The following is a 457,379-nucleotide window of genomic DNA, read 5'->3' as shown; positions in this document are numbered from 1 at the left end:
ATCACCATGCTGACGGTGGTCTTGCGACCTTTGAGCAGGGTCATACCGATGTTGTAGAGAAAGCCCAGGCACACCACCACAATGCCCATCTTGGTGATGGTCGGCTGCTCCAGGAACTCCCGGCCCATGGTCGGCAGCAGCTCGTTGTGAGTGAGCTTGGCCAGGCCCGCATACGGCACCAGCAGGTAGCCCAGGATCGTCAGCACGCCCGCGGCGGCGAATACCCAGAACAGAATGATCGCCAGTTTCGGACTGTGCAGTTCGCGGTCGGCCTCTTCCGGAATCAGGTAGTAGGCAGCGCCCATGAAGCCGAACAGCAGCCAGACGATCAGCAGGTTGGTGTGCACCATCCGCGCCACGTTGAAGGGAATGATCGGGAACAGAAAGTCCCCCACCACGTATTGCACACCCATGATCAAACCGAACAGCACCTGACCGAGAAACAGCATCAGGGCAAACACGAAGTACGGTTTGGCCACGGCTTGCGAGGCGAATTTCAGATGCGGATTAGCCATGCTCATCTCTTAGCCCTCCTTGTTTGGCGGCCAGCCATTGGTGTTGATGTTCGAGCTCCATTTGAGGAACTCGGCGATGTCATCCACCTCCTGCTCGCTCAACTTGAACTGCGGCATCGCGCGCCGGCCCGGTACGCCCAGCGGCTGCATTTTCATCCAGGCATGCAGAAAGGGTTTGAAGCCCGCCTCCCCGCCGCGCCGCTGGAACACGTTGCCCAGCTCAGGCGCAAAGTAGGCGCCCTCGCCCAGCAGCGTGTGGCAGCCGATGCAGTTGTTTTGCTCCCAGACCGTCTTGCCGCGGATCACTGATTCAGTTAACTGCGCTTCATTGCTGCGCACTGGAAATGTCTGTTCCGTGTGATAGGTCAAGGCCAGGAATATCAGGAAGAAGAAGATGCTTCCCCCGAAATAGATATTCCTGGCCATGCCTTTGGTGAAGGTCTCTGACATGGTCGCTTCCTCTTTGCTTGGCGTGCCCATGATAGAAAGCGAAGGGTTGAAACCTGCTTGATGGCGATCAAGAAAGGCAGATGGTTTTGGTCGGGTATAGATCGTATGGCTGACAGAGATCGAATGTGGGAGCGGGCTTGCTCGCGAAGGCGGCGCGTCAGTCAACATGGATGTTGAATGTGCCGGCCCCTTCGCGAGCAAGCCCGCTCCCACATTGGAATCGCGCTGTTTTACGGGCTGTATTCCTTCAGCGGAACAACACCAGCGTCAGCCCTACAACCACCGCCAACACCACCGCCCAACTCACCATCAACCGGCGCCACAATCGCGGGGCATGGCGCATTTCCATAAAGCCATCGGCAATCAACCAGGCCTTGCCGACCGCCACCAGCAAAATGGCCACCGACAGCAGCCACGTCGCGCCCATCTGCGCCAGCACCACCGTGCACACGCTTAACGTGGTCAGCGCTGCCCAGCAAACCAGCAAAAACCTGGAAGCCGACATCAGAACCTCCGTCAATTCAGAACGTAGACCAGCGGAAACAGCACGACCCAGATCAGATCGACCATGTGCCAATACAGCACACCCGATTCGAGCCCGCTGCGGTTGGCGGCGTTGTACAGGCCACGACGGCAACGCTCGGCCAGCCAGACGAGAATGACCATGCCGAGCAATACATGGAGAAAATGAAAACCGGTGAGGATCCAGTAGAGGGTGAAAAACGTGTTGTGCTCCATGCCCAGCCCCGAGGCCAGCAAGTGCCGGTATTCCGTGAGTTTCAACACCACGTAGACACTGGCGGCGAGCAACGCTGCCAGCAAATAGACAGCGCCGTGGCGAGACCGGGAGCGCTTGACTTGCTCTTGAGCCAGCGCGGCGAACAGCCCGGCGGTGAGCAGGCTCAGGGTCATCGCCAGGCCGGTGGACGTGTTCAGCAACAGACGGCTTTCACCGAACAGCTGCGGCTTGAGTGCCTGGGTCACGGCGAACACCAGAATCAGGATGGCGAACACCGACAGCTCAGCCAGAATGAAAAACCACATCGCCAGATCGCCTGGCAAGTGCCCCGGCGCAACGCGTCTGGCCTCAGCCGAAGTGGACATCAACCACGTCCATCAGCGCCGCAACCGTCAGCGGATCATCGCTCAGCGGCTCGGCCAGGCAGGCCATGCACGCTTCACGCGGGCTCATGCCGGAGCGGATCATTCGCGCAGTAAAAATCAGCAACCGCGTCGAGGCGACTTCCTCCAAATCATGTTGATCCAGCCGGCGCAGCGCCTGCCCCAGCCTCACCACTTGCGCCGCCAGCGCGCTGTCCACCTGCGCTTCCCTTGCGACAATGCGCTCTTCGTCGGCCACCGGCGGATAGCCGAAACGCATCGCCACGAAGCGTTGTCGGGTGCTGGGCTTCATGCCTTTGAGCAGGTTCTGGTAGCCGGGGTTGTAAGACACCACCAGCATGAATGACGACGGTGCCTGCAGTACTTCGCCAGTGCGCTCCAGGAACAACTCGCGACGATCATCGGCCAGCGGATGCAGTACGACCACGGTGTCCTGGCGCGCCTCGACCACTTCGTCCAGATAACAAATACCACCTTCACGCACCGCGCGGGTCAGTGGCCCGTCCTGCCACCAGGTGCCCTGGGCACCGATCAAATGACGGCCGATCAGGTCGGCGGCGCTCAGATCGTCATGGCAGGCCACGGTGTACAGCGGCAGTTTCAGCCGATGGGCCATGTGCTGGACAAAGCGGGTCTTGCCGCACCCCGTCGGGCCTTTGATCAGCACCGGCATGCCGTGTCGCCAGGCTTGCTCGAACAGCGCCTCCTCATTATTGAGCGGTTGATAGAAGGGTTCGCAAGACTGGATTCGGTCCATGGGCTGTCTGTTCCAAAAGCGGATTCAAGCCACACGCTACGGGCCCCTGCGACAACCTGGCAAGTGACATGGCCGGCAAACTTGATCGCGGTCAAGCGAGCATTGGCCTGCTCGGGCATAGCCTTGCACGGCACTAAGAACCTGCGTTCTGCGCTGCCGTTTCAGCACATCGCAAAGGTCTTGCCTGAGGAGAAATGGAATGCTGATCAGCAATAGAAAAACGTTTGCTCTGACTGTCGCCACATTGTGTTCGACGCTGGCCCTTGCGGTGACTCATGCGGCCCGGGCCGACGAGCCCGCTGCCGCTGCGGCCAGCCCGCTGATGGTCAAAGCCGCCGGGGCGCCCGACATGAGTCAGGCCGAGTTCGACTCTTCCAAGGAAATTTACTTCCAGCGTTGCGCCGGCTGCCACGGTGTTCTGCGCAAAGGCGCCACCGGCAAGCCACTGACACCGGACATCACCCAGTCCCGCGGGCAACCGTTTCTGGAGGCGTTGATTACCTACGGTTCACCGGCGGGCATGCCGAACTGGGGGACGTCCAATGCGCTGACCAAGGATCAGATCACGTCAATGGCCAAGTTCATTCAGCACACGCCGCCGACGCCGCCGGAATGGGGCATGGCCGAGACGCTGAAAACCTGGAAAGTGCTGGTCAAGCCTGAGGACCGTCCGAAGAAGCAATTGAGCAAACTCAACCTGCCGAACCTGTTTTCGGTGACGTTGCGCGATGACGGCAAGATTGCCCTGATCGACGGTGACAGCAAGAAAATCGTCAAGCTGATCGAGACTGGTTACGCGGTACACATCTCGAGGATTTCTGCCTCCGGTCGCTACCTGTTGGTGATTGGTCGAGACGCGCGGATCGACATGATCGACCTGTGGCCGGTGGAGCCGACCAAGGTCGCCGAAGTCAAAGTGGGCATCGAGGCGCGCTCGGTGGAGACCTCCAAGTTCAAGGGCTACGAAGACAAATACACCGTCGCCGGCTCCTATTGGCCGCCGCAATTCACGATCATGGATGGCGAAACCCTGGAGCCCAAACAGATCGTCTCGACCCGCGGCATGACCGTCGACAAGCAGGAATATCACCCTGAACCCCGGGTCGCAGCGATCATCGCCTCCCACGAATGGCCGGAGTTCATCGTCAACGTCAAGGAGACCGGCAAGGTCATGCTGGTCAATTACCAGGACATCAAAAACCTCACCATCACCTACATCGATGCCGCGCCCTTCCTGCATGACGGCGGTTGGGACAGCACCCACCGCTACTTCATGACCGCCGCCAACAACTCCAACAAAGTCGCCGTGATCGACTCCAAAGATCGCAAGTTGGCAGCTTTGGTAGAGGTCGGCAAAACCCCTCACCCGGGGCGCGGCGCCAACTTCAACCACCCGACTTATGGGCCAGTCTGGGCCACCAGCCACCTCGGTGATGACGGCATTTCCCTGATCGGTACCGACCCGGTCAAACACCCGCAATTCGCCTGGAAACAGGTCGCCTCGCTCAAGGGCCAGGGCGGCGGATCGCTGTTTATCAAAACCCACCCTGATTCCCGTCACCTGTATGTCGACACCACCCTCAACCCCGACGCCAAGCTGAGCCAGTCGGTGGCGGTGTTCAACATCGACAAACTCGACGCCGGCTACACCGTGTTGCCCATTGCCGAGTACGCCGGCATCAAGCAAGGCGCCATGCGGGTGGTACAGCCGGAATACAACAAGGCCGGCGATGAAGTCTGGTTCTCCGTGTGGAGCGGTCAGTCAGAGGAATCGGCGCTGGTAGTGATCGACGACAAAACGCTGAAGCTCAAATCAGTCATAAAGGACAAGCGACTGATCACACCCACCGGGAAATTCAACGTCTACAACACCCAACACGACATCTATTGAGCTCCATCAATGCAAGGAATCCCCATGAAAAATACTCTGTTTTCACTGTTCGCCCTGACCGCTGCGCTGAGTGTGCAGCCGGCCATGGCCCAAGACGGCCAGGAGCTATTCAAAAGCAAACCCTGCGCCGCCTGCCATTCCATCGACACCAAGATTGTCGGCCCGGCGCTCAAGGATGTCGCGGCCAAGAACGCGGGCGTGGCCGGGGCCGTGGACACCCTGGCCAGCCACATCAAGAACGGTACGCAAGGCAACTGGGGCCCGATGCCAATGCCGGCCAACCCGGTGACGGATGAAGAAGCGAAGACACTTGCAACCTGGGTCCTGAGTCTCAAATAGCCAACTGGAGGGCGCCATGAAGGTTTATCGACACACTACGATTCTGGCGGCCCTCCTCCTCATTTGCGCAACCACGGTTGCCGCGCCCGACGCCAAGCGTCAGGCACAACTCGAACACCTGCTGGCCCAGGACTGCGGCGCCTGCCACGGACTGCACATGACCGGCGGGCTGGGTCCCGACCTGACCCGCGCAACGCTGGCGGGCAAGTCCAGGGACAGCCTGATAGCCACCGTCAGCCAAGGCCGGCCCGGCACGGCGATGCCCGGTTGGGCCCCGCTGCTCAGCCCGGATGATATCCGTTGGCTGGTCGATCTTCTTCTCCAGGGATATCCCGCACCATGATCCGATCAATCCTGCTTTTAGCGGCGACCGGGCTGTTGTTGTCCGCGTGTGTTCAGCCACCGTTGCGTGGTACCGGCGATCTGGGGGTGGTGGTGGAGCGCGCCACCGGTAGCGTGCAAATCATCGAAAGCGACACCCGCACGGCACTGGTCCGACTCAAGGGTTTGGGCGATCTGTCCCATGCCTCGGTGGTGTTTTCCCGCGACCAGCGTTATGCCTATGTGTTCGGCCGCGACGGTGGGCTGAGCAAGATCGACCTGCTGACCCAACGCATCGATCAACGGCTGATACAGGGTGGCAACAGCATCGGCGGCGCGATCAGTCAGGACGGCAAACTCATCGCCGTGTCCAACTACGTGCCTGGCGGGGTCAAGGTATTCGATGCCGAAACCCTGCAATTGGTAGCCGATATTCCGGCCACGCCCCTGGCCGATGGCAGCAAGCGCTCACGGGTGGTCGGCCTGGTCGACGCGCCCGGTCAGCGTTTTGTGTTCAGCCTGTTCGATACCGGCGAGATCTGGATCACCGATTTCAGTCAGGGCAACACGCCGCAAATCAGCCGTTTCACCGACATCGGCCAGCAACCCTACGATGCGTTGGTGACCCCGGATGGTCGCTATTACATGGCGGGACTGTTCGGCGAAGACGGCATGGCGCAACTCGACCTCTGGCATCCGGAGCGCGGGGTGCAGCGAGTGCTCGGTGATTACGGACGCGGCCAGGCGAAATTGCCCGTCTACAAGATGCCGCATCTGGAGGGCTGGGCCGTCGCCGATCACCAGGCCTTCGTGCCCGCCGTCGGCCGGCATCAGGTGCTGGTGATGGATTCGCGCACGTGGAAGCAGACCGCTGCCATCCCGGTGGCTGGCCAACCGGTGTTCGTCACGTCGCGGCCGGACGGTCGGCAGCTGTGGGTCAATTTCGCCTACCCGGACAACGATCGGGTACAGGTCATCGACACTGAAACTCACGCCGTGGTCGCCGATCTGCGACCAGGGCCGGCGGTGCTGCACATGGAATTCACCGCTCGCGGCGATCAGTTGTGGCTGTCGTTACGCGATGGCGATCAGGTTCAGGTCTGGGACCCGTACAGTTTGAAGCAGCTGAGCACCCTTCCCGCCACCGCGCCGAGCGGCATCTTTTTCAGCAGTCGCGCGCAAAAAATGGGCTATTGAAATGAACCTCGACCTGCTCAGCCGCCAACTGATCGACCGCTTCCAGCACGGCATGCCGCTGTGTGCGGAGCCTTACAAGGAGATGGCGCGGATGCTCGGTTGTTGCGAGGCCCAGGTGATGGCTTGCCTGGAAGAAATGGATCAGGCCGGCACCCTCTCACGGATCGGCCCGGTGTTCGAACACAGTCGCGCCGGGGCCAGCACCCTCGCCGCCCTCGCCGTGCCCGCCGAACGCTTGCAACAGGTCGCCGAGCACGTCAGCCAGTATCCCGAGGTCAACCATAACTACGCGCGGGAACATTTCTACAACCTGTGGTTTGTGCTGACCGGTCCTGATCGCCAACACATCGAACGCGTTCTCGAACAACTTGAGAAAGACACCGGCCTCATGCCGCTGGATCTGCCGATGCTGACTGCTTACCGCATCGACCTCGGTTTTGCCCTGGGAGAAAGCTCATGAAGCCGGGGTTGAATCCCAAACAGGCACTGGCGCTGCGTCGGCATCTGGAAGGCGGATTGCCGGGGGTATCGCGCCCCTACCTGGCCCTCGCCGAACGGATAGACGCCGACGAAAACCAGGTACTCGCGCAAATGCACCAGTGGCACGAGCAAGGGCTGTTTCGCCGGGTCGGCCTGGTGCTCAACCATCGCGCGCTGGGTTTTACCGCCAACGCCATGCTGGTGCTGGATGTTCCGGACGCGCTGATCGACGAAGTCGGCCAACGCCTGGGCCGGGCGCACGGCATCACCCTCTGCTACCAACGGCCGCGGCGCCTGCCGCAGTGGCGCTACAACCTCTTTTGCATGGTTCATGGGCGCCAACGAGAGCTGGTCGAAGCGCAGGTCCAGGCGTTACTGGAAAAACACCTGCTGAGCGACCTGCCCCACCAACTGCTGTTCAGCACTCACGCGTTCAAACAGTGCGGCGGACGCTTTACACCCTCACCAACCGGAGCCCCCACCCATGGATGACCTCGACCGTCGGCTGATCAACCGCCTGCAACTGGGCCTGCCGCTGGTGCGCCACCCGTGGCAGGCACTGGCCGCCGAACTGGAGAGCAGCAGTACCGAACTGCTCGACCGCCTCCATGAATTGCTGGAAGACGGCATGCTCACGCGCTTCGGCCCGATGTTCGACATCGAACGCCTCGGCGGCGCCTTCACCCTTGCCGCATTGGCGGTGCCGGAGGAGCGTTTCGAAGACGTCGCCGAGCAACTGCATGCACTGCCTGAAGTGGCGCACAACTACCGACGCGAACACGCCTGGAACATGTGGTTTGTGCTCGGCTGCCCGACCGAACAAGGTATCGCCGAGACCCTGCAGCACATCGAAACCCTGACCGGCCTGCCGCTGCTCAACTTGCCCAAAGAGGAGACGTACCATGTCGGTCTGTACTTCCCGGTCTGAAGACACCCTCGCTCGGCGTCTGATCGAGCTGACCCAGGCCGGCCTGCCGTTGCTGGACGACCCGTGGGCCTGGCTCGCCGAACAGCTGGAGCTGAGCATCGAATCCACCCTGGACTTGCTCAAACGCTTGCAGGCCGAGGGCGCCATCCGGCGCATCGCCGCGGTCCCCAACCACTATCGCCTGGGTTATCGCTACAACGGCATGACCGTCTGGGATGTGCGCGACACGGACATGCCGCGCCTCGGCGCACTGATCGGTGCGCAGCCCTTCGTCAGTCATTGCTATCGACGCCCGCGACGAACCGCGTGGCGCTACAACCTGTTCGCCATGGTCCACGGCCGCAGCCGCGAGGAAATCGACAGCTACCGCGAGCACCTGCGCTACTTGCTGGGCGACGCCTGCGCCGCCGACGAGATGCTGGTGAGCAGCCGCATCCTGAAGAAAACCGGTTTGCGCGTAGTGCCGGCCAGTTCGACGCATACCGTGTAGCAGCTGGCGAAGCCTGCGTTCGGCTGCGCAGCAGTCGTTAAATCAGGCAGTGCGGTATGTCAGACACATCACGCACACAGGTTTTACGACTGCTGCGCAGCCGAACGCAGCCTCGCAAGCTCGGCAGCTGCTACGGGCATCAGGTTTGCGTTTACCACCCGCTTCGCGCAGAACACACCCCGACTCAAGGAGATTTGCATGTTGAGGATCAGCCAATACCTGCGTGCCCTGACCGGCCAGGCGCCTGCCCCCAGAACCAACCCACCGGGCAGCAACCGGCCGCCGGTGGTGATCTGGAATCTGCTCAGGCGCTGCAACCTGACCTGCAAACACTGCTACGCCACTTCTGCCGACAGCGTCTTTCGCGACGAACTGGATACGCCCGCCGCACTGACCGTGATCGACGACCTGCACGACGCCGGGGTGAAGGTGCTGATTCTTTCCGGCGGTGAACCGCTGTTGCGCGAGGATCTGTTTGTGCTCAGCGCCTACGCCCGCACCAAGGGTTTCTTTGTGGCGTTGTCCACCAACGGCACGCTGATCGATGAGCAGAACATCACGCAGATCCGCGCGGCGAATTTCGACTATGTCGGGATCAGCATCGATGGCCTGGAAGCCATCCATGATGCGTTCCGCCAACTCAAGGGCAGCTTCGCCAGTTCCATGCGGGCGATTCGGCTCTGTCGTGAACAAGGCATTCGCGTCGGCCTGCGCACTACGCTGACCCAGGAGAACCATCAACAATTGCCGCAATTACTGGCGCTGATGCGCGAGTACGACGTGCAGAAGTTTTATCTGTCGCACCTCAATTACAGCGGTCGCGGCAAACGCAGCCGCAAGCTCGACGCCCGGCAGCAGATGAGCCGCGAAGCGATGACGCTGATCTTCGAACGGGCCTGGGAAGACATCGAGCACGGTCGCGACAGCGATTTTGTCAGCGGTAACAACGACGCCGACGCGATTCTCTTGCTGCACTGGGTGGGCCTGCGTCTGCCCGAACATTACCCGCGCCTGGAACACATGCTCCAGGCCTGGGGCGGCAACGCGTCGGGCAGCGGCATCGCCAACATCGACAACACCGGCGAAGTGCACCCCGACACCTATTGGTGGCAGCACTCGGTGGGCAACGTCCGGCACACGCCGTTTCGCACGCTCTGGCTGGACCAGCCGGACGCGTTGTTGCAGCAGCTGCGCGCGCATCCTCGCGTCGTCGGTGGCCGTTGTGGCCAATGCCGCTGGTTGAACATCTGCAACGGCAATACCCGCACCCGCGCCTGGGCCGAAGGCGACCTCTGGGGCCAAGACCCCGGTTGCCATCTCAGCGATGAGGAAATCGGTATGCCGCCATTAATCACCATCCCTTGCGTCATGCACTGAAGCATCCGCCTGGCGAGCCATCTGGCAAAGGATGGGGCCGGCCAACCTGATGAAGAACCAAGGACGTCCCATGCACCCATCGATTGTTTTACCGGCCGCACTTGCGTCCCCGTTCAGACCGGGCGAAGTGGCCCTGGTCGGCGCCGGCCCCGGTGATCCACGCTTGCTGACCCTGCGTGCCTGGAGCCTGTTGATGCAGGCTGACGCCGTGGTTTACGACCGCCTGATCAGCCCCGAGCTGCTGACGTTGATCCCCCTCACCTGCGCCCGGCATTACGTTGGCAAGGCCAGCGGCTGCCACAGCCTGCCCCAGGAACAGATCAACGAACTGCTCGCCGACCTCGCCGATCAGGGGCAGCGCGTGGTCCGGCTCAAGGGAGGCGACCCGTTCATATTCGGCCGTGGCGCCGAGGAGCTGGAGTATCTGCTGCAACGCAATATTGACTGCCAGGTGGTCCCGGGCATTACCGCCGCTTCCGGCTGCAGTGCTTACGCCGGCATCCCGCTGACCCACCGGGATCTGGTCAACTCCTGTCGCTTCATCACCGGTCATTTGCAACGCGATGGTGAGTTGCAACTGCCCTGGAGCAGCCTCGCCGACAGCAGCCAGACCCTGGTGTTTTACATGGGGTTATCGAATCTCGGGATTATTGCCCAGCGCCTGATCGAAGCCGGAATGGCCGCCGATACACCGGCGGCGCTGATCAGCAATGGCACGCGTCCCGACCAGCACGTCGCCCGAGGCATGCTGCACCAGTTGCCAACCCTGGCGCTGGATTGCCCGCCGGGCATTCCGACGCTGACGGTGATCGGCAAAGTGGTCGATCTGTTCGCTACCCAACAGCAGGAATACCCGGCGCGCTTTTATTCCGTTCCCGTGTTGCAACGCCACGGTAAGGTGGCGATATGAGGCGCATGCTGCTTGCCCCATTGTTATGGATCGGTGCAGCCCATGCCGGTGCAGCGCTTCCATCCTCCGACGCGGCCGCCGACCTCTACCAACAACATTGCCAGCGCTGCCATGGCGCCAACCGCTTCGGCGGTACGGGGCCGGCCTTGCTGCCGGAGAGTCTGAGCCGGATCAAACCCGATGAAATCCGCAGCGTCATCCAGAATGGTCGCCCCGCGAGTCAGATGACCGGGTATGCCAACCTGTTCAGTCCAGCACAGATCGGCGCCCTGGTGGATTACCTTCAGCAACCCCCCGCCACCCCACCCACCTGGAGTAACGACGACATTAGCGGCAGTCATTCCATCCTCGCCGACATCAGTAAACTGCCCGACACGCCCCAGCATGGCGCCGATCCGCTGAACCTGTTTGTGGTGGTGGAAGCCGGCGACCATCACATCGATATCCTCGACGGCGATCGTTTCGCTGTGCTGGCGCGGTTTGCTTCGCACTTTGCGGTGCATGGCGGGCCGAAGTTCTCGCCGGATGGACGCTTCGTCTACGTCGCCTCACGGGATGGCTGGGTCAGCCTGTACGACCTGCACAACCTGAAGCTGATCGCCGAGGTCCGCGCCGGGCTCAATACCCGCAACCTGGCGGTGAGCAAGGATGGCCGCTGGGTGCTGGCGGGCAACTATCTGCCGGGCAATCTGGTGGTGCTCGATGCCCGCGATCTGTCACTGGTCAAAACCATCCCCGCAATCGGCCAGGACGGCACCGCGTCTCGGGTCAGCGCGGTCTACACCGCCCCGCCACGGGACAGTTTCATCGTGGCGCTCAAGGATGTGAAGGAAGTCTGGGAGTTGTCGAGTGCCGGCACACCGGACTTCGAACCACGACGGATCCAGGCCGAGGATGTGCTGGACGACTTTTCCTTTTCACCGGACTACAAGCAACTGCTGGCCACCTCGCGCAAGGCCAAGGGCGGCCAGGTGATCGACCTCGACAGTGGCAAGGTGGTCACCGACATACCGCTGCCGGGCATGCCGCATCTGGGGTCGGGAACCTACTGGAAACGTAACGGTGAGTGGGTGTTCGCCACGCCGAACATCAGCAAGGGACTGATCTCGGTCATCGATTTCAAGACCTGGAAACTGATCAAGGAAATTCCGACCCTGGGGCCGGGCTTCTTCATGCGCAGTCACGTCAACTCGCGGTATGCCTGGACCGACGTGTTCTTCGGGCCGGACAACGATGCGATCCACCTGATTGACAAACAGACTCTGGAAATCGCCCACACCTTGCGCCCGATGCCCGGCAAGACGGCTGCCCATGTCGAGTTCACTCGCGATGGCCGCTACCTGCTTTTGAGTATTTGGGCCAACGATGGCGCGTTGATTGTGTACGACAGCAATACCCTTAAGGAGATCAAACGCCTGCCGATGAACAAGCCGTCGGGTAAGTACAACGTGGGGAACAAGATTGAGTTTGTGGAGGGGACTTCGCATTAGGGTTATGGGCTTGGGGCTTGGGTGTATATCCATTTCTGCGGTAATGGCTGCTATTGGTTTCGCTTTTACAGCGAGTCACTTTCGAAAAGCGCGAAAGTAACCAAAGCGCTTTTGCCCCTTTCGTTCGGTGCCTCGCCCAGGCTCGGCATGCCCTCGCTCCGGTCCTGCTCCGTGGGCCCGCCGCGATCGGCCATCCATGGCCGTGCGCGGCTAACCCGGCATCCATGCCGGGTTGCCCACTACGCAGAACCTCCGCTCGGCCTCTCGAGGGGGCGACTACCGCAACAGCAAAAGCGAGGCGGCCTCTGGGCCGACCTAGGCATCAAGCGGGCGCGCTTCGCTGACTTGATCGTTCACATCCTCTGGAAGCAACCCTGATTAATTGTGGGAGCGGGCTTGCTCGCGAAAGCGGACTTACATTCAACATTTATGTCGACTGACACGGCCTCTTCGCGAGCAAGCCCGCTCCCACAGTTGAAATGTTGTCAGGCATGACATTCGGGTACACCGCCGCTGACCAGACTTGACCGAACCAACATCAGGTCGGCTATCAGGCCGCCTCGCTTCTGGCTTTTGATTTTGATCTGCCCCGTCGGAAGGCCGAGCGCAGGTTCTGCGCAGTGGGCACCGCGGCAAGGATGCCGCGGTGGCCGCCCCCGGCCATGGATGGCCGATGGCGGCGGGCCCACGGAGCAGGACCGGAGTGAGGGTATGGCGAGCCACCGTACGTCAGGGGCGAAAGCGTTTGGTTACTTTGCGCTTTTCAAAGTAACCCGCTGTAAGAGCGGAACCCCAAGTAGCCGTGACCGCAGAAACGGATATGTACTCGGTCAACAAACCACAGACCGCCTTCCCACCCCGTTCACCCATCAGCCCAACGTATAACCGTTATCGACCTTCCAATCCTGCCCATAGACACCCCGGGCGCCTTGGGACAGTTGAAAAATAATCACATTAGCCACCGCCGACGCATCAAGGAAATGACCGGGCAGCAGACGTTTACCCAACGTGTCAGCGACGTCATCGAGCTCACCATCGCTCAACCCCAGGTTGTCCCACATCGACGTCGCGGTCGGCCCCGGCGAGACCAGATTGATGCGCACGTCATAACGCGCAAACTCCACCGCCAATGTGCGTGCCTGAGCCGCCAGCGCGGCCTTGCTGGCGATGCAGGCGGCCAGACCGGGAAAGCTCGAACCGGTCAGGAAACTACCGACAAACACCACCGAAGCCGGGCTCGCCAACTCACCGCGCAACGCCGCCAGGGTGTTCAACGCCCCGGCACCGTTGACCGCCCATTGGCGCTGGAAGGCCGGCATGTCCAGGCTGTCGGCCATTTCGGCAATGCCCGCGTTGGGCACCAGATAATCCACCCGCCCCAGTGCCGCCGCCCGCCGGGCCAGCCCTTGCAAGTCTTCCTCGCACGTGACGTCCCCGGCACACCATTGCAGCCGTTCACCGTAGATCTGCTGCAAGGCTGGCAATTCACCGACGGTGCGTGACATCGCCAGCACCTTGACCCCACGCGGCAACAGCGCGGCGCACAACGCCAGGCCAATCCCGGAACTGGCACCGGTGATCACCGCCAGACGATCCTGAAACTCGGTTTGCATCATGTTCTCCTGGGCATCGTTAATGCCAAGCACTGGGGACGTTGTGAGCCCCTATCTTTGAACAGACGCAGAAATACTGACTTGACGGCGATCACTTTTCTCGATGGCGCGCCGATCAATGAGTCGAGTGCGACATCGCTGGCTGCTGCTGAAGCACTGCCTGATCGATTTCGCTGAATCGCAGCACACGACCGCCCTGGTCGGCGGCCAGTTTTTCCGCAGCCTGTTGGCTGGAGAAGGACGCCAACACCACACCCATTGCCCCCTTGAGCTGGGTGCCGACCACGTAAAACGCATCCTTGGCATCGATCAGATGGGCATCATTGGGTGCGTTCCACGGGCTGCGGCCCATGTCGTGGACATACAACCGGGCCTCGCCATGATGATTTTCCGGTTGCAGCCACCAACCGATCATCTCCGCCGTGGAGCAGAATTTCTTGATGCCGCTGCGCTCGACCACTTCGCCCTTGGGCCCGGGGAAGCCGTCGATGATCATGCCGCAAACATGGCATTCATCACTGGGATGAAAGGCCGTGGCGGCGTCGCTGTAGGTGGCTTGCACGGGTTTGTCACAGGCCGCCAGCAGCAGACAGACCATCAGGCCCGCCGCGACGCGTACCGTCGTCGAATACAGATTACTCATCGTCAGATGCTCCAAAAACCAAGGTGTGAATTCATGTCGCCCGTCGACGGAACAGCAACCAGGCCAAGCCCAAAGGCACCGCCACCCACAGCAACAGGCACAACCAGAGCATCGAGCCCGGTACAGGCAAATCGCTGCCCAGGGTCAGTACACCAGCACTGCCGGCGCCGGGCTCGAAACCGGAGAGATTGATCAAGCGATAGACGTCGGTGGGATTGAGCAGCAGTAACCAGGGCAGCACCTTCGGGTTGAACTGCCCTTCGCTGAGCACCAGCAGCGCCAACAGCGCCAGGTCGAACACCAGCACGAAGAAGAACCACGCCCCCAGCGCCAACCCGGCGGCCGTGGATTTCTCGGCAGACACACTGCTCAGCACATAGGCCAGCCCTAGAAAGCCCCAACCCAGTAACGTCGACGACAGCATGAATCGTCCAAACGCCCAGAGCAGCAGGTTCAGTTCGACGTCCTCCACCAGCACCGCAATCGCGAGCATCGCGCAGCCGAAACCGATGAAGGTCGCCAGCGCCAGGATCAATCCGTGGCCGACGAATTTGCCGAGCAGAATGTGCCCGCGCCCCAGCGGATAGGTCAGCAACAGCAGCAACGTGCCGCTTTCGTCTTCGCCGACAATGGCGTCATAGGCCAGCAGCAAGGCAATCAGCGGCATCAGGAACGTCGCCAGGCTGGCCAGGCTGGCGATGGTGGCGGGCACCGAGGTGAAGCCCAATTGCCCGGAAGCCGCCGCCCCCAACCAGGCGATGCCCGTCGCCAACACCGCGAACAACAGGCTGATCGCCAACAACCAGCGGTTGCGCAAACCGTCATTGAATTCCTTGCGGGCCATGTTCCAGATCGGGTTCATACGGTCTCTCCACTGGGGGTCGCACCGGCCCGGCCCATGTAATAGCGGTAGATGTCCTCCAGGGACGGTGGGTCGATTTCCACGTCGGCCGGCTCGTGTTCATTGAGCAGTTGGCGCAACAGGTCCAGTTTGTTGCCATTGAGCGCAGCCACTTCAAGACCCTCCACGCCCCAGCGCTGAGTGACATGCCCGGCGTTGTTCCAGGATCGCTGCAACGGCCCGGCGTGCTTGAGCCCGTGGGCGCGAATCAGCGTCGGCAACCCGGCTTCCTCGCGCAGGCTGCGCAGACTGCCGAGGGCCAGCAGGCGCCCCTGGGTCAGAATCGCGGCACGGTTGATATGCGCCTCGACCCCCGGCAATACGTGGGAACAAAGAATGATGCTGGTGCCCTGGCTGCGCAGCCGGTCGAGTAACCGATAGAGGTCTTGAGTGGCGATCGGATCGAGGCCGACGGTCGGTTCGTCGAGCAGCAATAAACGCGGCTCGCCGAGCAAGGCTTGCGCCAGTCCCAGGCGTTGGCGCATGCCTTTGGAATAGGTCTTGACCCGTCGATGCGCCGCGCCCGCCAGGCCGACCTCCTCCAGCAGCACGTCCACCTGCGCGGGCGCTGCGCCTTTGAGTCGGGCGAAATGCCGCAAGGTCTCCAGGCCGCTCATCTGCGGATAGAAGGTCACGTTCTCCGGCAAATAGCCCAGCAAACGCCGAACCTGCGGATCACTGGGCGTGCGGCCGAACACCCTGACCTGCCCTTCACTGGCCTGAAGCAGACCGAGCACCAGTTTCATGCTGGTGGTCTTGCCCGCGCCGTTGTGCCCGAACAAGCCCAGCACTTCGCCTTCGCCCAGGCTCAGGTTCAATTGATGCAACACGGTGGTGTACCCATAGCGCTGGCTGACGCCTTCCATGTCGATGACGTTCATGCGGTGGGCTCCTGGGTCAGGGGTTGGGTGGTGGGATTCATCAGCGGATGGCTGTCCAGGACGCCCGGCGACTTCATCACCGGAAAGGCCCGTTGCACCCAGCGCAGCAATTCGATCCCGGGGCTGTTCATCAACAGCCGCACCTGCGGGTACAGCCACAGCAAGCGGTCGACGTTGTCGTTGGGTTCGTAGGCGATATCGCCCAGGCCATCGTTGTTGCGATCCCAGCCCAGGTAATCGCTCCAATAATTGCCCCGGCCATCCACCGACCATTCCTGCAAGCGGGTGGCGACGTATTTGACCTGCCGTTGGTTGCCGACAAAGGCGTTGTCGGCGATGCGGTTGTCTTCGGAACCGGCGGTGAGGTGAATGCCCACGGCGCTGTGCTCGAAGTGGTTGTGTTCGATGCTGTTGAACAGCGAGTTGTAGATGAACAACGCCTTGCCCTCGGCGCCGCTGATCATGCTGTCGCCGGTCGAGCCGTCGTGCACGTCCGTGACGAAGTTGTCGCGCAAGGTTGAATAGGTGATGTAGTTCATCAGGATGCCGTAGTTCTGATCCTGTTCCGAGCGGTTGCCGATCACCATGAGCTTGCGGCTTTGCATCAAGGCGTAGCCGGTGCGGGTGCGGCGGGTGGTATTGCCGATCAGCCGGTTGTCGTTGGCGAACATGTAATGCACGCCGTAACGCAGGTCTTCCAGGGTATTGCCCTGCAGCAGGTTGCCGTTGGAGGTATCGATGTAGATGCCATCGCGGGTATCGCGCACCTGGTTGCCGATGACCCGGGCACCATGCACCGCGTACAGATGAATACCGTTGCCGCGATCCTGGGAGCGCAACGCCGGATCCCCCTGGATACGGTTGTCGATCAGGCTCGCATCCTGAGTCCCGTCAACCCAGATACCGAAACCCTGGCCCTGCAGGCGATTGCCTTTGATCACCGCGCCACGGGCCATGGGCTGGAGGAACACCGCCGCATTCATGGCCGTGAGGTCGTGCCCCCAGTCCAGAAAGGTACAGCCTTCGATGCCAACATCCGGCGCGCTGACGATCACGCCGTTGCCCTGCCCTTGCGCCTGAAACACCGCGCCGGGCTCGCAGAGAATCTGCATCGGTTGATCGACGCTGAACGAGCCAACGTACTCGCCCGCCGGCAAGTGCCAGCGTTGTTCCGCGTCAACCCGCAACGGCAATGTGGTGATGGGTTGCACCGCCGCCAGTGCGCCGCCTGACATCAACAGGAGCACAAGGGCAATGGCCTTCACCGGGTTTTCCTTGATATCGGTCATCGGCCCGCTCCCGTCGATTGGCAACTGTCAGGCCTTCTCGACCTTCATGCGACCGACCATTTCCATGTGCAGTGCATGGCAGAACCAGCTGCAGTAATACCAATGCAGGCCAGCCTTGTCGGCGATGAAGGTGATCGATGAGGTCTGCTGCGGACTGATCTCCATGCTCACGCCATGGTTGGTCATCACGAAGCCGTGGGTCACGTCTTCAATCTGGTCGATGTTGGTAATGGTCACCGTGACCTCGTTGCCCTGTTTGACGGTGAACTCCGGCAGCCCGTAGGCCGGGGCCATCGAGGTCATGTAGACGCGGACTTTGTTACCGTCACGGATGACCTTGTTGTCGGTCTCCAGCTTGATCCCGTCCTTCGCGGCGATGACCACGGTTTCGGCAAAAAACGGGTCGTTGCGGTCCCAGATCTTCTTGGTCTTGATCTGGTCGCGGCGGGCCATGACGCAGTCGTGGGGTTCGGCAAAGGCCGGGCCGTCGTGCACCAGTTTCATTTCCTCGCCGGAGATATCGATCAACTGATCGTTTTCCGGGTGCAACGGGCCGGTCGGCAGGAAGCGGTCCTTGGAAAACTTGCTGAGCACCATCAGCCATTGGCCGTCGGCCTCACTTGTTTCGGTCAGCGAGGCGTGGTTGTGGCCCGGCTGATACTGCACATCGAGTTTCTGCTTGATGTAGTTGACCTTCTCGCCGGTGTAGGCGCGAATGGCTTCTTCCACGTTCCACTTCACCACCTGACTGTCGATAAACAGCGTGGTGTAGGCATTGCCGCGGCCGTCGAAAGTGGTGTGCAGCGGGCCCAGACCGAGCTCGGGCTCACCGACCACAACGTCACGCGGGTCCTTGAATTTGTCGTCGAACAGATCGTCAAGCTTGGCGATGGCAATGATGGTGCAGGTCGGCGAAAGCTTGCCGTTGGCAATGAAGTACTTGCCATCGGGCGAGGTATTGAGGCCGTGGGGGTTCTTCGGCGTCGGGATGTATCGGGTGAACGCGCTGTCCTTGCCTTCGGTTTTACGACCGTCGACCACCGGCACTTTCGAGCCGTCGAGGGTGATGAACTTGCCGGCCTTGATCGCCGCTTCGATGCGCGGGATGTTGAACACCACCACCCAGTCGCGCTCATTGCGCATCATGCCGCCCAGGTCGTAGGCCTTCTCCGAGTTGTAGCAGGTCGACGCCGCGTATTTACCGGTGTAGTCGGCGTCGGTGTTGTCCAGGTTGCCGTCGACGATGACCTGGAACGCCATCTCCATTTTCTCGGCATCGATGGCGTTGAACATGGTGTAGCTGTTCTTGTCTTGCAGGTCGAAGGTGCTGCCGTCATTGGGGTGCGGAATCACGAATTCGGCATTGGCGAATACGTACTTGGTGTGCGGCACTTTCTGCAGGCGCAACCCGTGAACAGCCTGAACATTGGGCACGGTGAGCATCTTGTCGCACTTCATGATGTCCAGGCGGATACGCGCAACGCGGCTGTTGGCCTTGTCGTTGATGAACAGGTATTTGCCGTCGTACTTGCCGTCGGTCATCGACAAATGCGGATGGTGGCAGTCGCCATTCTGGAAATGCGCGCTATCGCCCATGATCCGTTTGCTTTCGTTGGTCAGGCCCCAACCGGTGGCGGAATCGACGTTGAACACCGGAACACGCAACAACTCGCGCATCGACGGAATGCCCATGATCCGCACTTCACCCTGATGGCCGCCGCTCCAGAAACCGTAGTACTGGTCCAGTTCGCCCGGGCCGACGTGGGTTTTCAGTTGTGCGTCCTTGGCCGCTGCCGCCCATGTCTCACGGGTGAACACTGCGCCACCGATGGCCGTGGCGCCGGCCAGTACCGCACCGGTCACTGCGCTGGTGCCCAGGAAACCGCGACGACTGAGGCCGGTCGGTTCCGGCACTTCAGTGGTTTTTTTGGATTCTGTGTCGTTCATCAGGTGTTTTCCTTGAAGGGATAAAAACGGTCACTGCGCACAGGTGCTCGCGGGGTTCATTCCAGAGCGGTCACTTCCACGACAGGTATCAGTTGCACAGCAGCGGGTGCCGCTTTGCCGCGCTTCTTGCGCTTGTTGATCAGCGGCGGGCATTTGTTTTCGTTGTGATAGGTCATCTGGCAATCGAGGCAGTAGTGGCACTCGTTGGCGTTGATTCGGCCATCGGGATGAATCGCCTGGATCTCGCATTCCTTGGCGCACAGTTGGCAAGGCGTGCCGCACTCCTTGCGGCGTTTGAGCCAGTCGAACAGGCGAAATTTGCTTGGGATCGCTAGCGCCGCGCCCAAGGGGCAGATGTAGCGGCAATAGACTTTGCGCGTGAAAAGGTTGATGACCAGCAGCGCCACCGCGTAGAGCACGAACCACCACTGACGGTCGAACTTGAGGGTGATGGCGGTTTTGAAGGGTTCCACCTCGGCGAACAGCTCGGCGGTGGACATCGATTCCAGGGAGATGCCGAAAAGCAGCAGCAAGATGATGTATTTGATCGCCCACAGCCGCTCATGCACCGCAAAGGGCAGTTCGTACTGGGGGATTTTCAACTTGCGCGCGGCTTCGTTGATCAGCTCTTGCAAGGCGCCAAACGGACACAGCCAGCCGCAGAACACACCACGGCCCCACAGCAGGATGCTCGCGGCGGCGAAGACCCAGAGCATGAAGATCAGCGGATCGGTGAGAAACAGCTCCCAGCGAAAGTGCTCGAACAGCGCATGCACAAAGGTCAGGACATTGACCACCGACAACTGCCCCAAGGCATACCAGCCCAGAAAGACCACGGTAAAGAGCAAATAACCACGACGCAGCCAGTGCAGAAAGCGTGGCCGGCGAGTGAGCTTGTCTTGCAGGAACAGGATGGCCGTGAGCAGCAACAACGCGCTCGCGAGGACGGCGATCTGGAAGTGTTTCTGGTACCAGATGTTCAACCACATCGGCCGGCTGGCTTCCTCGATGGCCGCCCGTTCTACGACACTGGGCGCAGGTCGCTCAAGGTAGGGTTCGGGCAGTTGATAAGGCAGTTCGAAGCTGCTGAAGGTGCCGCTGACCGGTCCCGTCTGACGCCGCACCAGGAGCTCCAGGGACCAGGGCGACCCCGGGTCGAACCCCGCCGGTTTGCGCACAATGAACACCGACATTTCAGTGAACTCGGGCATGCCCTTGGCAAACACGTCGGAGAGCCGCTGATGGTCCATGTCGCGAAAGCTGATGACGTTGCCGAACTGGCGCAATTGCACCCGATCGAAAATCCCGCCGCGCACATACCCCGAGCCTTTATAGGAAAACAGCCCACGCCCCAGCACCACGATGGCCTGTTCGCCGGGTTTGAGTTCCTGCATGAGGAAGCGATATTGATTGTCGCCCAGCAGCGCGCGGCCAATGGTCGGAGGGTTCAAGTCGGCGGTGTACAGCTCGATAAAGGTGTCATCGACTTGATCCGGGCCGGCGTTGTCGACGCCTTCGGCTTCGGTGCCCTTGAAGGCAGCATCGACCTGCCCACGGGTCAGGTTCAACCGGCGAATGGCGCCGTTACCGGTCAGTTGCTCCCAGGTGGCAGGCTCGTAAAAATCCTGGCGCACGGTGGCGGGCCTGTTCACCACCCCGCCCCTGTCCTCGATCAGCTTCAACGATACGGCCACCTCATGGGCGGCACGCATGATGACCTCATTGACCACCATGGCGGTGACGGTTGCGCCGGCGATGGCATCCACGGTGACCGCGCTCGGGTCGCTGGAATGGCCGACGACCACCCGCTGGCTGACCTTGATCCCTTTGTATCGGGCGCTGAAGCCGTGAAGTTTTTCTTCGGGGATGCCGATCAGCAGAATCGGTTCGTGGTGCTCCAGTACATAGGCGTCTTGAATCACGCCGGCGGTGTCGAGGATCACCTGAGTATTGATGGGTTTGCCCGAGTAGGCCGGAATGTCCACCACATCCAGGCTCTGGAACACGTACCCGATGACCTTGCCGGCCGCGGACAGCGTGCGCACCTTGAACGTGCCTTCGGCTGCGGACACCGAATCGGTTTGAGGGAAAACCTTCTCGATGCGCTGCTGCTCGATGTCGCCGTATGACTTGGCCTGCACCGTCGCGAACGCGGCGATCATCAGCAAGACCATCACCGCCAGCCCGACGCTCCAGATGCGCGGATTGCCAGGTGTCGAAGGCTGATGGCTTGTCATGAGCACGCTGATTTCAAAGGGGCTTGCGGCCATGTTAGGGAGCGCTGTGTGCCCCGCCCTTGATTGAAATCAACTCGATAAAATTCCTCGCGCCAGAGCGCCCGAAGCCTCAAACGGTGCGGGAAAACCGGCCTTTTTGCTCCCCTCCCAGATAGGCGTCAAATGCCATCGCGGCACTGCGCATCATCAAATGCCCTTGCGGCAACAGCACCAATTCGTCGCTGTGAATCTGCAGGAGCCCGTCACGCACCTGCTCGTCCAGTTGCGCCAGCGCATCGGCAAAATACTCGGTGAAGCAAATACCATGACCCGCTTCGAACTTGGCGAAATCGATCCTGCCGTGGCACATCAGGTCGCTGATCACTTCGCGGCGCAGCAAGTCATCGGCGCTCAAGCGGTAACCTCGATGCACCGGCAACAAGCCTTGATCGATACGGGCGTAGTATTGCGAAAGCTCCTTGACGCTCTGGCTATAGCTGTCGCCGACCTTACCGATCGAAGACACCCCAAGGCCGATCAAGTCACAGTCGGCATGGGTCGAGTAGCCCTGAAAATTGCGTTGCAGAGTGCCATGGGTGCGGGCCAGCGCCAGTTCATCGTCCGGCAAGGCGAAATGATCCATGCCGATATAGACATAACCGGCCTCGGTCAGGCGGCGGATGGTCAGCTCGAGCAACTCCAGCTTGCGCTCCGGTGGCGGCATGTCCGCCGGGCGAATCAGCCGTTGCGCGCGCACCAGCTCCGGCAAATGCGCGTAGCTGTAAGCGGCAATCCGGTCCGGGCGCAGGGCGATGATCTTGCCGAGGGTGATGTCGAAACTGTTCACGGTTTGCAGTGGCAGGCCGTAAATCAGATCGACGCTGATCGACTTGAATTGCGCCTCACGCGCCGCCGCGACCAGCGCGTAAATCTGTTCTTCACTTTGCTGGCGATTGACCGCCGCCTGCACGTCGGGATCGAAGTCCTGCACGCCGAAACTCAAGCGGTTAAAGCCCAATTGACGCAGCGACTGGATCTGCTCGGTGTTGATGGTGCGCGGATCGACCTCGATGGAAAACTCATGGTCATCGCTGTCGTCCATGTCGAACGCCTGGTGCAAGCAATCCATCAGATCCGCCAGCTGTTCACGGGTCAAATACGTCGGCGTGCCACCGCCCAGGTGCAGTTGCGTGAGTTTGCGCGTGCTGTCGAACAAGGCCGCCTGCATCACGATTTCACGTTTGAGGTACGTCAGGTATTCGACGGCCCGATGGGTTTTCTGGGTAATGATTTTGTTGCAGGCGCAGTAGTAGCAAAGGCTCTTGCAGAACGGGATGTGGATATACACCGACAACGGCTTGGGCACCGCCGCCAGGTTGCTGTCGGAGGCGGCACGCTGATAGTCATCGACGGCAAACGCCTGATGAAACTGCGGCGCCGTAGGGTAAGAGGTATAACGCGGCCCGGGACGGTCATATTTTTCGACCAGGGCTCGATCGAAATCGAATGCAGGTTTCATGATCAATCAACTCGCAGGTGGGTTAATGCCTTGCACTGCCCGAATCCTTTTCAAACAGGTTGCAGATGGCATCCACTTCCGGCCGGCCGGCGGGAAGAATGCTGATGAAACGGTCCGACAATTCGATCAACCCCTCACGACTCAATTGCTCCAGCAATGGCCAGACAGATGAAAAATACTGATGGAAAATCAGCCCATAGCGCCGCTCGATGGCGCGGATATCCAGCTCTTGATCACACGCCAGACGCTCCATGACCATGTGCCGTATCTGATCCCCCGCCTCGAAACGCCAGCCACGAGACGTCGGCAATTGGCCCCGGTCCAGTTGCTGCTGATAGCGCTCGATTGCGTCGGTGTTCTGCGTGTACAAATCGTCGATCTGACTGATAGCCCCCAAACCGAAGCCGATATGGTCGCAATAGCCGTGACGGGTAAAACCGTCACACGTGCGACGTAACCGGCCGCGCTCCTGAGCGATCGCCAGATCATCGTCGGGCCGCACAAACTGCCCCATACCGATGTAGTGATAGCCCACGGCGATCAACTGTTCGAAGGCGATCTGGCGCATCGCGCCTTTATCGTCCTGGCTGCACAGTTCCCTGACCTTGTCGCCGAGCCTTGGCCGATAGCGGCGTGGTGGTCGGGCATAGTCGAACACCATCAGCCTGTCCGGCTCCAGCTCAATGATCGCCGCCAGCTTCAGCGCGAAGCTTTCTGGCGTTTGCCAGGCATGGCCAAAACCCAGATCGACATTGATCGATCGATAACCAAAGGTGCGGGCGGCATCGATCAGTGAATGAATGGGGGCCGGATTCTGATAGCAGGCCACCGACATGTCACAGTCGGTGTCGATATCCGGAATGCCAATGCTGACATGATTGAATCCCTGGTTGCGCAGCGCGCCCATGGTCGTCCAATCGGTATGGTGAAGGTCGACGTCAACGCTGTAGTCGCCGCACTCATGTTCGAGAAAGTTGAACCGGCCACGCAGATGACTCATCAGCCGCTCGAGATCAGCGCTGGTGGGTGTTCCGCCGCCCAGATGAAATTGTTCGACCCGCTGCTCCGAACTCAGGTGACAACCGACGAGGTCGATCTCGTGTTCCAGGCGCTGGAGGTACTGTTCGATGTCGCCATGCTCGCAGGAGGCATCGCGCGGGGAACAAAAGGATGGCTTGAGCCGGGAAGGCAGCTGCACGTTCAGGGCGATCGGGCGTCGTTTCTGGCGGCTGACGCGCAAGGCACGGAGCAAATCCAGAGAGCCGATGCCGTCATGAAACTTTTGCGTGTCGGCATGGCAGTTGGGGTCGAGTACGCCCTGATCGCACCGAGCGATCAGCTCGCCGGGGGCGTGAGAAAAATCGAGCATGACAGGTCTCCGAGACTGGCTGCGGATCAACAGTGTCCGGGATTGGCGATCAATGCTCCTTGACTTGTATCAAGCGCAAGTCAAGTGCTTGCAGAACAGACCTTGGGGCAAGGCCGCTCACCACGTCAGGTAAAACATTCCCTTGGCCAGCAGCACAATGACGACCATATGGCAGAACACACTGCCATGGATGAAATGCAGGTATCGAGCGTTCATTCGGCCGCTTTTGAACAGAAACATCGCCGCCAGGAAATGCAGCAGCACGCTCACGGCGACCATGATTTTCAACAGCAACAAGGTGCTGAACGATGAGGCCATTGGCGTTGCAAGAACGGGCAAATAGCGCAGCCAGACCATGCCCAGCCCCGCACCGAACAGTACCAGCAGCACCCACGGCATCAGGGTGCGGGCGCGGCGGCCAATACCCTCCTCGACCAGCAGCATCACTTTGGCGGGCAACTGTTTGCGGATGCTTTCCAGGAACAGGACTTCGAAGAACACCGTGCCGATAAAGATCAGGGCGGCAAACAGATGAAAGGTCAGAAACAGCGGATAGAGCATGATTTTTCGCCCTCGATTCAGCTGTCGGTTTCTCCGGAGAATACAGAGCAGGTCGACTCAGGCGATTGACATCAATCAAGAAACCCGCGAATCCCCGATGTGGCCTGGTCGCGTGTCGCAAATGACCCTGTTTTTTGAAGGCGTTACTGGTTAGGCAGCCTCAAAGCTCACCTTGAAACTATTGTCTAAGCTTAAGCTTCAGCATGAGGGCTCAGCCATGTGCGGACGACTTTCGCAGTATCGAGGTATCCACGAGTTCGTGGCGGCGCTGAGTATGCCCAACGCCCTGGTCAACAATGCTGGCGACCAGCCGCTCGAGCTCTACAACGCCGCGCCGTCGACTCAGCTCGCCCTGTTCCACGAGGAAAGCGGCATGTTGCACGCCGACAGGGTTCGTTGGGGCTGGCGACCGCATTGGGCCAGGGATCACGCGACACCGATCAACGCCCGGGTTGAGAAAGTCGCCCACGACCCATTCTTCAAGGAGATATGGCCGCACCGGGCAATTATTGCCATCGACAACTGGTTTGAATGGGTTTACGAGGGCGGTCCGAAGAAACAACCTTACCTGATCCGTCGCAAGGATCACGCGCCGATCCTGTGCGCCGCCATTGGTCAGTATCCAAGGTACGAAAAGGAGCCGGAAGAGCATGACGGCTTCGTGATCATCACTGCGGACAGTGAAGGCGGCATGGTGGATATTCACGACCGGCGGCCTGTGACGCTCAATCCTGAACTGGCCCGGGAATGGATTGATCCCTACACGCCCAAGGAACGTGCCGAACAGCTCCTACAGCAACGCGAACCTTGCGATGCCTTCGAATGGTTCAAAGTGGACGTGGCCGTGGGCAATGTGAGGAACCAGGGCTCAGAACTGATAGAGCCTATCTAGGGCCTGAGCACCATGACCCGCCCCAATCAATCCGCCACCATGACGAGCGGAGATAAAACAATCTGAACCCGCACTTCCCCTCCAAGTCGAATAAATTGGCAGCCCTTAATCACCGAAGCATCACTTTGAAGGAGTCTTTTCATGAAGATTTCGGAAGTCATGACGAAAGATGTTTTAACAGCCAAGCCAAACCAGACGATCCAGGAGGCCGCGAACATGATGGCCAGGATCGATAGCGGCGCCATCATGGTTGAGGAGCAAGAGCGTCTGATTGGCATGATCACGGACCGGGATATAGCCATTAGGGCCGTAGCCGAAGGACTCCCCGGCAAAACCCCTATCAGTAAAGTAATGACTGGCGGCATCCGCTATTGCTTTGAGGATGAAGACATCGAGCATGTGGCTAAAAACATGGCGGACGTGCAACTGCGCCGTCTGCCCGTGCTTAACCGGGACAAGCGTCTGGTGGGCGTCGTATCGTTGGGAAACATTGCCAGCACTCGATCTCAATCCGCCGCTGCGACGGTTTTGCGCGGAGTGGCACAGGCTCATCATTAACCGGGCCGCTAAGCGTTCATCAGGATTAAAACTCGCATGGATCTGGCACGCTCGCCTGGCCTGGAATCCTGTTCGAAACCCGTCTTCATGGTCAGGCGAGTCCTTGTGCACACATCCACCGCAACCGTCTCGCAGAGATAACCGTCCCACACCCGGTGCGTCGTTCGCTGGGTCGCATGCTTATTGCACGACACATCAATTTGGCTCGACGAGCAGGTCTTCGTCCTCCGCGCCTAGCGCCGGCTCTTGATCTTCCAATTCGTCGGTTTCACGCTTCTTTTTCAGGCGGGCTCGAGCGCGCTCGGTGTCATAGATCTTTCCCTCGGCCAAGCCGCTCAGGGTTGTTGAAATTCGATAGAAACCACCGCACGGCTCGCAATGAATGCGCAAGCCACTCCCGTACGAAGAATCTTCCAGCGCATAAGTATTTCCACAAAGCGGACAGTTCATAGCCACCTCCTGATCATTCAGCCATAGCCGCTTCAGCCCGCCATCAACGCTGACAACCTGGATAGGGAGAGTGACAAATAGCGGGGATGCTCTTCTGAAACTTGTTCCTCATCGACCTCTCGTCCGATAGATCGAGCAAATGCCCGCGCTGACGGTGTTACAGCCAGCACCTAATCCGAAGTCAGCGGCTGCCTGGAGCGAATCGGCGCGATGACCGACCTCACCTCGGTGTCGCGATGCAATAAGGAAACGTGGTAGTCATAGGTGGATATCAACGGCACCGGCTCATCGATGCGTGACATCTCAAGCCATCGTCTTGTGCGTTCGATGTCAAAGAACTCGTTCTTGAATTTCATTTTCTCCACTAGGTTCGCAGAGACCTTGTAGCGTCCACATCCGGCCGGGCATTTGATTTCTGACCAGTCTTCAGCGGCATGAACAGTATTAGAGGCAGCCTGACAAATTAGGCACTTCATGTTCGATCTCCGTATCCATGAACTACCAACTGTAGACGATCCGCGACCAAGGAGCGTTCACTTCGCAGAAAGATAAAAGCATCAAAAAGCGAAGAGCCCAGCGCAATGGCTGGGCTGCGGTTATCTTCTGTTTTCCAGCATCTTATCGGCGAGTGCTTTGGCCCTTTGGATTAACAGATTCTGCCTGTCTTCGTGGGTGGCTTCTCCTACCACCGGTGCCGTCAGATGGCTTTCGGCAATCAACGCGGCACAGAAGTATTGATCCCAAACAGCGCCTTGCTCCGACTCCTGTCTGTTCATTTGATCGGCGATCATATGCGGCTCCTTTTGATGAGGTAGCCTTTTAAGTTTACTCCCGAATCGTGGACTACCCGCGTCGCGAAGGATGACCGGCACTTCATTGCCATCCGCTCACTGGCGACAAGTCGTTTCCTCAACTAGGATTTTTAGCGCACAGGACTTCGCCCACTGTCTTGTCGGGCGACTCATCAAAGGAGAGATAGATGACATCTACTCGAATTTCCGAGCAAACCTATCGTGGATGGTCCAACCCCATCTTGCTCGAACTCAAGGAGAGAGAACATCAGCTAAGCCCTTCGGCACGCCAGGCCCTGCAAAATGTCCTGGTGGAAAGAAGGCTTCTTGACACTGGCAATCCATCCGGCAGCGATCGGCGCAAGGCTGATCCAGTCGGGTAACGACAGGCATCAATAACGTTTGTCCATCATGCTCATCATCGACGCTGCTGGCTCTCTGCCGGCAGCGCGCTCATAAGCCATTCCAAATTCCAGACAAAAAAAAGCCCAGGCAGCTGATGGACGCCTGGGCTTTAAAAATGCATAAACCGTGGTGGTGAACGCGAGGCAATATTACCCAATCGCGGGACTTGTAACAAGATATTCTGACTCACCATCCAGTTACTAAATCTCCTAACTCATTAAATATCCACACTATTTTTAAGTCATCTACTGACTGTTCCGCTCCCGACACCATCGCTTGCAGCGGAAAAAGCTCCCCTTGCATCGCGCACCAGCTCACGCCATTCGGCGTTGTTGATGAGCCCGGCCCCTTCCATTTCATCCGCCGCCTTCAGCAGTTTGTCGTAGTGTTCTTCACAATCCATCCCGGCCTCCGGTTCTCTCAAGAGCCGGTACCAGGCATCGAGGGCTGCCTTTTTCCGATCATCATTCATAGCCAAACTCCCTGGGACTGTCAGCTCTTGGAAGTTGATTCAGGAATGACCGTTCCTCAGTTCCGACATACGGCAGCTGCGGGCGTTACAAACAATCCCGGACAGCCTGGCGCAGCGCCCCTGACTTGGCCCACGGAGGCCCTTGGTAAAGCGATACCCGGCTGCCATCCTTCGATTTCACGATAACCAGAATTTCGTCAGCTGTAATGACACTGGGCGCGGTGATCCGGTAGCCATTGGAAATCGGCGATTGCGTCGATCCCGGAATGTCCTGACGCCATAACGGCAATACACACGCGGCATATTCCTTGGGCGCCTTATCGCTGTATTTGCTGATATTGGGCTCGCCGGGCACCACGGATGCGGGTAATGAACAGCCCGCCAACACAGCCACCGCTATTCCCGCTATCAACATGCGCATAAACGCTTCCCTATCCTGAAAAACGGGAAATGTAGCCTGTACTTGTGCAGACATCCAGCGGACACCCGACGCTCTCTATACAGGGGCTTCGCCCTGCCCCGGCTCGGCCCCCGAGCCGGACTCGGGATACGATCTCGCATTGAGGTACGTCATCCATCGCTCGTACGCTTCATGCTGCCATTTCATGACCCGCTCCCATTCCGGACCGCTCATCTGATGGGCCGAGATCAGTTTCATCATTTCCGTGGTGGCCGCATCCAGGTCAACGATCAGCTCATGTGCATGGTGTTTGAAATCATCGGTAGTCGTCATTTTCGAGATAGCCTCGCCCCAGCGAATAAATCACTACCTCAATACGACAGCAGAGCTGTTATCTCACGTTAATGTTCCCGACCAATGGAAGCACCTTCCATCACTATCCCTTCACGCAGACCACCTGTCGCAAAGTGTGCAGCACTTCCACCAAATCACGCTGTGCGTACATGACTTTATCGATGTCCTTGTAGGCCATCGGAATCTCATCGATGACCGCCGCATCCTTGCGGCACTCCACATGAGCGGTCGCGCGAATCTGGTCCGCGACAGTGAAGGTATTTTTGGCTTTGGTGCGGCTCATGGTCCGACCAGCACCATGGCTGCAGGAGCAGAATGATTGCTCGTTGCCAAGCCCGCGAACGATGAAGCTTTTGGCGCCCATGGAGCCGGGAATAATCCCCAGTTCGCCCTTCTTCGCCGACACCGCGCCCTTGCGGGTGACCAGGACGTCTTCACCGAAGTGCCGCTCTTTCTGCACGTAATTGTGGTGGCAGTTCACAGCCTCCAACGCGACCTCGAAAGGTTTGCGGATCACTTGCCGCGCTGCCTGAATCACCGCCTGCATCATCAATGCCCGGTTCTGCCGAGCGAAGTCCTGAGCCCAGCCCACCGCTTCGACGTAGTCATCGAAGTGCCGGCTGCCCTCCTTGAAATAGGCCAGATCGCGGTCCGGCAGATTGGCGATGTGCTGGCGCATGTCCGCTTGAGCCAATTGAATGAACAAAGTCCCGATAGCATTGCCAACGCCGCGAGAACCGCTGTGCAGCATGAACCAGACGCGGTTGGCTTCATCCAGGCAGACCTCGATGAAGTGATTACCGGTACCGAGGGTGCCCAGGTGCTGACGGTTGTTGGTGCTGGCGAGTTTCGGGTATTTGTCGGTGATCGCCTTGAACCGTGGGCTAAGCGCCGCCCAGGCTTGATCGGCCTGGTGTGGAACGTGGTTCCAGGCGCCTTCATCACGGCGGCCACGGCTCAACGTGCGGCCATGTGGCACGGCTTTTTCGATGGCACTACGCAGGCCGTGCAGGTTGTCTGGCAAGTCGTCGGCGGTCAGTGAAGTGCGCGCGGCAATCATGCCGCAGCCGATGTCCACTCCCACGGCCGCCGGAATGATCGCGCCCACAGTGGGGATCACGCTGCCGATGGTGGACCCTTTGCCCAGATGCACGTCCGGCATCACCGCCAGGTGCCTGAAGATAAATGGCATCTTCGCGATATTGATCAATTGCTGCCGGGCTTCGCTTTCAACCGGCACTCCCTCGACCCAGAGTTTGATCGGCTTGCCGTTGGCGACTTCCAGCAATTGGTAGACAGGTTTTTGCATGATTTCGACTCTCTTGCGATCAGACGAACATAACGCTCCAGACAGGTAAATAGGATTACTATTTCGTAGCGGGGAATTGCAGGAGGTCATCATGTGGCTTAACGAATATGAACAGCAACTTCGGCGCGACCTGCAAGGTGTAGCCTCGGACCTGAGGTGGTCTGCGGTAGAGCTTTTGCGCATCGCAGAGCAGTTGCGCCTGGCCGGCAATGATGTGGACGCAGAGGCAACACTAAGGCTGTGCGCGTTGTTCCAGGGCGATGAAGAGCGACTGGCGGGCTATGCTGAAGAAGTAAAGGCAAAATCCATCACTCGAACGAAAGCCCACTAGAGAGCGCTGCCATGAACAAGCGTCTATGCGCGCTGATCGCCGTGCTGGCGGCGTCAGGTGGCTGCAACACGGAATCACACGTTTATCGAGACCAACCGCTGGTCGCCAAGGTCGAGACTGGCATGAGCAAGGAACAAGTCCAGCAGATTGGCGGCCAGCCTTTATCGATCACCAAGCGCACGGTGGAACCTGGTACCTGCTTTGACTACAAGCTGACCCAGGCCGGCCATCAGCAGCCGTACAACGTCAGTTTCGACAAGCTGGGCAAGGTCGACCACAAAAGCTTCATGACCTGTGCGCAATGGAGTCGTGCCCAACAAAAAGCCAGAGAATATTCCCCTTCCACAGGCGGGATGGGTGGCGGCGGCTACTGACCTGTAGCAGCTGCCGAGCCTGCGAGGCTGCGTTCGGCTGCGAAGCAGTCGTAAACTTGCATACAAGGTCATACTGAAACACCGCGCCGCCTGAAATCACGACTGCTTCGCAGCCGAACGCAGCCTCGCAGGCTCGGCAGCTGCTACAACGCACTATTTGTCTGATTTGTGGCTACGCGACGCTTTACCCGACCGCGCTCTGTAGGCAGGAAGCGAAGCCGCATAAGCCAATGCTTCCTCTCTGCTGCCAAAGGCTCCAAGCCGGTCACCTTTGGTGCATACCCGCCAGGGGCCGTTGTTCACGCTGAGTACGTCATAGCCGTTCATGTGCATTTTTGTCAGCATCGGAACGCTCATAGTCACCTCCATTTCGGCAGTGATAGTCCTGGATCGACTCAATTACCTTACACCCGACCTTCACTGAAGTGCCAACCAGACGTCGCGTCGGTATTCCGGCACTCCAATCGCACTTTCAGCGAACCTGTCGACTCCAACCCTTCAAACAGATACTTCTGCGGACTTCGGTCCGAATATTGCATTTTTATGGCTGTTTTATGACAGCTAGCAGTCGGGTAACCCATGAAAGTACGTGCCACGGTCATTTGCGAACAGGATCGACATATCCTCCTGGTGCGCAAGCCCAAGTCTCCCTGGACCTTGCCCGGCGGAAAAGTCGAGCCTGGCGAAACCGCTGCGGGCGCGGCCATGCGAGAGCTCTACGAGGAAACAGGGCTTGAGGTCGATGACATGCTGTACTTGATGGAATGGGAAACGACCAGCACCCGGCACCATGTGTACGAAGCGTCGGTCGTAAATCTGGCGGCGGCTCGTCCACAGAATGAAATCTTCGACTGCATCTGGTATCCGCTGGAGGCCGTCCACAATCTGAAAATAAGCGACGCCGCGCTCAGAATCGTCAAAGCGTTTCAGCGTCGCTTGTAGGTCGCAGGTATTCAGGCTTTAGCCGAGGCCATCTGAAAGCTTTTCAGCCCAGATCGCCGCCACCGACCGGCATGACCATGCCGGTGATGTAGGAGGCTTCGTCGCTGGCCAGAAACAGGATAGCGCTCGCCTGCTCATCCAGCGTGCCGTAGCGCTTCATCAAACTGCTGTCGAGGGTCTGGTCGACAATCTGCTGATACCAAAGCTTTTCCTGAGCGCTCTGTTGCGCGGTGTTGCGTGGGATCAGTCGCGGTGGTGCCTCGGTGCCACCGGGGGCGGTCGCGTTGACCCGCACGCCACGACCGGCCGTTTCGAACGCCAGGCAAGCGGTCAGCGCATTGACCCCGCCCTTCGCCGCACCGTATGGCACGCGATTGACGCTGCGGGTGGCAATGGACGAGACGTTGACGATGGCACCGCTGCCTTGTTCGAGCATGAACGGCAGCGCGGCATGGCAACACCACAGCGTCGGGAACAACGAACGGCGCACTTCGGCTTCGATCTGCTGCTCTTCATAGTGCTCGAAAGGCTTGGTCCAGATCGTGCCGCCGACGTTATTGACCAGCACATCGAGGCGATCAAAGCGTTCGACAGCGGTGCGCATAACGCGACTGCATTCGCTGTACTGCTCAAGGTCGGCGGTCAGGGCTAGTACCTGGCTGCTCTGCCCCAATTCCTTCTGGAGTTCGAACACCAGATCGGAGCGGTCGACCAAAATCAGTCGCGCACCTTCGGCGGCCATGCGTTCAGCCACACGCCGGCCGATGCCCTGGGCGGCACCGGTAATCAGCGCGACTTTTTCGTGGAATCTGTTCATGGGCACCTCATGCCGGCATATGAATCGTTTTTCGTAGGAGCCAGGCTTGCCGGCGAAGGCGCACTCAAGGACGTCTTCGCCGGCAAGCCTGGCTCCTACAAGACATTTACAACTGCAGAACTTACGCCGCGCTGGCGGCAAATTTCTCGTAGTAGAAGTTCGCAGGCGCAATGCCTTGTTCGCGGATGAACTGGCTGACCGCTTCGACCATCGGCGGCGGGCCGCACAGGTAGACGTCGACGTCGCCATCGTTCAAATGCCGTGGCTCGATGTGTTGGGTCACGTAACCCTTGAGCGGGTGCCGGCTGTCGGGATTGGCCACGCAGGCACTGAAGCTGAAGTTCGCAATTCGTGCGGCGAAGGCTTCGAGTCGATCGAGTTCCACCAGGTCGAAATCGTTGGTCACGCCGTAGATCAAATGCAGTGGATGCTCGCTGCCCTGTTCGGCGATTTTTTCCAGCATCGCGGTGAACGGCGCCAGGCCGGTGCCACCGGCCAGCAACAACAATGGACGGCGGATGTCGCGCAGATAGAAACTGCCCAACGGTCCGGCCAGACTCATGCTGTCACCGGCCTTGGCCATGCCGGTGAGGAAACTGCTCATCAAGCCGCCGGGTACGTTGCGAATCAGAAAGCTGACTTCGCCGTCGCGCTGCAACGAGCTGAACGAGTAAGCGCGGGTCTGCTCACTGCCGGGCACCCCGAGGTTCACATACTGCCCCGGCAGGAACGCCAGCTTGCTCAGGGCTTCGCCCTTGATCGACAGCGCGATGGTGCTGTCGGACAACTGACGCACGGCGCTGATGGTTGCGTCGTAACTGGCCTGACGGGTGCGGCAGACATCCGATGAAACCGGCACCCGCACCACGCAATCGCTCTGCGCCCGCATCTGGCAGGTCAGGACAAAACCCTGTTGCGCTTCGTCGGCGCTGAGGGCGTCTTCGATGTAGTCCTCGCCCAAATCATAGCGGCCAGCCTCGGCGAAGCACTTGCAGGTTCCGCAAGCGCCGTCGCGGCAGTCCAGTGGAATATTGATGCCCTGGCGATACGCGGCATCGGCCACGGTTTCGCCGGCGTTGGCGTCGATGAATCGGGTGACGCCGTCTTCGAAATTGAATGCAATGGAATGAGTCATGACGCCGCCTCAGAGGTGGTAGACATCGATGACCTGGCGAACGTAGTCGTTCTTCAGGATCACTTTCTTGGCCTTGATCAACGGGTTCTCACCGCGTACATCCAGGGTGTAGAAACTGCTGCCGAAATAGCTGTCGACGGTCTTGTAGCGAAAGCTCAGGGTGTGCCAGTTGAAGCGCACCTTGCACAGCCCGTCGGCCTGTTCGAGCAGCTCGATATTGCTGAGGTTGTGCGAGGTGCGGGTGTCCGGCACGCTGGCACTGGAACGCTCGGTCTTGATGCGGAAGATGCGGTCTTCCAGGCCGGTGCGGTTGCCGTACCAGATCAGCGAGATTTCCCGCTGCGGGTCTTCAGTCAGCTCGTCGTTGTCGTCCCAGGACGGCATCCAGAATGTCGCGTCGGGCGCGTACAACTCCAGCCAGTCGTCCCATTGTTTGTCGTCGAGGTAGCGTGCTTCGCGGTAGAGAAAATCGCGCACCGCGTCATAGGTAATGGTCATTGCACGGCCTCCACTGCAATCAGTTCGGACTGTTCAGCGGCCAACGCCTTGAGCATCGTTTGCTGCCAATACTTGTGTTGCAACACGAACAGGCCTTCGTCCTCGGTACGCACGCCGCTGAGCAGCGGATGCAGGTCGATTTCCTTGGCCGCGTCATCAGCGCCTTCGACCCAATGTTCGGCGCCACGGGACATGTCGTTCCACGTGGTGACGCTGCCCTGGTAACCCGTCTGACAGGAGCGAAACTCTTCCAGATCGTCCGGGGTCGCCATGCCACTGACGTTGAAGAAATCCTCGTACTGACGAATCCGGCTCGAACGGGCGTGGTCGCTTTCGCCTTTGGGGGCGATGCAGTAAATGGTGATTTCGGTGCGGTTGACCGAGATCGGCCGGGCGATGCGGATCTGCGAGCTGAACTGGTCCATCAGGTACACGTTCGGGTACAGGCACAGGTTGCGCGAGTTCTCGATCATCCAGTCGGCGCGAGCCTTGCCGAAATCCCGGGCCAACTCGTCGCGACGCTCGTACAGCGGGCGGTCCTCGGGGTTGGACCAACGGGTCCAGAGCAGCATGTGGCCCTTGTCGAAGGAATAGAAACCGCCGCCCTGCTTGGCCCAGGTGCCGGCGCTCATGGTCGGATTGCAATCGCCGGCTTCGCGCTGCTTGCGCTGGTTCTGGGTCGCCGCGTAGTTCCAGTGCACCGAGCTGACGTGATAACCGTCGGCACCGTTTTCGGCGGTGAGTTTCCAGTTGCCTTCGTAGATGTAGCTGGAGGAGCCGCGCAGCACTTCCAGGCCATCAGCGGACTGGTCGACGATCATGTCGATGATCTTCGCCGACTCGCCCAGATGCTCAACCAGCGGCACGACATCGGCCTTGAGGCTGCCGAACAGGAAGCCGCGATAGGATTCGAAACGCGCGACTTTGGTCAGGTCGTGGGAGCCTTCGCAATTGAAGCTCGCCGGGTAGCCAGCCGCCGCCGGGTCCTTGACCTTGAGCAGCTTGCCGGAATTGTTGAAGGTCCAGCCGTGAAATGGGCAGGTGTACGAACTCTTGTTGCCGGTCTTGTGCCGGCAGAGCATCGCGCCACGGTGGCTGCACGCATTGATAAAGGCGTTCAGTTCACCGTCCTTGTTGCGCGCGATGAAGATCGACTGACGCCCCATGGTGGTGGTGTAGAAATCGTTGTTGTTGGGGATCTGGCTTTCATGGGCGAGGTACAGCCAGTTGCCTTCAAAGATGTGTTCCATCTCGAGGTCGAACAGCCGCGGATCGGTGAACATCTCGCGCTTGCAGCGATAGATGCCCTGCTCAGGGTCTTCTTCAAGCAGGGAGTGAAGGTATTCGGGTCGCAGGGTCATGGCCGCCGCCTCCATTGTTTTTATTCAGGCAGGGCCATGCTAGGACGAGAGGATGGGGCGGACTATCCGCGGGGTGCAGACCTGTATCCGTTTACTGCAATCCGTTAGTGCTGATGCCCGATCGTTCCCACGCTCTGCGTGGGAATGCAGCGCGGGACGCTCTGCGTCCCAAAAGCGGACGCGGAGCGTCCGTTGAGGCATTCCCACGCGGGAGCGTGGGAACGATCAAATCCGTTTTGTGCAGAGTGATTTTTTGTAGGAGCCAGGCTTGCCGGCGAAAGCGTCTTCAAGGGCGCCTTCGCCGGCAAGCCTGGCTCCTACAGGTCAGGTCAATGACGGCGTTTGAGGGTGTCCGATGGCAATTCGCCGAACTGTTTGCGATAGCTGTCGGAGAACCGGCCCAGGTGCAGAAAGCCGTAATCCATGGCCACTTCCGTGACGTTGCGCACGTTGCAGGTCGGGTCGCTCAGGTTGGCGTGAATGCGTTCGAGCTTTTTCTGCCGGATGTAGTTTTTCGGCGTGTCCCCCGCGTTACGCTCGAACAACCCATACAGCGAACGCAGGCTCATCCGTGCCTGGCGCGCCAGTTCTTCGCTGTCGATGTCCTGCTTGAGGTTGCACGCGATGTAATCGACCAGCGCCTCGAACGTGGCCGAGGGTGAGCCGGGATCGGTGCGCATGACGTTGGTCTTCATCAGGCCAAGCATTTTGCTGACCACGATTTGCGCATAGTGCTCCTGCACCCGGGGAATCTGCTCGGTGGCTTCCGCCTCCTGGCAAATCATCGCCAGCAGACCGACGAAACCTTCCAGCTCATTGAGCTGATAACGGTTCTCCAGGAACCGCACGCCCTGCCCCGGGTACCGCCAGCGCTGCTCTTCGCACACCGACTCCAGCAGCCGGGTGGGGACTTTCAGGATGAATTTTTCGCAATCACTGGAATAGGTCAGATCCACTGGATCGTCAGGGTTGATCAGCAGCAACTCGCCGGGAGCGAAGTAATGTTCCTGACCATGGCCGCGCCACAGGCAGTTGCCGCGCAGCAACACTTGCAAGTGATAGATGCTGTCCAGCGCATGGGACATAACCCGCACGCTGGCGCCGTAACTGATGCGGCACAGGTCGAGGCTGGCGAATTTTCGATGATCGAGGCTGGCCAGCGGCCGGCCGGCCCTGGGCATCCGGAGGCAATGATTGCCGACATGCTGATTGACGTAGCCCGACACCGCGTAGGGGTCGGCATGGTCGAAGACTCTGCTGCGATGACTCAACAATTGCGCTTGCATCATCGGTTCACTCTCATTGTTGTTATCGGTTGCGTCAGGCCATTCCAGGGCAGTGGTTGTAACGGTGTGTCAGTAGACTGAGATGCAGGATGCTCCGGCCTCTTCGCGAGCAAGCCCGCTCCCACAAGGCCACGAGATAAACGATCGGTCATCTCATGGCCCGGTTCGGCTGGTCGAGAGTATCAGTCCTCGAGCGCGCGAACCCGTTCGTGGCGTTGCTGCTCCTCAGGCTGGGCAGACGACTGCAGGGTGAAGTCAAAATCGATTTCGGCAAAGCGCCCGCTCACACCGTGGGCCGCCGCTCGCTGCGGATCGTCGCTAAAGGTGATCTTGGCAATCAACTCATCACGGGTGGCATAGGCGAAATCGTCATGCAGGTACTGATCGCCGTCGAGGTTGATCTGGGTGGTCAGGTGACGATGATCCGGCGCGGAGATGAAGAAGTGAATGTGCGCCGGCCGCTGGCCATGACGGCCCAGTTGATCGAGCAATTGCTGGGTCGGCCCGTCCGGCGGGCAGCCGTAGCCCGACGGCACGATGCTGCGAAAACGGTACCGGCCCTCGGCATCGGTGACGATACGACGACGCAGGTTGAATTCCGATTGAGTGGTATCGAAGTACGAATAAGTGCCGCCGGTGTTGGCGTGCCAGACATCCACCACCGCGCCGGCCAACGGTTCGCCGGCGGTGTTGCGCACTTGGCCTTGCATGAACAGCACCACACCCGGATCGACGCCATCGTCCAGCCGCGCTTCACCTTCCGACAGTGGCGCACCCGCCACATACAGCGGCCCTTCGATGGTCCGCGGTGTGCCGCCGGCCTTGCCGGCCTGCTCGTCTTCGGCGTCCATCAGCAGGTCAAGGTAATGCTCCAGACCGAGCCCGGCCACCACCAACCCGGCCTCTTGACGCGCACCCAGCACGTTGAGGTAGTTGACGGCTTTCCAGAACTCTTCCGGGGTCACGGCCAGGTCTTCGATGATGTTCACCGAATCCCGCAGGATCCGGTAAATCAGCGCTTTGACCCGCGGGTCGCCGGCTTCGTTATGCAGACCGCTGGCGTCTTCGAGAAACTTCTGGGCACTGGCAGTGTGGGAAATCTTGACGTTCATGGTGGTTCCTCATCTTGTAATTATTAGCGTAGCGAACTGAACAGGCTGGGTTCAGCGGTCATCCTCGCGAATGGAAGAAGGATGCCGGCACAGCGCGTTGACCTCGATGGCCATGTACGGGTACAGCGGCAATTGCATCAGCAGGTCATGCAGTTCCTGAACGCTGTCGACATCGAACACGCTGTAATTGGCATAGAGCCCGGCGATGCGCCATAGATGACGCCACTTGCCTTGCTCTTGCAGGCGCTGGGCCAGGGCCTTTTCGTCGGCCTTGAGCTGAGCGGCGCGTTCCGGGTTCATGTCGACCGGTAAATTCACAGTCATTTTTACGTGAAACAGCATGATGCCCTCCTCAGGCTTGATGAACGGCAGTGGATATGGTCCTGGATACTTTGTCCCGACGGAAAAACGCCAGGCGCTCTTCATCCAGAACAAGGCCCAGCCCCGGTGTTTGCGGGACGTGCAGTTGGAAATCACGGTAGACCAATGGCTCGCTGAGAATGTCTTCGGTAAGCAGCAGCGGGCCGAACAGCTCGGTGTCCCAGCCCAGTGTGTTCAGCGTGACGAAGGCATGGGCCGAGGCCAGCGTGCCGATACCGCCTTCGAGCATGGTGCCGCCGTACAGGCCAATACCGGCCGCCTCGGCAATCGCGGCGGTTCGCAACACGGCACGTGGGCCGCCGTTCTTGGCGATTTTCAGGGCGAATACCGAAGCCGCGCCCTCCCGCGCCAGGTTGAAGGCATCTTCCACGCATTCGATGGATTCATCGGCCATGATCGGCGCCGGGCTCACGGTATTCAGGCGCACCATACCGGCGCGGTTATTGCGCGAGATCGGTTGTTCGATCAGGTCGATTCCGTTGCTTCCGAGGATCCGGCACGCCCGCAGGGCAACCGCTTCGTCCCAGGCCTGATTGACATCGACCCGCACGCTGGCGCGATCGCCCAGCGCCTTTTTGATCGCAATGACGTGGGCCAGGTCGCGGTTGACCTCGCCTGCGCCGATTTTCAGCTTGAAGATCCGATGGCGGCGCAGGTCGAGCATTTGCTCCGCTTCGGCAATGTCCTTGGCGGTGTCGCCACTGGCCAGGGTCCAGGCCACCGGCAGCGCATCACGAACGCGACCGCCCAGCAGTTCGCTGACCGGCAGGCCGAGGCGCTTGCCCTGGGCGTCAAGCAAGGCGCTTTCGATACCTGACTTGGCGAAGGTGTTGCCTCGAATGCTGCGCTCCAGGCGCAACATTGCGGCATTCACATTGCCGCTGTCCTGGCCGAGCAGCAATGGCGCGAAGTGTGTATCGATATTGGTCTTGATGCTGTCCGGGCTTTCGTTGCCATAGGCCAGACCGCCAATGGTGGTCGATTCACCAATCCCTTCAATACCGTCGGCACAGCGCACACGGATGATCACCAAGGTCTGGTTCTGCATGGTGTGCATCGCCAGCTTGTGCGGGCGGATGGTCGGCAGATCGACGATGATCGTCTCGATCGATTCAATGGCAGTTGCACGCATGTCGATACCCGTCAGGTTCTTAAAGTTCTGGAACGGATTCTCGTACGGCTTTTTCCGGGCGGCCAATATAGAATTGGTCTGGCTCGATACCTTAAAGGTATTTAACAGATCGACGTCCGGAGGCCTCATGGAACTGCGTCACCTGCGGTATTTTCAGGTGTTGGCTCAAACCCTCAACTTCACCCGCGCCGCCGAACTGCTGCACATCGCCCAACCGCCGCTGAGCCGGCAGATCCAGCAGCTGGAAGACGAACTCGGGGTGCTGCTGCTGGAGCGCGGCCGACCGCTGAAGCTGACCGACGCCGGACGGTTTTTCCACGAACATTCCACCGCCCTGCTCGAACAACTGGGCAAGGTGTGCGACAACACACGACGGATCGGGCTGGGCGAAAAGACCTGGCTGGGCATCGGCTTTGCGCCATCGACACTCTATGGCGTGCTGCCGGAACTGATTCGCCGACTGCGCAGCGGCGAGCCACTGGCGCTGGAGTTGGGGCTCTCGGAAATGACCACGTTGCAACAGGTGCAGGCGCTCAAGGCCGGGCGCATCGACATTGGTTTCGGGCGAATCCGCATCGACGACCCGGCGATCATCCAGACTGTTTTGACTGAAGACCGGCTGGTCGCCGCCCTGCCCGCCGGCCATCCATTACTGGCCGGACCGATCAGCCTTCGTGACCTGGCAAAAGAACCCTTCGTGCTCTACCCCGGCAACCCGCGGCCCAGCTACGCCGACCACGTGATCGCGTTATTCGAATCCTATGGCGTGCATATCAACGTGGCGCAATGGACCAATGAGCTGCAAACAGCGATCGGTCTGGTGGGCGCGGGAATCGGGGTGACGTTGGTGCCGGCCTCAGTGCAGTTGCTGCACCGCGACGACATTGGCTTCACCCCGGTGCTGGAAGACAACGCGACCTCGCCGATCATCCTCAGCAGGCGCGTGGGCGATGTATCGCCGGGGTTGAATCATTGTTTGCAGATGATCGATGAACTGCTGCCGCGCGAAGGTTCGTCAATCAGGCCATGACCCCGGCCAATGCTCGGCGCCCGGCGCGCATTTCGGTGCGAAGTTCGCCGATCAGGTTGGAAACATCGCGGACACTGGTCAACTCGTCGGGCGATACGCCGGTAATCAACAGCTCAATCCGACCGGTGCTGTGATCGAAGACCTTGATCCGCAATGTTTCATCGCGATTCACGGTGCATTCGCAAGACAACGGTTTGAAACCGGACTCCACAATGCTGCAAAGCTGGGGAACTGGAATCATGGCGAGCGCCCTCGGGGACGGTTTTCCGATTGGATCCACTCAGCGTAGATCAACTTGCGCAACTCGCCAGCGAGTTCTGTAGCAGCTGCCGAGCCTGCGAGGCTGCGTTCGGCTGCGCAGCAGTCGCGAATCCAGCTAACGCGGTTTGCCTGATACACCGCAAGTTCTGGTTTGACGACTGCTGCGCAGCCGAACGCAGCCTCGCAGGCTCGACAGCTGCTACCCAGTTAATCGCCCGACATCGATCAGTGGGTATCTGCGCCCCATAACCAGTTCCAGATGCCTGGCAACTCAACCGCTTCTGAACTGTCACGGACAGTACGCGCCATGGCCGCCCGTTGCAGCGCTGCCGTATCGTCGTAAAACGCTTTCTTCGCCGTGACCAGACCGGCTGCACTGGCACTGTCGAGGAGGATTTGCAGGTATTCCCGGGTATGCCGGGCGGTGTAGCGATTCAGGTCGTGAAAGGTCACTACCACCGGAATCACTCCGTCCACCGTCGGCAACTCGCCGAGGGCAATGCGCTCGCGGACTTCGGACAGTTGCCGCAGCATATTGGCCCGCCGACGGGGGCTGGCGTTGAAGCCCCAGATCTTGCCGTCATTGGCGCTCAGGTCGGTCAACAATACGTGCATGCCATGTTGTTGATAGGCCGCAAAGGTGCGCTTGTCGTAGTTCCAGAATGGCGGACGCACCAGGGTCGGCGTGGTTTTGCTGATCGCGGTGATGTCTGCGCTGCCATCCGTGAGCGACTGCTCCAGCTCTTCCGGGTCCAGAGAACGATGGTTGGTGTGTCGGCGCGTGGCGGTGTGGAAGCCCAGCAGGTGACCTTCGGCGTGTTCGCGACGCATGATCTGTCGACCCGCTTCACTGCCGCCGGCGCGTGAGTCACGGGTCTGCACGAAGAACACCGCTTTAATGTCGGGTTGCAGCGGATTGCGCGCGAGGCTGTCGAGCACGGTGATGGTCGGGTTGTAAAAACCCGACGCGCTCGGCCCGTCGTCGAAGGTCAGCAGAAAGCGGATCGGCGCTTGCGCGCGCAGACCCTGTTGCGTCTGCGGCGTCATTTCAATGGGCGCGGCAATGCAGCCCAGCAAGCCGACTGCGATGGCGAACGCGGAGAAAACCTTGACCAGCTGCTTCATGTTTTGCCTTGGACCAGACCTTGCGGTCATCACGTTTAATGGCAAAAACCCCTCGCCCATTCATCCCTCGACCGGCCCGCAAATCGCTGCAAGCCGAGGTTGGATAAGGGTACACAGTGTTTGGTTCCGGCGCCCGCTCCCGGACTCGCGTTATGCCTGCGATTTTCGGTTATTGCGCCAGCGCCTGTTGGAACGAGCTGTCGATGATCGGTGCCGTCGCCAAGGCCGCCGGCAATGCCTTGACCTTGAACAGGAAGTCCGCGGTGCTTTGCAGATCCGCCGCGGCCTGCTGATCCACCGGGCCGACAGTCATGTGCGCCTGGCGCAGCCAATGGCGTGACACGTTCTGATCAAGGTTGGCCTTTTTCGCCCAGAGATCGGCGTACTCGTCAGTGTGGGTGTCGACCCAGGCCCGGGCCTTTTTCAGGCGCACCAGGAAGTCGGCAATGGCTTCGCGTTTACTGTCGATCGAAGGCGTCGAAGCGGCGATGGCGCTCAGGCCGGGCATCAGGTTTTTGGCAGTAAGAATCGGCCGGGCGCCGGAGAACAGAATCTGCTGGGAAATGTAGGGTTCCCAGACCGGAAACGCGTCGATGCTGCCTTGGGGTAACGCGGCAGCGGCGTCGATTGGCATCAGTTTGATGAAGTCGACGTAGTTGTCCGGCAAATCGGCTTGTTCCAGGGCGCGAAGGGTCAGCTGCTGGCTCCAGGCGCCGGGCCAGTAAGCGACTTTCTTGCCCTTTAGATCGGCGATGGTTTTGACCGGCGAGTCCTTGGGCACCAACAAGGCGATGGTGTCCGGGTTCTGCCGCGACACGCCGATCAGCTTGACCGGTGCCTGTTTGGCGGCCAGAGACAGAAACCCCGAATCACCGAGAAAACCCAGGTCCAACGCGCCGGTATTCAGCGCTTCGGCCAGCGGCGCAGCGGCCTGGAAGTGCTTCCAGTCAACAGTATAGGGCGCTCCTTGCAGCACACCTGAAGCCTCCACCGAGGCGCGAATGTTGTAGTAGTTCTGATCGCCGACGTGCAACACCACGGGCTCGGCACCGTAGCTCAAAGGCGCGGCAAACAGCGCGCAGCCCAACAGACCGCGCAAGTATCGGGACAGGTTCATCAGGGGCTCCTGGAGGGCTATTTTTATAGACCATAACGCTCTTACATGGATAATTTAAATTCTATTTATGCATAAGCTCATGACCGGGAACAGTGAGTGTTTACCCAGTAACAGTGGCTCAACAGACTGCATTTCCCGGTACATTTCTCTGTCTGCGGCGGCACATTGTCTTATTTGTGGTTGCACAGGCATTGGAAACTAAAAAGCCCCGCTATCTATGGCGGGGCTTTTGGCAGGTGCAGATCTGTCAGGGCTTCAGCGGGCGCTCCTGGTCGCGGTCCGACAGTTCTTTACCGTCGTCGGGATGCTTCCAGTCAGGCGTCGAACGCCTCTGCCGCTCGAGCTCTTCCTCCGTCGGCTCATCGATGTCCTCATCCGGGTCCGGACGCTTTGGTTCAGTGGCCATGTCCACCTCCATTCCTCAAGGGATCAGTCATCTTCCTTAAGCGTAGAACAGTTTCTCCGGGGACGACTCAGAGCCACCACCGCAGCAAAAAGAAGAAACCCATGCTCAACAACATGCTGAGCAAGGTGTTGCGGGTGTAAAGCACCAGGCCCACGGCCACCAGCGAACTGATCAGGTACGGGTTGTCCCACTGCAGGTTCAACTGCTTGTCGGGCATGAACACGATCGGCCCGCAGATCGCCGTGAGCATGCCCGGCACCGCGAAACCGAGGAACTGCCGGGCATTGCTGCTCAAGCGCACCGGCAGCCGAGGCTCGAGAAATACGTAGCGGTTCAGGAACACCAGCAGGCCCATCCCGATAATCACAGCCCAGACCATCATGCGCGCCCCACATAGAGTTTGTTGCAGATAAAGCCTGCGGTCATGCCCGCCAACCCCGACAACACCAGGGCCGAGCCCCATTGCCAATAGCTGAACAGCACCGAACAGAACAGTGAGACCGCCACGCAGACCACCGTCGGAACATTGCGCACCACTGGCGTGATCAAGGCGATAAAGGTCGCCGCGATGGAAAAGTCCAGCCCCAGGTGTTCAAGGCCCGGAATGCTGCTGCCCAGCACAATGCCCGCCAGGGTGAAGAGGTTCCACGCGATGTAAAACGTCAGGCCCACACCCAGGGCATACCAACGATTGAACTGCTGTTTGTCATGCTGACTGGTCAGGGCGAACAACTCGTCGGTGAGCAAAAAGCCCAGCCCCACACGCCAGCGACCCGGCAACGGGGAAATCACCGAACGCATGCTCATCCCGTAAAGCAAGTGCTGGGAGGTCAGCAACAGCGTGGTCAACAGAATCGAAAAGACCCCGGCACCGCCCTTGAGCATGCCGATGGCAACCAATTGAGCCGCGCCGGCAAACACGATGCTCGACAGCCCTTGGCCTTGCAGCGGTGTGAGGTTGGCTTCGATGGCCATGGAACCGGCCAGCAACCCCCAAGGCGCGGTCGCCAGGGACAACGGCATGATGGCCGCGGCACCGCGAAGGAATGCACTGCGCGGCATGAGTGAGTTCGACATAACGCTCTACAACCAGGGAAAGACTCCAGACTGTGCCAGCAGTCACGGCCCATGGCTTGAACTATCTTGCGCACTTTTGGCGATTATCCGGCGCGAGTACCATGGAGCGATTCACATAACGCGTCAGGGAATCGACATGCTTTACCGAATCGCCGCCGACGGGCTGGTCCTGTCTCACTTGTTGTTCATTCTGTTCGTGCTGTTCGGCGGGCTGCTGGTGCTCAAATGGCACCACCTGGCCTGGTGGCACTTGCCCGCCGCCGCGTGGGGCGTGATCGTGGAAGTTTTCCACCTGACGTGCCCACTGACCGATTGGGAAAACCTCATGCGCCACGCGGCCGGGCAAACCGGTTATGGCGGCGGTTTTATTGAACATTACGTGTGGCCGATTATTTATCCGGCCGGGCTGACCCCCACGATTCAGCTAGGGTTGGGCAGCGTGGTGCTGGCGATCAACGTGCTGATCTACCTGCGGCTGATCCGCTTATGGAAGCTGCGACATCCGACTCATTCAGGGCAATAACCGCTCTGGTTGAGTTCAGTTGGCAATGACGCTCATGTTCCGACCACTGGCCTTGGCCACATACAGCGCTTTGTCTGCGGCGCCGATCAAATCTTCGGGCTGGCTCTGCGCCGTCTGGTTGTAGGCACAGACCCCCAGGCTGACCGTGACGAGGCCTTCGGGGCTGCCGCTATGCTTGATGTCGATTTGCTGAACCGCGCGACGGATCTTTTCCGCCACCAGAAACGCCCCCACATAATCGGTGCCGGGCAGCACCACCGTAAACTCCTCACCACCGAATCGGGCAGCAAGATCGCCGGGGCGCTGGATGTTGTCGGTGATGATGGTGCTGATCTTGCGCAAACACTCATCGCCTGCCAAATGACCGTAGTGATCATTGAAACTCTTGAAATGATCGACATCGATCATCAGCAACGCAAGGCTGGTGTGGGTACGCCTGGCACGGCCCATTTCCGCCAGGATGAACAGGTCGAATTGACGCCGGTTGGAAAGGCCGGTCAGTGCATCCTCCAGAGCCAGCAACTTGAGGCTATGGTTGACCTCAATGAGTTTTTCCTGAGCCTCCAGCAATTCGTTCTGAATATTATTCTGCTGCTTCATGACGCGGATCAGGCGATAGCCGAGAACGCTCACAAACCCCAGCAGCAATGAGACGATCCCCGCACTGAGCATTGACTCCTGCACCCAGCTGGCCAGGACTTCTTTTTTGTCGAGCGCGGCAAAAACGATGAGCGGATAACCCTCCACCCGCCGAAACCCCACCACCCGCTCCACCCCGTCCACGTAGGATCTGACGATTGCCGTACCGGAATCGCCCTTGGGCAACAGTTGGGTAAACAGCGGCCCCTTGGCGACGCTGGTGCCGATATCGGTTTCCTTGAACGGGCGGCGAACGACGATGGTGGCGTCGTCGGCGATCAAATTGACCACCCCGTTAGTGCCCAGGTCGATGCTGTTGTACAGGTCCAGGAAATGGTTGAGATAGATCGAAGCCACCACCACGCCGGCAAACCGGCCATCGGCGTGATTGATCCGGCGTGACACGGTCATGATCCACTCACCGGTCGAGCGACTTTTTATCGCCGGACCGATATGAGGACCGCGGTCGGGATGATCACGGTGGTAGATGAAATATTCACGGTCGGAATTATTGGCATTGGGCGGTATGACGTTAATGGCGTTGGCGAGCCAGCGTCCTTCTTCGTCGAATACGAATAACCCATGGATCTGCGCCAGCTCACTGCGCTGGGCGTGGAGCAAACGTTGCAGTCTGGGCATTTTCGCCGGTTCCATGCCGTCGATTTCGAGGCGATCCACCAAGGAAAACAGCAGCGTGTCGGCCTGCTTGATCGATGCCTGCGCCTGCGAGGCCAGGGTTTGCGCCAGGTTGGACATCTCCACTTCGCTGCCGCGCAAGTGGTACTGGCGCGCATTCCAGCCTTCACCGATCACAATGGCCGTCATGGACAGGCACACCGCAACGAGCAGGGAGACTGCGTATCGAACCTTGAGTCTCGACTCAACCTGCCCGGGTAACCAAGGCGTGGCGAGTCGGGTGCTTTCGATACGATCTTTGACGGACGGATGCCCCATGACGCTCCCTTAATCCCTTATGACATGGCGAATTTTCCCGTTCGCCCTTTTAGCGCCAGCCAGCCGTGGCTGGCGCTCAGACCACTATGACTCATCAACGAATACGATAGGTGATTTGCGCGAAAATGCTCATCGCCAACAAGCGCAAGGCTACATCTGCGCCTGTTTCACCGCCTCAAGCCAGGCCGGATTCAATTGCGTCTGTTCGGTCTCGATACCCAGCGCTTCCATCCGCGCCTTGTGCTGGTCCATTTCACGGGTCAGCTGGCTATGGTCGCTGGAGTTGCCGTCCAACTGGTGCATCTGGCTCAACCCCAGGTGATAAAAACGCAGCAGCTTCATGGCGCTCGGATCGCCCTTCTCCACTGCCGCCGTGACCTGGTGCATGACGTTGGTGATGCTCATCAGGCTGCGCTTGAGCTGCCAACCGTAGACCGCTGGCGCCATCCATTCCTGGGTCCAGAACTTGCCGCGCATCAGCGCCGCCATCAGCAACAATGCAGCAAACACCCCGCCCACGTTGAAACGCAGATTGTCGCCGCCGGGCTCACCGAACAGCGCCACCGCCGCCGTGGACAGCACCATCGCCAGCGCCAGGAACATCAGGGCGATGATCACCGTGCTGCGCCGCGTCTGGCGTCGATAGGTTTGGGCATTCATCGGCTGGATTTCGAACATCGCGACGGGGTTCCTTACGTCAATGGAAAAGGCTCTGTGGCAAAAAGACTGCGGGGCATTATCGCCTCTGCGAGGGATTTAGCTATGCTGGGGCTCCTTTTCATCTTTCCATCGTCAAACGGGGAACATGGCGATACAGCGCAGTTCGTGCCATCTTCTCCATGGATACACTATTCGGATGCCATGCGCCTGCCGGCGGGTGACATCGTTTTAAGGATCATTGAATGACCCAACGACATGTAATCAACGCCTCGGTCAGCCCTAAAGGCAGCCTGGAAACACTGTCCCAACGTGAAGTACAGCAACTGAGCGAAGCCGGAACCGGCCTCACCTACACCCTTTTCCGCCAGTGCGCCCTGGCCATCCTCAATACCGGCGCCCACGTCGATAACGCCAAGACCATTCTGGAAGCCTACAAAGACTTCGAAATCCGCATTCACCAGCAAGACCGCGGCGTACGCCTGGAACTGCTGAACGCCCCGGCCGACGCGTTCGTCGATGGCGAAATGATCGCCAGCACCCGTGAAATGCTCTTCAGCGCCCTGCGCGACATCGTCTACACCGAAAACGAACTCGATGCCTTGAGCATCGACCTGAGCACCTCCCAGGGTATCAGCGACTACGTCTTCCACCTGCTGCGCAACGCCCGCACCCTGCGCCCCGGTGTCGAACCGAAAATCGTGGTGTGCTGGGGCGGCCACTCGATCAACACCGAAGAATACAAATACACCAAGAAAGTCGGCCACGAGCTCGGCCTGCGCAGCCTGGACATCTGCACCGGTTGCGGCCCGGGCGTGATGAAAGGCCCGATGAAAGGCGCGACCATCGCCCACGCCAAGCAGCGCATCCACGGCGGCCGTTACCTCGGTTTGACTGAACCCGGGATCATCGCCGCCGAAGCGCCGAACCCGATCGTCAACGAACTGGTGATCCTGCCGGACATCGAAAAACGTCTGGAAGCCTTCGTCCGCGTCGGTCACGGCATCATCATTTTCCCGGGCGGCGCGGGCACAGCCGAAGAATTCCTGTACCTGCTCGGCATCCTGATGCATCCGGACAATGAAAACCTGCCCTTCCCCGTGATCCTCACCGGACCGAAAAGCGCCGCGCCGTATCTGGAGCAGTTGCACGCCTTCGTCGGTGCCACCCTCGGTGAAGCCGCGCAACAGCACTACGAGATCATCATCGACGACCCGGTTGAAGTGGCGCGGCAGATGACTCAGGGCCTCAAAGAGGTCAAACAGTTCCGCCGCGAGCGCAACGACGCGTTCCATTTCAACTGGCTGCTGAAGATCGACGAAGGCTTCCAGCGCCCGTTCGACCCGACCCATGCCAACATGGCCAACCTGCAACTGAGCCGCAACCTGCCGTCCCACGAACTGGCCGCCAACCTGCGCCGCGCGTTCTCGGGCATCGTCGCCGGCAACGTCAAGGACAAGGGCATTCGCCTGATCGAAGAACACGGGCCGTACCAGATTCGTGGCGATGCTGCCGTCATGCAGCCGCTGGACAAACTGCTCAAAGCCTTCGTCGCCCAGCACCGGATGAAACTGCCGGGCGGCGCGGAATATGTGCCGTGTTATCAGGTGGTGGCGTAACAATATTGATGTGAGCTTTAACACCCCCCCTGTGGGAGCGGGCTTGCTCGCGAAGGCGGCGTAACAGTCGACATCTCTGTTGAATGTTAAGCAGCTTTCGCGAGCAAGCCCGCTCCCACACTTTGACAAGAAACCCCGCGTGATGCGGGGTTTTGATCGTTCCCACGCTCTGCGTGGGAATGCCTCAACGGACGCTCTGCGTTCGGCTCTGGAAGGGACGCGGAGCGTCCCGGGCTGCATTCCCACGCAGAGCATGGGAACGATCATCCTCGCTAACCTCGTGGATCGAGGTTATCCAGCACCCGGTTCACCGCCAGCTCTCCGAGCATGACCACCGATTGAATCCCCAACATCATGTTGCGATGTGGCATGTCCATCAACCCGGCGAACTCACTGAGCATCATGCTCGCTGACGCCAGGGATTCGCAGGCGTTGACCAGCAGGGTTTCGTTATCGACCTCAGTGCCGACATGGTAAATGGTGCTAGGTTTGCGCTTGGTGTCTTTGGGGATGGGGGGCTTGAGATAGTGATCGAGGGCGCGATCGGCGGCTTCGTTGAGCTTTTTCGAATCGAGGGATTCGTAGGGGGATGTTGGATCGGTTTCCGGTGGATTGGGTGTGGCTTTGAACATAGTGATGCTCCTTGATTAGTGGAGCCGCCACGGTTCGCTGCGAAACGAAGATAGGTGGCAGCTGTACGCAGGTTCGCAGACCGGGAATCAAGGAACCCGGCAGACCCGAAGATCTCCCGCGCACAGCCGCCATAACGCAATTCAGCGAACGAAAAACGTCATCTGAAAAGGAACGGTGGCGCTGTGCGCCTTGATTGACCCGGGCTGCGAAACCCGATCGCTGATTCGTCAGCGACCCGGAAACGATAGAGCCCGGCCTCAAGGCGCACAAGCCGGCGGATTCTGGCGTAGTCGTAGGCAACGGCGCAAGGATGTGTAGCCTGGGTGAGTGTCTGGAAGTGTCGTTTAAACATCGCCTGTTTATTGGTCTGACTATGGGTTTTGTGCTGGATGGGCCGGCCCCTTCGCGAGCAAGCCCGCTCCCACAGGGGATTTTCGGTGAACACATTATTTGTGTACGCCCGAGATCCAATGTGGGAGCGGGCTTGCTCGCGAAGAGGCCCGAAAAAACACCCTCCAACTTTCGGTCAAATCACCGGATAGACGGAAAACAGCAGTAGGGACAGACGACGTTTTTGCTTATCCATCAAAAATGAATCGGTCTGCCCCCCACCCTACGACCAGGCTTACCTGGCTGGTGCGAATCTCGCCGGCCATGGCGTTGCGAATGCTGTCTGTTTTCAGTTACTCGGGTGGACGCTCTGACAAACTGTTTAAAAAATCTGAAAAAGATGGCGCAACATCAGATAACTCCAGATCGCCACCAGGCGTGGCCTCGTGATGCCACATTACGACGGGAGGACTATCGGATAGTAAATTTTCACGGTAGTCAAAACACAGCGCATCCCCATTCCCTAAAACTGAGAAAATAATCAAATCCTGTACAAAATCCTCTGGCGGATATTGATACTTTATTTCCATGGTTTCGAATGACCCTTCAATCTTACCAAAAGGTAAAAACATGCCTGGACTGCATGTAACCTCTTGCCTCAGGAGTCGATTATAAAACTTGAAGGCGGGTTTATTCACAACAAAAGCGCCATTGAACTCTAAAGCAATTTTTTTGTACTCGGCAGGTAAAACCTTACCCGTCAGCGCCTCAAAAGCCCGTATTTCTGCAGAATTTCCATAACCATAATACGAATCAAAACTTACACCCGAGAACATGTTATTCCCCCTTACTCATCGATTTCCACCCGACATGCCGAGCACCGTTATGGACGGCTTCGGGAACTAATTGCATCCTACCGGTATCCTGATGATGAAAAAAAATAGAGGACAGACCACGTTTTTGCTTACCCATCAAAAAATAATCGTGGTCTGTTCCCTATTCCCATCACAGGCCCAAGGTCATACAACACAAAGCGATTTCAGATTAGGGCTCTAACAAAACCAAAAGCACAGCTTCAAAAATACTAGATCCGTCATCAACGGCTGATGATGCCTCATATATTGCTTCCGCCGCTGACATAAACGAATTTTCTCCACCAGCCAAAGACAACGCCGATACAGCTCGCGCCTGACTAAATAGCTGAAGAGCATTCACATCTAAATTTTGCTCATCATCCAACCCATCTTGCAATTCAAAGTATTGCTCATCCAGTTTTGCAGCCAAATTTTCTAACGCAGATATCTGCCCAATTGTAAATTTTTCCCCGCGACGTAGTTGCTCAAGGGAGTCAACAACAAGAGGCATATCTACTGCCTGAAAAGCAAGTTCACAAGCAACCCTAACTGCGCTTCGCTGCTGTTTTTGGCTAGCTGCTTTCAGCCTTTCTACAAGACCTTTCTCAACCGTTTCTAAACGCATAGTCATCGCTTAACCTTTGGCCAAAAAATAAGGGGACAGATTTATTTTCTGACCACTACGCCCGAAGCAAACAAATATATCCGCCCCCTTTTCCCATCCCCTTTTCCCAATACCAACGACAGGGAACTCCCCTACTGTAGCTTCTCCACACCAAGCCATTTGCAGAATGTTTCATACACAAAATCGTATGCTTGCTCCTCTGCATCAAGCATCGCAAGCTCAGCAGGTTTGTCACGCTCTACATAATAAACCTTCCACTTGTCATTCTGTGCAACGACGCACGCACAATCGCCGTGTCGGATTACCCCCAAAGAATAGCTATTCGCATCAACGCCGATAGCAGAAAGATCAGATAGCAACTGTTCTTTTTTCATTTTGAGAGATCCTTTAAAAAAGGAAGATAAGGGACAGACCACGTTGCCTACCTATCGTAGTCTCTCCCCTATTCCCTCACTAGTTTCTTTTCGACTTCTTGCGTCAAGAAGCGTGGAACAGGTGTATCCGCATAGCACTGAGCCATTGCAAAGGGATCAACAACCTGGGTTATCACCCCCTCATACGAAAAGTCTCCAACTACATATCTGGTAAATGTCGGTGACGATGGATCTTTGTCGACCAACCAGCGACCGTCATAAAGAGAGATGAGGTACTCCCCGATGTAATACCCTATACGGGTAATGAACCAGGCCCTATTTTCCTCACCAACAACAGTATTCTTAAAGCCGCCGTCCATCATGGACAAAAACTTCTCAGGCTGGATTAGTATTTTGTGCGGCTCATCAAACCCCAAATTTTTACAAAACTCATGAAGCACCGGCATGCGTTCTGATTTAAATGAATCAAATCCAGAAATCCGTCGTGCAAGTAGCATTTCAGGCGTTTCGCCAGCATTAGCCATCACTCACTCCAATAACCACTTAAATAAGGGGCAGATTTATTTTCTGACCACTATGCCCGAAACAAACAAATAAATCCGTCCCCTTTTCCTTGGTGGGATCGGTCGGACTGCCACCAAATTTCACTGGATTAGTTTCATGCACATCCACTGGCTGACCGACAAGCCCTTGGTCTCGGCGGATGTTGCTGTTGGCTTTGTTAGCGGCATTTCTGGCAGCATTATATTCCGCCCCTTCCAGTAATCTGAATGGCCCTTGCGGCTTCGGTACGCCCACAGGGTAGCCTGCCCAATCTGAAATGAAAAACAAGGGGACAAATTTATTTTCTGACCACTACTCCCGAAGCAAACAAATAAATCCGTCCCCTTTTCCTGTCCTATTCCCTACTCCCCCAAAACTACAGTTCAATAAAACTAAAAGTCTGACGAAACGCTTGCTCTGTCATGGGGGCTGCCTCTAATTTTTCCAAAGCCTCCTCTAGAGACAAAGGCATATCGTAAGGCTTCATCCCGCGACGAACAGCTATGCCATACAACGCATACTCCTCATCATCACTATGTTCCCAATAAGGTACCCTACCGATAATCTGATAGATTTTAAAAATTTCATCATCAAACTCCATTAGGTCATACAGAAAATATGGCGCGTTTTCTAAGGTGGCATTCTGAACGCACCAGATTTGGAACTCAGTTTTACTGATAGCCTCACAAAATAGACAGGCAAGTACGAACCCCATCAACTCGTCGTTATAGCGCTCAAAATTCAACATAATTACATTCTTCCTCCCATAGCTTCGCCACCGATATGTCCTGTCTTTTTATGTACCATCTCAGGAATCAATTGCATTCGGCCGTTATCCTGATGTTGATGCCATGTGTAACCATCAATTTTCCTAGCGCCCATTTCAATCTGCTGCAACTGTTGAGCGGAAAAACTGGATTTTTTCACTTGCCCCTGTTGAATCGCCTGAAATAAATCCTTCGTTGCAAGTTTCATTTGCTGTCTATAACTTGCCGCTTTAAATAAATCATTTGAAATCGTCGTGTCAAATGTAGCGACATCATAAAAAATGGGGAATCCTCTATTATCAAAAACGACTCCAGTTACTGGATGGCGCTGCCCAGCCAGATGGACGTTTCTTCCGTCAATTGGTGGAACTGTTGATGAGATAACATTGTCGCGACCATAAGTAGTTTCAAGATCAACTCTTACCGTTCGGGGATTATATGGAGCGTCCGAGCCGCTGCCTTTTACTCCCGCAACCCCTCTGAGTAGTTTTTCCTCTTCACGAAATCAAAGCTCACGGTGCTATTAGTCTTTGAGCTGTACACATGAATGAGATAGTAATTGCCTCGAACAGTTGAACCGGGGGATTACTGGGGATTACTGGGCTCACTAATGTAGCGCTCTCTAAGGTTTCTTTAACTGTTGCCTTAGCCTGCTCTACACCAGGCCTACTTGCTTCATAGGGTAAGCGACCCTTACCAATTTTTGCCCCCAGCCTTTTATTGAGGTTAGTAGATTGTGATGCAAAGAAGTCATCTACCTCTCCAAAACCTGGAACCTTCTGACTACCTTTTGCACCACTTCACCCCGGCAACAGGGCGCTGTTTCTCGCTAATTCATGCACTAAAAAGCTTCCACAGTATCGCGTAAGGCAGCTCATCATCAACAATATCAGGCAAGCGAAAATAATAAACAGCCGATGAGCTTTCTAAGCTCTTATGAACAAATGCGCCATCAGACATCACGCGATAAGAGGCGTACTCCATAAACTTGTCAGAACCAAGAGAACTAAGAGCATTTTTTATCTGACCATAGGCCCCACCCGCCCCCGTTGGAAGCAATTCGGGCGGCGGCGGGCGTACAGACATGTCATCATTTTCAACATCCCTGTAGTAGGCTCTCCGAAATGCAGGTTCACTGCAGGCCCAGTAGAGGGATAGCAAACGAAGTTTTTCCTTTCCCTCATCTAAAAAAGCATCAGCTAAAAAATACTGATCGTCTGAAATTTTATATGCACCATCTTCCATGACGAGAACGCGTTGCTCTCGTACATCGACGGCGTCCCCAACCTTTAACTTGCACAGCGACGACCATTCTTGCATCTTAAATACCTCAAACCTATTGTGGCCATTTGAATATTCGACCTTCGACCCTGCCAGCCTTAAGCGCGTTCTCTGCGGCTATTTTTGCCTGCCCCTCCGGCATATTTTTAACGGAGTTTATGATCTCTGATTGCCAAGCCTGTAACTTTGAATCTGACAAGGAGGTCGGATAGCTTCCGCCAGGAGCACGATATTTGGCGTCCCAGACGATTACAGATCGCGATGATGGATCATACGTAATGTAATCTGCACCTGGTAGTGACGCTTTTCCAGGTCCGGAAATAGGTGTTTGCCCTGACTCAATAGCCTGATTCCAGCCACGAGCCTCCCCAATTGCGCCGTTTAACTCAGAATATGGGCTGCGTCCGTTATTAACTTTTGCAAGGACTTCTGGTTCGGCTTGATTTATTACTTTGGGACTCGCCTCCAAAACATTCCTTTCAACCAGCGTATCCGCCTCTGAGTCAGTCAGCGCACTGGTTGCATTTGGATTTTTAGAGACAGTCCCTTTTGCACCCCCAACCCTCGCCTCAGCCGCCACCAACTCCGCCAGATTACCCCCAGCCTTCGGCCTCAGTCCACCCTCGGCGGTTTCGTAATAAAAGCCCCCATCAGCGCCAACGACTTCAGTATTACCGGTCTTGGCATCAACGACCCGACGATAACCCGCTGGAAGTGAGGCAAGCTCGGCACTATCAACCGCTCTGCCTGCCGCCCCCAACTTCGCCAGCGTCTTAACCCGGTTCACCGGAAGGAAGTTCAACGCAAACTCAACATCACTTTGCGCCCGGATCGCGGCGCTGGCGGCGGTGTTGCCCTGCATGTCGTAGAGGCTCGCCAACGCCATTTTGGTTTGGCTGGCCTCGACGCTGCTCATCAAAGAGTCGACCGGGTGCTTGGTCAGCCCTACCAGGCCATTGGCGATTTGTTCGCTGCCTTGCGCCGGATTGCTCAGCAAAGCCCATGCCGAACCCGCTGCCTCCGACAATGCCTTCCCCGCACCTTGGGTGCTGCCGGTTACCGTTCCCCAATCCGTCAGGCCCGGGCCGACCGCCAGGTTCTTGCGGTAGTAATTGGCGTATTCATAACTGAGATCGCCTGTGTATAGCCCTTGCAGGTTGATGGCATTGATTGTGTTGTCCGCGTACTGCGCCGCATGGGTGCTGCTGTAGTTGGCGATCAACGCGGCGGTTTCGGTGGGGGTGTAGGTTTTCGCGGGACCGATTGCCGGAATATCCGTCGCTGCTGCGGGCGCGTACGTGGCGCCCAGCGGTGAAAGCGCGATGCCCAAGTGTTTGACCGTCAGGGCATCGGGCGCCGCACCTTGGCCACTCAGCACACCGTTCCAGTCTTTGTCGGTGTAATAAACCAGCGCTTTGGCCAAGCGACTTTCAGCTTCTTCAGGGCTGAGTTTGGCTTCCTTCGCCAGACTGTCCGCCTGTTTCTTCAGAAGCGGAATTTCGTCTGGATGAAGTTGGCGGTTGTACTGATCGGCCATCAGCGAAACCCAGGCCGCTTTCTCAACGTCTTTACCAGCAAGACCGGCGGCGGTCAGGCCGACGATTTGTGCGGCGGCCTCGCGATATTCCGGCTGCGTTTTGAAGACATCATTCAAGGCGCCAGCCATGGCCTGGCTGGCACCGGCGGCCACCGCACCGGTCGCGAAGTCGCCGCCGGTGGCCGAGGACATCGCGCCGCCCATCATGGCGTGCAGCGCGGTTCGTCCGGCGCCACCCTCGGCCCACAGCGCCATGCCGACCGAGTCTTTATCGGCCGCTGCCTTGAGGTACTCTTTCTGAGCGAAGCTGCCGACCTGGCTGAACCCCACAGCCGCGGCAACGGTCCCGGCCTGGGCCACGAGTTCATCGACCAGGTTGTCGCCCAAGCTGCCGCCGTTGACTGCGGTTTTGACCACGCCCGAGGTAACGCCTTGTGCACCGGCATGCACGGCAAAACCGCCCACACCCTCAAGGGTGGATAAGTCAAAGCCCTTGGTGATGCCGTTGTAAGGCTTGGTTGTCCCGCCCAATTTCGGGTCGATCACGCCGGTGGTAAACCCGGCGACCATCCCGGAAATGGCGGCGTTTTTCAGGCTGTCGCTGCTGAAAGTGTCTTTAACAGCCGCGCCCAGATTACCCTTGTTGTTGATGACGCTAACGGCACCCGTGCTGGCCATGGACGTCATCGCCGCCGTGGCCATGACGTTGCCCCAACCAGCCCCGACATAGGTCGCCCCGGCGGCCACTGCCTCGGCAGTCGTCGCCGCCGCCATGGCGGAGGCGGTGCCGGCCTGAGCCCCGGCCGCCGCGCCAGCCAGACCACTGGCCGCACCTGCGGTGAGGATCGTCACGATGATGATGATCGCCAGCATCGCGCCCTGGCCCAGGCTGGAGTGGCTGTACTTGAAGGAATCATGCACCTCCTTCACTTGGCGCCAGTCCACATCCCCGCGTTTTTCAGCTTCCTTGACCCAGGCCAGTTGCGGGTCGGCCTTGACCATCGCATCGATGGTCTGGCTGACGGTGTTTTGATTGATCTGTTTGATGTCGATTTTCAGCCCATCGACAGCCCGAATGGCCAACGAGCCTTGGGCAATCAGCGTGCTCTGACGCAACGTTTCATCGGTATTGCCCTTGCCCTTGGAGCTGGTCCAGGCCAGGTCGCTCTTGCTCTTGGTGTGGCTTTCGTCGTGGTAGTCCTTGACCCCCTCAAAGGCGATTGCACCGCCACTTTCAAGAATCAGGTCTTTGCCACTGTTGAGCTTGGCGACCTGGTAGCGCTGATCGCCGGCACTGGCGAGGGTGAGGCGGCCGCCGGTGTTGATCTCGGTACCGACGTGGGTGATCTGAGTGACTTCATCGCGCTGGGCCTTCTTGGCGCCCCAATTACCCTTCTCCTTCATGTCATACAGCGTATGCATACTGTTCTGCGCGGCCAGCAGGCTCAGCTTGTTGCCGCTGTACAGATACGCTTCATTGCCGGCGCTGATCTTGCTGGCGATGAGGTTGATGTCGCGGGCGGCCTGGGCGTTGAAGTTGTTGCCCGCGCTCAGGACGCTGGCGGCCTGGGTGGTGCGGTCGTTTTCTTCGGTGATGCGTTTTTTGCCGTCCTTGGTTTTGCTGGCGACGTTGTGGATGTCGTCGGCAGAGGTCACGTTGAAGTCCTGGCCGGCCTTGACGGTCAGGTTGTTCCCGGCCTTGACCTGGCTGGCAATGACATTGACGTCGCGGCCCGCGTCCACGGTCAGGTTGCCGCCGACAGTAACGGTCGCGGCGAGGTTCTTCACGTCAGTGGTGATGCTCGACTTGTGGCCGCCGTCGCTGAATTCGTGTTTCTCGCTGGTATCGGTTTTGGCCGCCAGGTTGATGTCCTGGCCTGCCGTCAGGGTCGCGTTGCCGCCACTGCTCAAGGCGCCGTGGTTGGTCAGGTCGCGGCCGGCCGCAACGGCCAGGTTTTCCCGGGCGCTGATGCTGCTGCCCGCGTCGGTCAGGGTGCGCATGCCGGACCCGTCACGAACCTGAATCGCGGTGCGGTCGTTGATGATGTCGCCCTTGAGCGCGACAAGGCTGACCTGGCTGGCGCGGATCTCGCCGGCCATGGCGTTGCGAATGCTGTCTTGCGCCAGTATTTGCAGGTCGTTGCCAGCCTCGACCAGACCGCCCTGGTAGACGCTGCCAGCACTTTGGACGTTGAGGTTGTTGCTGGCGCGCAGCGTGCCGACGTTGACCAGATCGCCGCCGGTGAACAGGTTCAAGTCCCGGCCCTGGATTAGGCTGCTGCCGCGTACGTTGCGGTTATCCGCCTGGGCCAGGTACAGCACCGGCACGAGGACTTTTTGCCCGTCGACGATGCGGTTTTCCATCCAGACAATGTCATGGGTCAGCGCGCTGACCTGCTCGCCCGTCAACGAGACGCCAAGGCTCAGGCGCAGTGCGTCTTTGCTGGCGAGGGCGTTATCCATCAGGTAGCGGTATTGCTCGTAATCGCTGGTCAAACCGCCGGCGAGAAACCGCTGGCCGGTTTTCGCCAGCACCGCATCGCGAATCAGGCGCTGCTCGTAAAGGCCATCGCCAAGTCGACGCCAAGTGCTGTCGGCGTTGACGTTCAACAGTTTGAGCAGGTAGTCCGAACCAAAGAACTGCGACAGGTTCGTGAGGTTCGGGTTGGTCTCGATCAGGTAGCGGCTTGTCGGGTCGGGGTTCTTGATGAACAACCCGTAATCGCCCTTGGGCGTTTGGAAATTCGGCCCGGCCGTCGGGTCCACGGAGGTGAAAGGTAGCCCGCTGTAATCCACCGGTTTGAAGACGGTCTGTACGCTGCCATCCGCCGCGATACGCTCGATGGGTTGCACAACGGCAGGCGTCACGGCGGCGGCACTGGTCGCCTGCGGGTTGAGGTTGATATTGACCTCGCCAACCTTGACGCCGGTCTGGTCGTCGCCCAACGTACCGGTCAGTTGTTCGAGCGTGTTCTGGTGCAGCGTTCCGTTTTGCACGGTACGCGTGACGCTGAGGTTGACGGTGGCGCCGGCCTGAATCGTGGCGGCGTAGGTCGGCTCAGGGTTGTCGGTCCAGACGGTGACGTTGCTGCGCTCCTGGAAGCGGCTGTCGCTGGAACGCGATTTCAGCAGTTCGAAGCGGGCGTCGTCGTAGTTACCGGCGGCAACGGCCGCGTTGAAGGCCGGGACGTCGACGTACTCCATCTGATCCCAATAACCGGTGGAAATGCGCCTCGGTGTACGGATCACGATGGTGTTCTGCCCGGTGCGAGTGGACGCGCCCTGGTTGAGCAGGTCATCGGCAATGATGGTCAGGTTGTTGTTGGCGGCCAGCAGGCTGTAGCGGTTCTGCACGCTTGAGGCCTGGATGTTGAGGTCTTTGCCTGCAACCAGGCGCGCCGAAGCAGAGTCTTTGATGGCGCGCTCGATGAACGTTTGGCCAATGGTGATCCAGCCGCGTTTGAAGGAGTCATGTCCGCCACAGTGTTGGCTGCACGCCCACTTCAAGGTGCCGCTCACCCGTTGTTGTTCCAGCTCGAATTCGGCCTTGGCGTTTTCCAGCGAGACGGCGTGAAGGCTGATGTTGCCTTGGCTTTCGACGGTCCCGGAGAGGTTTCTGAAGCTTTGCGCGGCGGCGCCGTCGATGCCGGCGAAGCTTAGATTGCCGGCGCTATAGAGGTCGCCATACCAGTTGAGCAGGCTACTGGCGCGCAAGGTCATGTCGCCGCCGCTGAACAGCAATGTATCGGCGCCGTTGGTGATGCCGCCGGTGGCGGTGAGGTTGACTTTGCCTTGGGCACCCAGTGTGCCGTGGTTGTCGATTTGCGCCGCGTCGATGCGCAGGTTCTGGCGGGCAGTCAGGTAGCCGAGGTTATCCAGCGTACCGCTCAGGTTGAGGCGCGTGTCGGTGCCGGCCCCCATGCGTCCGCCGTTCTGGCGGACGTCATGGGCGGTGATAGTCAGCATTTTCTGTGCGGATAACCGACCGCTGTTGTACAGATCGCCCGTAAGGTTCAGCGTGAGGTCGCCATCGCTGAGCAGCTCGCCGCCGTTGCTCAGGCTGCCAAGGTTGAGCACCAGTTCGGTGCTGCTGGCCAGGCGATCGCCGGACTGAAGCGTCAGCGAGTCGCTGGTGTAAGTCAGGGCCTCGTTGAGCTGTGCACGCCCCAGCCCATCCACCGCGCCAAAGTTCCAGTCGCCGCTGCCCAGGCCGGTGATGTCACCACCGGCACCGGTCAGGCGATCGAGGTGCAGGGTAAATAACCCGGTGTTGGCGTGTTCGAGGGTCCCGGTACGGTTATCCAGCGTGCTGGATTTGAAACTGAACGACGAGTTACCGACCTCGATGGTGCCGTTGTGGTTATTGACGGTGTCGCTGAAATCGAGCGTGCTGATGTCGTCTGTCGAGACGTTAAGAGTATTGACGTTGTTGCCCAGCGCACGGATCCGCCCGGAAGCGCTGTTGTCCAGCGTGCCGCCCTGGAGTGCAAGCCAGGTGTTCGATTCGATCAGGCCGCCCTGGTTGGTCAGTTGGTCGGCCGTCAGGTCAACGGTGTTGCCACTGAGCTGTCCACCGCTGTTGTCCAGCGTGGAGCCTTTGAACACCAGCGCGGTCTTGGCGAAGAGTTTGCCGGCGCGGCTGGTCAGTGAATCGACGGTCAACTTCAGTTCACCCGCCAGGCTGGCGATCATGCCGGCCTTGGTGCCATCGCTGCTGTTATCGAGACTGCCGGCGGTCACCTCGACGGTGTCGCCCTGGATCGTGCCGCCAAGGTTGCCGATGCTGCCCTTGCCGAGCTTCAGGCTGGCAAGCCCACCGTCGGCGAGAATAACGCCGTCGCTGTTGTCCAGTTGGTTCCCGCGGTAGGTCAACCCACCGGCCCCTGCGACCAGTTGCCCCTTCTGACCGTTGAGCAAAGTGGCCGCCTGAAGGCCCAGTTGCTGGCCGCGAATCGTGCCACCCCGGTTGTCGATCAGGCTCGCGCCGGTGACGGTGGCCGTGTTGTTACCGGCATCGATCACACCGGTCAGGTTGCTCAACAGGTTGCTGACATTCAGGACAACGTCGCCGCCATTGCTGACCAGTGCGCCCTTGCCGTTGTTGATCAGGCGTTGAGCATCGACCTGGATGGTTTTACCGAGCACTGTGCCCGCGCTGTTGTCCAGCCAGCCACCTTGCAGCAAAAGGCCGCCGTCGCTCTGAATGTGCCCCTTGTTATTGAGCAACTGCGCCTTGATGGCCGACGGATCGAAGATCAGGCTCATGCCCTGGGCGCCTGCCGCCAGCAGCCCCGCGTTGCTGTTATCGAGCCCCGAGGCGTTCAGATCAATGCGCTCGCCGACGATTTTCCCGCCGCGGTTGTCGACCTGCCCCCCCGGCGCGCGAATGCTGACCTTGGACCCCAGCACGCTGCCGAGCTGGTTATCGAGGCTCGAGGCTTTCAGATCGAGGTCACCGTTGACCGCCAGCAGCCTGCCGCCCTGGTTGATGACCTCCTGGCCCGTGACTGAAAGCTGGTTTTGCGCCTGGAGAGTGCCCGAAGTGTTATCGAACCTGCCGCGGGTGTTCACCCGCGCATTACCGGCGCTGGCAGAAAGCAGGCCGGAGCGATTATCAAGCGTGGTGGTATCGACAATAAGGCCGCCGGCGTCGATTTGCCCGCCATGGTTATCCAGCTGGCGAGCGGTGATTGTCAGGCTGCCGCCCAGCACCTGGATCAAACCTTCGCGGTTGTCCAGGCTGTCGAGTTGCAAGGACGCCGCCTGCCCCGCGCCAAAGCGGATCACCCCTGCCAGGTTGACGATGGCCGGTGTATTGATCACCAGCGACTGGTCACCGACGATTCGCGCAGCAGCGCCCTGATTGGTAACCCGGGCGCTGGTCAGATCGACCGCCGCGCCCTGAACCACGCCTTGATTGGTCAGGGTTGTGCTCGCACGGATACTCAACGAGCGACTGGCTTCAAGACTGCCGCTGTTGGTCACGGAGGGGCTGGTGATGCTCAGGTCGCCCGTGGTGTTGCGGCTGTTATCGGCCTCGATGCCCGCGGCAATCACGCCGGAGTTACTGAGTTTGTCGGCATTGATGTCGATGCGGTTGCGGGCGGCCAGACTCTGCCGGTTGACCAGCTCGCCGGGCGTACGTACATCGACGCTGCCGGCGTAAGCCTTGCCGGTCATCTCGACACTCTGCGCGTTGACCCGCAAGGCACCTTGGGCCGATGTCTGCGCCATGCTCAGATGGCCGCCGGCATCGATTTGAATATCGCCGGCACTGGCGGCCATGTTGCCCGCCAGCTTGACCCCGACGCCCTGCTCGGTGCCCACCAGTTTGATGGTGTTGGCATACATCCCGCCCAGCGCCGCCGCATCGATTGCCAGTTGAGGCTTGTCGGCATCACGGGCCGCGCGAGGGGTGGTGGCCAGGCTGTCGGCGTTGACGTTGTTGGCACCGGTAATGACATTCAATTGCCGGGCATGGATGTCTGCGTTGATCTTCGCCGAACGGGTAATCAGGTCGAATTGATCAACGTTGGCCGCATCAAGCCCCATGCCATCGATGGTGATGCTGCCGCCATCAACCTCGAAGTGATCAAGCTTGCCGCTGCCGTCGAGTACAGGCTTGCCGGTGCTGAGGGTCACGCGCGGCGTGTTGATGAAGCCGCAACCGTTACAGCTCACGCCGTAAGGGTTGGCGATGATGACCCGCGCTGACTGGCCTGCCACTTCGGTGTAGCCGTTGAGCTGGCTGGGGCTACCGCCGTTGACTTCGTTGAGAATGGTGCCGGCTGCCCGTCCACCGAGCTGGCTGTTGCCCAGGATGTGGCCGCCCAGTTGGGTGTTCTGCACTGCGTTCGTCGCGTTGTTGAGGATCACGCCCTGGCGACCGACGTTGTAATCCTTGAACTGGTTGTGCGAGAGCCCGGCACCGTTGGGCGCGGCAATATTGATCACCGGTACGCCGTTGCCGGCCTGCCCAATGCCGGTCTGGGTGTTGCCGCTGACGGCGATGCCCTCGGCCTGGGCCCAGATCGGCTGCCAGAACATGACGTTCGCCAACAGCAACGCCAGCCAGCGTTTGGGCATGCCCAGGAAGTGCGTGCGAGGGGCCACGGCAGCCGAAGGCTGGCGGGACAGAAAGGCAAGCTGGTGAACGTCCATATTCAGAATCTCGACGCGATAACAAATGAATTAAAGAAACAGATCGACCTGGAAATAGATCGGCGCCTCGCGCTCGGTGAGCACGGAGGGGCGTTCCAGCGAGTGGGCGAACGTCACGCGAGTGGCGAGGTACTTGCCACGGGCGAAGAGTTCCAGGGAGTTGCTGGACATTCGGCCATGCACTTCGCTGTTGTATCTGTCATTGCTGATCACGCCTTGGTCATAGCCGACACTGGTGCCGTACTCGCTCAGTGCCGGGCGCAGCCAATCGACCGTCACCGGGCGGGTCCAGCGCAGCTCGTTGCGCCAGTAGCCGCCGCTGTCTCCGGATAAAAACTGGTCTTTATAGCCACGCACCGATGAACTGCCACCCAGGCTGATGCGTTGCGGGCTGAACAACACGTCTTCACTGCGCTGGCCCGTGGCGAGGCTGCTGAACGTGAAGGACTCGCCCAGCCAGTTGAACGGCAACAGGTAACTGGCCGTGGCGGTGTACTTTCGATAGCGAGCGTTGGCGGTAAGATTGCCGGCATCATCACGACGCTGGTCGTTGCCTTGTGCATCCAGCGCGCCGATGCCCTGCTGCATGCCCAGGTCCAGGTTGACGAACGACTGGCCAATACGCCGGCCGTGGTTGATACCCAACTGGGCTTCGGTAATACGCTGGCTGCTGTTATCCAGGCGGCTATCTTCGATGTAGTTGTTAGTGCGCAGATGGGCGAAGCCGGCATTGATCGACGTTTTGCTCACTGCATCGCGATGGACGAGGCGCTCGGCGCGAAATTGATGATTCTCGCTGTCGCCGCTCTGGCTGAAGTTGAAACCATTGCCTTGGGCCTGGGAGCGGTATTCGCTCTGGCTGTAGGTATAACTGAAGTTCCACCAGCCCCAAGGCACGTTGTAATAGAGCATGGCGTTTTTCGAGGTTTTCTGGTGATCGCTCACCGCGTCATGGCCGCCGCGCAACATCAACTGATCGGCCAGCCCCAGCGGGCTGTCCCACTCAAAGCCTGCGCCCCACTGCTGTTCACCGGTGCTTTTCTGACCGTCGTTGTTACGCGACAGGCTGGCACGCCAAGGCTTTTGCGGGGTGTTCGTGACCAGCACGCTACTGCCGCCGACCTGAACGCCGGGGGTCAGTTCCATTTGCGCCTGGTTGGAGGGCAAGCGGTTCAACTGATCCACCAGTTGTTCTATTTCACGAAGATTGAGCAATTCGCCCGTTTTACCGGGGAAGGTCATGGACAGTTCCCGATCGGAAATATGGCTGTCGTCAGCGCCCTTCAAACCCTCAAGTTTGCCCTCGACTACAAATACACTTAAGTGGCCGCTGGAGAGGTCTTGCTGCGGCAAGTAAGCGCGGCTGGTGATCATGCCCTTGCCGATGTAATGGTCGGTGATGACCTTGAGCAATTCGTTGAGTTGCGAGACGCCCAGGCATTGACCGATATAAGGCTTGAGCAAGCGCTCGCGGTCGGCAGCGGACAGACTGTCGGCGCCCTTGAGTTCGATGTCTTTGATAGGAAAGCAACGTGTATCTACTGGGCCGGCAGGTGTTGCGGGCAATGTTGGCTTGCCCGGCAGGTCCTTGAGTTCTTCCAGTCGACGCTGCTGTTCTTCAATCAGGCGGTTCTGGCGATCGCGGATCAGGTCCTGGTCGCCCGGCGTTGGCAGGCTGGCGCCATCGGCGCTGCTCTGTGTACCCAAGCCAAGCAATAGCGCGCACAGCACCGGCCACATCCGTGGGGAGATAAGCATAACGCTCCATGTCATAAGTGCTGAGGGCGTACGTTGATGCCCGCAGGGGAAGGGTCGTGGTCACCCTGAAATTGATGCCAGAAAATGCTGGCTAAATGACGCCAGCCATCACGGACGGTAAACAGACCCCACACATTTTGAAAAATTCAGCCGACAAGGAAATTAATATCAATTGTGTCAGACCAACTGAACCACGCAGCGGGCTCGATACAGCGGCGAGAGGCTTGCCCCCGTTGGGTTGCGGCCAGCAGGGTTGCGTTATCGACCTCGGGGTCGACGTGGAAAAGAGTGTCGTTTAAACAATGCTTGTTTAGTGGCCTGAGCGTTGTAGTGACTGTACTGGCCTCTTCGCGAGCAAGCCCGCTCCCACAGGGGATCTTCGGTGAACACACTATCTGTGTACGCCTGAGATCAAATGTGGGAGCGGGCTTGCTCGCGAAGAGGCCCGAAAAGACCCCCTCCAACTGTCGGTCAATCCACCAATCGCGCCGCAAGAGACTTGGCCTGGCTCGCCACGTCGGTCACTGCCGTGCTCTCCCACCACATCCCGCGCAGCGGCGGGCCCATGGCGAACAAACGGTTGGCGACCAGCTCATCAGCGCCTAACACCGCGCCGTCATCCGCGGCGGCAATGCCCAACGCCAATGGCCCCGGCCGCACCAACCCGCGCGCCAACAGCTGCTGCGGCAATGGCCGCGCCACCCGCCGCCAGTCGTATTCGATGCCGCTGGAATTGATCAGTGCCGCGCCATGCACCACGCAGGTTTCGGCCTCACCACGGCGACGGATGCGGATACTCACCCCACCGCTCAACGAAGGCTCCAACCCTTTGAACGATGCAGCATGAATCCGCAACCGCCCTTCCCCGTGCAGCCGCGCCACCAACTCGGCACTCAACGGCGGTGAGCGATGGTGATGGCTCTCCCACCACGGCCGCACATGGCGCACGAATTGCCGGCGTTGCACGTCCGTCGCCTGGTTCCACAACCGTCCGATGTGCGCCCGCACCGTGTCGAGTGGCGCTTGCCAGTCGATGCCTTGGGCGATGGCGTCGCGGCAATGCCGACGCAGTTCGCGCATCAGCTGACGCGGTGTGCGAATGCTGTGATCCTCGGCCAAAAAATCCGCCCAGGCCGGCGGCTGCCTACGCACGTGGGGCAACAGCCCATGCCGGGAAAACACTTCGATCGGCCCGCGATGCCCGGCCTGCTCCAGCGACACGACGGCATCGACCATGGTCAGCCCGGAACCGATGATCAGCACCGTGGATTGTGGATCGAGCTGCCGCATGGAAGCCACGTCCCACGGGTCGAGGGCGGCGGCGTTCAGGCCGCTGGATTCGGTCTGTGGCGTGCGTGCGGCGGGGAACATACCGGTGGCCAGTACCGCATAGGCGCCTTGCAAGCATTGCCCATCACTCAAGGTCAATTGCACTGAATCGTCCCGGGTTTGCAGGTCCACCACTTCGGCACGCACATGTTCGACGGTCGAACCGTGGCGCTCACCCACTGCCTGCGCTTCGGCCAGACGCTGCTGCACATAGACCCCAAACAGCCCACGCGGCGGGAACAATTCACTGACTGGCACATGTTGCTGATCCGACTCCGGCCATCCACCCGCCGCGATGTGTTCGGTGAGCCATTGGGTCAAATCATCAGCGTTGTCGGGATCGACACTCATGCGCGCCGCGTTGCCGTTAAGCGTATGCCCCAGTTCGACCGCGCTATAGGCCTCGCCCCGACCGAGTTCGGCGCGGGGCTCGATCACCAGCGCCTGACGCTTGCCCGGTAAACGCAACAACTGCGCCGCCAGCATCGTGCCGCTCAGGCCACCACCGATGATCAGGATATCTGCGTGGCGGATAGGTTTGGTCGCCTGTCCGCTTGGGGTATCAGTCATGGCGTTCTCACTGGTCAGTGTTTACCTGAATAGACGTCGGGCATATCGCCCCATGCAGTCAGTCATCGGCGCTGCCGGACAGCCCAACGTAGAAGAAAACACATCAACTAAAAAATGCAAGATGTTCCACTGTTGCCCCGCCAACAGCCTGGCCTGTCTCACCAACGCATCGATACGCCCAAATCGAGCACTTCGCTTTTATGGAATGGATCGTCGACCCAATACCGCATCTGCATTCCCCCCACCCACAGACTGTTAATAAATGCGCAAGCAGGAATCAAGAATGATGCTCGTCCCTCTTGAAGTGGAATCACTAATCTATTGGGAGTGTTGCCAACCTTGTATTCAAGGGTCACCTGCGGTCCCGGATAGACGTTCCGGTTCAATTCAATATCGACCCGGGCACCGGCAATGACATCTTCGATAAAGACATTGTCGCCGTAGGCCACGGGTAGTACGGGTGCAGGTAAAAGCTCTGACGGCTTTTTGTGATTAATAGACATGTCTGAATCCGATGTTAAGGAGTAGGCCGCCATTCGCCGGCGCACTCATCATTGTTGGATCCGAGGCACATCGTCTACTGTGAGAAGCAACAGGTATATACGTGTTTTACGCGACAGAATCGACACCGATCAAATCACCACATTACGCACAAAGCGCGCCGCCACGTCCCCCTCATTGCGATAGGAATGCGGCTGATTACTGGCAAACATAAAGAACTCACCGGCCGCGATTTTCTGCGGCTCGTTGCCGAGCATCAGGGTCAGGCAGCCTTCAAACACATAAATCTGTTCGCTATAGCCATCGGCATCCGGCTCCGAGGGGTAATGCTCGCCTGGCTCAAGGCGCCATTCCCAGAGTTCCACTTCACGAGTGGCGGTAGCTTTGGCCAGCAACACCGCTTTACTGCCAGGGATCGTGCCGGTCCAGGCCAGTTCATTGATGCGGCTCGGGTCGTGGGCTTCAGGGGCCTGGATCAAGTCGCTGAAGGCAACGTCCAGCGCTTCGGCCACGCGGTCGAGGGTGGTCAGGCTGACGTTCTTCTCGCCGGCCTCGATGGCCACCAGCATGCGGCGACTGACACCGGATTTTTCCGCCAGGGCGCTCTGGCTCATGTCGGCGGCATGGCGCAGACGTCGGACGTTCTGGCTGACGTGCTGGAGGACCGACGCCCGTTGGGTGGAATCTTTGTGCACTATATTGCTCACTTGATGGTGTTGCGCAGTATACTGCCCAACTTCCGGCGCATTGTGCGTCTCCCTCAGGTAGCGCGCAAGGTCATGACGTCGATGAACTCCTCCCCTGCTTCCTCCCGCTTCTCACGGTTCAGCAAAGCTGAGTGCGTGTTGGTGCTGATCACCATGGTCTGGGGCGGAACCTTTTTGCTGGTGCAGCATGCGATGACCGTCAGCGGGCCGATGTTTTTCGTCGGTCTGCGTTTTGCTGCGGCGGCGAGCATCGTGGCGCTGTTCTCCTGGCGTCATCTGCGCGAACTGACCCTGTTCGAACTCAAGGCCGGGGCGTTTATCGGCGTGGCGATCATGCTCGGTTACGGCTTGCAGACCGTGGGCTTGCAGAGCATTCCCAGCAGTCAGTCGGCGTTTATTACCGCGCTGTATGTGCCGTTCGTGCCGTTGCTGCAATGGCTGGTGCTGGGACGGCGTCCGGGGTTGATGCCGAGCATCGGGATCATGCTGGCCTTTACCGGGTTGATGCTGTTGTCGGGGCCATCCGGCGCTTCGTTCAATTTCAGCCCTGGTGAAATCGCCACATTGATCAGCGCCGTGGCGATTGCAGCGGAGATCATTCTGATCAGCACCTATGCCGGCCAGGTCGACGTGCGCCGGGTGACGGTGGTGCAACTGGCGGTGACTTCGGTGCTGGCGTTTCTGATGGTGGTGCCGACTCAGGAAATGATTCCAGAGTTCTCCTGGTTGCTGTTGTGCAGCGCATTGGGCCTGGGCGCGGCGAGTGCGGCGATTCAGGTGGCGATGAACTGGGCGCAGAAGAGTGTTTCGCCGACGCGGGCGACGTTGATCTATGCCGGAGAGCCGGTGTGGGCCGGGATTGTCGGGCGGATCGCCGGAGAGCGGTTGCCGGCGATTGCGTTGGTTGGCGCGGGGTTGATTGTCGCGGCGGTGATTGTCAGTGAGTTGAAGACCAAGGGTAAGGTTGTTACGGCGCAAGAGGATTTGGAGCGGGAAACACAAGGGTAAGACCCGATATCTGCGGCGTCTGATGGATCGTCTTCGCGAGCAAGCCCGCTCCCACAGGGGATCTACGGCGTACACACAATGAGTGTCGCACCGAAACCCTAATGTGGGAGCGGGCTTGCTCGCGAAGGGGCCGGGACAAGCGAAATCGCGCTCACTGAAACAATGATAAACACGAATTTGCCGTTTATTTTGTAGGATTCTGCGACAGCTTGGCGTTTGGTGATCAGGGAGCTGGCACGTATGATGCTTCACAAACTTCCGCAGATTAGAAGCCTATGTCTCTGATAGTTCTACTGCTTCTGCCTTTTATCGGCAGCTGTCTGGCAGCCTTGCTGCCGCACAACGCGCGTAACACCGAATCGCTGTTGGCTGGCCTGGTGGCCCTGATTGGCACCGTGCAGGTCGCGCTCTTGTACCCGCAAATCGCCGATGGCGGCGTGATCCGCGAAGAGTTCTTCTGGCTGCCCAGCCTGGGCCTGAACTTTGTTCTGCGAATGGACGGTTTCGCCTGGCTGTTCTCGATGCTGGTGCTGGGCATCGGCACGCTGGTTTCGCTATACGCCCGCTACTACATGTCGCCGGACGATCCGGTGCCGCGTTTCTTCGCGTTTTTCCTGGCGTTCATGGGCGCCATGTTGGGGTTGGTGATCTCCGGCAACCTGATCCAGATCGTGTTTTTCTGGGAGCTGACCAGCCTCTTTTCATTCCTGTTGATCGGCTACTGGCACCATCGCGCCGATGCGCGACGTGGCGCCTATATGGCGTTGATGGTCACCGGTGCCGGTGGTTTGTGTTTGCTGGCGGGGGTCATGCTGCTCGGGCATGTGGTGGGCAGCTATGACCTGGACAAGGTCCTGGCCGCCGGCGATCTGATTCGCGCACATGCCCTCTACCCTATTCTGCTGCCCCTGATCCTGATCGGCGCCTTGAGCAAAAGTGCGCAATTCCCCTTCCACTTCTGGCTGCCCCACGCCATGGCGGCGCCGACACCAGTCTCGGCGTATCTGCACTCGGCGACCATGGTCAAGGCCGGGGTCTTCCTGCTCGCACGCCTGTGGCCGTCGCTGTCCGGCAGTGAAGAATGGTTCTACATTGTCGGCGGGGCCGGGGCCTGTACGCTGTTGCTCGGTGCTTACTGCGCGATGTTCCAGAACGACCTCAAGGGCCTGCTGGCCTACTCGACCATCAGCCACCTGGGCCTGATCACTTTGCTGCTGGGCCTGAACAGTCCGCTAGCCGCCGTCGCCGCAGTGTTCCACATTCTCAACCACGCCACGTTCAAGGCTTCGCTGTTCATGGCCGCCGGGATCATCGACCACGAAAGCGGCACCCGGGATATTCGCAAACTCAGCGGCCTGATCAAACTGATCCCGTTCACCGCCACCCTGGCCATGGTCGCCAGTGCCTCCATGGCCGGCGTGCCGCTGCTCAACGGCTTCCTGTCGAAAGAAATGTTCTTCGCCGAAACCGTGTTCATCAACGCGACGGCCTGGATCGAGATGACCCTGCCGATCGTCGCGACCATCGCCGGGACGTTCAGCGTGGCTTACTCCCTGCGCTTCACTGTCGATGTGTTCTTCGGCCCGACCGCCACCGACCTGCCGCACACCCCGCACGAGCCGCCACGCTGGATGCGCGCGCCGGTGGAATTGCTGGTGTTTACCTGTCTGGTGGTGGGGATCTTCCCCGCTCAAGTGGTCGGCCCGTTGCTCGCGGCGGCGGCATTGCCGGTGGTGGGCGGGACGCTGCCCGAGTACAACCTGGCGATCTGGCACGGCTGGAACGCGCCGATGATCATGAGCCTGATCGCCATGTCCTGCGGCATCATCCTCTATCTACTGTTGCGCAATCAGCTCAAGCGCGGGCGCTTCCCGCACCCGCCGGTGATCAGCCACTTCAACGGCAAGCGCCTGTTCGAGCGCGGCCTGGTGATCATGATGCGCCTGGCCCGTCGTCTGGAGCGGCGGATCAGCACCCGGCGCCTGCAAACCCAACTGTTTCTGGTGGTGCTCGCCGCCGTGCTGGCCGGGTTGATCCCGATGCTGCACAGCAGCCTGAGCTGGGGCGACCGACCGAAGATTCCGGGCTCGTTCGTGTTCGTGATCCTCTGGCTGCTGGCGATTGCCTGTGCCCTTGGCGCGGCGTGGCAAGCCAAGTATCACCGGCTCGCGGCCCTGACCATGGTCAGCGTCTGCGGCCTGATGACCTGCGTGACCTTCGTCTGGTTCTCGGCGCCGGATCTGGCCCTGACGCAATTGGCGGTGGAAGTGGTGACCACGGTGCTGATCCTGTTGGGCCTGCGCTGGCTGCCGCGACGGATCGAAGAGGTCTCGCCATTGCCGAGCAGCCTGCGCAAGGCACGCATCCGCCGTATCCGCGACTTGCTGCTGTCGATCGCGGTCGGTGGCGGCATGGCGCTGCTGTCCTACGCGATGCTGACCCGCCAGACGCCCAACGACATTTCCTCGTTCTACCTCAGTCGCGCCCTGCCCGAAGGCGGCGGCAGCAACGTGGTCAACGTAATGCTGGTGGACTTCCGTGGCTTCGACACCCTCGGCGAAATCACCGTGCTGGTGGCGGTGGCCCTGGCTGTGTTCGCCCTGCTGCGACGCTTCCGTCCACCGAAAGAAAGCCTGCAACTGCCGGCCCAACAGCGCTTGCTGGCGCCCGACGTGGTCACCGACCTGGTCAACCCGCGTCACGCCAGCGACACCGCGCTCGGTTTCATGATGGTGCCAGCGGTGCTGGTGCGTCTGCTGCTGCCGATTGCGTTTGTGGTGTCGGTCTACCTGTTCATGCGCGGGCACAATCAACCGGGCGGCGGTTTCGTCGCCGGTCTGGTGATGTCGGTGGCGTTCATCCTGCAATACATGGTCGCCGGCACCCAGTGGGTCGAGGCACAAATGAGCCTGCGGCCGCTGCGCTGGATGGGCACCGGGCTGCTGTTCGCCACGGTCACCGGGCTCGGGGCGATGGTGACCGGGTATCCATTCCTTACCACTCACACCTGGCATCTCGCATTGCCGCTGCTCGGCGAGATTCACATCGCCAGCGCACTGTTCTTCGACATTGGCGTGTACGCCGTGGTGGTCGGCTCGACGCTGTTGATCCTGACCGCCCTCGCCCACCAATCGGTACGCGGTCATAAAACCAGCGCGCAACCCAAGCCCGTGGCCAAAGCAGCTGCCACGCAAGGAGCCATCTGATGGAAGAAGTCATCGCAATCGCCATTGGCGTGCTGGCCGCGTCCGGCGTGTGGCTGGTGCTGCGGCCAAGGACATTCCAGGTGGTCATGGGCCTGTGCCTGCTGTCCTACGGCGTCAACCTGTTCATCTTCAGCATGGGCAGCCTGTTCATCGGCAAGGAGCCGAACATCAAGGATGGCGTGCCTCAGGATTTGCTGCACTACACCGACCCGCTGCCGCAAGCGTTGGTGCTGACCGCGATCGTCATCAGCTTCGCCATGACCGCGCTGTTCCTGGTGGTGCTGCTCGCCTCCCGGGGCCTGACCGGCACCGACCATGTGGATGGCCGGGAGCCTAAAGAATGAATCCAATGGCGCACCTGATCGCAGCCCCCATTCTGCTACCGCTGCTGACCGCCGCGGTGATGCTGATGCTGGGCGAAAAACACCGCCCGTTAAAGGCCAAAATCAATCTGTTCTCCAGCCTGCTGGGGCTGGGCATTGCCGTGATGCTGCTGCAATGGACGCAAACCACCGGCGTGCCGGGCTCCATCGGTGTGTACCTGCCGGGCAACTGGCAGGTGCCGTTCGGCATTGTGCTGGTGGTCGATCGTCTGTCGGCGCTGATGCTGGTGCTGACCGGGATCATCGGCGTCAGCGCCCTGCTATTCGCCATGGCGCGCTGGGACGGCGCCGGCTCGAGTTTCCACGCGCTGTTCCAGATTCAGTTGATGGGCCTGTACGGCGCCTTCCTGACGGCGGACCTATTCAACCTGTTCGTGTTTTTCGAAGTGCTGCTGGCCGCCTCTTACGGGCTGATGCTGCACGGTTCGGGCCGGGCGCGGGTGTCGTCGGGGCTGCATTACATTTCGATCAATCTGCTGGCCTCGTCGCTGTTTTTGATCGGCGCGGCGTTGATCTACGGCGTTACTGGCACGCTGAACATGGCCGACCTGGCGCTGAAAATCCCGCTGGTGGCGGAGGCCGATCGCGGCTTGCTGCATGCCGGCGCGGCGATTCTGGCGGTGGCGTTCCTGGCCAAGGCCGGGATGTGGCCGCTGAATTTCTGGCTGGTGCCGGCCTACTCCGCGGCCAGCGCTCCGGTGGCGGCGATGTTCGCGATCATGACCAAGGTCGGCGTCTACACCTTGCTGCGTTTGTGGACGCTGCTGTTCTCTGGGCAGGCCGGCGCATCGGCGTACTTCGGTGGCGACTGGCTGATCTACGGCGGCATGGCGACCATCGTTTGCGCCGCCGTGGCGATCCTCGCCGCGCAACGCCTGGAGCGCATGGCCAGCCTGAGCATTCTGGTATCGGCAGGCATCCTGTTGTCGGCCATCGGTTTCGCCCAGCCGAACCTGATCGGCGCGGCGCTGTTCTATCTGGTCAGCTCAACCCTGGCCTTGAGCGCGTTGTTCCTGCTGGCCGAATTGATCGAGCGCTCGCGGTCGGCCAACGAAATGCCGCTGTTCGACGACGGCGAGCTGCTGCCACGGCCCCTCGAATCCTTGCAGCCACCCAAAGGCTTCAACCTCGATGACGACCGCAAAGCCGTGGTCGGCCAGGTGATTCCCTGGACCATGGCTTTCCTCGGTTTGAGCTTTATCGCCTGCGCCCTGCTGATCATCGGCATGCCGCCACTTTCCGGGTTTATCGGCAAACTCAGCCTGCTCAGCGCTTTGCTCAATCCGCTGGGGCTGGGTAATGGCAGCGACGAACCGATATCGAACAGCGCGTGGGGGTTTCTCGTCCTGTTGATCTTGTCCGGTCTGGCCTCGTTGATCGCTTTCTCGCGTTTGGGCATCCAGCGTTTCTGGACCCCGCAAGAGCGGCCGTCGCCCTTGCTGCGGCGCCTGGAATGCGTGCCAATCGTCGTTCTGCTGGGGCTGAGCATTGCGCTGACGTTCAAGGCCGAACCGCTGCTGCGCTACACCCAAGCGGCGGCCGTTGCATTGAACAACCCGCAGCAATACGTGATGGCGGTGCTCGAAACCCGTGTAATTCCAGGCCCGCAAGCCAAGGCAGCGCTGCTGGAGGTGCAACCATGAAGCGCCTGTTTCCTGCACCTTGGTTGTCGTTGGCGTTGTGGCTGCTGTGGCTGGTGTTGAACCTGTCGATGAGCCCCGGCAATCTGCTGTTGGGCGCGATATTAGGGCTCTGCGCGCCGTTGATGATGCGCAAGCTGCGGCCGCGGCTGGTCCGCATTCGTCGGCCAGGGGTAATCCTGCGTTTGTTCTTGCTGGTCGGGCGCGATGTGATCGTGTCCAACCTCGCCGTGGCCTGGGGCGTGCTCAACGCGGGCCGTCGTGCGCCCCGCTCGCGGTTCATCAAGGTGCCGCTGGATTTGCGCGATGCCAACGGCCTCGCGGCGCTGTCGATGATCTGCACGGTGGTGCCCGGCACGGTCTGGTCGGAATTGGCGCTCGATCGCAGCATTTTGCTGCTGCACGTCTTCGATCTGGATGATGAAAGTCGATTCATCCAGCACTTCAAGACGACCTACGAGCGCCCCTTGATGGAGATCTTCGAATGAGCGCATTGCTGTCGAACGCGATCCTGCTGAGCCTGTTCATCTTTTCAATGGCGATGATTCTGACCCTGATCCGGCTATTCAAGGGTCCATCGGCCCAGGACCGGGTTCTGGCCCTGGATTACCTGTACATCATCGCCATGCTGATGATGCTTGCGCTGGGCATTCGTTATGCCAGTGACACTTACTTCGAGGCGGCGCTGCTGATCGCCCTGTTCGGCTTCGTCGGCTCGTTTGCCCTGGCCAAATTCCTGCTGCGTGGCGAGGTGATCGAATGAGGCCTGAACTGTCTCTGTGGGTGGAAATTGCGGTGGCGATTCTGCTGGTGCTGAGCAGCCTGTTTACGCTGATCGGCGCGGTCGGGTTGCTGCGAATGAAGGACTATTTCCAGCGCATGCACCCACCGGCGCTGGCCTCGACTTTAGGCGCATGGTGCGTGGCACTGGCTTCGATCATTTACTTTTCGGCGCTCAAGTCGGCGCCCGTGCTGCATGCCTGGCTGATTCCGGTTCTGTTGTCGATCACCGTGCCGGTGACCACGCTGCTGCTGGCCCGGGCGGCGTTGTTTCGCAAGCGCATGGCGGGGGATGATGTGCCGGCTGAGGTGAGTAGTCGGCGGACCGAAAGCGGGAGTTGAATCCATAGATTTGCGTTGAATTGCAGGGCCTCTTCGCGGGCAAGCCTCGCTCCTACAGGTTATGTTATGCGCAGACCTTGTAGGAGCGAGGCTTGCCCGCGAAGCTTTTCAAATCCAGGCCACTGTGAGCAATCCGGCCCCCAATACCACACACAGCGGCGAATACGCCCACGTATCAAGGCGGGCAAATCTCGAGTCCTTCTCCTGCTTGAAGAACCCCACCAAATTCGAATCGCCGATCGCCCGGGCGAACATCAGCATCGCGATCGCGCTGATCACCCACTGCAGGGACCAATGATGCACCGTGGGCAGATACAATCCGACCCGCAGGCACACCAGCATCGCGATCAGCAGTAAACCCACCGCCACCAGCAACGTGCCAAAGCCCGACGGCTTGAACGCCGGCCTTGATGCCTCACCGCCCTCCCCGGACACACGCGGCACCGCCGCCTCGCTGCCCCATTTGCCACCCGCCGCCCAATACAGGTGGACCAGGCTGATCAATAAAAAGATTGCAGCAATCCATTGCGCGACCAAAAGACTCATATTCAGGCATCCGGTATGAAATGTTGCAGCAGGATGAACTTCCTCACGCGTTTTTGTAAGGGTATTCGTCATTGACGGAGTTCCCCTTGTGGGAGCGGGCTTGCTCGCGAAGACGGCGGCACATCCAACCTCGAGGTGACTGACGAACCGCTTTCGCGAGCAAGCCCGTTCCCACACTGGATTCGCGTCGGCCAGGAATACCGGGATCAATCCAGTCCTCTGCCCCCCCTCTATTTCAGGGCGGCAGAAACTTTATCCGCCACATCCTTCGGCACCCAGGCCTGCCATACGTCCGGGTGCGCCTTCATGAAGGCCTCTGCCGCCTGACGTGGCGGGGTGTGTTTTTCGCTCATGTCAGCCAGGGCCTTGTTCAACGCTTCGATCGGTAAATCGACCTTGGTGAAGAACTCGGCAATCTGCGGGTATTGTTTTTGAAATGGCGTGGACACGCCGATGGACAGCTTGGAGGGCAGCGAACGCGTTGGTTTCGGATGGGGGTTGTCCGCGTCGGTCAGGGTTTTCCAGGCGTCGGCGTCGAACGGTGGCTCTTGCAACTGAATCAGCTTGAAACGGCCGAGCAACGGCGTCGGCGACCAGTAATAGAACAGGACCGGCTTGCCGCGACGAATCGACGAGCTGATCTCTGCGTCCAGTGCCGCCCCCGAACCACTGCGAAAATTCACGTAACTGTCGTCCAGCCCATACGCCTTGAGCTTCTGCTTGTTGACCACTTCCGACGTCCAGCCGATCGGGCTGTTGAGAAAACGCCCCTTGCCCGGGGTTTCCGGGTCTTTGAACACGTCTTTGTAGCGTGGCAGATCACTGATACTGCGCAGATCCGGCGCCATCGGCTTGATGCCCTTGGCCGGGTCGCCCTTGATCACATACTCCGGCACCCACCAGCCCTCGGTAGCACCCTTGACCGTATCGCCCAGGGCCGCCACTTTGCCCTCGGCCTCAGCCTTGACCCAGACCGGACTGCGACCGGCCCATTCCTCGCCAATGACCTGAATGTCATTGTTGGCCAGCGCGGTCTCCAGGGTAATGGTCGTCCCCGGTAAGGTGTCGGTCGGCAAGCCATAGCCCTTCTCGACGATGATCCGCAGGATATCGGTGATCAGGCTGCCGCTTTCCCAGTTCAGGTCGGCAAAATGAATCGGCGCCTGGGCAGAGAACACCGGAACGGGTGAAGCCAATAAACCGAACGTGGCCAGGGTAGCGGCCAGTAACCGTCGAAATCCCCTCATGCTTTTGCACCTCGCGCTGTTCACAGCAATAGCAGGATGGCCTGACAAAGAAGACCGCAAGCCTCTGAATACTCAGTCATCTGACTGTAGTTGAGGTTCCTGCTTTCGAGGGACGAGGATTAACTTTCGCAAGGTTCCTGCAAGCGTGCAAGCTCTCTTCTGACCATGCTGGCGTACGCCGCCGGACGCAACAGGTAAATCTGTGACGCCACCCAACTCAGCCAGGCTCCCTGTAGAACGGCCTTTTGAGCCAACAAGCGCTGCGCCTCGGCGTGGGCACTGGCCTGGTTCTGTTCGTGGAAGTCGGCGCGGGTCAGGGTCATTACTCGCTGGCCTTGAAAGTCACCAGTTCGCCCTTGCGCCACTTGGCGGCCTTGGCGGTCACGGCTTTCAGGGTTTTGGTCAGGCCTTCCTGCAATTGTTGATGGGCCGCGAACACCATCACCACACTATGACCTTCCTTGAACACAATGCCGTGGCCGTCTGCGGTGGTCACGAACGCGTAATCCCCCAGCCCGTACACCGTCAGTTTGATTTCGCGGAACTTGATGTCCAGCTTGCCGCCTTCGCGGCTGGGCAATACGGAAGCACTGAAATGGTCGCCGACCTTGAGTTTAAGCCCTGGCTTGTCATCCACCACCAGCGCTGCTTCGGTGTCGAGCTCGGCAATGTAAATGCCTTCAGCGTTCTGTTCGGTGATGTAGACGAAACGTGACTGAAACTGTTTAACCAGCTTTGCGCGCAAATCACCCAGTACGAACAAAGCATGCATATCGAGATTACTTACTGCCAAGGAAACATCCCCACATCTGAAAATGACGCCGTACGCGGGAAACGCGCACAGCAGAAAAAAGCGGCAATGCCGAGGTGTAGCCAAATGACCCGGGTCGAATCCTGGAATGAGCAGAGGGCCCATTCATCGTGAGGTTTGAGAAGATTACTGGAACATCCCTCACGTCGTCTTGCCTGGCGGTCGTCAGATGTTGAAGGAAAACGCCCTTCTGACGGCCAGATAAAACCGGATTACCAACTTTAGGGAAAATTCTCTTTAAAAAAAGCACTTTTCCGACATATCGCCAGTAAAAAATTGCTTTAGATGGGCATCAATCGCCAACCATCAATGGCGATTCTAGAGCAGCCATGCTCACCGAGACTACCCATAACACCGTACACACGTCGGTAAAACCACGAAAAGGACTTCATATGTGCACACTGACTCACTTTGCCCAGCCTCACATCCGACACACAAATGGCTCGTCATCTCTGCATTCGATGGTGTTCCACGAGCAGGATTTCCTGCCTGAAGAGCGTCTGCTCCCACGTTTTCAGGTGGTATTGGCCGGCAACGCCTTTTTCCACATCAGGGAAATATCCACCGGACGTGTAAGAGGTTTCCGCGGCAACCATAACGATGCCTGCGCCCTTGCCCGTTTACTCGAGGAACGCAGTTGAGGCACCTGCAGCGCTCACTTCTATAGACGTTTCGTCACACCGGTGACTTAACTCAGCCGCCGACAGGCAACTACTGCCATACTGCCCGACCAATGAAACCCGCCCCCAGGGCGGACGGCGCTCAACACAACAACTATTTCCAAGGGAAGACTGCTACGTGACGGAATTTGATATCGGTGAATTTTTTATCCGGGGCGAAGCCAGAGAGGTCGAAGGCGAATTCCAGGCAGTCATTATCATGCGCGCCAAACCGCCGTTGACCACTGTGACGTCTCACCAGGTCGAAAAGGATCGCTGGTTCAAGACCGCGGATGTCGCGGCCGTTGCCGCCCAGGATGCCGCCAAGGCGCTGAAGCTTGCCGTCGATGAAGGTGCATTGAAGACCTGATCATCGGATTTGCAGTCTATGCTCATCCCTGCTTTTGCTCGCACTCGACGCGACGAATTATCTGCAAGGAGATGAAGATGGACTCACCCACACATGATTTGAAAGGCCTGTTCGACCAGCTCGGTCTGGACTCCAGCGAGAAGGCCATCGACGATTTCATTGCCAGCCATTCTCCCCTGGCCGACAACAAGAAACTCATCGACGCCGAGTTCTGGACCCCGCAGCAAGCCGGCTTCCTCAAAGAACAACTGCGTGAAGACGCCGATTGGGCGCATGTGGTCGACGACCTGAACCTGCGCATGCACCAAATCCACTAGCCAGATTCACTCTGTAGGAGCGAGGCTTGCCCGCGAAGGCGGTGTGCCATTCAACACTGATGCCGACTGACACACCGCCTTCGCGGGCAAGCCTCGCTCCTACAGGTAATGCTGTTCACTTAAGCTCAGCGAGATTTTTGTGGTTTGTAACCCAACCGCAAACCACCCCAATGCCGCCCCTTGAGCATGATCGGCACCGACAGGTCGTGCATCAGTTCACCGGTATCGCGGGTGTAAGTCTGCAACAACACGGCCTGTTGGTGGCTGCCACAACGGATCCCGGTGCGGTCGGTGAATTTGCGTTTGGTGCGGTTGTGCAGGGTATCGACCTGTACGTCACCGGTCAGCGGCTGGCTGAACACGGTGTTATGGGTGGGCACATAACCCTGCTGCGTGCAGGCGATGGCGAACACCAGGCCTTCATGGCGCGGCAGCAACGGTTCCTGAATCGCCGGCAATACCTGATCGGTGTAGCGGTCGAAACGGGTCTGGTATTTGGCCGGGCTGGTGTTGGGGATCGTCTGGTAACTGCGATCAAACAGGTCATCGAGGCTGATCCGGCCCTGATCGATGTCCGCTTCGAAGCGTGCCGCTATCTGACTCGCCCCTTCGCGGGCCAGATCGTAAATCCGCTGGTGATAGTCATCCAGCCCGACTTCGGCCAGGCGTTCGCTGATGGATTCGGCCTGCCCTTCCATTTGCACCGCTGCCTGGGCGAGCCGCTGGGTCTGCTGGTCGCTGATCGCCAGATCGCTGCGCATCTGTTCGATGGCGTGGAACAGACTGTCGAGTTGTTCGCGGTTGGTGTCTGCGCCCTGGGCGATTTCCCCGACCTGCCTTTCGACCCCGGCGGCCAGGCGCGCGATGTTTTCCAGGTGCTGCCCGGTGTGCTCGACTTGCGCAACACCGGTATTCAGATCGCTCGCCAGTTGACGAATCTGCTCCACCACTTGCGCGGTGCGCTGCTGAATGTCGGCAACCATCTCCCCGACTTCACCGGTCGCCGTCGCCGTGCGCGCGGCCAGCCCGCGAACCTCATCGGCCACCACCGCAAAACCGCGACCGTGCTCGCCGGCCCGCGCCGCTTCGATGGCCGCGTTCAGCGCCAACAAATTGGTCTGGCTGGCGATGGACTGGATCACCAGCGTGACCCGCTGGATATCGTCGCTGCGCAGGCTCAAGGCTTCGATCAGCTCGCGACTGCTGCTGGCACGCTCACTGAGTTGATGCATGCGCGCAATGGACTCGACCAGTTCCGTGCGCCCTGCCGCGCTGCTCTGATGAGCTTCGCTGGCCGCGCCCAAGGCTTCCCGACTGAGTTTCGACGTAGCGTGCTCGGTGGCGATCATCACTTCAGCGCTGCTGACAATCTGCGCCGCGGCGTTGAGCTGCGATTGCAGTTTGTCCGCCAGTTGTTTGACCGAATAGGCCACGCCGGCGGCCGACAAGGCGTTATGACTGGTGGTGTAGGAAAGATCGCGAGTCAATTCGGCGATGGCGCTGGAACTGTCTGCGGGGGTTGCATCAGGGAGAGTGCGCGAGCGCAGGCGCGGCAGCCAGATAATCAGCACGGCCAATGGCAGGCCAAGGTAAAGCGACCAGCCAGCCAATGCCATGCCGCACAGCAATAGCATCAGGGCGATGCTTTGCAGGGTCGGCGTCAGCCAAAGGTTTTTCGGCAAAAGTGCTGGTGCAGGCATTGCCCCAACCAGAGATCCGTCCCTCGTCATCTTCGTCACCCCACGCGTCTTCTAGTTGTTGTGATCGCATTAAACGCCACTACAAAGCCATTATCTATGGTCCGTTAGTAGTGGGGGTTGCAGCAGATCAATAGAAGTGCGTGAAATTTTTTTGGGCGACAAAAAGCTTCGCGGGCAAGCCTCGCTCCTACAGGTCATGTCCGTAGGAGCGAGGCTTGCCCGCGATGGGGGCGCTACTGAATCAAGCCTGACGCTGGTGCTTGTCGATCTGTTCGTGACGCTCTTGAGCTTCGATGCAGTACTTGGTGGTCGGGCTGATCAGCAGGCGTTTCAGGCCGATGGCCTCGCCGCTGTCATCGCACCAGCCGAAGCTGTCTTCCTTGATGCGTTCCAGGGCTTGTTCCAACTGAGGCAGCATGCGCTGGTCGCGATCGATCGCGTTCACCAGCCAGGTGCGCTCTTCTTCGACGGAAGCCGCGTCAGCCGGATCGGCCGGGGTGTCCAGGCTCTCGATGGCGATGCGATTCTGCTCGATGCGCTCATGGGTTTCGACTTTCATGTTCTGCAACAGCTCAGAGAAAAAAGCATGTTGCTCGGCATTCATGTAGTCATCCGCCGGCATGGCCAGCAACTTGTCCTTTGTCATTGATATCTCTATAAAAAAACGTGCATTAAGGCGAATTAGGGAGCGATCCGTTGAACCTGAAGCGTTCATTGGAAAGGCGCCGTTTATTCCAAGCGCCACCCGGCACTCAATTTACGAGGGGCGGCAGTCTAAGGCCGACTTGAGGCCTCAGCAACTGAAAAGACAGCAAATCTGTCCGACAAAGCCCTGAAAGTGCGCTACGGCTGGCTTTGAGGCGCTTATCGGAGTGCGTTTATAGCAAGAAATTCAGTCGAGCGGCTGTATATAGAAGACAAACGGCTGCGCCACGCGGGTCAGGCGTGGCGCATTTTCGCGTTTTGTCCGGCTTCAGCGCTTGAGTTTGCGCTTGTTGCGGTACTGGTCGATGACCACCGCCACCACAATAATCAGCCCCTTGATGATGTCTTGAATATAAGCATCAACCCCGACAAAGGTAAAGCCGCTGGCCATGACCCCGAGGATCAACGCGCCGATCACCGTGCCGGTGATCCGCCCTACGCCACCGGCCAGGCTGGTGCCGCCGATGACCGCCGCGGCAATCGCATCCAGTTCGTAAGACATGCCCATCCCGGCCTGCCCGGTCGCGGCCCGCGCCGACGCCACGACCCCGGCCAGGCCGGCAAGCAACCCGGCGATGCTGTAGACGATCACCAGATGCCGCTTGACGTTGATCCCGGAGGTGCGCGCCGCCTGCATGTTGCCGCCGATGGCGTAGGTGTATTTACCGTACTTGGTGTAGCGCAGGGCGATGTGAAAGATCACCGCCACCACCAGAAAGATGATCACCGGCATCGCGCCGTGTCCGATGGCCGTGTAGGAATCCGAGAGCATGCTCACCGGCTGACCTTCGGTGTAGTAGCGCGCCAGGCCGCGGGCCGAGACCATCATGCCGAGGGTGGCAATGAACGGCGGAATCCCGGTGATCGCAATGATGCTGCCGTTGATCGCCCCCGCCAGTAATCCCACTCCGAGCCCGACGATCACTGGAATCCACACCGGCAAGTCGGTCAGGGACGGAAACACCGCCCGGGCAAAGTCCGAGGTCTGGGCCAGGCTGGCGGCAATCATCGCCGACAGCGCCAGCACCGAACCGGAGGACAGGTCGATACCGGTGGTGATGATGACCTGGGTCACCCCGATCGCCAGCAGGCCGATGATCGACACTTGCAGGATCATCAGCACCAGACGCTGAGAGTTCATCAGGAAGCTCTGGTCCCGCACGATCCAGCCGAACATTTCGAAGACCAGGCCGATGCCGATCAGCACCAGGAAAATACTCAATTCGGTCGGAAAGCGCCGGCGACTCTTGACCGGTACCGCTGCAGGCTTGTTTTCCAGTATCGCGTTCATAACCACTCACCCTTCTATTGCGTCGCGACGGCGGCCATGGCCACCGCCAGCATCCATTAGTGAACCGCGGACATGCCCGAGGCCAGTTGCATCACCCGTTCCTGGGTCGCTTCGCTGCGGTCGAGAGTGCCCATCAGGTCGCCCTCGTGCATGACCATGACCCGGTCGCTCATGCCCAGCACTTCCGGCAGTTCCGAGGAAATCATGATCACCGCCATGCCTTCGCTGGCGAGGTAGGAAATAAGCCGGTAGATCTCGGCCTTGGCACCGACATCGATGCCCCGGGTCGGCTCGTCGAGAATCAGGATGCGCGGATTGGTCATCAGCCAGCGCGCCAGCAAGGCCTTCTGCTGATTACCACCGGACAGCGTGTCGATGCATTGCTCCAGGGACGGGGTTTTCACCCGCAGCTTCTTGCACATGTCTTCACATAACGCGCGCAAGGCTTTCTGCTGGATGAAGCCGTTGCCGACGTAATGGGGCAAGACTGCCATTTCCATGTTTTCCAGCACCGACAGGCACGGAAACAGGCCGCTCAATTTGCGATCTTCGGTCAACAGTGCGAAGCCCTTCTCGATCGCCATGTGCGGATCGCTGATGCGCACCACCTCGCCGTCGAGGCGGATTTCGCCACCGTCGCTTGGGGTGATGCCGAAAATCGCTTCGGCGACGTTGGTCCGCCCCGAGCCCATCAACCCGGCGATGCCAAGGATCTCCCCGGCATGCAGGTCGAAGGAGACGTCCTTGAAAATGCCGTCCAGCTTGAGGTCGCGTACCGACAGCAACAGATCGCCGATTGGCTTCTCGCGCACCGGGAACAACTGGCTCAGCTCGCGGCCGACCATCATTGAAATCAGGCTGTCGCCGTCCATGCTGTCGGCCCGCTGCAGGCCGATGTAGGCGCCGTCACGGAACACCGCCACTTCATCGGCGATGCTGAACACTTCGTTCATTTTGTGGGTGATGTAGATGATGCCTTTGCCCTGGCGCTTGAGGTCGGCAATGATCGAGAACAGATGGGCGACTTCCTTATCGGTGATGGCCGAGGTCGGCTCGTCCATGATCAGGACGTCGGAGTCATAGGACACAGCCTTGGCGATCTCGACCATCTGCCGTTCGGCGATGCTCAGGTTGCCCACCTGCTCTTCCGGGTCGAGGTTGATCCGCAGACGTTCCAGCAGTTTGGCGGTGCAACGGTGCATCTCGCGATGGTCGATCATGTGCAGGCCGTTGAGCTGTTCGCGACCGATCCAGATGTTCTCGGCGATGCTCATGTGCGGCATCAGGTTGAGTTCCTGGTGGATCATCGCGATCCCGGCCTGGAGCGCAGCCAGCGGTGTTTCGAAAACCACCGGTTTGCCCCGCAGGCGCAACTCGCCGGCGTCCGGCTGGTAGATGCCGGCAATGATTTTCATCAGGGTGGATTTGCCGGCGCCGTTCTCGCCCATCAGCGCCAGCACGGAACCGGGACGTACCCGCAGCTGTACGTCGGACAAGGCCACCACACCGGGAAATCCCTTGCTGACGTTGATGATCTCCAGCAGGTACGGCTCATCGACAGGTGTTGCAGTTGGCTGGACACCCATTAACGGGGTGCTCGAAGCAGTCGCTGAAGCGAACATGATCAGGTACTCCATCAGCAAGGTCGCGTTGCAACCTTGCGTGCTTATTGTTGTTATCGAACGGACGGACTATTTGAAGGTGTCGACGTTTTGCAGCGTGATCAGGCGATACGGCACCCACACGGCCGGCTCGACCGGTTCGTTTTTGGCCATTTTCACCGCCGTGTCGATCGAACCGTCCGCCTGACCCTTGGCGTCCTGGAACACCGAGACCAGCAGAGAGCCCTTCTTCACCGCGTTCAAACCGTCGGGCGTACCGTCGACACCGGCGATCAGCACACTGCCTTTGGCGACGCCAGCCTGTTGCAGGGCCATTGCCGCGCCAATCGCCATCTCGTCGTTGTTGGAGACCACCGCGTCGAATTTGCGGCCCTGGGTCAGCCAGTCGTTGACCAGGGTCATGCCCTTGTCCCGCGACCAGATGCCGGACTGCTCTTGCTCGATCTTGATGTTCGGGTACTTGGTCAGCACCTCTTTTACGCCCTTGGTGCGGTTGGTGGTGGAGTTGTTGGCCAAATCACCGAGCAGAATCACGATGTCGCCCTTGCCGCCCATTTTTTCGGCCAGGTACTGCATCTGCATCTGGCCGGCCTCCAGATCGTTGGAGGCGACAGTGACCACGCCTTTGGGCAGGTTCAGGTCATCGGGACGACGATTGACGTACACCAGCGGAATACCGGCCTTGACCGCCGCTTCAGTGATTTTTTTGGTGGCGGCGGTATCCACCGGGTTGACCACAATGGCGTCGACCTTCTGGCTGATGAAGCTTTCTACCTGGCTCAACTGCCTGACCACGTCGCTGCGCGCGTCTTCGAACTGCAGCTTGACGCCATCGGGATAGGACTTGGCTTTGGTGTCCATGGATTCGCGCAGGTAGGTCAGCCAGGTGTCATCGAACTGCGACATGCTGACGCCGATCTTCATGTCAGCGAGTGCGGCGCCGCTGGCGAACATCAGGGACAAGGCCAGCGAGGCGAAACGGATCTTGGTCTTCATGAAAAGTCTTTCTCCACATTCTTGTTGGTTTTATGGATAAGGCGTGACGATTTCAGTGAGCGGGCAAGCGGACTATCGGTGCACCCGGAATACAGCAGACCAGGGCGCCATTGCGTTCGACGCAAAGCAAGCGAAAGAAGGAATGAAACGAGACGCGACGCAGGTCGCGAGAGAGGTGCAGCGCGGAACGTAAAGCATGCAGAGCAGAGTTGAAGGTTTTCATCGACGGTACCTGGCTTTGTTTCTTGTTTTTGGTGCGTCCTTCACTCGTTCAAGGCCTGCTTGAGCGTGATCGGACGTTGATAGTCGGCAACCTGGAAATGACTTTATTGGAAAATAATTTCTATATCAACTCATTTTAGAATTTTATTCTGATTTTATTCCATGACTGTCGAACGGGCTCAGTGCCACCACTTGATGTCGCTCAAAGCTGAGCCGCGCAGCGTCTAGCACGCGGGTGGTCGCCAGTGCATCACGTGCCTCGACCGGCAGTGGGCCACCGCTCTGTAACGCGGTTTGTAGCTGCAAATAGAACTGATTCCAGCAGCCACGCTCGGACGGCACCCGCTCACGCACCTCGCCCTGCTCGAACCAGCCCCAGCGCCGATGCTCTTCGACGCCCCAGCGCTCGCCTTCGGATTTCGGCGTGAGCCCGGCGAGGGTCGACGCCTCCTGCCCGTCCAGACCGTCGACGCTGTAGCAACCCTGGGTGCCGGTCACGCGAAAGCGCGGGCCGGGGGTGTTTTGCAGGCAACTGCCGCCCAGGTGCGAGATCACGCCGTTGGCATGGGTCAGGGACATAAAGAAGCCGTTGTCGAAGGCCTGGCCTTTTTCGAGGTAATCCAGTTCGGCGTAAACCCGGGTGACGGGGCCGAACAACAAGAGCGCCTGATCCACCAGATGGCTGCCCAGATCGCGCAGGAAACCGCCGCCGCTGCCGTTGTTCACCGACTGCGGCGAATAGCGCTCGATCCGCGATTCGAAACGGGTGACCTGACCCAGCGCACCGGACTCGATGAGTTTGCGCACGGTGAGAAAGTCCGAGTCCCAGCGCCGGTTCTGGTAGACGCTCAGTTGCACGCCTTGGCGCTCGGCCATGGTGATCAGGGTTTGCGCTTGTTGCGCATCACCAGCGAACGGCTTGTCGCTGACCACCGCCACTTCGTGTTCGATGGCGTCGAGCACCAGCGCCGGGCGACCTTTGAGCGGTGTGGAGATCACCAGCACATCGACCCCGGCTTCGACCAGTTGGCCGATGCTGTCGAAAGCCGGCACACCGGGATGCTCCGCCGCCAGCAGTTGTCGGCGCTCGGCAGAACGGGTGACCACGCCTACAAAGGTCGCCGCCGGCAAACTGCTGATCAGCGGAGCATGAAAAAACCGGCCGCCATGGCCGTAACCGACAAGTCCGATACGCATGAAAGTATTCTCCTTATAGTTAATCACCGGATGCACACGGACCTTGTGGGAGCGGGCTTGCTCGCGAAGGCGATGTGTCAGGTGATATCAATGCTGAATGTGCCGCCGTCTTCGCGAGCAAGCCCGCTCCCACAGGTTTTGTGTATGCCGGGGTTATTGGCAGAGTTCGCGGGTCACGCGTTCAAGCATCATGCGATTGGACTCGTCCGGCCGGTCTTCCCAGGCGAATACCGAGACGGTCGCGATGCCATCGAACTTGATCTCGCGCAGGGTACCGAAAAACGCTTCCCAGTCGACCTCGCCCTGGCCGATGTCCAGATGCTGGTGCACGGTGGCGGTGACGCCCGGCGGGTTGACGATGTAGCGCAAGCCCGAGGAAGCCTTGTGGTTGTAGGTGTCGGCGATGATCAAGTGGCTCAGTTTCGAGCCGGCGTACTTGAGCATCGAGGCGATGTCACCGACACCGTCGTCATAGAAAAACGTGTGCGGCGCAGCATAGAGGTAGTTGATCCAGTCCCGGTCCAGACCGCGAATGATGTCCACCGACTCGTTATTGCGCTCGCAGAAGTCATAAGGGTGGGCCTGGATATCGAGCTTGATACCTTCGTGTTCGAACTCGGGGATCAGTTCGTCCATGGAGCGCATGAACTGGTTTTCGCACACCAGCGGGTTGTCCGACTGGCCGGTGAACTCGGTGTTGACCAGTTCGCAGTCCATCTCCACGGCAATCTGGATCGCGCGCTTCCAGTTACGCACGGCGGCCACACGCAAACCTTCATCGGCGGCTGCCCAGTGGTACATCGGTAACAAGGAAGAGAGTTTGACCCCGGTGTCGCTCAGGGCTTTGCGAAATTCCTTGATCCGCGCCTTGTCGACCCGCGGGGCTTTATAGAACGGCAGGAAATCTTCCCGGGGCGACAACTCGATGTGTTCGTAACCAAGCTCGGCAACCTTGTCGACCATCTTGCCCAGGGACAGGTTGCGGTACATGTAGGGGTCTAGTGCGATGCGCATGTTTTTTTGTTCTCCTTAACCAGAATCTGAACCCAGACACCAACCCCTGTAGGAGCGAGGCTTGCCCGCGAAGGCGCACGTTCAGCCGACATCAATGTTGAATGTGCCGACGTCTTCGCGGGCAAGCCTCGCTCCTACAGAGGGATCGGGGTTAGCCGTAGAAACGGGGGCGGTCTGGCAGGCCGACTTTTACGATCTGGCCGCTGCTCTGCGCTTCGATGCAGGCATCCGCCGCCACCGCTGCCGCGAAACCATCCCATGCCGACGGCCCGCCGACCTGCCCGGCCCGCACGCCATCGATGAACGCCTGCAATTCGACGTCATACGCGGCGATGAACCGGTCCTTCCAGTCCATCAAAATTGCATTGGACAGCTTCGCCCCACTGCGCAACTGAACCTGCGACGGTTCCGGCAGTTTGGCGATGCCGGTCTCCCCCACCACTTCGCACTGGATGTCGTAGCCGTACTGGCAGTTGACGAACACTTCCACATCGATACGGGTGCCCTTGGCGGTTTCCAGCAATACGATCTGCGGGTCTTTCAAATGGGCGTGGGCCTTGCTGGTCTTGCGCGGGAACACCACTTGCACCGACACATAATCGTCGTCGAGCAACCAGCGCAACACGTCCAGCTCATGAATCAGCGTGTCGGTGATCGCCATGTCAGTCTTGTAGTTTTCACCCACGGTCGGGTTGCGGTGGGCGCAGTGCAGCATCAACGGCTCGCCGATCTGGCCGCTGTCGATCACTGCTTTCAACGCCCGATAACCCTCATCGTACGGGCGCATGAAACCGACCTGCACCAGCCGTTTGCCATGGGCCACTTCGGCCTCGACGATCTTGCGGCAGCCTTCGGCAGTGACCGCCAGCGGTTTCTCGCAGAAAACCGGTTTGCCAGCGGCAATCGCTGCCAGTACAAATTCTTCGTGGCTCGGGCCCCAGGAGGTCACGAGAATCGCGTCGACTTCCCGCGCCTTGATCAACGCATGACCGTCAGGATAGACCTCGGCAGTCAGCTTCAGATCGGAAACGACCTTGGCCGCTTGCTGCAAATTGATGTCGGTGACCGCGACGACCTGGCTGTTGAGCAAGGTCTGGCTGCAACGACGGATGTGGTCCTGGCCGATGGCCCCGGTGCCGATAACGCCGATCCGCAACGAATTGGAAAGCAAAGACATATAAACACTCCTGTGGGTTCGTTCAGGGCAATCAGTATTGACGGGCCTTGGCCAGTCGTTCATTGAGGGTCTTGGCCACCGCATCGGTGCGGGCGCTGGTGGAGACTTGCGCCACGCCGACCCGCCACCACGACAGGTATTTGTGAATCATGGTTTTGGGCAGGACCTTGATGTCGATCAGCGTCGACACCGTTTGCAAACGCGCATCGGCCAACGCGGCTCGCAGCTCTTCAACGGTGTTCACTTTGTAAGTCTTGCAGCCGTAAGCCGCCGCGCTCATGGCGAAATCCACCGGCACGAAGCCGCCATCGAGCTTGCCGGTTTCCGGATTACGGAACCGGAACTCGGTGCCGAAGCTGTCCATGCCGTGTTCCATTTGCAGGTTGTTGATGCAGCCGAAGGTCATGTTGTCCAGCAGTACCACGTTGATCTTGCGCCGCTCCTGGATCGAGGTCGCCAGCTCCGAGTGCAGCATCATGTAGGAGCCATCGCCCACCAGTGCGTAGACCTCGCGCTCAGGCTCGGCGAGCTTCACGCCCAGCGCGGCGTTCACCTCGTAACCCATGCACGAATAACCGTACTCGACGTGGTAAGTGTTCACGCCCTTGCTGCGCCAGCTGCGCTGCAAGTCACCGGGCAAACTGCCAGCGGCGGCGACGATCACGGCGTCATCGGCCAGGGTTTCATTGAGCACGCCGAGCACCCGGCTCTGGGTCAGGCAGGAGCCGGTCAGCTCGATGAATTCGCGCAGCACCGCCGGGTCCAGGTGGTCATTGATTTCCGGGACGAAATCTTTGGCCTGGTATTCGACCTGATAAATGCGATCGACTTCTTCATCCAGTTGCGCCTTGGCTTGACGGGGTTGATCACCCCAGCCCGAGCGGTAATCGCCCAGTGCTTCGGCCAGTGCCTGCAAACCGGTTTTGGCGTCTGCCAGCAGTTGCACGCCGTCGAGTTTCAGCGCATCGCAAGGGCTGATATTGAGGTTGAGAAATTGCACGTCCGCATGTTTGAACAAGGATTTCGACGCGGTGGTGAAATCGCTGTAGCGAGTGCCGACACCGATGATCAAATCAGCATCCTTGGCCAGCAGGTTCGCCGCCAGGCAACCGGTTTCGCCGATCCCGCCGACGTTCAGCGGATGGCTGGACACCACCGCGCTTTTGCCGGCCTGGGTTTCGGCAAAGGGAATATCGAAGCGCTCAGCGAACGCCTGCAACGCTGCATTGGCGCCGGAGTATTTGACCCCACCGCCACAGATGATCAGCGGCTTGCGCTTGCCTTTGAACAGCGCCAAGGCATCACCGAGCATCGCTTCGGTGGCCGGGCGGCGCTCGATGCGGTGTACGCGTTTTTGCAGGAAGTAATCGGGGTAGTCGTACGCCTCGGCCTGCACGTCTTGCGGCAAGGCCAGGGTTACCGCGCCGGTTTCGGCGGGGTCGGTGAGCACGCGCATGGCGTGGATCGCCGCGGTCATCAGTTGCTCGGGACGGTTGATCCGGTCCCAGTATTTGCTCACGGCCTTGAACGCATCGTTGGTGCTGATGCTCAGGTCGTGGAACTGCTCGATCTGTTGCAGTACCGGGTCCGGTTGGCGGCACGCATAAACGTCACCGGGCAACAGCAGCAAGGGAATACGGTTGGCAGTGGCCGTCGCGGCAGCGGTCAGCATGTTCGCTGCCCCCGGCCCTACCGATGAAGAGCAGGCGTAGATCTTGCGCCGCAGGTGTTGCTTGGCGAAACCGATGGCGGCGTGGGCCATGCCTTGCTCGTTGCGACCCTGATGGACGATCAGGTCGCCGCTGTCCTGTTCCAGGGCTTGCCCCAGACCCAGCACATTACCGTGGCCGAAAATGGTAAAGATCCCGGCGACGAATTTGCTCTGAACCCCATCGACCTCGATGTACTGGTTATCGAGGAATTTCACCAGGGCCTGGGCCATGGTCAGTCTTGTTGTGGTCATGCTTGCACCTTTTCTGTATGCAAATCCGATCAATGTGGGAGCGGGCTTGCTCGCGAAGGCGGTGTGTCAGGCGACTTCAATGTTGAATGTGCCGCCGTCTTCGCGAGCAAGCCCGCTCCCACAGTTGATCTCCATCAGTTCAAAAACAATGTCAGCTCAGGGATTTCTGCAGGTGATCCATACTCGCGCCAATCGCCGTCTGGATATCCGCCAGGCCATGGACACTGTCGGCGAACGGCTCGAACGACAGGTAGCCGCTGTAGCCGGTAGCGAGCAAGGTTTCGATCTGCGCCGCGTTGCCGAGGATGTCGCCCTCGCCCACCAGCACCCGGTGGCCGTCGCGGATGGTCGCCAGTGGCGCCTCGGCATCTTCGACGCCGGAGATGTGCACCAGCCCGGTCAGCTCGGGGAAGAACTCATGTTCGCAGGCCAAGTGATGGTGAAAGGTGTCATGCACCAGACGGAACACATCCAGCCCACCGATGGCCTTGATCGCGTCGACCGCCGTGCGTTTGCGCCGCAGCGAGCATTCTTCGAAACCCAGCGGCTCGATGAAACCGAGGATGCCGTGATCGCGCAGGATCGGCGCCAGTTCGCTCAACGCCGTGCGCAGCCCGGCAGCACGCTGCGCCTCAGTTCGTGGATCGGCACGGTCGTTCAACGGGCACATCACCAAACCCTGCGCGCCGCAATCACGGGCATAAGCGGCGAGTTTCAGGGCGTGTGCACGGCGCTCGTCATTCCACACATCGAACGGATACAGCGCGTTGATCGACAGCACGGTGATGCCTTTGGCCGCGCACAGCTCACGCACGTGTTCGGGCGCGGTGCCGTCCTCGATCTCGACACCCTTGAGGTCGTTGCGGATCTCGATGGCGTCGGCCTTGAGGGTCACCGCCAACTCAATGAACGCGGGCAGGGACAAACGTGGGGCGACCATACGATTCAGGGCGAAACGCAGGGGTTTGCTCATTTTTTGTTGTTCTCCGCACAAGTGAATTATTTGGCTGTCGGCATGCTGAATTCAGGGCCCTTGGCAATACTGTCGGGCCAGCGCTGCATCACGCTTTTGTAACGGCTGTAGAAGCGGATGCCTTCTTCACCGTAAGCGTGGTGATCACCGAACAGCGAGCGCTTCCAGCCGCCGAACGAATGCCAAGCCATCGGTACCGGAATCGGTACGTTGATGCCGACCATGCCAACCTTGATGTTGCGGGCAAATGAACGGGCGATGCCGCCATCGCTGGTGAAGCAGGACACGCCGTTGCCGAATTCATGGGCGTTGATCAGCGCCACGGCGCTGGCGAAATCCGGCACGCGCACGATGCCCAGCACCGGGCCGAAGATCTCTTGCTGGTAGATGCTCATCTCAGTGGTGACGTTATCGAACAGCGTCGCGCCGACGAAAAAGCCGTTCTCGGCCCCCGGCACCTTGAAGTTGCGCCCGTCGACAATCAGCTGCGCGCCCTGGGCCACGCCTTCACCGATAAAGCCCTCGACCTTGGCCTTGTGCTCGGCAGTCACCAGCGGCCCCATGTCGCTGTCGCCCTGCATGCCATTGCCGACTTTCAGTTGATCGATACGCGGCAGCAGTTTGGCAATCAGTTGGTCGCCGACATCACCGACGGCCACGGCAATCGAAATCGCCATGCAACGCTCACCGGCCGAGCCGTAAGCGGCGCCGATCAATGCATCTGCCGCTTGGTCCAGATCAGCATCGGGCATGACGATCATGTGGTTCTTCGCCCCGCCCAGCGCCTGTACGCGTTTGCCGCGCGAGGTCGCTTGCTGGTGGATGTACTCGGCAATCGGTGTCGAGCCGACAAAGGAAATCGCCTCGATGTCCGGGTGTTGCAGCAAGGCATCGACCGCGGTCTTGTCGCCCTGGACCACGTTGAACACACCGTCCGGCAGCCCGGCTTCGGTCAATAATTTCGCCATCAGCAAACTGGCCGACGGGTCGCGCTCGGAGGGTTTGAGGATGAAACAGTTACCGGTGACCAGCGCCAGCGGGATCATCCACAGCGGCACCATCACCGGGAAGTTGAACGGCGTGACACCGGCGCAGACGCCCAACGGCTGGCGCAGGTTCCAGTTGTCGATGCCGCCGCCGATGTTGTCGCTGAAATCGGTTTTCAGCAGGTTCGGCGCACCGCAGGCGTACTCGACGATTTCGATGCCGCGCGTCACTTCGCCCTTGGCGTCCGAGAACACCTTGCCGTGTTCGCGGCTGATGATTTCCGCCAGTTCATTGTGATGACGGTCGAGCAGTTCCTTGAACTTGAACATCACCCGCGAACGGCGCAGGGACGATTGCTCGGACCACGCCGGAAACGCCTTCAGGGCCGAGGCGACGGCTTCGTCCACGGTCTTCTGGCTAGCCAGCCCGACCCGCGCCTGTACCGCGCCAGTGGCTGGGTTGAAGACATTGCTGAAGCGCTCGTTGCCGCTGTCTTGCACCTGACCGTCGATGTAATGGCCTATTACCGGGGCATCGCTCATTGTTCTTGTTCTCCCTTTGAATGTTGAAATTCAGGCTTTTTAGTTCAGAGCTCAAGCAGCCAACTGTGCTGCGGATCGTTATGGAACTGCCAGACGCGTTTCGGCCCGGCCATCACGTTCAGGTAATACGACTCGTAGCCGTAGGGCACGCTGACCGGGTGATAGCCCTTGGGCACGACGACCAGGTCGCTGTTTTCCACGGCCATGGCCTGGTCGATACTGCGATCGTCGGTGTAGACCCGCTGGAACACGAAGCCCTGGGGCGGATTGATCTGGTGGTAATAGGTTTCTTCGAGAAAACTCTGGTGTGGCAGATCGTCGGTGTCGTGCTTGTGCGGCGGGTAGCTCGAGGAGTGCCCGGACGGCGTACGCACTTCCACCACCAGCAGCGAATGGGCCGGTTCGGTGTCCGGCAGGATGTCGCAGACGTAACGGGTGTTGGCGCCCTTGCCACGCACACTGCGCTTCATGCTGTCGGGTTTGATCAGCCGTGGGCCGAGGTTTTCGGCGGTCGAACCGGGCGCGGCGCAGACGGCGATCTGCACGTCGCTGAGTGCGACCACTTGCGCCTGACTGCCCGGTGGCAAGTACGCGGCGAACGGCGACTTGTCTTCGAACACCGATTGGCGATCGCCGATGTTGTCCCAATCGAACGCGCCCTGCCCCGGCGCTTCGCCCTTGATGCTGACCCGACCGCTGAGCAGCACCAGGCACAGTTCCTTGTCACCGGCGCTGACCGGCAGGGTTTCGCCGAGGCTCAGGCGGTACGCGGCGAAGCCGACGTACTCCAGCTCCCCTTGCCCCAACTCGACCATGGTCCGCCCGCGTGCATTGCTCTTGACCAAAAGGCTCATCACTTAATCCTCTCGTCGAGCAGCGCACGCAGCGTGTCGTAGCCTTTTTTGGCATAGACATAACTCGGTGCCACCGCCGGATCCTGCTCGGCCTCGACCACCAGCCAGCCGTGGTAATCGGCACCCAGCAGCACGTCGAGCAAGGCACCGAAATCGATGTCGCCATCGCCGGGCACGGTGAACGTACCGTTGATGATGCAGTCCGGGAAGCTCCACAGGTTGTTGCGCGCCAGTTGCACCACCGGTTTGCGCACGTCCTTGAAATGCACGTGGCAGATGCGTTCGATGTGTTTGCGCAGCACCTGCAAGGGTTCACCGCCGCCCATGTAGCAGTGGCCCGAATCGAACAGCAGGCCGACTTCGCTGCCGGTCAATGCCATCAGTTTGTCGATGTCCGCCGGGGATTCGACGTAGGCGCCCATGTGATGGTGATACGCCAGGCGCACGCCCTGAGACAGGGTGAAGCGTGCCAGTTCGGTGAGTTTGTCGGCGTAATCCTGCCAGGCCTGTTCGGTGTGAAAACGCGGGCGCTCGACCAGTGGAATGCGCTGACCTTGAATCGAGTCGGCGACTTCGCCATAGACCAGCACCTTGGCGCCGTTCTTCGCCAGTAGCTCGACATGGCTGGCGATGGCGTCGATTTCCTCGGCCACGGAACGGCGGGCCAGACGGCTGGAATACCAGCCAGACACCAGCGCCAGATCGTAGGGCCGCAGCACGTCGCCGACGCCTTTGGCATCCTTGGGGAATTTACCGTTGAGTTCGAAGCCTTCGTAGCCGATGTCCTTGCCTTCGCTGAGGGCGGTGTTCAACGGCGTCTCGCCACCGAGGGACGGCAAGTCGTCGTTGCTCCAGGAGATCGGGTTGATGCCAATTCGGATAGCGGGCATGGCTGCACCTTTTATTGTTTTCTAAATTACCGTTGAGTCTGAGGCCGCCTTCGCGGGCAAGCCTCGCTCCTACAGAACACCGCAGCTTCCCGTAGGAGCGAGGCTTGCCCGCGAAGAACGATAACGCGGTGTTACGTCAGGCCCGGGCCGTGCGCCAGGCATCGATCAATTCGACGAACGTGCCCTGCACCTGGCGGATCAGCGTTTCGTCGTCGATTTCACCGGCCATCCACGCGCGGCTCGGCTCCTGGAAAATCGTCCGGCCTACGGCGAAACCACGACAGGTCTGGCTCTGGCTGGCCTGCTGAAACCCTTCGGCCAACGCCGCCGCCGGTGCATTCAAGCCCAGCAGCACCACGCCACGGCAGTACGGATCGCGTTCCTGAATCAGCTCGTCGAGTTGTTTCCATTCCTCGGCGCTTTGCGCTTCGATCTTCCACCACGCCGGGTAGATACCCAGGTTGTAGAGGCGTTTCAGCGCGCGATACAGCACGTCCGGATGCTGTGATGGGTGATCCTTGGGCGGAATAATCTCCAGCAGCAGTTCATGACCGCTGACTTGCGAGGCCTGATACAAACCCTTGATCTGCGCTTCCTGCTCCAGACGCAGCAGGGGTTCGTCGTCGGGGTGGAATTGCACCAGGCATTTGATGATCTGCTCTTGTGGCCAAGCGATCAGGTTGCTGCCAATCGAGCGACCGTGTTCGAACGCCAATGGTCGCGAACCCTGTACTTCCACCGGCCGCGCCACCCACCAGCCGCGACCGGTGGCAGCATTCAGCGAGTCCTGACCGAAACGTTGATCGGCCAGCAAGCCGACGTCGGCGTCGACGCCCTGCTCACGCAAATCCGCTTCGACCCGTTCCACGGCCTGGATAAAGAGTTGTTTGAGTTCGCCGATCGCGTTCAGGTCGCGACCGCCCTTGTGGGCCAGCTCCACCAATTGCCCGCGATGATCGAAGGCAAAGATGAACAGTTGTTTCCACTGTTTGCGCGGCACACTGACCTGATGCAGACGCTGCAACACGGCGTCCTGATCCGGCCGGGTAATTGGTACCGGGCTGTTGAATAGATAGTCGAGTTCGGCACGGGTCGGCATCGCCGGGGCGCATGCATGGCGCGACACCACCAAGCCACCGCAGGCATTGGCCAACTGGCAGCAACGCTCGACGCTGGCGTCCTCCAGCCAGCCGCTGAGGAAACCGGACATGAAGGCATCGCCGGCCCCCAGCACATTCAGCACTTCGACGCGCACGCCGGGGTAGATCGCGCCGTCTTCGAGACGCGCCGGGATCGCTCCGTGAATCACCGTGCAGCCTTGCGGGCCGAGCTTGACCACCAACGTCGCCGCGCTCAGGCGCCGGACGTTCTGCAATGCAGTGAGCAAATCCTCGGAACCCCCGGCAATCAGGAATTCTTCTTCAGTGCCGACGATCAGGTCGAAGCGCGGGAGGATTTTCTGCACGTGCTGGCTGACATTCTGGTCGGCGACGAACCGGGTTTCGCCGTCCGCCTTGCCGGCCAGCCCCCAGAGCACCGGGCGATAGTCGATGTCCAGCACCCGTTTGACGTTGTGCTTTTCGGCATAGTCCAGCGCCTGGATGCTCGCCTTGTAGACGCCATCGGTGGAGAAATGGGTGCCGGTGATCAGCAAGGCTTTGCTGGAGGCGATAAAGGCTTCGTTGATGTCTTCGGCGCGCAACGCCATGTCGGCGCAGTTTTCGCGGTAGAACACCAGGGGAAAGGTTTCACGGTCCTTGAGGCCCAGCAGGACCATGGCGGTCAGGCGTTCCGGATCGACCTTGATGCCGCTGACGTCGCAGCCTTCACGGGTCAGCGATTCAACGAGGAAGCGACCCATGTGGTCGTCTCCTACCCGGCTCAGCATCGCCGACTTCAGACCTAGCCGAGCGGTGCCGAAGGCGATGTTGGCGGACGAACCGCCGAGGTATTTGGCGAAGCTGCTTACATCCTCCAGCCGCGCTCCGACTTGCTGCGCATAGAGGTCGACGCCTAGGCGCCCCAGGCAAATCAGATCCAATTGACGCCCACTGGCAAAACGAGTCTGGCCCATGCTGGCTCCTGTTATTTTTATCAGCCTGCGTTCGGGGCGATGAAGGCGCCGAACACTCTTGGTGGATGCAGACTAAAACGACCGGGACCGAACAATCAATAATTATTCCAAATATTTTTTGCGTGGAATATTTTTTCCAATAAACTTCTACACAAGCGTTCCAGACACAGTGCATCGTTTCAGCAGACCCCAAGGCGGGCGCAAGCTCAAGATTTTATTCCGGCCTACCCTGTAGACTGCGCACAGCCAACCTATTGTCAGGGGATGACCCGCCTGTCATCTCTATAAGCACAAGCCAGAAGGATTCCTTATGTCCCGCACCGATCAGCCGGCTACGACCGAGAGCACGCCCGACAGCGATCTCGCCAGCCCTCCGATCAATGCCGAGCGTTTGTTGCAGCTGATCACCGATGAATACGAAAGCCTGCCGCGCCAGCTCAAACGCATCGCCAGCTACATGAGCCAGCAGAGCGACCGGATCATGGTCGACCGCATCAGCGACATCGCCCGCGAATGCGAAGTGCACCCGTCGGCCATCGTGCGGTTTTCCCAGCGTTTCGGCTTCAGCGGTTTCAGCGAAATGCAGGCGCTGTTTCGCGAGGCCTACACCCACAAGACCACGCCGGTGCAGAACTACCAGCAGCGCATCCGCAGCATGATCGCCAACAAGTCCCAGAAGGCCAGCGGCGGCGATCTGGCGCGCGAATGCATCAACGCCACCCTGTCGGGCATTGAACGGCTAGGGTTGGAACTCGATGACCAGGCCTTCGACAAAGCCGTGGACCTGGTGGTGAATGCCGACAACATCTACGTGGTCGGGGTGCGTCGCTCGTTCGCGGTGGCCGATTACCTGGTCTACAACCTGCAACACACCAACAAGCGCATCCACTTGGTGTCGGGTCTGGGCGGCAGTTACCGCGAGCAGATGCGCAGCGTGCGCGCCAATGACCTGGTGATTGCCATCAGCTTCACGCCCTACGGCAAGGAAACCCAGCACTGCCTGCGTATTGCCCAGCACCATCAGGCGAAAACCCTGATCATCACCGACAGCAACCTTTCACCGTTGGCCAAGCGCGCCAACACTGTGCTGCTGGTCAACGAAGGCAGCTCGTTTGCCTTCCGCTCGCTGAGTGCGACCTTGTGCCTGTGCCAGGCGCTGTTTATCGCCGTGGCTTATCGACTGGAATTGAAGGTTGATGAGATTCATGAGCAGGTAGGTTTTGAGGATTAGCGCGAGGCCGTTTGCAGGTCGCTGAACCTCAGCTAAGGTTGTCCATCCCCCAAGGACCGTCAAGGAGAGGCTCAATGAAACTGATCGGCATGCTGGATTCGCCCTACGTGCGGCGCGTCGCCATTTCCGCCAAGTGCCTGGGCATACCGCTGGAGCATGAGTCGGTTTCGGTGTTCAGAAACTTCGCGCAGTTCCAGCAGATCAACCCGGTGGTGAAGGCGCCGACCCTGGTGCTGGATGATGGCGAGGTGTTGATGGATTCGACGCTGATCATCGACTACCTGGAAGCTCTGGCTGCGCCGGGTAACAGCCTGATACCCAACGATCTGGAGCAACGTTTGCGCTCGCTACGGCTGACCGGCCTGGCGTTGGCAGCATGTGAGAAATCGGTGCAGCTTTATTACGAACGTAACCTGCGGCCAGCGGAAATTCAGTACGCGCCTTGGGTGGAACGAGTCGAAGGACAATTGGCTGCGGCGTATTCGGCGCTGGAGCGGGAGTTGGAAAAACAGCCGCTGAAAACCGACGGTTCGATTGCGCAAGACGGAATTACCCTGGCGGTGGCCTGGAGTTTTACCAACCTGATGGTGCCGGATCAGGTGGAGGTTGCGCAGTTTCCACGGATCAGCGCGTTCACGGCGTATGCCGAGGGGCTTGAGGTGTTTGTCGGTACGCCGATCGATTGAGAATTGTTGCGCCAGTACCGAAGTCTTCGCGGGCAAGCCTCGCTCCTACAGGTAATCAGTGCCCGCATGATCGGCGCAGAACCTGTAGGAGCGAGGCTTGCCCGCGAAGGCGTCCTCAAGCACTCCATTTCTGCCGCGCCCGGCACCGATCTTCAGCTGGAAAACACGTAGTGCCCTTTGACTTTCTTCGAGCCCAGGAAGCCCAGATCCGGGAACAACAGCGTCTTGAGGTAAGCGACGAAAAACACCATGCCCAAGGTGATTGCCGCACCCATGAGCGTCAGCAACGGATCTTCCTCAAACCCCTGAAACATGCGTGGAAACTGGCTCAGGGACAGGATCACGTAAATGGTGTAGGCCTGCGCAACATTCCTGTAAAAACCCCAGGCGAACAGCAGCGGCACCCCTGCGGCAAACAGGGTGAAAAACACAGCGGCACCTGGCCCGATCATCGAGCCGAGGAAGAATCCGAAGACTGCACCGAGCAACGCTTGAGCAATCGTCAGAAACAGTAATGCCTTGATCTTGCCGGAGTGCCGCTGACACAGCGCAGGGTCCGCATAGGCACCGATCCAGTACGCCAGCACCCGATCCTTGACCTCCCCGCCGGACAGCGTCTTGAAAATTTCGGTCTTCGAACGCCCGCTTTCGAGCATCGTCACCAGTTGCCGTTTGCTTTCCTTTTTGTCCAAGGTATTTCTCCTGTGAGGCAACACAAAATTTAAGTGGAAGCAGCTGTGCGTACACAGGGGTGATTCTCGCTGTATCAGGGACGGAAAAGCAAAACGCCGCTTCTACCTGAAGTAAAAGCGGCGTAGACAAGCGCCTCAAGGAGTCAATGCGTGAGCAAGGCAATCAGAATGATGATCGGGATCGGTACGCCAAGAAGGAACAGCAATATAGAGCGCATGAGGGTTCTCCCGGGTTAGCGAACAGGTGGCAGTGTCGTGGTTGTGGTGGTGGTCACGTAGGCATCGGTTTCCAGGTACTCCACGGCATCCCGACGACGACCGCCGAAGATCGCGGCGAGGCTGGCAAAAAATGCACCGGCCAGCAGCGCGACAAACATCCACAACGCCGTCAAGGCTGCGACTTTGGCTGCGGTGTCAGCCGCTTGTTGCGCAGCCAGTTTGGCGTCGGCGACGGCTTTTTGGGTGCGGGCATAGACTTCATCGACACGACGTTCCGCATCCGCTTGCGTGAGGTTGGTCCGCTGGGCGACCAGTTGTGCCAGGTAGGTCCGATCCTCGGGCGCCAATTGACCGTCGTTACGCAGGCTGCGCGCGAAGATCCGGGTGACGGTGCCATTGACGGCGTCCTCGCTGACAGCGACGGGTCGATCATCACGAAACAGGCTGTCGATAAAGTAACCGTACGGGTCATTGTCGGTATGACCGACCGCGCTACCGGCAGCCTGGGTCATGGCGCTGGCGGCACCGCCGGCGACCGTGGCCCCGGCCTGCACGCCGCCGCTGACGATGTTGCTGACCGAGCCGACCACCAGGGTCGCGGTCACCAGCGTCGCGATACACCAAGCCAGGAAGCCATGGGCGGTGTCACGGAAGTAGACCTCATCGCCGTGCAGGTAGGCCCACCTCACCCGCAGGCGACCGGCGATGTAGCCGCCGAGCCCAGACGCCACGATCTGAGTAAAGGCCAGCCAGATAATCGTCGAGATACCCAGGCCCTTGGCGCTGACGCCTTCATGGGCCCACGGCGAAACCGCCGAAAAACCCAGGCCAAAACCAAGCAGTACGAGAATCAGCGACAACGCCGCAGCCGCCGCAGCCCCGGCGAAGATAGCGGCCCAGGACACGCCCGAGAGCGTGCTGAACTCATCTGCGACAGGATAAAAACCATCAGAGGATCTGTTCATTGTTGTAGTGCTCCAGGCAGGTATTACAACTCGTCAAACGAGCAATTGCAGTCAACGTGCCAGTCGCACTACTTAAATAAATCGTTCTATTTCAAATAGTTGAAAACAATGAACTTCTCAGGGTCATGCAGTTTGCAAGGAGCCGGCCATATCGGCGGGTTTTATGCATTGCGCTAAACGAATTACTTGCGCTTGTAGCTCTTGTTGCCGCTGGGCGTCAGGCAATACACCCCGCCTCTTGGCCCGGTGCAGAACGTGCCGGTGCCGCAGGCGCAACCATCGGAATCCTGCAACAGCGTCTGCGGACGCGCCTGGCTTTCACTACCAAACATCGCCGAGCAGCTTTTCTTCGAACCACTGATGGAACCGTCATTGCACAGGAACAGATCGCCGTCGCAACGATCGATGCCGCCCTTCTTCCCCGAACATGGCGTGTTGGCAGCCCAGGTAGATGAGCCGACCATGCACAACAACAGCAAAAACATCGGCATCCAGCCACGAACCATTAAAGTGCGCACAGTGCAGCTTCCCTTTAGAGTTATGGCCGGATGATATCAACGTTCCAGCCAGGCTCACGAGACAACATGAAAGTTAATTTAAAAAGTCGCGCGTAATTCTTGGCAAAATGAGCCCCACTTCGTATTGAACCGATTATCAGGCAAGCCCTATGACCCGCATCTTGACCATCGAAGACGACGCTGTGACCGCCCGGGAAATCGTCGCTGAACTGAGTAGCCACGGCCTCGACGTGGATTGGGTCGACAATGGCCGCGAGGGTCTTGCGCGCGCGGTCAGCGGTGACTACGACCTGATCACCCTCGACCGCATGCTGCCGGAGCTCGATGGGCTGGCGATTGTCACCACCCTGCGCACCATGGGCGTGGTCACGCCGATCCTGATGATCAGCGCCCTCTCCGATGTCGATGAACGGGTGCGCGGCCTGCGCGCCGGCGGCGACGATTACCTGACCAAGCCGTTCGCCACTGATGAAATGGCCGCCCGGGTCGAAGTCTTGCTGCGCCGGCAAAACACCGTGACCGCCCAGGCCACCACGTTGCGCGTGGCGGATCTGGAGCTGAACCTGATCAGCCACGAGGCCAGCCGCGACAGCCAGTTGCTGACGCTGCTGCCCACCGAGTACAAGTTGCTGGAATTTTTGATGCGCAACACCGGGCAGATTCTGTCGCGGATGATGATTTTCGAAGAGGTCTGGGGTTATCACTTCGACCCCGGCACTAACCTGATCGACGTGCACATCGGCCGTCTGCGCAAAAAGATCGACCCGCCAGGCAAAGTCCCACTGATTCGGACGGTGCGAGGCTCGGGTTATGTCATTGCTGAACCCCTCTAAAGGCTGGCGCTCCTCCAGCAGCCGCTTGCTGGCGCTCTACAGTTCGCTGTTCGTGGCCTGGAGCGGGATTCTCATGGGGGTCATGTACTACGAGGTGTCCAGCTACCTGGACACCTTGGCCAAGCATTCGTTGATGCAACGTCAGCATCTGTTTTCCCGATTTCAGGGCGCGCAACTGGAGGACGCCCTCGCCGCCAGTGTGACCTTCGACGTTCGCGGCATCGATGCCTATGGCCTGTTCGATGACCAGCGGCGCTACCTCAGTGGCCCCTTGCGCCAGATCCCCCAAGGCCTGCCGCTGGACGGCAAGATTCACATCCTGGGCGACTGCGTCGATGCCGACGACCCGACCCTGCCCGCCGACAGTTGCGATGCCGCGGCGACCCGGACCCTGGACGGGCGCTGGCTGGTGCTGGTGCGGGACAATGGTTCGTTGTTTGCGGTGACCCGGATCATTCTGCACGCGCTGCTGTGGGGCGTGTCGCTGACCATTCTGCCCGGTATCGCCGGCTGGCACTTATTGCGACGGCGCCCGCTGCGGCGGATCCGGGCGATCCAGGCCAGCGCCGAAGCCATCGTCGCCGGCGACTTGACCAGACGCCTGCCGCTGTCCAACCGCCGTGATGAGCTGGACATGCTCGCCGCCATCGTCAACGCCATGCTCGAACGCATCGAACGCTTGATGAACGAGGTCAAAGGCGTGTGCGACAACATCGCCCATGACCTGCGCACACCGCTGACGCGCCTGCGGGCGCAGCTGTACCGGATTCAGCAGCAGGCCGATGACGGTTCGACGCTGGCCGTGCAACTGGATTCGGTGCTCGGCGAGGCCGATACCTTGATGGCGCGTTTTCGTGGCTTGCTGCGAATTTCCGAGCTGGAGGATCGCCAGCGCCGTTCGGGTTTCGTGCAACTGGACCCGGTGCCGTTGCTGCAAGAGTTGCATGACTTTTATCTGCCGCTAGCGGAAGAAGGCCAATTGACCTTTGAACTGCAACTGCCCGAGTCCCTGCCCCGGTTCAATGGCGACCGGGCGCTGCTGTTCGAAGCCGTGGCGAATTTGCTGAGCAACTCGATCAAATTCACGCCGCCGGGTGGCAAGGTGATTTTGCGTGGGATGAATGACGCCGGGCATACACGAATCGAAGTACTCGACTCCGGCCCCGGCATTGCGCTGGCCGAGCGTGAGGCGGTGTTTCAGCGCTTCTATCGCGCCGAGGGCGGTAACCCGCAAAGCGGTTTCGGGCTGGGGTTGTCGATCGTCGCGGCGATTGTCAGCCTGCATGGGTTTACGCTGGAAGTGGGCAGCAGCGAACTGGGTGGTGCGCTGTTGGTACTTGATTGCCGGCAGAGTTTGATTGCTCAGGCCTGACACCATCGCCATCACAAAGAAGATCCAATGTGGGAGCGGGCTTGCTCGCGAAAGCGGTGTATCAGTCGACATCACTGTTGAATGTCAGACCGCTTTCGCGAGCAAGCCCGCTCCCACAGGGGATTTGCTTGGGCCCGGATACTCGATTCAATACCCCGGAACCTCGCGCAAAAACACCGGCAGGTCAGTGATCGGCGGCAAGGCCGGAATCTCGACGTACATCTGGACCACCCAGCCTCGGTGATAACTGGCGTGGTTGACCACATGCAACAGCATCGCGCCGGCGCTCATGATCCCGCTTTCCCCCGAGACGGAGGTGAATTCGATGGGTTGATCCAGAGAATCGTCGGTCTGGGCCGCACTCCATCCACAGAACCATTGATCGATCTCCTGTTGCGCCATTCGCAGCTCGGGGAGTTCGGTATGGAGCAGGTCATGGGAGGTTTTGAAGTCGTGCCCTCGGCCCTCCAGGTGGGCTTGCCAGATGCAGTCCACCACGTAGATATGGTTCAAGGTGCCGATGATGTTGTTGAACACCGACACCCGTTTGCGGTTGAGCTCTTCCGGTGGCAGCGCCATGAGGCTGTCAAAGAGTCGCTGATCGGCCCAGTGCCTGTAATCGGCGAGCATGCGGGCAGTGCGTACGTTGATCATCAGAGGTCTCCCATGAGGATGGGCGCATTGCCAAGAATAGCCCTCGCGGTGAACGGCATCGCAGACACTGATAACCGGCACCTTCACGACGACCTCTGCAGCTGGCGCTAGGTGGGAGCGGGCTTGCTCGCGAATACGGACTGCCAGTCGACAATGATGCTGCCTGACACACCGCTTTCGCGAGCAAGCCCGCTCCCACATTGGGCCAGCGGCTACAGGATTTCGTCGCGAATCAAATCAAGATCAGACGCTGCACCACCCGGTCAGCCAGCGCCAGGCAACTGGTCAGCCCTGGTGATTCGATGCCGAACAGGTTGACCAACCCCGGCACGCCATGCACATCCGGGCCGCTGATGATGAAGTCGGCGGCCGGTTCGCTCGGCCCGCTGATTTTCGGGCGAATCCCGCTGTAGGCCGGTTGCAGGCTGTTATCGGGCAATGCCGGCCAGTAACGCCGGATCGCCTGATAGAAACCTTCGCTGCGGCGGGGATCGACGCGGTAATCGACTTGCTCGACCCATTCGACATCCGGCCCGAAACGCGCCTGACCGCCCAGGTCCAGGGTCATGTGTACGCCCAACCCGGCGCTTTCCGGTGCCGGGTAAACCAGATGCCGGAACGGCGCCCGGCCGCTGAAACTGAAGTAACTGCCCTTGCACAGCCAGGCCTTGGGAACGTGCTGCGCTGGCAAGCCTTCGATCCGGCTCGCCACTTCAGGCGCGGACAATCCCGCGCAGTTGATCAACTGACGACAGCTCAACGTCATCGGCTGAGCGCCACCCATGCGCAGCTCGAAACCGTGCCCGGTGCAACGGGCCGACTCCAATGGCGTGTGAAAGGCTATCGAAGTACCGCACGCTTCAGCATCGGCCTGAAGCGCCAGCATCAGGGCATGGGAATCGACGATGCCGGTGGACGGCGACCAGAGCGCGGCAACACAGGATAACGCCGGTTCAAGCGCCCGCGCCCGCCCGGCCTCCAGCCATTGCAGGTCATCGACACCGTTGCGCCGGCCCTGCTCCAGCAACGCCTGCAAGGCATGGCGCTGACGTTCATCGGTGGCCACGATCAGCTTGCCGAGACGCTGGTAATCGACGCCGCGTTCATCGCAGAAGGCGTACAGCCGTTGCCTGCCCTCCACGCACAACTGCGCCTTGAGACTGCCGCTCGGGTAATAGATCCCGGCGTGGATCACTTCCGAATTGCGCGAGCTGATGCCCACGCCAATCCCCTCGCCCGCCTCGACCAGAATCACTTCTCGCCCGATCCGCGCCAGGGCTCTGGCCACCGCCAGCCCGACCACACCGGCCCCGACCACCACGCATTCGATATCGACGTTCACCTGCCCTCCCCCCATTCAAGCCAGCCCTCGCTCCCGATAATCGACCACGCTGGAGATTATCGCCAGCATGCCCATGAAGATCCCGTCACGGGTTACCTACGGTCTATGTAGGGTCGGGTGTTCGTCAGGTACCACGATCCGGCTGCGTGATCAGTGGCTGACTATGGCGCAACCGTGCGGTTCTGAGCACTCACCTGTGCCTATATCGAATCGGCAGGGAACTCCTGAGCACCGTCAGGCATCCTAAATTATGTGTTACTTCCTTTACGCTTTCGGAGGACGCCGTCATGCGCCGTCTGTTGCTCATATCTTCACTAGTGCTTTGTTTGCCCGTTGGTTCGGCCATGGCCGATGTAGACGCAAAAGATGTCGCCACTTCGGCCGGGGTCTCCGCATCGCTGTACTCGACGTTCAAGGATGACAAAATCGTGATTCCCGCACGGGATGATGCCTCTAGCTTCGTGGCAAGTGGCGGTACGATTCGCGGCGTTTATCTGGAGTCGGTGCTGAAGGAAATTCGACAGAATCATCCCGACCTCAAGGCAAGCGATGAGGACCTGGCCAAAGCGATCCTCGCTCAATAAAGTCCAGTCAGTCGCTGAAACCTGTAAAAGTCAGCCGTGGGGCTCGCAACACCGGGATAGTGTTCGAGCCCTAGGTTGCTTGCGCCCCAGCGGACAGGCGCGCCCAGCCGGCGACCAATTGCGCGCTGACGCTGACGCCGCCGCACACCACAATCACCACATCATGGGCCTCGGCAATCGCCGGATGGTCGAGGTACGCCACCGCCAATGAAACGCCGCACGCTGGCTCGACCAACTGACGCAAGTCGTTGGCGTAACGGACCACTCCCATGATCGCCTCATCATCGCTGAGCACCACGCATTCATGCGCAAAATCGAGGATGTGTTGCACCGGCCAGGCCGCCACCTGCGCCGCGCCAAGTGAGGTGGCGACGGTGTCGATGCGCGGCAATCTGACCGGGTGGCCGGCACTGATGGCCGCCGCGAAAGACGCTGCGCCCTGGGTTTCGCACGCAACGATTCGACAATCCATGCGCTGATGACGAATCAGTCCAGTGAGCAGGCCCGCCAGCAACCCTCCGCCGCCCACCGACGTCACCAACACATCGACCTGAGGACAGTCCTCGAGAATTTCATCGATCATCGTGCTGTGCCCTTCCCACAACACCGGATGATCGAAGGCCGGCACGTATTCGGTGTCCGCGCCCTTTGCGAGTTCTTTCGCCCGTTGATTGGCTTCGTCCCAGACCTTGCCATGAACGATCACCTCGGCACCGGTTTTCCTGATCCTGGCGCGGGTGGTTTCCGGGGTGGTATTCGGCACCACGATGCAGGCTTTCAGCCCCAGGCTGACAGCGGCCACAGCGGTGGCCAACCCGGCATTCCCCCCGGAAGGACAGACCACTTTGCGCTTGCCCTGCTCCGCGGCCTGACTGCACAGCAGGCCCATGCCGCGCAGCTTGAACGAGCCGCTGGGTTGCAGGTTTTCCAGCTTGAGCCAGATTCGCCGGGTCGGGGTTGACAGGCCTGGATGCAGAATCAGGGGCGTTCTGATGTGAAGCATCGTGTGCTCCTTGTGACGCTCCCGGCCCAGCGAAATGTTCAACGCGCCGGGAGTGAATAGATAGAATCATCCTTATCCAAGCTTAGTTCACCCAGCCCCGCGACTAACATCCTGGCGATAACGCGCTGCCCCGCGTAGGAGCTGCCGCAGGCGGCGATCTTTTGATTTTTGAGCGATATTGATAGGGGCAAGGTCAAAAGATCGCAGCCTGCGGCAGCTCCTACATGTCCTTTGTGAAGTCAGTCATGAAAATCTCGGCCAAACTCGCGTTTTTCGCCCTCGTCAGCACCCTTGCCTACCTCTCTCTGGCGGTAGTCGGGCTGGGCGGGTTGGCAGCTTTTTTCTCGCACCCGCCGTTGGTGGTCATTGCGCTTGCAACCCTGGTGATGGCGGTCGTGTCTTTGTTCAGCGAGGGCAACCTGAGCTCCGGCGAACGTGAAGACCGGGCCAATCGCTGGGTATTGCCGGTTTTCGGGGTACTTGGGCTGTTGAGTGGGTACCTGCCAGCCTATACCGACCGGATCGACTTCTGGACCTTCGGTGGCGAGGGCGTGCGTTGGCTGGGCGCGTTGCTGTTCATCGTCGGCGGCGCGCTGCGGATGTGGCCGGTGTTTGTGCTGGGCAAACGCTTCAGCGGCCTGGTGGCGATTCAGCCGGGGCACCGGCTGGTCACCGACGGGATTTATCGGACCTTGCGCAACCCCAGCTATTTGGGGCTGCTGGTCAATGGCGTGGGCTGGGCGCTGGCCTTTCGTTCCGGGGTCGGGTTGCTGCTGGTGGCGCTGATGTTGATCCCGCTGATCGCCCGCATTCACTCCGAAGAAGCGCTGTTACGCACGCAGTTTGGCAGTGAATATGAGGCTTACTGCGCCCGTAGTTGGCGATTGATTCCCGGGATCTACTGAACCCACCACAATCTACTGTGGGAGCGGGCTTGCTCGCGAAGGCGGTGTATCAATCGACATCAATGTTGAATGATGAACCGCCTTCGCGAGCAAGCCCGCTCCCACATTAAAGCGTGTACAGGCTGATCTGGCTGTGGAGATCCACTCGTGCCTCGACCGAGTCATAACTGGCCAAAGTGGCGTGCGGGGTCTGGAGCGGATGAACATGGGTCGCGGTGATGACCATGACGTGGCCGCCCGCCGCTTCACCCGCACGAATCCCCACGGCGGCGTCTTCAAAGATCAGGCACTCGGTGGGCTCGACCCCTAACCGACTGGCGGCCAGCCGATACCCCGCTGGGTCGGGTTTGCCGGCGCTGACGTCTTCGGCGGTGACCATCACCAAAGGCTCGGGAATACCTGCCGCCGCCATTCGGCGCAAGGCCAGCGCCCGTGGCGCCGAGGTAACGATGGCCCATTGGTTGGCGGGCAGCGACTTGAGGAAACTCGCCGCACCGGCCACTTCGACAATCCCTTCCACATCCTCGATTTCCGCCTCGGTGATCCACGCGGCTTCAGCTTCGGCGTCCACCCCGGGCAAGGCCAGACGAGTGATGGTGTCGATGGCGCGTACGCCATGGATGGTCGGCAGGAAGGTATCGACATCGACACCGTGGCGCAGGGCCCAGGTGGTCCAGATCCGCTCGGCGGCAGCGATGGAATTGAGGACAGTTCCGTCCATATCGAACAGAAAGGCGCGGTACGAAGTATTGAACACGGAGGCTTGAATGGACAAAGGGCGACTTCCAGAACCAGGCGAATGTTGTCAGGCAATGTACATCACCCACGGAGCTGCCGGTTCGAATGCAAGGCGTTTTGCACACAATCGAGCAACTGTCCCACCGCCCAAGGTTTCTTGATGAACGCAACCCGATGCTTGACCCCCGAACTTTTCGGGGTTTCGAAGCCGGACATGATCATGATTGGCTTGTCTGGCCAACGGTCGCCGAACTGATTGGCCAGGTCCGCGCCATTGAGTTTGCCCGGCATGGTGATGTCCGTCAGCAACAGTCCTACCTCCGGCGCGTGCTGCTCCAGAAACTGCGACGCGGCGTCTGCGCTGACCTGTGGTTCAACCGCAAAGCCCTCCTCCTGAAGAATTTCGCAAAGAAACTCCAGAATCAACGGGTCGTCCTCCACCACAAGAATCAAACCGTCAGACAAGTGTGCGCCCGCCGTTGATACTGGACCCATGACTGTGTCACTCCCTGATTACGTAAATGATTTGCGCGGGCTCAAATCCGCCACCTACAGGTATGAACAGCGGACTTCGTGGAAAATTCATTTTTGATACACCTGACGTGGACATTCTCCGTCCAGGCTGACAAATACGACCGTTTGTCAGCGCATAATTGTGGTTAAAATGCCGCCCCCCCATGCATGGCCGACTTTGCCCGATGAACCCAGATGCCCTCTCCGTCCTCCACGACCATTTGCTGACTGCGCTTGCGGCTGCGCCCGCAGAAACCCGTCGGCTGTTCCACGGCCGTGGCCGCTGCTGGCCGGGGCTGGAGCAATTGACCGTCGACTGGCTGCAGGGCGTGGTGCTGGTCTGCGTGTTCAAGGAACCGCAAGCGTCGCAACTGGACGATTTGAAGCAGCGGCTGATGGCGATCACGCAGTCGCCTGCATGGGCGACATCCGGCGCGCATACCTTGCTGCTGCAACATCGATACCTGCAGGAAAGCACCACCGAATGGCTGCTCGGGGAGCCGATCGAGGAGATGACGATCACCGAGGGCGGCCTGCATTATCGCGTGGACCTGGGCCGCAAACAGAACACCGGCCTGTTCCTCGACATGCGCTACGGCCGCGATTGGGTGCGGGCCAATGCTGATGGCAAGCGGGTGTTGAACCTGTTCGCCTATACCTGCGGGTTTTCGGTGGCCGCCATTGCGGGTGGCGCAACGCATGTGGTCAATCTGGACATGGCTCGCTCGGCCCTGAGCCGTGGCCGCGACAATCATCGGCTCAATGGGCATGACTTGAGCAACGTGAGTTTTCTCGGCCATGACCTGTTCAAGTCCTGGGGCAAGGTGATCGGCAAAGGCCCATATGACCTGGTGATCATCGACCCGCCGTCCTTTCAGAAAGGCAGTTTTCTGCTGACCAAGGATTACCAGCGCGTGCTGCGCCGCCTGCCGGAATTGCTCAGCCCACAGGGCACGGTGCTGGCTTGCATGAACGATCCGGCGTTCGGTGCGGACTTTCTCATCGATGGCGTCACCCGCGAAGCGCCAAGCTTGCGGTTTGAGCAGCGACTGGAGAATCCGCCAGAGTTTCCCGATGCCGATGTTGAGTGCGGGTTGAAGGCGTTGGTGTTCACGCTGAAAAACTGAGTCACCGCTCGCCCACAAGGTATCAACGCGGCTGCAACACCAGCGCAAACAGCTCCCCATGCCCACTCACATTGAGCTTGTGATAGAGATTGCGCCGATGCACCTTCACCGTTTCCGGGGAAATACCCAGTTGCTGGGCGATGGCTTTGCTGGAGAAGCCCTGGAGAATCAACCGCGCCGTTTCGACTTCGCGCACCGATAAACGCGCGTCGAAGCGATCCAGCAGGGTCGCCAGATCGCCGGCCACGGCCTCGGCGGTCGGCCCTTCCGGGGGCATCAGTTGCAGGTGACGGCGCATGGCCGCCAGCACCCAATCGCGCACACACAGCAGACGGCCCTGCTCTTCAAGGGTGAACGTCGTCGAGCGCCCCAACGATAAACCGAGTACCGCGCCGTCGACGTTGACCATGAACTGCAACTCGTCGCGACCCACCACCGAGCGGAAGTAGCTCAGGTAATACTCGCTCTGCTGAAACTGGTCGGGAGCCACGGCGGCCAGGCTGTGCAAGCCATCGGCAATACCGGCACAAGCGGCCTGGTAGAACGGATCGAGCAGGTACATGCCGGCGCTGTAGTCCGCCAGTTCTTCATGCTCGTCGGCGCCACCCTTGGAGTCGAAATCAATCAGCAGCCGTGGCACTCGCCCCGATCGCATTACCGCGACCAACGCGTTATCCAGCGGCACCAATAGCCGTAGCGTGTCCACCAGCGCACGCCAGAACCCGTCCTGAGCCAACGCCGCAAAGACCCGCGCCAACCCCTGGTGCACCGGCAATTCTTTGAGCAACGCGTCCACGCCCTACCCCTTTCGAGTAACCCATGATGGGAATGGGTGAGTCCCCCGCCTGCCGATACGCTGCAAGCACCTGATCATCACCGGCCTGCAGCAGGCCAGGAGTGCCGCATCATGAGTTGTCATCGCTCGCATATCAACCTGGGACTGGGCGCCTGTTTGTGCGCTTCGCTCTCGGCGGTCGCCGCTGACGCCCCCACCGTGAACGTCTACAACTGGTACGACTACATCGGCCCCAACACCTTGCAGGATTTCAAGCGCGACACCGGGATCCAGCCGGTTTACGACACCTTCGACAGCGCCGAAGTCCTGGAAGGCAAACTGCTGACCAGCCGCAGCGGCTACGACGTGGTGGTGGCCAGCAACTTCAGCCTGCCGACGCTGATCAAGGCCGGGGCGCTTGCACCACTGCCTCGCGCGCAAATGCCTGATTACAAAAACATGGATACCGCGCTGCTGGCGAAACTGGCCAACAACGATCCGGGTAACCAGTACGCTGTGCCGTATCTATGGGGCACCAACGGCATCGGCTACAACGTCGACAAAGTCCGCGCCGCCTTGGGTAACAAGGCGCCGGTGGACTCCTGGGAGCTGGTGTTCAACGAAGCGAACCTGGCCAAGCTCGGCGAGTGCGGCGTGGCGATGCTCGACTCGCCTTCGGAGATGCTGCCGGTCGCGCTGCATTACCTGGGCCTGCCGCCCAACAGCACCAACCCCGAGGACTACAAGAAAGTCCAGGCGCTACTGCTCAAGCTGCGCCCGCACATTGCCTACTTCAATTCTTCAAAATTCATCAGCGACCTGGCCAACGGCAACATCTGCGTGGCGGTGGGTTGGTCCGGCGCGATGCTGGAAGCCAAGACCAACGCCGAACAAGCAGGCAATGGTGTGAAGATCGCCTACAGCTTGCCGAAGGAAGGGGCGCCGGTGTGGTTCGACACCTTGGTGCTGCTCAAGGACGCGCCGCATCCGCAGCAAGGCCTGGCGTTCATCGACTACTTGATGCGCCCCGAAGTCATCGCCCCGGTCACGGACCACCTGTCCTACCCCAACGGCAATCGCAGCGCGACCCGCCTGGTGGCCGAGGCGACTCGCAACAACCCTGCCATTTACCCGCCGACCGAGGCCTTGGCCAAGCTGTTTACCCTTGAACCTCTGCCCAAGGCGACCGAGCGCGTACGCACGCGCGTCTGGAGCGCCGTGAAAAACGGTCAGTGATCCTACGCAATCCCTGTGGGAGCGGGCTTGCTCGCGAAAGCGGTGTGTCAGACGACATCAATATTGACTGTGCCGCCGCCTTCGCGAGCAAGCCCGCTCCCACAGGTTCCTTACCTTCGGGTCAATAAGCCCCCTTTTTTCAGACCAATCGAACATGAGAACCACCATGAAACCACGTGCCCGCGACCTGAACATTCAGTTCGGCCAACTGCAACCCGGCCCCCTCAACGCCATCACCGATGTGCCCGGCGTACGGGTCGGCCACAGCAATGTGCGAGGACGAACTGCCAGCGGCCGCAACATCCATACCGGTGTCACGCTGATCGAGCCGCGTGACGGTTCCGCCAATCAACAGCCATGCTTCGCCGGCGTCCATGTGCTCAACGGTAATGGCGACGCCACGGGGCTTGAGTGGATTCGCGAGGCCGGTCTGCTGACCAGCCCGATTGCCTTCACCAACACCCATAGCCTGGGCATCGTGCGCGATGCGCTGATCGTTTTGGATCGTCAGGAGCAACCCGACGATGGGCGCCTTTACTGGAACATGCCCGTGGTGCTGGAAACGTTCGACGGCTTGCTCAACGACATCAACGGTTTTCATGTACGCCCGGAACATGTGGCCGAAGCGCTGCGCACAGCCGTCGGCGGCCCGGTCATCGAAGGCGCGGTGGGCGGTGGCAGCGGGATGATCTGTCATGAATTCAAGGGCGGGATCGGCACCGCATCGCGCCGGCTGAATGGTGCTCAAGGAGGCTGGACCGTCGGCGCAATCGTCCAGGCCAACCACGGCATTCGTCACGAATTACGCGTCGACGGTTACCCCGTGGGGCGTTATATGGAGCAGGTCGACTCGCCCTTCCTCAAAGCCTCCCTGCCCCATCCGGGCATGGGCTCCATCGTCGTCTGCCTGGCCACCGACGCGCCTCTTTTACCCCACCAATGCACGCGCCTCGCGCAACGTGCCAGCCTCGGCCTGGCCCGCACCGGTGGCGGCAATGAAGACCACAGCGGCGACATTTTCGTGGCCTTCGCCACCGGTAATCAGCACGTGCCGCCAGCCGCTTATGAAGGCAAAGGCGCCCCCACCTGCGACCACCTGAGGATGGTCAACAACGACCACATCAGTGAGCTGTTCCTGGCCGCCACCGAAGCCGTGGAAGAAGCCATCATCAACGCCCTGTTGGCCTCGAACACCACCGAAGGCAACGGCCATACGGTGCCGGGCCTGGATGCCAACACCTTGCTCAAAGCGCTGCGCCAGGCCGGTTGGCCGGGGGGATTAGACTAATGGTACTTGAGTGCCAGCCACCGGCTTCTTACGATGGTTATACGTAGCGGTTGGAGGTTTAAAGCCGTTGCGTAGGTGGTGAGTGAACTGAACCCCAATAAGCTCACCACTTGTTTCATGCGCATCTTGAGCCTCTGGCTCTACTTCCTCCCCATCAAAGAGCTTTGAGGCTCTTTTTTTGTCTGTAAAAACTCCAGCGACCCTAAAGCCCGGCATCTGACCGCAACGCGAGTCAGGACTTTGTAGGAGCCAGGCTTGCCGGCGAAGGCGTCCATAAGAGTGCCTTCGCCGGCAAGTCGGATCGCCCACCGCTGGCTCCTACGAAAAGCGGTTTACTCGCTTACTGACGCCGACTGCAAAACAGCCCCTTCAGACTGAGACCACCCCCGCCAGGACAGCAGCGTAATGCCACCTATACTCCAAACCACCTTCCCCCACGGGGGGCTGCGCTACCAACAATAAAAAGCAGAGGTGGAACATGGTCTGGCAGCAAATCTACGACCCTTTCGATAATCCGATGCTATCAACCATCATGGCGGCGGTGCCGGTGGTGGTGATGCTGGCCTCCCTGGCGTTTTTCCACATCAAGGCGCATCTGGCGGCGTTGTTGGCCCTGGGCTCGGCCTTGTTGATTGCGATTTTTGCCTTCGGCATGCCGGCGAACATGGCGGGCTCGGCCGCGCTTTACGGCGCCGCCAACGGTCTGCTGCCGATTGGCTGGATCGTGCTCAATATCATCTTCCTGCACCGGCTGACCACCGAGAACGGCTCGTTCAAAGTGCTGCAAGACTCCCTGGCGCGCATCACTGACGATCGACGTCTGCAACTGCTGCTGATTGCCTTCTGCTTCGGCGCTTTCTTCGAAGGAGCCGCCGGTTTCGGCACCCCCGTGGCGGTGACCGGAGCCATTCTGATCGGGCTGGGCTTCTCGCCCCTGGCCGCGTCTGGCCTGGCGTTGATTGCGAATACCGCCCCCGTGGCATTCGGTGCCCTGGGCACGCCCATCATCACCCTGGCCAAAGTGACCGGGCTGGATGAAATGGAGCTGTCGATGATGGTCGGCCGGCAACTGCCATTTTTCTCGGTGATGGTGCCGTTCTGGTTGATCTGGGCCTTCGCCGGCTGGCGCAAGATGCTGGAAATCTGGCCGGCGATCCTGGTCGCCGGGGTCAGCTTCGCCATACCGCAATTTCTCGTGTCCAACTACCACGGGCCGATGCTGGTGGATGTAATCGCCGCGCTGATTTCCATGGCCTGCCTGACCGGTTTCTTGAAGGTCTGGAAGCCGGCCACTGTGCATACCTCCGCCGCGTTGTCAGGCCGGGCCGACGACTCCAGAGTAGAGCCTGACCCGGATGAGAAACCCAGCGCAACCTTTGCCAGCGACGCCAAACCTGCCGTGATGCGGGCGTGGATGCCATGGATCATCCTCACGGTCTTCGTGTTTGCCTGGGGCACCCAGAGCTTCAAAAACCTGTTCGATACCCGCCCGGTCATGGATCCCCAAACCCACTCGGCCAAGCTCGATCCCCAAGGCAAGCCGATGCGCGAGGCCAACCCGATCTTTGCCCCGACCTTGACCTTCGCCACGATTCACCAACAGATCGAAAAGGTGCCGCCCGTGGTCCCTACACCTAAAAAAGAGGACGCGGTCTACAAGTTCACCTGGCTCACCAGTACCGGCAGCGGCATCTTGCTGGCGGCGATCCTCGGCGGGCTGCTGATGGGTTATTCCATCCCGCAGCTGCTGCACCAATACGTGCGAACGCTGTGGGTGGTGCGTTACTCGCTCATCACGATTGTGGCCATGCTTGCCCTGGGCTTCCTGACCCGCTACTCGGGCCTGGACGCCACGATGGGGCTGGCCTTCGCCGCAACGGGCATTTTCTACCCCATGTTCGGCACGTTGCTCGGCTGGCTCGGCGTTGCCCTGACCGGTTCGGACACGGCCTCCAACGTGCTGTTCGGCGGCTTGCAACGGGTGACCGCCGAGCAGTTGGGCCTGAGCCCGGTCTTGATGGCGGCGGCCAACAGTTCCGGCGGGGTCATGGGCAAGATGGTCGACGCCCAGTCGATCGTGGTCGCGTCCACCGCCACCCGCTGGTACGGCCATGAAGGGGAAATCCTGCGCTACGTGTTTTTCCACTCCGTGGTGCTGGCGATTCTGGTCGGCGGGCTGGTGACGTTGCAGGCCTATGTGGCGCCGTTCAGTCATATGGTGGTGGGCGGGAATTAACCGAGGCGAGCGCTGTTAACCATGGCCCGGCATCGCAACCCGGGCCATGGCTCACGCCCGAACCGCCGTTCACATCAGGCCGAAACTTGCGCATAGCAACAGTAGGCTAAGCTTTCAGCAGCTCATTGCTCACGATGCTCGATTCTGCAGGGTTTGGTTTTTTCTGGAGAGCGTCTGCAACAGCTATTTCAGACAGGCCCAAACCTTTCACGCAGGATTGACGTGATGACCGAGCCCCTCCTCAGCTTTGATGCACTCAAGCGCGCCGCTGCCTCTGGCGAAATCGATACCGTGTTGGTCTGCATGGTCGACATGCAAGGACGACTGGTCGGCAAACGATTCCAGGTCGAGTTTTTTATCGACAGCGGCCATGAAGAAACCCACTGCTGCAATTACTTGCTCGCTGACGACATCGACATGGAACCGGTGCCGGGTTACGCCGCGGCCAGCTGGAGCAAAGGCTATGGCGATTTTGTCCTGAAACCCGATATGGCCACCTTGCGTCGCGTGCCTTGGCTGGAATGCACGGCGCTGGTGCTCTGCGACGTGCTCGATCATCACCACCGGCGCGACCTGCCGCACAGCCCGCGGGCGATTCTGAAAAAGCAGGTCGAGCGCCTGCGCGAACGTGGCTATACCGGCATGTTCGCCTCGGAGCTGGAGTTCTATCTGTTCGACGAGAGCTATGAGGCGATCCACGAGCGCAACTACCACAAGCCGAAGACCGCCGGCCATTACATCGAGGATTACAACATCCTGCAGACCACCCGCGAGGAGCCGGTATTGCGGGCGATTCGCAAGCATCTGCAGGCCTCCGGCATTCCGGTGGAAAACTCCAAGGGTGAATGGGGGCCGGGGCAGGAAGAGATCAACATCCGTTATGCCGATGCCCTGACCATGGCCGACCACCATGTGATCATCAAACACGCCTGCAAGGAGATTGCGCAACTGCAGGGCAAGGCGATCACGTTCATGGCCAAGTGGCGCTATGACGCCGCCGGTTCCAGCAGCCATGTGCACAATTCGCTATGGGACAAGAATGCCAAGAAGCCGCTGTTCTTTGACCCCAAGGCCGAGTTTGGCATGTCGAAACTGATGCGCGCCTGGGTGGCCGGGCAGCTCAAATACGCCAACGACATCACCTGTTTTCTTGCGCCCTATATCAATTCGTACAAGCGCTTTCAGGCCGGCACCTTCGCGCCGACGCGGGCCGTATGGAGCCGGGATAATCGCACCGCAGGCTTTCGTTTGTGCGCGGAAGGCAGCAAGGCCATCCGCATCGAATGCCGCATCGGTGGCGCCGACCTCAATCCTTATCTGGCCTTCGCAGCCTTGATCGCCGCGGGCCTGGCCGGTATCGACGAGAAACTCAACCTGGCGCCGCCCTTCGAAGGCGATGCCTACGTCGACGAGCACTTGCCTGAAGTGTCGAAAACCCTGCGCGAAGCCTGCGCCGCGCTCAAGGCGTCGAGCATGTTGCGCGAGGCATTCGGTGATGAAGTGATCGACCACTACGTGCACACCGCCGAGTGGGAGCAGAAAGAGTACGACCGGCGCATCACCGACTGGGAACTGCAGCGCGGCTTCGAGCGCTATTGAGCACGCCATGACTGAGATCGTTCAACTCATCTCCCCGGTCGATGGCCGGGTCTACGCCGAACGCCGCCGTGCCGATGCGGCGCAGCTCGACCAGGCTCTGACGGCGGCCGCGGCCGCCCAGGCGCAATGGCAGCGCCGGCCACTGAGCGAACGCGCCGCGTTTTGCAGCGCCGCCGTGGACGCGATGCTGGCGATGAAAGACGAGATCGTGCCAGAGCTGGCCTGGCAGATGGGTCGCCCAGTACGCTTCGGCGCTGGCGAGCTGCGCGGTTTCGAAGAACGTGCGCGGTACATGATCGCCATTGCGCCTGAGGCATTGGCAGCGGTTGAACCTGTCCCTGTCGCCGGTTTTCGGCGCTGTATCAAACGTGAACCGTTGGGTACGGTGCTGGTCGTTGCACCGTGGAATTACCCCTATCTGACGGCGGTGAATACGATCATCCCGGCGCTGATGGCGGGCAACAGCGTGATCCTCAAACACGCCACACAAACGTTGCTGGTCGGCGAGCGTTTCGCCGAGGCGTTGCGCCGCGTCCATCTGCCCGAAGGTCTGTTCCACAACGTGCTGCTCGATCATAAACAGACCGCCGCGATCATCGCTTCAGGACGCGTGCAGCAGGTGAACTTCACCGGCTCGGTTGACGCCGGCAAAGTCATGGAAAGCGCCGCCACTGGATGCTTCCTCAGCGTGGGCCTGGAGCTTGGCGGCAAAGACCCCGCCTACGTCCGGGCAGACGCCAACCTTGAGCATGCGGTGGAAAACCTGGTGGACGGCAGTTTCTTCAACTCCGGACAGAGTTGCTGCGCCGTCGAACGTATCTATGTCGATGAAAAAATTTACCCGGCCTTTGTCGAGCGCTTCGTCGCCTTGACCCGTCAATACGTACTCGGCAATCCGCTGGACGAAGCCACCACCCTCGGCCCCCTGATCACACCGAGCGCCGCTGAATTCGTTCGCGGGCAGATCGCCGATGCGCTGGCACAAGGGGCCAGGGCGTTGATCGATCCAAAGGGCTTTCCCGCCGACGTGCCGGGCAGCGCCTACCTCGCGCCGCAGGTACTGGTGGACGTCACCCATCAAATGTCGGTGATGCGCGAGGAAAGTTTTGGCCCGGTGGTCGGCATCATGCCGGTGGCCAGCGACGACGAAGCCATCGCCTTGATGAACGACAGCGAGTTCGGGCTCAGCGCTTCTATCTGGACCCAGGATCTCGCCGCCGCCGAACGCATCGGCGACGAGATCGCCACCGGCACCGTGTTCATGAACCGCTGCGATTATCTGGACCCTGCCCTGGCCTGGACCGGGGTGAAAAACAGCGGGCGCGGCGTCACGCTGTCGCGCCTTGGCTATGAACACCTGACCCGCGCGAAATCCTTCCATCTGCGCCACGAGATCTGAGCCATGAGCCTGACCGCGAACTGGAACTACCCCACGAGCATCCGCTTCGGCGTTGGCCGCATCGCCGAACTGGCCGAGGTCTGCCGCAGCCAAGGGATCCAGCGACCGTTGCTGGTCACCGACAGCGGCCTGGCGCGTGCCCCGATCACCACCGCGGCGGTGGAATCCTTGCGCGCTGCCGGCCTTGGTGTAGCGCTGTTTAGCGACCTCAAGCCGAATCCGATCGAAGCCAATCTGGCAGGTGGACTCGACGCCTGGCGCGCCGGCAAACACGACGGCGTGGTCGCCTTCGGCGGTGGCAGTGGCCTGGACATGGGCAAGCTCATCGCGTTCATGAGCGGCCAGACCCGACCGGTTTGGGATTTCGAAGACATCGGCGACTACTGGACACGCGCCGACGAAAGCAGCATCGCCCCGGTCATTGCGGTGCCGACCACCGCCGGCACCGGTTCCGAGGTGGGCCGTGCGGCGGTGATCATCGACGAGCGTACGCACACCAAACGCATCATCTTTCACCCGAAAATGATGCCGCGGGTGGTCATCAGCGACCCGGCCCTCACCGTCGGCATGCCGGCAAAAGTCACCGCCGGCACCGGCATGGATGCGTTTGCCCATTGCCTGGAATCGTACTGCGCTCCCGGCTTTCATCCCATGGCCGAAGGTATTGCGGTGGAAGGCATGCGCCTGGTGGCCAATGCCCTGGTACGCGCCGTACACACCCCCTCCGACCTCGACGCGCGCGCGCAAATGCTGGCAGCTGCGGCGATGGGCGCCACCGCTTTCCAGAAAGGCCTGGGTGGCATGCACGCACTCGCCCATCCAGTGGGCGCCCTGTACGACACCCACCACGGCATGACCAATGCCACGTTCATGCCCTATGTGCTGAAGTTCAACCGCCCAGCCATCGAGGAACGCATCACCCGCCTGGCGGCTTATTTGCGTCTGCCCTCCCCGGGATTCGACAGCTTTCTGGCCTTCGTCCTCAAGCTGCGCAAAGACATCGGCGTGCCGCATACGCTGTTTGAACTGGGGGTGGATGACAAGCAGGCCGATCTGATCGCGGACATGGCGATTGTCGACCCCTGCGCCGGCGGCAACCCGCTGCCGTTGACACGAACTGGCGCGGCAGAAATTTTCGACGCGGCGTTCCACGGCCGCCTCTAGAGCAATCGTCTGTCCATGGCCAACGTGTGAGCACGCAACCTGGATGGATTTCAACCGTTAGAGGCAGGAGCAGTACAACAGGGGGTTGAAGACAAACCCATTCGGCAACGCACCACGCGGATGGATGTGGATCAAAACCTGAACAAGAGCACACGTTATGAGTCCAGTAAGCCAACCTGGCGCCACCGCGCCACAAGACGACGACATCAAGGTGTTGCACAGCATGGGCTATGCCCAGCAGCTTTCGCGACGCATGGGCGTTTTCTCCAACTTTGCCATTTCCTTTTCGATCATTTGCATCCTCTCGGGTGGCATCAACTCGCTGGCACAGGGCACCTCGGGTGCAGGCGGTGCAGCCATCGGTATCGGCTGGCCACTGGGCTGCCTGATCTCCGGGGTTTTCGCCATGGCCATGGCACAGATTTCCTCGGCCTTCCCCACCGCTGGCGGCCTTTATCACTGGGGCTCGATTCTCGGTAACCGCTTTACCGGCTGGCTGACGGCCTGGTTCAACCTGTTGGGGCTGATCACGGTGCTCGGCGCGATCAACGTCGGTACCTATTACTTCTTTTTCGGTGCCTTCGGACCGGCCCTGGGAATGGAAGACACCATCACCACACGGATTACTTTCCTGGCGATCCTGACCGGCCTCCAGGCCTTGTGTAACCACTTCGGCATCGGCCTGACCGCAAAACTCACCGACTTCTCGGGCTACCTGATCTTCGCCACGGCGCTCGCGCTGACCATCGTCTGCCTGATCGCCGCACCCAGCTATGAGTTCGCCCGACTGGTGACCTTCGGCAACTACTCCGGCGAGGCTGGCGGCAACGTCTGGCCACAGGTGTCGAACAGCTGGATTTTCATGCTCGGCCTGCTCTTGCCGATCTACACCATCACCGGCTACGACGCCTCGGCGCATACCTCCGAAGAAACCCATCAGGCATCCGTGTCGGTACCGGTCGGGATGGTCAGCTCGGTGGCCTGGTCGCTGCTGTTCGGCTGGGTGATGCTCTGCTCGTTTGTACTGATGCTGCCGAGCATGGACGAAGCGGCGAAGCAGGGTTGGAATGTGTTCTTCTGGGCGATGGACACTCAGGTGAACCCGGCGATCAAGATGGCGCTTTACCTGGCCATTTTCATCTCGCAGGTTCTCTGCGGGCTGGCGACCGTGACCTCGGTTTCGCGCATGATCTTCGCGTTTTCCCGTGACGGCGGCCTGCCCTTCTCCAAAGCATTGGCCTCGGTCTCACCGACCCATCGCAGCCCCGTGCCAGCGATCTGGACCGGTGCCACGCTCGCGGTGTTGTTCGTGTGGGGATCGTCCCTGGTATCGATCGGCGAAACGCCGGTTTACACGATCGTGGTCTCCTGCACGGTGATCTTCCTGTTCTTCTCTTTCATCATTCCCATCGTGCTGGGCCTGTTTACCTACGGGACTGCGAAGTGGCCGACCATGGGGCCGTGGAACATGGGGCGCGGGTTTTACTCATTGTTCGCCATCCTCTCGATCCTTTCGATGGTGCTGATCTTTGTCATCGGCATTCAGCCACCGAACGAATGGGCGCTGTACATCACGCTCGGTTTTCTGATTCTGACCGCGATTGTCTGGTTCGCCTTTGAAGCCCGGCGCTTCCAGGGCCCACCCGTAGGCGACATGATCATCAAGCGTCAGGCAGAAATTGCAGCGGTTGAAGAAGCGTTGAACAAACAGGCTGGGAGCTGACATGTAGGAGCCAGGCTTGCCGGCGAAGGCGTCCTCAAGAGCGACTTCGCAGGCAAGTCTGGCTCCTACGAAAAGCGTATCAACCAACAGGAAGCACAAGGTGCGTTACTTGTCTTGATTAATCAAATACGAATAATGGCGATAAGGAACTTAACGTTTATGAAGAAATCACTGAACAGGTCTTTCTTCATTACCATTCTTAATATTGAACCTACCGCCGCATAACCCATCGCGATTAATAAAATAATATAAAAATTACTCTTCAGTTGCCCATTGCATATTTATCCGCGCCTGCTTAACTGCAAAAACTGCTGATGACAGCAGTGCCCGCAAAACACCACGGAAGGAATCGTTATGAGCAGTTCAACTCGCCATAGCATGCCCCCCTATGGGGTGGCCATCCAAAGCGCGATCAAGGCAGGCGACCTGCCGCAAATGAAGACGCTGTTGAAACAACGCGATGCATCCACACCAGAAAACAAAGAGCTAAATACCGCTTACGAGCAGTTGGCCAAGGAAGTCGCACGCCTGGAAAAGCACTAACAGCTATTTCCGCTCCCCTTATTGCAATGGAGGCAATAACCATGTCTGGTTCTAATCAGCAACTTGTCGGTTTGTTCCCGCTCGGCTACCGAATTGGTACTTCGATGCCGGGTGCACAAAGTCTGGCACTCAATCTCCTGGTCTTTACCCCTGATGAGACTGTAATCGGCACCGCCGCAATCACTCAGGCGACCAACCCGCCTCTGGATGTGCATTCCGATGTCTGGGGCGAATACACCTACCTGACGGTCATGTCACCCGGCGTCAGCAAAATCCTGATCACCGCCCAAGGCAATCACGGCGGCTCGGGCTCCAATTCCATCGTGAATTTCAAGTTGCGACTGGTGGTGGGCACCGACTGGAAAGAAGGGGTCGCCAACTACTCGTACTTGAATGGTCAGCAGTGGGTCGAGGTCAACAATGCTCCCGCCCACCTCATTGAGGCGGTGCCGTCCCACGTTTCCCCGCTGCCGTTGGAACCCGGCCCGGTGATTCCGCCGGAATCATCGTATCCGCCAATCATGCCGCTGTACGCCGCACCGATTCAAAGTGCAATGGCCAGTGGTGACCTGGCCCAGATGAAGAACCTGTCGCGCCTGGCCCAGAAGCAACTGGATCAGCAACCCCAACTGCAGACGGCGCTTGAAACGGCCAAGGAAGAAATCAGCCGGCAGGAACGCCGCTGACTCGAACACGAAATATGCCCGACTTGTCTTGAACACAAATAAGGGAGTAGCACCATGTCAATCGGACTTTTTCATACCCGCCTCAACATCAGCAGTCACCTGCTGGGCGCACCGGTTTTAACCCTCGATTTGCTAGTGGATACCGCAAAGAAAAAAGTCAGCGGGATTGCCAGTATTTTCCAAAGCACCTACCCACCCCTCAACTTCCGAGCCCGTGTATGGGGTGAGTACTCCGAGGCCAAACTGGTGCCGACGGCGGAGAACCACATCATCCTCACCCTGGCCGGCAGCCCGAGCGGCCCTCTCAGCCAGATCGCCCAGACCTTCGGTTTGAAGGGCATTTTAGGCGGCGATTGGGCGAGCGGTTATGCCGACTACAAGTACGAGAATCAGGGCCAATGGCATTACGTGAAACACGCAGCGGTCAGCCAGGCTCCCGTTATTGTGCGTCCAGAGCATCCGCACCATGCGGTACCGCTCTACGCCGTCGCGGTACAGCAAGCGCAAGCCAGCGGTGACCTGGCGCAACTGAAGGCCGTGGTCAGCCAGGGTGAACAGCAACTGGCTCACAGCGGTGCGTTGCGTAACGCACTGGATCAGTTGAACGTTGAAATCGCCCGGCTGGAGGCTCGCTAACCCGCACCCGGTAATGCCGTCAGGCAAGCATCCATGTGGGAGCGGGCTTGCTCGCGAAGGCGGCAGCACAGTCAATATTGATGTTGCCTGACACACCGCTTTCGCGAGCAAGCCCACTCCCACAGGGTTCCGCGCTTAACTGACTGGTCCGGTTCACTTCAACAACAAAAGGTAAATCCGGTCGCGCCACTGCCCCAAGGAAGGCGCGAACACTTCGATGGATTCGTGCCGCGCACACGTTGGTGCGCAAGGATTTCCCATGTCAGACACTCGCCCTGCCCGCTACCTCAGTGAAACCGACCTCAAACGCTACGTGCCGGTGCATGTGGTCTGGGAAATCACCCTGGCCTGCGATCTCAAATGCCTGCATTGCGGCTCACGCGCCGGCCACAGACGCCCCGATGAATTGAACACCCGGGAATGCCTGGACGTCATCGATTCCCTGGCCGCCCTCGGCACCCGTGAGATCACCCTGATCGGTGGTGAAGCCTATTTGCGCAAGGACTGGACGCAGCTGATCCAGGCCATCCACGATCACGGCATGTATTGCGCCATACAAACCGGTGGACGCAACCTGACACCGGCGAAAATGCAGGCAGCGGTGGATGCCGGGCTTAATGGCGTCGGTGTTTCACTGGATGGATTGGCCCCGCTGCATGACGCGGTACGCAATGTTCCGGGCTCCTTCGACAAAGCGGTTGATACCCTGCGGCGGGCCAAACAGTCCGGGCTTGCGGTGAGCGTCAACACCCAAATCGGCGCAGCCACGTTGCCCGACTTGCCCGAATTGATGGACCTGATTATCGGCCTCGGTGCCACTCACTGGCAGATCCAGCTGACGGTCGCGATGGGCAATGCCGTCGATCACCCGGAGCTGCTGTTGCAGCCATATCAACTGCTGGAAGTGATGCCGTTGCTGGCGCGTCTGTATCGCGAAGGTGTCGACCGCGGGCTGCTGATGAACGTGGGCAACAACATTGGTTACTACGGGCCTTATGAACACATGTGGCGTGGTTTCGGCGACGAGCGCGTGCATTGGAGTGGCTGTGCCGCCGGCCAGACCGTGCTGGCGCTGGAGGCCGACGGCACCGTCAAGGGTTGCCCGTCATTGGCAACCGTGGGGTTTTCGGGCGGCAACGTTCGCAACATGAGCCTGCACGATATTTGGCACTACAGCGAAGGCATGCACTTTGGCCGATTGCGCGGCGTCGAAGATCTGTGGGGCTATTGCCGAAGCTGTTACTACAACGATGTCTGCCGTGGCGGCTGCACCTGGACGTCGCACTCCCTGCTCGGCAAACCCGGCAACAACCCCTACTGCCATTACCGCGCGCTGGACCTGCAAAAACGCGGGCTGCGCGAGCGCATCGTCAAACTCGAGGACGCGGCGAAGACCTCCTTCGCCGTCGGACGTTTTGACCTGATCACCGAACGCATCGACACCGGCGAGACGGTCAGCAGCGTCAGCGACAGCGGCCAGGTGATCAAACTGGCCTGGGCAAACCAGGGCCAGAAATCGCCGGACGAAGGACGTATTCCACCGCAACTGGCGCTGTGTCGGGGTTGTTTGCAGTACATCCATGCGCACGAAGTGACCTGCCCTCACTGCAACGCCGATGTCGCCGCCGCAGAAGCCGTGCACCAGACAGACCGTGCCCGGCAACAAGCGATTATCAACACCCTGACTGGCCTGCTGGGGATGCCGCAAAATACCTTGATGTAAGGGAGTAATGGCCCGTCAGTCAAAATGCGATACCTGTGGGAGCGGGCTTGCTCGCGAAGACGGCGGCACAGTCAACATTGATGTCGTCTGACACACCGCTTTCGCGAGCAAGCCCGCTCCCACATGGACTGCGCTTAACTGACGGGCATTTGCCAAGGCGGCCCTTGCGCAAATCTTGCCTCCAGCCATTCCTTGAAGGCCATGAGCGTTGCCGGCGTAAAAGCTGCTGACGCTCGCACCAGATAAATCCCGCCCTGAGCATCCAGATCCCACTCCGGCAGAACGCGAACCATCTGGTCGTTGGCGATTTCCCGGCTCATCAGCCACTCGCCAGCGCCCAAAATACCGACGCCAGCCTTGGCCGCGGCGAGCAACGCTTCGCCGTCGTTCGAGGTCAAGGTGCCCCTGGTGATGACCCTCTCCTGCCGATCACCCTTCGACAAACGCCATTCAGGAAACGCCGCGAGGCCGGTGAAGCCCAGGCAGTTGTGCTCGGTCAGTTCTTTCGGGCTGGCCGGTAAACCATGCTGTTCTATGTAACTCGGTGAAGCGCAGAGAATGCGGCGATGATCGCTGAGCTTCTTCGCGACGAGGCGGTTGTCGTTCAGTTCACCGATACGAATCGCCGCATCGAATCCTTCACCAATGATGTCGACCACGCGATCGCTGTAATCCACCTCGACGGAGACCAGCGGATGAGCCGCCAGAAATTCCGGCAGCATCGACGCCAGCCACAGGCGCCCCATCGCCGCAGGAAAAGCCAGGCGCAAGACACCACGAACCTGCGCCGCGCCCAGTGACGCTTCCTGTTCAGCCTCGATGATCAACCCCGTGGCGCAGCGCAGACGTTCGACGAGACGGTTGCCGGCATCGGTCAACCGCACCTGTCGCGTCGTGCGCTCCATCAGCCGCACGCCCAGGCGCTTTTCCATGGCCGCCAGGCGCTTTGAAATCACCGTCGGATGGCGTTGCAGCAGACGTCCGGCAGCCACGAACGAATGTGCCGAGGCGACCGCAAGAAGCGCTGCAATTTCATCAATGTGGCGGCTATCCAGTGGGTTCACAAAACACTCTTTTGTTCAGGTAAAAACAATCACGGCTTGAGGACGATCGCTCCGCGAGATTGGCCGCCTTCCAAATCGGCATGGGCCTTGGCCACATCGGCCAATGCATAGCGGCCCCAGATGCCGGGCTTGATTATGCCCGCCTCGACCGCCGCCAGTACATCATCGGCCCGTTGCCGGTATTCGGCGATATCCGTGGTGTGCGCGGCGAGTGAAGGACGGGTCAGGAACAGCGAGCCCTTGGCATTGAGTGTGGCCACTTCGACCGCCGTCGGCGCTCCGGAGGATGCCCCAAAAGACACCATCAACCCACGCGGTCGCAAGCAGTCGAGCGACGCTTCGAACGACACCCGCCCGATGGGATCGTAGACCACATCGGCTTTCTTGCCGTGGGTGATCTGCGCCACATCCGCGGCGAGTGTCTGGGCATTGAACACCAGCACCGCATCGCAACCCAGCGCCTTGGCTGTCTCGACACTCTCGGCCCGGGACACAATGCCGATGACAAAAGCCCCCAGGTGTTTGGCCCACGTCGCCATGATCTGCCCGAGGCCGCCCGCTACGCCATACAGAACCAGAATGGTGCCGGGGCCGACCGGATACGTCGTCTTCAGCAGGTATTGCGCGGTAATGCCTTTGAACAACACCGCGGCCGCCTCTTCAGCCGTCAATGCGTCGGGAATCGGCACCAGCCGCTCGGCCGGAAACAATCGCGCACTGGCGTAAGCGCCAACAGGCCCCGTTGCGTACGCCACCCGATCACCCACCTTGACGTTGTTCACTCCCGCGCCGATGGCGGCAACCCGGCCCGCCCCTTCAAGGCCCAGCCCCGACGGCAATGGCAGCGGTACGGCGCCCTTGCGCTGACTCACATCGAGGAAGTTGACGCCAATCGCCTCCTGCTCCAGCCAGACTTCACCCGGCCCCGGCTCACGCGCCGTCACCTGCTCGATGGTCATCACCTCAGGTGCGCCGGTGTGTGCGATACGAACGACAGAAACCATTGCCTGACTCCTTCACTTCAGCGCAGCCCATCTGCGCCATGTGGGGGAAGTATCGGCATTCGATTTAACGTGAACAATACGACCTCACTGCAGTTCATTACTGCATGCAGTGCAGCAGTGTGAAACTCGCAGCGTCAACGCGACAGCAAGGGCCAGGACGATCAACAGCATGGCGACGGCAAACGTTATCCGCATACCGCTGGCGATGGCGGCGGGAGATGCCGAGGTGATGTCTGCCGTCGCCGACGCAAAGGCAAACACCGCGCCCATGACCGAGGCGCCGGTGATCAGTCCGAGATTGCGCGACAGGCTGAGCATGCCGGCAATCACGCCGCGCTGGTCCGCATGGATGTCGGTCATGATCGCGGTGTTGTTGGCCGCCTGGAACAACGCATAACTGGCAGTGATTACCGCGATGGGCGTGAGGTAACCGAGGATGCCGAAACCCGCCGGCATCATCGATAAAGCCCCCGTGCCGAGCGCCATTGCCACAAGCCCGAGAAGGGTCATGCGCCGAGTGCCAAAACGATCCACCAGGCGACCGGCCGGTATACCGGTCAGCGCCGCCACCAACGGCCCCACCGACAAGGCGAAACCGACAAGTGCCGTGCCTAGCCCAAGCGCCCCCGAAAGATAAAACGGCCCGACCACCAGCGTCGCCATCATCACCGTCGAAACGAGCGTGCTCATGGCTAGGCTCGCGCTCAATCCTGGCTCGCGGAACAGCGCCAATTTAATCAATGGCGAGGCGACCCTGGCCTCAACAAATATGAAAATCCCGGCACCGACAACAGCCGTCAGCAGCAGCGCGATGTTGACCGACCCAAAATCACCCTGCCCGATCGTCATGGCGAGCGCATACGCCGCGAGCGTCAACCCCAGCAGCAACGTGCCAGTCTTGTCGAATCCTACCCGCAGCGCTTTCGTCTGCGGTGCATCCGCCGGCAAATAGCGATACGCAAGCCAGATATTCAGAACACCCAGCGGCACGTTGAGCAGAAAAATCGCCTGCCAACCGAAACCGGAAATCAGTAACCCACCCAGTGACGGCCCCAGCGTGGTGCCGACCGCCGACATCGTGCCAAGCAGCCCCATGGCACTGCCGGTCTGGGCTTTCGGCACCGTCTCCCCGACAAACGCAACGGTCAGCGCCAACATGATCGCCGCCCCGAGCCCTTGCACTGCCCGGGCACCGACCAGCCACCCAAGCGACGGCGCGACACCACACGCCAGCGATGACAGGGTGAAAATGCCGATGCCCGTCAGCAGCAAACGCCGACGACCGACGAGGTCACCGAGTCGTCCGACGCTGACAATCAGCGTGGTGATCGCCAGCAGATACGCCAGAACGATCCACTGCACTTGTTGAAAAGAAGCATCGAACGCTTGGGCCAACGTCGGCAAACCCGCATTGGCGATACTGGTGTCGAGTGAGGGCATCAACATCGATAGCGAAAGGCTCGCGAGCGCCCAGCGGACGGAGCCTGATTGGGTGATGAGTTTCATTGTCTGGCCACATCTGAAAGGTAGATCAGCAGCGTATGCCCATGCGTGACATGGCGGAAGGCGCACCATTTGCACTTGATAGTTGCGTTTGACGGCATATCACCCACACGCCGTGCTAACGTGGAGGCATGACGACTCCCGACCTGAATTTGCTGATTACCCTGGATGTGCTGCTCGCCGAAGGCAGCGTCGCGCGCGCCGCCCAACGACTGCGCCTGAGCCCGTCGGCCATGAGCCGGGCGCTGGCGCGATTGCGCGAAACGACGGGCGACCCGCTGCTGGTACGGGCCGGACGCGGGTTGGTGCCAACGCCACGAGCACTCGAACTGCGCGAACAGGTCAGTCGATTGGTGCAAGATGCCGAAGCCGTTTTGCGCCCCGCCGAACAGCTCGACCTCAAGCAACTGGGGCGTACATTCACGCTGCGCACCAGCGACGGCTTCGTCGAAAATTTCGGCCCGGCGCTGATTGCCCGCGTCAGTGCACAAGCACCCGGCGTGCGCCTGCACTTTGTGCAGAAGCTGAACAAGGACAGCGCCGCCCTTCGCGACGGTTCCGTCGACCTTGAAACCGGTGTGGTCGGCGGCACGACGAGCCCGGAAGTGCGCACCCGTGCGTTGTTCGAGGATCGTTTCATTGGCGTCGTGCGCACGGGGCATCCGCTGAGCCAAGGCGAAGTCACCGCCTCCCGTTATGCCGCTGGCAAGCACATCCTGGTCTCGCGACGCGGGCTCGATAAAGGGCCGATGGATGAAGCCCTGGAAGTGCTGGGACTGGAGCGCGAGATCACCACCATCGTCGGCGGCTTTTCGGCCGCGCTGGCGCTGGCTCGCGCCTCGGACCTGATTGCCACCGTGCCTGCACAACACACACGAAACCTGCACGCAGGCTTGTACAGTTTCGACCTTCCGTTCGATCTGCCGCCGATCACCATTTCGATGCTCTGGCACCCACGCATGGATGCCGACTCAGCGCATCGGTGGCTGCGTGAATGTGTTCGGGAGGTTTGTGCGCAGCCCCATGAGCTGGTGAAGTCAATGTCAGCCACAACGCACGCTTTGTAGCTGCGCTACTGTGGCGAGGGAGCTTGCTCCCGTTCGGCTGCGAAGCAGTCGTAAATTGGTTTTGGGACAGCTGCGCTGTCCAGCGGGAGCAAGCTCCCTCGCCACAGTAGTGCAGCCTTCGCCAGATGCTATAGATCGCATTACGGCTTGCTGACGGGCATTACCCTAAAACACTCTTTTTCTGCAGCCCCTTCAACCGCAAACTCGCCCGCTGCGCCGCCGCCATTTTTTCCGGACGCTTCATGCGCTTCCATTTTCTGATGTCGTCCTTGGTGCGGCCACAACTGACACACAGCTCACCACTGAGCTGGCAAATGGAAATACACGGATTTTCGATATCCTTGGCCACGCTTCAACCCCGCGTCGAGCGCTTGGGCGCCAGGCGTTGCTGCCAGTTGCCGGCATTGGCGCGCTGACATTGCTCTTCAGAATCAAACTGCACATGGGCCGCTACCGGGCTGATGAGTACATCCGCTTCACTGAACGCCACGGCCGTCAGTTCGACCATACGCTCGCCCTGCCCGCTCGCCAGCGCCTGATCCTTGTTGGCCTGCGTATCGAAGACCCAGATCACCCGCAGACTGGAAGGAAAGACCGCGTAATCGACTTCGTGGGTCAGCCAGCAGAACCCGACTATTTCCGCTTTGGCGGTTTCACACGCCTCGGTCAGGGTGGCGACCAGGCGACGTTCGATTTGGGCCTGATCGCGTTTGCTTAAAGACATCGGGGAAGGAGTCCTTGGGTGGGTGTCGATGGAAAGGGCTCATCATACCTTCGGTCGCTCGTTTCCTCTCTGCGTCATTGCCCGCCCACGACCCCGGTTGGTGTTCAGTGACAAATAGCGCGGCAGACCTGAAAGCTTCTGTGTTTGTGCTGCCTCTTCGCGAGCAAGCCCGCTTGTATGGAAGGAACGTTTTCATGTGCATGACACAAATCCCCTGTGGGAGCGGGCTTGCTCGCGAAGAGGCCCGATTAAACAGCACAAATCCCGACCCGAAAAATATTCAGAGCCGCCCGTGGCTCCCAATCTTTTTCATTTGTATGAGCGCTACACGGCGCCCATCCGGCGACACTCGCTCCTCAACCCCAAACGGCACAAATCCAAGCTGCGGATACAGAAGCAGCCCCGCCGTATTCTCGTTGAAGCACGAAATCTGTACCTCGCTTGCCCGATGACGCTCAAAGGCCAGCGCCACCATCGTCTCCACCAAAAACTTCGCGACACCTTTCCCCCGCGCCTTGGGCGACACGATCACATTGCCGATCGCGCAAACGCCATCGCGCTCAAACGCATAAAAGTTCGCAAAGCCAACAACAGAACCGTCCCCCTCAACCACCGTCGAGTCTGAACGTAGAGCAATCGATGCACGCAGTTGATCTTCCGTCAGCGGGTAGTGCGCCTTCGGGAACATGTAAAACAGTTCTTGGGCGTTTTGCGGAAAGTCGCAAACAGTCAACACATCTTCAGCATCGACGGGGCGGTGGGTGAGTAGCATGGGTTGGGTCCATCCAAAGGTCGGTGCGACAGATTACGTTTTGCCGATGCTGGATAAAAGAGACTCGTATCAGCGGTTCCATCTCGACGGCTCAGGTAAAAGATTCTGCCTATCAAGCGTGAATACTCCACCTATTAGCTGACTGCTTTATAGGCGTCTAACCTTAATGCAGCGCTGGCGTGAGCCGGCCGGTTGAGACTTGATAAAAGATACGAATGAATCAGAAGCGTACTAGGCTTGCCGTGGGCCACCGTACAGGCAACTCGATTTGCCGCTATCCAGATTCCCCTGTGACCACGATGAACGGTTGATCGAACGGCTGCAGCCTATGTCATTGATTTCGCTCGTCGCTATTGCGCGCCCACCCCGGGCCGGATAGCCGGATGAATACGACCAAAGGTAGTGCACACATGGCAAATGAATCGAAATGCCCGTTCAATCACGCCGCCGCGGGCGGTGGCACGACGAACCGCGATTGGTGGCCGAACCAACTGAACCTGAAGATCCTGCACCAGAATTCGCGGCTGTCCGACCCCACGGACGAGGGCTACAACTACGCCGAAGCTTTCAAAAACCTGGACTTTCAAGCGCTCAAGCAAGACCTGCACGCACTGATGACCGATTCGCAAGACTGGTGGCCTGCGGACTTCGGTCACTATGGGCCGCTGTTTATTCGCATGGCCTGGCACAGCGCCGGCACCTATCGCGTTGGTGACGGTCGTGGCGGTGCCGGCTCCGGTCAGCAGCGCTTTGCACCGCTCAACAGCTGGCCGGACAACGTCAGCCTCGACAAGGCGCGCCGGCTGCTCTGGCCGATCAAACAAAAATACGGTCGCAACATCTCCTGGGCCGATCTGATCGTGCTCACCGGCAACGTCGCGCTGGAGTCCATGGGCTTCAAAACCTTCGGCTTTTCCGGTGGTCGACCAGACGTCTGGGAACCGGATGAGGCTGTCTACTGGGGCTCCGAAAACAAGTGGCTGGGCGGTGACACCCGCTACGAAAAAGACAAGAAGGAACCCATGCAAGAACCCGGCGAAGGCCCACTCGTTGCTGAGCCGGGGGAAAATGAGGACAGCCGTACCGACGGAGGACGCAATCTGGAAAACCCGCTCGCCGCGGTGCAAATGGGCCTGATTTACGTCAACCCGGAAGGCCCGGAAGGCAACCCCGATCCGGTCGCTGCTGCGGTGGACATCCGCGAGACCTTCGGGCGCATGGCGATGAATGACGAAGAAACCGTGGCACTGATCGCCGGTGGCCACGCCTTCGGCAAGACCCACGGCGCCGGCCCTGCCGACAACGTCGGTGCCGAGCCCGAAGCCGCAGGCCTCGAACAGCAAGGCCTGGGCTGGAAGAGCACCTTCGGCAGCGGTAAGGGCGGCGACACCATCACCAGCGGGCTGGAAGTGACCTGGACCACCACGCCCACCAAGTGGAGCAACAACTACCTGGAAAACCTGTTCGGTTTCGAGTGGGAACTGACCAAGAGCCCGGCGGGCGCCAACCAGTGGACGGCGAAAGGCGGCGCTGGCGCGGGCATTATTCCGGATGCTCACGACCCGTCGAAGCGGCGTAACCCGACCATGCTGACCACGGACCTGTCCCTGCGATTCGACCCGATCTATGAGCCGATTTCACGGCGGTTCCTGGCGAACCCGGACCAGTTGGCCGACGCGTTCGCCCGCGCCTGGTTCAAGCTCCTCCACCGCGACATGGGCCCTCTCTCCCGCTACCTTGGCCCGGAAATGCCCAACGAAGAACTCCTGTGGCAAGACCCGATTCCGGAGGTCGACCATGCCTTGGTCAACGACAGCGACGTCGCTGCACTCAAAGGCAAGCTCCAGTCCTGCGGCCTGTCGGTCTCGCAACTCGTATCGACTGCCTGGGCGGCAGCTTCCACCTTCCGCGGCTCCGACAAACGCGGCGGCGCCAACGGTGGACGCCTGCGCCTGGCTCCGCAGAAATTCTGGCAAGCCAACCAACCTGAGCAACTGGCGAACGTGCTGGCGAAACTCGAGAGCATCCAGAACGAGTTCAACAGCGGCGGCAAGAAAATCTCGCTGGCAGACCTGATCGTGCTGGCCGGCTGCGCCGGTGTCGAACAAGCGGCGAAAAATGCCGGCCACACCGTCACGGTGCCTTTCACGCCGGGCCGGATGGACGCCTCGCAAGAGCAAACGGATGTCGAATCCTTCGGGTTCCTCGAACCCGCCGCCGATGGCTTCCGTAACTACCTCAAAACCCGCTACAGCGTACCGGCCGAGGCCTTGCTGATCGACAAAGCGCAACTGTTGACACTCACCGCGCCAGAAATGACCGTGCTCATCGGTGGCCTGCGGGTGTTAAACACCAACGTCGGACAAACTCAGCACGGGGTGTTCACGAAGCAGCCAGAAGCGTTGACCAACGACTTCTTCAGAAACCTGCTGGACATGAGCGTGGAATGGAAACCGGTGTCGCAGGCCAATGAAGAGTTTGAAGGGCGCGACCGGAAAACCGGCGACCTTAAATGGACGGGTACGCGTGTCGATCTGGTGTTTGGCTCGAATGCGCAGTTGAGGGCCTTGGCTGAGGTCTATGCCTGCGACGATGCGAAGGAGAAGTTTGTGAAAGACTTCGTTGCAGCCTGGGACAAGGTGATGAATCTGGACCGGTTTGATGTGAGATGATCTGAGCAATATTGCTGAAAACCTGCAACGCCTCCCTGTGTGGAGGCGTTGTGCTTTTTGCTGATCTATCGGCCAGAAGCTGCCCCCCAAGCAGCCATTGCGGGATTTAGTGCGCCAGAATTTTCGATAGCACATGCTCCAACACCACTTCAAGTGGGTGGCGCAGCTGCCTGTTGGCGCGACGCTTTACCTGACTGCGACAGGAGTAACCCGTTGCCAGTGCTTCTCCCGCCTTGTCCAGCTTGCCGGCCCATGACTGCTCGAAAATGGTCCGCGAGGTGTCCTGGTTGCGGGCTTCATGGCCGTAGGTTCCGGACATGCCGCAACAGCCCGTCGCCTCAGTCACCAACTTGAGGCCAAGCCGGGCAAACACTGCTTCCCATTGCGAAGTACTGGCCGGCACATTGGTCTTCTCGGTGCAGTGCGCCAGCAAACGGAATGTCTGAGTAGCCGGATGCGGGTTTTCAGGCAACACATCGAAGAGCCACTCCTGGGGTAGCAAGACCTTTGGGCAATCATTGAGCCCCGGCACTTTCTGGTATTCCTGGCGGTAGACCAGCGTCATCGCCGGATCCAGCCCCACCAGCGGTACCTCGCAGTCGGCTAGCGCCTTGAGTTGACTGGCGTTGCGGATCGCCGCTTTGGCGAATGCGCCGAGGAAGCCTTGTACATGCAACGGCTTGCCGTTGGCACTATAGGGCGCCAGAAACACGCGATAGCCCAACTGATGCGCCAACTGGATAAAGCTCGCCAGCAACGGTGTTTCGAAGTAACGGGTGAAAGCGTCCTGCACCAACACCACGCTGCGCTGACGTTGCGCGACGGTGAGCTCGCGCAGGGCTGGCACGCTGGCGACCACCACCTTGCAGCGGGTCAATGTGGCCTGCAAGTCGTAACGGTTGATCAGCGGGCTGTCGAGCATGCCGACGTGTCGCGCAAGCAAGCGGCTCATCCATGTTGAGCCCATTACCGCGTTGTACAGGCCCGGCGCATAGGCCATATAAGGAATGGTGAACTCCAGCGAGCCGATCAGGTAATCGCGAAACGGACGTTGATAGCGACCGTGATAGAGCTCCAGAAAACGCGATCGGAAATCCGGGACATTGACCTTGACCGGGCATTGTCCGGCGCAGGATTTACAGGCCAGACAGCCCGCCATCGCGTCGTAGACTTCGTGGGAGAAATCCGCCTCGCCGCGCGAGCGTGCCAGGTTATTGCGCATCCTCGTTGGCAAGCCGCTCAACCACGACAACCTGCCCCGCGCCGCTTCCAATACATCGATATTGGCCGCGCCTTGCAATCGCAACCATTCGCGAATCAATGACGCCCTGCCCTTTGGCGAATGCTGGCGTTCACGGGTGGCTTTCCACGACGGGCACATTGCATCGTCGGGATCGTAGTTGTAACAGGCGCCGTTACCGTTGCAGTGCACAGCGGTGCCGAAACTTTGCCAGACACGCTCGTCGATTTGCCGATCCAGCTCACCGCGCAGCGTCACTTCGTTAACCTTGAGCAAGCCTTGGGCGGCATCCGGCGGAGTGCAGATTTTGCCGGGGTTGAGCTGATTGTGTGGATCGAACGCGCCCTTGAGCAATTGCAGCGCCGGGTACAGCTCGCCAAAAAACTCAGGGACATATTCCGAACGCAATCCCTTGCCGTGCTCGCCCCACAGCAAACCACCATAGCGCCGGGTCAGCTCGGCCACGGCATCGGAAATCGGCTTGACCAGCGCGGACTGGGCCGGGTCTTTCATGTCCAGTGCCGGGCGCACATGCAACACACCCGCGTCGACATGTCCGAACATGCCATAGGCCAGGCCATGGCTGTCGAGCAAGGCGCGGAACTCCGCGATGTAGTCGGCCAGTTTCTCCGGCGGCACGGCGGTGTCTTCCACAAAAGGCTGCGGGCGAATCTCGCCTTCGACGTTGCCCAGTAGCCCGACCGAGCGTTTACGCATGGCGTATACGCGGGTCACTGCTTCGGCACCTTCGGCCAACGTGTGGCCCAACCGCTCGATCGTGGTGTCGGCCTGCAGATGCGCCACAAACGACGCCACGCGAGCCTTCACTTGCGTCAGGTCCTCCCCGCTGAACTCCACCAGATTGATACCCAGCGTCGCGCGCTCGGCGTCCGTCGGGAAATACTCGGCGACGCTGTGCCAGACAATGTCTTTCATCGCCAGCATCAACACTTTGGAGTCCACGGTTTCGATGGACAGCGGCTTGTGCGCCAACAGCGCATTGGCGTCGCGCAGCGCATCCATGAAGCTGGCGTAGCGTACGTTCACCAACACCGAGTACTTGGGAATCGGCAGCACGTTGAGCTTGGCTTCGACGATGTAGCCCAACGAACCTTCCGCACCGCACAGCACGCTGTTGAGATTGAAGCGTCCGTGCTCATCACGCAGGTGCGCCAGGTCGTAACCCGTCAGGCAGCGATTGAGTTTGGGGAACACCGACTCGATCAGGTCGGCCTGGGTTTCCTGAATATGCCGCGCGGTGCGGTACACCTCGCCGATGCGGCCGGATTGTGCGCACACCACCTCCAGCTCCGCATCGGACAAAGGCTGGCTGTGCAGGCGTTCACCGCCGAGCAGTACGCTGTGCAGTTCCAGAACATGATCGCGGGTCTTGCCATAGGTGCAGCTGCCCTGGCCGCTGGCGTCGGTGTTGATCATGCCACCCACCGTGGCGCGGTTGGAGGTCGACAACTCCGGAGCGAAGAAAAGCCCATGAGGCTTGAGCGCGGCATTGAGCTGGTCCTTCACCACGCCCGCCTGCACCCGTACCCAACGCTCGGCGACGTTGATTTCGAGGACAGCGTTCATGTGCCGCGACAAGTCGACCACGATGCCTTCGGTCAATGACTGGCCATTGGTCCCGGTGCCACCGCCTCGCGGGGTCAGCTTGATCTGGCGAAAGCGTGGTTCGGCCATCAATGTCGCGATGCGCACGATGTCGTCCGCGTCCAGGGGGAACACCGCCGCTTGCGGCAGACGCTGGTAAATCGAGTTGTCGGTCGCCAGCACGGTCCGAGTGGCATAGTCGGCGCTGAGCTGACCGCGCAAGCCACTGGCGCGCAGGGCTTGCAGAAATTCCGGGTACTGTGCCGCGGGTTCAACGGTCGTCAACTGGGCGATCATCGCAGGATGGTCTCTTGTAGGTCTAATCACAGAAAAATCAAAACACTTGTCGCCTGAGCATTAATGGGTCAGCCTCAGGTCGTCGGCTATGCCAATGATCCTGCAGGCTCGGGCACCGGACAAACGGATAATCCTGCCGCTATTGATGACTTTTACGAATGAATTACCGTCACCTCACCCCCTCGATGTCGTTGCTGCTGGCCTTTGAAGCCGCCGCCCGACATGAAAGCTACACCCACGCTGCGCTGGAACTCTCCCTGACCCAAAGCGCAGTCAGCCGCCAAGTCCAGGCGCTGGAGCAGCAACTGGGCCTGACGCTGTTTCGCCGTGAAGGCCGCCAGGTGAAGTTGACCGATGTCGGTCGTCTTTATCAGCGGGAAATGAGCGAAGCGCTCGGACGCATCCGTAGCGCCACGTTGCAGGCCATGGCTTATCAATCCGGCAGCGGCACATTGCGCCTGGCCACATTGCCGACCTTCGGCTCGAAGTGGTTATTGCCGCGCCTTCATGACTTTTATAAAAGCCATCCTGGCATGCTGGTGCACATCAACTCCCGGATCGACGCCATCGACTTCGAAACCAGCGGCATTGATGCTGCGATTGTCGTCGGCAATGCTGATTTACCGGGCCTGATCAGCCATCGGCTGCACACGGAAGAACTGATGGTGATCATTTCTCCGCTAGCGGCCAAGGCCCATGACGCCTGGCCTGCGGAGCGCATTGGCGGGCAGACGCTGCTCAATGTCGCGAGTAATTCCAACGTCTGGGGCGAGTGGTTCAGCCACCACGGCTTGCCCCATCGAATGATGCGCCTGGGGCCGAGTTTCGAACTCACCTCACACTTGATCCAGGCCGTCAGAGCCGGCATCGGAATAGGTCTGGTGCCTCGTATTCTGGTGGCGGACGAATTGGCCAATTCAGAGCTGATCGGCCTGGACCTGCCCTTCGCCAGTCAGCGCAGTTACTACCTGACCTACCCGCCGCGCAACGAAATGCTGCCGTCACTCATCGCGTTCCGTACCTGGTTGCTGGAACAGATATGAACGCCCGGGATCTCAAGGCGAGAGCCGCCCTCTCACCTACACCGGAGAGATCGTGGCAAGCGCACCAATCAAAATGGTCAACACCAGAAATCCACCCAGGAAAAATGCCATCTTGCCCATTGGGCCTCCTACGTTATGAGTTTGCGGTGCAGCGGCTACCGCCGCTGCTGACCGTGCTGTCATTGTGAGCCGCAGGCTGATCCCATTACAGATGCAGATGACGAAGGAAAAACCGTATCAGCCCCGACCTTGACTGACTCATCGCGCCACTTTCCGGTTAGCGTTTACCTTGGGAGCGGTACGGCGGGAACGCACGATGGGCCAGAACAATTCTTCTTTCCAGCTTATCGGTGACACGTGTTCGATGCCGTAGGCTGGCGGACGTCGACGGGTAATTTTTGCGGTTCCGAACAGCACGTCCCAAAAAAACAACAGGTTGCCAAAATTGCCTTTGTAATGGGTAACGCCATCCTCGGCCGTCAAACCGTGATGCGCAGAGTGAGTGGAGGGTGTGGAGAAGGTTCGTTCCAAAACCCAGACAACCGGGCGTAATGCGCGGATGCGATATAGTTTGTCGTCCCACGCAACGCTGCTGTGTGCAGCGAAGATCACGGTCATTTTCAGAATCAGATAACCATAATAAACCGGTGCAAGTCCAAGGTAGATCAACACCCCGGATAACCAGATGCCGGGCATCAGAAGATAGTAGAAACTGTTGTTGCGATAGACGATGCGCACACTCATATAGGGTGCGGAATGATGCGCACGGTGCAATGCATAAAGTGCGGGAACCCGGTGAGTCAGGCGATGCCACCAGTATTGGGTCATGTCATCGAACAGTAAAAACAAGACAAATCCTGCAATCCACGGGATTCCAGCCAATGCGTCCTTCATCTCCGGTACAACCTGACTTGATATTTTGCCGCTTAGCCACATGACTAAAGGGAACGTGATCGCCACCAGGATGCCGGAGCCGACGACTTCAATGAGTACGTCACGTTTGCCGCCTGACGACTGACGAAACGAGGAACAGGCCAGTTCCAGCAAAATGAAGGCAAGGAAAATCCCGGCCACTATTACAGCAGGGTTATTGGCGAGCATTGTTATATTCATGGCACTCTCGATTCAGGCCCTTGCGGGCAATGCCATGTGATTAGAAACCCAGGAGTCAGCCCTCCCAATGCGCGAAATGGACAGAATTGAGCTAGAACCGGCCAATCGCCCGCCCCAGCGCTTTCATCGAGGCAGGCTGGGCCAAGTGCTGGAGCGCTTCCTTGACAGCCAGGTTTCCCGAAAAAGCACGGATTACAGCCTGATCGAACTGGATCAGCTTTGGCGCGAGGCGGCGCGCATTGATCCGGCGATCGGGTTAAAACTGTTCGAGCTGTTCACGCCTCAGGACTGGCACGTCCTGGCTTATCTTTGCCTGTATAGCCCCGACGTTTTGTCGTCCATGCACCTTTGGGCCCGGTACGCACCGCTTGCATCGGACACGGACAATGTGAGGTTGGTGAATGACGAAAACGGCGTCGGAATCGAGTTGTGCGTCGATGCGCCAGGCGAGTTGGCGCGGTATGTCATCGAACACTACGGCGTGATGTCCATCGCGCAATTGCGACGTGGAACGGGGCAGGATGTGCAGCCGATTCTGGCAAAATTCATGCATTCGCGTCCGTCGTATTACAAGCAATACACCCAATGGTTTGGAGACCGCATCGAGTTTGACTGCCCGGTTAACTGTTTCTATTTCCATGCCCAAAGCTTGAGCCTGCCGATGCAGACCCGTCATCACGGGATGTTGGAGTTATTGACTCAGGAGCTGGATCGACGGATTGCCGCGCATCGCAATTTCAGCGGTTGGTCAGCCAAAGTTGCCGAAGGTGCGCGACGCTCTCTGGCCAGAGGTGAAACTCCAAATCTGGACAATCTGGCAAAGACGCTGCACCAGACGCCCAGGACATTACGCAGACGCCTGGAAGAACAAGGCACGAACTTCAGGCAATTACTCGATCAGGTTCGTGCAGAACTGGAACTGCATCTTGAGTTGCAAGGCGAGTCGTTAACAGAGATTGCAGCTCAATTGGGCTATAGCGATTTGACGGCCTACCTCCATGCCCGAAGTCGATGGCGCGACAGGAAATAAGGTGGCGGCCAGATTATTTCGAGCCTGTCTTTTGCTTTATCTATCCTGCCCTCAAGTCAACTCCTACGCCGACCGCATGCACCCCTGAGGTACGCCATCATTACCCCGCCCGCCACCAAACGACCATTCATCTGCCGCGGTAGTGGTAATCACCACCATGACGTCTTCAGAGTCGATGCCCGGTGCTCGACTCAGTCTCTCGACCAGGTTGCGATAGAAACGCTGTTTCGTCTCGATGTCCCGAGGGCGGCCGGCAGTAATCGCGATCAGCACAAAGTCATGGCTGCGCGGACCGCCCAGGTAGCCGGGATCAAATATCAGTTCGCCCACTTCATGCTGGTGAATGACCTGGAACCGGTCGGCCATGGGCACTTCGAAGCTTTCTACCAATGCGTCGTGCAGCCCCTGTGAGAGGGCTTGTAAATACTCGGCCGACTTTCCCCGGTGCAATGAAATACGTGCAAATGGCATAACGGTCTACTCCTGAAAAACCCACTGACAGGAGAAAACTATCAAGTCGCGATAATTCCGAATATCCGATTTAATAGCGGCCATAGTCCTGAATTAGTGGATGATTCGATGCGCCGTCCAACCTTCGATCTTGATGTGCTGCGTACTTTCGTAACCGGTGTGGAATTCAACAGTTTTGCCAAAGCGGCGGATCGGCTCAATCGCTCGACGTCTGCCGTGAGCGCACAACTCAAGAAGCTTGAGGAACAGATAGGCACGCCAGTGCTGTCCAAATCCGGTCGAGGGCTGGTGTTGACGCCGGTGGGTGAATCCCTGCTCAGCCATGCCCGCCGACTGCTTGAACTGAACGACAGCATTTTCCAGACGCTGCACGAAAGCCAGACCGCCGCAACGGTACGCCTGGGGCTTCAGGAAGACTTTGGCGAACACTTTCTCAGCGACATCCTGCGACGCTACGTCAAGATGTACCCGAGGGTGAGCCTCGAAGTCAGGATCGCGCGTAATACCGAACTGCTTGCATTGATCGACGGCGGTGGCCTGGATCTGGCCCTGTCTTGGGACACAGGGCACATGTCCCCCTATGCCACACGCCTGGGTGAAACACAGATGCACTGGATCGGGCCTCGTGACACGCCATCGCTCAACTGCGATGTAGATTCTCCCCTGCCATTGATCATGTTCGACGCCCCTTGCGTGTTACGTAGCGCAGCAACCCAGGCACTGGATGAGGCGCGGATTCCCTGGCGAATCGCGCTGACCAGCCCCAGCGTGGGTGGAATCTGGGCGGCCGTTGCGGCCGGTTTGGGCCTCACGTTGCGAACCCGCATTGGACTGCCAGGACATCTCGCCGTCATTGCCGGCCTACCCACGCTGCCGACCCTCGGCTATGTGCTTTATCGTGGAGCAGAACACCTGGCGCCTGCCACCCGACAACTGGCTGCGTTGATACAAACCAGTCTGGAAGAGCAGGCGTTCAGTATCACCGCAGGCGCCACCGTATGATGCTGTCTAAAGCAAATCACCCAAGGTGTCGTACTTGTAATACTGGCTGTAATTCAGGACATCTCGAGGTGTCACCTTTTCCGGAAAAGGGCTGTACATCGGGTCATCTATCCGATGGAACTTGAGCGTATCCGGGGCATTTCCCGCAGGTACGTATGCGGCGGCGGGATGCTTCGCTTGCCATGCAGCCCAGAGCCGGTCGACGTTGCAATGATGCAGAAAGAACACTGGATCGTTCGGCGAGGACGACAATCCCATGTCTCCACCGACCCACACATGAACGTTGTTATGAATGCGTTCTTCGCCCGCCCATCCCTCGATGCTGTTGCGCGCACCACCGGTGGACTGCGCCGCGTTGTAGGGCGCTTTGTCATACACCGGGTTTTCATGGATGACCTTGCGCACATTGGCTCGGCTGGGCAGTGACCCACCTCTTCCCAGATAGCGCACCAGGGGGCGGTTTACCCCGTCGAGGTCCATGGTGCGGCCATTACCCGTCAATCGCACCCGCCACTGCCCATTCACGAACTGCCCAAGGTATTCATTCGACCAGATGAGTGAAGTCCTCGGGTCCTGAAGTTCCGCGTCAGTGTTCCAATCCCAGTACGGGACTCGAAAGTGTGGGTCGTTTATCGCCTTGCGAAGCAAGGTTTCCAGGCGCACGAGAAAGTAGCGGTGCCACGGCAAGAATGATGGCCCGCCATGCGCAGCGTTCCTGGCCATCTGTCCCGCAGGCGTTGAAATCATCATGGCCCGGTGATGCCAGGCCACGAACGAATCATAAATCGAGAGATTGGCCTGCCCGGGCCACGGATTCTGCGCGGGATCCTTGAGTCGCTTTACCCCTTCGACGTATTTCTTAAGCGCCGGGAGATCATTGACAGCATTAGACCTGATCATGATGTGCTCCGTGGGCATGGTGGTCCGGGTGCTCTCCCCCATCGCCATCGCCCTTGGCGAAGGATTCCGGATAGGCATCGATCACCGCGGTCATCAAGTCGAGAGCCGATCCGTAAGTGACGAATGGGGTGGCGTGCGTATGGACTTGGCCCGCATCGTCCACAAACAGATGCGCCTGGACCGGAGCCCCATCAACCTCCACCTGGTAGGTGGTCACGATCCGGACAACATGCCCTTTGTGGTTAATCTCGCGAACCGTCCTGGTTTCATGTCCGGCATGCGGGTCCACGTACTCAGGAAACTGCTCCTTGATCCACGCTGGGTGCGTTTTGCCAGGATCGGTGATGGATATCTCTGCGAGAGCATTTATGTCAGGCGGGCTCAATAGCGCATTGGGTTTCGTACCCGTTGGTTCGGGGCTGGAGACATTTTTCCGTGTCATGATTCCTCCTGGAGTATGCCCCGGACGGTTGCCCGGATTGGCTGGAGAAAGTGTAGTTGGTCGCGGGCAGGCATGCCGCTGAACCCATCCGCCAGGCGGACTTACTGGGTGGCTGCGTCTGGCCGATTGCTGTTCGACCCGAAGGGCTGCTTTCGACTGTGGATTCAACCCGGAGCAGTCATCGAGACTGCCGGTCGCGATGGTTCTGAATCAGGTTCGCAAGTCACCCGCTCTGATGAATTCTATGAGCGCGTTCAATGCCGGTGGCACATAGCGCCGGCTGGGGTAATAAAGAAAGAATCGGCTTGGCGGTGCTTTCCATTCCTGGAGTATTTCTCTGAGATGTCCGTTGCTGATTTCGTCGCGCGCCAGCTCCTCGTAGACATAGGCAATACCAGCGCCATCTTTCGCCGCCTGGATCATCAGCGCATCGTCTTCCAGAATGAGCGGGCCTGTGACGGACAACCGTATCGGTTGACCGTCTGCTTGATACTCCCAGGCGTAAAATTTGCCACTGGGAAAACGCCTGGCAATGCACGAATGCTCGAGCAAGTCGCGGGGGGCGTGCGCGATCCCCTTTGCGGCCAGATAGGCATCCGAAGCAACGGTCACGAACGATTGAGGGGCGCCGACAGGGACTGCGATCATGTCGCCGGCCAGGCTTTCACCAAAGCGGACTCCAGCGTCAAATCCGCCGTTCACGATATCAGTCAATCCATCGTCGGTGATCAGGTCCAACTGAATACGTGGATACCTGGCCACGAAGGGCGCGAGCACTTTCGCAAACACGATACGAGCCGCCGGGCGCGCCACGTTGAGGCGGAGTTTGCCTGCGGGAACTTCCTGCATCGAGGTCAATTGCGCCAACACATCGGCAACCTGGTGCAGGGTCGGGACCAGCGTCGCCAATAGCTGTTGGCCGGCCTCGGTCGGGGTCACGCTACGAGTGGTTCGGTTCAACAGCCTGATGCCCAGGCGTGCCTCCAACGCTCGCATCGCGTGACTCAACGCGGAAGCCGAAACGCCACGCTCGTCGGCGGCCTTGCGAAAGCTGCGATGGCGAGCGACGGCGGCAAAGGCATCGAGCTCAGAGAGATCGGGGTGATTACTCATGAATTTCGTTCAGCAGTTCAAATACGATTACCCATCTTATCGCCATCAGATCTCTCCCAGATACTTCTCACATCATTTGTGGAGAGGTCGCAATGCAAAAGAATCGTCTTGGATCATCGGATTTTCTGATTTCGCCTATTGGCCTGGGGACGTGGGCAATCGCTGGTACAGGTTGGGAATACAGTTGGGGAGCGCAGGATGACAAGGACAGCCTGGGCGCACTTGAATATGCCGTCGAACGCGGCGTGAACTGGATTGATACCGCTGCGGTTTATGGCTTGGGCCATGCGGAGCAATTGGTGGGGCAATTGCTGCGTCGGGTGCCGGTCTCGCGGCGTCCTTTGGTGTTCACCAAAGGCAGCCTGGTCTGGGACCCGGTCACGAAGCAGATTTCGCACTCCCTGGTCCCCCAATCCTTGCTCGCCGAGATCGACGCAAGCTTGCGCAGGCTCCAAGTCGAGACTATCGATCTGTATCAGATCCACTGGCCTGCCTTTCCTGCCGACGCAAGCAGTGAAGGTATTGAAATGGCGCTTTCGGCTTTGGTAGCCGCGCGCGATCAAGGAAAAATTCGCGCTATCGGCGTATCGAATTTCGATGTCGCTCAACTCAAGCGGGCGCAGGCGGTGACAGAGATCGTTTCGCTCCAGCCGCCGTACTCCGCCTTGATGCGGGACATCGAGAAAGACGTCCTGCCATTCTGTGAGCAAGCCGGGTTGGGTGTCCTTGCCTATTCCACACTTCAATCGGGGCTACTGTCCGGCAGCATGACGCGCGAACGCATCTCACAACTGCCCGAAGACGATTGGCGCAAGGCCCGAAGTGCTGATTTCCAGGAGCCCCGTTTGAGTGCGAACCTGACATTGGTTGACGTCATGGCACGCATTGGAGAAAGGCACGGGGTGAGTGCTGCAGCGGTCGCTATCGCCTGGGTACTTCGCCAACCGGTAGTGACGGGCGCCATTGTCGGAGCCCGCCGTCCAGCACAAGTAGACGGGCTGATTGCAGCCTCGGCGTTGCGCCTTAGCGCCGCGGAAATCGACGAAATTCGACCGTTCCTGCCGTCGGGCATGGGAACAAATGTTCCTGGCGCCGCCTGACACCCGGGGTGGTCCGAGTGCTCTCCTCCCTCGCCATCGCTGGCAGGTGGGCTGTCTCACGCAACTGCTCGTGAAGCGCGCACTTTCTCGTATCGTGCGAATCCGATCTTGATGCCGACCAGAATGGGGGCGGCGATTACAAAAAGCAGGGCCACGGCGACGAACGCTGTGTCGAAGGCAATCACCGTGGACTGACTTGTCACTAACCGGCCTAGAAGGCTCGTCGCTGCCCGGCCAGCGGCCACTGCATCCATTCCTTTCGCGCTCAGCATGGCTGTCGTGGTCGTCATCCGCTCGATGACCGCGGCCCCTCCAGGGATAACGTTGGCACCAAGGACCACGGCATTGGTGACGACGTTATGGTCGATCAGTGTCTGGAGCCCTGCGACCCCGATAAGGCCACCCAACTGGCGCCCCGTATTGAAAAGGCCTATTCCGCCAGCGAGGTTTCGGCTGTTGAGGTGGCTGAAAGCGATCAGCGTGATCGATAGAAACAGGAAGCCAAGCCCCAACCCGCGCAACAGGATGGCCGCCATCATGTCGTCTGCGCCGCTTTCGCTGGTCGAACCGGACAGCATCCACATCGCCACCATGATCATCAGGATTCCAAAGGGCACGGTGGCGAACGGCGCAACGCGGTGGGCCTGCATGAGATAAGCAGATATCAGAAGCGCGCCGACAAAAAACGTGCCACTGGGCAACAGCAGCTGACCGGCATCGGTAGGCGTGAATCCGAGGACCGACAGGGCGAACGCCGGAATCAGGAACGCGCTGCCGAACAAGGCGGCGCCGGCGACAAAACTGACGATAAAAGCGAAGGAAAAATCGCTCGTTTTGAACAGGGTGAAGTCGAGCAGGCCCTGCCTCTTGGCCAACACTTGTTGGCCGAGAAATGCCAGCAAAGCCGCTGCGCCGATCACCGTTAGCCACAGGATGCGAGGCTCCTCGAACCAGTCCCATCGGCTGCCCTGGCTGAGAACGTAGGTGAAACACAACAGCGTGGTAGAGATCAGCGAGAAGCCGATCCAGTCAAACGGACGCTGCCGGATCTTGGCGGGCATTGGGCCGTCTGCGATCAGCACAAGCCCGCTAGCCGCCAAGGCAATCGGGACCACGCTGAAGAAGATCCATGTCCAGGATTGGCTATCGATCAACCACCCTTGAAGCGCCGGGGCAAGCGTCGCGGGCGCGACAACGGAGCCCATGGCAAACAGGGCCTGGAGGATGGGCTGACGGGACCGCGGATAAGCGCGAAAGATGATCGCCTGGCCCCCGACCAGCAGGGTGCCGCCGGCGAAGCCCTGAATCACCCGAAGTGCAACCAGCAGATCCAGCCGAGCGGTGATGGCGGCAATGCCGCATGCCAGGCCCATGACCAGGGTTGAGCCGATGATCACATGACGCGCAGCGAAACGGTTCATCAGCCAAGGGGCGGTCATGAACCCGATCAGCTTGAGCGCGATGTAGCCGATATCCAACCAGGCAAACTCATCAGGCGTTGCATAGGTGTCGCCGATGATGTCGCTGCGTCCGAGCGACAGAACGGTGCTGGCGATCGCTTCCGTCAGCGTGGCGAGCACGATGCCCGCCATGAGCAGGACACCGGTTGTAGCGCTGGCGTTGCTCCGCGTGGCGCTGGCAACCGTGTTCATGAGCCGCCCCCTTGCGCAACCTCGACACGCGCGGACAGGCCAGGGACGATGCGGCCCGGCAACGGGTTGTGGGCAAGCCGGATTTTTACCGGAACCCGCTGCACGACACGCACAAAGTTTCCTGTTGCGTTGTCTGTGGGCAGCAAGCTGAACGCCGACCCGCTACCCGGAGCAAAGCTGTCGACCACGCCTTCCAGTGCCCCGTCGGGATAACCATCGACCGTGATGCGCACACGCTGACCGGGGCGGATATGTTCGAGCTGGGTTTCCTTGAAGTTCGCCACGACCCACACATCATTGACCGGCACGATATCGAGCAACGAAACACCCGGCGTAACGAATCGGCCGACCCGGACCTGACGGTTACCGATAACGCCATCAACAGGTGCGTGGACCACGGTGCTGTCGAGATCGATCTGGGCCAGATCGCGCGCGGCCTGTGCCTGCGCCACAGCAGCAACGGCAGCTTCTCGCTGGGCCACAAGGACGGTGATGCGTTGCTGTTGAGCCTCGACCGTTGCCGAAGCTGCCGACACCGTCGCCTCGGCTCTGGAGCGTGCCGTGCCGGTTTCATCGACCAGGGCCTGGCTGACCGCGTGGCTGACGATCAGTTTTTGGCTGCGATCATGGGTCTTGGTCGCCAGATTCATCTCGGCGGCGGCCGAGCGGCGCTGGGCTTCGGCCTGTCGAATCAGGGCACGCTGAAGCTGGGTTTCGGCATCGACATGGGTCAGGCGAGCCTCGGCAGCGCTGACATTGGCAACGGCCTGCGCAAGCCGTGCGCGATAGTCCCGATCGTCAATCCGGAACAGGACGTCACCCGCCCGGACGGTCTGGTTGTCCTCTACTTCTACCGCCGTGACATAGCCAGCAACCTTGGCGGCGAGCGAAGTGAGGTCGCCGCGCACATACGCGTTATCGGTGGAAGTCGAACCGCTCGAAAGCGCCATGGCCCATCCGCCGGCCAAGGCCACCACGGCACCGATACACAGCAAGATGCCGATCATCTTTCTCTTGCGTTGCCGCGCCACCACGACAGGGATCTCGACGCTTGCGCCGGTGGCAATGGCGGCCTTGTCCTGAAGCGAGTTCATGTTCTTGTTTCCTGTTCAATGCCAAGGATCCGCAGCAGCCACAGGACGGCAGTGACCTGCCGCCCGGCTGTCGAGCGTCGATGAGCGCGTTGATCGGCTCACTTTTTAATAGGTGTAACGAGTTCCTTTTCGTTGCTGTCGAGGACGAACACGGCCAGCAGGCGTGCAGGTTTCGTGTCGCTGGCGTTCGCGCTGACTTCGTGCACGGAGCCCGGCTCCTCTACAAAGTTTTCGCCGACGTTGTAGATCTTTTCCGGCTCGCCTTTGACTTTGATGCGAAACGAGCCCTCCAGGACCGTTGCATAGATGAAAGCCGTTTTCGGATGGGTGTGGGACGGCGACGCGGCGCCCGGCCCATACTCGACCAGCACGCCCTTCATGCTCTTGCCTGGGAGGTTGGGAATGGGGCGGTCGAATACGACCGTCACCTTGCCGGCGGGCGGCTCGGCGGCGGACGCAGCGCTGATCGACAGCGCTGCGAAGGCTGCGGCCAATAGATATCGGGTAACCATGGCGATACTCCTTGGTGAGTCGGTGGTGTGAGCGCGCGGCCCGATACCGGGTCGCCGCTTTCCTGATGTGTCTTGGGTAGCCTCAGCGCGCCGCTTGGGCCGTCGACTGACCGAGCCAGTCCTCGAAGCGCATCGCGCCCAGGCGCGGGTTCTTGCCGGGCGTCAGCGATTGATCGTCGAGCACCGAACCGAAGTAGCGCGCGTGCACATCCGGCACGACCTTGCGCGTGTCCTGAGTGGCACGCAGGAAGCGCCTGACCAGTTCGTCGAGCGGCATGGCCTCGGGACCGGCGACTTCGACCGTGCCATTGACCGGCGTTGCCAGCGTGACCTCGGTGAGCGCCGCCACCACGTCGTCGGACGCCATCGGCTGGATCAGCGCCGGCGACAGGCAAATCTCCTCGCCGACGGTGGCCGCCTGCGCAATACCACCGACAAACTCGAAGAACTGTGTGGCACGCAGGATGGTGTAAGGAATGCCGGACGCCTTGATCAGGTTTTCCTGCGCGACCTTGGCCCGGAAATAGCCATTCTCGGGAAGCCGTTCACTGCCGACGATCGACAGGGCCACGTGATGGCGAACGCCAGCGGCCGCCTCGGCAGCCAGCAGGTTACGGCTCGACGTTTCGAAGAAATCGAGAACGGCCTGGTCTTCCCACGAAGGCGCGTTCGCCACGTCGACGACAATATCGGCGCCATCCATCGCCTGGGCCAGGCCCTCGCGGGTGATGCTGTTCACGCCCGTGCTAGGGGCGGCTGCGAGCGCGTCATGGCCGCGCTCGCGGAGGTTCTGCACTAGTTTCGATCCGATGAGGCCGGTGCCTCCAATGACGACGATCTTCATGGTTTCTCTCCGCTTCTCGACGGCAACCATTGCTGTCGATGTAGATCGAGAGTGCCAGCGCGCGTCGGGGACGTCCTTGTACCGGCCTTGAGTTTGCCTTCAAGGAAGCTTGGTTTTTCGTCCAGAAAAACAGTTATTCGACGGGTCTCCCTTGCCGCAGACGGTGCAGCGGGTCAGGCGCTGCCGTATTATCGATACCTCTTACCAACCGCCAGCTCAGACACGGAGTCGAGGGCGCTCGATCAGGGGATCCTCACCTTGCAATTCGTGTTTGAAGACTACGTGCTCGATCAGCAGCGCCGGGAACTGACCTTGCGCGGGCAAGTCGTGGCTGTCGGGCCGCAGGTCTTCGATCTATTGCTGCAACTCGTCAGCAACCGCGATCGCGTCATGAGCAAGGACGACCTGCTCAAGGCCGTGTGGAGCGGTCGGATCGTCTCGGAATCGACCATCACCAGCCACATCAATGCGGTGCGCAAGGCCATCGGCGATACCGGCGAGGAGCAGCGCCTGGTGCGCACGGTCGCCCGCAAGGGATACCGCTTCGTCGGCGAGATCAAGGTGGATGAGGTCGGGGAAACGCCACAGCCTGACATCGAAGAACCCACGCCCGTGGACCTGAAACAAACGCCTGCGCCCACCCTCGTCCTGCCGGACAAACCCTCCATTACTGTCCTGCCCTTCCACAACCTGAGCGGCGATCCGGAGCAGGAATATTTCGCCGACGGCATGGTGGAGGACATCATCACCGCCCTGTCGCGTATCCGCTGGCTGTTCGTCATCGCACACAATTCAAGCTTCACCTACAAGGGTCGGGCCGTGGACGTCCAGGGCGTCGGCCAGACGCTCGGCGTGCGCTACGTGCTGGAAGGTAGCGTGCGCAAGTCCGGGAACAAGGTACGCATCACCGGGCAACTCATCGACGCAACAAATGGGACGCATATCTGGGCGGAGCGCTTCGAAGGCATGCTCCACGACATTTTCGAGCTGCAGGATCAAATCGCCGAAAGCGTCGTCGGCGCCATAGCACCGCAGTTGGAACGGGCGGAAATCGAGCGCGCCAAGCGCAAACCGACGGAAAGCCTGGACGCCTACGACTATTACCTGCGCGGAATGCCGAAACTGCACAACGGCACCCGCGAAGCCATCGAGCAAGCGCTGCCGTTGTTCTACAAGGCCATCGAGCTCGATCCGGAGTTTGCCTCGGCCTATGGCATGGCAGCCTGGTGCCACTTCTGGCGCAAGCTGAATGGCTGGATGACCGATCGGACTCAAGAGATCGCCGAGGGCGCACGACTTGCGCGTTTGGCGGTGGAGCTTGGCCGGGACGATGCGGTGGCGCTGACGCGAGGCGGACATGCACTTGGCCATCTCGCCGGCGATATCGATGGCGGTATTGCCCTGCTCGACAGGGCACGCCTGCTCAACCCCAACCTCGCCCCCGCCTGGTACCTGGGCGGAATCCTGCGCGCGCTGCGCGGTGAAACAGACGCCGCCATTGCGGATTTAACCCATGCCGTTCGCTTGAGTCCGCTGGATCCGGAAATGTTCAGGATGCAGGTTGGAATGGCACTCGCACACTTCTTCGCCGGGCGCTTCGATCCCGCTTCTGCCTGGGCGGAAAAGGCGCTGGGTAACCTGCCCTGCCTCCTGGTGTCGGTTGCCCTGATGGCGGCCAGTCATGCGCTCAGCGGACGCATGGACAAAGCGAAGCAGGCGATGCAGCGTTTGCACGAGCTGGATCCGTCCTTGCGCGTCTCTAACCTGAAGGACTGGTTGCCAATCCAGCGTCCTGAGGATTTTGCACGGTTTGCTGATGGGTTGCGGCTGGCTGGGTTGCCTGAGTGACTGCGGCCCGATCTGTAGCTGGCTTCGCCAACTGCTCCAAGGAATGCGCAGGTTCGCAGATTGCAATATACGAATGGAAGCTACACTGAAGTTGCTTGAATCTTGCATCCCCTCTTTCGGGAGAGCCAAGTGGATCTAACGATCGAGCCAGGTTCAAAGCAGCAGAAGCCAGTTTTGGCTGGTACGAAACTGCGACTTAAATGCGTTTTAGTTGTTTGTGCGCAGCTGCGGGGGGCAGTGACATCAACCCCATTGCCGCAGCGAAAAAGCAGTCTGTTCGGTGGCATGCGTCACTCGAAGGGGTCATGCAGTGCATTAGCGACCATCTCTTGTTAGCCCGTCACCTCTTGAACGATTCCGTTTCGGTAAGGAGATTCAGATGGTCGACTCCGTCAGCAACATCGACAAAGATGCCCTGCCTCACAAAGATACCCAGATCTCTGCCTCCAGCGATAAGTTGAAGTTCGGAGCATTGATCGCTCTGGTCGTCGGCTCCATGGTGGGCGGCGGGATTTTTTCGCTACCGCAGAACATCGCTAAAAGTGCCAGTGCTGGCGCCACACTGATTGGCTGGCTGATCACTGGCGTCGGCATGCTGATGCTGGCATTCGTCTTCCAGACACTGGCCAACCGCAAGCCCAAGCTCGATGGCGGGGTTTACGCCTATGCCAAGGCCGGGTTTGGCGACTACATGGGTTTCTCTTCGGCTTGGGGTTACTGGATCAGTGCCTGGATCGGCAACGTCAGCTACATGGTGTTGCTGTTCAGTACCCTCGGGTTCTTCTTCCCGATGTTCGGAGAAGGCAACACGCTACCGGCGATCATTTGCGCCTCCGTGCTGCTCTGGCTCCTGCATTTTCTGGTTCTGCGCGGAATCAAGGAAGCCGCCTTCATCAACGTGATCACTACCATCGCCAAGATGGTGCCGCTGGCGCTGTTCATTGTCATTGCCGGCGTGGCCTTCAAGATGGATGTTTTTACCAGCGACTTCTGGGGCGCTGGCAACAGTGACCTGGGCACGGTGATGAATCAGGTTCGCAACATGATGTTGGTCACCGTCTGGGTGTTTATTGGCATTGAAGGGGCCAGCATCTTTTCCGCCCGTGCTGAAAAGCGCAGCGACGTCGGCAAGGCGACTGTGGTTGGCTTCGTCGGGGTGCTGCTTTTACTGGTTCTGGTTAACGTGTTTTCTCAGGGGATCATGGCCCAGGCACAACTGGCCGGCCTGAAAAATCCTTCCATGGCGGGCGTACTGGAACATGTGGTGGGTCACTGGGGGGCAGTACTGATCAGCGCAGGGCTGATCGTCTCGCTGGTCGGTGCGCTGTTGTCCTGGACACTCCTCTGCGCGGAAATCCTCTTTGCCAGTGCCCGCGACCACACCATGCCGGAGTTCTTGCGCAAGGAGAACGCTAATCAGGTCCCCGCCAATGCGCTATGGCTATCCAACGGGCTTATCCAGCTGTTCCTGATTATCACGTTGTTCAACAGTTCCACCTATTTAAGCCTGTTGTACCTGGCAACCTCGATGATCCTGGTGCCGTACTTCTGGTCCGCCGCCTACGCTTTACTATTGGCCTGGCGTAACGAAACCTATGAGGAGGCTCAAGGCGAGCGGACCAAGGACCTGATAGTCGGGGTGATCGCTGTGCTCTATGCCGTATGGCTGGTGTACGCGGCCGGGGCGCAGTACCTGCTGCTGTCTGCACTGCTTTATGCTCCCGGCGCAATCCTGTTCGCCAAGGCCAAGCGCGAACTGGGCCAACCGGTGTTCACCTCCATTGAAAAGGTCATTTTCGTTGCCGTGATGATAGGTGCGCTGATCGCGGGTTACGGCCTCTATAGTGGTTTTCTCAGCCTCTGAAACAAGGGTTTGCGTGGCGGACGGAAAGCTCCGTCTGCCATGCAGCTTCAATGAAAACCAAGGCGGACTTTTTCAATGGCATGGGCCATTAGCAATCGGTTGTCCGTCACTTAGCCTGATTCGATGGATAAAGACCGGCAAACCGAGCGATCACAACACCAACGTAAAAGACGCCTGAAAACTCTTCGACCATTACCAGTGAGCGAGCGTGATTGGTCAACGGGAGAATATCTCCGTAACCTGTGGTTGTGAGCGTCGTGAGGCTGAAATAGATTAATTTGAAGAACGTGCCAGGCTGTGCGAAGTCGAGGTGGCCAGGACCGAATGAGCCAGCGCTGGATATCTCCACCAGGGCATAAACGAAGGACCAAACGAAAGCCAGCATGATGTAACCCGCCAGCGCACCATGCAGCTTGCCGGCTGTAATTGGCCCGCGCTTGAGAATGTAGAGAAGCACTCCGCTAAACGAGACGGCAAGAGACGCCGTATACGCTATCCCGGCAAGGCTAAGAATCGCGATACTCTCAGTCCATAACGCCGTCCATTGAAGGCCAACCCCAAGCAACGCCAGGCCCAGTTTGAGAATGAACCCCCACCGAGTCTGCCTGGTGGCAAAAGCCCCCACGAGCAGCACGATCGAAAAAAGAATGCCGAGCAAAGTACGAGCAAATATACCTTCCTCAAGAAAGGGAAACAGAAGGATCAACCCTAGCAAGAGCAGCAATAGATAGGTGTAGGGACCCTTCCCCATAATCAACCGAGCTAAATCCTCGTCGGGTTCGGCTTTATTTTGAGGATTTGTCATATCGGTTTCCCAGAGGCTGAAGTAACGCTCGATATCTGACCGTGCACCGTTGAAATCTGGCTTGGCTTTAGAATAGTCGGGGGTGAAATCCTTGAGTGGCGGATATGGGTCGAATTCTGCCTGTCAGGAAGGGCAGCAGTCGGTCAGAAGCGGCCATTTTCGGTCAGTTGTGACAGGCTAAACTCGTCAACGTGCTTCGCTGCGACTCCAGATTTTTGTCCTGAGTGGGAACCGAGCGTATCGGATTTACCTCCCTTCTTTCTCAATGCCACATCTGTGCATCTCATGTCGCAGATAACTGAGTACGTGCGACAGTTTCACGCCCGAATTAGTCGTCGCATAACTCAGAAGTTATGCGATGGCATTTTCAAATCTGCACCAGTATCAAAGCGCAAGGCCCATCGTAAAAAGTTAACTCACTCATCTTAAACGCTGCGCCCCCCTAAATTCATAAGTTCGTTAGTCATCATCAGCCATATGACCATGGTGTATTGCCGCTTACCTCACGTAAACTCCCGAGACGGTTCCCCATTAATATGTATGGTTTGAGTGAGGCAGTAGCCACGATTTCTGACTGCGCGAAAGAGATACCTACCTCCAGCGCTTTTCTTGAACTTTACTTGCAGTCTACTCAAACTCATCTCCAGGCCACGATAGAGGCCAGGCTCTCTCCCAATACTACTAATTAGCTCTGCCCTACTGATTACGCGCTCCTCCTTGAGGAGCATGTTCTTTACAATGATGCTCTCAATATTTGTCAAGTGTATTTGATTGGCACCGTCAAACAGGATTCGATTATTTATATCGAGCTTCCAGCATTGAGGGCATTGAAGTGATACATTTGCAAAGTTTGTCATGATTTTTGATTGTACAATTTATTAATATAACAAAAAAACAAATCGCAAAAACTATTACTTATTTTTGTCTTCAGCAATGTAATTTAGGAACGCATTTTTAAACGTAAGCTTTATTAGGGTAACTGCGCAGTCAGGCTGTTGACTTATAGCAATATATTTGTAAGTTAGATATTAAGCACTTATAGTATTGTTAGTTTGTTAAAATTCTTAACTATCCATATTCCAAGTTGATGAATAATTTTCAAATATACCAAGCACACTAATAGATAGCCAGCTTATGATCTGTAACAGTCTACTGCTGTTTTGGTAACAATGTGCCGTCCAACCGACAGCGCACTAGACGGGGAGGACGCAGAAAACGGAGATTTTTGCCATCTGCTCGCGCTGCCCCCAAGACTGCCGCAGCATGCAAAGCGGGGCCCCTAGGGAGGAAAAGAACTGCGTTATCGACCGCTCGCTCATTGTCCCTTCTCCATTCGTAGGAAATGCGCAGATTTCTCCAAAGACGTTTCGCGTCCGTGAGCGCCAACAGCCAAATAGCTGGGCTTGCTGCGCAAGCTTGAGGAGGAGTTTATAGACGTGGCGTGCGCCAGCCTTTCATTTGACGACAGCGTTTTTTCATTTCATGACAGCCCATAACCTTCGATCTGACATTGCACATAGCGTTGTTTGAGTCAGTTTTTGCGTGGTGGTCATGCCACTCTCCAGACCTACCAATATGTCGTCAGTGGTTTGCAAATTCGCGGATGGGGTTTGAGAGTACAAAATCCTGAGGGTCAGCTTTGGGTCGATTCTGTTGCCCTTCGCGACCGGCAAGAAACCACACAGCGGTCATTGGTTGCCTGGAGGACAGTAGTTAGTCGGCGTTAGTGTTTGGACAGGGTCGCCTTAAGCGCTTCGGTGACAAGAGCAATCAGAATTGGCTGGGAACTCGCCTGCATATCTCTACCAATTTCGGATTGCTGTTCTTTCACTTTTCCCGCGTATTTTGCAATCGGCCAAAACGGTCATTCGTGCGTGTCGTCCAACGACGAAGCGAGTCAGCGCGCTTTGTGCAACATCCATTTATCCCCTCTACGACTGAAGCTACGATTGAATAGATAATGATGCGGTCATTTGCGCGTGACACACCGCCAGAATTTCATCGGCCAGCGCCGAGTCGTCAGGACAGGCGCGCGATAACATGATCGCGCCGACCGCGCGCGCCAGCAGGTCGATCATTTTCACCCTCGCCTCACCCGGCGCCGCATCCGGCCCCGTCGGGTATTTTTCGCCGAGCGTTTGCAACGTGCGCTCGATGCCTTCAGCGAATGCCGACTTCAAATCGCCTGACTGACGCGCCGCGTCACCGCACAACGCCGCCATGGTGCAACCCGTGGCGCGCCCGTCGCGATGATCCCTGGACACATACACATCGATGAAATCCTTCACGCTCAATGCTTCGGCGCTGGCCAGAGACTGCGCAAGACTGTTGGCCGAGGCTTCGGCCATCAGGTCAGCCTTCGAACCGAAATGTTTATAGAAACCGCCATGGGTGAAACCGGCGGCGGCCATCAGGTCGGCCACGCCGACACCGTCAAAACCGCGCTCGCGAAACACGGCTGAGGCCGTTTCGACGATGTGCTCCCGATTTGCCTGGGCCTGGGCCTTGGACACTCGCATGTTGGATACCTCGCTACCGCTGGAAATTCATCACCTGATGATACATAGATGTTGACCATAATCAAAACCATTGACAGTTTAGATTTCGATCATCATCCTAAATGCCAGCCATATGAAATTCACCAACGGGCACGGAACACACACCCATGAGCGACCAGAATCTGTTTACCCCTTACACGCTTGGCGCCCTGACGCTGTCGAACCGCGTGGTTCTCGCGCCACTGACGCGCAATCGCGCAGGCAAAGGCTTTGTACCGAGTGAATTTGCTGCTGCCTATTACAGCCAGCGGGCCAGCGCGGGCTTGCTGATTTCCGAAGCCTCGCAGATCTCGCAGCAGGGACAGGGCTATCAGGACACCCCCGGCATTTACACGCAGTCGCAGATAGAGGGATGGCGCAAGGTGACCGATGCCGTGCACGCCAAGGGCGGGAGAATTTTCCTGCAGCTGTGGCATGTGGGCCGTGTTTCCCACGTGGATCTGCAACAGCAAGGCGCGGCGCCGGTAGCCCCTTCCGCGCTTCGTCCCGCGACCAAGGTGTTCGTCAACAATCGCTTCGAGGACGTTTCCGAGCCGCGAGCGCTGGAGACTGACGAACTGCCGGGCATCGTCAACGATTTCCGCCAAGCGGCGGCAAACGCCATTGCGGCAGGCTTCGACGGCGTGGAAATCCACGGTGCAAACGGCTATTTGCTGGATCAGTTCATCAAGGACGGCGCCAACCTGCGTACTGATGCCTACGGCGGCTCGATCGCAAACCGTGCGCGTCTGCTGCTGGAAGTGACGGCTGCCGTGGCCGCCGAGATTGGTGCTGATCGCACGGGCATTCGCCTTTCGCCTGTCTCTCCGGCCAATGGTGTATCGAGCAGTGATCCACAGGCTCAGTTCGATTACATCGTCGACCAACTCAATGCTCTGGACATCGTTTATCTGCACGTCGTCGAAGGCGCGACCGGTGGGCCACGCGACGTGGCGCCCTTTGATTTCGACGCCTTGCGCCAGCGCTTCAGGAACACCTACATCGCCAACAACGGCTATGACCTGGACCTGGCCACGGCACGCCTTACGCATGACAAGGCCGACCTGATCGCCTTTGGCCGCCCTTTTATCGGCAACCCTGATCTGGTGGAGCGGCTCAAGAACGGTGCGCCACTGTCCGCCTTCGACCCCTCCACGCTCTACGGCGGCGGTGCGGCGGGATACATCGACTATCCGACGCTTGCCGAATCAAGCGCTGCCGCGAACCAGGCACAAGCTGATCGGGCCTGATTTGATCGTGCATCCATCCCCATTCATGTTCCCGAAAAAAGAGCTGACATCATGACTACTCACCCTACCGTTCTCATCACAGGCGCTTCCACCGGCATCGGCGCGGTTTACGCCGAGCGTTTCGCCCAACGCGGGCATGATCTGGTGTTGGTCGCCCGCGACCACTCGCGCCTGGAAACGCTCGCCGCAAAGTTGCGTGGCGAACACAACGTCGCCATTGAAGTGCTTCAGGCCGACCTGACTCAACTCAGCGACCTGCACACCGTCGAAGCGCGCCTGCGGGATGACGGGCGCATCGGTATCCTCGTCAACAATGCCGGCGCCGCACAGTCCGGCAACTTCATCGAGCAAAGCACTGACAGCGTTGCGCAACTGGTGGCCCTCAACACCACCGCGCTGGTGCGGCTCGCCAGCGCCATCGCGCCACGCCTGGCCAAAGCAGGTGAAGGCGCGATCATCAACATCGGTTCGGTGGTGGGTCTGGCGCCTGAGTTCGGTATGTCGGTCTATGGGGCGACCAAGGCGTTTGTGCTGTTCCTGTCCCAAGGCCTAAGCCTGGAACTTTCGCCTCAGGGTGTTTATGTGCAAGCCGTGCTGCCCGCCGCCACCCGCACAGAGATTTGGGATCGCGCCGGTATCGACATCAACACCTTGAGCGAAATCATGGAAGTGGGTGATCTGGTCGACGCCGCACTGGTTGGCTTCGACCGTCGCGAACCGGTGACCATTCCTCCGCTGCATGAAGGCGAGCGCTGGGATGCCCTGCAAACCGCGCGTCAGGGTCTTTTGTCGCAGATCAGGCAGTCCGCCGTGGCGCAACGCTATTTGACTCAAGCCTGACCCATGACGAGCAGGTCGGCCTCGCCCCGCAATTGGACGGAGTAAACATGACTGTTTTGGCTAGAAGCAATCATCCAGGTTCGCAGTCGTCATTTATCAACGCGGCGAACCAGTCGGTTCTGGTTGGCGGGATACCTTTCGCCTATCGTGATCTGGGACCCAGGACGCAGGTCCCGCTGGTCATGTTCAACCATTGGGGGGCAGTGTTGGATAACTTTGACCCCAGGATTATCGACGGTTTGGCAAAAAACCGGCGTGTCATCACTACTGATTACCGCGGTATCGGTGGCTCGGGCGGCGCCGCGCCATTGACCGTCGGTGAGATGGCTGACGATGGCATCGGCTTTATTCGTGCGTTGGGTTTGGACAAGGTTGACCTGCTCGGCTTTTCACTCGGCGGCTTCGTCGCTCAAGACATCGCCATGAAAGCACCCGAACGAGTGCGCAGATTGATCCTCACCGGAACCGGACCGGCTGGCGGCACAGGCATCGACAACGTCGGCTCGGTGACCTGGCCGTTAATGATCAAGGGTCTGCTGACGCTCCGAGATCCCAAGTTCTACCTATTCTTTACCACCACGGCCAACGGACAACGCGCCGCGTCCGAGTATTTGCAACGATTGAAAGAGCGCCGGCAAGACCGCGACAAAGACCCCACACCCCGCGCGTTTTTACGGCAATTGAAAGCCATAACAGCGTGGGGCAAGCAGGCGCCGCAAGATCTCGGTCGCCTGCGCATGCCGACGCTGATAGCCAACGGGGACAACGACATCATGGTGCCCACCGTGAACTCGATTGAGCTGGCGAAGCGAATCCCCAACGCGCAACTGATCATTTACCAGGACGCCGGGCACGGCAGCATTTTCCAGCACGCTACCGATTTCGTGGCCAAGGCTTCGATGTTCCTCGACACCTGACAGCCTGCACGTCTAATCGCATCAACGTTGTCGGGGCCGCGCCCCATTCTCATTCCACCGACAAGAGCAGCTGCAACATGAAGGCATTTTTTATCGACCGCTACGGCAAGCAGAACGGAACGATTGGCGAAGTGCCCGACCCCGCGGTCGGTGTGCATGACGTTCTGATCCAGGTGCATGCAACGAGCGTGAACCCGTTGGACTCGAAGATCAGAACCGGGGAATTCAAACTGATCCTGCCCTATACATTTCCATTGGTATTGGGCAATGACCTGGCAGGTGTGGTCGTTCGCACGGGCTCGGCGGTGAAGCGATTCAAGCCAGGAGACGAAGTCTATGCACGCCCTCCCGAGGCACGGATCGGGACGTTTGCCGAACTGATCGCCGTGAACGAAAACGCGCTCGCGCTGAAACCCTCGAATCTCGATATGGCCGAAGCGGCGTCCGTCCCCTTGGCCGCCTTGACGGCCTGGCAGGCGCTGGTTGAGACCGCCCAGGTGAAAAAAGGCCAGAAGGTGTTGATTCATGCCGGATCCGGCGGTGTCGGCACGTTTGCCATCCAGCTCGCCAAACACCTCGGCGCCTTCGTTGCGACCACCACCAGCACGGCAAATGTCGAATGGGTGAAAGCACTCGGGGCGGATGTGGTCATCGATTACAAACAGCAGGATTTTGCAAACGAGTTGCGCGATTTCGACGTGGTGTTGAACAGCCTCGGTGCCGATGTACTGGAGAAATCGGTCAAGGTTCTCAAGCCCGGCGGACAGCTCATTTCCCTCTCCGGACCACCGACAGCAGAATTTGCCCAAGAGCAAGGCTTGTCCTGGGTGCTGGGGCAAGTCATGCGCCTGCTGAGCAGCGGTATTCGCAGAAAAGCCCGCAAGCACGGGGTGAGCTATGCATTTTTGTTTATGCGTGCCGACGGGGTACAACTGCAAAAAATCACCTCGCTTATCGAGGCTGGCGTCATCAAACCGGTCATCGATCGTTCCTTCCCTTTTGAATCGACTGCAGAGGCGTTGCGGTTCGTCGAGCAGGGCAGATCAAAAGGCAAAGTCACCATAACAATCAAATAAGCGCACTAAAAAAAATGTCAGTAGATAACGTGCATGCCGCCGAGTATCAGACTCCAGCGCCTGAACCAGAGGAGCAACCCCCGCACAACAGGCCCACACAGGAGCAGTTGCAACCGGAAGTCGCGCCGGTAGAAAAGCCGATGATCATTTGGCGTAGCTTGATGCTTGAGCAGTAACGAGAAATGGTTGAAGCCACTCCTCAATCGAAACAATGCTTACATCGCCACAAGCTCATAGCGAGTGGCAAGTTTGCATCAAAAGCGGATGTAGGCCGAACGTCCGCTAAGTGGCCGACTGCAGCCCTTCGCTACGGGCAGAAATCGGCCAAAAGCGGTCAATCACCCGATGAAATTTGCCTTGCCCGCCCCTTGAATGTTGTATGTAATCCAACGCACATTCAGTGCATAAAATGGTTCGTAGGAATGGACACCAGTTCCCTCACATTTCAACAGTTGTTTCGTCCGGGAAGCTCCTCAAATGGCTGCACCGTGGCCGAACGATTCTCCATCGATTTTCTGATTAACGGACGTTCGTTGCTCAATGCTCTCGTCTTAGCTGATGGTGGTCATTCAGATTTCATGGGCTGTTTCGTCAAGGGCTTCCCGGAGCCAAACAGCCTATCTAACTCTCGACTACTTTTACGCGAACACGCTGAAACAGAAAGTGGTCGTATCCTCCTTTACATCTGCCCCGAGTGCGGCGACATCGGGTGTGGCGCCTACTCAGTATATGTTCGCCAAAACGATGACTGTTTCACGTGGGATTCCTTTGCTTACGAGAACGGCTATGAAGAACCTCAAATCATAGACGGTGTTGGCCCCTTCACATTTGAGAAGCATGCATATGAGGCAGCTATCAACGATGCGGCGGCTTTCTAAAAGGTAATTCAACAGCCCTATTGCAGGCATTCGCAACGGGCACAATCGGCCAGTACCGGCCATTCGAGAATGGTGCGCTCGCAGCCATGTTATGGTTAGAAACTGAAAGGTAACGCACGGAAATCAAACATGAATCTGGTTCGACTCGCCCCTGCGGCATATCACACAACGGACAGCTACTGGCATCTTCTTAACGCAGAAGATGGCTCAATATATATTCTCGTCGAGTGTGAAGCGTCTTTTGTGAGTTACGAATGCCTGATCAAGCTCAACGACGAGGAATTGCGTGACTACCAAGGCTTGGGCTGGCTGTCCATTCAGCACCTTGCTAACCGAATTAATTACTTTGTCGATGTTTACAACGGCCGACGGATCACGGGCCCTTTGCTCGAAGAAGCCATTCAGGCGTCGAAGCACTAGTCATTCCAAGACATCTGGCTAATGTTCGTCAATCCGCAAATGGATGACGAAGGGTCGTTTTCAGCCGGTGACGACAGGCAGAAAACGGCCAAAAGCGGACATGGAGCGCCAACGAAAGCTCAGTATCGCTATCCGTTGTATAGGCACTTTCCTGAAGAATAGGAAAGCGGGCCTCCTGCAAATTCGCAAAGGAAAGGAGACCCAGCTCCACGATCGCACCAGGCTAAGTCCCGCCATACGAGACACTGGACTGATATTTATGACTCATCTGACTAAAATGGCCTTCACCTCCAGCAGATGTTTGCGTAGCCGGTCTGCATAATCCTCGGCGACAGCAGCCTGAACGCTAGCGCGATTGGCCAGTGCATGACGCCACTCGGCAATGCGACCAAGTCCATCAAACAATGAATGACTTGGTTCGAATCCCAGTATGTCGAAGTAGCGAAAAACTGGGGCTACAGCAATATCCACCATACTGAACGTCTCGCCAGCGAAGTACGGCCCCTCCATCTTTTCACCGCCAAGTCTCTCCAGCTTTCCCCTCAGCGCTGAAGACTTACCAAGCGCTGTCTGCTGATCCGTTGCGTTCAAATATCCCCATGCATCAGCAAGCATACCAGTGGCGAATTCGATCCAAGCACGGTGTTGAGCACGGGAAATTGCATCTTTCGGGTGCACAGCGGGCTCCGGATACACCTGTTCGATGTATTCACAGATAGCCACGCTCTCGAAAAGTACGGTCGCTTCCTCATCGCCTTTTTGCACCATTAGAAGCGGGACTTTGCCCGTTGGCGACATGACCAGAAACCAGTTGGGCCTGTCCTTCAAATCCACATCAACCCGTTGAAATGGAGCCTCTTTTTCGAGGAGTAAAATTGCTACTCGCTGAACAAACGGACAAAGCCCGTGGCTAACAAGCGTGAGCCGTGATTGCGACATTTGAATACCCACTGTTATTTCGACAACACCCGCTTCCGAGCGGGAAGCGGGCTGTATAGAAGTGAAGTTGTGACTAGCCCATTAAAGCGAGCGCCCACCATCAACAATAATTTCCGTTCCGACCGTCCAACGAGACTCGTCCGACGCCAGATACAGAACCGCCTTAGCTACTTCTTCAGGCGTACCGAAACGGCCAAAGGGTATAGTCGCGGCGATATCTTTGTTGAGCTGCTCGCGATAGGCATCGGGGATACCCAGCTTGTCGTACAGCGGAGTATCGATCGGGCCAGGGCTGATCGCGTTTACACGAACACCACGCGGGAGAAGCTCGCTAGAGAGCGTTTTCGACATGTTCAGAAACGCCGCCTTCGTTGCCGCATAAACGGATGAACGCGCGACGCCCAGGTGCGCACTTACCGAGGTGTTAAGAACCACCGATGCAGGATTAGAGAAGGCCGGCAGCAGTGCTTGCAGGAGGAAGTAAGGGCCTTTGACATTGATGTCGAAGGAGCGATCAAACATCTCCTCGTTCCAGTCTTCGATTGGCATCCAGACGGATACGCCAGCATTGAGGAAGGCAACGTCGAGCTGCCCGTAATGAGACTGAACAGCCTGCGCCAGCTCCTTCTGGGCTGCGACACTAGCTGAGTCGGCTCGCAGCACCAGGACTTCGCTACCTAAAATTGCTTGAGCATTTGCCATGGACTCAGGATTAACACCTGTGACGATCACGCGTGCGCCTTCGGCGAGAAATTGCTTGGCGGTCTCCAGACCGATGCCGCTTGTACCGCCAGTGATGAGGGTACGCTTGCCTTGTAAACGGGACATGTAAATTTCCTCTCTTTTGGGCGGCCAGCCGGACGACTGACCTTCTGAGAGCAACTATGTATTCATGCCAGCGCGCTGATAAGATGGGCAAATAGAATAGATCTCATGCAAAATCTGCATGAAAAGGGGCGTGATGGACCGGTTGTTACTGATGAGCTGTTTTGTACGCGCTGTCGAGACAGGTAGTTTTTCTGCTGCGGGACGTGATCTAGGACTAGGGCAACCGAACGTCAGTCGTTACGTCGCTGCTCTTGAAGACCATTTGCAAACCAGGCTGCTTCACCGATCCACACGAAAGCTGATGCTCACGCCCGAGGGTGAACGGTACTACGCAGATGCGCGGCGTATTCTGGACTCAGTGGAACAGTCAGAGTCCTCACTGAGAGGGAACGTAGCGCCGTCTGGGTTACTGCGCGTCGCTTGCCCGACCGCATTGGCTCATACCTTCATCGTACCGCACGTCGCGAGCTTTCTAGGGCGCTATCCCGAACTGTCGCTCGATCTTCAAATCAATGATCGCTACGTCAATTTAGTCGACGAGGGGGCAGAACTCGCGATTCGTATTGGGCACCTGGAGGACAGTGCAATGCGAGCCCGGCCACTAGCGAGGTTCGAGCGTGTGTGCGTTGCCAGCCGTGCGTACCTAGAGAAACGTGGCTCTCCCTCTTCGCCTGATGACCTGAAGGAACACGACTGCCTCATTTATACCCTCCTATCCACTGGAACCAACTGGCGGTTTAAGGATACTGATGTCCCGATCTCCGGACGACTGCGTGTCAACTCGCCTGAGGCGATACGTGAGTACGTCAATGCAGGATTGGGAATCGCGCAGGGGCCTCAATGGCTTTATGAGGAAGGGCTGAGAAGTGGCAATCTTCAATTGCTGCTTAACGAATACGTGGCGCCACCCGTCCCGATCCAAATCGTATACTTAGCGAATCGGCTGCTGCCCCAGCGAGCCATCGTTTTCATGGATTTTATGGCGGATGTTTTTGCTGCATTCCATGAGCGCCCTAAATAGCCTCCTAGGCCACGGCCAGGGTGCGAGCGGAGAACCATCAGCATGGCGGCCCCTTGGGCGAAAATCGCTGCACACTCACCATTCTTGCTCGTCAACGGGGCTTTAAGTAGTCGCACCGGACTGCAGAGCTTGCCTCTCAAAGTGTCCTGATTTATTGCCAACGCCGATTCGATACATCTTTAAATCAAAGGTGCAACGCTCATCTCATGCGGTTAAGAAAACGGGGGCAGATTTATTTATTTGGATTACCGACCGCTTCTGGCCGATTGCGGGCCTTCGCGACAGGCAACAATCGGCCAGAAGCGATCATTGGATTTAGGGTGCTTGCGCCTCTAGTTGTAGCGTTGCAGGATCCTGCGAGCGCACCGACATTAGCGGTTCACATGAACAGCAGATCAAGCCTGGAAATCGAGGGTGTTGATTTAGATTCCGAGACTTCGATTGCGCTGCTATCAGATATGGAGATTCTTCTGCTTTGAATTATGAATGCGGCTGTGACTACAGCAACTGCCCGCCCGAGATATCAAAAGTCGTCCCGTTAGCCCAGGCCATGTCATCGGACAGGATCGCGGCAACCGCACCGCCTATATCGTCCGGTAGACCGACACGACCCAGCGCGGTGCCCTGCGCCACATAGGCGTTCACATCCTGGTTATCGCGCACGACACCACCGCCAAAATCGGTTGCGATGGCACCAGGGGCAATCGCATTCACCCGAATTTGGCGCGGACCAAGTTCTACAGCCATGTAACGGGTGAGCACTTCAACTGCGGCCTTCAGCGCCGCATAAACGCTGTACCCCGGCAGAGTAAAGCGCACGAAGCCGGAGGAAACGTTCAGGATACGACCGCCGTCTTCCACGAGCGGTAACAGCTTCTGAGTCAGGAAAATCGGGCCGCGAAGGTGCGTGGCGACCAGTGAGGCAAACTGGTCTTCGGTCGCGTCAATAAAGTTCGCAAAGAGGCCATTGCCGGCATTGTTGACGAGGACGTCGAAGCGCTTAAACCCGATGACCGCTTCGCTTCGCGATACGTTGCAGCGCTTATTGTCATTGCTCGACACACCTGCCGATATCCCGGTTCTCGGCCCCATGGTCGAACGGGAATTGCTCTATCGTCTTCTACAGGGCCCCAAGGGCGGCTGCTGCGTCAGATTGCCCAACCCGATGGCGCACTGGGTCGCATCCGGCGAGCCGTTGCCTGGATCAGGGACAACTACAATACTAGACTTCGCATCGAGGCATTGTGCGATGCAAGCGGGATGAGCCGGGCAAGCCTGCATCACCATTTTCTGTCGATGACAGGCCTCAGTCCCATCCAGTATCAGAAACAGCTTAGGTTGCAGGAAGCTCGCCAGCTGTTGCTTGCTGGCGAGCATCGCGCGTCTGACGTGGCGTTCGCTGTCGGCTATGAAAGCGCATCCCAGTTTAGCCGCGAATACCTACGGCAATTCGGCGCTTCGCCTGCCCGCGACGTGCGCGAGATACGGCAGGCGATCACTCCAAATTAAATCGATTCTCAACGGCTGCCCTCGGCCAGAGTCGGCCCCCAACGATCAATATAAGAAGTAGCCGTTGTGCAGGTCATGTCCCCTTGCCAACCAGGCACCGTGCGGATACTGTCGGTTTTATGAATCAGTTACGCATTGCCTCGACCACCACTACCACGACCGCCCGAGGCGGGTCGTGAGAGGTGTCGTGAACCAATAACGCACGAACTTCAAAGGCCCGCCAGCGATGGATAGGGCCTTTTCTTTTGCCCTTGTGTCGTTGGTCCAAACGCAAGGAAAAGCACTATGCATGCACTGTTGATTCTCGATATGCAGGTTGGATTGTTTCATGGCCCGGATAAACCATGGGATGGCGAAGCGCTGCTGAATACTTTGAATAGCCTGTTGAGCAAAGCCCGCAGGGCAGGCGCGCCTATTTTTCTTGCTCGCCACGTAGGTCCGCCTGGCTCGCCTATCGAACCTGGAAGCCCGTTGACGCAACTGGTGCAGGAACTGTTACTGCAAGGCGACGAGGTGATCTTCGAAAAAAGCCGACCCAACGCTTTCTACATGACTGATCTGGCCGATCGGTTAAAAGCTTGTGGATCTCAGGGCGTGGTTATTGCCGGAATGAAGACCCAGTATTGTGTCGACAGTACCTGTCGCGCTGCACGCGATCTTGGATTCGATGCGGTGCTGATCGCCGATGGTCATACCTGCGCCGACACTCCTGCGTTGAAGGCCGAAAATATCGTCGCTCATCACAACGCAACCCTGGCCGGCCCATTCTGTCGTGTAGTGCATGCTGAGGACTGGCGTTTCTAACCGGCATTGATAGATCGGCTCAAGACTGGGTCGATCTCCACTTTGGGTCGATTGCAGCCCTTTGCGACCGGTTGAATTCACCACCCAAAGCAGCCCTTGATGTATGTTTGTTGTCGCCATATGTAATTGGCATTCATGGAGGATTCTGACTGATGGCACGTGTGGGATTGATACTGACACCCGGTTTTGCGGACTGGGAATATGCTTTGATTGCTGGAACTGCGTCCCCGTTTTACGGGATCGACGTCAGGTTTTTCGCTCCTGCTACGGGGCAGTTCCGCTCGCAGGGTGGATTGGCCGTAACGGTTGATAGCAGTTTGCAACAATGTCTGGACTGGAAACCGGACGTTGTTGTCGTCATTGGAGGAATGGTCTGGGAACGTGCAGAAGCACCGGATATTCGAGACTTTCTTCATGCTAGTCGTTCAAGTGGAGCGACAATTGCCGGTATCTGTGGGGGAACGCTGGCACTTGCGAGGGCCGGGCTTCTCGACACGGTTCCTCATACCTCGAACAGCGCTGACTTCTTACAACAGAATGCCGTAGGTTATGAGGGGCGCACGCTTTATCGAAGCAGTCCAGTGGCTGTGGTTGCAGACCGCATCATAACTGCTCCAGGCCCTGCACCCGTTAGCTTCACCTGCGCAGTGTTCGAAGGTGCCGGGCTATCTTCAGAGATCATTTCTCAGTTCAGGTCAATGTTGGCAGCGGAACATCGGTGACCGCTTGGTCCTACAAAACAGCCGATCAGGTGATGTGTTCGAGTGGCCGCTCATGGCTGATAGCGGAACGTTCATGACTGACCGCTTGCGGCCCGAACGCTGGTACGTGAAACGAGATGAATCTGCCCTTTGCAGCAAACACTCCCCTCACAAAAAAACCCACTGACCGTCACCGATCCAGTGGGCTTTGCGATTACGCTTCTACTTACAAAGCCATATCCGTCGCAGCATTAGCCTTCGGCGCCTTGGCAGGAGCAGCCGGAGCAGCAGCCGGAGCCGCCACCTGACCAATCGCCGGCGGCGGAGTCAGCTCCAGCACCTTGGAGGTGTAAGCCCACTCTTGAGCCACTTTCTCAGGGCTGCTGTTCAGCTGAGTGCCATAGCTAGGCACGATCTGGTGCAGCTTTTCCTGCCAGGCTGGCGAGGCAACCTTGTCCTTGAACACTTTCTGCAGCACGGTCAGCATGATCGGTGCGGCAGTCGAAGCACCTGGCGATGCGCCCAGCAGACCGGCGATGGTGCCGTCTGCGGAAGCAACGATTTCGGTGCCCAACTTCAGCACGCCACCAGCGGCTTCATCACGCTTGATGATTTGCACGCGTTGGCCGGCTTGCCACAGGCGCCAGTCTTCGGCTTTGGCGTTCGGGAAGTATTCTTTCAGGGCGTTGAGGCGGTCTTCATCAGACAGCATCAGTTGGCCTGCAAGGTACTCGACCAGCGGATATTCCTTGATGCCGACCTTGGTCATTGGCCACACGTTGTGTGTGGTGGTGGTCAGCAGGTCCAGGTACGAGCCTTCTTTGAGGAACTTGGTGCTGAAGGTCGCGAATGGGCCAAACAGGATGACGCGCTTGCCGTCCAGGACACGGGTGTCCAGGTGCGGAACCGACATTGGCGGAAAAGGGGACTGATTTATTTTGAAGGAAATATATCAGTCCCCTTTTTGCACCTTTTTGCAAGACGTTGCCCGGCAGGTTCGGTGGATCAGCGAGCTGCTGGCTTGAGGCCTTTTCAGGGGGTATACGAATGTTGCCGAGCGGTGATCCGGTAAGGTGAAAGCAGGCAAGAAGCAGAGGCTTCACTGGGCGTTGAAGAGTGGGTCCTTGGTGTGAAAGTTTCCATCTGCTGACCTGGCGCAGACCTGTGGTCGCATTGGCGTTTCTATTGTGGTATTTCCAACAGCAGTGAGTTTGCGTAGCTGAATGATGCAACCCGCTTTGAACGTGCTGATTTTGACAATCTGGAACTGCATTTCATAATCCTGCCCCGGCTCTGGCGTGAACACCACGGGTTTGGGCGAGCATGAAACCGAGCCAACCATGCCAAAGGTCGCAATGAAGGGTTGGTTGGCAGTCACGACATGCTCGTCGTAGAGTCGGGGTGATTCGTTGATCAGCTTGCTCTCCTTGCTCGCAGGCATGCCAATCACGCTGTTCTGATGGTCTGACTCCCGGAATGGATAAAGACCTGCGGAGTCGATATGGGCGGTTTTCCAACCGGACTGTTCGATGGGAAAACTCTTGAGAGACTCGTTGTAAAACTTCTCGCAAGTCTGGCCGCTGACGAATCCGCCGTGCGCGTTATCGCCTGTGATCAGACGGACACGGGCGGTGGTGGTGGGGTCAAACTTGCCAGCCTCGGCTTCATTGCGAACGTCGGTTTTACTGGTGGCGCAGCCGATGAGAGTCAAACTGATTGCCAAGGGGAGAAGTTGACGCATAAGTGTCCTTTCTTTTCTGTGAAAATTTGAGAGCTTGAACGTGAATTAGGACGAACAGAGGCGGTCCGCCTGGCGACTGAACTTATCGAAGTGCCTCAGTCGTTAACGGCTGATGATCCTGGAGGAGGGGCTCGCTCTGGCCTATAGCGGCCTGAGGTCGCAAAGGTTTAGCGATAATAAAAATGGGACAGCTGTCAGGTCGCCTTCGCGGGCAAGCCTCGCTCCTACAAAATCCATCGGCGTACACCCGCCCCTCACCACTCAACAGGCCGAGCGTTAGCTCGCCTGCAGCTCTTGATCTTGATCCACCCGCCCCTTCGGGAGGCTGAGCGCAGGTGTTCATCTGGGGTTTCCATGTGCCTCCTGTCACCGCCGCAGTGACTGGGCGAAGCAGCCCGTGGCACGTTAGGTTGTAGGTGCCTCTCGAAGGGACAGCTCCACCAGAGGCAACCTTGAGAATTTACCCTCGATCAAGGCTGTTTGAGTTTCCTGGGCAAAAAAGTGAGTCCCTTGCTAAACGGCAGATCTTGCCGCCGTTTAGCAAGGGACAAAGGCGACTTGGGCTAACGCCTACTATGCTCTTCTCGCCTCAATTCATTTTTCAGAAAGGAAACAAGGATGCGCTCAAGGATCGCCGTCAGTACATTGCTGGTCGCTTTGCTAAGCGGCTGCACATCTGTACCCCCTCTGAATTTCTCCGTTCCAAGTATTTCGCCCTCGACTCACAAAGTGGACGCGGACCTTCGTGCAGTATCCGTTTCCTTCGCTGCCCCCAATGAGCAAACAGGAAATATACCGTCCGATGGTGAAGGCATTCCCGAACTCTGGGAAAGGGCAGTAGTAGAAGCCATTAACAAGAGCTCAGTGTTCGACGACGAGTCGACAAAAAAAGTGAATCTTTTCGTCAAAATCCAGGAGCTGGATCCGCCGGCAGCAGGCGTGACCATGGTCACTGATGCTTCCGCAAAGTACCTGCTGGTAAACCGCAAAACGGGCGAAACCTTGCTCGAAGAAACGATCATCACCCAGGGCATCGTCCCTCCAGGCTACGCCTTCGCGGGTGTCGTCCGCCTCAAGGAATCAGTCAATCGCGCCGTACAGAACAATATTCGAGACTTCCTGGCGAAACTGGAAGCTCAGAAGTTGAACTAGGCGTAAAGACTAGGTGAATCGCCTTGGTAGGACGTGCTCGGTGAAACGCTGTATGACTTCGTGAGGCTACAACATCCAACGCCATTGCCTACACCCGCTACAGAATTGGCCGCCTGTTTCGCCAAGCGGTCGCCAGTATCTTGTCTCCCGTCACCGCCGCAGTGACCGGGCGGAGCAGCCCGTGGCACGTTGAGTTGCATGTGCCTCTTTTGAATGGACAGGCAGCTCCATGCCTAATGTTGATGGTGACTGTACACAGGGTGCCCTCAGGCAAGTCGGTATTGCGAAGCTCCTCCCACGACTCCATTACCTGCATACAGTTGCCATCCTTTTTCAACCCCGGCTCGTTCAAAAGGACCGACGCAGCGTTCAGCGTCCTATCCATCCGCCAGTGACCGATCCGGCATCCTCCTACCAAATCCTCGATTCAAAAAACCACGACGCCGTGCGCCCTACATGATTTTAAGCGGGCGACAGGTGCAGCCGCGCCGCAACACAACCCTAAAAATGTCAGACGCTTCCTCTTTTTTTTGAAAGCGCTCACACGTTTAACGATGCGTGTTTAAAGACACCCACTGTTACGTCCTAACGGCTACAACGCCTTGCGTCGTTGCCTACGCGTGCGCCAGAATCCGCTGGCTTGTGCGGCTGTGGGGCGGGCTATATCGTTTCCCTGTCACTGAAAAACAGTGATCGGGTTTGGTAGCCCGCCTTTAAGTAGTCGCATGGCGACACCTTATGCAGCACCTTTTTTGGGGCTCAGCTTTATATGGTGGTCATGCGTGGGGCTCCATTGTGAGCGCCGGGTTTCCTACTTAGACCGGTCTACCAACCCGCGTATGGCCGCCACCCTTCGTTTGGTAGCGAGGGTGATGGCTCTTATTTATTCTAAGTGGGAGTTTCATCTATGTTCAAAGTGACACCCAATCCACCGGAACCGGACACCGATCCGGCATCCCCGTACGAATCCCTCGACTCGAAAAAATTCCACGAAGCCGCCGAGCGTGCCCTGAATTTCTACCTCAACCCGGCAGCGATCATGAACAACACCCCACGCAAACCCAGCACCATGTACATGGTTGCGCCGGATGTCGGCCATGAAGCCTTGCTGGTTCAAACGTGTGAGAACCTGGCATCGGCCAGTGTCATGGCCAGCGACATTGCTGCATTGGTGGAGGGCACCCACCGCAATACCCTGCTGGCGCTTCAGCAGGTCATCATGCTGGCGGAACTGGCGGTGAATCGAATGCTGGATAACTTCGTTCCACCTAAGTAATCACTCAGCCCTTTACCGAGAGGCTTGCCCCTCGGTAAAGGGCTTTGATCGTTGCAACGCGGAGGGGTTCGCGAATGGGCCAAACAGGATGACGCGCTTACCGCCTAGTGCACTGGGTTCTAGAGCAAGAGCGGTTATTCGCCATGGCTGTCGGCAGATTCTTTGTGCAACAATCGTCGGCTATTCGTTTTACAAGGATGTTCAAAATGGCTGGCAAACCTGCTGCCCGTTTCACGGACCCAACTAGCTGTCCGCTTCCCGGCCACGGGGTTAACCCCATCGCCGCTGGCTCCCCCGATGTTTTCTTCGACGGCTTGGCTGCTGCTCGCCAAGACGACAAAAGTGCGTGTGGCAGTCCCATTGTCGGAGAGGTCGCCTCTACCGTTCTTATCAACGGCAAACCTGCCGCAACGGTGGGCAGCATCGGAGCCCATGGCAATAACGTGGTGAGTGGCTCCGGTACGGTGATCATCGGCAACACCCACACCCCCGCAGAATTCACTCCGCCTTCACCGATGCCTCTATGGCTGCAGCCATTCAATGAGCAGTTCCGTATTCTCGGAAGCGACGGCCAACCACTCGCCCATGTTCCCTATCACATCAAAGATGAAACCGGTCAGGTTTACACCGGTTTTTCTGACGAGTCAGGACATACGCTACGAATCACTACCAAAAAACAGGAAACACTGGAAATCACAACAGGCGTTGTGGCACTTGAAAAATGGAGTGAGGCATGACCGAGTTCTCTTGTAAGGTTCCGACGAATCAGCAAGCCGGCTCGGTAAGCAATGTGTCTGGCTATCCAATGCCTGCCAACATCCATATGTTTGTTGTGGTCGAGGAAATTGGTAAAGATGGTTTTCTGGTAAGAAAGATTTATGCATCTCCGGACAACCCTCACCTGATTGCAAAGAGTCTCCCAGATTTTCAAATCAAACATGAAATCTGGCCAGAAAAATTCTGGCATGATCCCTGTTAACCCGAAATCACACGCCACCGTAGCCGAACATGTTTTTAGCAGCAGGAAATATCCATCCAGCTACGTTTCAACCAGTTCTATCTTCCCTGATGGCTCGCCACGTTTTGAAGGAAAGGCCGTTTACATCGATGTTGCGAAAGCCAAGGCTGCAGGGGCAAAACTGGTTAGCACCGAAGTAATATTAAAGTCCTTGGAAGAATATAAAAAAGTCGCGCCTAAAAACGCGACCAAGATCGATCAAATTGCGGAATGGGTAAAAAACATCGATAAAGAGGTATTAGTTCAAGCTGACAAAATACCTCCTAAAGCAATTTTTACACCTGGCTCGTACAAAGCCACAAACGTACTCATCAAAGGTGCGAGAGTGGTCAGAGTATTTGCCATTGGCTTCACCGCATATGATTTAAAATTGGCTGCAGACGAGTCAATCAAGCAAAAGAGCATCAAACCTATTTCTATTGAGGTGGTCAAGCAGGCTGGTGGTTGGGGCGCTGCTATTGCTGGAGCAAGGATAGGTGTCGTCGCGGGTGCTGCGGTTGGCATTGAAACGGGTCCCGGAGCAATCGTTAGTGGAGCTATCGGAGGGATTATCTTCGGCACCGCAGGTTATTTGGGGGCTAGTTGGCTCACCGAATACCTACAGGACTGAGACAGATCATGAGCATCTTTAGTCGTATCAAAGCCTTTATAAAGCAGGAACCGAAAGAACAAATCGTCGGATATTCCATACCAGAACTGAAGTCGATCTTTACTAAGTCTTTATTAAGCATTGCCCCCCCCTGCCCGCCTATCCGCAAAACACGTCGTTGGAGGACATAGGCATTCCAGCCTACTACTCTCCATTTTTAATCGGCCACGAAGATACTCGTAAATTTTTGACACTGATCGAAGACAACTTCACGTATGCGACTGAAAAATCTTTCAATGAACTACCCGTAAAGCAGTATGTAAACACCCAGAAAAATGAGCACTTGGTATTTTTCATATCTACCAGAGAATTCAATTCTGTGACTGTACGACTGGTCACCAATAGCGTTGATTTCTTGGCCATTATTGCTCGCGAGAAATTCTCCGTGCCCCCTCCATGGATTGTTTTCGAGGGATACAACCCTTCGTGGTGGGGAGGAAATATGCAAGGTGTTCAGGGCTATTACAACGATAATTACCTTGCCCCGTTTTTTACTAATTTAAGCGCAGCAGAAAGGGAAATTTATTACGCAAAATTCAACGCGACGAATGAATGGATAAAAAGCGTGGAATTGATGTACGACGTTGAATGATCGTTCACCATTCTGGGGCTTCTTCGCAGCCCAACGGGGACAAGCCCCCTCGCCACAAAAAACTCGTCATCCTTAGCATTTCGTAATCTTCAATATCGAATCCCGGACACAAAAAAGCCCACTGACCGTCACCGATCCAGTGGGCTTTGCGACTACGCTTCTACTTACAAAGCCATATCCGTCGCAGCATTAGCCTTCGGCGCCTTGGCAGGAGCAGCCGGAGCAGCAGCCGGAGCCGCCACCTGACCAATCGCCGGCGGCGGAGTCAGCTCCAGCACCTTGGAGGTGTAAGCCCACTCTTGAGCCACTTTCTCAGGGCTGCTGTTCAGCTGAGTGCCATAGCTAGGCACGATCTGGTGCAGCTTTTCCTGCCAGGCTGGCGAGGCAACCTTGTCCTTGAACACTTTCTGCAGCACGGTCAGCATGATCGGTGCGGCAGTCGAAGCACCTGGCGATGCGCCCAGCAGACCGGCGATGGTGCCGTCTGCGGAAGCAACGATTTCGGTGCCCAACTTCAGCACGCCACCAGCGGCTTCATCACGCTTGATGATTTGCACGCGTTGGCCGGCTTGCCACAGGCGCCAGTCTTCGGCTTTGGCGTTCGGGAAGTATTCTTTCAGGGCGTTGAGGCGGTCTTCGTCAGACAGCATCAGCTGGCCTGCAAGGTACTCGACCAGCGGGTATTCCTTGATGCCGACCTTGGTCATTGGCCACACGTTGTGTGTGGTCGTGGTGGTCAGCAGGTCCAGGTACGAGCCTTCTTTGAGGAACTTGGTGCTGAAGGTCGCGAATGGGCCAAACAGGATGACGCGCTTGCCGTCCAGGACACGGGTGTCCAGGTGCGGAACCGACATGGGCGGTGCGCCAACGGAGGCTTTGCCGTAGGCCTTGGCCAGGTGTTGCTCGGCAATGGTCGGGTTTTCAGTCACGAGGAACGAGCCGCCAACCGGGAAGCCTGCGTATTCCTGGGCTTCAGGAATGCCGGACTTCTGCAGCAGGTGCAGTGCACCGCCGCCCGCGCCGATGAAGACGAACTTGGCGTCGGTTTCGGTTTTGGTGCCGTCTTTCAGGTTTTTGTAGCTGACGCGCCAGCTGCCGTCTGCGTTCTTGGTGATGTCTTGCACTTCGCTAGACAGTTTCAAGTCGAACTTCGGCGTGGTTTGCAGGTGCGCGACGAACTGGCGGGTGATCTCGCCAAAGTTCATGTCGGTACCGATCGGGCTCCAGGTGGCCGCGACTTTCTGGTTCGGGTCACGCCCTTCCATCATCAGCGGAACCCACTTCTTGATGACAGCCGGGTCTTCGGAGTACTGCATGCCGGCGAACAGCGGGCTCGCTTGCAGGGCTTCGTAGCGTTTCTTCAGGAACTTGATGTTGTCATCGCCCCACACAAAGCTCATGTGCGGAGTGGAGTTGATGAACGAACGCGGGTTCTTCAGCACACCTTGCTGAACTTGCCAGGCCCAGAACTGACGGGAGATCTGGAAGGCTTCGTTGATTTCAACGGCTTTCGCGATCTGAACGTTGCCCTTGTCGTCTTCCGGGGTGTAGTTCAACTCGGCCAGGGCGGAGTGACCGGTACCGGCGTTGTTCCAGCCGTTGGAGCTTTCCTGGGCGACGCCGTCGAGGCGCTCGACCATTTCCATCGACAAGTCGGGTTCCAGCTCATTAAGCCAGACACCCAGTGTTGCACTCATGATGCCGCCGCCAATGAGCAGCACATCGACTTTCTTTGCCTCTTCCGCGTAGGCGGACGTGATCCCCATCGACAAAGCCAGCCCCAGCAGGGCCGTGTTCAGTTTCTTAAACATCTGTAGCACCTATGATAAACGCCATCCGCCTCCAATCCTCAACATGAGCAACCCAAGAGTACGGGTACGCAGGCAGCGTGCCGTGGGTTCCTGCACTTACAAGGATTTGAAGGTGGGCACACAAGGCCGACGTGTCTCCATCGACCTCAGTTATATGTCCCTCGTGCACTGACTTTTTATCATTATTGGCTCAGTTACTTGAGCGACATTGATTCTGTCGGACGTCTGTGGACGTACGAACCGAATAAGTCAAACCAAGTTAATGCGACAGAATATCACGCCTCGGCCAGCCTGCGCGCCCGAAAGGACTCAACAGTCTAGTCGGGACGAGGTCCGCTCACGGCGTCTTTGCTCAAACGATCCAGCACAAACGCCTTGGCATTGCGCGTCATCTGGTCGAGATGCCGGTCGCGCTGCTTCTCCGCATCGATCATCGCCCGCTTGCCGTGTTTCTGCAGCAGGTACGTATGTATCTGCCGCACCTCCAGAGAACTGTAGATTGATGTGACATCCAGTAAGCCCATCAAGCCTTCGGTGCCGTGATCACGGGTGTTCATCAGCACCTGAGTGCCGCGCACGCCCAGCACCTGGAAGCCCATCGACTCGAACCAGGGCACCTTGGCGACGGTGCAGGTCAGTTCGGCATGCGGGTAGCGATCGAGCATGTTTTGCAGCATCGCCCGGGCGACGCCCCGCCGCCGGTGGCTGGCCTGCACCGCCATGTACGCCACGCCGCACGCCTCGGGGTCGTCTTTGACCGGCAGGTACAGCAGAAAGCCGATGACCTGCTCAGGGTCTTCGTCATCCGTGGCGACGATCAGTTCGACCGCAATGCCTTTGGTGCCACTGAGCGCTTCGAGGTAGAGATGAACCTCATAGCCCACCGCGTATTGATAGACGTTGTACAACGGGTTGCTCGGCGCGATGCCCACCATGCTGATGTCGGTTAAATTGTCGACGACCATCTGCAGAATCTGGCTGTTGATGGGCTCCGGGCACGGGGTGGCGAAGTGGGTGAGCTGGGGCATTGCGTTTTAGACTCCGGGTTAAGCCCGCTATTGTCACAGATCGAGCCCTCGCAGGAAAATCAACGCTCGGGCGCGACGATGCGGAAGCGGATGTTGATGTCGTTGGAGACAACATTGTCCGCCCACTCCCCTTCCCCGATCTTGAAGTCCCTGCGTTTCACGATGATGTCGCCATCGAAGATGCCGATGGCCTTCTCCGGCTTCAGCAATACCTTGACCTGCAACTCACGCGTCATGCCCCTGAGCGTGAGGTTGCCGGTGATCAGGTAGCGATGGTCGCCCAGCGCTTTTACCCCGGTTGATTCAAAGGTCGCCACCGGATACTCCGCCGTGTTGAACCAGGCAGGCTTTTGCAGCTCGCTGTTGGCGTCGCTGCCCCCGGCGTCGATGCTGGCAAGGTCGATGGTCATCTTGGCGTGGGCCGCGGTGGGGTTCGCCGTGTCGAAATCGATTGTGGCGTCGAATTTGCCGAAGGTGCCATACGCCCTGGAGCCGAACTGGTTATAGGTGAAAGAGATCTTGCTGGCGGTGGTGTTCACCTGGGTGTATTCGACGGCGTGGGCGCAGGGCAAGGTGCCGACCAGGAGAATGGCGAGCAATGCGGCGAAACGCGGGAATCGAGGGGGCATGGGATTCTCCGGTTGAAGCGCCCTTCAGGGATTTGAAGTACCGCACCGACGTGGCTGCGATAGCTGGACTTAAGCAAATAATCGTTGGTTACGCTAGGTCCGGGGATAAATGCGATGTGTAGCAGCTGTCGATTGGAAGTCCTCGGTGTAGAGGACTTCCCTGATTTCTTTAGATGATAACGCCACCAACCCGAAGGATCAGGCACCCGGATGGGTATGGTAGATCTTGCTGACGATGGTCCACTTGCCTTCTACCTTCAGCAGGTTGAAGAAGTCGGTGAAGCGGAACCCGGAAACGTTGTCAGTATCGACCCGCGCACTGGCCGCCGTGCCGACGATGTCGATGCGCACGATGGCGGCTTTGGCTTCCGGGGATGGACGGAACGCTGTGTCGATGACGTCGTAGAGATTCTGGATCGCGCCGCCGACGAGCTTGTCGCCATCGACGCCGAACATCGTGGCCTGCTCGTTGAAGGCGGGCTTCATCAGTGCGCTGTCGGCCTTGGCGCCACCTTCGTTGTACTGGTTAAGCACATCGACAATCGCGTTGTATTCCTGAACGTAAGTAAGATTGCTCATTGCATGACTCCTGATAAGTAACGGGTGTGGAACCTGTGGGAACGGGCTTGCTCGCGAAAGCGGACTGACAGTCGACATGGATGTTGAATGTTATGACGCCTTCGCGATGTAAGCCCGCTCCCACATGGATTGCGTTTAACTGACTGGCATTGCTAGGTTTTCTGCACCACCCGGGCTACACCTGAAGGCTCAATGCTGACCTTTTCCCACTTGGCGATGACCAAGGGTGCAATCGCATTGCCCAGCACGTTCAGGGTGGTGGTACCGCTGTCGATAATCCGGAAGATGCCGGCAATCAGTGCGACCCCTTCCAATGGAAGACCGGCCGATGCCAAGGTGGCGGACAGGATGATGATGGCGAAACCGGGCACCCCGGCAGCCCCTTTGGAGGTCAGCACCATCGTCACCACCAGCAGTATCTGCTGGGACAGCGACAGGTCGATCCCATAGAGTTGCGCGACAAAAATCGTCGCCACGCCGAGGAAGATCGACGCGCCATCCAGGTTGAATGCATACCCCACCGGCACCACGAAACTGACGATACGGCGCGGCACGCCATAGTGTTCCAGCTTGCTCATCAGCTGCGGCATGACCGACGCCGAGGCGGCGCTGGAGAACGCCAGAATCAGCTCATTACGGAAGTACTTGATGAGTTTGAAAATATTCTCGCCAATCAGGTAGCAAATGCCGCCCAGCACCACCAGCGCAAAGACAATCAGTGCCAGGTAAACCACGCCGATCAACTTGAGCAAAGGCAACAGAGAGGCAAAACCGAAGGTCGCCACAGTAGCGCCGATCATGCCGAACACCCCGATCGGTGCATAAGCCATGACAATACTGACGACCTTGAACATGGCATCAGAGATGCCTTGAACCACCGCCACTACCGGTGCGCTTTTTTCTCTGGGGAGCGAGTTCAATGCCAGGCCAAACAACACGGCGAAGAACAGTACCGAGAGCAACTTCGCTTCCGACATCGCGACAAAAACGTTATCGGGAACGATGTTCTGCAGGATGACGAGAGCGCCCTTCGAAGGCTCCATATTGACCGAAGCGGTGCTGTGGGAAATGCCCGAAATATCAGTGCCCGTGCCGGGCTCGAAGATATTGGCGAAACACAACCCCATCACAATGGCCAGGCCGGTAATCGCGAAGAAATACCCCAGCGACTTGACGCCCATGCGCCCAAAAGACTTGTTATCACCGCCGCCGGCAATCCCCAGGATCATGCAACAGAACACAATGGGAACAACGACCATCTTCATCATCTTGATGAAGATATCGCCAAGGGGTTTGAGGATTTCAGAACTGATCCACCCTTGATACTGCGGGTGTGTATTGAAGTACCAACCGACGAGCACGCCAAGCAACAGCCCGGCAACTATTTGCCAAACCAAAGGGATACGTTTCATGTCTAGCCTTCTTGTTGGAATGAAAGGACTGCGTTACGTAGCAGTTGCTAGAGTCATGAGCTTCCAGCTCATTTGAAATCGAATGGCACAACAAGGTTGTGCCATTACTTCTATTACTTGGCGAAGAGCTGGCTCATATCCTTGAACGCCTTGAACTCAAGTGCGTTGCCACACGGATCGAACAGGAACATGGTGGCTTGTTCGCCGACCTGCCCCTTGAATCGAATGTAGGGTTCAATCACAAACTCGGTACCAAAGGACTTCAGGCGCTCGGCCAGGGCTTCCCACTGCTGCCACTCCAGGATGATGCCGAAGTGCGGAACGGGGACGTCGTGCCCGTCTACCGGATTGCTATGCACGCTCTCCTGAGAAGCAGTCTTTGGGTGCTCATGAATAACCAGTTGGTGACCGTAGAAATCAAAGTCGACCCACTGCGTGCTGGAGCGACCCTCTTGCAGCCCGAACACTTCACCGTAAAAGGTGCGTGCCGCCGCGAGGTCATAAACAGGGATCGCCAGGTGAAAAGGAGAAAGGCTCATCGGAACTCCAATCAAGGTGTTTTTATCGGTTTTGTTTTTGAGAACGGAGCCAATCGTAGAGCCGCAGACCAAACAAAAAAATCAATATATATTTCTTAGAAACACAATTAATATTTGTGAATGATCAAAGAACTGAAAACACTTATCGCCGTCGCACGGGAAGGCACATTTGCCGCTGCCGGCAACAGGATCGGGCTGACGCAGGCCGCCGTGAGCGCCCAGATGCAACGTCTGGAGGCCGAGCTGGGTTTCCAGATTTTCGACCGCAAGGGTCGCTCGGCTCACCTGAACAGAATGGGGCATCAGATACTTCTGCAGGCGCAGGAGCTGCTTCGCCTTTATGACAATCTGGGCTCCACCACGGTTGGGCTGCCGGCCAGCGTGCTGGTGAACATTGGCGCCATCGCTTCCGTGCAGCGTTCGTTCTTGCCGGATGCGCTCGCCAGATTTCACCAACAATGTCCGCAATGCCGAACCCGTGTGATCCCGGGTCTGTCGATGGAGTTGGTCAACCTGGTGGATGCCGGCGAGATCGACATGGCGGTGATCATTCGCCCGCCCTTCTCGCTGCAAAGCGATCTGCGCTGGACGACTCTGGCACTTGAGCCCTATCGGCTGATCGTTCCGCGCGATGTGCCCGGAGAAGACTGGTCGGCACTGCTTTCCAGCCAACCCTTCATTCGCTATGACCGGTCATCGTTCGGCGGCAGGCAGGTCGATCGTTTCTTGCGGCAGATGCATTTCACCTTGCGTGAAGTGTGCGAGCTGGATGAACTGGAGGCGATTATCAAGCTGGTCGAAAATGGCGTCGGTGTAGCGCTGGTGCCGCAGACGGCGACGCATCAGGACTGGCCGGCCGGGGTGCGTGTGCTGGACTTGGGGCAACACACCTTTCATCGTGATATCGGCCTCGTCCATCGGGCTCGGCAAAGTTTTACCGAACCGGTACGGGTATTGGCCCAACTGATCGTTGAGCAGGTTCAGAGCGGTTCTTGAATCAAACCTGCACAGCCACGACACACACTCTGTAGCAGCTGTCGAAGGCTGCGTTCGGCTTGTAGCAGCTGTCGAGCCCGCGAGGCTGCGTTCGGCTGCGAAGCAGTCGTAAAATCAGAGATTGCGGTATGCCAGGCAGACCGCGTTAGCCGGATTCACGACTGCTTCGCAGCCGAACGCAGCCTCGCCGGGGCTCGACAGCTGCTACGGGCGAACGCAGGCTTCGCCAGCTGCTACAAGGATTGCGTAGCGGCTTATTACGAATAAGCCCCAATCATCCACTTCACTTTTTCCAGCGCCTCCCTCAATGCACCCATCTCCACAGAGCCCAGCGCCAGACGAAACGCATGCGGGACGTTGACCGAAGTGGCGAACGGTTCGGCGGTGGAAACCGAGACGTTTTCGCGCATCAACGCCATGGCGATCTGGTCCGCCCTTGCGTCTTCCGACAATGGCAGCCAAAGAAAATACGACGAGGGATGGCGAATGCAGCGCAGCCCCGCCAGTACCTCGCCGGCCACGACTTGCCTTGCTTGCGCGTCGCGACGCTTTTCGGCTTCCAGTTGCATGACGGTGCCATCGTCGAGCCAGGCAGTGGCGATTGCCGTCATCACGCCCGGGGTATTCCAGGTGGTCGCTTTGATCGTGCGTTCCAGCGCGGGCACGTGTTGAAGGGGGGCGACGACGAAGCCGACGCGCAGTCCGGTGGCCACGCTCTTGGAGAGGCCTGATACGTACACCGTTCTCTCAGGGGCGAGGTCCGCCAGTGGTGCGGGAGGATTTTCCGCGAGGAAGGCGTAAGCGGCGTCCTCAATGATCAGCAGCCCATGCCGACGGGCAATCGTCACCAGGTATTCCCGTTGATCGGCACTCATCACCCATCCCAGCGGATTGTGCAGGGTCGGCATCGTGTACACGGCCCGCACGCGCCTGTGCCGGCACAGGCTTTCCAGCGCCTCCAGATCCGGGCCGTGATCGAGCACGGGAATGGGCACGATTTCAAGGTGCAGTGAGTCGGCCAGAGCCTTGAACCCTGAATAGGTCAAGGCATCCGCCGCAATCACGTCACCGGGTTGCAATAGCGCCATCATGGTCACGGCCAGCCCCTGCTGGGCACCGGTGACGATCAGCACCTGCTCTGCCTCAACCGCCAGGCCTCGGACGCGCAGATGGCGCGCCACCGAGGCGCGTTCATGCAGGCGCCCCGCGTGTGGCTGATAGCGCAGCAGCGATTCCAGATCGCCGGCCGATGCGAGCTGGCGCAGGGCATTTCGTAGCAGTTCTGCCTGCCCGGGAAGCGCCGGATAGTTGAAGTTCAGGTCCGTCATGCCAGCGGCAACGCTATGCTGGTCAATACTCTGGCCCGGCGACCATGACGTTTCCCTGACGAAAGTCCCCCGCCCCATCTCTCCGCTGACCAGGCCCATGGCTTCCAGCTCCGCGTAAACGCGGCTAGCCGTCACCAGCGCCAGGCCTTCCGTTGCCGCCAACTGACGGTGGGTCGGCAAGCGCGTGCCCGGCAACAGTCGTCCTGAGCGGATGTCCGCGGCAAATTCATCCACCAGTGATTTGTAGCGGGAACGAGGCATGCGCAAGTGTATCCATGACAATATTTTGATTGTATTGAGTTTCGTCCATAGGATGCCTCCCATGCAACCGGCATAAAGGGAGTCCTCAATGGAACGCACATCGAATCTGCAAACCCACACCACGGAAAAGACCGCGAGCGGCTGGCTCAACGGGTTCATCGGCGTGCTCATTTTCAGCGGCTCGCTGCCGGCGACGCGGGTGGCCGTTCTGGAGTTTGACCCGGTCTTTTTGACGGTTGCGCGGGCCAGCATCGCTGCCCTTCTGGCGTTGTGCATGCTGCTGCTTTTCAACGAGAAACGGCCGGCCAAGAGTCAGCTTCTCTCCCTGGCAATCGTGGCTCTGGGCGTTGTATTCGGGTTTCCGCTGCTGACGGCGCTGGCACTGCAATATGTGACGTCTGCGCATTCCATCGTCTTCGTTGGCCTGTTGCCACTGGCCACGGCAGCCTTCGGCGTCTGGCGCGGTGGCGAGCGTCCCCGGCCGGTCTTCTGGTTCTTCTCAGTGCTGGGAAGCCTGCTGGTGGTAGGTTTTGCCGTGTCCCAAGGCCTGACCGCCTCTCCTGCGGGGGACATTCTGATGTTGCTGGCCATCCTCGCCTGCGGATTGGGCTATGCAGAAGGCGCGAAGCTTTCAAGAACACTGGGCGGCTGGCAGGTGATTTCCTGGGCCCTGGTGCTGTCGCTTCCCGTCATGGTCCCGCTGACCTGGTTCCTGGCCCCGCCTTCGCTCTCGGGAATCACCCCGACCGCATGGATCAGCCTGGCTTATGTCTCGCTGTTCAGCATGTTTCTCGGCTTCGTGTTCTGGTATCGCGGGCTGGCCCAGGGAGGGATTGCCGCCGTCGGTCAGCTTCAGCTATTACAGCCGTTTTTTGGCCTGGCGCTGGCGGCCACGCTGCTGCATGAGCAGGTCAGCCTTGGCATGTTGGGTGTGACCGTTGCGGTGATCCTTTGCGTGGTCGGTGCGCGCAAGTTCTCGAAATAGACGGCTCGCCGTCAGAAACCGACTGTTGGTCGGTCTGGCGGCCGCAGGAATACTAACCTTTTAAGGTAAGGCCTGAATCTGTCGTGGTGGACCGGCCTCCGAGACGTTCCCGGCCCACCGCAGTGCTCGATAGGAGGAATAAAAAATGGCCAATTTCGAGAAGAAAATGCCGGTGCAGACCGACGACGAAAAAACCGATCAGCAACCGACGGTGGCAGACCCTTGGCGGCCCCTGGAAAAACTGCGCCAGCAGGTCGATCACCTGTTCGAAGACTTCAATCGTGGCTCGGGGTTGACCCCTTTCCGGCGTGGGCTGTTCGATGTCGAACCGTTCTGGAGTCGGGAATTTATCGGCCGCAGCCTGCCTGCGGTGGACATTACCGAGAAGGATGAAAGCTTCGAAATCACCGCCGAACTGCCGGGCATGGATCAGGAAAATATCGACATCAAATTGTCCAATGGCAACCTGATCATCAAGGGTGAAAAGAAAGAGGACAAGGAAGAAAAAAGAAAGGGCTATCACTTGTCAGAGCGTCACTATGGCTCCTTCCAGCGGGCATTCAGCCTGCCCAAAGGCGTCGATGCCGACAAGATCGAAGCGAACTTCAGTAAAGGTGTGCTGAGCATTTCGCTGCCGAAGAAGCCCGAAGCCATGAACGCGGACAAAAAGGTGCAAATCAAATCAAGCTGAATCGCCCTTCGCGCGACAGAAAGCCCCTTGCCGGGAAACCGGTCAGGGGCTTTTTTTGTAGTCGCGAGGGCGCCAGGCAGAACCTGTCAGTCGACCCGGGGCAATGGCTTGACGATCGTCAGACTGGAGGGCGACCGGTTCAACACACTTTCGGCCGTACTGCCGATGAACATATCGATCCCGCGATGGTAGGTTGTCCCCAGTACTACCATGTCGAAGGCATGTCGTTGTACAAAATGTGCGATCACCTCAGAGGGAATCCCAGGCAGTAGATGTTGCTGTTGTTTCTCGATTCCGTAGCGCTCGGCAAGCACCTCAAAGGCCTCCAGCTGAGCATCGATGACCGCGTCTCTCAAACTGCCATCCAGTGTCGCTGTCGGCACGTTCACCTCAGACTCCCCCAACTCCGACCAGCCGTCGACGTTGAGCAGGTGCAAGGTGGCGCCGCAGGATTCAGCCAGCGTCGAGGCCAGGTCGAGAATCCGGTCATTAAGCCCTTGGGTCAGCGCCTCCAGATGGGACAGGTCGACGGTGGCGAGTATGCTCAACGGGTTTGGATTTACGGCATCGGTGACCAGGTGCAAAGGGGCCGGACAGTTGCGCAGCAACTGCCAGTCCAGAGGCCGGTGAAAGGCGCGATCGAGTGCCGACACGCGATGTGTGTCCTTGATCACCAGGTCCGCATGGAAGTCATTCACGTACTCAAGCAGATGCGCCAGGCTCGGTCTGGCCCAGACCACTTCAGTGGTCACCTGCAACCCTTCGCATCGTTGAAACCGGGCTTGCTGTTCCAGCCAGTGACGATGCACCTGCAAGTAACCTTCCCGTGCCTGGGCCATTGCGTCGTGGTCAAACAGGCCGGCCACCGCCAGTGCCTGGACATGATCGAAAGCAACGATGTGCAACATTGCACCGGTTGCACAGGCCAGGGCTCGCGCCCGATCGAAAGCCGGGGTGCGGACCATTTCGGTCGGGGCAATCAACAGCAGACGTTGAATTTTCACCTCTACTCTCCTTGCAACATCGGCAATTGCATCGCGCGGGCCAACATGGCGGCCCGGTCGAACGCTGGAGTACGAGTCATGCCGAAAGGAGCGATCAGCAGTAAACGCTGTGTCTGCGACATAGGGCACCTCGGCGCACGGCCATCTCGATGCAGTGGGTAGAACCACAGAGTGAGCGCTTCAGAACCAGGGGATTTGATCTTTGTCAGCTATAGGGTCGACCGTTCTTCTGAATCGTCAGTTTGCTGGAAACAAACCCGAAAGCGGCTCTACAACGCCCCCCACCACACGTCGGGGCGCATGCTGCATCACTCGCCAGATTGATAAAGATCAATCCCGTTCCTCCCGTCAGTGACAGGATAAAAAACAGAGCATCGGTGCCCAAACGCATGGGTGCCATGGAGCACAGGTGTTTCCGCAGTTTTTGACAGGAGCTTTGTCATGTCTGAGCAATTACGCTTCATGCTGGTCGTCTCGCCGCTCATGGAAAACAGCCCCGCGTTCGATCGGGCCGCCGCGTTGGCCAAGGCCGCGGGCGCGGCCCTGCACATCGTCGCCTTCGATTACCTGGAAGGTTTGGCAACGGCCAGCCTGGTCAATGAACAAGTGCAGGAGCAGATGCGGCTCGGGTATGTCGAGCGCCATCGCCAATGGCTCGAAGAACAGGCCCGTCCCTTGCGTAAAATCGGTGTGCCTGTCACCACTGAGGTGGTTTGGGTAGAAAGACCGTTGCAGGAAATCCTCGTTCACCTCAAAGAACAGCCGATGGCAGTCCTGATCAAGGCTCTGGAGTACGAGTCGCTGCTGTCACGGATCATGTTCACGCCCCTGGATATTCATCTGCTGCGCGAATGCCCGGTTCCGCTGCATTTTGTCAGCCATGTGCAGCACGCGTTGCCACGCAAGATCGTCGCCGCGGTCGATCCCTTCCACAGCAATACTCAGTACAAGGATTTCAACGACAGGATTCTGCGCGAGGCGTCAAAGCTGGCCAGTACCTGCAACGCCGAGCTCGATGTTATCTATGCCCATGACCTGTCATCGATCAGCGCGGACGAGTTCGATTTCGACAACAGCTCGACGTTTTTCTCTTCAGGCAAAGCCAAGACTCTGTTCGACGCACAGGGCGATGCCTTCCGCGAATTGGCCGAACGCAACGGTATTGCGCCGGAGCAACAGCACATGATCATGGGCAACCCGGCCAAGGTCCTTACCCATTACGCCGATGCGTACAACGTCGATGTGATTGTCATGGGCCGGGTCGGCCATCGTGGCATGGGTCGATTGGTGGGCAGCACCGTGGAGCATCTGCTGTACAAAATGCCGTGCAGTGTATGGGTGGTTTCACCTGAAGATCTGTAGAGGGACGCTGCGACAGCGCTCGGACACTACTGTCGGGCGCTGAGCCGCGCCATGAAACTCAGGACAATTTTTGGCACAGGTCCTTGCTCCTCTCATCCCCGGCCCTTTGCCGGAAAACCGGCCAAGGGGTTTATTGTCAGAGTGATGAGCTTGAGGGCTGATCGAGGGGGGTTAATTCAACACTGTCGCGGTACTCCGGCACCGAAACCGACCAGCCCAGTTCCAGACTGATACGCCGGCGCAGTACATCCGAGGCATTCGGTTCCCCGTGCACCACATAGGTGTGCTTCGGCGGCCGTTTGAACCCGCGCAACCACTGCATGATTTCATCCGCATCGGCATGCGCGGACAGCGTTTGCATCGGTACCACTTCGGCCCGGATCGGCACGTCTTGGCCATGGATACGCACCGATGGAGCACCGGCGATGATCTGCGCACCACGGGTACCGCCCGCCTGGAAGCCCGGCACCAGCAGCGTATTCAACGGGTTGGGTGCCAGTGCCTTGAGGTGATGAAGTACGCGCCCACCGGTGGCCATGCCGCTGGCGGCGATGATCACCGCCGGGGTGCGTTGCTGGTCCAGTTCGATAGAGTCTTGGGTCGAGCGCACGAAATGCGCGACATGGCACATGCCTTCGCATTCCTGCGGTGACAACCGGTGCTCGCTGCGAAAACGCTGGTACAGGCGCGTGACGTCGGTGGCCATGGGGCTGTTGAGGTAGATCGGCAGGTCCGGGATCGCTCGCTTCTGGACAAGCCTGTACAGGTAATACATCAGCAATTGCGCACGTCCGACTGCAAACGATGGCACCAGCGTGATGCCGTGGCGCAAAGCGGTGCGGGTGATGACCTGCGCCAGTTGCTCCTCCGGGGATTCAACAGGGTGCTGTCGGTCACCGTAAGTCGACTCCACCAGCAGGTAATCGGTCTGCTCGATGATTTCCGGGGCGAACATCAATGGATCGTTCGGCCGCCCCAGGTCCCCGGAACACACCAGCGTCATACCATCAGCCACCACTTCCACCGTGGCGGCGCCCAGTATGTGTCCGGCGCAGCGCAACAGGATGCTCATGCCCGGAACAATCTGGACCCGGTGGTGCAACTCCACCGGATGCAACAGTTTCAGCGCCTGTTCGGCGTCTTGCTCGGTATAAAGCGGCAGCGCCGGAGTGTGTTTGGAGAAGCCATGGCGATTGGCAAACTCGGCCTCTTCTTCCTGCAAGCGGCCACTGTCACGCAGCAGGATTTTCACCAATTCACAGGTCGCGGGGGTGGCATACACCGGCCCGCGATAACCGTTGCGCACCAGCACCGGTAAATAGCCACTGTGATCCAGATGGGCATGGGTCAGCACGATGGCGTCGAGGTCGCGAACCGGTACCTGGAAACGGTCCCAGTTGTGCAGACGCAGTTGTTTATAGCCTTGGAATAAACCACAGTCGATCAGCACATGGTGGTCGTGATGTTCCAGCAGGTACTTGCTGCCGGTCACCGTGCCCGCCGCACCGAGAAATGTCATTCGCATCGTCATTTCCTCAAGCCAGGTAACGCTTTACCCGACGGATAAACGCTTATCCATGGTTTCCCCTCGGTTCATCGCGGCAGGGAAGTGTCAGGCTGTGATGAACAGTATCTGGCGTTATCGCCGCGGGGCTCTGATTTTTGTCAACTAATGGCCGGCGAGTGATAGCCGGACGCACTCACAGAAGCCTTGTTGATTTAGCTCAATGTCTTGATGTCGTTCCAGTGTAGAAAAAACTGATCGGGCCAGGCTTGCGTCCGTTGTAATCCACGTATCAGACAGAGGGCATCACCATGAGCGACTTGAGTTTGCGTCAACATATTCTGGAAGAGCTTGAATTCCAGCCTGATATCGATGCTGCCAACATCGGTGTGACCGTGGACAACGGCGTCGTCACACTCTCCGGGCACGTCAAGAGCTACATGCAGAAAATCAACGCAGAACGCGCGGTAAAAAGCATCAAAGGAGTACGCGCGCTGGCCGAAGAAATTCAGGTCAGACCGGAGAAAAACGCTGGCACGGCGGATGACACCATCGCAGCCCGGGCCTTGAACATCATCGCGTGGAGCTCAGACGTTCCCGAGGATGACATCGAAATCACGGTGCAGAACGGCTGGGTCACCCTTGAAGGCGAAGTGGACTGGCAATACCAGAAAGAAACCGTGGAGCGGGCCGTGCACAAATTGTCGGGAGTGGTCGGCATCGACAACCTGCTGACCCTTCGTGCACGGGTGAATGCGGTCGATGTCCAGCAACGTATCGAAGAAGCCCTCAAGCGCAATGCCGAAGTCGATGCCAAGGAGATCCACGTCAAGGTCGAAGGCGACGTCGTGAAGCTTGAAGGCAGGGTTCATTTGTGGCGCGAGCGCAAAATAGCGGAACGTGCAGCCTGGTCGGTGCCCGGTGTAAAGCAGGTTGAAGATCATTTGCTGCTCGCCTGAGTCAATGATCTGGGGAAATCGTGGATCGCACCGGCCGCGTTTCACTGGAGGTGCATGATGTTCGCGGTCACATTGATCAATACGCTGGTGGTGATCGTCGCAGTGGTGATCCACTACGAATGCCTGTTACGCCTCAATGACTGGTTGCCGAGGCTTAAACTCTGGAGCCGCTTCAGGATTGTCGTCGGGGTGTTCGGTGCTCTGCTGGCCCATGCCATAGAGGTGTGGTGCTTCGCGCTGGTCTATTACCTGATGGTGCGCTCCGGAGAATGGGGCAGCCTGATTGGCAACTTCGATGGTTCACTGATGGACTGCGTGTACTTTTCATTCACCACGTACACGACAATCGGTTTCGGCGATATTGCACCGGTGGGCAACCTCAAGTACCTGACGGGTCTGGAGGCCCTGACCGGTCTGGTACTCATCACCTGGACGGCATCCTTTCTGTTTATCGAAATGCAGAAGTACTGGAAGCGCAAATAACCCGCCGCCCTTCCCTTGCACGGATCGACTGAGACCGGCTTTTCATTAGCGTCTGTCGAGATAACGGAACAGTTCCTCCTCCTGGTCAAAGTGCAGTTGCACAAGGGTATCCAGACGAATCAACTGGTGCTGAATCTCATCGGCGCAAGCCGTTGCAGGGTCGGCACTGAAGTCAGCGCTCATGCGCGCCAGCACATGGATAAGGCGAAAGATCTCTCGATGGGCATGGCTCAATGCCGACAAGGGGTCCTCACCCTGCATGCTTCTTGTCAGCAGCGGGTACAGGTTTTTTTCATCTTCGCGTTCATGGAGGGCCAGTGAGGCTTGCAGCTTATCCACCAGTTCACCCAAGTCGGCCTGTGCTTGCTCAAGTGGACGCAGGGCAAAGTCGTTGGCCATCTTATGCAGATCGCTCAGCACCGTGGAAAGCTGATCATGTTCATCCTGCAGGCGATCGATATGCTCCCCGGCAAGCTGTTGGTGCAGACCTTGCGATGGCATCAATGCACGCAGGGCATTGATAATGATCACCACGTCGATGCCTTCCTGCACAATGGCGCCGATAAGCGGCGGCAGGTAACCGAAGGCCGCCACAACCATGGCCAGCACGGACATTCCCATGCCGACCAACACGCCTTGGCGGGCGATGTGACGGGTCCGGCGGGCAATGTCCAGCGCCTCTACCAGACGATCCAGGCGATCCACCAGCAGCACAACCCCCGCGGCTTGCGCAGAGGCCGTGGCACCGCTGGCCCCCATCGCCACACCGACATGGGCGGCCGCCAGTGCGGGGGTATCGTTAATGCCATCGCCCACCATCAGTGTGCTGGCGCGCAGGCAGCCTTCCTGGACCGCACGCACTTTATCCTCAGGGGTCAACCCGGCACGCAGCTCGTCAATACCGGCAGACAGCGCAATCATCTCGGCGGTTTCCAGGCGATCACCCGTGAGCATGACGATTCTCTCAATGCCTCTGTTGCGCAGTCGACGCAGGGTTAGCGGGGTTTCCCGACGCAGGTTGTCCGAGAAAACCAGCAAACCGGCGAGTGCCCCATTCACTTCAATGAAACTGCCACTGCACGCCAGGTAATCCATGTGGCGCAGCATGGTTGTGGCCCAGCCAGGCACAGGCATGTCTTTATGAACAAACGACAAGGTGCCGAAGCGCACTCGCAGGCCATCGATCAGCCCGCAAAGACCCGCGCCCGGAATCTCCTCAACGTCCTGCGGCAGGCTGAGCGGCAATCCACGCTGATAGGCCGCTGTGACAATGGCTTGGGAAATCGGGTGCGTCGAGGCCTGCGCCAGCGAAGCGGCCAGGCCAAGCAGGCGCTGCGGATCGAACGCTCCGTTGGTTTCAATCGACTGCAGACGGGCATGGCCGCTGGTCAGCGTGCCGGTCTTGTCGAGAAACACCTGCTTGACCCCGGCCAGCGCTTCCAGGGTCACGCCGTCCTTGATCAGGATCCCGCGCCGCGCCGCCCTGGAGATACCTGACATAATCGCGATCGGCACCGCCAGAATCAAAGGGCAAGGTGTGGCCACCACCAAAACCGCCAGCGCTCGCAAAGAATCTCCACTCATGTGCCAGGCGATCCCGGCAATCAGCAATGTCAGAGGAATGAAGAGCAATGCATAACGGTCGGCCAGACGCACGAAAGGCGCGCGCGAGCGTCGTGCGGTTTCGGCCAGGCGCACCACCCCGGCATAGGTGCTCTGCGCTGCCGTTCGCGTGGCTGTCAGGAGAATGGGCGCACCGACATTGGTCACGCCACTGGGCAGTTGCTCCCCTGCCTGGCGGGTGACCGGCAGTGACTCACCGCTGAGCGCCGATTCGTCCAGAACGGCTGTAGAACTGAGTAGACAGCCATCGACCGGTACCACCTCCCCCAAGCGTACAAGCAGTGTCTGGTGCGGTTGGATCTGCTCAACCGGTATCTGCCGTAAATCGCCACTTTCTTGCAGCCAGGCAAAGCGTGGCGCCCGGTCTACCAGCGCACGCAGCTCGCGTTCGGCGCGTTGTTTGGTAAAAAACTCCAGGATGCGACCTGACGCCAGCATCAAGGCAATCACCGCCGCCACCAGCGTCTGTTCAAAAAACAACGCCGCTGCAATCGACAGCAGTGCAATCAGATCTACACCGGCCTCGCGTCGGGCCAGGCGCCTGGCAATCTCGACGAGCAATACCAGGGCCATCACCAGACTGCCTGCGGCCCAGAAAATCGATGCCCAGTCAGACTTCCCGACGACCTGCGCAATGCCCCCGACCAGCAGGGTCAGGGTGGTGAGCAGCAATAGAGCCGGATCCAGCCACTTACCGAGCATTGATGTGAGTTCCTGCGCGCGACATGAATGGATAGAGCTTAGGACTCGAATGCCCGGCATGTTCGTAATGCGTCATCGGTATTGATCAGTATCGGCTTGATTATTTCGGTGGGTGGCGCCCTGCTCGCCTGGACGCTGCTAGCGGCCGAATCGGTGTTTACCCCGGCCAGGGAAAACGTCATGCCGGGGGCGCTCGCCGTGGAGAACAGCCAGGGTGTGCCGGCCAATGCGCTGTGGATCACCAATGGCTGCATTCAACTGTTCCTGCTGCTGACGCTGTATTCACCTTTCCATTTGGCGTATGACAAGCATCAGACGGTGGGGGTCGACGCTGGACGACTACCGTGCAAATACCGCTCGAACCAGTCGCCAGCCAGCCTGGCGACTGTTTCAAGCGCGCCTGTTTCTTCAAAAAGATGCGTAGCGCCCGGCACGACTTCCAGACGTTTCTCACACCGCAAGGCATGACTGCTTTGCACATTTAGATTGATCACCACCGGATCTTGCTCACCGACAATCTGCAGGGTCGCAGCCTTCACGCGGGCCAGCGCCGCACCCGCAAGGTCGGTCCGCCCTCCTCGGCTCACCACGGCATGCACCACGTCCGCACGCTCGGCCGCTGCCATCAGCGCCGCAGCGGCACCGGTGCTGGCGCCGAACAATCCGATCCGAAGCTGTTGCAGTTCGGCATCCTGGCCAATCCAGTCGATCACCTTCACCAACCGCCCGCAAAGCAGTGCGATATCGAAACGCAGCTCCCGGGTCTGATTATCCAAGTGTTGCTCCGGTTCCGTGAGCAGGTCGAACAGTAATGTGCCCAGCCCTCGCCGGGCCAGCGACTCGGCAACTTGTTGATTACGCGGGCTTGAACGACTGCTGCCGCTGCCATGGACGAAGACCACCAGGCCGACAGCGTTCTTGGGCAGACGCAGGTCGGCAGACAGCGCCATGTCCCCCAGGTCCAGCTTTCGATAGCGAGCCTCAATCATTTCAATCCTCCTGACCGGGAACACTCCCGCCGGATTCTCTGTGCCAGGCCCGTTGCAAAAGATCGATGACTTCATCGTCCGAGGTCTGGGAAAAGTTCATGTACCAATAACCGATCGACATCATCCACTCAGGAATGAGCGGGCAGATCACCTCATCGACTTCGCTATACAGGGCCTCTAGCGTATCAAGCGGTGCCACTGGCACCGCAACGACGATGCGCGACGGTGATTGCAGGCGCACCGCGTGTATCGCCGCCATCATCGAGGCGCCGGTCGCCAGGCCGTCGTCGACCAGAATCGCCACCTGATCCTTGAGTTGCACCGGTGCCCGCGTCCCGCGGTAGGCACGCTCGCGCCGCACCAGCTCCTGCGTTTCCCGTGCAACCACGTTATCGAGTGTGCGTTGATCGATACGGTTCGCCCGCAGCGCCTCTTCATTGACGATTTGTATGCCGCCACTGGCAATCGCGCCCATGGCGAACTCCTCATGGAATGGCACCCCCAGCTTGCGGACCAGCATCAGGTCGAGGCGCACCTCCAGGGCCGTGGCAATTTCATAGGCAACCGGCACGCCGCCACGGGGCAAAGCGAGAACGATGACATCGGGTCGATGAGCGTATTTGAGCAACGGTTCTACCAGTCTCCGACCGGCATCAACCCGGTCGCGCAAGAGGGTTTGCGATGAGGGGTTCTGAATCACTTGAAACCTCCCCGGCGATCACGCCTGTCGGTTCGTATCACTCCGCCCTGACTTCTCCAGACCGTGGGCAGCCGTCGCGTCCTCACTGAATCAAGCATCATCCTTAGTTTAGATTCCGCTCCTGAAGTCTCCTTGTTGTTGATTTATATCAAGTGCCCGCGCAAGGCTGTCCAGTGGTCCTCCCAAGGCGCATGCTCTACACAGCCCTTACGTTATGATTCACCCATCGGGCTTTCGACGGGAGACTGCCATGCCTACTCTGCCTTCGAGTCAGCGGTTGCGCTTGTACGACAGCGATGAACTCGAATTGGTGCTGCAGGCAATGGCGCGCCAGGCCGCAACACTGTTGCCGCCCGCTCAAGCGGCATTGGTCGGCATCCAGCGCCGTGGTGAGCCTCTGGCACAGCGTTTACGGCAACATCTGTCACGTCAGACCGGCCAGCCAGAACTGCCTCTCTACCCACTGAAGGTCAAGCGCTATGCCGATGACCTCAAGGTGCTGCATGCACACACTGCACTGACCGAGAACCCGCTTCTCAACACGCTGGACCTTGCCAATACCACCCTGCTGGTTGTCGATGATGTGCTGTTTGAAGGCCATTCGCTCCTGCGCACCTGCGCGTACCTGGCGCAACTCGGTGCTCGTCGGGTCTACACGGCAGTACTGGTCGACCGGCATGTCTGCCAGCAGCCGATCCATGCCGATATTGTCGGCGTGCACCTGCAAGTGGCCGCCCATGACATCGTCGAATGCAACGTGCCGCCCTATGAACTGGAGTTTTGCATTGAAGTGCTGCGTCATGGCGCTGCCCGCTGACTCGCTTTCCAGCCAATTGAGCGTAGTCGGCAAGGTCCGCCCCTAGACTGCCAGAACGCTGCAAGGCACCTGATACAGGATATGTTCGGTGGTGCTGCCCACAAGCTTGTTCAAGCCGTGAGACTGCACCCTGCCCATCACGATCACATCCACGTGTTGCTCAAAGGCGAACTCACTCAGCGCCGAGACGGGATGTCCCAGGATGAAATGCCGACGGTCAGACGGCACACCGTATCGACCGGCCAACTTGAGGAACGATTTCTCCAGGGCTTTACGCATTTGCCTGGTCAGTTCCGACAGCGTCAGACCACCACCGCCCATATCACCCAGATAGTCTGTCGAAGTGTCGCAGGCGTACAGCAGGTGCAACTCGGCATCACACTGCAGCGCGAGCCCGGTAGCCTGCTGGATAATCCGCTCATTCAGCTCGCTGTCTGAAGGGTCGGTATCGCAAGCATCAACCGCTGCCACCACCTTGCGCGGCAAGGCATGGCCACTGGCGCCCACCAGATAGACCGGAATCGGACAGTGGCGCAGCAGGTGCCAATCCTGAGGGGTGAAGAGCGCGCGCTTGAGCGCAGATTCATGCTGAACTTCCTTGATCAACAGGTCGGGCTGCATTTCCGTGACGTGATCAAGAATGTCCTGCTGCAGGTCATCGGCCCAGGCCACCTCCGTCGTCACTTCGATCCCCCGACCACGGATATTTTTTGCCTGACTCTGCAGCCAATCGCGATGGTCCTGCAGGTAACTCTCCCGAGCCGTTTCCCGCACGCCCTCTTCCAGCAGGGACAGAATGTCCAACGACTTTATCAAGGCAACTATGTGCAAAGTTGCCCCGCTGGCCTTGGCCAGGGCCGCTGCATGGTGTATTGCAGGAGAGTGACGCAGGGCCGGGTTGATGATCAGCAATAACCGTTGGTACTGGCTCATGATCTGACTCCAGACAGGTGGCTTTTCAACGCCTGCACTACCTGTTGCGGGAGGCAGCCGTTGCGTCCTCGCTGGGTCAAGCACCAGCGTTAACCTCAGACTCCTCCGTTGGGATCTCCCTGGCGTTGATAAATATCAAATACCTGCGCCAGGCAGGCTACCCGCATAAACCTGCCTGGTAAGCGATAGCAGTTTGTGCGCGTCGATGCTTCTAGTCGTCACGCGTCCAGCTGACGCTCAGCCCGTACTCATTATCGTTGTACTGATAATCGGAGTGTCCTTTGAAAGCCGCTTCAAGTGCGTGACCCAGACGGTTCGCGAGATGGATACCGGTGGTGGTCACAATCAGCGCATCCTCTGAGTCGGTCAGGCTGATGAGGCGCTCCAGGGCATGTTCCGCTTTTTCCTGTTCCTCGGTATTTTTGATCAGGTTGACGATTTCATTCAGATGCTCAAGCAAGAAGCTGCCCGATAGCGTCAGCGTGCCGGCAGGCCTGTTGTCATTGGTACGCCGACAGGCTGGGCAGATCATCGATTGCGCGTCATGAATCACCGTGTTTTCAGGAATCTTCCAGGTCCAGTTACCCGCTTGATAAGCGGCTCCACACTCCGAACAGATGGCAGAACCTTCGACTCGCGGCAAACAATACGGATCATGCGCCGGGGTTTTGAACAGGTTGTTTTTTTGACTCTGCTGATACTTGTCCATGGTCTTTTCCTCACAAATGACTTGGATAAAAATCCCACGCGAAGCCGTGCTTTCAAATCGCCCCCTTGCAGTGGCGCGCATTGAAAACACCGTGAACCTCAAGACTTAATTTGGACCCGGTTCCTTGCTGCACAGGTTGATAATTGTCAATTCGGGCCAACAACCGACAGTCGGTCACCCCGCTATTGCCAGGGTCCGCATGGCGTAGCGCTTCACCCGCGAGGGAGAAGCTGAAGCAGGCTATCTTTAGTAAAGGGGTCGGTCGCTGGCCTGCAGAAACAGGGTGTCGCTTTTCAATGACTTTTCATCCCCTGGGCGTGGAACAACCCTGACCGCGCGGTGGCGGCCCGTTATAAACGACCCTGCGTTCCCACTCTGAGCCAAGGCCATGAAAAAGAACGACCAGTGGAATCTGTCCTACTTCGCGATCGCTTTTATCGTGCTGAGCCTCGCACAGATTTTCTTCGGCGAGCGCCAGGCGGTGCAGCCCCTCCCGTACAGCCAATTCCTGCAACTGTTGAACGAGCAAAAAGTCAGTGATTTGCGGGTCGACAAGGACCAGATCAGCGGCAAGTTGCAAGAGCCCATCGACGGACGCGAGCGGTTCTCCACCGTGCGGGTCGACCCGGCGCTGGCGACCGAACTGTCTCAATCGGGCGTCGGTTTTACCGGAACCACCGAAAACACCTTTTTGAACAGCCTGTTGGGCTGGTTGTTACCGTTTGTCCTGATCATGGTGTTCTGGAATTTCCTGTTTCGCGGGATGGCGGACAAACAAGGTCTTGGTGGGCTGATGAATGTCGGTAAGTCCCGGGCCAAGGTGTTTGTCGAACGCGACACCGGGGTCACCTTCGCCGATGTCGCGGGCATCGACGAAGCCAAGGCCGAGTTGGTGGAGATCGTCTCGTTCCTCAAGGACAAGGCCAAGTACGCACGCCTGGGCGCACACATTCCCAAAGGCACCTTGCTGGTGGGCCCGCCAGGCACCGGCAAGACGCTGGTGGCCAAAGCCATCGCAGGGGAAGCCGGTGTGCCGTTTTTCTCGATCTCCGGCTCCGAGTTCGTCGAGATGTTCGTCGGGGTCGGCGCAGCCCGGGTCCGCGACCTGTTCGAGCAGGCCAGGCAGGCGGCGCCCTGCATCATCTTCATCGATGAACTCGACGCATTGGGCAAGATGCGCGGCGTCGGTACGCTGGGCGGCAATGACGAAAAAGAACAGACCCTCAACCAGTTACTGGCCGAGCTGGATGGCTTCGATCCCCGTGAGGGCGTGGTGTTGCTGGCCGCGACCAACCGGCCTGAGGTCCTCGACCCGGCGTTGTTGCGGGCCGGGCGCTTCGACCGGCAGATTCTGATCGACCGCCCCGACCGCAAAGGTCGGGAGGCGATCCTCAAGGTTCATATGCAGAAAATCACCGTGGAGCCAGGGCTTGATGGCGCACGTATCGCCGAGATCACCACCGGCTTCACCGGCGCCGACCTGGCCAATCTGGTTAACGAAGCGGCCATCGTCGCCACTCGACGCGGCGCCGAAGCGGTCAGCCTGAACGATTTCACCGCGGCCGTAGAGCGGCTCATCGCGGGGCTCGAACGCAAGAGCAGCCTGCTCGATCCCGACGAGCGCCGGGTAGTGGCCTATCACGAAATGGGGCATGCTCTGGCCGCCAGCACGCTGCCGGCGATGGATCCGGTGCATAAAGTGTCGATCGTGCCCCGCGCCATCGGCTCGCTCGGCTATACCCTGCAACGACCGACCGAGGATCACTTCCTGATCAGTTGCCAGACCCTCAAGGACCGGATTGTCGTGCTGATGGCCGGGCGCGCCGCCGAAGACCTGGTCTATGGCCAGATCTCCACCGGGGCCGCCGATGATCTGGGCCGCGCGACTGATATCGCCCGCCAATTGATCACCCGGTTCGGCATGAGCGCCGAACTCGGACAATCGGTGCTGGAGCGGCAAAACGCAACGTACCTGGGAGACCGCATGGCCACGGTAGGCGAGAAGGATTATTCGGAACAGACCGCCCGGGAAATCGACCTGGGTATCCGCGCCCTGCTCGATGAAGCCTACCAACGGGCCAAGGCATTGCTGGAGAGTCGCCGGGCCGACCTGGATGAGGGGGCCCGCCTGTTGCTGGAAAAGGAAACCCTCACCCCCGAGGAATTCCCGCCGCTGATGCCACTCAAGCCTGCCCCGGCATTACCGAAACTGTGATAACCATCAAGCCCGGTTATCCGGCGCCGGTGTCCATTGCCACTGCATCACTTCGGGCATGTCTTGCCCGTGTTCGATGAGATAAAGCTTGTGCTTCTCCATCGTCGCCCAGTAGCGCGCCCGGGCGGTCTGGAGCTGATCATGCAGCCGGGGCACGCGCTCGATGACATCCAGTGCCAGCTGATACCGATCCAGGTTGTTGAGCACCGCCATGTCGAACGGTGTGGTGGTAGCCCCCTCGTCCTTGAAGCCGCGGACATGAAAGTTTTCGTGATTGGTGCGCTTGTACAGCAGTCGGTGGATCAGCGCGGGATAGCCGTGGAAGGCGAAAATCACGGGTCGGTCGACGGTGAACAGTTCATCGAATGCGTTGTCCGGCAAACCATGGGGATGGTGGTACGACGGTTGCAGGACCATCAGATCGACGACATTGATCACCCTCACCCGCAAATCCGGCACGTATTCGCGCAGCAAGGTGACCGCGGCCAGGGTTTCAAGGGTCGGAACGTCGCCGGCACAGGCCATGACCACGTCGGGATCGCTATCATCCTGGCAGGCCCAGTCCCACCGTCCGATACCGACCTGGCAATGACGAATCGCCGCATCGATATTCAACCATTGCCATTCCGGTTGCTTGCCGGCCACGATCACGTTGACGTAATTGCGGCTTCTGAGGCAATGATCGGCCACCGATAAGAGGCAGTTGGCGTCGGGCGGCAGATAGATCCGGACCACGTCCGCGGTTTTGTTCGCCACCAGATCAATGAACCCCGGATCCTGGTGGGAGAAGCCGTTATGGTCCTGGCGCCAGACATGGGACGTGAGCAAATAGTTGAGCGAGGCAATGGGTTTGCGCCATGGCACTTCAGCGGCGGTTTTCAGCCATTTGGCATGCTGGTTGAACATCGAGTCGACGATGTGGATGAACGCCTCGTAACAGGAAAACAGCCCATGCCGGCCCGTCAGCAAATAGCCTTCGAGCCAGCCTTCGCACACCTGTTCGCTCAGAATCTCCATCACCCGGCCATCGGCTGCCAGATTGACGTCGTCGACGCCCAGCGGCTCCATCCATGCCTTGGCGCTGACTTCATACACCGCATCCAGCCGGTTCGAGGCGGTTTCGTCCGGACCGAACAGACGAAAATTGCTCGACGTCAGATTGTCTTTCATCACGTCTCGCAAAAACGCTCCCAGCACCCGTGTCGCTTCTGCGCGCAGACCACCGGGCACCTCGATGTTCACCGCATAATCGGTGAACCGCGGCAACTCCAGCGGCCGCAACAGCAGCCCACCGTTGGCGTGGGGATTGGCGCTCATTCGCCGGTGGCCGGTCGGCGCCAGGGCGGCGATTTCGGGCAGCAAGGTGCCATTGGCGTCAAACAGCTCGTCAGGGCGGTAGCTGTAGAGCCATTCCTCCAATTGCCGCAAGTGCGTGGGTTGCTGAAAATCGGCCAGCGGGACTTGATGCGCGCGCCAGGTGCCTTCGACCCGACGACCATCGACGAATTTCGGTCCCGTCCAGCCCTTGGGCGTGCGTAATACCAGCATCGGCCACAAGGGCCGTTCCGGTGGGCGGGTTTGCGGCCGTTGGCGTGCGATCCGTTGAATTTCACGAATCTCCAGCACCATGGTGTCCAGCGTCCTGGCCAGGGCCTGATGAACCTCTGCCGGGTCATCCCCTTCGACGAAATACGGATCGTAGCCATAGCCATACATCAACGCCGATAGCTCCTCCTCGCTGATGCTGGAGAGCACGGTCGGGTTGGCGATTTTGTACCCGTTCAGATGCAAAATCGGCAGCACCGCCCCGTCACGCGCCGGGTTGAGAAACTTGTTGGAGTGCCAACTGGCCGCCAACGTCCCGGTTTCGGCCTCGCCGTCGCCAATGACACACGCCACCATCAAATCCGGGTTATCGAACGCGGCGCCGTAGGCATGGGCCAGGCTATAGCCCAGCTCGCCTCCTTCATGGATCGACCCCGGAATCTGCGCTGAAACATGGCTGGAAATGCCGTAGGGCCAGGAAAACTGCCGGAATAGTCGAGTCAGACCGTTGGTGTTGCACCCCACCGACGGGTTGAATTCGGTGTACGTCCCTTCCATGTAGGTCTGGGCCACGACCGCCGGGCCGCCATGCCCGGGGCCGGCGATGAAGATCATGTTCAGGTCGTGGGTCGTGATCAGGTGGTTGAGGTGCGTATAGATCAGGTTCAATCCCGGCGTCGTGCCCCAATGCCCCAGTAGCCGTGGCTTTACATGCGCCAGCGTCAGCGGCTCCTTCATCAGCGGGTTGTCCTTGAGGTAGATCTGCCCGACCGCCAGATAGTTGGAGGCCCGCCAGTAGGCATCCAGCCCTTCCAGTTGCTCGGCACTCAAAAAATCGCTCATGACGTTCTCCGCAAGGGGCTCGGTATACCGATTAAACATGCGCCAATTCTGGGAGTCTGCAACGCGCAAGACTTGATTTACATCAAGTCCTGCGCCGGCCGCCCCGTCTCGACGAGGACGAGCCTTTTCCCGCTCGTCGATTGCCCCCGTAAACGCCCGATTTAAGTTGCGATCCAAACTATCCTTTACCCACTATCAGGGGGCTACAAGTGATGCCCGAAACCCGACCCTACCAACATCATTATCTGAAGGCCGCGTGCTCCAACTGCAGCGTCCTGGAGTTATGCCTGCCGATCGGCTTGACCGGTCAGGAGGTCGAGCGGCTGGATACCCTGATCGTTCAGCGGGTAAAGGTGAAAAAAGGTGCCGCCCTGTACCGGGCCGGTGATCCGTTGCGCTCGCTGTATGCGGTACGCATTGGTGCATTCAAGACCAGCATGCTGTCGGTCGATGGCCGCGAGCAGGTGACCGGTTTTCAGATACCCGGCGAGATGCTCGGTCTGGACGCCATCAGCGACGATCGGCACGCCTGCAGCGCCTTTGCCCTGGAAGACAGCGAAGTCTGCCCCCTGCACTACGCACAACTGGAGAAACTCGCCCAGGAGTTGCCCTCACTGCAACACAACATGAACAAGCTCCTGAGCCGGGAGATCGTGCGTGATCACAGCATGCTCATGATGATGGGTAACATGAACTCCGATGAACGCCTGGCAGCCTTCCTGCTGAACCTGTCGCAACGGCTGAGCATTCGCGGGTACTCGTCCAGAGACTTCGTGCTGAAAATGCGCCGTGAAGAGATCGGCTCGTATCTGGGCCTGCGCCTGGAAACCATCTGTCGGGGCATCGCTCATCTGCGGGATCAGGGGTTGGTCGAGATTTCCGGGCGTAATGTCAAAGTCCTGAATCTGGAGGGGCTCAAGCAATTGGTCGTCGGCTGTCACCGGCAGTCGCCCCCCTGACGCCCCAGGTGCATCGGCTTTTGGAGAATCGTCATGCGCGCGATGGTTTTGCATGCCCCCGGCCAGCCGCTGCAACGGGAGGAGCGTGCCATCCCGATACCCGACGCACACCAACTGTTAATCAAAGTCCTGGCCTGTGGCGTGTGCCGCACCGACCTGCATCTGGTGGACGGTGAACTACCGCAAGCGGTGCTGCCGCGGGTGCCGGGCCATGAAATCGTCGGTGAAGTGACGGCGGTGGGTGCCAACATCGCGCCCGACTGGGTCGATAAGCGCGTCGGCGTTCCCTGGCTCGGCTGGACGTGCGGTGAGTGCACATTCTGCCGCTCGGGCCGGGAGAACCTCTGCGATCGCGCCCGGTTCACCGGCTGTCACCTGGATGGCGGTTATGCCGAGTACACCGTTGCCGACGCCCATTTCTGTTTTCCCATCCCGGACGCGCTCTCGGCCGCCGAAGCCGCACCGCTGCTGTGTGCCGGGCTGATCGGTTTTCGCGCCTTGCAAATGGCCAAAGGGGCGCGTCATCTGGGTCTTTATGGCTTCGGCGCGGCGGCGCATCTGGCGATTCAGGTGGCACGGGGCCGGGGGCAGCAGGTGTATGCCTTCACCCGACCGGGCGACAGCGAGGGCCAGGCCTATGCCCGAACCCTGGGCGCCGAATGGGCAGGTCCCTCGGATCAACCGCCGCCGCACCCGCTCGACGCCAGCCTGATCTTCGCCCCCGTCGGTGCGCTGGTGCCACTGGCGCTGGAGGCCACCGTCAAGGGTGGCTGTGTGATTTGCGCGGGCATCCACATGAGCGACATTCCCAGCTTCCCTTATCGATTGCTGTGGGGCGAACGCAGCATCCGTTCAGTGGCAAACCTGACTCGCGAGGACGGCACGGCGTTTTTTGCAGAGCTGCGTCATACGCCCGTGCACAGCGATGTCACCTGTTTCGCCCTGGACGATGCCAATCAGGCACTGGCCAGCCTGCGGGCCGGTCAGGTCAAAGGCGCGATTGTGCTCATCCCCTGACACGCGATCCCGGCTGTTTGACCGCCAGAATACTGCCCGGCACCGAGTAAAGCGCCCGTTCCGTGTTGCTGCCGATCAACCGATCGAACCCCACCCGATGCACCGTGCCCATTACAACGACATCGGCCAGATACTCCTCGACAAACTCACTCAGCACCGGCGCCGGCAGGCCCATGATGAAATGCCGGCGCTCCGGTGGCACGCCATAGCGATCGGCCAGGCTCACAAACGCCTGGTGCAGGGATTGCCGCAGCTCCTCCATGAAGTCCACGTTCCACCCGCCGCTGACCAAGGGCGCATCGCCATTGAAGGCCGGCGACAAGTCATACGCGTACAGCAGATGCAGCGGTGCATCGCATTGCAGGGCCAGTGCATTCGCCGATTGAATGATGGTGTCGTTGAGGCCACTGATTTGCGTCGAGGGGTCGAACGGGTCCACTGCCGCCACGATCCGGTGCGGCAAAGCGTGACGGGCCTGATTGACCAGATGCACCGGCACTTGGCATTCGCGCAGCAGATGGCAATCCAGAGGGGTGACAAACACGCGCTTGAGCAGCGGCTCCAGCGTGACGTCCTTGATCAGCAGGTCGGGCTTGAGCTCTTCGACGCACCTCAGGATGTCCAGCAATGGATGAGTGGTGAAGACCACTTCCACGCTCACTTTCAGTCCCTCACCGCTGAGGCGCTGAATTTCTTCCGCCATCCAGCGGCGATAGCGGCGCAGATAGCGCTGGTACTCCGCCTCATCGGTTTTTTCTTCCCACAAATGGATGATCGGGGCCGGTTCTATGAACGCCCGCACATCCAGAATCGCCCCGCTGACCTTGGCGAGGGCAACGGCGCGCTGCAAGGCCGGGGATTGGTACAGGGTTCGGTCGGCGATCAGCAACACACGTTGATATTGACCCATCACACACCTCGATTCGGTGCCGGTCCAAAGCGCCGGTATGTTCCCAGACTGCGCTCGTTACCCCCTGGCCCGGTTGATTTACATCAGATGCAAGCGTTTGAGCCTGCCTGTCACGAGTGTCTGATCCAGATCAGATTCAAGCGCCGCCAGCGGCGTAAAAAAGAAATGAACCGCGTGGTTCGTTGCGACGCGCGAGCCTTTCAACCCGAATGGAGAATTGCACCATGCTCACTGTTAAAGACCACAATGACCGAGCGGCCGCCGCCTACGCTGCCGTCTCCGGACAGTACTGGATTGAAGCGCTCAGGGACGGGCGCCATGTGCTGATCCGGCCACTGACAGAAAAAGACCGCGAACGTGAATATGCTTTTATCAAGCAGCTGTCCCCGGAGTCGCGGCACATGCGCTTTCTGGCGCAAGTCAATGAGCCCGGCACGGCCATGCTCGACCAGTTGATGGATGTCGACGGCAAGAAGCGGTTGGCTTACATCGCCCTGATCCATGACAACGGCAAACTGATTGAAATCGGTGTCAGCCGCTATGCCGCCACCGCCGACACTGAGTGTGAATGTGCCGTGACGGTTGCCGATGAGTACCAGCATCTGGGCTTGGGCACCACGCTGATGGAGCATTTGATCAAGGCCGCGCGCAAGAATGGTTTTCGTCAGATGTATTCCGTCGACGCCGCCAGCAATGCCCCCATGCGCGATTTGGCCAAAGCCCTGGGCTTTGAGACCCGTCACGATCCCGATGACAGTCGTCAGGTCATTCATAGCCTCTATCTGTAAAAAAAAAAGCCCCTCGGCGTGATTGGATCCGCCGAGGGGTGTTTCAACACTCAGGGCTCTAACAACGAGTGCCGACCCGCCGTTCTGTGTTTTTTTCAACGGTGTCCGCCAACAACGCTAGGCTTACAAACAATGTGGTGATCATCGCCATTTTGCAGGGAGCGCAAAAATGGAAATCATTAACCGTTGGCAAAACCTCTCCCTCAGGATGGCCCAGGGAGGAATGCCGCAATGAAGCTTTCCAATCATTACAAATGGACTGCCTTGGGCGCCATTGCGCTGACTCTTTTCAGCGTACTGATATTTTTGCTGATCAAATCCTATTCCTACGACACATCGACCTACTTCGAGTCGCGCGACTTCGTTCGCCAACTCAAGCAGTTCGATGCCAACTGGAACGTGAAGGTTCTGAGAGCCAAAATCGGCCTGAACGACAATTTGTTTCTGGGAGCCCCCGCTGAAGCAGAACAGCGATGGGCGCAGCTCGACAACCTCAATGCGACCGGCCCCCTCTCGACCCTTTGGCAAACTCGACGCGAGGGTTATCTGGATGCGGTAGAAAACAAAACCCGACTGGTTGAGCAATTCAAACAGCACAACACGGCCTTGCGAATATCATTCGAGGCCCTGCCTGAGCTGGAAGATAACATTCGGGTGTTGCTGGAAGATTTCAACGACAAACGCCCGAAAGTGGATGCTGTGGCGGCCTCAGTGGTGTTCGATGTTACGTTGGATACCCTTGAATACGCCCTCTATGTCTCCAGCGAAAGGGCTGAGGAAATCTCCGGACATATGAAGTATCTGAATGAATACATCAATCAACTGCCGCCCGAACAGCGCCCGCCTTTCACTGCCTTTGTAGACGCGGTGAATGCCATTGTTCAAGAACAGCCCATCGTTAATGATCTGCTTGATCGCATCAGTGTGATTCCGGTCGGACGGCAGTTGGACAGCATCAACGAGTTATTGAACGAGAAACAACGGCGTACCAGCGCGACAGACCGCCAATATCACCTTTACCTGGGCATATGCGCCGGCATTATGGCCCTGCTGTTGTTGTATCTGGCCGGCCGCCTGATTCGCAGTTATGCCCTGATCAACAAGATGAACAATGAGTTGCAAACGGCAAACGAGCGACTGGAACAACGCGTCGAGGAACGCACCCGCGAACTGCTGGAAGCCGAGCGCGAACTGGTCGATGCCGCGCGGATGGCCGGCATGGCGGAGATCGCGAGCAATGTGCTGCACAACGTCGGTAATGTGCTGAACAGCGTTAACGTCTCGGCAGATGTGATCACCCGCAAATTGGCGGCCAGCAAAACCCTTGGCCTGGGTAAAGCGGTGAACATGATGAACGAACATGCCGAAGACCTGGGGCAGTTCATGACCTTCGATGAAAAAGGCAAACTGCTTCGCGGTTACCTCAATCAACTGGTCGACTCCATCGCGACCGAGCAATCGAGCATCGTTGACGAACTGTCACAACTCACCAAAAGCATCGATCACATCAAGGACATCGTTTCCACTCAACAGGCCTATGCCGGTGCCGCCAGGCTGGTCGAGCCGTTGAACGTCGTCGATCTGTTCGAGGATGCGTTACGCATGAATTCCGGCGCCTTGAGTCGACACCATGTCGTCGTCACCAAGGACTACCAGGACACGCCAACGATCATCGGCGACAAACACCGACTGCTGTTGATCCTGATCAACCTGATCAGCAATGCCAAATATGCAATGTCCAAGGTCAGCGACCATCAGCGCCAGATGACGCTGGGCGTCAAGATTATCGATAACGCAATACTGCGCCTCAGCGTAGAGGACCAGGGCGAAGGGATCGCTGCCGAAAACATCACCCGCATCTTCAATCACGGCTTCACCACGCGCAAGGAAGGTCATGGTTTTGGCCTGCACAGTTGTGCGCTCGCGGCGGTAGAGATGAACGGGCATCTTCGCGTGCATAGCGATGGACCGGGCCACGGAGCGGTTTTCACCCTGGAGATTCCGCTGGAAACGGCGCATGCATTGCCGACCGCTGGAATGTCAGTTAGTTAAGCGCAGAACCTGTGGGAGCGGGCTTGCTCGCGAAAGCGGTATGTCAGGCGACATCAATGTTGACTGTGCCGTCGTCTTCGCGAGCAAGCCCGCTCCCACAGGGACTGCGCTTGATTCACTGGCATTAGTCGTCCCGCCAACACGACTACCCCACCAAGGCCATCAACTGTTGACGCTGCGCATCCGTGAGCATCGGGCCAAAACCGGCACCGGCGTTTTCCGCCATGTAGCGCGGGTTGCTGGTGCCGGGGATGACACAGGTCACCGCCGGATGAGCCAGCAGGAACTTGAGCGCCAATTGCGCCCAGCTAATGACCCCCACTTGCGCGGCCCATCCCGGCAGCGGTTTGCCTTTCAAACGCACGAGCAAACCGCCGCCGCCGAAAGGTCGATTGCAGATCACCGCCACACCGCGCTCACGGCACAGCGGCAGGATTCGCTTCTCGACACCGCGGTCGTCCAGGGCATAGTTGATCTGCAAAAAGTCCATCGGCTCGGCTTTCAATACCGCTTCCACCTCGTCATACGCCGACGCGGTGTAATGGGTGATGCCGATGTAGCGGATGCGCCCTTCTGCCTTCCATTGGCGCAGGGTGGGCAGGTGGGTTTTCCAGTCCAGCAGGTTGTGAATCTGCATCAGATCGATACGGTCGGTCTGCAAAAGCTTGAACGACTGTTCCATCTGCGCGATGCCTTCTTCGCGACCCTGGGTCCAGACCTTGGTGGCCAGAAACGCAGGCGAACGAGGCCGATGGATCGACAGCAATTCACCGGTCGTCTGCTCGGCGCGACCATACATCGGCGAGCTGTCGATCACCGTGCCGCCCTTCTCGAACAACGCGATGAGCACGGCGGGCAGTTGCTTGTAAGGGGCGTCGGAAGGCGCGACATCAAAGCCGCGATAGGTGCCCAACCCGACCATGGGTAACGGCTCGTTGCTGGAAGGAATGGCTCGGGTCAGCATGTTCTTGCCTCCTGTTTCCGTCGACGGCGCCGATGCGGCATAGGCCGGATCGAAGGTGAAGACCGCCGAAACACCGGCAGCCAGCGTGAGTATTTTTCTACGGCTGAAAACAATCATAGGCAAAGACCCATGCCAGTCAGTAACGCGCAACCCTGTGGGAGCGGGCTTGCTCGCGAAGACGGCGACACAGTCGACATTGATGCTGCCTGACACACCGCTTTCGCGAGCAAGCCCGCTCCCACAGGAATTGCGCTTGATTGACTGACATTGGGCACCTCTCCTGCGCAGCTGAATTTGCTGGACTACACTTTGGCGGCACTCAAGCAATAGCTGTCTCAAGGCCCGAAGCAGTCCATGTCGTCCACTAAACTTAGTCGAATGTCGCGCACCCTGATGTCTCTCTTCGCTTTCATTGCAATTGCGTACCTGGTGCTCTGCGCGACGCTGTTCGTATTTCAGCGCGCCCTGATCTACTACCCGCAACCACGCGCCATCGACGCGCCCGAAACACTGCTGACGCTGCAAGTCGCCGATGCGCAAGTGCTGGTGACCGTCAGGCCACACGACGGCCCGAAGGCGTTGATCTACTTCGGTGGCAATGCCGAGGACGTTTCCCGCAGCCTGCCCGATTTTTCCCAGGCCTTTGCGGATCATGCGATCTACTTGCTGCATTACCGAGGCTACGGTGGCAGTTCCGGGTCGCCGTCCGAGGAGGCGATTCAGCAAGATGCCATGACCTTGTTCGACATGGTCTACAACACCCATCCCACTATCGCCGTGGTCGGGCGCAGCCTGGGTTCGGGCGTCGCCGTGCGCCTCGCCAGCCAACGCCCGGCCTCGCGCCTGATCCTGATCACGCCCTACAACAGCCTTGAAGACCTCGCCGCCCGGCAGTTCCGTTGGTTCCCGGTGAAGTGGCTGCTTCAGGACAGGTTCGAATCCTGGAAATATGCCTCTCACATCACGGTCCCGACGCTGTTGATGGCGGCCGAACACGACGAAGTCGTACCGCGCTCAAGCACGGAGCGGCTCTACACGCATTTCGCCAAGGGCGTGGCCTCGCTGCAGGTCATACCGGGCACGGGCCACAATTCGATATCCGAGAGCCCCCAATACTTGAAACTGCTAGGCGCCGCGTTATAAGGGCCCGCAGGACGACTGGCACATCAGGGGACAGTCACAAAATCGACATCAACGCTTAACATTTTTTTTACATATGAGCAGGCACGGTATACGGCGGCGGGCACTGCGCTCATGAGCACCGCGCAAGCTTGGGATAAACAACGGAGCAAGGCATGGAGCCTACAGTTGTATCAACCAAAAAAAATAAGCTGATCAACACACACTCAGGGGTGAATATCATGCAAAGGCCTCCTTTGCGCACGACGGGGATTGGTCGCGCACAGGCGCGGGCCTCATGACGGTTCTGGTCACGGGCGCCGCCGGTTTCATCGGGTATCACACCGTCAAGCGTTTGTGTCGGGAAGGCCTTGATGTAGTCGGTATCGACAATCTCAACGACTACTACAGCGTGGAATTCAAACATGCACGGCTCAAGGCGCTGGAATCCTTGCCGGGCTTTCGTTTCCAGACCTTGGACATCATCGACAAACCGGCCTTGATGGCGCTGTTCGAAGACCATGCTTTCACCGAGGTTGTGCACTTGGCGGCCCAGGCGGGCGTTCGCTATTCGCTGGACAACCCGGACGTCTACGCGCAGTCCAATCTGGTGGGTTTCCTGAATATGCTGGAAGCCTGCCGACACCACCGCCCCGCGCATTTGATCTATGCCTCGAGCAGCTCGGTGTACGGTACCAACCGCAAAATGCCGTTCAGCGTCGAAGACAGCGTCGACCATCCCATTTCGCTGTATGCCGCCACTAAACGAGCCAATGAACTGCTGGCGCACAGCTACTGCCACCTCTATGACCTGAAGGCCAGCGGCCTGCGCTTTTTTACCGTTTACGGGCCTTGGGGGCGCCCCGACATGGCGCTGTTCAAGTTTACCGAGGCGATCATCAAAGGCTTGCCGATCGACCTCTATAACCATGGCCAGATGTCGCGCGACTTCACCTACATCGACGACATCGTCGAAAGCATCGCTCGCCTACGCTCAAAACCACCGGTGCCGAACGGGTCAGAGGATGGCGTAAACCGAATCTTCAACATAGGCCGCGGTCAGCCAGTGCCGCTGCTGGAGTTCGTCGATTGCCTGGAAGCGGCATTGGGCATCAAGGCCCAACGCAACTTCATGCCGCTACAGGCGGGCGATGTGGTCAAGACCTGGGCCGATATTTCGGCACTGGCCGAGTGGGTCGACTTCCGCCCTCAGGTGACCGTTGAAACAGGCGTTGCAGAATTTGTGAAGTGGTATCGCCACTTCTATCAGATATGAAACGTGAGCCCTTGATAATAAAAGACCAAGGCGCAAGGGGGACTCTATGAGCCAAGACATTTTTGTATCTGTATTGATTCCAGCAAAAAACGAAGCAAACAACCTCAAGCCCTTACTTGAGGAAATCCACACCGCACTGGCCGATGAGGCTTACGAAATCATTGTCGTGGACGACGGCAGTACCGATTCCACCTTGCATGAACTGCGGCAGATCAAAAACAACGGTCTGAGCACGTTGCGCATCCTGCGTCATGAGCGTTCGCTGGGGCAAAGCACCTCGCTCTACCATGCAGCGCTCAATGCCCGGGGACAATGGCTGGCGACACTCGATGGCGACGGTCAAAACGACCCCGCGGACATCCCCGGGATGTTGGCGCTGGTGCGCGGTGAACAGGGTCTGGTCGACGTTCAATTGGTGGCCGGGCATAGGGTCAATCGCCGTGATACCGCCAGCAAGCGCTGGGCCTCGCGTTTCGCCAACGGCCTGCGCAGCCGCCTGCTCAAGGACGCCACCCCGGACACCGGTTGCGGGCTGAAACTGATCGAGCGCGCGGCGTTTCTGCGCTTGCCGTACTTCGACCATATGCATCGGTTCATTCCTGCGCTGATCCAGCGTCACAACGGCCGCATGATCGTCCATCCGGTCAACCACCGCCCCCGCACGGCCGGGGTGTCTAAATACGGCAACATCGACCGCGCCCTGGTGGGCATTCTCGACCTGTTCGGCGTTTGGTGGCTGATCAAGCGCACCCGGTTGAACACCAATGCACAGGAGATCGAAGGATGAACCTCTCCCGCGAAACCCTATGGCTGGTGATCGGCTTCGGTGGCCAGATCGCCTTTACCGGTCGCTTCGTCTTGCAGTGGCTGTACAGCGAATACAAAAAACGCAGCGTGATCCCGGTGAGCTTCTGGTACCTGAGCATCGTCGGCAGCACCTTGCTGTTCGCCTACGCCATTTACCGGCAAGACCCGGTCTTCATTGTCGGCCAGGCCTTTGGCTCCATCGTCTATTTGCGCAACTTGCAATTGATTGCCCGCAGCAGACATTTAAAGGACTGAACCATGCGCAAAACCCTGTCGCCCGGGATCGAATGCCTGGGCCTGATGCTGCTCGCCTTGCTGTTGATCGGCGCCGGGCTGGGGCTGCGTCAACCGCAGAATGTGGACGAAGAACGTTTCCTCGGCGTGGCCCTGGAAATGCTGCACAACGGCGCGTGGTTCATCCCCCACCGTGCTGCGGAGATATACGGCGACAAGCCGCCGATTTTTATGTGGACGGTGGCATTCTTCGCGTGGCTTACCGGCCTGCCTGCCCTCGCCCTTTATATTCCGGGGCTTTTGTCGGCCGCGACGGTCACGGCCATGGTCTACGATCTGGGTCGCAGATTATGGAATCAGCGCATCGGTCGGACGGCGGCGCTCTTGTACCTGGCCACCTATCAGACTTACAGCATCTTGCGAACCGGGCAGATCGACAGCTTTTTGATTCTGTTCACGTCGCTGGGCCTGTACGGGTTGGCGCGACATCTGCTGCTTGGGCCGGCGTGGCGTTGGTTCTATGTGGGCTGCGCCGCCATGGGCATAGGCGTGATCACCAAAGGAGTCGGCTTCGTCCCGGTGTTGATGCTGATTCCGTATGCCTACGCGGTGCGCAAAAACTGGTCCGGTGTGGTGGCCATGCCGGGCGAAGCGCGCAAGTGGTTCCTGGGCTTTTTGGTTGCGCTCGGCGCCATCGCCATCTGGCTGCTGCCCTTGGCGCTTTCCATTGTGCTCAATGGCACTGCGGATGAAGTCGCCTATGCACGAGAAATCCTGCTGCGCCAGACGGCAGCACGCTATGCCGCCGCGTGGGACCACCGCGAACCGTTCTGGTATTTCTTCGTCAACGTGATTCCGCAATACTGGCTGCCGTTGGTGCTGGCCCTGCCGTGGCTGGTGCCGGCCTGGCGCCGGCAACTGCGCAAACACGACGGTCGAGTGCTGGTGCTGCTGGGCTGGGTCGTGCTGGTGGTGTTGTTCTTCTGCCTGAGCAGCGGCAAGCGCAAGTTGTACATCTATCCGGCGCTGCCAGGGCTGGTGCTGGTGGCCGCGCCGCTGATTCCATGGCTGCTCAAGCGCTGGTTCGGCAAACGCCCGCGCGGTCGGCGAATATTCCAGGCGCTGGTGGTGACCTGGTTTGTTCTGTGGTTCGCCCGCGGTTTCGTCGAGCCGATCAAGGAAGGTCCCAACCCCCATGAAGCGCTCATGGCGCAGGCGGCAACCATGACCCACGGCGCTGACCTGGTGCTGGTCAACTGGCGCGAGGGCCACTGGTTATTCGCCCGGCAGCCGATCGTGCATTTCGGCGTTAGAAACTCCTCGGTCGAACAAGCGGCACAGTGGTTGCGCGACCATCGTGAGGCGTACGCCCTGGTGCCGGACGGAGTGTTGAGCCAGTGTTTCAATCCTGAAGCCGCCCATGCGCTGGGCGAAACGTCTCGTGCGCAGTGGTCGATCGTCGGCGCCGATGCCGATAACGGCCGTTGCCATCCCGGACTGCCACCCAAGGTCTATCGCTTCAGCTGGGACAAGGAAAAGCCATGAGCAAGGCATGGAAGTCGGGAATATTTTTCATTGTTGTATTGCTTGTCGCCTACGCGGTTTCGGTACATTTTATGGTCCACCGGCAGCTGTATGCGCACTGGCAAAACTTCTGGCATGGCAATCAGGCGCCGGACAAGAATATCTGGCTGCCAGACTATAAAGCCGTGATCCAGGCCAAGCCTGTCGCAGACGTGACTAATTTGTCCGGCATCGCCTATGACCCGGACCACGATCGTCTGCTGGGCATCACCAATAATGCGCCCATGGAGATTGTGGCAATGAGCCGTAACGGCGACCTGCTCGAACGTTACCCGCTGATCGGGTTCCAGGACGCCGAAGGCATTGCTTACATGGGCAACAGTCGCGTGGTAATCGCCGATGAAAGCTTGCAGCGACTGTACGTCCTGACCTTGCCGGACAGCCCAGGCCCCATCCCTGTGGAAAACGCACAGTTTCTCGCCATCGAGATCAACCTGAGCGAACACAACAAGGGCTTTGAAGGCGTGACCTATGACGCGGCCAATGATCGTATCTTCGCGATCAAGGAGCGCGATCCGCGGCAGCTGTATTCGGTCACGGGCATGCTCGCCTCCATGGGTGGCCCGTTGCAGGTGCGCATCAAGGACTTGACGCACTGGATCGACCGTAGCGTCTTCAACCTGGATCTTTCCGAGGGTTACTACGATCCTCGGACCGGTCACTTGCTGCTGCTGAGCGAGCAGTCCTCCAACCTGACCGAACTCGATCAGGACGGCAACTTCGTCAGCATCCGCTCCTTGCTCGGCCTGACGGATGACCTCGAAAAAACCATACCGCAAGCCGAAGGCATGACCATGGACGCCGAGGGCGAGCTTTACATTGTGAGCGAGCCCAACCTGTTTTATCGGTTCAGTAAATCGAAGGCTGCTGTGGCGCATTAATGGGTTTTGTGTGGGATGGGCCGGCCTCTTCGCGAGCCCGCTCCCACAGGGGATCTGCTGTAAACCCGTTTTTGCGATCGCCGCAGATCAAATGTGGGAGCGGGCTTGCTCGCGAAGAGGCCCCAAGACCACCCTCCTGTTTCCGGTTAAATCACACCGAATCAGGCCCAGCTTCAGCCGCCAACATATGCGCCTTCAAAAACCCGATAAACGCCGTCACCTTGGGCGACGGCAAATGCTCCCGAGCCGTTACCGCATTCAGGTCCTGTGGCGGCCCGATCCATTCCGGCAGCACCCGACGCAGTCTTCCCGCGTCCACATCGGCCTGCATGCTTTGATCCATGCCCAGGCTCAACCCTTCGCCGGCACACAATGCATCTTTTAGCAGGGCAGGATCATTGGCAATGATGGTCGGCTCAACCCGATAACTGCGCATTTTGGCGCCAGCCTTGCGCAACGGCCAAACGTAACCCACATCGCGACGAGCCTGATGCAGCACCAATGTGCGGTGTTGAAGCAGTTCGTCCGGCGTCGCCGGCAGGCCGTGGCGCTCGATGTACTCAGGCGCGGCGTAGATGCCCGTGGCGTAACTCGCCAGGCGGCGGGCGACCAGACTGGAATCCGGCAAGGCGCCGAGGCGCAGCGCCACATCAACCTCCTCGCCGACCAGATCCAATGGCACGTGGGACGCCAGAATCTCCAGTCTGATGTGCGGGTACGCCTGACGAAAACCGGCCACCAACGGTGAAAACCAACTGACCCCAAACGAGTACGGCACCGTCACCCGCAGCCAGCCGCGCGGATCATCGCGCAGTTGATGCACTGCCAGCTCGGCGTGTTCCAGGGTGGTGGCGATGTCCTTGCACTGATCAAAGTAAACCGCCCCCGCCTCGGTCAGGCTCAACTGGCGCGTGGTACGGCGCAACAACTGCACACCGATGGCCTGTTCCAACTCGCGCACGCGGCGGCTGACGGTCGTCTTCGGAATCTGCAAGGCATGGGCGGCGGCGGTGAAACTGCCCAACCTCACCACGCGCACAAACACCAGCGTGTCATTCAAGTCCCGGATCATTCGAGCCACCTGCGAGGGAAAATCAAGATGGCTCAATTGTGCCACTGACGGCACATTTCATACCGCTTTTATGGGCTAATCAGCGTCGCGGGTGGCACCTATCATCGGGGCTCTCAACTGGAGAACCCTCATGAATCTGAACGAATATGTAACCTACGACGGTATCGGTCTCGCGCAATGGGTGGCGACTGGCGAAGTCACGTCGGCTGAACTGGCGGAGCTGGCCATTGCCGCCGTGCAACAGGTCAACCCGCAAATCAACGCGGTCATTGAACACTGGTCGCCCACTGTCACCGAGGGCACGGGGCCGCTGGCCGGAGTGCCCTTCCTGATCAAGGACCTGGCGATTACCTCGGCCGGCCGCCGCGTTGAGCTGGGCAGCCGATTGGCCCAAGGCCTGGTGGCCGAGTCGGATTCGTACCTGATGCAACGCTTCAACGCCGCCGGCCTCGCCACCCTCGGGCGCACCACCACCCCGGAAATGGCCTTTAGCACCGAGACCGAATCCGTGCTCCAGGGCCCGACCCGCAACCCATGGGACACTCGGCTGTCGGCCGGCGGTTCGAGCGGTGGTTCGGGGGCCGCGGTCGCTGCCGGCATCGTGCCAATTGCCCATGCCACTGACGCAGCGGGTTCGATCCGCGTACCGGCATCTTACAACGGGCTGGTCGGGCTGAAACCGACGCGCGGCAGAGCCTCGAACGGCCCGGCGCTCGATGAGGTATTTGCCGGTTTCGGCGTACAACTCGGTCTGTCTAGAACCGTCCGCGACAGCGCGGCGTTGATGGACATCGTCCAGGGCTATGCGCCGGGCGATCCTTACTACACCGCTGCACCGGCCGAAGGTTTTCTGGCGCAGGTGGGACGCGATCCAGGACGCTTGCGCATCGGCCTGCTCGACACACCGTGGAACGGCGCCGCACTGGATCCCGAGATTGCCGAGGCCACCTTGGCCGTGGCCCGTGAACTGGAAGCGCTCGGTCATCGCGTGGAACGAGTGACCGCACCACTCGGTACGTCATGGGATTCATTCGTACAGGCCAACGCCCACATCTGGTGTGCCACCCTCGTGCGCTGGATCGACGGGCTCGCCGCGACCACTTCACGGCCCATCGACCTGAGCACCCTGGAGCCCGCCACCCTCGCCTGCTACGCGTACGGCCTACAGGCCCGCGCCGTGGAGTTCGCCGGCGCGCTGGAAGTGCGTAACCTCATCGCCCGCAGCGTGGCCGGTTGGTTCAACGACTTCGACGTACTGCTGACGCCGACCCTGCCGCGCCTGCCCCACGCCCTCGACACCTACAGCCGTGGAGCGCAAACCATGGACGGTTTGCAATGGACTGCGCGGGTCTTCGAGCACTCACCGTTCACACCGGTGTTCAATGTGGCGGGGACGCCGGCGATGTCGTTGCCGCTGGCCATGTCCCGCCAGCAGGGTTTGCCCATAGGCCTGCAATTTGCCGCGCGATTCGGGGCTGAGGAGGTGTTGTTGCGGTTGGCCGGGCAGTTGGAGCAGGCGCTGCCGTGGCATGAGCGCAAGCCGCGGATTTGGGTCGGCGATGATTGAGTCAATGCCCCGACAACGACAGGGGTGGCGGCTGGAGATATCGATTAAACATTGTCTGTTTATCGGTCTGTGGGTTTTGTAGTGGATGGGACGGCCTCTTCGCGAGCAAGCCCGCTCCCACATTTGATCGGTGTTGGTCACAAATTTCGTGATCACAGTAGATCCAGTGTGGGAGCGGGCTTGCCCGCGATGAGGCCAGCACGAACCCCCTCAAACATAACCGCTGGTTTATTTACTACTCACGGATAACTAAACCCCTTAACCAACGTCAACTCCCCCACCGCCCGCATTGGCACCAGGAACGTTTCCATCTTCTCGTTCGGCGTCCCCTCTTCCGTAATCACCGTAATCTGCGCCGTGGTCAGCGGCTGGACCGCATCCTCCTGCCCCTCCTCATCACTGCGATACCCGCCACCGTAGTAGTTCACGTACACCAGGTATTGCCCCTTGATCGGCGCCGGCATGGCGAAGATTTCCGGGCCGTAGCCGGTGGTGACGTCGACGTCGAGTGCGCCGCCGTTGGCCGCGACGCGGTCGCCGTACCAGATGTGGCCGCCGTCAGGCGTGACGACATGCAGGTCGAGGTCGGTGCCATCGCTGTCCCAGGCCAGCAGCACTCGCAACTTGGCCGGGGTGGCGCCGCCGCTGGTGTTGAGGAATTGAGTGCGATGGCGTTGTTGACCATCGGGGCTGCGGACCTCAACGCTGTTGCTGCCGTTGGGGAATGAGAACGGGCGATCGTAGCGGCCGGCGGGGTCGATTTTCAGCGGCATGCTGACGCCGTTGACGATCAGCTTGCCGGGCTCATTGCCCTTGGGCGTGGATTTGATTTGGCCGGTAATGCGAGCAGTGTTGGCCTGCCCCACCGGTGTGTTGACCGAGGACGCCGGGTAATTAACCGTCTGACGAAAGTTTTCGCCTTCGCCTTCGGGCGCGCCTGTGCGCCAGCCGCCGACGGGCGTGTCGAGTTTGACCGCGCTGTCGGTGGCGAACGTGGTCGGCCATACGCAAAAAGAACAAAGGAACAGGAGGACCTGTGGGTAACGGAGTTTCATGGCCTATTCCAGCAAGAGGTGGCGGGCGAGCCCTTCGATGTAGGTTTCATCCTGGCCGTTGGGGTGTGCTTCGAAGGCCAGGTGCAGGTATTCGTGAGTCAGGTCGAGGCGGTCTTGCAGCGACAGCACGCCGCGCACGTAAATGCGCTGGCGTTCGCGGTCGACAAAAGGACGGCCGAAGGCCAGGCGGCAGACGGCGAAAGTGTTGACTTCGTTGTAGCCAACTTCGCTTTCCAGCTGTGGACGCCAGCCTCGACGTTGTTTTTGCAGCCAGTCTTGCGCGGCGGGCAATGCGTCGCAGGAAGCCACTGGATTGTCCCAGCGGCTGAGGCTGGCGCGCGGGTAAGCGTGCAGCAGGATGGCGTCGTAGCGTTGACCGGCATTGGCCTGTTCGACGGCTTGCAGCCAGGAGAGTTTGTCCGGCCCCGGTTGGTCGGAGTGATAGGTAACGTTGCTGCCGGCCAGGACCAGGTCGCTGGTCCACGCGGCGATGTTGCGCGACTCGCTCGCGGCTGGGCGTGGGGCGACGCGCTGTCGGCTGCTGCTGTCGTCGATGCTCAGGCAGTCGCCGTTGCGGGCGGCGTTTTGCAGCAGGTAGGTGCGGATCGCGACGCTCAAGGCTTTGGCGGCTTCGGCAGGTTCCGGTCTGGCTTCGCGCTGCAGGACGCGGGCGACGTATTCTTCGCGGTCCAGGCGGGCGACGAGTTTGTCTTTGAGCAGGAACAACTCGCCGTCGCTATGGATATCGAGTTGATTGCCATTGGCGAACTCGACGCGATAGTCGCCTTGCAAGGGCCCGGGCGCTAACACGCGATCCCCCGACAGCACGCGTTTCAGCGGATAACGCGCGAACAGACCGACCTCGACGCACTTCCCCGCCTCCGCCGGCCATGACGAAGGCAACGCCGTCGCCAGTGCCTGACCGTAATTGCGCAAGACCATTTGACTGGTGCCGCGCCCACCGGCCCAGATCGGCGTGCCGTCCGCCGTCCAGCCAGCGAACCCGCCCTGACGCGATGAAGGATCCTGATCCCCCAACCAACTCCAGGTTTTCACCCGCAACCGGCCGCCAAGCTCACCGACGACATTGCCGTCAGCAGCATTCAGCACCACATCAAGCAAGACCCGCCGCGCCTGATCCTGTGCCGGCATCACGGCCAATACCTTCAACAACTCAGCCACCGAAACCCGGGTCTGCGGTTGCAACGACGGCAAGTCCAACAGCCACTTCGGCGCTTGTCTCGCCTGCCAATACTCGCGCCACTCAGCACCGGCAATGCCCAGCCGTGCAGGCTCAAAGTACAACCCGCAAGACTTCACCAACGCCTGATCACGACCGATCGTGCCGCCCGCGGTGCAGCAATAGACTTCTTCCTTCGATTGCCCGCGACACGCATAAGCCGGTTCACGCGCGCCGGTGTCCACCAGCCAGCCGTAGACAAACAGCTTCCACAAACTGCCCAGCGGCGTCTGCAGATCAGCAGGCAATGGCTCACGCGAGATCACCTGAGTCTGGCTCAACGAAAGCAATTCATCCTTGAAGCCCAGTCGCAACGGCTCGTCCTGCGCTGTCGCCAGCGCAGGGATCAAACACAACAGCCACCAGACCAAACGCCGGGTCATGTCAGTTGACCGTGACCTGGCCGAGCGCCTGCTTCTGTTCCTGAGCCTGGTTCTGCGGTGCGTAAACCTGAGTGAAACGCACCGGCGGCAGGTTGAACTGACCTTTTTGCGAGAAGCGCACCAGATGACGCAGGCGCAATTCACCGCTCAAGGCATCCACCGGAACCGCATAAGCCATTTGCCCCGGTTCGAAACGCGCCTTCTCCAGCGAAGTCGGCTCGGTGCCGGCCTTGCCCATCAGCTTGATGCCCCACGTGGTGCGCTCGACGTCCGCACCCGGCGGCAGCGGCACTTCGAGCATGCCGTAGCGCAGCGGTTTCGCGGTTTTGCTGGTGATGATCACTTCGTCCAGGTACAGGCTGTCGCTGGACAATGGCTTGGTCCCGACCGCTTCGAGTTTGAATTCGAACGCTTCGTCACCCGGCACCAGGCGCGACAGGCGACGGGTGATGGTCACGGCCATCGGGGTCACTGGCGGTTTCTGGGTCTGATAGCTCAGCGCGGCACGCAGCGGGCGTTCTTGCGTCCCGCTCAGCGACAACGTTGCAGGCACGGTTGCAGCGCCTTGCCATGTCCAATACATCTCACCGGTATCACCGTACTTTTTCTTCCAGCCTTCGCCCGGTGCCAGTGCGATGGTGGGCGAGGCCTGTTCGATGCTGCGTTGCAGCCAGGTCAGCGCCAAGGCGCGTTCCAGGGTCGATTGCTGCGGCAACAGGCGTTGCAACAGCGCTTGCGCATGCGCCTGATCGAAGGCTTGCAGCGACAGGTTCAACGCTTCGACAAACGGCTGGGAACTGGCGGCCACTTGTTGCTGCGCTGCCTCCAGTTGACCATTGAAAGCCTCCGGCAGATTGACCTTGGCCTGACGCGCCAACGATGCGGTCAACAGCCGAGCACTGGCCAGCCCCAATGCCGAATCCGGATCGCTCATGACGAGGCTCTCTTCGCCATCGTCCATCACGCTCGCCCCATGACCTTCGCCGGCTTTCACCAAGTCGTCGATCAAACCGCTAAGCAGCGTGTTCACCGGCAATTGCATCTGTTTGGCAAACGACAGAATCAGCGCCCGCTGCAACAGTGGCGTGTTCTGCGACTGCTTGGCGTACACCTCCAGCACCCGCTGCCAATGCTCCGGCGGCAGGCTCAGCTCCAGCGCTTTGCTGGCGTGCCAGTCGGCGTAGTAGGCATACGCGGTGAGGAACGCATCCGGCTCACCGTCAAAGCCCCACCAGGTGAAGCTCGCCGACGGACCGGCCATTTGCACCAACCGCAGGCGGCTGTTCTGCATGATCAAACGCAAGCGATCACGGATCTGCGGGTTCGACGACAAGGTTGGATAAGCGATGCTCAACGGCAGCAAACGGCTGGCGGTTTGCTCGACGCCGCCGTACGGATAACTCAGCAAATCATCGAGCGCCGAACGGAACAGCGCTTGCGGGCTGTCATCCAGACGCAGGCGAATATCCGTGGCGTCTGCCGGCAAGGTCAGCGGCGTATCACCGCTGGCCACGTCCAGGCTTTGGCTTTGCGTTACCTGCCAGCCTTCGCCGGTCGCGGTCAGGCGCACGGCCAGGGCATCAGCGGTTTTGCCGTCCTGCACCAGTTCGGCGGTCCACTCGCCATTGGCCACTGTGAACGCGGGCAAGGCGATGTAGTTGATGCCGTTGTTCAACGTGACCGGGACACGTTGCTCGGCGCCCGCGTAATGAATCACCAGCTCAGCCTTGACCGGTTTCTCGGCCTGACTGAACGCGAACACACCGAGATCCGGTTTGTCGCCGTTGCGGAACTTGGTCGGGCCGCTCCACTTCAGGTACAGCGGTTTTTCCGAGCGCACGAACTGCTTCTTCTGCCCGACCTGACCGTCATCAGCGATGGCGCGGGCGGTGATGCGCCAGCGCGTCAGCGAGTCCGGCATTTTGAAGGTGAAGCGGGTTTTGCCATTCGCATCGGTGATCAATTCAGGCTGCCACGCGGCGGTGTCGACGTCTTCGCGACGTGGCCGCTCCAGCACTTTCACGCCACGCTCGCTGCGGTTGGCTTTGCCCGGCGCGCCTGGGCTGCCCGGCAATGCCACGTCGTAGCTGATGAACGACAAACTGGCGCTGGTGCGCACGTTGTTGCGGCGTGGGTGATAGAAGAACTGGTCGATGGTCGGCGCGACTTCCGGTTGCAGGGCGTAGACCATCTCGTCCACGACACTGACCGTCAGGTGCGCCGGAATGGCTTTGCCGGCGAACTGGGTAGCGAGGTCGACAGTGACGGTATCCCCTGGTTGATACGCCTCTTTGTCGGTAGTGATCGCCACATCGATTTGCGGCGCGACAACCTTGATCCCGGCGTTCTGGAAGCTGTACTGACCGCCCTTGGTGTAGAGCACGGAGAAGGTCAGGTTCGGCGCGAAGTTGTCCTTCACCAGGATGCGCGCGCGGTACTGGGTTTCGCTGATTTTTTCCATCTTCAGCCAATCGCTGCCCTTGGACAGCAGCGCCGTGGCCTCGACCTTGTCGCGCTCCAGCGACAACAGCGCATCGATAATCGGCTCGGGGAAAGTGATCAACGCGAGGGCTTCGTCGCCGGCCTTGTACTCGGGTTTATCGAGGACGATTTCCACAGTGCCGGGTACGGCTTTGACGCCGTCGCCGGTGACCGAATGACCGGTCGCGCCAAGCACGCGGCCGTGATCATCCTTCAGCGTCAGGTTGTAAGTGCCCGGACGGTCGAAGGCCAGGGTGAAGCCTTTATCTTTGGCGGCGAGTTTACCTTCGCCAGTGGTCTGATCCTCCAGACGCACCCAGCTGTAGCTGCTCGGGTTGACCGCTTTGCTCTGCTCGCTGCCACCTTCGTTGGCATAGCTGAAGGCAACCTTGCCGCCCACCGCGCTGAACCGCTGCGGCGCGCTCAGGCGGAAACTCGCAGCACCGCGATCGATGAGGATTTCCTTGGTGGTCTTGACCCGATACGCCGCGCCATCGCTGGCGAACACGGTGAGCATGTAGCGGCTCGGTTTCTCGGCGGCGGGCAGGTCGAGGCTGGCGTTGCCCTTGGAATCAGTGGTCAGTTCGGCGCTGGTCAGTTCCACCGGGAATTGCCCGAGGTATTGCAGCTCGTTATCGACCATCGACAGTTGTTGGGCACGCAGGCTAAGGCTCAACTTGGCGTTGGCCACCGGTTTGCCATCCGGGTACAACAGCACCAGACTGCCCTTCACCGGTTCGCCGGTGCGGTAATCCTGCTTGGCCAGGTTCATGGAAATTTCGAAGTGCGGCTTGATGTATTCAGCGACGCGGAAGGCGCTGCTGTAGGCCTGATCCTTGTAGCTGAAACGCAGCTCATAGCCGCCTGCCACGGCGTTGTCCGGCAACTGGAAACGGCCCTGAGTACCGGCCTTGGAATCAAGCTTCAGCGCCAACGATTGCAGCGCCGTGCCCGTGGCATCGAGCACAGTGACATTGACGTCGGCAGCGGTCGGCGCGACGGAATCCCGCGCATTCTTGAACTCGCGGCCGACGATTTTCAGCGACACCCAATCCCCCGGCCGATACAGCGGCCGGTCGGTGAACGCATAAAGTTTGGTGTCGTAGATTTCGCTGTCGTAGTAGAAGTTCTCGGAGACGAACACCCCGCCCTCTTCGTCCTCGCCGATCACGAACGAACGCTCCGGGCTGACGTGTTTCAGACGCAGCAAACCGTCGGTGTCGGTTGCGCCGCTGCTCATCACGCCCAGGCCGTCGGTCCACAGCACATTGACCTTGGGCACCGAACTGCCTTCGTGTTTGCGCGCGGCCCAAACCAGCAATTCATCGCCAGCAATCTTGCTCACGGCCACGGTGTTGGAGACGAAAACCATGGTGGTCGCGCGGTATTTGCCGACCAGTGCTTCCACCAGGTACAGGCCCGGCTTCAGGTTGCCCAACGGGATGTACACGTTGCCCGGCGAGACACTGACGAACTCGCTGGAAGAACCGGCCAGGTTCACGCCCTCAGGCGGCTGGATCGGTTTGGCTTGCCACAGCGGATAACGGAATTGGCTGACCACCGGCAGGCCCGGAATCAAGGCGAATTGCGGCTGTGCGTCGTAAGGCGTTGGCGCGGCGATGGCAGTGCCCATCTTCAGTTCCGGCACCTCCTCGGTAACTTGTTTACGCGATTCGTAGGAAAACGCCCGCTGCATCACCCGACGGGATTTGCGGTACCAGTTGTCCCACAGGTACGCGAGGGTGTTCGACAGGCCTTCGCCCTTGAACTGGCCGTCACTGACCACGCGGTGCAGGTTCTTCTGGCGCTTGAGGAAATCCAGCGGCTTGTCGATGCGATACACACGAATGTCTGCGCCGCCGTAAGGCTCCATGCGGAACCGGCGGTAATCGCGGCCCGGCGCTTCGAGGCGAACCATCGCCTGTTCATCGCTGGCGAAACTGCTGTCGGCCAGCAGGAAAAAACTTTCACCGGCCACCGGCGTGTAGCCGCTTGGCTCGACGGTGTCTTCGGCGTTGACCGTGGATAAAGGCGCCAGAAGGGCCAGCAGCAATGGAATTCGAGAGCAAATGCGCAGCATGCGGGCACCGATCATTGGGAGAGGAAGTTCAGTCGATAGACGCCGATGAAGTTGGGGTTGGCTGCGTCGGGTATCCATCGGGTGTCCTTCCATGTCATGAGTTGTTGCAGGCTTGCGGAGCGCATGCCGTTGTCGGTTGGGGTGGTGGTACCGGTGTGATAGGCGATGAAGCGGCCCATCCAGATCATCAGGTGCTGGTCGTCGCCCTGATCGAAAAACATCAGGTCGCCGGGTCGGGCCTGGGCCAGATCACGGCCGACCAGATGACTGTTGAACTGAATCAGTTTGATCGCGTTGACGTAAGGCCCGACCTTGCCGCCGCCCTGCTGCCATTGCTGGGCAAGGCTGCGTTGGGCATCGCTCAGTTGCAGTTCGGGCGGCAGGTAGCGATTGGACAAGCCATTGCTGCGCAGCCATTTGTCGTCATGGACTTTCAGCGCTTCGTTGGCGGCAAACCGCACCAGCCCGGCGCAGTCCTGCTGATACCAGCGCGGGCTCGGGCCTTGGGTCAGTTGTTCCTGGGCGATGCGCACGAACCAGGCGCGGAATACCTGGGATTGCTGCGGGTCGAGCGCTGCGGCTTCGCTGGCAAAGGTGCGAGTCCCCAGCAGCAACGCCAGCAGGCCGAGGCCTCGGATAAGTGCTGTCACAGGGCTTTCCACTCCAGCGGCAGCCATTGCCAGTGGCCGTCGGGCTCGCTGCCTTTAGGCAAGGTCAGGGCATATTTGCCATAGCCGCCGAGGGTGCGCAGTTTCGGGATCAGGTAGGTTTGCGCGGCGTTGTAGAACACCGGCTCCATGTCTTGCGGCAGGCTGTCGAGGGTTTCCTGTTGCATCAGTTGCGCCATGGAGTCCGGGCCGAAATAGATCGGCATCAGCAGGTCTTTCGGCACGACGTCAGCCATGGGCGGGAAGCGTTTGTCGAGGGTGCCGAGGGCTTTGTCGACCAGTTTGTCGTCAAGGGAGAACAGCAGCGTCGAACCGTGGCGAGCCAGGCTGACGCGCATAAAGGCTTTGCCGGTGATCGCGTCCGGTTGCTCGGCATCCTTGGCTTTATAGGGGCCGAAATTGGAGCTGACCTGGCGCTGCCACTGATGGGTCTGGCCTTCCTGTTTCTCGACCACCGGGAACGCGTGCTCGGCGACGTTGCCTTCGTAGGCGCCGACCATCGAGCCGAACAAGTTGCCCAGATCGCCGTCGAGCTTGGCGCTGTCATCGTCATTCAGGCTGGCCACCAGCAGCGGCGTGTACAGCCGCGAGTCGGCGTACCAGCACAAGCCGGCGGCACCGGCCATGTGTTCGGTCAGGGCTTGGGCCACGGCGTCGTCGGCACCGAGTTTCACCAGCAGCGGTTTCTGTTGTTCGGCGGCCAGTGGCAAGGTCACGCAAGCACTGGCGCCCATCGGCATGGCTTGCCAGATCGGTTTGAAGTCGAAGTCTGGCTGGTTTTCCAGTTCGTCCATGGCGAGGAAGCTGTGCCAACCCTTGTCGTCCATGTCGAAACGCAGGCCGGCGAAATTCGGGATGAAGCGCTGGTAACCCATGGCCAGAACGCTGGAGTTGACCGAAAGGCGTTGTTTTACCTCAGGCGCGCGGGGTTGCAGGCCGAAGGCTTCGGGGAACAGTTTCTGGCCGCCGAGCAGTGCTTCCAGCGATTCGGTCGAGACCATGCCGGGTTCGTCGACTGGACCGTGGCCGGCGTCATAAAGCTTGGCCGGATTGGACAGCACCACCAGTTTGTCGCCATGAGAGGCGAACAGCAGCGCTTTGCTGTTGTTGTAGGTGAGTTGATAAAGCGGCACCACATCGCCGGCGACCTTGATTTCAGCCAGCTTGCTCAGCTGCGTATCACCCAGCGCCACTTTCGCCAGCGGCTCCAGCACCTTGGCCAGCCCGCCGCGATCCATCACCAACAGGAAATCCTTGAGACGCCCATCCGCCCCGCGCCACAGCGCCACGTCCGCCGGTTGATCGAACAGCTGCTCGATCAGGCTGTCCTGCAATTTCAGGTCATGCTCGTAAATGATCCGCCGCAGACTGCCGATCAAACCGAGACGATCGGCGTGGGCCTGGTAATAGAAGACGAAATCTTCGGTCAGGGTTTCCTTGAGAAACGGTACCGCCAGCAGATCCTTGGGCAGTTGGCTCAGGGAATGGGTTTCGAGCAAACCGTCCGGCCGGCCCATGCCCAGTTTGTCACTGGCCAGCTCCGCAGGCGGAGCCTTGGGTTTGTTCAGGAACCACCCCAACCCGCCCGCCACGCCGGCCACCAGGCACAGCCCGATGACCAGCGCCGGCCAGCGACGGGAAGTGTTGGCGGCAGGTGCATCGGCGGCAGCCGGGGAAACAGTGTTATCACTCATGTTCACAAACCCAATTCATCCGTGGTGCGGGATGTTTAATAGTTGAAAGTCTTGACCAGCAGCAGGTCGCCGATCGCTCGCAAAGGCACGATGAAGGTCTCGCGTTTTTCGTCGACGGTGTTTTCGTTGAGCACCAGATTGATTTGCGAGGTGATCACCTCGTTCTGGTTGCTGGTCTCATCGAAGTTATAGCCGCCGCTGCCGAAGTTGCCCCAATAGTTCACGTAAACCAGATAAGTGCCATGCATCGGCGCGGTCATGGTGAACATTTCCGGGCCGGGGCCATCGACCCCGTCCGGGTCCAGGCCGCCGCCATTGCTCATCGCCGGGCGAGCCCAGAACGCATGCTGGCCGTCGGGCGTAATGATGTGCAGATCGAGTTCGGCCTTGGGATCGTCCCAACCCAGCACCACGCGAATGCGTGCCGGCGTGCGCAGGTTGTTGGCTTCGTAGAATTGAACGCGCTTGAGCGACTTGCCCTCGGAACTGCGCACTTCGACGCTGTTGGACCCGGCGCCGAACGCATACGGCCGGGCGAAACGCCCTTGGTCGTCGGTGTACAAATTAAGGGGATTGCCGTTGACCGCCAGGCTGTGCGGCGGTCGGAGCGTGCCGAGGGCCTTGAGCTGGCCTTCGATCATCGTGCGATTGCGCTGCACGCCCCGGTCGATGGGCGGCGTGGGATAAGCGACTCGCGGATTTTCACTACGGTCCAGCAGGCCGTGATAACGCCAGCCGCCCACCGGTTCCGACAACTCGGCCGCGGGCTCGGCCCATGCCACCTGGGTGCAGACCAGCGTGATCAGCAGTGAAAGAACACAACGCATGTAACGCCTCCTGCCATGCATAACGAAGCCTTGCGCCCGATCCTCGGCGCGTTATTTGAACTGACTGCTGGGAAGGCGCTTGAGTAGCCTCAAATAAGCCTTCGAACTTCAAAACATGATGGGTGCAGACGCCCAATGCCAGTCAGTTAAGCGCAATCCATGTGGGAGCGGGCTTGCTCGCGAAGACGGCGGCACAGTCAACATTGATGTCGTCTGATACACCGCTTTCGCGAGCAAGCCCGCTCCCACAGGTTCCGCGCCTTAACTGACTGGCATTGGGGCAGCGGCTGGCAATATAACATTCCCGCCAATCTGTTTTTCCGGTCTTTTTGTGCGCATCTCTGCATTTTTTCAAGTTGACCCGATCGTCGTCTGAGCGAACCACCTATCGGACAACACGAAGCAATTCCATTGCGGGTCTTTAATGGTTGCAGGATTCAACGTCAGCCCCTCGATCTGTCCGGGACTGACATCGCATCGGGAGACTCGTCATGAAAATCGTCGTCATTGGCGGTACCGGGCTGATCGGCAAACACCTGTGCAAAAACCTGCAAGACCAGAGACATGAAACCCTGGCCGCATCACCGAGCACCGGCGTCAACGCCCTCACCGGCGAAGGACTGCAAACCGCCTTGCAAGGCGCCGACGTGGTGGTCGACGTGGCCAACTCGCCCTCCTTTGAAGACGCTGCCGTGCTCGATTTCTTCGAAACCAGCGGGCGCAACCTGCTCGCCGCCGAGAAAACCGCCGGCGTCAAACACCATGTCGCCCTGTCGGTGGTGGGAACCGAGCGCATGCTCGACAGCGGTTACTTCCGCGCGAAGATGGCGCAGGAAACACTCATCAAAGACTCAGGTATTCCCTACACAATATTGCGGGCCACGCAGTTCTTCGAATTCATCGGGGCTATTTCGCACTCGGGCGTTCAGGACGGCGACACCGTCCGCCTGACCTCCGCCGAGCTACAACCGATTGCCGCGGTCGATGTCGCGATGGCGTTGGCAAAGGTCGCCGTGCAAGCGCCGAACAATAAGACATTGGAGGTCGCAGGCCCTGAACGCTGGCCGCTGGTGGAATTCGTGCGCCTGTTTTTGCAACACACCAACGACCCACGCCAGGCCCAAGCGGACGACACGGTCCCCTACTTCGGCGCGCCCATCGATGACCATTCGCTCACGCCGGGAGAGCACCCCATCATCGGGCCGACACGCTTCGAGACCTGGCTCAAGAGCAGCGTTTGATACTCAAATGGGTAATTGCACAGACTTGCCCACCCATTTGCATTCGACCTGACCAGTCATTTGCATCGGATTTTAACCAGCATGCTTCATGGCCATGACCGGCAGAGAGCGACCCAAAGCTGCCCTTCGCGGGGGCAGCTCACGGCCAGAAAGCGAGTCGTCAGCCTAAGACGATTGCGCTGCTTCATGCCGAAAATCACGGAATCTCGCCGCGTTTGGTTCAAGGGCAAGGGTCAGGCTATTGGCGATATACGATACCGTTCGATAGAAGCCCGCCAGCATCAGCAGTTCAAGGATTTGATCGTCATCGAGGTATCGTCGAGTGGCCTGAAATTCCGCTTCAGTCAAGGTAGCGCGATTGTGCAGGGCATCAATAGTAGCCAGCAGCACCGCCTCTTCCTCCGTCCAGTGCTCCGCCCGGAGCGGATAATCCAAGGTGTGGCCGATATCGTCTCTCGTCAATCCGGCCCGCTCTGCGAAAGCCATAACGTGCACACCCCACTCATATTCGCATCCGGTAAGTGCGCAGACCCTATTGATGATTAGCTCCCGCTGACGAAGCGTCAGCAGGTTTCCATCCAGCAGTGAACCAGCCGTGAACTTCCGCCATGCCCTTTCGCTGGTGGCGATGGTGGTGAACAACAACAGTGGTGGGACGCCCTCTCCCATTATTTTGTCGAACGTCGCCTGGAGGCCTTCCGTGTAGGGTTTTTCGAGTGTTTTGATTCGAGCCATGATGTACCCTTCGCTATCAAATGTGTAGCGATAGTATTTGCTACATTATCTGTAGCGAGCAAGGGCCATATGCATGAATGATGATCAAAGCTTGGGATTGCAAATGATGAGTGGGCGTCGCCCAATCATGGCGCTTTTGGATGTGCTCGGACAGAAATGGGCGTTGAGGATCCTTTGGGAGCTTCAGCACGGTTCACTCAGTTCCCGTGCACTGCGAAGCGTGTGTGGCGATATCTCGCCCACTGTCTTGCAAAGTAGGGTCAACGAACTTCGTGGAGCAGGTTTCATCGAGTCAAACGAGGGCGGTTACGGGCTCACTCCACTGGGTATGGAGCTTTCGGAGTCGTTCTTCCCTCTGTATAGATTCGCCAATAAATGGGCCGATTCATTGGGCAAAAATAAGGTTTGATTCCTGGTGGAATGTCCCCCTTTCGGGGTGTAAGGAGCCAACGGCGAACGTCTGCATTTGGCCGACTGCTGTCTTTTGCGAAGCGCAGCTTTTGGCCGAGGCTGTATAAAACGTTTTTGATCGTAATAGGTGGCTGGATTCGACACAAAAATTGCGCTCCTACGCAAATTTCAGGTCTGCTGAGTTGCCGAGTGCCAGCAATCCTAGAGCTCCACTTTGTTGTTCGCGGACTGCGTCAAAAACTCGGTGATCAGTGACGTAACCTGCTGTTGGATTACCTCGCGCGGGCGAGCATTGTCGCCATCCCCGCAAATGATGCCATCGCCAGGAATGTCCTCTTCGAGCAATGCCACTGCACCTGGTTTGCAAATCGGCAAGAAGCTGAAATGGCTGGCGTCACTGATCTCGACATAGCGGCTGGACGCTTGGGGCAGGCGTGTGGCCAGGTTGGCGGACTCCAACTGAGCAGGCAGTTCCACCGATGGTGCGCCGGCAGCGATAACTAGCACCGGCACCGGCAGTGCCGCAAGGCTCTCATCGGTCATCCCGCGCGAGAGTCCCAGGTCCAAAGAAACCACAGCGGTGACGCGTTGATCGCGCAAATCGCCGGCCAGAGCAGCCTTTAATGCCGGAGTACTCTCAGGGTTGATCTTTTGATAATTGGTGCAACTGGATAACTGCGGATGGAGTTTGCAGTCACGGGCAAACAGGGCCGGGTCGAAACGAGCACCGGCGATCTCCATTGCAGTCCAGCCGCCGAGTGAATGGCCCACTACAGCAATTTGACGCTTTGCGACCACGCCAAATTTTTCAGGTTGAGTGGTGACCGCCTCAATGGCCCGATGCAGGTCAATGGGCCGCTGCCATAACCGCGCCGCCGCTTGCGGGCTGCGATCATGGGTCGTGGTGCCGGGGTGGTTGACCGCTGCGACAATGTAACCCTTATGGGCCAATGCACTCGCCAACCAGTTCTGATTGTTCCAATTGCCTCTGAATCCATGGGAGAGCACCACCATTGGGTGCTCGCCGGCAGAGGGTGGCGCGTTGCGAACCGCAGAAGCACCGACAAACACCACATCGTCGCCGATCAACTGTGGGGTGACGGTCGTTGTACTGGGATACCAGACGACCATCTCCAGCGGACGCTCATTGTGTGGGTCCGGCAGGGTGGAGGATTGGAAGCCGACAGAGTTGACGTCAGCGAGAGCGCTGGTCGTCAGACAGGTTAAAAGCAGGGCGCCGAGAGCTGTTTTCAATGGGGTTTGTCTTCCTTGATTTAGATAGGGGTTCAGAACCTGGAACCCACCGATAGCGTGCATCACATCTCGCAAGTTATAGAAATCCAGCGCCGTGAGCAGGTGAATCTGCACCGACATTAAAGCCGATACTCCGACTGACATGCATAGTTTTCGTTATCTGCATTGACCGGTCAGCAGCCGGGCTTTCGGGGCAAGTCCGAAGGGCCGCGACGGCCAGCAATCGACCAAAGCTGACGGTCGACCAAGCAAGCTCAGAGCCAAAGATGCATTCCCAATAGGAATGCATTGCATAAAATTAATGAATTTTTATTATCGCCCTGTATGACCTAACTTGATTCAAGGACATGGAGAAGCGCCTTGAAATCATTACCGCTCAACTCAGCTGAAAAATTTGATACCCATCGGGCCAATGAGTACGGAAGACAGAGTCGTATCGCATTAGCAGGCTATGACGCCTGCCACGATCTTGTTGCGTGCATGCTAGCGGCAAGCCTCGGCGATACAAATTCGGCGAAAGTACTGGTGGTTGGCGCTGGCGGCACTGCGCAGGAAATTGTTGCGATGGCAACGCTGGAGCCTGCCTGGCGCTTCACTGCCGTTGATCCATCCGCGCCCATGCTGGAGGCTGCGAAGCACCAGTTGGAGGCCAACGACTTGCTTGAAAGAACGGACCTGCATCTGGGGCATGTTGAAGACCTGGCAGCAGGCCCGTCCTACGACGCAGCCACCTTGATCGGTGTCCTGCATCATCTCGAAGGTGATGATGCCAAGCACCAGCTTTTACGTTCCATTCGGGCTCGTCTGAAACCCGATGCGCCACTGATTGTCGCGGGAAATCAGTACGCGTATGCCAGCCAACCGCTATTGCTGGCTGCCTGGGGCCAACGGTGGCGGCAGCACGGAGCCAGCCCGGATGAAGTGAAGGTCAAGCAGGGAAAAATCCTCCAGGGCGCTGACCCGCCACATTCTGAGGCGGCGGTTCAAAAACTGTTGAACGACGCCGGGTTCGGGGACGCTACGCGTTTCTTCAGCAGCCTGTTCTGGGGTGCCTGGTTGACGTGCAAAAGGGTTTGAAGGTGGACGCGACAGGCCGCAAATGGCCCAGAGTGTGTAAAAACGCTCTGACCTCATCGTCTTGAATCATCGACGTTCGTTGGCTGAGCGATCGCACGGTCAATACTGCGGGCCGCATCGGTCGCGACCTGGAACACGTCAATGCTGTTTTTTGCCACGTCATAGATGAAGGCATCGTTATTGAAACGCCCATCAGCCTTGGCTCCAGAGGTCATCGGCTTGGGCACATAGGCGGTGATACCGGCATCGTGACAAGCCAGGACTTGTTCGCTTTTGAAGTAACCTCGGTCAGCCACTACCGACAACGTATCTGACGCCATCGCCTCGCGGGCTTGCTTGGCCACCGAGCTGAGTTGATCGCGGTCGGAGCCGACATTGGTCACCTCATGTGCAACGATCAAATGGTGCTGGGTATCGACCGCTGTCTGCACGTTGTAGCCGACGATTCCCGTGCCACGCGTCATCATGGAACGGGTGTCTGGATCGGTCAGTGAGACCTGTTTATCCGGTGATTCATTGAGCTGGATTTCGATCGCCTGAAGCTCTTTCATTTGAGTTTTGAGCTTGGCGATTTTCTCTTCCGGCCGAACGGCACTGGGCTCGGTAGCTGTTGGTTCTTGCCGATCGGCAGCATCGAGTGCCGCCAGGTAACGGCTGATGCTCGATTCAATTTCTTCCATTCACCGTTTCAGTTTGGCGCTGGTGAAATTGCGGTCACGATTGTTGACCGCTTTGAATTTACTGCCATCGATGGCAACCAGATTTTCTCCAAACAATCCCAACTGCTGGCAGAGCACGACGAACTGGCGACAAACGCCTCGGATGGCCTTGCTGTTGTCTTTTCGGAAGTTGGCAATGGTCTTGAAATCGGCATCAAACGCCCGGTCAGCCACATCAGCTCAATGTTGCGTTGGGCTTCTCGTTCCAGCCGTCGGCTCGACTGAATGCGGTTGAGATAGCCGTAGATATAGATCTTCAGCAGGATCGCCGGGTGATAAGCAGGACGGCCTGTGTCAGCGAGAATAGCGCCGTCAAAACCCACCAAGTCGAGTTCGTCGACGAAAACGTCGACTACACGCACTGGATTGGTGTCGCTGACGTAATCGTCGAGGCTCTCGGGAAGCAAGGTGCCTTGACCCCGATGTTCACCATGAAAAAAGCGCTTCATGGGCGATCCTCGCGATGAAATCCTCGGAAATCATTAGCAAGGGTTTTCGGGCTGGATAGATACTCAATCGTAGACTTATTGAACCAGTTGCCGGCCCCCTAGAGACAAAATCAAACCACCGCATAATCGATCAATAGCTTTTTTCCTCCTTCGATACGCTGAAGCGATCTCAGGTTGCGAAAGAGCGATTGCGACCACTCCATACCAAGTCATCGAAACCACCACTACGACTGCCAGCATCGATAAAAACGTGCTTGGTGAAACGTGGGCGGGGGCTGCCGCTGAGAAAATAGCGGCATAGAAGGCCATGGATTTAGGGTTGCCAATGTTCGTAATGACCCCCTGAATGAATGACTGCCGAAAGTTTCCAACGACAGCATTATTACAGGGGGAAAGCGCGCTCTTCCCGGCCTTGAGCAGCAGTCGGAATCCAAACCACATCAGATAGGCTGCCCCCAGAACTTTTACGATCAGCGCCGCCCAAGGGAACGCAGCAAATACAACGCCGATACCTGCGATTGCACAGGTGGCCCAGAATAAATTGACCAATACGATGCCTGCTACCAAGGCCAAAGCTTCTGACCGCGTAGCAGCTACCGCTTTGTGGACTACTGCAACGAAATTTGGCCCTGGAATAACGACACCGGCCAGGTAAACCAAAAAGACTGTCAAAACGGCGGGACCATCGATCATGTGCATTCCTTTGCGAGTATTGTGGCCGGGGACGGTCATCATTCAGTTCAAGGCCGCCCGCGGCTTCAACGTACAACGAAATAAAAATTTGATACAGGGCTTTGAGCGTAGTTGTGTTTTTACACACTCTGGGCCGATTGCTGCCCGCTACGAAGCACAGCTATCGGCCCAAGATCCAAAACGCGGTCAGCACAACGACTTCTGGTAATAGAGCCGGATATGTCCCGGTGGATAGTCTGCCAGGCGTCCGAATTCGGAGTAACCAAGTTTTCGATAAAACCCGGGAGCCTGAAAGCTGAAGGTCTCTAGCCAGATACCAATGCAGTGTTTTTTCTGCGCAACTTCTTCAGCCATGCGCATTAGCCGTTCTCCGATACCCTGACCACGCATCGACTCGGGAACGCTGATAAGATCGATGAGCAGCCATCGATAAGAGACCTTGCCGTACAGCCCGCCAACAACTTCATTGCTGTCAGCGTCTCGTAGCAACAGAGCAAAAGTTTCATAGGCGTCGTCTCCACCGTTGGCCAGGTTATGGGCCAGCAATGGGGTCAAAATTCCTATTCGCTCTGCTTCAGAGGCATTTTCCGAAAGCTGAATTTCTACAGACATGGCGCTCTCCCTGAGCAAAACGAAGGCCCTACACCAACCGCTCAATCTTCTGATGCTGCCAGACCATTTTGTAATACAGCGTCTGCAACATCAGCATGCCCAGATAGGCCACCGGAAACGCCATCCACACACCTTGCAGCCCAAAGCGCGCATCCAGCAGATACGCCACCGGCAACTGCACCCCGACCACGCAAACGATCGTAACCACCACCGGCACCAACACCGTGCCGCTGGCGCGCATGATGCCGCCGACAATCGCCTGAAAGCCAAACACCAGCAGACTCCAAAGCATGATGTGCAACAGGTGTTCGGCCATCGCCCGGGTGGAATCATCCGTGAGGAACAACCCCAGCAACCAGTGCGACAGCAAGTAACCCAACACCACCAAACCACCGGTCAGGCACACGTTGATCAACAGCCCCGTGCGCAAAATCGGCCCCATGCGCTCGATGCGCCCTGCCCCAATCGCCTGCGCACCGAGAATCGACGCCGTGATCGCAATCGACAGCGCCGGGAACTGCACATAATTGACGATCTGCGTCACCGCCCCGTACGCCGCCGTCGCCTGGGAACCGTGCTGATTCACCAGCGCCAGAATCACCAGCTCCGACAACGACAGCACCACCATCTGCAATCCGGTCGGCAGCCCGATGCGCAACACCTTGCCGAGGATGTCCATGTCCAGCCGCATCGACGCAAACATCTCCCGATCCGGCGCCAAAGGATGCCCCTTGCGAATCAACCGCCACGCCAGCCACCCCATCGCCGCCAAGTTACCCGCCAACCCCGCCCACGCCGCACTCTGAATCCCCATCGGCGGCAACCCCAACCACCCGAGAATCAACGCCGGCGTCAGCGCCAGCCCGACACACGTCGACACCACCAGCGCCAACAACGGCGACACCGTATCGCTCACCCCACGCAGCAACTGCGTGAACAACACAAAGACCAACAGCGACGGCAAGATCCACATCATCACATGCGCATACGCCACCGCATCGTCCAGCACATCCACCGGCGTGCCCAAACCCTGCAACGCTGGCCGGGCAAACACACTGCCCAACACCGCCGCCGCCAACCCGATCATCGCCCCCAACAGCAACGTCGAACCAGCAATCGCCTTCACCAAATGCAACTCGCGAGCGCCCCAGGCTTGACCGATCAACACCCCGGCGCCAGCGCCGAGGCCGATGACCAGAGCGATGAAGAAAAACACCACGGGGAACATGCCTGATACCGCCGCGAGGGCTTGGGTGCCGAGCATTTGGCCGATGTAGATGCTGTTGATGGTGCCGGACATGGACTGGAGGAAATTGGAGAGGACCATGGGGGCGAGGAACAGGAGGTAGGTTTGCCAGAGGGGGTGTTGGGTGGTGGGGGTTTGCATTGAGGTTCCGTCTCGGGTGGGGGCTGGCGTTTGGGAAATTCTACGCTACGGAACTGGGAATAACGCGCTCCTATTTTGCGGATTTGGGGAGCATGAATATTGTTTGCTTTCGGCAAGCAGCGGCCACTGGAACGTCGTTTGTAGTGGATCGAGCCCTGGATTGCGCAAATATGCAGTCAGCAATTGACTTCACCTAGCGAGACCGCCCTATCTGTTTTTTCCAATGTGGCGGAGGTTAATCTGACCATGGTGCAAGTGGAAGAAAACCTGATTGCTGGCAAACATTCCACAGTGTTTTCGCACAAAAGTTCGGTTTCCACGGGGCGTTTTCTGCCGACTTTGAGAGGCAGAAAACGACTAAAAAAACAGACAGAGGAAAGGGGTAAAGATTGTCCCCTTTCTCGGCTCCGAGCCAGGCAGCCTATTGTTTCTACTTGACGAACCTGAGGCACGCAAAACCCGTCTTGATGCGCAACTGTTGAATGGGTTCGACGCTCTCCTGAGTCCCGACTTTTTTGACTACGCCAAGTCCGCAGTAATATTGGTCGCTGGTGAAGATGAGGCACCACTTAACTTGTTGTCCCGCTCGTTCCTGTAACATGCCAGCCCCACCACCACGAGCCTTGAAAATGGATTCTCACTCGATTCTGACGTTTACACTGGTCGCCGCGATTGCCATTGCCAGCCCTGGGCCTGCGACCTTGATGGCGATCAACAATAGCCTGGCCCATGGGCAGCGCAGCGCCATATGGTCATCGCTCGGCAACGCCAGTGGCCTGTTCTGCCTGTCGTCCGCTGCCATGCTGGGGCTCGGGGCGCTGCTTGCCAGCTCCGAATGGCTGTTCAACGCGGTGAAGTTCATCGGTGCCGGTTATTTGTTCTACCTGGGCATCAGACAATTGTTCAAAAAGGGCCCGATGCTCCCGGATGGGATTCAGGACGACTTGAAGGAAAGCCGGCCGACTCGTTCCAAACTGTACAAAGCGGCCTTCCTGACGGCGGTGACCAACCCCAAGGCGACGATGTTCTTCACCGCGTTGTTCCCGCAGTTCATCGATCAGAGTGCGGCATTGCTGCCGCAATTTCTGATCCTCACCTCGATCTTCATGGCATTGTCGGTGTCGTCCCTGAGCCTCTATGCCGCGCTCGCCTCGCGGGCCAAGGGTGTGCTGACCCGGCCTGCGCTGTCCCGCTGGGTCAGCCGGGTGGTGGGGTCGACATTCATCGGTTTCGGTGCTGCTATCCTGACCATGCGGCGGCAGGCGGCGTAAGGGAGCCGGGCCTGTAACTCCGGTAACAGGGAAGGCTGATAGGGCGTAAGCGTGTGCCCTGCCCATTGAGCCGCGCCGACTGGATCAAACTCATGATCGCAGCCGCACGTTTGCCACTGCGTTTACGCGCAGCCAGCACATGCTTGTTCGATCCAGACGGCTTTGCTTACGTTCGTCGGCACACTCAGCATGCGAAGGCCAGGTGTTTCATCGGGGTTCTCTGTTCATTCGTGTGTGGCGCGCACCAAATCCGGAAGCCTTTTTCAGTATTCCCGAGCGATAATCGGGCACGCCTGCGCCGCATTAAAACTGATTTAAATCAGAGTTTAGTGTGAAAAAATTGCAAATTGCAGGCGTTGGAGGGTGATTTGCGCCACAAAATAGAAGCTATTTTGAAAATCCTGGTGAGTTTTATGATTTTCGGTAAGTATCATCGTTTGGACTATAAGCGCCTCGCGACACTCGATCTCAATTCAAACAAAGTAAACTGCGAGTGCTATTCGATACGGGGTTGTCGCTAAAGGCCGAGGCGGAACAGGGCAAACTGCACGGGATTTAGAATGAGCTGAAACTAAACGATTTAGGCTTTCGAAATACTGCAACAGTGGTGTTCAACGCCAGAACAAGGCCCGAACGTAGCAGAATGATAGTGAGGGGTAGACGACGCTATCTCCCATAGATTAGAGTGTTGTCGTATCAGAGCATTGCTGCCATGGAGGCATTTGTGTGTATACGTCTTAACTCCCGCCAAAAAACCTTACTCCGTTCCGCTCATGCGTCTAGGTGCCAGACACTATTGCGCACGATATCTAATTAAAAATAAGCCTCTTGGTTCGACTATCTAAATACTCGACCGCGAACATAGACTTTTAAGCTCCACAACCAATGAAACAGTTCATTGCTTGTTGCTGCATGTAATTTCAACCTGTGACGTTATAGCGAGGCTACTATGCCTTCCACCAACAATGATTTATCTATAAAACAAAACACCCAGTCTCTAAAAAATTTTTGGGCCGACACCTTCGCGCTAAATACGTTTTGCTACTTAATCTCCATACCTATCGAACTAGGTTTTGCGCAGATGACACTTAGCACACACCTAAGTGCTAGACTCGTAGGGCTTTTCATTATCACCAGCACTGCTCGCCCCTTCGGTATATGGCGCGACTTTGTCTTTAAAAAATTCAAGATTTCCGACAGGGACAAAGGTATAAAACCTTACCTTGTCGATACCTTGGCCTATCTTTCGTTCGAGCTACCACTCTACATAATAAACATGAGCATAAGCGGTGCAACCTTAATGCAAGCCATCAAGGCCGCCTTGATATTTTGTATTATTGCAGGTTTTGTTGGCAGACCTTACGGAATCTATAGAGCACTCATTAGAAAAAAACTATTTGACCTGAACTGAGAACACAAAATGGATATTGACTCAATAGTTCAAACCATCACCTCAGAGAAAAATCTAAGAGAAAACATTGTAATCGATTGCGGTCACACGACCATATTCTCATCTCACGACGGCTATTCATTTGGAATACAAGGAGAACCTAGTCCGACGGAGATTCTCACATTCGAACTGGGGATTGCATTACATGACGCCTTAAAGCGTCATAACAAAAACGTATCCATAAACCTGTACCTTTCTGACCTTATAGGCATCAAAGGTGGGAATGATGAACGGCGGAAAATCACTCAAGACATCCAACACCGTGAGAAAGCCGTTTATATCCCCAGTGCCTATCAAAAAATACTTGCCGCAAGTGAAATACCTTTAGAAAAAGTAGCAATTCATTTGCAATCCAAAGGCAACGATCACTTCCGGAAAATCATCCGTCGGACTCGCTCCGGAATTGAACAACTCAAGTCAACCAGTCAAAACTACATCCACGAGGTATTCAATAAAACAAACGCACTATTCCTCTCTACCGAAGATCAGGGTCTATTCTCATTGACCACTCCCTACCTGTTCGACACACACGATGAGGACTCCTATTTTGGAGGTTCATGGTGGAAGAACAACGAGAACCAGATTAAACAGAGCGACCTGGAAAACTGCCCTTTGGCCCGTTTGAAAAAGAACCCGGTGATCAATCTCTACGAAACAGGAGGACGAGTTCTTTGCCCTGCGACCTACGGTGGCTTGCTTTGTCAATTTGACAACTCCGTGGATCATATCGCTATTTACGCAAGAGCAGATGACGAGTTCATTGGAGAGAAGGTGTATCGCGGTGTTATATCGGCAAACTTACTGATCGAAAACTTTTCCAGAAATTGCGCGCAGATCATCATCAACAAAGAAGAGCTGGCCGAGTACACTTTCATTGAAAAAAATCTGATTGGCCGCTCAAGCACAGACAGCATAGAGTTTACGAACCAGATACAAGATATGCTGCACAACAACAACATGGAAATAATATAAGGACATACATGATCTATCTTGACAGCGCTGCCTCTGCATTACCTTTTGAAGATGCTGTGACTTTCTCCCCTGAACCTGGAAACCCATCAAGCGATCACTCTGCTGGCTATGCAGCTAACGCAGTGCTTGAAAAAACCAGATCGCTGCTGAGCGCGATGTTCGGAGGGCGGTCAAGCGAGTATCATTTCTGCTCAGGCGCCACCGAAGCTGCTAACTTAATTATTCAAGGAAGATGCCATTTTCTTAAGACGGCCAATTCGACAAGAAACGAAATAATTGTCAGCGCCATTGAACACCCTGCCATATTCAATACCGTAAAACACATGCGACAGTCCGGCTTTATCGTCCATATTGTTCCAGTTGATCATCGAGGAATTATAGAGACTTCTTTCATATATGATTTGCTCAATGAACATACTTCAATGGTATTAGTCATGGGCGTCAACAATGAAACTGGGGCACGCCAACCTATCGACGATATCGCTAAAAAGGTAAAAACCATAGATCCGGACATCTCCTTCATTTGTGACGGTGTACAGACACTGACCAAAGTCTCCTCCCCCGACTTAACGTATATCGATGCCCTTATTGGTTCTGGCCACAAACTCGGAGCGGCAATGGGGGTCGGTTTTTTTTATTTGAATCATCGTTTTCGACTCTCCCCTTTGATATTTGGAGGGGAGCAGGAGGCTGGCGTCAGGCCAGGAACGGAAAACATCTACGGCATAGAGTCTTTATATAGAGCTCTCGTACATCACCAAAAAAACGCTGACCACTACCATAATCACGTTCGCGCCTTGAGCCTGCTCCTTCAAAAGACGCTTGAGCAGTCAAACATCTCATTTTCGATCAATACCCAGGATGGAGAGACTTCGGGTTACATACTCTCTATTTGCTTTAACGGTATCGATGCCAGCAGGGCGATCAAGTTTCTCTCGCAAAGAGGTATTTGCGTCTCGAAAGGCTCAGCTTGTAGCAGTGTGTCTCCTACACCTTCCCGGGTGTTAAGCGCCATGAAGCTCAGTCACGCCCAAATGAGCTCCACCCTACGAGTCTCTTTTAGTCCGCTAAACGTCAAGGAGGACGTTCTCACTTTTTGTGCAGCAATGAGTGAATTGCATTCATATAACGTCGAAACCTCAGCTTTAGAGCAACAAAGCCAGATGTAAGCCTCATCGCTGAAAAAAGCAGTACGATGAATACACTCTGCGTTCATCGTACCGCTGCCTTAATTATGGAATTCCCAACCTTGCAACCGCCAAAATCATCACAGACCACGTTTGAGTGCGCAGCCACAGGGACGGAATAAATCCGAGAATCATCTGGCCGGCCTCCCCTCCTCACGGAGGTGACGCAAAATACAAGGTGCGAACTTAGATAGTTACTGCTTGGCTTGATCACAGTGTCCATCAGCACCGAACCTTCTCACGCTGATTGTCTACGCCAAGTGCCGGGTGATGTGCCGAACTGGCGTTTGAATGCGCGACTGAACGCAGCTTCGGATTCATAGCCAACTGCAAAGCCGATTTGCGCCACATTACCGCGACCTTCGCGCAGCTGTTGAGCCGCCACGTGCATACGCCAGAGCGTCAGGTATTGCATCGGTGGCTGTCCGACCAATGCCGTGAATCGCTCCGCGAATACCGAGCGCGACATGCCCACTTCAAGCGCCAGGGCTTCTGCAGTCCAGCCCTCGGTTGGACGAGCATGGAGCAGCGCCAGTGCGCGCCCGATATGCGGATCTCGCAAACCCGCCAGCCACCCGCGCCGTTCAGCGGGGAGGCTCGCGACGTACTGGCTGACGGCTTCGACGAATAGCAATTCGGAGAGCTTGGCGATGACCGTTGTCGAGCCGAGGCGCCCCGCCGCAATCTCACTGACAGCGAAACGGAATGAGCTTTCAATCCAGGCTCCCGAAGCCGTCGCCCGCAAGTCTAGTTTCAATAAGGATGGCAGCGATGAAAGCAACGGACTGAAGGGGGTTTCAGAGCCGAGGAATCCGCACAATAGCTGCGTGACCTCGCCGCCCCCGCCGTACTTGATTCGTGAAATAGCGCCGACTTCTGGCGGCTGAATAACTTCGCCCGCCGGCATGGGTGCAATGCTCAGGTCGCTGCCAAAAGAATGAGCGTCATTGTGAGGAAGCAGAACGAGTTCGCCTGCCCGCACGTCAATGGCGGCACCGCCGTCGACTTGTAATTGCATATGCCCTGCAGCGACAAAATGCGACGCAATGATATGTCGAGGTGCCGCCAGGAACGGTTTGCAATCGTCCGCAGAGATTCGTCCCTTGATGCACCAGGGCGCAGTGAATTCCGACTCGAGAAAAACCCCTCCAGACAGCCGAATCACACGCAACACATCAGAAAACGCATCCAACAATTGCCAGCCCTCCTTTCCGGAGTCCGGAGCATGTAATCAGGCGCACTGGTCATTCATCGCCTGAACTGCGAGGCCTAGATTAGCACCAACGTGGACTCCGTGATCGAGACGATCCCCAGACGTTTCACCGATGGTCATTGGCTCCGACGTTAACCGTAATTACCCCATTCCAACTCGACCAGGCAAGCAGGAGATCGATATGAACACCGTTGCTACCATGCCCAGCGCAGATTCGGATAACGCCGCCCGTTATGCTCAACTTGTCAGATCATCGAAGAAAGCGGAATGGCAGATCGATCGTGATTTGCTACAGGATCGGAGTTTCGACTTCTCGCGCAAATTCCTGCCCGACGGACTGTCGCGGATCGACCGCCTGACTTTTCTCGACGCGGATGAGGCGCGCCTGCTCAGTCAGATTCAGGGCCGAACCTATGCGTATATCTTTGGCTTGGTCGAGCGTTTTATCAGCGCCAAAATGCTCGATCAAGGTCGGGGCCATGTCTTTGACGATCAGCTCGCACTCGAAGCGCTAGTGCGTTTTTCTAACGACGAGATCAAGCACCAGGAGCTGTTCCGGCGTATGGAGACGATGATTAGTTCGCACTTGCCAGCGGGGTATCGTCAAGTTGCCGATCCAAACGATGTGGCGCGCTCGGTTCTTGCGGCCAGCACCTGGTCAGTGCTGGCGCTGACCTGTCATATCGAGCTGTTTGTTCAGGCGCACTACGTGCAAAGCATCGCCCCGCGTGAGGAGCTGTGCCCACTCTTCAAGGATGTTTTCAAATTTCACTGGAAGGATGAAAGCCGGCACGTCGTACTCGATGAACTGGAGTGGAAGGCGGAGCACGCGAAACTCTCGTCAGCCGAGCGCGACCAGGCAGTGAACGACCTGATTGCGCTGGTGGCGGCCGTCGACGGAATACTGCAGGCACAATCGGCATCCGATGCCGACTACTTTATTCGCAATGTTTCACGGTCATTCAGTGTCGATGAGACAGCGCAAATCAAAGCCTCCGTGCTGAGCGCCTACCGCTGGCAATACATAATCTCGGGCGTGGAGCATCCACACTTTGGCCGACTGCTTACGCGCATGACAACACCCGCACAGATGTCCACGATTCAGACCGCACTGGCGCCAATCATGAGCAATTGATCGACAAGGGGCGGCCGACCGTACGTCGGCCGCGCGACGCTTCACTTCACCATGCTGCCAGCGACGGGCGAACACACCTCCCTCCTACAAGGCTAAGGGAGGCGAAATCATGCTTTTCGCCGCAACCCACTGATGCGGCAGCAGTTGCCCTATCTCACTCGCTCGCTGTGTCAGCAGGCGTGTGGAGCGAATCACAGCCGGACTGAATTGGTGAGCGCTACGTCCCGAATAGGGTCATTCCAAGCGATGGGTGAGAGTAGGAATACTACGATAAGGAAAGCTACCTGGGACAGGTAGAACGGCTCCAGCCACTGTTGCTTCAACGCGACGTAAAGAGTGTTATGGATTACGTCGACCAAAATAATCGCTGCCGTAAGCACGATTCCGGCTCTTGGCTTGATGAATAGTAGCAATGCTGCAAGCGGGTCAAAAAACGTAAGCGCCCCCCAGAAAATACGGCTGGCCAAGTAAGTGCCAGGCCCGTATCCGTAGTCCCAGAACAGTCCATGCGAAACGTCTGCACGGATGTGATTAGCGGTTGCAATCAAAAGGCAGCATGCGAACAAAATTCTGACGGCGAATGACAATTTTGCGGCTATACAGAGCCATGATCTCAGCCCTGAAAGATAAGTCTTAAAGTCGTCAGCTTTCATAATCACCGGGGCTCAGCGAGGCTGAAATCTTGGCCCCGCGACGCCAATATACTGATCCTATTTTTGGCTGAGTGCCGCTATCGATACTCCCGAAGCAACGAAGGTGAGTCCTGCCCCTACGTTCAGGCCATTTACCAGTCGTGGCCTCTGACGCAAAAATCGGGACAGTGCAGTGGCAAATACGCCCATAAGTGCGAATCCCACTGCCGTCAGTGCGGCGAACCATATGCCGTACACCAGCATCTGCACGCTCACTGAGCCGCGTTGTGGGTCGACGAACTGAGGGATGAACGCAAGAACGAAAAACCCGGGCTTCGGATTGAGTGCTGCCGAGAGTAATCCCGTGAGGAAAATACTCGGCAGTGATTGCCGAGTCGTTGGCTGGAAGCTAATCAGGCTACGAGAGCGTAGGACTTTTATGCCAAGCCAAAGTAGATAACCGGCGCCGATGAGCTTGACGACCCAGAAGGCAACTGCAGACGTCTGCATAAGCAAAGTCAGTCCGAGTGAAGCAGTTGCCACATGAAAGAGAATTCCCGCCCCGGATGCCATGCCCGATACGATAGCGGCTATCCTGCCCTGACTGAGTCCTCGGCCTACGGCCAGCAGATTGTCCGGGCCTGGTGCGAGTACCAATAGCAAGCACGCGGCAGTATAGGTAAGCCAGATATTGATCGGAAACACGGCATTCTCCTTAAGCTTCACCGAGGCATCCATCCTCACGTAGCGCCAGACTGTGCCCGTACCAGATTGCAAAGTCAAAGCCACTGAATTTGAGAAGATCTATTTACCCTTATTCACCCATTTCGGGGCGTCCCCCAAGAGGGAACCTTCGATACTTTCTATGGAAATGGCTTCCAGCAGCACCTGCTCCAAAATGACAAAAAAACACTTGATGTGAGCCTGCTTCAACGCCTGCGGCCGGGTCACCAGAAAGACCTCCATATCTGGAAGCTGGATCTGCGGGAACACCCCGATCAGGTCCTTCGCCAGAATACAGGGCAGCACTGCCACGCCCATACCTCGCCTCACCGATTCAAGCTGAGCCGCGAACGAGTTCACGCTGATCTGGGTGCGTTCCAGGCCCGCGGCCTTTGCCACACACAGTTGCGGCAACATATCCAGCGGAGGTAGCAAGGCAATATTGACCGCAGTGGCCGGGGTCACTTCTGGAAACCGCTTCAGATAACTTGCATCGGCGAAGACTCCGTAAGCGAGCCTGCCGAGGGGTCGATAAATCAGCGACGGCTCGCCCAGATGAACTGTGCGTACGGCAATGTCTGCGGCGCCGCGGGCGATCTTGTGAAAGTCTGCTGTTATCAGCAACTCCACCGAGCATCGCGGGTGCGCGCAGGTGAAGCGACTCGCTGCCTCCAGCACGCAAGAGGAGAACCCCTCCCCTGCACTGACCACGACAGTGCCAGATAACTCTGTGTGTGGCTCGGACATGCCCGTAACGGTTTGACGCCTCAAGCCCGCTTCCGCAGCCAGGGCAACGTCCACGAGGGATTGGCCTCGCGGGGTCAACCAGCATCCTTCAACACCCCGCTCCACGAGTGGCTCGCCCAGTGCCCTTTCAAGTTGGGTCAGCCGTCGCGACACAGTAGACGCAGCGATCCCCAGCAATTGGCCGGCCTGAAGAAAGCTGCCACGTCGCGAGACTGCCAACAGCAGGCGAAGATCGTCCCAGTTTGCTTGCAAAGCCATGCTTCATATCTTCCCTGATTTGCAAATGTGCAAAGCCATTATGCAGCAGTCGCTGTTTTTCGGCAGAGGCGTCAACGGTATATCTACACGCCCTCGAAACGAATGGAACGGACTGAATGACTACTGGCCCCAACGACTTTGCGGAACGCGCCGCCAGCGCCTTCAATCGCCGTGATGTGGAAGCGATGCTTACGCTGGTTTGCGAAGACTTCATCTACTTCGATGGGATGGGGATGCAAACCGGTCGCGAATCCATGCGCAAACGAGAAATCGCATTACTCGAAGCCTTCCCCGATGCCCAGCTGACCTTCAGCCCATTTGCCGTCAGTGACGATCGTTTGGCACTGACCGCCTTCCTGACCGGCACCTTCACCGCACCATTAGTGATGCCGGACCGGGTGATTCCACCCCATGGCCGCCATATTGCCGTGTACTACGCCGCACACTTCACCTTCAAAGACGGGCTGGCCATCCGTGAAGAGGCCTACTTCGACAGTGCGGTGTTGATGTCATTTTTTAGCCGATCAGCGTGAGGGTTGACCTATGCATAGCACATTCGTCACTGGCGCGACCGGCTTGTTGGGCAACAACCTGGTGCGTGAATTGGTCGCTCGTGGCTGCGCGGTCAAAGCCCTGGTTCGATCAAGAGCCAAAGGTGAACAACAGTTCAAGCATTTGCAGGGTGTGGAGCTGGTCGTTGGGGACATGGCCGATGTCGACGCATTCGCAGCGTCGCTGCAAGGCTGCGATACGGTGTTTCACACCGCCGCGTTCTTTCGCGACAACTACAAGGGCGGCAGCCACTGGAAGGAACTCGAAAAGATTAACGTGGAGGGTACGCGACGCCTGCTTGCCCAGGCCTACAACGCCGGTATCCGACGTTTCATCCATACGTCTTCCATTGCCGTGCTCGACGGCGCACCCGGCACGTCAATCGATGAAACTTGCCTGCGGGCCGACGCCGACGCCGATGACTACTACCGGAGCAAGATCCTCGCCGACCGTGTCGTCTTGTCGTTCCTGGAACGCCATCCCGAAATGCATGCCTGCATGGTCTTGCCTGGCTGGATGTGGGGCCCTGCCGATATTGGCCCGACCTCCTCCGGACAGCTGGTTAACGATGTCGTGCGCGGCAAATTGCCCGGACTGATCCCCGGCAGTTTCTCTGTTGTCGATGCCCGCGATGTGGCATTGGCGCAGATTGCCGCAGCCAGACATGGACGGCGCGGTGAGCGCTATCTCGCGGCGGGTCGGCATATGACCATGCGTGAGCTGGTGCCTGTTCTGGGACGCATAGCTGGCGTCAAGACACCCGTTCGACAACTACCGCTGCCCTTTCTATACGCCTTGGCGTCGATGCAGGAGATTTATGCGCGTGTCACCGGCAAGCCCATTCTGCTGAGCATGGCCACACTGCGCCTGTTGATACGAGAGAAGGACCGCACCTGTTTCAACCACAGCAAGAGTGAACAAGAGCTTGGCCTGAGTTTCCGGGCGCTGGAGCTGACACTCACTGACACCGTGGCGTGGTACCGCGATCACGGTTGGTTTGAAAAACGCACATCCGTCATGGTCGACGACTGACTTTCGCAGATAAGATGACCGTCGGATTCCACATTCACCGCATACCAGGACAAGGACGTAAACATTCTGTGAGTAGGAAAATAATCCTGATGCGTCACGGTCAGCCAAAGTTGGTCGCAACCGATAAATTGTCAGCGCTCGATATGAAAGAGTGGATCGAACACTACAACCGATCCGAAATCACCAGCCAGCCCGTCCCGGATGCCAGCATGCAGCTCGCCGCAACCGCCATGGTGATTGTCTCAAGCAACGCGCCTCGTGCGCTGACTTCCGTCCAGGCTCTTGGCCTGAAACCCGCCCTCGTCGACGCACTTTTCTGTGAAGCACAACTGCCTTATGGTCACTGGAAACTGCCACGACTATCACCGTTTACCTGGGCATTTATCCTTCGAGTCTTATGGTTGTGCGGTTACTCACGCAGCGTCGAATCCGTCGCCACTGCGAAGATGCGCGCCAGCACGGCAGCTCAACGACTTCAGTCCCTTGCTGCCAGCGAAGGACCGGTTCTACTGCTCGGTCATGGCTTTATGAATCGAATGATCGCCAAACAACTGGTGGCAGATGGATGGACTCGGCAAAAACGTAACGGCAGCCAGTATTGGAGTGCGACGGTGTATCAATATGGCGGTGTTTGAGAGTTATCGCACGACTGCTACGCGTCGCGGTAATCCACCAATATCCGTTCCGAAGTCCCACGATCTTTTCAGCAAACGGAGTCACTTACATGGAAGTCATCAATCAATTACAACCCGCGGAGTGTGAAGGCATGGAGGACATCCGACGCGAAATCGATGCCCTTGATCACGCCGTTATCAAGCTGTTGGGCAAGCGTTTTCAGTACGTGCTGGCGGCCTCGAAGTTCAAGACCTCGGCGACTTCGGTGCGTGCTCCGGAGCGTTTCAAGGCGATGCTGGCGACACGTCGCGAGTGGGCCGAGACCGAGGGCTTGAGCCCGGATGCCATCGAGAAGATGTACAGCGACCTGGTGAACCACTTCATTGCCGAAGAGATGAAACACTGGGCGGCTCATCAATCCGAAATCTGATCCATTGCGCAACGACCAAGTAGTTCTACCAGAAAGGGAAGCGACCTTATGAGCCCCGTCAGAATTCGTACCCTACAAAGTACTGACGCTGAGGCGTTGTTGGCATTTGAAATGGACAATCGCGAGTGGTTCGAGCGTTTCATTGACGCGCGCGATGCTGCTTTTTACACGGTGCTGGGCGTCACTGACCACATTACGGCTTATTTATCTGGTTTTACCGCCGGAACCTGGCACCCATTTGTCCTCGAAGATGTTGACGGAAAAATAGTTGGACGAGCGAACCTGAAAGGCATCGATATGTCCGAGCGGTCGGCAGAAGTTGGCTATCGGATTGCTCAAAGCGCTTGCGGACGGGGACTGGCAACGCTGGCGGTGAGGCATCTGATTCAGGAGGCGCAGTTACATTGGAACCTTAAACAACTGGTTGCCAACGTCTACGCTGGAAATATGGGTTCGGCAAAAGTACTCGAACGGTGTGGCTTTTTGATCGAACCTCTATCCCGGCAAGAAACGACAGAGCATGAATATCGGTTTGATCTTTCGATTTAGATGATTGAAAAACGGGCGCCTTGTCAGGTGTCCGTTTTTTTTACAGTTGGTCATCGCAGTTTCTGACAACGAACCCGGCTGATACACAGAGGTCAAAGCAGGTGATGACGTCGCCAATGATCGAAGGCCTCATTCAAGGGCGAAGTCAGTAGCTCACATATTTTAGGGTGCGCCGGATAGTTTCAGCAGGCTCGGATTGTTCCGAGGGGCAAGTGCTGACTGCTGCTCATATCCAATGCTCCCGTATCGGAGTACTAACATGACTCAGTCAATGCGGTTCTTCCTATCGATTGTCCTTGCGACACTGGCATCGGCCAGCTTCTTGAACACTGCTAGTGCGGCAACTGCCGAGGATCTGGATGTCGACTCTCGGCAAGCGTTGCAAACTCTGTACAAGTCCACACCATTTGCTGAAAGCATTTCGCACAACGCCAAAGCGATTCTTGTCTTCCCGAAAATCATCAAGGCGGGCCTTGTGTTTGGCGGCAGCTATGGTGAAGGCGTGTTGTTGAAGGACAAGAAAGTAGAGAATTATTACAACTCCGTAACCGGGTCCTGGGGGCTGCAAGCAGGTGCCCAGTCGTATGGCTATGCGGTTTTCCTGATGACCGACAAAGCCGTGGACTACATACGCAAATCCAAGGGTTGGGAAGTCGGCGTAGGACCCACCGTTGTAATGGTTGATGAAGGGGTGGCGAAGAATCTGTCCAGCACGACCGTGAAGCACGATGCCTACGCGTTCATTTTCGACCAGCAGGGGTTGATGGCCGGGATCAGCATCGAAGGAACCAAGATTTCGCTGATCAAGCGCTAACACCGGTTGTTTGGCGCAGGGATGCGCCAATCCATAAATGCGCCCGCTTGAAGCCATGCGGGGTCCAGTTGCTGATTCAAGCGACCGGCCCAGTCAACGACCTACACCAGCACGGTTAACCAGGCCGACACCAACAGCAAACAAGCCAGTGCAGTGTTCATGCGTTTGAATGCCTGCGGCGAACCAAAAGCCCGGGCACTGCCCACGCCGAGCAACGCCCACAGGGTCATGCAGGGCACGGAGACCAACAAAAATATCAGCGACAACACCACCAGCCGCAGGGTCTTGTCACCGCCACCGACAAATACGCTCACTACCGCCACCGCCATCATCCAGACCTTGGGGTTGACCAATTGCAAGGTGGCGGCACCGAACACGCTGACACCTTCGTCGCGCGAGGTGGTCGGGGCCAGGGACGGCGGTGCGCTTCGAAAGATCTGCCAGGCGAGCCAACTCAGCCAGAGCACCCCGGCCCACGCCATTGCCTGCTGTACACGCGCAAACCGCAGCAGCGTTTCGCCCACGCCGAGCCCGACCGCAAACACAATCAGCGCCGCCGCCCCGCAGGCAGCAAAAATGATGGGCAGTGTGGCCCCCAGCCCCCGCCGCGAACTGTGGCTCAACACCAGAATATTGGTCGGCCCCGGGGTAATCGAGGCAACGAACGCAAACAGCAGGAAAGGCAGCAACGATTCCATGGCATGGACTCCTTGATCAGATAGGAATCCATGGTCGCGGATCAGCGAAATTCAGTCTGGAAGGTTTGAGCAGCGCTTGCGGTAATCCGCGGGTGTGAGCTGGTAGGCACGGCGGAACCAGCGCCCCATATGACTTTGATCGGCGAACCCGAGGGCACTGGCCACCTGCGCCGGCGACTCGCCCCGCGCCAGCAGCTGTCGCGCCTTGGCCAGGCGCAGCTGGATCAAATAAGCATGAGGCGCCAGCCCAAAGGCTGCCTTGAAGGCCCGCGTCAGACGAAAGCGATCAACACCACAGGCTTTGGCCAGATCATCCAGCCCAATGTCTTCATAGACATGGGCATGCAAATAGTCACGCGCCACCTGGGCCACCCACGGCAGGCGCGGATCAAAAGCCTGACGCTTGCGCCAATCAAGGTGGCCAGTGAGCGCCCCCAACAAGGTGTCGATGGCGCTCTGGCGCACAATGCGCAAATCGCCCTCATGGAGCGCGTGGAAGGCTTGAAAAATGGCAGTGGCCAGGCTCGGATCCTGGCTCAGGGTGTCGGCAAAACCCGGCTGACTGTTGGCCGGCGCATGCTCGAACAACGCGTGCAACTCCCGCTCCAGCCAGTGCGGATCGAGGTAGAGCATCGAATAGGTAAACCCCTCCTCGGTCGGCGCATGCCCATCGTGGATTTCCCCCGGTTCCAGCATGAACACCTTGCCCGGTGTACTGAGGTGGCGAACGCGCCGGCAATTGAACTGCTGCACGCCCTGCTCGGTGACCCCCACCAGAAAACTGTCATGCCAATGCGGATCGTAGGCATGGCCCTGAAAATGAGCACGAATTGATTCAATCCCGGTATCGGCGTCCTGGGACAGCTCAATCCAGTTGCGTCTATCCACGGAAGGCTCCATTGGTTCAGCGTTTATCTGTGCGGACGACTAAATTACCGCGCAATGGAAATGACGTTTAGAAGATTTGTGCAGGCTCCTCGGCAAATGCATCCTTGATGAATGCCTCCAGCTCTTTCTCTTCAAGCAGCTCAATAGAAAAATGCCCAAAGCGTTTCGGTAACCAAATTATGCGTGTCCCACTAGGCGATTGCAGATTATCGCGGGACAGTGGTTTTCCGTTCTCATTTTCCGGCTGGACTCCTGCATCGATCAATTCGTCGTACGCTGCCTCAATGTCTGGTGTGGAATAGCAGTGACGATAGATCGTGCCTTCGCCGTTGGAGTCCATCAGCGCCTTGAGATTTCCGGTAAACGGTTGCACTAACATAAGGCGCTCCGTTCCAAACATGACGATCGCATAGCGCACATGCAAACCGTCGCGCTGCCAATCAAGTGTCTTTGAGATCCTGGCGCTGAAAACTCGGGCGTAATACCTGCACGCTTCTTCAAGGTCTTCGACGAGAACATCCACGTGGCTGAACTTTAATTTCAATTGCCTCCCCCCTTTTCAGACATACGATTCGTTTGCTGTCAGTCCGGGCATTCTGATTCGCTAACCTTTGCGATAGCTACTGATGTCTGCATTCGGTCAAAAAACGGTCATTCCGTTCAAGGTGCCTTGCAGTCCAGCCGCCTAACGCGTCCCCACATGCTTTCGACCAAGGCTGTCGCCAAAACCACGGATCACCTCCAACAACGACTTCACCCGCAGCGGCAGATTCCCGGCCGGGTACACCGCATGCATCTGCGGGCTTTCACCGCTGCTGGAGGTAAGTTTGTACTCGGGACAGACCCGCAGCAGGCGCCCCGCTTCCACTTCGGGCTCCGCAATCCAGTCCGCCAGTCGAGCGATCCCGACGCCCGCCAGCGCCGCCTGGAACACCGCCAAACCGGAGCTGAAACGAAATTTTGGATGAACCCGGAAGCTGATGGCCCGCTCTTCACTGCGAAAATTCCACTCCTTGAGAATCCGCGGCGCCGTATGCAGGATCAGCGAGTGCGACTCCAGCGCCTCGATGGAGTCGGGTATCCCGCGCCGCTCCAGATACCCGGGGCTGGCATACAGGTAACGTGAATAATTCCAGAGCGGATAGCCGATCAGGTCACTGGATTGCGCAAACGCGCCGCGAATCGAGAAATCCAGCTTGCTCTTGGCCGGGTCGATGAGCTCATCGGTGAAAATCACATCGACGTTCACGTCTGGATAACGCTCGCTGTACTGCGCGATCAACCGGGGCAATACCCCGTGGCCGAGAAACTCGGGGACGGAAAAGCGGATCCAGCCATAGGCCAGGCCGCTGATGCCGGCCAGGTCTTCATCCGCCTCACGTTGCAGATCCAGCATTTTGTAAGCGTGAGGCATCAAGCGCTCACCCGCCTCGGTCAAGCTCACGGCATTGGACGAGCGATTGAACAACTTGACCCCGACACTTTCCTCCAGGGCTTGAACGGCACGGGTCAGCGCGCTGGGGGAGCGCCCCAGAGTACGTGCCGCCGCGATGAAACTGCGCTTGCGAGCCACCGTCGCGAAGGCTTCAAGCTCCCCCAACATATTCAATGCCATGCGCCACCTCGTTGCACTTTTCACAACGTGGCATTGCAACACAAAAAAAGCCCTTCCGTTAACCTTCCTGCTCAAGGACGCAGGCAAGCCGATGCGATGAAACACGTAGAAGCCGCCGGACGCTCACCCCCCTTCAACGTCAGAGCCTGATTTCATGATCGATATTGTCATCCTTTGCGTGTTCGCCTTCGCCGCCGGCCTGATCGATGCGGCGGTGGGCGGCGGCGGACTGATCCAGATACCCGCGTTGTTCAACGTGCTGCCCACGGCACAACCGGCGGCGCTGCTGGGTACCAACAAGGTCGCGGCAGCCTGCGGCACCGCATTCGCGGCCCGGTCCTTCGTGCGTAAGGTGGTGATCGACTGGGGGCTGGTGATCCCCGCCGCCTGTTCGGCCTTTGTCATGGCCTTCTTCGGAGCGGCCACGGTGTCGTTCGTGCCCCAGTCGATGATCCGGCCAGCGGTGCTGGTGTTGATCGTGCTGATGGCGATCTACACCTTCTGGAAAAAAGACTTCGGCGCCCTGCACAAACCCATGCGCATCGGTACCAAGGAGAAACTGCTGGCGATCGTCATCGGCGGCGCCATCGGCTTCTACGACGGACTGTTCGGTCCTGGCACTGGCAGTTTCCTGATCTTCCTGTTTATCCGCTGCTTCGCCTTCGACTTCCTTCATGCCTCGGCGTCGGCCAAGCTGGTGAACATCGCGACCAACGTAGCGGCGCTGATATTCTTCATTCCGACGGGTAACGTGCTCTACCTGATCGCAATCCCCATGGCGGCATTCAACATCCTGGGCGCGCTGACCGGCACGTGGCTGGCGGTTCATAAGGGCGTGCCCTTTGTCCGGACTCTGTTCCTGGTGTTGCTGGTGATCCTGATCGGCAAACTGTCTTATGACCTGTTCGTGTAAGCGCGTTTTCTGCCGCTACACTCAAGCGGAGCAGGCATTTCACATAGGCATTACGCCATTTCCATCGTCTATTGAGAGTGAGTCGTTCATGAACCGTCGATTGCTCACCGTTTTCATCGCGATTTCTCTTTCATGGACCAGTGCACAGGCCGGCTACTGGAAGGATTCAAACGGCAAACCAATCCCGGACACTGAATCAAGACGAACCATCGGAGAGTTTGGTGGCTCGCTGTTAATCACTTCCGATCCCGATTGGGAGAAAAAGTGGAATACGCCGGCCGAAACCACTCCAGTATTTACCGAAGCCAAAATAGTCACCCGAGGTGAAAGGATCTTCGCGCTTACGTTTTTTGCAAACCCGAAGCTGAATGCCAATCACGAAGCCAACATCACGTGCGATTTGAAAGCCACAAGGCCGAACGGTACAGAATCGATCAATCAGAGAGATGCCGTTTGTTTTCAAGGGCGCCTTAACGGGGATCCGAACAACATGTATCTCGCCGCCCCCGTGATCGGTTTCATCGGCGAGCCTGACGATCCCGTAGGCATCTGGACGCTGGAAATCACCCTCAAAGACAACTTGCGTAAGGTTGTCATGCCGCTAAAAGCAACATTCACGCTGAAGTAAGTGGTTCTTTACACACTCCGAAGATGCAGGCTCACCTTCTCCAGAATCGTCTCCGGCATCTCCCGATGAGGTACGTGATGGCAATCCTCGAGGATCAAACATTCGCTGGCCGCCGTCGTCAGCCTGGCGATACGCGCCGGGTGCAGCACTGATCCGTACTCGTCTTGCGCACCATGAATCGCGAGCAGCGGGCTGTGAATCGAGGCGACACAGCTTTCGATAGTCCAGTCCTTGAAGGCCTCCGATAACCAGGTCTCCGTCCAGGCCGACAGCACCCATTGCGCTTTGTCGTCGTGGTATTTCCGAAGTCGCTCTATCTGCCCCGGCATTTCGAATTGCCCCTTGGCAATCCGAATACCTTGTAGCGTCCGGTCTTCAACAAACGCTTGGGCCGACTCGGTGATCAGCGCTAAACAGCTGTGCGGATACAACGACGCGCAAACTGCTGCCATCGCCCCGCCGACGCTATGACCGAACGCGACTAACCGGTCGATCCGCAACGCGGCGCGCACCAGAGGAAAGAAGCACTCGGCTTCGTCGCGACGTGGACTTGGCATTTTTTTTTCCCACTACGTTTCAACCATTGCTGGCATCGATAGTCACCATCACGTCAATGAAGTTCTCATAAAAAATCCTCGGCGTAACATCCGCTCCATACCCAACCAATAACACCCCGGAGCACACCATCATGAAACGCCAAATCATCCTCAGTATCGCTTTCTCGGTTTTTGCAGTTAACGCTTTTGCCACGTCTTCTACTCACCCGGTTGTCGCTGAAGGCGGCTCGGATCGTCTGATCGAAAACCGCATCGCTGAAGGTGGTTCGGATCGTTTGATCGAGAATCGCGTTGCTGAAGGTGGTTCGGACCGTCTGATCGAGAATCGCGTTGCTGAAGGTGGTTCGGACCGTCTGATCGAGAATCGCGTTGCTGAAGGTGGTTCGGATCGTTTGATCGAAAACCGCGTCGCTGAAGGTGGTTCGGATCGTCTGATCGAAAACCGCGTCGCTGAAGGTGGTTCGGATCGTCTGATCGAGAACCGCGTCGCTGAAGGTGGTTCGGATCGTCTGATCGAGAACCGCGTCGCTGAAGGTGGTTCGGATCGTTTGATTCAGAATCGTGCGGCATGAATGAGTGGCTTTACCGCAACACTCAACCAAAAAACCCGGCCTCATCAGCCGGGTTTTTTCATGCGTTTTTAGTGCCCGACGGGATCATCAAAGATGGTCAGCGCTGGTACTCGAGCATCGCTGATGGGTGTTCACAGTGACATTCTTTTTGATCTAAATAACAATTCTTTCTACAGCAGCGTTTTGCCTATAACAGTCATTTAGTGTTTGGACATAAGGCCATGAAGAACGCCCAACCTTAATCCCGGTTCGGAAGGACTCATGTGCGAGATGCCGAATACCTTGAACGCCGCCAGCATGAGCACCAGGCCACCGGGCAAGATACTCAGGCGATGGGGTGGCAAGCCCGCCAATTTGAGTTGTTTAACATGCCCCACTTCCAGCAGACGCAACGATAAGCGCAACAGGCCGCCATAGGTGATACCGCTTTGACCATTGTCATTCAAGCCATTGGCCTTGAGCACTTTGGCCAGCATCCGTGCAGTACCTGAAGAGCCAATAGTTTGCTGCCAACCCAGCGCGCGATAACGACGGGTAACTTTTTCAAACTGCAGAGTGGCCACGCGCTCGGCCTCCAGGAGCGCCTTCGTCGATATACAGCCGCCCTGAAAATAACGCGCGCCAAAAGTGCCACTGCCAATGGCAATGCTCTCGGTCAAGAGAGGCTGAGTGCCCTGCCCCAGGATCAATTCAGTAGAGCCGCCGCCGATATCCACGACCAGGCGCAAACTTTCTGTACTGGGTATCGTATGGGCAACACCGGCGTACACCAGTTGCGCCTCTTCATGCCCAGAGATGACATCTATACGAAAGCCCAGGTGCCGCTCCGCGCTGGCCAGAAAAAGTTGGGCATTATCGGCTTCGCGGACGGCACTGGTCGCCACTGCCCGCACGCGACCAGCCTCAAAGCCGCGCAGTTTTTTGCCAAATCGCGCGAGCGCTTGCCATCCCCGATCCAGCGCCAACTCGTCCAGCGCCCCTCCCTGAAATCCTTCCGCCAAACGGACAGGCTCTCGCAAGGTTTTCACTTCCTGGATCATGAACCCCTGATTGCGCCTGACCGACTGGCCGATCATCATGCGAAACGCATTGGACCCCAAATCAATGGCCGCAAACAGGGAGGCGTCTCCTTTCATAGGGGGATTCCTGGCAAATGCATCAGCCCGCAGACGGCGTTCCGTCTGAGCGCTCAAGACGGTTTGCGAGGAGCTTGCCATTCGTTCGATGACATCATGATGACACCCTCTAACCTTTTCGAAAGAACAGACACCGGGCAAACCTGCCTGGGTAACCGTAACGTTGCGGCTTACACACCCTGCCGCTACCAGGCCTCGCCGCCGATTCATCAAGAACGACCGTCCGTAACTCTGCCCCGGCAGCCTCGAACCCTTCGCTATTCTTAACCACACACCACCGCTGGCACGGCTGAACATCCGGCTTGCGGCATCATCGTCAGGAGTAAGGATCCGGGTAAGGAGCACGCCACCTCAACAGAGTATCGAATAATGAAAATGCTACTGATGGTCGAGTTTCCCCATGAGCCTTTCAACGCGCTTGTCAGGTCGGGGAAAATCGGCGAAATCATGAACCGCGTGCTGGAAACCATTAAGCCGGAGGCGACTTATTTCACTGAGCAGGATGGAATGCGAAGTGGGATTTTTCTGATCGATGTAGAAGACCCTTCCGAGATTCCCGGCTATGCGGAACCCTTCTTTCTCAACTTCCAGGCCAACTGCAAATTCCGAGTGGTCATGAGTGCGCAGAACCTGCAAGACGCGGGTCTTGAGGAGCTCGGAAAAGCCTGGGGGTGAGGTGCGATCAATGAGTGAGAAACCTGTGGCGAGGGAGCTTGCTCGCGCTTGAGTGCGTAGTATTCACAAAAATCGGCAGTTGCTGTCAGATTTTTTGGGGCCGCTACGCAGCCCAGCGCGAGCAAGCTCGCTCGCCACAAGCGTGCTCGCCACAAAGGCAGAGCCTGTCGCTTACTGAACGGTTTTCAGCTTGATCACATCACCGGAGATCTTGGTGGTGTAACCGGTCAGAGCCCAAGCCCAGAACCAGTTTTCCTGCACTTGGGTGTTGATCATCGCGTCACCACCACGGGCTTTGATCGCAGCGTTCTGAGCGCGGATGAAACGGTTGTTCTGCTGAATCGGTATGAGGCCGAACAGCAGGAGGCCAGTGGCGGTCGCTTCACTGTGGCCGACAACGGTGTACTGGTTGCTGTCGTACTGCTGAGTCTTCATCGGGGTGCCGGTGCAACCCGCCAGAACCAGACCGAACACGGCTACGGCAACTACTTTGCTGAGGTAATTCACTGAGTCACTCCATTAGAAATACCCGGGATCCATCTCTCGGGCGGCACATACTTTAACGGATGAAGTGGCTCATTGATATCACTTGTACAGACTTTATGCGGTATCCAAAAACGGGTTGATAAGACACCGATTACTGCGGCTGAAATGTCTGAAGGTAGGCCAAAAGGTTTTCGATCTTCTCCGGATCGCTGAGGCCCCAGAAAATCATCCGGGTTCCGGGGACTACTTCTTTTGGCGCTTCGATGTAGGCGGTCAGTGTTTCGCGAGTCCAGACAAGGCCTGATGATTTCATCGCGGATGAGTATTGGTAGTCCGTCGTGCTTCCCGCAGGGCGTCCGAAGATGGCATTGAGTTGCGGACCAAAAGAGCCCCGTGCCGAAGTCCCTACCTGATGACAGCCGCCGCAGATACGGTTAAACAGTTTCTGACCGGCTTCAGCATCCCCCGCCGCTTCGGCTTGCATGCTGAATAACCCGGTAGTGAGCATCAAGGCGAAGGTAAGTACGGCGGCATTTTTCATGTGGTGCTCCCAATCAGGTGTTGCTGACAGCAAAAACGGGCGGCTATTTCATCATGACTGGCTGCTACACCGAAGCCTTGAAGTTAATCTATAACCCTCTTCGTCCCTTTAACGTCGTTGCAGGAGAGCCAGAATGAAACCCGTCGAACCCTTTTATCGGGACGCCGGCAAGGGACCGGGCATTGTCTGCTTTCATGCCAATGCGAGTCACTCGGTGCAGTGGCGTGGACTGCAAGATCACCTGGCCGCAAAGTTTCGGGTTCTGGCGCTCGATTCGTTTGGCGCCGGCAAGAGCCCGGCGTGGCCCACCGATCGAATCGTCACCCTCAGTGAAGAAGCGCGCTTCGCCGAACCGGTACTCGCCCGTGCCGGCGAACCGCTCATTCTGGTCGGTCATTCTTATGGCGGGGCGGTGGCGTTGATCGCGGCGTTGCAGAACCCCGGCCGGGTGCGCGCCCTGGCTTTGTATGAGCCGACATTGTTTGCCCTGCTCGACGCCGAATCCCCTCCACCCAATGAGGCAGATGCCATTCGTGAAGTCGTCGCAAACGCCGGGCTCGCGCTTGAAGCGGGTAACCTGGACGCAGCGGCCCGGCACTTCATTGACTACTGGATGGGTGCCGGGGCCTGGGAGCAAACCCCGGAACAACGCAAGCCTTCCATCGCCGCCGCGGTGGCCAATGTGCAGGGCTGGGCTCACGCGCTGTTGAACGAGCCGACGCCATTACAGGCGTTCCGCTCGCTCAACCTGCCGGTGCTTTTCATGGTCGGCAAGGATTCACCGGCATCGTCACGGGCAGTGGCGCGGCTGCTGACCGGCACACTGCCGAACGTTGAAGTGGTAGAACTCGAGGGGCTCGGTCATATGGGGCCCATTACGCATCCGGAGATCGTCAATCAGGTCATCGTGCAATTTATTGAGCGCCATTGACCTGACTTCACACCGCTACAGCGCAGGACGTTGCAGTTTGACCCACTCCTGCACCGTAGGCCGCTGCCATTGACGCTGGGCGTATTCCACCAGTGCGGATGGCACGGCGTCGCCGTTGAGTATCAGCCGGTTGAGCATCAAGGCCAGATCCACATCGGCGATCGACCATTGCCCAAACAAGTACTCGCGACCGTCAACCAGCAGCGCTTGTGCGGCACCGATCAGCTTGCGCTTTGCCGACTCGGCAGCGGGCGACAAGGGCGCTGATTTGAGGCCATAAAACACCACCAGTGTGGAACGTTCCTGCCGGATGGGCAGCAGGTCACTGCGCAGCCACGCCTGGATTTGTCGTGCCTTCGCGCGCGGCCTCAATTCTTGCGGGTAAACCGGCGTCTGAGGAAAAACGTCTTCCAGGTATTCAGTGATCGCCGACGATTCAGACAAGGCAAAATCGCCATGCACCAGCGTCGGTACGCGCTGGGTCAGCGAGAGGCTGGCATAGTCTTCTGCCTGGTTTTCGAACGCGTCGAGGTCCAGCGGGCTCAGTTCGAATTCGATACCCTTTTCGCGAAGGGCCACGAAAACCGACATGGCATAGGGGCTGGTGAATTGAGCATCAACGTACAGGCGCAGGCGGGAATCATTCACGAGGACATCTCCATAGGGTGAGCAGACACGCTACGAGATCCGATGCCATAAAGAAAATTCATGATTTTTATGGGGACATTCCTGAGCGGAATACCTGCGATTGATAGCAGCTCAGCTCGCCCCCGGTTGAAACTTCTTTCGGTAAGCCGCTGGAAGCAGGCCCACTCGCTGCCGAAAAAGCCTGCGAAAGGAATTGCCATCCTCGTAACCGACTTTGTAAGTGATGCTGTCCAGCGTCATTCGTGTCGACTCAAGAAGCTGCTTTGCCCTCTCCACGCGTAGCGCTTGCAGGTAGGTTAGCGGCGTATAACCAGTGGCTTCCTTGAAACGCCTTTTGAAGTTCCTGACGCCGAACCCGAATCGCTGGGCCACGTCATTGATCAACAGTGGCTGATGGAAGTTATCCTCCAGCCAATCTTGTACTCGCAAGATATCGCCATCCCCATGGTTCTTCGGCAGTGACCACATGACATAGACCGATTGCTCGCTGCGCACGTTGTCGACCAACAAATATTTGCCACACTTCTGCGCCAGCTCCAATGAAGCGAACCGACGGATGAGGTGCAGCAAAAGATCCATGGCAGCACTCGCGCCCCCGCAGGTGATGACGCGATTATCCTCGCAAAGGATTTGCTCCTCCTCCAGACAGATCGTGGAATATCGACGGCGAAAAAGATCGGCAAAGGCCCAGTGCGTGGTGGCACGAATACCGTCCAGCATTCTCGCTTCGGCCAGCATGAACGTCGCCGTACACATTGAAGCCACAACGGCACCTTGCGCATGCTGTTTGCGCAACCACGGCCCATAACCTGCAAATGCAGGCAAGGCATCCTTCAGGGTGAAGAGGAACCCCGGGATCACCACCAGATCGGTTCGACAGACTTCGTCGATGGATCGGTCCACGCGTAGCGTCTGCCCGCCCCACGCGGCGACGTCACCGCCATCCAAAGAGGCGACGACTACATCAAATGGCGCGCTGGTGGTGTCGGCGAACAGGTTGGCGGCACTGAGCACCTCCAGCGCCAAGGTGGCGCTGGCGGCGGAACATTGATCAGCCAGTAGCAAAGTAACGTGCATGAATGAATGATCCAGATTGCGCTTTTCGCATGAAAAAAGTCATTTGTGCACCTACCTTATCCGATTTCTCCGTCCTAAAGTGCACCGCTCTACTCAGCCCTCGGCGTATTTATGAATCTCTGGTTTCGACTGTTCCTCATGCTGTTTCGTCGCCCATGGCGCAAGCCGGTTGATGGGCTGGCCACTACCGTCATCCGCATGCGCGTCTGGCCGCTCGATCTTGACCTCAACCGGCACGTCACCAATGGCCGCTATTTCACCTTGGCCGATATAGGCCGTATGGACTTCGTCCTGCGCAGCGGTGCCTATCGAGTGGCCCTGCGCCATAGGGCGGTGCCGATCGTTGGGGATACCTGGGGCAAGTTTCGGCGGGAGCTGAAGCTGTTCGAATCGTTTGAGATTCATACCCGCATACTCGGCTGGGACAATAAGTGGAGCTTTATGGAACACCGCTTCGTGAGCAAAGGACGGGTAGTTGGCGTCGTCATCATGCGAGGGCTGTTCCGCGCGGCCAAAGGCACGGTCGCACCTGCCGAGTTTGTCCGGGAGCTGGGATTGGCTGAACAGTCACCCGAGATGTCGCCGTGGCTGACAACCTGGTCGCAAAGCTGCGACGATATGAGCCGCCAACTCCGAGAGGAAGAAGGCCTGGCGCCTCAGCGCCGTCCTGTCTCTGAACCCTAACAGGCGGCCAAATAGAAGCTAATATTCCTCTGAATCCCCCTGCCAAGGACTGCAACCATGAGCCGGCTCGAGCTACTGACCAAATGGAATCGCATGATCGTTCGGTTGCAGATTGAACATGAAATCAGTGCCCGGGATTTCGAGAAATTCAGCTGGAAACTGGGCATTCCCTGCGTGGTGCTGTCGGCGATCGTCAGCGCCAGCGTCTTTGGCTCGATCAGTGATTCCTCGCCCGTGTGGCTCCAATACGTAGCCGGTGTCCTGTCACTTCTGACCCTGGTGTTGAGTTCGGTTCAGACCTTCCTGAACTTTGACACCCGGGCTGCCGGGCACAAAGACACCGCGGAGAAACTCGGGGCGATATCGCGTGAGATTCAGGACGAAATCGCCAGTGGCAAGGACGAGGCTATCCTTGGCCCAATCGTTTTTGACATCCGCAAGCGCATTGATTCGATTCTGCTAGATGCGCCGACCTTGCCCAAGTCGACGATAAGGAGACTGGGGGATGTTCGCGTCTACACAGAGCCACCGCCAGCGGGGCAAGACACCGTCCCGGCTTGATCAACGGCCAGACCTGGCCCGCAGCATCGTGAAAGGAGGCGTTTGAAATGCAACTCATCACGTTGAAAATCGACAAGCCAGAAGCGACGAACTTCATTTTGGGCCAGACGCATTTCATCAAGTCCGTCGAGGATATTCATGAAGCGTTGGTCAATGCCGTGCCAGGTATCCAGTTTGGCGTGGCCTTTTGTGAAGCCTCCGGCAAATGCCTGGTGCGATGGTCCGGCACCGATACCGCCATGATCGAACTGGCGCAGAAAAATGCGCAAGCCATCGGCGCGGGCCATAGCTTCATCATTTTCCTGGGCGACGGTTTCTATCCGCTGAACGTGTTGAACACCGTCAAAATGGTGCCAGAGGTGTGCCGTATTTTTTGTGCAACGGCCAATCCCACCGAAGTGATTCTCGCTGAGACGGGACAGGGACGCGGGATTGTGGGCGTGGTGGATGGCTTCTGTGCCAAAGACATTGAAGGCGATGACGACATTCTGTGGCGCAAGAACTTGTTGCGGCAGATCGGCTACAAGTTGTGATGCCAGTCAGTTAAGTGAAATCCCCTGTGGGAGCGGGCTTGCTCGCGAATGCGGTGTGTCAGGCGACATCAATGTTTGACTGTAACGCCGTCTTCGCGAGCAAGCCCGCTCCCACAGGTTGTGCGACTTGACTGACTGGCATTAGGCCTTGCACCTCACCTGCCCGAATTCTGCACCAGTTGCTCAACAAAAAACTCCACATGCCCTCTCGGATGAGTGGGCAACGGCCAGCTATCGACATTGTGAGCCAGGGCCTGGAAGGCTTGAGCGCATTTGGAACGGGGAAAGGCTTCAAGCACTGCACGCCCCTTCTGCACGGCTTTGTGCGCACATTCATCGTTGGGTATCGCGCCGACGTATTGCAGCGAGACATCCAGGAACATGTCGGTAATCTTTTCCAGCTTGGCAAACAGATTGCGGCCTTCCGACGGACTGCCCGTCATGTTGACCAACACCCGAAAACGGTGCAGACCGTAGTTCAGGTTGAGCAGTTTGATCAGCCCGTAGGCGCCGCTGATTGAGGTGGGTTCATCGCACACGACCACCAACACTTCCTGGGCCGCGCGAATGAAGTTGACCACTGAGCCACCAATACCGGCGGCGGTATCGATCACCAGCACATCCAGCTTGTCACCAATATCGCCAAAGGACTGGATCAGCGCACGGTATTGCGCCGGTTCCAGATGAATCATGCTCTGCAAGCCCGAAGAGGCCGGGGCAACACGAATGCCTCCAGGCCCAGGCAACAGCGCCTCGGACAGTTCGCAACGCCCTTCGATGACATCGGCCAGCGTGTAGCGCGGCGTCAGCCCCAACAGAATATCGATATTCGCCAGGCCCAGATCGGCGTCCAGCAATACGACACGCCGCCCCATTTTGGCCAGCGCCAACGACAGGTTAACCGCCACCGTTGTCTTGCCCACGCCACCTTTACCGCCAGTTACAGCGATAACTTGCACGCAATGCACATCATCCATTTTGTCTTCCTTCCTTGCGCATCGTGTGCCAGTACGTCATGGCCACCGTCCAGATGCCGCAAGAATAGCTGAAAAGCGCGAAATAGCCGCGTTGTCTTCCGACGAGAGGCACTTCGCCACCTGCCATCGAACCTTTTCAACGAAAACGCCGCTAATGGGTTGATTCAGAGAATGACACTGCGCTGCTGAATGCTTGCTGGCAGATGTACCGATAGAGCCTCAAAGCCCTCATCGATGATGCACTTCGCTGGGCCAGATCATGGGCGAACACCTGTCCTTCTACAGCAACCTGTTCGGCAGCTATCTTGCCGTAAAAGGCGCCTTAGCCCTGCTCACCCATACAAAATGGAGAAAATACTGAAGCGTCTAAATCCAGACGTCATTGATTGCGGTTCTTTCTCCCTCCTGATCGCCGGTATTCAGCACGCCACGCGGCTCGATCAGTAACATTTTCACCTCTCGCTCGGCGTACGGCTTGTGTTCGACGCCCTTGGGGACAACGTACATTTCTCCCTGCCGAACCACGACGGCCCCCTCTCGAAGATCAATGCGAAGCTCGCCTTCAAGGACGATGAAGGTTTCATCGGTGTCGGCATGGGAATGCCAGACAAAATCGCCTTCGATTTTCACCACCTTGAACTGGTAGTCGTTCATTTCGGCAATAACTTTGGGCGCCCATTGCTCGCTGAACAAAGCAAATTTCTCGGCAAAGTTAATCGCGGTGCAGGTTGTCACGCCGGGTTGGGAATGCATTTGAGTCGCCCTCACTAGACACGTTATCGAGGTCTGACTTTAGGAGAGGACCAGCACTGCGTATTGCATGATTGTGCAAGTCGAGCGCCCTTAAACAAGGCCCAGCCTTTTCATCCATCGACCGGGTGAGACACCATACGTCTGGACGAACTGACGCGTCATGTGGCTTTGATCGAAAAAACCTGCGCAGACGGCCGCCTCCGCCATCGAGTAGCCGCCGAACATCAGTGCTCTTGCCAGATCGAGACGTCGTTGAGTCATGTATCGATAGGGGCTAGTACCGTACAGCGCACGAAAATCACGGCTCAGGCTCCAGCGGTCTCGACCACTGGCCTGCGCTAACTCCTCCAGGGTAATGACTCGATGCAGCGACTCATGAATCAGCGCACGCGCGCGTTCGGCCGCTGCGAAATCAAACGACTTGCGCCGCCCGCGTTGCCCCGAGTTCACATCCAACGCCTGCGCGAGATCGTAAATGGCATCGTCTTCTTCCAGGGGCTCGATGCAAGCGTCGAGGTTTTGCAGTAGCACCTGAGTCGCGGCATAAAGCCGTGGGTCGCTGGATATACCACCCTCGATGAAGGGCAAGGGCTTGCCGCCTAATACTTGCTGAATCAAAGCAGGTTCGATGTAGATCATCCGATAATGAAAACCCGCTTCGGTGCCGGCTTCACCGTCATGCACCTCGTCTGGATGCAAAACTATGGTTTTCCCGGGCAGGCTGTGACGCTTGGTGTTGCGGTACTGGAAGCTTTGTACACCCGACAGCGTTCGTCCGATGGCATACGTATCGTGGCGATGCGGCGTAAACCCATGGCCGCCAAAAAAGGCTTCGATACGCTCCATCTTCAACGGCTGAGCCGAGCGCTTTACCCAATCCTTGTCACCCCTGGCTTTCGTCATGTCCCTGTACCACCTGAATGATGTCAGTACGGTACCAGCCCGCGTGTCCGATGTCCTCCGACGGGCTGACCCGTGCAAGCCTGAATCAGCCCCCACGGCGGCGGTGCTAAATTTGTCTCTTCCCCTCGTGAACCAGTCTTCAGACCCGCAGTCTTAGCCGTGCCGTAAAAGAAGCTCACCCAACGAAGCGCTCCTACGGTCATTGCTCGCTCCTGTCCCCCTATCGTCGTCATCTCATCAGAGCTGTCCGTTCATGCGCCCAACCGTCCGCCGCTGTCGCTTTATCTCTCTGTGCCTGATGCCTTTGCTCCCGCTGCTCGCCAGCCCCGCCCATGCCAGTGGGGAACGGCAACTGGTGGAGGTCATCAATGACTACCGCGCCGATCCCGATCGCTGCGCAGGGCGTACGGTCAAGCCGTTGCGGCCGTTGTCGCTGAAATCGAACCTGGCCTTGCCGGTCGGTTATGGCGGCGGTTTGCGAAGTGCCTTGAAAGCCAACGGCTATCAAGCGGTGACGGTGCGCACCCTTCGCGTAGTCGGCGCGCAAGATGCCGATGAGGCGTTTGACATGCTTGAGAGCGACTACTGCGGGGCGCTGCTCGATACTCAGTTCGCCGATATTGGCGTCACTCGCTCCCGTAGCGAATGGCAGATAGTGCTGGCGCAACCGGTGTTCGACGGACGTGCCGGTGATTCGCGAGCAGCGGGCAAGGCGTTGCTGGCCGAGGTCAATGCGGCACGGGCCAGGCCGCGCATGTGCGGCCGCCAACGCTTTGCCGCCGCACGGCCGTTGACCTGGAATGCCGCCCTCGGGGCCGCCGCGCAAGGCCACAGCAAGGCAATGGCCTACGGAAATTACTTCGCCCACCGCGATCCTGACGGTGATATGCCGGCAGACAGGGCCAGAGCCGCCGGTTACCGCGGTCGGCAGATCGGCGAAAACATCGCCGCCGGGCAAAGTTCACCGAACAAAGCGATGGCCAGCTGGCTGGCCAGCCCCGGGCACTGCGCCAACCTGATGAACCCGATGTTTACCCAGGTCGGCGCAGCCTATGCCGCCGATTCGCGCAGCGATAAAGGTGTTTATTGGACGATGTTGTTTGGTGCGCCTTGAATCAGGCGCGTTCCATAACCCCAAAAATACCAGTCGGTTGATCGCAAAACTCGTAGGAGCCAGGCTTGCCGGCGAAGGCGTCCTTCAGATCGCCTTCGCCGGCAAGCCTGGCTCCTACAAAAAGCGCTCGCGAAGGCGGCGGCACAGTCGGCATTGATGTCGTCTGACACATCGCTTTCGCGAGCAAGCCCGCTCCCACAGGTTCCGACGGTGTTCTTCAGACTCGGGGCATTATTCAAATACTCGACGGCGCTGCCACGCTTTGCCGCCCTTTGAAGGCCAGCGAAAAACAGAAAAATATCGCCAACGCGAACCCTGCCGGGAACAGCCAGATGTTTTTCCAGTCATGGCTATCCGCCGACGCATAGTGATCGGTGACCGCCCCGGCCACCCAAAAGCCAATCAGCATGCCCAAGCCGTACGTCGCGAGCGTGATCAGCCCTTGCGCGGAGCTTCTGAAACGCTCCGACGCTTTGGCATCGGTGTAGATCTGCCCTGAAACAAAGAAGAAGTCGTAGCAGATGCCGTGCAGGGCGATGCCAGTGAACAACATGAAGGCGAGGTCCCCATTGTTGCCGTAGGCGAATAACAGGTAGCGCAACGCCCACGCCAGCATTCCCACCAGCAGCGCGATCTTGATGCCGAAACGCTGAATGAACAGCGGCAGGAGCAACATGAACAGCACTTCCGAGACCTGCCCGATCGCCATCTTGGCGGTTGGATTGGTCACGCCGATTTCCGCCAGGAACGGGTTGGCATTCTGATAATAAAACGCCAACGGAATGCAGATCAGAATAGAGGCGATGAAGAACACCAGGTAACTGCGGTCCTTCAACAAACCCAAGGCGTCCAGCCCCAGTATTTGCTTCAAGCCGACACTGCCTGGTTCAGGTTTGAGCGGCGCGGTGCGCGGCAGGCTGAAGCTGTAGATTCCGAGCACGAATGAGGCGATGGCCGACATCAGAAACGTGTTGCGCAAGCCACCGGATGAGATCGCTTGTTGTGAATCCCAGGCAAACACAAAGCTGATCACCACGCCCGCCACAATCCAGCCGATGGTGCCCCACACTCTGATCCGCGAGAACTCAAGGGCCGGGTCGCGCATCTGCCGGAACGCCACCGAATTCACCAACGCCAGCGTCGGCATGTAGATCATCATGTAGGCCAGCACGAACGGGTAAAACCCACTGAAGTCAGGCGCTCGATAGAGTTGCAACAGCAGCACCGCGCCGATCAGATGCAACACCGCAAGAATGCGCTCGGCATTGAAGTAGCGGTCGGCAATCAAACCGATCACAAAGGGCGCGATGATCGCCCCCCAGGACTGCGTCGAGAACGCCATGCCGATCTGCCCGCCGCTGGCCCCAAGATTACTGGAGAGGAAGGTGCCGAGGGTCACGAACCATCCGCCCCAGATAAAGAACTGCAGGAACATCATTACGCTTAATCGCGCACTCATCAGGGTCATATCAATCACCGTCTTATTGTTTTTTTTGGAGAAAGGGGCAAACAGGTTTTCAGGCGTCGGGCAAACCCAATAGCCGTCGGTTGAAACGCTCGTCGGACGCCACGCTGGCGAAATCGTCAAACGCCTTTCGGGTTTTGCTGATCATGTGCTGGCGGATGAAGGCCGCGCCTTCTGCGGCGCCCTGCTCCGAATCCTTCAGGCAACACTCCCATTCCAGAACCGCCCAGCCGGCAAAGTCGTACTGCGTCAATTTGCTGAAAATCGATTTGAAATCGATCTGCCCATCGCCCAAGGAACGGAAGCGGCCAGGCCGATCGACCCAACCTTGATAACCGCCGTAGACACCCGAACGGGCGTCTGGCCGGAACTCGGCGTCCTTGACGTGGAACATGCGGATGCGCTCATGGTAGCGATCGATGAAGCCCAGATAGTCCATTTGCTGAAGCAGCAGATGGCTCGGGTCGTAAAGGATCGCGGCGCGCGGATGGTGATCGACGGCCTCAAGGAAACGCTCGAACGAGGCGCCATCGTGCAGGTCTTCGCCGGGATGGATCTCGTAGCAGAGGTCGACACCGGCCTCTTCGAAACAATCGAGGATCGGCAACCAGCGCTTGGCCAGTTCGGCAAACCCCTGTTCGACCAGACCGCTCGGGCGTTGCGGCCACGGGTAGACGTAAGGCCAGAGCAACGCACCGGAAAACGTCGCGTGCGCCTTCAACCCCAAGCGCTGGCTGGCGCGCGCGGCGAGCTTCAGCTGATCGATGGCCCACTCGGTGCGGGCCTGAGGCTGACCGCGTAAATGCTCGGGGGCAAAGTCATCGAACAACGTATCGAACGCCGGATGCACCGCCACCAATTGGCCCTGCAGATGCGTCGACAGTTCGCTGATTTCGACACCTGCCTGGGCGCAGACGGCTTTCAACTCATCACAGTAATCCTGGCTGTCGGCGGCGCGCGCCAGGTCGATGTACTGCGTGCCCAGGGTCGGCAATTGAATGGCTTTGTAACCCTGCGCTGCGGCCCAGCGGGCAATGTTGGCGAGCGTGTCGAAGGGCGCTTCGGCGGACATGAACTGCGCGAGAAAAATACCCGGGCCGCGCAGGCCTGCCGGTGTTGGGGAGGTGTGGTTCACGGGAGGGTTCTCCGGATTCATGGGTTGCAGACCAGTTGGGTCCACTTCGCGTCGCCGCGATGATTGGCGACCACCGCCTCGATGAACGCCATGCCACGCAACCCGACGTCGATGCCCGGCACGCCGGGGGCATCGTTGCCTTCGATGTTGCTGCGGATCGCGGTGGCGAAATCACCATAGAGATTGGCCATGGCCTCGAGATAACCTTCGGGATGCCCGGCAGGCAAACGCATGCGCTGGCTGGCGGCCTCGCATAACCAGGGCTGGCCGACACCGGAACGAAGGATGCTCAATGGTTGATCGAGGGAGCGATGGATCAGGCTCGCGGGCTCTTCCTGACGCCACTCCAGCCCGCCCTTGTCGCCATAGACGCGGATTTTCAACGGGTTCTCTTCTCCGGCGCAGACCTGGCTGGCGATCAACACCCCGCTGGCCCCGGCGGCCATCTTGAACAGCATCGCCGCGTCATCGTCCAGTTGCCGCCCGGCAATGTGCGAACCCAAGGTTGCGCACACCTGTTCGATGGGTTGGTCCGCGACGAATTCGGCCAGCGAAAAGGCATGGGTGCCGATGTCGCCAATGCAGCCGCCCAGCCCTGACTGCTCGGGCTGATCGCGCCAACTCGCCTGCTTGTTGCCCTGCCCGGCCACATCCCGACTCAGCCAGCCTTGCGGGTACTCGACGATGACCTTGCGCACAGCGCCGATCACGCCGCTACGCACCATCTTGCGCGCCTGCCAGACCATCGGATAACCCAGATACGTGTGGGCGAGTCCATAGAGGCGGTCGCTGCTCTGCACCACCGCCTTGAGCGCCAGCAGTTCGGACAGATTCAGTGCCGCGGGCTTTTCGCTGAACACATGAAAACCCGCATTCAGTGCCTGGCTGGCAATCGGCGCGTGCAAGTGATTGGGCGTGACGATGACCAACAGCTCCATGCGCTGGTCGGCAGGCAGTGCGCGCTCGCTATCGAGCATCTGCTGCCAGTCGCTGTAGCAGCGTGAGGCGGACAATCCCAGCGCGGCGCCGGTGTCCTGATTGTTGCGGGCGTCTCGGCTGAATGCACCGCACACCAGTTCAAAACGACCATCGAGGCCGGCAGCCTGGCGGTGGGCTTTGCCGATGAAGGCGCCCTCGCCGCCCCCGACAAACCCCATTCTTATTTTTGCCGTTGCAACATTCATCGCGAATTTTCTCTTGTTCGGGGCGGATTAGCGCTTCAGGTTTGACTATGATGTAACCGGTTACATCATGCGGGAAATTTAGGCTCAGTGACTTCAGGTGTCAAACCCTGGATTAAAAATGAAGCTCATTTCAGCGCACGGCCGGACTGCGGTAAGCTCGCCGGCCACGCTTACATCTGCCGGTTCGATAACGAGGTCGTCTTGTCCAATATCCGTGAAGTAGCCCGGCTGGCCGGCGTCTCGGTGGCCACCGTGTCCCGAACGCTGAAGTCGCCCGAGCGCGTACTCCCCGAAACCCGGGACAAGGTCAATGCAGCCGTGGAACAGGCCGGCTACCGGCCGAACCTTATGGCCGTGCAGTTTCGTTCGCGCAGAACCGGCAATCTGGTGATTCTGGTCCCGGCCATCGCCAACACGTTTTTCGCACGGGTGATCAGCGGTGCCCAACAGGCGGCGCAGGCGGCCGGTTATCGACTGCTGTTGTGCGACACCCAGGGCCGCGAGGAAATCGAGCGAGAATTTGCCGCGCTGGCGTACGCCCACCAAGCCGATGGCGTGATTCAGTTGCGCGCCTACGACCCTTTTGAATCGCCCTTCCCCAACGGCGAATCACCGCCCTTGGTCAATGCCTGCGAGGTGATTCAAGGCGGGCGGCATCCGACCATCAGCCTCGACAACCGGGCAGCGGCCAAGGCCATGACGGAGCATCTGATCGATCTGGGCCATCGCCGGATCGGCCTGATCAAAGGCCCGAAAAGCAGCCCGCTCACACGCGACCGAGTGGCCGGTTATCAAGATGCATTGCACCAGGCCGGGATCGCCTCGAATCCACAATTGATCTGCCACGGAGACTTCACGTTAAAGGCCGGTTTTGATGGCGCGGGAATGCTGCTGGAACTGCCCGACCGTCCGACCGCATTCTTTTGCGAAAACGATGAAATGGCGATCGGTGCGTTGAAGCGCATCAAACAACAGGGTTTGCGGGTCCCCGACGATATTTCGTTGGTCGGTTTCGATGACATTCCGTTCGCGGCCTACTGTGATCCCGCGTTGACGACCATCGCGCAACCCGCCGAAATCTTTGGCCAAAAAGCCGTTGAAATGCTGATCGCCCTCATCGAAAAAAAGCCCATCCCGGACCGCCATGTGGTGCTGCCGTTCACATTAACCGTGCGTAACAGTACGACCGCCCGAAAGGGATGAGGGAGAAATCATGGACATCAAAACCGACCTGCAACGCATCGCACTCCAGGAAGAAACCCTGAAGTTTGAGCGCTTCGACAAAGCGACGGCCTGGGACTTGGGCACCCGTTTGAAAACCGCCTGCGAGGAGCAAGGCGTGTCCGCCACGATTGAGGTCAGGCTGGCGCGGGACACGGTGTTTTTCTACTCGATGCCCGGAACCTCTGCCAGCAATGCCGACTGGGCACGACGCAAGCGAAATGTCGTGGAACTGATGGAACTCAGCTCATACCGCGTAGGCCGGTCCTTTGCGCTTCAGGGCGACTCACTCGAAGGTTTGATGGGGTTACCCCTGCGTGATTACGCCGATCATGGCGGCAGCTTCCCGATATCGGTCAAAGGCGTCGGGTGCATTGGCGCCGTCACCGTTTCAGGGCTGCCCCAGCGTGAGGATCATGCCCTGGTGGTTCAGGTTTTGGCGCAGATGTGTGGGGCCGACCCGAGCGAACTCGCGCTTGAGGGCGAGTAGCGCGCAGTCGCCACTGAGGCTTGCCCACAAATGAATTAGCAACGTACACAAATTTTGCGAACAACACCGATCACTGTGGGAGCGGGCTTGCTCGCGAAGACGGCGGCATAGTCAACATTGATGTCGCCTGACACACCGCTTTCGCGAGCAAGCCCGCTCCCACATGGATTTCGCTTAATTGACTGGCATTGGGTCTCCCAACAGATCGGTTACTTCGGTTGCGCCACCGTGCGCAAATAAGGTTTCAGCGTTTTGAAGCCATCCGGATACTTCTTCCGGGCGTCCTCATCGGAGACCGAAGTGGGAATGATCACGTCCTCGCCCGGGCGCCAGTTCACTGGGGTGGCGACGGTGTGCTTGGCGTTCAATTGCAGAGAATCGAGCAGACGCAGCACTTCATCGAAGTTGCGCCCGGCGCTCATCGGGTAAATCAGCATCGCCTTGACCTTTTTGTCCGGCCCGATGATGAACACTGAACGCACCGTAGCGTTGTCCACGGCAGTCCGTGCGCCGCCACTGGCATTCGGATGAATCATGTCGTAGAGCTTCGCCACCACCAGATTCTCGTCCCCGATCATCGGATAGTTGACCGCATGCCCCTGGGTCTCTTCGATGTCTTTGGCCCAGGTCTGGTGATTACTGACAGGGTCGACGCTGAGCCCGACGATCTTGGTGTTGCGTTTATCGAACTCCGGCTTGAGCCCTGCCATGTAGCCGAGCTCAGTAGTGCACACCGGGGTGAAGTCCTTGGGGTGCGAAAACAGGATCGCCCACTTGTCGCCGATCCACTCGTGGAAATGCAGCGGGCCTTCGGTGCTTTCGACGGTAAAGTCCGGTGCTTCGTCGCCAATACGGATTGCCATGTTCGTTCTCCTTACTGTTGAGTCGTAGGGAAGCCGCTGGCTGCTCCAACGGCATTCAGGATCTGCGTTGAACCTGTCAACGCGGATCAGTATAGGAGACGACTGAACACACGGGCTCAGAAGGCCTTGCTGGCACTGGCGACCACGGTGGCAGTGCATAGATCGCCATAGCCGTACCAGCTCGCGCATTCGCTTTTCGACAGGTCGGTATCGATGTAGCTGAGCCCCCAGGTCACGCCCACGAAATCACGGGTCAGTTTGGCTTCCCACTCGGTGTAGGCATCGCGACTTTCACCGTTGGCGGACCAGAAAGCCGGGTCTTTGACATCGTTGCGACCCACGCGCAGGTCCAGGCCGATCTCGGCCGGCAATTCGATTTTGTAGCTGAGGTAGGTGTAAAGGGTGTCCTGATCCTCACCAAAGAAGTTCGGCGTATCGTTTGAGTAGTTGGCGCCGAGCTTCACGCCATAAACGTCAAGGATGGCGTAGACCTCACTCATGTTGAATTGGCCTTCCTTTGGATAGTCGTACTTGAGGTACCCCAGATCCAGACTGATTGCCTCGCTCGCCTGCCAGTAGTAGCCCGCGTAGTACTCAAGTTCCTGCCGGGTTTTGTATGGGCCGCCGAAATCGACATTCGAGGTCCAGGCGCCAATGTACAAGCCGCTGCTGTGCACCAGCGTGGCGCCGGCCTGAACCGCCGGATCACCCAGGGTTTGCGAAATGCCTCGGGTGCGGTAGTCACTGACAACGCCCAGGGTCATGTCCAGGCTGAAGTCATCGTTAAGCGTCAGTGCCTGGCTGGTCAGGGGAGCCAATACGAGGCTGGCAACGGTCAATGCTGAGCGTACGTTCATACAAGTCTCTTATTTTTATGGATCAGCGGGTGATGTCGGGCATGGCGCTGCCCGGCCCCTCGCCATGCGAGGAGCAGGAGCAGGAGCATTTTTTTGGGTGCTGCCGGCAAGTGGTCAGGACGCGGGCGCGTAAACCTGCTTGCCAGCGAAGAAAGTCTTCAGGACCTTGGTGTCGAACAGTTCGTCGTCGCTGACCTTGAACACATCGCGGTCGAGGATGATCAGATCGGCCTGTTTTCCGGGCACCAGCGAACCAATCTGTTGCTCCAGCCGCAGGACTTTGGCGGCATTGAGGGTGTAGGCGTAGAACATGGTCTGGCGATCAATGCTTTCTTTGGCATTCAACACACCCAGCGGCCCTTTGCGCGTGCTGGCCTGAGCGATGGCATTCCACGGGTTGGGGCTGGACACCGGCCAGTCACTGCCACCGGCGATGACCGCACCGGCGTTATGCAGGGACCTGGCGGGATACTGGTAACCGTAAGCGAACGCGCTGATATACGGTTTGACTAACTCCACCGTGTAAGACTCGCCGGTAGCCCACAGCAGCTGCATGGAAGCGATCACGCCGAGTTGCTTGAAGCGCGGGAACTCCTTCGGATTGACCAGTTGCAGGTGCGTGATGCTGTGGGCCATCGGTGTCGGGTTGAGTTTGCGCGCGTATTCAAAACCATTGAGTGACTCACGTACGGCACGGTCGCCGACCGCATGCGTGTGCACAATCCAGTCACACTTCTCCGCCGCGACCACCAATTCACCAAAGTGTGCCGGGTCGATCAGCAACTGACCGTTTTTGTGACTGTTGGTGAACGGAACGATGACCGCTGCCGTCTGCCCTGGAAACTCCAGGACGCCGTCAGCGAAGACCTTGATGCCCGGGAAGCTCAGGTTGGGCACGCCCTCGAATTTCTTCATCACCTTGGCCAGCACTTCCAGATCGGCCGGCCGGCTCTTTGGGTTGGCCAGCAGCAGCGCCGCGACGTGGGCATTGAGCTCGCCCTTCTGCGCCAGTTCGCGGTAAAGCGGTAGAACACCGTAACTCTGCTCGGTGGCCTGGAAATCGAGCAGCGAATCGCCACTTCCGGCATTCGCTGCCGCGTCCATCCAGGCGGTAACGCCATATTGATTATTGACCTTCACCGCCTCGCGGGCGGCCTTCAGCATGACCTCGTTGCCGGGCGCGGGGATCTGACTGCGTACCTTGTCCCAGCGCGACTCGGCAAAATAACCATTGGGAGTGAAGTCCGCTGCGTGCCCCACGAAGCTGCGATCCTGTTCCGACAGACCTTTTACCAATGCCGCGTCGATCTTCAGACGCTTGAGCATCGCGTTGTTGGCCCAGCCGGTATGCCCGTCTATCCCGCTGAGGACCACCGGTTGGTCCGCCCAGCGTCCCTGATTGAAGCGCTGACCGAGCTCGCGGCTTTTCTCCCAATAGGCCGAACTCACCCCGGCAATGCTGATCACGTCACCGGCCCGTGCACGCCCCGCTTCATCCTGCTCGATCACCCATTGCTCAAGCTCCGGCAACGGCTTTACTTCATCCAGCAGGTTGGCCCCCTGGCTGTTGAAGGCCGCGACGACCGGGTGACTATGGGTATCAATCATTCCAGGCATCAGTACTTTGCCCGCCAGATCGATTCGTTGCGTCCGGGCATCGGCCAGGGCGTTGATCTCGGCATTGCTGCCCACTTTAAGAATCTTGCCGTCTTGCACCGCCACGGCCTGAACCAGTGCTTGACCGGGTTCGGCGGTAAAGACCTTGCCGTTGAACAGCACAAGATCAGCGGCGGCCATAGCCTGCACCGAGGAAAGGGCCAGGGCTGCGGTCAACAGGTTGGGAATGAATAGTCGCATCGGAACACTCTCTTGTTTTTATCGGGCGATTCGGGATGTGGACGCTTGTGACAATGCCTTCGGATCGGGTCCAACGAACGGCGCCTTGGCCCCGCTCAGGCAGTGTCCCGAACAGACGGCCGCAAGCCTCTGACATGCAGGCCTACCCTATAGGGCGCAAACGTCGGATGGACCTCTACAAATGAGGAGGGGTGAGGCAATTAAATGACAGGCGTCCGATCTGGATAGCGGCGGAACCTGTGGGAGCGGGCTTGCTCGCGAAGACGGTGGCACATTCAACATAGACCGAAGAGGCTTGTTTAAAAGACCTGAAAGTTACTTCCTGAAAGCTACAAAACCTTGCGCCGTTGCCTACGGCTGCACCAGAATCCGCTGGCTTGTGCGCTTTGGGGTCACTCGGTAACTTGATTCGTGTCACTGCTCATCAGTGATCGGGTTTAGCAGCCCGTCGTGACGAAGCGCATTTGCATCCAGACAGTCAGGTCATTTCATGCCTGCACTTTATGGTAGCTGTGCGCAGGGCGCCCTCGGGCGCGCCGGATTCGTCTCCGCCGGTCTGCTAACCTGCACACAGCTGCCACCCTCGTTTAGCAGCGATTCGGTGATGGCTCCATATTGTTGGAGACGTAAATATGTTCAAGGTAACGCCAAACCCACCAGACGCCGATCCGATCTCCCCATACGAACCCGATTCAAAAAAGCTCAATGAGGCCGCCGAGCGCGCCCTCGACTTCCACTTCCCATCGAATGCCGACATCAAAGCCACCGAGCGTAAACCCAGCAAGATGTTTGCCGTGGATCCAGAAGCCACGGCCGAAACCCTGGCGGTTTTTTTGGTCGAGACGCTGGCTTCTGTCGATGTGATGGTCCATCAGTTGGTGGATCATCTGGAGGGTGAGTCGCGCTACGCCCTGCTGGGCATTTCAAACAGCATCATGGTGGCGGAGATCACCGCGAATCGCGTGCTGGATAAAATAGAAGTGTGAGCTCCATTCCCCTGTGGGAGCGGGCTTGCTCGCGAAAGCGGTGGGTCAGGCAACATCAATGTTGACTGTACCGCCGTCTTCGCGAGCAAGCCCGCTCCCACAGGGATTGCGCTCAACTGACTGGCATCGCTGAACGCAGGACAGAACCCAGTTCCACTTTGCTCTTCACGCCCAGTTGCAGGTAGCAGTTGCGCAAATAAGTGCGGACTGTCGCAGGGCTCAACTCCAGGATTTTGGCAATTTCCTTGTAGGAATGGCCGGCGGCGAACAGCATGGCTGCCGTTCGCTCCCGTGGCGCCAGCATCGCCCCGCGCGACTGGGCTTCGAGCGACAGGATAACGTGCTCGGCGTTAGGGCTCAGTGTCAGGGCGCAGCGGCCCAGACGCATGACGCAGGGTGCCTTTGGCAGTTGCGCGATCACCTGCGCGGGAAGCATTGAACCGTTCCAGCCGGGTAACTCACGTTCAATGGCTGCACACAGCGTTGCCCCTACGTACAGCAAACTGCCGTCCATGCGCGCGACGCCAAAGTCCGACGCCCCGTTGCCCGTATCGAAGCGGATCATGTCCTGCACCTGGAATCGCCATAGCTGCAACAGATGGTCGCAGAAGGCCGAAAACAGATCGGCCTCGTTGTCGTTGAACGCCCAGGCATCCCTGCCTCGGTAGAGGCAGACGAAGAACATCAAGCCGCTTTCGGGTAGCTCGAAGGTGATGCACATCAGGTAGTAGAGGTCGTGGCGCCGAGCGAACACATTCACTTCTTCATTGGGGTCGGTGAAGCCGCTGTCGCGCACAACCTCACCGGGTCGACTCATGGTGTCATCGGAGAATTTGTCGTTGCGCGCACAGGTGTGCCACTCGGCGGTAAACGACTCGGGCAGATTGATTCGCCCGTGCATCCAGTTTCTGGTCGAAACATCGACACCCGGCGCAGACATCTCGCCCCACCAGGCCGAAGCGAAGGGCACCAGTTGGCTGAACGCCTGCAGGCCGTCGGTGATGAAGCGGGATGCACCGCGATCTCGGGCAAGACGCCCCAAGTGCAAGATGCAAAGGTTGAACGCTTGCAGCGTTGCCATCGACGCCTTGGCGCCGACCTCATCACCCTCCCCCATGTTCTGATCCTGTTCGCTGCATGGCGTACTATTTTTTTGACCATGCCACAGGCACAGCGAATGCGTCCAGCCCCTGGCACGCAAGCTCCCCGCCGCGGGGTAGGCGCTGTTTCAGAGTTTGATTTCGCCGGCCGGCATCACGTCGATCCGCGCCACGGAGCCGGTCAGGTGCGCCAGATCCTTGTTGTGTTCGGCGATGATGTCTTCGGCGCTCATCGCGCCATTGCCAACAGTGGAATGAGCGTCGGCCACCAGCACGACGTCATAACCCAATTGATGCGCTTGGCGAACGGTGGCGTTGATGCAGTAGTCGGTTTGCAGACCGCAGATGATCAGACGATCGGCCTCCAGCTCTTGCAGCTGTTCATGCAAGTGGGTCTGGTAAAACGAATCCGGGGTGGTTTTGCGCACGCGCAAGTCTTGGGGTGAAGTCTTCAGACCGTCGGCCAGTTGCCAGCCTTCGCCGCCGAATTGCAGCAGATCGCCCTCTTCTTCGTGCTGGATCAGGATCACCGGGATGTTGGTTGCCCGGGCTTTGGTACTGAGGTCGTTGATGGTGTCGATGACGCGCTGGATGTCGAAGCATTCATACTCGCCGGTGCACAGCGCGCGTTGGACATCGATGATCAGGAGTGCGGTGCTCATGGCTTCCTTCCTTAGATCGGTCGGTAAAACGATGCAATTCAACTCCCTTTTTAACCTGTAGCAACTGTCGAGCTTGCGAGGCTGCGTTCGAACCCCTGTAGGAGCTGCCGAAGGCTGCGATCTTTTGATCTTGCTTTCGCTGACATCAGAGGCAAAAGATCGCAGCCTTCGGCAGCTCCTACGGGATCGGGGCCACCCGGGGAGTTCAGGTGGCCGGTGATCGCCTGTTTCAGTAACCGAGTGACAACCCGGTATTACGCCGTGGATCGTTCGCGCCATAGAAACGGTTCTTGCCCACAGGCTTGCCTTCCAGCGAAGGCGCACCTACCAGAATAGCTGCGATATGGTTGGGGTCCTGCGGCCCGGCAAATTTGTGCCCCCAGCTTTCGAGCATCTTCTTGGTGTCCGGGCTGGTGGCGAAGTTCTCCAGGTTGGTTTCTTCCGGCAGCCATTGCTGGTGGAAACGCGGCGCATCCACCGCTTCCTGGATGTTCATGCCGTAGTCGATCACGTTGAGGATGGTCAGCAGGGTTGCGGTGATGATGCGGCTGCCACCGGGGGTGCCGACGACCATGACGACTTTGCCGTCCTTGGTGACGATGGTCGGGCTCATGGACGACAGCGGCGCCTTGCCGGGGGCGATGGCGTTGGCTTCGCCCTGCACCAGACCGTACATGTTCGGCACGCCGATTTTCGAGGTGAAGTCGTCCATTTCATCGTTGAGGATGACCCCGGTTTTGCTCGCCATGACGCCGGCGCCGAACCAGTCGTTGAGGGTGTAGGTCACCGACACCGCATTGCCCCATTTGTCGACGATCGAGTAATGGGTGGTATTGCTGCCTTCGTGGGGCGCCACGCCGGGTTTGATCTCGCGGGACACGCCGGCCTTTTGCGGATCGATGACTTCGCGGATTTTGGTCGCGTAGTTTTTATCCAGCAAATGGGCGATCGGATTTTTCACGAAGTCCGGGTCGCCGAGGTAGCTGTTGCGGTCCACATACGCGTGACGCATCGCTTCGATCTGGTAATGCATCGCCTGGGCCGAGCGGAAGCCCAGGTCTTTCATCGGGTAGCCGTCGAGGATGTTCATGATCTCGCAGATCACCACGCCACCGGAGCTTGGCGGTGGCGCCGAGACCACATGATAGCCACGGTAATCGCACTCGATCGGCGCCAGTTCGCGGGTCTGGTATTTGTCGAGGTCGGCCTGGGTGATGATGCCCTTGTTGGCCTGACTGGAGGTGACAATGGCGTCGGCCACCCAGCCTTTATAGAAACCGTCGGCGCCCTTCTCGGAAATTTCCCGCAGGGTTTTGCTCAAGTCTTTTTGTACGAGTTTCTGGCCCACCTGCATCGGCTCGCCATTGCTCAGGAAAATCGAGCCCGAGTCGCGCATGTCTTTTTTGAAGACGTCCGTGGCGTACTCCAGCAAGTCGACATCGCCCTGCTCCAGCACAAAACCGTCTTCGGCAAGCTTGATGGCCGGGGCGATCACTTCCTTGCGGGGTTTGGTACCGTATTTCTTCAGGGCCAGTTCCATGCCCGAAACGGTGCCCGGCACGCCAACGGCAAGATGGCCGCGTGTGCTCAGGTCCGGGATGACGTTACCCGCTTTGTCGAGGTACATGTCGGGGGTCGCGGCCAGCGGGGCTTTTTCACGGAAGTCGAGGAAGGTCTTGCGCCCGTCCGCCAATTGAATCGTCATGAAACCGCCGCCACCCAGGTTGCCCGCCGCGGGGTACACCACCGCCAGCGCATAACCCACCGCAACGGCGGCATCGACGGCGTTGCCACCATTCTTGAGCACATCGACGCCGACGTGGCTGGCCAGATGCTGCGCGGTGACGACCATGCCGTTTTCGGCCGCGACCGGGGCAACGGAGGCCGCGTGGGCGGTCAGGCAGCTCAGCGCCAATGCGGTTGCCACGAGCGATTTGGTAAAAGGTTCGAACTTCATGAGTCAGTCTCTTTTTGTTTTTAGGTTCTGTTCAAAAACAGCGGGAACGGTTCAAGAGCAGTAGGCAAGTATGGCTGGGATTGCGTATTGCGCCTCCCCGACGAGGCAGTATGCTGGGCCCCCTGTTCAGCACTTTTGCGGAGTCCGCCGGCATGTCCTACACCTTCACCACCCTGGCGTCTCCGGTCGGCGAATTGAAACTGGTGGCGAAAGACGCACGACTGGCGGCCATCCTCTGGGAAAACGACAAACCAGGCCGGGTAAGGCTGGGGCCGATGACTGAAGCAGCGGACAACCCGATCCTGGTGCGCACCGCACAGCAGTTGCAGGAATACTTCGCTGGCACGCGTAACCGTTTCGAACTGGAACTGGATTTTGCCGGGACGGAATTTCAGCAGAAGGTATGGCACGCGCTGCTGACCATTCCGTTTGGCGAAACTCGCAGCTACAGCGAGATTGCCCGGCAGATCGGCAATCCCAGCGCGGTTCGCGCGGTGGGTGCAGCGAATGGCAAGAATCCGATTTCGATTATCGCGCCGTGTCATCGGGTGATCGGTGCGTCGGGGAAACTGACGGGGTTTGCCGGTGGGCTTGAGGCGAAAGAGCGGTTGCTGACGCTGGAGGGGTACGAGTGCCACGGGGCCGGCAGGATGGATGATTTGTTTATCTAACGGCCCCTACAAAAAGACAGGGAATATCTCTCAGCAATTACCTAAATCGTCGCCCGCAATTCCCGTGGCGACAGGCCATAGTGTGAGCGAAAGCGCACTGCAAAACGTGAGGCCGAGGCGTAACCGCTGGCACCGGCAATTTCACCGATGGGGCGAGACGTGGTTTGCAACCATTGCAGCGCCGTCGCCAGCCGAACGTTTTCCAGGATATTCCTGAAACTGCTCCCCTCATTGGCCAGTTGGCGACGCAATGTCGACTCCCCCAGGTTCAGGTGTTGTGCCACGTGCGCAACAGTCCAGTCTCTTTCCGGGCTGCTCATTACCAGTTGCTGCACCCGTTCGCACAGTGGATCGTTACGATCCATCAGCAGCGGCCCGGCCTGGCCGCCGAGGCACAGGCTCAGGAGAACCGCTTCCCCATAATGGGTGCGCAATGCATCCGGCGCGTTTGCATTGATGGAGGCCAATAACTGATCCCATGCCTGTGTCGTATGCCGATCCAGAGGAACACATAGGTCTGTCTTCTGGGCATGGCGATGGCTGATGATCTGCTGGCCATATCGGCTGCTGAAGTTACGCAGTGTCGAACCGGGAAAGGTCACCACATCGGCAATGTAGTGACCGTGAAGGCCGGGGAAGTTCGAGATGCCAAGCTCGCGCCCGGCCGGCATCAGAATCAGATGTTGCGGCCCTGCACGCATCTGACGGTCATCCCATTGCAGCAGTTTTTCTCCCTGCCGCACTCGACACAAGGCGGTGGCGAATATCGGCACCCGTTGCAATGTATGGGGCTGTCGCGCCCGTATGACACACGCATCGATAATGTTTTCCCGGTGCTGTATGCCGACACAAGGGCGCATTGTTCTTAACGTCCGTAAGTTGAAGTGATGGTCGCTTTGGCCAAGGCGTTGGCATTGAGCATATAGCCCACCAAGGCGCCGCTGGCCTGGTTGTCGAGCGGTAGCTTATCGACTTTCAACGCCCATACGGTGAATTGATAGCGATGGGGCTTGTCGCCTGCAGGCGGACAAGCCCCGCCAAATCCCGGCTGGCCATAATCGGTTCGCCCTTGTACTGCACCGGCAGGCAGGTTCGAACCGACCCCTCTTGGCAAACTGCTGGTTGAAGCGGGCAAGTTGACCACCGTCCAATGCCACCAGCCGCTGCCGGTCGGCGCATCAGGATCGTAGACCGTGATCGCGTAACTTTTGGTGCCCGCCGGGGCGTTGCGCCAGGAAAGCTCGGGCGAAGTATTACCACCTTCGCAACCGAAGCCCTGGAACACCTCGCGACTGGTCAACGGGCGGTTTTCAGCAATATCCTGGCTCGTCAGCGAGAAGTCGGCAGCGTGTCCCGTGAGCACGACCCCCATGGACAATGCGGATAGGATTATTCTGATGTTCATCGTGACCTCATCTGAGTGTTGGCGTGAGGCACGAGTTTAGAGAGAGCAAAGGCTGGTTACTGTGCCGAAATGCTCAACCATTGTGCCTGAACGCTCTCTCGATTCAGAGGCCAATCCAATCCTGCTCAAACCGCTCCGAAGATGTTTTTCATCGCCGCATACTGCAGCAGCATGATGGTCTTGGCATCGCAGATCTCCCCGCGATAGAACGCCGCCAGCGCCTCGTCGAACCTCCACTCCAGTACTTCCAGTTCTTCGGTTTCTTCCTCCAGCCCGCCGCCATCACTGACCTTCGAAGACGCGTCGTACTCAGCGATGAAGAAATGCAGCTTTTCAGTCACCGAACCGGGGCTCATGTAGGCTTCGAAAACCTTCTGCACATGGTGGACGCGATAGCCGGTTTCCTCCTCGGCCTCAGCACGAATGCGCTCTTCAGGCGCAACGCCTTCCAGCAGGCCCGCCGCCACTTCAATCAGCAAACCATCGTGGCCGTTGACGAACACCGGCAGCCTGAACTGGCGGGTCAGTACGACGGTTTTCTTCTCGCGATTGAACAGCAAAATCGCCGCGCCATTGCCCCGGTCATAGACCTCACGCGTCTGGCGCTGCCAGTCGCCGTTGTTGCGCAAGTAATCGAAAGTGATTTTCTTCAGCAGATACCAGTCGTGGGACAACACCCGGGACTCGATGATGTTGACCCGCTCGGCTGTGTTCGACATGACAATCCATCCTTATGTTCGTCAGAAAGCGTCCATGTTAGGCGAAAACAGAAAAGCCCGGCGACTGATTCTAAGTGAACAGCTTTGCGCTTCACTCTCAGGAAAGTTGCGCCTTGTATTCTTTCTGATACTGCCCGGCCAGGGTTTCTTTCTGTTGCTCGTCGAGCAACTTGCCGGCCATCTGGAAGAACTTCTGCTCCTCCTCTTTGAGGTGGTGATGGACCTTCTCCGAGAGCTTTTTCGCCGTTGCCAACCAGGATGGACTGGACATTTCGGTCGCATCCAGCGCTTCCATCATCTCGTCCATTTCGTGGTGTTCGGAGATGGCGTGACGACTAAGATCCACGCCGTTGTCGAACGCCATCAGCGGCATGTAGAAATGGCGTTCTTCAGCGGTTTCGTGGGCCTGAAGCTCGGATTTGAGCCGTTTGTAAGCCTCGACCCGTTCCGGGGTGTCGCCCTGGGTTTGAATCAGCGCATCGGCATAACGGCGCTGACGGTCGTGGCTTTCGCGCAAGGCTTCAAAAATGTTCACGGGCTGTCCTCATTGGCTGCGTTCAGCAATGATGCTGTTCAGGCTAGACATTCCTGGAGTCCCCGGGGTTCCTTCGGTTGCGGGGGATAGAACAATCGCCACATCCGGGATAGGCTCCGTGTTCACTGCCATAAGGATGTGTAGCCTATGACCCTGCGAATCGAATTGTCGAAAAATGCCTCCCAGGAAGAACGCGAGGCGATCCTCACACCGCTGCGCGCCTATAACGCCTCAAAGGCCGGGGCCACGGTGTCAGAGCAGATTGCTTTGCTGGTACGCAATGACAGCGACGAGATTCTCGGCGGGCTTTATGGCCGAGTGTTTTACCGGTGGTTTTTCATTGAGTTGTTGTCGGTGCCGGAGCTGGCCCGGGGACAAGGGATGGGCTCGAAGCTGATGCAGATGGCCGAAGACCTGGCGCGGGAAAAGGAATGCGTGGGGATCTGGCTGGACACTTTCGACTTCCAGGCGCCGGAGTTTTACAAGAAGCATGGTTACAGCGAGTTGGGGCACATCGCCGATTACCCGCCGGGCCATAAGCGCTTCTTTTTTCAGAAGCGCCTCATTAACACTGATTAAGACGCGCAACCTGTGGGAGCGGGCTTGCTCGCGAAGCTTTTGGCGCCCCTGAAGGCCCCTTCGCGAGCAAGTCGGATCGCCGCACCGCCGCTCCCACATTGGAATGGCATCGGCCGATCGTCTGGGGATTGAGCCTCAAACTGCAGACTGCTCAGAGACAGGTCGCCAACGCCGCCAATCGGCGTTTGGCGACAAAATCGTCATGCTGCGCGTAGTAGCTCAACGCTGTACCCGAGGCGTCGGTGCTCACGTCCACGAAGGACTCGGCCGAACGGGTGTAGACCGTCGAGCCACCCTTCTTGCCCGGCTGCAAATAAGCGCCCGCATCGACGCCGAACACCGCTTCGTCCTGCCAGGCAAACTGCACGCACTGGGCGACGATTTTTTCCGGTTTGTCCGAGGTCAGGGTTTTGTACGGGGTTTTGGTGCGGGCGTCATTCATCGCCGATCCGGCGCAGCCCGCCAGCAAGGTTGCGGCTAGCGCCACCATCAGAATTCGCATTGCGTTCGCTCATCAGGAAAAAGCGGACTGTATCACTGCGACGCAGCGTATCGTTCTGCTTTACTTCATTTATACCGCGACACCGCGCAACGATTCGCGCACCCTGTTGCGCCATTAACGCCGCATCGCCCATTTTTTCCGGGCGCATTTTTCTGGAAAGGTCATGACACCCAACGCCGAATACTACAAACCGACCGCTGAATACGCCGACAAGCTGATCAGCCAGATCGGTCAGACGCCGTCCTGGATCGCCAAGCGAATTGGCGTCACCGACAAGCGGATTCGCTACATTCTCGATGGCGAAAGAACCGTTAAAGGCGAAACCACGCCGATCCAGATGACCTACCCCGAGCAATTTGCTCTGGAGTGTCTGGCCGCGGCTGCCAAGGCGAGCAAAAAGCAGTCTTCCAAGGAGTGACCATGGCGGCAACCGAACAGCAACACGAGCAGGCGCTGAAAAAGTTTCTCGATGAGCGTCCTGAGCTGCGCATCGAACTGGACAACCTGAATCCACTGTTGGCCCAGGCCAAGGGCGTGACAGTGGCGCAGTACCGCGACGAGCGCTTGCATGAAGCGTTCGAAGCCGAGGCTGAGCGCCTGGGTTTGTTTGCCTGGGAGCTGACGCTGCAACTGACTGCCCCCACGCCTGAGGATTACCAGGCCCAACGCCTGGAGGTGCACAAGGAAGTCGCGGAGATGGCCGGCATGGACTGGCTGGAGTATTGCGAGTTATATGGGCTAACCAAATAATCATCGCTGCTCAAGGAAGTCCTCTTCAATGCTGCCTTCTCCGTCAGGCACCCGGGCCACGCCGGGGCATCTGCATACCCATAAATGGCGCGGACGCATCGGCCTGGCGCTGGTCGCCGGTTTGTCGGTGCTCGCCGGCATGACCGATGCCATCGGCTTCATGGCCAGCGGCGACTTCGTGTCCTTCATGAGCGGCAACACCACACGCCTTGCCGTAGCGATCAGCGATGGCGATCTCGGGCTGACCCTGCGTCTGCTGATTCTCGTGGCCACGTTCGTCATCGGTAATGCCTTGGGCATTGTCGTCAGCCGGTTCGGTGGCCGACGGGCGCTGCCATTGATGCTGTGCATCGCCACGTTGCTGTGCGGCGCCGCGGCCTGGCCCTATGACAGGCAACTGCCGGCGCTGTTGGCGACGATCATTGCCATGGGCATGCTCAATGCCGCCGTGGAAGAGGTGAATGGACTGCCGGTCGGGCTGACCTACGTCACCGGCGCGTTATCGAGGTTTGGTCGTGGGCTGGGGCGGTGGATGCTTGGCGAGCGGCGCAATGGCTGGCGGGTGCAGTTGGTCCCATGGACCGGGATGTTTGCCGGCGCGGTGCTGGGTGCTTTACTGGAACATCATCTTGGGCTCAAGGCGCTGTTTGTCAGTGGGTTGCTGGCCGGGGCGCTGGGGGTGCTGTCATTGAAGATACCGCGGCGTTGGCAGTTGGGTTATATGCCGCGCTGAGCAGGTGATCAGATCCTGAATTTATGTTGCCGGGAAGTCCGTCTTCGCGAGCAAGCCCGCTCCCACACTGGATCTGCGGCGGACCACTGTTTTGTGTTCGACATAAATCCAGTGTGGGAGCGGGCTTGCTCGCGAAGGCAGCGACTCGGTCTTCAGGTAAACGCCCTTCGCCGCCCCGCCGATAAAGCTTTATCATGGGCGCAGTTTTGCTGATCGAGCCCATCATGAAATTCGCCATTGCGCTGTTTTCCGCCGCCCATGCACCCTCCTCGCGCCGTGCCTTGCTGTTCGCCCAGGCCGCGCTGGCCGGCGGGCATGAGATTGTCCGGCTGTTTTTCTATCAGGATGGCGTCTACAACGCGTCCGGCAGCGTGGTCACGCCTCAGGACGAGCAGGATTTGCCCAAGCAATGGCACAACTTTGTCACCGAGCATCAACTCGATGGCGTGGTCTGCATCGCCGCCGCCCTGCGCCGTGGGGTGTTGAACGAGGAAGAAGCCCAGCGCTATCAGCGTGAAGCGATAGCGGTGGGTGCGCCGTGGGAATTGTCCGGTCTCGGCCAGTTGCATGACGCGGTGCAGGACGCTGACCGTTTGATCTGTTTCGGAGGCACGTGAGATGGCTAAATCCTTGCTGATTATCAGCCGTCAGGCGCCGTGGTCCGGGCCGAATGCGCGTGAAGCGCTGGACATCGTGCTGGCCGGCGGTGCCTTCGATCTGCCGATCGGCCTGCTGTTTCTCGATGACGGCGTGTTCCAGCTCGCCAATGAACAGAACGCCAAAGCCCTGCAACAGAAAGACCTGAGCGCCAACCTGCAAGCCTTGCCGATGTTTGGCGTCGAAGACCTGTTCGTCTGCGGCGAAAGCGCCGCGACCCGTGGCCTGGACCCTGAAAACCTGTCACTTGAAGAAGCCCAGGTGCTGACCGCCCAGGAAATCACCGCCCTTATTGACCGTTACGACCAGGTGATCACCCTCTGATGTCGACTTTGCATGTGTTGTCTCATTCCCCTTTCGGCGACGACCGCCTGAGCAGTTGCCTGCGCGTGATCGGCGTCGACGATGCGCTTTTGCTGAGTGGCGATGCGGCTTATGCCTTGCAGCCAGGCACCGCGCCATTCAGCGCGCTGCACGCCCGCGGCCTGAAGTTGTTCGTACTGGCCGAAGATGCTCAAGCACGGGCGTTGCAAATCCCGGACTGGGCCGAGGCCATCGACTACCCGGCCTTCGTCGAACTGTCGATTCACTACGACAAGGTCAACAGTTGGCTATGAAATCCCTGACGGTCGGCGCCCGCGCCATTGAACTGGACAAGGACGGTTTCCTGGTCGAACTGAGTGACTGGTCTGCCGAGGTGGCCGCCGCCCTCGCCGCTGCCGAAGACATTGAGTTGAGCCCGGAACACTGGGAGATCCTCGAACTGCTGCGCAGTTTCTACGACGAATTCCAGCTGTCCCCGGCGACCCGCCCGCTGATCAAGTACACCGCATTGAAACTCGGCCCCGACAAGGGCAACAGCCTGCACCTGAACCGACTGTTCAAAGGCACCCCTGCCAAACTCGCCGCGAAACTGGCGGGCCTGCCCAAACCGACGAATTGCTTATGACCGACTATCCAGCACTGACCCTCGAAACGCCCGCCGAGCACCCGTTCGCCCAGTTCGTGCGGATTCTTGGCAAGGGCAAACGCGGTGCCCGCAACCTGACCCGCGAAGAAGCCCGCGAGGCCATGGGCCTGTTGCTCGACGACAAGGTCGAGGACACCCAGCTCGGCGCGTTCCTGATGCTGTTGCGGCACAAGGAAGAAAGCGCCGAGGAAATGGCCGGGTTCGCCGAAGCCGTGCGTGAACGCCTGAATCCGCCAGCGCTGGCGGTTGATCTGGACTGGCCGACGTATGCCGGCAAGAAGCGTCACTTACCGTGGTACCTGCTGGCGGCCAAGTGCCTGGCGCAGAACGGCGTGCGCATCTTCATGCATGGCGGCGGCGCGCACACGGCCGGTCGGCTGTACAGCGAACAACTGCTCGAGACGCTGAACATTCCACTGTGCCGCAACTGGCAGCAGGTCGGCGCAGCGCTCGATCAGGGCAGTCTGGCGTTCATGCCATTGGTGGACTGGGCCCCGCAACTTCAGCGAATGATCGACCTGCGCAACACTTTGGGCCTGCGCTCGCCGATCCATTCCCTGGCGCGGATTCTTAATCCGTTGGGCGCCCGTTGCGGCCTGCAGAGCATTTTCCACCCCGGCTATCAGGCCGTACATCGCGAGGCCAGCGGTTTGCTCGGCGACACTGCCATCGTGATCAAGGGCGATGGCGGTGAAATCGAGATTAACCCGGATGCCGACAGTCATCTGTATGGCACCACCGGCGGCGAAAGCTGGGATGAAGAGTGGCCGCAGATGTCGACCCAGCGCCACGTCAAACCGGCCAGCCTGGAACCGGAGCATTTGAAAGCCGTGTGGCGTGGCGACGTGGTCGACAGCTACCCGCAAATGGCGTTGATCTCGACCATGGCCCTGGCCTTGCGCGGCCTCGGTCAGCCCCGCGAGCTAGCGTTCGAAACCGCCCAGCAATATTGGGAAGCAAGGGACCGATCGATTTAACCGATCATAAACGCCCAACCTTTGCGCTATTTGTTCGAACCTATGCGCATAGACTCCTCTCCAACGCTTATCGGTTGAGGAGTTTTGAACATGGGTTTGTTAGTCGAAGGCCGCTGGCAAGATCAGTGGTATGAAAGCAAGGACGGCACGTTCCAGCGCGAACAGGCGCAACGTCGCCACTGGCTGACCGCCGACGGCAGGCCAGGCCCGACCGGCATCGGTGGTTTTGCTGCCGAGGCGGGTCGCTATCATCTCTACGTCTCCCTCGCCTGCCCGTGGGCCCATCGCACGCTGATTCTGCGTAAGCTCAAAGGCCTGGAAAGCCTGATCGATGTATCAGTGGTGAGCTTTCTAATGCTGGAGAACGGTTGGACCTTCGACAAGGCTCACGGCTCGACCGGCGACAAGCTTGGCGATCTGAAATTTCTGCACCAGCGCTACACCACCGATACCGCTAACTACACCGGTCGCGTCACGGTGCCGGTGCTGTGGGACAAACAGACAAATCGCATCGTCAACAATGAGTCGGCGGAGATCATCCGCATGTTCAACAGCGCGTTCGATGAGTTGACCGGCAACGACCTGGATTTCTACCCGGCGCCCTTGCGAAACGAAATCGACGCCATGAACGAGCGGATTTATCCAGCGGTGAACAACGGCGTCTATCGCGCCGGGTTCGCCACCTCGCAGCAGGCTTATGAAGAAGCGTTCGATGAATTGTTTGCTGAGCTGGATCGGCTGGAACAGCTGCTGGACGCGAATCGTTACCTGACGGGCGAATACCTGACGGAAGCGGATATTCGACTGTTCACTACGATGATTCGTTTTGATGCGGTGTACTTCGGGCACTTCAAGTGCAACCTGCGACGGATTGCCGATTATCCGAATCTGTCGAACTGGCTACGGGAGATTTATCAGTGGCCGGGGATAGCCGAGACGGTGAGTTTTGAGCACATCAAGAATCACTACTACGGCAGCCACAAGACCATCAATCCGACCGGGATCGTGCCTAAAGGGCCGGCGCAGGACTTCACTGCGGCTCATGATCGGGGGCGGTTGAGCGGGAAAGGGGTTTGGCGCAAGGCCTGAGGTTTGTGCAAGATTTGAGGGCCTCTTCGCGGGCAAGCCTCGCTCCTACGGTTTTCCATTAACCCTGTAGGAGCGAGGCTTGCCCGCGAATGGGACGACTCGGTATTCAGACCTGCCCCTGAGCCCCTTCAAACCACGCCAGTTTCTCGCGCAGTTGCACCACTTCCCCGACGATCACCAGCGTCGGCGCATGCACTTCATGCTCCGCCACCAGCCGTGGAAGGTCGGCCAGGGTGCCGGTAAACACCCGCTGATTGACTGTGGTGCCCTGCTGGATCAACGCCGCCGGGGTATCGGCCGCACGACCGTGCTTGATCAACTGCTCGCAGATGATCGGCAGGCCCACCAGCCCCATGTAAAACACCAGGGTTTGCGCCGGCGCGACCAGGTCGGCCCACGGCAAATCGGTGGAACCGTCCTTGAGGTGCCCGGTGACAAACCGCACCGACTGCGCGTAATCGCGGTGAGTCAGCGGAATCCCGGCATAGGCCGCGCAACCACTGGCTGCGGTAATGCCCGGGACGACCTGGAACGGAATGCCATGGGCCGCCAGTTCTTCGATCTCTTCACCGCCGCGCCCGAAAATGAACGGATCGCCGCCCTTCAACCGCACCACGCGCTTGCCGGCCTTGGCCAGATCCACCAGATGCTGGTTGATCTGTTCCTGAGGCACGGAGTGATCGGCGCGGCGCTTGCCGACGTAGACTCGCTCGGCATCGCGACGGCACAAATCCAGAATTGCCGGCGCCACCAGACGGTCATACAGCACCACATCGGCTTGCTGCATCAAACGCAAGGCGCGGAAGGTCAACAGGTCGGGGTCACCCGGCCCGGCGCCCACCAGATAAACCTCGCCGGTAGCGACAGGTGCTTCGCCATTGATTTTCGCCAGCATCAGGCGCTCGGCCTCGGCGCCCTGCCCGGCCAGTTGCCGGTCGGCAATCGGGCCCTGGAATACATCCTCCCAGAACGCCCGGCGCTGCTGCACATCCGGAAACAGACCTTTGACCTGAGTACGGAAACGCGCCGCCAGACCGGCCAGTTGGCCATAGGTGGAAGGAATCCAGGTTTCCAGCTTGGCGCGAATCAACCGCGCCAGCACCGGTGCATCGCCGCCGCTGGACACCGCAATGATCAACGGAGAACGGTCGACGATCGCCGGGAAGATCACGCTGCACAGGGCCGGCGCGTCCACCACGTTGACCGGCACGCAACGCCGATGAGCATCGGCGGAGACTTGCGCGTTCAGCGGTTCGTCGTCGGTGGCGGCGATGATCAGCCCGCAACCGTCCAGATCCGTTTCGGCGTAGCCACGTACCAGGCACTCGCCACCGCTGCCGATCACCAGCTCGCGCAGTTGCGGTTCGATTTGCGGTGCAACCACCCGCAGCAGCGCACCGGCTTCGGCCAGCAGGCGGGATTTGCGCAAGGCAATCTCCCCTCCGCCGACGACCAATACACGACTGCCGCGAAGGTTATGAAACAGCGGCAGATAGTCCATTTAACCGATGACCTCAAGGCCACCCATGTACGGCTTGAGCACCTCAGGCACACGGATCGAACCGTCGGCCTGCTGGTAGTTCTCGAGCACCGCCACCAGGGTACGACCAACCGCCAGGCCGGAACCGTTCAGGGTGTGAACCAGCTCAGGCTTGCCGGTTTCCGGGTTGCGGAAACGCGCTTGCATGCGGCGGGCCTGGAAATCGCCGCAGTTGGAGCACGACGAAATTTCGCGGTATTTGTCCTGGCTTGGAATCCACACCTCCAGATCGTAAGTCTTGACCGCGCTGAAGCCCATGTCGCCGGTGCACAGCGCCAGGGTGCGATAGGGCAGTTCCAGCAGTTGCAGGACTTTCTCGGCATTGGCGGTCAGGCCTTCCAGCGCTTCCATCGAGGTCGATGGTTCAACGATCTGCACCATCTCGACCTTGTCGAACTGGTGCTGACGGATCATGCCGCGAGTGTCGCGACCCGATGCACCGGCCTCGCTGCGGAAGCACGGTGTGTGTGCCACGAATTTGATCGGTAGCAGTTTCGAATCGACGATCTCGCCAGCGACGATGTTGGTCAGCGACACTTCAGCGGTCGGGATCAGGTACAGATCGGCTTCGCCTTCGCGGCTGATTTTGAACAGGTCTTCTTCGAATTTCGGCAGCTGACCGGTGCCCTGCAACGCAGGCGCCTGCACCAGGTACGGGGTGTAGGCCTCTTCGTAACCGTGTTCGTTAATGTGCAGGTTGATCATGAACTGCGCCAGCGCACGGTGCAGACGGGCGATCGGGCCGCGCAGCAGGGCGAAACGGGCGCCGGACAGCTTGGCGGCGGTTTCGAAGTCCAGCCAGCCGAACTTCTCGCCCAGGGCCACGTGGTCCTGAACCGGGAAATCGAAGGCCTTCGGCGTGCCCCAGCGGCGCACTTCAACGTTGCCTTCTTCGTCATCGCCGACCGGCACCGATTCGTGCGGCAGGTTCGGGATGCCCAGCAGGATCGAATCCAGCTCGGTCTGGATCGCGTCCAGCTCGAGTTTACCGGTGCTCAACTCCCCCGCCATGCGCTCGACGTCCGCCATCAACGGCGCGATGTCTTCGCCGCGCTGCTTGGCCTGACCGATGGACTTGGAGCGCGCGTTACGTTCAGCCTGCAGAGCTTCGGTGAGGGTCTGGACGGTCTTGCGCTGTTCTTCCAGCGCTTCGATGCGCGCAACATCCAGGGCAAAGCCACGGGATGCCAGGCGGTCCGCTACGTCCTGAAGGTTGCTACGTAACAGTTTGGAATCGAGCATGTCGGTTTCTCGTTATCAAAGTTTGGTCAAGGACAGGCCAGCCCAGGTGGCGAGCAGCCCGCCGAATACGCTGATGACCGCATAGCCCAAGGCCAGCGGCACTTGCCCGGTTTCCAGCAGGCGCACCGTATCCAGTGAAAAGGATGAAAAAGTCGTCAGCCCCCCGAGGAAGCCGACCATCAACCCGGCGCGCACCGCAAACGGTACCTCCGGGCGAATCAAAAACAGACCGTATAGAACGCCGATCAGCAAACAGCCCACGATATTAACGGCCAGCGTCGCGGTATAGAAGTGCCGCGGCCAATTCGCGTTGATCCAGTTACCGGTGGCGAAGCGCAATAGCGTGCCGGCGACACCGCCGACAGAAACGGCAACGATCAATGGAATCACTATTTTCTCCGCTGCCGGGGGCTTAGACGATCAAGCTGCGCGAGGTGATTAAGCTTTTCGCCGATTTTCAGTTCCAGGCCGCGGGGCACGGGCTGATAAAACCGTTGCGGTTCGAGCTCGTCCGGGAAGTAGTCTTCGCCAGCGGCGTAGGCATCCGGTTCATCGTGGGCGTAACGATATTCATCGCCATAACCCAATTGCTTCATCAACTTGGTCGGCGCATTGCGCAAGTGCAGCGGCACTTCGAGCGAGCCGTGTTCGGTGGCGCTGCGCATCGCGGCTTTGAAGCCCATGTACACCGCATTGCTTTTCGGCGCGCAGGCCAGGTACGTGATGGCCTGGGCCACTGCCAACTCACCTTCGGGGCTACCGAGCCGCTCCTGCACTTCCCACGCCGCCAGGCACAGGCTCAGGGCGCGAGGGTCGGCATTACCGATGTCTTCGCTGGCCATGCGCACCACACGCCGGGCCAGGTACAGCGGGTCGCAACCGCCGTCGATCATCCGCGCGAACCAGTACAGCGCGCCATCGGGATTGGAGCCGCGCACCGATTTATGCAGTGCGGAGATCTGGTCGTAGAAGGCTTCGCCGCCCTTGTCGAAGCGCCGGCGGGTATCGCCGAGCAGACTTTGCAGCAGGTCGACGCCGATTTCGCTGTTGTCTTCGGCCAGGTCGGAGGCGTTTTCCAGCAGGTTGAGCAGACGCCGGCCATCGCCATCGGCGGCGGACAACAGCATCTGGAAGCCCTCGTCGCTGAGGGTCAGTTGCCGCTTGCCCAGTCCGCGCTCTTCGGTCAGCGCGCGGTGCACCAGCTTGCGCAGGGCGGCTTCGTCGAGGCTTTTGAGCACATAGACGCGTGCCCGGGACAGCAGCGCGTTATTGAGTTCGAACGAGGGGTTTTCGGTGGTCGCGCCGATGAAAATCAACGTGCCGTCTTCAACGTATGGCAGGAACGCATCCTGCTGGGACTTGTTGAAGCGGTGCACTTCGTCGACGAACAGGATGGTGCGTTTACCGTACTGCCCGGCCTGCTGCTTGGCGACTTCCACCGCCTGGCGGATTTCCTTCACGCCGGCCAGCACCGCCGAAACCGTTTCGAAGTGCGCATCGGAGACTTCCGCGAGCAGCCGCGCCAACGTGGTTTTACCCACCCCCGGCGGCCCCCAGAAAATCATCGAATGCAGGGCGCCCTGCTCCAGCGCTTCACGCAAAGGCTTGCCGCGAGCGAGCAGGTGTTCCTGACCGACGTACTCGTCCAGATTGGTCGCGCGCAGGCGTGCGGCCAAGGGCTGAGCAATCGGGGCGCTGCGAAACAGGTCCATCACTACTTATGAAACCTCACTGGGTCCTGATGCCGATCAGTCAAAGCACTAACACCGCAATCCCCGTGGGAGCGGGCTTGCTCGCGAAGAGGGAGTGTCAGTCGCCATCAATGCTGTCTGACACACCGCATTCGCGAGCAAGCCCGCTCCCACAGGTTCTGCGTCTTACTCCTGGATCACGTCCGCCCCTTTAGGGATGTCGAACTTGAATTTGGACGCCGGAATCGGCTCGTTGGCCTTCACGCCAGTGAACAGGATATTGGTACGCTGACCGACGCTATCAATCAGTTGCATGTCATTGACCAGACCGTTGCGGAACGACAGACGCAGGCTGTCGAACAGGGTGTCTTTGGTTTTCGGCTTCAGGGTGAAGTCGATCACGCCGCCGGCTTCCTTGGCGCTGATGTCGAAGCTCTGGCTGATCTTGGACACATCACCGGACAACAACAGGGCCGGAGTCTGGGTCAGGCGCTGGTCGAGGGTCTTGATGGTGACCTGCTCCAGGTCCGGGTCCCACAGGGAAACCTTCTTGCCGTCGGACACCATCAGTTGCTCTTGCGGCGCATCGGTGTGCCAGTAGAACAGGCCCGGGCGCTGCAAGGACATTTGACCGGCGGTTTCCTGCAACTGGGTGCCGCTGCCATCAAGAGTCAGCTGGGAGAAACGCGCGGTCAGGGTCTGGGATTTTTCCAGCAGTTGAGTCAGACGAGCCACGTCCTTGTCATCGGCGTGGGCCGAAAGCGTGGTCAAAGCCAGTACCGGCAGCAGCAACATGCGGATAAGACGCATGGGAGTCCTCATAAACATTCGTGGGAGTGCGGGCGGCGTCTCAAGACACCGCCCCTTTCAAAACCGGATCAGTCGCGCACCGGGCCGGGGGCCAGGACTTCACGCGAACCGTTGGTGTTCATGGACGTCACGACCCCCGCCATTTCCATGGCTTCGATCATGCGCGCCGCGCGGTTGTAGCCGATTTTCAGCTTGCGCTGAACCGCAGAGATGGACGCACGACGGCTTTCCAGGACGAACTGCACCGCTTCGTCGTAGAGCGCATCGGTTTCGGCATCATCGTCACCGCCACCGCCGCCGTTTTCAAAGCCGCTACCGGGCTCTTCGACACCGGCGAGGATGTCGTCGTTATATTCCGGCGCACCACGCAGTTTCCAGGCTTCAACCACCCGGTGAACCTCGTCATCGGACACGAACGCGCCGTGAACACGAATCGGCAGACTGGTGCCCGGCGGCATGTACAACATATCACCGTGGCCCAGCAGTTGTTCGGCGCCGCCCTGGTCGATGATGGTCCGCGAATCGATCTTGCTCGATACCTGGAACGCCATACGGGTCGGAATGTTCGCCTTGATCAGACCGGTGATCACGTCCACCGACGGACGCTGGGTCGCGAGGATCAAGTGGATGCCGGCCGCACGGGCCTTCTGGGCGATACGGGCGATCAGCTCTTCAACCTTCTTGCCGACGATCATCATCATGTCGGCGAATTCGTCCACGACCACGACGATGGTCGGCAGTTTTTGCAGCAGGGGTGCCTCGTCGTGGATGCTTTCGCGCTTGTACAACGGATCGCTCAACGGCTCGCCGGCGTCCTGGGCTTCCTTGACCTTGGCGTTGAAGCCCGACAGGTTACGCACGCCCATTTTCGCCATCAGCTTGTAGCGCCGTTCCATCTCGGCGACGCTCCAGCGCAAGGCGTTGGCGGCGTCCTTCATGTCGGTGACCACCGGGCACAGCAGGTGCGGAATGCCTTCGTAGATCGACAGCTCAAGCATTTTCGGGTCGATCATGATCAGCTTGGCGTCTTCCGGGCCGGACTTGAACAGAATCGACAGGATCATCGCGTTCACGCCCACCGACTTACCGGAACCGGTTGTACCGGCCACCAGCAAGTGCGGCATTTTTGCCAGGTCGGTGATGACCGGTTTGCCGCCGATATCATGACCCAGGGCCAGGGTGACCGGGGACTTGAAGTTATCGTACTCGGGGGTCGACAAGACCTCGGAGAACCGCACGATCTGCCGGTCTTCGTTAGGGATCTCGATGCCGACCGTGGTCTTGCCCGGAATCACTTCCACGACACGCACGCTGGTCACGGCCAGGGAACGGGCCAGGTCTTTCGCCAGGTTGGAGATGCGGCTGACTTTGACGCCGGCTGCTGGCTGGATTTCGTAACGGGTAATCACCGGGCCCGGGTGAATCGAATCCACCGAAACTTCGACGCCGAATTCCTTGAGCTTGATTTCCAGCAAGTGGCCGACGGCCGCCAGGGATTCGGGCGAATAATTGAGTTGTTTCTTTTCCGCGGGGTCGAGAATCGAGATCGGTGGCAAGGTGCCTTCCACGGCGCTGTCGACGAACAACGGCGCCTGTTTCTCTTTTTCCACGCGCTTGCTGGGAGCTGCCGGTTTGGGCGGAGCCGGGGCAATCACCGGCGGCACCTGTTTCTCGCGCTCGGACATGTGCTTGCTCAGGGCTTGCTCACGCTCGATCAGGCGCTCCTTGACCTTGGCCTGCTCGCGTTTGTCGGTGACAGTCGGCGCGACCACGTCATGCACGCGATCGTCGACTTCACGCAGCTGGGCGACCAGTTGCTTGCGTTCGACACGGGCCGCCCACCAGCGATTGGCCGCGCCCTGAAACAGTTCGAACAGATCAAGGGTGATCTTGCCAGTGACGTCCATCACCTTGAACCACGACAGGTCGGTGAACACTGTCAGGCCGAACAGGAACAGCGCGATGAACAACAGCGTGCTGCCCTGGATGTTCAGCGCGTTCCGGGCCAGATCGCCGAGGCTTTCGCCCAAAGCGCCGCCCGCGCCGGCCGGTAGACCGGTCGCCGCATGGAAATGGATGTGGGCCAGCGCCGCACCCGACAGCACCAGGAATACCAGGCCGATCAGGCGCCAGGAGAACAGCCAGCCGCTCCACTGCCACGGCTCGTGGCGCTGGCGGAAGATCTGATACGCCTTGATCGCCAGCAACAGCGGGAAAATGTAGGCGAAGTAACCCAGGACCATGAACAGGATGTCGGCGCTGTAAGAGCCGGCCGGCCCGCCGAAGTTCTGCACATCGTCGATCTTGCTGTTATGGCTCCAGCCCGGATCGTCTTTGCCGTAGGTCAACAAAGCCATCATCAGGAACAGGCACAAGGCGCCGATGGCGATCAATGCACCTTCCTTGAGCCGGTAGTGCAATTGCTGGCGCCAGAGCGGGACGACTGTTTTAGGTGCTGCGGTGGATTTCTTCAAAACGCTTCTTTTCCTGCGCCCATGGCGCGTCCATCTGTTGAATGACTATAAAAACTGCCCAATCCAGGCAGGTAAAAAAGTTAACAGGCGCAACTGAGACTACTTTTAACACTGCGCCCCGGTTTTTCGAAATACGGCACGCACCGCTTTTTTGATACAAACACTGTTACAAGCGAGCATTGTACGGGTTTGTTCACCCGATGCCATGCTTGAGACCCTTGGGTGCAGCATAGCCAACAGCACAGTACGCGCGGTCCAATTTGAGCATGCATTCTCTTTTGTGACAAAGGCTTATGAGGTGTTTTTATGACTGAAGCGAAGCATTCCCGCCTGATCATTCTGGGTTCCGGCCCCGCCGGTTACAGCGCAGCCGTTTATGCCGCTCGCGCCAACCTCAAACCCGTTGTCATCACCGGCATACAGGCAGGTGGCCAGCTGACCACCACCGTCGAAGTCGACAACTGGCCCGGCGACGTCGAAGGCCTGACCGGCCCGGTACTGATGGAACGCATGCAAAAACACGCCGAACGCTTCGACACAGAGATCGTTTACGACCACATCCATACGGCCAAGTTGCAACAGCGCCCGTTCGAGCTTATCGGCGACAGCGGCACCTACACCTGCGATGCACTGATTATCGCCACCGGCGCTTCGGCCCAATATCTGGGGCTGCCATCGGAAGAAGCCTTTGCCGGCAAAGGAGTTTCGGCCTGCGCCACCTGCGATGGCTTCTTTTACCGCAATCAGGTGGTCGCGGTGGTCGGCGGGGGTAACACGGCCGTGGAAGAAGCACTGTATCTGTCGAACATCGCCAAGGAAGTCCACCTGATTCACCGTCGCGACAAACTGCGCTCGGAGAAGATCCTCCAGGACAAGCTCTTCGAAAAAGCCGCCAACGGCAATATCCGCCTGCACTGGAACCAGAATCTGGACGAAGTATTGGGCGATGCCAGCGGCGTGACCGGTGCCCGCCTGCGGCACAGCCATACGGGCGAAACCAATGACTTGCCGCTGGCCGGCGTATTCATCGCCATTGGCCACAAGCCCAATACCGACCTGTTCCAGGGCCAGCTGAAAATGCGCGACGGTTATCTGCTGATCAAGGGCGGCAGCGAAGGTGATGCCACCGCCACGGACATTGCAGGCGTGTTCGCCGCCGGTGACGTGGCCGATCATATTTACCGCCAGGCGGTGACGTCCGCCGGGGCCGGCTGCATGGCCGCGCTGGATGCCGAGAAGTATCTCGATGACATCCCCACCGTTTGACGGTTAACCTCCTCAGGCGGGCTCAACGGCCCGCTACCACCCTCCCCTTCTGCAAGCCCGGATGCCATGCTGACTTGGTTACAACGCAACACCCTGACCTTCCCGCCGCTGGAAAAAGCCATGCGCGACCCCAACGGGCTGCTGGCCGCGGGCGGCGATCTGTCCGCCGATCGCCTGATTCAAGCCTATCGTCACGGCTGCTTTCCGTGGTTCTCGGAGGGCCAGCCGATTCTCTGGTGGTCGCCGGACCCGCGCACAGTACTGTTTCCCGACGAACTGCATATCTCCCGTAGTTTGAACAAACTGCTGCGCCAACAACGCTATCAAGTGACCTTCGATCGGGATTTTGCCGCGGTCATCCGCGCCTGCGCCGCACCGCGCGAGTACGCTGACGGCACCTGGATCACCCAAGCGATGCAGGATGCCTATGTCGAACTGCACAGGCGTGGTTACGCCCATTCGGTGGAAGTCTGGGACGATGGCGCGCTGGTCGGCGGGCTCTACGGCCTGGCTATGGGGCAGTTGTTTTTTGGCGAGTCGATGTTCAGCCGCGCCGACAACGCTTCCAAATATGGCTTCGCCACCCTGGTGCGACACCTGAAAGACTCGGGTTTTGTGCTGATCGACTGCCAGATGCCTACCGATCATCTGCACAGCCTGGGTGCCCGAGCGATTCCCCGCCGCGAATTTGCCGGCTACCTTGCGCGACACCTGGATCAACCGGGCCGCGCCACTTGGGTTTGCTGAGCGACATTGGCGCGTGTGGCTTACACTTAATGCGGGGAAACTCATTGAGAGCGCCCCCTAATCAAAAGCTTATCCCGAGGGTTGATCATGACCGAGTTGGCGCGTTTGAAGTTTTATGCCACTCAGCCCCACTCTTGCAGCTATCTGCCCGAGGAGCAGGCCACGACGCTGTTCCTCGATCCTAGTCAGCCCATGGATGTGCATGTCTACGCAGATCTGTCGGAAATGGGCTTTCGTCGTAGTGGCGATCATCTCTACCGGCCGCATTGCCAGCATTGCAATGCGTGCGTACCGGCGCGCATTCCTGTGGCGCAATTTACCCCCAACCGTCAGCAAAAACGCATTCTCAAACGCAATGCCGACTTACAGGTGCGTCCGGCCAGACCAAAGTTCAGCGAAGAGTACTTCGACCTGTATCAGCGCTACATCGAACAACGTCATGCCGACGGCGATATGTATCCGCCGAGCCGCGACCAGTTTTCGACCTTCCTGGTACGTGATCTGCCATTCTCCCGCTTCTACGAATTTCGTCTCGAAGGCCGCCTGCTGGCCGTGGCCGTCACTGACTTGCTGCCCAACGGCCTGTCGGCGGTCTACACCTTCTATGAACCCGCGGAGGAGCGTCGTAGCCTGGGGCGCTATGCAATCCTCTGGCAAATCGGCGAAGCCCGACGCCTGGGGCTGGAAGCCGTCTATCTCGGCTACTGGATCAAAAACTGCAAAAAAATGAGCTACAAGACCCAATATCGCCCTATCGAACTGCTGATTAATCAGCGTTGGGTCATCCTGAGCTAGTGCCCTGTCTCGCAAATACTGTTCCTTTTTGACGGCGTCTGTTGTCATCATGCTGCGTTGCCGCTCCTTGCCATAGCGGGCTATGACTCGTCGCGGCGCCTTGCCTGACGACAACAGCCACTCGCCAAAAGAGGAACGTATTTGTGAGACAGGACACTAACCCCTTGGCTTAAACCCCATTTTTCGGGCACAATGCACGCCGCTTTTGCCTGGCGCAGTTGCACCGGGCCATTCATTGGACACCGAGGGCTTTACTGCATGTCGAAAGAAGACAGCTTCGAAATGGAAGGCACTGTCGTCGACACCCTGCCCAACACCATGTTTCGTGTGGAGTTGGAAAATGGGCACGTCGTAACCGCGCATATCTCCGGCAAGATGCGCAAGAACTACATCCGTATTCTTACCGGCGACAAAGTGCGCGTCGAGCTGACGCCCTATGACTTGAGCAAAGGGCGCATCACCTACCGCGCTCGCTAATCAAGTCAATACAAAACGCCCGGCTATGCCGGGCGTTTTTGTTTGCCTGCGATTTAACAACCACCTTAAATCCAATGTGGGAGCGAGCTTGCTCGCGAATGCGGTTTCACATTCAACATTGATGCAAGCTGACCCACCGCTTTCGCGAGCAAGCCCGCTCCCACAGGGGACTTATGTATTTCTCGAGGCAGCAAAAAGGCGCCAATCGGCGCCTTTTTGCTTTGCTGCGGTTTAACGTCAGGCCATTTCAGCCGTGGTCTCGAACTCGAAGGTCAGCTCGCCGTCCTTGAGGTCGATGTGTACCACACCACCATGATCGGCCAGTTCGCCAAAGAGGATCTCTTCGGCCAGTGGACGCTTGATCTTGTCCTGGATCAAACGCGCCATTGGACGAGCGCCCATTGCCGTGTCGTAGCCACTCGCTGCCAGCCAGCCACGCGCTGCGTCCGTCACTTCCAGCTGCACGCGCTTGTCTTCCAGCTGCGCCTGAAGTTCGGTAAGGAACTTGTCCACCACGCTTTTGATGACCTCATGGCTGAGGCGACCAAACTGGATAATGGTGTCCAGACGATTACGGAATTCCGGCGTGAAGCTCTTCTTGATCACTTCCATCGCATCGGACGAGTGGTCCTGATAGGTGAAACCGATCGAAGCACGTGCCGCAGTTTCGGCACCGGCGTTGGTCGTCATGATGACGATCACGTTACGGAAGTCCGCCTTGCGCCCGTTGTTATCGGTCAGCGTACCGTGGTCCATGACCTGCAACAGCAGGTTGAAGACTTCCGGATGCGCCTTCTCGATTTCATCGAGCAACAGCACGCAATGAGGCTGCTTGGTGATGGCTTCGGTCAGCAAACCGCCCTGATCGAACCCGACATAGCCTGGAGGCGCACCGATCAGACGCGATACGGTGTGGCGCTCCATGTACTCGGACATGTCGAAGCGAACCAGCTCGACACCCAACGCCTTGGCCAGTTGCCGCGCGGCTTCGGTTTTACCGACACCGGTCGGCCCTGCGAACAGGAACGAACCGACTGGCTTGTCAGGTGACTTGAGGCCGGCACGGGACAGTTTGATCGCAGTCGACAGCGAGTCGATCGCCGCATCCTGGCCAAATACCGTGAGTTTCAGGTCACGCTCAAGGTTACGCAGCAGCTCTTTGTCGGAACTGGTGACGTGTTTTGGCGGAATTCGCGCGATTTTCGCGACGATGTCCTCGACCTGAGGCACTTCGATGCGTTTCACGCGTTTCTCGATCGGCTGCAGACGCTGGTAGGCGCCCGCCTCGTCGATGACGTCGATCGCCTTGTCCGGCATGTGCCGGTCATTGATGTAACGCGAGGCCAGTTCCGCAGCGGCGCGCAGGGCTTCATCGCTGTATTCGATGTTGTGGTGCGCTTCGAAACGTCCTTTCAGGCCACGCAGGATGCCAATGGTGTCTTCCACCGAAGGTTCCGACACATCGACCTTCTGGAAGCGCCGAGCCAGGGCACGGTCCTTCTCGAAGATCCCACGGAACTCCTGGAACGTGGTCGAACCGATGCAGCGAATGTCGCCCGAAGACAGCAATGGCTTGAGCAGGTTCGACGCATCCATGACGCCACCGGACGCAGCGCCCGCACCGATGATGGTGTGGATCTCGTCGATGAACAGAATCGCCTGCGGACGTTTTTTCAGCTCATTGAGCAGCGCCTTGAAGCGCTTCTCGAAATCGCCGCGGTATTTGGTCCCCGCCAGCAAAGCCCCCAGATCGAGGGAATACACCACGCTGTTGGCCAGCAGATCCGGCACCTGGTTGTCGACAATGCGTTTGGCCAGGCCTTCGGCAATCGCGGTTTTACCCACGCCGGCCTCGCCCACCAGCAGCGGGTTGTTTTTGCGACGACGCGCAAGGATCTGCGCGACGCGCTCGACTTCCAGCTCACGGCCTACCAACGGATCGATACGACCCTGGCGCGCGAGTTCGTTGAGGTTGCTGGCATAAGCATCCAGAGGATTGCCTGAAGAAGAAGACTCACCGCCCTCGTCGTCCTGCATATCTTGTTCACCTTCAGAGTGATCGCCATGCCCTGGCACTTTGGAAATGCCATGGGCGATGTAGTTGACGACATCGATGCGCGCAACGCTCTGCTGTTTCAGCAGAAACACTGCCTGACTCTCTTGCTCACTGAAGATTGCGACCAGCACGTTAGCGCCAGTCACTTCGCGTTTGCCCGAGCTCTGTACATGAAAGACAGCACGTTGCAGTACACGCTGAAAGCCCAGGGTTGGCTGGGTTTCACGATCCTCGTCATGAAGAGGGATCAATGGCGTGGTGGAGTCGATGAACTCCTGCAGATCATGCTTGAGTTTGTCGAGGTTTGCGCCGCAGGCACGCAAAACGGTGGCGGCAGCCTCATTATCCAATAGGGCCAGCAGAAGGTGCTCGACAGTCATGAATTCATGACGCTTCGAGCGAGCCTCCTTGAAGGCAAGATTGAGGGTGACTTCGAGCTCGCGGTTTAACATAGCTTCACCTCATACCCAAGTGGTCGGCGATTAACCGTCCTTCTCGATTTCACAGAGTAGCGGATGCTGGCTTTCCCTGGCGTACTGGTTGACCTGCATGGCCTTGGTCTCCGCGATGTCGCGGGTAAACACTCCACATACTGCCCGTCCTTCTGTATGGACGGCCAGCATGACCTTGGTCGCCAGCTCGCGATTCAGGTTAAAAAACACCTCGAGCACTTCGACGACGAAATCCATCGGTGTGTAGTCATCGTTGAACAAAACCACCTTGTACATCGGTGGCGCCTGTAGAGCAGGCTTAGCCTCCTGAACAGCAATGCCTGCGGAATCGTCGTCGTGTAAATCAGGGCGATCCTGATTGAATGTTAGTCGAATCTGGCTGATTGCATGCATGGAAAGAAAGGTTCGTCAGTTGTGCAAATACAGTGGTGGGGGCTGTTATGAACGTTTTCAACTCCGACTGCCCGGTCACCTTGACTATCGGAAAATCGGTGTTACAAACAATAGAGCCCACAGTGGGTAAAAAAGGTCCGCGGAGTCAATCCTGTTTGCAAGATAGACTGCGGATTAACTGGATGATACTCCAGTGATGGAGTCTGTTGCAGAGGGATATGGGTATGGCTGTCGGTAAGGTGAAATGGTTCAACAATGCCAAGGGGTTCGGTTTCATTAACACCGACGCCAGAGAAGGTCGCGACGAGGATGGCAAGGACATCGATTTCTTTGCCCACTATTCGGCTATTGAAATGGACGGATACAAAACCCTCAAGGCTGGGCAAATTGTTAGCTTTGAGATCATCCAGGGCCCCAAAGGACTGCATGCAGTAAAGATCACATCTGTCACCTCTCCGAACGAACAGAGCGCCCCTGCCACCCGGCAGGAAACAGTGTCGAGCTGACGCTGCTCGTCATCCAGCCATAAAAAAACCGCCCGAAGGCGGTTTTTTTTGTCAGCTGGTTTACATGTGCGAGATCAACGCATCACCAAACGCGGAAGACGACAGCAGTTTCGCGCCCTCCATCAGACGTTCGAAGTCATAGGTCACGGTTTTCGCGGAGATCGCGCCGTTGGTGCCTTTGATGATCAGGTCGGCCGCTTCGGTCCAGCCCATGTGACGCAGCATCATCTCGGCGGACAGGATCAACGAACCCGGGTTGACCTGGTCCTTGCCGGCGTACTTCGGCGCAGTACCGTGGGTGGCTTCGAACATGGCCACGGTGTCGGACAGGTTGGCACCCGGCGCGATACCGATACCGCCCACTTCGGCCGCCAGGGCGTCGGAGAGGTAGTCGCCGTTGAGGTTCAGGGTCGCGATGACATCGTATTCAGCCGGGCGCAGCAGGATCTGCTGGAGCATGGCGTCGGCGATGGCGTCCTTGACGATGACGTTCTTGCCGGTTTTCGGGCTCTTGAACTGCATCCACGGACCGCCGTCGAGCAGGGTCGCGCCGAATTCTTCAGCGGCCACTTCGTAGGCCCATTCCTTGAAGGCACCTTCGGTGAACTTCATGATGTTGCCTTTGTGCACGATAGTCAGCGAATCACGGTCGTTGTCGACCACATACTGCAGAGCCTTGCGCGCCAGACGCTTGGTGCCTTCCAGGGACACCGGCTTGATGCCGATACCGCAGTTTTCGTCGAAACGGATCTTGGTGACGCCCATTTCTTCTTTAAGGAACTTGATGACCTTGGTCGCTTCCGGCGAACCGGCTTTCCATTCGATACCGGCATAAATGTCTTCCGAGTTTTCACGGAAGATGGTCATGTCGACATCGCCTGGCTTCTTGACCGGGCTCGGTACGCCTTCGAACCAGCGCACCGGGCGCAGGCACACATACAGGTCGAGTTGCTGACGCAGGGCCACGTTCAGCGAACGGATGCCGCCGCCGACCGGGGTGGTCAGAGGGCCTTTGATGGAAACTACATAATCCTTGACCGCGTCCAGGGTTTCCTGAGGCAGCCAGGTGTCCTGATCGTAAACCTGAGTCGCTTTCTCCCCGGCGTAGACTTCCATCCAGGAAATTTTGCGCTCGCCGCCGTAAGCTTTCTTAACAGCAGCATCGACAACCTTGATCATGACCGGGCTGATATCAACGCCAATACCATCGCCTTCGATGAAGGGGATGATCGGGTTGTTAGGAACATTGAGAGAATGGTCTGCGTTGACGGTGATTTTGTCGCCGACGGCTGGAACCTGAATCTTCTTGTATCCCATGCTGTACTCCATTGTTTGGATTGAACATCTGGCTGCGTTCGAGCGTACCCCAGTTAAATCGGCGCGCAAACCCTATGTTCCGCCCATCTGCCGCAAAGCTGCACAGTTCGCGACGTACAAGCCTGAAAGCAAAGGGAAAAGCGCCAAACTCAAGCACGGCGAACGACTCTACGCGTCGCACTCGCCTGCGACCTTTAGACCAATGGACGAAAAACGTTGCATATGAACCATCGGCAGATTGCCAGCTACCTATGTATAATGCCGCCGCTGACCACAGAGTCACGACGGCCGACCGCTCTATCACAAGACGTTGGGCCCGAATAAGCCGGATTGTTACCGCAGTCCACCCGCTTGACGCTCGACTGATGCACCCAACATCACCGCGAAGAAACCTCGACATTCGGCTCATGGATGACTTTGAACGAACGCGCTTACCCGGCGCCCCTCGAGTTTCTGCGCACGCTTTAGCAAAGAAGAGAGAGTTAATCCGAATATGCCCACCCGCTCGAAGATCATCTATACCTTCACCGACGAAGCCCCAGCCCTCGCCACCTATTCACTGTTGCCTATCGTAGAGGCTTTCACCGCCTCGGCTGATATCGCCGTTGAAACCCGCGATATCTCTCTTGCAGGGCGCATTCTGGCCAGCTTCCCCGAGCAATTGGGTGACAAAGCCGTAGCCGACCACCTCGCCGAACTGGGCGACCTGGCCGTTACGCCTGAAGCCAACATCATCAAGCTGCCGAACATCAGCGCTTCGGTTCCGCAACTGCAGGCCGCGATCAAAGAGCTGCAAGCCCAGGGCTTCGCACTGCCGGACTACCCGGAAACCGTGACCAGCGATGCCGACAAGCTCGCCAAGTCGCGTTACGACAAGATCAAGGGCAGCGCCGTAAATCCGGTTCTGCGCGAAGGCAACTCTGATCGTCGTGCACCGCTGTCGGTCAAGAACTACGCGCGCAAGCACCCGCACAAAATGGGCGCCTGGGCCAAAGACTCCAAGTCCCACGTCGCTCACATGAGCACCGGCGATTTCTACGGCAGCGAAAAAGCCGCCCTGATCGACGCCGCTGACGCCGTCAAAATCGAACTGATCGCTCAAGACGGCACCGCCACCGTCCTGAAAGAAAAAACCACCGTACAAGCCGGTGAGATCCTCGATTGCGCCGTTCTGAGCAAAAAAGCGCTGCGCAGCTTCATCGCGGCCGAGATCGAAGACGCCAAAGCCAAAGGCGTGTTGCTGTCGGTTCACCTGAAAGCCACCATGATGAAGGTCTCCGACCCGATCATGTTCGGCCAGATCGTTGCCGAGTTCTATAAAGACGCACTGGCCAAGCACGCTGACGTGCTGGCCCAGATCGGCTTCAACCTGAACAACGGCATCGGCGACCTGTACGCTCGCATCAAGTCCTTGCCTGCCGAGCAACAAGCTGCGATCGAAGCGGACATCCAGGCGGTCTACGCCGTTCGTCCGTCGCTGGCCATGGTCAACTCCGACAAAGGCATCACCAACCTGCACGTGCCGAGCGACGTTATCGTCGACGCCTCGATGCCAGCGATGATCCGTGACTCCGGCAAAATGTGGGGCACCGACGGTCAGTTGCACGACACCAAGGCGGTGATCCCGGATCGCTGCTACGCCACCATCTACCAAGCGGTGATCGAAGACTGCAAGGCTAACGGCGCTTTTGATCCAACCACCATGGGCAGCGTGCCAAACGTTGGCCTGATGGCGAAGAAAGCCGAAGAGTACGGTTCCCACGACAAGACCTTCCAGATCAAGGCAAATGGCGTAGTTCGGGTTTCCGACAGCGCTGGCCGCACTCTGCTGGAACAGTCGGTTGAAGCCGGCGATATCTTCCGCATGTGCCAGACCAAAGACGCGCCGATCCAGGACTGGGTCAAACTGGCCGTCAACCGTGCCCGTGCAAGCGCAACTCCGGCGATTTTCTGGCTGGACCCAATGCGCGCCCACGACGGCGTAGTGATCGAGAAAGTTCAGGCCTACCTGAAGGATCACGATACTTCCGGCCTGGACATCCGCATCATGTCGCCTGTCGACGCGATGAAGTTCACCCTGGACCGTACCCGCGAAGGCAAGGACACCATTTCGGTGACCGGCAACGTATTGCGTGACTACCTGACCGACCTGTTCCCGATCATGGAACTGGGCACCAGCGCCAAGATGCTGTCGATCGTGCCGCTGATGAACGGCGGTGGCCTGTTCGAAACCGGCGCCGGCGGTTCGGCACCGAAGCATGTTCAGCAGTTGCTGGAAGAAAACTTCCTGCGCTGGGATTCCCTGGGTGAATTCCTGGCCCTGGCTGCCTCCCTCGAGCACTTGGGTGTTACCTACAACAACCCTAAAGCACTGGTGCTGGCCAAGACCCTGGATCAGGCCACTGGCCAGTTCCTGGACAACAACAAGTCGCCATCGCGCAAAGTCGGCAACATCGACAACCGCGGCAGCCACTTCTACCTGGCGCTGTACTGGGCACAAGCCCTGGCAGCCCAGACCGAAGACACTGCACTGCAAGCGCAGTTCGGCGAACTGGCCAAAACCCTGACCGAGAACGAAGCGACCATCGTTGCCGAGCTCAACGCCGTCCAGGGCAAGCCAGTGGACATCGGCGGTTACTACCACGCCAATGCCGAGCTGATCAGCAAGGCCATGCGCCCGAGCAGCACCTTCAACGCCGCGATCGCTGCGCTGGTTTAAGGTTGTAAGGATGCAAAGAAGCCCCGGCCCAGTGCCGGGGTTTCTGTTTCTGGCGCTCACACCCTTCCAATGTGAACATTGGTCCAATGTGGGAGCGGGCTTGCTCGCGAATGCGGTTTATCATTCAACATCTTTATTGACTGACCCACCGCTTTCGCGAGCAAGCCCGCTCCCACAGGGGCCGCGTTTCACTATTCAAAATTCAAGGAAGTCTTATGGACTGGCTACCCCACATCACCGTCGCCACCATCGTCGAAGACAATGGTCGCTTCCTGATGGTCGAAGAGCTCAAGCACGGACGAACGGTGCTCAACCAACCCGCCGGCCATCTGGACCCGGACGAAACCCTGATCGAAGCCGCCGTGCGCGAAACCCTCGAGGAAACCGGCTGGGACGTCGAGCCGACCGGCGTGGTGGGCATTTATCTCTATACCGCTCCGAGCAACGGCGTGACTTATCAGCGGGTCTGCTTCACCGCAAAACCGCTCAAACACCACCCCGACTATCAGTTGGATGACGGTATCGTCGGCGCAAAATGGCTGACGCATGACGAACTGCTGCAACAGCGCGCAAACTGGCGCAGTGAGCTGATCATCCGCTGTATCGATGATTATCTGGACGGTAAACACTTCAGCCTCGAGCTGATCCGCCCTTCTCTTTAGCCTTGCGGGCTTCAGCCTGCTAGAATCGCGTCCTTTTTCAAGACACTCATTGAATCCCTATGCGTGATCCAGCCCCTTCTGACACACAAAAGAAGCGCGTCATTGTCGGCATGTCCGGCGGCGTGGACTCTTCCGTTTCCGCTCTCCTGCTGATCGAGCAGGGTTATGAGGTGGAAGGCCTGTTCATGAAGAACTGGGAAGAAGACGATGGAACGGAATACTGCACCGCCATGGATGACCTGGCGGACGCTCAGGCCGTGTGCGACAAGATTGGCATCAAGCTGCACACCGCCAACTTCGCCGCCGAGTACTGGGACAACGTGTTCGAGCATTTCCTGGCCGAGTACAAGGCCGGTCGCACGCCGAACCCGGACATCCTCTGCAACCGTGAAATCAAGTTCAAGGCGTTCCTCGACTACGCCATGATGCTCGGCGCCGACCTGATCGCCACCGGCCACTACGTGCGCCGCCGTGACATCGATGGCCGCACCGAATTGCTCAAGGGCCTGGATCCGAACAAGGACCAGAGCTATTTCCTGCACGCTGTCGGCGGCGAACAGATCGCCAAGACCCTGTTCCCGGTCGGCGAGCTGGAAAAACCCGAAGTGCGCGCGATTGCCGAGAAACACGACCTGGCCACCGCGAAGAAAAAGGATTCCACCGGAATCTGCTTTATCGGCGAGCGCCGCTTCAGCGACTTCCTCAAGCAATACCTGCCGGCCCAGCCGGGCGAGATCAAGACCACCGAAGGTGAAGTCATCGGCCGTCACCACGGCTTGATGTACCACACCATCGGCCAGCGTCAGGGCCTGGGCATCGGCGGCTTGAAAGACGCCGGTGACGAGCCGTGGTATGTGCTGATCAAAGACCTGGAACACAACGAACTGATCGTGGGCCAAGGCAATGATCACCCTTATCTGTTCTCCCGCGCCCTGCTCGCCTCGGACATCTATTGGGTCAACCCGATCGATTTGACCGAGCCGCGCAAACTGACCGCCAAGGTGCGTTATCGTCAGAGCGACCAGCCTTGCACGCTGGAGAAGACCGCCAACGGCTACCGCGCGACCTTCGATGACCCGCAACGCGCGGTCACTCCAGGCCAATCCGTGGTGTTCTACGACGGTGAAATCTGCCTCGGCGGCGGCGTGATCGAAGTGGCCGAACCCTGGACCAGCAAGGGTCAGCGTTCATGAGCCCGACTCAAGAGCAACTGACGGCCCTGGGCGGTGTGTTTCTCGCCGCCGTACTGGTCGACAAGATCGCCAAGAGCGGCCAGACCAATGAAGCCGGGCTGACCTGTATGCTCGGCAGCCTGTTGATTCGCGACCCCAAGGACACGCTGGAAGTCTATGGTGGCGACGACATCAATCTGCGTGACGGTTACCGAGCATTGATCGGCGCCTTGGAGCGCGACCCCAGCACCCTTCAGCGCGAACCTCTGCGCTACGCCCTGGCGATGCTGGGGCTGGAGCGCCAGCTGGCCAAGCGCCAAGACATGCTGGAAGTGATCGGCAAGCGTCTGCCGCAGATTCAGTCTCAGGTCGAACACTTCGGCCCGGCTCACGAAAACGTGATCGCCGCCTGTGGTGCGTTGTATCAGGACACCCTGAGCACCCTGCGCCAACGGATTCAAGTGCATGGCGACATGCGCAACCTGCAGCAACCGAGCAATGCCTCGAAGATTCGCGCGCTGTTGCTGGCCGGAATTCGATCGGCGCGCCTGTGGCGGCAGCTGGGTGGTCATCGCTGGCAGTTGGTGATCAGTCGGCGCAAGTTGCTTAAAGAGCTTTACCCGCTGATGCGCAGCAGCTGAACCGCGCCCGCAATACCGTTTTGTAGTCAGTAACGCGTAATACGCCGGTCAGTTGGCAACGGACCGGCGGATTTTTTTCATGTATGATACGCGCCCCATTTCGTTGCCCGACTGTCCGAGAACACCCCATGCAGCTCTCTTCGCTCACTGCGGTTTCCCCTGTTGACGGCCGCTACGCCGGCAAAACCCAGGCCCTGCGCCCGATTTTCAGCGAATACGGCCTGATCCGTGCTCGCGTTCTGGTTGAAGTGCGCTGGCTCCAGCGCCTGGCCGCTCACCCTGCCATCAGCGAAGTGCCGGCGTTCTCTGCCGAAGCCAACGCGGTGTTGAACACCTTGGCGGAAAACTTCTCTCTGGAGCACGCCGAGCGCGTCAAAGAGATCGAGCGCACCACCAACCACGACGTCAAAGCCATTGAATACCTGCTCAAAGAGCAGGCGGCCAAGCTGCCGGAACTGGCCAAGGTCAGTGAATTCATCCACTTTGCCTGCACCAGCGAGGACATCAACAACCTGTCCCATGCCCTGATGCTGCGCGAAGGCCGTGATGACGTGATGCTGCCGCTGATGCGCCAGACCGCTAACGCCATCCGCGAACTGGCCATCCGCTTTGCCGACGTGCCGATGCTGTCGCGCACCCACGGTCAACCGGCTTCGCCGACCACCCTGGGCAAAGAGCTGGCGAACGTGGTTTACCGTCTGGAGCGTCAGATCGCCCAAGTCGCCGCCGTTCCGCTGCTGGGCAAGATCAACGGCGCTGTCGGCAACTACAACGCTCACCTGTCGGCCTACCCTGAGATCGACTGGGAAGCCAACGCCCGCGCCTTCATCGAAGACGAGCTGGGCCTGGGCTTCAACCCGTACACCACGCAGATCGAACCGCACGACTACATCGCCGAGCTGTTCGACGCGATCGCGCGCTTCAACACCATCCTGATCGACTTCGACCGCGACATCTGGGGCTACATCTCCCTGGGTTATTTCAAACAGCGCACCATCGCTGGCGAAATCGGTTCCTCGACCATGCCGCACAAGGTCAACCCGATTGACTTCGAAAACTCCGAAGGCAACCTGGGTATCGCCAACGCACTGTTCCAGCACCTGGCGAGCAAGCTGCCGATCTCCCGCTGGCAGCGTGACCTGACCGACTCCACCGTACTGCGCAACCTCGGTGTCGGCTTCGCCCACAGCGTGATCGCCTACGAAGCCAGCCTCAAAGGCATCAGCAAGCTGGAGCTCAACCAGCAGAAGATTGCTGCTGACCTGGACGCGTGCTGGGAAGTATTGGCCGAGCCGATCCAGACTGTGATGCGCCGCTACAACATCGAAAACCCGTACGAGAAATTGAAAGAGCTCACTCGCGGCAAGGGCATCAGCCCTGAAGCGCTGCAGACCTTCATCGACGGCCTGGACATGCCTGCGCAAGCCAAGGCCGAGCTGAAACTGCTCACCCCGGCCAACTACATCGGCAACGCTGTAGCGCAAGCCAAACGCATCTGATCGACCGCTTTACCCGTTTGAGACGCCCGGCAGCGCCGGGCGTTTTTATTCCCGTCTGAAAAGTGCTTTTTTTCAATAGGTTACACATGAATCCTGATATTCCTCTTCAACTTCTGGGCGGCATCACGGCGCGCGAATTCCTGCGTGACTACTGGCAGAAAAAACCCCTGCTGATCCGTCAGGCGATCCCTGATTTCGAAAGCCCGATCGACGCCGACGAACTGGCCGGCCTTGCGCTGGAAGAAGAAGTCGAATCGCGCCTGGTGATCGAGAACGGCGAGCGTCCTTGGGAATTGCGCCGTGGTCCGTTCGCCGAAGACGAATTCAGCAAACTGCCGGAACGTGACTGGACCCTGCTGGTTCAAGCGGTCGACCAGTTCGTGCCGGAGGTCGCTGAGCTGCTGGAGAACTTCCGCTTCCTGCCGAGCTGGCGCGTCGACGATGTGATGATCAGCTTCGCCGCCCCGGGTGGCAGTGTTGGCCCGCACTTCGACAACTACGATGTGTTCCTGCTGCAGGGTCACGGCAAGCGCAACTGGAAAATCGGCCAGATGTGCGATTCCGAGAGCAAGCTGCTGCAACACGCCGACTTGCGCATCCTCGCTGATTTCGACGCCACCGACGAATGGGTGCTGGAACCAGGAGACATGCTCTACTTGCCGCCGCGTCTGGCTCACTGCGGTGTGGCCGTTGACAACTGCCTGACTTACTCGGTCGGTTTCCGCGCACCAAGCGCCTCTGAAGTGCTGACCCACTTCACCGATTTCCTCAGCCAGTTCCTGTCGGACGAAGAGCGTTACACCGACGCCGACGCCCTGCCGGCGGTCGATCCTCATCAGATCCAGCACGACGCCCTCGATCGCCTGAAAAGCTTGCTGGCCGAGCATATGAGCGACGAGCGCTTGCTGCTGACCTGGTTCGGCCAGTTCATGACCGAGCCGCGCTACCCGGAGCTGGTGGTGGGCCCGGAAGAGGTCGAAGAAGAGGACCTGCTCGCCAGCCTCGAGCAAGGCGCGATCCTGATCCGCAACCCGAGCGCGCGCCTGGCCTGGTCTGAAGTCGATGATGATCTTTTGCTGTTCGCCAGCGGCCAGAGCCGTTACCTGCCGGGCAAACTGCGCGAGCTGCTGAAAATGATCTGCGCCGCCGACTCCCTGCATACCGACAACCTTGGCGAGTGGCTGAACGACGAAGACGGTCGCGGCCTGCTGTGCGAGTTGGTCAAGCAAGGCAGCCTGGGGTTTGCTGATGAATAAAATTCACGTACGTGTCGCAGACTGGCAGAAGGACAACGCCGAGATCCGGCGCATTCGTGAGACGGTGTTCATCGCCGAGCAATCCGTTCCGCCTGAGCTGGAATGGGATGCTGATGACGCAACGGCAGTCCACTTTCTGGCCTTTGAAGGCGACTTCCCAATCGGCACCGCTCGGCTGTTGCCAGATGGTCACATCGGTCGGGTGTCGGTACTGAAGGACTGGCGCGGCTTGAAAGTCGGCGATGCGCTGATGCAAGCGGTGATCGGTGAAGCCGAGAAGCGCGGGCTGAAGCAGCAGATGCTGAGCGCGCAAGTGCAGGCCACGGCGTTCTATGAGCGCTTGGGTTTCAGCATGGTCAGTGAGGAGTTCCTGGAAGCCGGGATTCCGCATGTGGACATGGTGCGGCATTCGGTTTGAGACCGAGGTGAAGCCTTCGCGGGCAAGCCTCGCTCCTACAGGTATTCGCGTACCGTAGGAGCGAGGCTTGCCCGCGAAGAGGCCCTGAAGAAGACCCCAAAACGCCCCGCCATCAACCGATGCCGGGGCGTTTTGCTGTCTACGATTCAACTTGCCCCACCACGGGCCGACAAACTGGCAATATCAAGACTTTAAAGGCCGGAGATAACGGATATGTCCCTACGCACCCTGCTCACAACACTGCTGCTGACCTGCAGTTTTTCGGTCATGGCCGCCACCGAGATCGTGCCCCTGAACTATCGCACCAGCGCCGACCTGCTGCCGGTGGCGCAGAATTTCATCGGCAAGGACGGCCAGGTCAGCGCCTATGGCAATCAGCTCATCGTCAACGCAGAACAGCGCAAGATCGACGAACTTAAGGCCTTGATCAGCCAACTCGATGTGGCCGCCAAGCGCTTGCTGATCACCGTCGATACCAACGAAAACAACTTCCAGGGTGATCAGGGTTATTCGGTGAACGGTGCCAAGCCGAGCCAGACTCGCATCATCAACCGCAGCACCGACAGCCGCGACGGCGGTATCCAGCAGGTTCAGGCCAGCGAAGGCACACCCGCGCTGATCCAGGTCGGCCAGAGCGTGCCGCTCACCAGCACCCAGACTGACAGCTATGGCGACCTGCGCAGCCAGACCGAATACCGCAATGTCACCCAAGGCTTCTACGTCACCGCGAGCGTCACCGGCGACATCGTTCATCTGGCAATCAGTACCAACCGTGACCGGATGAGCCAGGAACGTCCCGATGTAGTGAATGTGCAAAGTACCGACACAACTGTCACGGGTCGACTGGGTGAATGGATCACCCTGGCTGGCGTGAACCGCCAGACTCAGGCCGACAAACAGGGCCAGACCCGCAGCTACTCGACTCAGGGCCGGGACGACATGACCCTGCGGGTGAAAGTCGATACTTTGGACTAAACCACCAAAAACTGACTGATTAGTCGTATTAGACTAAAGATGTAGTGCTTGAAAAAAAGCACTACAAAACGTTTGACGAGCCAAAAAAGCAAAGGCATGATGGCCTCGCTCCCGCTAATCAGAGGCCCTGGCAAGGGCTTTCGAGTCGCTGTTCGCACCTACCCCGCGAGCCGATTCGTGTCTGTACCGCCCACAAGGTGTGTTTGACGAGGTTGCCGACTGGAACGAAGTTGTCCCGAGGGACGGAAGCGTAATTAGGTAACCCGGCTCCACACTGAAGTTCGCACCAAGGCCCACGACGCCCGAATGCGCTCGCCAGTTCGCCCTTACCTGCTCACTTCCCCTCGAGCCCATCGTTCATCCCGTCGCCATCCCCGCCGAATCCGACTTGACCACCTAAGCTTCTGGTCAGCGAGCAGCCTTTTACGCCCCTTTAAAATGCGTTATCTGGCTGGAGCAGGAATTTCCACCAAGAACGACTTTTTATCAAAGACGCGACGAGGTTTATCTCCATGGCACTGACACGCGAACAGCAAATTGCAGCCCTCGAAAAAGATTGGGCTGAAAACCCGCGCTGGAAAGGCGTGACACGCAATTACTCCGCTGCTGACGTCGTCCGTCTGCGTGGCTCGGTTCAACCTGAGCACACCTTTGCAAAAATGGGCGCCGAGAAGCTTTGGAACCTGGTCACCCAGGGTGCCAAGCCGTCCTTCCGTCCTGAGAAAGATTTCGTCAACTGCATGGGCGCCCTGACCGGCGGCCAGGCTGTGCAACAAGTCAAGGCCGGTATCCAGGCGATCTACCTGTCGGGCTGGCAAGTAGCTGCGGACAACAACTCCGCCGAATCGATGTACCCGGATCAGTCGCTGTACCCGGTGGATTCGGTTCCAACCGTGGTCAAGCGCATCAACAACTCGTTCCGTCGCGCTGACCAGATCCAGTGGAAAGCCGGCAAGAACCCGGGCGACGAAGGCTACATCGACTACTTCGCACCGATCGTGGCTGACGCTGAAGCCGGCTTCGGTGGCGTACTGAACGCTTACGAGTTGATGAAGAGCATGATCGAAGCAGGCGCCGCCGGCGTTCACTTCGAAGACCAACTGGCTTCCGTGAAAAAATGCGGCCACATGGGCGGCAAGGTACTGGTTCCTACCCAGGAAGCTGTGCAGAAGCTGACTGCTGCTCGTCTGGCAGCTGACGTTGCCGGTACACCGACCATCATCCTGGCCCGTACCGACGCCAACGCAGCCGACTTGCTGACTTCCGATTGCGACCCGTATGACCAGCCATTCGTGACTGGCGAACGCACCCAGGAAGGCTTCTACAAAGTACGCGCCGGTCTCGACCAGGCCATCGCTCGCGGCCTGGCCTACGCACCGTTCGCCGACCTGATCTGGTGCGAAACCGCCAAGCCGGATCTGGAAGAAGCACGTCGCTTCGCTGAAGCGATCAAAAAGGAATACCCGGACCAACTGCTGTCGTACAACTGCTCGCCTTCCTTCAACTGGAAGAAAAACCTGGACGACGCGACCATCGCCAAGTTCCAGCGCGAACTGTCCGCCATGGGTTACAAGCACCAGTTCATCACCCTGGCCGGCATTCACAACATGTGGCACAGCATGTTCAACCTGGCGCACGACTACGCCCGCAACGACATGACTGCCTACGTGAAGCTGCAAGAGCAAGAGTTCGCTGACGCTGCCAAGGGTTACACCTTCGTGGCTCACCAGCAGGAAGTGGGCACCGGCTACTTCGACGACATGACCACCGTAATTCAAGGTGGCACGTCCTCGGTGACCGCGCTGACCGGTTCGACCGAAGAAGAACAGTTCCACTGATCTGCTTCATCTGAGTAAACGGCCGTTGCGGACCGAATAAAAGCTAACCGCAGCGCTGCACATCTGACGCCCCGACTGGTTCGGGGCGTTTTTTTGCCTGCGATTCCCCTCTCCTCTGTAGGAGCGAGGCTTGCCCGCGAAGAACGATGACGCGGTATGCCTGAAAAACCGCAGCGCATTCTTCGCGGGCAAGCCTCGCTCCTACAGACTCAGGCGGACAAAAACATTGATCCAGAGCGGTGTCGCGACCAGAAAAAGAGGGTAAAACGGGGGCGCCTGCTACTTGCAGTAACGCGCATATAAGACAACTTCCCAGCCACTCACCTGTTAAACAGTTTGAAAAGCGCGACAAATAATATTGATTATCATTTAGCGGCAAGTATGTTCGTTACGTTCCCTACAAAACATATTTGACAAAACCCCCGCTAATGCCCGAGCGGCATGGGCTACAGGGCTTTGGAGGCACGCTATGTCCTTATTCTTGTAAATAATTTCGCTATCTGAATTTTACTTGCTCGGTGTTTAGCCATAAAATCACCGCGATTGATTGCTGCGACATATCGTCACTGCTTTGTTTCTTTTCAAGCTCAGAGACCTTTGCTCTCTGTTAAGGATTTCCAGCATGCCCGAAGCGACCGGACTCATGGCCCACAACTGGGGCTTTGCCATTTTCCTTCTGGGTGTCGGCGGCCTTTGCGCCTTCATGCTCGGCGTCTCCAGCCTCCTCGGGTCAAAAGCCTGGGGCCGCAGCAAAAACGAACCGTTCGAGTCCGGCATGCTACCTACAGGTGGCGCCCGCTTGCGGCTCTCAGCCAAATTCTATCTGGTCGCGATGCTCTTCGTGATCTTCGATATCGAAGCCCTTTTTCTCTTTGCCTGGTCTGTGTCCGTCCGCGAAAGCGGCTGGACCGGATTCGTCGAAGCTCTCGTTTTCATAGCAATTCTGTTGGCAGGTCTTGTCTACCTATTCCGAGTGGGTGCCCTTGACTGGGCTCCGGAAGCTCGGCGCAAGCGGCAAGCGAAGCTGAAACAATGAGGCTTTGGCAATGCAATACAATCTCACCAGGATCGACCCCGATGCTCCTAACGAGCAGTATCCGATTGGCAAACGGGAAACCGTTTCCGATCCGTTAGAAGATCAAGTCCACAAAAACATTTTCATGGGCAAGCTCGAAGACGTGCTCAACGGCACGATCAACTGGGGGCGCAAGAACTCCCTGTGGCCGTATAACTTCGGTCTTTCGTGCTGCTACGTGGAAATGACCACCGCCTTCACGGCGCCCCACGACATCGCGCGCTTTGGCGCCGAGGTTATCCGGGCATCGCCGCGTCAGGCGGATTTCATGGTTATCGCCGGTACCTGCTTCATCAAGATGGCGCCGATCATTCAGCGTCTCTACGAGCAAATGCTCGAGCCTAAATGGGTCATCTCCATGGGTTCGTGCGCCAACTCCGGTGGCATGTACGACATCTACTCCGTCGTTCAAGGGGTGGACAAGTTCCTGCCCGTGGACGTCTACGTGCCTGGCTGCCCGCCCCGCCCTGAAGCTTTTCTGCAAGGCTTGATGCTGTTGCAGGAGTCGATTGGCCAGGAGCGTCGTCCACTTTCCTGGGTCGTTGGTGATCAAGGCGTCTATCGCGCCGAGATGCCTTCCGAAAAGGAAAAGCGCCGCGAACAGCGTATTCAGGTAACCAACCTGCGCAGCCCCGACGAAGTCTGATCCAGATCTGTTCTTACAAAGAAACGAGAAACTGGCTTCATTCTTTACGTTGACCGAAAGCGATAAATAACCATGACTACAGGCAGTGCTCTGTACATCCCGCCTTACAAGGCAGACGACCAGGATGTGGTCGTCGAACTGAACAATCGTTTTGGCCCGGAGGCGTTCACCGCCCAGCCGACCCGCACCGGCATGCCGGTGCTTTGGGTTGCCCGCGCCAAACTCGTCGAAGTCCTGACCTTCCTGCGTAACCTGCCCAAGCCGTACGTCATGCTCTATGACCTGCACGGCGTGGACGAGCGTCTGCGCACCAAGCGTCAAGGGCTGCCAAGCGGCGCCGACTTCACTGTGTTCTATCACTTGATGTCGATCGAACGTAATAGTGACGTAATGATCAAGGTCGCCTTGTCCGAGAGCGACCTCAGCGTGCCGACCGTGACCGGTCTGTGGCCGAACGCCAACTGGTACGAGCGTGAAGTGTGGGACATGTACGGCATCAACTTTGCCGGTCACCCGCACCTGACCCGCATCATGATGCCGCCGACCTGGGAAGGTCACCCGTTGCGCAAGGACTTCCCGGCCCGCGCCACCGAGTTCGACCCGTTCAGCCTGACCCTGGCCAAGCAACAGCTTGAGGAAGAAGCCGCGCGCTTCAAGCCTGAAGACTGGGGCATGAAGCGTTCCGGTGCGAACGAGGACTACATGTTCCTCAACCTGGGTCCCAACCACCCTTCGGCGCACGGTGCGTTCCGCATCATTCTGCAGCTGGACGGTGAAGAGATCGTCGACTGCGTGCCGGACGTCGGTTACCACCACCGTGGTGCCGAGAAGATGGCCGAGCGTCAGTCCTGGCACAGCTTCATTCCGTACACCGACCGTATCGACTACCTCGGCGGCGTGATGAACAACCTGCCGTATGTGCTCTCGGTCGAGAAGCTGGCCGGCATCAAGGTGCCCGAGAAGGTCGACGTCATCCGCATCATGATGGCCGAGTTCTTCCGGATCACCAGCCACCTGCTGTTCCTGGGGACTTACATCCAGGACGTCGGCGCCATGACCCCGGTGTTCTTCACCTTCACCGACCGCCAGAAGGCGTACACGGTGATCGAAGCCATCACCGGTTTCCGTCTGCACCCGGCCTGGTACCGCATCGGTGGCGTCGCTCACGACCTGCCGCGCGGCTGGGAAAAACTGGTCAAGGATTTCGTCGAGTGGATGCCCAAGCGTCTGGACGAATACCAGAAAGCCGCACTGGACAACAGCATCCTGCGTGGCCGGACCATCGGCGTCGCCGCCTACAACACCAAGGAAGCCCTGGAATGGGGCGTCACCGGTGCCGGCCTGCGTTCCACCGGTTGCGATTTCGACCTGCGTAAGGCTCGCCCTTACTCCGGCTACGAAAACTTCGAATTCGAAATCCCGCTGGCGGCCAATGGCGATGCCTACGACCGTTGCATCGTTCGCGTCGAAGAAATGCGCCAGAGCCTCAAGATCATCGAGCAGTGCATGCGCAACATGCCGGAAGGCCCGTACAAGGCGGATCACCCGCTGACCACGCCGCCACCCAAAGAGCGCACGCTGCAACACATCGAGACCCTGATCACGCACTTCCTGCAAGTTTCGTGGGGCCCGGTCATGCCGGCCAACGAATCCTTCCAGATGATCGAAGCGACCAAGGGCATCAACAGTTATTACCTGACGAGCGATGGCGGCACCATGAGCTACCGCACCCGGATTCGTACTCCAAGCTTCCCGCATCTGCAGCAGATCCCTTCGGTGATCAAAGGCAGCATGGTCGCGGACTTGATCGCGTACCTGGGTAGTATCGATTTCGTTATGGCCGACGTGGACCGTTAAGCATGAACAGCACGCTTATCCTGACAGACCGTTTCGCCCTGAGCGAAACCGAGCGCTCGGCCATCGAGCATGAGCTGCATCACTACGAAGACCCGCGCGCGGCGTCGATCGAAGCCCTGAAGATCGTCCAGAAGGAACGTGGCTGGGTGCCTGACGGCGCGCTCTACGCCATCGGCGAGATCCTCGGCATCCCGGCCAGCGACGTTGAAGGCGTGGCGACGTTCTACAGCCAGATCTTCCGTCAGCCTGTGGGCCGTCACATCATTCGCGTCTGCGACAGCATGGTCTGCTACATCGGCGGCCACGAGTCGGTGGTCAGCGAAATCCAGAGCAAGCTGGGCATCGGCCTGGGTCAGACCACCGCCGACGGTCGTTTCACCCTGCTGCCGGTCTGCTGCCTCGGCAACTGCGACAAGGCGCCGGCGTTGATGATCGACGACGACACGTTCGGTGATGTGCAGCCTGCCGGTGTTGCCAAATTGCTCGAGGGCTACGTATGACCCTGACTTCCTTCGGTCCAGCCAACCGCATCAAGCGTTCGGCCGAGACTCACCCGCTCACCTGGCGTCTGCGTGACGACGGCGAAGCCGTATGGCTCGACGAGTACCAGGCCAAGAACGGTTACGCCGCTGCGCGCAAGGCCTTCGCCGACATGGCCCAGGACGACATCGTCCAGACCGTGAAAGACTCCGGCCTCAAGGGCCGCGGCGGTGCAGGCTTCCCCACGGGCGTGAAGTGGGGCCTGATGCCCAAGGACGAATCCATCAACATCCGCTACCTGCTGTGCAACGCGGATGAGATGGAGCCGAACACCTGGAAAGACCGCATGCTGATGGAGCAACTGCCCCATCTGCTGATCGAAGGCATGCTGATCAGTGCTCGCGCGCTGAAAACCTACCGTGGCTACATCTTCCTGCGTGGCGAATACACCACCGCCGCCAAGCACCTCAACCGTGCCGTGGAAGAAGCCAAGGCAGCAGGCCTGCTGGGTAAAAACATCCTGGGCAGCGGCTTCGATTTCGAACTGTTCGTCCACACCGGCGCCGGGCGTTACATCTGCGGTGAAGAAACCGCACTGATCAACTCCCTCGAAGGCCGCCGCGCCAACCCGCGCTCCAAGCCGCCCTTCCCTGCCGCCGTGGGCGTGTGGGGCAAGCCGACTTGCGTGAACAACGTTGAAACCCTGTGCAACGTGCCGGCGATCATTGCCGACGGCGTGGACTGGTACAAATCGTTGGCCCGCGAAGGCAGCGAAGACATGGGCACCAAGCTCATGGGCTTCTCCGGCAAGGTCAAGAACCCGGGCCTGTGGGAATTGCCGTTCGGCGTCACCGGTCGCGAGTTGTTCGAAGACTACGCCGGCGGCATGCGCGACGGTTACAAGCTCAAGTGCTGGCAGCCAGGCGGCGCCGGTACCGGATTCCTGTTGCCGGAACACCTGGACGCACAAATGTATGCCGGCGGCATCGCCAAAGTGGGCACCCGTATGGGTACCGGCCTGGCCATGGCGGTGGACGACAGCGTCAACATGGTGTCGTTGCTGCGCAACATGGAAGAGTTCTTCTCCCGCGAATCCTGTGGCTTCTGCACCCCATGCCGTGACGGTCTGCCGTGGAGCGTCAAGCTGCTGCGCGCGATCGAGAACGGTGAAGGCCAAGCCGGCGATATCGAGACCCTGCTGGGTCTGGTCGGTTTCCTCGGCCCGGGCAAGACCTTCTGTGCACACGCACCGGGTGCCGTGGAGCCGTTGGGCAGCGCCATCAAATACTTCCGCCATGAGTTCGAAGCCGGCATCGCGCCTACCAGCGCCGTCGTCCCGCCTCTGGCAAAGCCGATCGTAGTCGGCGCGTAAACGCTTAAAAAAGCGAAGGGTCCGTGCCCTTCGCTTTGTCGTGTGATGACGCCGTAAACGGCTGTGTTGATTCACACGAATAACAAGATTCCATTAGCCACGCCCGCTGACACCGGGCCAACGAAGAACTTTGAACCATGGCCACTATCCACGTAGACGGCAAAGAGCTCGAAGTCGATGGGGCAGACAACCTGTTACAGGCGTGTCTGTCGCTAGGCCTCGATATCCCTTATTTCTGCTGGCACCCAGCCCTTGGCAGCGTTGGCGCTTGCCGCCAGTGCGCGGTCAAGCAGTACACCGACGAGAACGACAAGCGTGGTCGGATCGTCATGTCCTGCATGACCCCCGCCACCGACGGCAGCTGGATCTCCATCGACGACGAAGAAGCGAAAGTGTTTCGCGCCAGCGTCGTCGAATGGCTGATGACCAACCACCCTCACGACTGCCCGGTCTGTGAGGAAGGCGGTCACTGCCACCTGCAAGACATGACAGTGATGACCGGCCACAACGAGCGCCGCTATCGCTTCACCAAGCGTACTCACCAGAACCAGCAACTGGGGCCGTTCATTTCCCACGAAATGAACCGCTGCATCGCTTGCTATCGCTGCGTGCGCTTCTATAAAGACTACGCCGGCGGCACCGACCTCGGTGTATTCGGCGCCCACGACAACGTGTACTTCGGGCGCGTTGAAGACGGCACCCTCGAAAGCGAGTTCTCCGGCAACCTCACCGAGGTCTGCCCGACCGGTGTGTTCACCGACAAGACTCACTCCGAGCGCTACAACCGTAAGTGGGACATGCAGTTCTCGCCGAGCATCTGCCATGGCTGCTCCAGCGGTTGCAACATTTCCCCGGGCGAGCGTTACGGCGAACTGCGTCGCATCGAAAACCGTTTCAACGGTTCGGTGAACCAGTACTTCCTGTGCGACCGTGGCCGTTTCGGCTATGGCTACGTCAACCGCGAAGACCGCCCGCGTCAGCCACTGCTGGCCAACGGCGCCAAGCTGGGCCTGGACGAAGCACTGGATAAAGCCGCTGACCTGCTGCGCGGTCGCAACATCGTCGGTATCGGTTCGCCACGCGCCAGCCTCGAAAGCAACTACGCGTTGCTTGAACTGGTTGGCGCCGAGCACTTCTACTCCGGCATCGAAGCCGCTGAACTTGAGCGCATTCGCCTGGTTGTGCAGGTGCTCAAAGACAGCCCGCTGCCGATCCCGAACATGCGCGACATCGAAGATCACGATGCGATTTTCGTCCTCGGCGAAGACCTGACCCAGACTGCTGCGCGCATGGCCCTGGCCCTGCGTCAATCGGTCAAGGGCAAGGCCGAAGACATGGCCGACGCCATGCGCGTTCAGCCATGGCTCGATGCCGCAGTGAAGAACATCGGTCAGCACGCGCTGAACCCGCTATTCATCGCCAGCCTGGCTGAAACCAAGCTCGACGACGTGGCTGAAGAATGCGTTCACGCCGCTCCAGACGACCTGGCCCGCATCGGTTTCGCCGTGGCTCACGCCCTCGATGCCAGCGCGCCGGCCGTTGAAGGCCTGGACGCTGAAGCCCTTGAACTGGCTCAGCGCATCGCCAACGCCCTGCTCGCTGCCAAGCGTCCGTTGATCATTGCCGGTACCTCGCTGGGTTCCAAGGCGCTGATCGAAGCTGCAGCGAACATCGCCAAGGCCCTGAAGCTGCGCGAGAAGAACGGTTCCATCAGCCTGATCGTGCCAGAGGCCAACAGCCTCGGCCTGGCCATGCTCGGTGGTGACTCGGTCGACGCAGCCCTGCAAGCGGTGATCGACGGTAAGGCCGACGCCATCGTCGTGCTGGAAAACGATCTGTACACCCGTACCGACAAAGCTAAGGTCGATGCTGCCCTGAATGCCGCGAAAGTGGTAATCGTGGCGGACCATCAGAAGACCGCCACCAGCGATCGCGCGCACCTGGTGCTGCCAGCTGCCAGCTTCGCTGAAGGCGACGGTACGCTGGTCAGCCAGGAAGGCCGCGCCCAGCGTTTCTTCCAGGTCTTCGACCCGACTTACCTCGACGCAAGCATTCTGGTTCACGAAGGCTGGCGCTGGCTGCATGCCCTGCGTTCGACCCTGCTGAACCAGCCGATCGACTGGACCCAACTGGATCACGTCACCGCTGCCGTTGCTGCGAGCAAGCCGCAACTGGCGCGCATCGTCGATGCCGCACCGTCCGCCGCGTTCCGCATCAAAGGCCTGAAACTGGCTCGCGAACCGCTGCGTTACAGCGGCCGGACTGCCATGCGCGCCGACATCAGCGTGCACGAACCGCGTACTTCCCAGGACAACGACACCGCGTTCTCGTTCTCCATGGAAGGTTACTCGGGCTCGGTCGAACCGCGTCAGCAAGTACCATTCGCCTGGTCTCCGGGCTGGAACTCGCCGCAAGCCTGGAACAAGTTCCAGGACGAAGTCGGTGGTCACATCCGCGCTGGCGACCCGGGCACTCGCCTGATCGAAAGCACCGGTGATTCGCTGAACTGGTTCGCCAGTGTTCCGCGCGCGTTCAACCCGGCTCCGGGCACCTGGCAGGTCGTGCCGTTCTTCCACCTGTTCGGCAGCGAAGAGAACTCTTCCAAAGCCGCTCCGGTCCAGGAACGCATTCCAGCCCCTTACCTGTCGCTGGCCAAGTCCGAAGCCGATCGTCTGGGCGTCAATGACGGTGCCCTGCTGAGCCTGAACGTGGCTGGCCAGACCCTGCGTCTGCCGCTGCGTATCAACGAAGAGCTGGGCGCCGGTCTGGTCGCCTTGCCGGCCGGTATCGCCGGTATTCCGCCAGCGATCTTCGGCAAATCCGTTGACGGTCTGCAGGAGGCAGCGCTATGACCTGGTTCACTCCTGAAGTGATCGACGTAATCATCGCGGTCCTCAAGGCCATCATGATTCTGCTCGCCGTGGTGGTGTGCGGCGCGCTGCTGAGCTGGGTCGAGCGTCGTCTGCTCGCCCTCTGGCAGGACCGTTACGGTCCGAACCGCGTCGGCCCGTTCGGCGCGTTCCAGATCGCCGCCGACATGATCAAGATGTTCTTCAAGGAAGACTGGACCCCGCCGTTCGCCGACAAAGTGATCTTCACGTTGGCGCCGGTCGTGGCCATGAGCGCCTTGCTGATTGCCTTCGCGATCATCCCGATCACCCCGACCTGGGGCGTGGCGGATATCAACATCGGCATCCTGTTCTTCTTCGCCATGGCCGGTCTGTCGGTCTACGCGGTGCTGTTCGCCGGCTGGTCGAGTAACAACAAGTTCGCCCTGTTGGGCAGCTTGCGGGCCTCGGCACAAACCGTGTCGTACGAAGTGTTCATGGGCCTGTCGCTGATGGGCATCGTGATCCAGGTCGGCTCGTTCAACATGCGCGACATCGTTGAATACCAGGCGCAGAACCTGTGGTTCGTCATTCCGCAGATCTTCGGTTTCCTGACTTTCTTCATCGCTGGCGTCGCCGTGACTCACCGTCACCCGTTCGACCAGCCGGAAGCGGAACAGGAACTGGCCGACGGTTACCACATTGAATACGCCGGCATGAAATGGGGCATGTTCTTCGTCGGTGAGTACATCGGCATCGTGCTGATTTCGGCGCTGCTGGTGACCTTGTTCTTCGGTGGCTGGCACGGTCCGTTCGGCATTCTGCCGCAGATCCCGTTCATCTGGTTCGCACTGAAAACCGCGTTCTTCATCATGTTCTTCATCCTGCTGCGCGCCTCGATTCCGCGCCCACGGTATGACCAAGTGATGGATTTCAGCTGGAAGTTCTGCCTGCCGCTGACCCTCGTCAACATGCTGGTGACCGCTGCGGTCGTGTTGCTCAACACGCCCGCCGTCGCGGCTCAGTGAGGATAGAGAATCATGAAGTACATTTTTGACATCGTGCATGGCTTCTTCACCCAGCTTCGCAGCCTGGTGATGATCTTCGGCCACGCCTTCCGCAAGCGCGACACGCTGCAATACCCGGAAGAGGCGGTGTACCTGCCGCCGCGCTTCCGTGGCCGTATCGTGCTGACCCGCGACCCCGACGGCGAAGAACGTTGTGTAGCCTGCAACCTGTGCGCCGTGGCGTGCCCGGTCGGTTGCATCTCGCTGCAGAAAGCTGAAACCGAAGACGGTCGCTGGTACCCGGACTTCTTCCGCATCAACTTCTCGCGCTGCATTTTCTGCGGCCTCTGCGAGGAAGCCTGCCCGACCACCGCGATCCAGCTGACACCGGATTTCGAAATGGCCGAGTTCAAACGTCAGGACCTGGTGTACGAGAAAGAAGATCTGCTGATCTCCGGCCCCGGCAAAAACCCTGATTACAACTTCTATCGTGTTGCAGGTATGGCGATTGCCGGTAAGCCTAAAGGCGCCGCGCAGAATGAAGCCCAGCCGATCAACGTGAAGAGCTTGCTGCCTTAAGGAAGAAAGATGGAATTCGCTTTCTATTTCGCATCGGGTATCGCTGTTGTGTCCACGCTTCGCGTGATCACCAACACCAACCCCGTGCACGCCCTGCTCTACCTGATCATTTCGCTGATCGCCGTGGCCATGACGTTCTTCGCCCTCGGCGCACCGTTTGCCGGTGTACTGGAAGTGATCGCCTACGCCGGCGCCATCATGGTGCTGTTCGTGTTCGTGGTGATGATGCTGAACCTGGGCCCGGCCTCGGTTCAGCAAGAGCGCGTCTGGCTCAAGCCCGGCATCTGGCTGGGCCCGGTCGCACTCGGCGCCCTGCTGCTGGTTGAACTGCTGTATGTGCTGTTCAGCGATGCCAGCGGTCAGGCCATCGGCCACACCACCGTAGACGCCAAGGCCGTGGGCATCAGCCTGTTCGGTCCGTATCTGCTGGTGGTCGAACTCGCCTCGATGCTGCTGCTCGCCGCAGCGGTTACGGCATTCCACTTGGGCCGCAACGAAGCCAAGGAGCAATGACGATGCCTGCTATCCCTATGGAGCATGGTCTGGCGGTTGCCGGCATCCTGTTCTGCCTCGGTCTGGTCGGCCTGATGGTCCGGCGCAACATTCTCTTCGTGCTGATGAGCCTGGAGGTCATGATGAATGCCTCCGCGTTGGCGTTCATCGTTGCCGGTAGCCGCTGGGGTCAACCGGATGGACAGATCATGTTCATCCTGGTGATCAGCCTTGCAGCCGCCGAGGCCAGTATTGGCCTGGCGATTCTGTTGCAGCTGTATCGCCGCTTCCACACTCTCGATATCGACGCTGCCAGCGAGATGCGCGGATGAACCTTCTCTATTTGACTTTCCTGCTCCCCCTGATCGGTTTTGTGCTGCTGGCGTTCTCCCGGGGACGCCTCTCGGAAAACCTCTCGGCGCTGATCGGCGTCGGTTCCATCGGCCTGTCAGCGATCGTCGCGGCCTATGTGATCTGGCAGTTCAATGTTGCGCCACCGGAAGGTGGTCACTACACCCAGATGCTGTGGCAATGGATGGCGGTGGAAGGCTTTACGCCGACCTTCACCCTCTACCTGGACGGCCTGTCTGTGACCATGCTCGGCGTGGTGGTGGGCGTGGGCTTCCTGATCCACCTGTTCGCGTCCTGGTACATGCGTGGTGAAGCCGGTTACTCGCGCTTCTTCGCTTACACCAACCTGTTTATCGCCAGCATGCTGTTCCTGGTCCTGGCCGATAACCTGCTGTTCGTGTACTTCGGCTGGGAAGGCGTGGGCCTGTGCTCGTACCTGTTGATCGGTTTCTACTACAGCAACCGCAACAACGGTAACGCGGCACTCAAAGCCTTCATCGTGACCCGCGTCGGCGACGTGTTCATGGCCATCGGCCTGTTCATCCTGTTCCAACAGTTGGGCACGCTGAACATCCAGGAACTGCTGGTCAAGGCGCCTGAGCACTTCAAGGCCGGCGACTTCTGGATCGTTCTGGCGACCCTGATGCTGCTGGGCGGCGCTGTCGGTAAATCCGCGCAACTGCCGCTGCAAACCTGGCTGGCGGATGCGATGGCCGGCCCGACTCCGGTTTCGGCACTGATCCACGCCGCGACCATGGTGACCGCCGGTGTCTACCTGATCGCCCGTACCCACGGTCTGTTCGCCCTGGCGCCGGACATTCTGCACCTGGTGGGTGTTGTGGGTGGCGTGACGCTGGTGCTGGCAGGTTTTGCCGCACTGGTGCAGACCGACATCAAACGTATCCTCGCCTACTCGACCATGAGCCAGATCGGCTACATGTTCCTGGCGCTCGGCGTAGGTGCGTGGGACGGCGCGATCTTCCACCTGATGACCCACGCCTTCTTCAAGGCGCTGCTGTTCCTTGCATCCGGTTCGGTGATCGTTGCCTGCCACCACGAGCAGAACATCTTCAAGATGGGCGGCCTGTGGAAGAAACTGCCACTGGCCTACGCCAGCTTCATCGTCGGCGGCGCGGCCCTGGCGGCCTTGCCTCTGGTGACTGCGGGCTTCTACTCCAAGGATGAAATCCTTTGGGAAGCGTTCGCCAGCGGTAACCAGGGTCTGCTTTATGCCGGTCTGGTCGGTGCCTTCATGACCTCGCTGTACACCTTCCGCCTGATCTTCATCGCGTTCCACGGTGAAGCGAAGACTGAAGCGCATGCCGGTCACGGCATTGCTCACTGGCTGCCACTGTCGGTGCTGATCGTACTGTCGACGTTCGTCGGCGCGATGATCGTTCCGCCGCTGCACGGTGTACTGCCACAGAGCGTCGGCCATGCCGGCGGCGAAGCCAAGCACAGTCTGGAAATCGCCTCGGGCGCCATCGCCCTGGCTGGTATCCTGCTGGCCGCGCTGCTGTTCCTCGGCAAGCGCCGCTTCGTCACCGCCATCGCCAACAGCGGCGTCGGCCGCTTCCTTTCGGCCTGGTGGTTCGCTGCCTGGGGCTTCGACTGGATCTACGACAAACTGTTCGTCAAGCCTTACCTTGCGATCAGCCACATTCTGCGCAAAGACCCGCTCGACCAGACCATCGGTCTGATCCCGCGTATGGCCAAAGGCGGTCACACCGCCCTGAGCCGCACCGAGACCGGTCAATTGCGTTGGTATGCCGCCTCGATGGCTGCTGGTGCCGTGCTGGTAATCGGCGCCGTCGTGCTGGTAGCGGTCTGATATGAACCTTGCGAACTTGCGAAAGGAAACGAGCCCGTCATGATTCTGCCCTGGCTAATCCTGATCCCCTTCATCGGCGGCCTGCTGTGCTGGATGGGTGAGCGCTTCGGCGCCACCCTCCCCCGCTGGATTGCGCTGATCACCATGTCCCTGCTGCTCTCCCTCGGCCTCTGGCTGTGGGCCAACGGTGACTATTCATTTGCACCGGCGCCTGGCGCCGATCCGACCTGGGCGATTGAGTTCAAGCACGTCTGGATCCAGCGCTTCGGCATCAACGTGCACCTGGCCCTCGACGGCCTGTCGCTGTTGATGATCCTGCTGACCGGCCTGCTGGGTGTCCTCTCGGTACTCTGCTCGTGGAAAGAGATCCAGCGTCATGTGGGCTTCTTCCACCTGAACCTGATGTGGATCCTGGGCGGTGTCGTTGGCGTGTTCCTCGCCCTCGACCTGTTCATGTTCTTCTTCTTCTGGGAAATGATGCTGGTGCCGATGTACTTCCTCATCGCGCTCTGGGGTCACAGTTCTTCGGACGGCAAGAAAACCCGGATCTACGCGGCGACCAAGTTCTTCATCTTCACTCAGGCTTCCGGCCTGATCATGTTGGTGGCGATCCTGGGCCTGGTACTGGTCAACTTCAACGACACTGGCGTGATTACCTTCAACTACGCCGATCTGTTGAAAACCAAGATGTCGACGACCACCGAGTACATCCTGATGCTCGGCTTCTTCATCGCCTTCGCGGTCAAGCTGCCAGTCGTACCGTTCCACTCCTGGTTGCCTGACGCTCACGCCCAGGCGCCGACCGCGGGTTCCGTGGACCTGGCCGGTATCTTGTTGAAGACTGCGGCGTATGGCCTGCTGCGTTTCGCCCTGCCGCTGTTCCCGAATGCCTCGGCCGAGTTCGCGCCGTTCGCCATGACTCTGGGTCTGATCGGGATCTTCTACGGTGCCTTCCTGGCTTTCGCACAAACCGACATCAAGCGTCTGATCGCCTTCTCGTCCGTTTCCCACATGGGCTTCGTGTTGATCGGCATCTACTCCGGCAGCCAACTGGCGCTGCAGGGCGCAGTGATGCAGATGCTGGCGCACGGTCTGTCGGCCGCGGCACTCTTTATCCTCTCCGGTCAGCTGTACGAGCGTACCCACACCCGCGATATGCGTGAGATGGGTGGCCTGTGGTCGAAGATTGCCTACCTGCCGGCCCTCAGCCTGTTCTTCGCCGCCGCGTCCCTGGGCTTGCCGGCGACCGGTAACTTTGTCGGTGAGTTCCTGATCCTGATCGGCACCTTCGCCAGCGCGCCATGGGTCACCGTGATCGCCACATCCGGCCTGGTGTTCGGTTCGGTCTACTCGCTGATCATGGTCCACCGTGCCTTCTTCGGCCCGTCGAAATCGGACGCGGTGCTGCATGGCATGGACGGTCGCGAACTGATCATGGTGGTTGGGCTTGCGGCGCTGCTGATTTACATCGGCGTGTACCCGCAACCGTTCCTCGATACCTCTGCCGCGACGATGCATGGCGTGCAGCAGTGGCTCGGCACCGCCTTCACTCAACTCGCTTCGGCCCGGTAAGAGCGCTATGGAATTCACGACTCAACACTTTATCGCGCTTGCGCCGTTGTTGATCACCAGCGCCACGATCATCGTGGTGATGCTGGCTATCGCATGGCGCCGCAACCACTCACAGACCTTCCTGCTGTCGGTGGCAGGTCTGAACCTGGCTCTGCTGTCGATCCTGCCAGCCCTGAAAGTCGCGCCGCTGGCCGTGACTCCGCTGCTGCAGATCGACACCTTCGCTTGCCTGTACATGGCGCTGATCCTGGTCGCCACCCTCGCCTGTGTGACCCTCGCCCACGCCTACCTCGGCGATGGCGGTTCGGGTTACCCGGGCAACCGTGAAGAACTTTACCTGCTGATCCTGATGTCCGCCGCCGGTGGCCTGGTCTTGGTCAGCGCGCAGCACCTGGCTGGCTTGTTCGTCGGTCTGGAGCTGCTCTCGGTACCGGTTTACGGTCTGGTGGCGTATGCCTTCTTCAACAAACGTTCGCTGGAAGCCGGCATCAAGTACATGGTGCTGTCGGCTGCCGGTTCCGCGTTCCTGTTGTTCGGCATGGCCCTGCTCTACGCCGACGCCGGCAGCCTGAGCTTCAACGGCATCGGTCAGGCCCTGGCGGCCACTGGCCTGCCAAGTTCGCTGGCTCAAATGGGCCTGGGCATGATGCTGATCGGCCTGGCGTTCAAACTGTCGCTGGTACCGTTCCACCTCTGGACCCCGGACGTTTACGAAGGGGCTCCGGCACCGGTGGCAGCGTTCCTGGCCACCGCGTCGAAAGTCGCTGTGTTCGCGGTGATGGTGCGTCTGTTCCAGATCTCCCCAGCGGCGAGCAGTGGCGTGCTGAGCGATGTGCTGACCATCATCGCCATCGCGTCGATCCTGTTCGGTAACCTGCTGGCACTGACCCAGAGCAACCTCAAGCGTCTGCTGGGTTACTCGTCCATCGCCCACTTCGGCTACCTGCTGATCGCCCTGGTGGCGAGCAAAGGCCTGGCCGTGGAAGCCATCGGCGTGTACCTGGTCACCTACGTGATCACCAGCCTCGGCGCATTCGGCGTGATCACCCTGATGTCCTCGCCGTACAACGGCCGTGACGCGGATGCCCTGTACGAATACCGCGGCCTGTTCTGGCGCCGTCCGTACCTGACCGCCGTCCTGACCGTAATGATGCTGTCCCTGGCCGGTATCCCGCTGACCGCGGGCTTCATCGGCAAGTTCTACATCATCGCTACCGGTGTCGAGTCGCACCAATGGTGGCTGGTCGGCTCCCTGGTACTGGGCAGCGCCATCGGCGTCTTCTACTACCTGCGTGTGATGGTCACGCTGTACCTGATCGAACCGAACCTGCGTCGCCACGACGCGCAACTTCACTGGGAACAACGTGCAGGCGGCGTGATGCTGCTGGCGATTGCCGTACTGGCGTTCTTCCTCGGCCTGTACCCACAGCCGCTGCTGAACCTGGTTCAGCAATCGGGGTTGGCGGGTTGATCGCTTAGGCGTACTCGGCAGAAAACAGAAACGGCACCTTCGGGTGCCGTTTTTGCGTTTGTGGGATTTATTACCGCCGCACTCCCCTCCTCCTGCAATACCCGAAAGCTCTCGCCAGACTATCCGCCTCGTCCTACATCCAGCACTGCGCACTTGGCTCTATCTTGAATGACTGGCTGGATAGATAAATCAACTCGAGAAATAACAATGAACCGTGACATTTTTTCCGAACTGGTAGAAGACTTCGACGCCTTGGCCGCTGATTGCCAGGGTAATGTCACGCTGCTGCCCCATAGAGTGAAGCGCTCCAAACTGGCCCCCGTCCCCCTTGAGAAATCGCGCAGCTTTACCGCCTCCAAATATTCTGGCTATATTTGTCCAGAATATGGGAGAGAAATCATGATCGTCGTTCCGTTGGCCGAAGCAAAAAACAATCTGTCCAAACTCGTCGATGACGCAGCCGCCGGACAGATCATCACGATTGCCAAACATGGTCGGGCTCTTGCGCAGCTGGTTCCGGTGGGAAAACCCTGCGGGCAGCGTATCGGAGCGATGAAAGGCAAACTGGTGCTTCCCGAAGACTTTGACGCCTCACTGCCGGACGACATGCTCGATACTTTTGAAGGCACTCAAGAATGAGGCTTCTGCTCGACACGCATATTTTGCTCTGGACGCTAAGCGATGACCCCAGGCTATCCGGCAAAGCCAGAAAGCTAATTGAGAACGCTGCCGATATTTACATTAGCGCAGCGACATTCTGGGAGATGGCGATCAAGGTCGGGCTGGGAAAGCTGAACGTTGACCTGGAAGAAATCCGCCAGTACTGCCTCGACAGCGGGTTCATCGAGCTGCCTGTGACCTCAGAACACGCCATTGCCGTGAAGGACCTGGAACATCACCATCGTGACCCATTTGACCGCCTCATTGTTGCAACGGCCATGACAGAACCCATGAAACTCCTCACTGCCGATCCATTGGTTGCCCAGTACACGGATCTGGCTGTTTTGGTCTGATCGGCCTACCACCACACGTGATCATTTGTTCAAGAAATGTTTATTCGGTTGGAGAAACTGGATGAATGGGATGCCCCTATCGCGAGCAGGCTCGCGATAGCAATGGAACAGGCACAAATGAGAACGGCACCTTTCGGGTGCCGTTTTTGCATCTGTACGATTTGTTACCGCGCCCTCTGCTCACGCCCCCCCCGCCCCTTCTAAAACCGCGAACAAGGACGGGCAACCAGATGCACATGACGAAATTGTAATTCCCCCATCACCTTGGCGTTATCCGCAGCTTGCAACGATGTCACCCGGCGACCATGCCGGCGGGCCCTTGCCCGCCGAACAATAAAACCCACGCCGAAGCACGTTCCCGTTCTGCCGAACCCAAGGAGTGATTGATGGTTAACAATACAAAAATGTCGATGGCCGCTTTAGCCGTGGTAGTCGGCTCCGGGCCGTCCATGGTGTTGGCGCAAGATAAAGCCGAGGGGTTTATCGAGGGCAGCAGCCTGACGGTGCTCAACCGCAACTTATACTTCAATCGTGATCATCGTGACGGCCAGTCGAGTCCCACCGGCAATGGTTATTCCGAGGCCTGGGCCCATGCGATCATCAGCAAGTTCGAATCCGGCTTTACCCAAGGCACCGTCGGGGTCGGTGTCGATGCGTTTGCGATGATCGGCTTGAAGCTCGATACCGGTGACGGTCGCAACGGTGGCCGCAGTTCTTTCGATGTGCTGCCGGTCGACAGTGACGGCCAGGCGCGGGACGAATACACCAAGGTTGGTGGCGCCGCCAAAGTGCGCGCCTTCGATACAGTCGTGAAGGTCGGCGATGTGTTCCCCGCCAACCCGGTGGTTGCGGCGGGTGACTCCCGACTGTTGCCGGAAAGCTTCCGGGGTGTCACGGCCACCAACACCAGTATCGAAGGTCTGTCAGTACAGGGCGGTCGCTTGCATGCGATGAGCCAACCGGTGTCCAGCGACATGCGCGAGAACTTCGCGACCTTCTACGCTGGCCCGGTCAATTCGCCATGGATTGCTTACGGCGGTGGCGACTACGCGCTGAACAAGAACCTCAGTTTCAGCCTGTATTCCAGTCGCCTCAAGGATGCCTGGAATCAGTACTACGCCGGCACTGCATGGACTTATCCGCTGTCGGATGACCTGTCGCTGTTCGGTGGCCTGAACTATTACAAGGCGGTCGACGAAGGCAAACAGCTGCTTGGTGAGTTCGACAACAACATCTGGAGCGGCCGCGTCGGCGTGAAACTCGGCGCCCACTCCGTTGCCTTGTCGCACCAGCGCAACAACGGCAACGACGACTTCGACTACCTGCGCCAGTCCGACTCGATTTTCCTCGACAACTCCATCCAGTACAGCGACTTCAACTCGCCCAAGGAACGTTCGTGGATGGTGCGCTACGACCTCGACATGAGCAGCTATGGCGTGCCGGGTTTGTCGTTCATGACCCGTTACGCCCGTGGCACCGATGCCGACTATTCCAGCGCCAACGCCGTGTACATGCGTCGCGATGCCGACGGCAACCCGCTGACCGACCAGAAGCGCTGGGAGCGTGATATCGAAGTCAAATACGTGGTGCAGAGCGGCTCACTGAAAGACATGTCGTTGCGCCTGCGCCAAGCCACTACCCGCGCCACGGCATTTGAGTCGGATCTGGATGAGGTACGGGTGATTGTCGAGTATCCGCTGGCGATTCTTTGACTTCACGGTTGATGCAAATTCACCTTTAGAAGCTCCTTGCTCCTTTGGTAAGAGGTGAATCTTTTGGCGTCCTTTGGGGCGCCTTTTTTATGCCCGGTCTTTAACACACCGCGAAAAACTGTGGGAGCGAGCCTGCTCGCGATGATGCCGGCACAGCCAACATCTCATGGCCTGAGCCACCGCTATCGCGAGCAGGCTCGCTCCCACAGGGTTATGCAGCCGGCTCGACGTTATCCAATGCCTGATTCACCGCCAGTTCCCCCAACATCACCACTTGCGCAATGCCCAGCAAAGTCTTGCGATGGCTGCCTTCCAGCAGCGCGGCGAAGTCACCGAGCATGACCGTGGCCGAGGACAATGACTCGCTGGCATTGGCCAGCAGGGATTCGGTGTCGGCTTTGGGATTGGCGAAAAACATCTGATTGGGGGTGTGGGGCGTGGCCATGACGTGGGCGGTAGGGTTCAGGTAGTAATCGAGCGCACGTTCGGCGGCTTCGTGGAGTTTTTTGGAGTCGATGGAGGCGTAGGGGGATGTTGGGGCGGTGTCCGTAGCGGTATCTGCTTCGGGAGGGTTGGGTGTTGGCTTTTTCATAAGTAACTCCGGTGTGGCTGTGGAGCTGGCCCATTCGGTTCCAATCGAAGGGGTGGCAGCTGTACGCAGGTTGGAACCCGGGCCACCGAAAAACCCGACAGACTCGAAGTCTCCCGCGCACAGCCGCCATAACGGAGTGCACACCATCAAGGTGCGCAAGCATACGTCATGAAAGATGCTTTTGCTTTCAGTGGAGTCTCGGGGTTCCAATCCCGATCGCTGAATTGGCAGCGACATGCACAGGCTAGAGAGCGGACGTCCGACGGACAACCTGAAAACATTGTGGGAAGCTTCTGTGTTTGCACTAACGCCTTTAAACATCCCGAATTGAAATACGGATTGTTCGGCAGCTCCTACAGGGGTATCCGATGTCAGTTACCGCGTTTGCAAAGAGAAAGGCGTTGTCAGCCGCCACGTTTGCGGCAATCCCCCGCCACTGTGTATTTGATGGTGTTGAGTCGGCCCTGAGAATCTTCATAGGTCATTGCGGCAGGTACTACGGCGCAGGCAACTTGCGGTCGCGCAACGCTCACCACTTTGACCACATCCAGTTTCATCCCGTATTCGTAGTCTTTCACCACCGGCGCAGGTTTGCCCTGGCTGGCAGCGTATTGCTCCATGGCTTGGGTGTTAGCGCTCAGCATCTTTTCGAACGTCCTATCACCGCCACCTTCAGCGAGCACATTCATGGACATCGCCATCAACCCGGCGAACGCAATCAATTTGATCAATTTCATATTCCGCACCTTCGAAATCCGACTCATAAAAAAGCCCGGCATCGACGCTCGATGACGGGCTAGTTCAAGTGCGATACGCTTACAAGTCTTTGGTCTTGTCGTCCTTCTTTTCATTCAAGACGACGGGGTCACGCGCCTGTTCTTTGGCGACAAACTTCTCCACCGAGCGGTCATTGGCCACCATCATTTTTTCAAAGGCTCTATCGCCGCCGCCTTCAGCCAAAACAACAGAAGACATCACCAACGCTGCTGCAAACGCACTCAGTTGTGCAAGTTTCATGTTTGATTCCTCGTTTAATTAACTAACGAGGTCAAGGTAACAATCCGAACCTTTCGTGACGGTGGCATGGAGATTACATATCCGTTATGTGGGAGGGACAGTCATTGCAGAGTACTGATCACTCAGAATATCTGCAGACTGAGAAATACCTGTGGCGAGGGAGCTTGCTCCCGCTGGGGCGCGAAGCGGCCCTTGCTCTTCATCCGAAAAGCGAGGTCTGCTGCGCAGTCCAGCGGGAGCAAGCTCCCTCGCCACAGGGGTTGTACTCACAGGGTTGGTTAGGGGGTGGGAGTTACTTCCTCGTCGCGTCGATGGGCGAACTGATACAACGCCGGCAGTATCAGCAACGTGAGGATGGTCGAGGACAGAATCCCGCCGATCACCACCGTCGCCAGCGGTCGCTGCACCTCTGCGCCGGTGCCGGTTGCGAGGGCCATGGGAATGAAGCCCAGGGATGCGACCAATGCCGTCATCAACACCGGACGCAGTCGTGTGAGCGCCCCCTCATTGATTGCATCAGAGAGTGAACGCCCCTCCTCACGCAGGTTACGGATGAACGCGATCATCACCAGACCATTGAGCACCGCCACCCCAGACAACGCAATGAAACCGACGCCCGCCGAGATCGATAGCGGAATGTCCCGCAGCCACAACGCCATGACGCCCCCCGTCAGCGCAAACGGAATCCCGGTGAATACCAGCAAGCCGTCCTTGAGGTTGTTGAACATCATGAACAGCAGGCCGAACACCAACAGCAAGGCCACTGGCACCACGATCTGCAAGCGTTTGGCCGCCGATTGCAGTTGCTCGAACTGCCCGCCCCAACGGGTCCAGTAACCCGCCGGAACCTGAACATCGCGCTCGATCACCTCACCCGCCTCTTTAACGAAAGAGCCAATATCCCGCCCACGCACGTTGGCGCTGACGATCACCAACCGCTTGCCGTTTTCGCGGCTGACCTGATTCGGCCCGAGCACCAGATCAAGGCTGGCGACTTCCTTGAGGGCGATGAAGCCAATCTGATCGGCAGCGCCACTCGGGGGCGCCGGCACTGGAACCAACAGCGCTGACAAGCCTTCGATGTCCTTGCGCATGGCATCGGACAGACGCACCACCATGTCGAAACGCCGATCACCTTCATACAGTGTCCCGGCCTGGCGCCCGCCGACCGCCACCGCAATGGTGTCTTGCACGTCGCCGACGTTGAGCCCGTAACGCGCCGCCTTGTCGCGGTCGATGTTGATGGTCAGCACCGGCAGGCCGGTGGTTTGCTCGACCTTGACCTCGGACGCGCCACTGACCTTCTGCAGGGCGGCGGCGATCTTCGCCGCCGTGGCGTTGAGCACGTCCATGTCATCTCCAAACACCTTGACCGCCACATCACTGCGCACGCCGGAGATCAGTTCGTTGAAGCGCAACTGGATCGGCTGCGACAGTTCATAGTTGCTGCCCGGCAGCGTCGCGGCGGCTTGTTGCAGTTTGGCCATCAGCGCTTCACGGGACTTGCCCGGATCCGGCCACTGCTCCTTCGGCTTGAGCATCACGTAGCTGTCGGAGATGTTCGGCGGCATCGGGTCGGAAGCGATTTCAGCGGTGCCGGTACGGGCGAACACGCGCTCGACCTCCGGCACTTTGCCGAGAATCAGGGTTTCCAGACGCTGCTGCATATCCACCGACTGGGTCAGGCTGGTGCCCGGCACGCGTAACGCTTGCAAGGCAAAATCGCCCTCACTGAGGCTCGGCACAAACTCGCTGCCCATGCGACTGGTCATCACACCGCTGAGCGCAATCACCCCGAGCGCCATGCCCACGGCCAGCGCCCGATGGCTCATCACCCAGGCCAGCGCCGGCGCATAAACGCGACGCGCGCCGCGCATGACCACGCCCTCTTCTTCTTTGACTTTGCCGGTGACAAACAGCGCGATGGCCGCCGGAACAAAGGTCACCGACAACAGCATGGCACCCAGCAGCGCGATGACCACAGTGAAGGCCATCGGGTGGAACATTTTCCCTTCTACACCGCTCAAGGCGAAGATCGGCAGGTACACGACCATGATGATCAACTGGCCGAAAATCAGCGGTCGGCGCGCCTCTTTGGCTGCCGCAAACACTTCGCAAAAACGCTCGGAGCGGGTCAGTAAACGCCCGTGATGTTGCTGCGCATGGGCCAGCCGGCGCAGGGTGTTTTCGACGATCACCACCGCGCCGTCGACGATGATGCCGAAGTCGAGTGCGCCGAGGCTCATCAGGTTGGCGCTGACTTTGTTGGTGAACATGCCGGTGAAGGTAAACAGCATCGACAGCGGAATGACCATCGCGGTGATCAACGCCGCGCGGATGTTGCCCAGAAACAGGAACAGAATCGCAATGACCAGAATCGCCCCTTCCACCAGGTTCTTCTTCACCGTGGCGATGGCTTTGTCCACCAGGTGCGTGCGGTCATACACCGCAACGGCGATCACGCCTTTGGGCAGCGAGCGGTTGATCTGTTCAAGCCTGGTCGCCACTGCCTGGGAGACCGTTCGGCTGTTTTCGCCGATCAGCATGAACACCGTGCCAAGCACCACTTCGCGACCGTTTTCGGTGGCGGCACCGGTACGCAGTTCGCGGCCGATGTCTACGGTCGCGACGTTCTTGATCCGGATCGGCGTACCGTCGACATTGGCCATCACGATATTGGCGATGTCGTCTGTGCTTGCCACTTGCCCGGGCGCACGAATCAGCAACTGCTCGCCGCTGCGCTCGATGTAACCGGCGCCGACGTTGGCGTTGTTGCGTTCCAGCGCCGTGATCAGATCGGTGAGGGTCAGCTTGTAAGCCGCCAGCCGTTTCGGATCGGGGGCGATCTGGTACTCCTTGGCGAATCCGCCGATGGTGTTGATCTCGGCCACGCCCGGAACGTTGCGTAACTGCGGCTTGATGATCCAGTCCTGAATCACCCGCAGATCGGTCGGCGTGTAGGCCGTGCCGTCCTCCTTGAGCGCACCTTCCTGCGCCTCCACTGTCCACAGGAAAATCTCGCCAAGCCCGGTGGAAATCGGCCCCATCAGCGCTTCCGCGCCCTCGGGCAATTGCTCCTTGGCGATCTGCAAACGCTCGTTGACCAATTGCCGGGCGAAGAACAGATCGGTGCCGTCCTTGAAGATCACCGTGACCTGCGACAGCCCCGAACGCGACAGCGAACGGGTCTGTTCCAGCGCCGGCAAACCGGCCATGGCGGTTTCAATCGGGAAGGTGATGCGCTGCTCGGTTTCCAGCGGCGAGAACCCGGCCGCGCCGGTGTTGATTTGCACCTGGACGTTGGTGATGTCCGGCACGGCGTCGATCGGCAGCTTTTGATAACTGGCGATGCCGAGGCCGGCCATCAGGAGAACGGCGAGCAGCACGATGATGCGCTGCTCAATGGCAAACTGGATCAGGCGTTCGAACATGAGAACCTTCCGGTCGAGGTTGACGGATCAGTGGGAGCCTTCAATGAGAATGCTCGGCTGAGGCTTTGCCCAATTCCGATTTGAGGACGAAGCTGCCGGCTGCGGCGACTTGCACGCCGGATTCCAGCCCTTGAGTAACTTCCACCAAACCGGCCGCGCGACTGCCCAATTCCACCGGTTGCGCCTTGAAGCCGTCGTCGGTGCGCACGAACACCGTGGGTTTGTCCTCAACGGTCTGGATCGCGGTTTCAGGTACGGCGACCTTGGCTTGGCGACTGTCGGTAGCAACCAGCGCCGTCACGAATAATCCCGGACGCCACGCGCCTTGAGGATTGGCCAGAGTTACGCGAACCGTCGCGGTGCGCGTCTGCTCTCCCAGCAAACTGCCGACGTACGCCACGGTGCCGGCGACTTCGGCATTGAGTTCCGGGGCGCTGACGGTGACCGGTTTACCCACCTGCACCTTGGTCAGATCCTTGGGCGATACGCCGAAGGTCACCCACACCCGCGACAGGTCGGAGAGCGTAAAAGCCGCCGTGGTTTCATCGACCACCTCCCCCGGCGTCAGGTGTTTCTCTACCACCACACCGTCGAACGGCGCGCGCAACTCATAGCGATTGCCGCCGGTGGCGACCACGCTGCCGCTGAGTACGCTGATTTTTTGCCGGGCATTGGCCAGGGCAATTTCGGCTTCTTCCAATGCTTGCCGGGCCTGAAGGAAATCCTGCTCGGCGGAGATCTTGTCCTGCCACAGTTTTTTCTCGCGTTCATAGGTGGTGCGCGCCAAGGTCAGGCGACGCTGTGCGGCAGCCTGTTCACTGCGCTGATCGGAGATCTGCTGACTGGCGATCACCGCCAGCAACTGACCCTTTTTCACCGACTGCCCGAGGTTGACCGACACCGACTCAACCACGCCGGGCACCCGAGGCACCACGTGCGCGGTGCGGTCTTCGTCGAAGCGCACTTCACCGGGGAATGGCAAGCCGAGGCTGATGTTCTGCGCTCGCGCTTCGGTCAATTGAATGCCCGCCGCCGCAATCTGTTCGGCGCTCAACTCCAGGCGCCCTTCTTCTGCATGTTCACCCTCGGCTGCTGCACCTTCTTCAGCGTGATCGGCGTGTTCCGCCGCTTCATCGGCGTGAGCGTCGATGGACGCATTGCCCGGCCACATCGAACCGATACCAATGCCCAGCGCCAACGTTGCCGCGGCCACAATGATCAGTTTTTTTTCCATGGAAACTCCTCTGCGCCATGCCATCGCGCAGTGATCTGAAAGATGAAATTCAAGGGCTGACGGTGAGGTCGCCGAAGATGCGTTCGATGCGTACTCGGGCATCCGTCGCCTCGCTGACGGCCTGGATGTATTGGCTGCGCGCGCTGATCAGGGTGCGCTGGGCGTCGAGCACGTCGAGGAATCCGAACTTGCCCATTTCGAAGCCGCGCGTGGCGCTGTCGACCGCACTTTGCGCGGCGGGCAGGATGGTCTGGTTGAACGCTGCGACTTCGCCATTGGCGGTCTGCCATTGCTCCAGGGTGGTCTGGATTTGCGTGCGCAAACGCAGCTCGGTGGCGTTGCGCAGATCCCGCGCCTGATCGCTGCGCCGGGCCGCCGCCAGCACGTTGCCCTGATTGCGGTTGAACAGCGGAATAGGCATCGACAGCCCGACCACATTGACCCGCTCGCGCTCGGTTTCGCTGTATTGGCTGCCAATGCTCACGGTCAGGTCGGGAATGCGTTGCGACTTTTCCAGACCCAATGAAGCTTCGCGCTGATCGATCTGCAATTTGGCCAGACGCAGTTCGGCGGTCTCGTTCAGGCGCTCAAGCAATCGGGTCGGCGGTGGCACGGTGGGCATGCTTTGCGTGGCCGCTTGCACGGTGGTCGAGGTGGGCAACGGTGAGCCCATGACCTGCGCCAATTGCTGATAGGCGTTGGCCTGATCGCGTTCGGCGCGGCTCAGTTCCAGGCGCACTTCGGAAAGCTGCACTTGCGCACGGGTGCCTTCGACTGGCGATGATTTACCGGCCTCGATGCGTCCTTGGGCGACGCGCAAACCGTGTTCGGCGAGTTGCAGCGACTGGCGGGACAACTGCAAGCGTTGTTGCGCGGTCTGGGCGCTGTTGAACGCCTGAATCACATCGGCGCGCAACGCATAGCGCTTGCGCTCCAGTTCGATCCCGGCGGCGTCCTGCGCGCGACTGGCGACGTCGATCCGTGCGCCACGTTTGCCGCCCAGTTCGATGGGTTGGCTGAGCATCAGCGTGGTGGTTCGCGAATCACGACGGGTGTCTTCGGCCTCCCACGACACTTCGGGGTTGGGGATCAGACCGGCCTGTTTGCGCTCACCCTCGGCGATGCCGATTTCCCACTGCGCAGCCGCCAGATCCGGGTTACCGGCGAATGCCGTTTGCAGGGCTTGATCCAGGGTCAGGGTCGATGCATGCACAAGACCCGTGCCGGCCAGCAACACAATGCTGGCCGTCACTGTCCTCGTTGTTTTTTTCAGGCGTGATCGCGCCGTCAGTTCTTTTAAACCGGGCAATGGAGGACTTCCTTCATTCAAGAATCTTTGATGCCGCCACGGTAGGGTTTTGAACTTATCGACAAGGTGACTGAAACATTACAAATACGTTATCCACGGCATGTGGAAGTTGTTTTGATTTAGGATGCGAAGTGCGAAAGGTGATATAGCAATACATGGAAACAAATACACGGTAGTTATCTGCCGAACAGCCCTTGCCTGAATGCGGCGCATGGGCATTTAGGCTTGCCTACTGCGACAGGCTGTCGCAGATCGCTATTTTCAGGGCTCAAGACCCAGCATTTCAGTTGACTCTGTAGCCACTACAGCCTTTACCTTGCACGCCATCACACAGGGAAACCTCTGAAGGAAACCAGAAACTCACAACCTCTAGTCGTTATTAAAACCCGTCCGGCCTCCCCTACAAAAACAACAACTTCCCCGGCCACCCTTAATTAAATATCCATTAAATAAAAGTGGTGATTGACCATGCGAATCCTTGTCGTCGAGGACGAGCTTAAAGCTGCCGAATACTTACATCAGGGACTGACGGAAAGTGGTTATATCGTTGACCACGCGGCCACGGGCGCCGATGGACTGCATCTGGCCCGACAACAGGTTTATGACCTGGTGATACTGGACGTCAATCTGCCGGAGCTGGACGGCTGGGGCGTGCTTGAACAACTGCGTCGTACCCACTCCACCCGGGTGATGATGCTCACCGCGCGTGGTCGTCTGGCCGACAAGATTCGCGGCCTGGATCTGGGTGCCGACGATTATCTGGTCAAGCCATTCGAGTTTCCGGAATTGCTGGCGCGGGTCCGCACGCTGATGCGCCGCAGCGAAAACATCCCGGTGCCGCAAGTGCTCAAAGTCGCCGATCTGGAACTCGATCCGGGGCGCCACCGCGCCTTTCGCGGCGAGCAGCGCATCGACCTGACCACCAAGGAGTTCGCCCTGCTGCATCTGCTGATGCGCCAGTCCGGCGAGGTGCTCACTCGCACCCAGATCATTTCGCTGGTGTGGGACATGAATTTCGACTGCGACACCAACGTGGTCGAAGTGTCGATCCGGCGTTTGCGCGCCAAGATCGACGACCCGTTCGACAGCAAACTGATCCATACCCTGCGCGGTGTCGGCTATGTGCTGGAGGCGCGGGAATGAAGCCGGCCAGCCTGTCAATGCGGTTGGGGCTGACGGTGAGTATTCTCGGGGCGCTGCTGGTAGTGTTTCTGGCGATCCTGGCGTATTTCGCCCTGACCCATGAGTTGAACGCGCTATCCAGAAACAGCCTGGCCCAGAAAATGGAACAGGTGGAACACAGCCTGTCGCTGTATGCCGATTCCGCAGAAATTCGTTCGGCGCCGCACATTCTGCTCGATCAGGTCATGGGCCATGACAACCTCACTCTGACGATTTATGACCGCACCAACTTACGCACGCCGCTGTTGAAATCCGGCTCCGGAATGGCCGACCCGCGCCTGGAACGCAAGGCAGTGCTGGCCGCCAACGAACAACTGGCGTTCTCCAGCAGCACCGACGATCAAGACAAGCGCTACCTGACGGCCTCTCGGTTGATCCGCATCAAGGACGGCACCCGCATCCCGGTGCTGCTGTCGATGGACGATGCCCACAATCAGGCGTTGCTCAACGCCTATCTGCGCTCGACACTGATTGCTTTGCCGTTGCTGCTGATCTTCATCGGCCTCAGTGCCTGGGCCGCCGTACAGCGGGGGCTGACGCCGCTGCGCGAGTTTCGCAAAGTGGCGGCGATGGTCTCGACGCAAGACCTCGGCCATCGGCTGTCGGTGCTCGACATGCCCCAGGAACTCAGTGAACTGGCCCGGGGGATCAACTTCATGCTCGATCGCCTCGACAATGGTGTGCAGCAGTTGTCGCAGTTCTCCGATGATCTGGCTCATGAATTGCGTTCGCCGATCAACAATCTGATGGGCAAGGCACAGGTGACGCTGTCCCGGGAACGCACGACCGAGGAGTACAAGAACGTTTTGGTGTCTTGCACCGAAGAACTGGAGCGTGTCGCGCGGATTGTCTCGGACATGCTGTTTCTGGCGCAGGCCAGTAACCCGGCAGCGCTCACGTCCTTCAAGTCGGTCGCCCTGGAAGAAGAAGCCGAGAAAGTGGCCGAACTGTTTTCCTTGTCGGCGCAAGACAAGCGCATCAGCCTGAGCGTGACCGGCAGCAGCGCGCGGGTACGGGGCGACCGCCTGATGATTCAACGGGCGATCTCGAACCTGCTGTCCAACGCCCTGCGCCACTGCCCGGCCGGGCAAACGGTTTCGGTACACATTGAACAAGAAGCGACTGAGGTTTCGCTGCGGGTCAGCAACCCCGGCGCGGGCATCGAAGCGCAGCATCTGCCGCATCTGTTCGACCGCTTTTACCGGGTCGACAGCAGCCGCTCCCGCTCGCAAGGCAGCACCGGACTGGGCCTGGCCATCGTGCGTTCGATCATGAGCCTGCATCAGGGGGTCGCTGAAGTTAAAAGCTTGCCCGGGACGGTGACGGTGTTTCGATTGGGGTTTCCCGCCCCCGAGGAATAAATGTCGCCGCCCCATTGGTTGCCCAGCACACAGATTTAGCAATTTTGGGTTAGCCCGGCCTGCCTTTCCCAGTCTCATCCCCCCTTTCCAGAATCGTCTCGCGGGTGAATCAGCCGCGTCCTACATCCCGGTCCTGCCTTCGACTTTAATGTAATGACTTGACCGAATTGGCAGGCACAGAAGCCTTGACCTATTCGATTCTTGTGATAGAAATATACGCAGGTAACGTACAGAACATGGACGCTCTTTTTATCGAATTACCCGCATTTCAAAAGCATCGAAGTGACTACCTGGACGACGAACTGTTTCGCAGCTTTCAACTGGAGCTGCTGAAAAACCCGGAAACTGGCGACCTGGTGGAAGGTATGGGCGGGTTGCGAAAGGTCCGTTTCTCCGACCAGCGACGAGGCAAAGGCAAGCGCAGTGGACTAAGGGTGATTTATTACTGGTGGTCGGGTTTTGATCAATTCTGGCTGTTCACCGTATATAGCAAAAACGAGCAAGACGACTTGTCGCCTTCCCAGAAGAAACTTTTCAGACAAACTCTAGATAGCGAAATCAACACGAGATCCCACTATGAAACGTGACATTTTTGCCGAACTGATGGAAGGCCTTGAAGCCTTGGCCGACGAGCGCCAAGGCAAGGTCACGCTGCGAACCCACAAGGTCAAACTGCCAAAACTGGTGCCAATCACTGCCGAGGAAGTGGTAGCCATACGCCAACAGCTCAACCTTTCCCGTTCTGTATTCGCGATGTATTTGCGTACGAATACCCGGACGCTGGAGAACTGGGAGCAAGGACGGGCGAAACCTAATGCTCAGGCGACAACACTGATCCGGCTGGTTGAGCGCTTTCCGGATACGGTTCAACAACTGGCGGCGCTGACCTGAAGTGTTTGCGGCGTACTCAATGACGCCTTCGCGAGCAAGCCCGCTCCCACAGTGGATCTCCAGTGAACAAACCATTGGGGGAACTCCTGCGATTAACTGTGGGAGCGGGCTTGCTCGCGAAGGCGGCCCATCAGACAAAAAGGCAAAACGGCACCTTACGGTGCCGTTCGCCTTTCACATTACAGACGCTTACTTACGCGCCGCCTCCCACGATTTCAGCAGTTCGGCATAGCTCACGGTTTCGCCTTTAGGCTTCTCGTTCGCCAGTTTCGCTTTCGGCACCCCCGGCTGATCGAACCAATACTGCGCATCCCGCTCAGGATTCATTTTCGGCCCGCAGGTCGGTTGTACCTTGGAGCGTTCCAGACGGGTCATGATCGCATCCTGATCCTTGGCCAGACCGTCCAGTGCCTGTTGTGGCGTTTTCTCGCCACTGGCCGCTTCCGCGATGTGGCTCCACCACAGTTGTGCCAAACGAGGATAGTCCGGCACGTTGGTCCCGGTCGGGGTCCATTGCACGCGGGCCGGGCTGCGATAGAACTCCACCAGACCACCGAGTTTCGGTGCCAGGTCAGTCATGGCTTGCGAGTTGATGTCCGACTCGCGAATCGGCGTCAGGCCGACGATGGTTTTCTTCAGGGATACGGTTTTCGAGGTCACGAATTGCGCGTACAGCCAGGCCGCGAGTTTTTGCTTTTCAGGCGTGGACTTGAGGAAGGTCCAGGAACCGGCGTCCTGATAGCCGAGCTTCATGCCCTCCTCCCAGTACGGACCTTTCGGCGAGGGTGCCATGCGCCATTTCGGCGTGCCGTCGGCGTTCATCACCGGCAGGCCCGGTTTGGTCATGTCGGCGGTAAACGCGGTGTACCAGAAGATCTGCTGGGCGATATTGCCCTGGGACGGCACCGGCCCGGATTCGGAGAAGGTCATGCCCGCCGCTTCCGGTGGCGCGTATTTTTTCATCCAGTCAACGTACTTGGTGGTCGCATACACCGCCGCCGGGCCGTTGGTATCGCCGCCGCGGGTCACGCTGGAGCCGACCGGATGACAATCCTCGACGCGGATACCCCACTCGTCCACCGGCAAACCGTTGGGTATGCCTTTATCGCCAGCACCCGCCATGGAGAACCAGGCATCGGTGAAGCGCCAGCCGAGGGACGGGTCTTTCTTGCCGTAGTCCATGTGGCCGTAGACGCGTTTGCCGTCGATTTCCTTGACGTCTTCGCTGAAGAATTTGGCGATGTCTTCGTAGGCCGACCAGTTCACCGGTACGCCCAGCTCATAACCGTATTTTTCTTTGAATTTCGCTTTCAGATCCGCCCGCTCGAACCAGTCGGCGCGAAACCAGTAGAGGTTGGCGAACTGCTGGTCGGGCAGTTGATAGACCTTGCCATCCGGCGCGGTGGTGAACGAGATACCGATGAAGTCTTTGATGTCCAGGGTCGGTGAGGTGTAAGCCTTGCCTTCGTTGGCCATCAGGTCGGTGATCGATTCGGTCTTGCCGTAGCGAAAGTGCGTACCGATCAGGTCCGAGTCGTTGACCCAGCCGTCATAGATGTTCTTGTCCGATTGCATCTGGGTCTGCAGCTTTTCCACCACGTCGCCTTCTTGCAGCAAGTCGTGGGTCAACTTGATCCCGGTGATCTCGGTAAAGGCCTTGGCCAGCGTTTTGGATTCATATTCGTGGGTCGCGATGGTTTCCGAAACCACCTTGATGCTCATCCCGCGAAACGGCTCGGACGCTTTGATAAACCACTTCAGCTCTTCGAGCTGCTGGGCTTCGGTCAGGGTGGACGGTTTGAACTCGCTGCCAATCCATTTCTTGGCGGCGTCTTCATAGGCATCGGCCCAGGCCGCAGCGCTCAACCCGCTGAGTGCCAGCATGGCTGCCAATGAAACGCTATGTCGCAGCTTATTGTTTTTGTCGAACATAGAGACCTCCTGTTTAGGTTTCGGGACATGCATGCCGATCGATTTCGACTAGCCCCAACGCATCACAGCCAACAGCCACACCAGGGACAACGCGAACGCTACCCAGATGCTCCAGTCGGTGACGCCGATTACCAGCAAATGCAGGTAGGCGCTGCCGAGAAGACCGATAAACAGCCGATCACCACGGGTAGTGGCAATCGGCAAAAAACCACGTCGAGGGATGCTCGGCGAACGCAATTCCCAGGTCGTCATGCCCGTCAGGATCAAGGCAATGACGCTGAAGAATGCCGCCGTGGGGCCCGTCCAACTCATCCATTCCATCATCAGTTCCTCATACCCGGCCCAGGGCAAAGCCCTTGGCCACGTGGTTGCGAACAAACCAGATCACCAACATGCCCGGCAGGATAGTCAACACCCCCGCTGCCGCCAGCACGCCCCAGTCGATGCCGGACGCCGAGACCGTGCGGGTCATCACCGCCGCGATGGGTTTGGCGTTCACTGAGGTCAGGGTTCGCGCCAGCAACAGCTCGACCCAGGAAAACATGAAGCAGAAAAACGCCGTGACGCCGATCCCGGAGCCGATCAGCGGGACGAAGATCTTCACGAAGAACTTGGGGAAACTGTAGCCGTCGATGTAGGCGGTTTCGTCAATTTCCTTGGGAACGCCGGACATGAAGCCTTCAAGAATCCACACCGCCAACGGCACGTTGAACAGGCAGTGAGCCAGCGCAACCGCGATGTGGGTGTCGAACAGCCCGATCGAGGAATACAACTGGAAGAATGGCAGCAGGAAAACTGCCGGTGGCGCCATGCGGTTGGTCAGCAGCCAGAAAAACAGGTGCTTGTCACCGAGGAAACGATAGCGTGAAAACGCATACGCCGCTGGCAGCGCCACGCTCAGGGAAATCACCGTGTTCAGGCTCACGTAGTACAGCGAGTTGAGATAACCGGTGTACCAGCTCGGGTCAGTGAAGATCACCTTGTAGTTGGCGAAGGTGAAATCCTGGGGAAACAGCGTCAGACCGCCGAGGATTTCGGTGTTGCTCTTGAAGGACATGTTCAGCAGCCAGTAGATCGGCACCAGCAGGAACAGGATATAGATCAGCAACGGGAAAAGCTTTCTCTTGCTCATGGCAGGCCTCACCGATTGGCGTCAGAGTGAGTCATGGCGGTGTAGAACAGCCACGACACCAACAGAATGATCAGGAAGTACACCAGTGAGAAAGCTGCCGCCGGGCCGAGGTCGAATTGCCCTACGGCCATTTGGGTCAGCGTCTGACTCAAGAAGGTCGTGGCATTCCCCGGACCGCCCCCCGTCAGTACGAACGGCTCGGTGTAGATCATGAAGCTGTCCATGAAGCGCAGCATCACCGCGATCAGCAGCACGCTCTTGAGCTTGGGCAACTGGATGTGTCGGAAAACCGCCCAGGCCGACGCTCGATCAATCCGCGCAGCCTGGTAATACACGTCCGGAATCGCCCGTAAACCGGAGAAACACAACAGCGCCACCAGCGATGTCCAGTGCCACACGTCCATCACCAACACCGTGACCCAGGCGTCCATGGTATTGGACGCATAGTTGTAGCTGATACCCATGGCATTGAGGCTCGAACCGAGCAAACCGATGTCGGCCCGGCCGAAAATCTGCCAGATGGTGCCGACCACGTTCCACGGGATCAGCAGCGGAATCGCCAGAATAATCAGCACAACCGACGACCAGCGGCCCTTGGTCGGCATGGTCAGGGCGATGGCGATGCCCAACGGAATTTCGATCAGCAACACGCAACCGGAGTAGATGAACTGGCGCAGCAGCGAGTCATGCAACCGAGGGTCGAGCAGCACTTGCTTGTACCAGTCGGCGCCGACGAAGTAGCGGCTGGACTGGTCGAAGATATCCTGCACCGAGTAGTTGACCACGGTCATCATCGGGATCACCGCACTGAACGCCACCAGCAAAAACACCGGCAACACCAGCCACCAGGCCTTGTTGTTCTGCACCTTGTTCATGGCCGCACCTCCAACAGGTAATCATCGGCATAGACCATCAGCCATTGCGCCGGAAAACTGATGTATGCCGTGCCTTCGGGCACCGGTTTGTCTTCGGCCAGGCGTACTTTCAGCGGAGCGCCGTCGAGGTTCAGGGTCATGATCTTGTAGGTGCCCAGGTCTTCGACGTGTACGACCTGTGCCTGCATCGCGTCATCACAGGGTTCGTCCCACACATGAACGAACTCCGGGCGAATGCCGACCTTCAGGGTTTTCCATTCGGACTCGGCGATTCGTTTCTGCATCGCGTCGGACAACGGCAAGTGGGTCCCGGCAAAACCGACACCGCCGGCTTGTGGCTGGACCTCGATCAGGTTCATCCCCGGGCTACCGATGAAATAGCCGACAAAGGTGTGGCTCGGCCGCTCGAACAATTCCCGTGGCGTACCGAACTGCACGATTTGGCCGCCGTACATCACGGCGATCTTGTCGGCGAAGGTCGAGGCTTCGAGTTGATCGTGGGTGACATAGACCATGGTGATGTTGAACTGCTCGTGGATCTGCTTGAGCTTGCGCCGCAGTTTCCATTTCAGGTGTGGGTCGATCACTGTCAGCGGTTCATCGAAGAGGATCGCCGACACGTCATCGCGCACCAGCCCACGGCCCATGGAGACTTTCTGCTTTTCATCGGCAGTGAGGTTGCGGGCCTTCTTGTACAGCAATGCCTGAAGGTCGAGGACTTCGGCGATTTCCTGCACCTTGGTGTGAATTTTCGCTTCCGCCATGCCCTGATTGCGCAATGGAAAGGCCAGGTTATCGAACACCGTCATGGTGTCGTAGACCACCGGAAACTGGAAAACCTGGGCGATGTTGCGCTTTTCCGGGGTCAGTTCGTTGACCACTTTACTGTCGAACAGTACTTGGCCCTGGGACGGGCTGAGTAACCCGGAAATGATGTTGAGCAAGGTCGACTTGCCGCACCCCGAAGGCCCGAGCAACGCATAAGCACCGCCCTGCTCCCAGACGTGGTCCATCTCGCGGATCGCGTAATCCTCGGGGCCGGTTGGCGTAGGGGTGTAGCTGTGGGCAAGGCTTTGCAAACGGATTTCGGCCATCAGGCAACCCTCGCAATGCGGCGACCGGGCGCCTGGACCAGCCGCCCCTGCATATCGAACACAAACAGTTTATGGGTCGGGATATAGATGCGAATTGGCGCATCGACGTCGTATTCGTGAACACCCGGCAAGTGCAGCACCAGCAGGAAATACTCGTTGCGTACGTGCAGGAAGGTTTCCGAACCGCTGATCTCGGCCACCTCGACGGTCACCGCCAACTCCAGATCGTCGTCGTTGCTCGGCACCAGCGAAATGTGGCTAGGGCGCACACCAAAACGGAACTCGCCCTCGCCCACCGGCCGCAGATCGACGTTCAACGGGAAGTGCACGAAGTTGGCGAAACTGACTTCGTTGCCGGCAATGCGCCCCGGCATCAGGTTGATCGGCGGTTCGGAGAACAACTCCGCCGCCAGCACGGTTTGCGGCTGGTGATACACCTCGGAGGACTTGCCGCTCTGAATCACCCGACCTTCGTGAAGAATCGTGGTGGTGCCGCCCAGCGCCAGGGCTTCATTGGGTTCGGTGGTGGCATAGATAGCGATGGTGTGATGGGCCGCGAACAGCTCGCGCATTTCCTGGCGCAGCTCTTCGCGCAGCTTGTAGTCGAGGTTGACCAGTGGCTCATCGAACAGAATCAGCTCGGCGTCCTTGACCAGCGCCCGGGCCATGGCCGTGCGCTGTTGCTGGCCGCCGGAGAGTTCCAAAGGATGGCGCTGGAGGAATTTCTCGATGCGTAGCATCTTCGCGGTTTCCAGCACTTTGCTTTGGATCAGCTCGTTGGAAACGCCGCCCTGACGCAGTGGCGAGGCGATGTTCTCGAACACCGTCATGGTCGGGTAGTTGATGAACTGCTGATAGACCATCGACACATTGCGCAAACGCACCGGGCGTTGGGTGACGTCGACGCCGTTCATCAGGATGCGGCCGCTGTCGGGCTTGTCCAGACCGGCCATCAGGCGCATGAGGCTGGTTTTGCCGGACAGCGTGCGACCGAGCAAAACATTGAACGATCCGGGTTCGAAGTTAAGGCACGCATCGTCGATCCAGGTCTGACCCTCGACGGTACGGCTGACGTGCTCCAGGATTAGTGACATGGCTCGGCCTTTTTATTATTGGAGTCAAGCGACCGGAGCACTACAGCGACATTCGTGCCAGAAATTCCAAGCGGTTGATCTGGCTTGAAAATCCGTCAAATGGAGGAAAAACCGCGTTCGTAGCTGAACAGAAATGAACAACCGCGACTGAACAATTGAACAGTTAAAAGATTGACAATGAACAAATGTGAACAACACTCTACGGATGCTTTACTGCGGGAAATTCTGAATTGCGCACGCCCTGTGTAGCAGCTGGCGAAGCCTGCGTTCGGCGACGCAGTCGTCGTGAAATCAGGCATCGCGGTGTATCAGGATGACCATGCAAACAGGTTTTACGACGCGTCGCCGAACGCAGGCTTCGCCAGCTGCTACATGAATCGCGTTACTCATAACAAAAATAATAATGCTCAGAGATCGACTGCCATGGCCGCACCTGCCCCGCCGCTCTCCCACGACGCCATCATCCAGGACTCCTGGTCCCGCTGCCGCGCGTTCGGGCTCGATCATCAGAGCGCACCAGCGTTCGATCAACTGCCGGCCGATGGCATCGCCCAGTTGCTGGAGAGCCAGCATTCACTGGTGCAGACCACCCATCAGGAAGTCCTGCCGTATTACGAGAACATCCTCAGCAACTCCAATTGCCTGATCATGCTCGCCGACAATCAGGGCCAGGTGCTGACGTCCTGGGGCACCCAGCGTTTCATTGAGCCGAGCCTGGCTCGCGGTTTCAGCGCCGGCGCCAGCTGGATGGAACGTTGCAGCGGGACCAATGCGATCGGCACTGCGTTGGCCTGCGAGCAGGCCGTGCACATCGAGCACGATGAACATTTTCTCAAGGCCAACCGCTTCATGACCGGTTCCGCCGCACCGATTTTCGATGCCGAGCGCAAGGTGATCGCGGTGCTGGATGTGTCCAGCGACAGCTACCTGCCGCCGTCCCACACCCTGGGCATGGTCAAGATGATGAGCCAGACCGTGGAGAATCGGCTGATTCTCAACCTGTTCCACGGCCAGCATTTCCAGCTGACCTTCAACACTGGGCTGAACAACCTCGACAGCCAATGGGCCGGGTTGCTGATCTTCGACGAAACCGGTCAGGTGCTGTCGGCCAATCGCCGGGCCGATAATCTGCTGGGCATCAGTCTGTCGCGGGTCAGCGTCGAAAGCCTGTTCAAAGTCTCTTTACTGGAACTGCTGAACCAGCCGGACGGCCTGCCGTTTGCCCTGCAAGCCTCGGGGCGCAACCGTTTCCAGTGCCTGTTGAAGCGGCCGAAACAGGCGCCGATTCAGGCTCGATTGTTTTCTGAATTAAAGAGCGCTGAACTCACGACATCAGCACCCGCCGCCATCAGCCTCAACACCCTGCATTTTGGCGACAGCCGCGTGGAAAAAGCCGTGCGCCAGGCCGAGCGCTTGCTGGAAAAGGACATTCCGTTGTTGATCCACGGGGAAACCGGGGTCGGCAAGGAAGTCTTCGTCAAAGCCCTGCACCACGCCAGCTCGCGCAGCAAACAACCGTTCATTGCCGTCAACTGTGCGGCGATCCCCGCCGAACTGGTGGAATCCGAGCTGTTTGGCTATGAGAAAGGTGCGTTCACCGGCGCCAATCAGAAAGGCAGCATCGGGCTGATCCGAAAGGCCGACAAAGGCACCTTGTTCCTCGATGAAATCGGCGACATGCCGCTGCCAACCCAGGCGCGACTGCTGCGGGTGTTGCAGGAGCGTTGCGTGCAACCGGTAGGCAGCAGTGAGCTGTTCCCGGTGGACATTCGGATCATTTCAGCGACCAACCGCTCGTTGCGTGAGCAGGTTCAGCTGGGGCGGTTTCGTGAGGATTTGTATTACCGCATCGGTGGCTTGACCCTGGAGTTGCCGCCCTTGAGAGAGCGCAGCGACAAGCAGGCGCTGTTCAAGCGCCTGTGGGAGCAACACCGTGAACCGTCGCAGTGGGCCGGGTTGAGCCCCGAAGTACTCGCACTATTCGGCCGCCATCCGTGGCCGGGCAATTTGCGCCAGGTCAGCAGCGTGATGCAGGTGGCGCTGGCCATGGCCGAAGAGCAACCCGTGCGGCCAGAGCATTTGCCGGATGATTTTTTTGTCGATCTGGAGATGGAGCCGGTGGATTCGCCGGAGCCTGTAGCGGTTGATTTGAATGATGCCGAGGCATTGAATCGGCAGTTGCAGGCGGCTGGGGGGAACATTTCGCACCTGGCGCGGCGGTTGGGGGTTAGCCGCAATACCCTTTACAAGCGATTGCGCCAGGTTGAGTGACGCGTTCGGCTTGAGAACATTCGCGGGCAAGCCTCGCTCCTACAGGGACCGCGCCGTTCGCCAATATCGTGACGATCCCTGTAGGAGCGAGGCTTGCCCGCGAAGACGTCAGCCCAGACACCACCTACTTACGCTCAACCCACAAACAAAAACCCGCACAAGGCGGGTTTTGTTTTGTAGCAAACGCAGCAATCAGTCAGCCAATCGCCAGGTCGTCCCGCCCTTGCCGTCTTCCAGTACCACGCCCATGGCGGTGAGCTGGTCGCGGATGCGGTCGGATTCGGCCCAGTCCTTGTTGGCACGAGCCGTCAAACGAGCCTGGATCAGTGCATCAACCTCAGCCGCATCGACCCGCCCTTCGGCACCGGCCTGCAGGAAGTCATCGGCTTCAAGCTGCAACACACCCAGCACGCTCGCCAATTCTTTCAAACGAGCCGCCAGACCGGCCGCTGCATCGAGATCGCTCTCGCGCAGACGGTTGATCTCGCGGACCATCTCGAACAGCACCGCGCAGGCTTCCGGCGTGCCAAAGTCGTCGTTCATCACCTGAGTGAAGCGCTCGACAAAGGCTTCGCCACCAGCCGGTGCCACGTTCGGCAAGCCTTTCAACGCATGGTAGAAACGCTCGAGTGCGCCTTTGGCGTCCTTGAGGTTGTCTTCCGAATAGTTGATCGCGCTGCGGTAGTGGCTCGATACCAGCAGGTAACGCACGACTTCCGGGTGGTACTTTTCCAGCACGTCGCGAATGGTGAAGAAGTTGTTCAAGGACTTGGACATCTTCTCGCCATTGATGCGAATCATGCCGCAATGCATCCACGCGTTGGCGTAGGTCTTGCCGGTGGCCGCTTCGCTCTGGGCGATTTCGTTTTCATGGTGCGGGAACTCGAGGTCGCTGCCGCCGCCATGAATGTCGAAGGTTTCACCCAGGCAGCAGGTCGACATCACCGAGCACTCGATGTGCCAGCCCGGACGCCCGGCGCCCCATGGCGATTCCCAACTCGGCTCGCCCGGCTTGGCGGCTTTCCACAGCACGAAGTCCAGCGGGTCCTGCTTGGACTCGTCGACTTCGATCCGTGCGCCGATGCGCAGGTCTTCGATCTTCTTGCGCGACAGCTTGCCATAGCCCATGAACTTGGCGACGCGGTAGTACACGTCGCCATTGCCCGGTGCGTAGGCGTAGCCCTTGTCGATCAAGGTCTGGATCATCGCGTGCATGCCCGGGATATGGTCAGTGGCACGCGGTTCCATGTCCGGCTTCTTGATATTCAGGCGCGCTTCATCTTCGTGCATCGCCGCGATCATGCGCTCGGTCAAAGCTTCGAACGACTCGCCGTTCTCGTTGGCCCGATTGATGATCTTGTCGTCGATGTCGGTGATGTTGCGCACGTAGGTCAGGTCGTAACCGCTGAACCGCAACCAGCGGGTCACCAGGTCGAACGCGACCATGCTGCGGCCATGGCCCAGGTGGCAGTAGTCGTACACGGTCATCCCGCAGACGTACATGCGCACCTTGTTGCCATCCAGCGGCTTGAAGACTTCTTTGCTCTTGGTGAGCGTGTTGTAGATCGTTAGCACTTTATGTTGTTCCTTGAATCACTGGCCCCACGAATCACGCAAGGTCACGGTACGGTTGAACACCGGAGCGCCCGGTTTCGAGTCCTTGATATCCGCGACGAAGTAACCTTCGCGCTCGAACTGGAAACGGTCTTCCGGCTGTGCATTGCCCAGCGAAGGCTCGGCACGACAACCAGTGAGAACTTGCAGCGAGTCAGGGTTGATGTTGTCCAGGAAACTGGCGCTGTCTTCGGCCTTCTCAGGGTTGGCCGAACGGAACAGGCGATCATACAGACGCACTTCGCACTCGACGCTGGCCGCAGCCGGCACCCAGTGCACCACGCCTTTGACCTTGCGACCTTCAGGGTTCTTGCCGAGCGTTTCCGGATCGTAGGAGCAACGCAGTTCGACGATGTTGCCATCGGCGTCCTTTATCGCTTCGTCGGCACGGATCACGTAGCTGCCGCGCAGACGCACTTCGCCGTTTGGCTCCAGGCGCTTGTAGCCCTTCGGCGGCTCTTCCATGAAGTCTTCACGGTCGATGTAGAGCTCACGGGCGAACGGCAGAACGCGCACGCCCATGTCTTCTTTCGGGTGGCACGCCAATTCGAGGTTTTCGACCTGGCCTTCCGGGTAGTTGGTGATCACGACTTTCAGCGGACGCAACACGCACATGGCGCGTGGGGCGCTGTGGTCAAGGTCGTCACGGATGCTGAATTCAAGCATGCCAAAGTCGACGACGCCGTCGGAGCGGTTGGTGCCGATCATTTCGCAGAAGTTGCGGATCGATTTCGGCGTGTAGCCACGGCGACGGAAACCCGACAGCGTGGACATGCGCGGATCGTCCCAACCGTGAACGTGCTTTTCATCGACCAGTTGCTTGAGCTTGCGCTTGCTGGTGATGGTGTAGTTCAGGTTCAGGCGGCTGAACTCGTACTGACGCGGTTTCGCCGGTACTGGCAGGTTCTCGAGGAACCACTCGTACAGCGGACGATGGCTTTCGAACTCCAGGGTGCAGATCGAGTGGGTGATGCCTTCGATGGCATCCGACTGTCCGTGGGTGAAGTCGTAGTTCGGGTAGATGCACCACTTGTCACCGGTCTGGTGGTGATGCGCGTGACGGATGCGATACATGATCGGGTCGCGCAGGTTCATGTTCGGCGAGGCCATGTCGATCTTGGCCCGCAGCACGCGTGCGCCGTCCTTGAATTCGCCGGCCTTCATACGGGCGAACAGGTCGAGGTTTTCTTCAACCGAGCGGTCACGGAACGGGCTGTTCTTGCCCGGTTCGGTCAGGCTGCCACGGTATTCCTTGGCTTGCTCGGGGGTCAGGTCGTCGACGTAGGCCTTGCCGGCCTTGATCAGCTCTACCGCCCAGTCGTGCAACTGGTCGAAATACTGCGAGGCATAGCGCACTTCACCGGACCATTCGAAGCCCAGCCATTTGACGTCGCTTTCGATCGCGTCGATGTATTCCTGGTCTTCCTTGGCCGGGTTGGTGTCGTCGAAACGCAGGTGCGTGACGCCGCCGAATTCCTGGGCCAGACCGAAGTTCACACAGATCGACTTGGCGTGACCGATGTGCAGGTAGCCGTTGGGCTCAGGCGGGAAACGGGTGACGATCTGCGTGTGCTTACCCGAGTCCAGGTCCGCCTGGATGATCGGGCGCAGGAAATTGACCGGCACGGCAGGGCCGGTCTTGGAATTCGAGGTAGGGTCGACAGTGGGCTTGCTCATAGGATCCTTGAACGTACAAGTGCGCGGCCAGTTGGCCAAATCAAAGCGGCTGTTATAAATCAAAGGGGCTTATCATAGCCGATGCTGTCAAGTGGCTGACAGAGCAGGCCGGCAATCGGCTGCATTTAATCGGCTGGCAATGAAAAACAGCCTCGAAATTCGCGCCCGGCACGCTAAACTGCCTGCCTTGGCCGACACTGGCCGGACCGGTTGAGGGCCTGAACTCCCTGAAACCCACGAATTCATAGAAAAAAGAGTACCGATCATGACCCAAGTCAAACTGTCCACCAACTTCGGCGACATCGTCCTGGAGCTGAATGCTGAGAAAGCCCCGATCACCGTGGCCAACTTCATCGAGTACGTTAAAGCCGGTCACTACGAAAACACTGTTTTCCACCGTGTCATCGGCAACTTCATGATCCAGGGCGGCGGTTTCGAGCCAGGCATGAAAGAAAAGAAAGACAAGCGCCCAAGCATCCAGAACGAAGCCGACAACGGCCTGCCGAACGTGAAGTACAGCGTGGCCATGGCCCGCACCATGGAGCCGCATTCGGCTTCCGCCCAGTTCTTCATCAACGTGGCTGACAACAGCTTCCTGAACCACAGCGCCAAGACCGTTCAGGGTTGGGGCTACGCTGTATTCGCCAAAGTAGTCGAAGGCACCGACGTGGTCGACAAGATCAAAGGCGTGGCCACGACTTCCAAAGCCGGCCACCAGGACGTACCCGCAGAAGACGTGATCATCGAGAAAGCCGAGATCATTGAGTGATACTGCTGATTTCAGACTTGCATCTGGAAGAGGAGCGCCCGGACATTACCCGGGCGTTTCTGGATTTGCTCGCTAGACGTGCCCGCTCAGCGAGTGCGTTGTACATTCTGGGCGACTTTTTCGAGGCGTGGATTGGCGACGATGCCATGACGCCGTTCCAGCGTTCCATCTGCCAGGCCCTGCGCGACCTCAGCGACAGCGGCACGGCCATTTTTCTGATGCACGGCAATCGCGACTTCATGCTTGGCCAGGCCTTCTGCAAACAGGCCGGCTGCACGTTGTTGAAAGACCCGAGTGTCGTGCAGTTTTACGGCGAGCCGGTGCTGTTGATGCATGGCGACAGCCTCTGCACCCGCGACGTCGGCTATATGAAGCTGCGACGTTACCTGCGCAACCCGATCACCCTGTTTATCCTGCGGCACCTGCCCTTGCGCACGCGCCATAAACTGGCGCACAAGCTGCGCAGTGAAAGCCGTGCGCAGGTGCGGATGAAGGCCAATGACATTGTTGATGTCACACCTGAGGAAGTGCCGCGGGTCATGCAGCAATATGGCGTGAAAACCTTGATCCACGGGCATACCCATCGCCCGGCCATCCACAAGTTGCAGATTGGCGAGCAGGCGGCCAAACGCATTGTGTTGGGGGATTGGGACCGTCAGGGCTGGGCGTTGCAGGTGGATGAGCAAGGGTTTGCGTTGGCGCCATTTGATTTTGGTAACCCGCGCCTGACTGCAGAATGAAACCCCTGTAGGAGCGAGGCTTGCCCGCGAAGGCGTCGCCACATTCAACATCAATGTTGACTGATATGACGCCTTCGCGGGCAAGCCTCGCTCCTACAAGGTTTCGATCAATGCCCCGCCGAGGCCGGCCCCGCCTTTGCCGCAAACGGCGGTTTCGCCAGCCACACCAGCAGAATCAACCCCATGAACGCCCACCCCAGCAACGTGAAGTAATCCACGGTGGAGAGCATGTACGCCTGGCTGGTCAGCACATGATCCAGTTGCGCATAAGCCGGGTTACCCGCCCCGCCGAGCGTGTTCAACGCCTCCCGGGTCGCCGGCTCATACGTGGTAATGCTTTCACTCAAATATGCATGGTGTTGATCGGCCCGGCGAATCCAGATCCAGGTGGTCAACGATGCCGCAAAACTACCGCCCAGGGTCCGCAGGAAGGTCGCAAGTCCTGCGCCGTCGGCAATCTGGCTCGGCGGCAAGTCCGACATCAAAATGCTCAGGGTCGGCATGAAGAACAGCGCCACGCCAATGCCCATGAACAATTGCACCAGCGCGATGTGCTGGAAGTCCACTTCGTTGGTAAACCCGGCGCGCATGAAGCAACTCAAACCGATGCAGAGGAACGCGCCACCAGCCAATAGTCGGAGGTCGAACTTGTGCGCGTACTTGCCGACAAACGGCGACAGCAGCACCGGCAAAATACCGATCGGCGCCACCGCCAATCCGGCCCAGGTGGCGGTGTAGCCCATCTGGGTTTGCAGCCATTGTGGCAGGATCAGGTTGATGCCGAAGAACCCGGCATAACCGCCCACCAGCACAATGGTGCCGATACGAAAGTTGCGGTAAGCGAACAGCCGCAGGTTGACCACCGGGTGTTTGTCGGTCATTTCCCAGATCACGAACACCGCCAGGGCAATCACTGAAATAGCCGCGCCGACGATGATGAAGTTCGATTCGAACCAGTCCAGATCATTGCCCTTGTCGAGGATCACCTGCAACGCGCCGACACCGATGATCAAGGTGATCAAACCCACGTAATCCATCGGCTGGTAACTGGTCATCACAGGACGCGCCTTGAGTTGCTGGCGCACGACCATCACCGCGAAAACCCCGATCGGTACGTTGATAAAGAAAATCCACGGCCAGCTGTAGCTGTCAGTAATCCAGCCGCCGAGGATCGGCCCTGCAATCGGTGCCACCACCGTGACCATTGCCAGCAACGCCAGGGCCATGCCTCGCCTGGCGGGTGGATAAACTGCAATCAGCAGCGTCTGGGTCATCGGGTACAAGGGACCTGCCACCAGGCCTTGAAGCACCCGAAAGCCGATCAGCTCTGGCATCGAGGTCGAGATGCCACAGAGAAACGAGGCCAGCACGAACAGCATCGTCGCCCAGAGAAACAGCTTCACCTCACCGAAACGCCGGCTGAGCCAACCGGTCAGTGGCAGCGCGATGGCGTTGCTCACGGCAAACGAGGTGATGACCCAGGTGCCCTGCTCCGAACTCACGCCCAGGTTGCCGGAAATCGTTGGCAAAGCCACGTTGGCGATGGTGGTGTCGAGCACCTGCATGAAGGTCGCCAGCGACAGGCCGATGGTACTGAGCAGCAGGCTGGGCGGCGTGAAAGACGCGTTATTGCTCATCGCAAATCCTTTGGAGCTGAATTTTTTGGAGCGGGGCTGGCGCTGCGCCCGTTACAGACGCAGCTGACCTTGTGGGAGCGAGCCTTTGTGGCGAGGGAGCTTGCTCCCGCTCGGCTGCGAAGCAGTCGCAGAGCTTTTGGGGTCGCTTCGCGACCCAGCGGGAGCAAGCTCCCTCGCCACAAAGGCTCACTCCCACAGGGGCGGCGTGATGACCAATCAGCGGTGCGCGGTTTTACTGACCGCGGCGCTGTTGTCATGGATTAACTGGGTGATCATCGCGTCGGCCTCGGCCAACTGACGGTCGTAGATGCCGGTGCTGAACGAAGCCTTTTGCGGCGACTGTTGCGCCAGCACCGGACCACTCTGGTCACGCAGATTCACATCGACCTGAGTCGACAGGCCGACCCGCAATGGGTGCCTGGCCAGCTCTTCGGCATTGATGTGAATCCGCACCGGCACCCGCTGGACGATCTTGATCCAGTTACCGGTGGCGTTCTGCGCCGGCAGCAAGGCAAACGCGCTGCCGGTCCCGGCGCCGAGGCTGTCGATGGTGCCGCTGTATTTGACGTCGCTGCCGTAGAGGTCGGCCTCGATGTCCACCGGCTGACCGATGCGCATGTCACGCAGTTGGGTTTCCTTGAAGTTGGCGTCGATCCACAGTTGATCCAGCGGGATCACCGCCATCAGCGCGGTGCCCGGCTGGACCCGCTGCCCCAGTTGCACGCTGCGTTTGGCAACGTAACCGGTGACCGGCGCGATCAAAGTGCTGCGGGCATGGGTCAGGTACGCCTGACGCAATTGCGCGGCGGCGGACATCACGTCTGGATGCGACGACACCACGGTGTCATCGACCAGCGCGCTGGTGGTCATGAGTTGTTGTTTGGCGTTGGCCAGGGCGTTCTGCGCCGAGGTCAGGTCATCACGGGCGTGGGACAGTTCTTCCTGGGAAATCGCCCCGCCGGCGGCGAGGTTTTTCCGCCGATTGAAGTTGTCCTGGGCTTTCTGCACTTCGGCCTGCTGCGCATTGACCTGGGCTTTCATGCCGTCGACATTGCTGTACAAACCGCGCACCTGGCGCACGGTGCGAGCCAGATTGGCCTGGGCACTTTGCAGACCGACTTCGGCGTCGTTCGGGTCAAAGTTGACCAGCACCTGGCCTTCGTGGACCAGGTCGCCATCGTCGGCACCGATGCTGACCACGGTGCCAGTGACCAGCGGGGTGATTTCCACCACGTTGCCGTTCACATAGGCGTCGTCGGTGCTTTCGTTCCAGCGACCGTAAAATTCTTGATAACCCCACACGCCGAGCCCGGCGAGGATCACCACGATGGTCAGTGCAAACAGCATCACTTTGCGCTTGCGTGGATTGCTCGTGTCTTGAGCGTTGTCAGGGGCTTGGGATGTATCGACAGTGGCCATGACGGGTACCTTGAATTAGTTGTGCTGCGTGGCTGGGGTTGCGTTGGCTGCGGTCAGGGTTTCGCCCTGGAAGCCGCCGCCCAGCGCTTGCATCAGTTGAATCGACAGGTCGATCTGCTCGGCATTCAGGTTGGCCAGTTGACGCTGGGCCTGGAGCAATTGCTGCTCGATGCTGAGCACGTCCAGGTAATTACCGATGCCGGAACCGTAGCGCTGGACCACGGTGTTGTAAGAATCCTGGGCAATGTCGGTGGCGTGCTGCTGGGCGCCGATTTGCCGGCCGATATCGCGTAACTGATTGATGGTGTCGCTGACATCGCCCAGGGCTTTCACCAGACTTTTGTTGTACTGCGCCACCGCGAGGTCGTAATCGGCGTCGCGGGAATCGAGGTCGGCACGCAGACGACCACCGTCGAAAATCGGCACCGAGATCGTCGGCGCGACGTTGAAGAAACGACTGGCGGAACCGAACATCGCATCGCCCAGCAATGATTCGACACCGGCCGCCGCGCTCAGGTTGAGGTTGGGGTAAAACTGAGTCTTGCCCGCCGCGATGTTTTTGCTCGCGGCTTCAACCCGCCAGCGTGCCGCCACCAGGTCCGGGCGACGACCGAGCAACTCCGCCGGCAGCACCGACGGCAACGCCACGGCGCTGGCCTGGAGAACTTTCGGTCGGACGATTTCATTGCCGCGATCCGGGCCTTTGCCCAGCAGCACCGCCAAGGCGATTTTCGCGCTTTGCAGGCGTTTCTCGGCGTCGATCAGGCTGGCTTCGGCGCTGGCTTCCAGGCTTTCGGTCTGCTGGAACTGGTACTGGCTGTCGATCCCCGAGCTCAGGCGACGCTGGCTGAGGTCGAGCATTTGTTGGGTGCGCTTGAGGTCTTCGCTGGCCAGGTCATGGATGATGTGCGCCTGCCCCAGATCGCTGTAGGCGCGGGCGACATCGGCGGACAAGGTCAGCTGCGCGGCCTGCTGATCGACTTCGGCGGCACGGGCCTGGCCCAATGCGGCTTCCCAGGCGTCGCGCTGACCGCCCCAAAGGTCGAAGTTGTAATTGAAACTCGCACCGAGATTACGCACGGTGGAATAGGTGCCGCCCTGCCCGCTCGGGTCCTGATCGCGGGCCAGACGCGAACGGCTGACGCCGGCGCTGGCATCGAGGGTCGGCATCCGCGCGGCGTCGACGGCATAGGCAGCGGCGCTGGCCTGATGGGCGCGGGCGTCGGCGATTTGCATGTCGGGGCTGTCGTGCAAGGCTTCGCGGATCAGACCGTCGAGTTGCGGATCGCCGAGGCTTTTCCACCAGTCGCTTTTCGGCCACGCCGCGGGCGACAGCGTCACGCCGTTGAGGGATTGCCCGGCCTTTAGATTTTTCGCATCGAGGCTGACGCCTTCGGTGGTCAGGCCGCTGTAACTGGCGCAGCCGGCGAGGCTCATGGCCAACAGCACCAGGCTCAGGCCGCTACGCAGGCCTTTACTGTTCATGGCCACCTACCCGCAGCAGGGTGATCGAGTCACCCGCGGCTACCAGAATTTTCTTCAGGATCTGTTCCAGGGTTTTCAATTCTTCCGGGGTGATGGCGCCGGCCAGTTCATTCATGGCGTCGGCGCCGATCTGCGGCAACTGATCGGTCAGTTGCTGGCCCTGTTCGGTCAGCACCAACTGAACCTGACGCCGGTCTGCCTCGGAGCGTTGGCGGGCGAGGAAACCTTTCTGTTCCAGACGATCGAGCATGCGGGTCATCGAACCGCTGTCCAGCGACAAATGACGGCACAGTTCGGCCGGGGTATCGACACCGAACTGGGCCATGATGATCAGCACTTTGAACTGCGCGGCGGTGATGCCGTGGGGTTCCATGTGCGTGTCGATGATCCGGTCCTTGAGCAGCGCAGCGCGCCCGAGCAAAAGGCCGAGATGGCAATTATGGAAATCGTATGAGGTGAAATGTTTCATCTGACCACCGATTAGCTGCCTAGGCAGAGAATGTATGTCGAGATGTTACTGCCTAGGCAGAGAATGTCAACGCAATAGTTAGGATGCTTTGTATTTGACTGATAAGTGGCGACGGGATTTGTAGTGACCGCACTGCCGCCTTCGCGAGCAAGCCCGATCCCACATTTGATCGCATGCTTATGTAGCGACTCGGTCGAATGTGGGAGCGGGCTTGCTCGCGAAGGCAGCGACTCGGTTATGAAGTGGGGCGGGCCTAGAAATCCCGCTTGTAGAAGATGTCCAGCGAACTGGCCACGCCGCTGGCGGCTTCGAGGTAGACCTTTTTGCTCAGTTTGTAGCGCAAGGCGATGGTGTTGGCCGGTTCGAACACCCCGACGCCATAACGCAGGCTGAGTTTTTCCGAGATGTTGCCGCTGGCCACCACGGCGGTGCTAGTGCCGCTGCCTTGGGTGTCGAGCTGGAAGTCCTGAATGCCCAGATCCTTGGCCAAGCCGCTGGTCACGCCGGAGCTGCCCATCAAGCCCAACCCGAGGGCGGCTTGGGCGAGCATATTGTTGTCTTCACCGGTGGTGCTCAGCGGACGCCCCAGCACCAGATAGGACAATGCCTGCTCCTGACTCATCGCCGGTTCGGAAAAGATCTGCGTGGTCGGCTGCTCGGCGCTGCCACTCAGGCGAATGCCGGCGATGACATCATCGGTCTGGCGAATCGCTTCGATGTCCAGATACGGCTGATCGATGGGACCGGCAAACAACAGGCGCGCCCGGCGCACCGCCAGTCGCTGTCCGTAGGCGCGGTAACGTCCGTCGTTGAGCCACAGCTCGCCACGGGTATCCATGTTGTCGCCGATGTGCACCTGGCCTTGCAGGTTGGCGGTCAGGCCGAACCCGGCAAAGCTGAGTTTGTCCTGCCCCACCACCACATCGATGTCCATCGCCATGGCCATTGGCGGTTTGCCCTCTTCGGTCTGCTGACCGACGATCACCGTGTCATCGGAGACCTTGACCGTGGACGGCGGCAGCTCGCGCACGATGATCTCGCCCTTTGGCACCAGCACTTTGCCGACGATTGCCAGTCTGTCGTCCTTCATGGAGATCTTCAGGTCCGGCGCGACTTCCAGCGCGGCGTAGGGCTCGACGGTGACCGGCAACTGCGAGCCCTTGAGCGCCAGATCCACCACCAGCGCCTGGCCCCAGGCGATGTTGCCATTGAGGCTGCCCTGCCCCGCCTTGCCGCTTTTCCAGCCGCCGTTCAGTTGCACGGTTTCGCCGGCAATCACTGCTTGAAGTTGCAAGGCTTCGAGCGCCATTGGCAGTTCAGGCCCGGAGATTTCGCCGTCGCGCAGCTCTAGATTACCGTTGACCAGCGGTGCCAGCAGTCCGCCGGACAATGTGCCGCCTCCGCTCAAATGCCCAGTGAGTTTTTCTACCATCGGCACAAACGGCCGCGCCACCGACAAGTCCAGGCCACTGAGGCGGAATGAACCGGTCAGCGGTTTGTTCTTCGGCAGCGGGTTGATTTGCGCCTGAACCATCAGTTCACCGAGTTTGCCGCCGACAAAGTTGAGGTCGGTGTCGATGCGTTTTGGCGTGAGTTTGCTGGTGAGTTTCAGGGTCTGGTACGGGAAGTCCAGCCATTGCTCCTTCTCACGCATACGCAACGTGCCGCCACTGGCGTCGATGCTGACCAGACCGTTCGGGCCGCTGGCCGGCAAGTCCAGTTGCAGGTCGGCGTTGAGCTTGCCCTGCCAGGCGAAATCCTTCGGCAACCATTGCGCGAGGCTGTCGATGGGGAACTGTTTGAGGTGATAACGCAGCTTCGGCTCGGGCATCAAGCGCTGGTCTTCGCCGCACAGGCTGGCCGGGCCGGACATCCAGCAATGGGCGCCGAAGTTGATTTTGCCGTCCGCCAGTCGCTCAAGCTTCGCCGGATTTTGCAGCTTCCAGTCCTGACCACCGGCCTGAATAAGCCCACTGGCCAGACGCCCACGCCAATTGCCCTTATCCAGCGTGCCGTCGAGACCGAGCGCCAGTTTCAGCTTCGGTCCTTGCAAGTCGAGGGCGAGTTTCTGATTTTTGATGTCGCCCTGACCGCTGGCGGTCAATGTGCCCAGTGACGTGTCGCCGGTCTGAATGCCGCTGCCCTTGAGGTCGATTTTCGCCCGCTGGGCGCTGTCGAGGGTGGCGTCCAGATTGAGGCTTTGCAGGCGATTGTCTTCGAAGGCCAGTTGCGTGCCTTGCAGACCGAGCTTGCCTTGTGGCGCTTTGAGCGTGCCGGCGACATCGACCCGACCATTGAGCTGACCGCGCAGTTGCGGCCAGAGCTGGGCCAGACGCGGCAGCTTGATGTCGAGCTGGCCGGTGAGCTTCTGTTGCAGGCTGCCTTTGCCGTTGATGCTGTTGTCGCCGAGGCGAATCTGCAAGGTATTGAGGTTCCACTGCTCGCCGGCGCCATCGGCCTTGGCTTGCAACACCGCCGGTTGCCCGCGCAGCTTGCCCTTCAGGTCCAGGTCGGCGGTCAGGCTGAGCGTTTCGTTCTTCATCTCACCTTTGCTGCGCAAGGGACCGGCCAACGTGCCCGGTAGCTCCGCGAGCCAGTACGCCGGGTTGATTGCCGAGAGGTCCAGCGCCGTATCCCAGGCGATACCGTCGGCGAACTGCAGATTCAGGTGCCCTTCGGCCTTGCCCTGCCCGGCTTCGAGTTTGAATTGCGGCAGGTGGATTTTGGTCAGATCGCCGCTGAACGGGCTGTTCAGACTGAACGCTCCGGCCGGGCCATCCAGTGCGGCTTTGAAGTTACCGATGTAGTTGCCGTCGGTGTAGGAGACCTCACCGTTGAAGCTGCGCAGCGCCACTTGCGGCTCGTCGATCAGCGGATAGAGACGGTGCCACGGGAAATCCAGCCAGTCGATTTTCGCTTCAGCACTCAGGCCTTTGCTCCAGTCCACTTGCCCGATGAGCTTGAGGCTCTGTTTGTCGTTGGCCGTCAGGTCAAGGCCGGCGATTTGCGCGCCCTTGGCGTCGACCTTGCCTTGCAGCAACAGCGCAACCGGGCCTTGCTCTGCGGGGAACGTGGCCTTGCCGAGCAACTGGTAGCCGTTTTTCAGGTCGCCGTCACCGGTGAGCTCCAGTTGATTGAGTTGCAAGGTATCCGGTAGATCGGCGCTGGGTTTGAAGCCGTCGGCGGTGATGCGCACTTTGGCCGGCAGGTTTTCCACCAGCGGTTGCAGCTCGCCAGTGAGTTGGCCGTTCAGGTAGCCGCTGCTGTCGGCTTTCAGGTTCAGGGTTTTCAGCAGATCGCCGTCGACCTTCAGGGCCAGTGCCCATGGTTCGGTACCCGGAGACGGCAGGGTCAGTTTGCCTTCAGCGGTCAGCGGCCAGTTGCCGCTTGGTTGCAACAGGCCGGACAGGTTCAGGCTCAGTTCATCACGCTGCAAGTGCACCGAGTCGATCTGCAAACCCTTCTCGGTCCAGTGCGCTGCCAGTTGCAGCCCCTTGAGTTCTTCACTGCCGTTGAACAGCAGGCGGCCGATTTTGACGTCGCCCAATTCGATGGCCAGCGGCAATTTCAAGTCCGGCAGACTGATCGGCCCGCTGCTTTCCTCTTCCACGCCCGGCGGGAATTGCAGGCTGACCTGCTCCGCCTGCAATTGCTCGATGCACAACGTCATGCGCATCAGGCACAGCGGCGACCAGGCGAAAATCGCTTTGTCCAGCTCGACCCGGCTGCTGTCCTGCTGCCACTCCAGATGATCGGCGCTCCACTGCCCACCCAAACGGCCCTGGAAATTTTCCACGGTCAAACCCGGCACAAACCCGAGCGCCCAGCGACTGCCCGTCGGAGTACCCAGCACGGCGACCAGTGTCAGAACGATCAGCATCAGCAGCGCCGGGATCGCCAGCAACGTTACTTTCAAACCACGCTTCACAGCTCAGGCCCCATGGAAAAGTGCAATCGAATGCCGCCGTCGTCGTCCATCGCGTGGGCCAGGTCAAGGCGAATCGGCCCCACCGGTGAAACCCAGCGCACACCAATACCGACCCCGGTCTTGAGGTTCGGCAGTTCGAGTGTGTTGAAGGAGTTGCCTTGGTCGATGAAGGTAGCGACCCGCCATTTTTCGGCGATTGAGTATTGATACTCGACGCTGCCGGCCACCATGTAGCGGCCACCGATACGGTCGCCATCGGAGTTTTCCGGAGACAGGCTCTGGTAGTCGTAACCGCGCACGCTCTGATCGCCACCGGCGAAGAAGCGCAAGGACGGTGGCACTGATTTGTAACCATTGGTGGCGCTGCCGCCGACCTGCACCCGACCGAGCAAGCGGTGTTTGTCGAAGACCGTGGTCAGGCCTTTAACCAGCGCCGTGCCGTAGAGCAAGTTGGTGTCCGAACCCAATCCTTCCTTGGCGACTTTGGTTTCGAATTGCAGGCGATAACCGTTGTGCGGATCGATGCGGTTGTCGCTTTTCAGGTAGGAATAACTCACGCCGGGCATCAGCAAAGTGCTGAGCCCCGAATCGTCACCGAGTTGGTATTCCTCGCGTTGCCACTTGAGCGACACCACCCGCTGCCAGCCGCTGGGCAACTTGCTGTGCCACTCGGGGCCGAGGGTCAGCAGTTTGCTGAGGGTATCGGTGCCAGCGATTTCTTCATATTGATAACCACCGGCAAAACGCAGTTTGTCGGTCAATGGTGGGTCCAGCGGAACGTCGTAAAACAGCCCGACGTTCTGCCGTGGCGCCGAAATCTCGGCCTCCCAGCCGTAACTATGCCCTTGAGGATTGACCCAATGCCGCGTCCAGTTGGCTTTGACCCGTGGACCGACGTCGGTGGAAAAGCCCAGACCGAGGCCCATGGTCCGTGGCTTGCGGGTTTCCAGTTTGACCGCCACCGGGATCACGTCATCCTTGGACGCGGTCGGCGCCGCGTCGACGCGCACGCCCTCGAAATAACCGCTCGATTGCAGCGCCTGATTGAGTTCGGCGATCAGTTCGGAGTCGTAAGGCGTACCGGCCTTGAACGGCACCATGCGTTGCAGCAGGTCTTCGTCGAACGGCGTGTCGCCTTCAAAACTGACCTTGCCCAGCGCATAGCGTGGGCCGCTGTCGTAGATCAATTCGATGTCGGCGACGCCGGCGCGCGGGTCCACCAAGAGTTTCTGGCGGGTGAAGCGCCCACTGAAAAAGCCGTAGCGTGAGGCCTGGTTCTGGATCAGCCGCTTGGCGTCTTCGTAACGGCCATGGTTCAGCACCGCGCCGGGTTTGAGTAGATCGCTTTTCGGTACTCGAAAGGACTTGAAGGAGGCCGCCGGGCCGTCGATGCGCACCGTGACGTTGCGCAAATGGATCGGCTCACCGGGGTCGATGTTCAGCACCAGGCGCGGCGTCTTGCCGCCCTTCACGTCGCTGTCGATTTGCGGCTGGTAATAACCCAAGGCCTGGGCGGCCTTGCGCGCCTGTTCTTCGGCGCCGCGACTGAAGCGCAGCAAGGCTTCTTCATCGCGATCGCCGAGGCTACCGATATAGCCTTCTATATTGGCCTTCAGTTCATCGTTGGACGGTTTGATCCGCACATCCAATTCACTTTGCGCCAGCGCCGCGCAGCTGGAGATCAGCATCAACACGCCACTGGTAAATCTTCCGGGAAACTTCATAGCGCGGATGCTATCACGAGCTTGGGAGCCTGATAGAGCCTGACCTGCCGCGAAAGTTCTACCCTTATGCCGTTGCTGTTTGTAACACCTGCGGGTTGGCGTGGAAAAACACGTGCTCACGAATCGGTCCTACGGCCACTTCGCCGATTTCCTCGTAGCCCTGACGCTTATAGAACTCCAGATAACGAGGATTCCCGGTGTCGAGGATCACACCCTGTGAGTGCTCATCGACCGCGCACCAGTTATGGACCGCCTGTAGCAATTGTTCGCCGAAGTGCTTGCCCTGGAATTGCGGATGAACCCCCAGCAGCGGCAGGACATGCACCGAGTCAGACGGCACGCACGCCATCACGGCGGCGTGGTAATCGAGGTAGCGGCGGGTGCAGCGAAACCCGGTGCTGAGTACCATCCGCAGACGCCAGGCCCAACTTTCGGTGATGCCCAGGCGGCGTTGTGGCGGTGCGATCAGGGCGATGCCGATCAAGCGGTCATTCACTAGCAGGCCGATGGCTGGCAACTCCTGAAGAAAGTGTTGCTTGACCAGTTCGCGCACCGTGGCCCGTACTCGCTGTTCATAACCGGGGCGTTCGGCTTCGAACAAGTAGCCGAATGTCGGCTCGTGCCGGTACGCCTGATACAACAAGGAGCGTGCTTCGCGGGAATAGCCGCTGTCGAGCATGTGAATGTCGGCGATGGCGGTCGAGGTTTCGGGCATGCGGTAGATCTCCCCTGGGCGCGGCTCAGAAGGCCGCGTTCTTATTGGTACGAGCCTTTGGGTGGCTTCACAGTTCCCCAGACAGGTATAGACCAAGCCGGGAGCTTCATCGATCGGGCTGACGCCTTCGCGGGCAGGCCTCGCTCCTACAAAGTTCGCGTCGAGCCACGATTAAATGATCAACACCCAATTTGTAGGAGCGAGGCTTGCCCGCGAAGAGGCCCGATCTGCCAACACATCTCTGACAGAACACAACGAATCGCCTCACCCCAAGGCTGGCCCCATTCCTACATGTCAGCTAGCATCGCATTTTTGCCAGGACTGCCGACCATGAAGATCGTCTCCTTCAACATCAACGGGCTGCGCGCTCGCCCGCATCAGCTGGCGGCGCTGATTGAAAAGCATCAACCGGACGTGATCGGCCTGCAGGAAACCAAGGTCCACGACGACCAGTTCCCCCTGGCCGAGGTTCAAGCACTGGGTTATCACGTGCATTTCCATGGGCAAAAAGGCCATTACGGCGTGGCCCTGCTCTCGCGCCAGGCACCGATTGCCTTGTACAAAGGTTTCACCACTGACGAAGAAGACGCCCAGCGACGCTTCATCTGGGGCACTTTCGCCGACGCCAATGGCGTGCCGGTGACCATCATGAACGGCTATTTCCCACAGGGCGAAAGCCGCGATCACCCCACCAAATTCCCGGCCAAGGAACGTTTCTACAGCGATTTGCAGCAATTGCTGGAAAGCCAGTTCAGCAACGACCAGCCGATTGTGGTGATGGGCGATGTGAACATTTCCCCGGAAGACTGCGACATCGGCATCGGCCCGGACAACATGAAACGCTGGCTGAAAACCGGCAAATGCAGCTTCCTGCCGGAAGAACGCGAATGGATGGCCCGCTTGAAGAATTGGGGCCTGGTGGACAGCTTCCGTCACCTGAACCCGGACGTTGCCGACCGTTTCAGCTGGTTCGACTACCGCAGCCGCGGTTTTGAAGATGAACCCAAGCGCGGGCTGCGGATTGACTTGATCATGGCCTCCCATGGATTGTTGCCGCGAGTGAAGGATGCCGGCGTGGATTACGATTTGCGCGCAATGGAAAAGCCCTCCGATCACGCACCGATCTGGCTTGAGTTGAGCTGATCCTACAAAATCTACACAAAACCAATGTGGGAGCGGCGGTGCGACGATTCGACTTGCTCGCGAAGGCGCTGGGTCAGTCGACATCAATGTTGAATGATTGACCGCATTCGCGAGCAAGCCCGCTCCCACATTTGTTAATTGTCATCGTTCAGCAACCTTACTGACTTATTCTCCCGGCACTTTCCCAGGCTTATAAGGTGCCGGCATGACGCTGCGCGTGTTGTTTGTGTCGATGCTCGCCGCCCTGCTGCCGTTAACAGTGTCGGCCAGCGATTTGCCGACGCCCGAACGTGGCCCGGTGTTGCGCATCCAGGGCTCCAACACCATTGGCGCAGCATTGGGCCCGGCGCTGGTCGAGGGCTTGATGCGTGAACAGGGCCTGCTCAAGGTTCATCGCGAAGCCCCGGACAAAGCCAACGAACAACGCATCGTCGGCGAAACCGTTCGGGGACGCCGAGTCGAGGTGGAGATCGCGGCCCATGGTTCCAGCACCGGGTTCAAAGCCCTGAGAATCGCCTCTGCCGATCTCGCGGCTTCGTCGCGCCCGATCAAGGACAACGAACGGCTGGATCTTGAGCCGCTGGGCGACCTGAAAAGCCCGATTGCCGAGCAAGTCATCGCCATCGACGGGCTGGCAATCATCCTTCATCCGCACAATCCGCTGAAGCAACTCAACACCGTACAACTGGCGCGAATCTTCAGCGGCGAAGCGAAAACCTGGGAAGCACTCGGCGGCACCGGTGGGACGATTCATCTCTATGCGCGGGATGATCAATCAGGCACCTATGACACGTTCAAGGAACTGGTACTCAGCCCGCGTGGGAAAACCCTGAGCGGCAACGCGAAACGCTTCGAATCCAGCGAGCAATTGTCCGACGCCGTCAGTCTGGACCCGCAAGGCATCGGCTTCATCGGTTTGCCTTATGTGCGCCAGGCCAAAGCCGTGGCGATTGTCGATGGCGACTCCCAGGCCATGCTGCCGGTCAATAGCCTGATCGCGACGGAAGATTACCCGCTATCCCGTCGGCTGTTCTTTTACCTGCCGCCGAATGGGAAAAATCCCTGGGCCAAGGCCTTGGTGAAGTTCGCGCAAAGCAGCAAAGGCCAGGCGATCGTCGCAGCCAATGGCTTTATCGCACAGACTGTGCAGGCCATGGCCGTCACGCCGAATGCGTTGATGCCCGAGGGTTATCAGGCACTCAGCCGTCATGCCCAGCGGCTGACGGTGAATTTCCGTTTCGAAGAAGGCAGCGCGACGCTGGACAACAAGGCCCGACAAGACCTGTCGCGGGTACTCGACTATATAAAGCAGCACGACAAAACCAATCGGCAGGTGACGCTAGTGGGGTTTGGCGACGCCAAGAGCGACCCGGCGCGGGCCGATCTGCTGTCGAAACTGCGGGCCATGGCGGTGCGGCGAGAGCTGGTGAAAAGCGGCGTGGTGTTTCGCGAGATTCGCGGGTTCGGCGCCGAGATGCCGGTGGCGACCAACAGCGGGGATGAGGGGCGGATCAAGAATCGGCGGGTTGAGGTTTGGGTGTATTGAACCAGATACCCTCGCGGTGAAAGGTCTGACGCATTCGCGAGCAAGCCCGCTCCCACAGGTGACCGAGTTCTCTCAAGGGAGTGCGGTCAAATGTGGGAGCGGGCTTGCTCGCGAATGGCAGGCGCCGCGGATTTACTGACCGCTACGCATCATTTCCTTCGGCACATATTTGCCGATCTCGAACTTGCCGATCGCCGCGCGGTGCACTTCGTCCGGGCCGTCGGCCAGGCGCAGGGTGCGTTGCATGGCGTACATGTAGGCCAACGGGAAATCGTTGGAAACCCCTGCCCCGCCATGGATCTGGATCGCCCGGTCGATCACCCGCAACGCCACGTTCGGCGCGACGACTTTGATCTGCGCGATTTCGCTCTTCGCCACCTTGTTGCCGACGGTGTCCATCATGTACGCCGCTTTCAACGTCAGCAGGCGCGCCATGTCGATCTCCATCCGCGAGTCGGCGATTTTATCGATGTTACCGCCCAGACGCGCCAGGGGTTTGCCGAACGCAGTGCGGTTGACCGCACGTTTGCACATCAGCTCCAACGCACGCTCGGCCATGCCGATCGAACGCATGCAGTGGTGAATCCGGCCCGGGCCGAGGCGACCCTGAGCAATTTCGAAGCCGCGTCCTTCACCCAACAGGACGTTTTCGTACGGCACCCGGACGTTTTCGAACAGTACTTCGGCGTGACCGTGAGGCGCGTCGTCGTAACCGAACACCGGCAGCGGACGCACAATCTTCACGCCAGGGGTATCCACCGGCACCAGAATCATCGAGTGCTGCGCATGGCGCGGTGCATCTGGATTGCTCAGGCCCATGAAGATCAGGATCTTGCAGCGTGGATCACAGGCCCCTGAGGTCCACCACTTCTTGCCGTTGATCACCCACTCATCGCCATCACGCACAGCGCGGGCGGCCATGTTGGTGGCATCTGACGAGGCCACGTCCGGCTCGGTCATGGCGAACGCCGAGCGAATCTCGCCGCGCAACAGCGGTTCGAGCCAGCGTTGCTTCTGTTCTTCATTGGCGTAACGCACCAGCACTTCCATGTTGCCGGTGTCCGGCGCGGAACAGTTGAACGGCTCAGGACCGAGCAGCGAGCGGCCCATGATTTCCGCCAATGGCGCGTATTCGAGGTTGGTCAGGCCGGCGCCGAGTTCGGATTCAGGCAGAAACAAATTCCACAGGCCTTCAGCTTTGGCCTTGAGTTTGAGTTCTTCCATGATCGCTGTCGGCTGCCAGCGATCGCCCTCGGCAACCTGGCGTTCGAACACCGCTTCAGCGGGATAAACGTAGGTGTCCATGAACGCGGTCACGCGCTCACGCAGTTCTTGCACTTTGGGCGAATAAGCGAAATCCATGGGCAGCTACCTTCTAAAGGGAGGTTGTTCAGGTCATGCAATCGATGCTAGAACAGCGTTGATAATTTACCTAGCCTATTCTCGGCGTGTATTAACATTCATCACCGATATATGATCGACTGATCGAGCCACCTTCCTAAAACAAGAAGCAGAGAGCGCAGCGCAATGAATCTGAGCAAGGTCGACCTCAACCTTTTCATCGTCTTCGACGCGATCTACACCGAAGCCAACCTGACGCGCGCCGGGCAGATTGTCGGCATCACTCAACCAGCCGTCTCGAACGCTCTGGCCCGCCTGCGCGAGACCTTCAACGATCCGCTTTTCGTGCGTACCGCCCAAGGCATGGTGCCCACACCGATGGCGCAGAACATCATCGGCCCCGTGCGCAACGCCCTCTCCTTGCTGCGGGTGTCGGTGCAGGAAAGCCGCATCTTCAACCCGTTGCAGGCGGTCAAGACTTACCGCATCAGCATGACCGACCTCACTGAAGCGGTGATCCTGCCGCCGCTGTTCCAGCGCCTGCGACGCCTGGCGCCGACGGTAATCATCGAAAGCTTCTTGTCCAAACGGCGTGAGACCACCAAGGAACTGGCAGCCGGTCGTCTCGATTTTGCGGTGGATGCGCCACTCAACACCGACCCGCAGGTGCGTCACGTCAAGTTGATGGAGGACCGTTACGTGTGCGCCATGCGCAAGGGCCATCCGTTGGCGGGCAAAGAGAAATTCACCCTCGACGATTATCTGTCACTGACCCACATCCATATCTCCAGCCGGCGCAGCGGTCTGGGTTATGTCGACCTGGCCCTGGGCAAAATGGGCATCCAGCGCAAGATCGCCCTGCGCTCCCAGCATTACTTGATGGCGTCCCAGGTGCTGCAGCAGACCGACATGGTCATGACCGTGCCAGAACGCTTCGCCCGTCGCCATGACTTGTACGCGGTGAACCTGCCGGTTAAAGAGGTTCCGCCGGTGGAAACTCACCTCTACTGGCACGAAAGCACCGACCAGGACCCGGCCAACCGCTGGATGCGCGAGCAGATGATCGAGTTGTGCCAACAGGTTACGGCGCATGAGAAGAAGCTCGATAAGGTGTAGGGCTTTCCCTCAACCATAGAATCTCCCACAGGTTTGGTGTCGATCATTTATTCGTGGCTCGACGCGAACCTTGTAGGAGCGAGGCTTGCCCGCGAAGAGGCCGTCAGCAGCACCATAAATTCATGCCCCTTGACGTAAACGTCAACCTGCCATTAGCTTAGCGCCATGACCTTTTTCGAGCGCTTCCATGAGCAGCCAGACCTATAGCATTTCCGACCTCGCCCGCGAGCTCGACATCACCACACGGGCCATTCGCTTCTATGAAGAGCAAGGCCTGCTCAGCCCCGAGCGCCGCGGCCAGGAACGCATTTATTCGCCCCGTGACAAGGTAAGCCTGAAGCTTATTCTGCGGGGCAAGCGCATTGGTTTTTCCCTGGCCGAATGCCGCGAGCTGATCGAGCTCTATGACCCCTCCAGCGGTAACACCAAGCAACTGCACAGCATGCTGGCGAAAATCGCCGAGCGTCGGGAACAACTTGAACAGCAATTGCTGGACATCGAACAGATGAAACTGGAACTCGACACGGCCGAAGAGCGCTGTACCCAGGCGCTGGAACAGACAATCAAGAGCCAGCAGGCCGTCCAATAACCGTACAACAATTTAATGTGGGAGCGGGCTTGCTCGCGAAAGCGGTCTGTCATTCAACACGGATGTCGGCTGGCCCGACGCCTTCGCGAGCAAGCCCGCTCCCACAGTAGATCGTCGTTCGCCCACTACTACAGGTGAATCCTCCATGTCCCTACCCACCCACGTACGCCTGGTCGAAGTCGGCCCCCGCGACGGTCTGCAAAACGAAGCCCAGCCCATCAGCGTTGCAGACAAGGTGCAACTGGTCGACGCGCTGACCGCCGCCGGCCTGGGCTATATAGAAGTCGGCAGTTTCGTCTCGCCCAAATGGGTGCCGCAAATGGCCGGCTCCGCCGAGGTCTTCGCGCAGATCCAGCGCAAGCCGGGCGTGACCTATGGCGCCCTCGCCCCCAACCTGCGGGGCTTTGAAGATGCCATCGCCGCCGGGGTCAAGGAAGTCGCCGTGTTTGCCGCAGCGTCCGAATCGTTTTCCCAGCGCAACATCAATTGCTCGATCAGCGAGAGCCTCGAGCGCTTCGTGCCGATCATGGACGCCGCCAGACAACATGGCGTCAGCGTGCGCGGTTACGTGTCCTGCGTGCTGGGCTGCCCTTACGAAGGGGACATCGCACCGGAACAAGTCGCCTGGGTTGCTCGTGAGCTCTATGCGATGGGCTGCTACGAGGTTTCGCTGGGAGACACCATCGGCACCGGCACCGCTGGCGCGACCCGCAAGATGTTCGAAGTGGTATCGGCCGATGTACCACGTGAAAAACTGGCCGGGCACTTTCACGATACTTACGGCCAGGCCATGGCCAACATCTACGCCAGCCTGCTGGAAGGCATCGCGGTGTTCGACAGTTCCATCGCCGGCCTCGGCGGCTGCCCATACGCCAAGGGCGCCAGCGGTAATGTCGCGACCGAAGACGTGGTTTACCTGCTCAACGGCCTGGGTATTGAAACCGGAATCGACCTGGACGCCTTGATTCGAGCCGGCCAACAGATTTGCGCGGTGCTGGGGCGCCCTACCGGTTCGCGCGTGGCCAAGGCCCGCAGCGCACAGTGACAGTGTGAATGTGTCTGGGTGTTACCGCACAGGCTGAAACGTGGGCGGAAACGAGTAACACGGAAACAAATTGTCGGGTTTGGGTTGGATGAAAAAACCCACGAAAAACTCAAGGCATTGAATTTAAAGAGTTTTTAAAAGTTGGCACGGCTTCTGCTATCTCTATGGCATAACAAGAATAAAAACTGCAAACCAATAAAAATAAGACGTAACGACTCTGACATAACAAGAACAACACGGCAGAGACGCAGCTAACAGATTTTTTTGGAGAGGATGTGCTTTTCAGGGTGCTTTTCGAAGTAACCCGCAACCGGGCAGAGAACAATAAAACTACCTTCAGGTAGCTCCCGAACTGGTTGGATCGCTTAGCGAAAAAGTAGATCAGCGCTCAAAAAAATACGTTTGCTCTTGATCCCGGATGGGGATCGACAAAAACAGCGGTAAAGGGCCACGGTTGCCAAAAACAACAACAGACCGCCCCTCAATAATAAAAAAAGAGCACGTACGACAAAATTAAAGGGGAGCTTCGGCTCCCCTTTGTGCTTTCTTGCCTTCCGGTTTTTCTCGATCCAAATGTGGGAGCGGGCTTGCTCGCGAATGCGATGGATCAGTCACCATTAGTATTGACTGACACACCGCATTCGCGAGCAAGCCCGCTCCCACACTGGTTATGTGTCAGTCTTTGTTGATGCGCAGCTCCTCAATGCTGATCTCACGCATCCGGAATTTCTGGATCTTGCCAGTCACCGTCATCGGAAACTCCTCGACGAACTTGAAGTAACGCGGCGTCTTGAAGTGTGCGATGCGCTCCTTGCACCAGGCTTGCAGTTCCTGCTCGGTGGCGCTGTGGCCGGGGTGGAATTTGATCCAGGCGACGATCTCTTCACCATAACGGGAACAAGGAATGCCGATCACCTGCACGTCGGCTACCGCCGGGTGGGTGAAGAAGAACTCTTCCAGTTCCCTTGGGTAAATATTCTCACCGCCGCGGATGATCATGTCTTTGTTACGCCCGGCGATGCACACGTAGCCTTCGTCGTTCATGCTCGCCAGATCGCCGGTGTGCATCCAGCCCGCCTCATCGATAGCCTCGGCGGTGCCTTGCGGGTTATTCCAGTAGCCGAGCATCACGCTGTAGCCCCGAGTACACAGCTCTCCGATAGTGCCGCGTGGCACCAGGTTGCCCGCCTCGTCGATGATTTTGCTTTCCAGTTGCGGCTGTGTTCGGCCAACGGTGGTGACGCGCAATTCCAGCTCGTCTGACGGACCGGTCTGCAAAGACACAGGGCTGGTTTCCGTCATGCCGTAGGCAATCTGCACTTCGCTCATGTGCATTTCATTGATAACCCGGCGCATCACCTCGATCGGGCAGGTCGCCCCGGCCATGATCCCGGTGCGCAGGCTCGACAAATCAAACTCGGCGCGCTTGGGCTGATCGAGCATGGCGATGAACATGGTTGGCACGCCGTAAAGCGCGGTGGCTTTTTCTTCGGCGACGGTGCTCAGCGTCAGCAATGGATCGAAGGCGTCGTTGGGGTAAATCATGGTGCTGGCGTGGGTGACGCAACCAAGATTGCCCATGACCATGCCGAAGCAGTGGTACAGCGGCACCGGAATCACCAGCCGATCATTGGCCGTCAGCCCGAGGCTTTCGCCGACCATGTAACCGTTGTTGAGAATGTTGTAGTGGCTGAGGGTCGCGCCCTTGGGGAAACCGGTGGTGCCGGAGGTGTATTGGATGTTTACCGCTTGATCGAAATGCAGACTGTCCTGACGTTCGCGCAATTGCTCGACCGACACGCTGGCCGCCAGATCGGTCAGCTGCGACCACGGCAGGAAACCCGATGGCGGTTGCGTATCCAGGCTGATCACCCCACGCAGTTCCGGCAGGCGTTCGCTCTGCAACTGGCCGATGGATTGCTCCGTCAGTTCCGGAACCAATCCTTGCAACATGCCGTGATAGTCGGAGGTTTTGAAGGCCCCGGCACAGACCAGCCATTGGCAACCGGACTGCTTCAACACGTATTCGAGTTCGGAACTGCGATAAGCCGGATTGATGTTGACCAGGATCACGCCGATTTTCGCGCTGGCGAACTGGCTGATGCACCACTGGGCACAGTTCGGCGCCCAGATGCCGAGCCGGTCACCGGCCTGCAAGCCCAACGCCAAAAATGCTCTGGCGTGCCGATCGACGGTCTCTGACAGCTGCTGCCAGGTGCAGCGCAGCTGCTGATGGCGCACGACCAGCGCCTCCCCGTTCGGATATTGCGCGACCGTGTTATCGAACGCCTGCCCGATGGTCATCGCCAGCAAGGCTTTGTCCTGGGAACCACGGGTATAGCTGCGCTGCGGGCTTGCACTGGGTTGATCCATGACGACCCCTATTGTCTTTATTAGTGGGTTGCCGAACGTCACCTGTGGGAGCGGGCTTGCTCGCGAATGCGGTGGGTCTGTCGACATGAATGTTGAATGACAAACCGCTTTCGCGAGCAAGCCCGCTCCCACAGAGTCGGTCCGCTTTACCGTGTCGAAACTGGCTCTACTCTCGCTCAAGTTGACGTTAACGTAAAGGGTCATTGACAGCCATTCGTCACAGGCTTACGTTAACGTAAAGGTGAGAGCCGAATCACTGCCCTCCCCACCCTACAAAAAAGCCAAAAGGTGCCCCATGAGCTACCCATCCCTGAACTTTGCCCTCGGTGAAACCATCGACATGCTGCGCGATCAGGTTCAGTCCTTCGTCGCCAAAGAGATCGCCCCGCGCGCCGCTCAGATCGACATCGACAACCTGTTCCCCGATGACCTGTGGCGCAAATTCGGCGACATGGGCCTGCTGGGTATCACCGTGCCGGAAGAGTACGGCGGTGCGGGCCTGGGTTACCTGGCGCACGTCGTCGCCATGGAAGAAATCAGCCGTGGTTCGGCCTCGGTCGCCCTGTCCTACGGCGCCCACTCCAACCTCTGCGTCAACCAGATCAACCGCAACGGCACTCACGAACAGAAAAGCAAATACCTGCCGAAGCTAATCAGCGGCGAGCACATCGGTGCCCTGGCCATGAGCGAACCGAATGCCGGTTCCGACGTGGTCTCGATGAAACTGCGCGCCGACAAACGTGGCGACCACTACGTACTCAACGGCAGCAAAACCTGGATCACCAACGGCCCTGACGCCAACACCTACGTGATCTACGCCAAGACCGACCTGGAAAAAGGTCCGCACGGCATCACCGCGTTCATCGTTGAACGTGACTCCAAAGGCTTCAGCCGCAGCAACAAATTCGACAAGCTCGGCATGCGCGGTTCGAACACCTGTGAGCTGTTTTTTGATGACGTGGAAGTGCCGGAAGAAAACATCCTCGGCGTGCTCAACGGCGGCGTGAAAGTGTTGATGAGCGGCCTCGACTACGAGCGCGTGGTGCTCTCGGGTGGTCCGACCGGGATCATGCAGGCTTGCATGGACCTGATCGTTCCGTACATCCATGACCGCAAACAGTTCGGCCAGAGCATCGGCGAATTCCAGTTGATCCAGGGCAAAGTCGCCGACATGTACACCCAACTCAATGCCAGCCGCGCCTACCTGTATGCGGTGGCCCAGGCCTGCGAGCGCGGCGAAACCGCGCGCAAGGACGCCGCCGGAGTCATCCTCTACAGCGCCGAATGCGCGACCCGAATGGCCCTGGACGCGATCCAGATTCTCGGCGGTAACGGCTACATCAACGAATTCCCCGCCGGTCGTCTGCTGCGTGACGCCAAGCTGTACGAAATCGGCGCTGGCACCAGTGAGATCCGTCGCATGCTCATCGGTCGCGAACTGTTCAACGAAACCCGCTAAACGGAGCTGCACATGGCTATCCTGCATACCCAGCTCAACCCCCGCTCAGCGGAGTTCGCGACCAATAGCGCGGCGATGCTCAAACAGGTCGACGCCCTGCACACTCTGCTCGCGCAAGTGCAACAAGGTGGCGGTCCGAAGGCTCAGGAGCGGCATACATCGCGGGGCAAACTGCTGCCCCGTGAACGGATCAATCGCCTGCTCGATCCCGGCTCGCCATTTCTCGAAATCAGCCAATTGGCGGCCTACGCGGTGTACGGCGAAGACGTTCCCGCCGCTGGCGTGATTGCCGGAATCGGCCGGGTGGAAGGCGTCGAATGCATGATCGTCGCCAACGATGCCACCGTGAAAGGTGGCTCGTACTACCCGCTGACCGTGAAAAAACACCTGCGCGCGCAAACCATCGCCCAGCAAAATCGCCTGCCCTGCATCTATCTGGTGGACTCCGGCGGCGCCAACTTGCCGCGTCAGGATGAAGTGTTCCCGGACCGCGAACACTTCGGGCGGATCTTCTTCAACCAGGCCAACATGAGCGCCATGGGCATTCCGCAGATTGCGGTGGTCATGGGCTCGTGCACCGCCGGTGGCGCTTATGTACCAGCGATGGCCGACGAGGCGATCATGGTTCGTCAGCAGGCAACGATTTTCCTTGCCGGCCCACCGCTGGTGAAAGCCGCGACGGGTGAAGTGGTCAGCGCCGAAGACCTCGGCGGTGCCGATGTGCACTGCAAGATTTCCGGGGTTGCCGACCACTACGCCGAAAGCGATGAACACGCCCTCGCCTTGGCCCGGCGCAGCGTCGCCAACCTCAATTGGCGCAAGCTCGGTGAACTGCAACAACGCACGCCGATCGCGCCGCTGTACAGCAGCGACGAGTTGTACGGCGTGGTGTCGGCGGACGCCAAGCAACCCTTCGACGTGCGCGAAGTGATCGCGCGGCTGGTGGATGGCTCGGTGTTCGATGAGTTCAAGGCATTGTTCGGCACTACGTTGGTCTGCGGCTTTGCCCACCTGCACGGTTACCCGATCGCGATCCTCGCCAACAACGGCATCCTGTTCGCCGAAGCCGCGCAGAAAGGCGCGCACTTCATCGAACTGGCCTGCCAGCGCGGCATCCCGTTGCTGTTCCTGCAAAACATCACCGGTTTCATGGTCGGTCAGAAATACGAAGCCGGCGGCATCGCCAAGCACGGCGCGAAACTGGTGACCGCCGTGGCCTGTGCCAAGGTGCCGAAATTCACCGTGATCATCGGCGGCAGTTTCGGTGCCGGTAACTACGGTATGTGCGGTCGGGCTTACGATCCGCGCTTTCTGTGGATGTGGCCGAACGCCCGGATCGGCGTGATGGGTGCCGAACAAGCGGCAGGCGTACTGGTGCAGGTCAAGCGCGAGCAGGCCGAGCGCAGTGGTCATGGTTTCAGCGCCGAGCAGGAAGCCGAGATCAAGCAACCGATCCTCGATCAGTACGAAGAACAGGGTCACCCCTACTACTCCAGCGCCCGGCTGTGGGACGACGGCGTCATCGACCCGGCGCAGACCCGCGACGTGTTGGCCCTGGCCTTGTCGGCGTCGCTGAACGCGCCAATCGAACCGAGCCGCTTCGGCGTGTTCCGGATGTGATTTTTTGTGGGAGCGGGCTTGCTCGCGAAGGATTCACCGCGGTTTACCTGATGCACCGCGTTATCGTTCTTCGCGAGCAAGCCCGCTCCCACATGAGTTGTGGAGACGTAACACATGAGCGACTTCAACACCCTCGAACTGCTGACCGACCCGCGGGGTTTTGCGACCTTGTGGCTCAGCCGTGAAGAAAAAAACAACGCCTTCAACGCCGAAATGATCCGCGAACTGATCCTCGCGCTGGACAAAGTGTCGAGCGATGCCAGCCTGCGTTTTCTGTTGATCCGCGGACGCGGCAAGCATTTCAGCGCCGGTGCCGATCTGGCCTGGATGCAGCAATCGGCCGAACTCGATTACCACACCAACCTCGACGACGCCCGGGAACTGGCGGAATTGATGTACAACCTCGCCAAGCTGAAAGTCCCGACCCTGGCGGTAGTACAAGGCGCGGCCTATGGCGGCGCACTCGGTTTGATCAGTTGCTGCGACATGGCCATCGGTGCCGACGACGCGCAGTTCTGCCTGTCGGAAGTGCGCATCGGCCTGGCGCCGGCGGTCATCAGCCCGTTCGTGGTGCAAGCTATCGGCGAGCGAGCGGCACGCCGCTATGCGTTGACCGCAGAACGTTTCGGCGGGCAACGGGCTCGGGAAATCGGCCTGTTGTCGGAAAGCTATCCGATGGCTGAGCTGGAGCAGAAAGTCGATCAGTGGATCGACAACCTGCTGCTCAACAGTCCGGCGGCCATGCGCGCCAGCAAGGACTTGCTGCGTGAAGTCGGCCATGGCGCGCTGACTCCGGCGCTGCGACGCTACACCGAAAACGCCATCGCCCGAATCCGCGTCAGTCCCGAAGGCCAGGAAGGCCTGCGCGCCTTCCTGCAAAAACGCTCGCCAACCTGGCAAGCCGAAACCACCCTCAAGGAGCCGCGTTGATGAGCGCACCTGTTCTCACCACCTTGCTGGTGGCCAACCGCGGCGAAATCGCTTGCCGGGTGATGCGCACCGCCAAAGCCCTGGGCCTGACCACCGTGGCCGTGCACAGCGCCACCGACCGGGATGCCCGGCACAGCCGCGAAGCCGATATCCGCGTTGACCTGGGCGGCAGCAAAGCCGCCGACAGTTACCTGCAAATCGACAAGCTGATCGCCGCTGCGAAAGCCAGCGGCGCCCAGGCGATTCATCCGGGCTACGGCTTTCTTTCGGAGAACGCCGGGTTCGCCCGCGCAATCGAAGCGGCCGGCCTGATCTTCCTCGGCCCGCCCGCCTCAGCCATCGACGCCATGGGCAGCAAGTCCGCGGCCAAAGCCCTGATGGAAACTGCAGGCGTGCCACTGGTGCCCGGCTATCACGGCGAAGCCCAAGACCTCGACACCTTCCGCGACGCCTGTGCACGCATCGGTTATCCGGTGCTGCTCAAGGCCACGGCGGGCGGCGGTGGCAAAGGCATGAAAGTGGTCGAGGACGTCAGCCAACTGGCCGAAGCCCTGGCCTCGGCGCAACGTGAAGCGCAGTCGTCATTCGGCGACTCGCGGATGTTGGTGGAGAAGTACCTGCTCAAGCCACGCCACGTGGAAATCCAGGTATTCGCCGACCAGCATGGCAACTGCCTATACCTCAACGAACGTGATTGCTCGATCCAGCGTCGGCATCAGAAAGTCGTCGAAGAAGCCCCGGCTCCGGGTCTGAGCCCGGAACTGCGTCGAGCCATGGGCGAAGCCGCTGTGCGCTCGGCACAGGCCATCGGTTACGTCGGTGCCGGCACCGTGGAGTTTTTGCTGGATGCGCGCGGTGAGTTCTTCTTCATGGAGATGAACACGCGCCTGCAAGTTGAACACCCGGTCACCGAAGCCATCACCGGTCTTGACCTGGTGGCCTGGCAGATTCGCGTGGCCCGCGGTGAAGTGTTGCCGATGACCCAGGCTCAGGTACCGCTGATCGGCCATGCGATCGAAGTGCGACTGTACGCCGAAGACCCGGGCAACGATTTTCTGCCCGCCACCGGGCGTCTCTCGTTGTATCGCGAATCCGCCGCAGGACCGGGGCGTCGTGTCGACAGTGGTGTCGAAGAAGGCGACGAGATTTCGCCGTTCTACGACCCGATGCTCGGCAAACTGATTGCCTGGGGCGAAGACCGTGAGCAGGCGCGGCTGCGTTTGCTGAGTATGCTTGATGAGTTTGCCATCGGCGGGCTGAAAACCAACATCAACTTCCTGCGCCGAATCATCGGCCACCCTGCATTTGCCGCGGCGGAGCTGGATACCGGTTTTATTCCGCGTTATCAGGAACAACTGCTGCCAGCACCTTCAGACCTCAGCGATGAATTCTGGCAAGCGGCCGCGCAGGCATTTGCCCAGAGCCAGACGAGCACGACCCGCACTGATGACCTGAGTTCGCCTTGGGGTATCGGCAACGGATTCCGTGCCGGACTGCCAACAGAAATCACCCTGCATTTGAGTTGCGAAGGACAAGACCGGGCACTGACCCTGGGCGATGCCGACGCTCATACCGCACAGCTCAAGGGTGAATACCTGCTGACCGAACACAACGGCTTGCGCCGCCAGCACCGGGCAATCCGCCGGGGCGATACGCTGTATCTGCAATGGGACGGTGAGCTGCGCCGCATCGAGTCGTATGACCCGATCAGTGCCGTCGAAGCCAGTCACAGCCATCAGGGCGGACTCACCGCGCCTATGAACGGCAGCATCGTGCGAGTGCTGGTGGAGGCCGGGCAAACGGTCGAAGCAGGGGCGCAATTGGTGGTGCTGGAAGCGATGAAAATGGAGCACAGCATTCGCGCGCCCCACGCTGGGATTATCAAGGCGTTGTATTGCCAGGAAGGCGAGATGGTCAGCGAAGGCAGTGCGTTGGTGGAGTTGGAACACGCGTGAAATGAAGATCGGTCCTACGCGTGACGAGGACCGATCTGATTAGAATTTGGCAGTCGCCTGAACCACTACGCCGATAATTCGGCATTCCTCGGTGAAAAGGGCTTTCGGATAGGTCGGATTGAGCGGGACCAGGTAACGCTGCCCGCCCTCTTCGATCAGTTTGCGAAAAACCGCCTCGGCGCTGCCGGGCCATTGGGCGATCACCAGTTTGCCAGGCTCCGGCACGATGGCCGGGTCCACCAGAATCAACATGTCCGCGGCAATGCTCACCCCCGTGGGTGCGGTCATCGCATCGCCAACCACCACCAACCAGAACGCTGCGCCCTGGGCATGGTAATCGGACAACTCGAAGCGCGGCTTGCTGACAGTCGATGAGGCGCCGTAAGCCGATAGTTCTCCATCGCGCACCTCTCCGGTTTCCCGCCAGTCACTGACCGGGTAGCGAAAGTACGGGTTGTACTTTTGCGTCAGAGAGATCTCCTCATCCTGTGAGACCTGCGGTTCCCTGATCACCATCGCGACTTCCAGATAGTCCATCCCCAGCGCCTTCAAGACACGGTTCATCTCTTGGATGCGGGGCTGACGACGTTTATTCAGCCAATGGCCGACGCCGCCCTGGGACATTCCGATGCGCTCGGCGAGTATTTCTTGAGTGACTTTGAGTTCACTCATTTTGGCCTTGACCAATTCAATCCATTTATCCATGTGCGGCACGATACGTGGGGTACTCCGACCAACAAAACACAAATTGTAGTATTTAAATTCAAGACACAAATACAGTACGTACTAAGCTGGGCTCACGGATTTGAATTTCTCACGGAGCTTGCCATCGCCATGACCATCCCCAGCATTACCCTGCCCGACATGCAATTCGACACCACACTCAACTCGCCAAAAGGCTCGGCTGCCGCGCAGCGGGCACTGGACTATTACTTGAAACCAGCTGTGTCAGAACAGGCCGGCGAAGAACGTTTCTTCGATGTGAACCGTAACATCAGCAGCGAAGAGGCATTGGTCCATGCTTCAGATCTGTTGCGATGTGCCGCCGCCACCGCGCATGAATCAGCCAACCAGCTGCAGGGCGCAAGCCGGGATCTGGCGTTTTCGACGGTGCACATGATCGACATGGCCAAGGCGATGGTTGATCGATCCCTGGAAGGGGCACAGCAGGGCTGAGGCGAATACGCAGGAGTAGAAAGGAAAGAATTTTCCAATCACGGAGATAAAAACATTTGACTTGCAAATGATAATGATTATTATTGCAAGCAACTGGTCGCGAGATCAGTCGATGGACCAGGGACCTTAGGTCGGTCTCCTGGACTATCTCCTCATCAGGCTAATCACGGTTTTTGACCCGGCTTTTTGCCGGGTCTTTTTTTGCCAGTTATTCTGGCTTTGGCTTCAGGCTAATGAAGTCTGTGGGTGCTGCAAAATCCGATTGGCGCGGATGATATCAAAAGAATATCTGTTGGCAAGAGAGGCCCGGTAGCATTGGGCCAAACTAACGCAAAATAGCACTTGAGAATCACTTGCACAGTCTCTAAGCTGCATCGGCGTCAAGGAGGACGCCCCCCTTTTCACCCTCGCAATTTCCCCCGGTTTTTCCCTCCCTTGCGTGTAAAGTAGCAGCCATAAAAAACATACTCAGGAATTGATTATGGCCGTGGCTAGATCTTCTTTCGACATCAACGCGAACTTCGACAGTGGCAACATCGAAGTGCTGGACATCAGCAATCCTTTGCAAGCACTGCTGGCGATCAAGCCAGACACTCGCAGCCAGCATTTCCAGTGGTTCCACTTCAAGGCCAGCGGTCTGCACGTCGGACAGGAGCATTGGTTTCGCCTGAACAACGCCAGCAAATCCTCGTACAACAAAGCCTGGGATGGCTATCAGGCGGTAGCGTCCTATGACCACGTCAACTGGTTCCGGGTGCCGACCATCTTTGAAGGCGACTGCCTGCGTTTCAGCCTGGAAGCCACGGCTACCCATGCCTGGTTCGCCTACTTCGAACCTTACAGCCGTGGCCGCCATGACTGGCTGATCGAACAGGCATTGACCAAAGCCGGCACCGAACTGCTGGCCACCGGCAAGAGCGTTGAAGGTCGTGACATCCAGTTGTTGCGCAAAGGGACGGGGGCCGAAGGTCAGCGCAAGGTCTGGATCATCGCCCAGCAACACCCCGGCGAACACATGGCTGAATGGTTCATGGAAGGCGTGATCGAGCGTCTGGAAAAACACGACGACCCCGTGCTGAAAAAACTCCTGGCCAGCGCCGACCTGTACCTGGTGCCGAACATGAACCCGGACGGCGCTTTCCACGGTCATTTGCGCACCAACGCCATGGGCCAGGACCTGAACCGCGCCTGGCAGAACGCCAGCCAGGAAGTCAGCCCGGAAGTGCTGTTCGTTCAGCAACAGATGGAAAAGTATGGCGTCGACCTGTTCCTCGACATCCATGGCGATGAAGAAATCCCCCACGTGTTCACCGCCGGTTGCGAAGGCAACACGGGCTATACGCCGCGGATCGAAAAACTCGAAGAACATTTCCGCAGTCATCTGAAACATCAGACCAAAGACTTCCAGACCAAGTACGGCTACACCCGCGACGAGCCGGGCAAAGCCAACATGACCCTGGCCTGCAACAGCGTCGGTCAGAAGTTCGACTGCCTGTCGCTGACCCTGGAAATGCCCTTCAAAGACCACAACGACGCACCGAACCCGCTGACCGGCTGGTCCGGCAAACGCTCCAAGCAATTGGGCAAGGACGTGCTGACGACCATCGCCGACATGGTCGATACCCTGCGCTGATTGTCCTTTAACGTCAAAAGATCGCAGGCTTCTGCCGAAGGCTGCGATCTTTTGACGTTTTCACTGGGCAGCGATCCGCACACAATCCTCCGGTCCCAACAAACGCCCATCCTCGGCACGCAACTCCAGCGGCCGCACCGGTCGACCGTTCTCACGATCGACAACCCGCGAATGCGCCTCCCCCGCCTCAAAGAAAAACGCCTCGCCCCACTGCCGCAATCCGATGATCAACGGGAACAGGCCCTTGCCCTTCTCCGTCAGCACGTATTCCTGATACGCGCTGCCGTCCGACGCTGGCACCAGATCGAAAATCCCGTGAGCCACCAATGTGCGCAGGCGTGCCGAGAGGATGTTTTTGGCCATACCCAGATTGCGCTGGAACTCACCGAATCGCCGCAGGCCATCGAACGCATCGCGCACGATCAATAACGACCACCAATCACCAATCGCGTCCAGTGAACGGGCGACCGGGCATTCGGCGCCTTCCATGCTTGTACGTTTAACCATGACCGCGTCCGCCGGCAAACAAATGTGGTTGCAATATAAAACCTGATTACCTACCGTACAACTGGTTTTATTTTGAAACCACACAAGGAAGCCCGTGATGAAACCTGACCACCCGTTAAGCGGCGCAGTGGTGCTGCTGTTTGCCCTTGCCTGCGGCCTGGCCGTCGGCAATGTGTATTACGCACAACCGCTGCTCGATGCCATGGCCGAAGCCTTCGCCATGGACCCGGCAACCATCGGTATCGTCGTCACCCTTACCCAGATCGGTTATGGCGTGGGTCTGTTATTGCTGGTTCCGCTAGGGGATCTGCTCAACCGCCGCCGGCTGATCGTCGTGCAAACCCTGCTGTCGGCGCTGGCTTTATTGATGATCACGTTTGCCTCGAACAGCATGTGGCTGTTGCTCGGCATGGCGCTGACCGGGTTACTGGCGGTCGTGACGCAAGTCCTGGTGGCCTACGCCGCGACCCTGGCTATCCCGGCGCAACGTGGACGTGTGGTGGGCGTGATCACCAGCGGCATTGTCGTCGGCATTCTGTTGGCACGAACAGTCGCGGGCGGCATGGCCGATCTGGCCGGTTGGCGTTCGATTTATCTGCTATCCGCCGGGTTGACCCTGGTGATGGCGCTGCTGTTGTTTCGTGTGCTGCCCAAGCACGAAGAGGCGCGACCGGAAAGCGCTTACGCTGCGTTGATCGGCTCGGTATTCACGTTATTCAAGGAAGAACCGGTATTGCGTCAACGGGCCATGCTCGCCCTGCTGACCTTCGCCAGCGCCATGGTGTTGTGGACACCCTTGGTGCTGCCGCTGAGTGCCCCGCCGCTTTCACTTTCCCACACCGAAATCGGACTGTTCGGCCTGGCCGGGGCCGCCGGTGCGCTAGCCGCTGCTCGTGCCGGGCATCTGGCCGATCGCGGTCTGGGTCAATGGACCAGTGGCCTGTCGTTGCTGCTGATGCTCGCCTCATGGCTGCCCATCGCACTCACCCAATCCTCGCTATGGGCGCTGCTGCTCGGGGTGATTACGCTGGATCTGGGTTTGCAAGCCGTTCATGTCACCAGCCAGAGCATGATCTACAGCGTGCGCCCCGAAGCGCAAAGCCGACTCACCGCCGGCTACATGCTGTTCTACTCGATCGGCAGCGCCTTGGGTTCCATCGGTTCGACGGCGATGTACGCTTGGGTGGGATGGATCGGGGTGTGTTGGCTGGGTGCTGGCATCAATGCCGTGGCGTTGATTTATTGGTGGCTGACGCTCGCCGCCAAAACACCCAACACCTGTGGCGAGGGAGCTTGCTCCCGCTCGGCTGCGCAGCAGTCGTAAATCAATCAGACGCAGGAGCGTCTGACTAACTGCATTTGGGGGCTGCTTCGCAGCCCGACGGGAGCAAGCTCCCTCGCCACAATGCCGTGCCAGCCTCCTGATCACCCGCGATCCTTACCCCGCAGCATGCTGTTCAGCACATCGTCGCGGCGCACCCAACCATGAAACAACGCCGCCGCCAAGTGCAGCAGCACAGTCAGAAACAGCAGATACGCCAGATACCCATGCGCCTTGCGCAGGAACGCAAACACCTGCGCATTCGCCGGCAGAATCGACGGCAACTGCAACGAACTACTGAGCATCACCGGATCGCCGGCCGCCGAAATCATCGCCCAGCCCAGCAGCGGCAAAATCAGCATCAAGGCGTACAGCAAGGCATGCGAGGCCTTGGCCGCGACCACTTGCCAACCCGGCAGGTCCGCCGGCAGCGGTGGTTGCCGGGTCGAAAAACGCACGGCCAGACGCACGATCACCAGCAACAGAATCGCAACGCCCAAAGGTTTGTGCAGATGGATCAGCCACTGATGGCGCTCAGACACCGAGGCCGCCATACCCGCGCCGATAAACAGCATCGAGAGGATCATCAGCGCCATCAGCCAGTGCAACAGCCGCGCCAATGGCGCGAAATGGTTCGGTTGAGCGCTCATTATTGAGACTCCTGTTTGGCGTTGGGCAACTGCTTCACTTCGCTGGTGCGGCGCAGGTAGGAACGGGCGTAACCCGCTGAGCGAGCGGCGAGCAGCGGGTCGTCGGAGCCTTCGATACCGCTGGGCAATACCAGTGGGTCGTAGTTGATGTCACGGCACTCGCCATTGAGTTGCGGCTGGGTGCTTTCGAGCACCAGCGTGCCGGCGTTCAGCACTTTTCGGCCGTCGGGCCAGGCTTTGCTCGCGTCGTTGACCGGGTCTTCGGGGTTCGCCAGAGTAATGTTCAACTGCCAACGCAGCGGTCCGGCGGACAAGCGCTGCACCAGATCTTTCTCTAGGAAATCACCGCCCTCGGGAGCCGTCGCACCTGCCGCGTCCTGAGCAACCGGCGTCATGCTCCAACGCACCGCCTGCCGTTGCCCGGCCGCGTTCACCAGGTAAAACGCGTTGACGCTGTTATAGGTTTGCGTCGCGTAACTGGCCGACGGTTTGGCGGTTTTGATCCAGGCCAGAAACGGCGCGGCTTCCGGGTGAGAACCGAAAAACGCTGGAACAGCCGCCGGGTTTGGTTTGCCGGTAGACGGATCCGGTGACTGTGCTTGTTGCAACTGATAGAACGCCTCGGGCGTGCCCACCGGGAACACCGGCATGCTGTTCATCCCGGTGCGCCACTGCTGGCCGTTAGCCTGAGTAAAACGCAACGCCAGACTGCGGATCGGCACGCTGTTGTCCGGCGCGTAAGGATTGCCGGCGGGCAGCGCGAAACGCCCGACCACCGGGGTCCGCGCTTCGCTGAACACTTGGGCGCTGGAATACTCGCGCGCCTGGCTGCTGCTCTCGAAATGCCCGATCACGCACACGCCTTTGGCGTGGTTACGACGGAACCCCGGGTGTACGCCGTTGTTTTTCTCCAGCACATTGACCAAGGCTTTCGGCGTCAGGCGCTGTGGGTCGAGTGTGCCGTTGACGTAGGCAAAAGCCCCGGCCAGCGCGGCGACCACCACGGCAATGCCGGTCAGGCGCAACGTCAGGCTCGCGGCACTCAGCGGTGGCCGGTCAGGCCCCGTTGGCGGTGATGAGCGATCTACCATGAATGACTCCAGGGCCATCGGCCACAAGTGAGAAGAATCAGGCAGACGAACCGCGCCAAGGTTTATTCCATCGCCCGGTGTTTATTTTTCCGGGCGTGGAATAACCTCGAATGCCGGGCGTCTTCCTGAACACTCACCACAGCGTAGTGACTGGTCAGAACTTCATGAACGATATCGACGAACAACTCAGGGAAGTCATTCCCAGGCTACGGCGTTTCGCCGTATCGCTGACGCGCAACCCCAGTAGCGCCGATGATCTGGTGCAGGCCTGCCTTGAGCGCGCGCTGTCGAGTTGGGGCGACAAACGTCCCGAGGGCGACTTGCGTGCTTGGCTGTTTTCGATTCTTTATCGGCAGTTTCTCGACGCTCATCGCCGCTCCCGGCGTTATGCGCGCATGCTCGAATTCTTTACCGGTCGTGATGATGCGCAGCCTTCGGCAGAACGTACCGTGATTGCCCAATCGACCCTGCAAGCCTTCGATCAGCTCAGCACCGAACAGCGCGCACTGCTGCTCTGGGTGTCGGTGGAAGGCTTGAGTTATAAGGCGGTCGCCGAGATCCTCGACGTCCCCACCGGCACCGTGATGTCGCGCCTGTCCCGCGCACGCCAGGCCTTGCGCCAGCTCAGCGACGGCGAAATCAACCGCCCTTCCCTGCGGAGACTCAAATGATCAGCATGCCTCCCAGCGAGCGTGACCTGCACGCCTACGTCGATCACCAACTCAGCGATGCCGACCGACATCGGGTGGAGACTTATCTGGCCAACAATGCCGAAGTGGCCGCGCAAGTACGCGCTTGGCAACACGATGCCCAACAGTTGCGCGCGGCCCTGGGCGGCGCCTTGCAGCAACCGGCCAACCCGCAACTCGACCCGGTAATGATTCGCCAGCGAGTCAAACGCCAGTCACGCCGCCATCTGGCCAGCGCCGCGATGCTGCTGATCGCAGTCAGCGTCGGCGGATTGGGCGGTTGGCAGGCGCGACAGATGACCCTGGTTAGCGCCCCGCTGCCGATGACTGATGCGATGCAGGCCTACCGACTGATTGCCCAGCAAGGCATCCTGCCGGCGGACTACAAAGTCAGCGATGACGGCGATATGCAGGGCTGGCTCGATCGGTATTTCAGCCAGGCCCAACGCCTGCCGAACCTGACCGCTGCCGGATACACACCCGTCAGCGGGCGACTGCTCAGTACCGAACAAGGGCCGGCGGCGATGGTGGTTTATGAGGATCAGGCCGGCCACAAAGTCAGCTTCTACGTCCGCCCGCCAGGACCTAAAAACTTCCTCCTGCCTCGAGGGAGCCGCAGCGATGGTGAGTTGCAGGCCGAGTATTGGTCCGGGGCTGGGTACAATTATGCGATGGTCAGCCCAAGTGACACGCCGGCGGCGCAGATGCTCAAGCAAACTGCGCAGTTCTGATCACCACCGCCAATCCCTGTGGGAGCGGGCTTGCTCGCGAAGGCGATTTAACATTCAACGTTTATGTTGACTGACCCGCCGCCTTCGCGAGCAAGCCCGCTCCCACAAGGGGTCGGTGGAGGCCTGAGGTTGTGCTTACCCCTGCCCAAACACCTGCGAAGGCCTGCGCAACAGCGGATCGAACGGATTGATCCGCGGCCCGATCAGCGCGGCTTCGCGTTTGAGCATCTCCACCACTGTCGGCAAGCGATCCGGCCCCAGGCGATCGCTGACCGTGGCCACACTCAACGCCGCCACCGCCCGGCCTTCGCGATCAAGGATCGGCACGGCCACCCCGGCCATGCCTTGCAATACGCCGGTGTTGCGTCCGGCGTAACCAAGGGTGCGCACATTCTCGACTTCCGAGCGCAGGAATACCTCGTCGTAGAGGTGGAAATCCTTGAGCCGCGGCAAGTTGTAATGAATCACCGTGTCGCGTTCCTCTTCCGGCAGAAACGCCAGAATCGCCAGACTGCCTTGCCCTACGCCGAGCGCCACCCGTCCGCCGATGTCACCGGTAAACGTGCGGATCGGAAACGGCCCTTCACTACGGTCCAGACAGATCGCATCAAAGCCACTGCGCGCCAGCAAAAACAACGAGTCCCCCAACGACGCCGACAGCCGCAGCAATGCCGGCCGCGCCAGCTCGCGCAAATTGCCGGTATTGCCGGCGCGGGCCGCCAAGGCAAAAAACTCCAGGCTCAGGCGATAGCGTTTGCTGCGCACGTCCTGCTCGACCATGCCCTCGTCCATCAGGCTACGCAGCAAGCGGTGCGTCGTTGGCTGCGACAAACCGATGCGTTGCGCCAGTTGGGTCACGCGCTCTCCACCTTCGACGGTGTCCCCCAGACTGCGCAGCACTGCAAACAGTCTTGAGACGGCACCAACACCGACTTCATTTTTATTTTCATTCCGCTCAATGGAATCAGGCATGTGATTTCTCGACAATAAATTTACTCACTGAATGAAACTGAAAATAGTCATCGCTTCAGTGAAATAGGCCATTGAGCCCATCCTATTCTTCGTCCTACTCTGCGTCCATCAGGGGCGATTCGAACAACAGAGGCAGCCGACAGAAGTCGAGCGCCAACGCACCCCGGCAACATCCTTTTCGTATCTGCCCATACAAAAAAGCGCGCCTTTGGCGACGCATAACAATCTCAGGTGGAGCGCAGTCATGGCCTTCGTGCAACTTGAAAACCTCGGCAAACGTTACGGCGAAATCGACGCGGTCGTCGCCACCAACCTGTCGGTGGAAAAAGGCGAGTTCGTTTCCTTGCTCGGCCCCTCCGGCTGCGGCAAAACCACCACCCTGCAAATGATCGCCGGCTTCGTCGAAGTCAGCAGCGGGCGCATTGTGCTGGACGGTCGCGACATCACCCACGCCAAACCCGCCAGTCGCGGCCTCGGGGTGGTGTTCCAGAGTTACGCGCTGTTCCCGCACATGACCGTGCAAGACAATGTCGCCTTCGGCCTGCGCATGCGCAAAGTGCCCAATGGCGAGTTGCAGCAACGGGTGGATCGGGTGCTGAAACTGGTACGTCTGAACCAACACGCCGAGCGTTATCCACGAGAACTCTCCGGCGGTCAGCGCCAACGTGTTGCGCTGGCCCGGGCGTTGGTGATCGAGCCGCCGGTGCTGCTGCTCGACGAACCGCTGTCCAACCTCGACGCCAATCTGCGCGAAGAGATGCAGTTCGAAATCCGCCGCATCCAGCGCGAGGTCGGCATCACCACGCTGATGGTCACCCACGACCAGTCCGAAGCGCTGTCGATCAGCGACCGGGTGGTGGTAATGCAGGCCGGACGCATCACCCAGATCGACGCGCCCTACACCCTCTACGAACACCCGCGCACCGAGTTCATTTCCGGCTTCGTCGGCAAGGCCAATCTGCTGCCCGGCGAACGGGACAGCGCTGGCGTTGTGCAGGTCTGCAATCGTGGCGACGGCGAACTGACCCTGAGCCTGCGCCCGGAAAAAATCGATCTGCGTGATGTTGGCCATGGTCGTTTGCAAGGCAAGATCGTCAGCCGCTTCTTCCTCGGTAGCCAATGGCTGTACGGCGTATCGACATCGTTGGGCGAACTCAGCGTGGTGCGCCGCAACGACGGTTCGGCTCCCTTGATCGAAGGCACGGCGGTCGGCCTCGACTGGGACTCGGCGCTGCTGCGGGTGCTGAGTGTCGATGAGGTGTCGGCATGAGTACGCTTGTCGTCATTCGCCAGGGACGCCAGGGTTATTGGCTGTCAGCACCGGCCCTGGCCTTGTACCTCGGTTTACTGGTCATCCCGTTGGGCCTGACGCTAGTGCTGTCGTTCAACGTCTTCGACTACAGCTCGGGAATTAACAGCGACGCCTACACCCTCGATCACTACAGCAGCCTGCTGGGCGATCCGTACTTCTACGAGATCTTTCTGCGCACGTTCTGGATCAGCGCCCTGACCACCCTGCTCTGCGTGGTGATCGGCGTGCCCGAGGCCTACATCCTCAGCCGCATGGGCGCGCCGTGGCGCTCGATCTTCCTGATTCTGATCCTCACGCCGTTGCTGATTTCGGTGGTGGTGCGCGCCTTCGGCTGGAGCCTGTTGCTCGGCGCCGACGGCCTGGTCAACCAGACCCTGCAAGCCTTCGGTGGCTCGCCGATGAAGTTGCTTTATACGCCGTTCGCCGTGGTGATCGCCCTGGTCCACGTGATGCTGCCATTCATGATCATTCCGGTCTGGACCTCGCTGCAGAAACTCGACCCGGCCGCCGAACAGGCCGCGCTGTCACTGGGCGCCAGCCACCTCACGGTGATGCGCAAAGTGGTGCTGCCGCAAATCATGCCCGGTGTGCTCTCCGGCACCTTGATCGTGTTCGGCCTCGCGGCCAGTTCATTTGCCATTCCCGGACTGCTCGGAGGACGCCGGATAAAGATGGTCGCCACGCTGATCTACGACCAGTACCTGTCGGAGCTGAACTGGCCGATGGGCGCGTCCATCGCCGTCGCGCTGCTGTTGCTCAACCTGCTGATCATGCTGTCGTGGAACCGGATGATCGAAGGCCGCTACAAGAAGTCATTGGGATAACTCGTCATGTCCAGAAACGGTCCTTTCGCCCTGCTGTTCCATACCCTTGTGGTGCTGTTCATGCTCGCGCCGCTGGTGGTGGTGTGCCTCGTCGCCTTCACCCCGGAAAACACCCTGAGCCTGCCGACCACGGAGTTTTCCCTGCGCTGGTTCCGTGCAGTGTTCGAGCGTGCAGACTTTGTCGATGCGTTCTACAACAGCCTGATCCTGGCGTTCTGCGCCGCCACGCTGGCGACGCTGATCGCGGTGCCGGCAGCCCTGGCGATCACTCGATTCGAGTTCCCCGGCCGGGACTTTTTCAACGGGCTGTTCTTGTCGCCGATCATCATTCCGCACCTGGTGCTGGGCGTCGCGTTGCTGCGGTTGTTTGCGTTGATGGGCGTCAACGGCAGCTTCGCCTGGCTGATCTTCGCCCATGTGCTGGTGATCACGCCGTACGTGCTGCGACTGGTGTTGGCCTCGGCCATCGGTCTGGACCGCAGTGCCGAACACGCCGCGCAATCCCTGGGCGCCGGACGCTTCACGTTGTTCCGGCAAATCACCTTGCCGATGATTTTGCCCGGGGTCGCCGGTGGCTGGCTGCTGGCGTTCATCAACAGTTTCGATGAGGTCACGTTGTCGATCTTCGTCACCTCGCCGGCCACGCAAACGCTGCCGGTGCGCATGTACGTGTACGCCACCGAATCCATCGATCCGATGATGGCGGCGGTGTCGGCCCTGGTGATTGCGCTGACGGCGTTGACGATGATTCTGCTCGATCGGGTCTACGGCCTGGATCGGGTGCTGGTGGGTAAACAATGAGGTCGCCATGGCTCTGCTGAAACGACTGGCCGAAGGCGACCGCCCGGCCCTGGACTTTACCCTCGACGGCAAGCCTGCCCGTGGCTTGCTCGGCGACACCCTGCTGACGGCCGTGCTGACCTGCAGCGAACACCTGCGCGGCAGCGACTTCAGCGCCGAACCCCGCGCCGGCTTCTGCCTGATGGGCGCCTGCCAGGACTGCTGGGTACGCCTGGGCGATGGCCGCCGGGTGCGGGCTTGCTCGACGCTGCTCGAAGCCGGTCAACACATCAGTCGCGAACCGGGGCGCTCCCTATGAACACCAACTTCCCCTGCAGAAACCCAATCCCCTGTGGGAGCGGGCTTGCTCGCGAAAGCGTCGTGTCAGCCACCACACCTATTGAATGTGCCGCCCCCTTCGCGAGCAAACCCGCTCCCACAGGATTGCAGTGTCGATCACTTATGAGGTGGGCATGAAACCTGTAGTCATCATCGGCGCAGGCCCCGCTGGAATCCGTGCGGCGCAAACCCTCGTTGCCCACGGCGTGCACCCCGTGCTGCTGGACGAAGCCGCCCGCGGTGGCGGGCAGATTTATCGGCGTCAGCCGGCGAATTTCAAGCGTTCGTCGCTCAAGCTGTATGGCTTCGAAGCACGCAAGGCCAACGCGCTGCACCAGACAATCGACGCACTGCGCGAGCAACTCGATTACCGTCCTGACACGCTGGTGTGGAACGCCGAAGCTGGGGCGCTCGACACCTTGCATGAGGGCCGCGCCGCACGGCTGGAATTCTCCCGGGTGATCGTCGCCACGGGCGCCACCGACCGGATTTTGCCCGTGCCAGGCTGGACGTTGCCGGGGGTCTACAGCCTCGGTGCGGCGCAGATTGCCTTGAAGTTTCAAGGCTGTGCCATCGGCGAACGGGTGGTGTTCGCCGGCAGCGGGCCGTTGCTGTATCTGGTGGCGTACCAATACGCCAAGGCCGGCGCCAACGTGATCGCCGTGCTCGACAGCTCGCCCTTCAGCGCTCAGGCCCGCGCCCTGCCCGGTCTGCTGGCGCAACCGACCACGTTGGCCAAAGGCATTTATTACCGCACCTGGCTGACCGCCCATGGCATCCCGGTGCACCAGGGCGCTACCTTGAAACGCATCGATGGCGAACACCGCGTGCAATCGCTGAATTGGCATAACGCAGCAAGTGAACATCGAATCGAATGCGACGCCGTAGCCTTCGCCCACGGCCTACGCAGCGAAACCCAACTCGCCGACTTGCTGGGCTGTGAATTCACCTGGAACCCACTCAACCGCGCCTGGCTGCCGCAGCGCGACAGCGCCGGTCGCAGCAGTGTCGCCGAGGTGTACCTGGCCGGTGACGGCGCCGGCATCATGGGTGCCGACGCCGCGGAAATGGCCGGTGAACGGGCTGCCCTGGCGCTGCTTGAAGACATCGGTTACCTGATCCCGCCGCAGCGTGCCACCCAGCTGGAACAGTCGCTGAACACTATCGGCAGATTCCGCCAAGGCCTGGAGCGCGCCTTTATCTTTCCCGAAAGCTGGGCCACCGACGCCGCGGATGAACTGATGATCTGCCGCTGCGAAGAAGTGCGCGCCGGCGATATCCGCCAGGTGGTGCGCGAAGGCCATTGGGAGATCAATCGGGTCAAGGCCCATTGCCGGGTCGGCATGGGTCGCTGCCAAGGACGGATGTGTGGCGCCGCCGCAGCGGAAATCATCGCCTGCGAAAGCCAGCGCAACCTGTCCGACATCGGCCGATTGCGAGCTCAGGCGCCGATCAAACCCTTGCCGTTCGGTCTGGAGGTCGAGCCATGATCGAGGTCGATGCAATCATTATTGGTGGCGGCATTGTCGGGGCCTCCGCCGCCCTGTTCTTGAGCAAGGCCGGCCGTCGCGTCGCATTGCTGGAGCGGGACTTTTGCGGTTCGCACTCCAGCGGTGTGAACTACGGCGGCGTGCGTCGTCAGGGCCGGCCGCTGTCGCAATTGCCGCTGTCGCAACGGGCTCACGAGATCTGGGGGCAACTGCCGCAGTTGATCGGCATCAACGGCGAGTATCAGCGCAGCGGTCACCTGAAGCTCGCCCGCAGTATCAATGACTTGCACGCCTTGCAGGATTACGCCGCCAGCAGCCAGGGGTTCGGCCTCGATTTGCAGGTACTCGACCGCAATCAGTTGCGCGCACGGTTTCCGTGGGTCGGCGAGGTCGCGGTCGGTGCTTCGTTGTGCCCGGACGACGGCCACGCCAACCCGCGACTGGTGTCTCCGGCCTTCGCGCAGGCGGCGCGTCGGCACGGTGCGCAAATCCATGAACAATGCGCAGTGACGGCGGTGGAGCATGACGGTCAGCGCTTTCACGTCAGCACTCAATCCGGCCTCGAGCTGCACGCCCCCTGGCTGCTGAATTGCGCCGGTGCCTGGGCCGGAAACCTCGCCGCGCAATTCGGCGAAGCGGTGCCAATGCATGCCGGTCACCCGGCGATGCTGGTCACCGAACCGTTGCCGCTGGTGATGAATGCCAGCACCGGCGTCGAGGGTGGCGGCATCTATGCCCGTCAGGTCGCTCGCGGCAATTGTGTGTTGGGCGGCGGCCAGGGCTTTGCCCTCGATGACGCCCGCGCCCGGCCTGGTCAGAACGCCGTCATCGAGATCTTGCGCCAGGCCGTCGAACTCTACCCGTTTCTCGAAGGCGCCCAGGCGATTCGCACCTGGAGCGGCACCGAAGGTTATTTGCCCGATCGCCAACCGGTGATCGGCCACAGCAGCACCCAACCCGGTCTGTTGCACGCGTTCGGCTTTGCCGGCGCAGGCTTTCAGATCGGGCCTGCGGTGGGCCAGGCGCTCACCGAGATCATCTGTAGCGGCGCGTCAAAGACGTCGCTGGATGCGTTTTCCATCACCCGGTTTCACTCCATCTCCGTTGCTTGATAGAGGAAGGTCGCGCCATGAATCATTTCAAACGCAGTGCACTGCTCGGTTTCTCTTGCTTGGGCGCCATGCTCACGGTCAACCAGGCCCAGGCCGAACCGACGCTTTACCTGGGCATGAACGGCGGAACCATGGAGCGGCTCTACGCCGACAAGGTGCTGCCGGCTTTCGAGAAAGCCAATAACGTCAAAGTGGTGATCGTGCCGGGAACCTCCGCCGATATTCTGGCCAAGGTCCAGGCCAGCAAAGGCAACCCGCAGATGCACGTGATGTTCCTCGACGACGGCATCATGTACCGCGCTATCGCCATGGGCTTGTGCGACAAACTCGAAGACAGCCCGCCCCTGGCGCAGATTCCGGCCAAAGGCCGCATCAAGGATCAAGCCGTGGCGGTCAGCCTTGGGGTCACCGGGCTGGCGTACAACACGCGGCTGTTCAAGGAAAAAGGCTGGAGCGCACCGACCTCATGGATGGACATGGCCGACCCGCGCTTCAAGGACAAACTGGTGTTTCAGTCGATGGCATCTTCGACCTTCGGCCTGCACGGTTTTCTGATGTTCAACCGGATTCAGGGCGGCAGCGAAACCGACGTCGAACCGGGGTTCAAGGCATGGCCGAACACCGTCGGGCGTAACGTGCTGGAGTACATTCCGAGTTCGGCGAAGATCTCCGAAATGCTCCAGACCGACGAAGCGGCGCTGTTCCCGCTGACCCCGACCCAGGTCACCGCGCTGAAACTCAAGGGCATGCCGGTGGAATATGCACAGCCCAAGGAAGGCTCCGTGGTGCTCAACGTCGCCGAATGCGCCATCGCCAACAATACCCAACCGGAACTGGCGCAGAAACTCGCGGCCTTCCTGCTGACGCCCGAAGCGCAAGCCGCCGCGCTTGAAGACGGCGATCAGATTCCGTCCAACCCGAATACGCCAACCACCGACAAGACCCGCGGTCAGGTCGAGGCGATGAAGCAGTATCTGACGACCGCGATCGCCATCGACTGGGATCAGGTCAACGAACAGCGCCCGGCGTGGAATGCCCGGTGGAATCGCAGTATCGAGCGCTAACCTCGAAGATCAAAAGATCCATGTGGCGAGGGAGCTTGCTCCCGTTGGGCTGCGAAGCGGCCCCAAAAAAGGAACTGCTGCGCAGTCCAACGGGAGCAAGCTCCCTCGCCACAAAAGCTCTCTCACCACAGTAGCTTCACCAACACCAGTGGAAGGCAAATTCCCCATTTGGTTAAACTACGCCGCCGCAGCTTGGGAGCGGCCTGAAGACTACGGGGTGACTTCACAGTGGCCATTCGACCACCCAACCGTCCGCGACTCACACCACGCTGGCCCGCGCTACGCCGTTTCTTCGGCAAGGCATCTGCGACGCCGGCCAGTGGCAGTACGCAGGGCCGGGTGATCCACGACTACTTCCACCGCAAGGCCCATAACCAGGGCTACACCCTCAGCCATAGCCAGCAACGAGTGATCGACTGCATGGCGCAGCACGCTTCGGCGCTGCTGGGCACATCAGCGCCGACACTCCCCGGTCTTTACCTCTTTGGTGCAGTCGGGCGCGGCAAGAGCTGGTTGCTCGACGGTTTTTTCCAGGCCATCCCCATCGCGGAAAAACAACGCCTGCACTTCCATGAGTTTTTTGCGCAACTGCACCAAGGCATGTTCATCCATTGCGATCAGCCCGATGCGCTGGCGGTCACCCTCGACGAACTGCTGCAAGACTGCCGGGTGCTGTGTTTCGATGAATTCCACGTGCATGACATCGGCGATGCGATGCTCATCACGCGGCTGTTCAAGGCGCTGTTTCGCCGGGGGATTGTGCTGCTGGTGACCTCCAACTATCCGCCGGAAGGTTTGCTACCCAACCCGCTCTACCACGCCCGTTTCAAACCGGTGATCGATCTGGTCAACACGCGCATGCAGGTGATGGAAGTCGGCGGCCCGCATGATTACCGCAGTCAGGCGCGCACCCACGCACAGCAGTTGTTCACCCAGGGCCGGTACGTCTGGCCGGCCACGGTGGCCCAGCGTCAAGTGTTGCAGCTGCTCGAACACGACGCACCGGCCATCCAGCTGCCCGTCGGGACACGGCACCTGCAAGCCCGATACTGTGAAGGGCGAAGCGTCGGCTTCACCTTCGCCGACCTGTGCGAACACCCCACCGCGGTCATGGACTACCTGGAACTGTGCCGACGGTTCGACCGCTGGATCATCGACAAACTGCCCAGCCTCGCCGACTGTTCAATCGCCGCCCAACAGCGTTTCATCAACCTGATCGACGTCTTGTACGACCAGGACAAGCACCTGATTCTGCTCGGTCACCAGTCATTGCGCGAAAGCCTGGGTGGCGATGCTATCGACCTGGCGCGTACGCGCAGCCGGTTGGGGCAGTTGGTGGAGGTCAAGGAAGAGGTTTGATCAAGACTCTTGTGTTGGGCGACCGGCCTCTTCGCGGGCAAGCCTCGCTCCTACAACGGTTTTGTGTTGTACCTCGATCTCTTGTAGGAGCGAGGCTTGCCCGCGAAGGCGGCCTGACAAGCACCACAACTTTCCCGCTATCATGTCGCCCATTTCCAGGCCCCCACGCCCTCCTCCTGATCAATAGCGAACCTGCCCATGGATACCCTCGCCCAACTGCGCGCCGGCCAACTGTCGGGCATCACCCGTCTGGATCTGTCCTGCGGACTGACCGAGTTCCCCCGGGAAATCTTCGACCTGGCGGACTCGCTGGAAGTGCTCAACCTCAGCGGCAACGCCTTGCGCAGCCTGCCAGACGACCTGCACCGCCTGACCCGTTTACGCGTGCTGTTCTGCTCGGACAATCAGTTCACCGAACTGCCCGCTTGCCTTGGCCAGTGCACCGCGCTGACGATGATCGGCTTCAAGGCCAACGCCATCGAAAACGTGCCGGGCGCCGCCCTGCCGCCGCTGTTGCGCTGGCTGATCCTGACTGACAACCGCCTCACGGAACTGCCGACCGAACTGGGTGAATGCCCGCATCTGCAAAAGCTCATGCTCGCCGGCAACCGGTTACAGCGTCTCCCCGAAAGCCTGAGTCATTGCCATCGACTCGAGCTGATCCGCATCGCCGCCAATCAGCTCACCGAGCTTCCCGAGTGGCTGCTGACCCTGCCGAGCCTGACCTGGCTGGCGTACGCCGGTAACCCGCTGGAAACCGAAGCCGACGCGGCTGCGCTTGAAGCCACGGCGAGCATTCCCTGGTCCCAACTGAACCTGGAGAAAAAACTCGGCGAAGGCGCGTCGGGGGTTATCCATCAGGCGTTGTGGGAACAGACGAAACAGGTCGCGGTAAAGCTCTACAAAGGAGAAATGACCAGCGATGGCTCGCCGTTGCACGAAATGAACGCCTGCATCACCGCCGGCATCCACCCCAATCTGATCCGGGTCGAAGGGCGAATCGTCGGCCATCCGCAAGCGCAGGCCGGGCTGGTGATGCAACTGATCGATCCGAGTTATCGCAACCTGGCCGGGCTGCCGAGCCTGGCGTCCTGCACCCGCGACGTCTACACCGACGACACCCGGTTCAGCGCTGGCGCGGCACTGCGCATCGCCAGTGGCATTGCTTCAGTGGCTGAACATTTGCACCTCCAAGGCATCACCCACGGCGACCTCTATGGTCACAACATCATGTGGAACGAGCATGGCGATTGCCTGTTGGGCGACTTTGGCGCGGCGTCTTTCCATGCCACTTCGGACAGCCTTGAAAGCCGCGCGCTGCAACGGATCGAGGTGCGGGCGTTTGGGGTGCTGCTGGGGGAATTGCTGGAGCGAATCGACTCGGGGTTGAGTGATGAACAGCGGGGCGCGTTAGAGGATCTACAGCAGCGTTGCTGTCAGCCGGATGTGCTGGCGCGGCCGGGGTTCAGCGAGGTTGTGCAGGCGTTGAAGGGACGGTGACCGCTGCGCGGTCAATCGCGAGCAGGCTCGCTCCCACATAGGATTTGTGAACGCCACAGATCGAATGTGGGAGCGGGCTTGCTCGCGAAGACGGCCTGCCAGGCAACAAAAGCCGTCAATGACACACAGACTTAACCCGCCAACCCGACAAACATGTCCTGCACGTCATCATGGTTATCGAGGCCTTCGAGGAACGCTTCGACTTCTGCCATCTGCTCATCGCTCAAACCACTGACCGGGTTCTTCGGCTGGTAGCCCAACTTGGCCGACAACACGGTGAAACCCTGCTCCGGCAGCGCTTTCTGTACCGCATCCAGGTCTGCAGGTTCGGTCAGGAACAGCGTCGCGCCGTCTTCACCCGGCTCGAAATCCTGGGCACCGGCTTCGATCGCAGCCATTTCCGGGTCGGCGTCAGGGCTGTCCGGGGACGCCTCGATCATGCCGACGTGGTTGAAGTCCCAGGCCACCGAACCGGAAGCGCCCAACTGGCCCTTACGGAACGCGACGCGGATTTCAGCGACGGTGCGGTTGATGTTGTCAGTCACGCATTCAACGATCAGCGGCACCTGATGCGGTGCGAACCCTTCATACGTCACGCGATGGTATTGCACGGTTTCGCCGAGCTGGCCGGAGCCTTTCTTGATCGCGCGTTCCAGGGTTTCGCGGGGCATCGAGGCTTTTTTCGCCTGTTCGACCACCAGACGCAGGTGTGCGTTGGTGGTGGTATCGGCACCGTTGCGGGCAGCGATGGTGATTTCTTTCACCAGTTTGCCGAAGATCTTGCCTTTGGCGTTGGCTGCCGCTTCTTTGTGTTTAACCTTCCACTGTGCGCCCATTACTCACTCTCTTGATCTGTGGCGCCGAGACATCTATTGGCCGACGCGTTGCGCAAGTTTATACGGCCTAAAGACGCCAATCGACCAAAAATTCCAAGATCTTCACCCCGTGACGAATCGACATCTTCATCAGTGTTTGTAGGGCGATTCTGAAAAGTCGATTTGCGGTGACGCTTCAGGGCTGTGGTTTCGTACCCTCTGCGCCCATCCTCCCTGGCAGAAGCGCGTTCGATGCACAACGACAAGGAAAGCCCCTTTACCCTGACACTGCTCGACGGCGGTCTGAGTCTGCAGGTGTTGCAGTTCAGCGGCCGTGAAGGTCTCAACCAGCCCTATCGATTCGACATCGACGTGATCGGCCTCGCTCCGGCGATGCACCTCGACCAATGGTTACAACAACCGGCGTTTTTGCGGCTGGCGGATGACCAGGGCATTCACGGCGTGATCCACAGCATCAGTCGCGAACATCGCGGCCCGCACCGGGTCGGCTATTCCCTGGTGCTGACGCCCCATCTGCAACACTTGGATCGACACAGTTTGCGTCGGGTGTTTCATCGTCTCAGCGTCCCCGCGATCGTGCGCCAGTTGCTGGAGGAGCATCAGTTGCCCGAGCACAGTTATCGTTTCGAACTGGCAAACGGCGGCTACCCGCCCCGGCCTTTTTGCATTCAGTACGATGAGAGCGATCTGGCCTTCCTGCAGCGGCTGTGTGAGGAAGAAGGCATCCACTATCACTTCGAACATCAGCCCGATGGACACGTACTGGTGCTGGCCGATGACAGCTTGAGTTTCCCCCAGGAGCCACTGTTGATGCCGTTCCAGGACGACGTATTCAACGACTCCGTCTTGCCGGTCATCAGCGAACTGTTCCAGCGCCATGAGCCGGTCCCCGCCCCGGCACGATGGGAAGCCAGAAACCGCGGCGCGCCGGTGGTCGGCGATGGAGCGGCTAATCATATGCTCGCCAGAACGGGCCCGGTCACGGCACGCCCTGCACCTGCACAGCTTCATCACGACCAGCTCAGCCGCCGACGGCTGGAACGCCTGCGTTGCCCGCAACGGCAGATCCACGGCCAAAGCAACCAGAGCGAACTGCGCAGTGGACGGATCCTGCAAGTGGCGCAGCATCCGCTCTCGAGTTTCAACGATCAGTGGCTGCTCACCGATATCCGGCACCAGGGGCAGCAGCCCTCGATTCTCGCCGAGGATCAGCCCGGCAGTGCCCGGCGCTATAGCAATCAGTTCACGGCCATTCCCTGGTCAACGGTCTTCAGGCCGGCGCTTAAACAGATCAAGCCGAGCATCCCGGGCTATCAGATCGCCCGGGTACTCGGCCCCGCCGGGCAACCGGCGGCACTCGATGATCAAGGCCGGATACAGGTCAGGTTATGGCCGACGCCGGCGTTCGAGGCGGATGAATCCGTCGGTCTCTGGCTACCGATCGCCCTCGCGGCGCCGGACAGTCGGATCGATCCGGCCAGGCTGCCCACGGCCGGCTCCGACGTGCTGATCAGTTTTCTCGACAGCGATCCGGACCGGCCAGTGCTGTGTGCCGGCATGGGCCATCCAAAGTCTTCCCGGCCTGCTTCCGAGCCACGCCGCGATGGCCGTCTGCTACTCGATTGGCTGGTCAACCGCCCGGATCTCGCCCCTTGAGTTTTGTCGGCGCACCGGGAGTCTGGTGTAGGCAGGTCCGGCCTCTTCGCGGGCAAGCCCGCTCCCACAGTGGATCTCTGTCGTACACACAATTTGTGTCTGCTGAAGATCAAATGTGGGAGCGGGCTTGCTCGCGAAGGCCGCACCTCGGTTTATCTGCCAGGCGCCAACCCAAAAAACGCCTGGATCAAGCGCAAATCCCGCCGCCGCTCCATGCACCCGATCATGTGCCGATTGACCAGACCCTCGCCAATAATCGGCACCGCCGCCACCCGCGGGTCATGGCTGACTTCCACCGACGACACCACGCCCACGCCCAATTCTGCGGCCACGGCCTCGGTCACTGCCTCGCGACTGTCCAACTCCAGTAACACCCGTGGATTGACCCTGGCCTGAGCGCATGCCTCGTCGAACGTGCGTCGGGTAATCGAACTCGGTTCACGCAAGACCATGATCACCTGGTCCAGCTCCTTGAGCTGTACCCCTTTCGACTGCTGCGCCCACGGATGTCCAGCAGGCACCAACGCACAAATCCTCGACTCGCTCAACGCTTGCAGGTGCAGCCCCTTGCGCGGCTCGACCTCGGTCAGCACCGCCACGTCGGCATGCTCCGACAACAACGCCGCCAATGTTTCCTGAGCATTGCCCAACCGCAGGTTCACGGTGATCCCCGGATAACGCGCACGCAAACTGGCGAGCATCGGCATGACCATATGCGGCCCGTCCGCCGCCACTTCCAGGCGCCCGGTCAGCAGCTGCCGGTTGGCCTCCAGCATCACCTGCGCTTCTTCGGCCAAGCCAAACATCGCCCGAGTGATCGCTGCCAGTTTGGTGCCCTCTTCCGTCAGCTCGACGCGCCGCGCGGTGCGTCGCAACAAAGTGATCTGGTAGTGCTCCTCCAACGCCTTGATGTGCCCGGTGACCGCCGGTTGGCTGATAAACAGGCGCTCGGCGGCGCGGGTGAAGCTGCCTTCCCGAGCCACAGCGTCGAAGGCACGCAGCTGAAACAGATTCATGAATAACTCTCACTGATGGCTGGCATAACAACAAACAATTTGATTGATAGCTCACCGAATTGCAATTTATGTCCCGTAGCTTCATCCCACTGAGCTTTTGCAAGGACACAAGAATGAGTACTGCCGAGCCCATCCTGCTCACCCCCGGCCCATTGACCACATCGAGCCGCACCCGTCAGGCAATGATGGTCGACTGGGGCTCATGGGATGACCGCTTCAACCAACTGACCGCCAGCCTCTGCGAACAACTGCTGACCATCATCAACGGCGGCGACAGCCATCACTGCGTGCCGTTGCAAGGCAGCGGCACGTTCGCGGTCGAGGCAGCCATCGGCACATTGGTGCCTCGCAACGGTAAAGTTCTGGTGCTGATCAATGGCGCCTACGGCAAGCGTCTGGCGAAGATCTGCGAAGTGCTCGGCCGCTCGTTCAGCACCTTCGAAACCGCCGAAGACGAACCGACCACCGCCGTCGACGTCGACCGCCTGCTGCGGGCCGATGCCAGCATCACCCACGTCGCGCTGATTCACTGCGAAACCAGCACCGGTATCCTCAACCCGCTGGCTGAAATCGCCCACGTTATCGAGCAGCACGGCAAACGCCTGATCATCGACGCCATGAGTTCGTTTGGCGCCCTGCCGATTGACGCCCAAGATGTGCCGTTCGATGCGCTGATCGCCGCCTCGGGCAAATGCCTGGAAGGTGTGCCAGGGATGGGCTTCGTTTTTGCGCGAAAAGAAGCGCTGGCCAATGCCGCCGGCAATTCGCACTCACTGGCAATGGACTTGTTCGACCAGCACACCTACATGGCCGGGACCGGCCAATGGCGCTTCACCCCGCCGACCCACGTGGTCGCGGCGCTGCACGAAGCGCTGCTGCAATACAACGAAGAAGGCGGCTTGCCCGCACGGCATCAGCGCTACGCCAATAACTGCCAGGTGCTGCTCGATGACATGGCCAAACTGGGGCTGCGCAGCTTCCTGCCCGCCGCGATCCAGGCGCCGATCATCGTCACCTTCCACGCGCCGAAAGACCCGCGCTATCAGTTCAAGGAATTCTACGAACGGGTCAAGGCCAAGGGTTTCATCCTCTACCCCGGCAAACTGACCCAGGTCGAAACCTTCCGCGTCGGCTGCATCGGCCACGTCAACCAGGCCGACATGCACGCCGCGGTGGCGGCGGTCGCCGAGGTGCTGCGCGAGATGGAAGTCATCGACATCTGAATTAACAGACACCGCCGTCCCTGTAGGAGCGAGGCTTGCCCGCGAATGCAGACGACACGGTCCGTCAGTTAAACCGAATTATCGTTCTTCGCGGGCAAGCCTCGCTCCTACAAGGGACACCTCACATGAACTACAGCAACCCAACCAAACTCCAAGCCGCCATCCTCGACTGGGCCGGCACCGTGGTCGACTTCGGCTCTTTCGCCCCGACGCAGATTTTTGTCGAAGCCTTCGCCGAGTTCGACGTCCAGGTTTCCATCGAAGAGGCCCGCGGACCGATGGGCATGGGCAAATGGGATCACATTCGTACCCTGTGCGATCAGCCGCAAGTCGCCGAGCGTTACCGCAACGTGTTTGGTCGCACACCGACCGACGATGACGTCACTGCCATTTACAAACGCTTCATGCCGCTGCAGATCGAAAAAATCGCCGAACACTCGGCCCTGATTCCGGGCGCCCTGGACACCATCGCCAACCTGCGCCAGCAAGGGATCAAGATCGGCTCCTGCTCCGGCTACCCGAAACAGGTCATGGACAAAGTCGTCGAACTGGCCACCACCAACGGTTACATCGCCGATCACGTGGTCGCCACCGACGAAGTGCCCAACGGCCGCCCATGGCCGGCTCAGGCACTGGCCAACGTGATTGCCCTGGGCATCGACGACGTCGCGGCCTGCGTGAAGATCGACGACACGGTGCCGGGCATTCTCGAAGGTCGCCGCGCCGGCATGTGGACCGTGGCGTTGATTTGCTCCGGCAACGCGCTGGGTCTGGACTACGAAGGCTATCGCGCCCTGAGCAGCGATAAACTGGCCAGCGAACGCAAGCGCATTCACGCCATGTTCGAAGGCTCGCGGCCGCACTACATGATCGACACCCTCACCGACTTGCCCGAGGTGATCGCCGACATCAACAAGCGCCTGGCCAACGGCGAGATGCCGCAAACCAACTGATTGCATCCCTCTCCTCACAGAAAAGCGCCAGTTCCTTTAACGGAACTGGCGCTTTTTTGTGGTCGATTACTTGATTCAGAGCATTGAACAGCCCATTGGTCTCAGGCAAATCCCCCAAACAGGATTACAGTTAACCCACGCCGTCGAACAAGAACGGTGACTTCAGACCAGACCTGTGAGGAAACACCGTATGCCCTGGAAGAATTCCGAATCACGCTACAGTACCGTATCGATCGCGCTGCACTGGTTGATGCTGGTTCTGCTATTAGTGGTTTACGCCTGCATCGAATTGCGCGGGATATTCCCCAAAGGCAGTGGCGGCCGGACGCTGATCAAGGAAGCCCACTTCATGCTCGGCCTGACGGTGTTCGTGCTGGTCTGGTTGCGGCTGTTCGCCCGCAGCCTGGGGCCGGCGCCGCAGATCTTCCCCGCCTCGCCACGCTGGCAGACCCTGCTCGCCAAACTGATGCATTGGGCGCTGTATATTTTCATGATCACCATGCCGATTCTGGGCTGGCTGATTACCAGCGCCGAGGGGCATCAGGTGATGTTCTATGGCATTGATCTGCCGTTGCTGATCGAAGAAAACAAACCGCTGGCCAAGCAGCTTGAGGGCTGGCATGTGCTCGGCGGGACGATCGGCTATTGGCTGATCGGCCTGCACGCCGTAGCCGGGCTGCACCACCACTATGTGGTGCGCGATAACACCCTGCTGCGGATGATGCCCAAGCGCGGTTGAGTTCGGCGTGGTAAATCAAGACACAAAACCTGTAGGAGCGAGGCTTGCCCGCGAAGAACGATGACGCGTGATACCTGAAAAGCCGCGGTGCATTCTTCGCGGGCAAGCCTCGCTCCTACAGGATTTAGCCCTCTCGCCGTGAACTGAACCCCCGGCGGCCCTGCAAGCCGCCGGTATGGACGAAGATCAGTCGCGTTCCCCGGGCAAATTTACCCGCCTCGACTTGCTGCTTGAGCGCCAGCAGCGCTTTGCCGGTGTACAGCGGTTCGAGAGGAATGCCACTGGCCTGTTCGGTCTGCTCGATGAACGCAAGCAACGGCGGATCGACTTTGGCAAAACCGCCACGGCTGGCGTCCAGCAGTTCATAGGCGGGATCGATCAGTCCGGCGTCCTGCACAATCATGTCGACCTGCTGCGCCACGCCATGATCGTCAGGCACCGCCAGCGCGCCATACACCGGATGCTCACCCGCCTCGGCCAGAACCAGACCGGCCAGGGAGGTACCCGTTCCGCAGGCCAGCCACCAGCCATCATAATTGCTCCAACCCAAAGCACTCAGTTGCTGGCAGGCCATCTCCTTCAGCCGCATGCACCCCTTCGCCCCAAGCAAGCCGCCGCCACCTTCCGGCACTGGATGTAGCTCGGGGTATTGCTCCCGCCATGGCTGCCAAAAGCCCGGTTCATGTCGCGCGCGATAACCGCCATAACCCAACCAGTGCAAGTGCATGCCGAATGCCTGCAAGTCCTTTACCGTCGGAGTGTCTTGCGGATGCCCACGCAGCAGTCCGACCGTGGTGAAACCAAAGCGTTTGCCTGCAGCGGCCAATGCATGGAGATGGTTGGAATGGGCACCGCCCAGGCTGATGATGCCTTGGGCGCCATTCTGGTCAGCGGCTTTGAGGTGTTCGATGAGTTTGAACCACTTGTTACCGCTGATCAGCGGGTCGATCTGGTTCAGACGAAGGATCGCGACGTCGATGCCGGCGGTGGTGAGCCAGTCGAGGTGAAGGGGGTCGAGGGGGGCTTGGGGTAGCCAGTCTGTTGGTGGGGAAAGCATTGATGCCGGCTCGGGGTAAAGAGCCCATATCTTAGCAGCAGACAGGACGCCTTCGCGGGCAAGCCTCGCTCCTACAGGTTTCAGGTTGCTCACCCAATGGTGCTTTAACTCGAAACCCTGTAGGAGCGAGGCTTGCCCGCGAAGGCCATTGGCAAGCTAAGCCTGCCTACTCCATTACAACTCAGCCGCCAACCGCGAACCCTGGTTGATCGCGCGCTTGGCATCCAGCTCCGCCGCCACGTCCGCGCCGCCGATCAAATGCACGTTCTGCCCGGCCGCGAGCAAACCGTCCTGCAACTCACGCAACGGATCCTGTCCGGCGCAGATCACGATGTTGTCCACCGGCAGCACCTGCGGTTCGCCGCTTTCACCGATACGGATGTGCAGGCCTTCATCGTCGATCTTCAGGTACTCGACGCTGTTGAGCATCTGCACCTGCTTGTTCTTGAGACCCGTGCGGTGAATCCAGCCGGTGGTCTTGCCCAGGCCATCGCCGACCTTGGATGTCTTGCGTTGCAGCAGGAACACTTCACGGGCCGGCGCATGGGGCTCAGCCTTGATACCCGCAACGCCGCCGCGCGCTTCCAGGTGTGTATCGATGCCCCACTCCTTCCAGAACGCTTCGCGGTCCTGACTGGTGGCCACACCCTTGTGAACGAGGAATTCCGACACGTCGAAACCGATACCGCCGGCGCCGATCACCGCGACGCGCTTGCCCACCGGTTTGCGCTCGAGGATCACGTCCAGGTAGCTCAGCACCTTGGCATGCTCGACGCCCGGTATCGCCGGCACCCGTGGCGCAATGCCGGTCGCCAGGATGATTTCGTCGTAACCGCCCTCAACCAGCTGCGCCACGTCCACACGGGTGTTCAGGCACAGTTCGACGTGGGTGGTCTGCAATTTGCGGTTGAAGTAGCGCAGGGTTTCGAAGAACTCTTCTTTGCCCGGCACGCGCTTGGCAATGTTGAACTGGCCGCCGATTTCGCTGGCCGAATCGAACAACGTCACCTGGTGACCACGTTCAGCAGCCACGGTCGCGACAGACAGTCCCGCAGGGCCTGCGCCGACCACAGCAATTTTCTTGATCTGCTGCACCGGCAGGTAATTGAGTTCGGTTTCATGGCAGGCCCGTGGGTTCACCAGGCAACTGGTCAACTTGCCGCCAAAGGTGTGATCCAGGCACGCCTGATTGCAACCGATGCAGGTGTTGATTTCATCGCCACGACCGGCCGCAGCCTTGTTGACGAAATCCGGATCGGCGAGGAACGGCCGCGCCATGGACACCATGTCGGCATCGCCTTCGGCCAGAATCTGCTCGGCGACTTCCGGGGTGTTGATGCGGTTAGTGGTGATCAGCGGAATACTGACCGAGCCACGCAGCTTGGCCGTGACTTTGCTGAACGCCGCACGCGGCACCTTGGTGGCGATGGTCGGAATCCGCGCTTCGTGCCAGCCGATGCCAGTGTTGATGATCGTCGCACCGGCCTGCTCGATGGCCTTGGCCAATTGCACGATCTCTTCCCAGCTGCTGCCGCCTTCCACCAGATCGAGCATCGACAGGCGGAAGATAATGATGAAGTTCGGGCCGACCGCTTCGCGCACCCGGCGGACGATTTCCACCGGCAGGCGCATGCGGTTTTCGTAAGCACCGCCCCAGCGGTCAGTGCGATGGTTGGTGTGGGCCGCGAGAAACTGGTTAATGAAATAACCTTCGGAGCCCATGATCTCGACGCCGTCGTACTCGGCTTTTTGCGCCAGGGTCGAGCAGGTGACGAAATCGCTGATCTGCTTCTCGATGCCTTCTTCGTCCAGCTCTTTAGGCTTGAACGGGTTGATCGGCGCCTGAATCGCGCTCGGGGCCACTTGTTTCGGGCTGTAGGCATAACGCCCGGCATGAAGAATCTGCATGCAGATCTTGCCGCCCGCCTCGTGCACTGCTCGGGTGACGATCAGGTGTTTGAGTGCTTCTTCCTCGGTGGTCAGCTTGGCCGCGCCGGAGTAAACCCCACCCTCATCATTCGGGCCGATACCGCCGGTGACCATCAGGCCAACGCCACCACGGGCACGCTCGGCGAAGTACGCGGCCATGCGCTCGAAACCGCCGGGCTTTTCCTCAAGCCCCGTGTGCATCGAGCCCATCAGGGTGCGGTTGCGCAACGTGGTAAAACCCAGGTCCAGCGGGGCCAACAGGTGCGGGTAATGAGCGGCGGCCATCGGTAACTCCACAACGAGCGATCACGGAAAAAATGCAGGAGCTCTTCGGCCCCCGTCAGTCATGTTCGACAGACTAAGAGTCGCACCGCTGTCACTCAATGACCGTAACTGACAACTTATTGATCCAAATGTGCAGCGCCCCTTGGCAAGCGCGGGGATGGGCCCTACCCTAGTCGCGAACCCTGCACACGGCCGTTGACTGTTTCCCCATGCGCAAACTTTTGTACCTGACCTTCTCCATGGCGTTGATCGCCGTCCTCACGACCTACGCCATGTGGGCCGCGGACCGTCCGGTGGGTCATTACCTGTCGGATTTGCGTATCAGCCTTGCGGTCGATCAGGGCACCCCCGCCGATCGCGGCAATCTGCTGGGTATCCAGCCCGAGCTGTTCCCCACCGATTATCAAAGCCCCGAACGCCTGCACCGCAAGCTCGCGGCTTACTTGCAGAAGGCTCAGGATCAGGGCCTGCTGAATGAAAAGACCATCGTCGTACTGCCCGAACATGTCGGTACCTGGCTGATGATCAGCGGCGAAAAAGACGAGTTGTACCAGGCCACTACGCTCAAGGAAGCGATGAACTGGCTGGCGGTGAGCAACCCGTTGCAGTTCATCCGCGCCCTGATCAGTGCCGAGGGCGGTAGCCGTCTCGACGATGCGCACTTGCGGATGAAAGCCAAGAAAATGGCCAAGAGTTACCAGGCGCTGTTCGGCGGCTTGGCGAAAGAATTCCGCATCACTCTGGTGGCGGGTTCCATCGTGTTGCCCGAGCCGAGTGTCAGCGATGGCACCCTGAAGATTGGCCGCGGTGCCCTGTACAACAGCAGCGTCGTGTTCGGTCGCGACGGTTTGCCGATCGGCCAGCCGCAGCGGCAAATGCACCCGACTTTCGCTGGTCACGACACCGTCGATGCCAATTCCGAACACACGATCAACGTCGTCGACACACCGGCCGGACGCTTGGGCGTGTTGATCGGCAGCGACAGTTGGTATCCGGAAAACTATCGCAAACTCGACGATCAAGGCGCGCAACTGGTGGCGGTCCCGGCGTTCGTCGTCGGGCGCGGGTCTTGGGACCAACCGTGGCGCGGCTACAAAGGCCAGTCCACGCCTAGCTCTGTCAGTCTCAAGGCTGGCGAACTCAGCGAAGGTCAGGCCTGGCATCGGCTGACGCTGATTGCCCAACCGTCCGGCAGCCAGACCATCGCCGGCATGAGCGTGTTCCTGCGCGGTCAGTTCTGGGACAAGGGCAGCGCCGGTCAAAGTTTCCTCAGCAGCAACGGGCAACAATTCGCCGACGGCGATGCCCGGGGCGCGCGTTTGCTGAACCTCTGGCTGTAAGCCGATGAAACCGCAGCCGATGCGCCTCGGGGATTTGTCGGTGGGCTTCGTCCATAGCCTGGCCGACGCCGTGCGCAGCCATGGCCTGGACCCACAACCGCTGCTCGAACAGTACGGCCTCGACGCCGCACGACTGGCCGAGGCCGGCGCCCGCCTCTCGATCCCGCGCTACATGCGCCTGGGTCACGGGGCCATTCAACTGACTGACGACCCGGCACTGGGTTTGCGTATGGGCCAGCTCAGCCGTCTGAGCCAGGCCGGCCTGGCCGGAGTCACCGCCGCCCAGGCCCCCACCGTGCGGGAAGCGGCGCGCTGCCTGATACGCTTTGAAGCGCTGTATGGCTCCAACTATCGCGGCCAATCGAGCTTTCATGAAGACGCCCAGGGCGCCTGGCTGCGGTTCTATTCGATCAGTCCCTACAATGCCTACAATCGCTTCGTGGTGGATTCGATCATCGCCGGCTGGTTGCAGCAATTGTCCAGCGTAAGCCCTGCCCCGCTACGCGCCGAACGGATCGAGATCGAGTTTGAAGCGCCGGATTACCGCGAGGCCTACGCCGTGTTGGGGGATTGTCCGATTCAGTTTGGCGCCGAACAGAATCAACTGCGCCTGAACCTGGACAGCCTCGCCCAGCGCAATCCGCAGCACTGCCCCAGTACCTGGCGGCACCTGCTGCAATTGTGTGAACGGGAACTGGAGCAACTGACACGCACCCGCAGCCTGCGTGAACGCATCACTCAGTTACTGGGGCCGTTGCTCAATGGTGGTCGGGAACCCGACCTGGAAGAAGTGGCGGCACGCCTGAAGCTGCCGACCTGGACCTTGCGTCGCAAACTCGCCGAGGAAGGCACGCAATTTCGTGCAATTCTCAACGACACGCGCCGCGACCTCGCCATGACTTACATCCGAGACACCGAACTGGCGTTCGGGGAAATCGCCTACCTGCTGGGATTTGCCTCTGCCGAAGCCTTTCAACGGGCTTTCAAACGCTGGAACGGCCAGACCCCCGGCGAGTTTCGCCGCAGTCATCGCCAATCCGCGTAAGGTTAGGGGGCGTTCTCAATAAGTTTCCCCGCTGCTCCCCCTAAAGCTCGGTAGCGTCTTCGGCTGGTTCCAGCGGGTCCAGTTCAAACGCCTGGTATTCGAGCAGTTCTTCCTGATAATCGTCCATTATTAAACCCCCATCGCTTGTTGAAAAAATCGCTTGAATAAATGACCAGCGCCCTGAGCATAAAGTGCCCGCATGAAAGAAAAATGACGCGGGCATTACACTACGTCGCTATCAATAAAACGTAGCAGGTGGTCAGGAATTTATCACAGGATTTTTTCGATACGAGCGGTGGGAATACGGCTCGACTTGATGTGGATCAAACTTGGAAGGTGTTGCGGGACGGAGTCGTCTGACCCGATCCCGTAACATCAGCCCATTACTGGCCGGAGACAGGCATGGCCGAAATTGGCTCGGTCGGTGCTGGCATGGTGCTTGAATCCGCCGGTGGAGCCACTGTTTCGGTGGACGAAGTCGGCTCGCTGCTCTGCACCGGGGTAATCGGCGCCGTTTCAGCAGGTGGCACAACAGGCTCCGAACTGGCTGGAGCGGTTTCAGCGGGTGCAGGTTCGGCTGCCGGCGCTGGAGCAGGCGCAGGTTCTGCCGCTGGGGTCGAGGTCGGCGCCAACTGAGCCGGCGCAGCCTTGGCTTCGGGCACACCCAGATCAGTCTTCGGCTTCTCGGTAATGTGTGCCGCCTTCTTCGCCTCCGGTGGTAGGAACAACTCGACCAAGGCAAAGAAACGCTCGTAGAACTTGGCCGAGGACACGGTTTCACTGGCGACCTTGACCATCGAATCGTCAGACGAGCCGATCGGCATCGATACCGAGCCCAACACACCGACACCGAGGCTGGCGGAGTTGTTGGTCTTCTTCAACGCATAACGGTCCTGCAGGGCGTTGGCGAACATTGTCGCGTGATGCCCTTCGCTGCCGTCATCGGCACAGACCACGCTGAAGCTGATCTCCATGTGGGTCTCGCCAGTCTGCTGGAAGCTCTTGTGTCCACTGACCAGCTTCGGATCGGCGCTGGTGATGATGTAACCCTGGCTGAGCAAAGCCCGACGGGCGGCCTCGCAGGTTTGCGCATCGGTCACCGGGTAATTGCGCGAGAACGTTCCGGAGTCGTCGAAGTTCTCATGCTCGTAGATGGCGGCTTTCTTCGACGAACAACCGGCAGCGGCGGCCAGCACCAAGGCCAGCCCGACAACACGCATGGGAATTGATTTAAACATTGAACATCCTGAGGAAAACGGTTCGGGGCGTATTGTGCAACAGATCGATGCTTAGCGTCGCACCGTTTGGTGTCTTGAAACAGTTACAAGTCTACTGACTGTTACTGACAGGAAAAAGTCGCGCGGTAAATAAGCAGGCGACGGGTAGCTCATGCCATTTTTGTTTCACCCATAAAAAACCCCAGCCTTACGGCCGGGGTTTTTGTGTCGCGCAAAGCTCAGTCAAGCATCAGAAACGCTTGATCTCAGCCTCGCTTTCCAACAGTTTGCGGTAAGCCGCGAAGTCTTGCTGGCCAATGCGCGAGGCGAGGAAGCGACGGTATTGAACCTTCTCTTCTTCGGTCGGCGCCGCAGCTTCGTTCACGCCGTTCAGACGCACGATCACCAGGCTACCATCGGCCAGGGTCACGCTGCTGAAGGTCGGCTTGTCTTTGGCAACCGGCTTGGGCATGCGGAACAGCGCTTGCAGCACAGTCGGGTCGACCCCTTCCTGAGCACGCGTCGCAGCTTGAGTCACTTTCCAGTTCTGGCCATCGATCGCCTGGTCCAGTGCAGTCTTGCCATCGCGCAGGCTGACGATCAGTTGATCAGCCTTGGTCTTGGCGGCAGCACTGGCATGCTCCTTGGTCAGCTGCGCACGGATGCTGGCAGCCACGCTTTCCAGCGGCAGTTGCTCAGGCTTGCGGTGTTCCTTGGCGCGCAGCACGATCACGGTTTCCGGGTCCAGCTCGATGGCGGTGCTGTTGGCACCCTCATCCAGCACTTCAGGACTGAACGCAGCGGTCACTACGGCACGGTTGGCCGCAATTCCTTCGCCACCTTCCCGGCCGAATGGCGCGGACGTGTGGACAGTCAGCTTCAGGTCTTGTGCCGGCTGGGCCAGATCGGAGGCTTCGAACGACGAGTCTTCCAATTGTTTGGTCGCCTCGACGAAACGCTGCTCGACCTGCTGGGTTTTCAGCTCGCGGGTCAGCTTGTCTTTCAGGCTGGCAAACGTCGGCACTTCAGGGGCTTCAACGCCCAGCAGCTTGATCAGGTGGAAACCGAAGTCAGTGCGAACCGGCTCCGAAACCTGAGCCTTGGCCAACGAATACAGGGCTTTTTCAAACGCTGGATCGTAGACGCCTGGACCTGCATAACCGAGGTCACCGCCGTTGTTCGCCGAGCCTGGATCCTGGGAGAACTCCTTGGCCAGAGCCTCGAATTTCTCGCCTTTGGCCAGACGCGCCTGCACTTCTTCGATTTTGGCCTTGGCTTGCGCCTCGGTCACCTTATCGTTCACTTCGACCAGAATATGCGCAGCCCGGCGTTGCTCGGACAGGTTCGCGGTTTCTTTCTGATACGCCGCTTGCAAGTCTTCGTCCTTGACGCTGACCTGATCAAAGAAGGACGCCTTCTTCAATTCGAGGTAGTCGATGACCACCTGATCCGGCGTCATGAATTCCTTGGCGTGTTCGTCGTAGTAGGCTTTGACTTCGTCGTCAGTCAGTTTCACCGCCGCAGGATCTGCCTTGACGTTCAAGGTGGCGAAATCGCGGGTCTGTTTTTCCAGACGGGCGAAGGCCAGAACCTGTGCATCGGTGACAAAGCCGCTACCGGCCAAGCCAGCACGTAGCTGACCGATCAGCATTTCCTGAGCCAGCATCTGGCGAAATTGCAGACGGCTATAGCCCAGTTGACGGATCACCTGATCGAAGCGATCGGCGTTGAATTTGCCTTCCACCTGGAATTCAGGCGTTTGCAGGATCACCTGATCCAAAGCCGCTTCGGAGAAAGCGAATTTCGATTTTTCTGCGCCTTGCAGCAGCAGTTTGCGATCAATCAGGCCTTTGAGGGCCGATTCGCGCAGCATTTTTTCGTCGAGCAAGGAAGCATCGAAATCCTTGCCAAGCTGTTGCATGAGCTGACGGCGTTGCATATCGACCGCCTGGTTCAGCTCGTTTTGACTGATTTCTTCACCATTGACCTTGGCCGCATCCTGGCTGTTGGTCGTCGCCTGGAAAATGGCCTCGATACCGGTGAAAGCCATCAGTACAACGATGATCCCGATAATGGTCTTGGCAATCCAGCCTTGTGAATTGTCCCTGATATTCTGCAGCATGCGTCCCCCAGAAACGGTTGAACTTCAAAATTAGGCAACCGTGGAGCGTGGGTAGAATCCGGATAGAAGAAAGGCGCATCCGAGGATGCGCCTTCTCGTAACTGGCGGAGCGGACGGGACTCGAACCCGCGACCCCCGGCGTGACAGGCCGGTATTCTAACCGACTGAACTACCGCTCCGCTGCCAAGTCAGGAATGACCCCGACCCGGATAGGCAAAAACCTGAATCGAACTTAGTTGACAGCTTCTTTCAGTGCTTTACCGGCTTTGAAACCTGGCTTTTTGGCAGCAGCGATTTCCAGCGTCTTACCGGTCTGTGGGTTACGACCAATGCGAGCTGGACGATCGGTTACGGAGAAGGTACCGAAACCAACCAGAACAACAGAGTCGCCAGCCTTGAGAGCGCCAGTGACGGATTCGATTACAGCGTCCAGCGCACGGCCAGCAGCAGCTTTCGGGATATCAGCGGATGCAGCGATAGCATCAATCAGTTCCGACTTGTTCACTCTAAGTCCCCTTATATCTATTTGAGTTTGATTCTAAGTTTTTTGGTGAAAGCAAAAAAACGAGTGCTGAATGGCCTACAGACACTTAAGAGCCGCTTTATAACAAGGGCTCTAAAAAACTGTCAACAAGCCCCCCAGGCAAATGCGTACTAATGCGTGCTAATTCTTTCCTTAGAGTCAGTCTCGCGTTTTTCATCCTTTGCAACGATCTCCGGAACCACATCCGGCAAGGGCTCCGGCGCGTATTGCAGCGCAATTTGCAGGACCTCGTCAATCCATTTAACTGGTTTAATCTGTAGATCTTGCTTGATATTGTCAGGAATTTCCTTCAGATCGCGTACGTTCTCTTCAGGAATGATCACCGTCTTGATTCCACCACGGTGAGCAGCCAGCAGTTTTTCTTTCAAACCACCAATCGCCAACACCTGCCCACGCAAGGTGATTTCGCCGGTCATGGCAACATCTGCGCGTACAGGAATGCCAGTCAATGCTGACACCAGGGCCGTGCACATACCTACACCGGCGCTAGGGCCATCTTTCGGCGTTGCCCCTTCAGGCATATGGATGTGGGTGTCGCGCTTCTCGTGGAAGTCCAGAGGAATCCCCAGGCTCTTCGCACGGCTGCGGACAACGGTCAGGGCTGCGGTGATCGATTCGACCATCACGTCACCCAGAGAACCGGTTTTGATCAACTGGCCTTTACCCGGCACGACCGCGGCTTCGATGGTCAGCAATTCGCCACCGACCTGAGTCCACGCCAAGCCTGTGACCTGACCGATCTGATCCTGCGACTCAGCCAGACCGTAGCGGAATTTACGCACGCCCAGGAAGTGCTCGAGCATGTCGGCAGTGACCTTCACCGAGAAGCGTTTTTCCATCGCATGCTCTTTGACCGCCTTGCGGCAAACCTTGGCAATCTGGCGCTCCAGCCCACGTACACCGGCTTCGCGGGTGTAGTAGCGGATGATGTCGCGGATCGCTTCGGCGTCGAATTCCAGCTCGCCTTTCTTCAGTCCATTGGCCGTAATCTGCTTCGGCGAAAGGTATTTGACAGCGATGTTGATCTTCTCGTCTTCGGTGTAACCCGGCAGACGAATCACTTCCATCCGGTCCAGCAGCGCCGGCGGAATGTTCATGGAGTTGGAGGTGCACAGGAACATCACATCGGACAGGTCGTAATCGACTTCCAGATAGTGATCGTTGAAGTTGTGGTTCTGCTCGGGATCGAGCACTTCCAGCAACGCCGACGCCGGATCGCCACGCATGTCGCTGCCCATTTTGTCGATTTCATCGAGCAGGAACAGCGGGTTGCGGACGCCCACCTTTGTCATTTTTTGAATCAATCTTCCTGGCATCGAACCGATATAAGTCCGGCGATGACCACGAATTTCCGCCTCATCGCGCACACCACCGAGGGCCATGCGTACGAATTTGCGGTTGGTGGCGTGAGCGATCGACTCCGCCAGAGAGGTTTTACCCACCCCGGGAGGACCGACCAGGCACAGCACCGGACCACGAATCTTCTTCACGCGCTTCTGCACGGCGAGGTATTCGAGGATCCGCTCTTTGACTTCTTCCAGACCATAGTGGTCGGCGTCGAGAATGTCTTCGGCACGAGCGAGGTCCAGACGCACCTTGCTCTGGGCCTTCCACGGCACTTGAACCAGCCAGTCGATATACGAACGCACCACCGTCGCTTCTGCGGACATTGGCGACATTTGCTTGAGCTTGTTCAGTTCGGCCTGAGCCTTGGCCAACGCGTCTTTCGGCAGGCCGGCGGCATCGATACGCTTCTTCAGCTCTTCGATTTCGTTGTGGCCTTCGTCGCTGTCGCCCAGTTCTTTCTGAATGGCCTTCATCTGCTCATTCAGGTAGTACTCGCGCTGGCTGCGCTCCATTTGCTTTTTAACGCGGCCGCGAATGCGTTTTTCGACTTGCAGCAGATCGATCTCGGCATCCAGCAACGCCAGAACGTGCTCGACCCGGGCCGACAAATCGATGATTTCGAGGATTTCCTGCTTCTGCTCGATTTTCAGGGCCATGTGCGCGGCCATGGTGTCAACCAGGCGGCCTGGCTCGTCGATGCTGTTAAGCGACGACAGGACTTCAGCGGGGACTTTCTTGCCCAGCTGCACATATTGTTCGAATTGAGCCAGCAGGCTGCGGACAAACACTTCCGACTCGCGCTCAGGCGCGTCGACTTCGTCGATCAGCGAAACTTCGGCACGGCAGTGGCCGTCGACTTCGCTGAAGCGCTCCACGGCGCCCCGCTGCTCGCCTTCGACAAGAACCTTGACCGTGCCGTCAGGCAGCTTGAGCAGCTGCAGAACGGTAGCGATGGTGCCTACGCGATAAAGTGCTTCTTCACCGGGATCGTCGTCAGCAGGATTTCGCTGAGCCAGCAGAAGGATCTGCTTGTCGCCCGTCATCGCTGCCTCGAGGGCTTCGATGGATTTCTCGCGCCCCACGAACAGCGGGATAACCATGTGCGGATAAACCACGACATCACGCAATGGCAGGAGAGGCAATTCGATGGTTGTCTTCATGATTTCGCCTCTACGGCGGCCATAAGGCCGTAAACAGATGGAAGTAAGCTTGAAACCAAGATGGGGGCTGTTTTCAAAAAAAACAAGCGGATAAAAAAACCACTTTAAAGATCGCCGCTTACGGTAGCGCCTGCGTGGGTCCGGATACATCCAAAAAGGTCGGATGTCATGCTGCCTTCGCAGCGGTTCGGCGATCCGACAAGCCAGCGCCCACAATAGCAAAGGGGCCCGAAGGCCCCTTCTTTATTTCAGCAGTGTGACGCTCAGGCGTCTGGCGCTGCCTTGGCAGCCGGCTCACTGTTTTCGTAGATATACAGTGGCTTGGACTTGCCTTCTATAACGCTTTCATCGATCACTACTTTACTCACCTCGGACTGCGAGGGGATTTCATACATAGTGTCGAGCAATACACCTTCGAGAATCGAACGCAGACCACGGGCACCGGTTTTGCGTTCCAGGGCACGTTTGGCGACCGATTTCAGCGCGTCAGCCCGGAATTCCAGGTCCACGCCTTCCATCTCGAACAGCTTGGCATACTGTTTGGTCAGAGCATTTTTCGGCTCGGTGAGAATCTGCATCAACGCAGCCTCATCAAGCTCGTCCAGCGTAGCAAGTACCGGCAGACGACCAACGAACTCCGGGATCAGACCGAACTTGACCAGATCGTCAGGCTCGACTTCACGCAGGGATTCACCGACTTTCTTTCCTTCTTCCTTGCTGCGCACTTCCGCGTTGAAACCAATGCCACCCTTGGTGGAACGGTTTTGAATAACCTTTTCCAGACCGGAGAACGCACCACCGCAGATGAACAGGATGTTACGGGTGTCGACCTGAAGGAATTCCTGCTGCGGATGCTTGCGACCACCTTGAGGTGGAACGGAAGCGACCGTACCTTCGATCAACTTGAGCAGGGCCTGCTGCACGCCTTCACCGGAAACGTCCCGAGTGATCGACGGGTTGTCAGATTTACGTGAGATCTTGTCGATCTCATCGATGTAGACGATACCCATCTGGGCTTTTTCTACATCGTAATCGCACTTCTGCAGCAGCTTCTGAATGATGTTCTCGACATCTTCACCTACATAACCCGCCTCGGTGAGGGTGGTTGCGTCGGCGATGGTGAACGGAACGTTCAGCAAGCGGGCCAGTGTTTCGGCAAGCAGGGTTTTACCCGAGCCTGTCGGGCCGATCAGCAAGATGTTGCTTTTGCCGAGTTCGACGTCGTCATTCTTTTTGTCACGCTGGTTCAAACGCTTGTAGTGGTTGTACACCGCTACGGCCAGAACCTTTTTCGCACGCTCCTGACCAATCACGTACTGATCAAGGATGCCGCTGATTTCTTTAGGCGAAGGCAATTTATGCGCGCTGCTTTCGGCCTGGGCTTCCTGCACCTCCTCACGGATGATGTCATTGCACAGGTCGACGCACTCGTCGCAGATAAAGACCGAGGGGCCGGCAATCAATTTGCGTACTTCATGCTGGCTTTTGCCACAGAAGGAGCAATAGAGCAGCTTGCCGTTGTCCTCGCCGTTGCGGGTGTCAGTCATTCGTTCGATCCAAATCCGATAGGCTTGCAACACAAGATGAAGGCTATTGCGGGCTTTTTCAAGCCCGCCGGTGATCAGACCAGCTGACCAACCCTATTTTGAGCTGCTTATTATTAAGCGGGGCGCTGGTTGATCACTTCATCGATCAACCCGTATTCACGCGCGGCTTCAGCGCTCATGAAATTATCGCGGTTGGTATCGCGCTCGATTTCTTCAAGAGTGCGCCCGCTATGCTTGGCCATCAGCGTGTTGAGACGCTCACGAATGAAGAGGATTTCCTTGGCATGGATTTCGATATCCGAAGCCTGGCCCTGGAAACCGCCCAGTGGCTGGTGAATCATCACACGCGAGTTCGGCAGGCAGTAACGCTTGCCCTGGGCACCGGCCGTCAGAAGAAACGCGCCCATGCTGCACGCCTGACCGATACAGGTGGTCGATACGTTTGGCTTGATGAACTGCATGGTGTCATAGATCGACATGCCCGCCGTCACCGAACCGCCCGGGGAGTTGATATAGAGATGGATGTCCTTGTCCGGGTTTTCCGCTTCAAGGAACAGCAGTTGCGCACAGATCAGGTTGGCCATGTAGTCCTCTACCGGACCAACCAGAAAAATCACTCGCTCCTTGAGAAGGCGCGAGTAGATGTCATAGGCGCGCTCGCCACGAGCAGACTGCTCGACAACCATCGGGACCAGGCCGCCTGCGGCCTGGATATCAGAGTTCTGCTGAATATAGGAATTACGGAACATGCTCTGCAGTCACTCCCAAATAGTTATGTCTTGAATACGCATAAGCCAGCACGAAGGCTGGCTTATGGTGTGTGCTTCTTACCGCAAAAACGATCAGTCGGCTTGTGGAGCTTCTACCGGCTTGACAGCTTCTTCGTAAGAGACCGATTTGTCGGTCACGCTAGCTTTCTGCAGAACAGTATCCACAACTTGTTCTTCCAGCACAACCGAACGGACTTCGTTCAGTTGCTGGTCGTTCTTGTAGTACCAGGACACAACCTGCTCAGGCTCCTGGTAAGCCGAAGCCATTTCCTGAATCATCTCGCGAACGCGGGCTTCGTCAGGCTTGAGGTCGAATTGCTTGACCACTTCAGCCACGATCAGACCCAGCACAACGCGGCGCTTGGCTTGCTCTTCGAACAGCTCGGCCGGCAGTTGGTCAGGCTTGATGTTGCCGCCGAACTGCTGAACAGCCTGCACGCGCAGACGGTCAACTTCGTTGGACAGCAGCGCCTTTGGCACTTCGATCGGGTTGGTGGCCAGCAGACCGTCCATAACCTGATTCTTGACCTTGGATTTGATCGCCTGACGCAGTTCGCGCTCCATGTTCTTGCGAACTTCGGTGCGGAAGCCTTCCAGACCGGTTTCCTTGATGCCGAATTGAGCGAAGAATTCTTCGGTCAGCTCTGGCAGTTTAGGCTCGGAAACGGTGTTCACGGTCACGGTGAACTCAGCGGCTTTGCCTGCCAGGTCGAGGTTCTGATAGTCCTCAGGGAAGGTCAGGTTCAGAACGCGCTCTTCGCCGGCTTTAGTGCCGACCAGACCGTCTTCGAAGCCTGGGATCATGCGGCCGGAACCCAGCACCAGCTGGGTGCCTTTGGCGGAACCGCCAGCGAACACTTCACCGTCGACCTTGCCGACGAAATCGATGTTCAGTTGATCTTCGTTCTGAGCAGCGCGATCGGCGACGTCGAAACGGGTGTTCTGCTTGCGCAGGATTTCCAGCATCTTGTCCAGATCGGCATCAGCCACGTCAGCGCTCAGGCGCTCGACAGCGATACCTTCGAAACCGGCAACGGTGAACTCCGGGAACACTTCGAATACGGCTACGTATTCCAGGTCCTTGCCTGCTTCCAGGGATTTAGGCTCGATCGAAGGCTGACCAGCCGGGTTCAGCTTCTGCTCAACCACAGCTTCGTAGAAAGAAGACTGGATTACGTCGCCTACAGCTTCCTGGCGAGCGTCAGCACCGAAACGGCGCTTGATTTCGCTCATTGGCACTTTGCCTGGACGGAAGCCAGCAATCTTGGCCTTTTGGGCGGTCTGCTGCAGACGCTTGTTGACCTGGCTCTCGATGCGCTCAGCCGGCACGGTGACGCTCATGCGGCGCTCAAGAGCAGTAGTATTTTCAACAGAAACTTGCATGGATATTCCTCGTTGCACAGACGTTAGCCGGCCGTTTCCGACCCCAGAATCAAGGGCATGCATTCTAGTGGGTCAAACTCAAGAAGTCACCCTACTGAAAACGGGTAAAAAAGCAGCAGGCAATTTATAGGCGGGGACAAACGGTTATGCCTCGCCCTGTTAGCAAATACAGCCAGTCATGCCAAGGCTCTGCACCAATCCTTCTATATATAGAAGGAATCGGCAATCCATCCCTGACAGCCGTCCCCGCGAGGGGATCGGCGGGCAAATCGCGCATCATCAAGAAACATAAATACGATGAAACGACCTGCCCCTGCGACCCACAACCTGCAGTCGTCGACACTCAAACAACTGAAACAAAAAAGGCGCCAGACTGTTAAATCTGGCGCCTTTCGAAATATGGGGTGGACGATGGGGATCGAACCCACGACAACGGGAGTCACAATCCCGTGCTCTACCAACTGAGCTACGCCCACCATATTGCATGACAAAGAAGCCAAACAACTTCTTTGCTGAGCCCCAACCAAGCCAAGCGGCAAGAGTGAAGCTTTATTTGGTGCGGATGAAGAGACTCGAACTCTTACGCCTCGCGGCGCTGGAACCTAAATCCAGTGTGTCTACCAATTCCACCACATCCGCGGATTGAAGCTGTTAAAGCAAAGGCGCCAGACTGTTAATCTGGCGCCTTTCGAAATATGGGGTGGACGATGGGGATCGAACCCACGACAACGGGAGTCACAATCCCGTGCTCTACCAACTGAGCTACGCCCACCATATCGCGTTACTTGTGCCAAAGTTGCCTAATGGCGCACCCGGCAGGACTCGAACCTGCGACCATCCGCTTAGAAGGCGGATGCTCTATCCAGCTGAGCTACGGGCGCCTTGTTAATCTGTACCCTTGAAGGACTACAAACTAAGTGCTTTTCAGCCTTGCGGAAGCGTAACTCCGCTCGACCTTCTCAACCAGTGCTAGGCTGTGCCCGACAAGTGCGACGAATAGTATAGAGCCCCCCAGAGGTCGTCAAATCCTTTTTAAAAAAAATTCATTTAATTAAAGGGGTTAGGGGAATTTGCAGACCAAGCGCCTTTGCCCTCACCTCATGACATGCGAGAATGCGCTCTCTTTTTTTCCCCTCTCGATGGTTAATCACGCGCAATGACTGCACAACTAATCGACGGCAAATCGATCGCCGCCAGCCTGCGCCAGCAGATCGCCAAACGAGTCGCCGAGCGTCGCCAGCAAGGTCTGCGCACGCCTGGCCTCGCGGTGATCCTGGTCGGCAGCGATCCTGCCTCTCAGGTTTATGTCTCGCACAAGCGTAAAGACTGTGAAGAGGTCGGCTTCCTTTCCCAAGCCTACGACCTGCCTGCCGAAACCACTCAAGAAGCACTGACCGATCTGATCGATCGCCTGAACGATGACCCGGCGATTGACGGCGTTCTGCTTCAACTGCCCTTACCTGAGCATCTGGACGCCTCCAAATTGCTGGAACGCATTCGTCCTGACAAGGATGTCGACGGTTTCCACCCTTATAACGTCGGCCGTCTGGCCCAGCGTATTCCGCTGCTGCGTCCGTGCACACCTAAAGGCATCATGACGCTGCTGGAAAGCACCGGTGCCGATCTATACGGAATGGACGCGGTCATTGTCGGGGCTTCCAACATTGTTGGTCGCCCGATGGCAATGGAACTGCTGCTGGCCGGTTGCACCGTGACCGTTACCCACCGCTTCACCAAGGATCTGGCGGGCCATGTCGGTCGCGCCGACCTGGTGGTGGTTGCCGCCGGCAAGCCGGGCCTGGTCAAAGGTGAGTGGATCAAGGAAGGCGCGATCGTGATCGACGTTGGCATCAATCGCCAGGAAGACGGCAAGCTGGTCGGTGACGTGATCTATGAAACCGCCCTGCCCCGCGCCGGCTGGATCACGCCGGTACCGGGTGGCGTTGGCCCTATGACCCGCGCCTGCCTGCTGGAAAACACGCTGTACGCCGCGGAAACACTGCACGGCTGAGTTCACGCTGGCTTGCAGCGCCGCATAAAGGAACCCCGCCAGTCGCGGGGTTCTTTTTGCCTGCAGAAAAAGCTCGACCATCCGCCGGAAAAGCCCGTTTTTATCAGGCGCCCAGGCACTTTCATCTGAACATCGAACAACCATCGACAGTTCTTCAGCCATACTCCTAAAATGCGTCGCTTTTTAAAGAAACAGCCCGTTACAAAACGGTATATCCACCCTTTATGAGTCCGCCAGCGTGAAAATCCGTCTTTCAATCCTGAGCCTGTTTTTTGCATTTACAGGGACTTTCACCACGCCAACGATCAACGCTGCAGAAACCACTGCCGCACCCCGAGACACTTCACAACTGAAGATCGCTTCCGGCAGTGTCTTGCTGATGGATATGCAAACCAACAAAGTGATCTATGCCAGCAACCCTGACGTCGTAGTGCCAATCGCATCCGTCAGCAAACTGATGACTGGCCTGGTGGTGGTAGAAGCCCGGCAGAACATGGACGAGTATCTTTCCATCAACATCAGCGACACCCCGGAAATGAAAGGCGTGTTTTCCCGGGTCAAACTCAAAAGCGAATTGCCACGCCGAGAAATGCTGCTGATTGCCCTGATGTCCTCGGAAAACCGTGCCGCTGCGAGTCTGGCCCATCACTATCCGGGCGGCTATGTCGCGTTCATTGCCGCCATGAACGCCAAAGCCAAAGCGCTGGGAATGACCAGCACCCACTTTGTCGAACCGACGGGCCTCTCTCCTCGCAATGTGTCCACCGCTCGCGATTTGAGCAAACTGCTGATCGCCGCACACAAGTACCCGCTGTTGACTCAATTGACCACCACCAAGGAAAAAACCGTTTCGTTCCGCAAACCCAACTACAGCTTGGGTTTCCGCAACACCGACCATTTGGTCAACAAGCCTAACTGGGACATCAAACTGACCAAAACCGGCTTTACCAACGCGGCCGGTCACTGCCTGGTGCTGGTGACCCACATGGGAGATCGGCCGATGGCGCTGGTGATTCTCGATGCCTTCGGCAAGTACACGCACTTTGCCGATGCCAGCCGGATTCGCAGCTGGGTCGAAACCGGCAAGAGCGCCAACGTGCCGTCCGTAGCCCTGCAGTACAAATCCGACAAGAATCTCAAGCATCGCCAAAGCGGTGTGGTTGAAGCATCGAAGTAAACTCGAAACGCCTCCAAACGAAAGCCCCTAATAAAAAGCCCCTAATATTCGGGGCTTTTTATTCGGGATTAATCATTGGGCAACGGCATCTGATCGTCATCCGGAATGCCGTCCCCCGCACTCGGGTCTTTCCAGCCTTGCGGATGTTTTGTGGTAACCACGGTCGGTCTGGCCAATGGGTCCCGTAACGGACTGTCCGGGTCCATCACCGGATCCAGATCCGCCTCGGGGGTTGTTGGAACACTGTCTGGAGGATCTGGACGTTTGTCGTCGAAGCTCGAATCGGTAGACATATGCACCTCTGACTAGGTCTTGGGTTTCAGATCGCCCAGTGGATCGTAAGGCTTCGCGGGAGCCTTCTTGCCCGCCTCACCCGGCTTTATATCCTTGGGCGCCTTGGCAGGGCCGATGGGATCGACCTGAGGATCGGCGAGGTCTGGAGAATCAGGGTCGAATCCCAACTCATTATCGGACGAATGCTCGGATGAGTGCGGGCCGACAGGGGTATTGGAATGAGCCATGGGCGCCTCCTGGTCACGACCCGGAAAGTAATCCGGGCCCTTTACATGAGAGGCCAATAACCCTGAGTGGTGCCCTGCAAGATGACGAACGGAAACTACTGCGCGCTCAACGCTTTTTTCGCCCGGGCCGCCGCCTGCTCTTGACCTGACTGGGCAAGATCGCTCGCCGCCTTCAGCCAGCGCTGCTGATCGACATTGGCCGGAATCTCGTCCGGCTTCTGAATCAATACGGCCCAGCCACCGGCATTCTCGAACGCCGATTCAAAGGCGCTGAACCCCATCAGCAACCGACGATCCATCCCGGCGCGCAGCAACACCGTCTGCTTCTGACGATTGTAACCGGCGAGAATGGCGTATCGCGGCTCCGCCCAGAACGCTGAGCCTTCAGTAAAGCGCACCATCACCGGGTAACCGGCCGCAACCTGGGCCAGCAGCGCCGGCAAATGGCTGTCAAGGGGATAGACCACCATCCCGTACTCACGGGCAAGATTCTGCATGTTCTGTTGCAATCGATCTTCGGCACCCGGCAAATGCAGGGGTTTGTCGAGCAACCCCGGGGTTATCACGATGCCCTGCCGGGACAGCAGACTAGCCAGCACCTGAGGCCCGCTTTGATAACTTTGCCCACGGTAGAACGTACCGCTGAGTTCGACCCGCTCCGGCAGACGCTTGATCTCAGGCGCCACGCTCCCCGCACAGCCAGCCAGGCCGGCAACGCAGCCAACGATCAGCACCAAAGATCGAATTCGAGAAAATACCCGCACCATTATCACTCTCTTGTTCAGACGCCAGGCAATCGCACAGCCGGCTTGGCCGTCGATCATAGGATGCCGCGCGACAGCGGTATAGCCTTAACCGGCAGTTGATAGCATTCGATAGAGCGAACTGGTTGGTGGCAGGCGACTTTTGGTCAATAGCCTGAAATACAGCAGCGGCTAGACTGTCTCTTACCAAGGACGAATGTGTGCCCGATGCAGGGCAAAGAGGAGGCACTGATGAGCCTGACAATGACCATTGTAATGTTGATCTCCGGCTGGCTGGCCGTGGCCGCCGCCATGCTGTGGGGCGTTTTGCGTATTACCCGCCGGCACCATCACCACCCGGTTCAATCGGCGCCTGTGGCGAACACCGATCAGCCGGCTGCCCACCCCGCCACCGCGCACTGACCGGCGCTTTTCGGTCGTTCAAACTAAAACGGCCGCCTGGACTCTTTCGAGTTCAGGCGGCCGTTTCATTTAACGAAGGTTACGCTTGAGCGGCGATGCGCTTCTGCCTGGCCCGACGCGACAGCATGTTCAAGCCTTCGATCGTGGCCGAGAACGCCATGGCCGCATAGACGTAGCCTTTCGGTACGTGGGCGCCAAAACCTTCGGCGATCAGCGTCATGCCAATCATGATCAGGAAGCCCAGCGCCAGCATCACCACCGTCGGGTTGTCGTTGATGAACTTGGCCAGAGGGTCAGCCGCCAGCAACATCACCAGTACCGACACCACCACCGCGATGATCATGATCGGCAAATGCTCGGTCATGCCGACGGCGGTAATGATGCTGTCGATGGAGAACACCATGTCCAGCATCAGGATCTGCCCAATCGCAGCAGCAAAACCCAGGGTCACAGTCGAGGTGGCCGAGGTCGGATCATCCGGCGCCGGGTCCATGCTGTGATGGATCTCGGTGGTCGCCTTCCACAACAGGAACAGGCCGCCGGCGATCAGGATCATGTCTTTCCAGGAGAACGCATGGCCGAGAATCTCGATCACCGGCTCCGTCAGCTGGACGATGAACGCGATGGTGCTCAACAGTGCCAGGCGCAGGATCAACGCCATGCCGATACCAATCCGTCGCGCCTTCTGGCGATGCTGTTCGGGCAGCTTGTTGGTGAGGATCGAGATAAAGATCAGGTTATCAATGCCGAGCACGATTTCCATCACCACCAGCGTGGCCAGGGCGACCCAGGCAGTGGGGCTTGCAGCAAGTTCTAAAAGGTATTCCATGGGTCAGTCCTGACTCGTTTGAACGGTTTAGATTTCCTGGGACGAAGAGTCGGTTTTGTCCGTCTCTTTGGCCTGTTGTTCTTTCTTGCTGATCAAACCGCCCGTGGCATCGCTGAGCGCTTGCTCGGCCGCTTTGTGGGTATCGTCAATCGCCTGTTTGGCGGTTTCGGCAGCCTTGCCCATCAATTGCTGAGCGCTTTTCTCGGCCTGGTCGCAACCAGCCAGCACCAGTAAAGACGTGATCAGCAGTGCCGTGGTTTTAAGCTTCATGATGCTTCCCTCGATAGAACAGACAGAACCGAAAAGGCGATCCGTCGATGGCGAAGCATTCTAAGGAAGCAAACACTTCAGGAAAATTCGTATTTTTAGCGGTTATACTTCGGTTTTAACGAATTCAGACAGTGTATGGCGTATACCCTACGGATGATGTGAACAACGGGATTTCACCGACATGCTTAATTACCGGCAGCTGCATTACTTCTGGGTCGTAGCCAAGACCGGCAGCATCGTGCGCGCCTGCGAGCAATTGAACCTGACGCCACAGACCATCAGCGGGCAGATTTCCCTGCTCGAGCAAACCTATGGCATCGAGTTGTTTCGAAGGGTCGGCCGACAGCTGGAACTCACCGAAGCCGGACGTCAGACGCTCCCTTACGCCGAGCAGATGTTCCAACTCGGTGGCGAACTGGAGTTGATGCTGCGGGCGCAGCCCAATGAGCAACAGATTCTGTTTCGGGTGGGCGTCGCCGATGTGGTGCCCAAATCCATCGTTTATCGCCTGATCGCACCGACCATGGAGTTGAGCGAGCCCCTGCGTATCACCTGTCGCGAAGACAAACTGGAACGTTTGCTTGCCGACCTGGCGATTCAACGCCTTGATCTGGTGATCTCCGACAGCCCGATGCCCTCGAATCTGGACATCAAAGGCTACAGCCAGAAGCTCGGCGAATGCGGCATCAGCTTCTTCGCCACCGCCGAACTGGCCGCGCGATATGGCCAGGACTTCCCTCATAGCCTGCACGGCGCCCCACTGCTGATTCCCGGACCGGAAACCGTGGTGCGCAGTCGCTTGCAACGCTGGTTTGCCGAACAGCAGATCCAGCCGCGGATCGTCGGCGAATTCGACGACAGTGCCCTGATGCAGGCCTTCGGCCAATCCGGCAGCGGGATATTCATCGGCCCGAGTGTGATTGCCGACGAAGTGAAACGCCAATGCGACGTGGAGTTGATCGGCCAGACCGACGCGGTGCGCGAGTCGTTCTACGCCATCTCAGTGGAACGCAAGGTCAAGCACCCCGGCATTGTCGCCATTACCGAAGGTGCCCGACGCGAGTTGTTTGTCGAGATGTGAGGCGTCAGGCGCAGATTTCGCGAGGTTTGAAGGTCATCAGCGCCATCGCCAACAGAATCGAGACCAAGATAAAACCGGCCGCCGCGAAACCCAGGCCACCCAGGCCCACACTGTCGATCACTCGCCCACCGACCATCGCGCCCAGACCGATTCCGAGGTTGGCCCCGGCAATGTTCAGCGATGCAGCAAAGGCCGGAGCTTCAGGCGCAGCCTTCATCAGGCGCACGTGGCTGACCAGGAACAGCGCGGCCTGAGTCACGCCCCAAATCCCCATCGCTGCCGCCAGACCAAGGGGTGAATGAATGTTCGGCACCAAGGCCACCATGCCGGCAATCATGAACGCACAAAACGTCACAGAAGCGATCAGCGGATGCCGATCCACCGCACGACCGCCCAACGAGTTGCCGATCAAGCCGACCGCGCCAAAGCCCATCAGGCACCAGCCGACCACCGTGCCGTTGAAACCGGCGAGCCGCTCAAGAATGTCCGCCAGGTAGGTGTACGCGGTGAACATGCCGCTGAACACCAGGATCGACAACAGCACATGCCCCAGCATCAACGGGCTGCGCAGAATTTTGAACTGCGAGCGAAAACTCACCTGATGCTGGTGCAGGTTGGTTTTCGGCAGGTAGATAAACAGCAGCAACGCCTTGGCAAACGCGATCACCGCCAGAATGCCGAAAGCACTGCGCCAGCCGAACGCATCGGAAATCAGCGTACCCACCGGAATGCCGAACACCGTGGCGCAGACGATACCGAAACCGATCTTGGCGATGGCCCGTCCGGCATAGTCCGGCCCGACGATGTCCACTGCAGTTTCACTGGCCAATGCCCAGAACACCGGCAGCCCCAGCGCCGGAATCAATCGCGCAATGGCCATCACCCCGATGTTCGGCGCCAGTGCCGCCAGCGTGTTGGCCAGGCCGAACATGATCAGCACGCTGATAAACAGTTTGCGCCGTTCAAACCTGGCGAAGTACGCCGTCAGGAACGGCCCGAAAGCGGCTACGGTAAAGGCGAACAGTGTCACCAGCAAACCCGCTTGAGGGATGCTGACGTCCAGATCACGGGCGATTGCCGGCAACAGCCCGACGATGATGAATTCCGTGGTCAGCACCGTAAAACCGGCGGCGGACAACAGAAGAATGGGCAACAGCATGCAGAACTCCAGGAAAACGACGACACCAGCGACAGCCCGAAGGCTCACTGGCAGAACTTGAAAATGAGGATGGCGAAGCTTAACAGAGTGTTTCCGGACGAGGTTGCACGAACCTGCAAATCGCGTTGAGTAATCGGGTGGCAGATCGTCACAGGTCTGAAGGATCACGGCTACGCTGTGATAAAGTCCGCGATCTGCAGTACGTACACCCTGTTCATCGGCCAATCATTGGCATTGATGTAGCGACCCTTCGGTTCCCTCCATGTGGCCTGCCCGGCTTTTTGCTGCATGAGCACAACCCTGCACCCTAATAAAATCAGAGATGCCGTTATGACCGCTTCATCCCCTTCTCTCTTGCAACGCCTGAAACGCAGCAGCCTGGTCACGCAAATCATCATCGGCCTGATCGCCGGGATTGCCCTGGCGTTGTTCGCGCCTGAGCTGGCCAAGTCCACTGCCTTCATTGGCAAAGTATTCGTCTCGGCGCTCAAGGCTGTCGCGCCGATTCTGGTGTTCGTGCTGGTCATGGCCTCGATTGCCAACCATAAGCACGGCCAGGAAACCCACATCCGGCCGATTCTGTTTCTGTACCTGCTGGGCACCTTCGCGGCGGCCGTGGTGGCGGTGATCGCCAGTACGCTGTTTCCGTCGAGCCTGGTGCTGTCGACCCAAGACGTTGCGGTGACCGCACCGGGGGGCATCAGCGAAGTGTTGCAGAGTCTGTTGCTCAGCGTGGTCGACAATCCGGTCAGTGCGCTGATGAACGCCAACTTCATCGGCATTCTGGCTTGGGCGATCGGCATGGGTGTTGCGATTCGCCATGCCGGCGAGACGACGCGCGAAGTACTGGGCGATCTGTCCAATGGCGTGACCTTGATCGTGCGTCTGGTGATTCGCTTTGCGCCATTGGGGATCTTCGGCCTGGTGGCTTCGACCCTCGCCACCTCCGGTTTCGGTGCCTTGATCGGTTACATGCATCTGCTGGCTGTGTTGTTGGGCTGCATGCTGTTCGTGGCGCTGGTGATGAACCCGGCCATCGTGTTCTGGAAGCTGCGTCGCAACCCGTATCCACTGGTATTCACCTGCCTGCGCGAGAGCGGCATCACCGCCTTCTTCACCCGTAGTTCGGCGGCGAATATTCCGGTCAACCTGGAGCTGAGCAAGCGTCTGGGCCTGCACGAAGATACCTATTCGGTGTCGATCCCGCTCGGCGCCACCATCAACATGGCCGGCGCTGCGATCACCATCACCGTGTTGACCCTGGCCGCCGTGCATACCCTGGGCATCGCCGTGGACATTCCGACGGCCATCCTGCTCAGCATCGTCGCGGCGATCTGTGCCTGTGGCGCCTCGGGCGTGGCCGGGGGTTCGCTGTTGCTGATTCCACTGGCGTGCAGCCTGTTCGGCATCCCGAGTGAAATCGCCATGCAGGTGGTGGCAGTCGGCTTCATCATCGGTGTGTTGCAGGACTCGGCGGAAACCGCGCTGAACTCCTCCACCGACGTGCTGTTCACCGCGGCGGCGTGCCCGGGTGAGGAGCAGAAGACCCAGAAAGCCCGGGAAGCCCAGCGTTTGGCGTAACAATGCACCTGTGGGAGCGGGCTTGCCGCGGAACCTGTGGGAGCGGGCTTGCTCGCGAAGACGGAGTGTCAGTCGACATCATCGTTGCCTGATACACCGCCTTCGCGAGCAAGCCCGCTCCCACATTTCGCCGACAAGCCTGGCTCTCGGCAAAACGAAAAAGCCCGCCAAGGCGTAAACCTTGGCGGGCTTTTTTGTATCTGGGCGGTTTAAAACGCGCCCATGTAATCGCGCTTGCCCACTTCCACGCCGTTGTGACGCAGCAGTGCGTAAGCGGTGGTCACGTGGAAGAAGAACTGCGGCAAACCATAGCTCAGCAGGTAAGCCTGGCCAGTGAAGCGCTTCTCTTTAGGCGTGCCTGGACGGGTAACGATCTCGATGCCTTCCTTGCCGTCGATCTGCTCGGGTTTGATCTCGCCGATGAAAGCCAGGACCTTGGCGATCAACGCTTGCAGTTCGGCGAAGGTGGTTTCGGTGTCGTCATATTTCGGCAGTTCGACTTCAGCCAGACGCGCCGAAACGCCTTTGGCGAAATCGACGGCGATCTGCACCTGGCGCACCAGCGGGAACATGTCCGGGTACAGACGGGCTTGCAGGAACGCGTTCGGATCAATGTTTTTCGCGGTAGCGTGGGCTTCGGCCTTGCTCAGGTTGTTGCTCAGGGCATTGAGCATTTGCTGGAAAACCGGAACGGAAGCGGCGTACAGGGAAATAGTCATGATGGTCTCGTGTGGTGACAGGAGTAAAAACGTGGAGCGATTATAGCCATGCCCGACCGCCCTGCGGCTTGTCTTTTATCCTGCAAGGATTAGGCTAGGCGGCTTCGACTGCATGCTTCGACTGCATAGGGAAAAGCGCGATGAGCACTGAGCAAGAAACGACCTCCGACGAACCGCGGCTCAACAGCACGGAAATCCGCATTCTGGGCTCGTTGATCGAGAAACAGGCCACCAGCCCGGAAACCTATCCGCTGACGCTCAATGCGCTGGTGATTGCCTGCAACCAGAAAACCAGCCGCGAACCAGTGATGAACCTCAGCCAGGGCCAGGTTGGCCAGAGCTTGCGCGTACTGGAAGGTCGCGGTTTTACCAGACTGGTAATGGGCAGCCGTGCCGACCGTTGGGAGCATCGGGTCGACAAGGCGCTGGAACTGGTGCCGGCGCAGGTGATTCTGACGGGGCTGTTGTTTCTGCGCGGCCCGCAGACGGTCAACGAACTGCTGACCCGCAGCGGCCGCATGCATGACTTCGAAGATGCCGAACAGGTAGTGCATCAACTGGAGCGCTTGATCGCCAGGGGTCTGGCGCTGTTGATCCCGCGTCAGGCTGGTCAGCGCGAAGACCGTTACATGCATGCACTGGGCGATCCGGCGGATATCGAAGCGATCCTGGCTGCCCGGCAAAATCCTGTGGAGCGTGGCACCAGTGGCGGTGTGTCGGTAGAGCGAATCGAAGAGCTTGAAGCGCGGATTGCGGCGCTGGAAGAGCGCTTGGCACGCCTCGAATAGACTGGTCGCGACATTCTGAATGTGGGAGCGGGCTTGCTCGCGAAGGCGGCGGCATATCTTGCATCAATATGACTGACAGACCGCTTTCGCGAGCAAGCCCGCTCCCACATTGGATCTTCAGTGATCACAAGAGTAATTAAGACAGCTGCTCCCACCGATGAGGCTACTCGCCGTCCCAATAATCCACGCCATCGGCCTGCCTGGCGACGGCGACGAAGCCCGAAGCATTGCCTTGGGCATCGACCTTGAAGTCGTCCATCACCACGTATTTTCCGGAATCCGGGTATTCGCAAATGTCCGGCGATTGCTGGCTGCTGACCGCCAGATAGCGCAATTCGCCGTTGCTGGTGTTGATGATCTGGTGCGCGGCTTCAGGACCACCCGCCGGGCAGGCAATCACATCACCAGCGCGGATCGGAAAGCGTTCGGCACCCAGGCGAATCTCCCCCTCCCCGGCCACGATGTAGAACATCTCCTCGTTGACCCGATGGTTATGAAAAGGACTGCCACGCATGCCTGGCTCCAGGGCATACAACCGATAACCCAGCTTTTGCGCGCCCAGTTGCTGGCCGATGCGTGCCAGGCGTTGCTGATAGCGGCCGGCAGCGTCTCCGGTGGGAGCAAACTCTTCGGGCAGCGGTAAAAGTTCGGCCTGATCCAGGTTGAGAATGGCGGGATGCATGAAAACCTCGGTCACGGTGGCTGGAAAGCAAGTCTTCGCTTGCTGGTGGCCAGTATAGGCGGGGATATTCGTGGGCAAGGCTAGGGCAGGCTGGAAACCGAATCGCGGCAATCGCGAGCAGGCTCGCTCCCACAGGTTCAGCGCTGATCCTCGGGCGGCGATCCGCCAGTCGCATTGCGGCAGGATGTGACTCCGCCTTCGCGAGCAAGCCCGCTCCCACAGGTGACCAAGTTGGTTCAGACTAATGCGGTCAAGTGTGGGAGCGGGCTTGCTCGCGAAAGGGCCGGGACATCCAACGAATATTTGGGAATGATCAGCTGCGGGCAAACGCCACGGCTTTCTGGAACTGCTCATCGGTCGGCCGCACACCGGTGTACAACACGAACTGTTCCAGTGCCTGGATCGCAATCACTTCCAGCCCGGTGATCACGCGCTTGCCTTCGGCACGACCGCGCACGATCAGCGGTGTTTCCGAGGGGATCGCCACCACATCGAAGACAGTTTCCGCCGCAGCGATAGCGTCAGGCTCAAACGCCAGTTGATCGGCCTCCGGCCCGCCAGTCATGCCGATGGGTGTGACGTTGATCAGCATTTGCGGGCGTTGAGCGCCCAACTCCGCCTGCCAGTGATAACCCAACGATTCAGCCAAGGCACGCCCGGCACGCTCGTTCCGGGCCACAATCAGGCCGTTTTTGTAGCCGCCATCGCGCAAGGCACTGGCCACAGCCTTGGCCATGCCGCCACTGCCGCGCAGGGCAAAGGTCGTATCCTTGGGCACCTGATGGGTTTCAAGCAACTGGGCAATGGCGATGTAATCGGTGTTGTAGGCCTTGAGGTGACCGTTGGTGTTGACGATAGTGTTGATCGATTGGATGGCCTCAGCCGATGCATCCAGCTCATCGACCAACGCAATACAGGCTTCCTTGAACGGCATCGACACCCCGCAACCCCGGATGCCCAAGGCGCGAATGCCGCCCACGGCGCCCGGCAAGTCCTGGCTGCTGAAGGCTTTGTAGTAGAAATTCAGGCCCAGTTGTTCGTACAGATGGTTATGAAACCGCAGGCCGAAATTGCCGGGACGCCCCGAGAGTGACATGCACAGCTGAGTGTCTCTGTTGGGGTTCATCTGCATTGGAATCTCCTTCAATAGCACTTTCGGATGGACGGGATTAGCCACTTCACCGGTTCTGATTGATCATAAAAGCCAGTCTGCACCTGGCACACAGCCGTAAAGAAGCCGGTACAGACCTTACACAAAATTTACCCAACGGCTGTGCTGATTTTCAAAAAAATGCTGTCTTAGAAGTATCCCCGCGACAACTTGTGTCTATTGCAGACGCGAGCGCCGGGTCGAAGAACCGAGGACTTATCATGATCCGTAAAATCCCCACAGTAGCCTTGCTGATCGGTGCTCTTGCTATCGCAGGGCAGGCAGAAGCAGGTGGTCATGGTCATGGCGGCTGGGAAGGTCCGGCTGTGTTTGGTGCGATCGTCGGCTCGGCAATCATTGGCTCAGCAATAATCGGCCGCGACCGTCCAGTGTATGTGGAGCAACCGATCTACGTTCAGCCACAACCGGTGTACGTGCAGCCACCGCCTGTTTATTACCAACCGGCGCCGGTTTACGTTCAACAACCGATGTACTACCGCCCGGCACCGATCTATTACGGTCCGCCACGCGGGTATGGTCCACCACGCGGCTATTACGGCCCTCCCCATGGTTATTATCGTGGCGACCGCTGGTAACACGCTCATCAGGCCCCGCTATAAAAGCGGGGCCTTTTTTGTGACCACTGGCCGGACGAAGTCTGAATAAATCTCGTCAAGGTCGCTGTCGGGACAGTACCGGCAGGTAAAGTTGGTCATATTTATGTCATGTCCGATCCGCAAGCTTGGATCTGTCCGTAAACAACAGGTTGATAAAAACAAGGACGACCTTCATGCCCACACAAAACCCGCATCGCATTGTCGGCTTGTGCACTTCCGGCAAGGTGTACAACGCACTGACCGAACTCAAACACCTGGAAGGCCATCGCAGCGCAAAATTCCTCTCGCTGCTGGCAGAAAACCTTGTGCGCAAAGGCCTGCTCAATGAGCAGGAAGTGGTGCATATGCTCGATCAAGTGGTGGATTGACCGCAGGACTCATTGGCATCAATGACGACTATCGAAAGCGTTGATTGTCCGTTCAAGCGTCCGATCCGTAAGGTAGCTCCATAGATTAATGGAGGTACTTATGGCTCAGGTTCAGATCATGTCCGTTATCGGCAGCGCCGTTCCCGCACAGCTCAGAGCGCGAGGATTGCTTGCCTGTTGGTATCTGGTGCAGGACGGCGAACCGATCAGCGGCCCGCTCACCTCGCTTCCCGCCGCCCAAGCCCTGTCACAACGTATCGACGCAGGCCAGCTCAGCGCTTAAGGCAGCTGAACCTTGGGCTTGGAATCGATGAAAATCGCCCAGCTCGACACGAACAGCGCCGCGATCAACGGCCCTATGACAAAACCGTTCAGGCCAAAAAGCGCGAGGCCGCCCAAGGTCGAGATAAGGATTAGGTAGTCCGGCATTTTGGTGTCCTTGCCCACCAGGATCGGTCGCAGAACGTTGTCCACCAGGCCGATCACGAACACTCCGAACAAGGTCAGCACCGTGGCCTGCCAGATCGCGCCGCTGAACAGGAAATACGCCGCCACCGGTATCCAGACGATCCCCGCCCCCACCGCCGGCAACAGCGACAGAAACGCCATCAACACCGCCCAGAGCAGCACGCTCGGGATGCCCAGAAACCAGAAAATAAAACCACCCAATGCCCCTTGCGTGATCGCTACCACCACATTGCCCTTCACCGTGGCCCGCACCACTCGATTGAACTTGAGTTGCAAACGACGTTTCTGGTTGTCTTCCAGCGGTATCGCCGCACGTACTTTACGTGCCAGTTCGGACCCGTCCCGCAGGAAGAAAAACAGCAGGTACAGCATGACGAAAAAGCTCACCACGAATTCGAACGTGCCCTGACCAAAGTTGAACGCCTTGGTCGCGACAAACTGGCTGCCTTGCATCGTACTCTTGATGATGTTCTCCCGAAGCCCACTCAGCTCCCCCATGCCGAAACGGTCGAGCAAGTACTGAACATAGGGCGGCAGACTTTGCTTGAACTGCAACACATACCCGGCGATGTCCAGTTCACCGCTTTCGATTCGGTTGTACAGCGCCGCACCTTCCTGAACCAGCAAGGTACTGATGGTGATTACCGGCAGGATCGCGATCACCACACAGAGACTCAAGGTGAACAGGGCCGTCAGGTTGCGTGGCCAGCCGAACCTCTGTTGCAACTGATGCTGCAAGGGTGAAAAAAGAATGCCGAGGATGACCGCCCAGAACACCGCGCCATAGAGCGGCAGCAGAATCCATATGAAGGCAATGCTCACCAGGGTCAGCAAGACCATCAGCGAGGTGTTTTGCAGCTTCGTTTCGTTCATGTCCGATCCATGTCAGTGCACAGGGGCGCCAACGCGCGTCTTGATGTTTAGTCCGCCACGGCTCGCGCGAGTGCCATCCGTTTTTCATCAAGCATAGATCCAGATCAATAAACCCCGCGGGCAAGCCGCTTACCCTTGCCGGCTTTTGCGATCGATACTGCCATGACCAGCACCATAACGCTCACGCCCCCGGAACTGCTCGCCCCCGCCGGCACCCTGAAAAACATGCGTTATGCCTTCGCCTATGGCGCCGACGCGGTGTACGCCGGCCAGCCGCGCTACAGCCTGCGGGTGCGCAACAACGAATTCGATCACACCAACCTCGCGCTCGGCATCGCCGAGGCCCAGGCTCAGGGCAAGCGTTTCTATGTGGTGGTGAACATCGCCCCGCACAACGCCAAGCTCAAGACATTCTTGAAGGACCTGGAACCGGTGATCGCCATGGCGCCGGACGCGCTGATCATGTCCGACCCGGGCCTGATCATGCTGGTGCGTCGGCACTTCCCGCAGATGCCGATCCACCTCTCAGTACAGGCCAACACGGTGAACTGGGCCAGCGTCGAGTTCTGGCAGCAACAGGGCTTGAGCCGGATCATTCTGTCCCGCGAACTGTCGCTGGAGGAGATCGCAGAAATCCGCCAGCAGGTCCCGGCGATGGAGCTGGAAGTGTTCGTCCACGGCGCGTTGTGCATGGCCTATTCCGGGCGCTGTCTGTTGTCGGGCTATATGAACAAGCGCGACGCCAATCAGGGCAGTTGCACCAACGCCTGTCGCTGGAAATACTCGGCGACACCGGCCAGCGAAAATCAGCTCGGCGAAATCGTTCAGCAGTTCCGCCCCGAACCGACCCTGGGCATCGGCGCGCCGACCGATCAAGTGTTCCTGCTGCAAGAAGCCAATCGCCCTGACGACCTGATGCCGGCATTCGAGGATGAACATGGCACCTACATCATGAATGCCAAGGACCTGCGCGCCGTGCAGCATGTCGAGCGCCTGACGCAGATGGGCGTGCATTCATTGAAGATCGAAGGCCGGACCAAATCGCACTTCTATTGCGCGCGTACCACCCAGGTGTATCGCCGCGCAATCGATGATGCGGTGGCTGGCCGAGCATTTGATCGCAGCTTGATGACCGATCTGGAATCCCTGGCCCAACGTGGTTATACCGAAGGTTTTCTGCGTCGGCATGTGCATGACGAATATCAGAACTACCAGAACGGCAGCTCGGTTTCAGAGCGCCAACAGTTCGTGGGCGAGCTGACTGGCGAACGCCGGGATCGGCTGGCCGAGGTGCGGGTAAAGAATCGCTTTGGTCTGGGCGATCACATGGAACTGATGACGCCCAAGGGTAATTTCCACTTCGACTTGCATCAGTTGCAGAACGTCAAAGGCGAGGCCGTTGAAGTGGCGCCGGGGGATGGGCACACGGTGTATTTGCCGATACCGGACGCGGTGGATCTGCGCTTTGGGTTGTTAATGCGCGATGTCAGCATGAGCTAGAAAACCTGAGCGACAAGCCCCCTGTAGGAGCGAGGCTTGCCCGCGAAAGCGGTGTAATGACTTACGAATACCGCAACGCCGTAGCCGGCTCGACTTTCGCCGCCCGCCATGCCGGATACACCGTCGCCAAAAAGCTCATGATGAAACCGGCGGAACAGATCAACAACACATCCGCACCCTGCAGTTCCGATGGCAAGTTACTGACAAAGTACACATCGGAACTGAAGATGTGCTGCCCGCTGACCCGCTCCATCCAGCCCACCAGCTCACTGACGTTCAGCGCTGCGATCACACCCAGTACGCCGCCAATCAAGGTGCCGACAACCCCGATCACCGTGCCCTGCACCATGAAGATCGCCATGATCTGCCGAGGTGTCGCGCCGATGGTGCGCAGGATCGCGATGTCCGCGCCCTTGTCGTTCACCACCATGATCAGGGTCGCAATGATGTTGAACGCCGCCACCGCGACGATCATCAGCAACAGTAGGCCGATCATGGTTTTTTCCATCTTCATCGCGCTGAACAGACTGCCCTGGGTGTGGGTCCAGTCGTCAGCCTTGTAGGCAGCGCCCAGGCCTGTCGCGATGTCGCTCGACACTTGCGGCGCGGCGTACAGATCCTTTACCGCCAGGCGCACGCTCTGCACTTGATTGGGCTGCCAATGTTGCATCTGCGCGGCATCGGCGAGGTGAATCAGCGCCATGGAGCCGTCCAGCTCGGCACCGACCTTGAACACGCCCACCACGTTCAGCCGCTGCATGCGCGGAGTGATGCCACCCGGTGCAGTGCTGATTTCCGGCACGATCAGGGTGATCTTGTCGCCGACGTTCAAGCGAAAGCGCCGCGCAGTGATCTCACCGATCACCACGCCAAACTCGCCCGGCTTCAAGGCGTCCAGACGCCCCTGAACAATGTGCTTGGCAACGATCGACACCTTGCCTTCCAGCGCCGGGTCGACACCGCTGACCTGAATCGGCTGCATCGTGCCCTTGTAGGACAGCATGCCTTCCATCTCGGTGAACGGCACCGCCGCCGTCACTTCAGGATTCTTCATCGCCGCGGCGGCCACCGGCTGCCAATCGTCGATAGGGTTCACGCCGACGATGGTCGCGTGGGGCACCATGCCGAGAATGCGCGAGCTCATTTCGCGCTGGAAGCCGTTCATTACCGACAACACCACGATCATCGCCAGCACGCCCAGGGCGAGGCCGATCATCGAGGTCATCGAGATGAAGGAAACAAAGCGATTGCGGCGCTTGGCGCGGGTATAGCGCGCGCCGATAAAGATCGATAACGGTCTGAACATTCGCTGGGCACCGTATAAAAATAAAAGACCCGACGTACTGTTCAGTACGTCGGGTTTCGGTCAATCAGATGGGTGTCAGGTAACCTTCCTGCAAATGCAGGACGCGATCCATCTGGCGGGCCAGGTTCATGTCATGGGTCACCACCAGAAACGCGGTGCGCATCGAGGTGCTGAGTTCCAGCATCAAATCCTGAATGCCCTGGGCGGTGTGGGAGTCGAGGTTGCCGGTCGGCTCATCGAGCATCACCAGGCCTGGCTTGTTCACCAGGGCGCGGGCAATGGCCACACGCTGGCGTTCGCCACCGGACAATTCCGCCGGTTTGTGCTCCAGACGATGGCCCAGCCCTACCCGCTCCAGCAACGCCGTCGCACGCTGACGCGCTTCCGGGATCGCGGTTTTACCGATCAACAACGGCATGCAGACGTTTTCCAGCGCGGTGAACTCAGGCAGCAAGTGGTGGAACTGGTAAACGAAACCCAGCGACCGATTGCGCAGCAGGCCACGGGCCTTTTCATTCAGTGCCGAGAGCTCTTCACCGGCCAGCCAGACGCTGCCCTTGGTCGGCGTATCGAGGCCGCCCAGCAGGTTGAGCAAGGTACTTTTGCCCGAACCCGAGGTACCGACGATCGCCACGCGCTCACCAGGGTGCAGCTCCAGTTGCAGACCCGCCAGAACCTCTACCGATTCCGGGCCTTCCACGTAGGATTTGCCCAGGTTGCGGCAGCTCAAGATTGCTTTATCACTCATGCCCGACTCACTCATAACGTAGCGCCTCCGCAGGCTGGGTGCGCGCGGCACGCCAGGCTGGATACAGGGTGGCGAGGAAACTCAGAACCAACGCGGCGGCGCAGACCATCAACACGTCCTGGCCCTGCACTTGCGACGGCAGGTAATCGATGAAGTACACGTCGGCGTTCAGGAATTTGTGGCCGATCAACCCTTCAAGGGCGGAAATCGCAGCGCTGACGTTCAGCGCGGCGAAGATCCCGACCACCGCACCGATCAACGTACCGACCACACCAATGACCGTGCCCTGGACCATGAAAATCGCCATGATCTGCCCCGGCGTGGAACCGAGGGTGCGCAGGATCGCGATGTCGCCCTTCTTGTCGTTCACCACCATTACCAGCGTGGAGATGATGTTGAACGCCGCCACGGCGACGATCAGCAGCAACAGCAGGCCGATCATGGCTTTTTCCATGCGGATCGCTTGATACAGATTGCCGTGGGTGCGGGTCCAGTCTCGGGCGTAATACTGGTCTTCGCCGAGTTGCTGAGCGATGGTCCACGCCACGCGTGGTGCCTGGAACAGATCGTCGAACTTCAAGCGCAAGCCCTGGACCTGATCCGGCTTCCAGCGGTGCAGCTTCGCCAGATCCTGCAGGTTGGTGATGCCCAGATAGCCGTCGATCTCACCGGCGCCGACATGAAAGATGCCGACCACGGTAAAGCGTTTCATGCGCGGGAACATCCCGGCCGGGGTCACGGTGACTTCCGGCGCGACAAACGTCAGTTTGTCGCCGACCGCCACGCCGAGCTTGGCCGCGGCCTTGTCGCCGATGACGATGCCGAAACTGCCCGGCGCCAGGTCATCGAGTTTGCCCTGCTGCATGAAGTTATCAATGATCGACACCTGCCGTTCCTGCACCGGGTCGATGGCATTGAGCAGCACCTTGGAGACTTTGCCGTTGTTGGTCAGCAGGCCCTGCATCTGAACGAAGGGCGCCACCGCCGCCACCTGGGGGTTCTGCTTGACCTTGGCGGCCAGGCTTTGCCAGTCGCTGATCGGCTCACCGGACTCGATGGTCGCATGGGGCACCATGCCCAGCACGCGGGTGCGCATCTCATGATCGAAGCCGTTCATGACCGACAGCACGACGATCATCACGACCACGCCAAGGGCGAGTCCGATCATTGAGGTCAGGGAAATGAACGACACAAAATGATTGCGACGCTTTGCACGGGTATAACGCGTGCCAATAAATACGAAGAGAGGTCTGAACATGTCGGGGCTTGTTCGGAGGGAAAAGGAACGTCCTTGTGGCGGGGGTCGATAACCAGCTTTACACTCAGACCACCGCCGCTACCATGGGTTCGCCATGTCGACATTAGATGAAGAAGATCGCCGCGAATACTACCGTATCGAGGACACGATCGCACTGGAAATTCGGCCCCTGTCTGCTCCCGAAGCCGCAGGCCAGGAAGTGTTGCAGGATGCTTCCCCTCTATTCAACCTGCTCAGCGAACTGCACCTGAGCGAATTCGAGTCGCAACACCTGTTGCGACAGATCAGCGAACGCGACCGGACCATCGCCGCGTTCCTGAAATCCCAGAACAAACGCATCGATCTGCTGAGCCAGGTGGTCGCCCTGACTGTGCTCGGACAGATCGGCGAACCGCAGCCGGTCATCCTCTCCGAAGGAGGTATCGACTTCCAGCATCCGACGCCCATCGCCACTGGCGCGCACCTGTCGGTCAAGCTGGTACTCATGCCGCAAGCCCTTGGCCTGCTGCTGCGTGCCCGCGTCACCCATTGCGACCGCAAGGGCGAAGGCTACGATGTCGGCACCGAGTTCGAATACCTGTCCGATGCCCAGCGTCAATTGCTGGCCCGTTACATCTTGCAGCGACAGGCACAAGAACGACGCCTGGCCCGCGAACAAAACGAATCAGGCATTTAATTTAAGGAAGAACCGTGACTCTCATCTACGGCCATCGCGGCGCCAAGGGCGAAGCACCGGAAAACACCCTGACCAGCTTTCAGGAATGCCTCAAGCACGGCGTACGCCGTTGCGAACTGGACTTGCACCTGTCCAAGGATGGCGAGTTGATGGTGATCCACGACCCGACCCTCAAGCGCACCACCGAGCGTCGCGGCAAAGTAGTCGAACATACCGCCGCGGAGCTGGTGACCTACGACGCGCGCAAGGGCGGCCCGGGCTGGATCAAACCCTGCCCGATTCCAACGCTGGAAGAATTGTTCGAGAAATGTGATTTCGAGCACTGGCAACTGGAAGTCAAAAGCGCTTCACGCACCCGCGCCGCGACCACCGTGCTGGCGATTCGTGAAATGGCGCAGCGCTTCGGTATGCGGGACAAGATCACGATTACGTCAAGCTCACGTGAAGTGTTGAAAGCCGCGCTGGACCTGGTGCCGGACGTGTCTCGCGGTTTGGTTGCCGAGTACGCCTGGCTCGACCCGTTGAAGGTCGCGCAAAACTATGGCTGTGAGATTCTGGCGCTGAACTGGACCCTGTGTACGCCAGAGCGCCTGCAGAAGGCGCAGCGTCAAGGGCTGCATGTGTCGGTGTGGACAGTCAACGAGCCCGCGCTGATGCGCAGACTCGCCGACTTCGGCGTTGACAGCCTGATTACAGACTTTCCCGGTTTGGCCACTGCCACGCTCGAGAATTGCTGAAATCGGTCTCCCCGGCCGGCTCAGGCCACCGGCCGGAGCCGCTCAAAAAAGCCGGTTGAGGCCATCGTACGCCGCTACCCGATAGGCTTCAGCCATGGTCGGGTAGTTGAACGTCGTGTTGACGAAGTACTTCAGGGTGTTCTGTTCGCCCGGCTGGCTCATGATCGCCTGACCGATGTGCACGATCTCCGACGCCTGATAACCGAAGCAGTGAACGCCCAGCACTTCCAGGGTATCGCGGTGGAACAGGATCTTCAGCATGCCTTGCGGTTCGCCGGCAATCTGCGCACGCGCCATGCCCTTGAAGAACGCCTTGCCCACTTCGTACGGCACCTTGGCCTGAGTCAGCTCCTGCTCGTTCTTGCCGATCGAGCTGATCTCCGGAATGGTGTAGATGCCGGTTGGCACATCGTTGACGAAGCGCCAGCTGCCATTGTCGACAATACTGCCAGCGGCCGAACGGCCCTGGTCGTGCGCAGCACTGGCCAGGCTCGGCCAACCGATCACGTCACCGGCGCCGTAAATATTCGGCACGCAGGTGCGGTAGTTTTCGTCGACTTCGATCTGGCCACGGCTGTTGACTTTCACGCCGATATTTTCCAGACCCAGCTGATCGGTGTTGCCGGTACGACCGTTGCACCAGAGCAAGGCATCGGCCTTGATCTTCTTGCCGGACTTCAGGTGCAGGATCACGCCGTTGTCCACGCCTTCGACGCGGTCGTAATCTTCGTTGTGGCGAACCGTGATGTTGTTGTTGCTGAAGTGGTAACTCAACGCCTGGGAAATTTCCGAGTCGAGGAAGCTCAGCAACTGACCGCGGTTGTCCACCAGCTCAACCAGCACACCCAGACCACTGAAGATCGAGGCGTATTCGCAACCGATCACACCAGCGCCGTAAACGATGAGTTTGCGCGGGGTATGGCCGAGGCTGAGGATGGTGTCGCTATCGTAGATACGCGGGTGATGGAAATCGATGTCCGCCGGGCGATAAGGACGCGAGCCGGTGGCGATGATGATGTGCTTGGCCACCAGTTTTTCGACCACGCCGTTGGCGCAGACCACTTCAATGGTTTGCTCGTCAGCGAAGCTGCCGGTGCCGAAGAACACGTCAACACGGTTACGGGCGTAGTAACCGGTGCGCGAGGCGACTTGTTTGGAGATGACTTTTTCGGCGCTTTTCAAAACATCCGGGAACGAGAACCAGCGCGGCTCACCAATGGCCCGGAACATCGGGTTGGTGTTGAACTGCATGATCTGCCGGACCGAGTGACGCAAAGCCTTGGACGGGATGGTGCCCAGGTGGGTGCAGTTGCCGCCGACCTGGCGACGGCTATCGACCATCGCCACCTTGCGCCCTGCTTTGGCGGCATTCATTGCCGCGCCTTCTCCGGCCGGGCCGGAACCCAACACCACCACGTCGTAGTTGTAGACAGCCATGCATACTCCTCAGAACAGGCCGCGGCGCCCTCGGCACCTGCGGCTAAATCACGCCGATCTGCGGCGTGAAGGAACAATTTGGGGCCAGTGCAGAACCCGGACACAGTCTATAGAAGCGTCAACGCCGGGCACATTAACCCTTGGTCGCGTCGTAGGCTAGTTTTGCCTGTACTACAACGCCATCAAAAACGCTTTTGATGCCGTAATCACTTGGTTTTCTCACCCACCAGGCGCTCAAAAGCCTGATTGGTGCGGGTGACGAAACCTGTATCGGCACGAATCACAAAGAATGCACCAATGTCATGGGTTTGGGCATAGTCCCAACCCCGTTCAGGACCGAGAATCAGCAACAGCGTCGATAGGCCATCGGCCATTAACGCTGAAGGATGAATCACTGTGACTGACGCCAGGGTGTGTAGGACCGGAGCTCCGGTGCGGGCATCGAAGGTGTGGGAATAGCGCTGGCCACCCTGCTCGAAATAATTGCGGTAGTCACCGGAGGTGGAAACGCCATAGCCGTCGATGGCGATGACTTTTTGCGCGACTTGCTGATCGTCTCGGGGTTCTTCCAGGGCGATGCGCCAAGGCGAGCCATCGAGTTTTTTGCCGGCGGCCTTGAGTTCGCCAGTGACTTCAGCCAGGTAACTGTTGATACCCATTGCTTCGAGCTTCGCGGCAATCGTATCGACCGCGTAACCGGCGGCGATGCTGTTTAAGTCGAGCTCGATTGCCACGTCCTTGCACAACTGATCACCGTCGATGCGCAAATGGTTGTGGCCGACGCGTTGCTGCACCTCGACGAGCGCCTCGGCACTCGGCACTTTTTCCTCTCGCGCTTGCGGCCCGAACCCCCAGAGGTTGAGCAGCGGCTCCACCGTCAGGTCGAAGGAGCCATCGCTTAGCGAAGACAGTCGCTCGCCGACGCGGACCAGTTCGAGGATTGGCGCGGTCATTGTCTGACAGCGGTTAGCGGGCAAATTATTGAAGCGTTCAATGTCGGAGTCGCTGCGATAGGTCGACATTTGCTGATCGATTTCAGCGAGGATTTTTTCGACCTGGATGCGGACTTCCGCCGGAGCGGGAAGATGGGCACGGCGCACGTACTTGATCGAATAGCTGCTGCCCATGGTCGGGCCGCTGAAACTCTCCATCGAATCGCTATTGCCACAGCCGGTTAAGGCGCCTATCAGGACAACAACACTGCACCATCGCCATTTCAACAAACCCTGCCCCTCCTTGAAACCACGCCAAGACCGGCCATTATGCACCACCCCTTGTAGGAGCGAGGCTTGCCCGCGAAAGCGATGTGTCAGGCAAATCGCTTTCGCGGGCGCTCCTGCGCGATCCCCACAAACAAAAACGCCCCAACCAAAGTCGGGGCGTTTTCATGTGCGGCTAAGGCTTAGCGCGGGAATGCTGGCGGGTTTACACCGGCCATGTCTTCCATCACGCGAACGACCTGGCAGCTGTAACCGAACTCGTTGTCGTACCAGACATACAGAACAACGCGGTTGTCCTGAACGATGGTCGCTTCCGCATCCACAACACCTGCGTGGCGCGAGCCAACGAAGTCGGTGGAAACCACTTCCTGCGAATTGACGTAGTCGATTTGCTTGTGCAGATCGGAGTGCAGCGCCATGTAGCGCAGGTACTCGTTCATCTCTTCACGGGTGGCGGCTTTCTCAAGGTTCAGGTTGAGAATGGCCATCGACACGTTCGGCGTCGGAACACGGATCGCGTTACCGGTCAGCTTGCCGGCCAGCTCAGGCAGCGCCTTGGCAGCAGCGGTGGCAGCACCAGTCTCGGTGATAACCATGTTCAGCGCGGCGCTACGGCCACGGCGATCACCTTTGTGGAAGTTGTCGATCAGGTTCTGGTCGTTGGTGTACGAGTGAACGGTTTCGACGTGACCGTTGATGATGCCGAACTTGTCATTCACAGCTTTGAGCACCGGCACGATGGCGTTGGTGGTGCAGGAAGCGGCGGACACGATCTTGTCGTCAGCGGTGATTTCACCGTGGTTGATGCCGTGAACAATGTTCTTCAGCTTGCCTTTGCCAGGCGCGGTCAGAACAACGCGGTCGATACCCGGGCAGGACAGGTGCTGGCCCAGGCCGTCGGCGTCACGCCATACACCTGTGTTATCCACCAGCAGCGCGTTTTTGATGCCGTACTGGGTGTAGTCCACTTCAGTCGGGTTCTTCGCGTAGATAACCTGGATCAGGTTGCCGTTGGCGGTGATGGTGTTATTGGCTTCATCAATGGTGATGGTGCCATTGAACGAACCGTGCACCGAGTCCCGACGCAGCAGGCTGGCACGCTTGACCAGATCGTTCTCGGCGCCCTTGCGGACAACGATGGCGCGCAGACGCAGGCCGTCGCCACCACCGGTTTTCTCGATCAGGATGCGCGCCAGCAGACGACCGATACGACCGAAGCCATACAGGACAACGTCGGTGCCGGTACGGCCGGAACCATTCTGCTTGCCGACCACATCGGCCAGTTCGTCACGGACGAACGCTTCGGCGGTACGGCCATTACCTTCGGCTTTGAATTTGACAGCCAGCTTGCCCAGGTCTACCGAAGCAGCGCCGAGCTTGAGCTCGCTCATTGCCTTGAGCAGCGGGAATGTTTCGTGGACGGACAATTCGCTGTCATCGGACTGGCGATGGCGAGCAAAGCGGTGAGCTTTGAGAATCGCGATGACAGACTGGTTGATCAGACTGCGGCCATAGATCGAGCTCACCACGTTGTTATTGCGGTAGAGCTGACCGATAAGCGGAATCATCGCTTCTGCGAGTGCTTCACGGTCGATCCATTCACCAAGACACTGGTCGGGCTTCTGAGTCACGGTAACCTTCCACATGTAGGGGCAGAAAAAAGGGGCTACATTATGCCGCCGAGTGGCTCCTGTAGCAATGCGCGCCTGTCGCACTGGCGGTAACAAAATCCTGTTCAAAAAAATTACGCCCCGCGCCAGCCCAGTAAAACCGGGGCTTTCAGCGCAGTCAATTTTCCGACGACAACGCTGCCGTGTCCGTAACCCTCCGTAACACTGAGCGGTTTTGGCACTACATTTTCAGTGTCAAAGCGCCAGTTTTTGTCATTACCACTACATTTCACCCAGCTTGTGCATATAGACACAGTCTGCAACTGACAGCCGGCACCTGAGGCCGTTACAATTGTCGACTTTGTCGCAACGCTTGGAGCTCAACCTTCCGTGCCCGTTCTGCGTCTACCGCTTCTCCCTGCCGCGGCAGGTAAACAGCACTGGGGCAACCTGCCCGGTGCCGCCCTGAGCCTGGCCATTGCCGAGGCCGCCAGCGCTGCCAAGCGCTTTACCCTGCTACTGACCGCCGACAGCCAGAGTGCCGAACGGCTGGAACAGGAGCTGAGTTTCTTCGCCCCGGATTTGCCTGTTCTGCATTTCCCCGACTGGGAAACCCTTCCCTACGATCTGTTCTCGCCACATCAGGACATCATCTCTCAGCGCATCTCCAGCCTTTATCGGTTGCCGGAGCTGGAGCATGGCGTGCTGGTCGTGCCGATCACCACGGCTCTGCACCGTCTGGCGCCGACCAAATTCCTGCTCGGCAGCAGTCTGGTGCTGGATGTCGGCCAGAAGCTCGATGTCGAGCAAATGCGCAGCCGGCTTGAAGCCAGCGGCTATCGTTACGTCGATACAGTTTATGAGCACGGCGAATTCACCGTGCGCGGCTCGCTGATCGATCTGTTCCCGATGGGCAGCAAACTGCCCTTCCGCATCGATCTGTTCGACGACGAAATCGAAACCCTGCGTACCTTCGATCCGGAAAACCAGCGCTCAATCGACAAGGTGGACACTGTTCGCCTGCTGCCGGCGCGGGAGTTCCCGCTGCAAAAGGACGCGGTCACCCGTTTCAAGGCGCGCTTTCGCGAGCGCTTCGATGTCGACTTCCGTCGCTGCCCGATCTTTCAGGATTTGAGCAGCGGGATTACACCGGCGGGTATCGAGTACTACTTGCCGTTGTTCTTCGACGAAACCTCCACCCTGTTCGATTACCTGCCTCAGGACACGCAAGTGTTCTCTTTGCCGGGCATCGAACAGGCGGCGGAGAATTTCTGGAACGACGTACGCAATCGTTACGAAGAGCGCCGCGTCGACCCATCCCGTCCTTTATTGCCACCGGCCGAGCTGTTCTTGCCCGTGGAAGATTGCTTTGCTCGCCTGAAGAACTGGCCCCGTGTGGTTGCCAGTCAACAGGACGTGGAAACCGGCGTCGGTCGCGAGCGTTTCCCGGCTCAGCCACTGCCGAACCTGGCCATCGAAGCCAAGGCCACTCAGCCGTTGGCGGCGCTGGCCGGTTTCCTCGACGAATTCCCTGGCCGCGTGCTGTTTACCGCCGAGTCCGCGGGCCGTCGTGAAGTGCTGCTGGAATTGCTGGAACGTCTGAAGCTACGGCCGAAAACCGTCGACAGTTGGCCAGACTTTGTTGCGAGCAAGGAGCGCCTGGCGATCACCATCGCACCGCTCGACGAAGGACTGTTGCTGGACGATCCAGCCCTGGCCCTGGTCGCTGAAAGCCCGTTATTCGGTCAGCGCGTGATGCAGCGTCGCCGTCGCGAGAAACGCGCTGACGCCAACAACGATGCAGTGATCAAAAACCTCACCGAACTGCGCGAAGGCGCGCCGGTGGTGCACATCGATCATGGTGTCGGCCGCTATCTGGGACTGACGATCCTGGAAATCGATAGTCAAGCCGCCGAATTCCTGACCCTTGAATATGCCGAGAACGCCAAGCTGTACGTCCCGGTCGCCAACCTGCATTTGATCGCCCGCTACACCGGCAGCGACGATGCCTTGGCGCCGCTGCACCGCCTCGGCTCCGAAACCTGGCAGAAAGCCAAACGCAAAGCCGCCGAACAGGTGCGCGACGTGGCCGCCGAGTTGCTCGACATCTATGCCCGTCGCGCCGCTCGCGAGGGTTATGCCTTCGCCGACCCCAAAGCCGATTACGCGACCTTCAGCGCCGGTTTCCCGTTCGAAGAAACCCCGGACCAGCAAACCACCATCGAAGCGGTGCGCGCCGACATGCTCGCGCCGAAACCGATGGATCGCCTGGTCTGCGGCGACGTCGGTTTCGGCAAGACCGAAGTGGCGATGCGCGCGGCGTTCATCGCGGTGCATGGCGGTCGTCAGGTGGCGATTCTGGTGCCAACCACCCTGCTCGCCCAGCAACATTACAACAGCTTCCGCGACCGCTTCGCCGACTGGCCGGTGAGCGTGGAAGTGATGAGCCGCTTCAAGTCGACCAAGGAAGTCAACGCCGCGGTCGCGGACCTGGCCGAAGGCAAGATCGACATCGTCATCGGCACACACAAGCTGCTGCAAGACGACGTCAAAATCAAAAACCTCGGGCTGGTGATCATCGACGAAGAGCACCGTTTCGGTGTCCGTCAGAAAGAACAGCTCAAGGCGCTGCGCAGTGAAGTCGACATCCTGACGCTGACCGCCACGCCAATTCCGCGCACGTTGAACATGGCGGTATCGGGCATGCGCGACCTGTCGATCATCGCCACGCCGCCGGCCCGCCGCCTGTCGGTGCGCACGTTCGTCATGGAGCAGAACAAGAGCACGGTAAAAGAAGCCCTGCTCCGTGAGTTGCTGCGTGGCGGCCAGGTCTACTACCTGCACAACGACGTGAAGACCATCGAGAAATGCGCCGCCGACCTCGCCGAACTGGTGCCGGAAGCACGGATCGGCATCGGCCACGGGCAGATGCGTGAACGCGATCTCGAACAGGTGATGAGCGACTTCTACCACAAGCGCTTCAACGTGCTGATCGCCTCGACCATCATCGAGACCGGCATCGACGTGCCGAGCGCCAATACCATCATCATCGAGCGTGCCGACAAGTTCGGCCTGGCGCAGTTGCATCAATTGCGTGGCCGCGTCGGTCGCAGCCACCACCAGGCGTATGCTTACCTGCTGACACCGCCGCGCCAGCAGATCACTCCCGACGCAGAAAAGCGTCTCGAAGCGATTGCCAACACCCAGGACCTCGGCGCGGGCTTCGTGCTCGCGACCAACGACCTGGAAATCCGCGGTGCCGGCGAACTGCTGGGCGACGGTCAGAGCGGGCAGATCCAGGCCGTCGGTTTCACGCTGTACATGGAAATGCTCGAGCGCGCGGTGAAGTCGATCCGCAAGGGCGAACAGCCAAACCTCGACCAACCGCTGGGCGGCGGTCCGGAAGTCAATCTGCGTGTACCGGCGCTGATCCCCGAGGACTATCTGCCGGATGTTCACGCGCGACTGATTCTCTACAAACGCATTGCCTCGGCCACCGATGAGGAAGGCCTCAAGGACCTGCAAGTGGAGATGATCGACCGTTTCGGCCTGCTGCCGGAGCCGACCAAGAACCTGGTGCGGATAACGGCGCTGAAATTGCAGGCCGAACAGTTGGGCATCAAGAAAGTCGACGGTGGTCCGCAAGGCGGTCGTATCGAGTTCGCGGCACAGACCCCGGTCGACCCGCTGACACTGATCAAGCTGATCCAGAGCCAGCCCAAACGCTACAAGTTCGAAGGCGCCACGATGTTCAAATTCCAGGTCCCCATGGAGCGCCCGGAAGAACGTTTTAATACTGTAGAGGCGCTATTCGAGCGCCTCATTCCGACCACTGCTTGAAGGACGCCGCATGCGCCTGTTTCGCTCACTGACCTTGTTGATGTCGTTGTTTTCGCCGTTCGCCTCGACGGCGTTTGCCGATGATCTGTATCAGGTTGAAATGATTCTGGTGCGGCAAAACGCCGTGCCCGCCATCGTCAGCCGCGCCGCGCCGGAAGACTGGGATGCCGGCGCCCAACGCATCAGCCCCGACAGTTTTCGCACGCCGAGCCTTAATCCCGAAGTGGAAAAGCTCACCGCCAGCAATGAATACACAGTGCTGATGCACAAGGCCTGGCAACAAAAGCTCGGCGAAGAAGCCAGCAAAGTCGCGATCAGCGAAGGCACCGAGCAGTTCGGCCAGTTCCCGATCGAAGGCACGCTGAGCCTGAAACTGGGGCGTTTCACCGACGTCGATGCAGACTTCTGGGTCAATAAGATTGATGCCAACGGCCTGGTCACCGCCAGCGAACGCCTGAAGCAGGAAAGCCACACCAAGAACGGTCAACTGAACTTCCTCGACAACGGTCACCTGGGCCTGCTGATCAAGATCACCTCGCTGACCGCCCCTGCACCTCGGCCAGTCCCCGATGTAATTCCGGACTGATATGCCCCCGACCCTGAGCAAACCCCTGGCAACATCCTGGGTCAGCCGATTCAAGGAACAGAGCCTGGAGCGTGGCCGCCGCTACGCGCTGGAAAACCGCGTCAGGATCGTCGAAGTCGGCGACGCCACCATCACCGCCAGTTGCGAAGGCTCTGGCGGCAACGTTTACCGTCAGACCATTCGCCTGCGCGAGTCGGCCAAAGGC

432 protein-coding genes, 5 tRNA genes and 5 pseudogenes (2 of these 442 only partly in view) are annotated in these 457,379 nt (G+C 58.9%); 210 read left to right on the top strand and 232 right to left on the bottom strand.

What is annotated here, in order from left to right:
* The 5 genes from KW837_RS04590 to KW837_RS04570 form a co-directional block, all read right to left on the bottom strand.
* Window positions 1–521 carry the 5' end (the start) of a cbb3-type cytochrome c oxidase subunit I gene (locus tag KW837_RS04590; protein WP_063340224.1) on the bottom strand. It extends 907 nt beyond the left edge of the window, so only the first 521 of its 1,428 coding nucleotides appear in the window; its start codon is at window positions 519–521; its stop codon lies beyond the left edge, outside the window.
* Between the two features lie 3 nt (window positions 522–524).
* Entirely contained in the window at window positions 525–965 is a 441-nt protein-coding gene (locus KW837_RS04585) for a cytochrome c (protein ID WP_030130714.1), read from the bottom strand.
* A 247-nt stretch (window positions 966–1,212) separates the two neighbouring features.
* Complete coding sequence (locus KW837_RS04580) at window positions 1,213–1,470, bottom strand: cytochrome C oxidase subunit IV family protein (RefSeq protein WP_218394672.1); 258 nt, start codon at window positions 1,468–1,470, stop codon at window positions 1,213–1,215.
* Window positions 1,471–1,481: 11 nt separating this feature from the next.
* Window positions 1,482–2,069, bottom strand: coding sequence for a cytochrome c oxidase subunit 3 (locus tag KW837_RS04575; protein WP_218394671.1), 588 nt, complete (start codon window positions 2,067–2,069; stop codon window positions 1,482–1,484).
* Window positions 2,053–2,844 carry a CbbQ/NirQ/NorQ/GpvN family protein gene (locus tag KW837_RS04570; protein WP_218394670.1) on the bottom strand — a complete coding sequence of 264 codons (792 nt, stop codon included), beginning with the start codon at window positions 2,842–2,844 and terminating at the stop codon, window positions 2,053–2,055. Before KW837_RS04570 ends, KW837_RS04575 begins: the two co-directional genes overlap by 17 nt.
* A gap of 199 nt (window positions 2,845–3,043) precedes the next feature.
* Here KW837_RS04570 and KW837_RS04565 point away from each other — a divergent pair, with 199 nt between their 5' ends.
* From KW837_RS04565 to KW837_RS04515, 11 genes are all read left to right on the top strand, one after another.
* On the top strand, window positions 3,044–4,735 hold the full coding sequence (locus tag KW837_RS04565; protein WP_192342834.1) for a nitrite reductase: 1,692 nt from the start codon (window positions 3,044–3,046) through the stop codon (window positions 4,733–4,735).
* A gap of 24 nt (window positions 4,736–4,759) precedes the next feature.
* Window positions 4,760–5,074, top strand: a complete 315-nt coding sequence (locus KW837_RS04560) for a c-type cytochrome (RefSeq protein ID WP_218394669.1) — start codon at window positions 4,760–4,762, stop codon at window positions 5,072–5,074.
* Window positions 5,075–5,090: 16 nt separating this feature from the next.
* Window positions 5,091–5,417: a cytochrome c gene (locus KW837_RS04555; protein WP_218394668.1), complete on the top strand. Its 327-nt coding sequence runs from the start codon at window positions 5,091–5,093 to the stop codon at window positions 5,415–5,417.
* Window positions 5,414–6,592: a cytochrome D1 domain-containing protein gene (locus KW837_RS04550; RefSeq protein WP_218394667.1), complete on the top strand. Its 1,179-nt coding sequence runs from the start codon at window positions 5,414–5,416 to the stop codon at window positions 6,590–6,592. The genes KW837_RS04555 and KW837_RS04550 overlap by 4 nt, the downstream gene beginning before the upstream one ends.
* A gap of 1 nt (window position 6,593) precedes the next feature.
* Window positions 6,594–7,052 carry an Lrp/AsnC family transcriptional regulator gene (locus tag KW837_RS04545; RefSeq protein WP_218394666.1) on the top strand — a complete coding sequence of 153 codons (459 nt, stop codon included), beginning with the start codon at window positions 6,594–6,596 and terminating at the stop codon, window positions 7,050–7,052.
* Entirely contained in the window at window positions 7,049–7,564 is a 516-nt protein-coding gene (locus KW837_RS04540) for an Lrp/AsnC family transcriptional regulator (RefSeq protein ID WP_218394665.1), read from the top strand. Before KW837_RS04545 ends, KW837_RS04540 begins: the two co-directional genes overlap by 4 nt.
* A complete protein-coding gene (locus KW837_RS04535) occupies window positions 7,557–8,000 on the top strand; it encodes an Lrp/AsnC family transcriptional regulator (protein ID WP_123494260.1) in 444 nt (147 codons plus the stop codon). Before KW837_RS04540 ends, KW837_RS04535 begins: the two co-directional genes overlap by 8 nt.
* Window positions 7,975–8,490 carry an Lrp/AsnC family transcriptional regulator gene (locus KW837_RS04530; RefSeq protein WP_218394664.1) on the top strand — a complete coding sequence of 172 codons (516 nt, stop codon included), beginning with the start codon at window positions 7,975–7,977 and terminating at the stop codon, window positions 8,488–8,490. Before KW837_RS04535 ends, KW837_RS04530 begins: the two co-directional genes overlap by 26 nt.
* A 198-nt stretch (window positions 8,491–8,688) precedes the next feature.
* Window positions 8,689–9,867, top strand: a complete 1,179-nt coding sequence (gene nirJ, locus KW837_RS04525; protein ID WP_218394663.1) for a heme d1 biosynthesis radical SAM protein NirJ — start codon at window positions 8,689–8,691, stop codon at window positions 9,865–9,867.
* A gap of 70 nt (window positions 9,868–9,937) precedes the next feature.
* Complete coding sequence (cobA, locus tag KW837_RS04520; protein ID WP_218394662.1) at window positions 9,938–10,777, top strand: uroporphyrinogen-III C-methyltransferase; 840 nt, start codon at window positions 9,938–9,940, stop codon at window positions 10,775–10,777.
* Entirely contained in the window at window positions 10,774–12,267 is a 1,494-nt protein-coding gene (locus KW837_RS04515; RefSeq protein WP_218394661.1) for a cytochrome D1 domain-containing protein, read from the top strand. The genes cobA and KW837_RS04515 overlap by 4 nt, the downstream gene beginning before the upstream one ends.
* Before the next feature lie 869 nt (window positions 12,268–13,136).
* On the opposite strand, the gene KW837_RS04510 is transcribed toward KW837_RS04515, so the two are convergent.
* From KW837_RS04510 to KW837_RS04465, 10 genes are all read right to left on the bottom strand, one after another.
* Window positions 13,137–13,880 carry an SDR family NAD(P)-dependent oxidoreductase gene (locus KW837_RS04510; protein WP_218394660.1) on the bottom strand — a complete coding sequence of 248 codons (744 nt, stop codon included), beginning with the start codon at window positions 13,878–13,880 and terminating at the stop codon, window positions 13,137–13,139.
* 115 nt (window positions 13,881–13,995) lie between these two features.
* Window positions 13,996–14,523, bottom strand: coding sequence for a nitrous oxide reductase accessory protein NosL (locus tag KW837_RS04505; protein ID WP_218394659.1), 528 nt, complete (start codon window positions 14,521–14,523; stop codon window positions 13,996–13,998).
* A gap of 31 nt (window positions 14,524–14,554) precedes the next feature.
* Window positions 14,555–15,385: an ABC transporter permease gene (locus KW837_RS04500; RefSeq protein WP_218394658.1), complete on the bottom strand. Its 831-nt coding sequence runs from the start codon at window positions 15,383–15,385 to the stop codon at window positions 14,555–14,557.
* Entirely contained in the window at window positions 15,382–16,305 is a 924-nt protein-coding gene (locus KW837_RS04495) for an ABC transporter ATP-binding protein (RefSeq protein WP_218394657.1), read from the bottom strand. The genes KW837_RS04500 and KW837_RS04495 overlap by 4 nt, the downstream gene beginning before the upstream one ends.
* Window positions 16,302–17,594: a nitrous oxide reductase family maturation protein NosD gene (locus KW837_RS04490; protein WP_218394656.1), complete on the bottom strand. Its 1,293-nt coding sequence runs from the start codon at window positions 17,592–17,594 to the stop codon at window positions 16,302–16,304. The genes KW837_RS04495 and KW837_RS04490 overlap by 4 nt, the downstream gene beginning before the upstream one ends.
* Before the next feature lie 27 nt (window positions 17,595–17,621).
* Entirely contained in the window at window positions 17,622–19,544 is a 1,923-nt protein-coding gene (gene nosZ, locus KW837_RS04485; RefSeq protein ID WP_371317118.1) for a TAT-dependent nitrous-oxide reductase, read from the bottom strand.
* A gap of 53 nt (window positions 19,545–19,597) precedes the next feature.
* Entirely contained in the window at window positions 19,598–21,778 is a 2,181-nt protein-coding gene (gene nosR / locus KW837_RS04480; protein WP_218394654.1) for a transcriptional regulator NosR, read from the bottom strand.
* 109 nt (window positions 21,779–21,887) lie between these two features.
* Window positions 21,888–23,276 carry an oxygen-independent coproporphyrinogen III oxidase gene (gene hemN, locus KW837_RS04475; protein WP_218394653.1) on the bottom strand — a complete coding sequence of 463 codons (1,389 nt, stop codon included), beginning with the start codon at window positions 23,274–23,276 and terminating at the stop codon, window positions 21,888–21,890.
* Window positions 23,277–23,298: 22 nt separating this feature from the next.
* Window positions 23,299–24,645, bottom strand: a complete 1,347-nt coding sequence (locus tag KW837_RS04470) for a coproporphyrinogen III oxidase (RefSeq protein WP_218394652.1) — start codon at window positions 24,643–24,645, stop codon at window positions 23,299–23,301.
* A 117-nt stretch (window positions 24,646–24,762) separates the two neighbouring features.
* Window positions 24,763–25,206 (bottom strand): CopD family copper resistance protein, encoded by a 444-nt coding sequence (locus KW837_RS04465; protein ID WP_038982768.1) that lies wholly within the window; start codon window positions 25,204–25,206, stop codon window positions 24,763–24,765.
* A 217-nt stretch (window positions 25,207–25,423) separates the two neighbouring features.
* On the opposite strand from KW837_RS04465, the gene KW837_RS04460 reads away from it, so the two are divergent.
* Entirely contained in the window at window positions 25,424–26,098 is a 675-nt protein-coding gene (locus KW837_RS04460) for an SOS response-associated peptidase family protein (protein ID WP_218394651.1), read from the top strand.
* Window positions 26,099–26,239: 141 nt separating this feature from the next.
* Window positions 26,240–26,656 (top strand): CBS domain-containing protein, encoded by a 417-nt coding sequence (locus KW837_RS04455; RefSeq protein ID WP_218394650.1) that lies wholly within the window; start codon window positions 26,240–26,242, stop codon window positions 26,654–26,656.
* Between the two features lie 195 nt (window positions 26,657–26,851).
* Here the strand turns inward: KW837_RS04455 and KW837_RS04450 are convergent, their stop codons facing one another.
* From KW837_RS04450 to KW837_RS04440, 3 genes are all read right to left on the bottom strand, one after another.
* Window positions 26,852–27,106: a hypothetical protein gene (locus KW837_RS04450; protein WP_123494233.1), complete on the bottom strand. Its 255-nt coding sequence runs from the start codon at window positions 27,104–27,106 to the stop codon at window positions 26,852–26,854.
* Window positions 27,107–27,276: 170 nt separating this feature from the next.
* Window positions 27,277–27,582: a hypothetical protein gene (locus tag KW837_RS04445; RefSeq protein ID WP_218394649.1), complete on the bottom strand. Its 306-nt coding sequence runs from the start codon at window positions 27,580–27,582 to the stop codon at window positions 27,277–27,279.
* 120 nt (window positions 27,583–27,702) lie between these two features.
* The gene (locus KW837_RS04440) at window positions 27,703–27,897 is read right to left on the bottom strand and encodes a hypothetical protein (RefSeq protein ID WP_063340250.1); all 195 of its coding nucleotides are present in this window, start codon (window positions 27,895–27,897) and stop codon (window positions 27,703–27,705) included.
* Between the two features lie 188 nt (window positions 27,898–28,085).
* On the opposite strand from KW837_RS04440, the gene KW837_RS04435 reads away from it, so the two are divergent.
* Window positions 28,086–28,280 carry a hypothetical protein gene (locus KW837_RS04435; RefSeq protein WP_123494229.1) on the top strand — a complete coding sequence of 65 codons (195 nt, stop codon included), beginning with the start codon at window positions 28,086–28,088 and terminating at the stop codon, window positions 28,278–28,280.
* 263 nt (window positions 28,281–28,543) lie between these two features.
* On the opposite strand, the gene KW837_RS04430 is transcribed toward KW837_RS04435, so the two are convergent.
* From KW837_RS04430 to KW837_RS04415, 4 genes are all read right to left on the bottom strand, one after another.
* Window positions 28,544–28,774 (bottom strand): hypothetical protein, encoded by a 231-nt coding sequence (locus KW837_RS04430; protein WP_123494227.1) that lies wholly within the window; start codon window positions 28,772–28,774, stop codon window positions 28,544–28,546.
* Between the two features lie 85 nt (window positions 28,775–28,859).
* Window positions 28,860–29,195, bottom strand: a complete 336-nt coding sequence (locus tag KW837_RS04425; protein WP_008074995.1) for a hypothetical protein — start codon at window positions 29,193–29,195, stop codon at window positions 28,860–28,862.
* Between the two features lie 75 nt (window positions 29,196–29,270).
* Window positions 29,271–29,507, bottom strand: coding sequence for a hypothetical protein (locus tag KW837_RS04420; RefSeq protein WP_123494225.1), 237 nt, complete (start codon window positions 29,505–29,507; stop codon window positions 29,271–29,273).
* Window positions 29,508–29,610: 103 nt separating this feature from the next.
* Window positions 29,611–30,837 (bottom strand): RtcB family protein, encoded by a 1,227-nt coding sequence (locus KW837_RS04415; protein WP_218394648.1) that lies wholly within the window; start codon window positions 30,835–30,837, stop codon window positions 29,611–29,613.
* 91 nt (window positions 30,838–30,928) lie between these two features.
* Between KW837_RS04415 and KW837_RS04410 the strand changes: the two genes are divergently transcribed.
* On the top strand, window positions 30,929–31,168 hold the full coding sequence (locus KW837_RS04410; protein WP_192342811.1) for a hypothetical protein: 240 nt from the start codon (window positions 30,929–30,931) through the stop codon (window positions 31,166–31,168).
* A gap of 11 nt (window positions 31,169–31,179) precedes the next feature.
* The gene (gene osmE / locus KW837_RS04405; protein ID WP_218394647.1) at window positions 31,180–31,542 is read left to right on the top strand and encodes an osmotically-inducible lipoprotein OsmE; all 363 of its coding nucleotides are present in this window, start codon (window positions 31,180–31,182) and stop codon (window positions 31,540–31,542) included.
* 153 nt (window positions 31,543–31,695) lie between these two features.
* On the opposite strand, the gene KW837_RS04400 is transcribed toward osmE, so the two are convergent.
* Window positions 31,696–31,899 (bottom strand): SPOR domain-containing protein, encoded by a 204-nt coding sequence (locus KW837_RS04400; protein ID WP_007895567.1) that lies wholly within the window; start codon window positions 31,897–31,899, stop codon window positions 31,696–31,698.
* A 222-nt stretch (window positions 31,900–32,121) separates the two neighbouring features.
* Between KW837_RS04400 and KW837_RS04395 the strand changes: the two genes are divergently transcribed.
* A complete protein-coding gene (locus KW837_RS04395) occupies window positions 32,122–32,484 on the top strand; it encodes an NUDIX hydrolase (RefSeq protein WP_218394646.1) in 363 nt (120 codons plus the stop codon).
* Between the two features lie 43 nt (window positions 32,485–32,527).
* Here KW837_RS04395 and KW837_RS04390 read toward each other — a convergent pair whose 3' ends face one another.
* The 8 genes from KW837_RS04390 to KW837_RS04355 form a co-directional block, all read right to left on the bottom strand.
* The gene (locus tag KW837_RS04390) at window positions 32,528–33,301 is read right to left on the bottom strand and encodes a 1,6-dihydroxycyclohexa-2,4-diene-1-carboxylate dehydrogenase (RefSeq protein WP_008072152.1); all 774 of its coding nucleotides are present in this window, start codon (window positions 33,299–33,301) and stop codon (window positions 32,528–32,530) included.
* 121 nt (window positions 33,302–33,422) lie between these two features.
* On the bottom strand, window positions 33,423–34,436 hold the full coding sequence (gene benC / locus KW837_RS04385; RefSeq protein ID WP_008012365.1) for a benzoate 1,2-dioxygenase electron transfer component BenC: 1,014 nt from the start codon (window positions 34,434–34,436) through the stop codon (window positions 33,423–33,425).
* Window positions 34,437–34,445: 9 nt separating this feature from the next.
* Window positions 34,446–34,934, bottom strand: a complete 489-nt coding sequence (benB, locus tag KW837_RS04380; protein ID WP_007895555.1) for a benzoate 1,2-dioxygenase small subunit — start codon at window positions 34,932–34,934, stop codon at window positions 34,446–34,448.
* Window positions 34,931–36,295 carry a benzoate 1,2-dioxygenase large subunit gene (gene benA, locus KW837_RS04375; RefSeq protein WP_218394645.1) on the bottom strand — a complete coding sequence of 455 codons (1,365 nt, stop codon included), beginning with the start codon at window positions 36,293–36,295 and terminating at the stop codon, window positions 34,931–34,933. Before benA ends, benB begins: the two co-directional genes overlap by 4 nt.
* A gap of 329 nt (window positions 36,296–36,624) precedes the next feature.
* Complete coding sequence (locus KW837_RS04370; protein ID WP_305729656.1) at window positions 36,625–37,584, bottom strand: AraC family transcriptional regulator; 960 nt, start codon at window positions 37,582–37,584, stop codon at window positions 36,625–36,627.
* Window positions 37,585–37,763: 179 nt separating this feature from the next.
* Entirely contained in the window at window positions 37,764–38,693 is a 930-nt protein-coding gene (gene catA / locus KW837_RS04365) for a catechol 1,2-dioxygenase (RefSeq protein WP_007895548.1), read from the bottom strand.
* Between the two features lie 51 nt (window positions 38,694–38,744).
* On the bottom strand, window positions 38,745–39,035 hold the full coding sequence (catC, locus tag KW837_RS04360; RefSeq protein WP_007936026.1) for a muconolactone Delta-isomerase: 291 nt from the start codon (window positions 39,033–39,035) through the stop codon (window positions 38,745–38,747).
* A gap of 10 nt (window positions 39,036–39,045) precedes the next feature.
* The gene (locus KW837_RS04355) at window positions 39,046–40,206 is read right to left on the bottom strand and encodes a muconate cycloisomerase family protein (RefSeq protein ID WP_218394644.1); all 1,161 of its coding nucleotides are present in this window, start codon (window positions 40,204–40,206) and stop codon (window positions 39,046–39,048) included.
* Window positions 40,207–40,333: 127 nt separating this feature from the next.
* Between KW837_RS04355 and KW837_RS04350 the strand changes: the two genes are divergently transcribed.
* Window positions 40,334–41,236 (top strand): LysR family transcriptional regulator, encoded by a 903-nt coding sequence (locus KW837_RS04350; RefSeq protein ID WP_123494209.1) that lies wholly within the window; start codon window positions 40,334–40,336, stop codon window positions 41,234–41,236.
* Here the strand turns inward: KW837_RS04350 and KW837_RS04345 are convergent.
* The 6 genes from KW837_RS04345 to KW837_RS04320 all read right to left on the bottom strand — a co-directional run bounded on the left by KW837_RS04345 (window position 41,226) and on the right by KW837_RS04320 (window position 45,222).
* Window positions 41,226–41,477 carry a DUF1652 domain-containing protein gene (locus KW837_RS04345; RefSeq protein WP_218394643.1) on the bottom strand — a complete coding sequence of 84 codons (252 nt, stop codon included), beginning with the start codon at window positions 41,475–41,477 and terminating at the stop codon, window positions 41,226–41,228. The two genes, KW837_RS04350 and KW837_RS04345, sit on opposite strands and share 11 nt — an antisense overlap.
* A 245-nt stretch (window positions 41,478–41,722) precedes the next feature.
* Window positions 41,723–42,622 carry a polysaccharide deacetylase family protein gene (locus tag KW837_RS04340; RefSeq protein ID WP_218394642.1) on the bottom strand — a complete coding sequence of 300 codons (900 nt, stop codon included), beginning with the start codon at window positions 42,620–42,622 and terminating at the stop codon, window positions 41,723–41,725.
* Window positions 42,623–42,791: 169 nt separating this feature from the next.
* Window positions 42,792–43,739, bottom strand: coding sequence for an ABC transporter substrate-binding protein (locus KW837_RS04335; RefSeq protein WP_218394641.1), 948 nt, complete (start codon window positions 43,737–43,739; stop codon window positions 42,792–42,794).
* Window positions 43,740–43,986: 247 nt separating this feature from the next.
* On the bottom strand, window positions 43,987–44,145 hold the full coding sequence (locus KW837_RS04330; protein ID WP_008075203.1) for a hypothetical protein: 159 nt from the start codon (window positions 44,143–44,145) through the stop codon (window positions 43,987–43,989).
* Between the two features lie 67 nt (window positions 44,146–44,212).
* The gene (locus KW837_RS04325) at window positions 44,213–44,524 is read right to left on the bottom strand and encodes an AzlD domain-containing protein (RefSeq protein WP_162830927.1); all 312 of its coding nucleotides are present in this window, start codon (window positions 44,522–44,524) and stop codon (window positions 44,213–44,215) included.
* Complete coding sequence (locus KW837_RS04320) at window positions 44,524–45,222, bottom strand: AzlC family ABC transporter permease (protein WP_218394640.1); 699 nt, start codon at window positions 45,220–45,222, stop codon at window positions 44,524–44,526. Before KW837_RS04320 ends, KW837_RS04325 begins: the two co-directional genes overlap by 1 nt.
* A 136-nt stretch (window positions 45,223–45,358) precedes the next feature.
* Between KW837_RS04320 and KW837_RS04315 the strand changes: the two genes are divergently transcribed.
* Window positions 45,359–45,745, top strand: coding sequence for a DUF2784 domain-containing protein (locus KW837_RS04315; protein WP_052966899.1), 387 nt, complete (start codon window positions 45,359–45,361; stop codon window positions 45,743–45,745).
* Window positions 45,746–45,760: 15 nt separating this feature from the next.
* Here the strand turns inward: KW837_RS04315 and KW837_RS04310 are convergent, their stop codons facing one another.
* Complete coding sequence (locus KW837_RS04310; protein ID WP_218394639.1) at window positions 45,761–47,338, bottom strand: sensor domain-containing diguanylate cyclase; 1,578 nt, start codon at window positions 47,336–47,338, stop codon at window positions 45,761–45,763.
* Window positions 47,339–47,488: 150 nt separating this feature from the next.
* Window positions 47,489–48,016: a DUF3087 family protein gene (locus KW837_RS04305; RefSeq protein ID WP_218394638.1), complete on the bottom strand. Its 528-nt coding sequence runs from the start codon at window positions 48,014–48,016 to the stop codon at window positions 47,489–47,491.
* A 224-nt stretch (window positions 48,017–48,240) separates the two neighbouring features.
* Here KW837_RS04305 and ppnN point away from each other — a divergent pair, with 224 nt between their 5' ends.
* Entirely contained in the window at window positions 48,241–49,614 is a 1,374-nt protein-coding gene (gene ppnN / locus KW837_RS04300; protein WP_218394637.1) for a nucleotide 5'-monophosphate nucleosidase PpnN, read from the top strand.
* Window positions 49,615–49,886: 272 nt separating this feature from the next.
* Here the strand turns inward: ppnN and KW837_RS04295 are convergent, their stop codons facing one another.
* The 14 genes from KW837_RS04295 to KW837_RS04230 form a co-directional block, all read right to left on the bottom strand.
* Window positions 49,887–50,246: a DUF6124 family protein gene (locus tag KW837_RS04295; RefSeq protein WP_048395046.1), complete on the bottom strand. Its 360-nt coding sequence runs from the start codon at window positions 50,244–50,246 to the stop codon at window positions 49,887–49,889.
* A gap of 684 nt (window positions 50,247–50,930) precedes the next feature.
* Window positions 50,931–51,413 (bottom strand): SMI1/KNR4 family protein, encoded by a 483-nt coding sequence (locus KW837_RS04290; protein ID WP_218394636.1) that lies wholly within the window; start codon window positions 51,411–51,413, stop codon window positions 50,931–50,933.
* A gap of 1 nt (window position 51,414) precedes the next feature.
* Complete coding sequence (locus KW837_RS28995) at window positions 51,415–51,549, bottom strand: HNH endonuclease (protein WP_218394635.1); 135 nt, start codon at window positions 51,547–51,549, stop codon at window positions 51,415–51,417.
* 72 nt (window positions 51,550–51,621) lie between these two features.
* On the bottom strand, window positions 51,622–52,062 hold the full coding sequence (locus KW837_RS04280) for a hypothetical protein (protein ID WP_218394634.1): 441 nt from the start codon (window positions 52,060–52,062) through the stop codon (window positions 51,622–51,624).
* A 125-nt stretch (window positions 52,063–52,187) separates the two neighbouring features.
* Window positions 52,188–52,430, bottom strand: a complete 243-nt coding sequence (locus KW837_RS04275; protein ID WP_218394633.1) for a hypothetical protein — start codon at window positions 52,428–52,430, stop codon at window positions 52,188–52,190.
* Window positions 52,431–52,498: 68 nt separating this feature from the next.
* Window positions 52,499–52,954: a hypothetical protein gene (locus KW837_RS04270; protein WP_218394632.1), complete on the bottom strand. Its 456-nt coding sequence runs from the start codon at window positions 52,952–52,954 to the stop codon at window positions 52,499–52,501.
* A gap of 395 nt (window positions 52,955–53,349) precedes the next feature.
* A complete protein-coding gene (locus KW837_RS04265; RefSeq protein ID WP_218394631.1) occupies window positions 53,350–53,721 on the bottom strand; it encodes a hypothetical protein in 372 nt (123 codons plus the stop codon).
* Window positions 53,722–53,723: 2 nt separating this feature from the next.
* Window positions 53,724–54,080 (bottom strand): HNH endonuclease, encoded by a 357-nt coding sequence (locus tag KW837_RS04260; RefSeq protein ID WP_305729660.1) that lies wholly within the window; start codon window positions 54,078–54,080, stop codon window positions 53,724–53,726.
* 494 nt (window positions 54,081–54,574) lie between these two features.
* Entirely contained in the window at window positions 54,575–55,060 is a 486-nt protein-coding gene (locus KW837_RS04255; protein WP_218394630.1) for a hypothetical protein, read from the bottom strand.
* A 16-nt stretch (window positions 55,061–55,076) separates the two neighbouring features.
* On the bottom strand, window positions 55,077–63,719 hold the full coding sequence (locus KW837_RS04250; protein WP_256348530.1) for a DUF637 domain-containing protein: 8,643 nt from the start codon (window positions 63,717–63,719) through the stop codon (window positions 55,077–55,079).
* 30 nt (window positions 63,720–63,749) lie between these two features.
* The gene (locus KW837_RS04245; protein WP_256348596.1) at window positions 63,750–65,459 is read right to left on the bottom strand and encodes a ShlB/FhaC/HecB family hemolysin secretion/activation protein; all 1,710 of its coding nucleotides are present in this window, start codon (window positions 65,457–65,459) and stop codon (window positions 63,750–63,752) included.
* A 489-nt stretch (window positions 65,460–65,948) separates the two neighbouring features.
* Window positions 65,949–67,376 carry an FAD/NAD(P)-binding protein gene (locus tag KW837_RS04240; protein WP_218394628.1) on the bottom strand — a complete coding sequence of 476 codons (1,428 nt, stop codon included), beginning with the start codon at window positions 67,374–67,376 and terminating at the stop codon, window positions 65,949–65,951.
* A 158-nt stretch (window positions 67,377–67,534) separates the two neighbouring features.
* Window positions 67,535–67,879: a hypothetical protein gene (locus KW837_RS04235; protein ID WP_218394627.1), complete on the bottom strand. Its 345-nt coding sequence runs from the start codon at window positions 67,877–67,879 to the stop codon at window positions 67,535–67,537.
* A gap of 129 nt (window positions 67,880–68,008) precedes the next feature.
* Complete coding sequence (locus KW837_RS04230) at window positions 68,009–68,572, bottom strand: helix-turn-helix domain-containing protein (protein WP_192342793.1); 564 nt, start codon at window positions 68,570–68,572, stop codon at window positions 68,009–68,011.
* Window positions 68,573–68,587: 15 nt separating this feature from the next.
* Here KW837_RS04230 and KW837_RS04225 point away from each other — a divergent pair, with 15 nt between their 5' ends.
* The 7 genes from KW837_RS04225 to KW837_RS04195 all read left to right on the top strand — a co-directional run bounded on the left by KW837_RS04225 (window position 68,588) and on the right by KW837_RS04195 (window position 75,943).
* The gene (locus tag KW837_RS04225; RefSeq protein ID WP_218395151.1) at window positions 68,588–69,592 is read left to right on the top strand and encodes a DMT family transporter; all 1,005 of its coding nucleotides are present in this window, start codon (window positions 68,588–68,590) and stop codon (window positions 69,590–69,592) included.
* A gap of 275 nt (window positions 69,593–69,867) precedes the next feature.
* Window positions 69,868–72,798: a monovalent cation/H+ antiporter subunit A gene (locus KW837_RS04220; protein ID WP_218394626.1), complete on the top strand. Its 2,931-nt coding sequence runs from the start codon at window positions 69,868–69,870 to the stop codon at window positions 72,796–72,798.
* Window positions 72,798–73,142, top strand: a complete 345-nt coding sequence (locus KW837_RS04215) for a Na+/H+ antiporter subunit C (RefSeq protein ID WP_008029186.1) — start codon at window positions 72,798–72,800, stop codon at window positions 73,140–73,142. Before KW837_RS04220 ends, KW837_RS04215 begins: the two co-directional genes overlap by 1 nt.
* Entirely contained in the window at window positions 73,139–74,824 is a 1,686-nt protein-coding gene (locus KW837_RS04210; RefSeq protein WP_218394625.1) for a monovalent cation/H+ antiporter subunit D, read from the top strand. The genes KW837_RS04215 and KW837_RS04210 overlap by 4 nt, the downstream gene beginning before the upstream one ends.
* Window positions 74,821–75,309, top strand: coding sequence for a Na+/H+ antiporter subunit E (locus tag KW837_RS04205; RefSeq protein ID WP_192342790.1), 489 nt, complete (start codon window positions 74,821–74,823; stop codon window positions 75,307–75,309). The genes KW837_RS04210 and KW837_RS04205 overlap by 4 nt, the downstream gene beginning before the upstream one ends.
* Window positions 75,306–75,584 (top strand): K+/H+ antiporter subunit F, encoded by a 279-nt coding sequence (locus tag KW837_RS04200; protein WP_008012107.1) that lies wholly within the window; start codon window positions 75,306–75,308, stop codon window positions 75,582–75,584. The genes KW837_RS04205 and KW837_RS04200 overlap by 4 nt, the downstream gene beginning before the upstream one ends.
* Window positions 75,581–75,943, top strand: coding sequence for a Na+/H+ antiporter subunit G (locus tag KW837_RS04195; RefSeq protein WP_007895414.1), 363 nt, complete (start codon window positions 75,581–75,583; stop codon window positions 75,941–75,943). The genes KW837_RS04200 and KW837_RS04195 overlap by 4 nt, the downstream gene beginning before the upstream one ends.
* Before the next feature lie 108 nt (window positions 75,944–76,051).
* Here the strand turns inward: KW837_RS04195 and KW837_RS04190 are convergent, their stop codons facing one another.
* The 4 genes from KW837_RS04190 to KW837_RS04175 all read right to left on the bottom strand — a co-directional run bounded on the left by KW837_RS04190 (window position 76,052) and on the right by KW837_RS04175 (window position 78,529).
* On the bottom strand, window positions 76,052–76,489 hold the full coding sequence (locus KW837_RS04190) for a DUF3995 domain-containing protein (RefSeq protein ID WP_218395150.1): 438 nt from the start codon (window positions 76,487–76,489) through the stop codon (window positions 76,052–76,054).
* Window positions 76,490–76,719: 230 nt separating this feature from the next.
* On the bottom strand, window positions 76,720–77,736 hold the full coding sequence (locus tag KW837_RS04185) for an ABC transporter substrate-binding protein (RefSeq protein WP_218394624.1): 1,017 nt from the start codon (window positions 77,734–77,736) through the stop codon (window positions 76,720–76,722).
* Window positions 77,737–77,855: 119 nt separating this feature from the next.
* Complete coding sequence (locus tag KW837_RS04180; RefSeq protein ID WP_218394623.1) at window positions 77,856–78,059, bottom strand: hypothetical protein; 204 nt, start codon at window positions 78,057–78,059, stop codon at window positions 77,856–77,858.
* A complete protein-coding gene (locus KW837_RS04175) occupies window positions 78,059–78,529 on the bottom strand; it encodes a hypothetical protein (protein WP_008067697.1) in 471 nt (156 codons plus the stop codon). Before KW837_RS04175 ends, KW837_RS04180 begins: the two co-directional genes overlap by 1 nt.
* A gap of 410 nt (window positions 78,530–78,939) precedes the next feature.
* On the opposite strand from KW837_RS04175, the gene KW837_RS04170 reads away from it, so the two are divergent.
* The 3 genes from KW837_RS04170 to KW837_RS04160 all read left to right on the top strand — a co-directional run bounded on the left by KW837_RS04170 (window position 78,940) and on the right by KW837_RS04160 (window position 79,893).
* Window positions 78,940–79,188, top strand: a complete 249-nt coding sequence (locus KW837_RS04170; protein ID WP_218394622.1) for a hypothetical protein — start codon at window positions 78,940–78,942, stop codon at window positions 79,186–79,188.
* Window positions 79,189–79,345: 157 nt separating this feature from the next.
* Window positions 79,346–79,576 carry a hypothetical protein gene (locus tag KW837_RS04165; protein WP_192342785.1) on the top strand — a complete coding sequence of 77 codons (231 nt, stop codon included), beginning with the start codon at window positions 79,346–79,348 and terminating at the stop codon, window positions 79,574–79,576.
* Window positions 79,577–79,653: 77 nt separating this feature from the next.
* Entirely contained in the window at window positions 79,654–79,893 is a 240-nt protein-coding gene (locus KW837_RS04160; RefSeq protein ID WP_192342784.1) for a DUF2789 domain-containing protein, read from the top strand.
* Between the two features lie 125 nt (window positions 79,894–80,018).
* Here KW837_RS04160 and KW837_RS04155 read toward each other — a convergent pair whose 3' ends face one another.
* The 14 genes from KW837_RS04155 to iolC all read right to left on the bottom strand — a co-directional run bounded on the left by KW837_RS04155 (window position 80,019) and on the right by iolC (window position 98,100).
* Window positions 80,019–81,242, bottom strand: coding sequence for a methyl-accepting chemotaxis protein (locus tag KW837_RS04155; protein WP_371317117.1), 1,224 nt, complete (start codon window positions 81,240–81,242; stop codon window positions 80,019–80,021).
* 592 nt (window positions 81,243–81,834) lie between these two features.
* Window positions 81,835–82,239: a TraR/DksA family transcriptional regulator gene (locus tag KW837_RS04150; RefSeq protein ID WP_007907888.1), complete on the bottom strand. Its 405-nt coding sequence runs from the start codon at window positions 82,237–82,239 to the stop codon at window positions 81,835–81,837.
* A gap of 327 nt (window positions 82,240–82,566) precedes the next feature.
* Entirely contained in the window at window positions 82,567–83,589 is a 1,023-nt protein-coding gene (locus KW837_RS04145; RefSeq protein WP_007907889.1) for an ABC transporter permease, read from the bottom strand.
* Window positions 83,590–83,645: 56 nt separating this feature from the next.
* A complete protein-coding gene (locus tag KW837_RS04140) occupies window positions 83,646–85,211 on the bottom strand; it encodes a sugar ABC transporter ATP-binding protein (RefSeq protein WP_218394620.1) in 1,566 nt (521 codons plus the stop codon).
* A gap of 69 nt (window positions 85,212–85,280) precedes the next feature.
* Window positions 85,281–86,207: a sugar ABC transporter substrate-binding protein gene (locus KW837_RS04135; protein ID WP_007907891.1), complete on the bottom strand. Its 927-nt coding sequence runs from the start codon at window positions 86,205–86,207 to the stop codon at window positions 85,281–85,283.
* 366 nt (window positions 86,208–86,573) lie between these two features.
* Window positions 86,574–87,626, bottom strand: coding sequence for a Gfo/Idh/MocA family oxidoreductase (locus KW837_RS04130; protein ID WP_218394619.1), 1,053 nt, complete (start codon window positions 87,624–87,626; stop codon window positions 86,574–86,576).
* 153 nt (window positions 87,627–87,779) lie between these two features.
* Window positions 87,780–88,640 carry a sugar phosphate isomerase/epimerase family protein gene (locus KW837_RS04125; protein ID WP_218394618.1) on the bottom strand — a complete coding sequence of 287 codons (861 nt, stop codon included), beginning with the start codon at window positions 88,638–88,640 and terminating at the stop codon, window positions 87,780–87,782.
* A 151-nt stretch (window positions 88,641–88,791) separates the two neighbouring features.
* The gene (locus KW837_RS04120; protein WP_218394617.1) at window positions 88,792–89,817 is read right to left on the bottom strand and encodes a Gfo/Idh/MocA family protein; all 1,026 of its coding nucleotides are present in this window, start codon (window positions 89,815–89,817) and stop codon (window positions 88,792–88,794) included.
* 31 nt (window positions 89,818–89,848) lie between these two features.
* Window positions 89,849–91,780, bottom strand: a complete 1,932-nt coding sequence (iolD, locus tag KW837_RS04115; protein ID WP_218394616.1) for a 3D-(3,5/4)-trihydroxycyclohexane-1,2-dione acylhydrolase (decyclizing) — start codon at window positions 91,778–91,780, stop codon at window positions 89,849–89,851.
* A gap of 151 nt (window positions 91,781–91,931) precedes the next feature.
* Window positions 91,932–92,753 carry a TIM barrel protein gene (locus KW837_RS04110; protein ID WP_218394615.1) on the bottom strand — a complete coding sequence of 274 codons (822 nt, stop codon included), beginning with the start codon at window positions 92,751–92,753 and terminating at the stop codon, window positions 91,932–91,934.
* 26 nt (window positions 92,754–92,779) lie between these two features.
* Window positions 92,780–94,282, bottom strand: a complete 1,503-nt coding sequence (locus tag KW837_RS04105; RefSeq protein ID WP_218394614.1) for a CoA-acylating methylmalonate-semialdehyde dehydrogenase — start codon at window positions 94,280–94,282, stop codon at window positions 92,780–92,782.
* A gap of 44 nt (window positions 94,283–94,326) precedes the next feature.
* Window positions 94,327–95,136 (bottom strand): 5-deoxy-glucuronate isomerase, encoded by an 810-nt coding sequence (iolB, locus tag KW837_RS04100; protein ID WP_218394613.1) that lies wholly within the window; start codon window positions 95,134–95,136, stop codon window positions 94,327–94,329.
* On the bottom strand, window positions 95,136–96,026 hold the full coding sequence (iolE, locus tag KW837_RS04095) for a myo-inosose-2 dehydratase (RefSeq protein WP_218394612.1): 891 nt from the start codon (window positions 96,024–96,026) through the stop codon (window positions 95,136–95,138). The genes iolB and iolE overlap by 1 nt, the downstream gene beginning before the upstream one ends.
* Window positions 96,027–96,162: 136 nt before the next feature.
* The gene (gene iolC / locus KW837_RS04090; protein WP_218394611.1) at window positions 96,163–98,100 is read right to left on the bottom strand and encodes a 5-dehydro-2-deoxygluconokinase; all 1,938 of its coding nucleotides are present in this window, start codon (window positions 98,098–98,100) and stop codon (window positions 96,163–96,165) included.
* A gap of 310 nt (window positions 98,101–98,410) precedes the next feature.
* Here iolC and KW837_RS04085 point away from each other — a divergent pair, with 310 nt between their 5' ends.
* Both KW837_RS04085 and KW837_RS04080 read left to right on the top strand, forming a co-directional pair.
* The gene (locus KW837_RS04085) at window positions 98,411–99,331 is read left to right on the top strand and encodes a MurR/RpiR family transcriptional regulator (RefSeq protein WP_007907898.1); all 921 of its coding nucleotides are present in this window, start codon (window positions 98,411–98,413) and stop codon (window positions 99,329–99,331) included.
* 74 nt (window positions 99,332–99,405) lie between these two features.
* Complete coding sequence (locus tag KW837_RS04080; protein ID WP_218394610.1) at window positions 99,406–100,017, top strand: glutathione S-transferase; 612 nt, start codon at window positions 99,406–99,408, stop codon at window positions 100,015–100,017.
* 152 nt (window positions 100,018–100,169) lie between these two features.
* Here the strand turns inward: KW837_RS04080 and KW837_RS04075 are convergent, their stop codons facing one another.
* The 3 genes from KW837_RS04075 to KW837_RS04065 all read right to left on the bottom strand — a co-directional run bounded on the left by KW837_RS04075 (window position 100,170) and on the right by KW837_RS04065 (window position 102,399).
* Window positions 100,170–100,709, bottom strand: coding sequence for a hypothetical protein (locus KW837_RS04075; protein WP_218394609.1), 540 nt, complete (start codon window positions 100,707–100,709; stop codon window positions 100,170–100,172).
* Between the two features lie 233 nt (window positions 100,710–100,942).
* A complete protein-coding gene (locus KW837_RS04070) occupies window positions 100,943–101,893 on the bottom strand; it encodes a hypothetical protein (protein ID WP_218394608.1) in 951 nt (316 codons plus the stop codon).
* Between the two features lie 182 nt (window positions 101,894–102,075).
* Complete coding sequence (locus tag KW837_RS04065; RefSeq protein ID WP_218395149.1) at window positions 102,076–102,399, bottom strand: hypothetical protein; 324 nt, start codon at window positions 102,397–102,399, stop codon at window positions 102,076–102,078.
* 161 nt (window positions 102,400–102,560) lie between these two features.
* Here KW837_RS04065 and KW837_RS04060 point away from each other — a divergent pair, with 161 nt between their 5' ends.
* Together KW837_RS04060 and KW837_RS04055 are read left to right on the top strand one after the other, a co-directional pair.
* Entirely contained in the window at window positions 102,561–103,244 is a 684-nt protein-coding gene (locus KW837_RS04060; RefSeq protein WP_192342768.1) for a response regulator transcription factor, read from the top strand.
* Complete coding sequence (locus KW837_RS04055) at window positions 103,222–104,616, top strand: HAMP domain-containing sensor histidine kinase (protein WP_218394607.1); 1,395 nt, start codon at window positions 103,222–103,224, stop codon at window positions 104,614–104,616. The genes KW837_RS04060 and KW837_RS04055 overlap by 23 nt, the downstream gene beginning before the upstream one ends.
* Before the next feature lie 147 nt (window positions 104,617–104,763).
* Here KW837_RS04055 and KW837_RS04050 read toward each other — a convergent pair whose 3' ends face one another.
* Both KW837_RS04050 and KW837_RS04045 read right to left on the bottom strand, forming a co-directional pair.
* The gene (locus KW837_RS04050; RefSeq protein ID WP_192342766.1) at window positions 104,764–105,270 is read right to left on the bottom strand and encodes a DinB family protein; all 507 of its coding nucleotides are present in this window, start codon (window positions 105,268–105,270) and stop codon (window positions 104,764–104,766) included.
* Window positions 105,271–105,502: 232 nt separating this feature from the next.
* Window positions 105,503–106,612 (bottom strand): NAD(P)/FAD-dependent oxidoreductase, encoded by a 1,110-nt coding sequence (locus tag KW837_RS04045; protein ID WP_218394606.1) that lies wholly within the window; start codon window positions 106,610–106,612, stop codon window positions 105,503–105,505.
* Window positions 106,613–106,899: 287 nt separating this feature from the next.
* Between KW837_RS04045 and KW837_RS04040 the strand changes: the two genes are divergently transcribed.
* Window positions 106,900–107,196, top strand: a complete 297-nt coding sequence (locus KW837_RS04040) for a DUF2388 domain-containing protein (RefSeq protein WP_008012177.1) — start codon at window positions 106,900–106,902, stop codon at window positions 107,194–107,196.
* A 70-nt stretch (window positions 107,197–107,266) separates the two neighbouring features.
* Here KW837_RS04040 and KW837_RS04035 read toward each other — a convergent pair whose 3' ends face one another.
* The gene (locus KW837_RS04035; RefSeq protein WP_218394605.1) at window positions 107,267–108,199 is read right to left on the bottom strand and encodes a pyridoxal-phosphate dependent enzyme; all 933 of its coding nucleotides are present in this window, start codon (window positions 108,197–108,199) and stop codon (window positions 107,267–107,269) included.
* Window positions 108,200–108,444: 245 nt separating this feature from the next.
* Here KW837_RS04035 and KW837_RS04030 point away from each other — a divergent pair, with 245 nt between their 5' ends.
* The gene (locus tag KW837_RS04030; RefSeq protein ID WP_218394604.1) at window positions 108,445–109,104 is read left to right on the top strand and encodes an isoprenylcysteine carboxylmethyltransferase family protein; all 660 of its coding nucleotides are present in this window, start codon (window positions 108,445–108,447) and stop codon (window positions 109,102–109,104) included.
* Between the two features lie 106 nt (window positions 109,105–109,210).
* Here KW837_RS04030 and KW837_RS04025 read toward each other — a convergent pair whose 3' ends face one another.
* Together KW837_RS04025 and KW837_RS04020 are read right to left on the bottom strand one after the other, a co-directional pair.
* A complete protein-coding gene (locus KW837_RS04025; protein WP_218394603.1) occupies window positions 109,211–109,879 on the bottom strand; it encodes an HAD-IA family hydrolase in 669 nt (222 codons plus the stop codon).
* A 44-nt stretch (window positions 109,880–109,923) separates the two neighbouring features.
* Complete coding sequence (locus tag KW837_RS04020; RefSeq protein ID WP_218394602.1) at window positions 109,924–110,337, bottom strand: response regulator; 414 nt, start codon at window positions 110,335–110,337, stop codon at window positions 109,924–109,926.
* Window positions 110,338–110,540: 203 nt separating this feature from the next.
* On the opposite strand from KW837_RS04020, the gene KW837_RS04015 reads away from it, so the two are divergent.
* Window positions 110,541–111,482, top strand: coding sequence for a class I SAM-dependent methyltransferase (locus KW837_RS04015; protein ID WP_218394601.1), 942 nt, complete (start codon window positions 110,541–110,543; stop codon window positions 111,480–111,482).
* Between the two features lie 22 nt (window positions 111,483–111,504).
* Here KW837_RS04015 and KW837_RS04010 read toward each other — a convergent pair whose 3' ends face one another.
* Complete coding sequence (locus KW837_RS04010; RefSeq protein ID WP_218394600.1) at window positions 111,505–112,278, bottom strand: helix-turn-helix transcriptional regulator; 774 nt, start codon at window positions 112,276–112,278, stop codon at window positions 111,505–111,507.
* Window positions 112,279–112,389: 111 nt separating this feature from the next.
* Here KW837_RS04010 and KW837_RS04005 point away from each other — a divergent pair, with 111 nt between their 5' ends.
* The 11 genes from KW837_RS04005 (at window position 112,390) to KW837_RS03955 (ending at window position 126,490) form a co-directional block, all read left to right on the top strand.
* Window positions 112,390–113,493: a polyamine ABC transporter substrate-binding protein gene (locus KW837_RS04005; RefSeq protein ID WP_218394599.1), complete on the top strand. Its 1,104-nt coding sequence runs from the start codon at window positions 112,390–112,392 to the stop codon at window positions 113,491–113,493.
* Between the two features lie 166 nt (window positions 113,494–113,659).
* Window positions 113,660–114,781 carry a P1 family peptidase gene (locus KW837_RS04000; protein WP_218394598.1) on the top strand — a complete coding sequence of 374 codons (1,122 nt, stop codon included), beginning with the start codon at window positions 113,660–113,662 and terminating at the stop codon, window positions 114,779–114,781.
* Between the two features lie 478 nt (window positions 114,782–115,259).
* Window positions 115,260–117,017 carry an L-lactate permease gene (locus KW837_RS03995; RefSeq protein WP_218394597.1) on the top strand — a complete coding sequence of 586 codons (1,758 nt, stop codon included), beginning with the start codon at window positions 115,260–115,262 and terminating at the stop codon, window positions 117,015–117,017.
* A gap of 225 nt (window positions 117,018–117,242) precedes the next feature.
* Window positions 117,243–118,616: a glutamine synthetase family protein gene (locus KW837_RS03990; RefSeq protein ID WP_218394596.1), complete on the top strand. Its 1,374-nt coding sequence runs from the start codon at window positions 117,243–117,245 to the stop codon at window positions 118,614–118,616.
* Window positions 118,617–118,623: 7 nt separating this feature from the next.
* Complete coding sequence (locus tag KW837_RS03985; RefSeq protein WP_218394595.1) at window positions 118,624–120,015, top strand: aldehyde dehydrogenase family protein; 1,392 nt, start codon at window positions 118,624–118,626, stop codon at window positions 120,013–120,015.
* 3 nt (window positions 120,016–120,018) lie between these two features.
* The gene (locus KW837_RS03980) at window positions 120,019–121,179 is read left to right on the top strand and encodes an iron-containing alcohol dehydrogenase (protein ID WP_218394594.1); all 1,161 of its coding nucleotides are present in this window, start codon (window positions 120,019–120,021) and stop codon (window positions 121,177–121,179) included.
* Window positions 121,180–121,336: 157 nt separating this feature from the next.
* Window positions 121,337–122,902, top strand: a complete 1,566-nt coding sequence (locus tag KW837_RS03975) for an amino acid permease (RefSeq protein ID WP_218394593.1) — start codon at window positions 121,337–121,339, stop codon at window positions 122,900–122,902.
* A 354-nt stretch (window positions 122,903–123,256) separates the two neighbouring features.
* The gene (locus tag KW837_RS03970; protein ID WP_218394592.1) at window positions 123,257–123,445 is read left to right on the top strand and encodes a DUF1843 domain-containing protein; all 189 of its coding nucleotides are present in this window, start codon (window positions 123,257–123,259) and stop codon (window positions 123,443–123,445) included.
* A gap of 41 nt (window positions 123,446–123,486) precedes the next feature.
* A complete protein-coding gene (locus tag KW837_RS03965; protein WP_218394591.1) occupies window positions 123,487–124,131 on the top strand; it encodes a DUF1842 domain-containing protein in 645 nt (214 codons plus the stop codon).
* 54 nt (window positions 124,132–124,185) lie between these two features.
* The gene (locus tag KW837_RS03960) at window positions 124,186–124,767 is read left to right on the top strand and encodes a DUF1842 domain-containing protein (protein ID WP_192342749.1); all 582 of its coding nucleotides are present in this window, start codon (window positions 124,186–124,188) and stop codon (window positions 124,765–124,767) included.
* Between the two features lie 259 nt (window positions 124,768–125,026).
* The gene (locus tag KW837_RS03955) at window positions 125,027–126,490 is read left to right on the top strand and encodes a GDL motif peptide-associated radical SAM/SPASM maturase (protein ID WP_218394590.1); all 1,464 of its coding nucleotides are present in this window, start codon (window positions 125,027–125,029) and stop codon (window positions 126,488–126,490) included.
* 134 nt (window positions 126,491–126,624) lie between these two features.
* Here the strand turns inward: KW837_RS03955 and KW837_RS03950 are convergent, their stop codons facing one another.
* From KW837_RS03950 to KW837_RS03940, 3 genes are all read right to left on the bottom strand, one after another.
* Complete coding sequence (locus KW837_RS03950) at window positions 126,625–127,554, bottom strand: LysR family transcriptional regulator (protein ID WP_218394589.1); 930 nt, start codon at window positions 127,552–127,554, stop codon at window positions 126,625–126,627.
* 29 nt (window positions 127,555–127,583) lie between these two features.
* Window positions 127,584–128,558: a quinone oxidoreductase gene (locus tag KW837_RS03945; protein ID WP_218394588.1), complete on the bottom strand. Its 975-nt coding sequence runs from the start codon at window positions 128,556–128,558 to the stop codon at window positions 127,584–127,586.
* A gap of 84 nt (window positions 128,559–128,642) precedes the next feature.
* A complete protein-coding gene (locus KW837_RS03940; RefSeq protein WP_218394587.1) occupies window positions 128,643–130,064 on the bottom strand; it encodes an MFS transporter in 1,422 nt (473 codons plus the stop codon).
* A 128-nt stretch (window positions 130,065–130,192) separates the two neighbouring features.
* Between KW837_RS03940 and KW837_RS03935 the strand changes: the two genes are divergently transcribed.
* Window positions 130,193–131,128, top strand: coding sequence for a LysR family transcriptional regulator (locus KW837_RS03935; RefSeq protein WP_218394586.1), 936 nt, complete (start codon window positions 130,193–130,195; stop codon window positions 131,126–131,128).
* 160 nt (window positions 131,129–131,288) lie between these two features.
* Here the strand turns inward: KW837_RS03935 and KW837_RS03930 are convergent, their stop codons facing one another.
* From KW837_RS03930 to KW837_RS03920, 3 genes are all read right to left on the bottom strand, one after another.
* Window positions 131,289–131,477: a DUF1289 domain-containing protein gene (locus KW837_RS03930; protein ID WP_218394585.1), complete on the bottom strand. Its 189-nt coding sequence runs from the start codon at window positions 131,475–131,477 to the stop codon at window positions 131,289–131,291.
* 3 nt (window positions 131,478–131,480) lie between these two features.
* Complete coding sequence (locus KW837_RS03925) at window positions 131,481–131,852, bottom strand: hypothetical protein (RefSeq protein ID WP_218394584.1); 372 nt, start codon at window positions 131,850–131,852, stop codon at window positions 131,481–131,483.
* A 280-nt stretch (window positions 131,853–132,132) separates the two neighbouring features.
* The gene (locus tag KW837_RS03920) at window positions 132,133–132,624 is read right to left on the bottom strand and encodes a GNAT family N-acetyltransferase (RefSeq protein WP_218394583.1); all 492 of its coding nucleotides are present in this window, start codon (window positions 132,622–132,624) and stop codon (window positions 132,133–132,135) included.
* Between the two features lie 383 nt (window positions 132,625–133,007).
* Between KW837_RS03920 and katG the strand changes: the two genes are divergently transcribed.
* Window positions 133,008–135,296, top strand: coding sequence for a catalase/peroxidase HPI (katG, locus tag KW837_RS03915; protein WP_218394582.1), 2,289 nt, complete (start codon window positions 133,008–133,010; stop codon window positions 135,294–135,296).
* Between the two features lie 106 nt (window positions 135,297–135,402).
* Here the strand turns inward: katG and KW837_RS03910 are convergent, their stop codons facing one another.
* Window positions 135,403–138,438: an FAD-binding and (Fe-S)-binding domain-containing protein gene (locus KW837_RS03910; protein WP_218394581.1), complete on the bottom strand. Its 3,036-nt coding sequence runs from the start codon at window positions 138,436–138,438 to the stop codon at window positions 135,403–135,405.
* 158 nt (window positions 138,439–138,596) lie between these two features.
* On the opposite strand from KW837_RS03910, the gene KW837_RS03905 reads away from it, so the two are divergent.
* Window positions 138,597–139,481 (top strand): LysR substrate-binding domain-containing protein, encoded by an 885-nt coding sequence (locus tag KW837_RS03905; protein ID WP_218394580.1) that lies wholly within the window; start codon window positions 138,597–138,599, stop codon window positions 139,479–139,481.
* Window positions 139,482–139,739: 258 nt separating this feature from the next.
* Here KW837_RS03905 and KW837_RS03900 read toward each other — a convergent pair whose 3' ends face one another.
* Complete coding sequence (locus tag KW837_RS03900) at window positions 139,740–140,594, bottom strand: sterol desaturase family protein (RefSeq protein WP_218394579.1); 855 nt, start codon at window positions 140,592–140,594, stop codon at window positions 139,740–139,742.
* Window positions 140,595–140,661: 67 nt separating this feature from the next.
* On the opposite strand from KW837_RS03900, the gene KW837_RS03895 reads away from it, so the two are divergent.
* Window positions 140,662–141,624: an AraC family transcriptional regulator gene (locus KW837_RS03895; RefSeq protein WP_218394578.1), complete on the top strand. Its 963-nt coding sequence runs from the start codon at window positions 140,662–140,664 to the stop codon at window positions 141,622–141,624.
* A gap of 63 nt (window positions 141,625–141,687) precedes the next feature.
* Here the strand turns inward: KW837_RS03895 and KW837_RS03890 are convergent, their stop codons facing one another.
* Window positions 141,688–142,095: a tautomerase family protein gene (locus tag KW837_RS03890; RefSeq protein ID WP_192342735.1), complete on the bottom strand. Its 408-nt coding sequence runs from the start codon at window positions 142,093–142,095 to the stop codon at window positions 141,688–141,690.
* A gap of 108 nt (window positions 142,096–142,203) precedes the next feature.
* Here KW837_RS03890 and KW837_RS03885 point away from each other — a divergent pair, with 108 nt between their 5' ends.
* Window positions 142,204–143,097 (top strand): LysR substrate-binding domain-containing protein, encoded by an 894-nt coding sequence (locus tag KW837_RS03885; RefSeq protein ID WP_218394577.1) that lies wholly within the window; start codon window positions 142,204–142,206, stop codon window positions 143,095–143,097.
* A 6-nt stretch (window positions 143,098–143,103) separates the two neighbouring features.
* Here the strand turns inward: KW837_RS03885 and KW837_RS03880 are convergent, their stop codons facing one another.
* From KW837_RS03880 to KW837_RS03870, 3 genes are all read right to left on the bottom strand, one after another.
* Complete coding sequence (locus KW837_RS03880; RefSeq protein WP_218394576.1) at window positions 143,104–143,997, bottom strand: tyrosinase family protein; 894 nt, start codon at window positions 143,995–143,997, stop codon at window positions 143,104–143,106.
* Window positions 143,984–144,439, bottom strand: a complete 456-nt coding sequence (locus tag KW837_RS03875) for a hypothetical protein (protein WP_218394575.1) — start codon at window positions 144,437–144,439, stop codon at window positions 143,984–143,986. The genes KW837_RS03880 and KW837_RS03875 overlap by 14 nt, the downstream gene beginning before the upstream one ends.
* Before the next feature lie 210 nt (window positions 144,440–144,649).
* Window positions 144,650–145,552 carry a LysR family transcriptional regulator gene (locus KW837_RS03870; RefSeq protein WP_218394574.1) on the bottom strand — a complete coding sequence of 301 codons (903 nt, stop codon included), beginning with the start codon at window positions 145,550–145,552 and terminating at the stop codon, window positions 144,650–144,652.
* A 92-nt stretch (window positions 145,553–145,644) separates the two neighbouring features.
* Between KW837_RS03870 and KW837_RS03865 the strand changes: the two genes are divergently transcribed.
* A complete protein-coding gene (locus KW837_RS03865; RefSeq protein WP_218394573.1) occupies window positions 145,645–146,652 on the top strand; it encodes an aldo/keto reductase in 1,008 nt (335 codons plus the stop codon).
* 56 nt (window positions 146,653–146,708) lie between these two features.
* Here KW837_RS03865 and KW837_RS03860 read toward each other — a convergent pair whose 3' ends face one another.
* The 4 genes from KW837_RS03860 to KW837_RS03845 form a co-directional block, all read right to left on the bottom strand.
* Window positions 146,709–148,304, bottom strand: a complete 1,596-nt coding sequence (locus tag KW837_RS03860) for a DHA2 family efflux MFS transporter permease subunit (RefSeq protein WP_218394572.1) — start codon at window positions 148,302–148,304, stop codon at window positions 146,709–146,711.
* Complete coding sequence (locus KW837_RS03855; RefSeq protein ID WP_218394571.1) at window positions 148,301–149,398, bottom strand: HlyD family secretion protein; 1,098 nt, start codon at window positions 149,396–149,398, stop codon at window positions 148,301–148,303. The genes KW837_RS03860 and KW837_RS03855 overlap by 4 nt, the downstream gene beginning before the upstream one ends.
* A 98-nt stretch (window positions 149,399–149,496) precedes the next feature.
* Window positions 149,497–149,910 (bottom strand): cupin domain-containing protein, encoded by a 414-nt coding sequence (locus tag KW837_RS03850; RefSeq protein WP_218394570.1) that lies wholly within the window; start codon window positions 149,908–149,910, stop codon window positions 149,497–149,499.
* An 82-nt stretch (window positions 149,911–149,992) separates the two neighbouring features.
* Window positions 149,993–150,754, bottom strand: coding sequence for an SDR family oxidoreductase (locus tag KW837_RS03845; RefSeq protein ID WP_218394569.1), 762 nt, complete (start codon window positions 150,752–150,754; stop codon window positions 149,993–149,995).
* A gap of 258 nt (window positions 150,755–151,012) precedes the next feature.
* Here KW837_RS03845 and KW837_RS03840 point away from each other — a divergent pair, with 258 nt between their 5' ends.
* Window positions 151,013–152,602 carry a winged helix-turn-helix domain-containing protein gene (locus KW837_RS03840; RefSeq protein ID WP_218394568.1) on the top strand — a complete coding sequence of 530 codons (1,590 nt, stop codon included), beginning with the start codon at window positions 151,013–151,015 and terminating at the stop codon, window positions 152,600–152,602.
* 436 nt (window positions 152,603–153,038) lie between these two features.
* Window positions 153,039–154,466: an arginine-ornithine antiporter gene (gene arcD / locus KW837_RS03835; protein ID WP_192343196.1), complete on the top strand. Its 1,428-nt coding sequence runs from the start codon at window positions 153,039–153,041 to the stop codon at window positions 154,464–154,466.
* A 106-nt stretch (window positions 154,467–154,572) separates the two neighbouring features.
* On the opposite strand, the gene KW837_RS03830 is transcribed toward arcD, so the two are convergent.
* Both KW837_RS03830 and KW837_RS03825 read right to left on the bottom strand, forming a co-directional pair.
* Window positions 154,573–155,271, bottom strand: coding sequence for an ion channel (locus KW837_RS03830; RefSeq protein WP_218394567.1), 699 nt, complete (start codon window positions 155,269–155,271; stop codon window positions 154,573–154,575).
* A gap of 1,943 nt (window positions 155,272–157,214) precedes the next feature.
* Window positions 157,215–157,790, bottom strand: coding sequence for a TetR/AcrR family transcriptional regulator (locus tag KW837_RS03825; protein WP_218394566.1), 576 nt, complete (start codon window positions 157,788–157,790; stop codon window positions 157,215–157,217).
* 146 nt (window positions 157,791–157,936) lie between these two features.
* On the opposite strand from KW837_RS03825, the gene KW837_RS03820 reads away from it, so the two are divergent.
* The 6 genes from KW837_RS03820 to KW837_RS03795 all read left to right on the top strand — a co-directional run bounded on the left by KW837_RS03820 (window position 157,937) and on the right by KW837_RS03795 (window position 163,189).
* A complete protein-coding gene (locus KW837_RS03820; RefSeq protein WP_218394565.1) occupies window positions 157,937–159,058 on the top strand; it encodes an alkene reductase in 1,122 nt (373 codons plus the stop codon).
* Window positions 159,059–159,109: 51 nt separating this feature from the next.
* Window positions 159,110–159,898, top strand: a complete 789-nt coding sequence (locus tag KW837_RS03815; RefSeq protein WP_123494049.1) for an SDR family oxidoreductase — start codon at window positions 159,110–159,112, stop codon at window positions 159,896–159,898.
* Between the two features lie 47 nt (window positions 159,899–159,945).
* Window positions 159,946–160,815, top strand: coding sequence for an alpha/beta fold hydrolase (locus tag KW837_RS03810; protein ID WP_218394564.1), 870 nt, complete (start codon window positions 159,946–159,948; stop codon window positions 160,813–160,815).
* 77 nt (window positions 160,816–160,892) lie between these two features.
* Entirely contained in the window at window positions 160,893–161,891 is a 999-nt protein-coding gene (locus tag KW837_RS03805; RefSeq protein ID WP_218394563.1) for an NADP-dependent oxidoreductase, read from the top strand.
* Between the two features lie 422 nt (window positions 161,892–162,313).
* Window positions 162,314–162,769, top strand: a complete 456-nt coding sequence (locus KW837_RS03800; protein WP_218394562.1) for a hypothetical protein — start codon at window positions 162,314–162,316, stop codon at window positions 162,767–162,769.
* Between the two features lie 129 nt (window positions 162,770–162,898).
* Window positions 162,899–163,189, top strand: a complete 291-nt coding sequence (locus KW837_RS03795; protein ID WP_218394561.1) for a hypothetical protein — start codon at window positions 162,899–162,901, stop codon at window positions 163,187–163,189.
* Window positions 163,190–163,453: 264 nt separating this feature from the next.
* Here the strand turns inward: KW837_RS03795 and KW837_RS03790 are convergent, their stop codons facing one another.
* Window positions 163,454–164,140, bottom strand: a complete 687-nt coding sequence (locus tag KW837_RS03790; protein WP_371317100.1) for a glutathione S-transferase family protein — start codon at window positions 164,138–164,140, stop codon at window positions 163,454–163,456.
* Between the two features lie 69 nt (window positions 164,141–164,209).
* Window positions 164,210–164,956 (bottom strand): SDR family oxidoreductase, encoded by a 747-nt coding sequence (locus KW837_RS03785; RefSeq protein WP_218394560.1) that lies wholly within the window; start codon window positions 164,954–164,956, stop codon window positions 164,210–164,212.
* 133 nt (window positions 164,957–165,089) lie between these two features.
* On the opposite strand from KW837_RS03785, the gene KW837_RS03780 reads away from it, so the two are divergent.
* The gene (locus KW837_RS03780) at window positions 165,090–165,977 is read left to right on the top strand and encodes a LysR family transcriptional regulator (protein ID WP_218394559.1); all 888 of its coding nucleotides are present in this window, start codon (window positions 165,090–165,092) and stop codon (window positions 165,975–165,977) included.
* Window positions 165,978–166,475: 498 nt separating this feature from the next.
* On the opposite strand, the pseudogene KW837_RS03775 reads toward KW837_RS03780, so the two are convergent.
* A pseudogene (locus KW837_RS03775) lies at window positions 166,476–166,979 on the bottom strand (SDR family NAD(P)-dependent oxidoreductase); the annotation flags it as partial.
* Here KW837_RS03775 and KW837_RS03770 point away from each other — a divergent pair.
* From KW837_RS03770 to KW837_RS03760, 3 genes and pseudogenes are all read left to right on the top strand, one after another.
* A pseudogene (locus KW837_RS03770) lies at window positions 166,978–167,486 on the top strand (helix-turn-helix domain-containing protein); the annotation flags it as partial. The pseudogenes KW837_RS03775 and KW837_RS03770 sit on opposite strands and share 2 nt — an antisense overlap.
* 285 nt (window positions 167,487–167,771) lie before the next feature.
* Window positions 167,772–168,290 (top strand): isochorismatase family protein, encoded by a 519-nt coding sequence (locus tag KW837_RS03765; RefSeq protein ID WP_218394558.1) that lies wholly within the window; start codon window positions 167,772–167,774, stop codon window positions 168,288–168,290.
* 152 nt (window positions 168,291–168,442) lie between these two features.
* Entirely contained in the window at window positions 168,443–169,012 is a 570-nt protein-coding gene (locus KW837_RS03760; protein WP_123494039.1) for a DJ-1/PfpI family protein, read from the top strand.
* 205 nt (window positions 169,013–169,217) lie between these two features.
* On the opposite strand, the pseudogene KW837_RS03755 reads toward KW837_RS03760, so the two are convergent.
* Both KW837_RS03755 and KW837_RS03750 read right to left on the bottom strand, forming a co-directional pair.
* Window positions 169,218–169,910: pseudogene (locus tag KW837_RS03755) on the bottom strand (malate:quinone oxidoreductase); the annotation flags it as partial.
* Window positions 169,911–170,090: 180 nt separating this feature from the next.
* Window positions 170,091–170,732 (bottom strand): hypothetical protein, encoded by a 642-nt coding sequence (locus KW837_RS03750; RefSeq protein ID WP_028940415.1) that lies wholly within the window; start codon window positions 170,730–170,732, stop codon window positions 170,091–170,093.
* A 618-nt stretch (window positions 170,733–171,350) separates the two neighbouring features.
* Between KW837_RS03750 and KW837_RS03745 the strand changes: the two genes are divergently transcribed.
* From KW837_RS03745 to KW837_RS28675, 6 genes are all read left to right on the top strand, one after another.
* Window positions 171,351–171,884, top strand: a complete 534-nt coding sequence (locus KW837_RS03745) for a UDP-N-acetylglucosamine acyltransferase (protein ID WP_218394557.1) — start codon at window positions 171,351–171,353, stop codon at window positions 171,882–171,884.
* A gap of 907 nt (window positions 171,885–172,791) precedes the next feature.
* Window positions 172,792–173,160, top strand: a complete 369-nt coding sequence (locus KW837_RS03740; RefSeq protein ID WP_218394556.1) for a DUF6124 family protein — start codon at window positions 172,792–172,794, stop codon at window positions 173,158–173,160.
* A gap of 206 nt (window positions 173,161–173,366) precedes the next feature.
* Window positions 173,367–173,897, top strand: a complete 531-nt coding sequence (locus tag KW837_RS03735; protein WP_218395147.1) for a PAAR domain-containing protein — start codon at window positions 173,367–173,369, stop codon at window positions 173,895–173,897.
* On the top strand, window positions 173,894–174,139 hold the full coding sequence (locus tag KW837_RS28680; RefSeq protein WP_256348523.1) for a hypothetical protein: 246 nt from the start codon (window positions 173,894–173,896) through the stop codon (window positions 174,137–174,139). Before KW837_RS03735 ends, KW837_RS28680 begins: the two co-directional genes overlap by 4 nt.
* Window positions 174,126–174,788, top strand: a complete 663-nt coding sequence (locus KW837_RS03730) for a glycine zipper family protein (RefSeq protein ID WP_256348522.1) — start codon at window positions 174,126–174,128, stop codon at window positions 174,786–174,788. Before KW837_RS28680 ends, KW837_RS03730 begins: the two co-directional genes overlap by 14 nt.
* A 358-nt stretch (window positions 174,789–175,146) precedes the next feature.
* Complete coding sequence (locus KW837_RS28675; protein ID WP_256348520.1) at window positions 175,147–175,419, top strand: hypothetical protein; 273 nt, start codon at window positions 175,147–175,149, stop codon at window positions 175,417–175,419.
* Between the two features lie 164 nt (window positions 175,420–175,583).
* Here KW837_RS28675 and mqo read toward each other — a convergent pair whose 3' ends face one another.
* The 6 genes from mqo to KW837_RS03695 form a co-directional block, all read right to left on the bottom strand.
* Window positions 175,584–177,230, bottom strand: a complete 1,647-nt coding sequence (gene mqo, locus KW837_RS03720) for a malate dehydrogenase (quinone) (RefSeq protein ID WP_218394555.1) — start codon at window positions 177,228–177,230, stop codon at window positions 175,584–175,586.
* Between the two features lie 317 nt (window positions 177,231–177,547).
* Window positions 177,548–178,258, bottom strand: a complete 711-nt coding sequence (locus tag KW837_RS03715; RefSeq protein WP_218394554.1) for a GNAT family N-acetyltransferase — start codon at window positions 178,256–178,258, stop codon at window positions 177,548–177,550.
* Window positions 178,259–178,317: 59 nt separating this feature from the next.
* Window positions 178,318–178,887: a YceI family protein gene (locus KW837_RS03710; protein WP_123494033.1), complete on the bottom strand. Its 570-nt coding sequence runs from the start codon at window positions 178,885–178,887 to the stop codon at window positions 178,318–178,320.
* 198 nt (window positions 178,888–179,085) lie between these two features.
* Window positions 179,086–179,466, bottom strand: coding sequence for a nuclear transport factor 2 family protein (locus KW837_RS03705; protein WP_192342708.1), 381 nt, complete (start codon window positions 179,464–179,466; stop codon window positions 179,086–179,088).
* A 152-nt stretch (window positions 179,467–179,618) separates the two neighbouring features.
* Window positions 179,619–180,878, bottom strand: coding sequence for a cation:dicarboxylate symporter family transporter (locus tag KW837_RS03700; RefSeq protein ID WP_008013631.1), 1,260 nt, complete (start codon window positions 180,876–180,878; stop codon window positions 179,619–179,621).
* Window positions 180,879–180,991: 113 nt separating this feature from the next.
* Window positions 180,992–181,417, bottom strand: coding sequence for a VOC family protein (locus KW837_RS03695; RefSeq protein ID WP_008013629.1), 426 nt, complete (start codon window positions 181,415–181,417; stop codon window positions 180,992–180,994).
* Window positions 181,418–181,537: 120 nt separating this feature from the next.
* Here KW837_RS03695 and KW837_RS03690 point away from each other — a divergent pair, with 120 nt between their 5' ends.
* Window positions 181,538–182,413 (top strand): LysR substrate-binding domain-containing protein, encoded by an 876-nt coding sequence (locus KW837_RS03690; protein ID WP_218394553.1) that lies wholly within the window; start codon window positions 181,538–181,540, stop codon window positions 182,411–182,413.
* 257 nt (window positions 182,414–182,670) lie between these two features.
* Here the strand turns inward: KW837_RS03690 and KW837_RS03685 are convergent, their stop codons facing one another.
* Window positions 182,671–184,002 (bottom strand): PLP-dependent aminotransferase family protein, encoded by a 1,332-nt coding sequence (locus tag KW837_RS03685; protein ID WP_218395146.1) that lies wholly within the window; start codon window positions 184,000–184,002, stop codon window positions 182,671–182,673.
* A gap of 88 nt (window positions 184,003–184,090) precedes the next feature.
* Between KW837_RS03685 and KW837_RS03680 the strand changes: the two genes are divergently transcribed.
* Window positions 184,091–184,987: a DMT family transporter gene (locus tag KW837_RS03680; RefSeq protein WP_218394552.1), complete on the top strand. Its 897-nt coding sequence runs from the start codon at window positions 184,091–184,093 to the stop codon at window positions 184,985–184,987.
* A 145-nt stretch (window positions 184,988–185,132) separates the two neighbouring features.
* Window positions 185,133–185,678 (top strand): Hsp20/alpha crystallin family protein, encoded by a 546-nt coding sequence (locus tag KW837_RS03675; protein ID WP_123494025.1) that lies wholly within the window; start codon window positions 185,133–185,135, stop codon window positions 185,676–185,678.
* An 86-nt stretch (window positions 185,679–185,764) separates the two neighbouring features.
* On the opposite strand, the gene KW837_RS03670 is transcribed toward KW837_RS03675, so the two are convergent.
* Window positions 185,765–186,682, bottom strand: coding sequence for a universal stress protein (locus KW837_RS03670; protein ID WP_218394551.1), 918 nt, complete (start codon window positions 186,680–186,682; stop codon window positions 185,765–185,767).
* A 441-nt stretch (window positions 186,683–187,123) separates the two neighbouring features.
* On the opposite strand from KW837_RS03670, the gene KW837_RS03660 reads away from it, so the two are divergent.
* Window positions 187,124–188,044 (top strand): universal stress protein, encoded by a 921-nt coding sequence (locus KW837_RS03660; RefSeq protein WP_218394550.1) that lies wholly within the window; start codon window positions 187,124–187,126, stop codon window positions 188,042–188,044.
* 136 nt (window positions 188,045–188,180) lie between these two features.
* On the opposite strand, the gene KW837_RS03655 is transcribed toward KW837_RS03660, so the two are convergent.
* Window positions 188,181–189,569 (bottom strand): MBL fold metallo-hydrolase RNA specificity domain-containing protein, encoded by a 1,389-nt coding sequence (locus tag KW837_RS03655; RefSeq protein ID WP_218394549.1) that lies wholly within the window; start codon window positions 189,567–189,569, stop codon window positions 188,181–188,183.
* Window positions 189,570–189,859: 290 nt separating this feature from the next.
* Here KW837_RS03655 and KW837_RS03650 point away from each other — a divergent pair, with 290 nt between their 5' ends.
* Both KW837_RS03650 and KW837_RS03645 read left to right on the top strand, forming a co-directional pair.
* Window positions 189,860–190,507, top strand: a complete 648-nt coding sequence (locus KW837_RS03650; protein WP_123494015.1) for a BON domain-containing protein — start codon at window positions 189,860–189,862, stop codon at window positions 190,505–190,507.
* A 57-nt stretch (window positions 190,508–190,564) separates the two neighbouring features.
* Window positions 190,565–190,990, top strand: a complete 426-nt coding sequence (locus tag KW837_RS03645; RefSeq protein ID WP_123494013.1) for a potassium channel family protein — start codon at window positions 190,565–190,567, stop codon at window positions 190,988–190,990.
* A gap of 45 nt (window positions 190,991–191,035) precedes the next feature.
* Here KW837_RS03645 and KW837_RS03640 read toward each other — a convergent pair whose 3' ends face one another.
* Entirely contained in the window at window positions 191,036–193,315 is a 2,280-nt protein-coding gene (locus KW837_RS03640) for a heavy metal translocating P-type ATPase (protein ID WP_218394548.1), read from the bottom strand.
* 75 nt (window positions 193,316–193,390) lie between these two features.
* Between KW837_RS03640 and KW837_RS03635 the strand changes: the two are divergent.
* A pseudogene (locus tag KW837_RS03635) lies at window positions 193,391–193,600 on the top strand (amino acid permease); the annotation flags it as partial.
* Between the two features lie 26 nt (window positions 193,601–193,626).
* Here the strand turns inward: KW837_RS03635 and KW837_RS03630 are convergent.
* Window positions 193,627–194,304 (bottom strand): dienelactone hydrolase family protein, encoded by a 678-nt coding sequence (locus tag KW837_RS03630; protein ID WP_218394547.1) that lies wholly within the window; start codon window positions 194,302–194,304, stop codon window positions 193,627–193,629.
* A gap of 1 nt (window position 194,305) precedes the next feature.
* Window positions 194,306–195,001 carry a phosphoribosyltransferase gene (locus KW837_RS03625; RefSeq protein WP_371317116.1) on the bottom strand — a complete coding sequence of 232 codons (696 nt, stop codon included), beginning with the start codon at window positions 194,999–195,001 and terminating at the stop codon, window positions 194,306–194,308.
* 253 nt (window positions 195,002–195,254) lie between these two features.
* Between KW837_RS03625 and KW837_RS03620 the strand changes: the two genes are divergently transcribed.
* Window positions 195,255–195,821, top strand: a complete 567-nt coding sequence (locus KW837_RS03620; RefSeq protein WP_218394545.1) for a phosphoribosyltransferase family protein — start codon at window positions 195,255–195,257, stop codon at window positions 195,819–195,821.
* 42 nt (window positions 195,822–195,863) lie between these two features.
* Here KW837_RS03620 and KW837_RS03615 read toward each other — a convergent pair whose 3' ends face one another.
* Both KW837_RS03615 and KW837_RS03610 read right to left on the bottom strand, forming a co-directional pair.
* Window positions 195,864–196,754, bottom strand: coding sequence for a universal stress protein (locus KW837_RS03615; RefSeq protein ID WP_218394544.1), 891 nt, complete (start codon window positions 196,752–196,754; stop codon window positions 195,864–195,866).
* 211 nt (window positions 196,755–196,965) lie between these two features.
* Complete coding sequence (locus KW837_RS03610; protein WP_123494005.1) at window positions 196,966–197,463, bottom strand: BCAM0308 family protein; 498 nt, start codon at window positions 197,461–197,463, stop codon at window positions 196,966–196,968.
* A 388-nt stretch (window positions 197,464–197,851) separates the two neighbouring features.
* Between KW837_RS03610 and ftsH the strand changes: the two genes are divergently transcribed.
* Window positions 197,852–199,678, top strand: coding sequence for an ATP-dependent zinc metalloprotease FtsH (ftsH, locus tag KW837_RS03605; protein ID WP_218394543.1), 1,827 nt, complete (start codon window positions 197,852–197,854; stop codon window positions 199,676–199,678).
* Window positions 199,679–199,684: 6 nt separating this feature from the next.
* Here the strand turns inward: ftsH and KW837_RS03600 are convergent, their stop codons facing one another.
* Window positions 199,685–202,066, bottom strand: coding sequence for a phosphoketolase (locus KW837_RS03600; RefSeq protein WP_218394542.1), 2,382 nt, complete (start codon window positions 202,064–202,066; stop codon window positions 199,685–199,687).
* 212 nt (window positions 202,067–202,278) lie between these two features.
* On the opposite strand from KW837_RS03600, the gene fnr reads away from it, so the two are divergent.
* Together fnr and KW837_RS03590 are read left to right on the top strand one after the other, a co-directional pair.
* A complete protein-coding gene (gene fnr / locus KW837_RS03595) occupies window positions 202,279–203,025 on the top strand; it encodes a fumarate/nitrate reduction transcriptional regulator Fnr (RefSeq protein ID WP_218394541.1) in 747 nt (248 codons plus the stop codon).
* A gap of 33 nt (window positions 203,026–203,058) precedes the next feature.
* Window positions 203,059–204,042 (top strand): zinc-dependent alcohol dehydrogenase family protein, encoded by a 984-nt coding sequence (locus KW837_RS03590; RefSeq protein WP_218394540.1) that lies wholly within the window; start codon window positions 203,059–203,061, stop codon window positions 204,040–204,042.
* On the opposite strand, the gene KW837_RS03585 is transcribed toward KW837_RS03590, so the two are convergent.
* Window positions 204,032–204,952, bottom strand: a complete 921-nt coding sequence (locus KW837_RS03585) for a universal stress protein (RefSeq protein ID WP_218394539.1) — start codon at window positions 204,950–204,952, stop codon at window positions 204,032–204,034. The genes KW837_RS03590 and KW837_RS03585 overlap by 11 nt on opposite strands.
* A gap of 224 nt (window positions 204,953–205,176) precedes the next feature.
* Here KW837_RS03585 and KW837_RS03580 point away from each other — a divergent pair, with 224 nt between their 5' ends.
* Both KW837_RS03580 and KW837_RS03575 read left to right on the top strand, forming a co-directional pair.
* Window positions 205,177–205,740, top strand: coding sequence for a GNAT family N-acetyltransferase (locus tag KW837_RS03580; protein WP_218394538.1), 564 nt, complete (start codon window positions 205,177–205,179; stop codon window positions 205,738–205,740).
* Window positions 205,741–205,971: 231 nt separating this feature from the next.
* Window positions 205,972–207,792 carry a DAHL domain-containing protein gene (locus KW837_RS03575; protein ID WP_218394537.1) on the top strand — a complete coding sequence of 607 codons (1,821 nt, stop codon included), beginning with the start codon at window positions 205,972–205,974 and terminating at the stop codon, window positions 207,790–207,792.
* Window positions 207,793–207,937: 145 nt separating this feature from the next.
* Here the strand turns inward: KW837_RS03575 and KW837_RS03570 are convergent, their stop codons facing one another.
* Window positions 207,938–208,756, bottom strand: coding sequence for an aldo/keto reductase (locus KW837_RS03570; RefSeq protein ID WP_218395145.1), 819 nt, complete (start codon window positions 208,754–208,756; stop codon window positions 207,938–207,940).
* 354 nt (window positions 208,757–209,110) lie between these two features.
* Here KW837_RS03570 and KW837_RS03565 point away from each other — a divergent pair, with 354 nt between their 5' ends.
* The 6 genes from KW837_RS03565 to KW837_RS03540 all read left to right on the top strand — a co-directional run bounded on the left by KW837_RS03565 (window position 209,111) and on the right by KW837_RS03540 (window position 214,657).
* The gene (locus tag KW837_RS03565; RefSeq protein ID WP_218394536.1) at window positions 209,111–209,899 is read left to right on the top strand and encodes an alpha/beta hydrolase; all 789 of its coding nucleotides are present in this window, start codon (window positions 209,111–209,113) and stop codon (window positions 209,897–209,899) included.
* Between the two features lie 274 nt (window positions 209,900–210,173).
* Complete coding sequence (locus KW837_RS03560; RefSeq protein ID WP_218394535.1) at window positions 210,174–211,151, top strand: NAD-dependent epimerase; 978 nt, start codon at window positions 210,174–210,176, stop codon at window positions 211,149–211,151.
* A gap of 46 nt (window positions 211,152–211,197) precedes the next feature.
* On the top strand, window positions 211,198–211,938 hold the full coding sequence (locus KW837_RS03555) for a glycosyltransferase family 2 protein (protein ID WP_008073973.1): 741 nt from the start codon (window positions 211,198–211,200) through the stop codon (window positions 211,936–211,938).
* Window positions 211,935–212,213 carry a lipid-A-disaccharide synthase N-terminal domain-containing protein gene (locus tag KW837_RS03550; protein ID WP_008008386.1) on the top strand — a complete coding sequence of 93 codons (279 nt, stop codon included), beginning with the start codon at window positions 211,935–211,937 and terminating at the stop codon, window positions 212,211–212,213. The genes KW837_RS03555 and KW837_RS03550 overlap by 4 nt, the downstream gene beginning before the upstream one ends.
* 3 nt (window positions 212,214–212,216) lie before the next feature.
* Window positions 212,217–213,737: a glycosyltransferase family 39 protein gene (locus tag KW837_RS03545; protein WP_218394534.1), complete on the top strand. Its 1,521-nt coding sequence runs from the start codon at window positions 212,217–212,219 to the stop codon at window positions 213,735–213,737.
* Window positions 213,734–214,657 (top strand): SdiA-regulated domain-containing protein, encoded by a 924-nt coding sequence (locus KW837_RS03540; protein ID WP_218394533.1) that lies wholly within the window; start codon window positions 213,734–213,736, stop codon window positions 214,655–214,657. The genes KW837_RS03545 and KW837_RS03540 overlap by 4 nt, the downstream gene beginning before the upstream one ends.
* A gap of 151 nt (window positions 214,658–214,808) precedes the next feature.
* On the opposite strand, the gene KW837_RS03535 is transcribed toward KW837_RS03540, so the two are convergent.
* A complete protein-coding gene (locus KW837_RS03535) occupies window positions 214,809–215,729 on the bottom strand; it encodes a LysR family transcriptional regulator (RefSeq protein WP_218394532.1) in 921 nt (306 codons plus the stop codon).
* A gap of 130 nt (window positions 215,730–215,859) precedes the next feature.
* On the opposite strand from KW837_RS03535, the gene KW837_RS03530 reads away from it, so the two are divergent.
* A complete protein-coding gene (locus KW837_RS03530; RefSeq protein ID WP_218394531.1) occupies window positions 215,860–217,296 on the top strand; it encodes an amidase in 1,437 nt (478 codons plus the stop codon).
* Window positions 217,297–217,535: 239 nt separating this feature from the next.
* Here KW837_RS03530 and KW837_RS03525 read toward each other — a convergent pair whose 3' ends face one another.
* Genes KW837_RS03525 through KW837_RS03500 form a run of 6 tightly spaced genes read right to left on the bottom strand, consistent with a single transcriptional unit; the run spans window position 217,536 to window position 227,724 of the window.
* Window positions 217,536–218,351, bottom strand: coding sequence for a YfaP family protein (locus tag KW837_RS03525; protein ID WP_218394530.1), 816 nt, complete (start codon window positions 218,349–218,351; stop codon window positions 217,536–217,538).
* Window positions 218,352–218,354: 3 nt separating this feature from the next.
* Window positions 218,355–219,974, bottom strand: a complete 1,620-nt coding sequence (locus KW837_RS03520) for a DUF2300 domain-containing protein (protein WP_218394529.1) — start codon at window positions 219,972–219,974, stop codon at window positions 218,355–218,357.
* A 1-nt stretch (window position 219,975) separates the two neighbouring features.
* On the bottom strand, window positions 219,976–224,550 hold the full coding sequence (locus KW837_RS03515; protein ID WP_218395144.1) for an alpha-2-macroglobulin: 4,575 nt from the start codon (window positions 224,548–224,550) through the stop codon (window positions 219,976–219,978).
* Window positions 224,547–225,212, bottom strand: a complete 666-nt coding sequence (locus tag KW837_RS03510; protein WP_256348518.1) for a DUF1175 domain-containing protein — start codon at window positions 225,210–225,212, stop codon at window positions 224,547–224,549. The genes KW837_RS03515 and KW837_RS03510 overlap by 4 nt, the downstream gene beginning before the upstream one ends.
* Window positions 225,182–226,897 carry a DUF2138 domain-containing protein gene (locus KW837_RS03505; RefSeq protein WP_218394528.1) on the bottom strand — a complete coding sequence of 572 codons (1,716 nt, stop codon included), beginning with the start codon at window positions 226,895–226,897 and terminating at the stop codon, window positions 225,182–225,184. Before KW837_RS03505 ends, KW837_RS03510 begins: the two co-directional genes overlap by 31 nt.
* Before the next feature lie 35 nt (window positions 226,898–226,932).
* The gene (locus KW837_RS03500; RefSeq protein ID WP_218394527.1) at window positions 226,933–227,724 is read right to left on the bottom strand and encodes a YfaP family protein; all 792 of its coding nucleotides are present in this window, start codon (window positions 227,722–227,724) and stop codon (window positions 226,933–226,935) included.
* A gap of 491 nt (window positions 227,725–228,215) precedes the next feature.
* Between KW837_RS03500 and KW837_RS03495 the strand changes: the two genes are divergently transcribed.
* The gene (locus KW837_RS03495) at window positions 228,216–228,965 is read left to right on the top strand and encodes an SDR family oxidoreductase (RefSeq protein ID WP_218394526.1); all 750 of its coding nucleotides are present in this window, start codon (window positions 228,216–228,218) and stop codon (window positions 228,963–228,965) included.
* A gap of 165 nt (window positions 228,966–229,130) precedes the next feature.
* Here the strand turns inward: KW837_RS03495 and KW837_RS03490 are convergent, their stop codons facing one another.
* A complete protein-coding gene (locus KW837_RS03490) occupies window positions 229,131–229,700 on the bottom strand; it encodes a carboxymuconolactone decarboxylase family protein (RefSeq protein WP_008013255.1) in 570 nt (189 codons plus the stop codon).
* A gap of 73 nt (window positions 229,701–229,773) precedes the next feature.
* On the opposite strand from KW837_RS03490, the gene KW837_RS03485 reads away from it, so the two are divergent.
* Entirely contained in the window at window positions 229,774–230,109 is a 336-nt protein-coding gene (locus KW837_RS03485) for a helix-turn-helix domain-containing protein (RefSeq protein ID WP_063343850.1), read from the top strand.
* Window positions 230,110–230,312: 203 nt separating this feature from the next.
* Here the strand turns inward: KW837_RS03485 and KW837_RS03480 are convergent, their stop codons facing one another.
* Window positions 230,313–231,365 (bottom strand): alpha/beta fold hydrolase, encoded by a 1,053-nt coding sequence (locus KW837_RS03480; RefSeq protein WP_218395143.1) that lies wholly within the window; start codon window positions 231,363–231,365, stop codon window positions 230,313–230,315.
* Window positions 231,366–231,725: 360 nt separating this feature from the next.
* Between KW837_RS03480 and KW837_RS03475 the strand changes: the two genes are divergently transcribed.
* Entirely contained in the window at window positions 231,726–232,442 is a 717-nt protein-coding gene (locus tag KW837_RS03475) for a class I SAM-dependent methyltransferase (protein ID WP_218394525.1), read from the top strand.
* A 146-nt stretch (window positions 232,443–232,588) separates the two neighbouring features.
* Here KW837_RS03475 and KW837_RS03470 read toward each other — a convergent pair.
* The 4 genes and pseudogenes from KW837_RS03470 to KW837_RS03455 form a co-directional block, all read right to left on the bottom strand.
* Window positions 232,589–233,610: pseudogene (locus KW837_RS03470) on the bottom strand (IS1182 family transposase); the annotation flags it as partial.
* A gap of 75 nt (window positions 233,611–233,685) precedes the next feature.
* Window positions 233,686–234,303: a LysE family translocator gene (locus tag KW837_RS03465; RefSeq protein ID WP_218394524.1), complete on the bottom strand. Its 618-nt coding sequence runs from the start codon at window positions 234,301–234,303 to the stop codon at window positions 233,686–233,688.
* A 186-nt stretch (window positions 234,304–234,489) separates the two neighbouring features.
* Window positions 234,490–234,915 carry an N-acetyltransferase gene (locus KW837_RS03460; protein ID WP_218394523.1) on the bottom strand — a complete coding sequence of 142 codons (426 nt, stop codon included), beginning with the start codon at window positions 234,913–234,915 and terminating at the stop codon, window positions 234,490–234,492.
* 28 nt (window positions 234,916–234,943) lie between these two features.
* Complete coding sequence (locus KW837_RS03455; protein WP_218394522.1) at window positions 234,944–236,302, bottom strand: MATE family efflux transporter; 1,359 nt, start codon at window positions 236,300–236,302, stop codon at window positions 234,944–234,946.
* Window positions 236,303–236,931: 629 nt separating this feature from the next.
* Here KW837_RS03455 and KW837_RS03450 point away from each other — a divergent pair.
* The 4 genes from KW837_RS03450 (at window position 236,932) to KW837_RS03435 (ending at window position 241,164) form a co-directional block, all read left to right on the top strand.
* The gene (locus KW837_RS03450; protein ID WP_052964729.1) at window positions 236,932–237,573 is read left to right on the top strand and encodes a LysE family translocator; all 642 of its coding nucleotides are present in this window, start codon (window positions 236,932–236,934) and stop codon (window positions 237,571–237,573) included.
* Between the two features lie 949 nt (window positions 237,574–238,522).
* A complete protein-coding gene (gene alaE / locus KW837_RS03445) occupies window positions 238,523–238,984 on the top strand; it encodes an L-alanine exporter AlaE (RefSeq protein WP_218394521.1) in 462 nt (153 codons plus the stop codon).
* 9 nt (window positions 238,985–238,993) lie between these two features.
* The gene (locus KW837_RS03440) at window positions 238,994–239,995 is read left to right on the top strand and encodes a hypothetical protein (RefSeq protein WP_218394520.1); all 1,002 of its coding nucleotides are present in this window, start codon (window positions 238,994–238,996) and stop codon (window positions 239,993–239,995) included.
* Window positions 239,996–240,003: 8 nt separating this feature from the next.
* Window positions 240,004–241,164, top strand: coding sequence for a cysteine desulfurase family protein (locus KW837_RS03435; RefSeq protein ID WP_218394518.1), 1,161 nt, complete (start codon window positions 240,004–240,006; stop codon window positions 241,162–241,164).
* Between the two features lie 256 nt (window positions 241,165–241,420).
* Here KW837_RS03435 and KW837_RS03430 read toward each other — a convergent pair whose 3' ends face one another.
* The gene (locus tag KW837_RS03430; RefSeq protein WP_123493933.1) at window positions 241,421–242,377 is read right to left on the bottom strand and encodes an AraC family transcriptional regulator; all 957 of its coding nucleotides are present in this window, start codon (window positions 242,375–242,377) and stop codon (window positions 241,421–241,423) included.
* Between the two features lie 199 nt (window positions 242,378–242,576).
* On the opposite strand from KW837_RS03430, the gene KW837_RS03425 reads away from it, so the two are divergent.
* The gene (locus tag KW837_RS03425; protein ID WP_218394516.1) at window positions 242,577–243,530 is read left to right on the top strand and encodes a diiron oxygenase; all 954 of its coding nucleotides are present in this window, start codon (window positions 242,577–242,579) and stop codon (window positions 243,528–243,530) included.
* A 710-nt stretch (window positions 243,531–244,240) separates the two neighbouring features.
* On the opposite strand, the gene KW837_RS03420 is transcribed toward KW837_RS03425, so the two are convergent.
* Together KW837_RS03420 and KW837_RS03415 are read right to left on the bottom strand one after the other, a co-directional pair.
* Window positions 244,241–244,867 (bottom strand): LysE family translocator, encoded by a 627-nt coding sequence (locus KW837_RS03420; RefSeq protein ID WP_218394514.1) that lies wholly within the window; start codon window positions 244,865–244,867, stop codon window positions 244,241–244,243.
* A gap of 99 nt (window positions 244,868–244,966) precedes the next feature.
* Window positions 244,967–245,890, bottom strand: coding sequence for a LysR family transcriptional regulator (locus KW837_RS03415; protein WP_218394512.1), 924 nt, complete (start codon window positions 245,888–245,890; stop codon window positions 244,967–244,969).
* A gap of 116 nt (window positions 245,891–246,006) precedes the next feature.
* Here KW837_RS03415 and KW837_RS03410 point away from each other — a divergent pair, with 116 nt between their 5' ends.
* From KW837_RS03410 to KW837_RS03385, 6 genes are all read left to right on the top strand, one after another.
* The gene (locus KW837_RS03410) at window positions 246,007–246,423 is read left to right on the top strand and encodes an ester cyclase (RefSeq protein ID WP_218394511.1); all 417 of its coding nucleotides are present in this window, start codon (window positions 246,007–246,009) and stop codon (window positions 246,421–246,423) included.
* Window positions 246,424–246,433: 10 nt separating this feature from the next.
* Window positions 246,434–247,474, top strand: coding sequence for an SDR family oxidoreductase (locus KW837_RS03405; RefSeq protein WP_218394510.1), 1,041 nt, complete (start codon window positions 246,434–246,436; stop codon window positions 247,472–247,474).
* 89 nt (window positions 247,475–247,563) lie between these two features.
* The gene (locus KW837_RS03400) at window positions 247,564–248,109 is read left to right on the top strand and encodes a histidine phosphatase family protein (RefSeq protein ID WP_218394509.1); all 546 of its coding nucleotides are present in this window, start codon (window positions 247,564–247,566) and stop codon (window positions 248,107–248,109) included.
* A gap of 89 nt (window positions 248,110–248,198) precedes the next feature.
* On the top strand, window positions 248,199–248,519 hold the full coding sequence (locus KW837_RS03395; RefSeq protein WP_008074041.1) for an isochorismate lyase: 321 nt from the start codon (window positions 248,199–248,201) through the stop codon (window positions 248,517–248,519).
* Window positions 248,520–248,567: 48 nt separating this feature from the next.
* Window positions 248,568–249,068: a GNAT family N-acetyltransferase gene (locus KW837_RS03390; protein ID WP_218394508.1), complete on the top strand. Its 501-nt coding sequence runs from the start codon at window positions 248,568–248,570 to the stop codon at window positions 249,066–249,068.
* 259 nt (window positions 249,069–249,327) lie between these two features.
* The gene (locus KW837_RS03385; protein WP_192342673.1) at window positions 249,328–249,882 is read left to right on the top strand and encodes a YSC84-related protein; all 555 of its coding nucleotides are present in this window, start codon (window positions 249,328–249,330) and stop codon (window positions 249,880–249,882) included.
* Between the two features lie 101 nt (window positions 249,883–249,983).
* Here KW837_RS03385 and KW837_RS03380 read toward each other — a convergent pair whose 3' ends face one another.
* The 4 genes from KW837_RS03380 to KW837_RS03365 form a co-directional block, all read right to left on the bottom strand.
* On the bottom strand, window positions 249,984–250,580 hold the full coding sequence (locus tag KW837_RS03380) for a LysE family translocator (RefSeq protein WP_218394507.1): 597 nt from the start codon (window positions 250,578–250,580) through the stop codon (window positions 249,984–249,986).
* A 51-nt stretch (window positions 250,581–250,631) separates the two neighbouring features.
* Window positions 250,632–251,468, bottom strand: a complete 837-nt coding sequence (locus KW837_RS03375; protein WP_218394506.1) for an AraC family transcriptional regulator — start codon at window positions 251,466–251,468, stop codon at window positions 250,632–250,634.
* A gap of 67 nt (window positions 251,469–251,535) precedes the next feature.
* Entirely contained in the window at window positions 251,536–252,012 is a 477-nt protein-coding gene (locus KW837_RS03370; protein WP_032830569.1) for a VOC family protein, read from the bottom strand.
* 141 nt (window positions 252,013–252,153) lie between these two features.
* Window positions 252,154–253,083, bottom strand: a complete 930-nt coding sequence (locus tag KW837_RS03365) for a LysR family transcriptional regulator (RefSeq protein ID WP_218394505.1) — start codon at window positions 253,081–253,083, stop codon at window positions 252,154–252,156.
* A 154-nt stretch (window positions 253,084–253,237) separates the two neighbouring features.
* Between KW837_RS03365 and KW837_RS03360 the strand changes: the two genes are divergently transcribed.
* Complete coding sequence (locus KW837_RS03360; RefSeq protein WP_218394503.1) at window positions 253,238–253,996, top strand: TSUP family transporter; 759 nt, start codon at window positions 253,238–253,240, stop codon at window positions 253,994–253,996.
* Between the two features lie 88 nt (window positions 253,997–254,084).
* Complete coding sequence (locus KW837_RS03355; RefSeq protein WP_218394502.1) at window positions 254,085–254,624, top strand: hypothetical protein; 540 nt, start codon at window positions 254,085–254,087, stop codon at window positions 254,622–254,624.
* An 8-nt stretch (window positions 254,625–254,632) separates the two neighbouring features.
* Here KW837_RS03355 and KW837_RS03350 read toward each other — a convergent pair whose 3' ends face one another.
* Window positions 254,633–255,181 (bottom strand): alpha/beta fold hydrolase, encoded by a 549-nt coding sequence (locus tag KW837_RS03350; RefSeq protein WP_218394501.1) that lies wholly within the window; start codon window positions 255,179–255,181, stop codon window positions 254,633–254,635.
* A 131-nt stretch (window positions 255,182–255,312) separates the two neighbouring features.
* Between KW837_RS03350 and KW837_RS03345 the strand changes: the two genes are divergently transcribed.
* Window positions 255,313–255,753 (top strand): phage infection protein, encoded by a 441-nt coding sequence (locus tag KW837_RS03345; RefSeq protein WP_218394498.1) that lies wholly within the window; start codon window positions 255,313–255,315, stop codon window positions 255,751–255,753.
* 200 nt (window positions 255,754–255,953) lie between these two features.
* Here the strand turns inward: KW837_RS03345 and KW837_RS03340 are convergent, their stop codons facing one another.
* The gene (locus KW837_RS03340; protein WP_218394496.1) at window positions 255,954–256,889 is read right to left on the bottom strand and encodes a Ppx/GppA family phosphatase; all 936 of its coding nucleotides are present in this window, start codon (window positions 256,887–256,889) and stop codon (window positions 255,954–255,956) included.
* A 369-nt stretch (window positions 256,890–257,258) separates the two neighbouring features.
* On the opposite strand from KW837_RS03340, the gene KW837_RS03335 reads away from it, so the two are divergent.
* Complete coding sequence (locus tag KW837_RS03335; protein ID WP_218394495.1) at window positions 257,259–257,564, top strand: panthothenate synthetase; 306 nt, start codon at window positions 257,259–257,261, stop codon at window positions 257,562–257,564.
* Between the two features lie 171 nt (window positions 257,565–257,735).
* Here KW837_RS03335 and KW837_RS03330 read toward each other — a convergent pair whose 3' ends face one another.
* Together KW837_RS03330 and KW837_RS03325 are read right to left on the bottom strand one after the other, a co-directional pair.
* Complete coding sequence (locus KW837_RS03330) at window positions 257,736–258,071, bottom strand: hypothetical protein (protein WP_218394491.1); 336 nt, start codon at window positions 258,069–258,071, stop codon at window positions 257,736–257,738.
* A gap of 130 nt (window positions 258,072–258,201) precedes the next feature.
* Window positions 258,202–258,591, bottom strand: coding sequence for a cytochrome c family protein (locus tag KW837_RS03325; protein WP_218394488.1), 390 nt, complete (start codon window positions 258,589–258,591; stop codon window positions 258,202–258,204).
* A 133-nt stretch (window positions 258,592–258,724) separates the two neighbouring features.
* Here KW837_RS03325 and KW837_RS03320 point away from each other — a divergent pair, with 133 nt between their 5' ends.
* Window positions 258,725–259,522 carry an alpha/beta fold hydrolase gene (locus KW837_RS03320; protein WP_218394487.1) on the top strand — a complete coding sequence of 266 codons (798 nt, stop codon included), beginning with the start codon at window positions 258,725–258,727 and terminating at the stop codon, window positions 259,520–259,522.
* A gap of 15 nt (window positions 259,523–259,537) precedes the next feature.
* Here KW837_RS03320 and yfcF read toward each other — a convergent pair whose 3' ends face one another.
* Window positions 259,538–260,170 (bottom strand): glutathione transferase, encoded by a 633-nt coding sequence (gene yfcF / locus KW837_RS03315; RefSeq protein WP_218394486.1) that lies wholly within the window; start codon window positions 260,168–260,170, stop codon window positions 259,538–259,540.
* Between the two features lie 111 nt (window positions 260,171–260,281).
* Entirely contained in the window at window positions 260,282–261,247 is a 966-nt protein-coding gene (locus KW837_RS03310) for a GlxA family transcriptional regulator (protein WP_218394484.1), read from the bottom strand.
* A 111-nt stretch (window positions 261,248–261,358) separates the two neighbouring features.
* On the opposite strand from KW837_RS03310, the gene KW837_RS03305 reads away from it, so the two are divergent.
* The 3 genes from KW837_RS03305 to KW837_RS03295 are packed head-to-tail and all read left to right on the top strand — an operon-like array spanning window position 261,359 to window position 263,025.
* Window positions 261,359–261,931, top strand: coding sequence for an acyl-CoA thioesterase (locus KW837_RS03305; protein ID WP_218394483.1), 573 nt, complete (start codon window positions 261,359–261,361; stop codon window positions 261,929–261,931).
* A 57-nt stretch (window positions 261,932–261,988) separates the two neighbouring features.
* The gene (locus KW837_RS03300; RefSeq protein WP_192342661.1) at window positions 261,989–262,492 is read left to right on the top strand and encodes an SLATT domain-containing protein; all 504 of its coding nucleotides are present in this window, start codon (window positions 261,989–261,991) and stop codon (window positions 262,490–262,492) included.
* 47 nt (window positions 262,493–262,539) lie between these two features.
* Window positions 262,540–263,025: an adenosine-specific kinase gene (locus KW837_RS03295; protein ID WP_218394482.1), complete on the top strand. Its 486-nt coding sequence runs from the start codon at window positions 262,540–262,542 to the stop codon at window positions 263,023–263,025.
* Between the two features lie 155 nt (window positions 263,026–263,180).
* Here KW837_RS03295 and KW837_RS03290 read toward each other — a convergent pair whose 3' ends face one another.
* The 3 genes from KW837_RS03290 to KW837_RS03280 all read right to left on the bottom strand — a co-directional run bounded on the left by KW837_RS03290 (window position 263,181) and on the right by KW837_RS03280 (window position 265,658).
* Window positions 263,181–264,002, bottom strand: coding sequence for a MinD/ParA family protein (locus tag KW837_RS03290; protein WP_218394480.1), 822 nt, complete (start codon window positions 264,000–264,002; stop codon window positions 263,181–263,183).
* A gap of 366 nt (window positions 264,003–264,368) precedes the next feature.
* Window positions 264,369–264,755, bottom strand: a complete 387-nt coding sequence (locus tag KW837_RS03285) for a cupin domain-containing protein (RefSeq protein WP_030130977.1) — start codon at window positions 264,753–264,755, stop codon at window positions 264,369–264,371.
* A gap of 90 nt (window positions 264,756–264,845) precedes the next feature.
* A complete protein-coding gene (locus KW837_RS03280; RefSeq protein ID WP_218394479.1) occupies window positions 264,846–265,658 on the bottom strand; it encodes an AraC family transcriptional regulator in 813 nt (270 codons plus the stop codon).
* 253 nt (window positions 265,659–265,911) lie between these two features.
* Here KW837_RS03280 and KW837_RS03275 point away from each other — a divergent pair, with 253 nt between their 5' ends.
* Entirely contained in the window at window positions 265,912–266,772 is an 861-nt protein-coding gene (locus KW837_RS03275; protein ID WP_218394477.1) for a CAP domain-containing protein, read from the top strand.
* 235 nt (window positions 266,773–267,007) lie between these two features.
* Here KW837_RS03275 and KW837_RS03270 read toward each other — a convergent pair whose 3' ends face one another.
* Genes KW837_RS03270 through KW837_RS03260 form a run of 3 tightly spaced genes read right to left on the bottom strand, consistent with a single transcriptional unit; the run spans window position 267,008 to window position 270,556 of the window.
* Complete coding sequence (locus KW837_RS03270) at window positions 267,008–268,240, bottom strand: nucleoside permease (RefSeq protein WP_218394473.1); 1,233 nt, start codon at window positions 268,238–268,240, stop codon at window positions 267,008–267,010.
* A 49-nt stretch (window positions 268,241–268,289) separates the two neighbouring features.
* Complete coding sequence (locus tag KW837_RS03265; protein WP_218394472.1) at window positions 268,290–269,393, bottom strand: sugar phosphate isomerase/epimerase; 1,104 nt, start codon at window positions 269,391–269,393, stop codon at window positions 268,290–268,292.
* Window positions 269,390–270,556: a Gfo/Idh/MocA family protein gene (locus KW837_RS03260; protein WP_371317099.1), complete on the bottom strand. Its 1,167-nt coding sequence runs from the start codon at window positions 270,554–270,556 to the stop codon at window positions 269,390–269,392. The genes KW837_RS03265 and KW837_RS03260 overlap by 4 nt, the downstream gene beginning before the upstream one ends.
* A gap of 201 nt (window positions 270,557–270,757) precedes the next feature.
* Here KW837_RS03260 and KW837_RS03255 point away from each other — a divergent pair, with 201 nt between their 5' ends.
* Both KW837_RS03255 and KW837_RS03250 read left to right on the top strand, forming a co-directional pair.
* Window positions 270,758–271,759, top strand: coding sequence for a LacI family DNA-binding transcriptional regulator (locus tag KW837_RS03255; protein WP_218394469.1), 1,002 nt, complete (start codon window positions 270,758–270,760; stop codon window positions 271,757–271,759).
* 10 nt (window positions 271,760–271,769) lie between these two features.
* Window positions 271,770–272,267 carry a heme-degrading domain-containing protein gene (locus KW837_RS03250; RefSeq protein WP_218394468.1) on the top strand — a complete coding sequence of 166 codons (498 nt, stop codon included), beginning with the start codon at window positions 271,770–271,772 and terminating at the stop codon, window positions 272,265–272,267.
* Window positions 272,268–272,476: 209 nt separating this feature from the next.
* On the opposite strand, the gene KW837_RS03245 is transcribed toward KW837_RS03250, so the two are convergent.
* The 3 genes from KW837_RS03245 to KW837_RS03235 form a co-directional block, all read right to left on the bottom strand.
* A complete protein-coding gene (locus KW837_RS03245; RefSeq protein ID WP_007904854.1) occupies window positions 272,477–273,130 on the bottom strand; it encodes a peroxiredoxin in 654 nt (217 codons plus the stop codon).
* A 116-nt stretch (window positions 273,131–273,246) separates the two neighbouring features.
* Window positions 273,247–273,987 carry a TorF family putative porin gene (locus KW837_RS03240; protein WP_218394467.1) on the bottom strand — a complete coding sequence of 247 codons (741 nt, stop codon included), beginning with the start codon at window positions 273,985–273,987 and terminating at the stop codon, window positions 273,247–273,249.
* A gap of 114 nt (window positions 273,988–274,101) precedes the next feature.
* Window positions 274,102–275,844, bottom strand: a complete 1,743-nt coding sequence (locus KW837_RS03235) for an amidohydrolase (protein WP_218394466.1) — start codon at window positions 275,842–275,844, stop codon at window positions 274,102–274,104.
* 632 nt (window positions 275,845–276,476) lie between these two features.
* On the opposite strand from KW837_RS03235, the gene KW837_RS03230 reads away from it, so the two are divergent.
* Entirely contained in the window at window positions 276,477–276,830 is a 354-nt protein-coding gene (locus KW837_RS03230; RefSeq protein ID WP_218394464.1) for a DUF6124 family protein, read from the top strand.
* Between the two features lie 112 nt (window positions 276,831–276,942).
* Here KW837_RS03230 and KW837_RS03225 read toward each other — a convergent pair whose 3' ends face one another.
* The 3 genes from KW837_RS03225 to ggt all read right to left on the bottom strand — a co-directional run bounded on the left by KW837_RS03225 (window position 276,943) and on the right by ggt (window position 280,549).
* The gene (locus tag KW837_RS03225; RefSeq protein WP_218394462.1) at window positions 276,943–277,947 is read right to left on the bottom strand and encodes a helix-turn-helix transcriptional regulator; all 1,005 of its coding nucleotides are present in this window, start codon (window positions 277,945–277,947) and stop codon (window positions 276,943–276,945) included.
* Between the two features lie 111 nt (window positions 277,948–278,058).
* Window positions 278,059–278,592 carry a cysteine hydrolase family protein gene (locus KW837_RS03220; protein WP_218394461.1) on the bottom strand — a complete coding sequence of 178 codons (534 nt, stop codon included), beginning with the start codon at window positions 278,590–278,592 and terminating at the stop codon, window positions 278,059–278,061.
* Between the two features lie 229 nt (window positions 278,593–278,821).
* Entirely contained in the window at window positions 278,822–280,549 is a 1,728-nt protein-coding gene (gene ggt / locus KW837_RS03215) for a gamma-glutamyltransferase (RefSeq protein WP_008068370.1), read from the bottom strand.
* A 152-nt stretch (window positions 280,550–280,701) separates the two neighbouring features.
* On the opposite strand from ggt, the gene KW837_RS03210 reads away from it, so the two are divergent.
* Complete coding sequence (locus tag KW837_RS03210; RefSeq protein WP_218395141.1) at window positions 280,702–281,220, top strand: methylated-DNA--[protein]-cysteine S-methyltransferase; 519 nt, start codon at window positions 280,702–280,704, stop codon at window positions 281,218–281,220.
* Between the two features lie 41 nt (window positions 281,221–281,261).
* Here the strand turns inward: KW837_RS03210 and KW837_RS03205 are convergent, their stop codons facing one another.
* From KW837_RS03205 to KW837_RS03190, 4 genes are all read right to left on the bottom strand, one after another.
* Window positions 281,262–282,080, bottom strand: a complete 819-nt coding sequence (locus KW837_RS03205) for an AraC family transcriptional regulator (protein ID WP_218394460.1) — start codon at window positions 282,078–282,080, stop codon at window positions 281,262–281,264.
* Between the two features lie 5 nt (window positions 282,081–282,085).
* Window positions 282,086–282,625: a kinase inhibitor gene (locus tag KW837_RS03200; protein WP_218394459.1), complete on the bottom strand. Its 540-nt coding sequence runs from the start codon at window positions 282,623–282,625 to the stop codon at window positions 282,086–282,088.
* A 125-nt stretch (window positions 282,626–282,750) separates the two neighbouring features.
* Window positions 282,751–283,344, bottom strand: coding sequence for an NUDIX domain-containing protein (locus tag KW837_RS03195; protein ID WP_192342644.1), 594 nt, complete (start codon window positions 283,342–283,344; stop codon window positions 282,751–282,753).
* A 97-nt stretch (window positions 283,345–283,441) separates the two neighbouring features.
* Window positions 283,442–283,879, bottom strand: coding sequence for a hemerythrin domain-containing protein (locus KW837_RS03190; protein ID WP_123493815.1), 438 nt, complete (start codon window positions 283,877–283,879; stop codon window positions 283,442–283,444).
* A 147-nt stretch (window positions 283,880–284,026) separates the two neighbouring features.
* Here KW837_RS03190 and KW837_RS03185 point away from each other — a divergent pair, with 147 nt between their 5' ends.
* The gene (locus KW837_RS03185; RefSeq protein ID WP_192342641.1) at window positions 284,027–284,458 is read left to right on the top strand and encodes a GNAT family N-acetyltransferase; all 432 of its coding nucleotides are present in this window, start codon (window positions 284,027–284,029) and stop codon (window positions 284,456–284,458) included.
* Between the two features lie 151 nt (window positions 284,459–284,609).
* On the opposite strand, the gene KW837_RS03180 is transcribed toward KW837_RS03185, so the two are convergent.
* Window positions 284,610–284,960, bottom strand: coding sequence for a hypothetical protein (locus KW837_RS03180; protein WP_218394457.1), 351 nt, complete (start codon window positions 284,958–284,960; stop codon window positions 284,610–284,612).
* Between the two features lie 163 nt (window positions 284,961–285,123).
* On the opposite strand from KW837_RS03180, the gene KW837_RS03175 reads away from it, so the two are divergent.
* The 9 genes from KW837_RS03175 to KW837_RS03135 all read left to right on the top strand — a co-directional run bounded on the left by KW837_RS03175 (window position 285,124) and on the right by KW837_RS03135 (window position 290,136).
* Entirely contained in the window at window positions 285,124–285,378 is a 255-nt protein-coding gene (locus tag KW837_RS03175; RefSeq protein WP_008008546.1) for a hypothetical protein, read from the top strand.
* A 2-nt stretch (window positions 285,379–285,380) separates the two neighbouring features.
* Window positions 285,381–285,710: a DUF6388 family protein gene (locus KW837_RS03170; RefSeq protein WP_218394456.1), complete on the top strand. Its 330-nt coding sequence runs from the start codon at window positions 285,381–285,383 to the stop codon at window positions 285,708–285,710.
* A 28-nt stretch (window positions 285,711–285,738) separates the two neighbouring features.
* Window positions 285,739–286,443, top strand: a complete 705-nt coding sequence (locus KW837_RS03165) for a YoaK family protein (RefSeq protein WP_218394455.1) — start codon at window positions 285,739–285,741, stop codon at window positions 286,441–286,443.
* A 224-nt stretch (window positions 286,444–286,667) separates the two neighbouring features.
* Window positions 286,668–287,060 (top strand): sulfurtransferase complex subunit TusD, encoded by a 393-nt coding sequence (tusD, locus tag KW837_RS03160; protein ID WP_218394454.1) that lies wholly within the window; start codon window positions 286,668–286,670, stop codon window positions 287,058–287,060.
* Window position 287,061: 1 nt separating this feature from the next.
* Window positions 287,062–287,424: a sulfurtransferase complex subunit TusC gene (gene tusC, locus KW837_RS03155; RefSeq protein ID WP_192342638.1), complete on the top strand. Its 363-nt coding sequence runs from the start codon at window positions 287,062–287,064 to the stop codon at window positions 287,422–287,424.
* Window positions 287,424–287,717, top strand: coding sequence for a sulfurtransferase complex subunit TusB (gene tusB, locus KW837_RS03150; protein ID WP_192342637.1), 294 nt, complete (start codon window positions 287,424–287,426; stop codon window positions 287,715–287,717). The genes tusC and tusB overlap by 1 nt, the downstream gene beginning before the upstream one ends.
* Window positions 287,714–288,049, top strand: coding sequence for a TusE/DsrC/DsvC family sulfur relay protein (locus KW837_RS03145; RefSeq protein WP_048396941.1), 336 nt, complete (start codon window positions 287,714–287,716; stop codon window positions 288,047–288,049). The genes tusB and KW837_RS03145 overlap by 4 nt, the downstream gene beginning before the upstream one ends.
* Window positions 288,046–289,047: a glycosyl transferase family protein gene (locus KW837_RS03140; RefSeq protein ID WP_218394453.1), complete on the top strand. Its 1,002-nt coding sequence runs from the start codon at window positions 288,046–288,048 to the stop codon at window positions 289,045–289,047. Before KW837_RS03145 ends, KW837_RS03140 begins: the two co-directional genes overlap by 4 nt.
* 90 nt (window positions 289,048–289,137) lie before the next feature.
* On the top strand, window positions 289,138–290,136 hold the full coding sequence (locus KW837_RS03135; RefSeq protein WP_218394452.1) for a glutathione S-transferase family protein: 999 nt from the start codon (window positions 289,138–289,140) through the stop codon (window positions 290,134–290,136).
* 106 nt (window positions 290,137–290,242) lie between these two features.
* Here the strand turns inward: KW837_RS03135 and cysG are convergent, their stop codons facing one another.
* The 6 genes from cysG to KW837_RS03105 all read right to left on the bottom strand — a co-directional run bounded on the left by cysG (window position 290,243) and on the right by KW837_RS03105 (window position 297,893).
* A complete protein-coding gene (gene cysG, locus KW837_RS03130) occupies window positions 290,243–291,637 on the bottom strand; it encodes a siroheme synthase CysG (RefSeq protein WP_218394451.1) in 1,395 nt (464 codons plus the stop codon).
* A complete protein-coding gene (serS, locus tag KW837_RS03125) occupies window positions 291,638–292,918 on the bottom strand; it encodes a serine--tRNA ligase (protein WP_218394449.1) in 1,281 nt (426 codons plus the stop codon). It abuts the gene before it with no gap.
* Between the two features lie 15 nt (window positions 292,919–292,933).
* The gene (gene crcB / locus KW837_RS03120; protein ID WP_008008558.1) at window positions 292,934–293,308 is read right to left on the bottom strand and encodes a fluoride efflux transporter CrcB; all 375 of its coding nucleotides are present in this window, start codon (window positions 293,306–293,308) and stop codon (window positions 292,934–292,936) included.
* Window positions 293,308–294,630 (bottom strand): replication-associated recombination protein A, encoded by a 1,323-nt coding sequence (locus tag KW837_RS03115; protein ID WP_008008559.1) that lies wholly within the window; start codon window positions 294,628–294,630, stop codon window positions 293,308–293,310. Before KW837_RS03115 ends, crcB begins: the two co-directional genes overlap by 1 nt.
* A gap of 165 nt (window positions 294,631–294,795) precedes the next feature.
* Entirely contained in the window at window positions 294,796–295,419 is a 624-nt protein-coding gene (lolA, locus tag KW837_RS03110) for an outer membrane lipoprotein chaperone LolA (protein WP_007904916.1), read from the bottom strand.
* 68 nt (window positions 295,420–295,487) lie between these two features.
* Window positions 295,488–297,893 carry a DNA translocase FtsK gene (locus KW837_RS03105; protein ID WP_032830114.1) on the bottom strand — a complete coding sequence of 802 codons (2,406 nt, stop codon included), beginning with the start codon at window positions 297,891–297,893 and terminating at the stop codon, window positions 295,488–295,490.
* 306 nt (window positions 297,894–298,199) lie between these two features.
* Between KW837_RS03105 and trxB the strand changes: the two genes are divergently transcribed.
* The 4 genes from trxB (at window position 298,200) to infA (ending at window position 301,178) form a co-directional block, all read left to right on the top strand.
* The gene (trxB, locus tag KW837_RS03100) at window positions 298,200–299,159 is read left to right on the top strand and encodes a thioredoxin-disulfide reductase (protein ID WP_008068332.1); all 960 of its coding nucleotides are present in this window, start codon (window positions 298,200–298,202) and stop codon (window positions 299,157–299,159) included.
* Window positions 299,160–299,225: 66 nt separating this feature from the next.
* Entirely contained in the window at window positions 299,226–299,906 is a 681-nt protein-coding gene (gene aat, locus KW837_RS03095; protein ID WP_123493788.1) for a leucyl/phenylalanyl-tRNA--protein transferase, read from the top strand.
* 87 nt (window positions 299,907–299,993) lie between these two features.
* Entirely contained in the window at window positions 299,994–300,701 is a 708-nt protein-coding gene (locus KW837_RS03090) for an arginyltransferase (protein WP_123493785.1), read from the top strand.
* Window positions 300,702–300,959: 258 nt separating this feature from the next.
* Window positions 300,960–301,178: a translation initiation factor IF-1 gene (infA, locus tag KW837_RS03085; RefSeq protein ID WP_002553999.1), complete on the top strand. Its 219-nt coding sequence runs from the start codon at window positions 300,960–300,962 to the stop codon at window positions 301,176–301,178.
* 237 nt (window positions 301,179–301,415) lie between these two features.
* Here infA and clpA read toward each other — a convergent pair whose 3' ends face one another.
* Both clpA and clpS read right to left on the bottom strand, forming a co-directional pair.
* The gene (gene clpA, locus KW837_RS03080; RefSeq protein WP_007905018.1) at window positions 301,416–303,686 is read right to left on the bottom strand and encodes an ATP-dependent Clp protease ATP-binding subunit ClpA; all 2,271 of its coding nucleotides are present in this window, start codon (window positions 303,684–303,686) and stop codon (window positions 301,416–301,418) included.
* 30 nt (window positions 303,687–303,716) lie between these two features.
* A complete protein-coding gene (gene clpS, locus KW837_RS03075) occupies window positions 303,717–304,079 on the bottom strand; it encodes an ATP-dependent Clp protease adapter ClpS (protein WP_015094394.1) in 363 nt (120 codons plus the stop codon).
* 224 nt (window positions 304,080–304,303) lie between these two features.
* Between clpS and KW837_RS03070 the strand changes: the two genes are divergently transcribed.
* Window positions 304,304–304,585 carry a cold shock domain-containing protein gene (locus KW837_RS03070; protein WP_218394448.1) on the top strand — a complete coding sequence of 94 codons (282 nt, stop codon included), beginning with the start codon at window positions 304,304–304,306 and terminating at the stop codon, window positions 304,583–304,585.
* Between the two features lie 60 nt (window positions 304,586–304,645).
* Here the strand turns inward: KW837_RS03070 and icd are convergent, their stop codons facing one another.
* Complete coding sequence (icd, locus tag KW837_RS03065) at window positions 304,646–305,902, bottom strand: NADP-dependent isocitrate dehydrogenase (RefSeq protein WP_218394446.1); 1,257 nt, start codon at window positions 305,900–305,902, stop codon at window positions 304,646–304,648.
* A 493-nt stretch (window positions 305,903–306,395) separates the two neighbouring features.
* Between icd and KW837_RS03060 the strand changes: the two genes are divergently transcribed.
* From KW837_RS03060 to KW837_RS02940, 25 genes are all read left to right on the top strand, one after another.
* Window positions 306,396–308,621, top strand: a complete 2,226-nt coding sequence (locus KW837_RS03060) for an NADP-dependent isocitrate dehydrogenase (protein ID WP_218394445.1) — start codon at window positions 306,396–306,398, stop codon at window positions 308,619–308,621.
* A gap of 215 nt (window positions 308,622–308,836) precedes the next feature.
* Window positions 308,837–309,283, top strand: a complete 447-nt coding sequence (locus KW837_RS03055; RefSeq protein WP_218394444.1) for an NUDIX hydrolase — start codon at window positions 308,837–308,839, stop codon at window positions 309,281–309,283.
* A gap of 59 nt (window positions 309,284–309,342) precedes the next feature.
* Complete coding sequence (gene mnmA / locus KW837_RS03050; RefSeq protein WP_123493781.1) at window positions 309,343–310,476, top strand: tRNA 2-thiouridine(34) synthase MnmA; 1,134 nt, start codon at window positions 309,343–309,345, stop codon at window positions 310,474–310,476.
* A complete protein-coding gene (hflD, locus tag KW837_RS03045) occupies window positions 310,473–311,096 on the top strand; it encodes a high frequency lysogenization protein HflD (RefSeq protein WP_218394443.1) in 624 nt (207 codons plus the stop codon). The genes mnmA and hflD overlap by 4 nt, the downstream gene beginning before the upstream one ends.
* A 128-nt stretch (window positions 311,097–311,224) precedes the next feature.
* On the top strand, window positions 311,225–312,595 hold the full coding sequence (gene purB, locus KW837_RS03040) for an adenylosuccinate lyase (RefSeq protein ID WP_218394442.1): 1,371 nt from the start codon (window positions 311,225–311,227) through the stop codon (window positions 312,593–312,595).
* A gap of 86 nt (window positions 312,596–312,681) precedes the next feature.
* Window positions 312,682–313,851 (top strand): cupin domain-containing protein, encoded by a 1,170-nt coding sequence (locus KW837_RS03035; protein WP_123493778.1) that lies wholly within the window; start codon window positions 312,682–312,684, stop codon window positions 313,849–313,851.
* On the top strand, window positions 313,844–314,269 hold the full coding sequence (locus tag KW837_RS03030; protein WP_123493776.1) for a GNAT family N-acetyltransferase: 426 nt from the start codon (window positions 313,844–313,846) through the stop codon (window positions 314,267–314,269). The genes KW837_RS03035 and KW837_RS03030 overlap by 8 nt, the downstream gene beginning before the upstream one ends.
* A gap of 213 nt (window positions 314,270–314,482) precedes the next feature.
* On the top strand, window positions 314,483–315,244 hold the full coding sequence (locus KW837_RS03025; protein ID WP_218394439.1) for a secretin N-terminal domain-containing protein: 762 nt from the start codon (window positions 314,483–314,485) through the stop codon (window positions 315,242–315,244).
* Window positions 315,245–315,756: 512 nt separating this feature from the next.
* A complete protein-coding gene (gene aceA / locus KW837_RS03020; protein ID WP_095631551.1) occupies window positions 315,757–317,082 on the top strand; it encodes an isocitrate lyase in 1,326 nt (441 codons plus the stop codon).
* Window positions 317,083–317,704: 622 nt separating this feature from the next.
* Window positions 317,705–318,118 (top strand): NADH-quinone oxidoreductase subunit A, encoded by a 414-nt coding sequence (locus KW837_RS03015; protein ID WP_007905050.1) that lies wholly within the window; start codon window positions 317,705–317,707, stop codon window positions 318,116–318,118.
* Between the two features lie 10 nt (window positions 318,119–318,128).
* On the top strand, window positions 318,129–318,803 hold the full coding sequence (locus KW837_RS03010) for an NADH-quinone oxidoreductase subunit B family protein (protein ID WP_007905053.1): 675 nt from the start codon (window positions 318,129–318,131) through the stop codon (window positions 318,801–318,803).
* A gap of 72 nt (window positions 318,804–318,875) precedes the next feature.
* Window positions 318,876–320,660, top strand: a complete 1,785-nt coding sequence (nuoC, locus tag KW837_RS03005; RefSeq protein WP_008014895.1) for an NADH-quinone oxidoreductase subunit C/D — start codon at window positions 318,876–318,878, stop codon at window positions 320,658–320,660.
* Between the two features lie 2 nt (window positions 320,661–320,662).
* Entirely contained in the window at window positions 320,663–321,160 is a 498-nt protein-coding gene (nuoE, locus tag KW837_RS03000; RefSeq protein ID WP_007905058.1) for an NADH-quinone oxidoreductase subunit NuoE, read from the top strand.
* Complete coding sequence (nuoF, locus tag KW837_RS02995) at window positions 321,157–322,512, top strand: NADH-quinone oxidoreductase subunit NuoF (RefSeq protein ID WP_008014896.1); 1,356 nt, start codon at window positions 321,157–321,159, stop codon at window positions 322,510–322,512. The genes nuoE and nuoF overlap by 4 nt, the downstream gene beginning before the upstream one ends.
* Before the next feature lie 137 nt (window positions 322,513–322,649).
* Window positions 322,650–325,364, top strand: coding sequence for an NADH-quinone oxidoreductase subunit NuoG (gene nuoG / locus KW837_RS02990; protein WP_218394438.1), 2,715 nt, complete (start codon window positions 322,650–322,652; stop codon window positions 325,362–325,364).
* Window positions 325,361–326,368, top strand: a complete 1,008-nt coding sequence (gene nuoH, locus KW837_RS02985) for an NADH-quinone oxidoreductase subunit NuoH (protein WP_218394437.1) — start codon at window positions 325,361–325,363, stop codon at window positions 326,366–326,368. The genes nuoG and nuoH overlap by 4 nt, the downstream gene beginning before the upstream one ends.
* 12 nt (window positions 326,369–326,380) lie before the next feature.
* Window positions 326,381–326,926 (top strand): NADH-quinone oxidoreductase subunit NuoI, encoded by a 546-nt coding sequence (nuoI, locus tag KW837_RS02980; RefSeq protein ID WP_008014903.1) that lies wholly within the window; start codon window positions 326,381–326,383, stop codon window positions 326,924–326,926.
* Window positions 326,927–326,935: 9 nt separating this feature from the next.
* A complete protein-coding gene (gene nuoJ / locus KW837_RS02975; RefSeq protein WP_095631557.1) occupies window positions 326,936–327,439 on the top strand; it encodes an NADH-quinone oxidoreductase subunit J in 504 nt (167 codons plus the stop codon).
* A 2-nt stretch (window positions 327,440–327,441) separates the two neighbouring features.
* Complete coding sequence (nuoK, locus tag KW837_RS02970; protein ID WP_133838688.1) at window positions 327,442–327,750, top strand: NADH-quinone oxidoreductase subunit NuoK; 309 nt, start codon at window positions 327,442–327,444, stop codon at window positions 327,748–327,750.
* Window positions 327,747–329,600, top strand: a complete 1,854-nt coding sequence (gene nuoL, locus KW837_RS02965) for an NADH-quinone oxidoreductase subunit L (protein WP_218394436.1) — start codon at window positions 327,747–327,749, stop codon at window positions 329,598–329,600. The genes nuoK and nuoL overlap by 4 nt, the downstream gene beginning before the upstream one ends.
* 39 nt (window positions 329,601–329,639) lie before the next feature.
* On the top strand, window positions 329,640–331,172 hold the full coding sequence (gene nuoM, locus KW837_RS02960; RefSeq protein WP_123493768.1) for an NADH-quinone oxidoreductase subunit M: 1,533 nt from the start codon (window positions 329,640–329,642) through the stop codon (window positions 331,170–331,172).
* Between the two features lie 7 nt (window positions 331,173–331,179).
* Entirely contained in the window at window positions 331,180–332,643 is a 1,464-nt protein-coding gene (gene nuoN / locus KW837_RS02955; protein WP_218394435.1) for an NADH-quinone oxidoreductase subunit NuoN, read from the top strand.
* A gap of 207 nt (window positions 332,644–332,850) precedes the next feature.
* The gene (locus KW837_RS02950) at window positions 332,851–333,282 is read left to right on the top strand and encodes a type II toxin-antitoxin system Phd/YefM family antitoxin (RefSeq protein WP_218394434.1); all 432 of its coding nucleotides are present in this window, start codon (window positions 332,851–332,853) and stop codon (window positions 333,280–333,282) included.
* Window positions 333,279–333,656 (top strand): type II toxin-antitoxin system VapC family toxin, encoded by a 378-nt coding sequence (locus KW837_RS02945; protein ID WP_008014913.1) that lies wholly within the window; start codon window positions 333,279–333,281, stop codon window positions 333,654–333,656. Before KW837_RS02950 ends, KW837_RS02945 begins: the two co-directional genes overlap by 4 nt.
* 386 nt (window positions 333,657–334,042) lie before the next feature.
* Window positions 334,043–335,368 carry an OprD family porin gene (locus KW837_RS02940; RefSeq protein ID WP_218394433.1) on the top strand — a complete coding sequence of 442 codons (1,326 nt, stop codon included), beginning with the start codon at window positions 334,043–334,045 and terminating at the stop codon, window positions 335,366–335,368.
* A 211-nt stretch (window positions 335,369–335,579) separates the two neighbouring features.
* On the opposite strand, the gene KW837_RS02935 is transcribed toward KW837_RS02940, so the two are convergent.
* The 6 genes from KW837_RS02935 to KW837_RS02910 form a co-directional block, all read right to left on the bottom strand.
* A complete protein-coding gene (locus KW837_RS02935) occupies window positions 335,580–335,960 on the bottom strand; it encodes a DUF6124 family protein (protein ID WP_218394432.1) in 381 nt (126 codons plus the stop codon).
* A 404-nt stretch (window positions 335,961–336,364) separates the two neighbouring features.
* Complete coding sequence (locus tag KW837_RS02930) at window positions 336,365–336,697, bottom strand: DUF2790 domain-containing protein (protein ID WP_218394431.1); 333 nt, start codon at window positions 336,695–336,697, stop codon at window positions 336,365–336,367.
* A 79-nt stretch (window positions 336,698–336,776) separates the two neighbouring features.
* Complete coding sequence (locus KW837_RS02925) at window positions 336,777–336,977, bottom strand: co-regulatory protein PtrA N-terminal domain-containing protein (protein ID WP_218394430.1); 201 nt, start codon at window positions 336,975–336,977, stop codon at window positions 336,777–336,779.
* 278 nt (window positions 336,978–337,255) lie between these two features.
* Window positions 337,256–340,408, bottom strand: coding sequence for a CusA/CzcA family heavy metal efflux RND transporter (locus tag KW837_RS02920; protein ID WP_218394429.1), 3,153 nt, complete (start codon window positions 340,406–340,408; stop codon window positions 337,256–337,258).
* 40 nt (window positions 340,409–340,448) lie between these two features.
* On the bottom strand, window positions 340,449–341,642 hold the full coding sequence (locus tag KW837_RS02915) for an efflux RND transporter periplasmic adaptor subunit (protein ID WP_218394428.1): 1,194 nt from the start codon (window positions 341,640–341,642) through the stop codon (window positions 340,449–340,451).
* A gap of 49 nt (window positions 341,643–341,691) precedes the next feature.
* Window positions 341,692–342,951: a TolC family protein gene (locus KW837_RS02910; protein WP_218394427.1), complete on the bottom strand. Its 1,260-nt coding sequence runs from the start codon at window positions 342,949–342,951 to the stop codon at window positions 341,692–341,694.
* A gap of 468 nt (window positions 342,952–343,419) precedes the next feature.
* Here KW837_RS02910 and KW837_RS02905 point away from each other — a divergent pair, with 468 nt between their 5' ends.
* The 4 genes from KW837_RS02905 (at window position 343,420) to KW837_RS02890 (ending at window position 346,385) form a co-directional block, all read left to right on the top strand.
* Window positions 343,420–344,094 carry a heavy metal response regulator transcription factor gene (locus tag KW837_RS02905; protein WP_008014325.1) on the top strand — a complete coding sequence of 225 codons (675 nt, stop codon included), beginning with the start codon at window positions 343,420–343,422 and terminating at the stop codon, window positions 344,092–344,094.
* Window positions 344,091–345,494 (top strand): heavy metal sensor histidine kinase, encoded by a 1,404-nt coding sequence (locus tag KW837_RS02900; protein WP_218394426.1) that lies wholly within the window; start codon window positions 344,091–344,093, stop codon window positions 345,492–345,494. The genes KW837_RS02905 and KW837_RS02900 overlap by 4 nt, the downstream gene beginning before the upstream one ends.
* Before the next feature lie 236 nt (window positions 345,495–345,730).
* Window positions 345,731–346,081: a type II toxin-antitoxin system RelE/ParE family toxin gene (locus KW837_RS02895; protein ID WP_218395140.1), complete on the top strand. Its 351-nt coding sequence runs from the start codon at window positions 345,731–345,733 to the stop codon at window positions 346,079–346,081.
* Window positions 346,071–346,385, top strand: coding sequence for a DNA-binding transcriptional regulator (locus tag KW837_RS02890; RefSeq protein ID WP_095631562.1), 315 nt, complete (start codon window positions 346,071–346,073; stop codon window positions 346,383–346,385). The genes KW837_RS02895 and KW837_RS02890 overlap by 11 nt, the downstream gene beginning before the upstream one ends.
* Before the next feature lie 189 nt (window positions 346,386–346,574).
* Here the strand turns inward: KW837_RS02890 and KW837_RS02885 are convergent, their stop codons facing one another.
* From KW837_RS02885 to KW837_RS02860, 6 genes are read right to left on the bottom strand one after another with little or no spacing between them, the layout of a single operon-like run.
* Window positions 346,575–348,317, bottom strand: a complete 1,743-nt coding sequence (locus tag KW837_RS02885) for an ABC transporter substrate-binding protein (RefSeq protein ID WP_218394425.1) — start codon at window positions 348,315–348,317, stop codon at window positions 346,575–346,577.
* Between the two features lie 48 nt (window positions 348,318–348,365).
* Window positions 348,366–348,638 (bottom strand): DUF2160 domain-containing protein, encoded by a 273-nt coding sequence (locus KW837_RS02880; RefSeq protein ID WP_032830117.1) that lies wholly within the window; start codon window positions 348,636–348,638, stop codon window positions 348,366–348,368.
* Window positions 348,639–348,648: 10 nt separating this feature from the next.
* On the bottom strand, window positions 348,649–349,449 hold the full coding sequence (locus KW837_RS02875; RefSeq protein WP_218394424.1) for a carbohydrate ABC transporter permease: 801 nt from the start codon (window positions 349,447–349,449) through the stop codon (window positions 348,649–348,651).
* 8 nt (window positions 349,450–349,457) lie between these two features.
* Entirely contained in the window at window positions 349,458–350,324 is an 867-nt protein-coding gene (locus KW837_RS02870; protein ID WP_123496645.1) for a carbohydrate ABC transporter permease, read from the bottom strand.
* A complete protein-coding gene (locus KW837_RS02865; protein ID WP_218394423.1) occupies window positions 350,321–351,418 on the bottom strand; it encodes an ABC transporter ATP-binding protein in 1,098 nt (365 codons plus the stop codon). Before KW837_RS02865 ends, KW837_RS02870 begins: the two co-directional genes overlap by 4 nt.
* Window positions 351,418–352,512, bottom strand: a complete 1,095-nt coding sequence (locus KW837_RS02860) for an ABC transporter ATP-binding protein (protein WP_008014313.1) — start codon at window positions 352,510–352,512, stop codon at window positions 351,418–351,420. The genes KW837_RS02865 and KW837_RS02860 overlap by 1 nt, the downstream gene beginning before the upstream one ends.
* Before the next feature lie 423 nt (window positions 352,513–352,935).
* On the opposite strand from KW837_RS02860, the gene KW837_RS02855 reads away from it, so the two are divergent.
* Entirely contained in the window at window positions 352,936–354,783 is a 1,848-nt protein-coding gene (locus tag KW837_RS02855; protein ID WP_218394422.1) for a sigma-54-dependent Fis family transcriptional regulator, read from the top strand.
* 192 nt (window positions 354,784–354,975) lie between these two features.
* On the opposite strand, the gene cysS is transcribed toward KW837_RS02855, so the two are convergent.
* Together cysS and KW837_RS02845 are read right to left on the bottom strand one after the other, a co-directional pair.
* Complete coding sequence (cysS, locus tag KW837_RS02850; RefSeq protein ID WP_123496637.1) at window positions 354,976–356,358, bottom strand: cysteine--tRNA ligase; 1,383 nt, start codon at window positions 356,356–356,358, stop codon at window positions 354,976–354,978.
* 18 nt (window positions 356,359–356,376) lie between these two features.
* Window positions 356,377–358,074, bottom strand: a complete 1,698-nt coding sequence (locus KW837_RS02845) for a glutamine--tRNA ligase/YqeY domain fusion protein (RefSeq protein ID WP_008068272.1) — start codon at window positions 358,072–358,074, stop codon at window positions 356,377–356,379.
* A 265-nt stretch (window positions 358,075–358,339) separates the two neighbouring features.
* Here KW837_RS02845 and KW837_RS02840 point away from each other — a divergent pair, with 265 nt between their 5' ends.
* Together KW837_RS02840 and lpxH are read left to right on the top strand one after the other, a co-directional pair.
* Window positions 358,340–358,843, top strand: a complete 504-nt coding sequence (locus KW837_RS02840; RefSeq protein ID WP_123496635.1) for a peptidylprolyl isomerase — start codon at window positions 358,340–358,342, stop codon at window positions 358,841–358,843.
* Window positions 358,840–359,583, top strand: a complete 744-nt coding sequence (gene lpxH, locus KW837_RS02835) for a UDP-2,3-diacylglucosamine diphosphatase (protein WP_218394421.1) — start codon at window positions 358,840–358,842, stop codon at window positions 359,581–359,583. Before KW837_RS02840 ends, lpxH begins: the two co-directional genes overlap by 4 nt.
* A gap of 107 nt (window positions 359,584–359,690) precedes the next feature.
* On the opposite strand, the gene KW837_RS02830 is transcribed toward lpxH, so the two are convergent.
* The 7 genes from KW837_RS02830 to KW837_RS02800 all read right to left on the bottom strand — a co-directional run bounded on the left by KW837_RS02830 (window position 359,691) and on the right by KW837_RS02800 (window position 370,960).
* A complete protein-coding gene (locus KW837_RS02830; protein WP_218394420.1) occupies window positions 359,691–361,220 on the bottom strand; it encodes a DHA2 family efflux MFS transporter permease subunit in 1,530 nt (509 codons plus the stop codon).
* A gap of 216 nt (window positions 361,221–361,436) precedes the next feature.
* Window positions 361,437–362,639, bottom strand: coding sequence for an efflux RND transporter periplasmic adaptor subunit (locus KW837_RS02825; RefSeq protein WP_218394419.1), 1,203 nt, complete (start codon window positions 362,637–362,639; stop codon window positions 361,437–361,439).
* Window positions 362,640–362,654: 15 nt separating this feature from the next.
* Complete coding sequence (locus tag KW837_RS02820) at window positions 362,655–364,124, bottom strand: efflux transporter outer membrane subunit (protein WP_218394418.1); 1,470 nt, start codon at window positions 364,122–364,124, stop codon at window positions 362,655–362,657.
* Complete coding sequence (locus KW837_RS02815; protein ID WP_007896150.1) at window positions 364,114–364,593, bottom strand: MarR family winged helix-turn-helix transcriptional regulator; 480 nt, start codon at window positions 364,591–364,593, stop codon at window positions 364,114–364,116. The genes KW837_RS02820 and KW837_RS02815 overlap by 11 nt, the downstream gene beginning before the upstream one ends.
* A gap of 253 nt (window positions 364,594–364,846) precedes the next feature.
* Window positions 364,847–368,521 (bottom strand): translocation/assembly module TamB domain-containing protein, encoded by a 3,675-nt coding sequence (locus KW837_RS02810; RefSeq protein WP_218394417.1) that lies wholly within the window; start codon window positions 368,519–368,521, stop codon window positions 364,847–364,849.
* Window positions 368,518–370,245 (bottom strand): autotransporter assembly complex family protein, encoded by a 1,728-nt coding sequence (locus KW837_RS02805; protein WP_218394416.1) that lies wholly within the window; start codon window positions 370,243–370,245, stop codon window positions 368,518–368,520. Before KW837_RS02805 ends, KW837_RS02810 begins: the two co-directional genes overlap by 4 nt.
* Window positions 370,246–370,309: 64 nt before the next feature.
* Window positions 370,310–370,960 (bottom strand): N-acetyltransferase, encoded by a 651-nt coding sequence (locus KW837_RS02800; RefSeq protein ID WP_218394415.1) that lies wholly within the window; start codon window positions 370,958–370,960, stop codon window positions 370,310–370,312.
* Window positions 370,961–371,290: 330 nt separating this feature from the next.
* Between KW837_RS02800 and xthA the strand changes: the two genes are divergently transcribed.
* On the top strand, window positions 371,291–372,103 hold the full coding sequence (gene xthA, locus KW837_RS02795) for an exodeoxyribonuclease III (protein ID WP_218394414.1): 813 nt from the start codon (window positions 371,291–371,293) through the stop codon (window positions 372,101–372,103).
* 205 nt (window positions 372,104–372,308) lie between these two features.
* Entirely contained in the window at window positions 372,309–373,649 is a 1,341-nt protein-coding gene (locus KW837_RS02790) for a substrate-binding domain-containing protein (RefSeq protein ID WP_218394413.1), read from the top strand.
* Between the two features lie 132 nt (window positions 373,650–373,781).
* Here the strand turns inward: KW837_RS02790 and KW837_RS02785 are convergent, their stop codons facing one another.
* The gene (locus tag KW837_RS02785) at window positions 373,782–375,011 is read right to left on the bottom strand and encodes an acyl-CoA dehydrogenase (protein ID WP_030130892.1); all 1,230 of its coding nucleotides are present in this window, start codon (window positions 375,009–375,011) and stop codon (window positions 373,782–373,784) included.
* Between the two features lie 165 nt (window positions 375,012–375,176).
* Between KW837_RS02785 and KW837_RS02780 the strand changes: the two genes are divergently transcribed.
* The 3 genes from KW837_RS02780 (at window position 375,177) to KW837_RS02770 (ending at window position 377,740) form a co-directional block, all read left to right on the top strand.
* Entirely contained in the window at window positions 375,177–376,106 is a 930-nt protein-coding gene (locus KW837_RS02780) for a LysR family transcriptional regulator (protein WP_007904083.1), read from the top strand.
* A gap of 187 nt (window positions 376,107–376,293) precedes the next feature.
* Window positions 376,294–376,695: a MerR family DNA-binding transcriptional regulator gene (locus KW837_RS02775; protein ID WP_008068244.1), complete on the top strand. Its 402-nt coding sequence runs from the start codon at window positions 376,294–376,296 to the stop codon at window positions 376,693–376,695.
* 145 nt (window positions 376,696–376,840) lie between these two features.
* Entirely contained in the window at window positions 376,841–377,740 is a 900-nt protein-coding gene (locus KW837_RS02770) for a hydroxymethylglutaryl-CoA lyase (protein ID WP_218394412.1), read from the top strand.
* 675 nt (window positions 377,741–378,415) lie between these two features.
* Here KW837_RS02770 and KW837_RS02765 read toward each other — a convergent pair.
* Window positions 378,416–380,113 (bottom strand): AMP-binding protein, encoded by a 1,698-nt coding sequence (locus KW837_RS02765; RefSeq protein WP_218394411.1) that lies wholly within the window; start codon window positions 380,111–380,113, stop codon window positions 378,416–378,418.
* Window positions 380,114–380,408: 295 nt separating this feature from the next.
* Here KW837_RS02765 and KW837_RS02760 point away from each other — a divergent pair, with 295 nt between their 5' ends.
* From KW837_RS02760 to KW837_RS02745, 4 genes are all read left to right on the top strand, one after another.
* Window positions 380,409–381,572: an isovaleryl-CoA dehydrogenase gene (locus KW837_RS02760; RefSeq protein WP_218394410.1), complete on the top strand. Its 1,164-nt coding sequence runs from the start codon at window positions 380,409–380,411 to the stop codon at window positions 381,570–381,572.
* A gap of 12 nt (window positions 381,573–381,584) precedes the next feature.
* Window positions 381,585–383,192, top strand: coding sequence for a carboxyl transferase domain-containing protein (locus KW837_RS02755; protein WP_218394409.1), 1,608 nt, complete (start codon window positions 381,585–381,587; stop codon window positions 383,190–383,192).
* 114 nt (window positions 383,193–383,306) lie between these two features.
* On the top strand, window positions 383,307–384,122 hold the full coding sequence (locus KW837_RS02750; RefSeq protein WP_218394408.1) for a gamma-carboxygeranoyl-CoA hydratase: 816 nt from the start codon (window positions 383,307–383,309) through the stop codon (window positions 384,120–384,122).
* Window positions 384,122–386,077 carry an acetyl/propionyl/methylcrotonyl-CoA carboxylase subunit alpha gene (locus KW837_RS02745; RefSeq protein WP_218394407.1) on the top strand — a complete coding sequence of 652 codons (1,956 nt, stop codon included), beginning with the start codon at window positions 384,122–384,124 and terminating at the stop codon, window positions 386,075–386,077. Before KW837_RS02750 ends, KW837_RS02745 begins: the two co-directional genes overlap by 1 nt.
* Before the next feature lie 39 nt (window positions 386,078–386,116).
* On the opposite strand, the gene KW837_RS02740 is transcribed toward KW837_RS02745, so the two are convergent.
* Entirely contained in the window at window positions 386,117–386,782 is a 666-nt protein-coding gene (locus KW837_RS02740) for a LexA family transcriptional regulator (protein WP_218394406.1), read from the bottom strand.
* Window positions 386,783–386,911: 129 nt separating this feature from the next.
* Here KW837_RS02740 and KW837_RS02735 point away from each other — a divergent pair, with 129 nt between their 5' ends.
* Window positions 386,912–387,253 (top strand): DUF6124 family protein, encoded by a 342-nt coding sequence (locus tag KW837_RS02735; protein ID WP_123496598.1) that lies wholly within the window; start codon window positions 386,912–386,914, stop codon window positions 387,251–387,253.
* Window positions 387,254–387,734: 481 nt separating this feature from the next.
* Window positions 387,735–388,886 (top strand): M14-type cytosolic carboxypeptidase, encoded by a 1,152-nt coding sequence (locus KW837_RS02730; protein WP_218394405.1) that lies wholly within the window; start codon window positions 387,735–387,737, stop codon window positions 388,884–388,886.
* A 60-nt stretch (window positions 388,887–388,946) separates the two neighbouring features.
* Here KW837_RS02730 and KW837_RS02725 read toward each other — a convergent pair whose 3' ends face one another.
* Window positions 388,947–389,393, bottom strand: a complete 447-nt coding sequence (locus KW837_RS02725; RefSeq protein ID WP_218394404.1) for a helix-turn-helix domain-containing protein — start codon at window positions 389,391–389,393, stop codon at window positions 388,947–388,949.
* A 97-nt stretch (window positions 389,394–389,490) separates the two neighbouring features.
* Here KW837_RS02725 and KW837_RS02720 point away from each other — a divergent pair, with 97 nt between their 5' ends.
* Window positions 389,491–390,717, top strand: coding sequence for an MFS transporter (locus tag KW837_RS02720; protein ID WP_218394403.1), 1,227 nt, complete (start codon window positions 389,491–389,493; stop codon window positions 390,715–390,717).
* A gap of 101 nt (window positions 390,718–390,818) precedes the next feature.
* On the opposite strand, the gene KW837_RS02715 is transcribed toward KW837_RS02720, so the two are convergent.
* Both KW837_RS02715 and KW837_RS02710 read right to left on the bottom strand, forming a co-directional pair.
* Window positions 390,819–391,364, bottom strand: coding sequence for a cytochrome b (locus KW837_RS02715; protein WP_218394402.1), 546 nt, complete (start codon window positions 391,362–391,364; stop codon window positions 390,819–390,821).
* Complete coding sequence (locus KW837_RS02710; protein ID WP_218394401.1) at window positions 391,364–392,455, bottom strand: catalase family peroxidase; 1,092 nt, start codon at window positions 392,453–392,455, stop codon at window positions 391,364–391,366. Before KW837_RS02710 ends, KW837_RS02715 begins: the two co-directional genes overlap by 1 nt.
* 164 nt (window positions 392,456–392,619) lie before the next feature.
* On the opposite strand from KW837_RS02710, the gene KW837_RS02705 reads away from it, so the two are divergent.
* Complete coding sequence (locus tag KW837_RS02705; protein ID WP_218395139.1) at window positions 392,620–393,126, top strand: RNA polymerase sigma factor; 507 nt, start codon at window positions 392,620–392,622, stop codon at window positions 393,124–393,126.
* The gene (locus tag KW837_RS02700) at window positions 393,123–393,875 is read left to right on the top strand and encodes an anti-sigma factor (RefSeq protein ID WP_218394400.1); all 753 of its coding nucleotides are present in this window, start codon (window positions 393,123–393,125) and stop codon (window positions 393,873–393,875) included. The genes KW837_RS02705 and KW837_RS02700 overlap by 4 nt, the downstream gene beginning before the upstream one ends.
* Window positions 393,876–394,010: 135 nt before the next feature.
* On the opposite strand, the gene KW837_RS02695 is transcribed toward KW837_RS02700, so the two are convergent.
* Window positions 394,011–394,847, bottom strand: a complete 837-nt coding sequence (locus tag KW837_RS02695) for an IclR family transcriptional regulator (protein ID WP_218394399.1) — start codon at window positions 394,845–394,847, stop codon at window positions 394,011–394,013.
* A gap of 244 nt (window positions 394,848–395,091) precedes the next feature.
* Between KW837_RS02695 and KW837_RS02690 the strand changes: the two genes are divergently transcribed.
* The 9 genes from KW837_RS02690 (at window position 395,092) to KW837_RS02650 (ending at window position 404,627) form a co-directional block, all read left to right on the top strand.
* Complete coding sequence (locus KW837_RS02690; protein WP_218394398.1) at window positions 395,092–396,117, top strand: ABC transporter ATP-binding protein; 1,026 nt, start codon at window positions 395,092–395,094, stop codon at window positions 396,115–396,117.
* Window positions 396,114–396,983 (top strand): ABC transporter permease, encoded by an 870-nt coding sequence (locus tag KW837_RS02685; RefSeq protein WP_192342594.1) that lies wholly within the window; start codon window positions 396,114–396,116, stop codon window positions 396,981–396,983. The genes KW837_RS02690 and KW837_RS02685 overlap by 4 nt, the downstream gene beginning before the upstream one ends.
* 6 nt (window positions 396,984–396,989) lie before the next feature.
* Entirely contained in the window at window positions 396,990–397,784 is a 795-nt protein-coding gene (locus KW837_RS02680) for an ABC transporter permease (RefSeq protein WP_007896923.1), read from the top strand.
* A gap of 7 nt (window positions 397,785–397,791) precedes the next feature.
* Entirely contained in the window at window positions 397,792–398,082 is a 291-nt protein-coding gene (locus KW837_RS02675) for a (2Fe-2S)-binding protein (protein ID WP_218394397.1), read from the top strand.
* Between the two features lie 154 nt (window positions 398,083–398,236).
* Window positions 398,237–399,592 carry an NAD(P)/FAD-dependent oxidoreductase gene (locus KW837_RS02670; RefSeq protein WP_218394396.1) on the top strand — a complete coding sequence of 452 codons (1,356 nt, stop codon included), beginning with the start codon at window positions 398,237–398,239 and terminating at the stop codon, window positions 399,590–399,592.
* Window positions 399,589–400,704, top strand: coding sequence for an FAD-binding oxidoreductase (locus tag KW837_RS02665; RefSeq protein WP_218394395.1), 1,116 nt, complete (start codon window positions 399,589–399,591; stop codon window positions 400,702–400,704). Before KW837_RS02670 ends, KW837_RS02665 begins: the two co-directional genes overlap by 4 nt.
* Window positions 400,705–400,721: 17 nt before the next feature.
* Window positions 400,722–401,768, top strand: coding sequence for an ABC transporter substrate-binding protein (locus tag KW837_RS02660; RefSeq protein WP_192342590.1), 1,047 nt, complete (start codon window positions 400,722–400,724; stop codon window positions 401,766–401,768).
* Between the two features lie 228 nt (window positions 401,769–401,996).
* On the top strand, window positions 401,997–403,127 hold the full coding sequence (gene zapE, locus KW837_RS02655) for a cell division protein ZapE (protein WP_218394394.1): 1,131 nt from the start codon (window positions 401,997–401,999) through the stop codon (window positions 403,125–403,127).
* 198 nt (window positions 403,128–403,325) lie between these two features.
* A complete protein-coding gene (locus tag KW837_RS02650) occupies window positions 403,326–404,627 on the top strand; it encodes a leucine-rich repeat-containing protein kinase family protein (RefSeq protein WP_218394393.1) in 1,302 nt (433 codons plus the stop codon).
* Between the two features lie 131 nt (window positions 404,628–404,758).
* Here KW837_RS02650 and KW837_RS02645 read toward each other — a convergent pair whose 3' ends face one another.
* Window positions 404,759–405,463: a YebC/PmpR family DNA-binding transcriptional regulator gene (locus KW837_RS02645; protein ID WP_007903391.1), complete on the bottom strand. Its 705-nt coding sequence runs from the start codon at window positions 405,461–405,463 to the stop codon at window positions 404,759–404,761.
* A gap of 231 nt (window positions 405,464–405,694) precedes the next feature.
* Here KW837_RS02645 and KW837_RS02640 point away from each other — a divergent pair, with 231 nt between their 5' ends.
* Complete coding sequence (locus tag KW837_RS02640) at window positions 405,695–407,119, top strand: type VI secretion system Vgr family protein (protein ID WP_218394392.1); 1,425 nt, start codon at window positions 405,695–405,697, stop codon at window positions 407,117–407,119.
* Between the two features lie 152 nt (window positions 407,120–407,271).
* Here the strand turns inward: KW837_RS02640 and KW837_RS02635 are convergent, their stop codons facing one another.
* Complete coding sequence (locus KW837_RS02635; RefSeq protein WP_218394391.1) at window positions 407,272–408,135, bottom strand: LysR substrate-binding domain-containing protein; 864 nt, start codon at window positions 408,133–408,135, stop codon at window positions 407,272–407,274.
* Between the two features lie 113 nt (window positions 408,136–408,248).
* Between KW837_RS02635 and KW837_RS02630 the strand changes: the two genes are divergently transcribed.
* From KW837_RS02630 to KW837_RS02620, 3 genes are all read left to right on the top strand, one after another.
* Window positions 408,249–409,358 carry a 2-aminoethylphosphonate--pyruvate transaminase gene (locus KW837_RS02630; RefSeq protein ID WP_218394390.1) on the top strand — a complete coding sequence of 370 codons (1,110 nt, stop codon included), beginning with the start codon at window positions 408,249–408,251 and terminating at the stop codon, window positions 409,356–409,358.
* A 125-nt stretch (window positions 409,359–409,483) separates the two neighbouring features.
* Window positions 409,484–410,311, top strand: coding sequence for a phosphonoacetaldehyde hydrolase (gene phnX, locus KW837_RS02625; RefSeq protein WP_218394389.1), 828 nt, complete (start codon window positions 409,484–409,486; stop codon window positions 410,309–410,311).
* 190 nt (window positions 410,312–410,501) lie between these two features.
* Entirely contained in the window at window positions 410,502–411,050 is a 549-nt protein-coding gene (locus tag KW837_RS02620; protein ID WP_218394388.1) for a cytochrome b, read from the top strand.
* A gap of 124 nt (window positions 411,051–411,174) precedes the next feature.
* Here KW837_RS02620 and KW837_RS02615 read toward each other — a convergent pair whose 3' ends face one another.
* Window positions 411,175–412,107, bottom strand: a complete 933-nt coding sequence (locus KW837_RS02615) for a 1-aminocyclopropane-1-carboxylate deaminase/D-cysteine desulfhydrase (RefSeq protein ID WP_218394387.1) — start codon at window positions 412,105–412,107, stop codon at window positions 411,175–411,177.
* Between the two features lie 174 nt (window positions 412,108–412,281).
* Window positions 412,282–414,321 carry an NADPH-dependent 2,4-dienoyl-CoA reductase gene (locus tag KW837_RS02610; protein WP_218394386.1) on the bottom strand — a complete coding sequence of 680 codons (2,040 nt, stop codon included), beginning with the start codon at window positions 414,319–414,321 and terminating at the stop codon, window positions 412,282–412,284.
* Window positions 414,322–414,530: 209 nt separating this feature from the next.
* Between KW837_RS02610 and KW837_RS02605 the strand changes: the two genes are divergently transcribed.
* Entirely contained in the window at window positions 414,531–415,661 is a 1,131-nt protein-coding gene (locus tag KW837_RS02605) for a nitrilase-related carbon-nitrogen hydrolase (RefSeq protein WP_218394385.1), read from the top strand.
* A 4-nt stretch (window positions 415,662–415,665) separates the two neighbouring features.
* On the top strand, window positions 415,666–416,706 hold the full coding sequence (locus KW837_RS02600; RefSeq protein WP_192342580.1) for an AraC family transcriptional regulator: 1,041 nt from the start codon (window positions 415,666–415,668) through the stop codon (window positions 416,704–416,706).
* A 383-nt stretch (window positions 416,707–417,089) separates the two neighbouring features.
* On the opposite strand, the gene KW837_RS02595 is transcribed toward KW837_RS02600, so the two are convergent.
* From KW837_RS02595 to KW837_RS02540, 12 genes are all read right to left on the bottom strand, one after another.
* Window positions 417,090–417,944, bottom strand: coding sequence for a DUF2242 domain-containing protein (locus tag KW837_RS02595; RefSeq protein ID WP_218394384.1), 855 nt, complete (start codon window positions 417,942–417,944; stop codon window positions 417,090–417,092).
* A gap of 229 nt (window positions 417,945–418,173) precedes the next feature.
* Window positions 418,174–420,045: a SurA N-terminal domain-containing protein gene (locus KW837_RS02590; RefSeq protein WP_218394383.1), complete on the bottom strand. Its 1,872-nt coding sequence runs from the start codon at window positions 420,043–420,045 to the stop codon at window positions 418,174–418,176.
* A 102-nt stretch (window positions 420,046–420,147) separates the two neighbouring features.
* Window positions 420,148–420,224: transfer RNA gene (locus KW837_RS02585), tRNA-Asp, on the bottom strand.
* Between the two features lie 53 nt (window positions 420,225–420,277).
* The gene (locus tag KW837_RS02580; protein WP_002552737.1) at window positions 420,278–420,550 is read right to left on the bottom strand and encodes an HU family DNA-binding protein; all 273 of its coding nucleotides are present in this window, start codon (window positions 420,548–420,550) and stop codon (window positions 420,278–420,280) included.
* 149 nt (window positions 420,551–420,699) lie between these two features.
* Window positions 420,700–423,096, bottom strand: coding sequence for an endopeptidase La (gene lon, locus KW837_RS02575; RefSeq protein ID WP_008073094.1), 2,397 nt, complete (start codon window positions 423,094–423,096; stop codon window positions 420,700–420,702).
* Between the two features lie 263 nt (window positions 423,097–423,359).
* The gene (clpX, locus tag KW837_RS02570; protein WP_007946893.1) at window positions 423,360–424,643 is read right to left on the bottom strand and encodes an ATP-dependent Clp protease ATP-binding subunit ClpX; all 1,284 of its coding nucleotides are present in this window, start codon (window positions 424,641–424,643) and stop codon (window positions 423,360–423,362) included.
* Between the two features lie 113 nt (window positions 424,644–424,756).
* Window positions 424,757–425,392 (bottom strand): ATP-dependent Clp endopeptidase proteolytic subunit ClpP, encoded by a 636-nt coding sequence (gene clpP / locus KW837_RS02565; protein WP_007901795.1) that lies wholly within the window; start codon window positions 425,390–425,392, stop codon window positions 424,757–424,759.
* A 93-nt stretch (window positions 425,393–425,485) separates the two neighbouring features.
* Window positions 425,486–426,796, bottom strand: a complete 1,311-nt coding sequence (tig, locus tag KW837_RS02560) for a trigger factor (RefSeq protein ID WP_218394382.1) — start codon at window positions 426,794–426,796, stop codon at window positions 425,486–425,488.
* 400 nt (window positions 426,797–427,196) lie between these two features.
* Window positions 427,197–427,272 (bottom strand) — tRNA-His (locus KW837_RS02555).
* A gap of 78 nt (window positions 427,273–427,350) precedes the next feature.
* A tRNA-Leu gene (locus tag KW837_RS02550) sits at window positions 427,351–427,435 on the bottom strand.
* Between the two features lie 57 nt (window positions 427,436–427,492).
* Window positions 427,493–427,568, bottom strand: a tRNA-His gene (locus KW837_RS02545).
* Window positions 427,569–427,600: 32 nt separating this feature from the next.
* Window positions 427,601–427,677 (bottom strand) — tRNA-Arg (locus KW837_RS02540).
* A gap of 275 nt (window positions 427,678–427,952) precedes the next feature.
* On the opposite strand from KW837_RS02540, the gene folD reads away from it, so the two are divergent.
* Together folD and pbpG are read left to right on the top strand one after the other, a co-directional pair.
* The gene (gene folD, locus KW837_RS02535; RefSeq protein ID WP_192342578.1) at window positions 427,953–428,807 is read left to right on the top strand and encodes a bifunctional methylenetetrahydrofolate dehydrogenase/methenyltetrahydrofolate cyclohydrolase FolD; all 855 of its coding nucleotides are present in this window, start codon (window positions 427,953–427,955) and stop codon (window positions 428,805–428,807) included.
* Window positions 428,808–429,045: 238 nt separating this feature from the next.
* Entirely contained in the window at window positions 429,046–429,984 is a 939-nt protein-coding gene (pbpG, locus tag KW837_RS02530) for a D-alanyl-D-alanine endopeptidase (protein ID WP_218394381.1), read from the top strand.
* 68 nt (window positions 429,985–430,052) lie between these two features.
* Here the strand turns inward: pbpG and KW837_RS02525 are convergent, their stop codons facing one another.
* The 3 genes from KW837_RS02525 to KW837_RS02515 form a co-directional block, all read right to left on the bottom strand.
* Window positions 430,053–430,277, bottom strand: coding sequence for a hypothetical protein (locus KW837_RS02525; RefSeq protein ID WP_218394380.1), 225 nt, complete (start codon window positions 430,275–430,277; stop codon window positions 430,053–430,055).
* A 12-nt stretch (window positions 430,278–430,289) separates the two neighbouring features.
* Window positions 430,290–430,505, bottom strand: a complete 216-nt coding sequence (locus KW837_RS02520) for a DUF6021 family protein (protein ID WP_123496536.1) — start codon at window positions 430,503–430,505, stop codon at window positions 430,290–430,292.
* A 95-nt stretch (window positions 430,506–430,600) separates the two neighbouring features.
* Window positions 430,601–431,329, bottom strand: a complete 729-nt coding sequence (locus KW837_RS02515) for a peptidase C39 family protein (protein WP_218394379.1) — start codon at window positions 431,327–431,329, stop codon at window positions 430,601–430,603.
* Window positions 431,330–431,476: 147 nt separating this feature from the next.
* On the opposite strand from KW837_RS02515, the gene KW837_RS02510 reads away from it, so the two are divergent.
* Window positions 431,477–431,671: a hypothetical protein gene (locus tag KW837_RS02510; protein ID WP_123496532.1), complete on the top strand. Its 195-nt coding sequence runs from the start codon at window positions 431,477–431,479 to the stop codon at window positions 431,669–431,671.
* Window positions 431,672–431,750: 79 nt separating this feature from the next.
* Here KW837_RS02510 and KW837_RS02505 read toward each other — a convergent pair whose 3' ends face one another.
* Both KW837_RS02505 and KW837_RS02500 read right to left on the bottom strand, forming a co-directional pair.
* Window positions 431,751–432,500: a TerC family protein gene (locus tag KW837_RS02505; RefSeq protein ID WP_123496530.1), complete on the bottom strand. Its 750-nt coding sequence runs from the start codon at window positions 432,498–432,500 to the stop codon at window positions 431,751–431,753.
* 27 nt (window positions 432,501–432,527) lie between these two features.
* The gene (locus tag KW837_RS02500) at window positions 432,528–432,770 is read right to left on the bottom strand and encodes a hypothetical protein (protein ID WP_218394378.1); all 243 of its coding nucleotides are present in this window, start codon (window positions 432,768–432,770) and stop codon (window positions 432,528–432,530) included.
* A 181-nt stretch (window positions 432,771–432,951) separates the two neighbouring features.
* On the opposite strand from KW837_RS02500, the gene nhaR reads away from it, so the two are divergent.
* Entirely contained in the window at window positions 432,952–433,851 is a 900-nt protein-coding gene (gene nhaR / locus KW837_RS02495) for a transcriptional activator NhaR (RefSeq protein ID WP_123496526.1), read from the top strand.
* 4 nt (window positions 433,852–433,855) lie between these two features.
* Here nhaR and KW837_RS02490 read toward each other — a convergent pair whose 3' ends face one another.
* On the bottom strand, window positions 433,856–435,010 hold the full coding sequence (locus tag KW837_RS02490) for an MFS transporter (protein WP_123496524.1): 1,155 nt from the start codon (window positions 435,008–435,010) through the stop codon (window positions 433,856–433,858).
* Between the two features lie 330 nt (window positions 435,011–435,340).
* On the opposite strand from KW837_RS02490, the gene sstT reads away from it, so the two are divergent.
* On the top strand, window positions 435,341–436,591 hold the full coding sequence (gene sstT / locus KW837_RS02485; RefSeq protein WP_218394377.1) for a serine/threonine transporter SstT: 1,251 nt from the start codon (window positions 435,341–435,343) through the stop codon (window positions 436,589–436,591).
* 209 nt (window positions 436,592–436,800) lie between these two features.
* On the opposite strand, the gene KW837_RS02480 is transcribed toward sstT, so the two are convergent.
* Window positions 436,801–437,310, bottom strand: coding sequence for a DUF1993 family protein (locus tag KW837_RS02480; RefSeq protein ID WP_007901777.1), 510 nt, complete (start codon window positions 437,308–437,310; stop codon window positions 436,801–436,803).
* 140 nt (window positions 437,311–437,450) lie between these two features.
* Between KW837_RS02480 and KW837_RS02475 the strand changes: the two genes are divergently transcribed.
* Window positions 437,451–438,098, top strand: a complete 648-nt coding sequence (locus KW837_RS02475) for a YceH family protein (RefSeq protein WP_095053105.1) — start codon at window positions 437,451–437,453, stop codon at window positions 438,096–438,098.
* Window positions 438,099–438,261: 163 nt separating this feature from the next.
* On the opposite strand, the gene KW837_RS02470 is transcribed toward KW837_RS02475, so the two are convergent.
* Together KW837_RS02470 and KW837_RS02465 are read right to left on the bottom strand one after the other, a co-directional pair.
* Window positions 438,262–438,780: a cupin domain-containing protein gene (locus KW837_RS02470; RefSeq protein WP_007901772.1), complete on the bottom strand. Its 519-nt coding sequence runs from the start codon at window positions 438,778–438,780 to the stop codon at window positions 438,262–438,264.
* Between the two features lie 313 nt (window positions 438,781–439,093).
* Window positions 439,094–439,912, bottom strand: a complete 819-nt coding sequence (locus KW837_RS02465) for a shikimate 5-dehydrogenase (protein ID WP_218394376.1) — start codon at window positions 439,910–439,912, stop codon at window positions 439,094–439,096.
* Between the two features lie 239 nt (window positions 439,913–440,151).
* Between KW837_RS02465 and KW837_RS02460 the strand changes: the two genes are divergently transcribed.
* From KW837_RS02460 to KW837_RS02450, 3 genes are all read left to right on the top strand, one after another.
* The gene (locus KW837_RS02460) at window positions 440,152–440,526 is read left to right on the top strand and encodes a hypothetical protein (protein ID WP_218394375.1); all 375 of its coding nucleotides are present in this window, start codon (window positions 440,152–440,154) and stop codon (window positions 440,524–440,526) included.
* Between the two features lie 194 nt (window positions 440,527–440,720).
* A complete protein-coding gene (locus KW837_RS02455; protein WP_030131554.1) occupies window positions 440,721–440,915 on the top strand; it encodes a hypothetical protein in 195 nt (64 codons plus the stop codon).
* A 100-nt stretch (window positions 440,916–441,015) separates the two neighbouring features.
* Window positions 441,016–441,198, top strand: coding sequence for a hypothetical protein (locus KW837_RS02450; RefSeq protein WP_192342567.1), 183 nt, complete (start codon window positions 441,016–441,018; stop codon window positions 441,196–441,198).
* Here the strand turns inward: KW837_RS02450 and KW837_RS02445 are convergent.
* A complete protein-coding gene (locus KW837_RS02445; RefSeq protein ID WP_218394374.1) occupies window positions 441,195–442,256 on the bottom strand; it encodes an AI-2E family transporter in 1,062 nt (353 codons plus the stop codon). The two genes, KW837_RS02450 and KW837_RS02445, sit on opposite strands and share 4 nt — an antisense overlap.
* Before the next feature lie 162 nt (window positions 442,257–442,418).
* Here KW837_RS02445 and yegQ point away from each other — a divergent pair, with 162 nt between their 5' ends.
* Window positions 442,419–443,756 (top strand): tRNA 5-hydroxyuridine modification protein YegQ, encoded by a 1,338-nt coding sequence (gene yegQ / locus KW837_RS02440; protein ID WP_218394373.1) that lies wholly within the window; start codon window positions 442,419–442,421, stop codon window positions 443,754–443,756.
* 61 nt (window positions 443,757–443,817) lie between these two features.
* Here yegQ and KW837_RS02435 read toward each other — a convergent pair whose 3' ends face one another.
* From KW837_RS02435 to KW837_RS02425, 3 genes are all read right to left on the bottom strand, one after another.
* Complete coding sequence (locus KW837_RS02435; RefSeq protein ID WP_218394372.1) at window positions 443,818–445,062, bottom strand: lipoprotein-releasing ABC transporter permease subunit; 1,245 nt, start codon at window positions 445,060–445,062, stop codon at window positions 443,818–443,820.
* A gap of 64 nt (window positions 445,063–445,126) precedes the next feature.
* On the bottom strand, window positions 445,127–445,810 hold the full coding sequence (gene lolD / locus KW837_RS02430; RefSeq protein ID WP_020700644.1) for a lipoprotein-releasing ABC transporter ATP-binding protein LolD: 684 nt from the start codon (window positions 445,808–445,810) through the stop codon (window positions 445,127–445,129).
* A gap of 7 nt (window positions 445,811–445,817) precedes the next feature.
* Window positions 445,818–447,068, bottom strand: coding sequence for a lipoprotein-releasing ABC transporter permease subunit (locus KW837_RS02425; protein WP_123496505.1), 1,251 nt, complete (start codon window positions 447,066–447,068; stop codon window positions 445,818–445,820).
* Between the two features lie 94 nt (window positions 447,069–447,162).
* On the opposite strand from KW837_RS02425, the gene KW837_RS02420 reads away from it, so the two are divergent.
* Entirely contained in the window at window positions 447,163–447,744 is a 582-nt protein-coding gene (locus KW837_RS02420; protein ID WP_123496503.1) for a PilZ domain-containing protein, read from the top strand.
* Window positions 447,745–447,758: 14 nt separating this feature from the next.
* Entirely contained in the window at window positions 447,759–448,481 is a 723-nt protein-coding gene (locus tag KW837_RS02415; protein WP_123496501.1) for a glycerophosphodiester phosphodiesterase, read from the top strand.
* A 42-nt stretch (window positions 448,482–448,523) separates the two neighbouring features.
* Here the strand turns inward: KW837_RS02415 and sthA are convergent, their stop codons facing one another.
* The 3 genes from sthA to KW837_RS02400 form a co-directional block, all read right to left on the bottom strand.
* Window positions 448,524–449,918 (bottom strand): Si-specific NAD(P)(+) transhydrogenase, encoded by a 1,395-nt coding sequence (sthA, locus tag KW837_RS02410; protein WP_008073074.1) that lies wholly within the window; start codon window positions 449,916–449,918, stop codon window positions 448,524–448,526.
* A gap of 206 nt (window positions 449,919–450,124) precedes the next feature.
* Complete coding sequence (locus KW837_RS02405; RefSeq protein WP_256348510.1) at window positions 450,125–451,069, bottom strand: FAD:protein FMN transferase; 945 nt, start codon at window positions 451,067–451,069, stop codon at window positions 450,125–450,127.
* Window positions 451,070–451,320: 251 nt separating this feature from the next.
* A complete protein-coding gene (locus KW837_RS02400; RefSeq protein ID WP_008073072.1) occupies window positions 451,321–452,784 on the bottom strand; it encodes a glyceraldehyde-3-phosphate dehydrogenase in 1,464 nt (487 codons plus the stop codon).
* A 354-nt stretch (window positions 452,785–453,138) separates the two neighbouring features.
* Here KW837_RS02400 and mfd point away from each other — a divergent pair, with 354 nt between their 5' ends.
* The 3 genes in view from mfd to KW837_RS02385 are tightly spaced (at most 10 nt apart) and all read left to right on the top strand, a layout consistent with a single transcriptional unit that may run on beyond the window.
* On the top strand, window positions 453,139–456,588 hold the full coding sequence (gene mfd / locus KW837_RS02395; RefSeq protein ID WP_218394370.1) for a transcription-repair coupling factor: 3,450 nt from the start codon (window positions 453,139–453,141) through the stop codon (window positions 456,586–456,588).
* Window positions 456,589–456,598: 10 nt separating this feature from the next.
* The gene (locus KW837_RS02390; protein WP_218394369.1) at window positions 456,599–457,174 is read left to right on the top strand and encodes a CsiV family protein; all 576 of its coding nucleotides are present in this window, start codon (window positions 456,599–456,601) and stop codon (window positions 457,172–457,174) included.
* A 1-nt stretch (window position 457,175) separates the two neighbouring features.
* Window positions 457,176–457,379 carry the 5' end (the start) of a DEAD/DEAH box helicase gene (locus KW837_RS02385; protein ID WP_218394368.1) on the top strand. Its footprint extends 2,487 nt past the window's final position, so the window shows 204 of its 2,691 coding nt (coding positions 1–204); it begins with the start codon at window positions 457,176–457,178; its stop codon lies off the right edge, out of view.

The organism is Pseudomonas sp. PDM24 (genome assembly GCF_019218905.1).
Taxonomy (GTDB): Bacteria; Pseudomonadota; Gammaproteobacteria; order Pseudomonadales; family Pseudomonadaceae; genus Aquipseudomonas.
Note: the sequence above shows the minus strand (reverse complement) of the source record. Positions and strands in the feature narration are given on the sequence as shown.

Excerpts from the sequence above, each read along its gene's own strand:
- KW837_RS02600 (WP_192342580.1), top strand. The coding sequence starts at position 415,666 with ATGAAACCGCAGCCGATGCGCCTCGGGGATTTGTCGGTGGGCTTCGTC.
- KW837_RS03565 (WP_218394536.1), top strand. The coding sequence starts at position 209,111 with ATGTCGTCCACTAAACTTAGTCGAATGTCGCGCACCCTGATGTCTCTC.
- KW837_RS03455 (WP_218394522.1), bottom strand. The coding sequence starts at position 236,302 with ATGCAAACCCCCACCACCCAACACCCCCTCTGGCAAACCTACCTCCTG.
- nuoH (WP_218394437.1), top strand. The coding sequence starts at position 325,361 with ATGACCTGGTTCACTCCTGAAGTGATCGACGTAATCATCGCGGTCCTC.
- KW837_RS03320 (WP_218394487.1), top strand. The coding sequence starts at position 258,725 with ATGAAACCCGTCGAACCCTTTTATCGGGACGCCGGCAAGGGACCGGGC.
- KW837_RS03570 (WP_218395145.1), bottom strand. The coding sequence starts at position 208,756 with ATGCTGACCCGAGCCATTCCTTCCAGCAACGAGCCGTTACCCATGGTC.
- KW837_RS04410 (WP_192342811.1), top strand. The coding sequence starts at position 30,929 with ATGTGGCTTAACGAATATGAACAGCAACTTCGGCGCGACCTGCAAGGT.
- KW837_RS04210 (WP_218394625.1), top strand. The coding sequence starts at position 73,139 with ATGAATCCAATGGCGCACCTGATCGCAGCCCCCATTCTGCTACCGCTG.
- KW837_RS02800 (WP_218394415.1), bottom strand. The coding sequence starts at position 370,960 with ATGCCCGAAACCTCGACCGCCATCGCCGACATTCACATGCTCGACAGC.
- KW837_RS04005 (WP_218394599.1), top strand. The coding sequence starts at position 112,390 with ATGAGTTGTCATCGCTCGCATATCAACCTGGGACTGGGCGCCTGTTTG.
- KW837_RS02450 (WP_192342567.1), top strand. The coding sequence starts at position 441,016 with ATGGCTCAGGTTCAGATCATGTCCGTTATCGGCAGCGCCGTTCCCGCA.
- KW837_RS03135 (WP_218394452.1), top strand. The coding sequence starts at position 289,138 with ATGGGTTTGTTAGTCGAAGGCCGCTGGCAAGATCAGTGGTATGAAAGC.
- KW837_RS02730 (WP_218394405.1), top strand. The coding sequence starts at position 387,735 with ATGGCCGTGGCTAGATCTTCTTTCGACATCAACGCGAACTTCGACAGT.
- ftsH (WP_218394543.1), top strand. The coding sequence starts at position 197,852 with ATGAAAAAGAACGACCAGTGGAATCTGTCCTACTTCGCGATCGCTTTT.
- KW837_RS04040 (WP_008012177.1), top strand. The coding sequence starts at position 106,900 with ATGCGCCGTCTGTTGCTCATATCTTCACTAGTGCTTTGTTTGCCCGTT.
- KW837_RS03620 (WP_218394545.1), top strand. The coding sequence starts at position 195,255 with ATGCCTACTCTGCCTTCGAGTCAGCGGTTGCGCTTGTACGACAGCGAT.
- KW837_RS04180 (WP_218394623.1), bottom strand. The coding sequence starts at position 78,059 with ATGACCCTGACCCGCGCCGACTTCCACGAACAGAACCAGGCCAGTGCC.
- KW837_RS02870 (WP_123496645.1), bottom strand. The coding sequence starts at position 350,324 with ATGAACAAGGTGCAGAACAACAAGGCCTGGTGGCTGGTGTTGCCGGTG.
- KW837_RS03940 (WP_218394587.1), bottom strand. The coding sequence starts at position 130,064 with ATGAAACTCATCACCCAATCAGGCTCCGTCCGCTGGGCGCTCGCGAGC.
- KW837_RS02420 (WP_123496503.1), top strand. The coding sequence starts at position 447,163 with ATGTCGACATTAGATGAAGAAGATCGCCGCGAATACTACCGTATCGAG.
- KW837_RS02515 (WP_218394379.1), bottom strand. The coding sequence starts at position 431,329 with ATGATCGACGGCCAAGCCGGCTGTGCGATTGCCTGGCGTCTGAACAAG.
- KW837_RS04505 (WP_218394659.1), bottom strand. The coding sequence starts at position 14,523 with ATGAGTAATCTGTATTCGACGACGGTACGCGTCGCGGCGGGCCTGATG.
- iolD (WP_218394616.1), bottom strand. The coding sequence starts at position 91,780 with ATGACCACAACAAGACTGACCATGGCCCAGGCCCTGGTGAAATTCCTC.
- cobA (WP_218394662.1), top strand. The coding sequence starts at position 9,938 with ATGCACCCATCGATTGTTTTACCGGCCGCACTTGCGTCCCCGTTCAGA.
- KW837_RS04035 (WP_218394605.1), bottom strand. The coding sequence starts at position 108,199 with ATGCTTCACATCAGAACGCCCCTGATTCTGCATCCAGGCCTGTCAACC.
- KW837_RS04250 (WP_256348530.1), bottom strand. The coding sequence starts at position 63,719 with ATGGACGTTCACCAGCTTGCCTTTCTGTCCCGCCAGCCTTCGGCTGCC.
- KW837_RS04020 (WP_218394602.1), bottom strand. The coding sequence starts at position 110,337 with ATGGGTCCAGTATCAACGGCGGGCGCACACTTGTCTGACGGTTTGATT.
- ggt (WP_008068370.1), bottom strand. The coding sequence starts at position 280,549 with ATGAAGTTCGAACCTTTTACCAAATCGCTCGTGGCAACCGCATTGGCG.
- KW837_RS03270 (WP_218394473.1), bottom strand. The coding sequence starts at position 268,240 with ATGACCCTGATGAGTGCGCGATTAAGCGTAATGATGTTCCTGCAGTTC.
- KW837_RS03450 (WP_052964729.1), top strand. The coding sequence starts at position 236,932 with ATGGATTCTCACTCGATTCTGACGTTTACACTGGTCGCCGCGATTGCC.
- KW837_RS03580 (WP_218394538.1), top strand. The coding sequence starts at position 205,177 with ATGCTCACTGTTAAAGACCACAATGACCGAGCGGCCGCCGCCTACGCT.
- KW837_RS03525 (WP_218394530.1), bottom strand. The coding sequence starts at position 218,351 with ATGAAACTCCGTTACCCACAGGTCCTCCTGTTCCTTTGTTCTTTTTGC.
- KW837_RS03740 (WP_218394556.1), top strand. The coding sequence starts at position 172,792 with ATGTTCAAAGTGACACCCAATCCACCGGAACCGGACACCGATCCGGCA.
- infA (WP_002553999.1), top strand. The coding sequence starts at position 300,960 with ATGTCGAAAGAAGACAGCTTCGAAATGGAAGGCACTGTCGTCGACACC.
- KW837_RS02400 (WP_008073072.1), bottom strand. The coding sequence starts at position 452,784 with ATGTGGAAGGTTACCGTGACTCAGAAGCCCGACCAGTGTCTTGGTGAA.
- KW837_RS02510 (WP_123496532.1), top strand. The coding sequence starts at position 431,477 with ATGCAGGGCAAAGAGGAGGCACTGATGAGCCTGACAATGACCATTGTA.
- KW837_RS02855 (WP_218394422.1), top strand. The coding sequence starts at position 352,936 with ATGGCCGCACCTGCCCCGCCGCTCTCCCACGACGCCATCATCCAGGAC.
- KW837_RS04440 (WP_063340250.1), bottom strand. The coding sequence starts at position 27,897 with ATGATCGCCGATCAAATGAACAGACAGGAGTCGGAGCAAGGCGCTGTT.
- KW837_RS04265 (WP_218394631.1), bottom strand. The coding sequence starts at position 53,721 with ATGTTGAATTTTGAGCGCTATAACGACGAGTTGATGGGGTTCGTACTT.
- KW837_RS02735 (WP_123496598.1), top strand. The coding sequence starts at position 386,912 with ATGACCATCCCCAGCATTACCCTGCCCGACATGCAATTCGACACCACA.
- KW837_RS03855 (WP_218394571.1), bottom strand. The coding sequence starts at position 149,398 with ATGAACTCGCTTCAGGACAAGGCCGCCATTGCCACCGGCGCAAGCGTC.
- KW837_RS03690 (WP_218394553.1), top strand. The coding sequence starts at position 181,538 with ATGATCAAAGAACTGAAAACACTTATCGCCGTCGCACGGGAAGGCACA.
- lon (WP_008073094.1), bottom strand. The coding sequence starts at position 423,096 with ATGAAGACAACCATCGAATTGCCTCTCCTGCCATTGCGTGATGTCGTG.
- KW837_RS02925 (WP_218394430.1), bottom strand. The coding sequence starts at position 336,977 with ATGAAACTTGCACAACTGAGTGCGTTTGCAGCAGCGTTGGTGATGTCT.
- clpX (WP_007946893.1), bottom strand. The coding sequence starts at position 424,643 with ATGACTGACACCCGCAACGGCGAGGACAACGGCAAGCTGCTCTATTGC.
- KW837_RS03465 (WP_218394524.1), bottom strand. The coding sequence starts at position 234,303 with ATGATCGATGGTCCCGCCGTTTTGACAGTCTTTTTGGTTTACCTGGCC.
- KW837_RS04240 (WP_218394628.1), bottom strand. The coding sequence starts at position 67,376 with ATGACTGATACCCCAAGCGGACAGGCGACCAAACCTATCCGCCACGCA.
- KW837_RS02895 (WP_218395140.1), top strand. The coding sequence starts at position 345,731 with ATGGACGCTCTTTTTATCGAATTACCCGCATTTCAAAAGCATCGAAGT.
- KW837_RS02930 (WP_218394431.1), bottom strand. The coding sequence starts at position 336,697 with ATGAAATTGATCAAATTGATTGCGTTCGCCGGGTTGATGGCGATGTCC.
- KW837_RS03390 (WP_218394508.1), top strand. The coding sequence starts at position 248,568 with ATGAGCCCCGTCAGAATTCGTACCCTACAAAGTACTGACGCTGAGGCG.
- KW837_RS02710 (WP_218394401.1), bottom strand. The coding sequence starts at position 392,455 with ATGGTAGATCGCTCATCACCGCCAACGGGGCCTGACCGGCCACCGCTG.
- KW837_RS03805 (WP_218394563.1), top strand. The coding sequence starts at position 160,893 with ATGAAGGCATTTTTTATCGACCGCTACGGCAAGCAGAACGGAACGATT.
- KW837_RS04185 (WP_218394624.1), bottom strand. The coding sequence starts at position 77,736 with ATGAGGGGATTTCGACGGTTACTGGCCGCTACCCTGGCCACGTTCGGT.
- KW837_RS02755 (WP_218394409.1), top strand. The coding sequence starts at position 381,585 with ATGGCTATCCTGCATACCCAGCTCAACCCCCGCTCAGCGGAGTTCGCG.
- KW837_RS04295 (WP_048395046.1), bottom strand. The coding sequence starts at position 50,246 with ATGTTCAAAGCCACACCCAATCCACCGGAAACCGATCCAACATCCCCC.
- KW837_RS02650 (WP_218394393.1), top strand. The coding sequence starts at position 403,326 with ATGGATACCCTCGCCCAACTGCGCGCCGGCCAACTGTCGGGCATCACC.
- KW837_RS03880 (WP_218394576.1), bottom strand. The coding sequence starts at position 143,997 with ATGATCAGGTCTAATGCTGTCAATGATCTCCCGGCGCTTAAGAAATAC.
- KW837_RS04430 (WP_123494227.1), bottom strand. The coding sequence starts at position 28,774 with ATGAATGATGATCGGAAAAAGGCAGCCCTCGATGCCTGGTACCGGCTC.
- KW837_RS04105 (WP_218394614.1), bottom strand. The coding sequence starts at position 94,282 with ATGAGCGATGCCCCGGTAATAGGCCATTACATCGACGGTCAGGTGCAA.
- KW837_RS03550 (WP_008008386.1), top strand. The coding sequence starts at position 211,935 with ATGAACCTCTCCCGCGAAACCCTATGGCTGGTGATCGGCTTCGGTGGC.
- KW837_RS03645 (WP_123494013.1), top strand. The coding sequence starts at position 190,565 with ATGTTCGCGGTCACATTGATCAATACGCTGGTGGTGATCGTCGCAGTG.
- KW837_RS04290 (WP_218394636.1), bottom strand. The coding sequence starts at position 51,413 with ATGTTCTCGGGTGTAAGTTTTGATTCGTATTATGGTTATGGAAATTCT.
- KW837_RS03910 (WP_218394581.1), bottom strand. The coding sequence starts at position 138,438 with ATGATCGCCCAGTTGACGACCGTTGAACCCGCGGCACAGTACCCGGAA.
- KW837_RS02900 (WP_218394426.1), top strand. The coding sequence starts at position 344,091 with ATGAAGCCGGCCAGCCTGTCAATGCGGTTGGGGCTGACGGTGAGTATT.
- katG (WP_218394582.1), top strand. The coding sequence starts at position 133,008 with ATGAATACGACCAAAGGTAGTGCACACATGGCAAATGAATCGAAATGC.
- KW837_RS04455 (WP_218394650.1), top strand. The coding sequence starts at position 26,240 with ATGAAGATTTCGGAAGTCATGACGAAAGATGTTTTAACAGCCAAGCCA.
- KW837_RS02745 (WP_218394407.1), top strand. The coding sequence starts at position 384,122 with ATGAGCGCACCTGTTCTCACCACCTTGCTGGTGGCCAACCGCGGCGAA.
- KW837_RS03695 (WP_008013629.1), bottom strand. The coding sequence starts at position 181,417 with ATGAGCCTTTCTCCTTTTCACCTGGCGATCCCTGTTTATGACCTCGCG.
- KW837_RS04215 (WP_008029186.1), top strand. The coding sequence starts at position 72,798 with ATGGAAGAAGTCATCGCAATCGCCATTGGCGTGCTGGCCGCGTCCGGC.
- KW837_RS02785 (WP_030130892.1), bottom strand. The coding sequence starts at position 375,011 with ATGGATTTCGCTTATTCGCCCAAAGTGCAAGAACTGCGTGAGCGCGTG.
- KW837_RS02915 (WP_218394428.1), bottom strand. The coding sequence starts at position 341,642 with ATGGAAAAAAAACTGATCATTGTGGCCGCGGCAACGTTGGCGCTGGGC.
- nuoJ (WP_095631557.1), top strand. The coding sequence starts at position 326,936 with ATGGAATTCGCTTTCTATTTCGCATCGGGTATCGCTGTTGTGTCCACG.
- tusC (WP_192342638.1), top strand. The coding sequence starts at position 287,062 with ATGGCTAAATCCTTGCTGATTATCAGCCGTCAGGCGCCGTGGTCCGGG.
- KW837_RS04305 (WP_218394638.1), bottom strand. The coding sequence starts at position 48,016 with ATGTTCGAAATCCAGCCGATGAATGCCCAAACCTATCGACGCCAGACG.
- KW837_RS03440 (WP_218394520.1), top strand. The coding sequence starts at position 238,994 with ATGGATATTGACTCAATAGTTCAAACCATCACCTCAGAGAAAAATCTA.
- KW837_RS04065 (WP_218395149.1), bottom strand. The coding sequence starts at position 102,399 with ATGGTTCGTGGCTGGATGCCGATGTTTTTGCTGTTGTTGTGCATGGTC.
- KW837_RS02780 (WP_007904083.1), top strand. The coding sequence starts at position 375,177 with ATGAATCTGAGCAAGGTCGACCTCAACCTTTTCATCGTCTTCGACGCG.
- KW837_RS03415 (WP_218394512.1), bottom strand. The coding sequence starts at position 245,890 with ATGGCTTTGCAAGCAAACTGGGACGATCTTCGCCTGCTGTTGGCAGTC.
- catA (WP_007895548.1), bottom strand. The coding sequence starts at position 38,693 with ATGAACGTCAAGATTTCCCACACTGCCAGTGCCCAGAAGTTTCTCGAA.
- hemN (WP_218394653.1), bottom strand. The coding sequence starts at position 23,276 with ATGAAACCTGCATTCGATTTCGATCGAGCCCTGGTCGAAAAATATGAC.
- KW837_RS04330 (WP_008075203.1), bottom strand. The coding sequence starts at position 44,145 with ATGGCCACTGAACCAAAGCGTCCGGACCCGGATGAGGACATCGATGAG.
- KW837_RS03920 (WP_218394583.1), bottom strand. The coding sequence starts at position 132,624 with ATGCTACTCACCCACCGCCCCGTCGATGCTGAAGATGTGTTGACTGTT.
- KW837_RS04145 (WP_007907889.1), bottom strand. The coding sequence starts at position 83,589 with ATGAACGCGATACTGGAAAACAAGCCTGCAGCGGTACCGGTCAAGAGT.
- KW837_RS02775 (WP_008068244.1), top strand. The coding sequence starts at position 376,294 with ATGAGCAGCCAGACCTATAGCATTTCCGACCTCGCCCGCGAGCTCGAC.
- KW837_RS03875 (WP_218394575.1), bottom strand. The coding sequence starts at position 144,439 with ATGACACGGAAAAATGTCTCCAGCCCCGAACCAACGGGTACGAAACCC.
- KW837_RS04400 (WP_007895567.1), bottom strand. The coding sequence starts at position 31,899 with ATGAGCGTTCCGATGCTGACAAAAATGCACATGAACGGCTATGACGTA.
- KW837_RS02950 (WP_218394434.1), top strand. The coding sequence starts at position 332,851 with ATGAACCGTGACATTTTTTCCGAACTGGTAGAAGACTTCGACGCCTTG.
- KW837_RS04125 (WP_218394618.1), bottom strand. The coding sequence starts at position 88,640 with ATGCGCATCGCACTAGACCCCTACATGTACCGCAACCTGTCCCTGGGC.
- KW837_RS04570 (WP_218394670.1), bottom strand. The coding sequence starts at position 2,844 with ATGGACCGAATCCAGTCTTGCGAACCCTTCTATCAACCGCTCAATAAT.
- KW837_RS03535 (WP_218394532.1), bottom strand. The coding sequence starts at position 215,729 with ATGATCCGGGACTTGAATGACACGCTGGTGTTTGTGCGCGTGGTGAGG.
- KW837_RS04275 (WP_218394633.1), bottom strand. The coding sequence starts at position 52,430 with ATGAAAAAAGAACAGTTGCTATCTGATCTTTCTGCTATCGGCGTTGAT.
- KW837_RS03365 (WP_218394505.1), bottom strand. The coding sequence starts at position 253,083 with ATGGCATTGAATATGTTGGGGGAGCTTGAAGCCTTCGCGACGGTGGCT.
- KW837_RS04535 (WP_123494260.1), top strand. The coding sequence starts at position 7,557 with ATGGATGACCTCGACCGTCGGCTGATCAACCGCCTGCAACTGGGCCTG.
- KW837_RS02705 (WP_218395139.1), top strand. The coding sequence starts at position 392,620 with ATGAACGATATCGACGAACAACTCAGGGAAGTCATTCCCAGGCTACGG.
- KW837_RS03610 (WP_123494005.1), bottom strand. The coding sequence starts at position 197,463 with ATGGACAAGTATCAGCAGAGTCAAAAAAACAACCTGTTCAAAACCCCG.
- KW837_RS04220 (WP_218394626.1), top strand. The coding sequence starts at position 69,868 with ATGTCTCTGATAGTTCTACTGCTTCTGCCTTTTATCGGCAGCTGTCTG.
- KW837_RS03485 (WP_063343850.1), top strand. The coding sequence starts at position 229,774 with ATGAATGATGATCAAAGCTTGGGATTGCAAATGATGAGTGGGCGTCGC.
- nuoG (WP_218394438.1), top strand. The coding sequence starts at position 322,650 with ATGGCCACTATCCACGTAGACGGCAAAGAGCTCGAAGTCGATGGGGCA.
- clpP (WP_007901795.1), bottom strand. The coding sequence starts at position 425,392 with ATGTTCCGTAATTCCTATATTCAGCAGAACTCTGATATCCAGGCCGCA.
- KW837_RS03340 (WP_218394496.1), bottom strand. The coding sequence starts at position 256,889 with ATGAAAGGAGACGCCTCCCTGTTTGCGGCCATTGATTTGGGGTCCAAT.
- KW837_RS03585 (WP_218394539.1), bottom strand. The coding sequence starts at position 204,952 with ATGGGTCAATATCAACGTGTGTTGCTGATCGCCGACCGAACCCTGTAC.
- KW837_RS03780 (WP_218394559.1), top strand. The coding sequence starts at position 165,090 with ATGGACCGGTTGTTACTGATGAGCTGTTTTGTACGCGCTGTCGAGACA.
- KW837_RS03555 (WP_008073973.1), top strand. The coding sequence starts at position 211,198 with ATGAGCCAAGACATTTTTGTATCTGTATTGATTCCAGCAAAAAACGAA.
- nuoN (WP_218394435.1), top strand. The coding sequence starts at position 331,180 with ATGGAATTCACGACTCAACACTTTATCGCGCTTGCGCCGTTGTTGATC.
- KW837_RS03300 (WP_192342661.1), top strand. The coding sequence starts at position 261,989 with ATGAGCCGGCTCGAGCTACTGACCAAATGGAATCGCATGATCGTTCGG.
- KW837_RS04030 (WP_218394604.1), top strand. The coding sequence starts at position 108,445 with ATGAAAATCTCGGCCAAACTCGCGTTTTTCGCCCTCGTCAGCACCCTT.
- KW837_RS02660 (WP_192342590.1), top strand. The coding sequence starts at position 400,722 with ATGAATCATTTCAAACGCAGTGCACTGCTCGGTTTCTCTTGCTTGGGC.
- KW837_RS03220 (WP_218394461.1), bottom strand. The coding sequence starts at position 278,592 with ATGAGCACCGCACTCCTGATCATCGATGTCCAACGCGCGCTGTGCACC.
- KW837_RS02435 (WP_218394372.1), bottom strand. The coding sequence starts at position 445,062 with ATGTTCAGACCGTTATCGATCTTTATCGGCGCGCGCTATACCCGCGCC.
- hflD (WP_218394443.1), top strand. The coding sequence starts at position 310,473 with ATGAGCCCGACTCAAGAGCAACTGACGGCCCTGGGCGGTGTGTTTCTC.
- osmE (WP_218394647.1), top strand. The coding sequence starts at position 31,180 with ATGAACAAGCGTCTATGCGCGCTGATCGCCGTGCTGGCGGCGTCAGGT.
- KW837_RS03025 (WP_218394439.1), top strand. The coding sequence starts at position 314,483 with ATGTCCCTACGCACCCTGCTCACAACACTGCTGCTGACCTGCAGTTTT.
- aat (WP_123493788.1), top strand. The coding sequence starts at position 299,226 with ATGCTGACTTGGTTACAACGCAACACCCTGACCTTCCCGCCGCTGGAA.
- nhaR (WP_123496526.1), top strand. The coding sequence starts at position 432,952 with ATGCTTAATTACCGGCAGCTGCATTACTTCTGGGTCGTAGCCAAGACC.
- nuoM (WP_123493768.1), top strand. The coding sequence starts at position 329,640 with ATGATTCTGCCCTGGCTAATCCTGATCCCCTTCATCGGCGGCCTGCTG.
- KW837_RS03765 (WP_218394558.1), top strand. The coding sequence starts at position 167,772 with ATGCATGCACTGTTGATTCTCGATATGCAGGTTGGATTGTTTCATGGC.
- tusD (WP_218394454.1), top strand. The coding sequence starts at position 286,668 with ATGAAATTCGCCATTGCGCTGTTTTCCGCCGCCCATGCACCCTCCTCG.
- KW837_RS28995 (WP_218394635.1), bottom strand. The coding sequence starts at position 51,549 with ATGGGTAAGCAAAAACGTGGTCTGTCCTCTATTTTTTTTCATCATCAG.
- KW837_RS03785 (WP_218394560.1), bottom strand. The coding sequence starts at position 164,956 with ATGTCCCGTTTACAAGGCAAGCGTACCCTCATCACTGGCGGTACAAGC.
- KW837_RS03035 (WP_123493778.1), top strand. The coding sequence starts at position 312,682 with ATGAATCCTGATATTCCTCTTCAACTTCTGGGCGGCATCACGGCGCGC.
- KW837_RS03795 (WP_218394561.1), top strand. The coding sequence starts at position 162,899 with ATGAATCTGGTTCGACTCGCCCCTGCGGCATATCACACAACGGACAGC.
- KW837_RS03600 (WP_218394542.1), bottom strand. The coding sequence starts at position 202,066 with ATGAGCGATTTTTTGAGTGCCGAGCAACTGGAAGGGCTGGATGCCTAC.
- KW837_RS03760 (WP_123494039.1), top strand. The coding sequence starts at position 168,443 with ATGGCACGTGTGGGATTGATACTGACACCCGGTTTTGCGGACTGGGAA.
- KW837_RS02945 (WP_008014913.1), top strand. The coding sequence starts at position 333,279 with ATGAGGCTTCTGCTCGACACGCATATTTTGCTCTGGACGCTAAGCGAT.
- KW837_RS03145 (WP_048396941.1), top strand. The coding sequence starts at position 287,714 with ATGAAATCCCTGACGGTCGGCGCCCGCGCCATTGAACTGGACAAGGAC.
- KW837_RS03900 (WP_218394579.1), bottom strand. The coding sequence starts at position 140,594 with ATGAATATAACAATGCTCGCCAATAACCCTGCTGTAATAGTGGCCGGG.
- KW837_RS03425 (WP_218394516.1), top strand. The coding sequence starts at position 242,577 with ATGAACACCGTTGCTACCATGCCCAGCGCAGATTCGGATAACGCCGCC.
- KW837_RS03245 (WP_007904854.1), bottom strand. The coding sequence starts at position 273,130 with ATGGCAATCCGTATTGGCGACGAAGCACCGGACTTTACCGTCGAAAGC.
- KW837_RS02750 (WP_218394408.1), top strand. The coding sequence starts at position 383,307 with ATGAGCGACTTCAACACCCTCGAACTGCTGACCGACCCGCGGGGTTTT.
- KW837_RS02885 (WP_218394425.1), bottom strand. The coding sequence starts at position 348,317 with ATGTTCGACAAAAACAATAAGCTGCGACATAGCGTTTCATTGGCAGCC.
- nuoE (WP_007905058.1), top strand. The coding sequence starts at position 320,663 with ATGAACAGCACGCTTATCCTGACAGACCGTTTCGCCCTGAGCGAAACC.
- KW837_RS03820 (WP_218394565.1), top strand. The coding sequence starts at position 157,937 with ATGAGCGACCAGAATCTGTTTACCCCTTACACGCTTGGCGCCCTGACG.
- trxB (WP_008068332.1), top strand. The coding sequence starts at position 298,200 with ATGACTGAAGCGAAGCATTCCCGCCTGATCATTCTGGGTTCCGGCCCC.
- nuoK (WP_133838688.1), top strand. The coding sequence starts at position 327,442 with ATGCCTGCTATCCCTATGGAGCATGGTCTGGCGGTTGCCGGCATCCTG.
- KW837_RS03745 (WP_218394557.1), top strand. The coding sequence starts at position 171,351 with ATGCGCTCAAGGATCGCCGTCAGTACATTGCTGGTCGCTTTGCTAAGC.
- aceA (WP_095631551.1), top strand. The coding sequence starts at position 315,757 with ATGGCACTGACACGCGAACAGCAAATTGCAGCCCTCGAAAAAGATTGG.
- KW837_RS04130 (WP_218394619.1), bottom strand. The coding sequence starts at position 87,626 with ATGCGTATCGGACTTGTCGGTTACGGCCATGGCGGCCGGTTTTTTCAT.
- KW837_RS03070 (WP_218394448.1), top strand. The coding sequence starts at position 304,304 with ATGGCTGTCGGTAAGGTGAAATGGTTCAACAATGCCAAGGGGTTCGGT.
- KW837_RS04565 (WP_192342834.1), top strand. The coding sequence starts at position 3,044 with ATGCTGATCAGCAATAGAAAAACGTTTGCTCTGACTGTCGCCACATTG.
- KW837_RS02740 (WP_218394406.1), bottom strand. The coding sequence starts at position 386,782 with ATGGATAAATGGATTGAATTGGTCAAGGCCAAAATGAGTGAACTCAAA.
- KW837_RS03240 (WP_218394467.1), bottom strand. The coding sequence starts at position 273,987 with ATGAACGTACGCTCAGCATTGACCGTTGCCAGCCTCGTATTGGCTCCC.
- sthA (WP_008073074.1), bottom strand. The coding sequence starts at position 449,918 with ATGGCTGTCTACAACTACGACGTGGTGGTGTTGGGTTCCGGCCCGGCC.
- KW837_RS03275 (WP_218394477.1), top strand. The coding sequence starts at position 265,912 with ATGCGCCCAACCGTCCGCCGCTGTCGCTTTATCTCTCTGTGCCTGATG.
- KW837_RS04500 (WP_218394658.1), bottom strand. The coding sequence starts at position 15,385 with ATGAACCCGATCTGGAACATGGCCCGCAAGGAATTCAATGACGGTTTG.
- KW837_RS04420 (WP_123494225.1), bottom strand. The coding sequence starts at position 29,507 with ATGACGACTACCGATGATTTCAAACACCATGCACATGAGCTGATCGTT.
- KW837_RS03865 (WP_218394573.1), top strand. The coding sequence starts at position 145,645 with ATGCAAAAGAATCGTCTTGGATCATCGGATTTTCTGATTTCGCCTATT.
- KW837_RS02880 (WP_032830117.1), bottom strand. The coding sequence starts at position 348,638 with ATGGAATGGATGAGTTGGACGGGCCCCACGGCGGCATTCTTCAGCGTC.
- KW837_RS04255 (WP_218394630.1), bottom strand. The coding sequence starts at position 55,060 with ATGCAAGAATGGTCGTCGCTGTGCAAGTTAAAGGTTGGGGACGCCGTC.
- KW837_RS04580 (WP_218394672.1), bottom strand. The coding sequence starts at position 1,470 with ATGTCGGCTTCCAGGTTTTTGCTGGTTTGCTGGGCAGCGCTGACCACG.
- KW837_RS03730 (WP_256348522.1), top strand. The coding sequence starts at position 174,126 with ATGATCCCTGTTAACCCGAAATCACACGCCACCGTAGCCGAACATGTT.
- KW837_RS04585 (WP_030130714.1), bottom strand. The coding sequence starts at position 965 with ATGTCAGAGACCTTCACCAAAGGCATGGCCAGGAATATCTATTTCGGG.
- KW837_RS03975 (WP_218394593.1), top strand. The coding sequence starts at position 121,337 with ATGAGTCCAGTAAGCCAACCTGGCGCCACCGCGCCACAAGACGACGAC.
- KW837_RS04050 (WP_192342766.1), bottom strand. The coding sequence starts at position 105,270 with ATGATCAACGTACGCACTGCCCGCATGCTCGCCGATTACAGGCACTGG.
- KW837_RS04460 (WP_218394651.1), top strand. The coding sequence starts at position 25,424 with ATGTGCGGACGACTTTCGCAGTATCGAGGTATCCACGAGTTCGTGGCG.
- KW837_RS03460 (WP_218394523.1), bottom strand. The coding sequence starts at position 234,915 with ATGTCTGTAGAAATTCAGCTTTCGGAAAATGCCTCTGAAGCAGAGCGA.
- nuoL (WP_218394436.1), top strand. The coding sequence starts at position 327,747 with ATGAACCTTCTCTATTTGACTTTCCTGCTCCCCCTGATCGGTTTTGTG.
- KW837_RS03685 (WP_218395146.1), bottom strand. The coding sequence starts at position 184,002 with ATGCCTCGTTCCCGCTACAAATCACTGGTGGATGAATTTGCCGCGGAC.
- KW837_RS02845 (WP_008068272.1), bottom strand. The coding sequence starts at position 358,074 with ATGAGCAAGCCCACTGTCGACCCTACCTCGAATTCCAAGACCGGCCCT.
- KW837_RS04540 (WP_218394665.1), top strand. The coding sequence starts at position 7,049 with ATGAAGCCGGGGTTGAATCCCAAACAGGCACTGGCGCTGCGTCGGCAT.
- KW837_RS04055 (WP_218394607.1), top strand. The coding sequence starts at position 103,222 with ATGTCATTGCTGAACCCCTCTAAAGGCTGGCGCTCCTCCAGCAGCCGC.
- KW837_RS03400 (WP_218394509.1), top strand. The coding sequence starts at position 247,564 with ATGCGTCACGGTCAGCCAAAGTTGGTCGCAACCGATAAATTGTCAGCG.
- KW837_RS28680 (WP_256348523.1), top strand. The coding sequence starts at position 173,894 with ATGACCGAGTTCTCTTGTAAGGTTCCGACGAATCAGCAAGCCGGCTCG.
- KW837_RS04080 (WP_218394610.1), top strand. The coding sequence starts at position 99,406 with ATGAAACTGATCGGCATGCTGGATTCGCCCTACGTGCGGCGCGTCGCC.
- KW837_RS03185 (WP_192342641.1), top strand. The coding sequence starts at position 284,027 with ATGACCCTGCGAATCGAATTGTCGAAAAATGCCTCCCAGGAAGAACGC.
- KW837_RS04270 (WP_218394632.1), bottom strand. The coding sequence starts at position 52,954 with ATGGCTAATGCTGGCGAAACGCCTGAAATGCTACTTGCACGACGGATT.
- KW837_RS04310 (WP_218394639.1), bottom strand. The coding sequence starts at position 47,338 with ATGGGGCATCCGTCCGTCAAAGATCGTATCGAAAGCACCCGACTCGCC.
- KW837_RS03140 (WP_218394453.1), top strand. The coding sequence starts at position 288,046 with ATGACCGACTATCCAGCACTGACCCTCGAAACGCCCGCCGAGCACCCG.
- lolD (WP_020700644.1), bottom strand. The coding sequence starts at position 445,810 with ATGAGTGATAAAGCAATCTTGAGCTGCCGCAACCTGGGCAAATCCTAC.
- KW837_RS04200 (WP_008012107.1), top strand. The coding sequence starts at position 75,306 with ATGAGCGCATTGCTGTCGAACGCGATCCTGCTGAGCCTGTTCATCTTT.
- KW837_RS03405 (WP_218394510.1), top strand. The coding sequence starts at position 246,434 with ATGCATAGCACATTCGTCACTGGCGCGACCGGCTTGTTGGGCAACAAC.
- nuoI (WP_008014903.1), top strand. The coding sequence starts at position 326,381 with ATGAAGTACATTTTTGACATCGTGCATGGCTTCTTCACCCAGCTTCGC.
- KW837_RS03350 (WP_218394501.1), bottom strand. The coding sequence starts at position 255,181 with ATGCCAAGTCCACGTCGCGACGAAGCCGAGTGCTTCTTTCCTCTGGTG.
- KW837_RS03815 (WP_123494049.1), top strand. The coding sequence starts at position 159,110 with ATGACTACTCACCCTACCGTTCTCATCACAGGCGCTTCCACCGGCATC.
- nuoF (WP_008014896.1), top strand. The coding sequence starts at position 321,157 with ATGACCCTGACTTCCTTCGGTCCAGCCAACCGCATCAAGCGTTCGGCC.
- KW837_RS04150 (WP_007907888.1), bottom strand. The coding sequence starts at position 82,239 with ATGACAAAGGACAAGTTGCTGGCCATGCCGGCGGATGACTACATGAAT.
- KW837_RS03395 (WP_008074041.1), top strand. The coding sequence starts at position 248,199 with ATGGAAGTCATCAATCAATTACAACCCGCGGAGTGTGAAGGCATGGAG.
- KW837_RS03380 (WP_218394507.1), bottom strand. The coding sequence starts at position 250,580 with ATGGAATCGTTGCTGCCTTTCCTGCTGTTTGCGTTCGTTGCCTCGATT.
- KW837_RS04015 (WP_218394601.1), top strand. The coding sequence starts at position 110,541 with ATGAACCCAGATGCCCTCTCCGTCCTCCACGACCATTTGCTGACTGCG.
- KW837_RS03055 (WP_218394444.1), top strand. The coding sequence starts at position 308,837 with ATGGACTGGCTACCCCACATCACCGTCGCCACCATCGTCGAAGACAAT.
- KW837_RS03195 (WP_192342644.1), bottom strand. The coding sequence starts at position 283,344 with ATGTCGAACACAGCCGAGCGGGTCAACATCATCGAGTCCCGGGTGTTG.
- KW837_RS02635 (WP_218394391.1), bottom strand. The coding sequence starts at position 408,135 with ATGAATCTGTTTCAGCTGCGTGCCTTCGACGCTGTGGCTCGGGAAGGC.
- KW837_RS02670 (WP_218394396.1), top strand. The coding sequence starts at position 398,237 with ATGAAACCTGTAGTCATCATCGGCGCAGGCCCCGCTGGAATCCGTGCG.
- KW837_RS03090 (WP_123493785.1), top strand. The coding sequence starts at position 299,994 with ATGACCGAGTTGGCGCGTTTGAAGTTTTATGCCACTCAGCCCCACTCT.
- KW837_RS03335 (WP_218394495.1), top strand. The coding sequence starts at position 257,259 with ATGAAAATGCTACTGATGGTCGAGTTTCCCCATGAGCCTTTCAACGCG.
- KW837_RS02595 (WP_218394384.1), bottom strand. The coding sequence starts at position 417,944 with ATGTTTAAATCAATTCCCATGCGTGTTGTCGGGCTGGCCTTGGTGCTG.
- KW837_RS03590 (WP_218394540.1), top strand. The coding sequence starts at position 203,059 with ATGCGCGCGATGGTTTTGCATGCCCCCGGCCAGCCGCTGCAACGGGAG.
- KW837_RS02390 (WP_218394369.1), top strand. The coding sequence starts at position 456,599 with ATGCGCCTGTTTCGCTCACTGACCTTGTTGATGTCGTTGTTTTCGCCG.
- KW837_RS03030 (WP_123493776.1), top strand. The coding sequence starts at position 313,844 with ATGAATAAAATTCACGTACGTGTCGCAGACTGGCAGAAGGACAACGCC.
- KW837_RS02940 (WP_218394433.1), top strand. The coding sequence starts at position 334,043 with ATGGTTAACAATACAAAAATGTCGATGGCCGCTTTAGCCGTGGTAGTC.
- KW837_RS02405 (WP_256348510.1), bottom strand. The coding sequence starts at position 451,069 with ATGGAGAGTTTCAGCGGCCCGACCATGGGCAGCAGCTATTCGATCAAG.
- benB (WP_007895555.1), bottom strand. The coding sequence starts at position 34,934 with ATGACCATTACCTATGACGCGGTGCGCGATTTTCTCTACCGCGAAGCA.
- KW837_RS03115 (WP_008008559.1), bottom strand. The coding sequence starts at position 294,630 with ATGGACCTGTTTCGCAGCGCCCCGATTGCTCAGCCCTTGGCCGCACGC.
- KW837_RS03225 (WP_218394462.1), bottom strand. The coding sequence starts at position 277,947 with ATGGGGGAGGGTGATGAGGTCGGCGCCAAGGCGTCGATGGCAACGCTG.
- KW837_RS02610 (WP_218394386.1), bottom strand. The coding sequence starts at position 414,321 with ATGGCCGCCGCTCATTACCCGCACCTGTTGGCCCCGCTGGACCTGGGT.
- KW837_RS04280 (WP_218394634.1), bottom strand. The coding sequence starts at position 52,062 with ATGACTATGCGTTTAGAAACGGTTGAGAAAGGTCTTGTAGAAAGGCTG.
- KW837_RS03265 (WP_218394472.1), bottom strand. The coding sequence starts at position 269,393 with ATGAATCCGGAGAACCCTCCCGTGAACCACACCTCCCCAACACCGGCA.
- KW837_RS04235 (WP_218394627.1), bottom strand. The coding sequence starts at position 67,879 with ATGTCTATTAATCACAAAAAGCCGTCAGAGCTTTTACCTGCACCCGTA.
- KW837_RS04395 (WP_218394646.1), top strand. The coding sequence starts at position 32,122 with ATGAAAGTACGTGCCACGGTCATTTGCGAACAGGATCGACATATCCTC.
- KW837_RS04320 (WP_218394640.1), bottom strand. The coding sequence starts at position 45,222 with ATGTCGAACTCACTCATGCCGCGCAGTGCATTCCTTCGCGGTGCCGCG.
- KW837_RS02465 (WP_218394376.1), bottom strand. The coding sequence starts at position 439,912 with ATGCAGATGAACCCCAACAGAGACACTCAGCTGTGCATGTCACTCTCG.
- KW837_RS02665 (WP_218394395.1), top strand. The coding sequence starts at position 399,589 with ATGATCGAGGTCGATGCAATCATTATTGGTGGCGGCATTGTCGGGGCC.
- KW837_RS02620 (WP_218394388.1), top strand. The coding sequence starts at position 410,502 with ATGCCCTGGAAGAATTCCGAATCACGCTACAGTACCGTATCGATCGCG.
- KW837_RS03845 (WP_218394569.1), bottom strand. The coding sequence starts at position 150,754 with ATGAAGATCGTCGTCATTGGAGGCACCGGCCTCATCGGATCGAAACTA.
- xthA (WP_218394414.1), top strand. The coding sequence starts at position 371,291 with ATGAAGATCGTCTCCTTCAACATCAACGGGCTGCGCGCTCGCCCGCAT.
- KW837_RS03890 (WP_192342735.1), bottom strand. The coding sequence starts at position 142,095 with ATGCCATTTGCACGTATTTCATTGCACCGGGGAAAGTCGGCCGAGTAT.
- KW837_RS02615 (WP_218394387.1), bottom strand. The coding sequence starts at position 412,107 with ATGCTTTCCCCACCAACAGACTGGCTACCCCAAGCCCCCCTCGACCCC.
- KW837_RS04155 (WP_371317117.1), bottom strand. The coding sequence starts at position 81,242 with ATGATCGCCACCGAGCACGCTACGTCGAAACTCAGTCGGGAAGCCTTG.
- lolA (WP_007904916.1), bottom strand. The coding sequence starts at position 295,419 with ATGCGTCTTATCCGCATGTTGCTGCTGCCGGTACTGGCTTTGACCACG.
- KW837_RS03505 (WP_218394528.1), bottom strand. The coding sequence starts at position 226,897 with ATGAGTGATAACACTGTTTCCCCGGCTGCCGCCGATGCACCTGCCGCC.
- KW837_RS02720 (WP_218394403.1), top strand. The coding sequence starts at position 389,491 with ATGAAACCTGACCACCCGTTAAGCGGCGCAGTGGTGCTGCTGTTTGCC.
- yegQ (WP_218394373.1), top strand. The coding sequence starts at position 442,419 with ATGACCAGCACCATAACGCTCACGCCCCCGGAACTGCTCGCCCCCGCC.
- KW837_RS02680 (WP_007896923.1), top strand. The coding sequence starts at position 396,990 with ATGTCCAGAAACGGTCCTTTCGCCCTGCTGTTCCATACCCTTGTGGTG.
- KW837_RS02820 (WP_218394418.1), bottom strand. The coding sequence starts at position 364,124 with ATGAACAGTAAAGGCCTGCGTAGCGGCCTGAGCCTGGTGCTGTTGGCC.
- KW837_RS03750 (WP_028940415.1), bottom strand. The coding sequence starts at position 170,732 with ATGCGTCAACTTCTCCCCTTGGCAATCAGTTTGACTCTCATCGGCTGC.
- KW837_RS03970 (WP_218394592.1), top strand. The coding sequence starts at position 123,257 with ATGAGCAGTTCAACTCGCCATAGCATGCCCCCCTATGGGGTGGCCATC.
- KW837_RS03985 (WP_218394595.1), top strand. The coding sequence starts at position 118,624 with ATGACTGAGATCGTTCAACTCATCTCCCCGGTCGATGGCCGGGTCTAC.
- KW837_RS03310 (WP_218394484.1), bottom strand. The coding sequence starts at position 261,247 with ATGCACGTTACTTTGCTACTGGCTGATCAATGTTCCGCCGCCAGCGCC.
- purB (WP_218394442.1), top strand. The coding sequence starts at position 311,225 with ATGCAGCTCTCTTCGCTCACTGCGGTTTCCCCTGTTGACGGCCGCTAC.
- KW837_RS04085 (WP_007907898.1), top strand. The coding sequence starts at position 98,411 with ATGTCCCGCACCGATCAGCCGGCTACGACCGAGAGCACGCCCGACAGC.
- KW837_RS02815 (WP_007896150.1), bottom strand. The coding sequence starts at position 364,593 with ATGAAACATTTCACCTCATACGATTTCCATAATTGCCATCTCGGCCTT.
- KW837_RS03630 (WP_218394547.1), bottom strand. The coding sequence starts at position 194,304 with ATGATTGAGGCTCGCTATCGAAAGCTGGACCTGGGGGACATGGCGCTG.
- KW837_RS03995 (WP_218394597.1), top strand. The coding sequence starts at position 115,260 with ATGGTCTGGCAGCAAATCTACGACCCTTTCGATAATCCGATGCTATCA.
- KW837_RS04325 (WP_162830927.1), bottom strand. The coding sequence starts at position 44,524 with ATGGTCTGGGCTGTGATTATCGGGATGGGCCTGCTGGTGTTCCTGAAC.
- KW837_RS03165 (WP_218394455.1), top strand. The coding sequence starts at position 285,739 with ATGCTGCCTTCTCCGTCAGGCACCCGGGCCACGCCGGGGCATCTGCAT.
- KW837_RS02920 (WP_218394429.1), bottom strand. The coding sequence starts at position 340,408 with ATGTTCGAACGCCTGATCCAGTTTGCCATTGAGCAGCGCATCATCGTG.
- tusB (WP_192342637.1), top strand. The coding sequence starts at position 287,424 with ATGTCGACTTTGCATGTGTTGTCTCATTCCCCTTTCGGCGACGACCGC.
- KW837_RS02675 (WP_218394397.1), top strand. The coding sequence starts at position 397,792 with ATGGCTCTGCTGAAACGACTGGCCGAAGGCGACCGCCCGGCCCTGGAC.
- KW837_RS04315 (WP_052966899.1), top strand. The coding sequence starts at position 45,359 with ATGCTTTACCGAATCGCCGCCGACGGGCTGGTCCTGTCTCACTTGTTG.
- KW837_RS03520 (WP_218394529.1), bottom strand. The coding sequence starts at position 219,974 with ATGACCCGGCGTTTGGTCTGGTGGCTGTTGTGTTTGATCCCTGCGCTG.
- KW837_RS03925 (WP_218394584.1), bottom strand. The coding sequence starts at position 131,852 with ATGTCTTTAAGCAAACGCGATCAGGCCCAAATCGAACGTCGCCTGGTC.
- KW837_RS03965 (WP_218394591.1), top strand. The coding sequence starts at position 123,487 with ATGTCTGGTTCTAATCAGCAACTTGTCGGTTTGTTCCCGCTCGGCTAC.
- KW837_RS02760 (WP_218394410.1), top strand. The coding sequence starts at position 380,409 with ATGAGCTACCCATCCCTGAACTTTGCCCTCGGTGAAACCATCGACATG.
- KW837_RS04415 (WP_218394648.1), bottom strand. The coding sequence starts at position 30,837 with ATGCAAAAACCTGTCTACCAATTGCTGGAAGTCGCCAACGGCAAGCCG.
- KW837_RS03205 (WP_218394460.1), bottom strand. The coding sequence starts at position 282,080 with ATGCGCCCTTGTGTCGGCATACAGCACCGGGAAAACATTATCGATGCG.
- KW837_RS02640 (WP_218394392.1), top strand. The coding sequence starts at position 405,695 with ATGCACAACGACAAGGAAAGCCCCTTTACCCTGACACTGCTCGACGGC.
- KW837_RS04555 (WP_218394668.1), top strand. The coding sequence starts at position 5,091 with ATGAAGGTTTATCGACACACTACGATTCTGGCGGCCCTCCTCCTCATT.
- KW837_RS03260 (WP_371317099.1), bottom strand. The coding sequence starts at position 270,556 with ATGAATGTTGCAACGGCAAAAATAAGAATGGGGTTTGTCGGGGGCGGC.
- clpA (WP_007905018.1), bottom strand. The coding sequence starts at position 303,686 with ATGTTAAACCGCGAGCTCGAAGTCACCCTCAATCTTGCCTTCAAGGAG.
- KW837_RS04070 (WP_218394608.1), bottom strand. The coding sequence starts at position 101,893 with ATGAACAGATCCTCTGATGGTTTTTATCCTGTCGCAGATGAGTTCAGC.
- KW837_RS04435 (WP_123494229.1), top strand. The coding sequence starts at position 28,086 with ATGACATCTACTCGAATTTCCGAGCAAACCTATCGTGGATGGTCCAAC.
- KW837_RS02805 (WP_218394416.1), bottom strand. The coding sequence starts at position 370,245 with ATGAAGTTTCCCGGAAGATTTACCAGTGGCGTGTTGATGCTGATCTCC.
- KW837_RS02630 (WP_218394390.1), top strand. The coding sequence starts at position 408,249 with ATGAGTACTGCCGAGCCCATCCTGCTCACCCCCGGCCCATTGACCACA.
- KW837_RS02715 (WP_218394402.1), bottom strand. The coding sequence starts at position 391,364 with ATGAGCGCTCAACCGAACCATTTCGCGCCATTGGCGCGGCTGTTGCAC.
- KW837_RS03885 (WP_218394577.1), top strand. The coding sequence starts at position 142,204 with ATGCGCCGTCCAACCTTCGATCTTGATGTGCTGCGTACTTTCGTAACC.
- icd (WP_218394446.1), bottom strand. The coding sequence starts at position 305,902 with ATGGGATACAAGAAGATTCAGGTTCCAGCCGTCGGCGACAAAATCACC.
- iolB (WP_218394613.1), bottom strand. The coding sequence starts at position 95,136 with ATGAGCCTTTTGGTCAAGAGCAATGCACGCGGGCGGACCATGGTCGAG.
- KW837_RS04245 (WP_256348596.1), bottom strand. The coding sequence starts at position 65,459 with ATGTGGCCGGTGCTGTGCGCGCTATTGCTTGGCTTGGGTACACAGAGC.
- KW837_RS03990 (WP_218394596.1), top strand. The coding sequence starts at position 117,243 with ATGACCGAGCCCCTCCTCAGCTTTGATGCACTCAAGCGCGCCGCTGCC.
- KW837_RS03700 (WP_008013631.1), bottom strand. The coding sequence starts at position 180,878 with ATGAAACGTATCCCTTTGGTTTGGCAAATAGTTGCCGGGCTGTTGCTT.
- KW837_RS04140 (WP_218394620.1), bottom strand. The coding sequence starts at position 85,211 with ATGTTCGCTTCAGCGACTGCTTCGAGCACCCCGTTAATGGGTGTCCAG.
- KW837_RS03660 (WP_218394550.1), top strand. The coding sequence starts at position 187,124 with ATGTCTGAGCAATTACGCTTCATGCTGGTCGTCTCGCCGCTCATGGAA.
- tig (WP_218394382.1), bottom strand. The coding sequence starts at position 426,796 with ATGCAAGTTTCTGTTGAAAATACTACTGCTCTTGAGCGCCGCATGAGC.
- KW837_RS03545 (WP_218394534.1), top strand. The coding sequence starts at position 212,217 with ATGCGCAAAACCCTGTCGCCCGGGATCGAATGCCTGGGCCTGATGCTG.
- KW837_RS03285 (WP_030130977.1), bottom strand. The coding sequence starts at position 264,755 with ATGCATTCCCAACCCGGCGTGACAACCTGCACCGCGATTAACTTTGCC.
- KW837_RS03540 (WP_218394533.1), top strand. The coding sequence starts at position 213,734 with ATGAGCAAGGCATGGAAGTCGGGAATATTTTTCATTGTTGTATTGCTT.
- KW837_RS03800 (WP_218394562.1), top strand. The coding sequence starts at position 162,314 with ATGGACACCAGTTCCCTCACATTTCAACAGTTGTTTCGTCCGGGAAGC.
- KW837_RS04550 (WP_218394667.1), top strand. The coding sequence starts at position 5,414 with ATGATCCGATCAATCCTGCTTTTAGCGGCGACCGGGCTGTTGTTGTCC.
- KW837_RS03980 (WP_218394594.1), top strand. The coding sequence starts at position 120,019 with ATGAGCCTGACCGCGAACTGGAACTACCCCACGAGCATCCGCTTCGGC.
- KW837_RS04160 (WP_192342784.1), top strand. The coding sequence starts at position 79,654 with ATGGACTCACCCACACATGATTTGAAAGGCCTGTTCGACCAGCTCGGT.
- KW837_RS03180 (WP_218394457.1), bottom strand. The coding sequence starts at position 284,960 with ATGCGAATTCTGATGGTGGCGCTAGCCGCAACCTTGCTGGCGGGCTGC.
- catC (WP_007936026.1), bottom strand. The coding sequence starts at position 39,035 with ATGCTGTTTCACGTAAAAATGACTGTGAATTTACCGGTCGACATGAAC.
- KW837_RS02525 (WP_218394380.1), bottom strand. The coding sequence starts at position 430,277 with ATGTCTACCGATTCGAGCTTCGACGACAAACGTCCAGATCCTCCAGAC.
- KW837_RS04450 (WP_123494233.1), bottom strand. The coding sequence starts at position 27,106 with ATGAACTGTCCGCTTTGTGGAAATACTTATGCGCTGGAAGATTCTTCG.
- nosR (WP_218394654.1), bottom strand. The coding sequence starts at position 21,778 with ATGACAAGCCATCAGCCTTCGACACCTGGCAATCCGCGCATCTGGAGC.
- KW837_RS03325 (WP_218394488.1), bottom strand. The coding sequence starts at position 258,591 with ATGAAAAATGCCGCCGTACTTACCTTCGCCTTGATGCTCACTACCGGG.
- KW837_RS03500 (WP_218394527.1), bottom strand. The coding sequence starts at position 227,724 with ATGCGTTGTGTTCTTTCACTGCTGATCACGCTGGTCTGCACCCAGGTG.
- KW837_RS04465 (WP_038982768.1), bottom strand. The coding sequence starts at position 25,206 with ATGCTCTATCCGCTGTTTCTGACCTTTCATCTGTTTGCCGCCCTGATC.
- KW837_RS02770 (WP_218394412.1), top strand. The coding sequence starts at position 376,841 with ATGTCCCTACCCACCCACGTACGCCTGGTCGAAGTCGGCCCCCGCGAC.
- KW837_RS03825 (WP_218394566.1), bottom strand. The coding sequence starts at position 157,790 with ATGCGAGTGTCCAAGGCCCAGGCCCAGGCAAATCGGGAGCACATCGTC.
- KW837_RS03560 (WP_218394535.1), top strand. The coding sequence starts at position 210,174 with ATGACGGTTCTGGTCACGGGCGCCGCCGGTTTCATCGGGTATCACACC.
- KW837_RS04515 (WP_218394661.1), top strand. The coding sequence starts at position 10,774 with ATGAGGCGCATGCTGCTTGCCCCATTGTTATGGATCGGTGCAGCCCAT.
- KW837_RS04370 (WP_305729656.1), bottom strand. The coding sequence starts at position 37,584 with ATGATGCAAGCGCAATTGTTGAGTCATCGCAGCAGAGTCTTCGACCAT.
- ppnN (WP_218394637.1), top strand. The coding sequence starts at position 48,241 with ATGACCCAACGACATGTAATCAACGCCTCGGTCAGCCCTAAAGGCAGC.
- mnmA (WP_123493781.1), top strand. The coding sequence starts at position 309,343 with ATGCGTGATCCAGCCCCTTCTGACACACAAAAGAAGCGCGTCATTGTC.
- KW837_RS02860 (WP_008014313.1), bottom strand. The coding sequence starts at position 352,512 with ATGTCACTAATCCTGGAGCACGTCAGCCGTACCGTCGAGGGTCAGACC.
- KW837_RS02875 (WP_218394424.1), bottom strand. The coding sequence starts at position 349,449 with ATGAGCAAGAGAAAGCTTTTCCCGTTGCTGATCTATATCCTGTTCCTG.
- KW837_RS03410 (WP_218394511.1), top strand. The coding sequence starts at position 246,007 with ATGACTACTGGCCCCAACGACTTTGCGGAACGCGCCGCCAGCGCCTTC.
- KW837_RS04120 (WP_218394617.1), bottom strand. The coding sequence starts at position 89,817 with ATGTCTTTGCTTTCCAATTCGTTGCGGATCGGCGTTATCGGCACCGGG.
- KW837_RS03435 (WP_218394518.1), top strand. The coding sequence starts at position 240,004 with ATGATCTATCTTGACAGCGCTGCCTCTGCATTACCTTTTGAAGATGCT.
- KW837_RS03850 (WP_218394570.1), bottom strand. The coding sequence starts at position 149,910 with ATGGTTACCCGATATCTATTGGCCGCAGCCTTCGCAGCGCTGTCGATC.
- KW837_RS03385 (WP_192342673.1), top strand. The coding sequence starts at position 249,328 with ATGACTCAGTCAATGCGGTTCTTCCTATCGATTGTCCTTGCGACACTG.
- KW837_RS02490 (WP_123496524.1), bottom strand. The coding sequence starts at position 435,010 with ATGCTGTTGCCCATTCTTCTGTTGTCCGCCGCCGGTTTTACGGTGCTG.
- KW837_RS03860 (WP_218394572.1), bottom strand. The coding sequence starts at position 148,304 with ATGAACACGGTTGCCAGCGCCACGCGGAGCAACGCCAGCGCTACAACC.
- mqo (WP_218394555.1), bottom strand. The coding sequence starts at position 177,230 with ATGTTTAAGAAACTGAACACGGCCCTGCTGGGGCTGGCTTTGTCGATG.
- KW837_RS03935 (WP_218394586.1), top strand. The coding sequence starts at position 130,193 with ATGACGACTCCCGACCTGAATTTGCTGATTACCCTGGATGTGCTGCTC.
- KW837_RS04000 (WP_218394598.1), top strand. The coding sequence starts at position 113,660 with ATGAAACCACGTGCCCGCGACCTGAACATTCAGTTCGGCCAACTGCAA.
- KW837_RS04425 (WP_008074995.1), bottom strand. The coding sequence starts at position 29,195 with ATGCGCATGTTGATAGCGGGAATAGCGGTGGCTGTGTTGGCGGGCTGT.
- KW837_RS03010 (WP_007905053.1), top strand. The coding sequence starts at position 318,129 with ATGCAATACAATCTCACCAGGATCGACCCCGATGCTCCTAACGAGCAG.
- serS (WP_218394449.1), bottom strand. The coding sequence starts at position 292,918 with ATGCTCGATTCCAAACTGTTACGTAGCAACCTTCAGGACGTAGCGGAC.
- KW837_RS04490 (WP_218394656.1), bottom strand. The coding sequence starts at position 17,594 with ATGACCGATATCAAGGAAAACCCGGTGAAGGCCATTGCCCTTGTGCTC.
- KW837_RS04195 (WP_007895414.1), top strand. The coding sequence starts at position 75,581 with ATGAGGCCTGAACTGTCTCTGTGGGTGGAAATTGCGGTGGCGATTCTG.
- KW837_RS04225 (WP_218395151.1), top strand. The coding sequence starts at position 68,588 with ATGGTGTTGCGCAGTATACTGCCCAACTTCCGGCGCATTGTGCGTCTC.
- KW837_RS02905 (WP_008014325.1), top strand. The coding sequence starts at position 343,420 with ATGCGAATCCTTGTCGTCGAGGACGAGCTTAAAGCTGCCGAATACTTA.
- KW837_RS03955 (WP_218394590.1), top strand. The coding sequence starts at position 125,027 with ATGTCAGACACTCGCCCTGCCCGCTACCTCAGTGAAACCGACCTCAAA.
- KW837_RS03615 (WP_218394544.1), bottom strand. The coding sequence starts at position 196,754 with ATGAGCCAGTACCAACGGTTATTGCTGATCATCAACCCGGCCCTGCGT.
- KW837_RS03650 (WP_123494015.1), top strand. The coding sequence starts at position 189,860 with ATGAGCGACTTGAGTTTGCGTCAACATATTCTGGAAGAGCTTGAATTC.
- KW837_RS02445 (WP_218394374.1), bottom strand. The coding sequence starts at position 442,256 with ATGAACGAAACGAAGCTGCAAAACACCTCGCTGATGGTCTTGCTGACC.
- KW837_RS04575 (WP_218394671.1), bottom strand. The coding sequence starts at position 2,069 with ATGTCCACTTCGGCTGAGGCCAGACGCGTTGCGCCGGGGCACTTGCCA.
- KW837_RS03905 (WP_218394580.1), top strand. The coding sequence starts at position 138,597 with ATGAATTACCGTCACCTCACCCCCTCGATGTCGTTGCTGCTGGCCTTT.
- KW837_RS03235 (WP_218394466.1), bottom strand. The coding sequence starts at position 275,844 with ATGCGACTATTCATTCCCAACCTGTTGACCGCAGCCCTGGCCCTTTCC.
- phnX (WP_218394389.1), top strand. The coding sequence starts at position 409,484 with ATGAACTACAGCAACCCAACCAAACTCCAAGCCGCCATCCTCGACTGG.
- KW837_RS03175 (WP_008008546.1), top strand. The coding sequence starts at position 285,124 with ATGACACCCAACGCCGAATACTACAAACCGACCGCTGAATACGCCGAC.
- KW837_RS03895 (WP_218394578.1), top strand. The coding sequence starts at position 140,662 with ATGCGCGAAATGGACAGAATTGAGCTAGAACCGGCCAATCGCCCGCCC.
- KW837_RS04560 (WP_218394669.1), top strand. The coding sequence starts at position 4,760 with ATGAAAAATACTCTGTTTTCACTGTTCGCCCTGACCGCTGCGCTGAGT.
- KW837_RS02520 (WP_123496536.1), bottom strand. The coding sequence starts at position 430,505 with ATGGCTCATTCCAATACCCCTGTCGGCCCGCACTCATCCGAGCATTCG.
- KW837_RS02690 (WP_218394398.1), top strand. The coding sequence starts at position 395,092 with ATGGCCTTCGTGCAACTTGAAAACCTCGGCAAACGTTACGGCGAAATC.
- iolC (WP_218394611.1), bottom strand. The coding sequence starts at position 98,100 with ATGGGCCAGACTCGTTTTGCCAGTGGGCGTCAATTGGATCTGATTTGC.
- KW837_RS02825 (WP_218394419.1), bottom strand. The coding sequence starts at position 362,639 with ATGGCCACTGTCGATACATCCCAAGCCCCTGACAACGCTCAAGACACG.
- benA (WP_218394645.1), bottom strand. The coding sequence starts at position 36,295 with ATGACCCTGCGACCCGAATACCTTCACTCCCTGCTTGAAGAAGACCCT.
- KW837_RS02605 (WP_218394385.1), top strand. The coding sequence starts at position 414,531 with ATGCGCAAACTTTTGTACCTGACCTTCTCCATGGCGTTGATCGCCGTC.
- KW837_RS04170 (WP_218394622.1), top strand. The coding sequence starts at position 78,940 with ATGTGCACACTGACTCACTTTGCCCAGCCTCACATCCGACACACAAAT.
- KW837_RS04470 (WP_218394652.1), bottom strand. The coding sequence starts at position 24,645 with ATGCTCGATTTTTCTCACGCCCCCGGCGAGCTGATCGCTCGGTGCGAT.
- KW837_RS03230 (WP_218394464.1), top strand. The coding sequence starts at position 276,477 with ATGTTCAAGGTAACGCCAAACCCACCAGACGCCGATCCGATCTCCCCA.
- KW837_RS04190 (WP_218395150.1), bottom strand. The coding sequence starts at position 76,489 with ATGAGTCTTTTGGTCGCGCAATGGATTGCTGCAATCTTTTTATTGATC.
- KW837_RS04495 (WP_218394657.1), bottom strand. The coding sequence starts at position 16,305 with ATGAACGTCATCGACATGGAAGGCGTCAGCCAGCGCTATGGGTACACC.
- KW837_RS03060 (WP_218394445.1), top strand. The coding sequence starts at position 306,396 with ATGCCCACCCGCTCGAAGATCATCTATACCTTCACCGACGAAGCCCCA.
- KW837_RS03355 (WP_218394502.1), top strand. The coding sequence starts at position 254,085 with ATGAACCGTCGATTGCTCACCGTTTTCATCGCGATTTCTCTTTCATGG.
- KW837_RS02425 (WP_123496505.1), bottom strand. The coding sequence starts at position 447,068 with ATGTTCAGACCTCTCTTCGTATTTATTGGCACGCGTTATACCCGTGCA.
- KW837_RS04060 (WP_192342768.1), top strand. The coding sequence starts at position 102,561 with ATGACCCGCATCTTGACCATCGAAGACGACGCTGTGACCGCCCGGGAA.
- KW837_RS03810 (WP_218394564.1), top strand. The coding sequence starts at position 159,946 with ATGACTGTTTTGGCTAGAAGCAATCATCCAGGTTCGCAGTCGTCATTT.
- KW837_RS03495 (WP_218394526.1), top strand. The coding sequence starts at position 228,216 with ATGAAAATCGTCGTCATTGGCGGTACCGGGCTGATCGGCAAACACCTG.
- KW837_RS03960 (WP_192342749.1), top strand. The coding sequence starts at position 124,186 with ATGTCAATCGGACTTTTTCATACCCGCCTCAACATCAGCAGTCACCTG.
- KW837_RS02700 (WP_218394400.1), top strand. The coding sequence starts at position 393,123 with ATGATCAGCATGCCTCCCAGCGAGCGTGACCTGCACGCCTACGTCGAT.
- KW837_RS02695 (WP_218394399.1), bottom strand. The coding sequence starts at position 394,847 with ATGCCTGATTCCATTGAGCGGAATGAAAATAAAAATGAAGTCGGTGTT.
- KW837_RS03575 (WP_218394537.1), top strand. The coding sequence starts at position 205,972 with ATGAAGCTTTCCAATCATTACAAATGGACTGCCTTGGGCGCCATTGCG.
- KW837_RS03735 (WP_218395147.1), top strand. The coding sequence starts at position 173,367 with ATGGCTGGCAAACCTGCTGCCCGTTTCACGGACCCAACTAGCTGTCCG.
- KW837_RS04345 (WP_218394643.1), bottom strand. The coding sequence starts at position 41,477 with ATGATTCCAGTTCCCCAGCTTTGCAGCATTGTGGAGTCCGGTTTCAAA.
- KW837_RS02475 (WP_095053105.1), top strand. The coding sequence starts at position 437,451 with ATGAGCACTGAGCAAGAAACGACCTCCGACGAACCGCGGCTCAACAGC.
- KW837_RS03710 (WP_123494033.1), bottom strand. The coding sequence starts at position 178,887 with ATGCCCCCTCGATTCCCGCGTTTCGCCGCATTGCTCGCCATTCTCCTG.
- KW837_RS03250 (WP_218394468.1), top strand. The coding sequence starts at position 271,770 with ATGGACATCAAAACCGACCTGCAACGCATCGCACTCCAGGAAGAAACC.
- KW837_RS04445 (WP_218394649.1), bottom strand. The coding sequence starts at position 27,582 with ATGAAGTGCCTAATTTGTCAGGCTGCCTCTAATACTGTTCATGCCGCT.
- KW837_RS02500 (WP_218394378.1), bottom strand. The coding sequence starts at position 432,770 with ATGAAGCTTAAAACCACGGCACTGCTGATCACGTCTTTACTGGTGCTG.
- KW837_RS04135 (WP_007907891.1), bottom strand. The coding sequence starts at position 86,207 with ATGAAGACCAAGATCCGTTTCGCCTCGCTGGCCTTGTCCCTGATGTTC.
- KW837_RS02685 (WP_192342594.1), top strand. The coding sequence starts at position 396,114 with ATGAGTACGCTTGTCGTCATTCGCCAGGGACGCCAGGGTTATTGGCTG.
- KW837_RS02765 (WP_218394411.1), bottom strand. The coding sequence starts at position 380,113 with ATGGATCAACCCAGTGCAAGCCCGCAGCGCAGCTATACCCGTGGTTCC.
- fnr (WP_218394541.1), top strand. The coding sequence starts at position 202,279 with ATGCCCGAAACCCGACCCTACCAACATCATTATCTGAAGGCCGCGTGC.
- KW837_RS03675 (WP_123494025.1), top strand. The coding sequence starts at position 185,133 with ATGGCCAATTTCGAGAAGAAAATGCCGGTGCAGACCGACGACGAAAAA.
- KW837_RS02460 (WP_218394375.1), top strand. The coding sequence starts at position 440,152 with ATGATCCGTAAAATCCCCACAGTAGCCTTGCTGATCGGTGCTCTTGCT.
- KW837_RS03705 (WP_192342708.1), bottom strand. The coding sequence starts at position 179,466 with ATGAGCAATCTTACTTACGTTCAGGAATACAACGCGATTGTCGATGTG.
- KW837_RS04545 (WP_218394666.1), top strand. The coding sequence starts at position 6,594 with ATGAACCTCGACCTGCTCAGCCGCCAACTGATCGACCGCTTCCAGCAC.
- sstT (WP_218394377.1), top strand. The coding sequence starts at position 435,341 with ATGACCGCTTCATCCCCTTCTCTCTTGCAACGCCTGAAACGCAGCAGC.
- KW837_RS02725 (WP_218394404.1), bottom strand. The coding sequence starts at position 389,393 with ATGGTTAAACGTACAAGCATGGAAGGCGCCGAATGCCCGGTCGCCCGT.
- cysG (WP_218394451.1), bottom strand. The coding sequence starts at position 291,637 with ATGGACTATCTGCCGCTGTTTCATAACCTTCGCGGCAGTCGTGTATTG.
- KW837_RS02505 (WP_123496530.1), bottom strand. The coding sequence starts at position 432,500 with ATGGAATACCTTTTAGAACTTGCTGCAAGCCCCACTGCCTGGGTCGCC.
- KW837_RS04335 (WP_218394641.1), bottom strand. The coding sequence starts at position 43,739 with ATGAACCTGTCCCGATACTTGCGCGGTCTGTTGGGCTGCGCGCTGTTT.
- KW837_RS03870 (WP_218394574.1), bottom strand. The coding sequence starts at position 145,552 with ATGAGTAATCACCCCGATCTCTCTGAGCTCGATGCCTTTGCCGCCGTC.
- KW837_RS04340 (WP_218394642.1), bottom strand. The coding sequence starts at position 42,622 with ATGAAGCAGCTGGTCAAGGTTTTCTCCGCGTTCGCCATCGCAGTCGGC.
- KW837_RS02830 (WP_218394420.1), bottom strand. The coding sequence starts at position 361,220 with ATGAGCAATAACGCGTCTTTCACGCCGCCCAGCCTGCTGCTCAGTACC.
- nuoC (WP_008014895.1), top strand. The coding sequence starts at position 318,876 with ATGACTACAGGCAGTGCTCTGTACATCCCGCCTTACAAGGCAGACGAC.
- KW837_RS03945 (WP_218394588.1), bottom strand. The coding sequence starts at position 128,558 with ATGGTTTCTGTCGTTCGTATCGCACACACCGGCGCACCTGAGGTGATG.
- KW837_RS03640 (WP_218394548.1), bottom strand. The coding sequence starts at position 193,315 with ATGCTCGGTAAGTGGCTGGATCCGGCTCTATTGCTGCTCACCACCCTG.
- KW837_RS04110 (WP_218394615.1), bottom strand. The coding sequence starts at position 92,753 with ATGAGCAAACCCCTGCGTTTCGCCCTGAATCGTATGGTCGCCCCACGT.
- KW837_RS04390 (WP_008072152.1), bottom strand. The coding sequence starts at position 33,301 with ATGAACAGATTCCACGAAAAAGTCGCGCTGATTACCGGTGCCGCCCAG.
- KW837_RS02470 (WP_007901772.1), bottom strand. The coding sequence starts at position 438,780 with ATGCATCCCGCCATTCTCAACCTGGATCAGGCCGAACTTTTACCGCTG.
- KW837_RS03530 (WP_218394531.1), top strand. The coding sequence starts at position 215,860 with ATGAATCTGAACGAATATGTAACCTACGACGGTATCGGTCTCGCGCAA.
- clpS (WP_015094394.1), bottom strand. The coding sequence starts at position 304,079 with ATGCATGCAATCAGCCAGATTCGACTAACATTCAATCAGGATCGCCCT.
- KW837_RS04530 (WP_218394664.1), top strand. The coding sequence starts at position 7,975 with ATGTCGGTCTGTACTTCCCGGTCTGAAGACACCCTCGCTCGGCGTCTG.
- KW837_RS03295 (WP_218394482.1), top strand. The coding sequence starts at position 262,540 with ATGCAACTCATCACGTTGAAAATCGACAAGCCAGAAGCGACGAACTTC.
- KW837_RS04355 (WP_218394644.1), bottom strand. The coding sequence starts at position 40,206 with ATGCGTGCAACTGCCATTGAATCGATCGAGACGATCATCGTCGATCTG.
- KW837_RS02480 (WP_007901777.1), bottom strand. The coding sequence starts at position 437,310 with ATGACTATTTCCCTGTACGCCGCTTCCGTTCCGGTTTTCCAGCAAATG.
- KW837_RS03360 (WP_218394503.1), top strand. The coding sequence starts at position 253,238 with ATGATCGATATTGTCATCCTTTGCGTGTTCGCCTTCGCCGCCGGCCTG.
- KW837_RS03200 (WP_218394459.1), bottom strand. The coding sequence starts at position 282,625 with ATGAACATCAGAATAATCCTATCCGCATTGTCCATGGGGGTCGTGCTC.
- alaE (WP_218394521.1), top strand. The coding sequence starts at position 238,523 with ATGCCTTCCACCAACAATGATTTATCTATAAAACAAAACACCCAGTCT.
- KW837_RS03490 (WP_008013255.1), bottom strand. The coding sequence starts at position 229,700 with ATGGCTCGAATCAAAACACTCGAAAAACCCTACACGGAAGGCCTCCAG.
- KW837_RS03715 (WP_218394554.1), bottom strand. The coding sequence starts at position 178,258 with ATGCCCCAGCTCACCCACTTCGCCACCCCGTGCCCGGAGCCCATCAAC.
- KW837_RS02890 (WP_095631562.1), top strand. The coding sequence starts at position 346,071 with ATGAAACGTGACATTTTTGCCGAACTGATGGAAGGCCTTGAAGCCTTG.
- KW837_RS04205 (WP_192342790.1), top strand. The coding sequence starts at position 74,821 with ATGAAGCGCCTGTTTCCTGCACCTTGGTTGTCGTTGGCGTTGTGGCTG.
- KW837_RS03210 (WP_218395141.1), top strand. The coding sequence starts at position 280,702 with ATGTCCTACACCTTCACCACCCTGGCGTCTCCGGTCGGCGAATTGAAA.
- iolE (WP_218394612.1), bottom strand. The coding sequence starts at position 96,026 with ATGCCCGCTATCCGAATTGGCATCAACCCGATCTCCTGGAGCAACGAC.
- KW837_RS02840 (WP_123496635.1), top strand. The coding sequence starts at position 358,340 with ATGACCCAAGTCAAACTGTCCACCAACTTCGGCGACATCGTCCTGGAG.
- folD (WP_192342578.1), top strand. The coding sequence starts at position 427,953 with ATGACTGCACAACTAATCGACGGCAAATCGATCGCCGCCAGCCTGCGC.
- KW837_RS04510 (WP_218394660.1), bottom strand. The coding sequence starts at position 13,880 with ATGCAAACCGAGTTTCAGGATCGTCTGGCGGTGATCACCGGTGCCAGT.
- KW837_RS02645 (WP_007903391.1), bottom strand. The coding sequence starts at position 405,463 with ATGGGCGCACAGTGGAAGGTTAAACACAAAGAAGCGGCAGCCAACGCC.
- KW837_RS03015 (WP_007905050.1), top strand. The coding sequence starts at position 317,705 with ATGCCCGAAGCGACCGGACTCATGGCCCACAACTGGGGCTTTGCCATT.
- KW837_RS02590 (WP_218394383.1), bottom strand. The coding sequence starts at position 420,045 with ATGCTGCAGAATATCAGGGACAATTCACAAGGCTGGATTGCCAAGACC.
- benC (WP_008012365.1), bottom strand. The coding sequence starts at position 34,436 with ATGACTCATTCCATTGCATTCAATTTCGAAGACGGCGTCACCCGATTC.
- KW837_RS02455 (WP_030131554.1), top strand. The coding sequence starts at position 440,721 with ATGCCCACACAAAACCCGCATCGCATTGTCGGCTTGTGCACTTCCGGC.
- KW837_RS03280 (WP_218394479.1), bottom strand. The coding sequence starts at position 265,658 with ATGACGAAAGCCAGGGGTGACAAGGATTGGGTAAAGCGCTCGGCTCAG.
- KW837_RS03830 (WP_218394567.1), bottom strand. The coding sequence starts at position 155,271 with ATGACAAATCCTCAAAATAAAGCCGAACCCGACGAGGATTTAGCTCGG.
- KW837_RS03680 (WP_218394552.1), top strand. The coding sequence starts at position 184,091 with ATGGAACGCACATCGAATCTGCAAACCCACACCACGGAAAAGACCGCG.
- KW837_RS03170 (WP_218394456.1), top strand. The coding sequence starts at position 285,381 with ATGGCGGCAACCGAACAGCAACACGAGCAGGCGCTGAAAAAGTTTCTC.
- nirJ (WP_218394663.1), top strand. The coding sequence starts at position 8,689 with ATGTTGAGGATCAGCCAATACCTGCGTGCCCTGACCGGCCAGGCGCCT.
- KW837_RS02865 (WP_218394423.1), bottom strand. The coding sequence starts at position 351,418 with ATGGCCGAAATCCGTTTGCAAAGCCTTGCCCACAGCTACACCCCTACG.
- KW837_RS03290 (WP_218394480.1), bottom strand. The coding sequence starts at position 264,002 with ATGGATGATGTGCATTGCGTGCAAGTTATCGCTGTAACTGGCGGTAAA.
- KW837_RS03655 (WP_218394549.1), bottom strand. The coding sequence starts at position 189,569 with ATGCGAATGACATTTCTCGGTGCGGCGGGCACGGTGACCGGCAGCAAG.
- KW837_RS03515 (WP_218395144.1), bottom strand. The coding sequence starts at position 224,550 with ATGATCGGTGCCCGCATGCTGCGCATTTGCTCTCGAATTCCATTGCTG.
- KW837_RS02935 (WP_218394432.1), bottom strand. The coding sequence starts at position 335,960 with ATGAAAAAGCCAACACCCAACCCTCCCGAAGCAGATACCGCTACGGAC.
- KW837_RS04350 (WP_123494209.1), top strand. The coding sequence starts at position 40,334 with ATGGAACTGCGTCACCTGCGGTATTTTCAGGTGTTGGCTCAAACCCTC.
- KW837_RS03510 (WP_256348518.1), bottom strand. The coding sequence starts at position 225,212 with ATGGCTGCCGCTGGAGTGGAAAGCCCTGTGACAGCACTTATCCGAGGC.
- KW837_RS03345 (WP_218394498.1), top strand. The coding sequence starts at position 255,313 with ATGAAACGCCAAATCATCCTCAGTATCGCTTTCTCGGTTTTTGCAGTT.
- KW837_RS03305 (WP_218394483.1), top strand. The coding sequence starts at position 261,359 with ATGAATCTCTGGTTTCGACTGTTCCTCATGCTGTTTCGTCGCCCATGG.
- KW837_RS02790 (WP_218394413.1), top strand. The coding sequence starts at position 372,309 with ATGACGCTGCGCGTGTTGTTTGTGTCGATGCTCGCCGCCCTGCTGCCG.